428 protein-coding genes, 4 tRNA genes, 4 pseudogenes and 1 riboswitch (1 of these 437 cut by a window edge) are annotated in these 447,292 nt (G+C 68.1%); of the genes and pseudogenes, 226 read left to right on the forward strand and 210 right to left on the reverse strand.

The window, feature by feature from the left end; genetic code table 11:
• The 16 genes from ACYQ5L_RS32740 to ACYQ5L_RS32815 all read left to right on the forward strand — a co-directional run.
• On the forward strand, positions 1 to 258 hold the 3' portion of the coding sequence (locus tag ACYQ5L_RS32740; RefSeq protein WP_459963619.1) for a Gp19/Gp15/Gp42 family protein. 144 nt of this gene lie to the left of the window's left edge; 258 of the gene's 402 nt are visible here — the last part of the coding sequence; its start codon lies beyond the left edge, outside the window; the stop codon is at positions 256 to 258.
• Positions 255 to 617, forward strand: a complete 363-nt coding sequence (locus ACYQ5L_RS32745; protein WP_459962052.1) for a hypothetical protein — start codon at positions 255 to 257, stop codon at positions 615 to 617. Before ACYQ5L_RS32740 ends, ACYQ5L_RS32745 begins: the two co-directional genes overlap by 4 nt.
• 1 nt (position 618) lies before the next feature.
• A complete protein-coding gene (locus ACYQ5L_RS32750; protein ID WP_459962053.1) occupies positions 619 to 948 on the forward strand; it encodes a DUF5403 family protein in 330 nt (109 codons plus the stop codon).
• 29 nt (positions 949 to 977) lie between these two features.
• The gene (locus ACYQ5L_RS32755; protein ID WP_459962054.1) at positions 978 to 1,364 is read left to right on the forward strand and encodes a hypothetical protein; all 387 of its coding nucleotides are present in this window, start codon (positions 978 to 980) and stop codon (positions 1,362 to 1,364) included.
• A gap of 12 nt (positions 1,365 to 1,376) precedes the next feature.
• Positions 1,377 to 2,261 (forward strand): phage tail tube protein, encoded by an 885-nt coding sequence (locus ACYQ5L_RS32760; protein WP_459962055.1) that lies wholly within the window; start codon positions 1,377 to 1,379, stop codon positions 2,259 to 2,261.
• A gap of 93 nt (positions 2,262 to 2,354) precedes the next feature.
• A complete protein-coding gene (locus ACYQ5L_RS32765) occupies positions 2,355 to 2,714 on the forward strand; it encodes a phage tail assembly protein (protein ID WP_459962056.1) in 360 nt (119 codons plus the stop codon).
• Positions 2,666 to 3,103, forward strand: a complete 438-nt coding sequence (locus tag ACYQ5L_RS32770) for a hypothetical protein (protein WP_459962058.1) — start codon at positions 2,666 to 2,668, stop codon at positions 3,101 to 3,103. Before ACYQ5L_RS32765 ends, ACYQ5L_RS32770 begins: the two co-directional genes overlap by 49 nt.
• Positions 3,104 to 6,214, forward strand: coding sequence for a phage tail protein (locus tag ACYQ5L_RS32775; RefSeq protein ID WP_459962059.1), 3,111 nt, complete (start codon positions 3,104 to 3,106; stop codon positions 6,212 to 6,214).
• Between the two features lie 84 nt (positions 6,215 to 6,298).
• Positions 6,299 to 7,129 carry a phage tail protein gene (locus ACYQ5L_RS32780; RefSeq protein WP_459962060.1) on the forward strand — a complete coding sequence of 277 codons (831 nt, stop codon included), beginning with the start codon at positions 6,299 to 6,301 and terminating at the stop codon, positions 7,127 to 7,129.
• The gene (locus tag ACYQ5L_RS32785) at positions 7,102 to 8,766 is read left to right on the forward strand and encodes a Gp37-like protein (RefSeq protein WP_459962062.1); all 1,665 of its coding nucleotides are present in this window, start codon (positions 7,102 to 7,104) and stop codon (positions 8,764 to 8,766) included. The genes ACYQ5L_RS32780 and ACYQ5L_RS32785 overlap by 28 nt, the downstream gene beginning before the upstream one ends.
• Positions 8,763 to 9,155 carry a phage gene 29 protein family protein gene (locus ACYQ5L_RS32790; RefSeq protein WP_459962063.1) on the forward strand — a complete coding sequence of 131 codons (393 nt, stop codon included), beginning with the start codon at positions 8,763 to 8,765 and terminating at the stop codon, positions 9,153 to 9,155. The genes ACYQ5L_RS32785 and ACYQ5L_RS32790 overlap by 4 nt, the downstream gene beginning before the upstream one ends.
• 11 nt (positions 9,156 to 9,166) lie before the next feature.
• Complete coding sequence (locus tag ACYQ5L_RS32795; protein WP_459962064.1) at positions 9,167 to 9,382, forward strand: hypothetical protein; 216 nt, start codon at positions 9,167 to 9,169, stop codon at positions 9,380 to 9,382.
• A 23-nt stretch (positions 9,383 to 9,405) separates the two neighbouring features.
• Positions 9,406 to 9,747: a hypothetical protein gene (locus ACYQ5L_RS32800; protein WP_459962065.1), complete on the forward strand. Its 342-nt coding sequence runs from the start codon at positions 9,406 to 9,408 to the stop codon at positions 9,745 to 9,747.
• A gap of 11 nt (positions 9,748 to 9,758) precedes the next feature.
• Positions 9,759 to 10,499: a hypothetical protein gene (locus ACYQ5L_RS32805; RefSeq protein ID WP_459962066.1), complete on the forward strand. Its 741-nt coding sequence runs from the start codon at positions 9,759 to 9,761 to the stop codon at positions 10,497 to 10,499.
• The gene (locus ACYQ5L_RS32810; protein ID WP_459962067.1) at positions 10,496 to 11,356 is read left to right on the forward strand and encodes a hypothetical protein; all 861 of its coding nucleotides are present in this window, start codon (positions 10,496 to 10,498) and stop codon (positions 11,354 to 11,356) included. Before ACYQ5L_RS32805 ends, ACYQ5L_RS32810 begins: the two co-directional genes overlap by 4 nt.
• Before the next feature lie 60 nt (positions 11,357 to 11,416).
• Entirely contained in the window at positions 11,417 to 11,725 is a 309-nt protein-coding gene (locus ACYQ5L_RS32815; protein ID WP_459962068.1) for a DUF6907 domain-containing protein, read from the forward strand.
• Between the two features lie 11 nt (positions 11,726 to 11,736).
• Here ACYQ5L_RS32815 and ACYQ5L_RS32820 read toward each other — a convergent pair whose 3' ends face one another.
• The 4 genes from ACYQ5L_RS32820 to ACYQ5L_RS32835 form a co-directional block, all read right to left on the reverse strand.
• Entirely contained in the window at positions 11,737 to 11,994 is a 258-nt protein-coding gene (locus tag ACYQ5L_RS32820; protein WP_459962070.1) for a hypothetical protein, read from the reverse strand.
• 919 nt (positions 11,995 to 12,913) lie between these two features.
• Positions 12,914 to 13,312, reverse strand: coding sequence for a hypothetical protein (locus ACYQ5L_RS32825; RefSeq protein ID WP_459962071.1), 399 nt, complete (start codon positions 13,310 to 13,312; stop codon positions 12,914 to 12,916).
• 9 nt (positions 13,313 to 13,321) lie between these two features.
• Positions 13,322 to 13,603, reverse strand: coding sequence for a hypothetical protein (locus ACYQ5L_RS32830; protein WP_459962072.1), 282 nt, complete (start codon positions 13,601 to 13,603; stop codon positions 13,322 to 13,324).
• Positions 13,604 to 13,633: 30 nt separating this feature from the next.
• On the reverse strand, positions 13,634 to 13,888 hold the full coding sequence (locus tag ACYQ5L_RS32835; protein ID WP_459962074.1) for a hypothetical protein: 255 nt from the start codon (positions 13,886 to 13,888) through the stop codon (positions 13,634 to 13,636).
• A gap of 208 nt (positions 13,889 to 14,096) precedes the next feature.
• Here ACYQ5L_RS32835 and ACYQ5L_RS32840 point away from each other — a divergent pair, with 208 nt between their 5' ends.
• The gene (locus ACYQ5L_RS32840) at positions 14,097 to 15,449 is read left to right on the forward strand and encodes an NsdA family TPR-like regulatory protein (RefSeq protein ID WP_459962075.1); all 1,353 of its coding nucleotides are present in this window, start codon (positions 14,097 to 14,099) and stop codon (positions 15,447 to 15,449) included.
• A gap of 55 nt (positions 15,450 to 15,504) precedes the next feature.
• Here the strand turns inward: ACYQ5L_RS32840 and ACYQ5L_RS32845 are convergent, their stop codons facing one another.
• The 8 genes from ACYQ5L_RS32845 to ACYQ5L_RS32880 form a co-directional block, all read right to left on the reverse strand.
• A complete protein-coding gene (locus ACYQ5L_RS32845; RefSeq protein ID WP_459962077.1) occupies positions 15,505 to 15,753 on the reverse strand; it encodes a DUF8108 domain-containing protein in 249 nt (82 codons plus the stop codon).
• A gap of 370 nt (positions 15,754 to 16,123) precedes the next feature.
• The gene (ychF, locus tag ACYQ5L_RS32850) at positions 16,124 to 17,203 is read right to left on the reverse strand and encodes a redox-regulated ATPase YchF (protein WP_459962078.1); all 1,080 of its coding nucleotides are present in this window, start codon (positions 17,201 to 17,203) and stop codon (positions 16,124 to 16,126) included.
• Between the two features lie 87 nt (positions 17,204 to 17,290).
• Positions 17,291 to 18,829, reverse strand: coding sequence for a serine/threonine-protein kinase (locus tag ACYQ5L_RS32855; protein ID WP_459962079.1), 1,539 nt, complete (start codon positions 18,827 to 18,829; stop codon positions 17,291 to 17,293).
• 111 nt (positions 18,830 to 18,940) lie between these two features.
• Positions 18,941 to 20,179, reverse strand: coding sequence for an SGNH/GDSL hydrolase family protein (locus ACYQ5L_RS32860; RefSeq protein ID WP_459962080.1), 1,239 nt, complete (start codon positions 20,177 to 20,179; stop codon positions 18,941 to 18,943).
• Positions 20,180 to 20,263: 84 nt separating this feature from the next.
• Positions 20,264 to 20,836, reverse strand: a complete 573-nt coding sequence (locus tag ACYQ5L_RS32865; protein WP_459962081.1) for an HAD domain-containing protein — start codon at positions 20,834 to 20,836, stop codon at positions 20,264 to 20,266.
• 7 nt (positions 20,837 to 20,843) lie between these two features.
• Complete coding sequence (locus tag ACYQ5L_RS32870; RefSeq protein ID WP_459962082.1) at positions 20,844 to 21,668, reverse strand: carbohydrate ABC transporter permease; 825 nt, start codon at positions 21,666 to 21,668, stop codon at positions 20,844 to 20,846.
• Entirely contained in the window at positions 21,665 to 22,516 is an 852-nt protein-coding gene (locus ACYQ5L_RS32875) for a carbohydrate ABC transporter permease (protein ID WP_459962083.1), read from the reverse strand. Before ACYQ5L_RS32875 ends, ACYQ5L_RS32870 begins: the two co-directional genes overlap by 4 nt.
• 206 nt (positions 22,517 to 22,722) lie before the next feature.
• Positions 22,723 to 24,039, reverse strand: coding sequence for an ABC transporter substrate-binding protein (locus ACYQ5L_RS32880; RefSeq protein WP_459962084.1), 1,317 nt, complete (start codon positions 24,037 to 24,039; stop codon positions 22,723 to 22,725).
• Between the two features lie 320 nt (positions 24,040 to 24,359).
• On the opposite strand from ACYQ5L_RS32880, the gene ACYQ5L_RS32885 reads away from it, so the two are divergent.
• The 4 genes from ACYQ5L_RS32885 (at position 24,360) to ACYQ5L_RS32900 (ending at position 29,222) form a co-directional block, all read left to right on the forward strand.
• On the forward strand, positions 24,360 to 26,744 hold the full coding sequence (locus ACYQ5L_RS32885) for a carbon starvation CstA family protein (protein ID WP_459962085.1): 2,385 nt from the start codon (positions 24,360 to 24,362) through the stop codon (positions 26,742 to 26,744).
• Between the two features lie 14 nt (positions 26,745 to 26,758).
• Positions 26,759 to 26,998 (forward strand): YbdD/YjiX family protein, encoded by a 240-nt coding sequence (locus tag ACYQ5L_RS32890; protein WP_459962086.1) that lies wholly within the window; start codon positions 26,759 to 26,761, stop codon positions 26,996 to 26,998.
• 80 nt (positions 26,999 to 27,078) lie between these two features.
• On the forward strand, positions 27,079 to 28,641 hold the full coding sequence (locus ACYQ5L_RS32895; RefSeq protein WP_459962087.1) for a DNA-3-methyladenine glycosylase 2 family protein: 1,563 nt from the start codon (positions 27,079 to 27,081) through the stop codon (positions 28,639 to 28,641).
• Between the two features lie 74 nt (positions 28,642 to 28,715).
• A complete protein-coding gene (locus tag ACYQ5L_RS32900) occupies positions 28,716 to 29,222 on the forward strand; it encodes a methylated-DNA--[protein]-cysteine S-methyltransferase (protein WP_459963620.1) in 507 nt (168 codons plus the stop codon).
• Positions 29,223 to 29,226: 4 nt separating this feature from the next.
• On the opposite strand, the gene ACYQ5L_RS32905 is transcribed toward ACYQ5L_RS32900, so the two are convergent.
• The 3 genes from ACYQ5L_RS32905 to ACYQ5L_RS32915 all read right to left on the reverse strand — a co-directional run bounded on the left by ACYQ5L_RS32905 (position 29,227) and on the right by ACYQ5L_RS32915 (position 32,068).
• Positions 29,227 to 29,709 (reverse strand): ArsR/SmtB family transcription factor, encoded by a 483-nt coding sequence (locus tag ACYQ5L_RS32905; protein ID WP_459962088.1) that lies wholly within the window; start codon positions 29,707 to 29,709, stop codon positions 29,227 to 29,229.
• On the reverse strand, positions 29,709 to 30,368 hold the full coding sequence (locus ACYQ5L_RS32910) for an SRPBCC family protein (RefSeq protein WP_459962089.1): 660 nt from the start codon (positions 30,366 to 30,368) through the stop codon (positions 29,709 to 29,711). The genes ACYQ5L_RS32905 and ACYQ5L_RS32910 overlap by 1 nt, the downstream gene beginning before the upstream one ends.
• 86 nt (positions 30,369 to 30,454) lie before the next feature.
• Complete coding sequence (locus ACYQ5L_RS32915; RefSeq protein WP_459962090.1) at positions 30,455 to 32,068, reverse strand: hypothetical protein; 1,614 nt, start codon at positions 32,066 to 32,068, stop codon at positions 30,455 to 30,457.
• Positions 32,069 to 32,333: 265 nt separating this feature from the next.
• Between ACYQ5L_RS32915 and ACYQ5L_RS32920 the strand changes: the two genes are divergently transcribed.
• The 3 genes from ACYQ5L_RS32920 to ACYQ5L_RS32930 all read left to right on the forward strand — a co-directional run bounded on the left by ACYQ5L_RS32920 (position 32,334) and on the right by ACYQ5L_RS32930 (position 34,877).
• Entirely contained in the window at positions 32,334 to 33,260 is a 927-nt protein-coding gene (locus ACYQ5L_RS32920) for a hypothetical protein (protein ID WP_459962091.1), read from the forward strand.
• A 72-nt stretch (positions 33,261 to 33,332) separates the two neighbouring features.
• Positions 33,333 to 33,857: a DinB family protein gene (locus tag ACYQ5L_RS32925; protein WP_459962092.1), complete on the forward strand. Its 525-nt coding sequence runs from the start codon at positions 33,333 to 33,335 to the stop codon at positions 33,855 to 33,857.
• 273 nt (positions 33,858 to 34,130) lie between these two features.
• Entirely contained in the window at positions 34,131 to 34,877 is a 747-nt protein-coding gene (locus ACYQ5L_RS32930; protein WP_459962093.1) for a helix-turn-helix domain-containing protein, read from the forward strand.
• Here ACYQ5L_RS32930 and ACYQ5L_RS32935 read toward each other — a convergent pair.
• The 3 genes from ACYQ5L_RS32935 to ACYQ5L_RS32945 form a co-directional block, all read right to left on the reverse strand.
• Complete coding sequence (locus ACYQ5L_RS32935) at positions 34,874 to 35,677, reverse strand: alpha/beta fold hydrolase (protein WP_379197621.1); 804 nt, start codon at positions 35,675 to 35,677, stop codon at positions 34,874 to 34,876. The two genes, ACYQ5L_RS32930 and ACYQ5L_RS32935, sit on opposite strands and share 4 nt — an antisense overlap.
• Positions 35,678 to 35,781: 104 nt before the next feature.
• A complete protein-coding gene (locus ACYQ5L_RS32940; protein ID WP_459962094.1) occupies positions 35,782 to 39,252 on the reverse strand; it encodes an AAA family ATPase in 3,471 nt (1,156 codons plus the stop codon).
• Positions 39,253 to 39,340: 88 nt separating this feature from the next.
• Positions 39,341 to 40,543 carry an exonuclease SbcCD subunit D gene (locus ACYQ5L_RS32945; RefSeq protein WP_459962095.1) on the reverse strand — a complete coding sequence of 401 codons (1,203 nt, stop codon included), beginning with the start codon at positions 40,541 to 40,543 and terminating at the stop codon, positions 39,341 to 39,343.
• Positions 40,544 to 40,765: 222 nt separating this feature from the next.
• Here ACYQ5L_RS32945 and ACYQ5L_RS32950 point away from each other — a divergent pair, with 222 nt between their 5' ends.
• Together ACYQ5L_RS32950 and ACYQ5L_RS32955 are read left to right on the forward strand one after the other, a co-directional pair.
• The gene (locus tag ACYQ5L_RS32950) at positions 40,766 to 41,920 is read left to right on the forward strand and encodes a DNA recombination protein RmuC (RefSeq protein WP_459962097.1); all 1,155 of its coding nucleotides are present in this window, start codon (positions 40,766 to 40,768) and stop codon (positions 41,918 to 41,920) included.
• A 71-nt stretch (positions 41,921 to 41,991) separates the two neighbouring features.
• On the forward strand, positions 41,992 to 42,948 hold the full coding sequence (locus ACYQ5L_RS32955) for a DUF6542 domain-containing protein (RefSeq protein ID WP_459962098.1): 957 nt from the start codon (positions 41,992 to 41,994) through the stop codon (positions 42,946 to 42,948).
• A gap of 115 nt (positions 42,949 to 43,063) precedes the next feature.
• Here the strand turns inward: ACYQ5L_RS32955 and ACYQ5L_RS32960 are convergent, their stop codons facing one another.
• Positions 43,064 to 44,065, reverse strand: a complete 1,002-nt coding sequence (locus ACYQ5L_RS32960) for a 4-hydroxy-3-methylbut-2-enyl diphosphate reductase (RefSeq protein ID WP_459962100.1) — start codon at positions 44,063 to 44,065, stop codon at positions 43,064 to 43,066.
• A 114-nt stretch (positions 44,066 to 44,179) separates the two neighbouring features.
• Here ACYQ5L_RS32960 and ACYQ5L_RS32965 point away from each other — a divergent pair, with 114 nt between their 5' ends.
• The 3 genes from ACYQ5L_RS32965 (at position 44,180) to ACYQ5L_RS32975 (ending at position 46,615) form a co-directional block, all read left to right on the forward strand.
• Positions 44,180 to 44,863, forward strand: a complete 684-nt coding sequence (locus tag ACYQ5L_RS32965; RefSeq protein ID WP_459962101.1) for a lipid droplet-associated protein — start codon at positions 44,180 to 44,182, stop codon at positions 44,861 to 44,863.
• Between the two features lie 305 nt (positions 44,864 to 45,168).
• Positions 45,169 to 46,404 carry an exodeoxyribonuclease VII large subunit gene (gene xseA, locus ACYQ5L_RS32970; protein WP_459963621.1) on the forward strand — a complete coding sequence of 412 codons (1,236 nt, stop codon included), beginning with the start codon at positions 45,169 to 45,171 and terminating at the stop codon, positions 46,402 to 46,404.
• Complete coding sequence (locus tag ACYQ5L_RS32975; RefSeq protein WP_379197607.1) at positions 46,391 to 46,615, forward strand: exodeoxyribonuclease VII small subunit; 225 nt, start codon at positions 46,391 to 46,393, stop codon at positions 46,613 to 46,615. The genes xseA and ACYQ5L_RS32975 overlap by 14 nt, the downstream gene beginning before the upstream one ends.
• 171 nt (positions 46,616 to 46,786) lie before the next feature.
• Here ACYQ5L_RS32975 and ACYQ5L_RS32980 read toward each other — a convergent pair whose 3' ends face one another.
• On the reverse strand, positions 46,787 to 47,353 hold the full coding sequence (locus ACYQ5L_RS32980) for a DUF4245 domain-containing protein (RefSeq protein ID WP_459962102.1): 567 nt from the start codon (positions 47,351 to 47,353) through the stop codon (positions 46,787 to 46,789).
• Between the two features lie 112 nt (positions 47,354 to 47,465).
• On the opposite strand from ACYQ5L_RS32980, the gene glpX reads away from it, so the two are divergent.
• The 5 genes from glpX (at position 47,466) to ACYQ5L_RS33005 (ending at position 52,311) form a co-directional block, all read left to right on the forward strand.
• Complete coding sequence (gene glpX, locus ACYQ5L_RS32985; protein WP_379197603.1) at positions 47,466 to 48,506, forward strand: class II fructose-bisphosphatase; 1,041 nt, start codon at positions 47,466 to 47,468, stop codon at positions 48,504 to 48,506.
• An 11-nt stretch (positions 48,507 to 48,517) separates the two neighbouring features.
• Positions 48,518 to 49,729: a phosphotransferase gene (locus ACYQ5L_RS32990; protein WP_459962103.1), complete on the forward strand. Its 1,212-nt coding sequence runs from the start codon at positions 48,518 to 48,520 to the stop codon at positions 49,727 to 49,729.
• Between the two features lie 39 nt (positions 49,730 to 49,768).
• Entirely contained in the window at positions 49,769 to 50,044 is a 276-nt protein-coding gene (locus ACYQ5L_RS32995) for a TFIIB-type zinc ribbon-containing protein (RefSeq protein WP_459962104.1), read from the forward strand.
• A gap of 114 nt (positions 50,045 to 50,158) precedes the next feature.
• Complete coding sequence (locus tag ACYQ5L_RS33000; protein WP_459962105.1) at positions 50,159 to 51,568, forward strand: class II fumarate hydratase; 1,410 nt, start codon at positions 50,159 to 50,161, stop codon at positions 51,566 to 51,568.
• Positions 51,569 to 51,651: 83 nt separating this feature from the next.
• Positions 51,652 to 52,311 (forward strand): hypothetical protein, encoded by a 660-nt coding sequence (locus ACYQ5L_RS33005; protein ID WP_459962106.1) that lies wholly within the window; start codon positions 51,652 to 51,654, stop codon positions 52,309 to 52,311.
• A gap of 261 nt (positions 52,312 to 52,572) precedes the next feature.
• Here the strand turns inward: ACYQ5L_RS33005 and ACYQ5L_RS33010 are convergent, their stop codons facing one another.
• Entirely contained in the window at positions 52,573 to 53,754 is a 1,182-nt protein-coding gene (locus ACYQ5L_RS33010; RefSeq protein WP_459962107.1) for an FAD-dependent monooxygenase, read from the reverse strand.
• A gap of 100 nt (positions 53,755 to 53,854) precedes the next feature.
• Here ACYQ5L_RS33010 and ACYQ5L_RS33015 point away from each other — a divergent pair, with 100 nt between their 5' ends.
• Positions 53,855 to 54,586: a TetR/AcrR family transcriptional regulator gene (locus tag ACYQ5L_RS33015; protein WP_459962108.1), complete on the forward strand. Its 732-nt coding sequence runs from the start codon at positions 53,855 to 53,857 to the stop codon at positions 54,584 to 54,586.
• 29 nt (positions 54,587 to 54,615) lie between these two features.
• On the forward strand, positions 54,616 to 55,038 hold the full coding sequence (locus ACYQ5L_RS33020; RefSeq protein ID WP_459962110.1) for a limonene-1,2-epoxide hydrolase family protein: 423 nt from the start codon (positions 54,616 to 54,618) through the stop codon (positions 55,036 to 55,038).
• Between the two features lie 78 nt (positions 55,039 to 55,116).
• On the opposite strand, the gene ACYQ5L_RS33025 is transcribed toward ACYQ5L_RS33020, so the two are convergent.
• The 4 genes from ACYQ5L_RS33025 to ACYQ5L_RS33040 all read right to left on the reverse strand — a co-directional run bounded on the left by ACYQ5L_RS33025 (position 55,117) and on the right by ACYQ5L_RS33040 (position 58,999).
• Complete coding sequence (locus ACYQ5L_RS33025; RefSeq protein WP_459963622.1) at positions 55,117 to 55,962, reverse strand: acyl-ACP desaturase; 846 nt, start codon at positions 55,960 to 55,962, stop codon at positions 55,117 to 55,119.
• 145 nt (positions 55,963 to 56,107) lie between these two features.
• Positions 56,108 to 56,647 carry an LGFP repeat-containing protein gene (locus ACYQ5L_RS33030; RefSeq protein ID WP_459962111.1) on the reverse strand — a complete coding sequence of 180 codons (540 nt, stop codon included), beginning with the start codon at positions 56,645 to 56,647 and terminating at the stop codon, positions 56,108 to 56,110.
• 312 nt (positions 56,648 to 56,959) lie between these two features.
• Positions 56,960 to 58,384, reverse strand: coding sequence for a PhoH family protein (locus ACYQ5L_RS33035; protein ID WP_459962113.1), 1,425 nt, complete (start codon positions 58,382 to 58,384; stop codon positions 56,960 to 56,962).
• 228 nt (positions 58,385 to 58,612) lie between these two features.
• Entirely contained in the window at positions 58,613 to 58,999 is a 387-nt protein-coding gene (locus ACYQ5L_RS33040) for a DUF488 domain-containing protein (RefSeq protein ID WP_459962114.1), read from the reverse strand.
• Positions 59,000 to 59,020: 21 nt separating this feature from the next.
• On the opposite strand from ACYQ5L_RS33040, the gene ACYQ5L_RS33045 reads away from it, so the two are divergent.
• On the forward strand, positions 59,021 to 59,293 hold the full coding sequence (locus ACYQ5L_RS33045) for a hypothetical protein (protein ID WP_459962115.1): 273 nt from the start codon (positions 59,021 to 59,023) through the stop codon (positions 59,291 to 59,293).
• Positions 59,294 to 59,315: 22 nt separating this feature from the next.
• On the opposite strand, the gene ACYQ5L_RS33050 is transcribed toward ACYQ5L_RS33045, so the two are convergent.
• A complete protein-coding gene (locus ACYQ5L_RS33050; protein WP_459962117.1) occupies positions 59,316 to 59,627 on the reverse strand; it encodes a hypothetical protein in 312 nt (103 codons plus the stop codon).
• A 171-nt stretch (positions 59,628 to 59,798) separates the two neighbouring features.
• Here ACYQ5L_RS33050 and ACYQ5L_RS33055 point away from each other — a divergent pair, with 171 nt between their 5' ends.
• Together ACYQ5L_RS33055 and ACYQ5L_RS33060 are read left to right on the forward strand one after the other, a co-directional pair.
• Positions 59,799 to 59,951 carry an alpha/beta fold hydrolase gene (locus ACYQ5L_RS33055; protein ID WP_459962118.1) on the forward strand — a complete coding sequence of 51 codons (153 nt, stop codon included), beginning with the start codon at positions 59,799 to 59,801 and terminating at the stop codon, positions 59,949 to 59,951.
• 9 nt (positions 59,952 to 59,960) lie between these two features.
• Positions 59,961 to 60,269 (forward strand): glutaredoxin family protein, encoded by a 309-nt coding sequence (locus ACYQ5L_RS33060; protein ID WP_459962119.1) that lies wholly within the window; start codon positions 59,961 to 59,963, stop codon positions 60,267 to 60,269.
• Between the two features lie 108 nt (positions 60,270 to 60,377).
• Here ACYQ5L_RS33060 and glyA read toward each other — a convergent pair whose 3' ends face one another.
• Both glyA and ACYQ5L_RS33070 read right to left on the reverse strand, forming a co-directional pair.
• Positions 60,378 to 61,673 (reverse strand): serine hydroxymethyltransferase, encoded by a 1,296-nt coding sequence (gene glyA / locus ACYQ5L_RS33065; RefSeq protein ID WP_379197567.1) that lies wholly within the window; start codon positions 61,671 to 61,673, stop codon positions 60,378 to 60,380.
• A 150-nt stretch (positions 61,674 to 61,823) separates the two neighbouring features.
• A riboswitch (ZMP/ZTP riboswitch) is annotated at positions 61,824 to 61,908 on the reverse strand.
• A gap of 343 nt (positions 61,909 to 62,251) precedes the next feature.
• Positions 62,252 to 63,448, reverse strand: a complete 1,197-nt coding sequence (locus ACYQ5L_RS33070; RefSeq protein WP_459962120.1) for a DUF885 domain-containing protein — start codon at positions 63,446 to 63,448, stop codon at positions 62,252 to 62,254.
• 202 nt (positions 63,449 to 63,650) lie between these two features.
• On the opposite strand from ACYQ5L_RS33070, the gene coaA reads away from it, so the two are divergent.
• On the forward strand, positions 63,651 to 64,583 hold the full coding sequence (coaA, locus tag ACYQ5L_RS33075) for a type I pantothenate kinase (RefSeq protein WP_379197571.1): 933 nt from the start codon (positions 63,651 to 63,653) through the stop codon (positions 64,581 to 64,583).
• Here the strand turns inward: coaA and ACYQ5L_RS33080 are convergent, their stop codons facing one another.
• Together ACYQ5L_RS33080 and ACYQ5L_RS33085 are read right to left on the reverse strand one after the other, a co-directional pair.
• Positions 64,584 to 65,174: a hypothetical protein gene (locus tag ACYQ5L_RS33080; RefSeq protein ID WP_459962121.1), complete on the reverse strand. Its 591-nt coding sequence runs from the start codon at positions 65,172 to 65,174 to the stop codon at positions 64,584 to 64,586.
• Between the two features lie 87 nt (positions 65,175 to 65,261).
• On the reverse strand, positions 65,262 to 66,047 hold the full coding sequence (locus ACYQ5L_RS33085; RefSeq protein ID WP_379197575.1) for an isoprenyl transferase: 786 nt from the start codon (positions 66,045 to 66,047) through the stop codon (positions 65,262 to 65,264).
• Between the two features lie 175 nt (positions 66,048 to 66,222).
• Here ACYQ5L_RS33085 and trhA point away from each other — a divergent pair, with 175 nt between their 5' ends.
• From trhA to ACYQ5L_RS33100, 3 genes are all read left to right on the forward strand, one after another.
• Positions 66,223 to 66,900, forward strand: coding sequence for a PAQR family membrane homeostasis protein TrhA (gene trhA, locus ACYQ5L_RS33090; RefSeq protein ID WP_459963623.1), 678 nt, complete (start codon positions 66,223 to 66,225; stop codon positions 66,898 to 66,900).
• Positions 66,901 to 67,090: 190 nt separating this feature from the next.
• Positions 67,091 to 68,656 carry an adenylate/guanylate cyclase domain-containing protein gene (locus ACYQ5L_RS33095; protein ID WP_459962122.1) on the forward strand — a complete coding sequence of 522 codons (1,566 nt, stop codon included), beginning with the start codon at positions 67,091 to 67,093 and terminating at the stop codon, positions 68,654 to 68,656.
• Positions 68,657 to 68,903: 247 nt separating this feature from the next.
• On the forward strand, positions 68,904 to 69,374 hold the full coding sequence (locus ACYQ5L_RS33100; protein ID WP_459962123.1) for a hypothetical protein: 471 nt from the start codon (positions 68,904 to 68,906) through the stop codon (positions 69,372 to 69,374).
• A 244-nt stretch (positions 69,375 to 69,618) separates the two neighbouring features.
• Here the strand turns inward: ACYQ5L_RS33100 and ACYQ5L_RS33105 are convergent, their stop codons facing one another.
• The gene (locus tag ACYQ5L_RS33105) at positions 69,619 to 71,784 is read right to left on the reverse strand and encodes a thioredoxin domain-containing protein (protein ID WP_459962124.1); all 2,166 of its coding nucleotides are present in this window, start codon (positions 71,782 to 71,784) and stop codon (positions 69,619 to 69,621) included.
• 196 nt (positions 71,785 to 71,980) lie between these two features.
• Between ACYQ5L_RS33105 and ACYQ5L_RS33110 the strand changes: the two genes are divergently transcribed.
• The gene (locus ACYQ5L_RS33110) at positions 71,981 to 73,228 is read left to right on the forward strand and encodes an ATP-binding protein (RefSeq protein ID WP_459962125.1); all 1,248 of its coding nucleotides are present in this window, start codon (positions 71,981 to 71,983) and stop codon (positions 73,226 to 73,228) included.
• A 127-nt stretch (positions 73,229 to 73,355) separates the two neighbouring features.
• Here ACYQ5L_RS33110 and ACYQ5L_RS33115 read toward each other — a convergent pair whose 3' ends face one another.
• From ACYQ5L_RS33115 to ACYQ5L_RS33125, 3 genes are all read right to left on the reverse strand, one after another.
• Positions 73,356 to 74,036, reverse strand: a complete 681-nt coding sequence (locus ACYQ5L_RS33115; RefSeq protein ID WP_459962126.1) for a DUF3558 family protein — start codon at positions 74,034 to 74,036, stop codon at positions 73,356 to 73,358.
• A 224-nt stretch (positions 74,037 to 74,260) separates the two neighbouring features.
• A complete protein-coding gene (locus tag ACYQ5L_RS33120) occupies positions 74,261 to 74,962 on the reverse strand; it encodes a DUF8020 domain-containing protein (RefSeq protein WP_459962127.1) in 702 nt (233 codons plus the stop codon).
• 374 nt (positions 74,963 to 75,336) lie between these two features.
• Positions 75,337 to 75,759, reverse strand: a complete 423-nt coding sequence (locus tag ACYQ5L_RS33125) for an Hsp20/alpha crystallin family protein (protein ID WP_459962128.1) — start codon at positions 75,757 to 75,759, stop codon at positions 75,337 to 75,339.
• Positions 75,760 to 75,948: 189 nt separating this feature from the next.
• On the opposite strand from ACYQ5L_RS33125, the gene ACYQ5L_RS33130 reads away from it, so the two are divergent.
• The 4 genes from ACYQ5L_RS33130 to ACYQ5L_RS33145 are packed head-to-tail and all read left to right on the forward strand — an operon-like array spanning position 75,949 to position 81,118.
• On the forward strand, positions 75,949 to 77,049 hold the full coding sequence (locus tag ACYQ5L_RS33130; RefSeq protein ID WP_459962130.1) for a BMP family lipoprotein: 1,101 nt from the start codon (positions 75,949 to 75,951) through the stop codon (positions 77,047 to 77,049).
• 3 nt (positions 77,050 to 77,052) lie between these two features.
• On the forward strand, positions 77,053 to 78,570 hold the full coding sequence (locus ACYQ5L_RS33135; RefSeq protein ID WP_459962131.1) for an ABC transporter ATP-binding protein: 1,518 nt from the start codon (positions 77,053 to 77,055) through the stop codon (positions 78,568 to 78,570).
• Positions 78,567 to 79,832, forward strand: a complete 1,266-nt coding sequence (locus ACYQ5L_RS33140) for an ABC transporter permease (protein ID WP_459962132.1) — start codon at positions 78,567 to 78,569, stop codon at positions 79,830 to 79,832. The genes ACYQ5L_RS33135 and ACYQ5L_RS33140 overlap by 4 nt, the downstream gene beginning before the upstream one ends.
• A complete protein-coding gene (locus ACYQ5L_RS33145) occupies positions 79,829 to 81,118 on the forward strand; it encodes an ABC transporter permease (RefSeq protein ID WP_459962133.1) in 1,290 nt (429 codons plus the stop codon). Before ACYQ5L_RS33140 ends, ACYQ5L_RS33145 begins: the two co-directional genes overlap by 4 nt.
• A 19-nt stretch (positions 81,119 to 81,137) precedes the next feature.
• On the opposite strand, the gene ACYQ5L_RS33150 is transcribed toward ACYQ5L_RS33145, so the two are convergent.
• The gene (locus ACYQ5L_RS33150; RefSeq protein WP_459963624.1) at positions 81,138 to 81,578 is read right to left on the reverse strand and encodes a MerR family transcriptional regulator; all 441 of its coding nucleotides are present in this window, start codon (positions 81,576 to 81,578) and stop codon (positions 81,138 to 81,140) included.
• Here ACYQ5L_RS33150 and ACYQ5L_RS33155 point away from each other — a divergent pair.
• From ACYQ5L_RS33155 to ACYQ5L_RS33165, 3 genes and pseudogenes are all read left to right on the forward strand, one after another.
• On the forward strand, positions 81,489 to 81,854 hold the full coding sequence (locus ACYQ5L_RS33155) for a hypothetical protein (protein WP_459962134.1): 366 nt from the start codon (positions 81,489 to 81,491) through the stop codon (positions 81,852 to 81,854). The genes ACYQ5L_RS33150 and ACYQ5L_RS33155 overlap by 90 nt on opposite strands.
• Positions 81,851 to 82,276, forward strand: coding sequence for a MerR family transcriptional regulator (locus ACYQ5L_RS33160; protein WP_459962135.1), 426 nt, complete (start codon positions 81,851 to 81,853; stop codon positions 82,274 to 82,276). The genes ACYQ5L_RS33155 and ACYQ5L_RS33160 overlap by 4 nt, the downstream gene beginning before the upstream one ends.
• Positions 82,277 to 82,291: 15 nt before the next feature.
• Positions 82,292 to 82,795, forward strand: a pseudogene (locus ACYQ5L_RS33165) (TetR/AcrR family transcriptional regulator); the annotation flags it as partial.
• Positions 82,796 to 82,837: 42 nt separating this feature from the next.
• Here ACYQ5L_RS33165 and ACYQ5L_RS33170 read toward each other — a convergent pair.
• From ACYQ5L_RS33170 to ACYQ5L_RS33180, 3 genes are read right to left on the reverse strand one after another with little or no spacing between them, the layout of a single operon-like run.
• A complete protein-coding gene (locus ACYQ5L_RS33170) occupies positions 82,838 to 83,818 on the reverse strand; it encodes an alpha/beta hydrolase (RefSeq protein WP_459962136.1) in 981 nt (326 codons plus the stop codon).
• Between the two features lie 52 nt (positions 83,819 to 83,870).
• A complete protein-coding gene (locus ACYQ5L_RS33175; protein WP_459962137.1) occupies positions 83,871 to 84,716 on the reverse strand; it encodes a helix-turn-helix domain-containing protein in 846 nt (281 codons plus the stop codon).
• A gap of 9 nt (positions 84,717 to 84,725) precedes the next feature.
• A complete protein-coding gene (locus ACYQ5L_RS33180; protein ID WP_459962138.1) occupies positions 84,726 to 85,610 on the reverse strand; it encodes a LysR family transcriptional regulator in 885 nt (294 codons plus the stop codon).
• A 143-nt stretch (positions 85,611 to 85,753) separates the two neighbouring features.
• On the opposite strand from ACYQ5L_RS33180, the gene ACYQ5L_RS33185 reads away from it, so the two are divergent.
• The 3 genes from ACYQ5L_RS33185 (at position 85,754) to ACYQ5L_RS33195 (ending at position 88,359) form a co-directional block, all read left to right on the forward strand.
• Complete coding sequence (locus tag ACYQ5L_RS33185; RefSeq protein WP_459962139.1) at positions 85,754 to 86,980, forward strand: MFS transporter; 1,227 nt, start codon at positions 85,754 to 85,756, stop codon at positions 86,978 to 86,980.
• Positions 86,977 to 87,849, forward strand: coding sequence for a LysR family transcriptional regulator (locus ACYQ5L_RS33190; protein ID WP_459962140.1), 873 nt, complete (start codon positions 86,977 to 86,979; stop codon positions 87,847 to 87,849). Before ACYQ5L_RS33185 ends, ACYQ5L_RS33190 begins: the two co-directional genes overlap by 4 nt.
• Positions 87,850 to 87,960: 111 nt before the next feature.
• Entirely contained in the window at positions 87,961 to 88,359 is a 399-nt protein-coding gene (locus ACYQ5L_RS33195) for a nuclear transport factor 2 family protein (protein WP_459962141.1), read from the forward strand.
• A gap of 48 nt (positions 88,360 to 88,407) precedes the next feature.
• Here the strand turns inward: ACYQ5L_RS33195 and ACYQ5L_RS33200 are convergent, their stop codons facing one another.
• Both ACYQ5L_RS33200 and ACYQ5L_RS33205 read right to left on the reverse strand, forming a co-directional pair.
• Positions 88,408 to 88,869, reverse strand: a complete 462-nt coding sequence (locus ACYQ5L_RS33200) for an iron chaperone (RefSeq protein WP_459962142.1) — start codon at positions 88,867 to 88,869, stop codon at positions 88,408 to 88,410.
• A gap of 35 nt (positions 88,870 to 88,904) precedes the next feature.
• Positions 88,905 to 89,279 carry a VOC family protein gene (locus ACYQ5L_RS33205; RefSeq protein ID WP_459962143.1) on the reverse strand — a complete coding sequence of 125 codons (375 nt, stop codon included), beginning with the start codon at positions 89,277 to 89,279 and terminating at the stop codon, positions 88,905 to 88,907.
• 121 nt (positions 89,280 to 89,400) lie between these two features.
• On the opposite strand from ACYQ5L_RS33205, the gene ACYQ5L_RS33210 reads away from it, so the two are divergent.
• A complete protein-coding gene (locus tag ACYQ5L_RS33210; RefSeq protein WP_459962144.1) occupies positions 89,401 to 92,130 on the forward strand; it encodes an ATP-binding protein in 2,730 nt (909 codons plus the stop codon).
• A gap of 31 nt (positions 92,131 to 92,161) precedes the next feature.
• Here ACYQ5L_RS33210 and ACYQ5L_RS33215 read toward each other — a convergent pair whose 3' ends face one another.
• Positions 92,162 to 93,487: an amidase family protein gene (locus ACYQ5L_RS33215; RefSeq protein ID WP_459962145.1), complete on the reverse strand. Its 1,326-nt coding sequence runs from the start codon at positions 93,485 to 93,487 to the stop codon at positions 92,162 to 92,164.
• Positions 93,488 to 93,605: 118 nt separating this feature from the next.
• Between ACYQ5L_RS33215 and ACYQ5L_RS33220 the strand changes: the two genes are divergently transcribed.
• The 3 genes from ACYQ5L_RS33220 to ACYQ5L_RS33230 are packed head-to-tail and all read left to right on the forward strand — an operon-like array spanning position 93,606 to position 96,233.
• The gene (locus ACYQ5L_RS33220) at positions 93,606 to 94,250 is read left to right on the forward strand and encodes a DUF1989 domain-containing protein (RefSeq protein ID WP_459962146.1); all 645 of its coding nucleotides are present in this window, start codon (positions 93,606 to 93,608) and stop codon (positions 94,248 to 94,250) included.
• Complete coding sequence (locus ACYQ5L_RS33225) at positions 94,237 to 95,367, forward strand: oxidoreductase (RefSeq protein ID WP_459962147.1); 1,131 nt, start codon at positions 94,237 to 94,239, stop codon at positions 95,365 to 95,367. The genes ACYQ5L_RS33220 and ACYQ5L_RS33225 overlap by 14 nt, the downstream gene beginning before the upstream one ends.
• A complete protein-coding gene (locus tag ACYQ5L_RS33230) occupies positions 95,364 to 96,233 on the forward strand; it encodes a polysaccharide deacetylase family protein (protein WP_459962148.1) in 870 nt (289 codons plus the stop codon). The genes ACYQ5L_RS33225 and ACYQ5L_RS33230 overlap by 4 nt, the downstream gene beginning before the upstream one ends.
• 18 nt (positions 96,234 to 96,251) lie before the next feature.
• Here ACYQ5L_RS33230 and ACYQ5L_RS33235 read toward each other — a convergent pair whose 3' ends face one another.
• Complete coding sequence (locus ACYQ5L_RS33235) at positions 96,252 to 97,829, reverse strand: helix-turn-helix domain-containing protein (protein WP_459962149.1); 1,578 nt, start codon at positions 97,827 to 97,829, stop codon at positions 96,252 to 96,254.
• A gap of 184 nt (positions 97,830 to 98,013) precedes the next feature.
• Here ACYQ5L_RS33235 and ACYQ5L_RS33240 point away from each other — a divergent pair, with 184 nt between their 5' ends.
• Together ACYQ5L_RS33240 and ACYQ5L_RS33245 are read left to right on the forward strand one after the other, a co-directional pair.
• Positions 98,014 to 98,484, forward strand: coding sequence for a VOC family protein (locus ACYQ5L_RS33240; RefSeq protein WP_459962150.1), 471 nt, complete (start codon positions 98,014 to 98,016; stop codon positions 98,482 to 98,484).
• A gap of 362 nt (positions 98,485 to 98,846) precedes the next feature.
• A complete protein-coding gene (locus ACYQ5L_RS33245; RefSeq protein WP_459962151.1) occupies positions 98,847 to 100,469 on the forward strand; it encodes a TROVE domain-containing protein in 1,623 nt (540 codons plus the stop codon).
• A gap of 63 nt (positions 100,470 to 100,532) precedes the next feature.
• Here ACYQ5L_RS33245 and ACYQ5L_RS33250 read toward each other — a convergent pair whose 3' ends face one another.
• On the reverse strand, positions 100,533 to 101,231 hold the full coding sequence (locus tag ACYQ5L_RS33250) for a methyltransferase domain-containing protein (RefSeq protein WP_459962152.1): 699 nt from the start codon (positions 101,229 to 101,231) through the stop codon (positions 100,533 to 100,535).
• A gap of 90 nt (positions 101,232 to 101,321) precedes the next feature.
• On the opposite strand from ACYQ5L_RS33250, the gene ACYQ5L_RS33255 reads away from it, so the two are divergent.
• Positions 101,322 to 101,390, forward strand: a tRNA-OTHER gene (locus ACYQ5L_RS33255).
• A gap of 149 nt (positions 101,391 to 101,539) precedes the next feature.
• Here ACYQ5L_RS33255 and ACYQ5L_RS33260 read toward each other — a convergent pair.
• Entirely contained in the window at positions 101,540 to 101,818 is a 279-nt protein-coding gene (locus ACYQ5L_RS33260; protein ID WP_379197464.1) for a hypothetical protein, read from the reverse strand.
• Positions 101,815 to 102,696 (reverse strand): mycothiol conjugate amidase Mca, encoded by an 882-nt coding sequence (gene mca / locus ACYQ5L_RS33265; RefSeq protein WP_459963625.1) that lies wholly within the window; start codon positions 102,694 to 102,696, stop codon positions 101,815 to 101,817. Before mca ends, ACYQ5L_RS33260 begins: the two co-directional genes overlap by 4 nt.
• 178 nt (positions 102,697 to 102,874) lie before the next feature.
• Between mca and ACYQ5L_RS33270 the strand changes: the two genes are divergently transcribed.
• Both ACYQ5L_RS33270 and greA read left to right on the forward strand, forming a co-directional pair.
• Positions 102,875 to 103,291 (forward strand): DUF4307 domain-containing protein, encoded by a 417-nt coding sequence (locus tag ACYQ5L_RS33270; RefSeq protein ID WP_379197462.1) that lies wholly within the window; start codon positions 102,875 to 102,877, stop codon positions 103,289 to 103,291.
• Between the two features lie 247 nt (positions 103,292 to 103,538).
• A complete protein-coding gene (greA, locus tag ACYQ5L_RS33275; protein ID WP_067534175.1) occupies positions 103,539 to 104,033 on the forward strand; it encodes a transcription elongation factor GreA in 495 nt (164 codons plus the stop codon).
• A gap of 448 nt (positions 104,034 to 104,481) precedes the next feature.
• On the opposite strand, the gene ACYQ5L_RS33280 is transcribed toward greA, so the two are convergent.
• On the reverse strand, positions 104,482 to 105,627 hold the full coding sequence (locus ACYQ5L_RS33280; protein ID WP_459962153.1) for a cystathionine gamma-synthase: 1,146 nt from the start codon (positions 105,625 to 105,627) through the stop codon (positions 104,482 to 104,484).
• Positions 105,628 to 105,753: 126 nt separating this feature from the next.
• Here ACYQ5L_RS33280 and ACYQ5L_RS33285 point away from each other — a divergent pair, with 126 nt between their 5' ends.
• Positions 105,754 to 106,929, forward strand: coding sequence for an acyl-CoA dehydrogenase family protein (locus ACYQ5L_RS33285; protein WP_459962154.1), 1,176 nt, complete (start codon positions 105,754 to 105,756; stop codon positions 106,927 to 106,929).
• 82 nt (positions 106,930 to 107,011) lie between these two features.
• A complete protein-coding gene (locus ACYQ5L_RS33290) occupies positions 107,012 to 107,356 on the forward strand; it encodes a DUF6401 family natural product biosynthesis protein (protein ID WP_459962155.1) in 345 nt (114 codons plus the stop codon).
• A gap of 127 nt (positions 107,357 to 107,483) precedes the next feature.
• Here the strand turns inward: ACYQ5L_RS33290 and ACYQ5L_RS33295 are convergent, their stop codons facing one another.
• Positions 107,484 to 108,479 (reverse strand): mechanosensitive ion channel family protein, encoded by a 996-nt coding sequence (locus ACYQ5L_RS33295; RefSeq protein ID WP_459962156.1) that lies wholly within the window; start codon positions 108,477 to 108,479, stop codon positions 107,484 to 107,486.
• A gap of 158 nt (positions 108,480 to 108,637) precedes the next feature.
• Positions 108,638 to 109,231, reverse strand: a complete 594-nt coding sequence (locus tag ACYQ5L_RS33300; protein WP_459962157.1) for a transglycosylase SLT domain-containing protein — start codon at positions 109,229 to 109,231, stop codon at positions 108,638 to 108,640.
• A gap of 574 nt (positions 109,232 to 109,805) precedes the next feature.
• On the opposite strand from ACYQ5L_RS33300, the gene ACYQ5L_RS33305 reads away from it, so the two are divergent.
• The gene (locus ACYQ5L_RS33305) at positions 109,806 to 111,338 is read left to right on the forward strand and encodes an HD domain-containing phosphohydrolase (RefSeq protein ID WP_459962158.1); all 1,533 of its coding nucleotides are present in this window, start codon (positions 109,806 to 109,808) and stop codon (positions 111,336 to 111,338) included.
• Positions 111,339 to 111,490: 152 nt separating this feature from the next.
• Positions 111,491 to 111,919: a nuclear transport factor 2 family protein gene (locus tag ACYQ5L_RS33310; protein ID WP_459962159.1), complete on the forward strand. Its 429-nt coding sequence runs from the start codon at positions 111,491 to 111,493 to the stop codon at positions 111,917 to 111,919.
• A gap of 84 nt (positions 111,920 to 112,003) precedes the next feature.
• Here ACYQ5L_RS33310 and ACYQ5L_RS33315 read toward each other — a convergent pair whose 3' ends face one another.
• Both ACYQ5L_RS33315 and ACYQ5L_RS33320 read right to left on the reverse strand, forming a co-directional pair.
• The gene (locus ACYQ5L_RS33315; RefSeq protein WP_459962160.1) at positions 112,004 to 113,137 is read right to left on the reverse strand and encodes an AbrB family transcriptional regulator; all 1,134 of its coding nucleotides are present in this window, start codon (positions 113,135 to 113,137) and stop codon (positions 112,004 to 112,006) included.
• A 186-nt stretch (positions 113,138 to 113,323) separates the two neighbouring features.
• Positions 113,324 to 114,715, reverse strand: a complete 1,392-nt coding sequence (locus ACYQ5L_RS33320; protein ID WP_379201574.1) for a cystathionine beta-synthase — start codon at positions 114,713 to 114,715, stop codon at positions 113,324 to 113,326.
• A gap of 82 nt (positions 114,716 to 114,797) precedes the next feature.
• Here ACYQ5L_RS33320 and ACYQ5L_RS33325 point away from each other — a divergent pair, with 82 nt between their 5' ends.
• From ACYQ5L_RS33325 to ACYQ5L_RS33365, 9 genes and pseudogenes are all read left to right on the forward strand, one after another.
• Entirely contained in the window at positions 114,798 to 115,292 is a 495-nt protein-coding gene (locus tag ACYQ5L_RS33325) for a hypothetical protein (RefSeq protein ID WP_459962161.1), read from the forward strand.
• Between the two features lie 109 nt (positions 115,293 to 115,401).
• Entirely contained in the window at positions 115,402 to 116,619 is a 1,218-nt protein-coding gene (locus ACYQ5L_RS33330) for an acetyl-CoA C-acetyltransferase (protein WP_459962163.1), read from the forward strand.
• 379 nt (positions 116,620 to 116,998) lie between these two features.
• The gene (locus ACYQ5L_RS33335; protein ID WP_459962164.1) at positions 116,999 to 117,412 is read left to right on the forward strand and encodes a hypothetical protein; all 414 of its coding nucleotides are present in this window, start codon (positions 116,999 to 117,001) and stop codon (positions 117,410 to 117,412) included.
• Complete coding sequence (locus ACYQ5L_RS33340; protein ID WP_459962166.1) at positions 117,402 to 118,235, forward strand: hypothetical protein; 834 nt, start codon at positions 117,402 to 117,404, stop codon at positions 118,233 to 118,235. The genes ACYQ5L_RS33335 and ACYQ5L_RS33340 overlap by 11 nt, the downstream gene beginning before the upstream one ends.
• Entirely contained in the window at positions 118,232 to 118,669 is a 438-nt protein-coding gene (locus tag ACYQ5L_RS33345) for a roadblock/LC7 domain-containing protein (RefSeq protein ID WP_459962167.1), read from the forward strand. Before ACYQ5L_RS33340 ends, ACYQ5L_RS33345 begins: the two co-directional genes overlap by 4 nt.
• Positions 118,670 to 118,682: 13 nt before the next feature.
• Positions 118,683 to 119,054 (forward strand): hypothetical protein, encoded by a 372-nt coding sequence (locus tag ACYQ5L_RS33350; RefSeq protein WP_459962168.1) that lies wholly within the window; start codon positions 118,683 to 118,685, stop codon positions 119,052 to 119,054.
• Between the two features lie 233 nt (positions 119,055 to 119,287).
• Positions 119,288 to 119,623, forward strand: a pseudogene (locus ACYQ5L_RS33355) (acetyl-CoA C-acyltransferase); the annotation flags it as partial.
• 569 nt (positions 119,624 to 120,192) lie between these two features.
• A complete protein-coding gene (locus ACYQ5L_RS33360; protein WP_459962169.1) occupies positions 120,193 to 122,379 on the forward strand; it encodes a hypothetical protein in 2,187 nt (728 codons plus the stop codon).
• 84 nt (positions 122,380 to 122,463) lie between these two features.
• Positions 122,464 to 122,967, forward strand: a complete 504-nt coding sequence (locus ACYQ5L_RS33365; protein WP_459962170.1) for a DUF6301 family protein — start codon at positions 122,464 to 122,466, stop codon at positions 122,965 to 122,967.
• 173 nt (positions 122,968 to 123,140) lie between these two features.
• Here the strand turns inward: ACYQ5L_RS33365 and ACYQ5L_RS33370 are convergent, their stop codons facing one another.
• The 4 genes from ACYQ5L_RS33370 to ACYQ5L_RS33385 form a co-directional block, all read right to left on the reverse strand.
• Complete coding sequence (locus ACYQ5L_RS33370; protein WP_379201586.1) at positions 123,141 to 124,007, reverse strand: Bax inhibitor-1/YccA family protein; 867 nt, start codon at positions 124,005 to 124,007, stop codon at positions 123,141 to 123,143.
• Positions 124,008 to 124,254: 247 nt separating this feature from the next.
• Positions 124,255 to 125,181, reverse strand: a complete 927-nt coding sequence (locus ACYQ5L_RS33375) for an LLM class F420-dependent oxidoreductase (RefSeq protein ID WP_459963626.1) — start codon at positions 125,179 to 125,181, stop codon at positions 124,255 to 124,257.
• A gap of 73 nt (positions 125,182 to 125,254) precedes the next feature.
• Positions 125,255 to 126,400 (reverse strand): class I SAM-dependent methyltransferase, encoded by a 1,146-nt coding sequence (locus ACYQ5L_RS33380; RefSeq protein WP_459962171.1) that lies wholly within the window; start codon positions 126,398 to 126,400, stop codon positions 125,255 to 125,257.
• 54 nt (positions 126,401 to 126,454) lie between these two features.
• Positions 126,455 to 127,858 carry an MDR family MFS transporter gene (locus tag ACYQ5L_RS33385; protein ID WP_459962172.1) on the reverse strand — a complete coding sequence of 468 codons (1,404 nt, stop codon included), beginning with the start codon at positions 127,856 to 127,858 and terminating at the stop codon, positions 126,455 to 126,457.
• A gap of 116 nt (positions 127,859 to 127,974) precedes the next feature.
• On the opposite strand from ACYQ5L_RS33385, the gene ACYQ5L_RS33390 reads away from it, so the two are divergent.
• Positions 127,975 to 128,367, forward strand: a complete 393-nt coding sequence (locus ACYQ5L_RS33390) for a hypothetical protein (protein ID WP_459962173.1) — start codon at positions 127,975 to 127,977, stop codon at positions 128,365 to 128,367.
• Here ACYQ5L_RS33390 and ACYQ5L_RS33395 read toward each other — a convergent pair whose 3' ends face one another.
• Positions 128,368 to 130,044, reverse strand: a complete 1,677-nt coding sequence (locus tag ACYQ5L_RS33395; RefSeq protein WP_459962174.1) for a DUF885 domain-containing protein — start codon at positions 130,042 to 130,044, stop codon at positions 128,368 to 128,370. It abuts the gene before it with no gap.
• A gap of 53 nt (positions 130,045 to 130,097) precedes the next feature.
• Positions 130,098 to 131,015, reverse strand: coding sequence for a ribonuclease Z (locus ACYQ5L_RS33400; protein WP_459962176.1), 918 nt, complete (start codon positions 131,013 to 131,015; stop codon positions 130,098 to 130,100).
• A 93-nt stretch (positions 131,016 to 131,108) separates the two neighbouring features.
• Here ACYQ5L_RS33400 and ACYQ5L_RS33405 point away from each other — a divergent pair, with 93 nt between their 5' ends.
• Complete coding sequence (locus ACYQ5L_RS33405; RefSeq protein WP_459962177.1) at positions 131,109 to 131,612, forward strand: hypothetical protein; 504 nt, start codon at positions 131,109 to 131,111, stop codon at positions 131,610 to 131,612.
• A gap of 89 nt (positions 131,613 to 131,701) precedes the next feature.
• Positions 131,702 to 132,337 carry a DUF305 domain-containing protein gene (locus ACYQ5L_RS33410; RefSeq protein ID WP_459962178.1) on the forward strand — a complete coding sequence of 212 codons (636 nt, stop codon included), beginning with the start codon at positions 131,702 to 131,704 and terminating at the stop codon, positions 132,335 to 132,337.
• A 66-nt stretch (positions 132,338 to 132,403) separates the two neighbouring features.
• On the opposite strand, the gene ACYQ5L_RS33415 is transcribed toward ACYQ5L_RS33410, so the two are convergent.
• Both ACYQ5L_RS33415 and ACYQ5L_RS33420 read right to left on the reverse strand, forming a co-directional pair.
• Positions 132,404 to 132,688, reverse strand: coding sequence for a hypothetical protein (locus tag ACYQ5L_RS33415; protein WP_379201783.1), 285 nt, complete (start codon positions 132,686 to 132,688; stop codon positions 132,404 to 132,406).
• A gap of 146 nt (positions 132,689 to 132,834) precedes the next feature.
• Complete coding sequence (locus ACYQ5L_RS33420) at positions 132,835 to 134,358, reverse strand: amino acid permease (protein WP_459962179.1); 1,524 nt, start codon at positions 134,356 to 134,358, stop codon at positions 132,835 to 132,837.
• Between the two features lie 304 nt (positions 134,359 to 134,662).
• On the opposite strand from ACYQ5L_RS33420, the gene ACYQ5L_RS33425 reads away from it, so the two are divergent.
• Positions 134,663 to 135,535, forward strand: coding sequence for a hypothetical protein (locus ACYQ5L_RS33425; RefSeq protein ID WP_459962180.1), 873 nt, complete (start codon positions 134,663 to 134,665; stop codon positions 135,533 to 135,535).
• A 20-nt stretch (positions 135,536 to 135,555) separates the two neighbouring features.
• Positions 135,556 to 136,482: an alpha/beta fold hydrolase gene (locus ACYQ5L_RS33430; RefSeq protein ID WP_459962181.1), complete on the forward strand. Its 927-nt coding sequence runs from the start codon at positions 135,556 to 135,558 to the stop codon at positions 136,480 to 136,482.
• On the opposite strand, the gene ACYQ5L_RS33435 is transcribed toward ACYQ5L_RS33430, so the two are convergent.
• Complete coding sequence (locus tag ACYQ5L_RS33435; RefSeq protein ID WP_459962182.1) at positions 136,483 to 137,523, reverse strand: NAD(P)-dependent alcohol dehydrogenase; 1,041 nt, start codon at positions 137,521 to 137,523, stop codon at positions 136,483 to 136,485.
• A 140-nt stretch (positions 137,524 to 137,663) separates the two neighbouring features.
• Here ACYQ5L_RS33435 and ACYQ5L_RS33440 point away from each other — a divergent pair, with 140 nt between their 5' ends.
• Positions 137,664 to 139,148 (forward strand): flavin-containing monooxygenase, encoded by a 1,485-nt coding sequence (locus ACYQ5L_RS33440; RefSeq protein ID WP_459962183.1) that lies wholly within the window; start codon positions 137,664 to 137,666, stop codon positions 139,146 to 139,148.
• A 104-nt stretch (positions 139,149 to 139,252) separates the two neighbouring features.
• Positions 139,253 to 140,080: an alpha/beta hydrolase gene (locus tag ACYQ5L_RS33445; protein WP_459962184.1), complete on the forward strand. Its 828-nt coding sequence runs from the start codon at positions 139,253 to 139,255 to the stop codon at positions 140,078 to 140,080.
• Here ACYQ5L_RS33445 and ACYQ5L_RS33450 read toward each other — a convergent pair.
• Positions 140,069 to 140,674: a TetR/AcrR family transcriptional regulator gene (locus tag ACYQ5L_RS33450; protein ID WP_459962186.1), complete on the reverse strand. Its 606-nt coding sequence runs from the start codon at positions 140,672 to 140,674 to the stop codon at positions 140,069 to 140,071. The genes ACYQ5L_RS33445 and ACYQ5L_RS33450 overlap by 12 nt on opposite strands.
• Positions 140,675 to 140,843: 169 nt before the next feature.
• On the opposite strand from ACYQ5L_RS33450, the gene ACYQ5L_RS33455 reads away from it, so the two are divergent.
• Positions 140,844 to 141,614: an SDR family NAD(P)-dependent oxidoreductase gene (locus ACYQ5L_RS33455; RefSeq protein WP_459962187.1), complete on the forward strand. Its 771-nt coding sequence runs from the start codon at positions 140,844 to 140,846 to the stop codon at positions 141,612 to 141,614.
• A gap of 4 nt (positions 141,615 to 141,618) precedes the next feature.
• On the opposite strand, the gene ACYQ5L_RS33460 is transcribed toward ACYQ5L_RS33455, so the two are convergent.
• From ACYQ5L_RS33460 to ACYQ5L_RS33475, 4 genes are all read right to left on the reverse strand, one after another.
• Entirely contained in the window at positions 141,619 to 141,930 is a 312-nt protein-coding gene (locus ACYQ5L_RS33460; RefSeq protein WP_459962188.1) for a chorismate mutase, read from the reverse strand.
• Positions 141,931 to 141,956: 26 nt separating this feature from the next.
• Positions 141,957 to 142,526 carry a TetR/AcrR family transcriptional regulator gene (locus ACYQ5L_RS33465; protein WP_459962189.1) on the reverse strand — a complete coding sequence of 190 codons (570 nt, stop codon included), beginning with the start codon at positions 142,524 to 142,526 and terminating at the stop codon, positions 141,957 to 141,959.
• Positions 142,527 to 142,889: 363 nt separating this feature from the next.
• The gene (locus ACYQ5L_RS33470) at positions 142,890 to 144,125 is read right to left on the reverse strand and encodes a cytochrome P450 (protein WP_459962191.1); all 1,236 of its coding nucleotides are present in this window, start codon (positions 144,123 to 144,125) and stop codon (positions 142,890 to 142,892) included.
• A gap of 79 nt (positions 144,126 to 144,204) precedes the next feature.
• Positions 144,205 to 145,347 carry a BTAD domain-containing putative transcriptional regulator gene (locus tag ACYQ5L_RS33475; RefSeq protein WP_459962192.1) on the reverse strand — a complete coding sequence of 381 codons (1,143 nt, stop codon included), beginning with the start codon at positions 145,345 to 145,347 and terminating at the stop codon, positions 144,205 to 144,207.
• 170 nt (positions 145,348 to 145,517) lie between these two features.
• On the opposite strand from ACYQ5L_RS33475, the gene ACYQ5L_RS33480 reads away from it, so the two are divergent.
• Positions 145,518 to 146,540 (forward strand): multicopper oxidase domain-containing protein, encoded by a 1,023-nt coding sequence (locus ACYQ5L_RS33480; protein WP_459962193.1) that lies wholly within the window; start codon positions 145,518 to 145,520, stop codon positions 146,538 to 146,540.
• Positions 146,540 to 147,742 (forward strand): ZIP family metal transporter, encoded by a 1,203-nt coding sequence (locus ACYQ5L_RS33485; RefSeq protein ID WP_459962194.1) that lies wholly within the window; start codon positions 146,540 to 146,542, stop codon positions 147,740 to 147,742. The genes ACYQ5L_RS33480 and ACYQ5L_RS33485 overlap by 1 nt, the downstream gene beginning before the upstream one ends.
• Here the strand turns inward: ACYQ5L_RS33485 and ACYQ5L_RS33490 are convergent.
• Positions 147,732 to 148,598, reverse strand: coding sequence for a hypothetical protein (locus ACYQ5L_RS33490; RefSeq protein WP_459962195.1), 867 nt, complete (start codon positions 148,596 to 148,598; stop codon positions 147,732 to 147,734). The two genes, ACYQ5L_RS33485 and ACYQ5L_RS33490, sit on opposite strands and share 11 nt — an antisense overlap.
• Positions 148,599 to 148,693: 95 nt before the next feature.
• Complete coding sequence (locus tag ACYQ5L_RS33495; protein WP_459962196.1) at positions 148,694 to 149,005, reverse strand: hypothetical protein; 312 nt, start codon at positions 149,003 to 149,005, stop codon at positions 148,694 to 148,696.
• 251 nt (positions 149,006 to 149,256) lie between these two features.
• On the opposite strand from ACYQ5L_RS33495, the gene ACYQ5L_RS33500 reads away from it, so the two are divergent.
• The 3 genes from ACYQ5L_RS33500 to ACYQ5L_RS33510 all read left to right on the forward strand — a co-directional run bounded on the left by ACYQ5L_RS33500 (position 149,257) and on the right by ACYQ5L_RS33510 (position 151,214).
• Positions 149,257 to 150,429, forward strand: coding sequence for an NsdA family TPR-like regulatory protein (locus ACYQ5L_RS33500; RefSeq protein WP_459962197.1), 1,173 nt, complete (start codon positions 149,257 to 149,259; stop codon positions 150,427 to 150,429).
• On the forward strand, positions 150,426 to 150,905 hold the full coding sequence (locus tag ACYQ5L_RS33505; protein WP_459962198.1) for a hypothetical protein: 480 nt from the start codon (positions 150,426 to 150,428) through the stop codon (positions 150,903 to 150,905). Before ACYQ5L_RS33500 ends, ACYQ5L_RS33505 begins: the two co-directional genes overlap by 4 nt.
• 144 nt (positions 150,906 to 151,049) lie before the next feature.
• Positions 151,050 to 151,214 (forward strand): hypothetical protein, encoded by a 165-nt coding sequence (locus ACYQ5L_RS33510; RefSeq protein ID WP_459963691.1) that lies wholly within the window; start codon positions 151,050 to 151,052, stop codon positions 151,212 to 151,214.
• Here ACYQ5L_RS33510 and ACYQ5L_RS33515 read toward each other — a convergent pair.
• Together ACYQ5L_RS33515 and ACYQ5L_RS33520 are read right to left on the reverse strand one after the other, a co-directional pair.
• Positions 151,211 to 152,239 (reverse strand): DUF6745 domain-containing protein, encoded by a 1,029-nt coding sequence (locus ACYQ5L_RS33515; protein ID WP_459962200.1) that lies wholly within the window; start codon positions 152,237 to 152,239, stop codon positions 151,211 to 151,213. The two genes, ACYQ5L_RS33510 and ACYQ5L_RS33515, sit on opposite strands and share 4 nt — an antisense overlap.
• A 40-nt stretch (positions 152,240 to 152,279) precedes the next feature.
• The gene (locus ACYQ5L_RS33520; protein ID WP_459962201.1) at positions 152,280 to 152,606 is read right to left on the reverse strand and encodes a hypothetical protein; all 327 of its coding nucleotides are present in this window, start codon (positions 152,604 to 152,606) and stop codon (positions 152,280 to 152,282) included.
• Between the two features lie 152 nt (positions 152,607 to 152,758).
• On the opposite strand from ACYQ5L_RS33520, the gene ACYQ5L_RS33525 reads away from it, so the two are divergent.
• Genes ACYQ5L_RS33525 through ACYQ5L_RS33550 form a run of 6 tightly spaced genes read left to right on the forward strand, consistent with a single transcriptional unit; the run spans position 152,759 to position 158,874 of the window.
• On the forward strand, positions 152,759 to 153,724 hold the full coding sequence (locus tag ACYQ5L_RS33525) for an STM4015 family protein (protein ID WP_459962203.1): 966 nt from the start codon (positions 152,759 to 152,761) through the stop codon (positions 153,722 to 153,724).
• Positions 153,725 to 153,727: 3 nt separating this feature from the next.
• Positions 153,728 to 154,858, forward strand: a complete 1,131-nt coding sequence (locus tag ACYQ5L_RS33530) for an STM4014 family protein (RefSeq protein ID WP_459962204.1) — start codon at positions 153,728 to 153,730, stop codon at positions 154,856 to 154,858.
• Positions 154,845 to 155,675: an STM4013/SEN3800 family hydrolase gene (locus ACYQ5L_RS33535; protein WP_459962205.1), complete on the forward strand. Its 831-nt coding sequence runs from the start codon at positions 154,845 to 154,847 to the stop codon at positions 155,673 to 155,675. Before ACYQ5L_RS33530 ends, ACYQ5L_RS33535 begins: the two co-directional genes overlap by 14 nt.
• Positions 155,672 to 157,012 carry an STM4012 family radical SAM protein gene (locus tag ACYQ5L_RS33540; RefSeq protein ID WP_459962206.1) on the forward strand — a complete coding sequence of 447 codons (1,341 nt, stop codon included), beginning with the start codon at positions 155,672 to 155,674 and terminating at the stop codon, positions 157,010 to 157,012. Before ACYQ5L_RS33535 ends, ACYQ5L_RS33540 begins: the two co-directional genes overlap by 4 nt.
• Before the next feature lie 5 nt (positions 157,013 to 157,017).
• Positions 157,018 to 157,923: an STM4011 family radical SAM protein gene (locus ACYQ5L_RS33545; protein ID WP_459962207.1), complete on the forward strand. Its 906-nt coding sequence runs from the start codon at positions 157,018 to 157,020 to the stop codon at positions 157,921 to 157,923.
• On the forward strand, positions 157,924 to 158,874 hold the full coding sequence (locus tag ACYQ5L_RS33550; protein ID WP_459962208.1) for a hypothetical protein: 951 nt from the start codon (positions 157,924 to 157,926) through the stop codon (positions 158,872 to 158,874).
• Here ACYQ5L_RS33550 and ACYQ5L_RS33555 read toward each other — a convergent pair.
• Positions 158,817 to 159,599 (reverse strand): SDR family NAD(P)-dependent oxidoreductase, encoded by a 783-nt coding sequence (locus ACYQ5L_RS33555; protein WP_459962209.1) that lies wholly within the window; start codon positions 159,597 to 159,599, stop codon positions 158,817 to 158,819. The two genes, ACYQ5L_RS33550 and ACYQ5L_RS33555, sit on opposite strands and share 58 nt — an antisense overlap.
• A gap of 28 nt (positions 159,600 to 159,627) precedes the next feature.
• Entirely contained in the window at positions 159,628 to 160,239 is a 612-nt protein-coding gene (locus ACYQ5L_RS33560; RefSeq protein WP_459962210.1) for a TetR/AcrR family transcriptional regulator, read from the reverse strand.
• 275 nt (positions 160,240 to 160,514) lie between these two features.
• On the opposite strand from ACYQ5L_RS33560, the gene ACYQ5L_RS33565 reads away from it, so the two are divergent.
• Positions 160,515 to 161,033 (forward strand): TrmH family RNA methyltransferase, encoded by a 519-nt coding sequence (locus tag ACYQ5L_RS33565; protein ID WP_459962211.1) that lies wholly within the window; start codon positions 160,515 to 160,517, stop codon positions 161,031 to 161,033.
• Here ACYQ5L_RS33565 and ACYQ5L_RS33570 read toward each other — a convergent pair whose 3' ends face one another.
• Both ACYQ5L_RS33570 and ACYQ5L_RS33575 read right to left on the reverse strand, forming a co-directional pair.
• Positions 161,034 to 161,675 carry a response regulator gene (locus ACYQ5L_RS33570; protein WP_459962212.1) on the reverse strand — a complete coding sequence of 214 codons (642 nt, stop codon included), beginning with the start codon at positions 161,673 to 161,675 and terminating at the stop codon, positions 161,034 to 161,036.
• Positions 161,675 to 162,832 (reverse strand): sensor histidine kinase, encoded by a 1,158-nt coding sequence (locus ACYQ5L_RS33575; RefSeq protein WP_459962213.1) that lies wholly within the window; start codon positions 162,830 to 162,832, stop codon positions 161,675 to 161,677. Before ACYQ5L_RS33575 ends, ACYQ5L_RS33570 begins: the two co-directional genes overlap by 1 nt.
• A gap of 167 nt (positions 162,833 to 162,999) precedes the next feature.
• On the opposite strand from ACYQ5L_RS33575, the gene ACYQ5L_RS33580 reads away from it, so the two are divergent.
• Positions 163,000 to 163,569 (forward strand): GlcG/HbpS family heme-binding protein, encoded by a 570-nt coding sequence (locus tag ACYQ5L_RS33580; protein WP_459962214.1) that lies wholly within the window; start codon positions 163,000 to 163,002, stop codon positions 163,567 to 163,569.
• 30 nt (positions 163,570 to 163,599) lie between these two features.
• On the opposite strand, the gene ACYQ5L_RS33585 is transcribed toward ACYQ5L_RS33580, so the two are convergent.
• The 6 genes from ACYQ5L_RS33585 to ACYQ5L_RS33610 are packed head-to-tail and all read right to left on the reverse strand — an operon-like array spanning position 163,600 to position 170,683.
• Positions 163,600 to 165,375, reverse strand: coding sequence for a fatty acyl-AMP ligase (locus ACYQ5L_RS33585; RefSeq protein WP_459962215.1), 1,776 nt, complete (start codon positions 165,373 to 165,375; stop codon positions 163,600 to 163,602).
• The gene (locus tag ACYQ5L_RS33590) at positions 165,372 to 166,601 is read right to left on the reverse strand and encodes a cytochrome P450 (RefSeq protein WP_459962216.1); all 1,230 of its coding nucleotides are present in this window, start codon (positions 166,599 to 166,601) and stop codon (positions 165,372 to 165,374) included. The genes ACYQ5L_RS33585 and ACYQ5L_RS33590 overlap by 4 nt, the downstream gene beginning before the upstream one ends.
• Before the next feature lie 2 nt (positions 166,602 to 166,603).
• Positions 166,604 to 167,491 (reverse strand): class I SAM-dependent methyltransferase, encoded by an 888-nt coding sequence (locus ACYQ5L_RS33595; protein ID WP_459962217.1) that lies wholly within the window; start codon positions 167,489 to 167,491, stop codon positions 166,604 to 166,606.
• The gene (locus ACYQ5L_RS33600) at positions 167,488 to 167,748 is read right to left on the reverse strand and encodes an acyl carrier protein (protein WP_459962218.1); all 261 of its coding nucleotides are present in this window, start codon (positions 167,746 to 167,748) and stop codon (positions 167,488 to 167,490) included. The genes ACYQ5L_RS33595 and ACYQ5L_RS33600 overlap by 4 nt, the downstream gene beginning before the upstream one ends.
• Before the next feature lie 8 nt (positions 167,749 to 167,756).
• Positions 167,757 to 168,692 carry an acyl-CoA desaturase gene (locus ACYQ5L_RS33605; protein ID WP_459962219.1) on the reverse strand — a complete coding sequence of 312 codons (936 nt, stop codon included), beginning with the start codon at positions 168,690 to 168,692 and terminating at the stop codon, positions 167,757 to 167,759.
• A 53-nt stretch (positions 168,693 to 168,745) separates the two neighbouring features.
• A complete protein-coding gene (locus ACYQ5L_RS33610) occupies positions 168,746 to 170,683 on the reverse strand; it encodes a helix-turn-helix domain-containing protein (RefSeq protein WP_459962220.1) in 1,938 nt (645 codons plus the stop codon).
• 257 nt (positions 170,684 to 170,940) lie between these two features.
• Here ACYQ5L_RS33610 and ACYQ5L_RS33615 point away from each other — a divergent pair, with 257 nt between their 5' ends.
• The 3 genes from ACYQ5L_RS33615 to ACYQ5L_RS33625 all read left to right on the forward strand — a co-directional run bounded on the left by ACYQ5L_RS33615 (position 170,941) and on the right by ACYQ5L_RS33625 (position 173,942).
• The gene (locus ACYQ5L_RS33615) at positions 170,941 to 172,266 is read left to right on the forward strand and encodes an alpha/beta hydrolase family protein (protein ID WP_459962221.1); all 1,326 of its coding nucleotides are present in this window, start codon (positions 170,941 to 170,943) and stop codon (positions 172,264 to 172,266) included.
• Between the two features lie 33 nt (positions 172,267 to 172,299).
• On the forward strand, positions 172,300 to 173,592 hold the full coding sequence (locus ACYQ5L_RS33620; protein ID WP_459962223.1) for an extracellular catalytic domain type 2 short-chain-length polyhydroxyalkanoate depolymerase: 1,293 nt from the start codon (positions 172,300 to 172,302) through the stop codon (positions 173,590 to 173,592).
• A 113-nt stretch (positions 173,593 to 173,705) separates the two neighbouring features.
• Entirely contained in the window at positions 173,706 to 173,942 is a 237-nt protein-coding gene (locus tag ACYQ5L_RS33625; RefSeq protein ID WP_459962224.1) for a hypothetical protein, read from the forward strand.
• 6 nt (positions 173,943 to 173,948) lie between these two features.
• Here the strand turns inward: ACYQ5L_RS33625 and ACYQ5L_RS33630 are convergent, their stop codons facing one another.
• From ACYQ5L_RS33630 to ACYQ5L_RS33660, 7 genes are all read right to left on the reverse strand, one after another.
• A complete protein-coding gene (locus ACYQ5L_RS33630; protein WP_459962225.1) occupies positions 173,949 to 175,319 on the reverse strand; it encodes an amino acid permease in 1,371 nt (456 codons plus the stop codon).
• A gap of 92 nt (positions 175,320 to 175,411) precedes the next feature.
• The gene (locus ACYQ5L_RS33635; protein WP_459962226.1) at positions 175,412 to 176,413 is read right to left on the reverse strand and encodes a proline racemase family protein; all 1,002 of its coding nucleotides are present in this window, start codon (positions 176,411 to 176,413) and stop codon (positions 175,412 to 175,414) included.
• Positions 176,413 to 177,990, reverse strand: coding sequence for an FAD-dependent oxidoreductase (locus ACYQ5L_RS33640; protein WP_459962227.1), 1,578 nt, complete (start codon positions 177,988 to 177,990; stop codon positions 176,413 to 176,415). Before ACYQ5L_RS33640 ends, ACYQ5L_RS33635 begins: the two co-directional genes overlap by 1 nt.
• A gap of 181 nt (positions 177,991 to 178,171) precedes the next feature.
• Positions 178,172 to 178,606, reverse strand: coding sequence for a (2Fe-2S)-binding protein (locus ACYQ5L_RS33645; RefSeq protein ID WP_459962228.1), 435 nt, complete (start codon positions 178,604 to 178,606; stop codon positions 178,172 to 178,174).
• An 8-nt stretch (positions 178,607 to 178,614) separates the two neighbouring features.
• A complete protein-coding gene (locus ACYQ5L_RS33650) occupies positions 178,615 to 180,195 on the reverse strand; it encodes an NAD(P)/FAD-dependent oxidoreductase (protein ID WP_459962229.1) in 1,581 nt (526 codons plus the stop codon).
• Positions 180,192 to 181,664, reverse strand: coding sequence for an aldehyde dehydrogenase (NADP(+)) (locus tag ACYQ5L_RS33655; protein WP_459962230.1), 1,473 nt, complete (start codon positions 181,662 to 181,664; stop codon positions 180,192 to 180,194). The genes ACYQ5L_RS33650 and ACYQ5L_RS33655 overlap by 4 nt, the downstream gene beginning before the upstream one ends.
• A 59-nt stretch (positions 181,665 to 181,723) precedes the next feature.
• Complete coding sequence (locus ACYQ5L_RS33660; RefSeq protein ID WP_459962231.1) at positions 181,724 to 182,635, reverse strand: dihydrodipicolinate synthase family protein; 912 nt, start codon at positions 182,633 to 182,635, stop codon at positions 181,724 to 181,726.
• A 180-nt stretch (positions 182,636 to 182,815) separates the two neighbouring features.
• Here ACYQ5L_RS33660 and abaF point away from each other — a divergent pair, with 180 nt between their 5' ends.
• The 4 genes from abaF (at position 182,816) to ACYQ5L_RS33680 (ending at position 186,192) form a co-directional block, all read left to right on the forward strand.
• On the forward strand, positions 182,816 to 184,189 hold the full coding sequence (gene abaF, locus ACYQ5L_RS33665; protein ID WP_459962232.1) for a fosfomycin efflux MFS transporter AbaF: 1,374 nt from the start codon (positions 182,816 to 182,818) through the stop codon (positions 184,187 to 184,189).
• Positions 184,190 to 184,269: 80 nt separating this feature from the next.
• A complete protein-coding gene (locus ACYQ5L_RS33670) occupies positions 184,270 to 184,932 on the forward strand; it encodes a GntR family transcriptional regulator (RefSeq protein ID WP_459962233.1) in 663 nt (220 codons plus the stop codon).
• Positions 184,933 to 185,023: 91 nt separating this feature from the next.
• Positions 185,024 to 185,725: a helix-turn-helix transcriptional regulator gene (locus tag ACYQ5L_RS33675; protein WP_459962234.1), complete on the forward strand. Its 702-nt coding sequence runs from the start codon at positions 185,024 to 185,026 to the stop codon at positions 185,723 to 185,725.
• A gap of 89 nt (positions 185,726 to 185,814) precedes the next feature.
• Positions 185,815 to 186,192, forward strand: coding sequence for a VOC family protein (locus ACYQ5L_RS33680; RefSeq protein WP_459962235.1), 378 nt, complete (start codon positions 185,815 to 185,817; stop codon positions 186,190 to 186,192).
• Positions 186,193 to 186,253: 61 nt separating this feature from the next.
• Here ACYQ5L_RS33680 and ACYQ5L_RS33685 read toward each other — a convergent pair whose 3' ends face one another.
• Positions 186,254 to 187,276, reverse strand: coding sequence for an alpha/beta hydrolase (locus ACYQ5L_RS33685; RefSeq protein WP_459962236.1), 1,023 nt, complete (start codon positions 187,274 to 187,276; stop codon positions 186,254 to 186,256).
• A gap of 72 nt (positions 187,277 to 187,348) precedes the next feature.
• Here ACYQ5L_RS33685 and ACYQ5L_RS33690 point away from each other — a divergent pair, with 72 nt between their 5' ends.
• Genes ACYQ5L_RS33690 through ACYQ5L_RS33700 form a run of 3 tightly spaced genes read left to right on the forward strand, consistent with a single transcriptional unit; the run spans position 187,349 to position 190,140 of the window.
• A complete protein-coding gene (locus ACYQ5L_RS33690; RefSeq protein ID WP_459962237.1) occupies positions 187,349 to 187,687 on the forward strand; it encodes a hypothetical protein in 339 nt (112 codons plus the stop codon).
• Between the two features lie 36 nt (positions 187,688 to 187,723).
• Positions 187,724 to 189,304, forward strand: a complete 1,581-nt coding sequence (locus tag ACYQ5L_RS33695; RefSeq protein ID WP_459962238.1) for an AAA family ATPase — start codon at positions 187,724 to 187,726, stop codon at positions 189,302 to 189,304.
• Positions 189,304 to 190,140, forward strand: a complete 837-nt coding sequence (locus tag ACYQ5L_RS33700) for a hypothetical protein (RefSeq protein ID WP_459962239.1) — start codon at positions 189,304 to 189,306, stop codon at positions 190,138 to 190,140. Before ACYQ5L_RS33695 ends, ACYQ5L_RS33700 begins: the two co-directional genes overlap by 1 nt.
• 21 nt (positions 190,141 to 190,161) lie before the next feature.
• On the opposite strand, the gene ACYQ5L_RS33705 is transcribed toward ACYQ5L_RS33700, so the two are convergent.
• On the reverse strand, positions 190,162 to 192,255 hold the full coding sequence (locus ACYQ5L_RS33705; RefSeq protein ID WP_459962240.1) for a phosphocholine-specific phospholipase C: 2,094 nt from the start codon (positions 192,253 to 192,255) through the stop codon (positions 190,162 to 190,164).
• A 199-nt stretch (positions 192,256 to 192,454) separates the two neighbouring features.
• Between ACYQ5L_RS33705 and ACYQ5L_RS33710 the strand changes: the two genes are divergently transcribed.
• From ACYQ5L_RS33710 to ACYQ5L_RS33745, 8 genes are all read left to right on the forward strand, one after another.
• Positions 192,455 to 197,920, forward strand: coding sequence for an ATP-binding protein (locus tag ACYQ5L_RS33710; RefSeq protein WP_459962241.1), 5,466 nt, complete (start codon positions 192,455 to 192,457; stop codon positions 197,918 to 197,920).
• Positions 197,921 to 198,038: 118 nt separating this feature from the next.
• Positions 198,039 to 198,524: an FKBP-type peptidyl-prolyl cis-trans isomerase gene (locus tag ACYQ5L_RS33715; protein ID WP_459962242.1), complete on the forward strand. Its 486-nt coding sequence runs from the start codon at positions 198,039 to 198,041 to the stop codon at positions 198,522 to 198,524.
• 31 nt (positions 198,525 to 198,555) lie between these two features.
• Entirely contained in the window at positions 198,556 to 199,017 is a 462-nt protein-coding gene (locus ACYQ5L_RS33720) for an SRPBCC family protein (RefSeq protein WP_459962243.1), read from the forward strand.
• 42 nt (positions 199,018 to 199,059) lie between these two features.
• Positions 199,060 to 199,290 (forward strand): ribbon-helix-helix domain-containing protein, encoded by a 231-nt coding sequence (locus tag ACYQ5L_RS33725; protein ID WP_459962245.1) that lies wholly within the window; start codon positions 199,060 to 199,062, stop codon positions 199,288 to 199,290.
• Positions 199,278 to 199,703 carry a type II toxin-antitoxin system VapC family toxin gene (locus tag ACYQ5L_RS33730; RefSeq protein ID WP_459962246.1) on the forward strand — a complete coding sequence of 142 codons (426 nt, stop codon included), beginning with the start codon at positions 199,278 to 199,280 and terminating at the stop codon, positions 199,701 to 199,703. Before ACYQ5L_RS33725 ends, ACYQ5L_RS33730 begins: the two co-directional genes overlap by 13 nt.
• 152 nt (positions 199,704 to 199,855) lie before the next feature.
• Positions 199,856 to 200,728 (forward strand): cytochrome P450, encoded by an 873-nt coding sequence (locus ACYQ5L_RS33735; RefSeq protein ID WP_459962247.1) that lies wholly within the window; start codon positions 199,856 to 199,858, stop codon positions 200,726 to 200,728.
• Between the two features lie 289 nt (positions 200,729 to 201,017).
• Positions 201,018 to 201,653 (forward strand): hypothetical protein, encoded by a 636-nt coding sequence (locus ACYQ5L_RS33740; RefSeq protein WP_459962248.1) that lies wholly within the window; start codon positions 201,018 to 201,020, stop codon positions 201,651 to 201,653.
• 466 nt (positions 201,654 to 202,119) lie between these two features.
• The gene (locus ACYQ5L_RS33745) at positions 202,120 to 202,995 is read left to right on the forward strand and encodes an alpha/beta fold hydrolase (RefSeq protein WP_459962249.1); all 876 of its coding nucleotides are present in this window, start codon (positions 202,120 to 202,122) and stop codon (positions 202,993 to 202,995) included.
• A 99-nt stretch (positions 202,996 to 203,094) separates the two neighbouring features.
• On the opposite strand, the gene ACYQ5L_RS33750 is transcribed toward ACYQ5L_RS33745, so the two are convergent.
• The 4 genes from ACYQ5L_RS33750 to ACYQ5L_RS33765 all read right to left on the reverse strand — a co-directional run bounded on the left by ACYQ5L_RS33750 (position 203,095) and on the right by ACYQ5L_RS33765 (position 205,908).
• The gene (locus ACYQ5L_RS33750) at positions 203,095 to 204,597 is read right to left on the reverse strand and encodes a metallophosphoesterase family protein (RefSeq protein WP_459962250.1); all 1,503 of its coding nucleotides are present in this window, start codon (positions 204,595 to 204,597) and stop codon (positions 203,095 to 203,097) included.
• A 49-nt stretch (positions 204,598 to 204,646) separates the two neighbouring features.
• Complete coding sequence (locus ACYQ5L_RS33755) at positions 204,647 to 204,820, reverse strand: hypothetical protein (RefSeq protein ID WP_459962251.1); 174 nt, start codon at positions 204,818 to 204,820, stop codon at positions 204,647 to 204,649.
• 224 nt (positions 204,821 to 205,044) lie between these two features.
• Positions 205,045 to 205,521 carry a DUF2871 domain-containing protein gene (locus tag ACYQ5L_RS33760; protein ID WP_459962252.1) on the reverse strand — a complete coding sequence of 159 codons (477 nt, stop codon included), beginning with the start codon at positions 205,519 to 205,521 and terminating at the stop codon, positions 205,045 to 205,047.
• A 15-nt stretch (positions 205,522 to 205,536) separates the two neighbouring features.
• Complete coding sequence (locus ACYQ5L_RS33765; protein ID WP_459962254.1) at positions 205,537 to 205,908, reverse strand: DUF4267 domain-containing protein; 372 nt, start codon at positions 205,906 to 205,908, stop codon at positions 205,537 to 205,539.
• A 163-nt stretch (positions 205,909 to 206,071) separates the two neighbouring features.
• Between ACYQ5L_RS33765 and ACYQ5L_RS33770 the strand changes: the two genes are divergently transcribed.
• Positions 206,072 to 206,947 (forward strand): LysR family transcriptional regulator, encoded by an 876-nt coding sequence (locus ACYQ5L_RS33770; protein ID WP_459962255.1) that lies wholly within the window; start codon positions 206,072 to 206,074, stop codon positions 206,945 to 206,947.
• A gap of 77 nt (positions 206,948 to 207,024) precedes the next feature.
• On the opposite strand, the gene ACYQ5L_RS33775 is transcribed toward ACYQ5L_RS33770, so the two are convergent.
• Positions 207,025 to 207,384 (reverse strand): hypothetical protein, encoded by a 360-nt coding sequence (locus ACYQ5L_RS33775; protein WP_459962257.1) that lies wholly within the window; start codon positions 207,382 to 207,384, stop codon positions 207,025 to 207,027.
• Positions 207,385 to 207,992: 608 nt separating this feature from the next.
• Positions 207,993 to 208,550, reverse strand: a complete 558-nt coding sequence (locus ACYQ5L_RS33780) for a TetR/AcrR family transcriptional regulator (RefSeq protein WP_459962258.1) — start codon at positions 208,548 to 208,550, stop codon at positions 207,993 to 207,995.
• 217 nt (positions 208,551 to 208,767) lie between these two features.
• On the opposite strand from ACYQ5L_RS33780, the gene ACYQ5L_RS33785 reads away from it, so the two are divergent.
• The 3 genes from ACYQ5L_RS33785 to ACYQ5L_RS33795 all read left to right on the forward strand — a co-directional run bounded on the left by ACYQ5L_RS33785 (position 208,768) and on the right by ACYQ5L_RS33795 (position 211,465).
• Entirely contained in the window at positions 208,768 to 210,078 is a 1,311-nt protein-coding gene (locus tag ACYQ5L_RS33785) for an FAD-binding oxidoreductase (RefSeq protein WP_459962259.1), read from the forward strand.
• A gap of 81 nt (positions 210,079 to 210,159) precedes the next feature.
• Positions 210,160 to 210,429 (forward strand): putative antibiotic biosynthesis monooxygenase, encoded by a 270-nt coding sequence (locus tag ACYQ5L_RS33790; protein ID WP_459962260.1) that lies wholly within the window; start codon positions 210,160 to 210,162, stop codon positions 210,427 to 210,429.
• Positions 210,430 to 210,502: 73 nt separating this feature from the next.
• On the forward strand, positions 210,503 to 211,465 hold the full coding sequence (locus ACYQ5L_RS33795; RefSeq protein WP_459962261.1) for an NADP-dependent oxidoreductase: 963 nt from the start codon (positions 210,503 to 210,505) through the stop codon (positions 211,463 to 211,465).
• A gap of 289 nt (positions 211,466 to 211,754) precedes the next feature.
• On the opposite strand, the gene ACYQ5L_RS33800 is transcribed toward ACYQ5L_RS33795, so the two are convergent.
• Positions 211,755 to 212,552 carry a hypothetical protein gene (locus ACYQ5L_RS33800; RefSeq protein ID WP_459962262.1) on the reverse strand — a complete coding sequence of 266 codons (798 nt, stop codon included), beginning with the start codon at positions 212,550 to 212,552 and terminating at the stop codon, positions 211,755 to 211,757.
• Between the two features lie 120 nt (positions 212,553 to 212,672).
• The gene (locus ACYQ5L_RS33805; RefSeq protein ID WP_459962263.1) at positions 212,673 to 213,704 is read right to left on the reverse strand and encodes a hypothetical protein; all 1,032 of its coding nucleotides are present in this window, start codon (positions 213,702 to 213,704) and stop codon (positions 212,673 to 212,675) included.
• Between the two features lie 1,005 nt (positions 213,705 to 214,709).
• Here ACYQ5L_RS33805 and ACYQ5L_RS33810 point away from each other — a divergent pair.
• The 8 genes from ACYQ5L_RS33810 (at position 214,710) to ACYQ5L_RS33845 (ending at position 222,339) form a co-directional block, all read left to right on the forward strand.
• Complete coding sequence (locus tag ACYQ5L_RS33810) at positions 214,710 to 215,792, forward strand: hypothetical protein (RefSeq protein WP_459962264.1); 1,083 nt, start codon at positions 214,710 to 214,712, stop codon at positions 215,790 to 215,792.
• Complete coding sequence (locus ACYQ5L_RS33815) at positions 215,789 to 216,499, forward strand: DUF8176 domain-containing protein (protein ID WP_459962265.1); 711 nt, start codon at positions 215,789 to 215,791, stop codon at positions 216,497 to 216,499. Before ACYQ5L_RS33810 ends, ACYQ5L_RS33815 begins: the two co-directional genes overlap by 4 nt.
• A 76-nt stretch (positions 216,500 to 216,575) precedes the next feature.
• Entirely contained in the window at positions 216,576 to 218,360 is a 1,785-nt protein-coding gene (locus ACYQ5L_RS33820; protein ID WP_459962266.1) for an AfsR/SARP family transcriptional regulator, read from the forward strand.
• 941 nt (positions 218,361 to 219,301) lie between these two features.
• Complete coding sequence (locus tag ACYQ5L_RS33825) at positions 219,302 to 220,312, forward strand: hypothetical protein (protein ID WP_459962267.1); 1,011 nt, start codon at positions 219,302 to 219,304, stop codon at positions 220,310 to 220,312.
• Between the two features lie 84 nt (positions 220,313 to 220,396).
• Entirely contained in the window at positions 220,397 to 220,729 is a 333-nt protein-coding gene (locus tag ACYQ5L_RS33830) for a hypothetical protein (RefSeq protein WP_459962268.1), read from the forward strand.
• A gap of 110 nt (positions 220,730 to 220,839) precedes the next feature.
• Complete coding sequence (locus tag ACYQ5L_RS33835) at positions 220,840 to 221,370, forward strand: hypothetical protein (RefSeq protein ID WP_459962269.1); 531 nt, start codon at positions 220,840 to 220,842, stop codon at positions 221,368 to 221,370.
• A 49-nt stretch (positions 221,371 to 221,419) separates the two neighbouring features.
• A complete protein-coding gene (locus ACYQ5L_RS33840; RefSeq protein WP_459962270.1) occupies positions 221,420 to 221,959 on the forward strand; it encodes a hypothetical protein in 540 nt (179 codons plus the stop codon).
• A gap of 89 nt (positions 221,960 to 222,048) precedes the next feature.
• Positions 222,049 to 222,339, forward strand: coding sequence for a hypothetical protein (locus ACYQ5L_RS33845; RefSeq protein ID WP_459962271.1), 291 nt, complete (start codon positions 222,049 to 222,051; stop codon positions 222,337 to 222,339).
• Positions 222,340 to 222,641: 302 nt separating this feature from the next.
• Here the strand turns inward: ACYQ5L_RS33845 and ACYQ5L_RS33850 are convergent, their stop codons facing one another.
• From ACYQ5L_RS33850 to ACYQ5L_RS33915, 14 genes are all read right to left on the reverse strand, one after another.
• Positions 222,642 to 223,241, reverse strand: coding sequence for a hypothetical protein (locus tag ACYQ5L_RS33850; protein WP_459962272.1), 600 nt, complete (start codon positions 223,239 to 223,241; stop codon positions 222,642 to 222,644).
• A 96-nt stretch (positions 223,242 to 223,337) separates the two neighbouring features.
• Entirely contained in the window at positions 223,338 to 223,979 is a 642-nt protein-coding gene (locus ACYQ5L_RS33855) for a nucleotidyltransferase family protein (RefSeq protein WP_459962273.1), read from the reverse strand.
• 37 nt (positions 223,980 to 224,016) lie between these two features.
• The gene (locus ACYQ5L_RS33860) at positions 224,017 to 224,406 is read right to left on the reverse strand and encodes a hypothetical protein (RefSeq protein ID WP_459962274.1); all 390 of its coding nucleotides are present in this window, start codon (positions 224,404 to 224,406) and stop codon (positions 224,017 to 224,019) included.
• Positions 224,349 to 225,317 carry a hypothetical protein gene (locus tag ACYQ5L_RS33865; RefSeq protein ID WP_459962275.1) on the reverse strand — a complete coding sequence of 323 codons (969 nt, stop codon included), beginning with the start codon at positions 225,315 to 225,317 and terminating at the stop codon, positions 224,349 to 224,351. The genes ACYQ5L_RS33860 and ACYQ5L_RS33865 overlap by 58 nt, the downstream gene beginning before the upstream one ends.
• Before the next feature lie 980 nt (positions 225,318 to 226,297).
• Positions 226,298 to 227,725 carry a cutinase family protein gene (locus ACYQ5L_RS33870; protein WP_459962276.1) on the reverse strand — a complete coding sequence of 476 codons (1,428 nt, stop codon included), beginning with the start codon at positions 227,723 to 227,725 and terminating at the stop codon, positions 226,298 to 226,300.
• A 207-nt stretch (positions 227,726 to 227,932) separates the two neighbouring features.
• Positions 227,933 to 228,685, reverse strand: coding sequence for a MarR family transcriptional regulator (locus ACYQ5L_RS33875; protein ID WP_459962277.1), 753 nt, complete (start codon positions 228,683 to 228,685; stop codon positions 227,933 to 227,935).
• 331 nt (positions 228,686 to 229,016) lie between these two features.
• Positions 229,017 to 229,244 carry a hypothetical protein gene (locus tag ACYQ5L_RS33880; RefSeq protein WP_459962278.1) on the reverse strand — a complete coding sequence of 76 codons (228 nt, stop codon included), beginning with the start codon at positions 229,242 to 229,244 and terminating at the stop codon, positions 229,017 to 229,019.
• Between the two features lie 40 nt (positions 229,245 to 229,284).
• Positions 229,285 to 230,283 carry a C40 family peptidase gene (locus ACYQ5L_RS33885; RefSeq protein WP_459963627.1) on the reverse strand — a complete coding sequence of 333 codons (999 nt, stop codon included), beginning with the start codon at positions 230,281 to 230,283 and terminating at the stop codon, positions 229,285 to 229,287.
• Positions 230,283 to 231,260 carry a replication-relaxation family protein gene (locus tag ACYQ5L_RS33890; RefSeq protein ID WP_459962279.1) on the reverse strand — a complete coding sequence of 326 codons (978 nt, stop codon included), beginning with the start codon at positions 231,258 to 231,260 and terminating at the stop codon, positions 230,283 to 230,285. The genes ACYQ5L_RS33885 and ACYQ5L_RS33890 overlap by 1 nt, the downstream gene beginning before the upstream one ends.
• Before the next feature lie 73 nt (positions 231,261 to 231,333).
• Positions 231,334 to 233,850 carry a TraM recognition domain-containing protein gene (locus ACYQ5L_RS33895; protein WP_459962280.1) on the reverse strand — a complete coding sequence of 839 codons (2,517 nt, stop codon included), beginning with the start codon at positions 233,848 to 233,850 and terminating at the stop codon, positions 231,334 to 231,336.
• A complete protein-coding gene (locus ACYQ5L_RS33900; protein WP_459962281.1) occupies positions 233,850 to 236,882 on the reverse strand; it encodes a TraG/VirB4 family ATPase in 3,033 nt (1,010 codons plus the stop codon). The genes ACYQ5L_RS33895 and ACYQ5L_RS33900 overlap by 1 nt, the downstream gene beginning before the upstream one ends.
• Complete coding sequence (locus ACYQ5L_RS33905) at positions 236,879 to 238,699, reverse strand: TrbL/VirB6 family protein (RefSeq protein WP_459962282.1); 1,821 nt, start codon at positions 238,697 to 238,699, stop codon at positions 236,879 to 236,881. The genes ACYQ5L_RS33900 and ACYQ5L_RS33905 overlap by 4 nt, the downstream gene beginning before the upstream one ends.
• A gap of 1 nt (position 238,700) precedes the next feature.
• On the reverse strand, positions 238,701 to 238,988 hold the full coding sequence (locus ACYQ5L_RS33910) for a pilin (RefSeq protein WP_459962283.1): 288 nt from the start codon (positions 238,986 to 238,988) through the stop codon (positions 238,701 to 238,703).
• A gap of 107 nt (positions 238,989 to 239,095) precedes the next feature.
• Positions 239,096 to 240,019: a hypothetical protein gene (locus ACYQ5L_RS33915; RefSeq protein ID WP_459962285.1), complete on the reverse strand. Its 924-nt coding sequence runs from the start codon at positions 240,017 to 240,019 to the stop codon at positions 239,096 to 239,098.
• Between the two features lie 489 nt (positions 240,020 to 240,508).
• Between ACYQ5L_RS33915 and ACYQ5L_RS33920 the strand changes: the two genes are divergently transcribed.
• A complete protein-coding gene (locus tag ACYQ5L_RS33920; RefSeq protein ID WP_459962286.1) occupies positions 240,509 to 241,189 on the forward strand; it encodes a hypothetical protein in 681 nt (226 codons plus the stop codon).
• Between the two features lie 39 nt (positions 241,190 to 241,228).
• Entirely contained in the window at positions 241,229 to 242,146 is a 918-nt protein-coding gene (locus tag ACYQ5L_RS33925; protein WP_459962287.1) for a TRM11 family SAM-dependent methyltransferase, read from the forward strand.
• A 160-nt stretch (positions 242,147 to 242,306) separates the two neighbouring features.
• Here ACYQ5L_RS33925 and ACYQ5L_RS33930 read toward each other — a convergent pair whose 3' ends face one another.
• The 4 genes from ACYQ5L_RS33930 to ACYQ5L_RS33945 all read right to left on the reverse strand — a co-directional run bounded on the left by ACYQ5L_RS33930 (position 242,307) and on the right by ACYQ5L_RS33945 (position 244,126).
• Positions 242,307 to 242,534 (reverse strand): hypothetical protein, encoded by a 228-nt coding sequence (locus tag ACYQ5L_RS33930; protein ID WP_459962289.1) that lies wholly within the window; start codon positions 242,532 to 242,534, stop codon positions 242,307 to 242,309.
• A 356-nt stretch (positions 242,535 to 242,890) separates the two neighbouring features.
• Positions 242,891 to 243,184 carry a hypothetical protein gene (locus ACYQ5L_RS33935; protein ID WP_459962290.1) on the reverse strand — a complete coding sequence of 98 codons (294 nt, stop codon included), beginning with the start codon at positions 243,182 to 243,184 and terminating at the stop codon, positions 242,891 to 242,893.
• Positions 243,185 to 243,470: 286 nt separating this feature from the next.
• Positions 243,471 to 243,833 (reverse strand): hypothetical protein, encoded by a 363-nt coding sequence (locus ACYQ5L_RS33940; RefSeq protein WP_459962291.1) that lies wholly within the window; start codon positions 243,831 to 243,833, stop codon positions 243,471 to 243,473.
• A complete protein-coding gene (locus ACYQ5L_RS33945) occupies positions 243,830 to 244,126 on the reverse strand; it encodes a hypothetical protein (RefSeq protein ID WP_459962292.1) in 297 nt (98 codons plus the stop codon). The genes ACYQ5L_RS33940 and ACYQ5L_RS33945 overlap by 4 nt, the downstream gene beginning before the upstream one ends.
• A 164-nt stretch (positions 244,127 to 244,290) precedes the next feature.
• On the opposite strand from ACYQ5L_RS33945, the gene ACYQ5L_RS33950 reads away from it, so the two are divergent.
• The gene (locus ACYQ5L_RS33950) at positions 244,291 to 245,157 is read left to right on the forward strand and encodes a helix-turn-helix domain-containing protein (RefSeq protein ID WP_459962293.1); all 867 of its coding nucleotides are present in this window, start codon (positions 244,291 to 244,293) and stop codon (positions 245,155 to 245,157) included.
• A 22-nt stretch (positions 245,158 to 245,179) separates the two neighbouring features.
• Entirely contained in the window at positions 245,180 to 245,545 is a 366-nt protein-coding gene (locus tag ACYQ5L_RS33955; RefSeq protein WP_459962294.1) for a DUF397 domain-containing protein, read from the forward strand.
• A gap of 228 nt (positions 245,546 to 245,773) precedes the next feature.
• On the opposite strand, the gene ACYQ5L_RS33960 is transcribed toward ACYQ5L_RS33955, so the two are convergent.
• Both ACYQ5L_RS33960 and ACYQ5L_RS33965 read right to left on the reverse strand, forming a co-directional pair.
• Positions 245,774 to 246,679: a phosphotransferase gene (locus ACYQ5L_RS33960; protein WP_459962295.1), complete on the reverse strand. Its 906-nt coding sequence runs from the start codon at positions 246,677 to 246,679 to the stop codon at positions 245,774 to 245,776.
• Entirely contained in the window at positions 246,676 to 248,091 is a 1,416-nt protein-coding gene (locus ACYQ5L_RS33965; RefSeq protein ID WP_459962296.1) for an NsdA family TPR-like regulatory protein, read from the reverse strand. The genes ACYQ5L_RS33960 and ACYQ5L_RS33965 overlap by 4 nt, the downstream gene beginning before the upstream one ends.
• A 188-nt stretch (positions 248,092 to 248,279) precedes the next feature.
• Between ACYQ5L_RS33965 and ACYQ5L_RS33970 the strand changes: the two genes are divergently transcribed.
• Genes ACYQ5L_RS33970 through ACYQ5L_RS33980 form a run of 3 tightly spaced genes read left to right on the forward strand, consistent with a single transcriptional unit; the run spans position 248,280 to position 250,777 of the window.
• The gene (locus ACYQ5L_RS33970) at positions 248,280 to 248,963 is read left to right on the forward strand and encodes an AAA family ATPase (protein WP_459962297.1); all 684 of its coding nucleotides are present in this window, start codon (positions 248,280 to 248,282) and stop codon (positions 248,961 to 248,963) included.
• On the forward strand, positions 248,960 to 250,099 hold the full coding sequence (locus tag ACYQ5L_RS33975) for a radical SAM protein (protein WP_459962298.1): 1,140 nt from the start codon (positions 248,960 to 248,962) through the stop codon (positions 250,097 to 250,099). Before ACYQ5L_RS33970 ends, ACYQ5L_RS33975 begins: the two co-directional genes overlap by 4 nt.
• A gap of 6 nt (positions 250,100 to 250,105) precedes the next feature.
• Positions 250,106 to 250,777 (forward strand): hypothetical protein, encoded by a 672-nt coding sequence (locus tag ACYQ5L_RS33980; protein ID WP_459962299.1) that lies wholly within the window; start codon positions 250,106 to 250,108, stop codon positions 250,775 to 250,777.
• On the opposite strand, the gene ACYQ5L_RS33985 is transcribed toward ACYQ5L_RS33980, so the two are convergent.
• Together ACYQ5L_RS33985 and ACYQ5L_RS33990 are read right to left on the reverse strand one after the other, a co-directional pair.
• Entirely contained in the window at positions 250,774 to 251,700 is a 927-nt protein-coding gene (locus ACYQ5L_RS33985) for a carbohydrate kinase family protein (RefSeq protein WP_459962300.1), read from the reverse strand. The two genes, ACYQ5L_RS33980 and ACYQ5L_RS33985, sit on opposite strands and share 4 nt — an antisense overlap.
• 5 nt (positions 251,701 to 251,705) lie before the next feature.
• Positions 251,706 to 252,170 carry an NUDIX hydrolase gene (locus ACYQ5L_RS33990; protein ID WP_459962301.1) on the reverse strand — a complete coding sequence of 155 codons (465 nt, stop codon included), beginning with the start codon at positions 252,168 to 252,170 and terminating at the stop codon, positions 251,706 to 251,708.
• 372 nt (positions 252,171 to 252,542) lie between these two features.
• On the opposite strand from ACYQ5L_RS33990, the gene ACYQ5L_RS33995 reads away from it, so the two are divergent.
• Positions 252,543 to 252,890, forward strand: a complete 348-nt coding sequence (locus ACYQ5L_RS33995; protein WP_459962302.1) for a hypothetical protein — start codon at positions 252,543 to 252,545, stop codon at positions 252,888 to 252,890.
• 296 nt (positions 252,891 to 253,186) lie between these two features.
• Positions 253,187 to 253,975, forward strand: a pseudogene (locus ACYQ5L_RS34000) (recombinase family protein); the annotation flags it as partial.
• A gap of 108 nt (positions 253,976 to 254,083) precedes the next feature.
• Here the strand turns inward: ACYQ5L_RS34000 and ACYQ5L_RS34005 are convergent.
• Complete coding sequence (locus ACYQ5L_RS34005; protein ID WP_459962303.1) at positions 254,084 to 254,395, reverse strand: hypothetical protein; 312 nt, start codon at positions 254,393 to 254,395, stop codon at positions 254,084 to 254,086.
• Between the two features lie 410 nt (positions 254,396 to 254,805).
• Positions 254,806 to 254,879: transfer RNA gene (locus ACYQ5L_RS34010), tRNA-Leu, on the reverse strand.
• Between the two features lie 232 nt (positions 254,880 to 255,111).
• Here ACYQ5L_RS34010 and ACYQ5L_RS34015 point away from each other — a divergent pair.
• A complete protein-coding gene (locus tag ACYQ5L_RS34015; RefSeq protein WP_459962304.1) occupies positions 255,112 to 256,932 on the forward strand; it encodes a vWA domain-containing protein in 1,821 nt (606 codons plus the stop codon).
• On the opposite strand, the gene ACYQ5L_RS34020 is transcribed toward ACYQ5L_RS34015, so the two are convergent.
• The 6 genes from ACYQ5L_RS34020 to ACYQ5L_RS34045 form a co-directional block, all read right to left on the reverse strand.
• Positions 256,929 to 258,395, reverse strand: coding sequence for a peptide MFS transporter (locus ACYQ5L_RS34020; protein WP_459962305.1), 1,467 nt, complete (start codon positions 258,393 to 258,395; stop codon positions 256,929 to 256,931). The genes ACYQ5L_RS34015 and ACYQ5L_RS34020 overlap by 4 nt on opposite strands.
• Before the next feature lie 135 nt (positions 258,396 to 258,530).
• The gene (locus ACYQ5L_RS34025; protein ID WP_459962306.1) at positions 258,531 to 259,490 is read right to left on the reverse strand and encodes a Ppx/GppA phosphatase family protein; all 960 of its coding nucleotides are present in this window, start codon (positions 259,488 to 259,490) and stop codon (positions 258,531 to 258,533) included.
• A gap of 3 nt (positions 259,491 to 259,493) precedes the next feature.
• A complete protein-coding gene (locus tag ACYQ5L_RS34030; RefSeq protein ID WP_459962307.1) occupies positions 259,494 to 260,054 on the reverse strand; it encodes a DUF501 domain-containing protein in 561 nt (186 codons plus the stop codon).
• Positions 260,051 to 260,680 (reverse strand): FtsB family cell division protein, encoded by a 630-nt coding sequence (locus ACYQ5L_RS34035; protein ID WP_459962308.1) that lies wholly within the window; start codon positions 260,678 to 260,680, stop codon positions 260,051 to 260,053. Before ACYQ5L_RS34035 ends, ACYQ5L_RS34030 begins: the two co-directional genes overlap by 4 nt.
• Positions 260,681 to 260,710: 30 nt before the next feature.
• Positions 260,711 to 261,997 carry a phosphopyruvate hydratase gene (eno, locus tag ACYQ5L_RS34040; RefSeq protein WP_459962309.1) on the reverse strand — a complete coding sequence of 429 codons (1,287 nt, stop codon included), beginning with the start codon at positions 261,995 to 261,997 and terminating at the stop codon, positions 260,711 to 260,713.
• Positions 261,998 to 262,151: 154 nt separating this feature from the next.
• Complete coding sequence (locus tag ACYQ5L_RS34045) at positions 262,152 to 262,892, reverse strand: lytic transglycosylase domain-containing protein (RefSeq protein ID WP_459963628.1); 741 nt, start codon at positions 262,890 to 262,892, stop codon at positions 262,152 to 262,154.
• A 243-nt stretch (positions 262,893 to 263,135) separates the two neighbouring features.
• Here ACYQ5L_RS34045 and ACYQ5L_RS34050 point away from each other — a divergent pair, with 243 nt between their 5' ends.
• From ACYQ5L_RS34050 to ACYQ5L_RS34080, 7 genes are all read left to right on the forward strand, one after another.
• Positions 263,136 to 264,212 carry a TauD/TfdA family dioxygenase gene (locus ACYQ5L_RS34050; RefSeq protein WP_459963629.1) on the forward strand — a complete coding sequence of 359 codons (1,077 nt, stop codon included), beginning with the start codon at positions 263,136 to 263,138 and terminating at the stop codon, positions 264,210 to 264,212.
• A 23-nt stretch (positions 264,213 to 264,235) separates the two neighbouring features.
• Positions 264,236 to 265,198, forward strand: a complete 963-nt coding sequence (locus ACYQ5L_RS34055) for an ornithine cyclodeaminase family protein (RefSeq protein ID WP_459963630.1) — start codon at positions 264,236 to 264,238, stop codon at positions 265,196 to 265,198.
• A 46-nt stretch (positions 265,199 to 265,244) separates the two neighbouring features.
• Positions 265,245 to 266,597, forward strand: coding sequence for an alanine racemase (locus tag ACYQ5L_RS34060; protein ID WP_459962310.1), 1,353 nt, complete (start codon positions 265,245 to 265,247; stop codon positions 266,595 to 266,597).
• Between the two features lie 76 nt (positions 266,598 to 266,673).
• On the forward strand, positions 266,674 to 267,843 hold the full coding sequence (locus ACYQ5L_RS34065) for a PLP-dependent cysteine synthase family protein (RefSeq protein WP_459962311.1): 1,170 nt from the start codon (positions 266,674 to 266,676) through the stop codon (positions 267,841 to 267,843).
• Positions 267,840 to 269,252: an MATE family efflux transporter gene (locus tag ACYQ5L_RS34070; protein WP_459962312.1), complete on the forward strand. Its 1,413-nt coding sequence runs from the start codon at positions 267,840 to 267,842 to the stop codon at positions 269,250 to 269,252. Before ACYQ5L_RS34065 ends, ACYQ5L_RS34070 begins: the two co-directional genes overlap by 4 nt.
• A 143-nt stretch (positions 269,253 to 269,395) precedes the next feature.
• Positions 269,396 to 270,346 carry a phosphodiesterase gene (locus ACYQ5L_RS34075; protein WP_459962313.1) on the forward strand — a complete coding sequence of 317 codons (951 nt, stop codon included), beginning with the start codon at positions 269,396 to 269,398 and terminating at the stop codon, positions 270,344 to 270,346.
• A 204-nt stretch (positions 270,347 to 270,550) separates the two neighbouring features.
• Positions 270,551 to 271,000, forward strand: a complete 450-nt coding sequence (locus ACYQ5L_RS34080) for a flavodoxin domain-containing protein (RefSeq protein WP_459962314.1) — start codon at positions 270,551 to 270,553, stop codon at positions 270,998 to 271,000.
• Between the two features lie 19 nt (positions 271,001 to 271,019).
• On the opposite strand, the gene ACYQ5L_RS34085 is transcribed toward ACYQ5L_RS34080, so the two are convergent.
• A complete protein-coding gene (locus ACYQ5L_RS34085) occupies positions 271,020 to 272,477 on the reverse strand; it encodes a stealth family protein (RefSeq protein WP_459962315.1) in 1,458 nt (485 codons plus the stop codon).
• Between the two features lie 528 nt (positions 272,478 to 273,005).
• Between ACYQ5L_RS34085 and ACYQ5L_RS34090 the strand changes: the two genes are divergently transcribed.
• Both ACYQ5L_RS34090 and ACYQ5L_RS34095 read left to right on the forward strand, forming a co-directional pair.
• Entirely contained in the window at positions 273,006 to 273,386 is a 381-nt protein-coding gene (locus tag ACYQ5L_RS34090; protein WP_459962316.1) for a pyridoxamine 5'-phosphate oxidase family protein, read from the forward strand.
• 150 nt (positions 273,387 to 273,536) lie between these two features.
• On the forward strand, positions 273,537 to 274,112 hold the full coding sequence (locus ACYQ5L_RS34095) for a TerD family protein (protein WP_379201742.1): 576 nt from the start codon (positions 273,537 to 273,539) through the stop codon (positions 274,110 to 274,112).
• Positions 274,113 to 274,166: 54 nt separating this feature from the next.
• Here the strand turns inward: ACYQ5L_RS34095 and ACYQ5L_RS34100 are convergent, their stop codons facing one another.
• The 5 genes from ACYQ5L_RS34100 to ACYQ5L_RS34120 all read right to left on the reverse strand — a co-directional run bounded on the left by ACYQ5L_RS34100 (position 274,167) and on the right by ACYQ5L_RS34120 (position 281,112).
• Positions 274,167 to 274,868 carry a sensor domain-containing protein gene (locus ACYQ5L_RS34100; RefSeq protein ID WP_459962317.1) on the reverse strand — a complete coding sequence of 234 codons (702 nt, stop codon included), beginning with the start codon at positions 274,866 to 274,868 and terminating at the stop codon, positions 274,167 to 274,169.
• Between the two features lie 64 nt (positions 274,869 to 274,932).
• On the reverse strand, positions 274,933 to 275,631 hold the full coding sequence (locus tag ACYQ5L_RS34105) for a nucleoside triphosphate pyrophosphohydrolase (RefSeq protein WP_459962318.1): 699 nt from the start codon (positions 275,629 to 275,631) through the stop codon (positions 274,933 to 274,935).
• Positions 275,628 to 279,245, reverse strand: coding sequence for a transcription-repair coupling factor (gene mfd, locus ACYQ5L_RS34110; RefSeq protein ID WP_459962319.1), 3,618 nt, complete (start codon positions 279,243 to 279,245; stop codon positions 275,628 to 275,630). Before mfd ends, ACYQ5L_RS34105 begins: the two co-directional genes overlap by 4 nt.
• Before the next feature lie 387 nt (positions 279,246 to 279,632).
• Entirely contained in the window at positions 279,633 to 280,280 is a 648-nt protein-coding gene (locus ACYQ5L_RS34115; RefSeq protein WP_379201750.1) for a TetR family transcriptional regulator, read from the reverse strand.
• 217 nt (positions 280,281 to 280,497) lie between these two features.
• Positions 280,498 to 281,112, reverse strand: coding sequence for a TetR/AcrR family transcriptional regulator (locus ACYQ5L_RS34120; protein ID WP_379201789.1), 615 nt, complete (start codon positions 281,110 to 281,112; stop codon positions 280,498 to 280,500).
• Positions 281,113 to 281,419: 307 nt separating this feature from the next.
• Between ACYQ5L_RS34120 and ACYQ5L_RS34125 the strand changes: the two genes are divergently transcribed.
• The 6 genes from ACYQ5L_RS34125 (at position 281,420) to ACYQ5L_RS34150 (ending at position 286,144) form a co-directional block, all read left to right on the forward strand.
• A tRNA-Gln gene (locus ACYQ5L_RS34125) sits at positions 281,420 to 281,490 on the forward strand.
• 108 nt (positions 281,491 to 281,598) lie between these two features.
• Complete coding sequence (glmU, locus tag ACYQ5L_RS34130) at positions 281,599 to 283,080, forward strand: bifunctional UDP-N-acetylglucosamine diphosphorylase/glucosamine-1-phosphate N-acetyltransferase GlmU (RefSeq protein WP_459962320.1); 1,482 nt, start codon at positions 281,599 to 281,601, stop codon at positions 283,078 to 283,080.
• Positions 283,077 to 284,057 (forward strand): ribose-phosphate diphosphokinase, encoded by a 981-nt coding sequence (locus ACYQ5L_RS34135; RefSeq protein WP_379201754.1) that lies wholly within the window; start codon positions 283,077 to 283,079, stop codon positions 284,055 to 284,057. Before glmU ends, ACYQ5L_RS34135 begins: the two co-directional genes overlap by 4 nt.
• Positions 284,058 to 284,331: 274 nt before the next feature.
• Positions 284,332 to 284,652 carry a hypothetical protein gene (locus ACYQ5L_RS34140; RefSeq protein ID WP_459962321.1) on the forward strand — a complete coding sequence of 107 codons (321 nt, stop codon included), beginning with the start codon at positions 284,332 to 284,334 and terminating at the stop codon, positions 284,650 to 284,652.
• A 38-nt stretch (positions 284,653 to 284,690) separates the two neighbouring features.
• Positions 284,691 to 285,503: a hypothetical protein gene (locus ACYQ5L_RS34145; protein ID WP_459962322.1), complete on the forward strand. Its 813-nt coding sequence runs from the start codon at positions 284,691 to 284,693 to the stop codon at positions 285,501 to 285,503.
• 2 nt (positions 285,504 to 285,505) lie between these two features.
• The gene (locus ACYQ5L_RS34150) at positions 285,506 to 286,144 is read left to right on the forward strand and encodes a DUF2461 domain-containing protein (RefSeq protein WP_459962323.1); all 639 of its coding nucleotides are present in this window, start codon (positions 285,506 to 285,508) and stop codon (positions 286,142 to 286,144) included.
• Positions 286,145 to 286,161: 17 nt separating this feature from the next.
• On the opposite strand, the gene ACYQ5L_RS34155 is transcribed toward ACYQ5L_RS34150, so the two are convergent.
• The 5 genes and pseudogenes from ACYQ5L_RS34155 to egtA form a co-directional block, all read right to left on the reverse strand.
• Positions 286,162 to 286,539 (reverse strand): hypothetical protein, encoded by a 378-nt coding sequence (locus ACYQ5L_RS34155; RefSeq protein WP_459962324.1) that lies wholly within the window; start codon positions 286,537 to 286,539, stop codon positions 286,162 to 286,164.
• A 90-nt stretch (positions 286,540 to 286,629) separates the two neighbouring features.
• Complete coding sequence (gene egtD, locus ACYQ5L_RS34160; RefSeq protein ID WP_459962325.1) at positions 286,630 to 287,601, reverse strand: L-histidine N(alpha)-methyltransferase; 972 nt, start codon at positions 287,599 to 287,601, stop codon at positions 286,630 to 286,632.
• Between the two features lie 1,670 nt (positions 287,602 to 289,271).
• Positions 289,272 to 289,424, reverse strand: a pseudogene (locus tag ACYQ5L_RS34165) (ergothioneine biosynthesis protein EgtC); the annotation flags it as partial.
• Complete coding sequence (gene egtB / locus ACYQ5L_RS34170; protein ID WP_459962326.1) at positions 289,424 to 290,767, reverse strand: ergothioneine biosynthesis protein EgtB; 1,344 nt, start codon at positions 290,765 to 290,767, stop codon at positions 289,424 to 289,426. The gene egtB and the pseudogene ACYQ5L_RS34165, both read right to left, overlap by 1 nt.
• Positions 290,768 to 290,861: 94 nt before the next feature.
• Positions 290,862 to 292,190 carry an ergothioneine biosynthesis glutamate--cysteine ligase EgtA gene (gene egtA / locus ACYQ5L_RS34175; protein WP_459962327.1) on the reverse strand — a complete coding sequence of 443 codons (1,329 nt, stop codon included), beginning with the start codon at positions 292,188 to 292,190 and terminating at the stop codon, positions 290,862 to 290,864.
• 123 nt (positions 292,191 to 292,313) lie between these two features.
• Between egtA and ACYQ5L_RS34180 the strand changes: the two genes are divergently transcribed.
• Together ACYQ5L_RS34180 and ACYQ5L_RS34185 are read left to right on the forward strand one after the other, a co-directional pair.
• Positions 292,314 to 293,486: an aminotransferase class V-fold PLP-dependent enzyme gene (locus tag ACYQ5L_RS34180; protein WP_459962329.1), complete on the forward strand. Its 1,173-nt coding sequence runs from the start codon at positions 292,314 to 292,316 to the stop codon at positions 293,484 to 293,486.
• 105 nt (positions 293,487 to 293,591) lie between these two features.
• Positions 293,592 to 295,238, forward strand: a complete 1,647-nt coding sequence (locus tag ACYQ5L_RS34185; protein ID WP_459962331.1) for a fatty acyl-AMP ligase — start codon at positions 293,592 to 293,594, stop codon at positions 295,236 to 295,238.
• 50 nt (positions 295,239 to 295,288) lie between these two features.
• Here ACYQ5L_RS34185 and pth read toward each other — a convergent pair whose 3' ends face one another.
• The 3 genes from pth to ACYQ5L_RS34200 all read right to left on the reverse strand — a co-directional run bounded on the left by pth (position 295,289) and on the right by ACYQ5L_RS34200 (position 297,399).
• Positions 295,289 to 295,870: an aminoacyl-tRNA hydrolase gene (gene pth, locus ACYQ5L_RS34190; protein WP_459962332.1), complete on the reverse strand. Its 582-nt coding sequence runs from the start codon at positions 295,868 to 295,870 to the stop codon at positions 295,289 to 295,291.
• Between the two features lie 39 nt (positions 295,871 to 295,909).
• Positions 295,910 to 296,509: a 50S ribosomal protein L25/general stress protein Ctc gene (locus ACYQ5L_RS34195; protein ID WP_459962333.1), complete on the reverse strand. Its 600-nt coding sequence runs from the start codon at positions 296,507 to 296,509 to the stop codon at positions 295,910 to 295,912.
• 227 nt (positions 296,510 to 296,736) lie between these two features.
• Entirely contained in the window at positions 296,737 to 297,399 is a 663-nt protein-coding gene (locus ACYQ5L_RS34200; protein ID WP_459962334.1) for a lysophospholipid acyltransferase family protein, read from the reverse strand.
• Positions 297,400 to 297,558: 159 nt separating this feature from the next.
• On the opposite strand from ACYQ5L_RS34200, the gene ACYQ5L_RS34205 reads away from it, so the two are divergent.
• Together ACYQ5L_RS34205 and ACYQ5L_RS34210 are read left to right on the forward strand one after the other, a co-directional pair.
• A complete protein-coding gene (locus ACYQ5L_RS34205; RefSeq protein ID WP_459962335.1) occupies positions 297,559 to 298,131 on the forward strand; it encodes a Uma2 family endonuclease in 573 nt (190 codons plus the stop codon).
• 111 nt (positions 298,132 to 298,242) lie between these two features.
• Positions 298,243 to 299,862 (forward strand): peptide chain release factor 3, encoded by a 1,620-nt coding sequence (locus ACYQ5L_RS34210; protein ID WP_459962336.1) that lies wholly within the window; start codon positions 298,243 to 298,245, stop codon positions 299,860 to 299,862.
• A 428-nt stretch (positions 299,863 to 300,290) separates the two neighbouring features.
• On the opposite strand, the gene ACYQ5L_RS34215 is transcribed toward ACYQ5L_RS34210, so the two are convergent.
• A complete protein-coding gene (locus tag ACYQ5L_RS34215; protein ID WP_379196398.1) occupies positions 300,291 to 300,815 on the reverse strand; it encodes a nuclear transport factor 2 family protein in 525 nt (174 codons plus the stop codon).
• Between the two features lie 127 nt (positions 300,816 to 300,942).
• Positions 300,943 to 301,824 (reverse strand): Abi-alpha family protein, encoded by an 882-nt coding sequence (locus ACYQ5L_RS34220; protein WP_459962337.1) that lies wholly within the window; start codon positions 301,822 to 301,824, stop codon positions 300,943 to 300,945.
• 310 nt (positions 301,825 to 302,134) lie between these two features.
• On the opposite strand from ACYQ5L_RS34220, the gene ACYQ5L_RS34225 reads away from it, so the two are divergent.
• Together ACYQ5L_RS34225 and ACYQ5L_RS34230 are read left to right on the forward strand one after the other, a co-directional pair.
• The gene (locus tag ACYQ5L_RS34225) at positions 302,135 to 303,457 is read left to right on the forward strand and encodes a DUF445 domain-containing protein (protein WP_459962338.1); all 1,323 of its coding nucleotides are present in this window, start codon (positions 302,135 to 302,137) and stop codon (positions 303,455 to 303,457) included.
• On the forward strand, positions 303,454 to 304,326 hold the full coding sequence (locus tag ACYQ5L_RS34230; protein WP_459962339.1) for an Abi-alpha family protein: 873 nt from the start codon (positions 303,454 to 303,456) through the stop codon (positions 304,324 to 304,326). Before ACYQ5L_RS34225 ends, ACYQ5L_RS34230 begins: the two co-directional genes overlap by 4 nt.
• Positions 304,327 to 304,332: 6 nt before the next feature.
• On the opposite strand, the gene ACYQ5L_RS34235 is transcribed toward ACYQ5L_RS34230, so the two are convergent.
• The 3 genes from ACYQ5L_RS34235 to ACYQ5L_RS34245 all read right to left on the reverse strand — a co-directional run bounded on the left by ACYQ5L_RS34235 (position 304,333) and on the right by ACYQ5L_RS34245 (position 308,010).
• Positions 304,333 to 306,135, reverse strand: coding sequence for an ABC-F family ATP-binding cassette domain-containing protein (locus ACYQ5L_RS34235; protein ID WP_459962340.1), 1,803 nt, complete (start codon positions 306,133 to 306,135; stop codon positions 304,333 to 304,335).
• A gap of 119 nt (positions 306,136 to 306,254) precedes the next feature.
• Positions 306,255 to 307,193 (reverse strand): 4-(cytidine 5'-diphospho)-2-C-methyl-D-erythritol kinase, encoded by a 939-nt coding sequence (locus ACYQ5L_RS34240; RefSeq protein WP_459962341.1) that lies wholly within the window; start codon positions 307,191 to 307,193, stop codon positions 306,255 to 306,257.
• A 64-nt stretch (positions 307,194 to 307,257) separates the two neighbouring features.
• On the reverse strand, positions 307,258 to 308,010 hold the full coding sequence (locus ACYQ5L_RS34245) for an SDR family oxidoreductase (protein WP_459962342.1): 753 nt from the start codon (positions 308,008 to 308,010) through the stop codon (positions 307,258 to 307,260).
• 79 nt (positions 308,011 to 308,089) lie between these two features.
• Here ACYQ5L_RS34245 and ACYQ5L_RS34250 point away from each other — a divergent pair, with 79 nt between their 5' ends.
• The 5 genes from ACYQ5L_RS34250 to ACYQ5L_RS34270 all read left to right on the forward strand — a co-directional run bounded on the left by ACYQ5L_RS34250 (position 308,090) and on the right by ACYQ5L_RS34270 (position 312,897).
• Positions 308,090 to 308,701 (forward strand): TetR/AcrR family transcriptional regulator, encoded by a 612-nt coding sequence (locus ACYQ5L_RS34250; RefSeq protein ID WP_459962343.1) that lies wholly within the window; start codon positions 308,090 to 308,092, stop codon positions 308,699 to 308,701.
• Positions 308,702 to 308,824: 123 nt separating this feature from the next.
• Entirely contained in the window at positions 308,825 to 309,031 is a 207-nt protein-coding gene (locus ACYQ5L_RS34255) for a heavy-metal-associated domain-containing protein (protein ID WP_379196413.1), read from the forward strand.
• On the forward strand, positions 309,032 to 309,937 hold the full coding sequence (locus ACYQ5L_RS34260) for a hypothetical protein (protein ID WP_459962344.1): 906 nt from the start codon (positions 309,032 to 309,034) through the stop codon (positions 309,935 to 309,937).
• Position 309,938: 1 nt separating this feature from the next.
• Positions 309,939 to 312,176: a heavy metal translocating P-type ATPase gene (locus ACYQ5L_RS34265; protein WP_459962345.1), complete on the forward strand. Its 2,238-nt coding sequence runs from the start codon at positions 309,939 to 309,941 to the stop codon at positions 312,174 to 312,176.
• Between the two features lie 202 nt (positions 312,177 to 312,378).
• The gene (locus tag ACYQ5L_RS34270; RefSeq protein ID WP_459962346.1) at positions 312,379 to 312,897 is read left to right on the forward strand and encodes an LpqN/LpqT family lipoprotein; all 519 of its coding nucleotides are present in this window, start codon (positions 312,379 to 312,381) and stop codon (positions 312,895 to 312,897) included.
• Positions 312,898 to 312,963: 66 nt separating this feature from the next.
• Here ACYQ5L_RS34270 and rsmA read toward each other — a convergent pair whose 3' ends face one another.
• The 4 genes from rsmA to ACYQ5L_RS34290 are packed head-to-tail and all read right to left on the reverse strand — an operon-like array spanning position 312,964 to position 316,355.
• Positions 312,964 to 313,845 carry a 16S rRNA (adenine(1518)-N(6)/adenine(1519)-N(6))-dimethyltransferase RsmA gene (rsmA, locus tag ACYQ5L_RS34275; RefSeq protein WP_459962347.1) on the reverse strand — a complete coding sequence of 294 codons (882 nt, stop codon included), beginning with the start codon at positions 313,843 to 313,845 and terminating at the stop codon, positions 312,964 to 312,966.
• Between the two features lie 28 nt (positions 313,846 to 313,873).
• A complete protein-coding gene (locus ACYQ5L_RS34280) occupies positions 313,874 to 314,008 on the reverse strand; it encodes a hypothetical protein (protein ID WP_379196423.1) in 135 nt (44 codons plus the stop codon).
• Between the two features lie 13 nt (positions 314,009 to 314,021).
• Positions 314,022 to 315,182 carry a lipase family protein gene (locus ACYQ5L_RS34285; protein WP_459962348.1) on the reverse strand — a complete coding sequence of 387 codons (1,161 nt, stop codon included), beginning with the start codon at positions 315,180 to 315,182 and terminating at the stop codon, positions 314,022 to 314,024.
• A 9-nt stretch (positions 315,183 to 315,191) separates the two neighbouring features.
• Positions 315,192 to 316,355, reverse strand: a complete 1,164-nt coding sequence (locus ACYQ5L_RS34290) for a lipase family protein (RefSeq protein WP_459962349.1) — start codon at positions 316,353 to 316,355, stop codon at positions 315,192 to 315,194.
• Positions 316,356 to 316,566: 211 nt separating this feature from the next.
• Between ACYQ5L_RS34290 and ACYQ5L_RS34295 the strand changes: the two genes are divergently transcribed.
• Entirely contained in the window at positions 316,567 to 317,331 is a 765-nt protein-coding gene (locus tag ACYQ5L_RS34295) for an SDR family NAD(P)-dependent oxidoreductase (protein WP_459963631.1), read from the forward strand.
• Here the strand turns inward: ACYQ5L_RS34295 and ACYQ5L_RS34300 are convergent, their stop codons facing one another.
• Together ACYQ5L_RS34300 and ACYQ5L_RS34305 are read right to left on the reverse strand one after the other, a co-directional pair.
• Entirely contained in the window at positions 317,332 to 318,459 is a 1,128-nt protein-coding gene (locus tag ACYQ5L_RS34300; RefSeq protein ID WP_459962350.1) for a transglycosylase family protein, read from the reverse strand. It abuts the gene before it with no gap.
• A gap of 232 nt (positions 318,460 to 318,691) precedes the next feature.
• Positions 318,692 to 319,519, reverse strand: coding sequence for a TatD family hydrolase (locus ACYQ5L_RS34305; RefSeq protein WP_459962351.1), 828 nt, complete (start codon positions 319,517 to 319,519; stop codon positions 318,692 to 318,694).
• A 66-nt stretch (positions 319,520 to 319,585) separates the two neighbouring features.
• Between ACYQ5L_RS34305 and metG the strand changes: the two genes are divergently transcribed.
• Positions 319,586 to 321,157 (forward strand): methionine--tRNA ligase, encoded by a 1,572-nt coding sequence (gene metG / locus ACYQ5L_RS34310; RefSeq protein ID WP_459962352.1) that lies wholly within the window; start codon positions 319,586 to 319,588, stop codon positions 321,155 to 321,157.
• A gap of 238 nt (positions 321,158 to 321,395) precedes the next feature.
• Here the strand turns inward: metG and ACYQ5L_RS34315 are convergent, their stop codons facing one another.
• Positions 321,396 to 322,178, reverse strand: a complete 783-nt coding sequence (locus ACYQ5L_RS34315; RefSeq protein ID WP_459962353.1) for an MmyB family transcriptional regulator — start codon at positions 322,176 to 322,178, stop codon at positions 321,396 to 321,398.
• A 4-nt stretch (positions 322,179 to 322,182) separates the two neighbouring features.
• Entirely contained in the window at positions 322,183 to 323,112 is a 930-nt protein-coding gene (locus tag ACYQ5L_RS34320) for an SMP-30/gluconolactonase/LRE family protein (protein ID WP_459962354.1), read from the reverse strand.
• Between the two features lie 286 nt (positions 323,113 to 323,398).
• Between ACYQ5L_RS34320 and ACYQ5L_RS34325 the strand changes: the two genes are divergently transcribed.
• The 7 genes from ACYQ5L_RS34325 (at position 323,399) to ACYQ5L_RS34355 (ending at position 331,916) form a co-directional block, all read left to right on the forward strand.
• On the forward strand, positions 323,399 to 324,451 hold the full coding sequence (locus ACYQ5L_RS34325) for a 3-oxoacyl-ACP synthase III family protein (RefSeq protein ID WP_459962355.1): 1,053 nt from the start codon (positions 323,399 to 323,401) through the stop codon (positions 324,449 to 324,451).
• 8 nt (positions 324,452 to 324,459) lie between these two features.
• Positions 324,460 to 325,371, forward strand: a complete 912-nt coding sequence (locus ACYQ5L_RS34330) for a hypothetical protein (protein ID WP_459962356.1) — start codon at positions 324,460 to 324,462, stop codon at positions 325,369 to 325,371.
• On the forward strand, positions 325,368 to 327,191 hold the full coding sequence (locus ACYQ5L_RS34335) for a fatty acid CoA ligase family protein (protein WP_459962358.1): 1,824 nt from the start codon (positions 325,368 to 325,370) through the stop codon (positions 327,189 to 327,191). The genes ACYQ5L_RS34330 and ACYQ5L_RS34335 overlap by 4 nt, the downstream gene beginning before the upstream one ends.
• Positions 327,188 to 327,457, forward strand: a complete 270-nt coding sequence (locus ACYQ5L_RS34340; RefSeq protein WP_459962359.1) for a hypothetical protein — start codon at positions 327,188 to 327,190, stop codon at positions 327,455 to 327,457. Before ACYQ5L_RS34335 ends, ACYQ5L_RS34340 begins: the two co-directional genes overlap by 4 nt.
• On the forward strand, positions 327,454 to 328,497 hold the full coding sequence (locus ACYQ5L_RS34345; protein ID WP_459962360.1) for an NAD-dependent epimerase/dehydratase family protein: 1,044 nt from the start codon (positions 327,454 to 327,456) through the stop codon (positions 328,495 to 328,497). The genes ACYQ5L_RS34340 and ACYQ5L_RS34345 overlap by 4 nt, the downstream gene beginning before the upstream one ends.
• Positions 328,498 to 328,522: 25 nt before the next feature.
• Complete coding sequence (locus tag ACYQ5L_RS34350; RefSeq protein ID WP_459962361.1) at positions 328,523 to 329,710, forward strand: peptide synthetase; 1,188 nt, start codon at positions 328,523 to 328,525, stop codon at positions 329,708 to 329,710.
• A gap of 61 nt (positions 329,711 to 329,771) precedes the next feature.
• The gene (locus ACYQ5L_RS34355) at positions 329,772 to 331,916 is read left to right on the forward strand and encodes an MMPL family transporter (RefSeq protein WP_459962362.1); all 2,145 of its coding nucleotides are present in this window, start codon (positions 329,772 to 329,774) and stop codon (positions 331,914 to 331,916) included.
• A gap of 227 nt (positions 331,917 to 332,143) precedes the next feature.
• On the opposite strand, the gene rsmI is transcribed toward ACYQ5L_RS34355, so the two are convergent.
• The gene (gene rsmI, locus ACYQ5L_RS34360; RefSeq protein WP_459962364.1) at positions 332,144 to 332,998 is read right to left on the reverse strand and encodes a 16S rRNA (cytidine(1402)-2'-O)-methyltransferase; all 855 of its coding nucleotides are present in this window, start codon (positions 332,996 to 332,998) and stop codon (positions 332,144 to 332,146) included.
• Positions 332,999 to 333,326: 328 nt separating this feature from the next.
• Between rsmI and ACYQ5L_RS34365 the strand changes: the two genes are divergently transcribed.
• Entirely contained in the window at positions 333,327 to 334,931 is a 1,605-nt protein-coding gene (locus ACYQ5L_RS34365) for a dolichyl-phosphate-mannose--protein mannosyltransferase (RefSeq protein WP_459962365.1), read from the forward strand.
• A 10-nt stretch (positions 334,932 to 334,941) separates the two neighbouring features.
• Here ACYQ5L_RS34365 and ACYQ5L_RS34370 read toward each other — a convergent pair whose 3' ends face one another.
• The gene (locus tag ACYQ5L_RS34370; protein WP_379196456.1) at positions 334,942 to 335,316 is read right to left on the reverse strand and encodes a GntR family transcriptional regulator; all 375 of its coding nucleotides are present in this window, start codon (positions 335,314 to 335,316) and stop codon (positions 334,942 to 334,944) included.
• Between the two features lie 6 nt (positions 335,317 to 335,322).
• A complete protein-coding gene (arcA, locus tag ACYQ5L_RS34375) occupies positions 335,323 to 336,552 on the reverse strand; it encodes an arginine deiminase (RefSeq protein ID WP_459962366.1) in 1,230 nt (409 codons plus the stop codon).
• 75 nt (positions 336,553 to 336,627) lie between these two features.
• On the opposite strand from arcA, the gene soxR reads away from it, so the two are divergent.
• Positions 336,628 to 337,152: a redox-sensitive transcriptional activator SoxR gene (gene soxR / locus ACYQ5L_RS34380; protein ID WP_459962367.1), complete on the forward strand. Its 525-nt coding sequence runs from the start codon at positions 336,628 to 336,630 to the stop codon at positions 337,150 to 337,152.
• 92 nt (positions 337,153 to 337,244) lie between these two features.
• Here soxR and ACYQ5L_RS34385 read toward each other — a convergent pair whose 3' ends face one another.
• The 7 genes from ACYQ5L_RS34385 to ACYQ5L_RS34415 form a co-directional block, all read right to left on the reverse strand.
• A complete protein-coding gene (locus tag ACYQ5L_RS34385; RefSeq protein WP_459962368.1) occupies positions 337,245 to 338,099 on the reverse strand; it encodes an SDR family oxidoreductase in 855 nt (284 codons plus the stop codon).
• A 166-nt stretch (positions 338,100 to 338,265) separates the two neighbouring features.
• Positions 338,266 to 340,071 (reverse strand): putative bifunctional diguanylate cyclase/phosphodiesterase, encoded by a 1,806-nt coding sequence (locus ACYQ5L_RS34390; protein WP_459963632.1) that lies wholly within the window; start codon positions 340,069 to 340,071, stop codon positions 338,266 to 338,268.
• A 67-nt stretch (positions 340,072 to 340,138) separates the two neighbouring features.
• Positions 340,139 to 342,286, reverse strand: a complete 2,148-nt coding sequence (locus ACYQ5L_RS34395; protein WP_459962369.1) for an Rv1355c family protein — start codon at positions 342,284 to 342,286, stop codon at positions 340,139 to 340,141.
• Positions 342,287 to 342,288: 2 nt separating this feature from the next.
• The gene (locus ACYQ5L_RS34400) at positions 342,289 to 343,029 is read right to left on the reverse strand and encodes a hypothetical protein (RefSeq protein ID WP_459962370.1); all 741 of its coding nucleotides are present in this window, start codon (positions 343,027 to 343,029) and stop codon (positions 342,289 to 342,291) included.
• 255 nt (positions 343,030 to 343,284) lie between these two features.
• A complete protein-coding gene (locus ACYQ5L_RS34405) occupies positions 343,285 to 343,725 on the reverse strand; it encodes an effector binding domain-containing protein (RefSeq protein ID WP_379196468.1) in 441 nt (146 codons plus the stop codon).
• Positions 343,722 to 344,165, reverse strand: a complete 444-nt coding sequence (locus tag ACYQ5L_RS34410; protein ID WP_459962371.1) for a GyrI-like domain-containing protein — start codon at positions 344,163 to 344,165, stop codon at positions 343,722 to 343,724. Before ACYQ5L_RS34410 ends, ACYQ5L_RS34405 begins: the two co-directional genes overlap by 4 nt.
• 235 nt (positions 344,166 to 344,400) lie before the next feature.
• Positions 344,401 to 345,063: a trimeric intracellular cation channel family protein gene (locus ACYQ5L_RS34415; RefSeq protein ID WP_459962372.1), complete on the reverse strand. Its 663-nt coding sequence runs from the start codon at positions 345,061 to 345,063 to the stop codon at positions 344,401 to 344,403.
• Between the two features lie 114 nt (positions 345,064 to 345,177).
• On the opposite strand from ACYQ5L_RS34415, the gene ACYQ5L_RS34420 reads away from it, so the two are divergent.
• Both ACYQ5L_RS34420 and ACYQ5L_RS34425 read left to right on the forward strand, forming a co-directional pair.
• A complete protein-coding gene (locus tag ACYQ5L_RS34420) occupies positions 345,178 to 345,894 on the forward strand; it encodes a uracil-DNA glycosylase (RefSeq protein ID WP_459962373.1) in 717 nt (238 codons plus the stop codon).
• Positions 345,895 to 345,933: 39 nt separating this feature from the next.
• A complete protein-coding gene (locus ACYQ5L_RS34425; RefSeq protein ID WP_459962374.1) occupies positions 345,934 to 346,695 on the forward strand; it encodes a TetR/AcrR family transcriptional regulator in 762 nt (253 codons plus the stop codon).
• Here the strand turns inward: ACYQ5L_RS34425 and ACYQ5L_RS34430 are convergent.
• Positions 346,671 to 347,624, reverse strand: coding sequence for a phosphotransferase family protein (locus ACYQ5L_RS34430; protein WP_459962375.1), 954 nt, complete (start codon positions 347,622 to 347,624; stop codon positions 346,671 to 346,673). The two genes, ACYQ5L_RS34425 and ACYQ5L_RS34430, sit on opposite strands and share 25 nt — an antisense overlap.
• Positions 347,625 to 347,727: 103 nt before the next feature.
• Here ACYQ5L_RS34430 and ACYQ5L_RS34435 point away from each other — a divergent pair.
• The 3 genes from ACYQ5L_RS34435 (at position 347,728) to ACYQ5L_RS34445 (ending at position 349,653) form a co-directional block, all read left to right on the forward strand.
• A tRNA-Ala gene (locus ACYQ5L_RS34435) sits at positions 347,728 to 347,803 on the forward strand.
• Positions 347,804 to 348,036: 233 nt separating this feature from the next.
• On the forward strand, positions 348,037 to 348,573 hold the full coding sequence (locus ACYQ5L_RS34440) for an LOG family protein (RefSeq protein ID WP_459962376.1): 537 nt from the start codon (positions 348,037 to 348,039) through the stop codon (positions 348,571 to 348,573).
• A 90-nt stretch (positions 348,574 to 348,663) separates the two neighbouring features.
• Positions 348,664 to 349,653: an alpha/beta hydrolase gene (locus ACYQ5L_RS34445; RefSeq protein ID WP_459963633.1), complete on the forward strand. Its 990-nt coding sequence runs from the start codon at positions 348,664 to 348,666 to the stop codon at positions 349,651 to 349,653.
• Positions 349,654 to 349,753: 100 nt separating this feature from the next.
• Here the strand turns inward: ACYQ5L_RS34445 and ACYQ5L_RS34450 are convergent, their stop codons facing one another.
• Positions 349,754 to 350,188, reverse strand: a complete 435-nt coding sequence (locus tag ACYQ5L_RS34450; protein ID WP_459962377.1) for a DoxX family protein — start codon at positions 350,186 to 350,188, stop codon at positions 349,754 to 349,756.
• 100 nt (positions 350,189 to 350,288) lie between these two features.
• Between ACYQ5L_RS34450 and ACYQ5L_RS34455 the strand changes: the two genes are divergently transcribed.
• Both ACYQ5L_RS34455 and ACYQ5L_RS34460 read left to right on the forward strand, forming a co-directional pair.
• Positions 350,289 to 350,855: a TetR/AcrR family transcriptional regulator gene (locus tag ACYQ5L_RS34455; protein WP_459962378.1), complete on the forward strand. Its 567-nt coding sequence runs from the start codon at positions 350,289 to 350,291 to the stop codon at positions 350,853 to 350,855.
• Positions 350,852 to 351,841, forward strand: coding sequence for an endonuclease/exonuclease/phosphatase family protein (locus ACYQ5L_RS34460; RefSeq protein ID WP_459962379.1), 990 nt, complete (start codon positions 350,852 to 350,854; stop codon positions 351,839 to 351,841). The genes ACYQ5L_RS34455 and ACYQ5L_RS34460 overlap by 4 nt, the downstream gene beginning before the upstream one ends.
• 16 nt (positions 351,842 to 351,857) lie before the next feature.
• On the opposite strand, the gene ACYQ5L_RS34465 is transcribed toward ACYQ5L_RS34460, so the two are convergent.
• The gene (locus ACYQ5L_RS34465; protein ID WP_459962380.1) at positions 351,858 to 352,685 is read right to left on the reverse strand and encodes an SDR family NAD(P)-dependent oxidoreductase; all 828 of its coding nucleotides are present in this window, start codon (positions 352,683 to 352,685) and stop codon (positions 351,858 to 351,860) included.
• Between the two features lie 66 nt (positions 352,686 to 352,751).
• Here ACYQ5L_RS34465 and ACYQ5L_RS34470 point away from each other — a divergent pair, with 66 nt between their 5' ends.
• From ACYQ5L_RS34470 to ACYQ5L_RS34490, 5 genes are all read left to right on the forward strand, one after another.
• Positions 352,752 to 353,555 (forward strand): SDR family oxidoreductase, encoded by an 804-nt coding sequence (locus tag ACYQ5L_RS34470; protein ID WP_459963634.1) that lies wholly within the window; start codon positions 352,752 to 352,754, stop codon positions 353,553 to 353,555.
• 79 nt (positions 353,556 to 353,634) lie between these two features.
• The gene (locus ACYQ5L_RS34475) at positions 353,635 to 354,510 is read left to right on the forward strand and encodes an alpha/beta fold hydrolase (RefSeq protein ID WP_459963635.1); all 876 of its coding nucleotides are present in this window, start codon (positions 353,635 to 353,637) and stop codon (positions 354,508 to 354,510) included.
• 46 nt (positions 354,511 to 354,556) lie between these two features.
• Positions 354,557 to 354,778, forward strand: a complete 222-nt coding sequence (locus ACYQ5L_RS34480; RefSeq protein ID WP_459962381.1) for a hypothetical protein — start codon at positions 354,557 to 354,559, stop codon at positions 354,776 to 354,778.
• A 144-nt stretch (positions 354,779 to 354,922) separates the two neighbouring features.
• Complete coding sequence (locus ACYQ5L_RS34485; protein WP_459962382.1) at positions 354,923 to 356,548, forward strand: flavin monoamine oxidase family protein; 1,626 nt, start codon at positions 354,923 to 354,925, stop codon at positions 356,546 to 356,548.
• Between the two features lie 63 nt (positions 356,549 to 356,611).
• Positions 356,612 to 357,430: a hypothetical protein gene (locus ACYQ5L_RS34490; protein WP_459962384.1), complete on the forward strand. Its 819-nt coding sequence runs from the start codon at positions 356,612 to 356,614 to the stop codon at positions 357,428 to 357,430.
• Here ACYQ5L_RS34490 and ACYQ5L_RS34495 read toward each other — a convergent pair.
• From ACYQ5L_RS34495 to ACYQ5L_RS34505, 3 genes are all read right to left on the reverse strand, one after another.
• Positions 357,406 to 358,041 (reverse strand): TetR/AcrR family transcriptional regulator, encoded by a 636-nt coding sequence (locus ACYQ5L_RS34495; RefSeq protein WP_459962385.1) that lies wholly within the window; start codon positions 358,039 to 358,041, stop codon positions 357,406 to 357,408. The two genes, ACYQ5L_RS34490 and ACYQ5L_RS34495, sit on opposite strands and share 25 nt — an antisense overlap.
• On the reverse strand, positions 358,028 to 358,894 hold the full coding sequence (locus ACYQ5L_RS34500; protein WP_459962386.1) for an alpha/beta fold hydrolase: 867 nt from the start codon (positions 358,892 to 358,894) through the stop codon (positions 358,028 to 358,030). The genes ACYQ5L_RS34495 and ACYQ5L_RS34500 overlap by 14 nt, the downstream gene beginning before the upstream one ends.
• A gap of 115 nt (positions 358,895 to 359,009) precedes the next feature.
• A complete protein-coding gene (locus ACYQ5L_RS34505; protein ID WP_459962388.1) occupies positions 359,010 to 359,720 on the reverse strand; it encodes a helix-turn-helix domain-containing protein in 711 nt (236 codons plus the stop codon).
• A 249-nt stretch (positions 359,721 to 359,969) separates the two neighbouring features.
• Between ACYQ5L_RS34505 and ACYQ5L_RS34510 the strand changes: the two genes are divergently transcribed.
• Positions 359,970 to 360,605 (forward strand): TetR/AcrR family transcriptional regulator, encoded by a 636-nt coding sequence (locus ACYQ5L_RS34510; protein WP_459962390.1) that lies wholly within the window; start codon positions 359,970 to 359,972, stop codon positions 360,603 to 360,605.
• A gap of 13 nt (positions 360,606 to 360,618) precedes the next feature.
• Here ACYQ5L_RS34510 and ACYQ5L_RS34515 read toward each other — a convergent pair whose 3' ends face one another.
• The gene (locus ACYQ5L_RS34515; protein WP_459963636.1) at positions 360,619 to 361,143 is read right to left on the reverse strand and encodes a C40 family peptidase; all 525 of its coding nucleotides are present in this window, start codon (positions 361,141 to 361,143) and stop codon (positions 360,619 to 360,621) included.
• 684 nt (positions 361,144 to 361,827) lie between these two features.
• Here ACYQ5L_RS34515 and ACYQ5L_RS34520 point away from each other — a divergent pair.
• The 3 genes from ACYQ5L_RS34520 to ACYQ5L_RS34530 all read left to right on the forward strand — a co-directional run bounded on the left by ACYQ5L_RS34520 (position 361,828) and on the right by ACYQ5L_RS34530 (position 364,056).
• On the forward strand, positions 361,828 to 362,574 hold the full coding sequence (locus tag ACYQ5L_RS34520) for a ParA family protein (RefSeq protein ID WP_459962391.1): 747 nt from the start codon (positions 361,828 to 361,830) through the stop codon (positions 362,572 to 362,574).
• Entirely contained in the window at positions 362,574 to 363,461 is an 888-nt protein-coding gene (locus ACYQ5L_RS34525; RefSeq protein WP_459962392.1) for a hypothetical protein, read from the forward strand. The genes ACYQ5L_RS34520 and ACYQ5L_RS34525 overlap by 1 nt, the downstream gene beginning before the upstream one ends.
• Positions 363,462 to 363,672: 211 nt before the next feature.
• The gene (locus ACYQ5L_RS34530) at positions 363,673 to 364,056 is read left to right on the forward strand and encodes a hypothetical protein (RefSeq protein ID WP_459962393.1); all 384 of its coding nucleotides are present in this window, start codon (positions 363,673 to 363,675) and stop codon (positions 364,054 to 364,056) included.
• A 58-nt stretch (positions 364,057 to 364,114) separates the two neighbouring features.
• On the opposite strand, the gene sepX is transcribed toward ACYQ5L_RS34530, so the two are convergent.
• The 5 genes from sepX to ACYQ5L_RS34555 form a co-directional block, all read right to left on the reverse strand.
• A complete protein-coding gene (gene sepX, locus ACYQ5L_RS34535; RefSeq protein ID WP_459962394.1) occupies positions 364,115 to 365,278 on the reverse strand; it encodes a divisome protein SepX/GlpR in 1,164 nt (387 codons plus the stop codon).
• A 211-nt stretch (positions 365,279 to 365,489) separates the two neighbouring features.
• Entirely contained in the window at positions 365,490 to 366,140 is a 651-nt protein-coding gene (locus ACYQ5L_RS34540; RefSeq protein WP_459962395.1) for a GNAT family N-acetyltransferase, read from the reverse strand.
• Positions 366,141 to 366,148: 8 nt separating this feature from the next.
• Positions 366,149 to 367,408, reverse strand: a complete 1,260-nt coding sequence (gene glp / locus ACYQ5L_RS34545) for a molybdotransferase-like divisome protein Glp (protein ID WP_459962397.1) — start codon at positions 367,406 to 367,408, stop codon at positions 366,149 to 366,151.
• Between the two features lie 51 nt (positions 367,409 to 367,459).
• Complete coding sequence (locus ACYQ5L_RS34550) at positions 367,460 to 368,413, reverse strand: UTP--glucose-1-phosphate uridylyltransferase (RefSeq protein ID WP_459962398.1); 954 nt, start codon at positions 368,411 to 368,413, stop codon at positions 367,460 to 367,462.
• A gap of 241 nt (positions 368,414 to 368,654) precedes the next feature.
• Positions 368,655 to 369,473 (reverse strand): MFS transporter, encoded by an 819-nt coding sequence (locus ACYQ5L_RS34555; RefSeq protein WP_459962399.1) that lies wholly within the window; start codon positions 369,471 to 369,473, stop codon positions 368,655 to 368,657.
• 214 nt (positions 369,474 to 369,687) lie between these two features.
• Between ACYQ5L_RS34555 and ACYQ5L_RS34560 the strand changes: the two genes are divergently transcribed.
• The 4 genes from ACYQ5L_RS34560 to mscL all read left to right on the forward strand — a co-directional run bounded on the left by ACYQ5L_RS34560 (position 369,688) and on the right by mscL (position 372,265).
• A complete protein-coding gene (locus ACYQ5L_RS34560; protein ID WP_459962400.1) occupies positions 369,688 to 370,338 on the forward strand; it encodes a 5-formyltetrahydrofolate cyclo-ligase in 651 nt (216 codons plus the stop codon).
• A 70-nt stretch (positions 370,339 to 370,408) separates the two neighbouring features.
• Positions 370,409 to 370,702 (forward strand): FmdB family zinc ribbon protein, encoded by a 294-nt coding sequence (locus ACYQ5L_RS34565; RefSeq protein WP_459962401.1) that lies wholly within the window; start codon positions 370,409 to 370,411, stop codon positions 370,700 to 370,702.
• Positions 370,703 to 371,095: 393 nt separating this feature from the next.
• Positions 371,096 to 371,755 (forward strand): SAF domain-containing protein, encoded by a 660-nt coding sequence (locus ACYQ5L_RS34570; protein ID WP_459962402.1) that lies wholly within the window; start codon positions 371,096 to 371,098, stop codon positions 371,753 to 371,755.
• A gap of 102 nt (positions 371,756 to 371,857) precedes the next feature.
• The gene (mscL, locus tag ACYQ5L_RS34575; protein WP_459962403.1) at positions 371,858 to 372,265 is read left to right on the forward strand and encodes a large conductance mechanosensitive channel protein MscL; all 408 of its coding nucleotides are present in this window, start codon (positions 371,858 to 371,860) and stop codon (positions 372,263 to 372,265) included.
• 69 nt (positions 372,266 to 372,334) lie between these two features.
• Here the strand turns inward: mscL and ACYQ5L_RS34580 are convergent, their stop codons facing one another.
• From ACYQ5L_RS34580 to ACYQ5L_RS34620, 9 genes are all read right to left on the reverse strand, one after another.
• On the reverse strand, positions 372,335 to 373,006 hold the full coding sequence (locus ACYQ5L_RS34580; RefSeq protein WP_459962404.1) for an MspA family porin: 672 nt from the start codon (positions 373,004 to 373,006) through the stop codon (positions 372,335 to 372,337).
• Between the two features lie 61 nt (positions 373,007 to 373,067).
• Complete coding sequence (locus ACYQ5L_RS34585; RefSeq protein WP_459962405.1) at positions 373,068 to 373,748, reverse strand: MspA family porin; 681 nt, start codon at positions 373,746 to 373,748, stop codon at positions 373,068 to 373,070.
• Positions 373,749 to 374,086: 338 nt separating this feature from the next.
• Positions 374,087 to 374,761 (reverse strand): MspA family porin, encoded by a 675-nt coding sequence (locus ACYQ5L_RS34590; protein WP_459962406.1) that lies wholly within the window; start codon positions 374,759 to 374,761, stop codon positions 374,087 to 374,089.
• Positions 374,762 to 374,822: 61 nt separating this feature from the next.
• Entirely contained in the window at positions 374,823 to 375,500 is a 678-nt protein-coding gene (locus ACYQ5L_RS34595; RefSeq protein ID WP_459962407.1) for an MspA family porin, read from the reverse strand.
• A 339-nt stretch (positions 375,501 to 375,839) separates the two neighbouring features.
• Entirely contained in the window at positions 375,840 to 376,055 is a 216-nt protein-coding gene (locus tag ACYQ5L_RS34600; protein WP_459962408.1) for a hypothetical protein, read from the reverse strand.
• Positions 376,052 to 376,618: a MogA/MoaB family molybdenum cofactor biosynthesis protein gene (locus ACYQ5L_RS34605; protein ID WP_379196870.1), complete on the reverse strand. Its 567-nt coding sequence runs from the start codon at positions 376,616 to 376,618 to the stop codon at positions 376,052 to 376,054. Before ACYQ5L_RS34605 ends, ACYQ5L_RS34600 begins: the two co-directional genes overlap by 4 nt.
• Positions 376,619 to 376,644: 26 nt before the next feature.
• Positions 376,645 to 378,336, reverse strand: coding sequence for a S1C family serine protease (locus ACYQ5L_RS34610; protein ID WP_459962410.1), 1,692 nt, complete (start codon positions 378,334 to 378,336; stop codon positions 376,645 to 376,647).
• Between the two features lie 101 nt (positions 378,337 to 378,437).
• A complete protein-coding gene (locus ACYQ5L_RS34615; protein WP_379196874.1) occupies positions 378,438 to 379,829 on the reverse strand; it encodes a HAMP domain-containing sensor histidine kinase in 1,392 nt (463 codons plus the stop codon).
• Between the two features lie 74 nt (positions 379,830 to 379,903).
• Positions 379,904 to 380,590, reverse strand: coding sequence for a response regulator transcription factor (locus ACYQ5L_RS34620; RefSeq protein ID WP_379196541.1), 687 nt, complete (start codon positions 380,588 to 380,590; stop codon positions 379,904 to 379,906).
• Positions 380,591 to 380,919: 329 nt separating this feature from the next.
• On the opposite strand from ACYQ5L_RS34620, the gene ACYQ5L_RS34625 reads away from it, so the two are divergent.
• The 5 genes from ACYQ5L_RS34625 to ACYQ5L_RS34645 are packed head-to-tail and all read left to right on the forward strand — an operon-like array spanning position 380,920 to position 386,142.
• Positions 380,920 to 383,787 (forward strand): ATP-binding protein, encoded by a 2,868-nt coding sequence (locus ACYQ5L_RS34625; RefSeq protein WP_459962411.1) that lies wholly within the window; start codon positions 380,920 to 380,922, stop codon positions 383,785 to 383,787.
• Complete coding sequence (locus tag ACYQ5L_RS34630) at positions 383,784 to 384,191, forward strand: roadblock/LC7 domain-containing protein (protein ID WP_459962412.1); 408 nt, start codon at positions 383,784 to 383,786, stop codon at positions 384,189 to 384,191. The genes ACYQ5L_RS34625 and ACYQ5L_RS34630 overlap by 4 nt, the downstream gene beginning before the upstream one ends.
• A gap of 10 nt (positions 384,192 to 384,201) precedes the next feature.
• Positions 384,202 to 384,576, forward strand: a complete 375-nt coding sequence (locus tag ACYQ5L_RS34635) for a DUF742 domain-containing protein (RefSeq protein ID WP_379196547.1) — start codon at positions 384,202 to 384,204, stop codon at positions 384,574 to 384,576.
• Positions 384,557 to 385,264 (forward strand): GTP-binding protein, encoded by a 708-nt coding sequence (locus ACYQ5L_RS34640; protein ID WP_459962413.1) that lies wholly within the window; start codon positions 384,557 to 384,559, stop codon positions 385,262 to 385,264. Before ACYQ5L_RS34635 ends, ACYQ5L_RS34640 begins: the two co-directional genes overlap by 20 nt.
• A gap of 59 nt (positions 385,265 to 385,323) precedes the next feature.
• Positions 385,324 to 386,142, forward strand: a complete 819-nt coding sequence (locus ACYQ5L_RS34645; RefSeq protein ID WP_459962415.1) for an MHYT domain-containing protein — start codon at positions 385,324 to 385,326, stop codon at positions 386,140 to 386,142.
• Positions 386,143 to 386,223: 81 nt separating this feature from the next.
• On the opposite strand, the gene ACYQ5L_RS34650 is transcribed toward ACYQ5L_RS34645, so the two are convergent.
• A complete protein-coding gene (locus ACYQ5L_RS34650) occupies positions 386,224 to 387,024 on the reverse strand; it encodes a VOC family protein (protein WP_459962416.1) in 801 nt (266 codons plus the stop codon).
• Between the two features lie 217 nt (positions 387,025 to 387,241).
• Between ACYQ5L_RS34650 and ACYQ5L_RS34655 the strand changes: the two genes are divergently transcribed.
• Together ACYQ5L_RS34655 and ACYQ5L_RS34660 are read left to right on the forward strand one after the other, a co-directional pair.
• Positions 387,242 to 388,276: a DUF1906 domain-containing protein gene (locus ACYQ5L_RS34655; protein WP_459962417.1), complete on the forward strand. Its 1,035-nt coding sequence runs from the start codon at positions 387,242 to 387,244 to the stop codon at positions 388,274 to 388,276.
• A gap of 229 nt (positions 388,277 to 388,505) precedes the next feature.
• A complete protein-coding gene (locus tag ACYQ5L_RS34660) occupies positions 388,506 to 388,730 on the forward strand; it encodes a hypothetical protein (protein ID WP_459962418.1) in 225 nt (74 codons plus the stop codon).
• Between the two features lie 60 nt (positions 388,731 to 388,790).
• Here ACYQ5L_RS34660 and rpmF read toward each other — a convergent pair whose 3' ends face one another.
• The 3 genes from rpmF to mrf are packed head-to-tail and all read right to left on the reverse strand — an operon-like array spanning position 388,791 to position 390,553.
• Positions 388,791 to 388,964, reverse strand: coding sequence for a 50S ribosomal protein L32 (gene rpmF, locus ACYQ5L_RS34665; RefSeq protein ID WP_459962419.1), 174 nt, complete (start codon positions 388,962 to 388,964; stop codon positions 388,791 to 388,793).
• A 1-nt stretch (position 388,965) separates the two neighbouring features.
• Complete coding sequence (locus ACYQ5L_RS34670) at positions 388,966 to 389,244, reverse strand: type B 50S ribosomal protein L31 (RefSeq protein ID WP_459962420.1); 279 nt, start codon at positions 389,242 to 389,244, stop codon at positions 388,966 to 388,968.
• A gap of 4 nt (positions 389,245 to 389,248) precedes the next feature.
• Positions 389,249 to 390,553, reverse strand: a complete 1,305-nt coding sequence (gene mrf, locus ACYQ5L_RS34675; protein ID WP_459962421.1) for a ribosome hibernation factor-recruiting GTPase MRF — start codon at positions 390,551 to 390,553, stop codon at positions 389,249 to 389,251.
• A 112-nt stretch (positions 390,554 to 390,665) separates the two neighbouring features.
• Between mrf and rpmB the strand changes: the two genes are divergently transcribed.
• From rpmB to rpsR, 4 genes are read left to right on the forward strand one after another with little or no spacing between them, the layout of a single operon-like run.
• Positions 390,666 to 390,902, forward strand: a complete 237-nt coding sequence (rpmB, locus tag ACYQ5L_RS34680) for a 50S ribosomal protein L28 (protein WP_201947482.1) — start codon at positions 390,666 to 390,668, stop codon at positions 390,900 to 390,902.
• Between the two features lie 12 nt (positions 390,903 to 390,914).
• Positions 390,915 to 391,085 (forward strand): 50S ribosomal protein L33, encoded by a 171-nt coding sequence (rpmG, locus tag ACYQ5L_RS34685; protein ID WP_067533445.1) that lies wholly within the window; start codon positions 390,915 to 390,917, stop codon positions 391,083 to 391,085.
• Position 391,086: 1 nt separating this feature from the next.
• Positions 391,087 to 391,392 (forward strand): 30S ribosomal protein S14, encoded by a 306-nt coding sequence (gene rpsN, locus ACYQ5L_RS34690; protein WP_459962422.1) that lies wholly within the window; start codon positions 391,087 to 391,089, stop codon positions 391,390 to 391,392.
• A 35-nt stretch (positions 391,393 to 391,427) separates the two neighbouring features.
• On the forward strand, positions 391,428 to 391,682 hold the full coding sequence (gene rpsR, locus ACYQ5L_RS34695) for a 30S ribosomal protein S18 (protein ID WP_040695439.1): 255 nt from the start codon (positions 391,428 to 391,430) through the stop codon (positions 391,680 to 391,682).
• 335 nt (positions 391,683 to 392,017) lie between these two features.
• Here the strand turns inward: rpsR and ACYQ5L_RS34700 are convergent, their stop codons facing one another.
• Entirely contained in the window at positions 392,018 to 392,575 is a 558-nt protein-coding gene (locus ACYQ5L_RS34700) for a LysM peptidoglycan-binding domain-containing protein (protein WP_459962423.1), read from the reverse strand.
• A 218-nt stretch (positions 392,576 to 392,793) separates the two neighbouring features.
• Here ACYQ5L_RS34700 and ACYQ5L_RS34705 point away from each other — a divergent pair, with 218 nt between their 5' ends.
• Complete coding sequence (locus ACYQ5L_RS34705; protein ID WP_459962424.1) at positions 392,794 to 393,264, forward strand: hypothetical protein; 471 nt, start codon at positions 392,794 to 392,796, stop codon at positions 393,262 to 393,264.
• Positions 393,265 to 393,345: 81 nt separating this feature from the next.
• Here the strand turns inward: ACYQ5L_RS34705 and purH are convergent, their stop codons facing one another.
• The 6 genes from purH to sucC form a co-directional block, all read right to left on the reverse strand.
• Positions 393,346 to 394,929, reverse strand: a complete 1,584-nt coding sequence (gene purH / locus ACYQ5L_RS34710; protein WP_459962425.1) for a bifunctional phosphoribosylaminoimidazolecarboxamide formyltransferase/IMP cyclohydrolase — start codon at positions 394,927 to 394,929, stop codon at positions 393,346 to 393,348.
• Positions 394,926 to 395,630 carry a phosphoribosylglycinamide formyltransferase gene (gene purN / locus ACYQ5L_RS34715; RefSeq protein WP_459962426.1) on the reverse strand — a complete coding sequence of 235 codons (705 nt, stop codon included), beginning with the start codon at positions 395,628 to 395,630 and terminating at the stop codon, positions 394,926 to 394,928. Before purN ends, purH begins: the two co-directional genes overlap by 4 nt.
• A 141-nt stretch (positions 395,631 to 395,771) precedes the next feature.
• Entirely contained in the window at positions 395,772 to 397,301 is a 1,530-nt protein-coding gene (locus tag ACYQ5L_RS34720; protein ID WP_459962427.1) for a cell division protein PerM, read from the reverse strand.
• A gap of 163 nt (positions 397,302 to 397,464) precedes the next feature.
• Positions 397,465 to 398,445, reverse strand: coding sequence for a DUF5336 domain-containing protein (locus ACYQ5L_RS34725; RefSeq protein ID WP_459962428.1), 981 nt, complete (start codon positions 398,443 to 398,445; stop codon positions 397,465 to 397,467).
• A 652-nt stretch (positions 398,446 to 399,097) separates the two neighbouring features.
• The gene (sucD, locus tag ACYQ5L_RS34730) at positions 399,098 to 400,012 is read right to left on the reverse strand and encodes a succinate--CoA ligase subunit alpha (protein ID WP_459962429.1); all 915 of its coding nucleotides are present in this window, start codon (positions 400,010 to 400,012) and stop codon (positions 399,098 to 399,100) included.
• 15 nt (positions 400,013 to 400,027) lie between these two features.
• Complete coding sequence (sucC, locus tag ACYQ5L_RS34735; RefSeq protein WP_459962430.1) at positions 400,028 to 401,194, reverse strand: ADP-forming succinate--CoA ligase subunit beta; 1,167 nt, start codon at positions 401,192 to 401,194, stop codon at positions 400,028 to 400,030.
• A gap of 1,003 nt (positions 401,195 to 402,197) precedes the next feature.
• Here sucC and ACYQ5L_RS34740 point away from each other — a divergent pair.
• Positions 402,198 to 403,010 carry a M23 family metallopeptidase gene (locus tag ACYQ5L_RS34740; protein ID WP_459963637.1) on the forward strand — a complete coding sequence of 271 codons (813 nt, stop codon included), beginning with the start codon at positions 402,198 to 402,200 and terminating at the stop codon, positions 403,008 to 403,010.
• Positions 403,011 to 403,110: 100 nt separating this feature from the next.
• Here ACYQ5L_RS34740 and ACYQ5L_RS34745 read toward each other — a convergent pair whose 3' ends face one another.
• From ACYQ5L_RS34745 to pcrA, 3 genes are all read right to left on the reverse strand, one after another.
• Positions 403,111 to 403,827, reverse strand: coding sequence for an HAD family hydrolase (locus ACYQ5L_RS34745; protein ID WP_459962432.1), 717 nt, complete (start codon positions 403,825 to 403,827; stop codon positions 403,111 to 403,113).
• Positions 403,824 to 405,353, reverse strand: a complete 1,530-nt coding sequence (locus ACYQ5L_RS34750; RefSeq protein WP_459962433.1) for a mannitol dehydrogenase family protein — start codon at positions 405,351 to 405,353, stop codon at positions 403,824 to 403,826. Before ACYQ5L_RS34750 ends, ACYQ5L_RS34745 begins: the two co-directional genes overlap by 4 nt.
• A gap of 279 nt (positions 405,354 to 405,632) precedes the next feature.
• Positions 405,633 to 408,092, reverse strand: coding sequence for a DNA helicase PcrA (gene pcrA, locus ACYQ5L_RS34755; RefSeq protein WP_459962434.1), 2,460 nt, complete (start codon positions 408,090 to 408,092; stop codon positions 405,633 to 405,635).
• A gap of 319 nt (positions 408,093 to 408,411) precedes the next feature.
• On the opposite strand from pcrA, the gene ACYQ5L_RS34760 reads away from it, so the two are divergent.
• Positions 408,412 to 408,771: a chorismate mutase gene (locus ACYQ5L_RS34760; RefSeq protein WP_379196589.1), complete on the forward strand. Its 360-nt coding sequence runs from the start codon at positions 408,412 to 408,414 to the stop codon at positions 408,769 to 408,771.
• An 82-nt stretch (positions 408,772 to 408,853) separates the two neighbouring features.
• Here ACYQ5L_RS34760 and ACYQ5L_RS34765 read toward each other — a convergent pair whose 3' ends face one another.
• Positions 408,854 to 410,305 carry an NAD-dependent succinate-semialdehyde dehydrogenase gene (locus tag ACYQ5L_RS34765; RefSeq protein ID WP_459962435.1) on the reverse strand — a complete coding sequence of 484 codons (1,452 nt, stop codon included), beginning with the start codon at positions 410,303 to 410,305 and terminating at the stop codon, positions 408,854 to 408,856.
• A 130-nt stretch (positions 410,306 to 410,435) separates the two neighbouring features.
• Here ACYQ5L_RS34765 and pgi point away from each other — a divergent pair, with 130 nt between their 5' ends.
• Positions 410,436 to 412,073: a glucose-6-phosphate isomerase gene (gene pgi, locus ACYQ5L_RS34770; protein WP_459962436.1), complete on the forward strand. Its 1,638-nt coding sequence runs from the start codon at positions 410,436 to 410,438 to the stop codon at positions 412,071 to 412,073.
• A gap of 24 nt (positions 412,074 to 412,097) precedes the next feature.
• Here pgi and ACYQ5L_RS34775 read toward each other — a convergent pair whose 3' ends face one another.
• The 3 genes from ACYQ5L_RS34775 to qcrB form a co-directional block, all read right to left on the reverse strand.
• On the reverse strand, positions 412,098 to 414,794 hold the full coding sequence (locus tag ACYQ5L_RS34775) for a helix-turn-helix transcriptional regulator (protein ID WP_459962437.1): 2,697 nt from the start codon (positions 414,792 to 414,794) through the stop codon (positions 412,098 to 412,100).
• Positions 414,795 to 414,879: 85 nt separating this feature from the next.
• On the reverse strand, positions 414,880 to 415,125 hold the full coding sequence (locus ACYQ5L_RS34780; RefSeq protein ID WP_459962438.1) for a hypothetical protein: 246 nt from the start codon (positions 415,123 to 415,125) through the stop codon (positions 414,880 to 414,882).
• The gene (qcrB, locus tag ACYQ5L_RS34785; RefSeq protein ID WP_459962439.1) at positions 415,122 to 416,714 is read right to left on the reverse strand and encodes a cytochrome bc1 complex cytochrome b subunit; all 1,593 of its coding nucleotides are present in this window, start codon (positions 416,712 to 416,714) and stop codon (positions 415,122 to 415,124) included. The genes ACYQ5L_RS34780 and qcrB overlap by 4 nt, the downstream gene beginning before the upstream one ends.
• A gap of 162 nt (positions 416,715 to 416,876) precedes the next feature.
• On the opposite strand from qcrB, the gene ACYQ5L_RS34790 reads away from it, so the two are divergent.
• The gene (locus tag ACYQ5L_RS34790; RefSeq protein WP_459962440.1) at positions 416,877 to 419,633 is read left to right on the forward strand and encodes a helix-turn-helix transcriptional regulator; all 2,757 of its coding nucleotides are present in this window, start codon (positions 416,877 to 416,879) and stop codon (positions 419,631 to 419,633) included.
• 56 nt (positions 419,634 to 419,689) lie between these two features.
• Positions 419,690 to 422,398 carry a LuxR C-terminal-related transcriptional regulator gene (locus ACYQ5L_RS34795; protein ID WP_459962441.1) on the forward strand — a complete coding sequence of 903 codons (2,709 nt, stop codon included), beginning with the start codon at positions 419,690 to 419,692 and terminating at the stop codon, positions 422,396 to 422,398.
• Positions 422,399 to 422,420: 22 nt separating this feature from the next.
• Here the strand turns inward: ACYQ5L_RS34795 and ACYQ5L_RS34800 are convergent, their stop codons facing one another.
• The 3 genes from ACYQ5L_RS34800 to ACYQ5L_RS34810 all read right to left on the reverse strand — a co-directional run bounded on the left by ACYQ5L_RS34800 (position 422,421) and on the right by ACYQ5L_RS34810 (position 425,106).
• A complete protein-coding gene (locus ACYQ5L_RS34800; RefSeq protein ID WP_459962442.1) occupies positions 422,421 to 423,566 on the reverse strand; it encodes an NAD(P)/FAD-dependent oxidoreductase in 1,146 nt (381 codons plus the stop codon).
• Between the two features lie 110 nt (positions 423,567 to 423,676).
• Positions 423,677 to 424,027: a DoxX family protein gene (locus tag ACYQ5L_RS34805; protein WP_459962443.1), complete on the reverse strand. Its 351-nt coding sequence runs from the start codon at positions 424,025 to 424,027 to the stop codon at positions 423,677 to 423,679.
• Positions 424,028 to 424,125: 98 nt separating this feature from the next.
• Positions 424,126 to 425,106, reverse strand: a complete 981-nt coding sequence (locus tag ACYQ5L_RS34810) for an epimerase (protein ID WP_459962444.1) — start codon at positions 425,104 to 425,106, stop codon at positions 424,126 to 424,128.
• A gap of 207 nt (positions 425,107 to 425,313) precedes the next feature.
• Between ACYQ5L_RS34810 and ACYQ5L_RS34815 the strand changes: the two genes are divergently transcribed.
• The 5 genes from ACYQ5L_RS34815 (at position 425,314) to ACYQ5L_RS34835 (ending at position 431,299) form a co-directional block, all read left to right on the forward strand.
• Entirely contained in the window at positions 425,314 to 426,762 is a 1,449-nt protein-coding gene (locus tag ACYQ5L_RS34815; RefSeq protein WP_459962445.1) for an ABC transporter substrate-binding protein, read from the forward strand.
• Positions 426,759 to 427,820, forward strand: a complete 1,062-nt coding sequence (locus tag ACYQ5L_RS34820) for an ABC transporter permease (RefSeq protein WP_459962447.1) — start codon at positions 426,759 to 426,761, stop codon at positions 427,818 to 427,820. Before ACYQ5L_RS34815 ends, ACYQ5L_RS34820 begins: the two co-directional genes overlap by 4 nt.
• Positions 427,817 to 428,632 carry an ABC transporter permease gene (locus ACYQ5L_RS34825; RefSeq protein ID WP_459962448.1) on the forward strand — a complete coding sequence of 272 codons (816 nt, stop codon included), beginning with the start codon at positions 427,817 to 427,819 and terminating at the stop codon, positions 428,630 to 428,632. The genes ACYQ5L_RS34820 and ACYQ5L_RS34825 overlap by 4 nt, the downstream gene beginning before the upstream one ends.
• Positions 428,629 to 429,978: an ABC transporter ATP-binding protein gene (locus tag ACYQ5L_RS34830; protein WP_459962450.1), complete on the forward strand. Its 1,350-nt coding sequence runs from the start codon at positions 428,629 to 428,631 to the stop codon at positions 429,976 to 429,978. Before ACYQ5L_RS34825 ends, ACYQ5L_RS34830 begins: the two co-directional genes overlap by 4 nt.
• A gap of 61 nt (positions 429,979 to 430,039) precedes the next feature.
• Complete coding sequence (locus ACYQ5L_RS34835) at positions 430,040 to 431,299, forward strand: SGNH/GDSL hydrolase family protein (protein WP_459962451.1); 1,260 nt, start codon at positions 430,040 to 430,042, stop codon at positions 431,297 to 431,299.
• A gap of 63 nt (positions 431,300 to 431,362) precedes the next feature.
• On the opposite strand, the gene ACYQ5L_RS34840 is transcribed toward ACYQ5L_RS34835, so the two are convergent.
• The 3 genes from ACYQ5L_RS34840 to ACYQ5L_RS34850 form a co-directional block, all read right to left on the reverse strand.
• Positions 431,363 to 432,439 (reverse strand): CaiB/BaiF CoA transferase family protein, encoded by a 1,077-nt coding sequence (locus tag ACYQ5L_RS34840; RefSeq protein WP_459962452.1) that lies wholly within the window; start codon positions 432,437 to 432,439, stop codon positions 431,363 to 431,365.
• A gap of 77 nt (positions 432,440 to 432,516) precedes the next feature.
• A complete protein-coding gene (locus tag ACYQ5L_RS34845) occupies positions 432,517 to 434,139 on the reverse strand; it encodes an acyl-CoA dehydrogenase family protein (protein ID WP_459962453.1) in 1,623 nt (540 codons plus the stop codon).
• A gap of 8 nt (positions 434,140 to 434,147) precedes the next feature.
• Positions 434,148 to 434,771: a TetR/AcrR family transcriptional regulator gene (locus ACYQ5L_RS34850; protein WP_459962454.1), complete on the reverse strand. Its 624-nt coding sequence runs from the start codon at positions 434,769 to 434,771 to the stop codon at positions 434,148 to 434,150.
• A 108-nt stretch (positions 434,772 to 434,879) separates the two neighbouring features.
• Here ACYQ5L_RS34850 and ACYQ5L_RS34855 point away from each other — a divergent pair, with 108 nt between their 5' ends.
• Together ACYQ5L_RS34855 and ACYQ5L_RS34860 are read left to right on the forward strand one after the other, a co-directional pair.
• Positions 434,880 to 435,653, forward strand: a complete 774-nt coding sequence (locus ACYQ5L_RS34855) for a crotonase/enoyl-CoA hydratase family protein (RefSeq protein WP_459962455.1) — start codon at positions 434,880 to 434,882, stop codon at positions 435,651 to 435,653.
• 30 nt (positions 435,654 to 435,683) lie between these two features.
• Positions 435,684 to 436,934, forward strand: a complete 1,251-nt coding sequence (locus ACYQ5L_RS34860; RefSeq protein ID WP_459962456.1) for a hypothetical protein — start codon at positions 435,684 to 435,686, stop codon at positions 436,932 to 436,934.
• A gap of 22 nt (positions 436,935 to 436,956) precedes the next feature.
• On the opposite strand, the gene ACYQ5L_RS34865 is transcribed toward ACYQ5L_RS34860, so the two are convergent.
• Complete coding sequence (locus ACYQ5L_RS34865; protein ID WP_459962457.1) at positions 436,957 to 437,646, reverse strand: pyridoxamine 5'-phosphate oxidase family protein; 690 nt, start codon at positions 437,644 to 437,646, stop codon at positions 436,957 to 436,959.
• A gap of 101 nt (positions 437,647 to 437,747) precedes the next feature.
• Between ACYQ5L_RS34865 and pdxR the strand changes: the two genes are divergently transcribed.
• From pdxR to ACYQ5L_RS34880, 3 genes are read left to right on the forward strand one after another with little or no spacing between them, the layout of a single operon-like run.
• Positions 437,748 to 439,157, forward strand: a complete 1,410-nt coding sequence (pdxR, locus tag ACYQ5L_RS34870) for a MocR-like pyridoxine biosynthesis transcription factor PdxR (RefSeq protein WP_459962458.1) — start codon at positions 437,748 to 437,750, stop codon at positions 439,155 to 439,157.
• Complete coding sequence (locus tag ACYQ5L_RS34875; protein ID WP_459962459.1) at positions 439,154 to 439,399, forward strand: DUF2630 family protein; 246 nt, start codon at positions 439,154 to 439,156, stop codon at positions 439,397 to 439,399. The genes pdxR and ACYQ5L_RS34875 overlap by 4 nt, the downstream gene beginning before the upstream one ends.
• 46 nt (positions 439,400 to 439,445) lie before the next feature.
• Complete coding sequence (locus tag ACYQ5L_RS34880) at positions 439,446 to 440,957, forward strand: carboxylesterase/lipase family protein (protein ID WP_459962460.1); 1,512 nt, start codon at positions 439,446 to 439,448, stop codon at positions 440,955 to 440,957.
• A 215-nt stretch (positions 440,958 to 441,172) separates the two neighbouring features.
• On the opposite strand, the gene ACYQ5L_RS34885 is transcribed toward ACYQ5L_RS34880, so the two are convergent.
• Entirely contained in the window at positions 441,173 to 442,039 is an 867-nt protein-coding gene (locus ACYQ5L_RS34885; RefSeq protein ID WP_459962461.1) for an Fpg/Nei family DNA glycosylase, read from the reverse strand.
• A gap of 51 nt (positions 442,040 to 442,090) precedes the next feature.
• On the reverse strand, positions 442,091 to 442,864 hold the full coding sequence (gene cobF, locus ACYQ5L_RS34890; RefSeq protein ID WP_459962462.1) for a precorrin-6A synthase (deacetylating): 774 nt from the start codon (positions 442,862 to 442,864) through the stop codon (positions 442,091 to 442,093).
• 20 nt (positions 442,865 to 442,884) lie between these two features.
• Here cobF and ACYQ5L_RS34895 point away from each other — a divergent pair, with 20 nt between their 5' ends.
• The 5 genes from ACYQ5L_RS34895 (at position 442,885) to ACYQ5L_RS34915 (ending at position 446,478) form a co-directional block, all read left to right on the forward strand.
• Positions 442,885 to 443,715, forward strand: a complete 831-nt coding sequence (locus ACYQ5L_RS34895; RefSeq protein ID WP_459962463.1) for a thymidylate synthase — start codon at positions 442,885 to 442,887, stop codon at positions 443,713 to 443,715.
• The gene (locus tag ACYQ5L_RS34900; RefSeq protein ID WP_459962464.1) at positions 443,712 to 444,197 is read left to right on the forward strand and encodes a dihydrofolate reductase; all 486 of its coding nucleotides are present in this window, start codon (positions 443,712 to 443,714) and stop codon (positions 444,195 to 444,197) included. Before ACYQ5L_RS34895 ends, ACYQ5L_RS34900 begins: the two co-directional genes overlap by 4 nt.
• A gap of 82 nt (positions 444,198 to 444,279) precedes the next feature.
• Positions 444,280 to 444,606 carry a cupin domain-containing protein gene (locus tag ACYQ5L_RS34905; RefSeq protein ID WP_379196649.1) on the forward strand — a complete coding sequence of 109 codons (327 nt, stop codon included), beginning with the start codon at positions 444,280 to 444,282 and terminating at the stop codon, positions 444,604 to 444,606.
• A gap of 70 nt (positions 444,607 to 444,676) precedes the next feature.
• Positions 444,677 to 445,684 carry a Dyp-type peroxidase gene (locus ACYQ5L_RS34910; protein ID WP_459962465.1) on the forward strand — a complete coding sequence of 336 codons (1,008 nt, stop codon included), beginning with the start codon at positions 444,677 to 444,679 and terminating at the stop codon, positions 445,682 to 445,684.
• Positions 445,681 to 446,478 (forward strand): family 1 encapsulin nanocompartment shell protein, encoded by a 798-nt coding sequence (locus tag ACYQ5L_RS34915; RefSeq protein ID WP_459962466.1) that lies wholly within the window; start codon positions 445,681 to 445,683, stop codon positions 446,476 to 446,478. Before ACYQ5L_RS34910 ends, ACYQ5L_RS34915 begins: the two co-directional genes overlap by 4 nt.
• Positions 446,479 to 447,292: the final 814 nt, after the last annotated feature.

A 447,292-nucleotide genomic window follows, 5' to 3' on the forward strand; every position in this document is an offset into this window, starting at 1 on the left:
GCGGTCGACCGCGCCATCGTGGTCATGGTCGAAGCCAATGCCGTGATGCGGGTCATCCGCAATCCGGAGGGCTTCAAGTCCGAGGTGGACGGCAACTACAGCTATGAGTTCGCCGCGAGCGTGGCCTCTGGCCGCCTGGAGATCCTCGATTACGAGTGGAGTCTTCTCGGGGTCTCCGAGCGGATTTTCTTCATTCACCCGCGGCTGCCCCGGCGGCAGATGCAGGCCCCGCCGAACTTCTGGGTGGACCTGACGTGAGCCGGTTGGACAGGGGCAACGCCGATGTCGTGGTGTTCCTCGAGGAGGTCACCACCGACGCCGACGGCAACACGAAGACTCGGCCGGCAAAGACCGGTGTCCCCGCGCGGGCGCTGGTGCAGCCTGCGGCCCAGAGCGGCACTAGCTTCCGCCGCGCCGAGCAGGACAACGAGGGCTTCGAATCTGAGCGGCTTATGCGCTTGCGGTTCGTCCGAGGTTTCAACGGCGACAAGCCGATTGGCGCTCAATCTCAGATCGAGTGGGAGGGCCGCCGTTGGGCGGTGTTCGGCGACCCGCAGCCGTACCGCTCGGGGTCGCGCCGGACGCATCACCTCGAGTACGTGATCCGGAGGTTCTGACGTGGCTGGTATTTATCTCCAGTCCGACAAGTCGATGAACGGCCGCGTCTCGCGGATGGACCCGGTACAAGACGCGCTCGGCAAGGCCGCCGAGGACATGCTCATGAAAGCGGAGGCGGGGCTCGCCGCGCACCGCAAGTCCGGCAACACGAAGGTCGAAAAGACCCGCGTGAAGGGCAAGTACAAGACGATCGACTACGAGGTTGCCTTGGTCGGCAAGAACGCTGTCGCGATCGAGTACGGGCACCAGCCGTCAGGCTTGTTCGAGGGCACCGACACGAAACCCCCAGAGGGGCTTTACATCTTGCACAGGGCCGCTGGATTGGCCTAGGAGACAACATCTTTCCCCGCATTCAAGCGGTGGTGCTCCCGCTGTTGCGGGCTGGTTTGCCGGAATCGGTACACGTCGGTAGCTGGGTTGACGATATCGACTATCGCAAGTTCCCCCTGATCAACATCCGCCGCATCGGCGGTATCCGGAACCCGACCGAGCCGACGTTGCTCGGCCTCCCGGTCATCGAAATGACCGCGTACGGGATCGAAGGTCTGATCGAAACCGAGCAGCTGTACGAGGACGCGCTCAGCGTCCTTTACGACGCTGTTCGAACTCAGAAGCAGACGCCCAACGGATATTTGCATTCGATCTGGGAAACCATGGGCGCCACCCAATTTTCATCCAATTTGCAGGATTCCTGGCGGATTCAGGGGCTCATTCGGCTCGGCCTACGCCCCCCGCGTAAATCTTAGGAGCATTTCTCTATGGCGCTGAACAATCGCGCTGTCATTACCCCCGGCTCGGGTTTCGTGTGGGCTGCATCGGTCGGCGCCGCGCGGCCAACGCCTGCGGAGATCAAGGCCCTGAATCCGATCACCTTCGGCGCTCAGACCTACACCATTACCCAGACCGGCGCACCGACCGGCGGCACTTGGAAGCTCAAGAAGGGCACCGAGGAAGTCACCATTCCCGCTAACGCCAGCGCGGAGCAGATCCAGGCACAAGCGGAGAAGATCCCCAGCATCGGCGTCGGCAACGTCGCCGTGACCGGCGGCGCCCTGGGTGCCGGCCCCGTGACTCTGGCCCTGGTGGGTCTGCTCCACGGTGTGAGCCTGACTCTGACCACCGATGACACCGCCCTGACCGGCGGCACTTCCCCCAAGGTCGCTATCGCCCAGGCGTCGGCCCCGAACGGCTGGTCCAACGTGGGTCACACCTCGAGGGACGAAATGCCGGAGTTCGGTTTCGAGGGTGGCGAGAAGGAACTTCGGGGTACCTGGCAGAACCAGGCGCTCCGCGAGGTCGCTTCCGGTGACGCTGCCGCGGACTACGTGACGATGCAGCTGCACCAGTTCGATTCGACTGGCCTCGGCCTGTACTACGGCCCGAACAAGTCGACCACTCCAGGCGTGTTCGAGGTGCAATCGTCGGTCGTGCCGGCCAATGAAAAGGCACTGCTGATCGTCATCGTGGACGGCGATCTGAACCTTGGTTTCCACGCGCACAAGACGTCTGTCCGACGGGACGACGCGGTGAGCCTGCCGAGCGATGAGTTCGCGGCTCTGCCGGTGCGATGGACGTTCCTGAAGCACGGGAACAACCCGTTGTTCTCGTGGATCAACGAGGACTTTTTCCCTCTGCCTGCCTAAAGGCTCCGGGGGGTGTGGTTTTCTTGGCGGGCTCCGCACCTCCCGGCTATTTCTCTGCCCGCCCATTTCTGACTTTCGAAAGGTCCGCCAAAAATGGGTAACATCTTCACTCTTGATTCGCTGCGCGAGGAACTGGAAAACGAGTACGCGCCGATCAAGATTCCGCTGTCGAACGGTGTCGAGGCTGTTCTTCCGTCGATTCTGCGCCTGGACAAGGCCACCCGCAAGAACGTCACGAAGGCGCTCAAGGAGATCGACAAGTTCCAGGACTCCAAGCCCGATGATCTCGACGGCATGGAAGACCTCGTTCGCAAGGTGCTGAATCTCGTTGCAGGCGAGCAGGGTTCGCAGCTTCTGACTGATCTCGGTGATGATCTGGCGCTGACGATGCGGGTGTTCAGCCGGTGGATGGAAGGTTCGCAGCCGGGGGAAGCTCCGGGCTCGCCGAGCTGATCGACAAGCACGGCGCAGCCCTTCTAGCCGATTTCCGGCGGTATTACGGGCTCGATCTGACTGACGTCATCGACGGTCGAAACGGGATCTCTCCGCGCAAGGCGTGGGCGCTGATCGTGCATCTCCCCGCGGACAGTGCGTTCGCCGCCGAGTCTCGCGGCGGGCCGAAGTTCCGAGGCTGGGACGAGGACCGCTACCTACGCGCGGCCACGGTCAACGCGATTCGCCAACTGGCGTGGATCACTGTCGCCGCTCATTCGAAACGGCCTCCGCAGAAACCGGAGCCGATCCCAACCCCGGACGGGGACAAGCGCAAGAAGACCAAGCCGGGTGGGTTTGAGGCGATGCTCGAACGTGCCCGCGCTGCACAACAGCAGAGGGGCAAGTAGATGGCGGGACCAGGCGGGACCGAAGTCAATCGGATCAGTATCCGCGTGGTCCCGGACACGACCGGGTTCCGGAAGAAGCTCAAGAAGGATCTTGAGAAGGCGACCGAGGGGCTTCAGCAAAAGGTCAAGATCGGTGTCGACACCAAGGGCCTGCGAACCAAGGTCCAGACCGCGATTCGTCAAGCGGTGCAAGGCGTTCACAAGGTCGAGCTGGACGTAGCGGTGAAGCGCGGCGAGGCCGCGAAGGTCGGCAAGGAAGTGGAGAAGGCGGCCGACGCCGCCAACCCACAAGTCGACGTGGGCGTCAACTCCGCGCGGTTCTGGCGCGAGTTCGAAGCGATGCTCGCGAAGGCGCGCGGTCGGTCGGTCGACGTGGACGTGACGATCAACCGGCGGGTGTTCACCACCCGCTACACCCAGGAGTTCCGGCGCATCGAACGAGAGATGTACTCGTTCGAGCGACGGTACCGCGAGACGTTCGACCGGATGGGCCGAGACTCGGACGGTTGGGCGGGCCGGTTCCAGGACAACTCGACGCGGATCTCTGACTCGTTCAACAACTCGGTCACCAACATTCGCCGGGGCTGGCTGACCCTGAAGCGCCTGATCTTTCTCGTTGCGGCTCTTGCGGGTCCGGCGATTGGTCTTGTTGCCGGCCTGCTGGCGTCGCTGCCGTCGCTGGGCGCGGCGGCCGGTCTGGCTATCGGCGCGGTCGCGCTGGGCATGGACGGAATCAAGGGCGCCGCACAGGAACTCAAGCCCGAGCTTGATGCCCTGAAGGCGGCCGTGTCCAACGTCTTTAAAGAGCGCCTGGACTCGCAGTTCCAGCAGCTCAAGGACTCCGGTCTCATCACGCAGCTGACGGACGGGTTCCGGTATGTCGCCAACGGCCTGATGGACATGTCTCAGGGGTTCTTCGACGTGATCACGTCGGCCAAGGGCATGGAGCAGATCAACACCATCATGGGCCGCACGGCCCTGCTGTTCTCGGATCTCAAGCCGTTCATCGCGGATATGACCAGCGGCTTCCTGACGCTAGCCGAGTCGGGCGCGAACAACTTCGGGAAACTCTCTGCCTCGCTGAACAAGTGGGCGGCTGACTTCAAGTCGACCGTCGCACGCATGGCTGAGTCCGGCCAGCTGGATCAGATGTTCACCGGCCTGTCGGCCACGTTCGACGGCTTGGCGAGCGGTTTCAATCGCCTGTTCGAGGCTGGCGTCAACGCCATGGGCAAGCTCGGCCAACCGATCGGTCGGTTTCTAGAGCAGATCGGATCGTTCTTCCTCAAGGTCGAGCCGATCCTTTCGGCTTTCGCGGGCAATATCCTGAATGTCGGCTCGCAAATCCTCGAATCGCTGGGCACGGTCTTCGAAAAACTGAGCCCCTCCATTGTCGCCTTTATGGATCTGCTCGGCAGCGGCCTGACCACCGGAATTCGAATTCTCGGCGAGGCCCTGACGCCTATTGCCGAGATGCTGAATACGGTCTTTCTCGCTGGACTGAATGCGATCCGCCCGATTCTGCCGGAACTTCAGGCAGCGTTTCAACAGCTCGCGATGGCGATTTCGCAGGCGCTCGCGAATCCGGAAATGCAAGCGGCGCTGACGGAATTGGTAACCACCGTCTTCCCGCAACTGCTGTCGGTTTTGCCGCCACTGATTACCATGCTGGCGGATATCGTGACCAAGATCGCGCCGATTCTGCCGTATCTGATTCAGTTGCAAACGCTGATCCTTCAAACCGTGATTCCCGCGCTGAAATTGCTGCTCGCTGTCGGCGTCTCCGTCTGGGAGGGCATAAAAGCTGCTTTCAGCATTGGTCTCGACGCGATCAAAACCACGGTCAAAATGATCGGCGCCATTCTTAATGGCGACTGGGAGCAGGTCTGGGAACTTTTTGTTGCGTTCGTGAAGCGCGCCATTCTTCGAGCGCTCCAGGCTTTCGCAAATGCACTGCCGAGTTGGACCGACGTCCTGACGAGCCTGATCAATTTGGCGAAGTCCTGGGGTGAAAAGATCGTAGCACTCCTGAAGAAAATTGGCCTGAATATGATGGCGAATTTGATTCAGGGCATCCTCGATAAGCTCGGCCCGCTGGGCGACGTGCTGAAAAAGGTTTCGGGCATGATCGCGTCCGCTTTCGGTACGAACGATGAGGGCGGCGGTGGAGGCCCCGACATCGGCCTGGATATCCCGATTGCCCCAGCTATCGAGGATCTCACTACCGAGCTGACCGATGGGTTGGCCGGCAAAGAGGAATGGGTTTACGACGGCGGGTACTCGCTCGGCGGTGCCGCAGGTCAAGGCGTTGCCGATGGCCTGAAGGACAAGCAACAAGACGTCGAGAAGATGCGCCAGCAGATCGAGCAGGCGGCCGGAATCTTCGATTCCACCTACGCCAGCATGATGGGCTCGGGCAAGAAGGACCAAGACCCGCTCAAGCGGTTCGCGGACCGCGCGGACGAGCTTCAAGAGACGCTCCAAGATCTCGCTATCGACCGTCAGATTCTTCTTGCGATGGGCGACCGGGGCGACCCGGAAGGATTCCAAGAGGAACTCGCGAGCCTTTCCGAACAGGCGATTGCGGCGCAAGCCGAGCTTGACGCACTGAACGGAATGATGGATGAGATCTACAACCAGCGTAAGGCGAACGATCCATTCCGCGATGTGACGAACCTGCTGGATATCGGCAAGACCGACTGGAATCAGCTGTTGCAGCAACTCGGGCTCGCGCCCGCGGCTGTTAAGGACGTCGCTCAGACCGCTGGCGAAACCTATGCCGACGGATTCACTTCCGGTTTCGGAACCATCGAGGACAAATTCAAGGCGATGATCAATCGCTTCGGCGAGTCCCAGGGTATCGAAGACATTGTAGGCAAGTGGGAAACCGCTCTTGAGGAATCCGGCCTCGATACCTGGGGTGAGGACTTCGTAAAGGAACAGTCGAACGAATTCTTCGGCGATCTCGGGTTCGGAAGCGGAAACGGGTTCATCGGTAAGGCGATCGACAACGTTCCGAACATCATTTACAACGTCTCTTCTGTCGATGAAGTGAACACCAACGAGCGTAATCGCCAGAATCGACAGAAGTATCAGTACACGGGAGCTTAACCCCAATTGCAAACGGTTGTTGAACTCGAGGGTGTCAACGGAGAATTCTTCACCCTCGCTGGACCCAACGCCGGGGATAAAGGTGTGTTCCTAGCCTCCGGGCTGGACGGCATATTCGATCCGCCAGTAAAGACCGTGTGGGAGGAGCCCGCGTCGCTGCCCGGCGCGCGGTTCCTCGCTCACCGGATTCTGCGGCGTGACATCACCCTCGGCGTTCATATCTTGAACGATCCGGGCGCGGGCTCGTGGAAGCGCCGCGACTCGGAGTGGCGGAAGGCGTGGAGCTATGAAGACGACTGCCGCCTCTGGGTGACCACCGAGGACGGCCGCCGCTACCTGTCGCTGCGGATGGGCGAACAGCCCCGGATCTCGATGGACATCGACCCGAACGAGCGCGAACTCACCACGGCGGTAATGCAACTCATCGCCGGTGACCCGTTCTGGTACGGCGACGAAGAGGTTCACGAGTTCGTGCTCGACACGGACCTATCGGCCGTGCCGCTGATCAAGGACGGCGCTCTCAATCCTGCGGCCCGAACCCATGTGTTCGACGTCAAGGAACTCAATCCCACCGATCAACCGGTGTGGCCGGTTTGGACGGTCTCCGCTCCGGGCCGGGTGGCTCTGCCCGACTTCTCTTGGCAGGACGACGATTTGGCGGCCCGACGGGTCGTCATGCCGACGCTCCGTGAGGGTGAGTCGATCGTGGTCGACGTCGATCCTCGGCACCCGCAGATAACGAGTGAGAACAACGCTCAGGTCTGGGCGCGGATGAACGGCGTCCGATTCCGCCACTACATCCCGGCGTACACCTACGGCGCCAAGCTGCCCGTGACGATCGCCCAGGCGCCCGCTGGGGCGGCTGTACAGCTGCGTCTGCTGCGTCCTTGGTCTCGGCCTTGGGGGATGTGGTGATTCGCTCCACGGTGGACCTGAACGCGGTGTACGCGCGCGTTCGGGCTCGACACCGGAAGTGGGAGCGCGAACGGATCAAGCGACCCCTGATCCGCATCTTCGACGGCGATATGCGCCTGTTCGGCGAAGTCGTCGGCGAGCTGAGCCACGGGTTCGAGTTCATCGAGAACGAATCCGGCACCGGACACATAAAGCTGCCTCTGGATCACTACGTCGCAAAGTGGATCGCGGACCACCGAGGCCGCGAGAAACGCAATGTGATAATCGCCTTCGATAAGCAGGGCGCCCGCTGGACGGGCACCATGAAGAAATTCAACGTCCGGAAGCAACGCGACGGATCGCGATATCTCGAAGCGGTGTTCATTCACGACCTGGAGCACCTCCGCCACATTCGCGTATTCCCAAATCCGTGGCTTCCGCCCGAGGTGCAATTTCCAAAAACTTGGCTTCTCGCGGGTCCGTCGAAATGGGTAGTTTCCATGACCCTGCTAGCCCAGCTCATGAGAAAAGAAATGAGCTGGTGGCAGCTACCCGACGACCCTATGGACTTCGGTCAGTGGGTGCGGTTCGACATTGCCCAATGGAGCATGGTCGTAGCCCCCTCTCCATTTCTCGGGGATACCTCGGTGTGGACGGTCGTGTATTCGCGGTTCAAGTCGTTCTACGACACCGTGAAAAAGACGCTGGACGACGGTCAGATCTCTATCGACGCCCGGCGTTGGTTCCCTGAAGACGGGCCTCCGTGGCCCGGTCAGAACAGCCTGAAGCCGGGCGCCCTGGTGTTCCGGGTACTGGACAAGTCGGCGTGGAACACGGGCACGTCCTTCGAGGGCAACCTCCTGTCCGGCTTCCAGCACATGTTCACGCACTTCGATGAAACGGGCCTGGTAGAAGGCCGTGACGTCATCCCGAACCCGAACGTTCCGGAGTACTCCGATCCGAACTTCAAGGGCACGGTGCCGGCCGCCCCGTGGGTGATCTTCGAGGAGTCCAAGTACACCGGTATCGAGACCTCGGACTGGGAGTACATCGAGGCAACGGATGTCCAGGCAATTACCGGTGGACATTCCGCCCCGTATGTGAATGAAACCATTGGCGCGGCGGTCATTGGTATTGCTGGATTTATCGGCAGTTTGGTGGGTCAAAGCCAGGTTGGTCCAGCCGTTAACGAAATGCTGAAGCCCCTCTATACTGATGTTTTCGCCGCATTTATGGCCCACCGAGATCGAAAGCGACTAGACGACCTCGGCTGGACGGCGTTCTACGAGGGATTCGCGCAGGGAAGCGACAAAGCGTACACCCTAGCAGCGATTATTAGCCTACGTAAATTTTTCTGGGATACGCGCCGAAAAGTGTCGATGACGGTAAAGATCGCGGACGCAATGCCGTACCGGATTGGCGCCCCTGGATTCGGTGATTTCTGGCTCGGAGACAGGGTTGGCATTTCCGCTCTGGGAATGCCTAAGCACCTCGTCTACGTGGAGCAGGTCAAAAAAATCAGCTACACCTACGACACCAACGGCCCTTCCGGCTGGCAACTCGAAATCGGCAGTCCCGAACCAGCCGATCCGCTTCTTTCCCTCTACGGCCTCGTACGCGAACTCGGCGCAGGCTTGCAAGAAATGGGCGTTGTGTGAACATCCCTACTCAAGAGACGTGCGACCCGGACAACCCCGAGGAGCACGCGCTATGGGCGCTGGTGCACCTTCCACAGGTCGGTGTACCGCTGCTCATGCATCCATCGGTCCTGCGGGACTGGTCAAAACACCTGTACGAGCTGGGGTTTCGTCACGACCCCGAGCTACAGGCCAAGAAGCTGCAACGGCCCTTCGCGGGCCGTCAGTCCCCGTACAACGGCGCTACCGCGTGGGTCGACAAAGATGCCCCCGATCCGCCGATGCGGACCCTCCCAGATATCCGGAGCCTCACGGCCGAGGAGAACGCCGCCATGCTCGCGCAGTACCAGGCGGCGGGAATGGTGCCGGCCGCACCTGAGCAGCCGGATACCGCTTTCGAATTGAGATAGGAGTAATACGAGTGGCTGATCTTTCCACCCGTGTACCTGAGCCCGCGCTCGTGCGTGGTCTCCTCGTGGCCCTGGTCGGCGTCCTCGCCGTGGTCCTGGGCAGGGAGATCGACGTCGCATGGGTCGATCTGGTGGTTCAGGCGTACACGCTGGCTTCGCCGCTGCTGGCTGGTCTGTTGATCCGGCGAGCCGTGAAGCCGGTTGAGTCTAACCTTCCGAGGCTGTGACTCTGGCTCAGATCCTCCCTGTGATGGGTACGGTTCTCGGCTCCGGTGTCGCAGGGGCCGTGGTGCAAGGCTGGTTCGGTCGTCGCCAATCGAAGGCGGCGGCCGAGAAGGCCGAATCTGAGTCGACGCAGATCGACGCCGAGGCGGCCCGGATCATCGCTGACACAGCGGTGGTTCTGGTGGCCCCTCTGCGATCTCAGGTGGAATCGCTCACCGCTCGCGTGAATGTTCTCGAGTCCGAGAACCGAAACACCAAGAACCTCTTGCGAATCGCGCTCGATCACATCGAGGAACTCCACGAATGGATAAAGACCCACATGCCGGGTGCTACTCCCCCGAGTAGGCCCACTTCTCTACCTAGCTAGGAAACGTCACAGTGACAGCACCCAATGGCGTTGTGCCTGATGGCGCATACGTCATCACGTCCAAGTACGGCTCGGACATCCAAAAGGACGACGTGATGGGCATCATCACGGGCGACAAGCGCACCAAGTACAACGCCACTGGCGGCGAGTGGGGCGGCAAGTGGGATGAACTCGCCAGCCTCGCGGGCAAAGTCCGCGATGGGCAGCTCGACATGAACAACCGGCTCGATCTGCTCGAGTCGATCTCTGGATACCAATCGCTGTTCATGGGGAAGAACTGGGAGATCCGAGGCGGGCACAGCCGCTGGGTACAGCTCCCGTTCGACACCCAGCTTGGCCCGAACAAGAATGCCGAGAAGTTCCAAGACGGAATCAAGTTCGTCACCCGCGGCTTGTGGCGCGCGGATTGTCACGTCACCTTTGCCGCCGCCCCTTCGGGGTGGGGCAGTACGGCGGTGCCGGCCACGGTCGCCGTGACCGTCAACCGCATCTCGGACGGGTCCGTGTTCACCGAGCACGACTACGACATCGTGATTACCCAGCTAGGCGCCGAAACCGCCGCATTCTCACACACGTTCGTCATCCCCGAAGATGACAAGTTCTTCGTCAAGGTGTCGGTGTACCACCCGAAAGAATGGGCCTGGGTCATCGGCGGAACCCTGCGTTCCGCGCTCAGCGTGAACCGCTGGGACGTCGGCACGACGAATGCGATTGTGGCCCCGGACGTTCCGAACGGGGGGCGTCTCGAGTGACTGCCCCCAACGGCGCAACCCCGGACGGCGCCTACGTCATCGGCTCCGACTTCGGATCGAAGACGAACAAAGATCAGGTCAAGCCGATGATCGAGGGAAGCGCGCGGAAGAACCTGACCGACGCGTTCAGCCTGGTCGGCGGCCTCTTTCAGAAGATCGGCGCCACCCGCGCCGATCACTTCGACGGCCAGAACCAATTGAAGGACCGCACGGACCTGATTCGCGACGCAAGCGGGTACGGCTCGGCGTTCATGGGTTACAACTGGGACGTCCCTCCCTCGAAATGGGTTGTCGTCCCTTTCGATACGCAGCTCGGCCCGGTCAAGGGCCTAACCGTCGGCAATCATGGTCTGGTGCTCAAAAAGGGCGGCCTCTGGCGAGTTGACGCTCACGCAACCGTCTCGGGTTACACGCTGAACCAGACGATCATGCCACTGTCGTTCCCGCCGTACTTCACGGTGATCACGACGTACAACCCGATCTTGCCCAACTACCTGATCGAGGTAATCAACGCGGACGGGACGTTGTACACATCGAGGATGTTCCACGCGGTAGCGAACATGTCGTTCGAATCTCAGGGCTTGTTTGGCGTGAACTTCCCCCAGTCTTCTGCGTTCTCACACACGTTCGTGTTGGACCACATGCCGCCCGAGTCGTCGCCCGGCGCCGACACCCATTGGAAGACGGTCCGCCTGTCCATGGGATACAACCCAGTGAACGCGGGAACGTTCAACACCGCGTACTGCACCATCAAGGGCGGCACCAAGAAGTCGGCCCTCATCGCGTCCCGCTGGAGCCGGGACGTCTCAAACATCAACTATCAGCATGAGGTGCCCAACGGCGGCAGGCGCGAATAACGGCACCCTCGGTAACCGACAGGTTGCCGGGGGTGATTTTCGTATCTATACACTCTCGGCGTGGTTGATCTGATTTCCTGTCCTACCTGGTGTACCGAGCACTTTCCCGCTGACCCGACCGAGGGCGACACCGGCGGTAGCCACTACTCCGCGCCGGAGTCGATGACCCTGAGCCGCTCGCCTGCGGCCCCGCCGGTCCATGTGCGGAACTACGCGAGCGACCGCGACGGCGGTCGGTACTTCACTATCGACGTGGATTCGGGCGACTCGGCTTGGCTGGAGCTGACGCCCGCTGAGGCGCGGCAACTGTCGGTACTCCTCGCGACGGCGGCCGATCGAGTTGAGGCGGCCGACCTGAGCGCCCAGTAGACGTGTGTCCGTCAGAACAGGCGGCCCGGCATATCCGGGTCCGTGCGCCGTGAGCGCTTCCTCGCCTCGATAGTGTGCAGGCCGACCCGTTCGGCCTGCTCGGCTATGGCCTTGTCGATCCCTTCGAGCTGTTGCTCCGCGAAGGCCCGATCTTCTGGGGTCTCGGCGTTGTCCATGTCTTCGAGGATGTCTTTCCGGTCGGCCCGGAGTTCGGCGAGCTTCTCCTCCGCGATCTGGATGCGGAGGCGTTCAACCTCTTCATCGGCCATGGGGTGAATCTATCCCCTAGGCGCTGGCCTTCGTTGCCCACAGGCTTGCCCAGGGGGTTGTTTTTGGCATACTGCGGGTGGTGGGTGCAGGTGGTGAAGCGCGTCCCCCTGCCGATCAAGACGTGAAAAGTGTTGATCGACAAGGGGAAACGGAGCGTTCTGCGGTATGGAGCCGACAGTATGGAGCCTGCTACGTCCGCGCTCGGGGATTACTCAAGCGCCAGGACCGGGATGTTTACACGGCTCGGGGGCACGCTGACCACCCGCGTACCCCGATCGCTCTGCACGTCTCTCAGTCCGGGTCTGCCTTCACCTGACGGCCGTGTAATCGGTAAGCCCTGCTGCTCTCGCTCTCACTACACCCAGGGGCTAGCTGGTGGAGGACATGCGGAATCACGACCGCAGCGCCATCCGAGCTGCGGCCTAGCAACGGGCATGGGTATGCCTATGCCGTCGCGTTGTCTGGCCGCGACGCCGCCCACAAGTTGTAGGTGTTGGGAGAGGGTGCGGAGAAGTGCCCGCGGCACGGCTCGGAGACCGTTCGCCCGTGCCGAATCGGCGGGTCGCAACGGTTTTCGTGAGGTGCGCGGGGTTCCGCGAGAAGAGGCGCGAGCAGAGGCTCTAGCGCCGGGTGAAGGGGTTAGCCGGTGGTCCGGCCTGGGGGTGCCGCCAAGCGGCTAGGCGAGTGTGAGCAGCGTCGAATAGACTGAGCCACGGTCTCAGTTTTCCTTTCACTTTCCCTGGAGCTGAGACTTTGCCCCGGAGCGTTGCCGCGCTACCGGGGCGTCTCTTTTGTACTGCTGACCGTACTTGAGTCGGCCTGACTCTGCAACCTCGTTGCAGTGTCAACCCTGCCCCGGATACAGCGAACCCCCGGTGAGGGGACCGGGGGTTCGTGCGGCGGGCGTGCCCGCCTTGTTCAGGATTTCTCGATCATCGCCGTGAGTTCAGCGGCGTCGGGGCCGCTGAGTTCATACGAGACCGACGCTGGTTTTGTCAGCTCCGCGACATCTGGGGCGTGAGATGTCCACGCAGTGACCAGCGCGCGGAATCCGCTGTAGGACAGCGGAAGTGTGTCCGCTTCGAGATCGGCCTGCATGACCACGTTAGGCGCATCCGGCGTGAGCGGCGGCATGCCCGCACGGGGCCACCACAGCGGCGCCCGCTCGTCGGCAACCAGCGCCGCGTGAATGTCCTGCGGGGTCATGAACGGCCGCCCATGCTCAGCGGCGATCCGAGCAGCCCGCCGAAGCAACATCACCGTGGCGGGTGCCGCTCCATCGACGGTCACCCGGCATTCGTGCTGTTCGCTCGTCATGTCGAAAGCCTAGGCGACTTCCAGACCGACACAAGTGACGACCATCGGGGCGTTGTTCAGCGTGAACATGTGCGGACCCCAGACTTGAAGACCGTCATAGATGCCGGTTCGACCGCCCCGGCAGGTGCAGATTGCTTTCGAGCTGTCGGTGGGGTCGAGTCGGACATCCACGAAGGCCCCGTCTTCCTCGCACTGGGCGGGCGAGACGGCAGACGCCGGGCCTGCGCTCATCACCAGCCCCGCGAACACAGCGGCGACGAACACGAGGACGCGAATCATCTTGTGTAGCATTGTGTTTCCTTGTATCGAGTTGTGATTCATTTATTCCGGCTCGCCTGTCTCGTCCCACGCGAAGAGGCGCCACGTGGGCAGTTCGGGCGGCAGGTTCTCGGCGTCGGGGTCGACGTCTTCGATTTCGATTCGGTAGGCCGGGTTCCACTGCCGCAGCGCGACGGCGAAACGCGCTATCACCTCCGCGTCTGCGGTGTAGGTGACGGCGGGATGCTTTGGGCCGCTTCCGAAATCGACGTGTGCGACGACCCGTTGCGGCAAGGTCGGTAACTCGTCAGCGCTCACTGCGCCCCCTCGGTATGTGCCCTTGGTGTGCACCCGCCGCCGGGGATCTCTATTGGCGCGGTGGTCACCCGGCGGCGCGTGCAAGACCGAGCCTGGTCGGCGAAAGATCGTCTCGGAACCGCAACTTCACCCCGCAAGTTCCGACGAACGAAGTCGCGGGGTGGCGATTCGCGATACCTTTCTGAGTAGATGTGGGGAAGGGCATCCGATGAGCGAACCGGTAAGAGAGAACCCGCGTTTCGACCGATTGATGGATGAACGGGGGTGGAAACGCCCCCAGGTGGCAGCGCGGGTGAACGCTGCCTATGAAGAGATCACGGGCAAAGAAGGCTGTTACGACGCGGAGACGATTCGGCAAATCGCCCGCGGCATCCGCCGGTGGCCGACCAAGGGCTACCGGCTGGCGCTAGAGCAAACGTTCGGTGTCACCTCGGCCGAGCTGGGTTTGTACAACCCCCGCGCTGCGACCGCGAAACCGTCGCAAACTGGTACAGGTGTTCATGCTGACCTACCCTTGGGTTGGGGAGGCGAGGAGGTTGACGACGTGCAGCGCCGAGAGCTTTTCAGGGCCATAGCCGTCCTAACGGCGGCATCGCCGACGATCGTTGCTGCGTTGAACTCCGATGAGCTGGAGAGAACCATTCGCGCGGCGGCATCGCCGAGTCGGGTGGATGAGGCGGTCTTGTCCAACGTTCAGGCGATCCTGAACGCAGCCCGATTGCAGGATGACTTGCTCGGCCCGCAGGCCGCAATCCGCACGACCCTGACTCAGGTGGACATCGCCGAGGCGTTGCTCCAGGGCTACGACGGGCCGCTCTCCACGCGGCTGATGTCGCTGCGGAGCACAGTCAGCACTAGTGCGGGCTGGCAGCTGTTCGACCTGGGCCGCAAGGACTCAGCTATGGAGCACTTCGAGAAGGCCCGTGATGTTGCGGACGAGGCCCGCGATTACGCGGCCGGAGCTATGGCTTTGGCTGAGTGGTCTGGGATGACCGAGGAAGTTGGAAAGCCGATCGTCGCGGCGGACCAAGCCGCCGGGGCCGAGTCTCGGGCCGCCCGGTCGGGAGATCCGCTGTTGCGTGCCCACTCTGCCGGGATTGCGGCCCTCGCCCTGGCGAAGTCGGGACCGGACTACCACGCCGATGCACGGGCCGCGCTCGGACGAGCAGACAGCTTCGACGTGACAGCACCCCGAACCCCGGATGAGTCCCTCGCGTACTTCTGCACTCCGGGCCATATCGCCCGGATGCGAGCAAAGGCGCTTCGCCACATCGGAGACTTGCCGGCCGCGATCGACGCGGCCAAGGAGTCGTTGAGGCTCCAAGCGGTTCGAGATCGGGCAGCCTCGCACATCTTGCTTGGCACGATCTACGTCGACGCCGGGGTACTGGATGCCGGTGTCGAGTCGATCCTCAAGGGCGCCGCCGCAGACGCGGACAACGGGTCCGCGCGTCTGACCGGTCAGCTTGCCGATGCCCGGAACCTGGTTCATATCCGCGCTCCCGGTTCCTCTTTCGCCCAACGGCTCGATGCCCGCCTAGCGGAACTTCAGAGCGTCTGAGGGCCACTCAGGCCCCAAAACGATGACCCCGGAGCGGTTGCTCCGGGGTCGCCTTCTATCTACGGTTCTCGGATTCGATGTACAGCGCGTAGGCAATGTTCCCGATGCCCATCGTGAACACGAATAGCAACAGGTGTACCCACCCTGATTGCTTGCGGTGACGGCGGTTTCGGTAGCCATAGAATGCCGCGGGCTGGTGCACAACGTTGTTGATGACGATCGGCTGTTGATACATCGGCGGCGCCCATTGCGGAGGCGCCGGATAAACAGCCTGGGGCGGTGGCGCAGGCTGCTGAATTTCCATTCGTCCGGGCCGGGTCTGCTGCGGCCCGAGTCCTCCGCGCAGAGTGGTCCGATTGGGATACCCAGGCTTACTGAGATCTGGTGCCACGGAACTGCGCCCCCTGTTGTTCGAAATGCTAATGACACGTACACATTAGCCGTGTCATCGGACAATCTCGAGAAACGAAAAAGACCCCTGGAACGCATCCAGGGGTCTCGATCTCGGAAGTCAGCACCGATCCAGTACAGGGCCGCCTACGAGGTGGGATGAGACCGGTCTATAACCCAGCACCGATCCAGCACGGGGGGCTGAAGTTACCTATCAGCCCACCCTTCGAACCTCGCTGACCAGCATGTTTGTGTTTCATGCGACTGTCTGTTATGAGAGCTAACTAGACGTTGAAGCGGAATTCCACTACGTCGCCGTCGGTCATGACGTAGTCCTTGCCCTCCATGCGGACCTTGCCGGCGGATTTGGCGGCGGCCATGGAGCCGGCTTCTACCAGGTCGTTGAAGGCTACGATTTCGGCCTTGATGAAGCCGCGTTCGAAGTCGGTGTGGATGACGCCGGCGGCCTTGGGGGCGGTGTCGCCCTGGTGGATGGTCCAGGCTCGGGCTTCCTTCGGGCCTGCGGTGAGGTAGGTCTGCAGGCCGAGGGTGTGGAAGCCGGCGCGGGCGAGGGCGTGCAGGCCGGGTTCGGTTTGGCCGATGGATTCGAGGAGTTCCAGGGCGGATTCGGCGTCCAGTTCGAGGAGTTCGGCTTCGACCTTGGCGTCGAGGAAGACCGCGTCGGCGGGGGCCACGGCGGCCTTCAGTTCGGCCTTCTTGGCCTCGTCGGTGAGGACGGATTCGTCGGCGTTGAAGACGTAGAGGAAGGGCTTGATGGTGAGAAGGGAGAGTTCCTTCAGCAGGTCGGTGTCGATCTTGTCGCGGGCGGCGAACAGGGTCTTGCCGGAGTTGAGGATCTCCTGGGCCTGCTTGGCGGCATCGGCGACGGGCTTGCGGTCCTTCTTGACCTTGGCTTCCTTCTCCAGCCGCACGACCGCCTTCTCCAGGGTCTGCAGGTCGGCGAGGATGAGCTCGGTCTCGATGACCTCGATATCGGAGGCCGGATCCACCTTGCCGTCGACGTGGACCACGTCATCGTCGGCGAAGACGCGCACGACCTGGCAGATGGCGTCGGCCTCACGGATATTGGCGAGGAACTTGTTGCCCAGGCCCGCGCCCTCGGAGGCGCCCTTCACGATGCCGGCGATATCCACGAAGGAGACGACGGCGGGCACGGTGCGCTCGGAGCCGAAGATCTCGGCGAGCTTGTCCAGCCTCGGATCGGGCAGCGGCACCACGCCGACATTCGGCTCGATGGTGGCGAACGGGTAATTCGCCGCCAGCACGTCGTTGCGGGTCAGCGCATTGAACAGCGTGGACTTTCCGACGTTGGGCAGGCCGACGATTCCGAGGGTGAGACTCACGAAGAGGAGATTCTACGCGGACCGCGGCGCCGCCCGCCCCGCGGCTCGGTCAATGCCGCCCGGCGCACTCGCTCCGGCCCGGCGCGGTCACTCCAGCCTGGTGTTGCGCCACCACTCCATGATGTCCTGCGGCGTGCTCGAGGACTTGGGACGCGAATACATGAGGTAGGGCGCGCGATCGTCGGTGTCCAGGAAGACCGTCACGATCGCCTCGCCCCAGTAGGACTTGACCCGGTAGTTGGTGTAGGTCCGGCCATTGTTGCTCGCCTCGAACCTCTTGCTCGAATCCAGCAGCGCCACAACGGCCGCCACGTCGGCGGCGGATTTGTACGCGTAGAAGCGGAAGGTCGGGTCCTTGTAGTCGCCGCCGCTCTCGCATTCCCACTGCGCGGTCCAGCGACCGAAATCCAGGCCGTCGTCGGCGGTATCGGAGGGCCGGTCGGCCGGGTCGTAGCTCTTGCAGGACGCCGCCCGGAAGCCTTCCTTGCGATCGGTGTCGACCGGCACCATGCGCGGGAACGCCTCCCAGATCGATTCATGGGTGCCCGCCGACGTCTGTGTGGGTTCGGGGCGGTTCAGGTACAGCGCCGCGCCGACGGCCACCACCACGACCAGCGCGGCGGCGCCGAGACCGGCGAACAGCTTGGTCCTGGACCGCTTCGGCGTCGCCGCGACGACGGTCGGCGCCGCCGCCCCCGCCGGGTGCGCGGCGGCGGTCCTCTGCCTGGTCGGCGCGACCAGCGGTGTGCCGGCCCCGTTCAGCGGCACCGTGGCCGCGGTCTCCGGGCGGCCCGGATCGGTCAGCGCCCGCCGCGCCGCGGCCGCGAATTCCGCACAGGTGCCGAACCGGTCCTGCGGCCGCTTGGCCATGGCCCGCGCCAGCACCCGGTCCAGGGCGGGCGGCAGATCCGGGCGCACCGCGCTCAGCGAGGGCGGGCTGTCGTACAGATGCCGCTGCATGACCACGCCCGGATGCTCGGCTTCGAACGGTCCGGCGCCGGTGAACAGCCGGAACAGCGAGCACGCCAGCGAATACTGATCGGCGCGCGGATCGAGCCGCTCACCGGAGAGCTGTTCGGGCGAGGCGTATGCCAGTGTGGCGGTGAAGGTTCCGGTGCGCGTCAGGTGCCCGGCGTCATCGCGCAGCCGGGCAATGCCGAAGTCGGTGAGCAGCACCCGTTCCGGCCGCCCATTGGCCGATTCCTCCAGCATGATGTTGGCCGGTTTGATATCGCGATGCATGACGCCCTTGGCGTGCGCGTAATCGAGCGCCTCGGCCACCTCGCCGATGATCCGGACCGCCCGCTCGGCCGACATCTCGGCACTCGGCACGGCGGCGGCATCGCGGCCTTCCACGTACTGCATGGAGATCCACAGCTGCTCCCCCACCGCGCCGCGATCGTAGATCGACACGATATTCGAATGGTCCAGCCGCGCAATGAGTTCGGCTTCCCGATCGAATCGGGCGCGGCTCTCGTGATCGGAGAACAGCTCCCGGTTCAGCACCTTGAGCGCCGTCAGCCGCGGCAGCCGCGGATGGCGTGCGAGGAAGACCGACCCCATCCCGCCGCGACCCAACTCTCGTTCGATCACATAGTCGGCAAAGGTCTCCCCGCTACGCAGCACTGTCCTACTCCCGCATCAACACCGATTGCTTCCCGGGCCGGGACGGATACATCGCGACCCGCCCCGGACAACATAACCGGTTCGGGCGGGTCGCGATCGGCCGTGCGGCGGCTAGCGGGTGACGCCGGCGGCGAGGGCGGCGGCCATGGCGGCATAGCCCGCGTCGTTGGGATGCAGGTGATCGCCCACGTCGTAGCGGGGATTCAGCCGATCGGCATCGGCGGGATCGGTCAGCGCGGCATCGAGATCCACGACGGCGTCGTATTCACCGGAAGTCCGGATCCAGTCGTTGACGGCTTCCCGGACCGCTTCATTGGCAGCGCTGTAATAGGGCGATCCGCCCATGGGCAGCAGCGTGGTCCCGATGACGCGCAGTCCGGCGCTCCGGGCCTCGGCAATGAGCTGCCGGTGACCGGCGATGAGGTCGTCGGCCGTCACCACGGTGAAGGGTGCGGCGACCGGGATGTCGGCCCCGCTGAGACCGATGTCGTTGATCCCCTCCAGGATCACCACGGTCCCCACACCCGGCTGATCGATGACATCGCGGCGGAAACGGGACACGGCGCTGTCGCCGAAATACGCCGAGTCGACGGTCACCCGATTGCCACTGATGCCGAGGTTCAGCACCGGACGCGACTGCCGCTGGCTCGCAAGGATTTCGGAGAATTCATCGGGATAGGTATTGCGCGCGTCCGCGGTGGAGCCGTAGCCGTCGGTAATGGAATCACCGAAGAGCGCCACCCCGGCCCGAGGCGCCAGGTCGGCGGTTTCCACCGCCGCCAGGTAATACCAGGACGTCGAGGTCTCGGTGAACACACCACCGGTGACAGCCGCACGGTGATCACCGACGGCGCGATAGGTGGTCCCCTGCGCCTGCGCGTGAAAGGTCGCGGGCCCCGTGGGCTGCGCGAAATAGAGGGTGACGGTCAACTCTTCCAGCGGCGCGACCGACAGCACGACAGGATCGGTGGCCACCTCCGCCCCGGGCGCGAGCCGGAACGATCGATTCAACCCGACGGTCAAGTGCTGCAAGGACTCCGGCCGGATCGCCGCACCGCCCGCGGACCGCGCGACGGTCGCTCCGGTGACCTCCACCGCCTGTGCCCCGTACCCGTTGGACAACCGCAGCCGCAGCACCGGCCCGCCGTCACTCACCCGGATCGTCTGCCGCACCGTGTGATTCGAGAACCCCTCCTCGGACCAGTTCGGCGCGAAACTCTCACTCGGCCGTTGAATCGCCGTGGCCCACACGGCCTCCCATCCCGGTCCGGACGGCGGTACGGCGCCGGCTCCCCAGGCGGCGAACAGCAATGCCGCGACGAGCGCGGTGAGCGCGGTGACGATGCGCATGAACAGTTCCCTTCATCACTCGGGCCGCCCGCTGCCGGGCGACCCGAACTTCAGTAACTCTATGCATGCGCAATCAATTCCCGGTCAGTTCCGAGGTTCCTGTGGCCGGGTTCGAACCAGATGGACGCGCTGGAGGAAATCGCGGGCCAGGTCGAGGTGTTCGGGCTGGATGCCGGTGGCGGGGTCGACGGGGATGATCCGGGTGGGGGCGCCGGCGGCGGTGCGGTCGCGGGCCCAGTCCTCGTCGCCGGGCTGGAATTCGTCGTCGAACCAGCAGAGGGGGCGGCGGCCCGCCCATTCGACGATGGCGGGGAGCTTGCCGTGGTGGCCGTCCTGGTGGCGGAATACGGTGTCGCCGAAGGTGATCACTTCCAGTGCGGGCCAGTCGTAGATGGGGCAGAGCAGGCGGTTGGCCTCGTGTTCCCAGAGGGTCGCCCACACCAGGTCGGCGTCACCCGCTGCGGCGAGGTCGCGGAGCCAGCGGCCGTGCTCGGGGTGCAGCCAGACGGTCACGGCTCTGCTTTCGACGCCCGCGACGACCTTGGCGCGCAAGCGATGCCGCCGGTATTCCGGCGGCCGCGGCCGCTCGCCTTCTCGATACGGATTCAGCGGTCCGTCCACATCCAGCAGGATCGCCGCCCGCCCTGCGGTTTCCATGCCTCCACTATCGGCCGCCGAGGCCGGACATGGCGATACCGCGGACGAATGCGCGCTGGGCGATGGCGTAGATGAGCAGCAGGGGCAGCAGGATGAGGGTGGCCGCCGCCATGAGAATGGGCCAGTTGGTGGTGTATTGGCCTTGCAGCCGGACCAATCCGAGGGTGACGGTGGCGTATTCGTTGCGCTGGATCATGATCAGCGGCCAGAGGAAGTCGTTCCAGACGGTGATCCAGGTGAGAACCGCCAGCACCATGACGGCGGGGCGGGTGTGCGGGAGCAGGACGCGCCAATAGATCTGCCACGGGGTGCAGCCGTCGAGGGTGGCGGCCTCCTCCAGTTCGACCGGGAGGGTGCGGAAGAACTGGCGCATGAGGTAGGTGCCGAAGGCGCTGCCGAACAGGCCGGGCACGATCATGGCCCAGGGGGTGTCCATCCAGCCGAGCGCGCGCATGAGCAGGAATTGCGGGATGACGGTGACGGTGAGCGGGACCATGAGGGTGGCCAGGTAGCCGAGGAAGAGGGCGTCGCGGCCGGGAAAACGCAGGCGGGCGAAGGCGTATCCGGCCAGCGAGCAGAAGAAGACCTGGCCGGCGGTGACGCAGGCGGCGTAGACGGTGGTGTTGAGCAGCATGCGGCCGATGGGCATGAGCTCGAAGACCTCGCCGTAGTTCGACCACCGCGGCGGGATCGGAATGGGCGCGGGATCGGTCAGGGCGCCTGCGGATTTCAGTGAACCCGACAGCGACCACAGCAGCGGCGCGAGCGCGCACCAGGCGACGACCGTCAGCGCGGCGTATATCAGCAGGCCCCGCAGCAGACGGCGATTCACAGTTCCGCCTCCGCACGGCGCGAAACCCGCAGCTGAATCAGCGTGAGAAGCAGCAGGATCGCGAAGATCACCCACGCCAGCGCCGAGGCGTACCCGACCTCGTAGAAGCGGAAGGCGTTCTGGAACAGCATGATCCCCAGCACATAGGTCCCCGTCTCCGGCCCGCCATTGGCGCCGGTCAGCGCGAACGCCTGATCGAAGGCCTGCACCGTGTTGATGATCGTGATGACGAAGACGAACGACAGCGCACCCCGGATCATCGGCACGGTGATCGACCAGAACCGCCGCACCGCCCCCGCCCCGTCGATCTCGGCCGCCTCGTACAGGTTCTCCGGCACCCCCTGCATGGCCGCCAGCAGAATCACGGTGGCGAAAGGCACGCTCTTCCACACCGTCACCATGCTCAGCGACACCAGCGCCCAATCCGGATCGGTCAACCACGGCACCGGCCCGATCCCCACCCAGCCGAGCACCAGATTCGCCGGCCCGTCGTCACTGGCGAGAATGAACCGGAACACCACCGCCATCGCCACCGTCGAGGCCACCAACGGCAGGAACACGATCGTGCGAAACACCCCGATCCCGGCCAGCTTCCGATTCAACAGCCCCGCCACCGCCAGACTGATCACCACCGTCGGCACCAGCGTGAGCACGGTGAACACCGCCGTATTCCGCAACGCGATATAGAACAACGGATCATCGGCCACCAACCGCCGATAGTTCTCGATGCCGATGAACCGCGGTGGGCTGAACAGATCCCACGTGTGGAAGCTGAGATACAGCGAAAACCCCAGCGGGAAAAGCAGGAACACCACCACGGCGAGCAGATTCGGGGCTACGAACCCCATCCCGGCCCGCGCCCTGCGGCGCCGCAGCGTAGATCCCTTCGCAGCACCCCCGCCCGTCGCCCCCTCCGCGGCAGCCCCGCCCGTCATCCCGGCATGCTCTTGGCCGGGATCCACACCGGCTTGCTGGATTCCGGCCAAAAGCACGCCGGAATGACGAGGGGTGCTCGTTTCGCCCCCGGCGGTCCCCAGCCCGCAGGAATCTCCTGTCATACAGCGGACCGCAGGAGTTCGTCGATATCCGACGCTGTCCGGCCCGCCAGCGAATCGGCCGTCGCCGCACCGCGCAGTACACGATTGCAGCCGCGCTCCAGCAGCGATTCGACCTTGCCCCACAGCGGGGTGACGGCCATCCGGCGCGAGTGCGCGGGACCTTCGGTGAACACGTCGAGGTTGCGGATGCCCCGGTGCGCCTTCGCGAATCCCGGTGAGTGCATGGCGGATTTCAGGACCGGCACGAACAGCCCCGATTCGGCGATGATCGCCTGCCCCTCCGGTCCGGTCGCGAATTTCACGAATTCCCACGCTTGTTCGCGGCGCGGGCTGGCGGCGGCGATGGCCAGGCCGGTGCTGCCCACGTCGGTGATGGCGCCGGGTCCGCCGTGCGGCCCGACCGGGAGGACGGTGACGTCGAAGTCCAGGTCGTCGTGGCCGGTGAATTCCGAGTACAGCCAATGCCCGCCCATGAGCATGGCCGCACGCCCGCTGCGGAACAGGTCCTGCGCCGAAACCGATTGCCGGTCACCGACGCTGGGCGCGACGCGGTGGCGGACGGCGAGGTCGGCGTAGAACTGGAGACCGGCGGCGAAGCGCGGGTCGCCGATATTGGTGCGGTCCGGCCGCACCGGCGGACTGAACCATTCCGCGCCATTGTTCATGCCGAAGCAGGCGGCCGAGAAGTACGGCACCCAGGCGTCCACGAAACCGTATCGCCGGATCCGCCCGTCGGAGTCGCGGCGGGTGAGCGCCTGTGCGGCGGTGAGGAATTCGGCGAAGGTCCAGGCTTCCGACCAGCGGGCGGGCGGGCGGATCCCGGCTTCCTCGAACAGCGCCCGGTTGTAGTAGAGGAACACCCCGGACCACTGCTCCGGGAGCACGTACTGCCCACCTCTCCAGACAAAGGTGTCCCGCAGCGTCGCGTACCCGTCGGCGCGCAGCCCGGCCGCGTACCCGGGATCCCGATCGAGGAATTCGTTCAGGTCGGCGTACACCCCGCGCTCGGCGAGCCCGGCGTACAGCAATTCCCACGCCATCAGCACGTCCGGGCATTTCCCGCCCGCGCAGTAGGTGAGCATCTGCTGCAGGGGATCCGGCCCGGAGAGGATCGTGCGAATCCTGATATCCGGTCGCCGCCGGTGGAATTCGTCGATGATCAGCTGCCGCGCCTTGGCCTCCTCCGGCCGCGCCTGGAAGAAGAAGGTGACCGCATCGTCATCGGCTCCGGTGCAGCCCGCGGCGGCGGCGAGCGGCAGTACCGCGGCCGCGCGCAGCGCCGTGCGCCGGTCGAAGCGCGCCCTAGCGGCCACGCGGCGGGCGGTTCATAGCGGTCTCCTCTGAGTTTCAGCATGTGGACTGCATGACTCGATATGCGGGACCCCTGTGACGCAGGTCTCGAACCAGCATGGCAGCATACGCATGGCTACCAGCGACAAGCGGAAAACACGCGGACTCGCCAGCACATGGCCGGACCGCACCACCCTCGCCGCCCGGTCGTGAGAACGCCGGGTCACCCATACCCAGCGGTACGGAACCTTGGATACGACTGGGCCAAAGCCGGCTCGAGCCCGTTTCGGTTCCGCTACGTTCAATCCAGTCAGAACCGCTGTACCGCAGGGAGAGTTGTCGCATGGCGACCATCGAGTATCTCCGGACGGACCCGAACCTACCTCCGGTGGGCGTCGTGGACCGGACGCCCATGACGCCCGCCAAGAAGGGCATCTTCCTCGTCATCGCCATTGTCGGCGCGATCGCGTGGTCCATCCTCGCGTTCGTCCGCGGCGAGGAAGTGAACGCGGTGTGGATCGTGGTCGCGGCCGTCGCCACCTACGTGCTGGCGTATCAGTTCTACGCCCGGCTCATCCAATGGAAGATCACCAAGCCGCGCGACGACGTCGCCACTCCGGCCGAGGCCATGGAGAACGGCAAGGACTACATGCCGATGGACCGGCGAGTCCTGTTCGGCCACCACTTCGCCGCCATTGCCGGCGCGGGCCCGCTGGTCGGCCCCGTGCTCGCCGCGCAGATGGGCTATCTGCCCGGCACCATCTGGATCATCCTCGGCGTGGTATTCGCCGGCGCGGTGCAGGACTACCTGGTGCTGTGGGCCTCGTCCAAGCGCCGCGGCCGCTCGCTCGGCCAGATGGCGCGGGACGAACTGGGCGTGGTCGGCGGTATCGCCGCCATCGTCGCGGTCCTGGTCATCATGATGATCCTGCTGGCGGTGCTCGGCATCGTCGTCGTGAACGCGCTGGCGGCCACCAAGAACCCCGCCACCGGCCTGCTCGAGGGCGGCAGCCCGTGGGGCGTGTTCTCCATTGCCATGACCATTCCGATCGCCCTGTTCATGGGCGTCTACCTGCGCTTCATCCGACCGGGCAAGGTCGGCGAGGTGTCGATCATCGGTTTCGCGCTGCTGCTGCTGGCCATTGTCTCCGGCAACTGGGTGGCCGAATCCGGTTGGGGCCAGGACTGGTTCACGCTGTCGGGCACCACCATCGCGTGGCTGCTCATCGCCTACGGCTTCATCGCCTCGGTGCTGCCGGTGTGGCTGCTGCTCGCCCCGCGCGACTACCTGTCGACCTTCATGAAGATCGGCACCATCGTGCTGCTGGCGGTGGGCATTCTCATCACCATGCCGGTGCTGCAGGCCCCCGCGGTATCGCAGTTCGCGTCCAACAGCAGCGGCCCGGCGTTCGCGGGCAGCCTGTTCCCGTTCCTGTTCATCACCATCGCGTGTGGCGCGCTGTCGGGCTTCCACTCGCTGGTGTCCTCGGGCACCACCCCGAAGCTGCTGGAGAAGCAGTCGCAGGCCCGCATGATCGGCTACGGCGGCATGCTCATGGAGTCGTTCGTGGCGGTCATGGCCATGGTCACCGCGAGCATCATCGACCAGCACCTGTACTTCTCCATGAACGCCAGCGGCGCGCTCACCGGCAATACCGTGGACGGCGCGGTCACCTATGTGAACAGCCTGGGCCTCAAAGGTGAGCCGATCACCGCCGACCAGCTGAATCAGGCCGCGGCCGAGATCGGCGAGAAGAAGATCGTCTCCCTCACCGGCGGCGCGCCCACGCTCGCGGTCGGCATGTCGCAGGTGCTGAGCGAGTTCCTCGGCGGCGCAAGCATGAAGGCGTTCTGGTATCACTTCGCGATCATGTTCGAGGCGCTGTTCATCCTCACCACCATCGACGCCGGCACCCGTGTCGCGCGCTTCATGGTGTCGGATTCGCTGGGCAATCTGGGCGGCCCGTTCGCCAAGTTCAAGGACGCCTCGTGGCGACCCGGCGCCTGGCTGTGCTCGGGCATCGTGGTGGCGGCCTGGGGTTCGGTGCTGCTGATGGGCGTCACCGATCCGCTGGGCGGCATCTACACGCTGTATCCGCTGTTCGGCATCTCCAACCAGCTGCTGGCCGCGGTCGCGCTGACCGTGGTGCTGGTGATCGTGGTGAAGAAGGGCCTGTACAAGTGGGCCTGGATTCCGGCGCTGCCGCTGTTCTGGGATCTCACGGTGACCATGACGGCGTCCTGGCAGAAGATCTTCTCCGGTGACGTGAAGATCGGCTACTGGACCTCGCACTTCAAGAACAAGGACAAGCTGGCCGCCTATGAGGCCGCCCGCGACGCCGGGCAGCTGCCCACCGGTGTGAAGGATCCGGCCGCACTGGACAAGGCCATCGGCGACCTGGAGAAGATCGTCCGCAACACCTTCATCCAGGGCACGCTGTCGATCATCTTCGCGGTGCTGGTGCTGGTGGTGGCCATCGTCGGCGTGGTGGTGTGCGTGAACGCCTTCCGCCGGGGCGGCAGTGAGACCACCGAATCGCCGGAGGAGCCGTCGAAGATCTTCGGCCCGAGCTCCTTCCTCGCCACCAAGGCGGAGAAGGACATCCAGAAGGAATGGGACGAGCTCATCGCCTCGGGCAAGGTGCGCGCGCCCGGCGCCGCCGGACACGGCGGCGGGCACGGCGGCGGCAATGAGCCGGATGCCGATGTCGTCCTGACGAAGAAGTAGTTCAATAGCCAGTGATGACCGAACAGACCGCCCCGCCGACCGCGACACCCCTGCGGTCGGCGGGGCGCGCCATCATCCGGGCCGTGCGCGCCCTCCTCTGGTGGTTCAACTCGATCCTGGGCGGCAACGACTACCGGCGCTACGTGCAGCATCAGCGGCTGCATCATCCGGAGCGGGAGCTGCCGAGCGAGGGCGAATACTGGCGGCAGCGGCACGATGCCGCCGACCGCAATCCGGCCAATCGCTGCTGTTGAGCGCGATTGTCTGTTTTCCGCTGGTTGTGATGGCGGATTTCCGCTAGCACGGAGGGCCGCCGACTGCGATGGTGGTCTATGTGAGTGCGAACGATCTGGATTTCGAGAGTTGCTACCGCGCCGTGGCAACCCGGGATGCCCGGTTCGACGGGCAATTCTTCACCGCGGTGCGCACAACCGGAATCTATTGCCGCCCTTCGTGTCCGGCGATCACGCCGAAACGCGTCAATGTCACCTTCCTACCTACCGCCGCGGCGGCCCAGCAATCGGGCTTCCGCGCCTGCCGCCGCTGCCTGCCCGATGCGGCTCCCGGCTCCCCTCTCTGGAACACCCGCGCCGACCTGGCCGCCCGGGCCATGCGCCTGATCGCCGACGGCGTCATCGAACGCGGCGGCGTGCCCGCCCTGGCCGATACCCTCGGCTACTCCCAACGACAACTGACCCGCGTGCTGACCAGCGAACTGGGCGCCGGGCCGCTGGCCCTGGCCCGCGCCCACCGCGCCCATACCGCGCGGCTGCTCATCCAGACCACCCGGCTGCCCATGTCGGATATCGCGTTCGCCGCCGGCTTCGCCAGCATCCGGCAGTTCAACGACACGGTGCGCGAGGTCTTCGCGGTCAGCCCGACGACGCTGCGCGAGGAATCGCGGCGCCGCAACGGCGATACCCTGCCTTCCACCAATGGTCTTCTGACACTGCGGCTTCCATACCGCGAGCCGATGGACAAGTCCTGGCTGGAATGGTTCCTCGCCTCGCACACGGCGCCCGGGCTGGAGCTGTGGGAGGACGGGGTGTTCACCCGGAGCCTGCGAACCCCGCACGGCCACACCACGATTCGACTATCGGTTCAGCCGGGCCATGTGCGCGCCACACTCTCGCTGCACGATATGCGGGATCTCGCACCGACTGTCGCGCGACTGCGGCATTTCCTCGACCTGGATGCCGATCCCGTCGGCATCGACGAGGCGCTGGCGGCCGGAATGGCCGGTGCGGCGCTGAACCCGTCCGGCAACGGCTCCGGCCCCGCCCGCGACGGCGCCGCGCTGGGACCGGCGGGTCCCGGCACCATCCTGCCGTCCGGCATCCGGGTGCCCGGCTGCCTGGACGGCCCGGAACTGTTGCTGCGCACCATGATCGGTCAGCAGATCTCGGTCGCGGCCGCCAATACGCACACCTCCCGGCTGGTGCAGGCGCTCGGCGAAGCCATCCCGGGCCCGGTCCCGCACCTGTTCCCCACCCCCGAAACCATTGCCGAACGCGGCGCCGAGGTGCTCAGCGGACCGATCCGCCGCACCGAGGCCATTGTCGCCGCGGCACGCGCCATCGCCACCGGCGATCTCGTCCTGCACGCCGGCCGCACCGCCGCCGACCTGCGCCGCGATCTGCTGGCGCTGGACGGCGTCGGCCCGTGGACCGCCGACTACGTGACCATGCGCCTGCTGGCCGATCCCGACACCCTGCTGCACACCGATCTGGTGGTTCGCCGCGGCGCGGCCCTGCTCGGCATCGACCTGACCGAGACCGCCCGCTTCGCCCCCTGGCGGTCCTATCTGACCATGCACCTGTGGAAGCACGCCCTGGCAAATCCGGGCCCGGCCGGCACTGGCGTCACCACCGGCCGCACAGCGAGGACCCCGCTGTGATCGCCACCGCGCCAACCGAACTCACCACCGCAGGCAGCGCCGCCTCCCGCATCGCGACAACCCGAAAGGCGACCATGACCGCCGATTACGCCACCCTGTCCACCCCCGCCGGCCCGTTCACCGCCCTGGTCGACCGCGACGGCGCGGTCCTGGCCTCCGGCTGGACCGCCGACGCCGAGAATCTGCGCGGCCTGATCCATCCCACCCTGCGTCCTGCCGAACTGCGCCAACGGGATTCGCTGGGCGTGGTGTCGAAGGCCATCGAGGACTACCACGCCGGTGACATCCTGGCCATTGATTCGATTGCGGTACGCCAGGTTTCCGGCCCCTTCCTGGTCCACGCCTGGGAGGTGCTGCGCAAGATCCCGGCCGGCGAGCCGGTCACCTACACCGATTTCGCCATCGTCTCGGGCCGCCCCGCCGCCACCCGCGCCGCGGCCAATGCCTGCGCCCGCAATGCGGCGGCCCTGTTCGTCCCCTGCCACCGCGTCATCCGCACCGACGGATCCCTCGGCGGCTTCCGCTGGGGCCTGCCGATCAAGCGCTGGCTGCTCGACCACGAGGACACCACCGGCGACTAGGCGTTCACGCGGGCCGGACATCCTTGCCCGGTTCGTCGGCCACCGGACCGGGCTCGGCTGTCCGCCGACCCGGTTCGGCCGCACGAGGATCGGGCTCGATCGCACGCCGGTCCGCCTCGGCCGCATCCGATTCGGCCGCACGCCGTGCGCGCTTGCCGCGGGCGACCTCGGTGGCGAGCGCGTCCAGCGGCTGTGCGAACCGGTGCAGCGGGTCGGTCAGGTGCGCCAGCCACGCCTGCGCCGCCGCCAGGCTCGCGGCGTCGAGCGCATAGAACCGGCGCGTCCCCTCCGCGCGCACGCTCACCAGCCCGGCGTCCCGCAGCACCTTCAAATGCTGGGAAACGCCGGGCTGGGAAATCCGCGTATGCCCCTGCACCGCAGCGACAATCGCACTGGCCGGCTGTTCCTCGCCGACCAGCAGTTCGAGCACGTACCGGCGAACGGGATCGCCCAACGCCTCGAAGATCTTCTCCGGACCGGACCCCATCAGCAGGCCGAACCGTCCTCGGGCTCCACGGTGTAGAACCGCACCGTCCGCTCCGCGGCCGCCCGCGCCGCCTCCGGCTCGTCCCCATCCCGAATGGCCGCCTCCGCCCACCCCAGCGCGGCCAGCCGCACGAACTCCTTCCCCGCCGGCGTCAGCGGAAACGCCATCCCCTCCGCCGGATCCACCGCCGCCCCGGTCTCGATATGCACGCCGAGCCCCACCGCCAGCGCCAGATCCCACCCCACCCCGACCGCCCCCGGCCCGAACTGCTCCGCGAACGCCGGATCCACATGCGCCTCGTGCACCAACTCCAGCTGCGTCCCCTCCCCTTCCGCCCTGAGTGTCACCGACACCCACGAAATCTGTTCCCCCATCTCCCATGTGAGCGCGAACCGCTCCGGCGCCTCACACTCCTCCACCACCCCACCCGCGTTCCCCTCCAACTGATACCGCCCACCCACCTTCAACTCCCCACTCACCGGCAGAAACCACCGCGGAATCCGCTCCGCATCGGTCAGCGCATCCCACAGATCCGCCCGATCCGTCGCATAACTCCGCCGAGCCACCGCAATCCGCGTAGCCACCCCATCCCGAACCCCGGTCCGCACCTCCCGAACCACCAGCCCGGCAGCCTCAGCAGGCTCGATAACGACCGCCATCTCATCCTCCTTAAATAAGTTTTTACTTATATTGAAGCACGCCTGCACCGCACCGGCAACGACCGGCGGCAAATGGCCAGGTCGGATCAGGGTTGGCGGCGGAGAGCGAGGGGGCCGGTGGGGAGGTGGATGGTGAGGTCACCCAGAGAGGCGGTGGCGGTGATTTCGCGGAGCGGGGTGGTGTCGGTGAGCAGCTGGATCGCTCGGACGAGAGGGGCGGGAGCGGTCGCCAGGCTGTCCAGGGTTTCTTGGGGGATGGTGATCGCGCCGGTGTAGGTGCGCGGGGCTGTGAGGCCGTCGGGGGTGCGGAAGGAGCGTAGGCCGTCGACCAGCTCCAGATTCAGGTCCAGGCAGGCGTTTTCGGCGCAGAGGCGGAGAGGGGCGGGGGAGGCGGCGTAGTCGAAGTCGCGGGTTTCGAGGGTCCAGCCGGAGGGGTCTGTGTATGCATAGTTGAGTCCTGTTGGGGCGGCCAGGGTTTCGGCGGTGTGGTCGCCGGGGCGGTTGTCGAGGGCGGGGGCCGAGAGGGGGTGGTCGGTGGGGGTGAACCGCCAGGCGGCGGTGGGGTCGATCGGTTTGTGCCAGTAGCCGGTTCGGGCGGCATTGCGGCCTTCGACGCGGAGTTCGCGGTCGGTGGAGTCGCCACCGGTTTGGTGGATGCTGATGGCGGAGGTTATTTCGCCGGGGATTTTGGGCTGGCGCAGCCAATTCGGGGCGGGGAGTTGGTAGGCGGCGTAGTTCTGGTTGGTGAAATTGTCGACGACGGCCAGATTTACGTTGGGGGCGGCGGGCTTTCCGGATTGGTCGCGGTAGCTGTAGCGGAAGAAGACCGAGTCGGCGCCGGAGATGTCGAAATCCCAGAGGCGGGTGTACATGTCGCCGTATTTGTTGATGAGGAAGGTGGTGGAGCCGGCGGCGCTGAGGTTGACGGCTTCGAAGCGGCCGTGTTCGGGAGTGGCGAGTTCGTAGGAGTAGTCGTCGGGGGCGGCGAGGTCGCCGCCGGGGAGCCACGGGTCCAGGATGGTGATCCGATTGCCTTGCGGGCTCAGCACATAGGCGGTGGTGACGCCCGCGCCGCCGACGGGCTGGCGGTTGCCGGCCGAATCGAACCAGAAGCCGTTCTGGTCCCAGAAACCCGGGCTGTTGGCGGGGATCAGGGACGGAATCCGGTTGTCCAGCCAGGACAGGCTCCAGGCGGGGGAGCTGGCGCGGATCCGCTGGCCGAACGGGCTGAACCAGAGCGGTGCGCCGAAGCGGGAGGTCCACGCCCAGGTGTCGGGGCCGTGGGCGGCATTGGCCATGGTGTACAGGCGGCCGGTGCGGTCGGTCGCCATGAGCATATTGCCGTCGACGGAGATGGTGTCGACGACGCCGCGCAGGCAGGTGGGCAGCCACGCGCGATGCCAGGTCGAATCACCGTCGGGTGCGGCGACATACAACTGCCCACCGTCCGCGGCGAAGGACCACTGGTCATTGAAACCGGTGCGCTCGGACCGCAGATCGACCTGTTTCGGCAACCGCTGCTGCACTTCCGGCTCCGCCACAGCGAGCGACATCAGCCCCGCACCCGGATTCGGCGCCGAGTACGTCGACAAAGGCGGCCCGACCGGTCCGGGCAGCGCCAACTGCTCACAACTGCCGAGCGGACCGTCGACATGCGCTTCATCGGCCCGGGCGGGACCCGCCCCGACACCGAGCACCATCGCTCCGACAGCAACCGTCACCACAGCCCGCCCAGCACCCACCGCAACCAACCTTCACCTAGGGATCACGCGCAACGGATTCGACGCTATCGCCCCCGCGCCCGTGCTCGAGCCATTGCGAGGGCGCTCACATCGGTCGTGTCGAACACAGCGAACACGCGCCCGTGATCCTCCGCACGCTGCGGCAATGCGATTTCAGGAATTCAAAATTCCTGTCGCCCAATTGATTTGTGCGTTTTCCCGGGAAAAATGCCAGGCTGGTGGGGTGAGAGACATTTCCTACCGCGGTTCCGGGCCGTACTGCTATGCCAATTGCCTGGCGATGATGTTCGGCGCGGACGCGCCCGATGTGGCGGTTATCGAGACGGTGACCGGCAGTCCGTTCGGCATGCAATTGCCAAATGGCGAGCTGCCGTTCTTTGATGCGTTCGGGTGGAATCCGGATATCGGGATCGGCGAGGCGCTGGAGTTGCTCGGGTGGACCGCGACGACCAGTAGTGATGAGGATGCCCGCGGTGCGCTCGAGCGGCTCCGATCGGCGGTGGCCGAGGGGCCGGTCATGGTCGGGCCTCTCGAGATGGGACAGCTGCGGTATCAGCCGGGGATGACGGGGCCGATCGGCGCCGATCACTTTCTCATCGTGCTCGCGCTGGACGCCGAATGGGTGACAGTCCACGATCCGCAGGGGTATCCGTATGCGCGTATTCCGGTGAGCGAGTTCACCGCCGCGTGGCAGGCCGACACGCTCGACTACGGCCGGCCGTTCACCCTGCGCACCAACTTCGTTCGCCACACCCCGGTGGACCCGAAAGCAGCCGTCGTCGGCGCGCTCCCCCGCGCGATCGACCGGCTCAGCGGCAAGGACGTCACCGATCTGCTGCCGGGCAGCCTCGGCAACGGAGACGCCGCGCGGGCGCTCGCGGCGCGGGTGGGATCCGGTTGCGATCAGCAGTTGCGCGAGCATCTCGTTCACTTCGCCGTCCGAGTCGGCACCCGGCGGCTCGCCGACGCGGCCACCTGCCTGCACTCGGTGGGCCACACCGCCGCGGCAACCATCGCCACCGAACAGGCCCGCCTCGTCGGCTCCCTCCAGTACGCCCTGGTCGTCGGCGACGATGCCGGCGCGGCCGACACACTGCACACGCTGGCATCAACCTACGACGAGCTGCGGACCGCACTCGAGGGCCGCTAGCCGTCGCCGATTCGAACGTGTCGGACGGTAAATCGTTTGTCCCACTCAGGCGCGCACACCAGGATGCGACCCATGGTTGCCTCACGAAGCGCACTGCTGCGCTGGCAGTTCGATCTGGTCTGGTCGCTGTTCGAGTACCACCTGGAGCGCCTGCACCTCGACGACTTCCTCTGGGAGCCTTCGGCTTTGCACTGGACAATGCACCGGAACCCGGCCGGCGACTGGGCTCCGGACTGGGCCGACACCGAGCCGGACCCGATCCCGGTACCCACCATCGGCTGGATCAGCTGGCATATCGGATGGTGGTGGAGCGTCACCCTCGACCACTTGCACGGCCGCACCCCACGCGACCGCACCGAAACCACCTGGCCGGGTCCCGATTCCGCTATCGATTGGCTGCACGGCCTGCACAAGGACTGGACACAACTGCTGGACCAGCTCGACGACACCACCCTCGACGCCCCCGCCCCTTTCCCCTGGCCGGACGACCCCGAGATGACCGTCGCCCACACCCTCGCCTGGGTGAACGCCGAACTGATGAAGAACGCCAGCGAAATCGGCCAGCTGCGACTCTTGCGCGCGGCCGGGAAACCATGACGCCCGGCGGTGGATCCAGTCACCGTTGACTGGGTCCACCCCCGAAGGTTCCCCTCCTCACACCACCGCCACCGGCGCACGGAAAGGGTTGCGCCGATGCCGAAATGATGTGTTCTCACATACAAGCAACGTGGCCCGAACCGCCGCAAGATCATCCGCTACCCCGGGTGAGATGGGGCGGCGCCGGGCACTACTTCCAGTCAGGTGCGGTCGCCACGCGATCGGTCGCTCCGAGTTGAAACAGACTGTGCACGAGGCTGATACGGTGCGCAGATGCGTGGGCTTCAGGTGATGGGCGCGGACGAGGTCTCGATTCCGACGCTGGGCGATTTCGTGCGGACACGACGGCCGCGCGCCGGCTGGCGCACCCAGCAGGAGCTGGCCGAACGCATCCCGTGCGCACCCGGCTATCTGGCCGCGATCGAGCAGAACAGCAAGGTGCCTTCGGAGAAGATCCTGGCGAAGCTGGCAGAGTTGCTGCGGTTGACCGAAAGTGAACGGCGGCACCTGTATCTGCTGGCGGAGAGCACGCTGCCGATGGCGGGCGAGGACCTGTCCGATGCGCACCTGACGGCGGTGTTGTCGGCCATCGAGCATCCGGCGGCATTCTGGAAGCATTGGCGCGTCGTCGCGTCCAATGACGCGTTCCGGCGGACCTGGCCCGGTCTGAGTACCGCCCCGAGCCTGCTGATGTGGTTGTTCGCCGATCCGGTAGCCAAGCGGGTCACGCCCAATTGGGAGTGGGAGGCGGAAATGGCGGTGGGACGATTCCGGCACTACGCCGCCGTCCCCAGGCATCACCGCGTGGCGGAGGAGATCCTCGCAACCCTGCGGCCGTACGCGACATTCCGGCACTGGTGGAGTTCAAATGTGGTGTACGAGCGCCGTCCCGATCCCCACCGGCGGGTGTGGGACCCATACGGTGGGGACGACGGTGCTGGCGCGGAAACGCTACTGCGCCTGGTGGATATGCGGGTGGAGGACAGCGAATTGGTGCTGAACCTCGCAATCCCCGGCTAGAGAGTGTCGAGGAATTCCCGGATCAGGGGGTCGGTGATCTCCGGGTGGGTCCAGGTGACGGCGTGGGTGGCGCTGTCGGCGTCGATGGATTCGACGCGGGTCGGTCCGCCCAATTGCCCGGCCAGCGCCCGCATGCGGTAGCCGGTGTAGACCACATCGCCCGCGCCGTGCAGAAGCAGTGCGGGAGCGGTGATTTCGTGGATCTTGTCCTCGATGCCCTCGCGTTCGAGCAGGGCGATGATGGCCTGCTCGAGGCGCAGGCGATCCGAAGCGGCCCACTTTTCCAGCCAGTAGTGGCGATGGCGCTCGTTGTCACCGCCGATCATCTGCGCCGCGATCATGCGGGTTATCTCGTCGAGCGGCTGAGAGCCGAGGACCCACTGCTTCAGCAGGATCGACTTGTATCCGGCGTATTCCTCGGGACCGTAGGCGTCGGCGCGAGTGCCGATGAGAACGAGGCCGCGAACCCGAGCGGGGGCGAGCCAGGCCGCCCAGAGGGCGACGATACCGCCGTGGAACAGTCCGCCCAGAACGATCTTCTCGAGCCCGAGCTCGTCGGCCACGGCCCAGCAGTCGCGGGCCAGGCGAGAATAGTCGAATGGTGTACCGGGATCGGAGGTTTCGCCATGGCCGCGGGTGTCGACGGCGATGACCCGATAGTCGGGAGCCAGTGATTCCAGCTGTGGCCGCCACTGGGTGGCGTCGAGGAGAATGTCGTGGACCAGCAGGACGGCGGGTCCGTCGCCGCCGGTGTCCAGATAGTGGATCTCGGCTCCGTCACTGGTGGTCACGAACGGCATGGAGGTTCCCTCCCTAGGGTTTCCGGGCGCGCCGAACACGCGCGTGCAACACTGGCCCGACCATAACAGGAACGCGTTCTAGTCAGGGTGTCGGCGGACGACGCTCAGGCGACCGTGGTCTCGAGGTGGGAGCCGGTGCGGGTGCGGATTACGTGGAGACGGCTGGGGATGCGCTGGCGCATTTCGTCGACGTGGCTGACTACGCCTACTACGCGGCCGCCGGAGCGGAGTTCGTCCAGGACGCCCATGACGGCGTCGAGGGTGTCGGCGTCGAGGGAGCCGAAGCCCTCGTCGATGAAGAGGGTGTCGAGGACGAGGCCGCCGGATTCGGCGGCGACCACGTCGGCCAGGCCGAGCGCCAAAGCCAGTGAGGCCATGAAGGTTTCGCCGCCGGAGAGGGTTTTGGCGGGGCGGATCGCGCCGGTGTAGTCGTCGCGGATGTCGAGGCCGAGGCCGCCGCGACGGCCGTAGCGGCCCGCCGCGTCGGAGTGGACGAGTTCGTAGCGGCCGCCGGACATGCGGCGCAGGCGCACGGAGCCCGCCAGGGCCACCTCTTCCAGGCGGGCGGCCAGCACGTAGGAGCGCAGGGACATTTTGCGGTTGTTCTCACCGCGACCCGCCACGACATCGGCGAGTCGGGCCAGTTCGTCATGGGCGCGCAGCAGGGGGGCGATGCGGTCGACCGCGGCCCAGAGCTGGCCGCACAGGTTCTCCAGTTGCTCCACGCGACGGGTTGCCCCGGCGTGGGCGGCTACGGCCGCGTTGAGGAGCGATTGTGCCTGTGCCACAGCTGATTCCAGCTGGCCGAGATCGCCGGGTGCGCGTGCTGCCGCGGCCCGGACGTCGGGTTCGGCCAGCACTGCTTCGGCGTGCGCGCGGGTGCGGTCGGCCGTGACCAGTTCGTCTTCCAGGTCCGCCTGCTGCTGCGGCGTGCGGGAGGCGGCATCGACGATGCGGGCATAGTCGGCGAGCACGGCGTAGTCGGGGCCGGTGCCGTCGGCGCGCAGGACCGGCAGCGCGGAGTCGACCAAACCGGCTTCGCGAGAGAGGGTTTCGACCCGAAGGGCGGCGGTGGCCACGTGGTCGCGAGCGGTCGCGGCATCGGTGCGGGCGGTGCGCAGCTCGGTGGCGTCCGCGATCAGCGAGCGCAGCCGGGCGTGGCGGCGCTCGACGGTGCCGTCGGTCCCCGCCGCGGTCTGCAACCGCTCGGTGAGCTCGGCCAGCCGGCGGTCGGCGGCGATGATCCGTTCCGTCGTCGCGCTGCTGCGGCTTTCACAGTCGCGAAGCTCATTGTGCAGGCGTGTCTCGTCGGCACGCAGGCGGGCGAGTTCGGCGGTCAGCGCGTCCACGGCGGTGGCGGATCGGCGGGACTGCTCATGGCGTTCGGTCGCGGCCTGCAGATCGGCGGCCAGCTGTGCACGGTCGGCGTCGCCGCCGCGTTCGACGAGCAGTTCGATGGCACGTTCCAGGTCGGTGACCCGCGTTCCGGCCTTCTCCCTAGCGGTCTCGGCCGCACGCTCGGCGGCGGCCGCCTTCTCCTCGGCGGCTGTGGACACCGCCGCGCCGGAAGCCTTCGCCGGTGCCGGATGCTCCGGAGAACCGCACACCGTGCAGGGCACACCCGCCACCAGTGCCCCCGCGAGCTCGGCGGCCATGCCCGCCAGCCGCCGCTCCCGCAGTTCGAGCGTGTGCTCCCGGGCATCCAGGTGCGTCATCCGCGCCGCCTCGAAGGCTGCCCGCGCCTGCTCCAATTCCGTTCGCCGCGTATCCAGTTCGAGCGCAGACCGCGCAGCGGTCCGCAAGCGCTCGCACTCCGCCGCGAGCACCGGCAACCCGGCCGCCGCATCGGTGGCTTCCCGCAGCCGCGCCTCCACCCCGGCAATCGATTCGGGCAATTCGTCCCGCTGCCGCGCCAATTTCTCGGCGCGCCCTGACAATTCGGCCTGTTCCTGCCGCAACCTGCGCAGCTCCGCCGACAGCACCGTGGCCGACTCCGCGTCCGCGCGTACCTCATCCAGCGCACCCAGCTGCACAGTCCACCGCTCGATGGCCGCATGCAGCCCAGCGGACGGCTCCGCATCCCGCGTATGTTCCGAGGCGCCGAGCCGATCCGAGGCGGCCGGCGCACTGCCGCGCGCATCCGCGGCACGCAACGATCCCGGTGCGCCGCTCACGTTCGGGCCGGACAACACCCCCCGCGCGGGACCTTCGGCCCCGCCGATATCGAACAGCGCATCCGCAGCCGGCGCGCCATGGTCGCCGGTGGCACTGATCAGCCCATCGTCGGCGGATCCACCGTGGCCGCCGACCGCGCCGATCGGCAGTTCTCCATCGTGTGCGGCCTCGTCGCCGAAGAGGGACGCCCCTCCGGCTCCGGGCGGAGTCGCGCGAGCCTCCCTCGCCGGCGACGGCTCGGCCGGCGGGGGCTCGAGCGCCTCCAGCTCGTCTCCGAGGTCGGTGCCCGCGAGTTCGCCGGAGGCCAGGTCGCTTGCGGCCCAGAATGTTCCGGGCAATTCGGCGCTGGCGGGCTCGAGCAGGCGGGTGGCCAGCTGTTCGGCGGTACGGGAGGCGGCCTCGTCGCGGCGGCGGAGGGCTACCGCGGCGGCGCGGGCCTCTTTCAGGGCGGCGGCGACCGGTTCGGCGCGGCGGGCGCGGTCGAGTTCGGTCTGCACCGCAGCGCGGCGGTCCGCGGTGGCGGCGTGGTCGGCCAATTGGTCGCGCGCCGCCGCGAGGCGGCGGTGCAGGTCGTGCAGGCGGCGCTGGTCCTCGGCGGCGGCGAGGGCCGTGGCGGCCTCGGCCTGGCGGGATTCGAGTGCGGTTGTGGCGGTGGCGAGCTCGGTGCGGGCGGTGGCGAGCAGGGTTTGCGACCAGTCGACCGCTTCGGCAATGCCGACGGTCTCGGTGACGGCGAGGCCGGCTTCCTGGGCCACACCGGCGATGAGGCGGTCGATGCTGTCCTTGCGGGACTCCAGGTCGGCGTGGGAGGCACGGCGTTTGTCGAGCAGCCACTGTTCAGCGGTGCCGAAACGTTCGGTGTCGAAGAGCTTTTCGAGGAGTTTCTCGCGGTCCTCGTTGTCGGCGCGCAGGAAGCGGGCGAAATCGCCCTGGGGCAGGAGAACGACCTGGAAGAACTGGTCGGCGCTCATGCCGAGCAGGCGGATGACCTCGTCACCGATATCGGGGATGCGGGACAGGTGCTGCCCGCGGCCGTCGAGCCATTCCAGGGTGGCGGACGCGTTCTCTTTGACCCAGCCGGATTTGGCGCGCTTGCTCGGGCGCTGGAATTCCGGGGTGCGGATCAGGCGCAGGCGGCGGCCGCCGATGGTGGCCTCCAGCGACACGCGCGGCGGGGTCTGCTCATCGGCGTGATCGGAGTGCAGGCGCTTGCTCTCCCCGCGCGCCCCGGGCACGCTGCCGTAGAGCGCGAAGGCGATGGCGTCGAGGATGGTGGTCTTGCCCGCCCCGGTCTGCCCGTGCAGCAGGAACAGGCCGTCGGCCCCGAGCTCGTCGAAATCCACCACCGTGGTCTCGGCGAACGGGCCGAAGGCGGTCAGTTCCAGTCGATGCAGCCGCACGCCGCGCCCCCTTCCGCCGAACACCATCCAACAACTCTTGCCGCGCGCACGCCCCCAGGACACGCCGAGGCGTCGCGGTGAACACCGCTCATGCGGATAGCTCGGTGGCGGATTCGCCCGATTCCACTGCGGCGCCGGCGGAAACCCGCGCCGGCCCGTCCTGCTCCCGGACGGCCGCGGCCAGCGCGCGCTCGAGCCAGGTCATCTCCCCGGCCGTCGGCGCGCCCCGCACATCGGTGAGAAAGCTCTGCGCGATCTCGGTATCGCGCCGCCCGTGCACCCGCTCCCGGTACCGCAGTTCCGGATTGCCCTCGGGCCGAACCCATTCCACGTGCACGGCATGCGGGAAGCGCTGGCGCAGCCGGCGCAGCGCATCGACCGGCCGCGCTCCGTCGGTGAGCGTCGCCGACACGTAATGATCCTCGGCCGCGGCGAACTCGGGCGCCTCGAGCAGCTCGTCGAGGGTCCCGTCGAGCTGGCTGAGCCCGCGCACCACCGGCAGCTCGCGCCGCTCCACCGACGACAGTCCGCTCCCGTCCAGCTCCACGATCCACACCGCCTTGCGATGCGACCGCTCCCCGAACGAGTACGGCAGCGGCGATCCGGAGTACCGCACCGACTCCGACAGCGTCTGCGGCGAATGCAGATGCCCGAGCGCCACATAGTCCATGCCGTCGAAGGCGGCCAGCGGCACGGTCTCGACCCCGCCCACCGAGATCGACCGCTCCGACCCGGTGGCCTCCCCGCCCACCACGAAGGCGTGCGCCAGCACCACCGATCGCGTGCCCGGCCGCCGGGCGAGATCGGCGCGAATCAACCCCATGGCCGCGTCCAGGATCTCGGCATGCGAACGCGCCTGCGGCACGCCCAGTTCCGCGCGCGTGATATCCGGCTCCAGATACGGAATGCCGTAGCAGGCCACCTCGCCGTGCCCGTCCGAGAGCAGCACCGGCTTGGCCACATCCGCGATGGCGCAGCGCAGATGCAGTCCGCCCGCCGCCGCGAAACTCGCCAGCGCCCCCAGCCGCGTCGGCGAATCATGGTTGCCGGAGGTTGCGACGATGGTTGCCCCCGCCGCGCGAATCGCCTCGAAACCCCGATTGCAGACCGCGATCGCATCCGCGCTCGGAATGGACCGGTCGTACACGTCCCCGGGCAGCACCACCGCATCCACCTTCTCCGCGGTCACCAACTCGGCGATGGCCCGCAGCGAACACTCCTGGTCGGCCAGCAGATCGACGCCATGGAAGGTGCGCCCGATATGCCAGTCGGAGGTGTGCAGGATGCGCATGTCCCGAGACCGTAGGCGATCCGTCCGACAAATTCACACTGCCCTGGGCGGTTCGTCGGAAATGCGCCGATGCCTTGCTGGCGTGTCGCTGTCGGCGGCGATGCGAATCACGGGAAGCCGCAGCGTGAATCGCTGCGGGCAAGCACACATTCCGGACCGAAGATGCCGAGCGGTTGCCCGATTGACACAACTTGTCGGTGTGATGGGGCACTATCTGCACCCATGACCGCACCGATGCTGTTTGCGCTGCTGTTGGTGTTCATCTCGGGGCTGGCCCTCGGCTGGCTGGGTCATGCCGCGCGGGCGGGTCAGCGCGCGGCCGTGGCCGAGGCGCGGCTGGCCGCCATGCGCGATAACGAGCGGTTACTGCGGCAGTCGCTGGGCGCGGCGAGCGAGGATGCGGCGCGGCGGCAATCGCACGCCCTCGGCGCGATGATGGAACCGCTGCGCGAAGCGGTCGGCACCCTCAACCGGCACATCCAGGAGGTCGAGCACAACCGCATCAACGCGTATTCCGGCCTGCGCGAACAGGTTGCGGGCATGCAGCGCATGTCGCACCAGCTGTCCACGCAGACCGGGCAATTGGTGGCCGCGCTGCGCGCCCCGCAGGTGCGCGGCCGCTGGGGGGAGATCCAATTGGAGCGGGTCGTCGAACTGGCGGGCATGACCCGGCACTGCGATTTCGACACCCAGGTCACCCGGCGCGGCGCGGCGCCCGGCGCACCCGACGGCGTGGTCCGCCCGGATCTCGTGGTGCGGCTGGCGGGCGGGCGGCAGATCGTCGTCGACGCCAAGGTCCCGTGCACCGCCTACCTGGACGCCGCCGCCACCGAGGAACCCCGCGAACGCGACGGCCACCTGGCCCGGCACGCCAAACACCTCCGCAATCACGTGGATCAACTGGCCGCCAAGGAGTATTGGGCCGCCTTCGACCCCTCCCCCGAATTCGTGGTGCTGTTCGTCCCCGGCGACCCCTTCCTGGACGCCGCCCTCGGCACCGACTCCGGGCTGCTCGAATACGCCTTTGCCAAGAATGTGGTGCTGGCGACCCCCACCACCCTCATGGCGCTGCTGCGCACCGTCGCCCTGGGCTGGCGGCAGGAGGCCCTCACCGCCGATATGGCCGTCATCCAGCAGCTGGGCCGCGAGCTCTACACCCGCCTCGGCACCACCGGCCGCCATCTCGACCGGCTCGGCGCTCAGCTCGGCAAGGCCGTGGACGCCTTCAACCACACCGTGTCCTCGGTGGAGTCCCGCGTCATGGTGACCGCCCGCAAACTCCACGACCTGGAGATAGCGGACGCCCCGGTGCCCGAGATCCACCGGGTGGATTCCTGGCCGCGAGCCGTCGGTTTCGCCGAGTCCGATCCGCGCTGAGGAGGCGGCCCGGGATACCCGCGTGATGTCGCCTCCCTCGCGAAATACCTTCATGCCTTAGTGTGCTTGACGTGGCAGTAACCCAAAGCGAGCGAGCCGAGGTGCCCCCGTCGCACCGTTCGATCGTGCCGTCCATCCCCGGCGTGCCCGCCGGTGCGGCGGTGCTGATTGCGGTGACCTGCACTTTCATCGGATTCTTCATTGACGCTCGCGGCGGAAGCGAGCTGACCGGTACGTTCGCGGCGCTGTATGTGCTCGGTTGCGTCCTGGCCGTACTGGCCGTCCGGTACAGGGGCCTTTTCACCACCATGGTGCTGCCCCCGCTGCTGCTGTTCGTCTCGGTGCCGCTGGCCTATCAGCAAATGCTCGGCAGCTCCGGCGGCCTCGAGCTGAAGAACATCCTGCTGAATCTGGCCATCCCGCTGGTGAACCGCTTCCCCACCATGGCCCTGGCCACCGTCCTGGTGCTCATTATCGGCGCGGTCCGGATCTATCTGCATCGCCGCGAACAGGACGGCTCATCCGGAGAGCTACGCAAGCCCCGCACCCGCACCGCCCGTCCCGCCCGCGCCGCGCGCGCCCAGCGCACCCGTCCGGCCGACTCCAAGGACCCCGCCAGACGACGCTTCCGTTCGGACCCGGAGCACGACGACAGCATTGCCGCCGAACCGGCCGCGGCCCCTTCCCGCCGCCCCGCCGGTCGCACCGCCGACCGTCCGCCCCGCGTGGGCAAGCCCGCCGACCGCCAGGGCCGCAAGCCCGCCGGAGCCAACCCGGCCGCCGCGCGCCAAGCCGGTGAGCGCAAGCGCAACCCCGCCGATCGGCGCGCCACCCCCGATCGCAAAGCCGCGGCCCGCCAGCCCGCCACCGACCGCAAGCCCCCGGCCGATCGCCGCGCCGCCGGGGCCAACCCGGCCGCGCAGGCCCCCGAGGCCCGCCGCCGCCGCAACCCCAATAACGACGTACCGCCGCACCCGCGTCCGAATGTTCGCTACCGCGAACGCGATTCCGGCCGCATCGAGCGCTGAGGGTTTCCCCACCTCTCGGGGGCTCTCGGGGGCTTCGCCCCCGAACCCATCGAAAACGCAGACGCCCGGTGTGGAATCCACACCGGGCGTCTGTGTCAGCGTTCGACGCTGTGAATCAGCTTCGGGCGGCGCGCAGTTCGCGGGGCAGGGCGAATACCAGGGTCTCGTTGGCGGTGGTCACGGGCTGCACCTCACCGAAGCCGTGCTCGGCCAGCAGTTCGAGTACGCCCTCGACCAGGATCTCCGGCACCGACGCACCGGAGGTGACGCCGATGGTGCGCACGCCCTCCAGCCAGGCCAGGTCCAATTCGCGGGCGTAATCGACCAGGTGGGCCGCACCCGCGCCGGCGCTCAGGGCGACCTCGACCAGCCGCACCGAGTTGGAGGAGTTGCGCGAGCCGACCACGATCACCAGATCGCATTCGGGCGCCATGGCCTTGACCGCGGTCTGGCGGTTGGAGGTGGCGTAGCAGATGTCGTCGCTCGGCGGATCCTGCAGCTTGGGGAACTTCTGCCGCAGCCGCTGCACGGTCTCCATGGTCTCGTCGACCGACAGCGTGGTCTGGGAGAGCCAGATCACCTTGTTCTCGTCGCGCACGGTGACGTTGTCCACGGCGTCGGGCCCGTCGACCAGCTGCACGTGGTCGGGGGCCTCACCGGCGGTGCCCTCCACCTCCTCGTGGCCCTCATGGCCGATGAGCAGGATGTCGAAATCGTCGCGGGCGAAGCGCTTGGCCTCCTGGTGCACCTTGGTCACCAGCGGGCAGGTGGCGTCGATGGTGTGCAGTTCCCGCTCGGCGGCGCTCTGGTGCACCATCGGCGAGACGCCGTGCGCGGAGAACACCACGACCGCGCCGTGCGGCACCTCGTCGGTTTCGTCCACGAAGATCACGCCGCGCTCCCGCAGCGTTTCCACCACGTGCCGGTTGTGCACGATTTCCTTGCGCACGTAGAGCGGAGCGCCGTGCTTTTCGAGCGCCTTCTCCACCGTTTCCACCGCCCGGTCCACACCGGCGCAGTAGCCGCGCGGTTCGGCGAGCAGCACTCGTTTCGGCGCGTCGGCATTATCCGACGTGGACCGGACGATTCCGACGTTCAAAGGGATAGCCGAGGACATAGCCCACAGAATACGTGTGCCGGGTGACGCGCATTCGCCCGGAGGTTGGCGTCGAAATCACATTCGGTGAGTTCTCACCTTTGCATCACACGGCGTTTCGGGCAGGCTAGGACCATGTTCCGACCTCCGTTCCTGGCCCGGGTCGCCGCCGGGGCTGCTGTCTATGCCCTCGAGGAAACTCGCCGGCTACCGACCACCGCAATCAATTTCCCGATCACCGCGATCAGCCAGATGTTGCAGACCACCATGCACTTCCAGCAGTTCGTGACCAGCCTCGCACTCAAGGGCGATGCCGTTTTCGACCGTTTACTCAATCAGCCGGAAGAACAGCCGGCCTGGGCGACCTTCGATGAGGACGAGGACGAGCAAACTCCGAGCGCCGGCTTCGAATCGGTACGCAAGAGCAGTTTCGATCTCTACACCCCGGCCGAATCGCCCGCCGAAACCCCGGCCCCGGCCGTGACCGAACCGGTCGCCGCCGCACCCGAGCCGGTTGCCGACATCACTCCCGAAGCACCCGCCGCCGAGCCCGAGCCCGCCGAAACCCCGGCGCCGGCAACGGCTTCCATTGCCGCCACCAATGGCCACAATGGCAGCGCCCCGGCCGAACCGGCCGCGCCCGAGGTAGCCACCCGCTACGACTACACCAATATGACCCTGGCCCAGCTGCGCGCCCGCCTGCGCCAGCTCACCGTCGACGACCTGGCCGCCCTGCTCGAATACGAGCTGAACACCCGCGACCGCGCCCCCTTCGTCACCATGCTCACCAACCGCATCGCCACCGTGCAGTCCAAGTGACTGGAGCGCGAACCGCGCCGACCGCCCAGGCCACAGTGCTCGGACGGTCGGCGCCTATTGTTTTCGGGGATGTCTCCAACGACCCCGCTCATTGCCGACCCCACCATCGGTGGGTTCCGAAGGCGACAACTGGTTTCGTACGGGCCGGGTAACTCGTCGGGTACGTCCACAATCGGTTCGGCACCCGACCGCCGGCACGCGTGCCCGACCGTCTACGGCACCCGAGCCGTGCGCCAAAGTCGCGGAGAGGCGGGACAGTGAGCACCGAGAAGACCGAGAGGCAGCCGAGCACCGCCGAGAACCCGATGCCGGTGCGCACCATCGCGGTGAAGGTGGCGCAGTGGATCGACCGGCTGGGCGCGGTGTGGGTGGAAGGGCAGATCACGCAGATCAATCTGCGGCCCGGGACCCGCACGGCTTTCCTGGTGTTGCGCGATACCGCCGCGGACATGTCGCTGTCGGTCACCTGCGATCCCGATCTGCTGCGCAGTTCGGCGGTGCCGCTGCAGGAGGGCAGCCGGGTCGTGGTCTACGGCAAGCTTCAGTTCTTCACCGGGCGCGGCACGGTGTCCTTGCGGATCACCGAGATTCGCCCGGTCGGCATCGGTGAACTCCTCGCCCGCATCGAGCGGTTGAAGGCGCTGCTGGCCGCCGAAGGACTCTTCGATCCGCGCCTCAAGCGGCCGATCCCCTTCCTGCCCAACAAGATCGGCCTGATTACCGGTCGCGCCAGCGCCGCCGAACACGATGTGGTGACGGTGGCGACCCAGCGCTGGCCCGCCGTGCGCTTCGAGATCCGCAATACCGCCGTGCAGGGCCCGACCGCGGTGCCGCAGATCCTGGAGGCCATCGCCGCGCTCGACGCCGACCCGGACGTGGATGTGATCGTGCTGGCCCGCGGCGGCGGCAGCGTCGAGGACCTGCTGCCGTTCTCGGATGAAACCCTGTGCCGGGCAATCGTTTCCGCCAAGACCCCGATTGTCAGCGCCATCGGCCACGAACCGGACAATCCGCTGTCGGACTATGTGGCCGACCTGCGCGCCGCCACCCCCACCGATGCCGCCAAGCGCGTCGTCCCCGATGCCGCCGCCGAGGCCGCACTGCTGCAGGAGCTACGCGCGCGGGCCGCCGCGGCTCTGCGCGGCTGGGTCGATCGCGAGGCCAACGCCCTGCGGCAACTGCGTTCCCGCCCGGTGCTGGCCGATCCGCTGCGCCTGCTGGAGCAGCGCCACGACGAGGCCGAACGCCTGCGCACCGCCGCCCGCCGCGCCATCGACCACGAGCTCACCCGCGAGTCCACCGCCACCCGGCACCTGCGCGAAAAGCTCTCCGCCCTCGGCCCCGCCGCCACGCTCTCGCGCGGTTATGCCGTCGTGCAACGGGTCACCGGCGCCGAACGCGAAGTGGTCCGCTCCATCGAGGACTCCCCGCCCGGCACCCAACTCCGCATTCGCGTAGCCGACGGCGCGGTCACCGCCGCCGCCCTCGGCGCCCAATCCCTCGGCCCCCGGAAGGAGCCCGCATCCGATGAACAACGGTGACCTCGCCGAAATCGCCGCCTTCGGCTACGAACGTGCCCGCGACGAACTCGTCAATGTGGTCAAGATGCTCGAACAGGGCGGCCTCGACCTCGATGATTCGCTCGCCCTGTGGGAGCGCGGCGAGGCCCTCGCCAATCGCTGCGAGGAGCACCTCGCGGGGGCGCGCAAGCGCGTGGAGGACGCCCTCGCCCATCGCCCGCACGAGGATTGAGCTACCGGCTCACGACAGATTGGTGCACTTCGGCCCGCCGGAGCTGTCGACGTAGCCGGCCTTCGGCATGTAGAGCAGGGCGCAGAACGAGTTGATGATCTGATCCATGGTCCGGGGAGCCTGGTCGCCGCGCGCGACCGGTGCAATCCCCGGGCTTTCCTCGGCTCGACGTCAGCGGGGCAGCGGTTGCGCGCTGCCCACCGCCGTGGCCAGCGTCTTGAAGGCGTTCGGATTGCCCGCGCCCTTGATCAGCACGCGCACGTCGCCGAAGTCGGTGATCCAGGCCGGTTCGGTGCCGGGTTCGGCGTAGACCACCCATTTCCGATCGCCGACCTGCTCGGCCCCGGTGGCGTAGCGCGTGCCCGTAATCTGCTTGGCCAGCGCCTCTTCGGTGGCATTGGTCTGGGTGAGCTGCATATAGCTGCCCTGCGGTGTGATGTAGCCGACGGTGCTCACCTCACCGCCGCCCGCGCCGGTAATGGTGTCGCGCTTGCCGGAGTTGGGCTTCCAGTCCGCCGCCAGCGCCGGTTTGCGAATCGGGAACGGCATGAGCCTGGCGTCGTCGGCCAGCGCCTTGTCCACATCGAGATGCGGAATCTGGCCCTGCGTCGGACCATTCGCGGTGAACGTGCACTGACTCGCCACGCCGGCGATGACCAGGCAGATCAGCACCAGGGGCAGAAGAGACCAGAGCAGGTCCTTCCAGTCGTTCAGGATCCGCGGCTTTTGGTACGACACGCACCCAGTATCCACGGGGGGCCTACGTGACCGGGCACTCAGGGCTCCGCAGACGTAAAGAAGTCCTAATGCGACAATTTACGCAGCAGTAGACAACCAAGGAGGCACCGTAATGACCCCCACGCCCGCATCCAGCCGCCGCGAGGCTCCGGACCGCAACCTCGCGCTGGAATTGGTCCGGGTCACCGAGGCAGGTGCCATGGCCGCGGGCCGCTGGGTCGGCCGCGGTGACAAGGAGGGCGGCGACGGTGCGGCCGTGGACGCCATGCGGCAGCTGGTGGCGACGGTCTCCATGCGCGGCATCGTGGTGATCGGCGAGGGCGAGAAGGACGAGGCGCCCATGCTCTACAACGGTGAGCTGGTCGGCGACGGCACCGGCGCGGAACTCGACTTCGCGGTCGACCCGATCGACGGCACCACCCTGATGTCGAAGGGCTCGCCGGGGGCCATCTCCGTGCTGGCGGTCGCCGAACGCGGCGCCATGTTCGATCCGTCGGCCGTGTTCTACATGGAGAAGATCGCGGTGGGCCCGGACGCCGCCGATGTCATCGATCTCGGCGCTCCGATCGCGGAGAACCTACGCCGGGTCGCCAAGGCCAAGAACTCCGCGATCTCCGACCTCACGGTCTGCATCCTGGATCGCCCCCGCCACGCCCAGCACATGCAGGAGGTCCGCGATGCGGGCGCCCGCATCCGCCTCATCTCCGACGGTGACGTGGCCGGCGCCATCGCCTGTGCCCGCCCGGAGTCCGGCGTGGACATGCTGATCGGCATCGGCGGCACCCCCGAGGGCATTATCGCCGCGGCCGCCATGCGCTGCCTCGGCGGCGCGCTGCAGGGCAAGCTGGCCCCGAAGGACGATGCCGAGCGCCAGAAGGCCATCGACGCCGGCCACGATCTGGACCGCATCCTGTCCACCGAGGACCTGGTCTCCGGTGAGGACGTGTTCTTCTCGGCCACCGGCGTCACCGACGGCGATCTGCTGCGCGGCGTGCGCTACTACGGCGGCGGCGCCTACACCCAGTCCATCGTCATGCGCGCCAAGTCCGGCACCGTCCGCATGATCGACGCCTACCACCGCCTCACCAAGCTGCGCGAGTACTCCTCGGTCGACTTCATCGGCGACGAGGACGCGACGCCGCCGCTGCCCTGAGCGACCACCCCGTGCCCGGGCAGCCGCCCGATGAGTCGATAGCCCTGCTGGCCGAATTGGCCCGGCAGGCAGGCGCGGCCGGAGACCCCGAAGTGCTCTCCGGCCGCCCCGACGGCCTCGTGGTCCGCGTCGGCCACCTGGTGGTCAAATCCCACCCCGCCGACACCGACCCGGCCGCCCTCACCACCCGCCTGCACCTCGCGAGCCACCCCCTCCTGCACGAAATTCTCGTGCCCCCAATCCCTTTCGACGGCGATCTGCTGGTTCCCCGCGCCGGTCGGCTGCTGTCGCTCTGGCCGTACGGCGCGTCCATCGATCCGGCCGACCCCGAAGCCGTCCCCTGGCAGCTCGCCGCCTCCCTGCTCGCCCGGCTTCATCAGATATCCCTAGCCGACCTGCGTGGCGACCTTCGAGCTCCCACCGAGGCGGGCGACGTGGTCACAGCGGCAGACCACTCCGTCCCGGCGACCGGCGGCCCGCTCGCGAAAGCAGCGGATCGCCCCGGCCCCGCCTCGCAGGGCGGCGGCCGGTCGATAGCCAATCGCCCCGATTCGCCCGCAGCAGTTTCGGATTCGACGGCTCGCGCGCCTGACCTGCCGTGCAGTCGACCTCCTGGCGATCAGGCGCTCAGCGCGGGATACGGAGCGAACAGCCGGAGCAGCCAGGGCGGCGGTAGGAGCCCCGATATCCCGGCGGCGGGCGGGCCGGCGCGAGTGCGGCGGGCGCTGGAGCGGTTGCGGGCGGCCGGGGAGGCTGCTGATTCGGCTGCTGCCGAGGTTGTGTGGCAGGCGTATGCCACTGTGCCGGAACTCGGTTCCTATGCGGGAGAGGGCGGGAAGGCAACTCTGGTGCACGGGGATTTTCATCTCGGGCAGCTGGTTCGGCTGTCAGGTGCGGGTGAAAATCCTTGGCGTCTCATCGATGTCGATGATCTTGGGGTTGGCGATCCGGTGTGGGATCTGGCGCGGTTCGCCGGCTATTTCGCGGCGGCGATCTTGGATCCCGTTGCGTGGGAGCGGTTTCTGACTGCGTATCGGCAGGCGGGCGGACCTGCCGTACCGGAGGGCGATCCATGGCCGGTGCTGGATGTGCCCGCGCGGGCACTAGTCATCCAAGCCACTGCGTCAGCGGTCGCAAAGGCGGGCTTGGAAAGCCGTGAACTGGACGAATGGGATGTGGCACTGCTGGATTCGTGTCGCCGGATGCGCTCTGCCGTATCGTGAATTGCGCATACATTCCTTACAGCGGGGAGATGAATTTCAATGCAGTGCCCGAAATGTCATGCGCCTATGCATACGTACAACCGCGCGGGGGTGCACATCGAGCAGTGCAGCGGTTGCCGGGGGATTTTCCTGGATTACGGTGAGCTCGAGGCGATCAATCGGCTCGAGGCCGGATACCAGCAGGCTCCCCCGCCACCGCCCGGCGCACCGGCCTGGGGCGCGCCGCACCAGGCTCCGCACCACCAGCCGCAGTACGGGTACGGGCACGGACGCCACAAGCAGCACGGCGTCGGCCGCCTGTTCTTCTCGTCCTAGCGCGAGCGCTCGGGAGTACCGCACTGCCGCCGCCGGTATTCCCGGCGCGGCATGTGCGGATTCCCTCAGGGGGTGCGAGCCCATTCACCCCGGTGCGGGCATATGGTCGATTCCATGACCGAGGAGACGCAGCAGTTTCGCATCGAGCACGACACGATGGGCGAAGTCCGCGTACCCGCGCAGGCGTTGTGGCGGGCGCAGACCCAGCGAGCGGTGGAGAACTTCCCGATCAGCGGCCGCGGCCTGGAACGCGCGCAGATCCGGGCGCTGGGCCTGCTGAAGGCCGCGTGCGCGAGCGTGAACCGGGACCTGGGCCTGCTGGAGGAGACCAAGGCCGACGCCATTATCGCCGCGGCCACCGAGATCGCCGACGGTGCGCACGACGACCAGTTCCCGATCGACGTCTTCCAGACCGGCTCGGGCACCAGTTCCAATATGAACGCCAATGAGGTGATCGCGAGCATCGCCGCCCGCAATGGCGTGACCGTGCATCCCAACGACGACGTGAACATGTCGCAGTCGTCCAATGACACCTTCCCCACCGCAACCCATCTCGCCGCCACCGAGGCCGTGGTCAAGGACCTGGTCCCCGCCCTCGAGCACCTGCGGCTGGCGCTGCTGGACAAGTCCGAGCAGTGGCGCGATGTGGTCAAGTCCGGCCGCACCCATCTGATGGACGCCGTCCCGGTCACCCTGGGCCAGGAGTTCGGCGGCTACACCCGCCAGGTGAGCGCCGGCATCGAACGCCTGCTGGCCACCCTGCCGCGGCTGGGCGAGCTGGCCATCGGCGGCACCGCGGTCGGCACCGGCCTCAACGCCCCCGACGGATTCGGCACCAAAGTCGTTGCGGCACTGGTGAAGTCGACCGGCATCGACGCCCTGTCCGAGGCCCGCGATCACTTCGAGGCGCAGGCCGCCCGCGACGGCCTGGTGGAGGTCTCCGGCGCGCTGCGCACGGTCGCCATCAGCCTCACCAAGATCGCCAACGATATTCGCTGGATGGGCTCGGGCCCGCTCACCGGCCTGGGCGAACTCCAGCTGCCGGACCTGCAGCCGGGCTCCTCGATCATGCCCGGCAAGGTGAATCCCGTTCTGCCCGAGGCGGTTACCCAGGTCGCCGCGCAGATCATCGGCAATGACGCGGCCATCGCCTGGGGCGGCGGCAACGGCCACTTCGAGCTGAACGTCTACATCCCGATGATGGCCCGCAATGTGCTGGAATCGATCCGCCTGCTGGCCAACGTCTCTCGCCTGTTCGCCGACAAGTGCGTCGTGGGCCTGGTCGCGAACGAGGAGCGCCTGCGCCGCCTCGCCGAGTCCAGCCCGTCCATCGTGACCCCGCTGAACTCCGCCATCGGCTACGAGGAGGCCGCCGCGGTCGCCAAGGAAGCCCTCAAGGAGCACAAGACCATCCGGCAGACGGTCATCGACCGCGGCCTGATCGGCGACAAACTCTCCGAGGCCGAACTCGATCGCCGGCTGGACGTGCTGTCCATGGCGAACGTGGACGCCAAGAAGGCGTGACGCGGCGCGGCGGCAGTCCGTCGGCTAACGTCCTCCCCGACAACGGTTCGACGCCGGAATTACCGGTCTCCGAAGGGGATTACGTGAACGCACGGGTTGCCGCCGCAGCGGTGACGACTCTGATGGCGCTACTCGCCGGCTGCTCCTCGGGCAGTGACCACGGCGACCATGCGGAAACCACCTCGGCCACCGCCGCGCCCGCCGCCACCGCCACGACCACCACCGCACCGCCGACGAGCACCACCGTCGCACTGGACGGCGGCGAAGCGGCCGATCCGACGGAGTACCGGCAGAGCGAGAGCATCGCCGGGCAGCAGGGGTACTTCTTCCAGACGCCGAGCGGCAATATCCACTGCGCGATCTTCGACAAGCCGGTCTCCAATGGCGACAGCGCCATCGATATCGGCTGCCAGGGCAAGCTCGCGGCGATTCCGGCCGGCGAGCAGGCGTGCGCGAAGCCGGAGCATTCGCAGCCGCCGATGCCCGCCTTCAGCATCGGGCAGAGCGGAGCCGAGTTCGGCTGCACCGCCGATCCGCTGTTCTACGGTCGCGCCGAAGCGCCCGCCCTGCCCTACGGTTCCTCGCTGCAGATCGGCGGCTACAAGTGCGTCTCGCGCGAGGTCGGCATCAGCTGCGGACATGTGGAGTCCGGTGATTCGTTCTTCGTTTCGAAGGAGAGCAGCCGGTTGGTGAATTCCGCGGGCGTGGCTCCGCGCGGGATTCCACCGACCACGACTCGATAGGTTCGCGGTCAGCGGCCGATTTTTCGAATTCTCCCAACGGTGTGAAACGCGTCACGCATTGCTTCCGATTAGCTGGGTGTCCGCATCCGCGGATGAACACGAAAGGACAAGAACAATGGTGACTGCAATCGTCAACGGCCTGGTGGACCTCTTCGGAGTAGGTGCGAAAGCCTTCCTGAAGGCCCTGGGAATCATCCTTTGAAATCCGCGGTCGGCGCGGGTATGGCGACACAGCGCGCCATACCCGCACACGCGTGCATTTCATAGCGCGGCAACGATTTCGGGGTAATTCTTCAGATCGATGTCATTCTTGGCGCTATCGGTGTACTTCAGCATCAGCTTCCACAGCCGCGACCCGAGGAACCAATTGCGCGCCCGGATACCGAGTTTCGTCTTCGGAGCCAGGAACGGTCCGGCATTGGCGCCGTCGGCCATCCGCAGGTACCGCTTCATGATCTCCTCGTAGCGGGCGAAGGCTGCCCGGTAGTCGCCATCGGCCGCCGCCAGCTCCCCCGCCAGCACGTATGCGCCGACGACCGCCAGCCCGGTCCCGAACCCGGCCAGCGTATTGCCGTATCCCGCATCGCCCAGCAGCGCGATGCGCCCCTTGACGAAGCTCTTCATGGTCACTTTGCTGATCGAGTCCAGATAGAACCCGTCCAGGGTCGGCAGTTCCGCCAGCATCTCCGGCACACGCCAGCCCATTCCGGCCAGCTTCTCGGCGACGATCCGCTGTTGCTCGGCCACATCGTCACGCGAGTATTCGATTTCGGGTGAGGCGAACAGATACATCTGCCCCGCCTTGGAACCGCCCGAAACCGCCAGCCGCCCCGGCTCGTTGTAGCCGAAGGAATGTGCGCGCTCACGCGAAGCGTCCTGCGCCTCCCAGTGCGAGGCGCCCGCGATGCAGTAGTAGTAACCCCGGTGCCGCACGAAATCCCGCTCGGGCCCGAAAACCAGTTTGCGCACCCGGGAATGGATTCCGTCGCACCCGAAGACGAGATCGAATGTCCGCGCCCGGGTGTTCTCGAATTCGACGTGCACACCGTCCGCGGTTTCGGTGAGCGCGGAAATGCTGTCGCCGAAGATGTACTCGCACTTGTCCGCGGTGTGCTTGTACATGACGTCGGCCAGGTCGCCACGCAGGATCTCGATGTCCCCGCCGGTGAAATCACCCGATATGAGCGCCAATTCGCGCTCGTTCGCATCGATGAGGCTCATATCGGTCTTGCCAGTCTGCCGCGCCTCGATGTCCGCGAGCATTCCCATGCGCTCGAGCACGGTCATGTGCGTGGCCCCGGTGAAGTCGATGGCCTGCCCGCCGGCCCGCAGCATGGCCGCCTTCTCCACGACGGTGACCTCGAACCCGTAGCGCTGCAGCCAGTAGGCCAGCGCCGGTCCGGCGACGCCGGCGCCGGAGATGAGAACGGTGGTGTTGCGCATAGCTGATTACTCCTCCATTAACTGCGTCCAGTGGACGCTTATCAATAGCGTATGCTGGACGCAGTTCCACCGCAAGTGTTTTTCCGGAAGGATGACGCCCATGCCGGCACCGACCACGCTCGAACTGCTGTGGGGCGCCCCGACGCGACCCAAGCGCGGACCCAAACCCTCCCTCACCCTGGACCGCATCGTCACCGAGGCCGTGGCCCTGGCCGATGCCGAAGGCCTGGCCAATCTGTCCATGCAACGCCTGGCCGAACGCCTGGGCTGCGCCAAAATGGCCCTCTACCGGTACGTTCCCGGCAAATCCGAACTCAATGCCCTCATGCTCGAGGCCGCTCTGGGCGCCGCCCCCGACCCCGCGGCCACCCCCGCCGAAACCGGTGAGGAACCCTGGCGCGCCTACCTACGCTCCTGGACGCAGACCTTCTTCGACCGCGCCTGGGCACACCCGTGGACCTTGGAACTCTCCACCGGCGCGCGACCCATGGGTCCCAATGAAATGAGCTGGCTGGAATCCGCCTTGGCCGCCCTGGACGGCTGCGGCCTGACCGCCGCCGAACGCCTCGACACCGTGGTCCTGCTCATCGGCCACGGCCGCGGGCTGGTCCAGCAGGTCGGGGCCACGCCGGGCGAGGATGCCGAAGACCGCCTCATCAAGGAGGTCGGCGCCATCCTGGCCACGCACGCCGACCGCTACCCCCACATCCTGTCCGTGTTCGCCGAACAAGCGACCGCCCCCCAGAACGGCCGCAACAATGCCCTCCACTACGGCATAGATCGCATCCTCGACGGCGTCGGCGCCCTCATCGAGACCCGAAAATCGCCGTAGTCAGCCTGTTTTCGGCCTACAGTCGGAACATGTCCGACTTACCGGAGTTGCAGCAGGACGCGATCACCACGGTCCGGGAATTCTTCGCCGCCCTGGAAATGAAGATCATCGACGAAGCCCTCGAACTCGCGGATCCGAGCATCGTCTGGAAGAACACCTCGCTGCCCGACGTGCGCGGCCTGGACCGCGTCCGCTGGGTCCTGAAGCAGTTCAACAACCCCCGCTTCGGCTTCCGCGCCGATATGCACCACATCGCCGCCACCGCCGACAATATCGTGCTCACCGAGCGGACCGACTATCTGCGCGTCGGCCCGATCGAGATCGCCTTCTGGGTCTGCGGCACCTTCGAACTCCGCGGCGGCCGCATCGTGCTCTGGCACGATCATTTCAGCTGGGAGAACTTCTTGCGCGGCACCGCCGTCGGCGTCTTCCGCGCCCTGCTACCGGGCTGACCACGCCGGGGTCCTCCGAAATCGAACAGGTGCCGGTGCGGACCGTCGCCCACACCGGCACCTGCGTCATGCCGCGGATCAGGACCGAAGATGGGCGAGCTCGGCCCGCGCCTTCTCGCCTTCCTCGCCGAAGTCGGTGCGGCTGAAGATCTTCCACTCTTCGAGGAGTGGCTTGAAGACCAGCTCGGGTTCCCGGGCCTTGTCGTAGATGCCCGCTTCGGCGAGCACCTCGTCGCTGCTGCGGCCGTCGGCCAGCCGCACCACCGGGACGTGGAAGTCGGCGACGCGGTCCGCGATGGCCCGGACGGCCTGATCCGGCGCCAGCTCGAGCGCGGCGGAGACCAGGTTCGCGAAGAACACGGCCTGCAACTCGTCGTCGGCGGCGAGACGGCCGGCGATGAGCGCGACGATCGGATCGTCGGCCTTGGTCTCGGTATTGCGGTGCCGGACCGCCGCGGCGGCCTCCTCGAAGGCGCAGGTGGCGAGGACGTCGAGCAGGTGCATGGCCGGACGGCGGAAGCCGGCGGTCATGTGCGCCATGCGCATGCGCTCGAGTTCGATGGGGTCGACCGCGCGGGTGACCATGAGGTAGTTGCGGATGAGGATTTCGTGGCGGTTCTCCTCGGCGGTCCAGCGGCCGACCCAGCGCCACCACGGGCCGATGCGCAGGTACTTGCCGACCTCGCGGTGGTAGGAGGGCAGATTGTCGGCAATCAGGACGCTCACGGTGAGAGCGGTCTTCGAGACCTCGCTCATCACGGATTGCCCGGGCTCCCAATCGGTTCCGCCGAGGAACGCGAAATTGCGGCCGTCATCCCACGGCACATAGTCGTGCGGCTGCCACTCCGCCGCCGCGGCGGTGTGACGTACCAGGTTCGATTCCACCTCCGCCGCCAGCGACTCCAGCAGTTCGCGGTCGGCCATCACATTCTGCACCTGCACAAGGTAGCGGCTCGAGAGCAACCCCGGGGACTTCGCCTCGATATTCACAGCCGCCGTTGAGATAGCGCGGGGGTATCGCACAACGATCCGGCTTCCGGGACGCGCGCGGCGCGTCCCGGAACTCCCGCTACTTCTCGGTGACGGTGATCTTCTCGTCCACCCAGGTGATGGTGCCGCCGGTGAATTCGCTCTGCTTGCCGCCGGGGATGTCGGTCTCGTCGGTGGTCGGGTAGCCGAGCTTGCCGCCCGGGCCGCCGTTTTCGTCCCAGGCCTTGCGGATCTCGCCCCAGACGACGTGGGTGCCGGTGGCGGAGCTGGCGTAGACGGCGCCGCCGGTGAACTCCTGCACCTTGCCGCCGCCGGGCGCGTCCCGCTCCGGGCCGGTGGGCGCGCCCAGCGGGCCGGACTCGCCGCCGAGTTCGTCGTACTTGGCGAGAAAGTCTCCGGTGACCGCGATTTCGCTGCCGTCGCGGGTGGCGATCTTGGTTTCGCTCGCGCCGCCGGTCTCGCCCATCGGCTCGGAGGCCGGGGCCATGTCGGTCGTGGTGGTCATGCTCGCATCGGACTTGGAGTCCTTGTCGCTGTCCTTGTCGCAACCCGCGGCGAACGTGGTCGCGACCGCGACCGCCGCGATGATGCCAGCCGTGCGTCGAGCGAAGTGGTGCATTTCCATCCTCTCGGGTACTCAGGCCGACACTCGGCAACAATTCGGCGAAATGCGTAGAGATCGCCGAATTGTCGGCCGAGCAGGAATTTGCCTGGAATATACCCCGCACATTGTGAGATGAAACACATGCCACAGATTTGCCCGATCGCGCCGCGTGGATAAGCCCGACTCTCGGGGGCTCTCAGGGGCTTCGTCCCCGAACCCCCGAACGAGGAGCGGGCCGGGGCAGGCTCGCCCCGGCACCCTCGAACAAAGAAACGGGCCGGGTGCCCCCGACCCGTTCCTGGCCCTATGCGTTCTGCGGATACTCCTTTACGCGTTCGGCCCGTACTCCTCGAGCATCTCGGTGACCAACGCCGCGATCGGGGAGCGCTCGCTGCGGGTCAGGGTGACGTGGGCGAAGAGCGGGTGGCCCTTGAGTTTCTCGATCACGGCGGCGACGCCGTCGTGCCGGCCGACCCGCAGGTTGTCGCGCTGGGCGACGTCGTGGGTGAGGACCACCCGCGACCCGCTGCCCAGGCGGCTGAGGACCGTGAGCAGCACATTGCGTTCCAGGGACTGCGCCTCGTCCACGATCACGAAGGAGTCGTGCAGCGAGCGGCCGCGAATGTGGGTGAGCGGCAGGACTTCCAGCATGCCGCGCGCCTGCACCTCCTCCATCACCTCCGGGCTGGCCAGCCCCTCGAGGGTGTCGAAGACGGCCTGCGCCCAGGGCCCCATCTTCTCGCTCTCGCTGCCGGGCAGATAGCCGAGCTCCTGCCCGCCCACCGCGTACAGCGGCCGGAACACCACCACCTTGCGATGGCTGCGCCGTTCCAGCACGGCTTCGAGTCCGGCGGTCAGCGCGAGCGCCGACTTGCCGGTGCCGGCCCGCCCGCCCAGCGAGACGATGCCGACGCTCTCGTCCAGCAGCAGATCCAGGGCGATGCGCTGTTCGGCGGAGCGCCCGTGCAGCCCGAAGGCCTCCCGGTCCCCGCGCACCAGCTGCACCCGCTTGTCCGGGGTGACCCGGCCGAGTGCGCTGCCGCGCGCGCTGAGAATGCGAATTCCGGTGTGACAGGGCATATCCCGGGCTTCGTCGAGATCGATCACGGTCTCCGCGTAGAGCTTGTCCACGGTCTCGGCGCTCACATCGAGCTCCACCATGCCCGTCCAGCCGGAGGTGACGACGTCCTGGGCGTGGTACTCGTCGGCCTGCAGGCCGACCGCGCTCGCCTTGACGCGCAGCGGAATGTCCTTGGACACCAGCACGACCCGGCGACCCTCGGCCGCCATGTTCAGCGCGCAGGCCAGGATCCTGGAATCGTTGCTGTCCGTGCGGAATCCGACGGGCAGGACATTCGGATCGGTGTGGTTGAGTTCCACCTGGAGCGTGCCGCCCTGGGCGCCGACCGGCACCTCCTGATCGAGCCGACCGTGTGCCAGACGCATATCGTCCAGCATGCGCAGGGCCTCGCGAGCGAACCAGCCGAGTTCGTGATGGTGGCGTTTGGCCTCGAGTTCGCTGATCACCACCAGCGGCAGCACCACGTGGTGCTCACCGAAGCGGGTCAGTGCCCAAGGATCCGACAGCAGCACCGACGTATCCACCACGAAGGTCTTCGGTCCGGAATCGGTGTCTTTCGGGCGACGAGTCGCCGACGACTGCGAGGCGCGAACTCCCTTGGCCGTGGTCCGCGGGCTCCGGGTGGAGCTGGCGTCCCCGCTGGGAGCGGTAACGGAGCGTGCATCAGTCACGGTGGGCTCCTTTGCCACTCGCGCGACACCGCGCGAGCGTTCTCGCTGGGCCGGTCGGCCGTAGGGTCAAGCGACCCGAGGGCCAGGTGCCGGCCCCCTCGCACTGAGTTGCTCAGCCACGATCAGGACCTCCCGTACGGACCACACCTACGCGGCCCGCACCCCCGACGCTACCGCCGAATTGGATTTCCGGCTCCCCGACTGACAGGCGTGTTGGTGAAGATCCCGTTAACGCCTGTCCGCCTTGGGTGTTTCGCCCAATTCACCCACCAGCACCGGCACATGACTGTGCGCGGGGTCCTTTACCGCTGTCACCAGCGTCAACGGCCCGTTCGCGGCGTCCTGGCGCAACTGCGCCAGCCCCTGCCGCGCGGCGTCCGATTCCAGCTCGGCGCGGTAGCGTCGCTCGAACTCGGCGCGGCGGGCGTCCGGGTCGGCGTGATACCACTTCCGCAGCTCTGTGGACGGGGTCACATCCTTGGCCCACTCGTCAATGGCTGCTTGCTGTTTGCTGATGCCGCGCGGCCAGAGCCGATCCACCAGCACCCGCCGGCCGTCGGCGGCCTCCGGCTCGTCGTAGACCCGCTTCACCCGGTAGCCCGGTCGCTGTGCCATGAGTCCATTACAGTCGAAGCCATGGCCGAAACTCAGGATCTCGAGACGCTGTCCACCAAGGAGTTGCACGACCGGGCCGTGAAGCTGGCCGTTCGCCGCGGCGATGTGAAATTCCTGTGGGAGCTGCTGAAGTCCATTCCGGCCGCCGAGGCCGCCGCCGGTGATCTGGGCGAGAGCGAGGCCGACATCAAGTACGTGCTGCCCATGCTCGACGACTACTTCCACGCCGGCGAGGGCGAGATCGGCGAGGTGCTGCGGCCGATGTACGTGGATTACCTCGCCAAGCACTCCTGAGCCCTGTGCCGGGCGGTGCGCTTCAGGCGGGATGCAGCCCGCGGATCACCGCCCGGGCGAACGGCAGGAAACCCTCCGGGCCGGACGCCCGATCCTTGAGATGCACGGTGGTGCGGTCGCTGGATTCGAAGATCTCGCGCACGATGCCGAGACGTTGCTCGAGTTCCAGTCCGGCGCCCATCACCACGTGATCGAGACCGGTGCGCGCGAGGACCCCGCGCAGATCCTCGACGCTCGATCCGGTGAACAGCTCGACCTCGGGAAGCGCCAGCTGATCGCGCACTTCCTCGACCACGGCCATCTTCAAACCGAGCAGCATTACCCTGATCGCCATGACGCCTCCGATCTGCTTGCAGCATAGGCGAATCGCCCTCCCCTGGTCGGAGATCGGAATCCGCCCGCACCGGGATGTCCGCGGCAACGCACCGTCGATCCGGCCGCGCACGACTACGGCGGCCATCCCGCACTGGGTTTCGCGGTCCGATGCCCGGATCGGTTGCGGCGCTTGGCGATTCTCAATTCCCGCGCGCACCGCACCTTCCCGCCCGCGTACCCCGACGCCACCCTCACCCGCATCGCCGGAACCGATCACTACGCCATGGAGGAGCGTCCCGCCGAGGTCATCGAGGCCCTCCTCACCCGGCTGCGCCGACCGTAGACTCCGGACATGACCGCCGATGCCACCCCGCAGCTCATCGTCTACCGGCGCCCGGGCTGCCCGTACTGCTCCCGCATGCGGCGAGTGCTCAACCGCCACGGGATCATTCACACCGAAGTCGATATCTGGGAGAACCCGGACGCTGCCACCGTGGTGCGCACGCTCGCCGACGGCAACGAGACCGTGCCCACGGTCGTACTGCGCGACGGCTCGTCGGAACGCAGCTGGGTCAACCCGCATCCGAAGAAGCTCATCGCCACCGTGCGGGCCGACGCGCCCGCTCTCACCGGGGGCCCGCGGCGCTTCTTCGCATTCTGATCCGGCCGCTCGCCCGCGGCGCGACTCCGAGCACGGCCGTGACCCCGAAAACGGCCGAGCCCGCCGCGATCTCGTGATCGCGGCGGGCTCCTTGCCCACGGTTCGGCGTCAGCCGAGCAGGCGCCAGTCCTCCAGGCCCTCGTAGAGCGGGAAGTCCTGGGCCAGCTTGGAAACCCGCTGGCGCAGCGAGTCCAGATCGGCGGATCCGGTCAGCGCGGCGGCGATGATGTCGGCGACCTCGGTCCACTCGGCATCGCCGAAGCCCCGGGTGGCCAGGGCGGCGGTGCCGATGCGCAGGCCGGAGGTGACCATCGGCGGGCGCGGGTCGAACGGAACGGCATTGCGGTTCACGGTGATTCCGACCTCGTGCAGGAGATCCTCGCCCTGCTGACCGTCCAGTGCGGAGTTGCGCAGGTCGACCAGGACCAGGTGCACATCGGTGCCACCGGTGAGCACGGAGATGCCCTTGGCCTGGACGTCGGCGCCCATCAGGCGCTCGGCCAGGATCTTGGCGCCGGCGATGGTGCGCTCCTGGCGATCCTTGAACTCGGCGCCCGCGGCGATCTTGAACGCCACGGCCTTGGCGGCGATGGCGTGCATGAGCGGACCGCCCTGCTGGCCCGGGAACACCGCACTGTTGAGCTTCTTGGCGAAGTCCTGCTTGGCCAGGATCAGGCCGGAGCGCGGACCGCCGAGGGTCTTGTGCACGGTGGAGGACACCACATCGGCGTGCGGCACCGGGGACGGGTGCAGCCCGGCGGCGACCAGACCGGCGAAGTGCGCCATATCGACCCAGAGGTAGGCGCCCACCTCGTCGGCGATCTCGCGGAAGGCCGCGAAGTCCAGGTGGCGCGGGTAGGCCGACCAGCCGGCGACGATCACCTTCGGGCGGGTCTCGCGGGCGATCTTGCGGACCTCGTCCATATCGACGCGGTGGTCTTCCTTGGACACGCCGTAGGCGTGCACCTCGTACAGCTTGCCCGAGAAGTTCAGGCGCATGCCGTGGGTGAGGTGACCGCCGTGCGCGAGATCCAGGCCGAGCAGCTTGTCGCCCGGGTTCATCAGCGCCATGAGGACGGCGGCATTGGCCTGCGCACCCGAATGCGGCTGCACATTGGCGAACTCCGCGCCGAAGAGTTCCTTCACGCGGGCGCGGGCGAGATCCTCGACGACGTCGACGTTCTCGCAGCCGCCGTAGTAGCGGCGGCCCGGGTAGCCCTCGGCGTACTTGTTGGTGAGCACGCTGCCCTGCGCCTGGAGCACCGCGCGGGGAACGAAGTTCTCCGAGGCGATCATCTCGAGGGTGTCGCGCTGGCGAGCGAGCTCTCCGCCCATCGCTTCCGCGACCTCGGGATCGAGTTCGGCGAGGGACTGGCTGTTGACAGAAGTGCTCGTCTGGGTCACGCCGCCGAGTGTATTGGCCGTGGCGGCCGTACCGCTCGGAGGGCTCTGTGTGTCGGCATCGTTCTGCTGTGCCATCGCAGCTTCCAACTGGGTCATCGCAACCTCCGTACTCCGGTGCCACCCTCGGGTACCGGGGTACCCCAAGGGCTCACCCTGCACCCAGGCGCGCGGTGCAGGACGTCGGTGCTTCCCGGTGGTTGCTTCCACCTCGAGTGCGCCAGTCGCGGTCCCGCCATCCTATCGGCGTGAATCACGCCACGCTCGCGTGCCCCGAGAACTCGGGGCACGGCGCACGTCGGCACTGCGCCGGCCTACCGCTCCGAGCCGTTCCGGTGGACAGTGGCCCGGATACGGGCTATGAGAGGGCAACAAATCTCGGTATGGTGGCGGCGCACTGGCATTGTGACCCGCCAGTGACTTTGGCCCACCAGAACTTTCGAGGTTGAGAATGCATTTCATCGCCGGCGGCATCGAGGACCTGATCAAGACGCTGCTCAAGACCCTGTGCACCATGTCCAGCGGCGGCGCGAGCTGCGCCAACTGGTAGTCCTCCGCACCAACCGCTGAACGCGGCCCCCTCACATCCGGCGAATGGCGCCCGGGGTGAGGGGTTCGTCCAGCAGTCGACGGAATCGATCGGACCGCTGCTCGGCGTCGGGGGATGCATCCAACCATCCGCCGAGCAGCCGGTATCCCTCCACATAGGTGCTGATGTAGGCCCGCCACAGCGGCGAGGACAGGAAGCGCAGCGACTGCCGCGCCCGCTCCGGCGTGACCAGGCTCCAGCGCTGCAGGAAGGCCGCCACCTCATCGGCGTCGCGCCGCCGGTCGTGCAGCAGTAGCGCCGCATCCTGGCGCACGCTCAGCAGGTTCGCGGAAGCGGCCGAAATACGCTCGGCGCGTTCACCGTCGAAACGCAATCCCAGATCGGCGTAGATCTCCTGTGCCCAGCTCCCCCAGCCCGGTCCCACGATGGACTTCAGGGCCAGATCCGCCAGCCCCTCCGCCATCAGGCACTGCGGGGTGTTCACCACGAACAAGGTCTGCTCGTCCTGGCCGGCCGCGACCAGTCCGGCTTCCTTCCGGCAATGTTCGGTGTGGTGCCCCGGATACGACTCGTGCGCGATGAGCGCGGGCAGATGCGCCATGTGCTGCTTCAGATCCGAATTGATGGCCACCCTGGACTGGAAATTGCCCAGGTAGTAGTTGAAGCCCGACCACGGCTTGTCGCCCACCACTTCGTATTCCACGCGTTCGTGATCGGGCAGCGGATAGCGCTGCCGCACCAGTTCGCGCAGCGCCCCGGAGAAGGCGTCCACGCATTCGCGCAGCCGTTCCGGCGGAATCTCGTCCGCGCGCCGGTGCGCGGTGATGCGGTCGGCCAGCGCGCCCTCGCCGGGCAGCACCTCGTCGAGCAGTCGGTGCGCCTCGCGGTAGTCCTCCTCGTCGCCGGGCGCGATATCGACGTCGAAGTAGGCGCGCACCTCGTCCACGAAACCGATGTCGTCGCCCGCGAATTTCCGTCCGGAACATTCCAGGGCGCGCAGGTGCACATCCAGGAATTCGGTGCGCTCGGCCGACAGCCCCGCCTCCGGCAGTTCCTTGCGCAGGGCGGCAGCGGTGTTCGCGAGCTCGCGCGGCTCCGGCGCGGGCGCGTTCTCGACCTCCCGGCGCAGGGCCGGATCGCCGGTGAACGCGTCGACGAAACCTTCTTCCAGACGGTCGAAGGCCAGCCCCAGCCGCAGATATTCGGTCACGAGAGGATGCGCTGCCATGCCGGTGACTGTATGTGATCGGCTGCCGCCGCGCCCCGCGGTTCCCGTCCGCGCTCGGGCCCAAACCTCGGTCGGGTGTAGTCCATCTCACGTGGGTTACTGGCGAGTAGCGATACCTGGTGTTCACCGACATGTTGGACCCGAGCACAATTCGGCTATGCGTGGAGTGTCGTGTTGTCCGCCTATACGGGGATGTGGGTAAGTGGCACGAATGAGCGAGCCGAGTCCCTATGTGGAGTTCGACCGGAAGCAGTGGCGCACCCTGCGCAAGTCGACTCCCCTGGTGCTCACCGAGGAAGAGCTGATCGGCCTGCGCGGCCTCGGTGAGCAGATCGACCTCGAGGAAGTGGCCGAGGTCTACCTGCCGCTCGCCCGTCTGATCCACCTGCAGGTGGCCGCCAAGCAGCGGCTCTTCGCCGCCACCGCGACCTTTCTCGGCGAGACCCATCCGGACCGCCAGGTGCCGTATGTGATCGGCGTGGCCGGCTCGGTGGCCGTCGGCAAGTCCACCACCGCCCGCGTGCTGCAGGCGCTGCTGGCCCGATGGGACCACCATCCGCGAGTGGATCTGGTGACCACCGACGGATTCCTCTACCCCACAGCCGAACTCACCCGGCGCGGCATCATGCATCGCAAGGGCTTCCCGGAGTCCTACGACCGGCGCAAACTGCTGCGCTTCGTCACCGAGGTGAAATCCGGGGCGCCGGAGGTCTGCGCGCCGGTGTACTCGCATATCGCCTACGACATCGTGCCCGGGCAATTCCACTGCGTGCGCCAGCCCGACATTCTCATTGTCGAGGGCCTGAACGTGCTGCAGACCGGGCCGCGGCTGATGGTCTCGGACCTGTTCGACTTCTCCATCTATGTCGACGCCCGCATCGAGGACATCGAGAACTGGTACGTGCAGCGCTTCCTGGCATTGCGCAAGACCGCCTTCGCGGACCCCAATTCGCACTTCCACCACTACGCGCGATTCAACGATCAAGAGGCCACCAGCGCGGCCAAGGAGATCTGGCACAACACCAACCGGCCGAATCTGGTGGACAACATCCTGCCCACTCGCCCCCGCGCCACTCTGGTATTGCGCAAGGACGCCGACCACAGCATCAATCGGCTGCGGCTGCGCAAACTCTGACTACAGCTTCCAGGCCGCATCCAGGCGCGCGGCCACATCGATATCGGTCGCTGCCTTGATATTCGGTTTGCGGATCTCCTCCGCGATGTAGCGCGCGACGAAACGGCGGATCTCGTGATCCACGCTGGCCAGAATGCGCAATAGTTCACCGCGCCGCGAGGCGCTCGCGACATTGATGCGCACATTGCTCGGCTGCGGTTCGTCGATATCGATGAGCACGCGCAGCGGTTCGGCGGTGCGCACGGTCAGGCGCAGATGGATGGTGCCGTCCACGTGGAAGGGATAGCGGTCCACCGAGAGGTCGATGAGCAGGTCCACGTCCAGCGGGATGACCAGGTCGAAGGAAATGATCTCCAGCACTTCCCGGTTCACCCGGGGCTGTCCCAGCCGCACACCGGCGGAGAGTTTCGCGATGCGGCCCGGCCCCAGGCCGATCGGGCCGAATTGGAATGCCTCCCCGGTGAGTTTCTCGAAGGCCCCGGCTATCCGCTCCGGCGAGGCCGCGTATTCCAGGAATCGGCGGCCGAACTCCTCATAGCTGATGGACCCGGAATCCACCGGGCCGCCCAGCCCTTCGCGCAGCTCACTCATGCATTCCGACGCTACGGCAGCGAAGGCCCCGCGAACTACGGAAGCCATTGCACTGCAATGCGATTGTTCACACCCCGTGTTCGACCGTTACGTCCCGAAACGACGGTGCCGGGCGGCGTAATCACGCAGTGCCCGCAGGAAATCTACGCGCCGGAACTCCGGCCAATAGGCCTCGGTGAACCAGATCTCCGAATACGCGCTCTGCCACAACAGGAATCCCGACAGCCGCTGTTCACCCGAGGTGCGGATGACCAGGTCCGGATCCGGCTGGCCGGAGGTGTAGAGGTGCTGGCCGATGGCGTCCACGGTGATCGACTGCACCAGATCCTCGCCGGTCTCCCCGGCGTCGATCTCCTGGCGCACCAGCGAGCGCACCGCATCGGTGATCTCCTGCCGGCCGCCGTAGCCGATGGCCACGTTCACGTGCACACCGTCGCGGCCCTCGGTGCTCTTGGCCGCCTCGCTGAGCCGGCGGGCCATGCTCTCGGGCAGTTGATCGAGCGCGCCGACAATGCGGACGCTCCAATTCTGTTCGGGGGCGGACAGTTCGTCGACGACGTCCGTGATCACCTCGAACAGGGTGTCCAGCTCTTCGGGATCGCGGCGCAGGTTCTCGGTGCTCAGCAGGTAGACGGTCACCATCTCGATGCCCGCCTCGCCGCACCAGCCGACCAGCTCGGCGATCTTCAGCGCGCCCACCCGATGTCCATGGCTGACATCGGTGAACCCGTTCTCCCGCGCCCATCGGCGATTGCCGTCGCACATGACGGCCACATGCCGCGGATGCTGCTTCCCGGCGAGCTGCTTCGCCAGCCGGGCCTCGTAGATGCGATAGGGGAATCCACGCACCTGCTTCGCAAGCTCAACGACCACGACCGCCAACAGTACGCCCTCACAAGGAATGCCGGACCTACCGGGACAGTCGAGTGAAACAGTGGCGGTATGGGTTTGCGACGGGCCACCTGAGAGGCGCGACCGCAACAACCTACGGTACCGTAGGTTACTCAGGAGGTAACCCGTGTCCGACACTGTGCAGCCCCCCGCCCCGGTGGCGGACGCCCTCGAAGCGGCTCGCGAAGAATTCACGATCATCAGGCCGCGTCTGCGCGGCTGGATCCACACCTGGGCCGTGGGCATCGCCGCCGTCGCGGTCATCGCCCTGGTGAGCGTCGCGAGCACGGTCTCGGCCACCGCCGCCTGGTCCACGCTGGTCTACGGACTCACGGTCTGCGGGGTCTTCGGCGTGAGCGCCACCTATCACCGGGTGAATTGGCGCACCGAGCGCGCCTACACCTGGATGAAGCGCGCCGATCACAGCATGATCTTCCTGTTCATCGCCGGCAGCTACACGCCGTTCGCCCTGCTCGGGGTGCGCGGGCGCGCCGGGACCATCCTGCTGGCCGTGGTCTGGGCGGGCGCACTGGCGGGGGTCGCGCTGAAGATGCTGTGGCCCACCGCGCCTCGCTGGGTCGGCACGCCGCTGTACCTGGTGCTGGGCTGGGCCATCGTGCCGGTCGCGGGCACGCTCATCGGCCATGTCGGCTGGACCCCGGTGCTGCTGTTGCTCGCCGGCGGCATCGCCTACAGCGTCGGCGGCATTCTCTACGCCTCGCGCTGGCCGGACCCGTGGCCGGAGGTGTTCGGCCACCACGAGTTCTTCCACGCCGCAACGGTGCTGGCCGCCCTCTGCCACTACGCGGCGGTCTGGCTCGTCCTGCTGAACTGAGCTCCCCCGCCTCCCCGGACCTTCAGCGCCCGGCCGAGAGCCGTGGACCGTCACGCACGCGTAGCGGCGGTCGGGTGCCGGCCCGATTCTGGACGTACCCCACGAGTTACCCGGCCCGCACGAGATCAGTCGTAACGTCCGATAACTCACAAACGTGCACACACGGGCCAAAGGCTTCTAAAGTCCAGTCGTGATTACCCGGCTGATCCTGTGGGCGCTGCGCGCCAAATGGGGGCTGTCGGCCGTCGTCATGGCGTGCAATCTGGGCGGCCTCGCGGTGATCACGACCGAGCTCTTCCTGAGTGGATTCTTCTCCCGGTTGGGCCCGGACTGGGTGATGACCTTCGCCTGGGTGGCGATCTATCCGGCCATCGGCGCGCTGATCGGCATCGTGCTGGCGGTGCGCGATCGCGGACGGTATTTCGGCTGGCTGGACGAGCGGCGCGCGCCCGCGGCGGCCGAGGCGCGGCGGCTGCTGACGTTGCCGCTGGGCATTGCCGTGCGGGCGCTGGCCATCTGGCTGCCGGGCGTGGTCATCGCGGCGGCGATCTTCGCGCATGCCACGCCGCAGAACGACTTCGCGGTGGTGGCGGCCATGTTCACCCTCGGCGGGCTGGAGTCGGCGGCGCTCACCTATCTGATCGTGGACCGGCTGATCCGGCCCACCATTCCGGTGGTGGCGGAGGTGCTCGACGGCACCGGGCACTGGAGTTCCACGGTGCTGGTGCGGGTGCTGGTCACCTTCGCGGTGACCGGCGCGGTGCCGTTCTTCATGGTGATCACCGTGCTGGCCGATCCGTCCTCCGACTACGCCGACCGGATCTGGACCGGCATCTATCTGGCCCTGGTCGGGCTGTCCGCGGGCGCGGTCGCCACGGCCACGCTGGCCCGCGCGGTCGCCACGCCCATGCATTCACTGCGTGATGCGCTGGACCGCATCGCCAAAGGCGATCTGGATGTGCGCGTGCCCATCGGGTCCACCAGCGAGATCGGACGGCTGGAGCATTCGGTCAACGAGCTGGCCACGAATCTGCGTGAGCGCGAACGCATGCGGACGGTTTTCGGCCGCCATGTGGGCGCGGAGGTGGCCGAGCGGGCCCTGTCCGGCAATGCCCACCTCACCGGCGATATGCGGGTGGTGACAGCGCTTTTCGTGGATGTCACCGGCTCCGTCGCCATGGCCACTGAACTCGCGCCGCGCGATTTCGTGGTCAAGCTCAATCGACTGCTGTCCACGGTGGTCGCCGCCACCGAGGACAATCACGGCCTGGTCAACAAGTTCGAAGGCGATGCGGCGCTGTGCATCTTCGGCGCGCCGATCGCCTTGGACGACAACGCGACTCCCGCCCTGCGCGCCGCCCGCCGCATCCGCGACGAGGTCAAGGCCGCCGGTGAGCTCGATATCGGCATCGGCCTGGCGCGCGGCCTGGTCTTCGCCGGTGATGTCGGCTCCGACACCCGGCTGGAGTTCACCGTCATCGGCGACGCCGTGAACGAGGCCGCCCGGCTCACCGCCGAGGCCAAACAGGTCCCGCGCCGCATTCTGGCCAGTCAGGCCGTCATCGACGCGGCCTCCGATTCCGAACGCAGCAAGTGGACGCTGCACGACACCATCCATCTGCGGGGACGGAAGGAACCCACGCCAGGCTGGACCGACATTCCCGCTCCGGCGCCAGCCCACCGCAACGGCAGCGCCCCGCAGGCCGCGCCCCACCCGGCCGCAGTCCCGGACCCCGGCCCCGGCGGGGAGAACTAGGACGCTTGTCGCTGGTCATCGAGGAGCACGAATTCCATCGAGTTCCCGATGCAATGCCGCGACAAGAATGAAGGTAACCACAACTCCGGGACTGTAGGACCGCGCCATACCCTGCGGCAACGGAATATGCCCCCGCCTCTCGGCGTCTCGCCGCTCCGCGCGGCCGCGGATATCACTCCGTGGGATGGGATGCATCCGATACCCGGGGGTGATCCGCACTGCGGCGCCGCAACGGCAGATTCGGTTCATGACCGAGATCGGAACCGGCCGCACCGTGACCGCCGGGACGCGGCCCACGCGGGACAGTCTGCTGCTACTGGCGCACCGCGCCGTCGTCGTGGCCCTGGTGGCCGGGCTGTGCGAGGGCGTGATGCGGGCCGCCGTGGCGCTGGAGCGATCCGAGGCCGATATCGGCGCTCTGACGTCCGACATGCTGATGCGCGGGGCGATCTACCTCGCGGTGTACGCCGTCTCGCGCCGTATGCTGGACGGAACCGCATGGGCCCGTTGGGTACTCGTCGTCGGACTGGGCGTCTTCGGGCTGGCGTCCCTGCTGATCGAACCGGTGTCCGACCTGTTCGCGGCCGCGGAACCGATCGAGCTGCTGACCGGCGTGACGTGGGAGTCGTTGATACTGGGGCTGTTCCGCACCGTGCACGTCATCGCCGTACTGGTCGCGGCGCCCGCCATGCTGCGAGCGGGCACTCGGCGCGACTGAACAGCCAACCGCCGCAGAGCATTACGCCGCGCGCCCGTACCGTCCGTGCGGACCTCCGCACGCAGCACCCGTCCCGTGACCGCGTAGTGCGCGCCATCCTCCGCACACAGCACCTGGCCCGCTGCCGCGTAATGTGCGCAATCCTCCACACACAGCACCTGGCCCGCAGCCGCGTAATGTGCGCAATCCTCCACACACAGCACCTGGCCCGCAGCCGCGAGATGCGCGCCGACCTCCGCAGGCATCACGTGGACTGCGGCCGCAGGAGCGCGGCGCGGATTTCCTCGGTTGTCGTGACCGGCAGGTCGCAGACCGCGCCCCGGCAGACATAGGCTGCGGATCGGCCGCCGACGGCGTGCCGGCCGGCCAGCAATGGCTGCGTATCCGGTTCGCCCGCAACGATGACCGAGCCGCCGGGGGCAGTCATCCGGGCGGCGCGGACCAGCTCGGCGGCCAGCTCCCCCGCGTCCGTGGTGGCGGCCTCTGCGCCCTCGTCAGCGGCAGGCCCCGCGTCCCCGACAACACGCGGCTTGGTGTCTCCTACTGCGACCGCAACCTGGATCGGCCCGCGCAAGGCGGCTTCGGCCACTGACAGCCACTGGCCTCCGGAGCGCGGGGCACGCGCCAGGACGACCGCGCCGCGTTCCAGGGTCTGATCCGCCAACTCGCGGTAGCGCAGCGCGCGTTCCGGATCGCTGAGAGCGGAAGCGGTGAGCAAGGCTTCGGCCAGCACGGAGGCGCCCGCCGGAGTAGCGCCGTCCAGCGGATCGCGCGGCCGGGCGACCAATGTCTCGGCATCGTCGGCGGTGTCGAACCAGCTGCCCGGATTCTCCGGGTCGGCGAAGTGGGTGACGGCGGCGTCGAGAATGCGCTGGGCGGTGGGGAGCCACTCGCCCTCGGAGGTTTGGTGCAGGGCGAGCAAAGCCATTGCGAGCCAGGCGTAGTCCTCCAGGACACCGGTCGCGGACCCGGCCACGCCACCAAGAGAAGCACGGCAGACGCGGCCGCCGGTCACATGCGTGTCGAGCAGGAAGCGGGCGCAGCGTTCGGCCGCGGCCACCCAGGCGGACCGCTGATGGGCGGCGCCCGCCTCGGCGAGGGCCGCGATGGCCATGCCGTTCCAGGCGGTCACGACCTTGTCGTCCCGCTCGGGCTGGGGGCGGCGATCGCGGGCCGTGCGCAGGGCGGCGCGAATGCGCTCGAACCGTTCGGCATCGGCGGCCGCGGGGTCGGCGTAGCGGGTGAGCACCGACGTGCCGTGCTCGAAGGTTCCGGCCGTGGTGACTCCGAAAAGTTCCGCGGCCCAGGCGCCGTCGAGTGCACCGAGGACACCGTTGAGTTCGGCCGGAGTCCAGACGTAGGTCGCGCCCTCCACGCCGGGGCCGCCCGGCTCGAGATGCGTATCGGCATCCAGTGCGGAGGCGAACCCGCCCTGCGCGGCGCCCAGGTCGTCGATCAGGAACTGCGCGGTCTCGCGAGTTATCCGCAGCGCCAACGGTTCCGAGGCGTCGGGCGCCCCCGCCGAGGCGTGCCGCGCCCCCTGCGCGCCGTCCTGCTCCCGCCGCGCGAGATGCCCGTACACCCGCAGCAACTGCGCATTGTCATAGAGCATCTTCTCGAAATGCGGCACCACCCAAGCGGCATCCACCGAATACCGCGCGAACCCACCCCGCAACTGGTCGTAGATCCCACCCCGCGCCATCGCCTCGGCGGTGAACGAAACCGCTTGCAGCACATCCTTGTCGCCGGTGCGCTCATACCCCCGCAACAGTCCTTCCAGCAATGCCGAAGGCGGAAACTTGGGCGCACCCCCGAACCCCCCGTGCTGTGGATCGATATCCCGCAACACGGTCGCCACCGCATGATCCAGCAGCTCCGCACTCACCCCCACGGTACTGTCCGGCAGCCCGCCCGCCTGCTGCCGCAACGCCTCCCCCACCTGCCCCGCCGCCTGATCCACCTCATCCCGCCGGTGCTGCCAGGTGTCGTTCACCGCCGCGAGCAACTGCGTGAACGACGGCATCCCATGCCGAGGCGTCTTCGGGTAATACGTCCCGCAATAGAACGGATCCCCCGCCGGCGTCAGGAAGCAGGTCATCGGCCACCCACCCTGCCCCGTCATGGCCACGGTCGCATTCATGTACACCGCATCCAGATCGGGCCGCTCCTCCCGATCCACCTTGATGCACACGAAATGCTCGTTCATCACCGCCGCCGTAGCCTCGTCCTCGAACGACTCGTGCGCCATCACATGACACCAGTGGCAGGACGCGTACCCGATAGACAGCAGGATCGGCACATCCCGCTCCGCCGCCTCCGCCAGCGCCGCAGCATCCCACTCCCGCCAGTCCACCGGATTGTCGGCATGCTGACGCAGGTACGGCGACGTGGCGGTGGCCAATCGGTTCATATCCCCAGCCTTCCACATCTGGCGAGCACACAGCACGCACCGCACGCACCCATCCGATCAGCGGCCGTGGACGAATCAGAACTGGAAGCGGTCCGGCAGACCAGCGATCCAGCAATCGGCAGATCAGCGGAGACTGTATCGGCAGATCAGCGGTAACGTTATCGGCAGATCAGCGAAATGAAGCTACCATAGCGGAATGCGCGAAGGCATCGGCTATCTACCCCGACGAGCCGCTGAACAGGTAGAAGAGGCCTTGTCGGATACCCGCGTCGTCATCCTGAACGGTGCCCGGCAGACCGGGAAGAGCACTCTCGCTGAATGCTGCCTCCGCAGTCATCGAGACACCGTGAAGCGGTATCTCGATGACCCGCGGACACGTGCCTCAGCGGTCGCCGATCCGGTCGCGTTTCTCGACGCTCCGAGCATCATGTTGATCGATGAGGTGCAACGGGTCCCCGAGCTGTGGCTGGCGATCAAGAACGCCGTCGATCGCGACCCCCGCCCGGGCCGCTTCCTGCTGACCGGATCGGCCCGGCTGCTCGGCCTCAGCAGTCTGCCCGACGCGCTTCCGGGACGCGCGGAAACCATCGAGCTGTTTCCGCTGTCCCAAGGTGAAATCTCGGGTACACCAGATGGATTCATCGACGCCGTCTTCGCGCCCGACCACCGCATCCGTAGCGAACCGAGCGAGCTGCGGCGTCGCGACTACCTCGCTCTGGCCTCTCGTGGCGGCTATCCCGAAGCGGTGCGGCGCACGACCCCGCGCCGGCGCGCACAATTCTTCAAGTCTTACCTCGACGACATCATGAGCCGAGACGTGCACCAAGTCGCCGATATCCAGCGCAGTTCGGATATGCGCCGACTCATTGCCGCCCTGGCCGCGCAGAGCGGCGGATTGCTCAACTACAGCCGACTCTCCTCGGACCTGGGCATACCCGCCAGCACAGTCCGCGACTACATCGGCCTCCTCGAGGTGATCTACCTCATCCGCCTCATTCCGGCATGGTCCGCGAATGCCACCGCACGCGCCATCGCAACCCCCAAACTGGTGTTCACCGATGCCGGCCTCGCCGCACACCTGCTCACCGGCATGAGCGTAGATGCCATCATCGGCGGCATCATCGAAACCTTCGTCCTCGGTGAACTCACCCGCCAACTCACCTGGAGCCGAACGATGGCCCAGATTCACCACTATCGCGACCGTGACGGCTACGAGGTCGACGCCATACTCGAGGACAATGCCGGCCGCATCATCGGCATCGAAGTCAAAGCCGCCGAAACTGTTCGGACAGATGACTTTCGAGCTCTGCGCCTGCTCCAGCGCCGCCTCGGTGACCGCTTCCATGCGGGCTTCGTTCTCTACTGCGGCGACCAGCAACTCCCCTTCGGCGACCGGCTGGCCTGCCTTCCCATCAGCACGCTGTGGAGAACGCCCGCACCATAACGACCAATCGCCGACAGGGAAATACTCGGCCGATTCGGCTCACGCCAGGATCACGGCGTACTGGCCCCGCACCCAACGGGCGTGGTAACCAATTGGCCGACAAAGGGTTTCCGACAGTAGGGGTGAGTCAGGGCAGGGAGTTGAACAGGGCGGCGCCGACTCGCTGGACGTCGTGGCAGGCGTTGGCGGTGCCGGGCTTCGCGCGGCGGACGGTGAAGACGATGCTGCCGGATTCGGCCGGGGTGGCGATGTGGCAGCCGAGCTGGTTGGAGTCGGCTACCGAACGGAATACGACCATCTGGCGGCCGTAGTACTCGGTGCGCCTGAGGTCGTGGTAGGTGCCGGGTTCGAGGACCGCGTCCATTGAATCGCCGGAGGCCACGATGGTCGTTTCGAAGGTTCCATCGGTGGATTGCCAGGTGCAGGCCGGGTACTTCGAACCGGATACTCGCGTTTCGGTGGTGGAGTCCAATCCCGCTGCGGCGAGGTCGGATTCGGGGAGCGAGCACGGATCCCAGGAGGCGCCGGCCGGGGAATCCACGGCGGATGTGGCGGGGCCGCCGGGGTCGGCTTCGGTGGGATCCGGTGCGGCCGTGCCGCTGTCGTCCTGGGCGGTCGTGGGCGCGCCCGCGGTGGCCCGCACCGAGGTGGTCCCACCCGGAGCCGGTGAACCGCCCGTCGAGTCGGTGGCACAGCCGGTGAGCGCGATGGCCGCGGCACCCAGCACCGCCGCAATACGGGGCGCGGTGGTCCTCGCCTGGATTCCCCGGCGATGCGGAGTGACGCAGGATTCGAGTGTGCGTGTCATGATCGGCGGATACCTCCAGCTCAGCGGCCGAAAAGCACTGTTCCGGAAATGGATTCGACTATCCCGCGCTGCGCGTTCAACGTATGGCGCGGGCCGGGTGCCGCACTATCCGATGAATGCCCTATTCGATGGCCCGCCCGGCGCTGCCGCTCGCCGAATCGGAGAAGCCCTCCGTGTGCCGGAGGGCTTCTCGGACGGCCTTCGCCGTTCGGGGCGAAGTGAGGTCAGTTCTGCGGGGCGGGCTGGGGCTGGGGGTCGGCCCACTTGGAGGTGCCCGGTGCGGCCTGCCAGGTGTTCAGCAGGTCGATGCCTGCGGCGACCAGGGTTGGGCCGCCCGCGACCAGGCCGCCGATGATCCCGCCCGCTGGGGCGCCGGCGATTCCGCCCGGGATGCAGCCGACCATGATGGTGGCGACGCAGCCGACGATGAATCCGATGATGCCGCCGACCAGGGCGCCGACTTGACCGGCGACCGAGAGTTTGCCGCTGAATTCGTTGAGCGCCTTCTGGTCCTCCGCCGGCGAGGCGATCGGCTCGACCGCGAGCGGCTGCGTGGGGATCTGCACGCCTTCCGGCTTCGCCGGGGTGATCTCGAGAACCGTGTCATCGTGCTTCGTGACCGCGGTGATCGGGACCCGGACATCCCCGATCCGGTAGTCCAGCGGCATCGACACCACCGTCGCGCCGCTGGCGTCCATGATGTTGGCCACCTGGGTCTTCGGGGCGTCGGGGGTCGCGCCCTCCTGCTCGCTCAGCGTGAACCTCGCGCCCCGCAGCGCGGCGACAACCGTCTTGTCGACCACCTTGAGGGAGTACTTGATCCCCGGATCGGCGGGGGCGGCGGGCTCGGCGTGCGCGGTCCCCAGGCCGGCGATCAGTGCGCCGGCAACCAGTACGGCCGCCGCGGTGGTGCTGCGGAATCTCATTCGATGTCCCAATCCGTTCGTCCATTGGGCCACACCGCCGCTGCCTGGCGAGACTTACTGTCCCCCAACACAATTCCACACGAGCAAAGGCAATGACGGTGCGGCCGAAGCCAATCGCGATCAGCCTAGAACGGGTTGCATCCACAAGGGGCCGTCGATGATTCCCGCTAGAGCGCCCGATGATCGATTAGTGATGCGGCGGCGAATCACCGTCGCCCGGAATCATGTTCGGCAAAGGGCAGGGTGAGCCCGGAAGCAGGTCGCTGACCGGGCCCACCCTTCGAAGGATATCGATCTGTCGACAGGCATCACCTCGCTTCCACTGCACGCTTACCGGCACAGCGCAGGCGACGACCGGTCCGGCGGGGCGCGGGTCAGGCGGTGATCGCCTGGCGGTGGCCGTCGTGGCGGGAGATCTCGATCTTGCGGGGCTTGGCCTGCTCGGCGACCGGGATGGTCAACCGCAGCACGCCGTCGCGATAGTCGGCCCGGATAGCGTCGACGTCGAGGTTCTCACCCAGGAACAGCTGACGGCTGAACACACCGCGGGTGCGTTCCGCGGCGATCATCGACCGTCCGTCCTCGAGCTCCGGGCGGGACGCACGCACGGTGACCACATTGCGTTCGACATCCAGGTCGAGCGAGTCCGGGTCGATGCCGGGCAGGTCGAATTCCACGAAGAACTCGTCTCCGTCGCGCCAGGCGTCCATCGGCATGACAGCCGGGCGGGCCGGTGTACCGAACACCTGCTGCGTCAATCGATCCAGGTCACGGAAGGGATCGGTACGCATCAGCATGGTCGCCACCTCCAACTCACTCCATTCTCGATCGAAGGGAAACCAGATAACCTCTGTCATCTGACATAGATATTATTTAGCACTCTAGGCAGGAGAGTGCAAGCAGTCGGCGGAGCGAAGGCCGATGTCTCTGTAAATCAATGTTTCAAAATCAATCCAGCAAACCGGAGATCGGGTAAATGTGAGCAGATGAGATCTGCCACTGCCTCGAGAACCTTCATCGCCGGCGGTGTCGCCGTCGCGCTAGCGCTGCTGTCCGCCTGCGGTTCGCCGCCCGCGGACCAGGACGCGAAGGGATCCGGCAATGTGTACGGCGCCTCCGATACGCGGTTCCGGGCCTGCATGGTGACCGACGCGGGCGGTGTGGACGACAAGTCGTTCAACGAATCCGGGTGGAACGGCGTGAAGGCGGCCGTCGACGCCAACAAGGAGATCTCCGGCAGCTACCGGCAGTCCAACAGCACCGCGGACTACGAGCCCAACCTGCGGGCCTCGGCCGATGACGCGGATTGCGGTCTGGTGATCGGCGTCGGCGGCCTGATGGCGGATGCGGTCGAGACGGTGGCCAAGGAGAATCCCGACAAGCGCTTCGCCATCGTGGACTCCCACGTCGACCTGCCCAATGTGTACTCGATGGAGTTCAACGCGGCCCAGTCCTCGTACCTGGCCGGCTACCTCGCGGCCGGCACCACCAAGAGCGGGAAGGTCGCCACCTGGGGCGGCATGCAGATTCCGGCGGTCACCATCTTCATGGACGGCTTCGCCGCCGGTGTCGCCAAGTACAACCAGGTGCACAACACCGCGACCACCGTCCTCGGCTGGGACACCCAGGCCCAGAAGGGCTCGTTCACCGGCAATTTCGACGACACCAGCGCCGGCCGGTCGCTGACCGAGAACTTCCTCGCCCAGGGCGCCGATGTGATCCACCCGGTCGCCGGCCCGGTCGGGCTCGGCGGCGCCTCGGCCATCAAGGACGCCGGCAATGCCAGCATGATCTGGGTGGATTCCGATGGCTACCAGGCGGTTCCGGAGTACAAGCAGATCATGCTGTCCTCGTCGATGAAGGACATCTCCTCGGCGATCCGGGTGGCGATCGACAATGCCTTCACCGGCGGCGCCAAGGACGGCCGCTACGTGGGCACGCTGAACAATCAGGGTGTCGCGCTGGCGCCGTTCCACGACTACGACGGCAAGGTCCCCGACGCGTTGAAGCAGGAACTGAAGCAATTGCAGGCCGATATCGTGGCGGGCACGGTGACGGTCTCCTCGCCGGCAGCCCCGAAGCCATAGCGTATGCGCCTCGAACTACGCGGCCTGACCAAGAAGTTCGGCGATTTCGTCGCCGATGACGCGATCGACCTGGTGGTGCCGCCGGGTCAGATCCACGCCATCCTCGGCGAGAACGGCGCGGGCAAATCCACGCTGATGAACATGCTGTACGGGATTCTGGAACCCGACGACGGACAGATCCTGATCGATGGCGCGCCGGTGCGGTTCCGATCGCCCGGCGACGCCATCGCGGCGGGAATCGGCATGGTGCATCAGCATTTCAAGCTGGTCGGCCCGTTCAGCGTCGCTGACAATGTCCAGCTCGGGCGGGAGCACGCCCGAGCCGGGATTCTCGATCGCGCCGCGGCCCGCCGGGCCGTGCGGGAGGTGTCCGAGCGCTACGGCCTGGCGCTCGATCCGGATTCGATCTGCGAGAACCTGCCGGTCGGTGTGCAACAGCGGGTGGAAATCGTCAAGGCGCTCTCGGGGCACACCGAACTGCTGATCCTCGACGAACCCACCGCGGTGCTCACGCCCACCGAGGTCGCCGAACTGCTGGCGATCATGCGGAACCTGGCGCAGTCGGGCATGTCGATCATCTTCATCAGCCACAAGCTGAAGGAGGTGAAGGCGGTCGCCGACACCATTACGGTCATCCGGCGCGGGAAAGTGGTCGCCGAAGCCTCGCCCGAGGACGGTGAGGCCGAACTGGCCGCCGCCATGGTCGGGCGCGAGGTATCGCTCACCGTCGACAAGACTCCGGCGCAGCCGGCCGGGAACGCCTTGGAGATCAAGGATCTCACCGTGCTCGACGATCGCGGCGTCGCGGTGCTGGACGGTCTGAACCTGACCCTGCGCGCCGGTGAGATCGTGGGCCTGGCCGGTGTGGAGGGCAATGGCCAGACCGAACTGGCCCGCGCCATCCTCGGCACCATCACACCGGCGGGCGGGTCCATCGAGATGATCGGCGCCGATGTCACCCGCTGGCACCCGTACCGGCGCATTGCGGCCGGACTGGGGTACATCCCGGAGGACCGGGCCCGCGACGGTCTGGTCGCCGAGTTCACCGTGGCCGAGAACATCGTGCTCAACCAGTACCGGGAGGCGCCGCTGTCCCGGCGCGGGGTGGTCGACGACAAGGCGGTGCGGGCCCTCGCCGCCAAGTCCATCGCGGAGTTCGACGTGCGCACCCAGGGACCCGAGGAGCGGGCGTCGGCGCTGTCCGGCGGCAATCAGCAGAAGGTCATTATCGCGCGCGAATTCTCCCGTCCGCGAAAGGTTCTGGTGGCCGCGCAGCCGACTCGCGGCGTGGATATCGGCGCCATCGAGTTCATTCACGCCCGGCTGGTGGCCGAACGCGACACCGGCACCGCGGTGCTGCTCATCTCCGCGGAGCTGGACGAGATTCTCGCCCTGTCCGATCGTGTGGCCGTCATCTACAACGGCCGGATCGCAGGCGAAGTGGCACCCGACACACCGAGATCGGAGATCGGACAGCTCATGATCGGCCACCGGCCCGAGACCTCCCCGGGCGACGCGTGAACACGACAACCCAGAAATCCCAGGCGGATACCGAGCCGAGCCGGAAAGGCTTCGGCCCCACCTTCGTTCGCTATCTGACCGAAGCCAACAACGTCATGGTGACGATCTACTCGCTGCTGCTGGCCTTCGCCATCGGCGCGGTGCTCATCATCGTCTCCGATCCGAACGTGCGCGGCACCTGGAGCTATCTGTTCGCCCGGCCCGCCGATGCGCTCAATTCCTCCTGGTATGCCGTCAGTACGGCCTATCAGGATCTGTTCGAGGGCTCGATTCTGGATTTCCATCGCCTGCAGCAGTTTTTCGCGGGCGATGCCACCCTGGCCCAGGTTCTGCGACCGCTCTCGGAGACCCTGACCTACGCGACCCCGCTCATGTTCACCGGTCTGGCGGTCGGGCTCGCCTTCCGGGCGGGGCTGTTCAATATCGGCGCGCAGGGGCAGTTCGTATTCGGCATGCTCGGTGCGCTGATCGTCGGCTTCGCGGTGGAACTCCCGGCGCTGCTGCATCTTCCGCTGGCGCTGCTGGCGGGCGGGCTCGCGGGCGGGCTGCTCGGCGCGGTACCCGGCTATCTCAAGGCGAGAACCGGTGCGCACGAGGTCATCTCGTCGATCATGCTGAACAATATCGCCGCTTACTTCCTGATCTGGGCGCTGGGCACCACATTCATCCACTCGGTCACCTCCCAGGAACTGGTGTCCAAGCCGGTCGAGACCTCGGCGCGGCTGCCGCAGCTGCTCGGCTGGGCCGGGTCGGGTCTGCGGGTGAGCACCGGACTGCTGCTCGGACTCGCCCTGGCCGCCGGAATCTGGTGGCTGCTGAGCAAATCCACCTTCGGCTTCCGCATCCGCGCGGTCGGCGCCAATGCCCACGCGTCCGAGACCGCGGGCATGGATATCGGGCGCACCTTCACCACCACCATGGGCGTGGCCGGTGCGCTGGCCGGGCTCGGGGGCGCGGCCCTGGTGCTCGGGTTGAACCCGTATACGGTGAATCCCACCACCGCGGTCGAATACGGCTTCGACGGCATTACGGTGGCGCTGCTCGGGCGCGCGCATCCGGGCGGGATCGTCGCCGCCGCACTGCTTTTCGGCGCCCTGAAATCCGGCACGCTGCACATGCAGCCGGCCATCCCGGTGGAGATGTCCACGCTGCTGCAGGCGGTCATCGTGCTGTTCATCGCCGCGCCCGCCCTGGTCAAAACCCTGCTGCGGCTGCGAACCCCGCGCGGTGGGCTCAATACTCTGGAAGCGAGGGGCTGGTGAACGCGACGACCGGCAGCGAACCGCGGATCGCGGTGTCGGACAAGGCCCTCCGGCGGCATACCGCGGCGGCGTACGGCTTGATCAGCCTCGGCGTCGTCCTGGGCGGGCTGGGGCTCGCGCTGATCGATACCGGGCGGACCACCACCTATCGGCTGGACCAGACCGTCGACGCCAGCTGGACCGTCGGCACGCTCCTGGTCGTCGTGACGCTGAGTGTCCTCGCGGCACTCGCCGGCGCCGCCCTGCTGCTGGTGCCGAAGGAAATCCTGCGGCGATTCGACGACTTCCTGATCGGCGGCGGGGTCGCCGCCCTCGTCATCGCCGCACTGTCGTGGACGGTCACCCCGGGCGTCGGCTTCCCCGTCGAATTCGTCCTGGCGACAACACTTTTCCTGGCCCTGCCGTTCATCTTCGGCGCGCTCTCCGGTGTCGTCGCCGAACGCTCCGGCGTCATCAATCTCGGTATCGAAGGCCAGTTCCTCACCGGCGCGTTCACCGCGGCGCTGCTGGCCTCCATCACCGGCAATGCCTACGTCGGAATGCTGGCCGCCACCCTCAGCGGCGTCTGCTCGACCCTGCTGCTGGCCTGGCTCGCCACCCGTTTCGAGGTCAACCAGGTGGTCACCGGCATTATTCTCAATCTGCTCGCGCTCGGCCTGACCGGCTTCCTCTACGAGCGGCTGATGCGCGCCGACGGCTCCCTCAACCAGCCCGCCACCGTCCAGAAGGTCGGCGACTCACTGGGTTTCCTGGCTGACATCCCGATCCTCGGACCGGTCCTGTTCGACCAGAACATCTTCGTCTACGTCGCCCTGGCCTGCGTCTTCGCCGTCTCCTTCCTGCTGTTCCGGACCCGCTGGGGCCTGCGCACCCGCGCCGTCGGCGAACACCCCGCCGCCGCCGACGCCGCCGGCATCAATGTCAACCGCCTCCGCTTCTGGAACGTCACCGCCGCCGGCGCCCTCTCCGGCTTCGGCGGCGCCTTCTTCACCATCGCCAACAATGTCTCGTTCTCCAAGAACATGACCGCGGGCCTGGGCTTCGTAGCCCTGGCCGTCATGATCGTCGGCCGCTGGCACCCCTTCGGCGTCCTCACCGCCGCCCTCCTCTTCGGCTTCTCCAGCGCCCTCCAACGCTTCCTCAACACCATGCCCGGCAACCCCATCCCGACCGAATTCCTCGGCATGCTCCCCTACGCCGTCACTCTCGTCGTAGTCGCCGGCTTCATCGGCCGCGCCGTGGCCCCAGCCGCCGACGGCATCCCGTACACGCCCGGGAGCAAATAGGCCGACGGCGCGAGGCCCTTCAATTCGAGTCCTCGAGGATTCGCTCGATGTGCGCGAAATAGTCGAGTAGGTCCGCGATTTCGGACAGGGGTACCCCCGCCCCGGACAGGGCCCGGATCTGTACCAGCCGCAGCAGTTCCGGGGATCGGTATCGGCGGCAGCCGGAGCTGTCGGACTCGGGTTCGTCGACCAGGCCGTGCTGGTGGTAGTGCTGCACCGTCGCCACCGTGATGCCGGCGAATGCCGCCGCCCGGTCGATCGCGAACCCCTCCCGGGCGTCATGGGGGTTGCATCCGGTACCCGGGTACAGGCTTAGCCTCGAATGATGGCGAGCCCGTCTCGGGCTCCCACGAGGCAGGAGGTGCCGGTCATGGCCGAGGAACCCCGAGTTCCGGACACCGGCGATGCGGACGGCGCGTGGGTGGCCGTCGACGCGTGCGCATTGCCGACCACCGAGCAGCCACTGCGGATAGCCGAGTTCGACGCGCTGTTCCGCGACGCGCTGCGGGGTATCGACCGGGTATCTCCCACGCGGCTGCGGCTGGACCTCGACGCCGCGGCCGAGACCCGGGCCCGGGAGCTGGCGGCGCGGGAATCGAGCTGCTGCTCGTTCTTCGCCTTCGGGTTCGCCCAGGCGGGAAAACAGTTGGTGCGCATGGACATCGACGTGCCGCCCGCCCGGTCCGAGGTGCTCGACGGTTTGGCCGCGAGGGCGGCGGCGAGCAGGTCGGCATGAGCGGGCTGCGCACCGGGCAGGTGGCCGAGGCCGCCGGGGTGAACATCCAGACATTGCGCTACTACGAGCGCCGGGGTCTGCTGGCCGCGCCGGATCGCTCCCTCGGCGGGCACCGCGTCTACCCGGAGCACACCGTGACCGTGCTGCGAATGATCAAGACCGCCCAGCGCCTCGGCTTCACCCTCGACGAGATCGCCGCCCTGCTGGAGGCCACCCGGCTCGGCGCCGGGCGACGCGCCGGGGCCGGTTTGCGCGCGCGAACCGAGGCCAAGCTGGCCGAGATCGACGCCGAGATCGCCGAACTCACCGCCGTGCGGGACACCCTGCGCGCCGCCGTCGAAGCCGGGTGCGACGACCTGCTCGCGTGTAGCGAATCCCCCACCTGCCCTTTGCCTTTCACCGCGCCGAACCCCGCCCCGTAACAGCGCACCCCTACGGCCGCGGCGCTGTTCGTCACCTCCGGCGTGGAGGTTCCGGTCCGCGATATCGCGGCCGCGGCCGGAGTCGGCACCGGCACCATCTACCGCCACTTCCCCACCCGGGCGGACCTGATCATCGCCGTCTACCGCCACCAGGTCGACGCCTGCGCCGCGGCCGGCCCGAACCTGCTGGCGACCTGCCAGACACCCCGCGCGGCCCTCGAACAATGGGTCGATATGTTCGTCGACTTCCTGGTCACCAAACACGGTCTCGCGGCAGCGCTCCGCAACGACAGCACCGGCTTCGAGACCCTGCACGCCTACTTCCTCGACCGCCTGCTGCCGGTCTGCACCCAACTCCTCGACGCTGCCGCCGCCTCCGGCGAAATCCGCCCGAACCTCGACGCCTACCACGTCATGCGCGGCATCGGAAACCTCTGCGTCGGCACCGAGCACGACCCCCGCTACGACGCGCGATCACTGGTGCAACTGCTCGTCTCGGGATTGCGCCCTCCACAATGATCGCCGCGGCTGTCTCAGGTAAGGCCGACGGCGGCCCGCCATTCATCGATGCACGAGGCCCTCGCCGAGGAATTCGGTGATCCGGGCCCGCGCGGCCTTCGCCTGGGGCACGACGCCGGGTGTGGCGAGGAAGGCGTGCGGCGCGCCGGGATACTCGGAAAGTTCCGCGGGCGTGCCGAACTCGCGTAGCCGTTCGGCATAGCGGCGGCCGTGGTCGGCCACCGGGTCCAGGGTCGGCACCACGACGAGGGCCGGGGCGAGATCGCTCAGATCGTCCGCGTGCACCGGGGACACCGCGCGCGCATCGGCCCCCTGGGGCACCGCCAGTTGCTGGAAGACCCGCAATCGGGTGACGGACAAGGTCGGGCTGTCCGCGTGCTGGACCATCGAGGGGTAGTCGTACATCGTGCCGGTCAGGTCGGTGACGGGGTTGGTCAGAATCTGCGCCCGCAGGCGCAGGCCGGATTCCCGGGCGCGCAGGGCGGCGAGCGCCGAGATCAATGCGCCGGTGCTCTCACCGGCCACGGCGGTGCGGTCCGGGTCGATGCCCCAGTCCGGGGCGTGCCGCACGATATGCCGCAGCACATCCCAGCCGTCGTCGGCGGCGGCGGTCAGCGGCGTCCCCGGGGCGAGCAGGCGGTGCTCGACCGAGACCACGACCGCGGGCAGGCGTGCGGCGAAATGGCTGTTGGCCCAATCGGATTGCGGCGCGGTGCCGACGAATCCGCCGCCGTGCACGTGCAGCACGAGCGGCAGGGCGGCGGCGCCCGCACGCCGGGGCCGATAGACCCGGACCGGGATCACGCGATCGGGCAGCGTCACCTCCTGCCAGCCGATGGTCACACCGCGATCCGGGAACCCGGTGATCACCCGGGCCAGGCGGGAACTCGCCTTGCGGTTCGCCGCATCGCGGTAGGCGAGCAGTTTCTCCGGCGTCAGCGTCGGCCAGTCCGGCTCCTTCTGCAGAGGGCTCAGCAGGCGGATACCGAGCGGCGGCCGGTCGATTGCGGTTGCGTTGTTCACTGCGCCAGCATCTCCGGTCGACCGCGGGATGTATTGGAAAAATATTCCGCTGTCACATCCGGGGCGCGTACGCCGGATCGGCCCAGGCGACGGGGTCGACCGCGAGCCAGGGCGCGGCCGCGAGGCCCGCGGGCGTCAGCCCCGCGAAGGCCATGGCGTCCCGGCACAGGTGGGACTGGTCGACGAAGCCGCACTCCGCCGAGACCAGGGCGGCGCTGTGGCCCGCGGCGAGACGGTGTGCGGCGCAATCGAATCGGACCAGTTGCGCGGCGCGTTTGGGCGTCAGGCCGATCTGCGACCGGAACCGGGACCACAGCCGTTTGCGGCTCCAGCCGGTCTCGGCCGCCAGTCGCTCGACCCGAATCCGCCCCCGGCTCATCACGATTCGCCGCCAGGCGAAGTCGACCTCCGGATCGGCCCGCCGGCCCGCCGCGTATCGCCGGATGAGCGCGTCCGCCGCGATCGCGAACCGCTCGTCCCACGACCCGCGCGCGTGCAACTCCGCCATGATCCGCCCGGCGTCGCTCCCCCACAGCTCCTCGAGAGCGACCACCGTCCCGCCCAACCCCGGCGCACCACCCAGCACCCCGTACGCGACCACCGGCGACAACCGCACCTGGAGCAGATCCACCTCGCGCCCGCGCCCGTGCACGCTGCCGGCTCCGAGACCGACGACGGCGCTGCCACGGTGCCGCGCACCATCATTCGCATCGACCAGCAGCACATCACCGAAATCGAGGAATACCGTCAACGCCGGATACGGCACCATCCGGAGATCGACGGCAGCATCGGTCCGGCCGGTGAATCCGGCCATATCGACCCCCGCCATGCGGCCCGATCGCGGCGGGACCGCGATATCCACTGCGGCGCCGGCGATGTGAACCTGTTCGACGGGCATACCGCCATGCTAGGCGCCCGCGCGCATCTCCCGGATGACGGCGGCCAGTTGCCGGATCGACTCGGTCTCGGACGCGGTCTTCCACACCAGGGCGTAGTCCAGTGGCTGTAGGTCGGGCACGGGCATCCAGCGGATATGCGCCATCGCCCAGTAGCGGGTGACATGTGCGGGGAAGACGTGCACGTATTCGCCGGTGGCGATCATCTCGATCAGCTCGTCGCTATTGGTCGCCACTTGCTCGCGCAGGATCGGGCGACCGGTGGGAGTGTGGAACGGCAGGTACGCGTCCTCCCAGTAGTCCGGCATGCGGGGCGCCGTGACGTGCTGGAAGTCGGCGAGGGTTTCGATCGGGACCGAGTCCAGGCCGGCCAGTTCATGATCCTCGCTGACGGCCAGAATCCGGTTGTCGGTGAACAGCACCGGACCGACGGTGAGGTCGGGTTCGTGGACCGGCAACCAGATGACCAGCGCGTCGAACTCGCCGCTGCGGAGCATCTCGAAGGGATCGGCGTAGGGGCAACGGCGGATTCGCAATTCGCATTCCGGGTGCCGCACGCGGAACTCGTCCCAGTAGCGCCGCTGCTCGGTGGTGTTGAAGGGCATCAGACCCAGGCGCAGCAGGGCCGTCTTGCCGCGGGCGGCCCGCTTGGCCCGCTCCACGCTGTCCGCGAGCTCCGCGTAGACCGGTCGCAGATCGCGCCGCAATTGCTCCCCGACCGGGGTGAGCCGCACGCTGCGATTGGTCCGCTCGAACAGCAACGCGCCGATCTGCCGCTCCTGCTTCTTGATCGCCTGCGTGATGCGCGCGGGGGTGACGTTCAGCCGCTCGGCGGTCCGCCCGAAGTGCAGTTCCTCCGCGAGCGTCAGGAAGATCTCGATATCGCGTAACTCCACGAAGTCCCTGTCTCGTTAACTCCGCGGTTAATGCGGCATTGCCCATTTCATCGTTGTTCGGCTGACGCCGGCCGCCCATTGTAGATCCCGGACCGCGTCGGCCACGGTGGCCCGCGGGTTCCATCGCAGTGAGGAGTTCTCGAATGGTGTCCGATGTCGGCGATCCGGCACTCGAATCCACATCCGACCGGGTGCCGTTGCGCCGCTGGTTCGGTGTGGCGGCCGTGGCCCTGGGGACGTTCTCGGTCGTGACGTCCGAGCAGTTGCCGGTCGGCCTGCTCACCTCGGTCAGCGGTGCGCTCGGCGTCTCCGAGGGCACGGCGGGCCTGATGGTGACCGTGCCCGGATTGGTCGCCTCGGCCACCGCGCCGCTGCTGCCGGTGGCGATCGGCCGCCTGGATCGCCGCATCGTGCTGCTGGGCCTCATCGCATTGATGGTCGGCGCGAATCTGCTCTCGGCGTTCGCGCCGAATTTCGCGCTGCTGCTCGCCTCCCGCTTCCTCGTCGGCATTGCCATCGGCGGATTCTGGGCGCTGGCGGCCGGTATCGCGGTCCGCATGGTGCCCGAGCGGTTCGTGCCGCGCGCCACCGCCATCGCCTTCGGCGGCGCCACCGCCGCCAATGTGCTCGGCATTCCGGCGGGCACGCTGATCGGCGAATTGACCGACTGGCGAATCGCTTTCGGCGTCCTGGGCGGACTGGGACTGGTGGTGGTCACGGCCCTGCTCCTGCTGTTGCCGCAGTTGCCCGCCACCGAGCCGGTGCACCTGCGCACCCTCGCCGCGCAGTTCCGCAATCCGGTGGTGCGGGCCGGGGTGCTGGTGACATTCCTCCTGGTGAGCGGACATTTCGCGGCCTTCACCTTCATCAGCCCGCTGCTGCAGAACGTCGCCGGGGTCGACGCCGCCATGATCGGCCCCGCGCTGCTGGGTTTCGGTGTCGCGGGCATAGCCGGCAACTTCCTCACCGGCGCGGCGGCCGGGCGCGATGTTCGTATCGCGCTCATGGTTCTCAGCGCGGCACTCACCGCCGTGCTGGTGCTCGTCGCCCTCGTCGGCAGCACGCCGGCCACCGCCCTGACGCTGCTGATCCTGTGGGGCCTGACCTTCGGCGGTATTCCGGTCGGCGTGCAGACCTGGATCCTGCGCGCCGCACCGGAATCCACGGAGGCCGCGACCGCCCTGAATGCCGCCATGTTCAATCTGGCCATTGCCCTGGGCGCGCTGTTCGGCGGGCTCATCACCGACAATCTCGCCCTCGCGGCGGTGCTGTGGTTCGGCGCGGCGCTGAGCCTGCTGGCCGGCGTGGTCATGTGGCGCACCCCGAACCGCGATGCCCGACAGCACTCGTGCGGACCGGGGTGCTGGTGAACACCCGCCTGTTCGAGTCCTTCCTGGCGGTCGCCGCGGAGCGGAACATCACCCGCGCCGCCGCGCGGCTGCACATCACCCAGCAGACCCTGTCGGCGCAGATCCGGCATCTGGAGCGGACCTTGGGCGTGGTCCTGCTGCTGCGGGACTCACGCGGCGTCGAACTCACGCCCGCCGGAAAGGTTTTCGCCGAGGGCGCCGCACGGGCGGTGACCGATCTGCGGATCCTGATCGAACGGGTGCGCGCCGCCGACGCCGCCTCGGCCGACACCCTGCGCATCGTGTGCTGCCGCGCGACCGTACCGCTCATGATCCAGGTCGCCGAGGCGGTGGAAGCGGCGGCACCGGCCGCGCAGGTGGAGTTGATCAGCGTGCGCGCGGTGCGGGACGAGGTGCGCATCCTGGAATCGGGGCGCGCGGATGCCGCGCTGCTGTGGGCGCCGGTCTCCGATACCGGCCTGCGGCACCGCATTATCGGTTCGGAACCCTGGGTGGCGGCGGTGGCGACGGGGCACCGGCTCGCCGCCCGCGCCACCGTGACGCTGGCGGATCTGGCCGCCGACCCCGTCATCCTCCCCGCGATCTTCGTTTCCGAAGCGGCCCAACGCGACTGGGTCACCGACCTGCGGCCCGACGGCGCCGCCGAACCGATCGTGCGGGACAGCGAGGACGGCTCGATTCTGGCGGCCCGCCGCCAGGGGATCTGGCTCGCGCCCCGGTCTCTGAGCCGCCGCTACCCGAACGACGGCATCCGGCTCATTCCGGTGTCGGATGCGACGCCCATCGATTCGGCCGTCGTCTGGACCGCCGAGGCGCCGCACCGTCCGATGGACACGCTGATCGACGCCGTGCGGGCCGCCGTGTACTGACCGCCCGCCACAAATTCCGCTTGTGGCCGCTACCGGAAATGATTGTTTCCCTTGGCTTTCCAGCCATCGGAGAATCACTGGGCACCTTGTCAGCTACCCCGAGGATGTCTCGTGTCGTTCCGCAGCACCGCCGAGGTCATGGACCTGTTCAATCGCGCCTTCGTGGACCGCGCCCCCGCTCTTCTCGACGACCTCGTCGACGAGGACTGCGTCATGGAGTCGGTCCAGCCCGCGCCCAGGGGTGAGCGCGTGGTCGGACGCGCCGCCTGCCTGGCCTTCTGGCAGACGCTGGTCGATGACCTCACCACCCAGTTCCTGCCGCAGGAGATGATCGTCGCGGGCGACCGCGCGACGATCCGCTGGTACTACCGATTCGGCGCGGGCCCGGACGAGTGGGTGGAGGGTGTGAACCTCATGCGCGTGCGGGAGGGCCGGATCGTCGAGGCGCTCGGCTTCAGCAAGACGGCGGGCGAGGTGCCCCTGGCCACCGACACCCTTTCCCGCACATGAACATCCGGCCCGCCTCCAAGGGGTGGCGGGCCGGATGTCCGGGGGTGGTCAGGCGGCGGCGCGCTGGACGAGTTCGCCGATGAACGCCTCGTCGGCGGCGCTCAGGGTGGTCAGGGCGAAGGCGGTGGGCCAGAGCGCGCCGTCGTCGAGGCGGGCGGAGTCATTGAAGCCGAGGGTGGCGTAGCGGGCCTTGAACTTCTCCGCGGACTGGAAGAAGACCACGACCTTGCCGTCGCGGGCGTAGGAGGGCATGCCGTACCAGAGCTTCGGGGACAGTGCGGGGGCGTGCGCCTTGACGATGGCGTGAATGCGTTCGGCCAGGGCGCGATCGGCATCCTGCATCTCGGCGATCTTGGCGAGCACATCGGCCTCGAGATCGGCCTTGGCGCCGCGGCGGGCGGCCGTCTTCAGCTCCTTGGCGTGCTCTTTCATGGCGGCGCGTTCCTCGGCCGAGAAACCGACGGTGGTCGTGGGCTTGCCATTGGCGCGGGTGGCGGTCTGGGTGGTCATGTCGGATTCCTTCGGTTATCGGTGTTATCGGGTGATCAGTGCGAGCGGTCTTGCAGCAGACCGAGGACGTTGCCGTCCGGATCGATGACGGTGGCGACGCGGCGGCCCTCGCCGACAGGGCGCACGGGCTCGCGGACGGTGGCGCCGGCGGCGGTGACCTCGGCGAGCTTCGCCTCGATATCGGGCACGTGCCAGTAGGCGACCGGGGCGGTCATGCCCTGCGGCCCGCCGCCGGGCACCAGCCCGATGTGCTGGCCGTGGACCTCGAAGCCGACATAGAAGGTGCCGTCGATCTGCGGCGGCACGCCCAGCAGCGCGGTGTACACCTGCTTGGCTTTCGCCAGGTCGGAGACGGGATGGAGAACGGTTTTGATAGCCGTTCCGCCTTCGGTCCGTTCGTCGTTCGTCATGTGAACAACGGTAGGGACGGGCGGACGGCGCAACATCCGTGCTGACCACGGATCCCACCACTGAACGAGTACGTAATCCGACTCCCGCGCCGGCGTCTCGCCGATACGTGAGAATGGGACGGTGTCGAAGCAGAAGGTCTCCGCCGGGATCTCGGACCGGGAGGCCGAGGTCCTGACTCTCGTCGGGCAGCATCGCAGCAATGCCGAAATCGCCGCCCAGCTCTATATCTCGGTGCGCACCGTGGAAACGCATGTGTCCTCGCTGCTGCGCAAGGTCGGCGTCCCCGACCGCCGGGCCCTCGCCGGGCGCGCGGCCGAACTCATCGGGGACGAACCGGCGGGCGAGGCGGTCGCCGTACTGCCCTCGCCGCTGACCTCGTTCATCGGCCGGGCCGCCGAGCGCGCCGCGCTGCGGGCGGCCGTCGCGGCGCAGCGGCATGTGACCGCGCTGGGCCCCGGCGGTGTCGGCAAGACCAGGCTCGCCCTGGCCGTCGCCGCGGACCTGGCGGGTGAATTCGCCGATGGCGCATGGTTCGTCGACCTCGTGCCCGTGACCGATCCGGCCATGGCTGGCGCCGCGGTGGCCCGGGCGCTCGGCGTCGGCGAGCAACCGGGGCGCGGCATCGACGATTCGGTGCTGACCGTGCTCGCCGGCCGCCACACCCTGCTGGTCCTCGACAATTGCGAGCATCTGCGCGAGGGCCTCGCGCCGTTCATCGAACGCCTGCTCGCCGGCTGCCCGCGCGTGACCGTCCTCGCCACCAGCCGGGCCCGGCTCATGGTGCCCTTCGAGCAGGTCTACAACGTGCCCCCGCTCTCGCTCGACGACGCGGCCGCCGATGCCGTCGCGCTGTTCCTGGACCGGGCGGCCGCGCTGGGCTGGCCGGTGCATCCGGAGCAGTACGACCAGGTTTCCGAGATCTGCCAGCGTCTCGACGGGCTGGCGCTGCCGATCGAGCTCGCGGCCGCGCGGCTGCCCACCCTCGGCCTGGACGGTCTGGCAGCGAGCCTGGCCGATCCGCTGCGGCTGCTGGTCGGCGGCCGCCGCGCCGATGACCGGCACCGGTCCGTGCGGGCCATGCTGGACTGGAGCCAGGACCTGCTGACCGCGTGGGACCGCTGCCTGCTGCGCCGCATCGCGGTCTTCGTCGCGCCGTTCACCGCCGCCGACGCCACCGCGGTGGCCGGCTTCGCGCCGCTGAAACCGAATACGGTGACCGAGGGCCTGGCGCGGCTGACCGAGCAGAGCCTGCTCACCGCCGTGCCGTCCCCGAGCGGCACGCGATATCGGGCGCTGGAGACCATCCGGCAGTACGAGTCGGAGCAGCTCGTAGAGACCGGGGAGCTCCCGGGAACCCTTGCGCGCCACCTGCGTTGGTGCGTGGCCACCGCCGCCGAACTGGCCGCATCGGCACCGCGCACCAGCGGCGACGGCGGCTGGCGCACTCGGTTCGACGCGGTGGCCGATGACATTCGGGCGGCCTTGGCCTGGGCGGCGGAACAGAACGCCCATCGCGCCGACGCGCACAGCCTGGCGGCGACCCTGGCCCGACTGGCCTTCGACCGGAATCTGCTCGGGGAGTCCCAGATTCGCTACGAACAGGCAGCGGCGCTGGCCACCGACCCGGCCGCGGTCGCGGCGGACCTGCGCCACGCGGCCGAGGTGGCGGGGTGTCGCATGCGCGGCGAGGACATGTACCGCCTGTACCGCGCCGCAGCGGAAATCGCACTGACAGCGATGGATTCGGCTGCGGCAGCGGATAATTCAGCGGCGACAGCGGGTGATTCGAAGGCTGCAGCCGGTAATTCGGCGGCAGCGGCGCGCGATCTGGCAACGGCCGCGATTACCGTCTTCCGGTGGTCCGGCACATTCTCCGAGCCGCTGCCGCCGAGCGAGGCCGCGGCCCTGCTCGAGCGGGCCCGTGCACTGGCCGGCGATGATCCCGCCGCCGCGGCTGCGGTGGCACTGGCCGAATGCGGTGTACTCGGCACCGCGGATTCGACGCCGGACGATCCAGAATCGTCCGCGCACAAGGGGATCTCACTGGCCGAGCGGGCCGTCGAGCTGGCACGGGCGACCGGCGACCCCCTGGCGCTCAGCGCGGCTCTCGACGCGCTCGCCGCCGCCCAGTGCTGGGCCGGGGACATCTTCGCCACCGCGGAGACGACCCGCCGGCGGGTGGAACTTCTCGCCGCCGTCCCGATGACGCCCGCCAGCGCGCTCGAACGCGTCAACGCGCTCGCCGAGGCCGCCGACATCTGTATCGGCGTAGGCGATTTGGAACGCGCCCGCCAATGGGGTGAACACCTGCGCGACCTGCCACTGCTGGCCGAACAGGGCGACTTCGCCACCTCCCGGCTGCTGGTGGCGGACGCTCTGGCGGGCAATACCGATGAAGTACTCGCCGGCAGCAGGCGTTTCCTCGACGCCTGGGAACTCTCCGGCCGCCCGCACGCACCCAACCTCGCCACCGCCGCGGCCGCCGTGGCGCTGGTCCACGGCCTGCACGGTGACGATCCGGCCCGGTTCACCTGGCTGTCCATCATCGGCGAACTCGGCGCGACCGCCGACCAGAAGGCCGCCTACACAGCCGTTTTCGACGCCATCCTGCACCTCCACCACAATCGGCCCGACCAGGCCATGGCGGCGCTCGCCGCCGACCCGGACGAGCTCGACCAGCAGGTCATCTGGATCTGGCGGCACTGGTACGTCGCCCTGCGAGCGGAGGCCGCGGCCCGCACCGGCCATCCGGACGCCCGCGACTACCTCGCCAGAGCCCGAACCGAAGTCGTGGGCAACCCCATCGCGAACGCGATCGCCGACCGCGCCGCCACCGTGCTCGACACCTGAACGGCCCAATACAGCTCGCCGAGGGCCAGGGCTACAAAAGCTGAAGCGCCGTGACACGCTGGACCCATGCCGCGGAGTCCAACAAGGCAGCGTCGTCGCCGGATGGGCGGGACAGCAGGATTCCGGCGCGGGGCCCGGGCCGCAGGACCGCGGCCGGCACGCTGATACCGCAGGCGCCCAGATAGCTGAGAGTCATGGTGGTACGCAGGATTTCGATATTGGCGCTGTCGTAGCGATCCGGATCGGATTGCAGGTCCGCGATGGGCGGCGGGAAGCGGCGCACGGTCGGGCACAACAGCGTGGCCGCACCGAGATCGGCGGCGAACTCGGCACGCAGGGCAGCCATTCGGTGGTACACGGGCCCGATGGAATCGGCTGTGTGCCTGTTGCTTTCGAGCCTTCGGCGAGTGGCTGGTTCGATCGGCATGGTCGAGTCGAGGCGGTGGCCGTGCAGCCGGTACGCCTCGGCGCCGACGATCGTGCCGTTGTCGTCCATGAGTGTCGCGGCTTCGGAGAGCGCGGGCAGGTGGCGGAATCGGATGTCGGCGCCCGCGGCTCGGAGTCCGGCCACGGTGGCGGCGAAGTCGGCGGCGATCTGCGGTTCGACGTCTTCCGACCATTCACCCACGGGCACAACGAATTGCGGCGCCGCCGGGCGCGACCGCGACGCCGTGGGGAGCAGCACCCGATCCAGCGCCACGAGATCCTCGACGGTCGTCGCGAAAAGGCCGACGCTGTCGAGTGTCGACGACAGCGGCGCGAAGTCGTGCACACCGTATCTGCCCGGGCTGGCGCGATATCCGATGATTCCGCACAGGGCGGCGGGCACCCGCACCGATCCCGAGGTGTCGGTGCCGATCGCCAGCGGAACGATGCCGCGGGCGACCGCTACGGCGGAACCCGAAGAGGACCCGCCCGGGACGAGTTCCGGATCGAGCGGGTTGACGGGCGTGCCGAAATAGCGGTTGATGCCGAGGCCCGAGAAGGCGAACTCGCTGAGATTGGTCTTGCCAATGGTCACCAACCCGCCATTGTGCGCCCGCCGCACCAGACGGCTGTCCACGGCGGCGGGTTCATCGTGCAGGTGACCGGCCGAACCACAGGTGGTGACCGCGCCCTGGACGTCGAACACGTCCTTCCAGGCGATGGGCACTCCGTCGAGCGGGCCGCGGCGGGCGCCGCGCGAGATTCGCGAATCGCTCGCCGCGGCTTGATAACCGGCGCGCGCACCGGTCACGGTGATCAGCACCGCGGCCGAATCGGGTTGCCGGGCACGGTCGATGGCGGCGGCGACCAGCTGTGCCGAGGTGGTCTCGCCGGCGGCGAGGGCCCGCGCCAATGCGGTTGCGGTGGTCATACGACGCACGCTATCGCGCCCGGAACGGCGCGTGCATGTGCAAACATCCATCGAATATGGTCAATGCTGTGGATATCTCCATAGCCGCCGACCGCTTCGGCTCTGTTGACTGATCGGCATGACAGCGTTGAGCTACGCCGAGCCGGTGACCATCCCGGCCAGACAGGCCAGATCGGTGGTGTTGCGCACCGGCGAGCGCCTGCGCATTACCGATATCGACGGCGGCCAGGTCGGAGACGTCTTCGCCTACAACCTCGAGGACATCACCGAGCACCACAGCGCCGCGCACACCCGCACCCACATCAGCCGCCTGTTCCCGGCGCTCGGCGAATCCTTCCTGACCAATCGCCGCCGCCCGATCCTCACCTATCTGGCCGACACCTCGCCGGGCGCACACGACATGCTGATCGCCGCCTGCGATCCGGAACGCTATGCGGCCTACGGGGATCCGGACCACGCGAGCTGCGCGGACAATCTGCGCCGGGCCATGGCCGCGCACGGCCATCGCGCGCTCACCCACATTCCGCAGCCCATCAATGTCTTCATGCGCATCCCCGTCGCCGCTGACGGCGAGCTGTCCTGGCTCGAAGCCGCCACCGCCCCGGGCGATTCCATCACCCTGCGCGCGGAAATGGACTGCCTCGTCGTCGTCTCGTCCTGCCCGCAGGACCACAACGTCATCAATGGCGCCGGCCCCACCCCGCTGGCCCTGACCGTCCTTGCCCCCATCACCGAGGAGAACAACAGCCATGACCAGCACTGACACCGCTCTGGCCCACCCCGCGCTGGCGCCCTACGACCTCGGCCCGCTGGCGCTGCGCAACCGGTACGCCGTCGCGCCCATGACCCGCATCTCCGCCACGCCGGACGGCACGCCGACCGCGCAGATGGCCGACTACTACCGCGAATACGCGGCGGGCGGCTTCGGCCTGATCATCACCGAGGGCATCTATCCCGACGCCGCCCACAGCCAGGGCTATTTCAATCAGCCCGGCCTGGTCACCGCGGAGCACACCGCCGGATGGCGGGCGGTGGTGGAGGCGGTGCACGAGGCCGGCGCGCCGATCATCGCGCAGCTCATGCACGCCGGGGCGATCTCACAGGGCAATGCCTACGGCTTCGAGACCATCGGCCCCTCGCCGGTGCCGCCGCGCGGCCGGATGATGGAGGACTACGGCGGCGTCGGCGGACCGTGGAAGGCGCCGCGGGAGATGACCGCCGCCGATATCGAGGAGGTCATCGCCGGCTATGTCGCCGCCGCCGGGAATGCCCGCGCGGCCGGTTTCGACGGCATCGAGATCCACGCGGCCAACGGCTATCTGCTCGATCAGTTCCTCACCGACTACACCAATCAGCGCACCGACGAATACGGCGGCCCGGTGCAGAATCGGATCCGCCTGACCGCGCGGGTGCTGCGCGCCCTGCGGGAGGAGCTGGGCGACTTCCCCATCGGCGTGCGGCTGTCGCAGACCAAGGTCAACGACTTCACCTACCGCTGGCCCGGCGGCGCCGCCGATGCGCGGATCGTGTTCTCGGCGCTGGCCGCCGACGCCACCTACCTGCACATTGCCAGCGAGGGCCGCAATTTCCTGGAGACCGCCCGCTTCCCGGATGGCACCACCATCACCGCCCTGGCCCGCGAGGTGTCCGGGCGGCCGGTCATCGCCAATGGCGGTATGCACGCCCTGCCCCAGGCCGCCGATGTGCTGACCGGCGGGCACGCCGACGTGCTGTCCCTCGGCACGGGCGCGCTGGCGAATCCGGACCTGCCGCGCAAGGTGGCGACCGGGACGGAACTCGCGCCCTTCGACCGTGAGATGCTCCATCCCATGGCCAACCTGGACACCACCGCGGCGTGGCGCGCGCGAAACCACGCATGACCGAGCAGTCCTGGACCCGCGGCGCGGCCGCCGTGGCGACCCTCACCTTCGACGTCGACGCCGAGACGCCCATCCTCGCGGAGGGCCGGCACTTCGCCGATCACCCCATGGTGATGTCGCACCAGTCCTACGGACCGGATGTCGGCGTGCCGCGGATCCTCGACCTGCTCGATGACATGGCCGTGCCCGCAACGTTCTTCGTGCCCGGCTGGGTGGCCGAACAGCGTCCCGGCCTGGCCCGTTCCATTGTGGACCGCGGGCACGAGGTGGCGCACCACTCCTACAGCCACCGTGCGCCCATCTCGCTGCCGCCCGGCGCCGAACGCGTGGATTTCGAACGGGCACTGGATGTTTTCGCCGCGCAGGGCATCGAGATCGCCGGGCATCGGGCGGCCATGTGGAGCGCCAGCCGCGAAACCCTGGGCCTGGTCGCCGAATACGGTTTGGCCTACGACTCCTCCCTGATGGGCGACGACCGGCCCTATCTCGTCGACGGCCCGTCCGCGCCGGTGGTGGAGCTGCCCGTGCACTGGTCGCTGGACGACTGGGAGCAGTACGCCTACCTGCCCGAACCGCGAATCGGCGCGGTCATCGAATCACCGCTCAAGGTCGAGGAGATGTGGCGCGCCGAACTCGACGGAATGCGGCACTACGGCTGCCTTTTCAACGTGTGCATGCACCCGTTCCTCACCGGGCGGCCGGGTCGCATGCTGGCGCTGCGCCGCCTCATCGGCTACGCGCAGGAATGCGGGGATGTGACCTTCGCGCGCTGCCAGGAGGTGGCCGCCTGGGCGCGCGCGGATGCCGCGACACCGCATCACGCGGTACCTGCCTACGAGGTGGACCCGCAGGTGTACCCGCACTGACGGCGCGGAGTCACCCCGCTAGACGCCGCCCGCGCCGCGGGTCTCGGCGGACAGGGCCAGGAACAGATCCACCGTGTCCGCGAGCCGGTTGACATTGCGCCCGGTCAGCTCGGTAATGCGGGCCATGCGGTTGCGCAGGGTGTTGACGTGCACGTGCAGGGCCGCAGCCGTCACTCCCCACTGGCCGTCGTTGGCGAGGAAGGTCCGCAGCGTGTGCTCCAGCTCGGTGTGCGCGCGGGCGTCGTGCTCGCGGATGATTCCGAGCACTTGCTCGGAAAACCGATGCAGCACTTGATCATCGAGCAATCCGAGCAACATCCGGAAGGTCGCGACATCGGCGAAGGTGGCGGTATCGCGGCCTTCTTGCCCGCGCAGCACCTGACAGACTTCCCGCGCCCGCACCAGCGGCTCCCGCAGGGCGCCCGTCCCGGCGGCGATCTCGCCGAGCCCGATGACGACCCGCGCGGCGCCCACCCGCCGGCCGACTTCCCTGGACAGCTCACCGGCCAACCGCGCCAGCTCCTCCGCCGTGCGCTCCCACGGGCAGACCGCCACCACATCACTGCTGCCGGCCGCGGTGAACACCGGAACGCCGCGTGCGGCGAAGAAGGCTCCCGCGGCATCGGCGATCTCGTCCGCCGGAATGCCGGGGCCGCCCGGAGCGGCCACCGGGGCCAGTGCGAGGACGCCGAGCGGCCGGTCCGCGGGCACGCCGTACGCGCGCAACCGCTGACCCACCTCACCGCCGCGCCGCGGCCCCGACAGGATCATCTCCAGCAACTCGGAGGCGAAGCGCGCCTCGATGGCGTGCACCGCTTGCTGTTTGGTCACCTCCAGGCTCAGGAATCGCGCCGCCTGGGCGAGCGCCTCCCGATCCGCCGGAGCCAGCCGCGCGGCCGGTTCCAGGCAGTAGAGCCCGGCGTCGATCTCCCCCATCACGCCCTCGATCAGGTAGAGCGCCGACGGCCCGGCGCCCAGATCCACCTCGAGCGGCGGGGGCGTGCGATTGAGCGCCGCCGCGGCCAGGCGGATCTGCTCATCGGTGGGCTCGCAGCCGATACCGGCCAGGCACCGCCCCTTGCGATCGATCACCAGCAGCGGCAATTCCGTTTCACCACGCAGGATTTCGAGCACGCTCGCGGCGCCGCCACCGCGCGACAAGGCCGTCGCGAGGGCGTCGCCACGGTGCACGGTCGCGGTGAGCTCGGCTTGCAGCACCTCGTTCTGGATCCGCGCGGCCGCCCGGGTGAGCGCCGCGAACGGCACCCCGATACACAGCTCCACCAATGGCAGTCCGCGCGAGACACACAGCGCGGCAAGACCTTCCGGCAACTCCGGAGTCTGCGCGGTGAGCCCGAACACCAGCCCCGCCGCGCCCGCCCCGGCAATGGCGTCCACGAACCGCTCCGCCGGAACGTGCGGCAGCCACAGGCCATTGGTCATCACCAGTTCGCCCGGCCGGACATACGGCGACGGGTCCGGCAACTCGGTGGTGTGCAGCCAGCCGATCTCGGCGTCCAGGCGATCGGCGAGCTCCGGGGTCAGCACGCGCAGGCCCAGCGCGGGATCGGCGACTAGCCGGCTGATGGTCAACACCTAGTGAAATCTACACAGCAGGCCGTAATCGGTGGAGAAATGCACATCACCCGCCCACGTCGGCACCACCAACTTCCCGGCCTGCCGGGCGTACTTCTCGCAGTATCGAGCCCTGCCCCGCAGCGCGGTGGCATCCTGCAGGAGATCCGCCCCGCCGCCACACCCCGTGAATCAGGAGCCGCTCATGGCCGCGCTCGCCCGCATCCGCCACGTCAAACTCCCCGTGACCGATCTCGCCCGCAGCGTCGCCTGGTACCGCGATCTGCTCGAGCTCGAGCTCGTCGCCGAATTCCGCGAACAAGGCGAGCTGCGTGGCGCACAGCTCATGCATCCCACATCCGGTTTCGGCATCGCGTTGCGCGAGCGCGAATTCTGTGCCGGGAAACCGGATCTCGCCGGATTCGACGTCTTCGCCATCGAGGTGGAGTCGGTGGACGATCTGCGGCAGCTGGCCGCGCGGGCGGCCGAACGCGAGTTTCCCCACCACGAGGTGATCGACCGCGGCGAATACGGGGCGTTCCTCAACATCATCGACCCGGACGGCTTGTGCGTGCGCTTCCTCGCCAACAATCCCCTCAATCCCGGTCGCTTCGCCGGAATCGACTCCGACGACCAGGGCGGTTTCACCCTCTACGACACCCCCACCCTCGGCTGAACGCCTGCCGGAAAATGGGATGCGGCGCCAAGATCGGTTCCGTAGTGTCGGTCTCGCGCCCGGTGCGCAGGCAACGGTTACTTCCTTCAGATGGAGCATGTCGCGGGTTCGAATCCCGCCCGGATCTTCGGACCCGGTAGCTCAGCCTGGTAGAGCGGCTTGTACCGTCGCCGATTTCGATCTCGGGGGCACACGTGCACCGGCCCGGTGCGCAGACATACGGATACTTCCTGGCACGCGCCCCACGTTGCTGGTTCGAGTCCAGCCCATCGTGGTCTCCCACGGTGGCGGGTGCAGTTCCGTCGTCGCCTCGAACTCGGGCCGTTTCACGCGCGCTCCCTCAGCACTATGGGGGAATTCCTATGGCCAAGTTCAATATTGCCCGGCTGCGCGGTGCGCCCGCGGCCACCGCCGCTACCTCGCCAGTCACCGGTGAGCGACGGCCGTCCGGCCGCACCCACGAGGGAGCACCCGGCTACGCGCGCACGGTGCACGGTGAGCTGTTCCTGCTGGCGGTGTCGAACATGGTCGGCGAGAACACCTTCTACGAGTCGGCCGATCAGCGCGACAATCGCTTCGCGATGCTGGTGCGGGAGGCCACCCTCGCCGATCCGGAGTGGACCGCGCGCTTCCTCGGCTGGCTGCGCACGAGCGCCGCTATGCGCTCGGCTTCGCTCGTCGGCGCGGCCGAGTTCGCCAAGGCCCGGCTGGACGCGGGCGAGGCCGGAATGTCGCGTCAGGTCATCGATTCCGTCTTGCAGCGCGCCGACGAGCCGGGTGAGCTCATCGCCTACTGGCACGCCACCTACGGCCGCAATCTGCCCAAGCCCGTCAAGCGCGGCATCGGCGATGCCGTTCGCCGCCTGTACGACGAGCGGGCGCTGGCCAAGTGGGACAGCACCGGTCGTGCCTTCCGCTTCGGCGATGTGCTCGATCTGACGCACCCGACGCCCGCATCCGAGAAGACTTGGCAGGGTGCGCTTTTCGCGCACGCGCTGGACCGCCGCCACAATCGCGAGAACCCGATTCCGGACGCGCTGCCGACGCTGCGCGCCCGCGAGGCGCTGCTCGCGACGCCCGTGGCGGACCGCCATGCGCTGTTCGAGGACGCCGAGCGTGCCCGCACCACCCTGCGGGACGCCGGGATGACCTGGGAGTCCGTCGCGGGCTGGCTGCAGGGTCCGCTCGACGCGAAGGTGTGGGAGGCTCTCCTTCCGTCCATGGGTTACATGGCAACGCTCCGCAACCTTCGAAACCTGGACGAAGCAGGCGTATCCGATGCGGTGGCGGCGGAAGTCGCCGCGCGGCTGGCGGATCCGGAGCAGGTGGCGCGCTCGCGGCAGCTGCCCATGCGATTCCTGTCCGCGTACCGGGCCGCGCCCTCGCTGCGGTGGGGGCACGCCCTGGAGCAGGCGCTGACCCATTCGCTGGCCAATGTCCCGGTGCTGCCGGGGCGCACGCTGGTGCTGGTGGACACCTCCGGTTCCATGGACACCACCTTCTCCCGGGACGGCGCCCTGCGCCGGTGGGATGCCGCGGTGGTCTTCGGCATCGCGCTGGCGAGCCGCTGCGAGCGGGCGGACATCGTGTCGTACTCGCAGGCCGGCCGCTGGGGTAACCAGAACTATCCGGACAGCCTGGTCTTCCCGCTGCGGCGGGCCGAGCCGGTGCTGCGGGCGGTCGAGCGGTGGAAGTCCGACGGGTACTTCATCGGCGCGGGCACCGATACCGCGCTCGCGGTGCGCACCCACTTCTCCGGTCACGACCGGGTGGTGATCCTCACCGACGAGCAGGCCACCGGCGGCGATGTCGGTGCGGCCCTGCCGAAGACGGTTCCGCTCTACACCTGGAACCTGGCGGGCTACCAGTACGGCCACGCGCCGAGCGGGTCGGGCAACCGGCACGCCTTCGGCGGGCTGACCGATCATGCCTTCTCTATGATTCCGCTCATCGAGGCGGGCGAGAACGCCGATTGGCCGTTCTGAGAAGCCAATGGATCGCGCCCGCTCCGCAATCGCGGAGCGGGCGCGGTCGCATCGCACGCCGATTCAGCCGAGTACCAGCATGTCCCGTGCGCCCCGCTGGAACTCGTAGGCGGCAGTCTGCCGCAGCTCACTGCGAATTCCCTTGCCGTCCAGCTCCCCTCGCAGCCAGGCCACCAGATCGGTCAGCTCCGCACCGGAATGCTCCACCAGCGGATACACCCGCACCTCCCCCGCGCTCACCCGCGCCAGCTCGAGCAGGGCGGCGAGGTGGAAATCCGGTTTCAGCCGATCGGCGTAGGTGAACAGCAGATGTGAGCTGAGCACGAGATCGAATTCCTTGTCCGCGAACGGAAGTGACGGCAGTCCCGCTTCGACGTAACGCTGCGGGCAGGCCACCAGATCCGCCACGAACCGGCGCACCGCCCGATGCCGCATCCGGCGGTGCACCGCCGGATCGCCTCCATAGAAGTCCCATAGATAGTCCCCGGCATGCGCCGCCGACCAGGCGTTACCGCGATCGGTGTCGGCCAGCGCGGTCTCCCGCAGCTCCCCCGCGGGCTGCGCGTACACCGGGTCCACGGCCACCGCGCGCGCTCCGAATTCCACTGCCTCGCAGGTGAAGCTCGCCGCCCCGCCCGGGCAGTCGAGAATGTGCCCGCGCAGTTCGGCATCCGTGAGCGCGAACATGGCCCGATACTCGGCCAGCGACCGCGCGGTGAGCAGATACTCCCCGACGATCTCGTTCTCCAGTCGATCCGTCACCATCCCACCCTCACACGCGAGAGGGCTTCGCCACCACGGAAATTCGAATGCGGCGACCGCCCACCGGCGGCTACAGTCGCAACCGCGTCCGGTGCGCAGGCAACGGGTACTTCCGACTCTTAATCGGCTGGTTGCGGGTTCGAGTCCCGCTCGGGTCCAATCCATGGGCCCGGTAGCTCAACTGGCAGAGCAGCACGTACCGTCGCCGACTCGATCTCGGACGCCCGAACCTCTCGCGCGGGGCCGTGCACACCCCGAACGCACCGCACCCCCGGTCCGTCTGGACCGGGGGTGCGTCACAACTGCTGTCAAGCCCCGTTGGCGGACTCCGGCTTCGGAGTCTTCGGCTCCTCGGCCTCGCGCTTGGTGATGCCGTGCTCGGTGCCCTCGTCGGCTTCCTGATCCGGTTCCGGGTGCTCCGGGGAGAATGTCGCCGGCAGGTTCTTGATGTGCTTGTTCATGCTGCGCACGAGCAGCACGGTGCCGGCCAGCAGGACCAGGACGATGACGAGGCCCAGCGGTGACGCCTTGCCGAACTCCGGTCCGGTGGGCTGGGTCGGGGACTGGGCGAGCAGGGTCAGGATCATCGGTCGGGGTCCTCGGTGTCGGCGTCGTCGATGCCGGCGAACAGGTCGGTTTCCGGAATGGCCGTGCGCACCCGGGTCTTGGCCAGCTCGAATTCCTCCGTGGGCCACAGCCGCTGCTGCAGCTCGGTCGGAATGGCGAAGAAAGCGCCGTTCGGATCGATCTGGGTGGCGTGCGCGCGCAGGGCGTCGTCGCGCTGCGGGAAGTACTTGGCGCATTCCACCTGGGTGGTGACCCGGGCCATGATGTCGCCGCGCTCGGCGGCGAACTTGCGCATGCGATCCATCCAGTCCTGCATGGGGAACGGCTCGCCGATGCGCTGGTACTCGTCGGCGAAGACCTCGAGACGCGTCAGGCTGAACCCGTGGTTGTAGTACAGCTTCAACGGCGTCCAGGGCTCACCGGCATCGGGGAACTTCTCCGGATCGCCCGCCGCCTCGAAGGCCGCCATCGAAACCTTGTGGCACATGATGTGATCCGGGTGCGGGTACCCGCCCATCTCGTCATAGGTGGTCATGACGTGCGGCTTGAATTCGCGCACCACGCGCACCAGCGCCTCGGTGGCCTCCTCCAGGGGCACCAGCGCGAAGCAGCCCTCGGGCAGCGGCGGCAGCGGATCGCCTTCCGGCAGGCCGGAATCCACGAAGCCCAGCCAGGTCTGGCGCACGCCCAGCGCTTCGGCGGCCGCCGCCATCTCCTCGCGGCGCACCTCGGTAATGCGCTCCAGCACGCCGGGGGTGTCCATGGCGGGGTTCAGGATGTCGCCGCGCTCCCCGCCGGTCAGGGTGACGACCAGGACGTCATTGCCCTCCGCGGCATAGCGCGCGGTCGTTGCCGCGCCCTTGCTGGATTCGTCGTCGGGATGGGCGTGTACCGCCATGAGGCGAAGACCACTCACTTCTCGTTCACCTCACCGATCACAGTGTTCACCTCAATGCTCTCCGCCGAGTCCAGGCCGTATCGAAATCGCGGCACGCCGCGGTGGTGTCCGATCTCCGTTCCCTATAGTTCCATCCGACGATGATTTGTTCCGACCTACCCCCCGGGAGCGTCCAGCCATGAGCGAAAGACCGGCCGACCGGTACGGAACTGCGCCCCGGCCGGCGCGTCGCTGGGTCATGATCCTGCTGGGCGCGGGCGTGCTGATCGCCGGAGTAATCGTCGCCTACCTGGGCTATCAGCAATACGGGCCGAAGGATATCGAGCCGGAGCGCATCGGGTACACGGTGGTGGACGACTCCACGGTCGAGGTCGACTTCAAACTGACCCGCAAGAATCCTGAGACGCCCGTGGTCTGCTACGTTCGGGCCCTGGACGCCGACGGCGTGGAAGTCGGCCGCCGCGAGGTTCTCGTCCCGGCGTCCACGGACGGCACGGTTCGCCTCACCACGGTCGTCAAGACCATCGAACGAGCCGGAGCGGGCAATATCTACGGATGTAGCGAGAAGGTGCCCGCCTATCTGCGCGCTGGGTGAAAAGTCCGGTACGCAACCCGCTTTGATGCTTCTACCTGCATCTTTGCGAATCGTGCTAAAATGACGCGATACACGGTTCCGGGGTTCGGAGCCGTGTTTGCTTGCATTGGCGGCCGGCGCTGTCGGGAATCTCCCCCAGGGATCGCTCTAGCCGTCCACTGTCGTTGTGCCCGTTTTCGGATGGTTACGACGGCGGAAATCAGGGAATCCCGGCCCCGCCGGGGACAACTACTAGGGAGTGATCGAGATGACTGAGACGAACGTGACCTGGCTGACACCGGAGTCGCACGAGAGGCTCAAGGGCGAACTCGACGCGCTCATTGCCAACCGTCCGGTCATCGCGGCCGAAATCAACGAGCGTCGCGAAGAAGGCGACCTCAAGGAGAACGGCGGCTACCACGCGGCGCGTGAGGAGCAGGGCCAGCAGGAGGCGCGCATTCGCCAGCTGCAGGAACTACTCAACAACGCCAAGGTGGGTGTGGCGCCGACCAAGTCGGGCGTCGCGCTGCCGGGTTCCGTCGTCAAGGTCTACTACGACGGCGATGAGAGCGACACCGAGACCTTCCTCATCGCCACCCGCGAAGAGGGCCTGGGCGACGCCAACTTGGAGACCTACTCCCCCAACTCCCCGTTGGGTGGCGCGCTCATCAACGCCAAGGTCGGCGAAACCCGCGAGTACACCCTGCCGAACGGCAACACCATGAAGGTGACGCTGGTTTCCGCGGAGCCGTACCACAGCTAGTCCGAGAACCCCGGATTTCGCGGCCCCGGTTCCCAAGGACCAGGGGCCGCAGTTGTTTTCGCTGCATTCGGCCGCGATAACCATCAACGGCGAAGCGCCGCACCTGATCCCGGTGCGGCGCTTCGCTGTACCTGGGGGGCTTCGCCCCCAGACCCCCGGGAAGAGGGGAGATGGGGGCGAAGCCCCCAAACCCCCACTCGGTGGGGCGGAGCCCCACGCCCCCCGCCATCGGCACAGGCCCCCAGCCCTCGCCAGCGGCACAGGCCCCCAGCCCTCGCCAGCGGCACAGGCCCCCGGCCTTCGTCAGCGGTGCAGCCCGCGGACAGCTGTCTGTGGGGGTGTGGGGCGTCAGCCCCCACAATCCCCCTTTTCTCGGGGGTGTGGGGGCTTGCCCCCACAATTTCTCTTACCGGGGGTTGGGGGCCCGCCCCCAACCTTCCTTCTTCCCTCAGCTGAGGGCTTGCTCGATGTCGGCGAGGAGGTCGCTGATGTCCTCGATGCCGACCGAGAGGCGAACCAGGTCGGCGGGAACCTCGAGGGCCGAACCCGCCGTGGAGGCGTGGGTCATGGCGCCGGGGTGCTCGATGAGGGACTCCACGCCGCCGAGGGATTCGGCGAGGGTGAAGAGTTTGGTGCGGGCGCAGAAGTCGAGGGCTGCCTCTTTGCCGCCGTGGACGCGGACGGAGATCATGCCGCCGAAGCGGCGCATCTGCTTCTGGGCCACGGTGTGGCCGGGGTGCTCCGGGAGGCCGGGGTAGATGACCTGGGCGATCTTCGGGTGGTTGGACAGGTATTCGGCGATGGTCTCGGCATTGTCGCAGTGCTTGTCCATGCGCAGGGCGAGGGTTTTGATGCCGCGCATGGTGAGGAAGGCGTCCATGGGACCGGGGACGGCGCCGGCGCCGTTCTGCAGGAAGGCGAACTTGGCGTCCATCTCCTGATCGTTGGTGATCAGGGCGCCGCCGACGACGTCGGAGTGGCCGCCGAGGTACTTGGTGGTGGAGTGGATGACGATGTCCGCGCCGAGCAGCAGGGGCTGCTGCAGGTAGGGCGAGGCGAAGGTGTTGTCCACGACCAGCTTCGCGCCGCCATTGTGGGCGACCGCGGCGAGGGCGGAGATGTCGCCGATATTGAGCAGCGGGTTGGTGGGGGTCTCGATCCAGATCAGCTTGGTATTGGGGCGCATGGCCGCCGCGACGGCCTCGGGATCGGAGACGGGGGCGACCGAGTATTCGATGCCCCACTGGGTGAAGACCTTGTCGATGAGCCGGAAGGTGCCGCCGTAGGCGTCATTGGGGATCACCATGTGATCGCCGGGGCGCAGGTTGGCGCGAATGGCGCAGTCGGTGGCCGCCATACCGGAGGCGAAGGCGCGGCCGTAGGTCCCTGATTCGAGCGCCGCGAGATTGGCTTCCAGCGCGGTGCGGGTCGGGTTGCCGGTGCGGGCGTACTCGTAGCCGCCGCGCATACCGCCCACACCGTCCTGGGCGAAGGTGGAGCTCGCGTAGATCGGCACGTTCACCGCGCCGGTCTGCGGATCGGGATCGAACCCGGCGTGCACTGCCCGTGTGGAGAAACCAAGCTGATCACTCATGGGAACAGCCTAGGTCGGCGGAATTCGCCGCGATATCCAGCCCTGGGCCAGGCGGCGCAACGATCGGGCCAGTGCGCCCGGCGCGGCCGTTGTGGGCGGGCCGGGCGCGGACCTAGGGTGGGCGGCATGGTCACCGTAGACGAGCTGTTCGCCATCGATTCCCTGCTCTCCGGCGAGGAGCGCGAGATTCGCGACACCGTGCGCGCTTTCGCGGCGGAGCGGCTGCGGCCCCATATCGCGGACTGGTTCGAGGCGGGCACCTTCCCGGCCCGCGAGATCGCGCCGGAGCTGGGCAAGCTGGGGCTGCTCGGCATGCATCTGGAGGGCTACGGGTGCGCGGGCACCTCGGCCACCGCGTACGGGCTGGCCTGCCTGGAGCTGGAAGCGGTGGATTCCGGTGTGCGCAGCATGGTTTCGGTGCAGGGCTCACTGGCCATGACCGCCATCCACAAGTACGGCTCGGAGGAGCAGAAGCAGCGGTGGCTGCCGGGCATGGCGGCCGGGCAGCTGCTCGGCTGCTTCGGGCTGACCGAACCGGATTTCGGGTCGAATCCGGGCGGTATGCGCACGCGCGCGCGGCGCGACGGCGACGACTGGATCCTCGACGGGTCCAAGATGTGGATCACCAATGGCTCCGTCGCCGATGTGGCGATCATCTGGGCGCAGTCGCGCGAGGGTGAGCGCGACACCATTCGTGGTTTCGTGGTCCCCACGGACACACCGGGATTCAGCGCGCGCGAGATGCACAAGAAGCTGTCGCTGCGCGCCTCCGTCACCGCCGAGCTGTCCCTGGACGGCGTCCGCCTGCCCGCCGACGCCCTGCTGCCGGAGGCGCGCGGTCTGGCCGCCCCGCTGGGCTGCCTGTCCGAGGCGCGCTTCGGCATTGTTTTCGGGGCGCTCGGCGCGGCCCGCGACTGCCTTTCCGCCGCCATCGATTACGCCCGCACCCGCGAGGTCTTCGACAAGCCCCTCGCCGCCTACCAGCTGACCCAGGCCAAGCTGGCCGATATGGCGGTGGAGCTGGGCAAGGGCCAGCTGCTGGCCCTGCACCTGGGCCGGCTCAAGGATCGCGGCGAGATCCGGCCGGAGCAGATCAGCGCGGGCAAGCTCAACTCCACCCGCGAGGCCATCGCCATCGCCCGGGAATGCCGCACCATTCTCGGCGCGAACGGCATCACCCTCGAGTACCCGGTGCTGCGGCACGCCAACAACCTGGAGTCGGTGCTCACCTATGAGGGCACGGCCGAGGTGCATCAGCTGGTGCTGGGCGAGGCGCTGACCGGTTCCAAAGCCTTCCGCTGAGCGGCATTCCAGCGATTTCGGGAAACTGGGCGATATCTCACAGCGCTCCTCGCGGATGCCGGTCGATTGCTAGCATGACCGGGTGTTTTCGTCCGGCTCCGCATTGCTCATCGTCTCGGCGCGCAAGACCCTGAACCGTCTGCAGCAGACGCACGGAGTTCCGGCGCAAGCAGCGGCGCGTGCGTTCCCGGCGGTGTCCGCTGAGCTCGACCAGCACGCCGCCGCCGTCCGCGACATCCTCGATATGGGCGTGGAGAACTCCGCCACCCTGCCCCCGAGCGTGCTGCTGGCCGGCTACGCCCGCGGCCTGCTCGAGGACGCCGACGAGACCGAGACGCCCGCCCCGGAATCGCTTCCGGACTGGCAGGACGCCGACTGGGTGCACCTGCGCCTGGCGTCGCTGTGCCTGCTCGCCCGCGAGGGATAACCGACTCCCGGAATAACCAACTCTCGAAACTCTCAGGGGCAAGCCCCTGAAACCCCGGGAAGGGTAATGGGGCACAAACGCCGAGCCCGCCGCCTCGAACGCGCGACGGGCTCGATCGTTCAGATGATTACCGCGGGGGTTCGCCGTAACCACCCTGATGGCCGTAACCGCCCTGATCGCCGTAACCACCCTGATCGCCGTGGCCGCCCTGATCGCCGTAGCCGCGCTGCCGGCCGTACTCGGGGCGGCCGTAGTTCATCTGGGAGCCGCCGGCTTGTTCGCCCCATTTGCCCGGGGGCATCTGGCTTCCCAAGGGGCGCTGGGGCATTCCCTGCTGGGCCAGCATGGCTTGCCGCTGGGCCATCATCGCCTGGTGCTGGGCGGCTTCGCGCTGGCGGGCGGCGTCTTCGCGGCCGCGCTGGTAGGCCTCGGCGTGGCCCTTCACCTCGGGCATCTCGCTCTCGATGGTGTCCAGCCAGCCTTCCCACCGCTGCTGCATGGGCCGAATGAGGCCGCCGCCGACGCCGACGATGAGGACGCCGGCGATGGTGGCGAGCACGGTGATCAGGATGGGCATGGTGACCGAGGTGCCGACGCCGATCTGGTTGAGGGCGGCGATAATGCCCACGCCCCAGATGAATACGGCGGCGATGCGGCCCATCATGCGGCCGTAGGACAGGCCGCTGAGCATATTCGAGATCATGTCCATCACCACGCGCGCGATGGCGCCGGCAATGCAGACGATGACGATGGCGACCGCCAGCCGCGGCAGCCAGGCCACGATGCCGTTGAGCATGGTGCTGATCGGATTGGGGCCGAAAACACCGAAGCCGAGCTGCAGGGTGAGCAGCAGGACCGCGTAGTAGGCCAGCTTGGCGATGATGCCGGTGGCGTCGTAGCGGCTGCGGGCCAGCATGTCCTTGATCCCGCCGCGCTCGACCAGCCGATCGAAGCCGACCTGGTGCAGGATGCGGGTCACCAGCTTGGCCACGAGCTTGGCCACGAACCAGCCGATGAGCAGGATCGCCAGGAAACCGGCGAACTTCGGGACGAACGTGGCGATGGAGGACCACGCGGCCGACAGGCCCTGCTGGATATCGATAGCCAAACTCGAGGTGTGCATGAAACCCCGTCCCTTTCGCTATCGCTCCGGCTATTTGCCGGAACTGCTCCAAGGGGGAGTTATACCCCTATACGAACACCCGATCCGGCGGTTTGCGGAATCGTTGCCGAATCGGGTGCCTGCGATTTGCTCGCAGTTCGTCGCAGGGGCTGGACGGCTCAGTACGCGCCGAAGACGTTGTCCATGGAGCCGTAGCGGTGGGCCGCGTAGTTGCAGGCGGCGACAATGTTCGCGACCGGATCCCACACGTCGAACGGGGTGCCCTCGACGTGGTAGGCGGCGAAGGTCGGGTCGATGACCTGGAGCAGGCCCTTGGACGGGATGCCCATGGCGGCATTGGAGTCGTACAGGTTGATCGCCTGCGGGTTGCCGCTGGATTCGCGGATGATGTTGCGGTAGATGCCGTCGTAGCTACCCGGGATGCCCTTCGCGTGCATGATGTCGAGGGCCTGGCGGATCCAGCCGTCCAGGTTGTTGGGGTAGACCGGGGGCGCCGGGGCCGGGATGGGCTCGGGCTGCGGCATGGGAGCGGGCGCGGGGGCCGGGACCACGGCGGGCCGCGCATCGGCCGAAGCGGCGGGGGCGGCCGCTGCCAGGGTCTCCTTCAGCGCGGCGGGCTGCACATCGTCGGCAGCATTGCCGGCGGCGGTGATGATGGAGCCGAAGACGCCCAGGGCGAGGGCGGCGGTGCCGGCCGTGCGAGCGGCGGCAACCACCTTGCTACGTCTAGCGGGATCACGCAGTGCAGTCATGGTTTTCGTGGGCATGGCGAATTGGATTCCTGTTCGGTTTCGGGCTCGCGGGCCTGAAAAAGGCAGCGCTGAAGACGCGGCGCCGTAACGGCGCTCACCTGCGCGCTGGGGGCTGTTGTGCGTTGCTGTTGTGAGACCCGTTGTGGGCCAGGGAATTAGACGCTCGAGGAGGTCCCGGGTGACAGTGCCGGCCGCAACGGGCCGTGGCGCCTCATCTCACCGCTGTCGTGATCACGTTCCACATGTGAGTCGACATCTCCTTGCATCAACCAGACTTGGGGTCTGTTTCCGACAAGGTCACAGCTTGATTGCGCTTAGTTAACACAGCCTGAACCAAAAGTGAACAGAAAGTGAACCGGCACTCCAAGCAACGCGAATACCTGCATTAATACAAGTGCTGACCTGGCAATTCAATTCAAAACACAAAGTGTTTCAGATCACAGAACAATTTATGTGACCTGGAGCGATATAGCAGGATTGACTGATTTGTCGGCGTGTCGCTGCGTTGGAGCGATCGTTCAGCAACAGCGCCGATCGCACTGCGCCCCCGGTCCGCGCCCATTACTGTCGACATATGGCATCGATTCGGGTCACCGAGGTGCTCGCAGCGCTCTCACTCACCACCGACCTCGCCACCGGGATGCCGTTCGAAAAAGGCCTGGCGGTCTGCCTCGTCGCCAATGCGGTCGCCGAACAGCTCGGCCTGGACGAATCCGATCGGCGCATCGTCTTCCACGCCGCCCTGCTGGGCGCGGTCGGCTGCACCAGCCGGGCGTCGGAGAACGCCGAGGCCTACGCCGACGACATCGCCTTCCAGCAGGCCTATCACACCCTGGATCCGGGCGATCCGGAAGTCTTCCGCGATCAGATGAGCCACTTCGGGCAGTGGGCGCCCGCGGCACAGGCCGCCATGCGCGACCGCTTCATCACCCAGGCGCCCCGGGGCGCGCCCATCGCGGTCCGCTCGGTCTGCGAGGTGAGCCGGGCGCTGGGACCGCGCCTCGGGCTGCCCGAGGCCGCCGTGCTCGCGCTCACCGAGGTCAAGGAGCGCTGGGACGGGCTCGGCGCACCGGATCGCCTGCGCGGCGACGACGTCTCCCTCCCCGGCCGCATCCTGCACCTGGCCGAGCAGGCCGTGCTCGCATTCCGCACCCGCGACCGCGCCGCCGCCCTCGGGGAACTGCGCCGCCGCGCGGGCGGGCACCTGGACCCGGAGCTGGTGGGCGTCTTCGCCACCGATCCGGAAGTGGTGTGGGACGTGCTCGACCGCCCGGATCTGCTGACCGCGGTGGTGGACGCCGAGCCGGGGCTGCCGACGATCATCCGGCCGGAGGATCGCGACCATCTGTGCACGGCCATGGCGGTCGTGGTCGATCTGAAAGGCCGCTATCTGCTCGGGCATTCGGGCCACGTGGCCCAACTCGCGGATGCGGCGGCCGAACTGTCCGGTATGAACCGCACCGATCGCGCCGCCCTGCGCGCCGCCGCCCTGCTGCACGATATCGGCCGCGCCGCGGTCTCCAGCTCGGTCTGGGACCGGCCCGGGCCGCTCGGCCCCGGCGACTGGGAGCGCGTCCGGCTGCACTCCTACTGGACCGACCGGGTGCTGCGCCGCTGCCCCAGCCTGGCCGATCTGGCCGAGGTGGCCTCGGGCCATCACGAACGGCTCGACGGCTCCGGCTATCACCGCGGCGTCCGCGTGCACGACCTGTCCCCCGGCGCCCGGCTGCTCGCCGCCGCCGACGTCTTCGCGGCCATGACCGAGCCCCGCCCGCACCGGCCCGCGCACAAGCCCAGCGAGGCCGCCGCCCACCTCTCCGCCGAGGCCGCCGCCGGCCGCCTCGACCGGGATGCCTGCGCGGCCGTGGTGGAAGCCGCCGGGCTGCGCCCGGCTCGCGCCGAATACCCCTGCGGTCTCACCGAGCGCGAGGTGGATGTGCTCCGGCTGGCGGCCCGCGGCCTCTCCAACCGCCAGATCGCCGCGGAATTGGTTCTTTCCGAACGCACCGTCGGCCACCACCTCGCCCACATCTACGACAAGACCGGCCGCCGCACCCGCGCGGGCGCCGCGGTCTTCGCCATGGAGCACGGATTGCTGCCCGGCTGAACGGATCCGGATAGGTCGATCGACCGATGCGGGCGGCCGGGCGCCGGGCAGACGATGGACGCATCCGCCGGAGAACGTCGTGGTTCTCGTTCGGGGACCGAAGGCCGTTCTCCGCCAGGTGGTTTCGGATACCGCTCGTCGAAGGACTCATCATGCCCGCCGCGCCCAAGCCGTCCCACGCCGACCTGGTCGGCTCCCTCTACACCGCGTTCGGAGGCGGGGACATCGCCTTCATACTCGATCAGCTCGCCGATGACGTGTCCTGGGACGCGGATTGGGCCGCCAACTCCGCCCAGCTCGCGGGGGTGGCGCACATGCGGGCCCGGCGCGGACCGGCCGAGGTCGCCGAATTCTTTGCGCTGCTGGCCGATTGGAAGTTCCAGGACTTCACCGTCGTGGATATCGTCGGCTCCGGCGGGCAGGTGGTGGCCGAGGTGCGGGTCGACGCAGAGCTGCCCAATGGCGGCCGCATCGTCGACCAGGAACTGCACCTGTGGGGCTTCGACGCCGACGGCAAGGTGAACCGATTCCGCCATTACGGCGATACCGCCAAACATATCGCCGCGTACGGCGGGAGGTGATGCCATTCGATTGAACGCTCTCGACTCGAGCCTCGAATGGCGGCCCGGCCGCGGTCCCGGCCGGGCCGTTCGGCGCGCGGCGATTCAGCCGGTCGCAGGTTGTACGATGGCCGGAATCGGCTGCGGCGCTTCGAATCTGCGCAGCGCCCGCATGAGCAGCGGCAGCAGCAGCATCATGAGCAGCAGCCGGATGGTCTGCACGCTGGTGATGAGCGGCAGATTGGCGCTCATCTTGTCCGCGGTCGCGAGCACGGCATTGATACCGCCCGGCGTGGTCGCCAGATACAGATCCGACAGGTGCAGCTCGGTGACGGCGGCCAGCCCGTACGCCAGCGCGGCCACCGTGCCCGCCAGCACCAGCACCGCCGCCGTCATGCCCGGAATCATGCGGGCCATCTCCCGCACCACCGCCCGGGTGAACCGGGTGCCAACCTCGAAGCCGATGAGCACGAACAGCAGATCCTTGAACAGATGCGTGGGCGCGTACCCGTGGCTGATCCCGGCCGCGGTCAGCGCGCCGGTGATGAGCATGGGTCCCAGCAAGGCCGGATTCGGCAGGCCGATGCGCCGCCCGGCCCAGATCCCTATGACGCACAACATGATCGCGGTGGAGAGCCCGGCGACCTGATCGCCGCGGCCGACGATCATCCAGTACGGCAGATCCGGATCGGTGACCGCGCCGCCGAGCGTGGCGGTGCCGTAATCGAGCCCCTGCTCCTCGTCGAGGAAGGCCGCCACCGCGGGCGCGCTCAGGGCGACCACCGCCACCCGCAGATACTGCATGAACGCCACCCGCCGCGGATCCGCGTCGAGTTCATCGGCGGCAGACACCACCGCGGCCGAACCGCCGGCCAGCATGCCGAGCGTCGCGGTCGGCACATCCACCTTGGCGGTGCGCGCGAACACCAGCGCCACCGCCACGCTCACCACGACCGTGGCCGCGGTGACCGCCAGCACCGGCAGCAGATCCATGCCGATCGAGGTCAGCAGCGACACCTGCAGATAGCTGCCCATCAGCACGCCCAGCATGGCCTGCACACCGGTATTGACTTGGCGCGGCAGCGGATTCGGCAATCGTCCGGCCATGGCGAGCGCCGCGCCGACCAGAATGGCCAGGATCATCTGCGGCGCCGGGAATCCGACGCGGTCGAGCAGGGCCGCACAGGCCAGCACGCCTGCCGACAGCGCCGCCCAGGTCACCACGTCTCTCCGGTTCATGCACGACGATACTGCTCGCCGAGCATGAACAGATAGTAACGCCGTAGTTATCCCCGGTTTCCAGCCTTTGTGATCTGCGATGCAGAACCGTATTGCATTGTCACGGGCCATAAATCACACAGGTGAAACATAACCGCCCGCCGAAACCGGATACGGCTTCGGCGGGCGGCAAATGTGCGGCCGGAGCTAGACGAGCGCCCCGGTGCTCAGGAAGCCCAGCAGATCGTGGCGGGTGATGACGCCGACCGGCTTGCCGTCCTCGACCACCATGAGGGCGTCGGTGGACTCCAGCAGCTTGGTCGCCGCCGACACCGGCTCACCGGAGCCGATGAGCGGGAAGGCCGGGCTCATATGCTGTTTCACCGAATCGGTGAGCTTGGCGCGGCCCTCGAACACCGCCGAGAGCAGATCGCGCTCGGTCACGCTGCCCGCGACCTCACCGGCCATGACCGGCGGTTCCGCCCCGACGACCGGCATCTGCGAGACGCCGTACTCGCGCAGGATCTCGATGGCGTCGCGCAGCGTCTCCTGCGGGTGGGTGTGCACCAGATCCGGCAGCTCGCCGGACTTGCCGCGCAGCACCTCGCCGACGTGCGGTTCGGCCTGGGTCTTGCCGTCCAGCCGGGAGCGCAGGAAGCCGTAGGAGCTCATCCACTGGTCGTTGAAGATCTTGGACAGGTAGCCGCGGCCGCCGTCCGGGAGCAGTACCACCACCACGGCGTCGGGATCGCGCTCGGCGACCTTGAGCGCCGCCACCGCGGCCATACCGCAGGAGCCGCCGACCAGCAGGCCCTCCTCGCGGGCCAGGCGGCGGGTCATCTCGAAGGAGTCGGCGTCGGAGACGGCGATGATCTCGTCCGGGATGGCCGGGTCGTAGGCGGAGGGCCAGAAGTCCTCGCCGACACCCTCCACCAGGTAGGGGCGGCCGGTGCCGCCGGAGTACACCGAGCCTTCCGGATCCGCGCCGATGATCTTCACCTTGCCGCCGGAGACCTCCTTGAGGTAGCGGCCGGTGCCGGAGATGGTGCCGCCGGTGCCGACGCCCGCGACGAAATGCGTGATCTTGCCGTCGGTATCGCGCCAGATCTCGGGACCGGTGGTCTCGTAGTGCGATTCCGGGCCGCCCGGGTTGGAGTACTGGTCCGGCTTCCAGGCGCCCGGGATCTCGCGCACCAGCCGGTCGGAGACGTTGTAGTAGCTCTGCGGATCCTCCGGCGCGACCGCGGTCGGGCACACCACGACCTCGGCGCCGTAGGCGCGCAGCACGTTTCGCTTGTCCTCGCTGACCTTGTCCGGGCAGACGAAGACGCATTTGTAGCCACGCTGCTGGGCGACCAGCGCGAGGCCGACACCGGTATTACCGGAGGTCGGTTCGACAATCGTGCCGCCGGGCTTCAACAGCCCGGCTTCTTCGGCGGCGTCGATCATCTTGACGGCGATGCGGTCCTTCGAGCTGCCGCCCGGATTCAGGTACTCGACCTTCGCCGCCACCAGTCCCGAGTTCGGGCCCACCACGGAGTTCAACCGAACGAGCGGGGTGTTTCCGATCAGATCGACGACATGGTTAGCGATGCGCATACCCCTCATCGTTGCAGAAAGGTGATCGGGGCCTTCGCGCACGTCGGAGATATCGCCGTCGCGGATTACTAGCATCGCCCGCATGAGGACGCCGACCCGTGTGCGCGCCGCCCTGTTGTTCGGATCCCTCACGGCCGCGACCATGATCGTCCCGGACGCCTCGGCCGCGGCGCAGACCGTTGAATTTCCCCAGGTCCCCACCTTTTTCCGGCCCGGACTGTGCGGCAGCGCCATCCGCAGCTGGGCCGACACCAGCGCGCAATGGCCGGGCCGGGCGATCATCAGCGTGCAGGCCCTGCCGGTCACCGGCTACGGCCCGGAACCACACAGCTTCGCGCCGGTGTGCGACTCGGTGGTCACGGTCGCCTGGCGGAACATGAACACCGGACGGGCGGGCGACTACCGGGTGTACGTGGAGGCCGGGATCTACGGCAGCATGCAGTACGCCGAATTCCAGGACACCGGACCGGGACACGTCGTGGTCACCATCTATACGGACATGGCCAATGTGACACAGCGGGGTTGGTTCGATGTGCCCGCGGCACCGCCGGATCCGAATCCGCAACCCGGCGAGTGAGGGATATTCCACAGTTCAGTCATTGAGATACCGACCTACCGGATGTTTGGTGCGCACCACAGCCGTCGTACATTCGAAGCTGGTTCACCCCTGCAAGTAAGGAGTCCTCATGGCTGAGGCCGTCATCGTTTCGTACGCCCGCTCGCCGATCGGCCGCGCCGGCAAGGGATCTCTGGTGAGCATGCGACCGGACGATCTGACCGCCCAGATGGTCCGCGCCGCCCTGGACAAGGTGCCGGCCCTCGACCCGGCCCAGATCGACGACCTGCTCCTGGGCTGCGGCCAGCCCGCCGGTGAGGGCGGCTTCAATATGGCCCGCTCGGTGGCCGTGCAGCTCGGCTACGACACCCTGCCGGGCGTCACCCTCAACCGCTACTGCTCCTCCTCGCTGCAGACCACCCGGATGGCCTTCCACGCCATCAAGGCCGGCGAGGGCGACGTGTTCATCTCCGCCGGCGTGGAGACCGTGTCCCGCTTCCCGAAGGGCACCGCCGACGGCTGGCCCGACACCCACAACGAGCTGTTCGCCGAGGCCGAGGCCCGCACCAAGCAGACCGCGGAAACCAATGCCACCTGGACCGATCCGCGCGAGGCGGGCATCCTGCCGGACGTCTACATCGCCATGGGCCAGACCGCCGAGAATGTCGCCACCTACACCGGCATCTCGCGCGAGGACCAGGACCACTGGGGCGTGCGCTCGCAGAACCGCGCCGAGGAGGCCATCAAGGCCGGCTTCTTCGAGCGGGAGATCACCCCGGTGACCCTGCCCGACGGCACCGTCGTCTCCACCGACGACGGCCCGCGCGCGGGCACCACCTACGAGAAGGTGTCGCAGCTCAAGCCGGTCTTCCGCCCGGACGGTGTGATCACCGCCGGTAACGCCTGTCCGCTCAACGACGGCGCGGCCGCCCTGGTCGTCATGAGCGACACCAAGGCCAAGGAGCTGGGCCTGACCCCGCTGGCGCGCATCGTGTCCACCGGCGTCTCCGGCCTGTCGCCGGAGATCATGGGCCTGGGCCCGATCGAGGCGGTCAAGAAGGCGCTCGGCAACGCGAATATGGGCATCGGCGATCTCGACCTCTACGAGATCAACGAGGCCTTCGCCGTGCAGGTGCTGGGCTCGGCCCGCGCGCTGAACATGGACATGGACAAGCTGAACGTCTCCGGCGGCGCCATCGCCCTGGGCCACCCGTTCGGCATGACCGGCGCCCGCATCACCGCCACCCTCATCAACAACCTGCAGACCCACGACAAGCAGTTCGGTCTGGAGACCATGTGCGTGGGCGGCGGCCAGGGCATGGCGATGATCATCGAGCGGCTGAGCTGACGCTCGGTCCCCCATAGGCTCGAGCCGCCCGACCTTCCGGTCGGGCGGCTCTTGCTTTTCGGGGGGTTAAGGGCCTTCGGCCCCTACCAGTCATTAGACAGCGGCCGGGGTGCCACGGCTATCGGGCATCTGCCCTATATTCGCGGCCGGTGACCACGTTGCCCTGGACCGCTGCTCGATGGTTGCGCCGAAAAGTGCAGCGGCGCAAGGATGAACAAGGGTATAAAGTCACTTTCTACGGGAAACCGAAAGGTGTTTTTGTTTTCATTCCACCGTAAATGCTTTTACCGGAATGATTCTCGGCATTCTCCGCACATCATCGGCTATCCGTGTGTAGCGTCGGGTTCATCGAAATCCATTGCTATACAGACGGTGTGGCGTGATCGGAATAGACGGCTGCTTACAGCGCATCATGAGCATTCCCGGTGCGCGGTGCGTGACACTGGTGGACAGCGCGAGCGGGCTGGCCATCGCCGCGGCCGGGCAGCACGACCTCGCCGACCAGCACGAAGACGCGGCGGCCAGCACCGAGGCGGTTCGCGCCATAATCGGTTGCCCGGCACTGACATCCGGCGGCGGGGACGACATCACCGAGATCATTGTCGGCGGCACGCACGGATATCACCTGCTGAATCTGGTGAACGGCGATTTCGACGGACGGTTGTTCGTTCATGTCCGATTCGATGACGACTCCGGCAATCTCGGCTTGGCGCGATTCCGGCTGCGTTCGGTTTTGTCCGAATTCGTGGGAGGCGAATACGGACATGGGACCGAGGACGGCTATGCGCAGTGAACTGGCTTCGGAATTGCGGCGATTGCAGGACGAGCGGCGCACCGGCGTCCTGCGCGCGGGCGACGGCGCCTTCCATCTCGCCCACGGCGCCATTGCCGCCGCCGACTGCCGCCGCACCACCGGCCTCGACCGGCTGGTGGTGGAGGCGGGCGTGGCGAGCGCCGCCGATTGGGAGCGCGCCGAATCCGGCGAGCCCGCCCGCGTCCTGGAGCGGCCCCGGCTGGAAACCCTCGCCCTGCTCGCCGTTTTCGATGCCGCCTACTTCCTGCTGGCCACCCCGGCCGCCGCGGAACCGGTCACCGGGCCCGAATTCGAGCCCGCGCCACCGCATTGGCTCGCCGCGGCCTGCCATGTCACGCCGCGCGCGCTGGTGCACGAATGCGGCCGCCGCGGCGACCAGGAGACCGGGCCCTGGCCGGCGGAACTGGTCGACCGCGCGCCGGTGGTCCCGGTGCGCCGCGCCCGGCGCCGCCGCGTGCTGCTCACCGGCGGCCAGGCCGAGGTGCTGGCCGCCGCCGATGCCCGGCGCAGCGTCGCCGCCATCGCCCACGATCTCGGCCGCACCGCCTACGGCTGCCTGGTGGCGGTGCGCGACCTGACCGCGGCCGGATTGATCGAACCGCCCGGCGCGGTGCGCATTCCGATGGTGATGGCCGAATCCATGGTGACCGAGCCGGTTTCGGCGGGCACCGCGGTCACCGGACCCCGGCCGCTGGCGCGCCGCACGCGCCGGGCCGCACCGGAGCCCACCCCCGAGCCCTGGGAGCCGGTCGATCGGGATGTCCTCCTCCGCTTGCGGGCAGCGCTGGAGGAACTCGCGTGACCGCGCGCAGAACAAGGCTCGGCGAACTGATGGGAAGGTTGACCAAGGTGGGGATGTCCGGACCCGAACCGAATGCGACGGTCATGGCGCAGCTGCACGCGCTGCGCGCCCGGGTGCCGCAGCTGACCGGCACGCTGGTGGCCTCCAATGACGGTCTGCTGGTGGCGCACGATCTGCCGCCGGGCGTCGAGCCCAGCACCATGGCCGCCATGGCCGCCGCCCATCTGGCGCTGTCGCACCGGCTGGCCGCCGCCGCCTTCGACGGCGGATTCCACGAGGTCGTCGTGCGCGGGGCCGGCGGGCACGTGGTGATCTACGCCGCCGGCTGGACCTCCCTGACCGTTCTGGCCGACGCGGAGGCGAATGTCGGCCGCCTGCACCTCGAGTCGCGACCGGTGGCTCGGGCGATCGCCGACCATTTGGCGGCCGATTAGTGAAAGGAATGACATGTCCAATATGGACATAGCCCTGAAGGACATGATGGTGATCGACGGCGCGATCGGCGCCGCCGTCGTGGATTACAGCAGCGGTATGGCCCTAGGCATGCTCGGCAGCTCCAAGGCTCTCGATCTACAAGTCGCGGCCGCGGGCAATACCGAAGTGGTGCGCGCCAAGATGCGCACCATCGAGCAGCTCGCGATCAAGGAGGAGATCGAGGACATCCTCATCACCCTCTCCGGCCAATACCACGTCATCCGCCCCATGACCGGGCGCAAAGCCAAGGGCCTGTTCCTCTACCTGGCCCTCGACCGCAACCGGGCCAACCTCGCCCTGGCTCGCCACCGGCTCAAGGGAATCGAGGAAGACCTCGAGGTATGAGTGGTCCAACTCTGCGGGTTCTCAGGGGCAAGCCCCTGAAACCCCACTGGTGAAAGTCAATGGGCGGGCACCGGATACCCGATGCCCGCCCATTCACACGGTCAAAGCCCAACCCCCACTCGGGATTCAGCGGCTTGCCCTGAGCCACCCCAACCCATCCGAGGGTTCAAGGGCTTGCCCCGAGACACCCCACCCATCAGGGGTTTCAGGGGCTTGCCCCTGAGAGTCCCGACCTGTCGCCAGAGATCATGGGCCTGGGCCCGATCGAGGCGGTCAAGAAGGCGCTCGGCAACGCGAATATGGGCATCGGCGATCTCGACCTCTACGAGATCAACGAGGCCTTCGCCGTGCAGGTGCTGGGCTCGGCCCGCGCGCTGAACATGGACATGGACAAGCTGAACGTCTCCGGCGGCGCCATCGCCCTGGGCCACCCGTTCGGCATGACCGGCGCCCGCATCACCGCCACCCTCATCAACAACCTGCAGACCCACGACAAGCAGTTCGGTCTGGAGACCATGTGCGTGGGCGGCGGCCAGGGCATGGCCATGATCATCGAGCGCCTCAGCTGAGTCGCTGAATAGGCTTGGGCCGCCCGACCTTACGGTCTGGCGGCCCTTGCTTTTCGGAGGGTTAAGGGCCTTCGGCCCCTACCAGCCATCACAGCGCGGCCGCGCCGGCTGGCCTGTGGTTTACCCGAACTTCGGGCTGAGGGTTGACACAATCCAGAGGCTTGCGTGATGATCTTGCAGGCGGCAAAATTCTGCAGCCGACCACATGAGGGGAATTCGATTGCTCCCCAGACTGTTTCGCACGCACCCCTGAACCAGCTCAGCACAAGGCAGGGCGTCGCTCGTGTTCAGTGAATCCTTTCCTGGTTGATAAAGATGAGAAATCGCACCTAACCAGCACAGCTGGATGGTTTCAGCTAGCGCACGGGATTTCGGTGCGTCCAGATCGCTTGCACGGGCATCTAACCCGGCGACCTGGCCGCCAGTACCGGGGCTATCGCGATCGCATGATCCCTCATGACCGACCGGCTCAACCTGCGCGGCAAGCGCGCTGATTCAGCACGAACTTCCAGCGCCCCAACCTCATTCGAGGTTGGGGCGTTTTTCGTCAACTGAAAAGGAGTGGCTCCATGCCCCCACCGAGTAATCGGCCCGAAGCGTCCTCCAACAACGGCTACGGCGGACACCGAGAGCAGCAGAACCCGCCAGCCGCTCAGCCACAGACCCCACCGGCAGCCCAGCAACCGCCACCGACCGAAAACGAACGAAACCGCCCGGACGCCAGCTCCAACAACGGCGTCGGCGGCCACAATCAACAACAACAGCCAACTCCGGCCGAGAGCCCGAACCCACTCGGCGCCGACGTCCCCACCTACAATCCGACCGCACCCGGCCTCGTTCCGGCCGCACCCGCACCCGAACGCACGCTCACCGGAATCGATCCCAGCGACAACTCACGCGTACAAATCACCATCCCGCAACAGCAGCAAACTCTCGGCAGCGACCCCTACCCCGCATCGAAAACCCGCCTCCCAGACGGCCCGAACGGCGAGCCCCGCTACGCCATATTGAACGGCGCCCGCGAATACCTCTACACCGTCGACGGCAACGGCGACAAGATCGGTTCCCCTGACCAGGAACTGCTCACAGCCGACCTGGCCGGCGACCTCGCCACCCAAGCCGAAGTCGGGCTGGCCGCACTGGCGCTGACCGCGCTGACCAGAGGCGCACTGGTCGGCGGAGCGACAGGCGCAGCGGGCGGCGGCGTCGGCGCGGCACCGGGCGCAGCGATCGGCGCAGCCGTCAATCTCGCTGCCGTTCTCGCCACAGTCGCCCTCTACGAACAATCCCAGAAGGACAGGGACGAGGACGAATCGCCTCCCGATCGAGACGAGCGCATCGACCCGAACTCGCTACCCGACACCGGCGACCCCAACGCGATCGTCATCCCGCCAAGTGGCGTAGCGACTCAGCGGACGCCGCCCGCAACGACGCAGAACCCAAGCAGCGATCCGAACTCCACCACACTGCCGGGCACCTCGAACCCTGCCAACGATCCCAACACCGTCCATCAGCGGATTCTGTTCCCCAGTGCGAAGCCAGGACAGCCCGGGGTTCCGGTCGAAGGAACATACTGGGTCGGCAATTCACTGGTGTGGGCTCCAGGGAACCCAGCGGGTAAGAAACCGGGTACCTACGCCAAAAACCCGAGCACCAAAACCGACCTGAACCTCGAGGCCGTTCTCTACAAGCTCTTGGAATCGGGTCTTGACGACATCGACGAAGAAGAGCACCGACCACCCATCATGGCAGCTCTGGCCGTACTCCAAGGGACACTGCTATACCGGCAGATCTATCACAGCGCGATCGTGGCCCTCGGATCATCTTACGGTGCCGACATCACGAAGCTCACCAGCTCAAACCCGGCGATAAAGAGGACGGAGTTGGAAAGACTCGCGGACCTCGGTGCTCCGGAGGTCTTGCTGAATGATGCAATCAAGGCGTGGTGGGGTGCCAAGGCACCGGTTGATCGGGCCAAGGAACTGCTCGGTGAGGCTGGGGCGATCGCGATGCTCCGAACCGACGGGTGGACAGTGAATCCTCGCCCCAAGGGCAATTACACCCATGACATCGTCGCTGTGAAGAATGGTGAAGTCATGGTGATTGAAGCCAAAGGCGGCGACCCGGGTCCACCGCGTCCAGGCCAGGCGACTGTTTCTGCCGGACCCGGCAGCGATACCGACATCCTTGCCCAGCAGATGACCGACCCGTATCTATGGCACAAGCTCAAGGAGGACGCCGAAAACGATCCCGCTTTCAAGCAGTGGCTCGTTGACCAGGGGGTGTGGACAGCCATCGAGAACGAAGACCCGTCCACGGTTGGTTATCGGCTGATCAAGGTCGACACCAACGGAAACATCATCGTCTACGGCTCCCAACAGAACCCGGTTGGTGAGGGCATCCCCGCCGAGACCGTTATCGGTCAAACCACAGGCAACGGATCAGGCCCTACCTTGCGCGGAATCGCACAACCAATACCGCAAACCGACCCCATCGCGCTGATGGTGAACTCCCCGGACGGATTGCTCGGCCAGGGCGGCAGCTGGCTCGGCGACCTGATACAGACAGGGTTGCACGACATCACCGCGATCGCGCAACTCGCCGTACCGATTCCCACGGTGCCTGCCCTGCAACCCGGACTCTGGCCTGTTCTCAAACCGGCCAACGAATCTCTGACAGTCAACGTCATGCAACAAACACCGCCCGCGCAACCCATCTCGGACGCGGAGCGACTCAACTACATGACCTACATGTGAGCACTTGCCTTCTGCGACATGTGGGAGGCTACGACCGTCCTGAGGGCCACCGCCACGGCCACCTACTAGAAAGAGCTGTTATACATGCAAGCAGATATCGAACGCGCTGCCCAGGCGGTGCGCGTGGCAGCCGATTTCGACTGGACGTGGACCGTCAACGACCTGCAGCCATTCTGTGACCAGGTCGGTTGGCAGCTCAGCGGCCTCGGTGGACAGTTCCCTGCAGCGACGACCAACCTTGAGGTCAATCGCCCCGGCGCATCGCTGTACATCGCGGATACGTCGACAACTGACCTGTCGCGGCCCATCGATCAAATCTCGTTTCGTGCTAGCGATGTGGTTCTCGATCGAACCGACTTGGGTCCTGAACTGGACGAGGTTTTCGATGCGCTCGTGCAGCGAATGTTCGAACTACTCGGGCAACGGCCAACGGGTTGGTGGATCGAACCAACCCGCGGCCTGCGCTGGAACCTTCCCGCTCTGGTGATTACAGCCCAGATCAGCGTCACGTCGGTCTATGTGTATCTGGTCAATCCTGCATACCAGCAATGGGAAGAAGAAATTGAGCACAGCGCCGATGATGAATAGGCGTGAGTTCGTTTGATTCTTCGGACGGGGCCGTCCAGCTGAAGTGACATCCGGTCGTGAGCCGGAAAAGGAATAGGCGGGCATCGGATTCCCGATGCCCGCCCGTTCACGGATTCAGTCCCGCACGCTCACTGGGGTTTCAGGGGCTTGCCCCTGAGGGTCCCGGGAGTGGGTTAGTCGTTGTTGAAGTACGACAGCAGGCGCAGGATCTCGACGTACAGCCAGACCAGGGTGACGGTCAGGCCCAGCGCCACGCCCCAGGCGGCCTTCTCCGGGGCCTGGGCGCGGATGAGCTGGTCGGCGGCGTCGAAGTCCATCAGGAAGCTGAAGGCGGCGATGGCGATGCAGACCAGGCTGAAGACGATGGCGATGGGGCCGCCGTCGCGCAGGCCGAAACCGCCGTCCATGAAGAAGGAGGCGATCAGGTTGCCCAGCATGAGCACCAGGATGCCGATCATGGCGCCCACCAGCATGCGGGTGAACCGCGGCGTGACGCGGATGGCGCCGGTCTTGTAGACGACCAGCATGCCGAAGAACACGCCGAAGGTGCCCAGCACCGCCTGTGCGATCAGCCCGGAACCGCCCGCGCCGCCGAAGGAGATATTGGTGAACATGAACGACAGCGCGCCGAGGAACAGGCCCTCGAAGGCCGCATAGCTCAGCACGATGGCCGGGTTGTCCTGCTTGCGGCCGAAGGTCGCGATCATGACGAGCACGAAACCGACCAGACCGCCGACGATCACGAACAGCGGGGCCAGCGAGTTGTTGGCCGCGGTGAGCGCGTAGGAGATGATCGCGGTCAGGGTCACCACGCCGAGCGTGATGCCGGTCTTGGTGACCACGTCGTCGATGGTGATGGGCCGGGTGGTCGGCACCGCCGGCTGATAGCCCTGCTGGTATCCGTACGGGCCCTGCGGGGGCTGCTGGCCGTACTGGTTCGTGAACTGTCCGGCTCCAGCGGCCGCCGAGCCGAACCCCGCGTAGCCGCCGCCCTGCTGGGGCGTCAGGTTCTTGAAGACCGGGTTGCTTGTGGTGCGCAAGGCGCGTCCCTTTCTGGAGTCGTGGCGCACGGCGATCGTGGCCTCGTTACTACCGTGCCAACGATCCGTGCCCTGGGGAAGTTCCCAGATGGGCACGGATCAGACCTGTCGGACTTTACCCGACCTTTACCGGGATCGCGCCCTGCACGACGCGCCTTCGGCGCGAAGAGAAGGAGGGGTGGGGGCAAAGCCCCCACACCCCCTTAACAGCGCTCAGCGCGGTGAGGCAAAGCCCCACGCCCTCTTATCAGCGCAGCTGGCTCATGACCTTGTCGGCGATGAGTTCGAGGTGGTCGAGATCTCCGAGGTCCAGGATTTGCAGGTAGATGCGGCTGGTTCCGGCGATTTCGGCGTAGCGGCCGATCTTCTCGACGACCTCGTCGGGGCTGCCCGCCAGGCCGTTGGCCTTGAGCTCGTCGACCTCGCGGCCGATGGCGGCGGCGCGGCGGGCGACCTCCGCCTCGGAGGCGCCGACGCAGGCGACCAGGGCATTGGAGTAGGTGAGCTCATGCGGGTCGCGACCGGCTTCCTTGGCGGCCTTGCGGACTTGGTCGAACAGGTCGGCGCTGGCCTCGGGCGACTGGAAGGGGGCGTTGAACTCGTCGGCGTAGCGGGCGGCCAGGCGCGGGGTGCGCTTGGCGCCGGTGCCGCCGATGAGGACGGGGATCCTGGGCTGGGCGGGCTTGGGCAGCGCCGGGGAGTCGGTGAGGGTGTAGTGCTCGCCGGCGTAGGAGAATTTCTCGCCCAGCGGGGTTGACCACAGGCCGGTGATGACGGCCAGCTGCTCCTCGTAGCGGGGGAACTTGTCGGCCGGGAAGGGAATGCCGTACGCCGCGTGCTCGGCCTCGAACCAGCCTGCGCCGAAGCCGAATTCGACGCGGCCGCCGGACATGGCGTCGACCTGGGCGACCTGGATGGCGGTGACGCCGGGATGGCGGAAGGTGGCGGCGGTGACCAGGGTGCCCAGCCGGATGCGGCTGGTCTCGCGGGCCAGGCCGGCCAGGGTGATCCAGGCGTCGGTGGGGCCGGGCAGTCCGTCGGCGTCACCCATGGCCAGGTAGTGGTCGGAGCGGAAGAAGGCGTCGTAGCCGAGGTCCTCGGTGGCCTTCGCGACGGTTAGGAGGGTGTCGTAGCCGGCGCCCTGCTGGGGCTCGGTGAAGATACGAAGATCGATTCGGGCCATGGGTCCATTGTGTTCCGGTCGTTCGCCCGGCTCACGATCGGTCCCCTGGAGTGGCCCGAATCTCTCAGCGCGCGGCGTGCAGGCCGCGCACCGAGCGGGTGACGGTGAACTTGCGATTGCGGCCCATTACCTCGGTCCTGCCGACCAGCCGCTCCATGACGCCGCGGTAGTTGAGGTGGGTGTTGTAGACGGTCCAGAGCTCGCCGCCGGGCCGCAGCACCCGCCCGGCCTGCTGGAACATCTTGATGGCCGACCCGGTGTGCACGGCCGCGCCGACGTGGAAGGGCGGATTGCACAGCACCAGATCGGCGCTGTTGTCCGGCGCGGTGGACATGGCGTCGTCGCGCAGCACCTGAATGCGATCGGCGACCTCGTTGAGTTCGGCGGTGGCGCGGGCGGAGGCGATGGCCGCCGCCGACTGGTCGGTCGCGGTGACCACGATGCCGGGCCGGGCCTTGGCCAGCGCGACCGCGAGAATGCCGGTGCCGCAACCCAGATCGATGGCATCGCGGGCATCGGGCTTCATGCGTTTGAGATGGTCCAGCAGGAAGCGGGTGCCGATATCCAACTTCGAACCGGAGAAGGCGGCGCCGTGCGCGACCACCTCGAGGTCGCGATCGTCGAGCCGGTTGCGCACCGGGAAGACCGGTTCGCCAACGACTTTCGGTCCGGCGGCGAGCAGCAGCCGCGATTTCTGCCGGCCGCGGCTGGCGCGCACCTCGGCGAAGGATTCGGCCAGCACCTCGTTCATGGCCGGGGTCAGGTACTTGTCGCGGCCGCCCGCGAAGACCTGCACCCCCGGCGCGGCGAATCGAGCGATGGCGTCGGCGGTTTCGGCCAGCCCGGACAACGCGCGGGGCAGCCGCCACAGCACCACGGTCGCCTCGCTGAGCAGCGCCCGCCCGAGTTCGTGTGCGGTGTACCGGTCCGCGAGCCCGACCGCGCGCGCATTGTTGGCCAGCGCCAGTTCTCCGGTGAGCAGGTCCTGGTGCACCCGCACCCCGTGCAGGTCGTGCGCGGCGATGGCGCCCAGGGTGAGGGCGCCGTATCCGTCGTCGATGACCGTGACCCGCCCGTCCCCCGCCGCGGCCAGCGCGGCGGCCGCCTCATCGAGCAGCAAACGATCGGCAGCGTCCACCGCGTAGAGGTTCACCGCCTCCACATCCGGATACCGCCGCAACCGGCTCAGCACGTCTTCGACCTCGACCACGCCCCCTAGTGTGCTAGATCGTTGCCGAAGACTCCCAGTCGGGGAAGCCGCTGGTCAGGATTTCGCGCGCGGCATCATGGCCGCGGCCACCACCATGACCACCGCGGCCGCGGCCACGCCGAGGAAGACCAGGTGCACGGCGGGCACGAGATCCTCCGGCGCGGGATGGTCCACGCCGCCCACCCGGGAATTCACCAGCGCGCCGAAGATCGCGACGCCGACCGCGCTGCCGATGGAGCGGGCGAACATATTGGTGGAGGTGACCACCCCGCGTTCGGACCAGTCGACGCTGGACTGAGCGGCGATCAGCGTGGGGCTGGCGACCATGCCCATGCCCGCGCCGACGATGAAACATCCGATCGCGACCTGCAACAGCGTGGAGTCCTCGTCCACCAGCAGCAAGGAGAGCGCCCCGATGGCGCCGAGCGCGCTGCCGATGAGCGAGGTGGCCCGGAAACCGATGCGCAGGTACACCTTTCCGGCCTGGGAGGCGGCCAGCGGCCAGCCGAGGGTGAGCGCGCCGACGGTGAGTCCGGCGACGAGCGCGCTGGTCCCGAGCACACCCTGCGCGAAGGTCGGCACATATGAGGTCAACCCGAGCAGGATCGCGCCCACCAGCAGCGACACCAGGCTGCTGGCCACCAGCACCCGCTGGGTCAGCACCCACAGCGGCAGAATGGGATTCGCCGCGCGCCGCTCGACGACGCCGAACACCACCAGCATGAGCGCGCCGCCGCCGAAGAGGGCGAGGCTGGCCGGGGAGGTCCACGCCCAGGCGTGCCCGCCTTCGAGCAGGGCCAGGATGAGCGCCCCCGCGCCGGCGGTGAGCAGCCCCGCGCCGAGGTAGTCGATCCGATGCCGTTGGCGCGGTGTGTTTTCGGTGAACTGCCGGAAGATCATCCAGGCAGCCACGGCCGACAGCGGCAGGTTGATCAGGAAGATCCACCGCCAGCTGACGTACTCGGAGAACACTCCGCCCAGCAGCGGCCCCAGCACCGAGGAGGCCGCCCACACACCCGCCAGGTACGCCTGCACCTTGGCCCGCTCCTCCAGGGTGTAGATATCGCCCGCGATGGTGATGGACATGGGCCCCACCGCACCGGCCCCGATGCCCTGGATCGCGCGGAACACGATGAGCGCCACCATGCTCGTGGCGAGCCCGCACAGCAGCGACCCCAGCGCGAACACCGCGATGCCGAACAGCATGATCGGCTTGCGGCCGACGGTGTCGGCGAGCTTGCCGTAGATGGGCACGGACACCGCCTGTGCCAGCAGGTAGATCGAGAACAGCCAAGGGAATTGGGCGAACCCGCCGAGCTGATCGGTGATGCTGAGAACCGCCGTCGCGATAATGGTCGAGTCCAGCGCCACCAGGCTGGTGGCCAGCATGATCGCGGCCAGTACCGGACCGCGCTCGGAGCGCAGGCCGACGGACGTTCTCGCATCGGTGGCCGTCACCGGCAACCCCTTCCTTTAGCAATCCTCATCAACAAGAGCGAACACCGGTCCGGTCCCGGTATTCCTGCACACGAGATTCCGCACCGCGACGCGGCCATCCGATGCAGGCTTTTCACATGCTCAAACCACTTCTCGTCACCGCAGCGCTCTACCTCGCGGCCATCGGCCTCGCACTGCTGGTGGTGCCCGCACGATTCGGGGTGGGCGCCGTACCCGAGGACGCCGAACCCGAACTGCTCGCACTGCTCCGGCTGCTCGGCGGGCCGTTCCTCGGTATCGCGGTGCTGAACTGGATGTCCCGCAACAGCTCACCGGCGAGCATCCGCAATACCGTCGTCCTGGCCAATTTCGTCGGCTTCGCCGTCGTCGCCGGAAACGACGTGTGGGGCGTCCTCAGCGGCGAGGCGCGCGACCTCGCCCGGGTGTTCCTCCTCGTCCACCTGGCCTTCGCGCTCGCATTCGGTATCGCCTGGGCGCGGGCCGGGCGAGAGCCGGACCGGACCGGGTAGTCACAGCTCGGCGGCGAGCTCCCGCAGCACGGGCAGGCTGACCGAACCGGAGCCGAGCACCTTGTCGTGGAAGGCCTTGATGTCGAAGGCGGTTCCGAGGCGCTGTTCGACCGCGGCGCGCTGGCGGCGGATCTCGAGCTGGCCGACCTTGTAGGCGACGGCCTGACCGGGCATGGCGATATAGCGGTCCACCTCGATGCGGATCTCCTCCAGGCCGACGGGGGCATTGGCGACCATGAAGTCGACGGCCTGTTGTCGGGTCCAGCCCTTGGCGTGCAGGCCGGTGTCCACCACCAGGCGGCAGGAGCGCCAGGAGTCGGCGGCCAGCATGCCGAGGCGGTTGAGATCGTCGGGGTACAGGCCCATCTCGTCGGCGAGGCGTTCGGTGTAGAGGGCCCAGCCTTCGACGAAGGCGGTGTTGGAGAACGACATTCGCTGGAACCGCGGCAGGTGGTCGAGCTCGTTGGCGATGGTCAGCTGCAGGTGGTGACCGGGAATGGCCTCGTGATAGGCCACGGACGCGGTCTCGAAGCGATTGCGGCCCTTGGCATCGTGCAGGTTCACGTAGTACGCGCCGGGGCGGGAGCCGTCGGCGGCGGGCGGGAAGTAGTAGGCGGCGGGCGCGTCGGCGGCCAGGAAGTCCGGGACGGGGAGGATGTCGCAGGACTGCCGGGGCAAGCGGCCGAACCAGTCGCCCATCTCGGCATTGGCCGCGGCCAGGCAGCGGCGGGCGTCGGCCATGATCTCCTCGCCCTCGGTGTAGCGCAGCGACGGATCCTCGCGCAGGCGGGCGAAGATCTCGGCCTGATCGGTCAGGCCGAACAGGCGCGCGCCGATCTCGGCGTATTCACCGCGCAGCTTCTCCAATTCGTCCAGGCCGAGCTGGTGGATCTCCTCGGCCCCCAGATCGGGCAGGGTGGTGTGCTGGCGCAGCAGCCGAGTGTAGATATTCGCGCCGTCCTCGCCGAGCCAGCTCAGCCCGGGCTGTTCATCGGAACGGGCTTGCGGCAGCAGCTCATTGGCCAGCACCTCGCGGTAGGCGCGGAAGGCGGGGCGGATGACATTGCGCGCCACGTCGGCAAGTTCTGCGCGCCAAGCCTTTTCGCCGTCCCAGTCCGCCGGGCCGGGGAAGGTGGTGAACGGATCGGCGGCGATGTCGGAGGCCAGATAGCCGTCGAGCTGGTTGATCGAGCGCTCGATGGCAATGCGCGCGGGCCGGCGCCCGGCCGCCAGCCCGGCGCGGAAACGGTCCGTGGCCTGCGACATCAGTGTGCCGAATTGACGGAAGCGCACCACCAATTTCTCGGCGTTCTCCGGTTCCGGCGCATTGAGCTGCGGCGCCAGGGTGAGCATGGCCGCGTGCACGCCCGTCATCTGATCGGAGGCCAATTCCGCGGGCCGCCACTCCAGATTCGAGACGGCCGAAGCCAATTCGGCCCGCAGCAGGCTGCGGGTGGTGCGGTCCTCGGCATTCAGACGTTCGGGATCGAGGGCGTCGACCTCGGTCAGCAATCCCCGCCAGGTCTCCAGCAGCCGCTGCTCGGCGGCCTCCGAGAGATCTTCGATCCGATCATCGAATCGCCTGTCCCCCAACAGGGTTGCCTCGCTGGGCGCGGATTCCAGCACGGCGTCCCAGTAGCGGTCGGCAAGAGCGATCAGTTCCTCGTGGGCATCCATAACATCCCATCATGCTCTGTTTGCTCCGGCCCCGCCGCGCATTTCCGCGGCGGTCAGCGGCGCGGTGGCAGCGGAATGCGCATCAGGTCCTCCGCCACCACGATGGTGCCCGGGAAGCGGGAACGCGCCTCGGCGAGATGCTGATCGAGGGTGCGGTAGCGCTGGGAGAAGTGGGTGAGGACCAGGGTGCGGACACCGGCGCGGGCGGCGACGGCGGCGGCCTCGCCCGCGGTGAGATGGCCGAATTCGGCGGCCAGGTGGGCGTCGCCGTCGATGAAGGTGGCCTCGATGACCAGCATGTCCACGCCCGCGGCGAGTTCGTACACGCCATTGCACAGGCGGGTGTCCATGACGAAGGCGAAGCTCTGGCCGGGCCGGGGTTCGCTCACCTCGTCGAGGGTGACGGTGCGGCCGCCGATTCGGACCTCGCCGTCCCGCTGCAAGCGGCCGACCAGGGGGCCGGAGAGCCCGAGCTCGGCCAGCCGTTCGGGCAGGATGCGGCGGCCGTCGGGTTCGTCGATCCGGTAGCCGAAGGTCTCCACCGGATGCGACAGCCGCACGGCGCGCAGGGCGAAAGGCGCTGCGGGCACGGGCAGTTCACCCGCCTCGGCGATGGGGTGCGCTCGGAGTTCGGCGTTCTGATAGTAGGAAGTCGAGTAGCACAGCCGCTCGTAGTACTGCTGCCCCGAGGCCGGGTAGTACACGTCGACCGGCTGCGGCACCTTGTCGAGGCTGATGCGCTGCACGACCCCGGCCAGCCCGAGGCTGTGGTCGCCGTGGAAGTGGGTGATGCCGATGCGGGTGAGGTCGGTGGCCGACACTCCGGCGTGGATCATCTGCCGCTGCGTGCCCTCCCCCGGGTCGAAAAGCACCCCTTCGCCATCCCAGCGCAGCAGGTAGCCATTGTGATTGCGCTGCTTGGTCGGTACTTGGCTGGCCGTTCCGAGGATGACCAGTTCGCGCTGTGACACGGCGCTCAGGGTACCGCCCGGTCTGCTGCGGGCCCTGCCGCCGAGCCGGGCGCGCCCCGGAGCAATACCAGGCAGGGGTATAAAATAGCCCCCGTGGTCGAACAGCCTGCGCCTCTCACCCGGTACATCCGGGCGTTCGCGCTGTTCGTTCTGCTCGCCGGAATCGTCGCCATGCACATTGCCGTCTTCGGCATGAGCCATGGCTCACACGAGGCAATGAGCGACCACCCGATGCCGGTGGCGGTCGCCGCCGGCCAGCACGCGCACGACACGGCCGCGCACGACACGGCCGCGCACGATACGGCCGCGCACGTCGCTCCGCCCGCCACGGCCCCCGTGCAGACCGCCATGATGGGCGAACTCCGCGCCGTGGTCACACCGGACTGCGATTGCGGTGACGGGCACGCCGGCACGCACGGCTGCGTCTTCGTCCTGGCCGCCCTCCTGCTCGCGCTGGGCCTGGCCCTGCTGGGCTGGGTCGGTCTGCGGGACCGCGAGACCGCCGCGACGACAGTGCGACACCTGCGCGCGCACCGGGCCCGGCCGCCGCCGTGGACGGTGCTCACCTTGGCCGAATTGGCGATTCTGCGGATCTGATGGGCCGCCGCTGCCGCGTATCACGCACGCGGACGCGGGTTTTCGCATGCCCTTTTCAGGTTCATCAGCAATTGCCAAGGAGTACAACCATGTTCACCCCCACCCGGATCAAGCTCGCCGTCGTCACCGGCACCGCCGCCGTCGCCCTGATCGCCGCGGGCTGTAGCAATAATGACGATTCGTCCACGTCCGGCATGGATCACAGCAGCACGTCCGCCACCGCGACCACCTCGGCGCAGGCCGCCACCCGCACCGATTTCGACGAGGACGACGTCATGTTCCTGCAGATGATGTACCCGCATCACGCGCAGGCGATCGAGATGGCCAAGATGGTGCCGAGCCGCTCGCAGAATCCGGAGCTGCTCACCCTCGCGCAGAATATCGAACAGGCCCAGGGCCCGGAGATGCAGCAGATCACCACGCTGCTCACGGCTTTCGGCAAGGGCGCGCCCAGCCCGACCACCACCGGGCACGAGGGCGGTCACGGCGGTATGACCGGCATGATGACCGACGATCAGATGAAGACGCTGGCGACGCTGTCGGGCGCCGAATTCGACAAGCAGTGGCTGCAGATGATGATCGACCACCACACCGGCGCGGTCGATATGGCCAATGCCGAGCTCACCGACGGCGTCAATCCGGATGCGAAGGCCATGGCCAAGGCGATCATCACCGGGCAGCAGGGCGAGATCGATCAGATGAAGACCATGCTGCGCCAGAGCTAACCGCCCGCATCGGTGAAATGACAACGGGTACGCCGTTCCGGCGTACCCGTTGCCCGGCTGTCACCGTCAGCCGATGACCGTATTCATAATGGTGCCGGCACTGGTGGCGGTGGCGCCGCCGATCATGGCCCCCGCCACCATCTTCGGCGAATCCAGCGCGCCGCCGCTCCACTTCTCCCAGGCGAACTTGCCGCCGCCGTAGGTAATGGCGGTCACCCCCGACAACATGACGAACCAGGTGAAATACCGGACCAGTTTCATCAGCTTGTCCGCGACCGGAGGCGTCTCCGGTGTCGGATTGCCGATCTGCGCGACGACGTGGGTGTACGTCTCGTGCACGGCGAGAAGCATGCTCACGATCGGTTCCTCTCGGCTGCTGAGATGGTGCTGACGTGGCGGGACTCTGTTCACAACTCTTACTAGTAAGAGCAATTACACATCATCCCGCCAGGTCGGTACGCGACGACACACCAACCGCGGCCAACAAGAGCAGCCGATCAGCTACCGGATTTCCCCAGCGCCGCGCCGGCCTTGCCCAGCAGCGAATGCCGCCGGCCGTAGGCGAAGTACACGGCCATGCCGAGCACCATCCAGACGATGAACCGCAGCCAGGTCTCCACCGACAGGTTGAACATGAGCCACAGGCAGGCCAGCACCGACAGGATCGGAATGAGCGGCACCAGCGGAACCCGGAAGCCGCGCTGCAGATCCGGACGGGTCCGGCGCAGCACGATCACGCCGACCGACACCATGACGAAGGCGAACAGCGTGCCGATATTGACCATCTCTTCGAGGGTGCCGAAGTCCACGAATCCGGCCAGCAGCGCGCAGACCACGCCGACGATGACGGTGAGCCGCACCGGCGTCCCGTTGTGGCCGGTGTGCGCGAGCTTGCGCGGCAGCAGGCCGTCGCGGGACATGGCGAACAGCACACGGGTCTGGCCCAGGTACATGACCATGACGACGGTGGTCAGACCGGCCAGGGCGCCGATGGAGATGAGGTTCTTGGCCCAGGTGACGCCGTGCGCCGCGAAGGCGGTGGCCAGCGTCGAGTTACCTTCCAGCTCGGTGTAGGGCACCATGCCGGTCAGCACCAGCGACACCGCCACGTACAGCACGGTCACGATGGCCAGCGAGCCCAGGATGCCGCGCGGCACATTGCGCTGCGGGTTCTTGGTCTCCTCGGCCGCGGTGGCGACGACGTCGAAGCCGATGAAGGCGAAGAACACGATGGAGGCCGCGGCCAGCAGGCCGTACCAGCCGAAGGTGCTGTGGCCGCCGCCGGTGACCGCGGAGAACAGGGTCTGGTGCAGACCGCTCGCGCCGGTCTCGGACGGCTTGGACTCCGGCACGTACGGCGACAGGTTGTCGACCTTGAAGTACTTCAGGCCCACCACGATCACCAGCGCGATGACCGCCAGCTTGATGGCGACCGCGACCGCCGACACCCGCGAGGACAGCTTGGTGCCGCGCGCCAGCAGCACGCCGAGCACCGCGATGATGAGCACCGCGCCCCAGTCGAAGGTGACCGATCCGATCTCGATGGTGGTGGCGCGACCGCCGAGCACCACGCCCAGGTACTGCGACCAGCCCTTGGCGACCACGGAGACGGCGAGGGCGAACTCCAGGAAGAGGTCCCAGCCGATGATCCACGCCGCGAGCTCACCGAAGGTGGCGTAGGAGAAGGTGTAGGCGCTGCCCGCGACCGGCACGGTGGAGGCGAACTCGGCGTAGCAGAGCGCGGCCAGGCCACAGGCGACGGCGGCGAAGACGAAGGCCAGCGAGACCGAGGGCCCGGCGAGGTTGCCGGCGGTGCGCGCGGTGAGGGTGAAGATGCCCGCGCCGACCACGACCGCGACACCGAAGACGGTGAGGTCCCAGGAGGTCAGGTCCTTGCGGAGTTTGGCATCGGGTTCGTCGGTATCGCGAATGGACTGCTCGACGGATTTGGTGCGGAACAGTCCGCTGCTGCGGCCCGGCTTCGGTCCGGCCGCATTCGGCGTGGGGTCCGAAATCGCCACTGTCTCTCCTATGTCTGGCTTATCGGCAACAATGCAGTTCAGCACCGGTTGGTCGCTATGTCTTGTGGACGGGCGACAGACCGGTGTCAGATTTTTCGCCTTCGCATGCGGCCGGCAGACAGATCAGCTGGTCCTGCCCCGTTTCAAGCTCTCGGCCCGGGGTGGGACCTGAGTTGTCGGCGTCACACCGAACGTTATCACCCACTGGTACGAACCAGTTCAGCAACCTGTCGGACAACATTCACCCTATTGCACCCGGTCAGAGGCCCGGCGCACGACCGGCCGGTCCCGATACTGTTTGGGTATGCCGTTCGGGGGTGAGTCCGCCAGCGGGGATCTCGACGCCCTGGACCGGGTGCTGGCGAGCGCCCATGCGGTCGGCGTGCGGGAACTGGGCGGTGATTCCACACCCCTGCTCGAGGAACGCGACCCGGTTGCCGTGCGAGCGCTGCGCGAGGCGCTGCGCATTGCCGATCTCCCCGGATTCATCTGCCTGTGCTGGGGCGACGTGGCCCTGGACTTCTACGATGCCGCGGGCACGCGGCTGGCCACCGTGACCCTGCACCACGGGTATTCGCTGCGCTGGAACGGCTGGGCCCAGGACGCCGTCCTCGCCGACGGGGTGCGCTCCCTGGAATGGCTGGCCGTGCGCGGGGTGACCGGGCCGCTGGCCGAATACCGGGCGGCCGAGCGCCGCCGGGAGCAGTCCGAACAGCAGGCGCGCCTGTGGGCGGCGCAGATCCCGCCGGTGCTGATCGATTTCCGGCACGATTTCCTGACCATCTCGGCCAGCGGCCGGCTGCCCGACGAGGCCACCATGACCGCGGTGCGCCGCCGGCTGCTGGCCGCGTATCCGGATCCGGTGGACCGTCTCACCGTCCTGCTGGCCTGGTTCGCCAGCGGTTCCGGAAAATACTCGGGTTACCCTGCGCACGAGGATGTTCCGGCCGTGCTGGCGGACGGGGAGGACGAGGCGGACTTCGTGCGCGCCGCCGAGCAGGCGCACGGGCGGGCGGCCGCCGGCGCCGCCCGCTATCTGCGGCGCTGGGACACCCGCAATCGCGTCGACCGGCTGCTGTCGGCGCTCTCGCCCGCCACCCGCCGCAAGATCGTCGAGCACGCCCACGACGACGAGGACCGCCGCTGGCTGGCGCACCGCATCGCACGGTTGAAATGAACACGGAGGATGCTGGTCCCATGACGACGGTCGACTTCCCCGAACACAATGTGGGGTCCTCGTTCAAGGGCAAGCGGATCGGATACTTCCGCGAGGCCGCCGGATACGCCCGCTATCGGAGCGCCTACCAGGCCGGATTCGACAAGCTCCCGGCCCCGCGGGAGTCGGTGGACGTGCCCACCCGGTTCGGCACGGTGCGGGCCTTCCGATTCGGCGACGGTGACGGCACACCGCTGGTGCTGCTGCCGGGGCGGCAGGCCGCGACGCCCCTGTGGGCGGCCAACCTGGCGAGCCTGCTCGAGGTGCGGCCGGTCGTCACCCTGGACCTGCTGGGCGAGCCGGGATTGAGCGTGCAATCCGAACCGTTCACCGACGGTCTGGATCAGGCCGCGTGGCTGGCCGAGGCGCTGCGGGGTCTGCGACCGGATCCGGTGCACCTGCTGGGGGTGTCCATCGGCGGCTGGTCGGCCGTGAATCTGGCTGTGCACCATCCTGATCGGGTCGCGTCACTGGCAATCCTGGACGCCCCGTCGGTCTTCGGCGGCTTCAGCTGGAAGATGATCGCCGTCTCACTGGGCTCGGTGCTGCCGGGCATGCCGGAGCGCTGGCGCAACAAGCTGCTGTCCTGGATCTCCGGCGGTGCGGCGGCCCCCGAGGACACGCCGGAGGGCAAGCTCATCGCCTCCGGCATGCGTGACTTCGCCGCCTTTCTGCCCATGACGAAACAGCCTACGAAGCAACAGCTTTCCGCTATCACCGCGCCGGTGCTCGGCATCTACGCCGGGCGCAGCATCGTGCACGATTCGCGCCGGATCGTCGCCAAGGCGCGCAAGGCGCTGCCGAACGCACAGCTCGAGGTGTGGCCGGAGGCCTCGCACGCCATCAATGGCGAGTTCCCGCAGGAGATCGCGGACCGGATGCGGAAGTTCCTGGCGGACGCGAGCTGATCAGGGCACCAGCACGGCGCGGCCCCGGATCAGGCCCTTGTCCAAGCGCCGCAAGGCTTCCGGGCCGTCGGCGAGATCGAAGCGCTCGACCTCCATGTGCAGCTTGCCCGCCTGCGCGAGGGCCACGCAGTCGTGCAGATCGCTTCTGGTGCCGCCCAGTGATTTCCGCACGGTCGCGCCCCACGGCCAGCCCGGCCCGCCCGCGGGCCCGGCGGTGATCTCCGGTGCGCCGCCGCCGATTCCGACCATGCGATAGGCGCCATTGGGGGCGACGGTCTCCACGGCCAGCTTGGCGGTGGCGTCCACGCCGACGAAGTCGAATACGGCTTCCGCGCCGCGGCCGCCGGTCAATTCGAGGATCTGCCGCGCGGTGCTGTCATCGGACAGGATGCCCAGGTCCGCACCGCAATCGGCGGCCAGTTCCAGTTTCTCCTGCGCCACGTCCACCGCGATCACCCGCACTCCGGTGATGGCCCGCAAGATCTGCACCGCCACATGGCCGAGACCGCCGATGCCGATGGCGACCGCGGTGCCGCCGGGCCGCAGCACATCCCGCGCGCCGCGTATGGCGTGGTAGGCGGTGAGCGCCGCATCGGCCACCGGCGCGGCCTGCAGGAAGTCCAGGTCGCCGATGGGCACGAACGAACTCGCCGGAATCCGCACGTATTCCGCCATCCCGCCCTCGATGGTGAGCCCCGGGCAGGGCGGCATGGCCACGCGACCGGCCGCGAGACAGACATTCTCATTGCCGCTCACGCATTCGCGGCATACGCCGCAGGTCCAGAACAGGTACACCAGCCCGCGCTCGCCGATCTCGCGCCCGTGCACGTCGGAGCCGATGGCCTCGATGGTCCCGGCGATCTCGTGCCCGAGGGTCAGCGGATCCTCGCGCAGCCGGACCGGGAAGTTGACCAGGGTCAGGTCCGAATGGCAGACGCCCGCCGCGCCGACGCGCAGCAGCAGGTCATTGGGTCCTATCTCGGGGACCGGGATGTCGTTGACCGCCACGGTTTCCGGGCCTGTCCACTGGAGTGCGCGCATGGTGCTTCCTCGGCTGAGAGCTTGTGATCTGGCGCACAACGTAACACTCGCTATACACTGCGTCTATCGAATGACGGAATGTCTAACGATGTTCCCGGAAACGCTCCCGAAAATGAGACTCGAGTCTAGGCTGCCGTCCCATGAATGCCGCAGGATCGGGCCGCCGGCCCAGTGGACAACCGCGGATCGCCATTGCCGGGGCCGGGATTTCCGGTATCGCCATGGCCGTCGCCTTGCAGCGGGCCGGATTCACCGACTTCACGATCTACGAGAAGGCGGCCGATTACGGCGGCACCTGGCGGGACAACACCTATCCCGGGCTGGTCTGCGATGTGCCGTCGCGCTACTACCAGTTCCGGTTCGCCATGAATGCCGAATGGTCGCAGCTGTATTCGACCGGACCGGAGATCAAGGACTACCTGGTCGGGGTGGCACGCGGGCACGGGCTGCCCGAGCGCACGCGCTTCGGCACGGAGGTGGCCGGAGCCGAATTCGAGGGCGACGCCTGGCGGGTCACGCTGTCCACCGGGGAGGTGCAGCGCTTCGACTTCCTCCTGTGCGCAACGGGATTCCTGCATCACCCGAATACGCCCGACATTCCCGGGCTGGCGGATTTCGCGGGTCCGGTCATGCATTCGGCGCGCTGGGATCACACACTGGAGCTGACCGGGAAGCGCGTGGGTGTGATCGGGACCGGATCGACCGGCACCCAGCTGGTGAGCGCGCTGGCCGGGCAGGTGCCGCGGGTGGTGCTGTTCCAGCGCACCGCGCAGTGGATTCTGCCGACGGTCAATCGGCCGTACTCACCGATGACCAAGGCCGTGTACCGGCGGCTGCCGGTGCTGAGCTCGCTCGTCTACCGGGTGCATCAGGCGATCTTCGCGGCGTTCTCGCAGGGTCTGGTGCATCCGGGGCGGACCCGCTCGTTCATCCAGTGGGTGGTGGCGCGGAATCTGCGCTCGGTCCGGGATCCGGAATTGCGGCGCAAGCTCACGCCGGACTATCAGGCCATGTGCAAGCGGCTGGTGGTGTCGGACCGCTTCTACAAGGCCGTGCAGCGGCCGGATGTCGACCTGGTCACCAGCGCCATCGACCAGGTGAAGCCGGGTGGCGTGGTCACCGTGGACGGGGAGCTGCACGAGCTCGACATCCTGGTGCTGGCAACGGGATTCGATTCGCATGCGTTCATGCGGCCGATGGCGATCACCGGCGCCGGCGGGCGCACCCTCGAGCAGGCGTGGGCGCAGGGGCCGCGCGCCTTCGAGGGCGTCATGATGCCGGACTTCCCGAATCTGTTCATGCTCGTCGGGCCGCACAGCCCTTTCGCCAATCATCCGCTGACGGCGGTGGCTGAGGCGCAGTCGGCACGGATCGTCGGCTGGTTGCGGCGCTGGCGGGCAGGGGAATTCGCGACCGTCGCGCCGACCGCGGCGGCCACCGACCGCTACAACGCCCGGCTGCGCGCCGCCGCGCCGAGCACGGTGTGGACCACCGGTTGCCGCAGTTGGTATCTGGGCAAGGACGGGCTTCCGGAATTGTGGCCGTGGAGTCCGGGCCGGTACGAGAAACTCATTCGCAGCGAACCGGATCCGGCGGATTACCGCCTGGAACCGGCCGGGAAGTGAGGGCTGCCGTGCTGTTTCCGATTCCCTTGATGCGCTCGGCGACCCGTGTGGTCGGCTGGTGGAATTTCGGTCCGATCCCCGACTGGCAGCGAGCGCGGAAGCGAATGAACGCCGGGACCCGCTACGCTCGCCCGCCGCGCGGGGTGCGCGTCGAGCCGGGTTCGCTCGGCGGGGTGCCCGCCGAGATACTCACTCCGCCAGGGGCTGCCGCCGATGCTGCGGTGCTGTACCTGCACGGCGGCGGGTTCGCCGTCGGCTCGCCGCCGATGGAGCGACCGACCGCGGGCGCCATCGCCGCCGCCATGTGGACGACGGTGTACACGCTGGATTACCGGCTGGCGCCCGAGTTTCCGTATCCGGCCGCCATCGACGATGCCGTGGCCGCCTACCGCGCGCTGCTCGATCGCGGGATTCCAGCGGGACGCATTGCGGTTGCGGGTGATTCGGCAGGAGGTACGCTCACCCTGGATCTGGCGTTGCGGGCACGCGATGAGGGCCTGCCCGCTCCGGCAGTGCTGGGCCTGATCTGCCCGGCCCTGGATCTGTCGGCGGATTCGCTTGCCTTCCGGTGTGATTCGAGCCGCGAGCCGCTGCTCTCCCCTGCGCTCATTCGCGAATTCACCGACGCGTATCTGCCGGGCATGCCGCAGGACCGGCGCCGGGCCGTGTCACCGCTGTACCGCGACATCACCGGCCTGCCGCCCATCGTGCTGCAATCCGCCGGGGACGATCCGCTGGCCGGGGATGCCAGGCGTTTCGCCGAGCTGGCCGCGAAAACCGGTGCGCCGCTGCGGCATCATGAGTATCGCGGGCTGTGGCACGTGTTCCACGCCTGGCCGATCGCGCCCGCCCGCGCGGCCATCCGGGAGATGTCCGCCGCCCTGGCCGAGGGCATCTACGGCCATCACACCGGCAAGCGCTCAGGGCAGTAGCCGGTGCGCGGCGCCGGTGAGCATGTCCCGGACCCGGTCGAGGGGCTGCGCGAGCATGCACATGCTGGTGAAGGCCGCCAGCAGCAGCTCACCCAGCAGATAGATCAGCTCGCCGCGCTCGGGCACCGGCAAGGTGTCGCCGAGAACGGCGTCGAACCGCTCCATCCAGAGCCGGTAGAGCGCTTGCCGTTCCAATTCCGCCGTGCGATCGCCGGAGATGACCGCCGACACCACCGCCGTGCACAGCGGCAGTTCCGCCGCGGTGTGCTCCATGATCGCGGCCAGCATTCCGGCCACCCGGTCGGCCGGTGCGGTGTCCGCGCCGCTGCCATCGGCCATGAACTCGCCGGTGACCTCCCGCGCCCATTCCGCGCCGACGGCGGTGAGCAATTGGTCCTTGCTGCCGAAATACCGGTACACGGTGGCCCGCGCCAGCTGGGCGCGGTCGGCCACGGCATGCATGGTCACCGCCGCGTACCCGCCCGCCGCAGCAAGCTCCCGGGCCGCGTCGAGCAGCCGCTGCCGCCGCTCCCGCTGGCTGTCCGACAGCGGGTGCACGGTGGTGAACGTGGCCGACGGGAGACGCGATGACATGCGCACATTCTGGCTCCTCCGCCTCCCCGAGACTTCAGCGCCCGGCCGAGAGCCGTTCACCGTCGCGCACGCGTGGCGGCGGCTGGGAGCCGAACCGACTCCGGACGTCCCCGGCGAGTTGCCCGGACCTTGCGAAATCAGTTGTCACCCTTCAAGCCTCGGAGGACCCATGCCCGCACCCGAACACTCCCCCGCCACCGGGGTCATAGTCACCGGCGGCGCGTCCGGTATCGGCCTGGCCTGTGCGGCGGCGCTGGCCGAGGTGGGCCGGCCGGTCGCGCTGTGGGATCTGCAGGGCGAGTCCGCGCGCGCCGCGGCGGCGACAATTTCCGACATGTACGGGGTGGCGGCGCTCGGTGTCGGCATCGATGTCACCGATACCGACCAGGTCGAGGCCGCGGTCGGACCGGCTCGCGAGGTGTTGGGCGGTATCGGCGGGCTGGTGCACGCGGCGGGCGTGGTGCGCGCGGAGCCGGTCGGCTATCTCGATGCCGGCAAGTGGGATGCGGTGCTCGATGTGAACCTGCGGGCCGAGGCCCTGATCGTGCAGGCCATTCTCAGTGATCTGCAAAGCAATCCGGGGTCGGCGATCGTGGGGATCTCCTCCATCGAGGCCTTCATCGGCCAGGCCTTCATTCCCGCCTACTGCTCTTCCAAGGCGGGCCTGCTCGGCCTGACCCGGGCCCTCGCACATCAGTTGGGCAGCAGCGATGTTCGTGTGAACGCCGTGTGCCCGGGCTATATCGACACTCCGATGATGAGAAACAATGTGCCGCAGGAGGTCATCGATCAGGAGGCCACGCGCTCGATCTTCCGCAGGCTCGGCGCGCCCGAGGAAGTGGCGCGCGCGGTGCGCTTCCTGCTCAGCGACGAGGCCTCGTTCATCACCGGCACCCATCTCACCGTGGACGGGGGCGTGACCGCCATCGGCGGCCAGTGACGGATCAGCGCCGGGCCGCGTGCTCGCCGAGTTCGAGGTCGATGAAGGCGCCGATCATGGCGCGCCAGACCGCCTCCGCGACAGCGGGTTCCAGCTCGGCGGCGGCAGCGCGCTCCTTGGCGAGCGTCACCACCCGCTCCACGCGGTCCGGGGCGCGCACGGCCTGCTCGTCGGTCTTGAATCCGGCTGCGGCGCGGACCAGTTCCTGACGTTGCGCGAGCAGGCGGATCAGCTCGCCGTCGAGAGCATCGATGCGGGTGCGGACCTCATCGAGGGATTGCGGAGCGGGCGCGGCGGGCGACTGTGGAGCAGGCACGAGAGCAGACCCTATCGGCTGCCCGCTCACGCGAACACGCGGGTGATCACCGGTGCGACGAACTCCACGAGCATGGCGCGCTCATCCTCGTCGCCACGGCCGGGCGCGGCCAGCAGCGACACAATGATGCGGGTGAGCCAGCGCGCCAGCCGACTGCGCTCCGGATCGGTGAGCCCGGCGGAGGTGAACAGCCCGCCCGCAATGGATTCGATGATCTCGGAGTTCTGGCTGATGCGCCCGGCGGGCCCGGCCTCCCCCGGCCGGAACCACGCGATGAGCATGGGTTCGGAGCGCACTTCCCGCACCGCGGCCAGCATGGCGCTGACGATCCGCTCCCCCGGATCCGCGATATCGCGGACCTCCCGCGCGACCCGCGCGGCAATGCGGCGAGTCTCCCGGTGCACGAAGGCCAAACGCACCGCCTGCCGATTCTCGAAGTACCGGTAGAGCGTGGCCCGCGAACAGCCCGCCGCCTTGGCGATATCGGCCATGCCCACAGCCGTGACGCCGTGCGCGGCGAACAAAGCAGCGGCCGCGTCAAGGATGCGCTCGGCCGCCAAGTCAGCGCGATCATCGGACAACCAGTCGCGACTCATACCTGCCTCCTCGACTCCGGCCACCGATCATGCCCTGGCCACCCGGCCGGATCCGCGACCGCCTGACATAACGCGCACAACCTGCCCGCGATGGTCCGCCTCGCTGGTCCGGCACATTGCCGACAGGAATTCACCGCGGCGTCCGAGATCCGGACCGAAAGCACGTCGGGTCGACGGGCGGCACGCATGCCGAGCCGGCAGACGAGACCCACGCCAAGCCGACAAGCACGACTCACGCCGGGATGACAGGTGGCCGTTGCGCCGGGCATCGGACAGCCGCTCTTGCATCGATACGCCCGCGCCTTCGGACCAGCCCACACCCTCGGCGGCATCGGCGGGACTTCTGGCGTGGCGGCGTGGCGCTCATATCGTGGCGCGGAACGGGACCGCGACCGGCCAGCGGACGTAGTTGCCCTGGGACCAGCGGACGTTGTCGAGGTCGACGGTGAAATCCGGGCAGCGGGCCAGGAGTTCCTCGAGGGCTACACGGGCCTGCATGCGGGCGGCGGCCGCGCCGAGGCAGTGGTGGTGGCCGTGGCTGAAGGTGAGAATGCGTTTGGGGTTGCGGCGGACGTCGAGTTCGGCGGCGGTGGGGCCGAACTCGCGTTCGTCGCGGTTGGCGGAGGCGTAGAGGAGCAGGACGCGGCGGCCGGCGGGGATGGTGGTGTCGTGCAGAGTGACCTCGCGGGTCGTGGTGCGGGCCAGGCCTTGGACCGGGGAGGTCATGCGGAGGAATTCCTCGACGGCGTCGGGGATGAGCGCTGGATTCTCGGCCAGGAGGCGGCGCTGGCCGGGGTGGGTGGTGAGAAGCTGGACCGCACCGCCGAGATTGCCCGTGGTGGTGTCGTTTCCGCCGGTGATCATGGTGAAGGCGAAGCCGAGCATGGCGACCAGGCCGTCATTGTCGCCGTCGGCGCCCAGGCCGGAGGCGAGCAGGTGGGAGATGGTGTCGTCGCCGGGTTCGGCGCGGCGGCGGGCGATCAATTCCGTGAAGTAGCCGACCAATTCGCCGACGGCGGTGAGCGCGTCCTGACCGCCGGCCGCTATGCCCGCGCCGGCGACCGCACCGCCGACAATGGCTTCGGTCCAATGGTCGAACTTGCCGTGATCCTGTTGCGGCACACCGAGATAGTGCGCGACGACCATGGTCGGCAGCGGCTTGAACAGTTCGGCGACGATATCGCCCTCCCCTGCCGCCCGCAGCCGCTCGATGCGCTCGACGACGAACTCCCGCACCGCGGGTTCGACCGAATTCACCTGCCGGGGCGTGAATCCCGGTGATACCCGGCGCCGGAAGTCGGTGTGCTCGGGCGGATCCATGAAGACGAACGGCCGATGCGTGCCCACGCCCGCCCGTTCGAGCCCGACATAGTCGACGGTGAGCCCCGCGGCCGAGGAGAAGGTTTCCGGATCCCTGGCCGCCGCGTACACGTCCGCGTGCCGGGACAGGACGTAGAAATCGTGCTCCGGATGCGCCTCCGGAATCACGCGGTGCACCGGATCCTGTTCGCGCAGTGCGGAATACATGGGCCAGGGATCGCGCCAGGTCTCCCCCGATCGCAACTGGAACCGGACCGGACGAGACGCCATTGTGCTCATGAATCGACGGTAAGACAAATACTCGAGTATGTCTAGAACACGTTTCAGAATGCTCCCGCTGCATCACGCCGCTGCGGCGCTAGCTCTGGGTTTCGCCGGTGTTCGAACGGATCAGCACGAAGACGAGCGAGGTATCGCCGATGCGGATGGTGGAGCCATCGGAGAGCACCGCGCTGTCCACCACCCGCGCGCCATTGACGTACACGCCGTTGGAGGAGTGCAGATCCTTGAGCACGTAGGTCATCCCGTTGTCCACGATGAGCGCGTGATGGCGGCTGACCCGCCCGTCGTGCAGCGGAATGTCATTGTCGGACAGGCGGCCGATGCGGGTCACGGTGCCGACGATGGGATACACATTGCCCTCGCGGTCGCGCAGCACCGCCTCGGGTTCGTGCCAGCTGCGATCGATAATGGTGGTGGCCCGGGTGGCCGAGGCATTGCCCACCGTGCGCACGCTGAGCGGATCCTGGCGCAGGATGCGCTGTTCCAGTTCGCGGATCCGGTGGCCCGGATCGATGCCGAGTTCCTCGGCGAGGGTGACCCGCAATCGCCGCGCCGCCTCCAGCGCGTCGGATTGCCGCCCGGCCAGGTACAGCGCGGTGATCAACTGCTCCCACAGCGATTCCCGCAGCGGATGCTCGCGCACCAGCAGGGTCAGTTCGGCGATCACGCTGTCGCCGCGACCCTGGGCGATCTCCGCCTCGGCCCGCGACTCGATCACGCCGAGCCGTTCGTCGTCGAGGGCCACCGCGTAGGCGTCGGCGAATCCGAGCCCGCGCAGATCCGACAGCACCGGCCCGCGCCATTGCGCGAGCGCCTCCGACAGCGAGACCGCGGCCGCTCCGAATCGCCCGGCCGCCAGGGCCCGCAGCCCGTTCTCGCGGCGCGCCCGGAACCGGAATACATCGCAGGCGGCGTCGTCGACCACGAGCCGGTAGCCGGTCCCCATGTGCTGGAGTACGGTGCGCGCGTCGATTCCACCGTCGCGCAAGGGTTTCCGCAGGTTGGACACGATGGCGTGCAGGCTCACCCGCACATCCGGCGGCGGATTGTCCCCCCAGACGGCGGCCGCCAGCACATCCACCGATACCGGCCGGTTGTTATTGATCGCCAGATAGGCCAGCACCGCCCGCTGCTTGGGCCCGCCCAGCTGCTGGGCGACCCCGTCGATGGTGAGCTGGACCGGTCCCAGCACCCCCACCTGCGCCCGCACCTCGGCCATGGCCGACTCCTCACGACCGCCCGCGATTATCGAGGGCCACTGTAACTATTCTTCGCCTGCCCCGCCGCCGGGATTGGTTATCGGGACGCCTCGTTCTTTATTTCGGCCTATTGAATCCAATATTCAGGGCTGCCAAACTTGATAGTCCGAGCGGTACGACGGAGATGCCGATGAAGCAATCACGGCGGGGGTTCCTGATCGGTGGCGCGATGGCCGGGTCGGCCGGCCTGGCCCTGGGGTCCACCCGATTGTTCGACGCGCCGGCCGCGGCCTCGTCGGGGCATTCCGGCCACGGCGGTGGGGTGGAGGGGCCCACCTTCCGGCTGGGGGAAGAGGTCGATCACGCCGCCAACGGGTTCAATCCGACCCGGATTCTGCGGGACTTCGACGGCGGCACGGTCTCCACCCTGCCCGGCGGCCGCACGCTGCGGGAGTGGCACATCGTGGCGCGCGACCAGGACCTGGAAGTGGCTCCGGGAGTGACCTTTCCGGCGTGGACGTTCAACTCCCGCCTGCCGGGCCCGACCCTGCGCTGCACCGAGGGCGATCTGCTGCGGGTCACCTTCACCAATGGCTCGGAGCATCCGCACACCATGCATTTCCACGGCATCCACCCCGCGGAGATGGACGGCATTCCCGGCATCGGCCGCGGCGTCATCCGGCCCAGTGAATCGTTCACCTACGAATTCGACGCCACGCCTTTCGGTTTGCACCTCTACCACTGTCACGTCAGCCCGCTGTCCGAGCACATCGCGCGCGGCATGTACGGCACCTTCATCGTGGATCCGCCGCAGCCGCGTCCGGCGGCCGACGAACTGGTGATGGTGATGCACGGCTTCAACACCACCTTCGACGGCGAGGGCAATCAGCTGTACGCGGTCAATGGCATTCCGTTCCACTACATGCACGAGCCGGTGCGGGTGAAACGCAATGAGCTGGTGCGGATCTACCTGGTCAATGTGCTGGAGTACGACCCCATCAACAGCTTCCACATCCACGGCAACTTCTTCGAGTACTACCCGACCGGAACCCGGCTCACCCCCGCCGAATTCACCGACACCATCGTGCAGGCGCAGGGGCAGCGCGGCATCTGCGAGCTACGGTTCCCGCATGCCGGGAAGTTCATGTTCCACGCCCACAAGACCGAATTCGCGGAATTGGGCTGGATGGGATTCTTCGAGGTGAGCGAGTGATGAGCGAACCCGCGGCGAGCGCACCGGCGACGGAGTCCCGATTACCGGTCTGGGTGGGCTGGGCCGGACTGGTGCTGCTGATCGCGGCGGTGCTGGCCGGGCTGGGGCTGATCGGCGGGCGTGCGCTGCCCGACCGGCTCGGGCCGCCGGTGGAGGAGATCGCGGTGGAGCGCACCGTGTTTCGCGAGGACGTCATCGAGTTGCGGGTGCGCAATACCGGGCCGGATCCGGTGACCATCGCGCAGGTGTTCGTCAATGACGCGTTCGTCGACGTCACCGGGGGCGAGGACGAGATCGGCCGGATGGGCGCGGCCACACTGGAATTGAACTATCCATGGCGGGAGGGACAGCCGTACCTGGTGTCCATGCTCACCTCCAGCGGGCTGGTGATCGAGCACGAGATCCCGCTCGCGGTCCCCACACCGGAGCCCGATGGACCGTTCTTCGGATTGATGGCGCTGCTCGGCCTCTATGTCGGCGTGATTCCGGTGCTGCTGGGCATGCTGTTCCTGCCGCTGGCGCGCCGGGCCGGGCCGAATGCGCTGCGGGTGCTGCTGGCCGTCACCGTCGGCCTGCTGGTATTCCTGGCCGTCGACGGCACGAACGAGGGCCTCGAACTGGGCGCGGAATCCGGTGGCGCGTTCGGCGGCGGGGAACTGGTCCTGCTCGGCGCGGGCCTGGCCTTCCTCGCCCTGACCGCGCTCGATCGCTGGCTGCGCGCCCGGCGCGCCCGGGCCGCGGACACCGGGGCCTCCGGCGTGCGCCTGGCGGCCATGATCGCCTTCGGTATCGGCCTGCACAATCTCGGCGAGGGCCTGGCCATCGGATCCGCTTATGCGGTGGGCGAATTGGCGCTGGGCGCGTTCCTGATTCTCGGATTCGCCATTCACAACACCACCGAGGGCGTGGCCATCGTGGCGCCGCTGGTGCGCGAACGCACCAGGCTCCCACTGCTGCTCGCCCTCGGCCTGCTCGCCGGAGCGCCCGCGATCGTGGGTGCGGTCGTGGGCGCGTCGGTCAACAATGCCGAAGTGTCGGCGCTGCTGCTGGGCATCGGCGTAGGGGCCATCGCCCAGGTGATCGTGCAGATCCTGCCCGCCCTGCGGGCCGAGGGTCACGAGCGCGCCGATGCCACCGCCATCGCGGGGGTCATCGGCGGCATCCTGGTCATGTACCTGACCGGATTGCTCGTTACCGCGTGAGGGCGGTGGGCAGGGTGAAGGCGGCGGTGCGGACGACGTCGCCGTGCTTGAAGTCCAGGAACAGGCGGTAGGTTCCGGGACCCGGGACGACGGTGTGGAAGGTGATGTCCGGGCCCGGGGCGGTGACGCCGTCGCCCGGTTCGCCGTTCGGGTGCACGTGGACGTAGGCGAGATCGCCGGCGCGCAGGACGACCAGGTGACCGAAGGCGGCCAGGTAGGGCTGCAGGTCGGTGACCGGTGCGCCGTCCTTGGTGACCGCGAGGGTGAGCAGACGGCCTTCGCCGGGCACGAGATCGCCGTCCAGGGTCACCTCGTAGCCGTCGACCGTGACGGTCCGAGTCGGCTCGGGCGCGGGCTGCGGGGCGTAGTCGCCCGGGATGGCGAAATCCGCTCCGAGCGTGATGGTCCGGCCGAGGGCCTGCGGAGCGATATCGGTGAAGGCGCGGTAGGCGCCCGCGGCGGGCAGGTTCAGCTTGACCGCCCAGGTGCCGTCGGCGGCGAGTTCGGGGTGTACGTGCCAGAAGCCGGTCAGCTCGCGCTGCACGATGATGAGGTGCAACTCGCGGTCGTGGATGGGGGTGTAGTCGGCGACCGGGCGGCCGTCGGGGCCCAGGATGCGGAAGCGGAAGTCGACTTCGCCTGCGCCGACGATGGTTTCGGCGAGGTCGAGGGTGTAGCCGTCCTGGGTGATCCGCAGGCCGCCGGGGAGCCCGGCGTCGTGGCCGGCGTGGGCACCGTGCGCTCCGTTCCCGGCATGAATTTCGTGTCCGGCGTGTTCACCATGGGCGGCGTGATCGGTGTGCGCGGCGTGAGCAGCGTGGTCGGCATGGTTGGCAGCGTGCGCGTGAGTGGTCATTTCCGCGTCTCCCTCGATCGTTTCGGTGTTCCGATAGGGAGAAATCTAATACCCCCAGGGGGTATCTGCAAGATCAAGTGGAGTGATCCGGCTCACTACGAGGAACGCACATAGGTCATCTCCGGCGACACCGTGATGATGTCCGCGACCGCCACCAGTTCCGGAGGCACCGCGCCCCCGTCGAAGTGGCGCGCGCTCGGGACGATGACGGCATCGAGGTCGAGCCGCGAGATCAGTACGCGCAAGCGGCGCAGCGGCTGATCGGTGAGCGGGCCGAAGACCACCGTTTTGCGGAGGTCGTAGCCGAGTCGATAAGCCAGGCCGCGAATAGCGGCCTCGTCCGATTCCTGCTGAATGCCGGAAACGTCACTCCGCAACCATCCGATCGCGCTGGGTTCGGTTGTCATGGCTAACCTTTGAGGTGTCCGCAGCCTGTGTCTAGTGCCGACTTCAACGTTCGTACGTCGAACGAGATTGATCGATGGCTTCCGGCGGGGAAAGTACTGGGCAAACCTGGGTCATGACGGCACGGCAAATCCGTGGAAGACCTATTCTCGGGATAGGTCCAGCAGAGAGGCCGCATGCCGTGACCGGACGGAACGAGCTGCTCATCGCCGCTCGCTCGCGTATGGAATCACCCGGTGCGCCAGGTCAATCCATGACTCGCCGGGAGTTGGCGGATGCCGTCAACGATCACGTCTTCCGGATCACGAGCAAGCGGGGCGCCGTCGACGAGCGGCACGTCGGCAAGTGGGAGCGAGGCGAAACGACGTGGCCGAGAAAGCATTACCGCGCCGCCCTGCGGGCGGTGCTGAACGTGGCGACCGATGCCGAGCTCGGCTTCGCCGCGCCGGCGCGGGCAGCGGATGACGAGAGCGTGAACCGCAAGCAGTTCCTGTCGAGCGCGCTCGTGGTGACCACGGGGGCGGTGCTGTCCAATGCCGCGCCCACCGAGAGCGAGCTCATCGACACCATGGCGGGACCGACCGGCAATTACCGGCGGATGGAATCCTCGGTGCCGTCGGACCGGCTGGCGCCGGTGGTGGACGCGCATCTGAACCTGGTCGCCGGAGTAGTCCGGGATCGGCTGCGCACCTCCAGCGGCTTCCGCGCCCTGTCCGAAATCGCCGGTCTGGCAGCGTGGCTGGCCGCCGACCGCGGTGACGACGCGGCGGCCCGGCGGCGCTATGTGGAGGCCATCCGGCATGCCGAGCGCACGCATCATCCGCTGCTCGTGTCCTATATGACGGCCAGCCTCGGGCACTACGCCGTGGAGATGGGCGACGCCCGCGCCGGGTTGACCCTGTTGCGCACCGCCGCCAATCAGCTCGGGCCCGACGCCCCCGACAGCGCCACCGCCTGGCTCACCTCGCTGCTGGCCGTCGCCTATGCCGCCACCGGGGACCGCGCCAATGCGCACGCCGCCATGCGGCGAGCGGACAAGCTGGTGGATCGGCAACGCGGCGAACCGCAGTGGCCGTGGGTGTTCGTCTTCGACGCGCCCAAGGCCGCCCGGTATCAGGCCGCGGCGCTGGCCCGGCTGGGCGATCACCGCGCCGCCCATCTCGCCTTCGTCCATGCCGGCTCCGCCCTGACCGCGGCCAAACCGCGGGCGCTGGTGCAGGTCGAGCACGCGCAGGTGCTCGCCCGCAGCGGCGATATCGAGGCCGGGTGCGCGCTGGCCGCCGCGGCGCTGACAGTCGGCCTCAGCTATCACAGTGAGCGAATCACGCGGACCGCCCGGACATTCCGTGCGGGGCTGCCGGCCCGTACCGTGGAGGCGAGGGCACTCGACGAGGCCCTGGCAACCCTCTACGGACGAGACCAATGACCCGCGTCGCCATTACCGGGCATCGTGGGCTGCCACCCGTCACCCTCGAGCTGGTCGCGGCGGCGCTGCACACCGCGGTGGGCAAGCGCGCCGAACCTCCCCTGTACGGCGTGAGTTGCCTTGCCGACGGCCCGGATTCGCTCTTCGCCCAGGCCGTTCTCGAACACGGCGGGCAGCTCATCGCCGTCGTCCCCGCCCGCAGGTACCGCGAAAGCCTGCCCGTCGAGCACCATCCGATCTATGACCGGCTGCTCGCCGCCGCCGCGGAGGTGGTCGAACTCGACCGCGAGGAATCCGATTCCGAGGCCCATCAGGCCGGCAATCTGCGCATGCTGGACGGCTCCGACGAGCTGCTCGCGGTCTGGGACGGCAAGCCCGCCCGCGGCTACGGGGGCACCGCCGATGTGGTCGCGGCAGCGCGCCGCCGCGGCATCCCGGTCACCATTCTCTGGCCCCCGGACGCCGAACGCCCGTGACCCGGCCGGCTTGACCTAAACAAAGGTTGATGTACCAGGCTGGGGTCCATCGGTCCGATCGACGGTCCGACCCGCGTCCCGCCGAGTCCGTACGCCCCTCGGCGGGGCGCGAAACACTCTCCCGCGCGAGCTACCGTGGAAGCCGTGGGCATCATGGGCGAACTGTTCCCGGGCAAGAAGCTGACCGATGAGGGCAGCGAGGATTCCAGCGGTCAGCCGCACCGTCCGCGCCTGGAAGTGAACCTCGACGACGGCGTGATCCGCATTGCCCCGACCAACCCGCCGACCACCGAGGATGCGGCGAACTAGGTTTGCCGCAGCGGCTCGTAGACCTCGGCGCTGAGGCCGAAGGTCCAGGCGACGCCCTCGCGCGCGGTCTGCGTCGTGGGCGGGACGCGCAGCCAGTAGGTACGGCTGGTGCCGTCCGGTTCGGGGGTCGAGTTGACCACCTCGACCATCACCACGTCCTCGTCGTCGGGTAGCTCGATGCGCCACAGCACGCCGGTTTCGTCGCGGTGCAGCGGGCGGGCGCCGGATTCGGACAGGTAGCGGTCGTAGCCGTAGTACTCGAGCATGATGCGGCGCAGTTCGGCGTTCTCCTCGCGCCGGATGCGCTCGGGGGTCAGCGTGCGCAGTCCGGCGAGGAACTCCCCCGCCACCGCCATACCGCGCCAGGAGTGCAGGGCGAAGCCGTCGGCGTAGGCCAGGGCGGGGCCGTCCGCGCGGTCCAGGCGACCGGCCTCGTCACGGTGGAGTTCGGTGGGGCGATCGGTGAGGATTGCGACCTTTTCGTAGGGCCACCACCAACCGGCCTCCCGCGCCACCGCGGCCAGTCCGTCGAGAGGGTTGCCGGGCGCGGTATCGAAGGCGGAGAGCCAGGCGGCGTCGTGCTGGCCGAGTACGGCGTCCAGCAGCAATAGGCGAACCCTGGTCTCCTGCTTGCGATCCCGGGCCACCGCGGCGACGACGCCCGCGCTGATGCGGTCGACGATGGTGCGGGTGAGCTCCCACAGGTCGGCGCCGGTGGCCTGCCAATGATCGCTGAAACCCTTGGCGCCGAGGGCGGCGTGCAGGCGTTCGCGTTCGGCCGCCCACGGACGGCTGCGCAGCGCCTCGCGCACGCTCGCCCCGGTATTGCGCAGAATCGGCCGGCCCTCCGGCTCGACCGCCCAGAGCTTGCGCACGGCCTCCAAGGGCGATGCGGCCCAGACGATCCGCTCGGGTTCGGCCAGTCCGGCCCGCCGATAGGCCAGGCGCACCCCGGCCTCGGCCGCCGCCCGGTCGCCGCGGCCGGTCACCGCCGAGATCGCGCGCCACTGCGCCTGCGTTGTCACTTGCTCGCTCGATTCTCTTGTCGCTGTGTGTGTTCCGGGCTCAGTCGGCGACGATGCGCACCGAACCGGGCACGTACTCGCGCTGCCGGATCACCCGGTACCAGCCCTTGGGCAGCGGGATGGCCGCGTGCTCCTCGTGCACGACGCGCCCGCCCTCGGGCAGATGGAGCAGGAAGGGCCCGAAGGCCCCGGTCTCGCGAACCAGCCGCCCGGGGCCTTGGACGGCGTGGGCGTGGCCGGTGACCTCGCCGAGCGCGAGCACCAGCCGGCCGCGGGCATCGCGCGGTTCGGACGGCGCTTTCGCGGCCCGCTCGGGTACGGCGGCCGCCGCCAGCGGAACGATCAGGACATCGCCTTGCCGGTACATGATTCTGCTCCCCTCATGGCACGAGATCGGTGCCGTGCCAAGGACGGTAGCGCCGCGCACCGACAAGTCCCGGCCGCCCGCGCGATTGTCCGCCGGGCTTGGTAGAAAGCACCCATCGATCACCGGCACTGGCCAGAAGGGGCGGGGCGCACATGACCATCGGGAACCACCTGGAGGAGTTCTACGGGTTGCCCGTATTCGACTTCCCGGACGCGGCGGACTTGCGCAAACGCAAGACCGCCTTGCCCGCGCCGGACTCGGTGGCGTGGCGGATCAGCCTGTCGGACTGGGACTCCGAGGACCCGTGGTCGGAGGACTTCGCCCGGTTCCTGGTGGCGGTCGATTCGACGCGGGTGCGGGCGATCATCGTGGGAATGTGGAACGAGGTGCACGACAACGGCCCGGAGGAAGTCATCGAGGCGATCACCGCGGCCCCGGACCGCTTCCCCGCGCTGCGCGCGCTGTTCCTCGGCGACATCACCTTCGACGAGTGTGAGATCTCCTGGATCAACCAGGGCTCGGTGACGCCGCTGTTGGAAGCCTTCCCCGCGCTGGAGGAGTTCGGCGTGCGCGGCGGGCAGAATCTGGAGTTCGACGCCATCGAGCACGCGCGGCTGCGCAAGCTGACCGTGCAGACCGGTGGCCTGCCCGGCGAGGTGGCGCGTGACATCGCGGACAGCGACCTGCCCGCGCTCACCCATCTCGACTTGTGGCTGGGCACCTCCGAGTACGGCGGGGACACCGAAATCGCCGATTTGGCGCAGATTTTCGCCGGCGCTCGGCTGCCGAAACTGCGGTATCTGGGCTTGCGCAACAGTGAGATCCAGGACGAGATCTGCGCCGAGCTGGCCGCCGCGCCGGTGGTGGCGCGGCTCGAGGCGCTCGATGTGTCGATGGGCGTGCTGACCGATGACGGGGCGGCCGCGCTGCTCGCCGGGCAGCCGCTCTGGCATTTGAAAACCCTTGATATGCACCACAACTACCTCAGCGAGGCGATGCGCGCCCGGCTGCGGGAAACCCTCGAGCCCGCGGGCGTGGAACTGAACCTGGACACCGGTGACGCGGAGGAGGACGAAGACGAGGACCAGGTGTGGCGCTTCGTCGCGGTCGGTGAGTGAGCATTGGCGGAGGGGTTTCCGTATCGGTGGGTCGTCGTCGGCAATGGCGAGAACCGGCGGGTGCGGATGTTTCTCGCGGCGGCGGAGGCGGCCGGGCTGGTGACGCCGCGCGTGGTGCGGTGGCGGGACGTCCTGCGTGCGGGCGGGCACGAGTTCGCGGCCGACGAGCTCGTGCGCTTGGACTCACCAGGGGAGGATCCGGAAATGGACGAACTGCTGCGCGGGGTGAAAGAGCCGACGCGCGTGGAGGGTTCGGCGCGCTGGTACGCGCGATTCCTGGACGCGGTGCGGTCACTGCGGGGCGGGATCCGGCTCGACGATCCCGCCGAGGTGGGCATCCTTTTCGACAAGCGGTTGTGCCATGCGCGGCTGGCGGACGCCGGCGTGCCGGTACCGCCCTCCCCCACCTCGGGTGCGCGGGAACCGGTGCACGACTGGGCCGATGTGCGTGCACTGATGCGGACGGGCGGTATGCCCCGCGCCTTCGTCAAGATCGCGCACGGCTCCTCGGCGTCGGGGGTGCTCGCAATCGAGACGACCCGCACCGGACGGGTGCAGGCCACCACCTCCGTCGAAGTGGATTCGGCTGGGGGCCTGCACAATTCGCTGAAGATCCGCCGGTACACCGAGGAGCGGCAGGTCGCCGCGATCGTCGATCGTCTCGCACCCGACGGGCTGCACATCGAACGATGGCTGCCCAAGGCGTCTCTCGGCGGCGGGGCGGCCGATCTGCGGGTGCTCGTCGTGGCGGGGCGGGCCACCCACGCGGTCGTGCGGACCAGCCGGGCGCCGCTGACCAATCTGCATCTGGGCGGGCGGCGGGGCGATCTCGCGATGGTGCGCGCCGCAGCGGGTGAGCGCTGGGCGGAGGCGCTGGCCATCTGTGAACAGGCCGCCGCGTGTTTTCCCGGAACACTGTGCGTGGGAGTGGATCTGCTGCCCGCGACCGGCTGGCGGCGATTCGCCGTCGGCGAGGTCAACGCCTTCGGCGATCTGCTGCCGCGGCTCACGGGGCTGCCGGAGGGACCGGCGGCCGGGCTGGATACCTACACGGCACAGATACGGGCCGCACAGCGCCTGTACAGCGCTGCACCACAACGACTTTCACAGGAGCACCCGCATGTACCGGCCTGATATGAACGAGGTGGTCGGCCGCGACGACCTGCTGCTGCTCACCCTGGACACCTTGCGCTACGACGTCGCGGTCGAGCTGGCGGAGGCGGGCCGGCTGCCCAATCTGATGGCACACCTGCCGCCCTCCGGATGGGAGAAGCGCCATGCGCCGGGCAATTTCACCTATGCCTCGCATCAGGCCATCTTCGCCGGATTCCTGCCGACGCCGGCCACGCCCGGTCCGCATCCCCGGCTGTTCGCCGCACGTTTCGCGGGCAGTGAGACGACCGCGGACGGCACCTTCGTTTTCGACGAACCGGATCTGGTGACCGCGCTGGCGGCGCGGGGCTATCACACGGTGTGCATCGGAGGCGTCGGATTCTTCAACAAGCAGGGCGCATTGGGGAATGTGCTGCCCGGGCTGTTCGCGGAGAGTCATTGGGAATCGGGATTCTCGGTGGCCTCCCCGACCTCCTTCGAGGAGCAGGTGACGCGGGCGGAGAAGGTGGTGGCCGAACTGCCCGCACGGCAGCGGGTCTTCTTGTTCCTCAATGCTTCCGCGCTGCATCAGCCCAATTGGTTCTACCTGCCGGGCGCGACCCGCGCGGCCGGGGACAGCCGGGCCACGCATGCCGCCGCCCTGGAGTACATCGACCGTCACGTGGCCCGGCTGTTCGATGCGATGCGTTCGCGCCGCCGGTGTTTCGCCATCGTGTGCTCCGATCACGGCACCGCCTACGGGGACGACGGTTTCACCGGGCACCGCCTAGGCCACGAGTCCGTATGGACCGTTCCGTACGGTCACTTCTCCCTGGATCCTCTGGAGTCTTCCGCATGACCGCGACACTCGTTTCGCCCAGGCCCTATCAGAGTTATGTCTATGCCTACCCGCACAAGACGGCGTATCGGCCGTTGCGGCCGCGGCCGGCGCTGGCGGATCTCTGGAAAGGTGAACCGCGCCGGGCGCTCTCGCTGTATCTGCACATTCCGTTCTGCGAGGTGCGGTGCGGATTCTGCAACCTCTTCACCCGAGTGGGCGCGCCCGGCGGTTTGACCGGACGGTATCTCGACGCGCTCACCCGCCAGGCGGTCGCCGTGCGGGAGGCGCTCGGCGACGACGAGCCGGTGCGCTTCGCGAACGCGGCCTTCGGCGGCGGCACCCCGACCTTTCTCGATGCCGGTGAGCTGGAAAGGCTCTGTGACATAGCCGAACTGGTGATGGGCGCGGATCTGCGCGCGATTCTGCTGTCGGTCGAGGCCTCGCCCGCGACGGCGACCGCGGACCGGCTGGCCGTGCTCTCCGAGCGCGGGGCCACGCGGGTGAGCCTGGGAGTGCAGAGCTTCGTCGACGAGGAGGCGCGCGCGGCCGTGCGGCCGCAGCGCCGCGCCGAGGTCGAGGCCGCCCTCGGCCGGATCCGCGCGGCCGGGATCCCGATTCTCAATATCGATCTCATCTACGGCATCGACGGCCAGAGCTCGTCGAGCTGGCGGCAGTCCCTGGATGCGGCGCTGGCCTGGCGGCCGGAGGAGATCTACCTCTATCCGCTGTATGTGCGCCCGCTGACCGGATTGGATCGCCATGCCGATCCCGCGGTGTCCGAACGGGATTGGGACGCTCAGCGACTGCGGCTGTACTGCGAGGGGCGCGATCATCTGCTCGCCCAGGGGTACGAGCAGGTCTCCATGCGCATGTTCCGCCGCCGCGACGCCCCGCCGCAGGGGCCCGACGATTACGCCTGCCAGACCGACGGCATGATCGGCCTCGGCTGTGGCGCCCGCTCCTACACGTCGGGTCTGCACTACTCGTTCGACTACGCGGTTTCCATGCGCGAGGTCCGGGCGATCATCGATGAGTACACCACCACAACGGATTTCAGCCGCGCCATGGTGGGCCGTGCCATCGACGAGGACGAGGCGCGCCGCAGGTTCCTGCTGCAATCCCTGTTGCAGGCCGCAGGTTTCGCGGCCGCCGACTACCGGGAACGCTTCGGCACCGCGCCCTATCAGGACTTCCCCATCGAACTGCGGACGCTGGCCGAGCGTGGCTGGCTGGCCGATCCGGTGGCCGCACACCTGCGGCTGACGCCGGCGGGCCTGTCCTACTCCGATGCGATCGGCCCCGAATTCTTCTCTCCCGCAGTAAGATCGGCCATGTCGGCCTACGAACTCCGGTAGCGCCCGTGGATCTGACCCTGCTGTATCGCGGCCCGCTGTCCTCCTGCGACTATGACTGCGCGTATTGCCCGTTCGCCAAGCGCCGGGACTCGACCGCTCAGCTGCGCGCCGACCGCGACGCCCTCGACCGCTTCACCGCCTGGGCCCGGCGGCAGACCGGCGACCGGCTGTCGATCCTCTTCACCCCGTGGGGTGAGGGCCTCGTCCGCTCCTGGTATCGGCGCGCCCTGATCGACCTGTCCCACGAGCCGCATATCGAACGCGTGGCCATCCAGACCAACCTCAGCTGCCGCACCAACTGGCTCGCCGAAGCCGATCCGGAAACCGTCGCGCTCTGGTGCACCTACCACCCGGGGCAGACGCCTTACGACCGCTTCCTCGCGAAAACGCGAGAACTCGCGGCCGCGGGCATCCGTTTCAGCGTCGGCATAGTCGGCCTCCCCGAGCATCTGTCGCATGCCCGCAGGCTCCGCGCCGACCTCCCCGAACACGTCTATCTATGGGTGAACGCCGCCGAAGGTCACGCCTACACCGATCCCGAGGCCGCCGTCTGGGCTGCTCTCGATCCGCTCTTCCCCTTCAGCCGTCACGCCCACGCCTCCGCCGGCCGGGCTTGCCGCACCGGCTCCACGGTCGTCTCCGTCGACGGCGACGGCGTCGTCCGCCGCTGCCATTTCGTCCGCGACATCCTGGGCAACCTCTACGACGGCTCCTACCGCAACGCCCTCGCCCCGCGCCCCTGCCCCCTCGCCGTGTGCGACTGCCACATCGGCTACGTCCACCTCGAAACCCTCCCCCTCTACGACGTTTTCGCGGGCGGAGTCCTGGAACGCATCCCGGCCGCTCCCGGCCTCGTCGACCTCGAACTCAGCGTCCACGGCGGTGGTGACGACAGGCATCGCATCGGCTGAATGAGCGACCGCCGGCATCGCGTCCACGAGGGCGGGCACGTCGGACATCGTGTCGGCGGCGTCGGCCAAGCCGGGCATCGCATCCGGGGCGCAAGCCGTGTCGGGCATCGCATCCGCGGTACCGGCCGTGCCGGACATCGCATCCGCGGCATCGGCGGCGAAGGGCGGCGCGCCCGCGGCGTCGACGATGGCCGGTGGCACGTCCCCCATGCCGGTCGGTTCGAGTTCGGCTCGCAGATCGGCGATTTCGGCGGCCAGTTGGTCGCGCAGGTGGATGCGTTCGTCGAGGCTGGCGCGCATGCCGGCAATGGTGTCGTCCATGGCGGCCAGGCGGCGGTCGGCGCCCCGCAGGTGGTATTCGATGACCGCGCGGCGGTCGACCACGGCGCTGGCATTGCGGATCCACTCCTGGATGTAGGCCAGCCAGGCGGGGGGCTTGGGCATCTTCTCGTCGTCGAAGCCCTGCCGGAGGGCGGTCTTGGTGGAGAGGACCTTGTCCTTGGGCCTGCCGGAGGTGAGGTCGGTCAGCTGGGCGAGGGACAGCTTGCCGGCGCTGGTCACCGCGGCCGTGAGCCGGTAGCGGCCCACCAGGTGCAGTTTCAGTTCGGCGGTGTAGCGCGCGTCCGCGTCGAGCATGCCCACCCAGGGCCCGTCGGTGGCGGCCAGCAGCGCCTCGAGAATGTCCTGCTGCATGGCGCCGCCGCGCAGCCGGGCGATGCTGACGCGCAGGTGGTCGGGGGTGGCGGTCATCTGGTCCCAGTGCATTTGACCCCGCTTTCTGACCGGCTCGTGGAACGACAACGGGTACGACGATATCCGGGCTCGGCCCGCTGCCCGTGGCAGACGTGCGCGCGGTGCGGCGCGCGGCCGCGTGCTAAGAGCCGGGCCGCCGGTTACGGCCGGTGCGGGCTGGCGCCCCCGTCCACGACAATGCGCTGGCCGGTGAGGTAACCGGCGGCCGGGGAGACCAGGAAGGCGATGACATCGGCGACCTCGGCCGGTCGGCAGACATGACCGAAGGCGGAGGCGGCGTCGAGGTCCGCGGCGTGGCGGGCGGCGCCGCCGGTGACCGCCGCGGTGAGCCGGTCGCCCATATCGGTGGCCACCAGGCCCGGGGCGACGATATTGACGTGGATGCCATTGGCCGCCTCCTCTTTGGCGAGGGTGTGGGCCAGCGCTTCCAGCGCGGCCTTGGCCATGTTGTAGGGCGCGCCATTGGCGCCCAGCGTGTGCGCGGCCACGCTGCTGATCATGATGATGTCGCCGCGCTCGCAGTGCCGCATGGACGGCAGCACGAGGCGGGTGAGATTGTGCGGGCCGAAGGCATGGACCTGGAGCAATTTCTCCACTTCGGCAATGGGAGTGTCGGCCACGGTATTGCCGCGGCTGGCGATGCCCGCATTGTGCACGAGGATGCCGATCGGCCCCAGCTCGGAAACCACCTGCCCGACCATGGCTTCGACCGCCTCGTAATCCTGGACCGGGGCGTGCACAGCGAGCGCACTGCCGCCGGTGGATTCGATCCGTGCGACAGTGTCTTTCGCGGACTGCTCGTCCCGCGCCCAGGTGATCGCGACCGCCGCCCCGCGCTCGGCCAGGGCGAGTGCGGTGGCGCGCCCGATGCCGCGGCCGCCGCCGGTAATGAGCGCTACCCGGCCCGTGAGTGAGTTGTTCATCTGCGCCCTTCGGTTTCCATGGGCAATCCTAGGACGCGGCGTACGCCTCCAGGTAGCGAGTCATGGCCAGGCGCGCCTCGGCGAGAATGGCCGGATCACCCGCTCGGTCACGGTGATACGCCAGTTCGAGAAGGCGATCCCCCAGCTCCACCGCGACCTCGGTGACCAGGCGATCGGTATCCGGGCGGAGCAACCCGCGGTCGAGCAGCAAGTTGTGCACCATGGCCGCCAACCGGCGGCGGTGCTCGCGCGGATCCGGGAACAACCCGGATTCCCGGCGCACGTAGTACATCGCGACGACCTCGGGATGCGAGCGATAGAGCGCGTGGTGCAGCGCCACGATCTGGTCCACGGCATCAGCGATGGAGCCGACCCGCAGATCGGCCATGCGGGCCGACATGTCGGCGTCGATGCCGCCGACGCTGCGCAGCGTCAATTCCTGCAGCACCGCTTCACGATTGGCGAAGTACTGGTAGATCGAGGCGACCGGCACGCCGGCGCGCTCGGCGACGGCCCGCGTGGTCACGGCCGCCGGGCCGCTCTCCTCCAGCAGTTCCCGGGCCGCCCGCAGGATCCGATCGACCCGCGCGCGGCTGCGTTGCTGACTGGGCGCGCGCCGGCGAAGTCCTTCGGTGGGCACGGCTGGTCATCCTTTCACGGCACATTCCTACGCAAAGAATATGAACATGATTCACGTTCATGTTAACGTTCCAGTGCTCACCGGCTCGTTGTTCATCTGGTTCGGCGGCACCACCGTGGGTACGGAGTCGCCGGAGGGGACGACTTCGTACCCATGACCGGTGACCTATCATGAGGTGGCACAGATCGTTTTCCCGACGATGGCCCCGATGCGCCGCGAAGCATCGCTCTCATGAATTTCGTTCTCCCCCAAGGGAAGGGTCTTCCCGCTCACCCGTGACCGCCGCGCGGCTGCGCACGCGCGCGGAACTCCGCCGCGATCGCCGGCCCCGCGCCCACGGCTGCTGGAATCACCTCATCGCCGCACCCCTGTGGCCCAAACACGGTGTCAACCTGGGCACGCTGCTCCGCACCTGCGATGCGACCGGCGCGTGCTTGGCCGTGCCTCGATTGCCGTGGGTCCCAGAGGCTTTGGACAGAGGCAATACGCTGCGACAGCGGTCCTGCGTGCATTGGATCCAAGGCCGCGCCGACCGCTGGCTGGAACGCCAGCGGCAGGGCGGTTCCGCGCTCATCGGCGTGGAGCTCACCGACGAATCCATCCGTCTCACAGACCTTCCCACCGCGCGTCGCCGCACCGTGATGGTGCTCGGCAACGAGGGCAGTGGAATTCCGCCCGAGGGGCTCGAGCAGCTCGATCTGACGGTCGAGATACCGATGGTCGGCACCGGGAACAGTCTCAATGTGGCGGTGGCGGGATCGCTGGTGCTGTACAAGCTCGCCGGGCTGTGCTGATCAGGTCAGCAGCCGCTGTTCCTTGGCGACGGCGACGGCGGCCGCGCGGGTGTCGACGCCGAGTTTGTCGTAGATGCGGCCCAGATGGGTCTTCACGGTCGCCTCGCTGACGTGCAGGGCGCGCGCGATCTCCCGGTTACCCAGGCCGTGCGCCAGTTGCTCGAGAATGTCGAGTTCGCGCGGGGTGAGACCCGGTTGCGGATTGCGCATGCGCGTCATCATGCGGTCGGCGACGGGCGCGGAAAGGGCGGTGCGGCCCTGGGCGGCGGCGTGTACGGCGGTGAAAAGCTCCTCTGGCCGTTCGGCTTTGAGGAGATAACCGGTGGCTCCGGCGGCAATGGCGCGGGTGATGTCGGCATCGGTGTCGTAGGTGGTGAGGACCAGCACGCGCGGCGCACCGGCGCCGAGGGCGGTAATGCGGCGGGTGGCCTCGATGCCGTCCATCTCGCCGCCGAGTTGCAGATCCATGAGGATGACATCGGGCCGCAGCCGCTCCGCGAGGGCGACCGCTTCCGGGCCGCTCCCGGCCTCGCCCGCGACCTCGATGCCGGGCGCGCTGGCCAGCAGCGCCCGCAGCCCGGCGCGCACCACTGCGTGATCGTCGCAGATCACCAGGCGGACAGGGGTTTTCACGTCTGTCATCACACCTCCAGCGGAATCGCGGCGGACACCACGGCACCGTCGCCCGGTGCCGATTCAATGGTGAGACCGCCGCCGAGCTGACTCAGTCGCGCCCGCATGGCGGGCAACCCGTGCCCGCGATACGGGGTGCCGTCACCGGGCTCTGCCGGGTCGAAACCCCTTCCGTCGTCAGAGATGTCGAGCACGACCTGATCACCCAGATAGCTGAGGGTCAGGACGGCGGCGCTCGCGTTCGCGTGCTCGCGCGTATTCGCCAACGCGCCCTGCGCGATTCGCAGCAGCGTCGCCTCCACCCGCCCGGGCAGCGCCACCGGATCGCCTTCGACGTGCACGCGCACCTCGAATCCGTTCTCCCGCTGAGCCAGTGCCCGCAGGGCCGCCACCAGCGACCCGCCGGCGGCCAGCTCGGCGGGGGCCAGGTCGTGGACGAAACGCCGTGCCTCCGCGAGGTTCTGCTCCGCCACGCCCGCCGCGCTGCGGACATGGTCGCGCGCCTGCTCCGGATCCGTCTCCCAGATCCGGTCCGCCGCCTGCAGCAGCATGCGCTGGCTGGACAGCCCCTGCGCCAGGGTGTCGTGGATTTCCATGGCCAGCCGTTCGCGTTCGGCGAGCGTGCCCTCCCGGCGTTCGGTCGCGGCCAGCTCGCGGCGGGTCGCCCGCAGATCGTCGATCAGCGCCGCCTGCCGTCGCGTCTGGCGGTGCATGCCGACGAACAGCGCGGTGCTGATGGCGGCCACGGCGGGCGGCGCGAGCAGCAGATTCGGATCGGCCCAGCCCGCCAGCCGGAGCTGGGTCGCCACCACCAGCGCGGTCAGCACGACCACCAGCGCCAGAGCGATGCGCAGCGGCAGGATGCGCAAGCCCGTGTACAGCAGCGGCACCGCGCACCAGGCGAAGCTGGGCGCGGACAGCACCAGCACCACCCAGGCGAGCACCAGCAGTGCGAACCACAGCACGCGGCGGGATTCGCGCAGCTCGCTGATGACATACAGTCCGGCGAGCAGCGCCGACAGCGCGATCACCCATGGTGCGCGCGGACTCTCGTGATGCGCGATGAGGAAGCGCAGCGCCGAGGCGGCCAGCAACACATAGAACGCGCAGTGCACGATGGTGCCGAGCAGCCGCGAATCGTCGCGCCAGGATGTGGGCATCGACATTCGCTCACCTCCTCGGCCCGTACTGAACTGGTCAAACATCACCATTCTGCCGTGCCGGAGGGGGACCGGGATCAGCCGATCGGATGACACGGCCGTCGGCCGGATCGCCTCGGATCGCTATCCGGTACACCGATGGCAACTCCGGTTTCCGGCGTGAGGCTGGAAGCATGAACAGCACAGCGCAGCAGATGCCCACCCGCACCAAGGCCATCATCGGCGGCGCGGTGGCGGCCGTCCTCGCCGCCGGAACGATCGGCGTCGTCACCGTGAACGCCGAGAATCCGGACCCGGCCGCCCAGGCCCCCGTGGTGGTCGACGCCGCCGACGCCAACCTCCTCCAGTCCACCCACCTCACCGTCGCGGCCGCCGCCAAGGCCGCCCAGGCCGCCCTCGACGCCGCCGCCAAGGAGAATCAGCGCGTCACCGTGGCCGTGGTCGACCGCAATGGCAACACCATCGTGCTGCTGCGCGGCGACGGCGCGGGCCCGCAGTCCCCCGACTCGGCCGAGCGCAAGGCTTTCACCGCCGTCTCCTGGAACGCGCCCACTTCCGAGCTGGCGCAGCGCCTGAACTCCGCACCGCATCTCGCCGACATTCCGGGCACCCTCTTCCTGGCCGGCGGCGCTCCCGTCGACGCCAAGGGCGGCGCACCCATCGCGGGCATCGGCGTGGCGGGCGCGCCCAGCGGCGACCTGGACGAGAAGTTCGCCCGAGCCGGTGTGGCGGTCCTGCAGTAGTCCGCGGAGAGGATCAGTGCCACGCCGCGCTCACCAGGGGTCGAAGGAAACGGCGTGATAGCGGGTGCGGGCGGCGGCGCGCATGAGCTTGCCGCTGCTGGTCTTCGGCAATTGGTTCGGCCGGATGAGGAGCAGGTCGCCGATGGCGAGGTCGTGTTCGCGCAGGACGGCCGATTTGATGGCGGCGCGGATGTCGGCGGGGTCGGCCGAGTCGAGGTGGTCGCGGTGGATTTCCTGGATCACGACCAGCTTTTCGGTCTCCGCGATCGGTACGGCGGGATCGGCGCTCGCCACGGTGAAGGCGGTGCAGCCGCCTGTGCGCAGGGCGGGGTGAGCCGTTTGCACGGTGTGCTCGATGTCGTGGGGGTAGTGGTTGCGGCCGCGGATGATGATCAGGTCCTTGCGGCGGCCGACCACATAGAGCTCGCCGTCGATGCTGACGCCGAGATCGCCGGTGCGGAGGTAGCGGTAACCGGGGCGGTCGGGGCAACGAGCCTGGAAGGTCTCCGCCGTGGCTTCGGGGTTCTCCCAATAGCCCTGGGCGACTTGATCTCCCGCGACCCACACTTCACCGACCCGGCCGGGGGCGCAGAGGAGGCCGGTGCCGGGGTCCACGATGCGCACGTCCTCGTTCGGCAGGATGCGGCCGGAGCTGACGAGGATCCGGCTGGGGAGGTTTTCCGAGCGCGGGTCCGAGGCGGGGATGACGCGGCCGTCGCGGAGTGCTTCGGTATCGGCCTCGAAGGTGCGGGGTCCCTGGCCGGGCCGGCTGCCGGTGACGAGCAGCGTCGCCTCGGCCAGGCCGTAGCAGGGGTACAGCGAGGTCGCGCGGAAGCCGTGCGGTGCGAAGGCTTCCGCGAATCTGCCGAGGGTGTCGGCGCGCAGCGGTTCGGCGCCGTTGTAGGCGACTCGCCAGCTGCTCAGGTCCAGGTCCGGCACACCGGCCAGGGCGGCGTGGGTGACGCAGGCGTCGAAGGCGAAATTGGGGCCGCCGCTGGTGTGAGCGCGATAGCGGGAGATGGCCGTCGGCCACAGCAGGGGCCTGCGAATGAAGGACCCGGGCGACATCAGGACACAGGTCGATCCGATGTACAAGGGCTGCAATACGTTTCCGATCAGGCCCTGATCGTGGAAGAGCGGGGTCCAGCCGACGAAGGTGGAATTCTCGTCGTGGCCGAAAGCCTCGCGGATCATCTGCTGATTGGCGGCCAGGTTCCCGTGCGAGACCATGACGCCCTTGGGATTCGCGGTGGAACCGGACGTGTATTGCAGGAAGGCAATCGAATCCGCGTCGATCGGCGCGGGGTCGAAACCGCTGTCCCCGGCCGGCAGCTGATCGACAGCGAGCCACTGCGGCGACCCACCGATCGGATCTATTGCGGGTCGGAGGGTTTCGATCATCGCCTCCAGCGTCAGCACGGCGCCGGGCCGGCAGTCGCGCACAATGGATCGCGTCGCCTCCTGGATCCGGTCGCGCCGCGGCGGTTGCACCGGCACCGCGAGCACCCGCGCGTAGAGGCAGCCGAAGTAGGCGACGATGAAGTCCAGGCTCTGCGGAAAGACCAGCAGCGCACGATCACCGGGCGCGCACATCGACCGCAGCAGTCCCGCCACGATCCGGGCCCGGCGGTACAGCTCACGATAGGTCAGGACATCGGTCTCCGCGCCGGTCTCGTCGAGGAAGATGTACGCGGTCCGATCCGGTTCCTCGGCCGCCCGCTGCCGTAGCACATCCGGCAGCAGGGCGGGCCGCAGCAGCGCCTCCCAGCCGGGTGCGACCGTCCGGGTCATCGGCGTGCTCGTCATGGGAACCTCCGGAGGGCGATCGGCAGGCGGCTCGGGCCGCGCAGGATGAAACTGTGGTCCTGCCAGTCGATATCGGTGGACGGCAGTTCCAGGTCCGCGGAGAACAGGAGTCGAAGGGCGATCTCGGCCTGCAGTCCGGCGAGCGCACCGCCGAGGCAGCCGTGCATGCCGTGACCGAAGGCGAGGTGGGCGCCGCCGGGGCGGGTGACATCGAAAACGTCGGGGCGGTCGAAGACTTCCGGATCGCGATTGGCCGCGCCCAGGCACAGCAGCACCTGATCGCCCGCGCGGATCCGCTCGCCGCCGATGTCGAGGTCGCGGGTGGCGAGGCGTTTGGTGAGCTGGAGCGGGCAGTCGTAGCGCAGCGCTTCGGTGACCGCGGCGGGTACGAGGTCCGGGCTCGCGCGCAGCCGGGCCGCTTGGGCGGGATAGCGGAGCAGGGCCAGGACGGCATTGCCGATCAGGGATTTCGTGGTTTCGGTGCCGGCGACGAAGCACATGATGCACAGGGCCGTCACCTCGTCGTCGGTCAGCGTATCGCCGCCCTGGGTGCGGGCGGTGACCAAACGGCTGATCAGATCCTCGCCCGGGGCGGCTCGGCGCTCGGCGATGACCGGGCGCAAGGTCTCGGTGAACCCGTCGATGGCGGCATTGACGTGGGTCAGATCGGTGATCTTCAGCAGGCCGGGTTCGAGCAGGAAGCGAATATCGTGCGTCCAGGGACCGGTCGCGGTGCGGGCCGCGGGCGGCAGGGCCATCCATTCGCAGAGGACCGCGATGGGCAGCGGCGCGGCGAAATCCGCGATGAGGTCCAGGAAGTCGCCGGTCCGGTCCAGTAGTTCCGTCGCGATGCGGGCGACGGCGGGGCGCAGGGCGGTGATGGCGCGGGTGGTGAAGGCGCCGTTCACCAGGGCGCGCAGGCGGGCGTGCTCGGGATTGTCGGTGAAGACCAGCGAGGTGCGGCCGAGCCGCTCGATCCGGCCGGCCTCGCGCCGGCCGAATCGTTCGGTCCGGGCGCTGATCTGCTGTGGAATGAGGGCCGCGCTGAAGGAGCGATCGTGCAGCACCGCACGCACATCGGCATGCCGGGTGAGCACCCACATGCCCAGCGTCTTGTGCACCGGCCGGGCCTCGCGCAGTTGCCGGTAGTGCGGATAGGGATCCTGGCGGAACCCGGAACTGAAGGGGTTGAACGTGATTCGCCGCGAACCCGTCGTCGCCCGCATGGTCATCCCGCCTGCCCGAAATGCCCACGCCCATAGGGCTGGAACACGATCCGCACCAGCCCGATCTTGCCCATCCGGAAACCGAGCGCCGACATGGTGAGATAGCGCAGATACCGCCGCACGATCTCGTCACCCACGAGTTCGGTGGCCGCCGCCCGCTGTTCCCGCAGCCGCCGGGCCCATTGCTCGCAGGTCCAGGCGTAGTCGTCGCGCCCGTTGACCAGCGTGCGCACCTCGAAGATCCCCTCGGCCGCCGTCATGATCTCCGCGAGGGTGGGCAGCTCGGCCTCGGGGAAGATCTCCCGCTGGATGAACGCATTCGCGTGCCCGCTGTCCATATTCGCGTAGACGATGGTCTGCAGCGACAGTGCCCCGTCGGCCGTCGACCAGCCGCGGCAGCGTTCGAAGAAATCCGAGTACACGCGGATCTTCTCGGCGGTGGTATCGGCGGGCCGGGCGAAGTGCTCGAACGCACCGATGGAGATGATGCCGTCGAACCGTGTATCCGGCTCGTAGTGCATCCAGTTCTCGGTCCGCACCTCGACACCGGGATACGCACGGCCGGTGATGTATTCGGCCTGCGAGGGGCTGAGGGTCAGCCCGACCGAGCGCGCGACGCCGTGCTCCAGCGCCAGCCGGCGCAGCGTGGAGCCCCACCCGCAGCCGATATCCAGCACCGCCCGCGCCCGCCCGGCCCGCACCGCGGCGCAGTGGAAGTCCAGCTTGTTCCGCTGCGCGACTTCGAGTGTGTCGCCGGGGTTCTCGCGCAGCGCGCAGGAGTAGGTGACCGTGGGGTCCAGCCACAACCGGTAGAACTCGGCGTCGACGTCGTAGTGATGCCGGATGGCGGCCGCCGCCGCGACCGCCCGGTCCTCGGCCGGCGCGGTCATGGCCGTGCCACGGTCCCCGCGGTGGCTCGCACGTAGTCGGCGACGGCGGCCAGCGTCGGATGCTTGTACAGCTCCTCCGGCGACAGGTCGACCCCGTAGCGCTCCTCGACCTCCATCAGCAGCGCGACGGCCACCGCCGAATCGATGCCGAGCCGATCGAAATCCGCGGTGGGGTCGATATCGGTCGCCGGCACCTCCAGCAGTCCGGCCAGATATTCCTGGCACCACACGACAATGGCTTCTTTACTGGTGTCCACGGTGTTCCTCACTGGATTCGAATTCGTTTGGCTTCGATACGGGCATCGGAGGGAATCTTCAGATCCCGGGCCAGTCCGAGGAAGGCGAGCGCCTTGATCAGCCAGTAGCCGGGATCGAGCCGGTACCACTGCAATCCGAAGGACGGCGATTCCGGGAAGGCATGGTGATTGTTGTGCCAGGCCTCCCCGAAGGTCAGCAGGGCGAAGACGCCGCCATTGTGGCTGTTCTCCCGGGATTCGTAGGGGCGGGTGCCGAACATGTGCAGGAACGAATTGATCGCCCAGACAATGTGTTCGAGCACGAATATGCGCACCAGGCCGCCCCACAGCAGGCCGCTCACCGCGCCGGTCCAGCTCAGTGTCACCAGGCCGCCGACGGCCGCGGGAATGAGCAGGCCCAGGCCGACCCACCAGTGGTACAGTCGCGAAATCCGCACCAGGTTGCGGTCTTTCAGCAGGTCGGGCGCGTAATGCACGACATTCGGGTATTCGTGCCGGCGCATCCACAGGAAATGCGAGTGCGCGAGTCCGCGCAGTATCCCGCGCCATCCGGACCCGGAGAGGTTGGGCGAATGCGGATCGCCCTCCCGGTCGCTGAATTCGTGATGCCGCCGGTGCAGCGCCACCCACGAGATGGCCGGTCCCTGACAGGCCATGGATCCCCAGACGGCCAGCATCCCGGTGACCCAGGGCACCGTCTTGAACGTCCGATGGGTGAGCAGCCGGTGATATCCCACCGTCACTCCCAGCCCGGTGATCACCCACATGGCGAACAGCAGCCAGAATTCGAGCCACCCGAACGGCCGCACCAGAAGAAACGCGAATGCGACGGCGGTGCCGATAATCGGCAGCACATCGAACAACAGGAAATGCCGCTGCTGCAATCGATGGATATAGGGATTGCTGATGGTCTTCGCGGTCATCTCACCCTCACGATTCGACATCGAGTGCACCGCAAGGCTATCCACGGCGCCTCGGTCCCGGACCGGGCGATTGCCTATTGCAATGGTTCGATTCGGTCGGTGAGGACGGCGGATTCGCGCAGGCGATGCAGGCGCAGCGAGAGCTGGATCTCCAGGGCGCGATCGGGATGCTGCCAGTCCGCGCCGAGCAGCGCGGTAATGCGTTCCAGGCGCTGGGTGACGGTATTGACGTGGATGTGCAGGCGTTTGGCGCTGGCGGTCAGGTTGCAACCGCTGGCGAAATAGGTCTCCAGGGTCTGGATCAAGGGTGTGCCGCGGCGGTCCTCGTAGTCGAGGACCGGGCCGAGGGTGCTGTCGAGGAAGGCGCCGACGTCGGCGCCCCGGCTCAGCAGCAGCCCGACGAACCCCAGGCTGTCGGCGCTGGCGGTGGTGCCCTCCTTGCCGAGGGCGATGAGGGCCTGAATGCAGCGGCGGGCCTCCTGGTAGGCGGAGGCGGCGGCGGTGGGCAGATCCACCGGACCGGAGCCCGCGATGGTGGCGGAAACACCCAGCGCGCCGGTCAATTCGCGGGAGAGCTGGCGGGCGGCGGCGGTCGGGTCGGAGCCGGGTAGCAGGACGATGGTGTGCTCGCCGCGCGTGGCGGCCAGCCCGTGGCGGGACAGAGCGTGGTCGGTGGTCCAGGCGGCGGGGCGGCGCTGCGGGCCGTGGTCCACGACCACCAGCACGTGCGGCTGGGTGAGGTCGATGCCCAGCAGGGTGGCGCGGCTGTGCAGGGCTTCGCGATCGGGGACGCGGCCATTGAGGAGATCGTCGAGCAGTTCGCCGCGCACCCGGCCCTCGGCCTCGGCAATGCTGCGGCGGAACAGCAGCAGCAGCGCGGTGACCAGCGTGGCGCGCTCCAGAATGCGCTGATCGGAGCCGGAGAGCTCCTCGCTGTGCTGCAGCACCATGGTGCACAGCGGTTCGCTGCCGGCCCCGGCCGGTGCGGCCCAGAGATCGCGCAGCCGGGCGGTGCGGCCGAGTTTGCCCGCCTTGGCCATGATCTCGCCGAGCAGATGGTCGTCGTCGAGCTGGTCGCGGGCGCTCGCGCCCGGCGGGTCGATGGCGGCCAGGCGGCGGCCCTCGGCATCGAGGACCACCAGCGGGCCGCCGAGAATGTCCGCGGCCACGGCCGCGACCTCGTTCACCCCGCCGCCGCGCACCACCAGATTGGTCATGCGATCGTGCGCCTGGGCAGCGCGTTCCACGGTGATGTAGTGGGCGCGCATGGCGGCATTGGCGGCGCTGAGTTCCGCCAGGGCGGAACGGGTTTCGGTGAGCAGGCGGGCGGAGTCCAGTGCGATGGTGGCGTGCGCGGCCAGACTGCCGAGCAGCGCGATCTCCTCCGGCCCGTACGGCCGCACGCTGCGATGGGAGGCGAAGAGCACGCCGATCACCTGATCGCCCAGCCGCATGGGCACGCCCAGAATGGCCACGAGCCCTTCGTCTTTCACCGCGGCGTCGATCTCCGGGGTGTGCTGGAAGCGGTCGTCGGCGAAATAGTCCGCGCTGCAATAGGGCATACCGGTCTGGGCGACCAGACCGCCCAGGCCCGCGCCCAATTGCAGCCGGGTCATGCGGAATTGCTGTGAGGCGGAGCCGTCGGTGACGCGCATATAGGTGTCGCCGCGGTCGCGATCGGGCAGGGTCATATAGGCGACGTCGGCGTGCAGCAGCCGCCGAGCGCGATGCACGATGGCCTGCAGGACGGCATCGACGTCCCGCAGGCCGGCGAGATCGCTGGCGGTGTCGAACAGCGCCGCCAGCTCGGCCTCCCGGCGGGCGCGGCGTTCCAGCAGCGCCCGCACCCGCAGCGCGGCGAGTTTGGCGGACTCCAATTCGGCCAGGTGCGCGGGCGCCACACCGGCGGCGCGGGCTTCCAACACCGGCGCCTCGAATTCCACGGCCGATGCCTCGCGTTCGAGCAGCCCGAAGAAGATCTCCCAGCTCGCCGCCGTTCCCGGACGCGCCACACTGCCTCCCGCAATCACCCGATACTGCGGAACCCTAGGCCGCTCACCGTCATACGGCGATGTGGTCACCCCATATATCCAAGGCCCCGAATATCCACCAGAACCACATACTCCGCGATCGCTTCCTGCCGTAAGAGCCGATCCGGCCAATGGTGACCCCCACCACATCGCCCGCGCCCAATATGGCTCGCCGCCACCTGGCTCCGGATCCGCACGGTGAACAGAATTTCCGGCATTTCCGCTCGAGGAGGAGTTCGATGCCGTCGCTTCGCCGCCTGACCGCCCTGATCGCCGCGCTCGCGGGAACGGCGGTGATCGCCGGATACGCCACGCTGCCCGCGCCCCCGGATGTGCGTCTCGCACAATGCCCCGCGCCGCTGGTGGTGGGTGCGCAGACGCAGATCGCCGCCTGTCTCGCCGATCTGACCACCGCCGGGACCATCGCGTCCGGGCATACCGTGCCCGCCGACTGGGCGGGGCTGCATCCGAGTGGAGCGCGGAATCCGTCCGGGATTCCCGGTATGCAGATCGACGGCTACTTCCCCGACGGCTCCGCCGCCAACACCCATCACGGCTGGAATCACGACAGCCAGTTCGTGATTCGCCTGCCCGACAACTGGAACGGCGGGCTGGTGGTGGCGGGCACGCCCGGGAACCGGCGGCAGTACGCCAATGACTTCATCATCTCCGACTGGGTGCTGGCCCGCGGTTATGCGTATGCCGCCACCGACAAGGGCAATACCGGCGCCGAGTTCCATCGCGACGGCGTCGCGCCCGGAGATGCGGTGGCGGAATGGCATACCCGCGTCACCCAGCTGACCATTGCCGCCCAGACCGCCGTGGCGCAGCGCTACGGGCGGCCCGCCGGGAACACCCTGATGGCCGGGATCTCCAATGCGGGCTACCTGGTCCGCTGGCAGCTGGAGAACGCGCCGTGGCTCTACGACGGCGGCGTCGACTGGGAGGGCAGTCTCTGGCAGGCCGATGGGGCCAACCTGCTGAGCTTCCTGCCGCCGGCGCTGCGCGGCTACGCCGACCTCGCGCAGGATCCCGGCGCGCGCAATACCGTGCTGGACGCCGGTTTCGATGCCGCGTCGGAACCGCTGTGGGAGTACCACGACACCGCCTATTGGGAACTCACGCAACGGATGTACCGGCAGGAATTCGATCCCGCCTACACCGGCTCCGACGCCGACTACGACTACGCCACCCGCCCGGCCGCCGTCCACAACGCCATGCGGCGGGTATCGCTCACCGGCCGGATCGAGCGGCCGCTCATCACCCTGCACGGCACCCTCGACGCCCTGCTGCCCATCGGCCGCGACTCCGATGTGTACGCCGCGCTCATCCGGGATCAGGGCCGCGAATCCGTGCACCGCTACTACCGCATCGACGGCGGCAATCACGTCGACGGCCTCTACGACCAGCATTCGAACCTGTTGCGCCCCATGCTGCCGTGCTTCCGCAGCGCCTTCGAAGCGCTCGAATCTTGGACCGCGACCGGTCAATTGCCCCCGCCGACCGCGACGCTGCCGCGTCCCACCGGCGGTGATCTCGCCAATACCTGTGCGTTACAGGGCTGAGCGAGGCTCTATCCCCAATGATGAGGAACCCCTATGAGATTCAAAGAATTACTGGCCGCGGTGGCGGTCGCCGCCGGGTTATCGGCGACGGCCCTGCCCGGCGCGTTCGCCGCGGTCCCCGCTCCCACCCCGGAGGATCTGCACGGTTACGATATCGATTCCATCTACGTCTCGGGCATATCGTCCGGCGGCTACATGGCCAACCAGCTGCACATCGCCTATTCCGGAACCTTCTCCGGCGCGGGTATTTTCAGTGCCGGGCCGTACCGCTGCGCCGGTGACTTCGACTACGCCGTGCGCGCTCAGACGGGCTGTATGCAGAACGGCGCCCGCAAGTCCCCCGCCGAACTGGCCGCCGAAACCCGCACCCTGGCAGGCTCCGGCAAGGTCGACGCCCTTGCGAACCTGTCCGGCGATCCGGTCTACCTGTACCACGGCACCAGCGACCAGACCGTGCTCGAACCGGTGAACAATGATCTCGCGACGTACTATTCGGAATTCGGCGCGAATGTCACCTACGACAAGAGCGGTCCCGCCGGGCACGCCTGGGTCAGCCCCATCGGACCGGTCGCCTGCACCGGCACCGCCAGCCCCTTCGTCAACGACTGCGACACCGACCCGGTCGGCGCCATGCTGTCGAAACTCACCGGCGGCGTCAACGCCCCCGCCACCGCCCTGAACGGCAAACTCGTCCAGTTCGATCAGAACTCCTACGTTCCCGGCGGCAATGCGAATGCGATCAGCATGGACGCCAAGGGATTCGCCTACGTCCCGCGATCCTGCGCCGACGGCGCCACCTGCACCCTCATGGTCGCCCTGCACGGCTGCAAACAGGGCTTCAGCTACCAGGGCTTCGGCGACGCCTTCATGAAGTACGCCTACCTCAACGAATACGCCGACACCAACAACATGATCGTCCTGTACCCGCAGGCCATCCCGCTCAGCACCGCGAGCACCACCAACCCCAACGGCTGCTGGAACTGGTGGGGCTACGGCGGCGACGCTTCCTACGCCTGGCATGGCGGCAAACAGATGGAATCGATCATGTCCATGATCGCCGAACTCACCAGTGACACAACCCCGCCGACCACCACCACGCCGCCCACCACAACCACCCCGCCCACGACGACCACTCCCCCGACCACGACCGACCCGGCCCCCGCCTGCATCACCGACAACAACTACGCCCACACCACCGCGGGCCGCGCCTACGCCGCCGGCGGCTACACCTACGCCAACGGCTCCAAACAGAACCTCGGCCTCTGGAACACCTTCACCCGGAGCACGATCAAGGAAACCTCCCCCGGCCACTGGGAGAAGTGCTGAGGATCGGCGCACCGCCGGGGGTTTCCCCCGAGTCCCCTAGCTCCCGGGTATCAGGGCCGAATCGTGCTTCAGCGGGAGGTGGCGCTGTGCTCGCGGTTCATAGCGTCACAGCCATGACGATGATCGAATCCACCCGCCGCCTCACCCTCGCGCTCACCGCGGCCGTAACGGCCGTCGCCGCCACCGTACTGGTGGCGGCTTCGGCCCAGGCGGCTCCCGCTGTCGAGCACCGGCCCGACGCCGAATCGGCCGACTACTGCGTGGGTGCACAACTCATCGAGGGCAGCGAGCAATCGACCCGTACCTCGGGCTGGTGCCTGCCGGATTCGGTGATCTGGCAGGCACCGTGAGGCGAGTCAGTTCTCCGCGGTGTTCAGCTTCGAATTGCGGTAGCCGAAGCCCAGATACAGGGCCAGGCCCAGGAGCAGCCAGGCGATGAAGCGGACCCAGGTGATCACGTCCAGGTGGCTGATCAGCCAGAGGGAGAAGGCGATGCCGATGAGCGGGACCAGCGGGACCCAGGGGGTGCGGAAGGCGCGGTCGGCGTCCGGGCGGGTCTTGCGGAGGCGGATGACGCCGATCGCTACGACGATGAAGGCCATGAGGATGCCGACGTTGGTGAGTTCGGCGGCTTCGCGGATGGGGAGGAAGCCGGCGATGAGGGCGGAGACGATGCCGACCGGCCAGATGACGCGGGTGGGGACCTTGCGGCGTTCGCTGCTCTTGCCGAAATAGGAGGGGAGCAGGCCGTCGCGGCTCATGGCGAAGCCGACGCGAGTGACGGCGAGCATATTGGCGAAGGCGGAGGTGGTGACGCCGACGACCGCGCCGACGGCGATGACCAGGCCGAGGATGCCCATGCCGACGGTGTCGAAGGCGCTGGAGAAGGGGGCGGAGACGTCGATGTCGGTGTAGTTGACCATGCCGACGATGACCAGGCAGACCAGCAGGTAGACGATCGAGGCGATGCCGAGGCTGATGAGGATGGCCTTCGGCATGAGCTTCTTGCCGTCCTTGGATTCCTCGGCGGCGGCGCTCATGGCGTCGTAGCCGTAGACGGCGAAGAAGGCCAGGGCCGCACCGGAGACCGCGCTGCCGACGCCGAACGGGAAGAACGGGGTGTAGTTGCCGGCCTTGATGTGGAAGGCGCCCGCGATGACCACCACGGCGACGATCAGCATCTTCAGGGCGACGAGTCCGGTTTGCACGCGGGCGGATTCGCGGGTGCCGCGCGAGAGCAGGTAGGCCAGCAGCAGGCAGAGCAGCAGAGCGAACAGGTCCACCTTGCGGCCCTCACCCGTGCCCGGCGCGCCGAGCGCCCAGGTAGGCAGATCGAATCCGATGTAGTGGGTGATGTAGTTCAGGTATCCGGATACCGCGATCGCGACCACCGAGACGATGGCGGTGTACTCCAGCAGCAGATCCCACCCGATCATGAAGCCGATGATCTCGCCCAGGGCCACATAGGAATACGTGTACGCGGACCCGGCCTTGGGGACCATGCCCGCGAATTCGGCGTAGCACAGGCCCGCCGCGCCGGAGGCGATAATGGCGATGGCGAACGACACCAGCACGGCCGGGCCGGAGACCTCATTGGCCACCACACCCGCCAGCGAGAACACGCCCGCGCCGACCAGGCCGCCCAGGCTCAGCGCCACCAGCTGCCATAGACCCATACTCTTCTTGAAATCGCCGGTGTCGGCGGTGCTGACCGGCATTCGCCGCATCACCCCGCTCCTGGTCACGGGCGTGCGGGGGCGGCGGGTTACGACAGACATTGTCGTGGCCTTTCAGGTGGTGATCAGTGAAACAGTTGCGGTCAGAACACGAAGCCCTCGGGGAACGGGTCCGACGGGTCCAGCAGGTAGGTGGCCGTGGCGGTCAGCCAGGCGCGGCCGGTGATCTCCGGAACGATCGCGGGATGCCCGCCGACCGTGGTGGTTTCGACCGCCTTCGCGTAGAAGGTGGTGTCGATGAACGAGTCGTTGCGCAGCACCTGATCACCGGAAATCAAGCCGCGTGCATGCTGGCGGGCCAGTAGCGCGGAAGTGCCGGTGCCACAGGGCGACCGATCGAACCAGCCCGGATGGATGGCCATGGCATTGCGGGTGTGCGCGGGCTCGGACGCCGGGTCGAGGAACAACACGTGCTTGCACCCGGAGATCCGCTCGTCCTCCAGATGCACCGGCCGCCGGAATTCATTGACGGCCCGCATGATTCGCAGTCCCGCGTCCGCGATCCGATCCTTCTCGGCGCGATCGAACGGCAGCCCGAGCTTGGCGGGATCGACGATGGCGTAGAAGTTTCCGCCGTAGGCCATGTCGTAGCGCACCGTGCCCAGCCCAGGCACTTCGACGTCATTGTCGAGGCTGTCGCAGTAGGCGGGCACATTGCGAAGACTCACCGAATCCGCGTGCCCAGCACTGATATTCACCGAGGCCACCACGCGGCCGGCCGGAGTATCCAGGCGGATCTCGGTCACCGGCTCGGTCACCGGAACCATCCCCGCCTCCACGAGCGCGGTCGCCACCCCGATGGTCCCGTGCCCGCACATCGGCAACAGCCCACTGACCTCGATGAACAGCACACCGTAGTGCCCGTCCGGCGTGGTGGCCGGTTGCAGAATCGCCCCACTCATGGAGGCGTGCCCGCGCGGCTCGTTGACCAGCAGCCTGCGCAGTCCGTCCAGATGCTCGATGAAGTGAATTCGCCGCTGCGCCATGGTGTCGCCGGGGATCGCGCCGACCCCGCCCGTCACCACCCGCGTGGGCATCCCCTCGGTGTGCGTGTCGATCGCGGAGATGATCATGCTGCTACGCATCAGTGCTGTCCTTCGGTGTCGAGATCGGCGAGTTCACGAAGACGGATGGGTGCGGCCAGCGGACGCCAGGCGGGAGTGGCCGCGGCAAGGCCTGGCAGCGGACGCGTCCCGGCACTGTCCGGGCACACCACATCACGCGAGACCACCTCGACCCGCAGCGCTGCCGGATTGCACGCAAGCGCCCCAGCATCCGAGTCAGCGGTATGACCCGTTGTCACCGAATGGCATTCGCGAGCGCCGGGCGCCGCTGACGGATCGGCTGCGCACTCCCGGCTCCGCAGGGCGTCGATGTTCGCGGCGCAGATCCGCCCCTGGCAGGGACCCAGCCCGGCGCGGGTGGCGAGCTTGGCGGGGCGGTAGCCGTCGCCCGCCGTGCGGTTCCAAGCAGCGATCAGCGCCTCCCGAGTGGTGCCCTCGCATCGGCAGATAACGGTGTCCGGTCGCGACCAAGCGAGTACGCCGGGGCGGATCGGGTGGGCGGCCACGAGCCGCGCCACGAATTGCTGCGCCGTGTGGTGCCGGGCGCGCAGCGCACGATCGGAGGCCGGATCGGTTCCGGCCGCGCTCATTCCAGCGACCCGGCCTTCGACGGCAGCCACCTGAGATCCGCCGATGCCGGTGATTTCCCCTGCCGCCCAGACCGCTTCGGCGGTGGTTCGCTGTGAGCGGTCGGTCCGCACGAATCCGCCCGGCGTCAGCTGTGCACCGGCGGCCACCGCGAGTTCGTGCTGCGGGGTGAAGCCGTGCGATACCGCGACCGCGTCCACCGGCACCGTCGTGTGGCTGCCGGGAATGGGCGTCCAGTCCGCGTCGAGGCGGGCCACCGTGGCCTCTTCCACGCGACCGTCGCCCGCCACCGCGATGACAGCGCTCGATGTACGCAATGGAATGCGGTGCCGCACACCGGAAGCGATGTACTCGACGAGCTCACCGGCCTTGCTCGCGCTGTGCCGCAATTCCCACGGCCGCGCGGCCCACTGCCGGGCGATCCAGCGGCCTGGGTTCGCCTCCAGCACGGCGCGCACATTCGCCCCGCCGCCAGCCAGCGACTGGGCTACGGGAAGCAGGAACGGTCCGGTCCCGGATACCAGCACCGACTGCCCGACCAGCACCCGTTGCGTCTTCGCGAGAGTCTGTGCGGCGCCGGCTGTATAGACGCCGGGCAGATCCCAGCCGGGAAAAGGGCACACCCGGTCGTAGGCTCCGGCGGCAATGACCAGCGCATCACCCTGAATCACCCGATGCGTCCGCTGGTCGCCTTCGACCCCTTGCAGCAATCGCACTGCGGGACAGCCACCCTCGGCATGCCGCTCGATCTGATAGACCGCCGCGTACGCCAGGTACTCGCAACGCGGATGCTTCATGAGCCACCGCGCGCGCTGCTCGGCTGCGTGATAACCATGGCCGATCGAGAATGGGCGGCGCACCCCGAAGGCAGCCGGAATCCGCCGGTTGTACTGCCCGCCGAGCGCCTCGTTCGAATCGATGAGGGTCACCGTCGCTCCGTGCCGCAGCGCGGCTTCCGCCGCCGCCATTCCGGCCGGACCACCCCCGATCACCACTACATGTCTGGTCATCGTTCTCCTCCTTCATGCCGCTCGGCCCGGTAGATCGCCGCCCGGAGCAGGAACGCGCAGCGCGGGTGGGCCGCCTTGCACCGCACGCACTTCTCGGACACGCGGAGGCCGTGCCCGACAGCGCCGGGGAAGCGCGCTCCGGAGGCCGCCGGACCGCCGCCGATCATCACCGCATGCCTGCTCATCGCTCCCCTTCGGCTGAACCGAGCTGCGTGATCACCGAATTCGGCTGTGTGGCAACCACGTATGCTGTGGCCGCTCTGGTGCTCATGTCCGGGGGCCTGGTGGCCGTGCCTGCTCGAGGCTCGGCCGCTCCGGATTCAGCGGCGATCTCGCGGGTCTGGGTGGCGATCACATCGCCGTCGCGGGCCGGGCGACGGCACAGGCGGATATCGGGGACTCCGTTGACAGTGGCGGCGCAGTCGAAGCAGATGCCGATGCCGCAGAAGACGCCGCGGCGGCCGCCGTTCGGGCCGGTGCGCCAGTGCGAGCGGTCGGCGGCGAGCAGCACCGAGGCGAGGGTCTGACCGTGCACGCCGTTCACAGCGACACCGTCGATGGTGATGGTCAACGGGCGGTCCGACCGGCCGACCGGATCGCGCTCTGCCGGAATCATTCTGGGACTCATAGCGATACGTACTTCTTCGTCGATTCGAGCGGGGCGAGGACGGCGGGTCGGTCCACGGCGAAAGCCGTGATGTCGACCTCGGTGGGCAGGTTCGCGAGGGCGGCGGTCAGGAGGTGGGCGGTGCCGACCGAGAGGCCGATGCCCGCACCCTCGTGGCCGGTTGCGTGCCAAAGGCCGGGCAGCCGGGGATCCGGGCCGATCACCGGGAGGTGGTCGTCGACATAGGGGCGGAAGCCGCCGTAGGCGCGCATGACCGCCACGTCGGCGAGGACCGGGTAAAGGCGCAGGGCCTTGCGGGCGATGGCGGCCAGGCTGTCGGGGCGCAGCCGGTCGTCGAAGCCGCATTGGCGGCGCGAGGAGCCGATCAGCAACGGGCCGCCCCGGGTGGACTCGACCACGGCCGAGGACTGTAGGGCCGCGTCCGAACTGCTGACCGCGCCTACGTAATCCGCGTCGTAGACCTTGTGGAACACGGTGGGCGGCATGGGCGCGGTGATCAGCACATCGCCCCGGCGGGGTTTGACCGCGATCGGCGCACCCAATAGTTCGGACACCCGGCCCGACCACGGCCCGGCGGCATTGATCACCACATCGGCGTAGCGGATTCCTCGCGTGGTCCGCACACCCGTGAGACGGCCGCCTTGTACGACGGGTCCGGTTACGGCGCACCGTGTTTCGACGATCGCCCCGGCCGCGACGGCGGACCCGATCAGGGCCGCCGCCGCGCCGACGGGCTGCACCTGAGCGTCATCGGGGTAGTAGACGCTCGCGGTCACATCCCGGGTCAACGCGGGTTCGGCCGTAGCGAGCCGATCCGCGTCGAGATCCTCACACCGCACTCCGGCCGCGCGCTGGCCACGGGCGAACTCGTCCAGTGCGGTGGCCCCGGCCTCGGTGGTGGCGACGACAATGCCGCCCTTGGGCTCCCATTCGGCGGCGGCGACCTCATCGGGCAGGCGCTCGCCGATGCGCACCAAGGTTTCCGGCCACAATCCGCGCGACAGCCGCGCGAGCTCCAGCTCCGGCCCCGGCCCCTTGTCCGATACGAGCACATTGCCCTCGCCGTGCGCGGTGGTCGCCGAGGCGAGCCCACCGGCCTCACAGACCCGCACAGACGCACCCGCGAGGCCGAGCCGGTGCGCAAGCGCGCAGCCGATCATGCCGCCACCAATGATCAGCACCGCAAGCCCGTCGAGGATCACCGTGTCGGCCGCGCCGCCCGTCGTCCGTCGCGCCGGATCGCCGTTCGAACTTCCGGCCCGGCCCTGCACGCGCCCATCGGCGGCAGTCCCGTCCAGCACACGCCCATCGGCGGCAGTCCCGTCCAGCACGCGCCCATCGGCGGCAGCCTGGTCCGGCACGCGGCCATCGGTGGCAGCCTGATCCAGCACGCGCCCATCGGCGGCAGTCCCGTCCAGCACGCGCCCATCGGCGGCAGCCTGGTCCGGCACGCGGCCATCGGTGGCAGCCTGGTCCGGCACGCGGCCATCGGCGGCAGCCGGGCCGCCACCACCGGGTGCGGGGTCACGCCGGTACGGGCCGGGCCGGGCCTCCCCCGTGCTGTCGCCGAGAGTCATTGCGCGGGTGCCCCGTTCACCGAACGCGGAACCGTCAGCGGATTCGCCTCGCGCAACGCCGGCGGCAGCAGGTCGTCGGGTACCGATTGGAAGACGACCGGGCGCAGGAAGCGGGTGACGGCCGCGGTGCCCACCGAGGTCGTCGACGGTGCGGTGGTGGCCGGGTAGGGGCCGCCGTGCTGCTGGGCGTAGGTCACCGACAGGCCGGTGGGCCAGGAGTTCCACAGGACGCGCCCGGCCACGGTCGCGGCGGCGGTGAGGAGGGCGCGGGTGGTGTCGTCGGCCTGGTCGCCGAAGACCGAGACGGTCAACTCGCCGTGCAACGACCGGGCCAGCTCGAGCAGTTCGGCGGTGTCCCGGTAGGTCACCACCAGCGTTGCCGGGCCGAACATCTCGCGCATCAGGCCCTTCCGATCGGCCAGTACGGCGCGAGCGGTCGTGGTCAGCAACAACGCCGCGCCGGGTCCGCCACCGGCCAGCACGCCGACCGCGGAATGCGCACGCACCTGCTCGACAGCCTTCTCGAACCCGGCCGCAATCTGGTCGTTGAGCATCTCGCCGGTGGGTGCCGGGGTAGCGCCGATCAGCTCGGCCAGCACCGGGGCCCCCTCAGGCACCGCTACCAGGCCGGGCTTCGTACACAGTTGTCCCGCACTGGAACTCACCGCCGTCAGCAGTCCCGCTGCGATGTCGGCGGCCTGCGACCGCGACGCCTCGGGCGTCACGAAGACCGGATTGATCGAGCCCAGTTCACCGTAGAACGGGATCGGTGTCGGCCGGCCGCAGGCCAGGTCGTACAACGCACGGCCGCCCGCGGTGGAACCGGTGAAGGCGACGGCGGCGGTGCGCGGATGGAGCAGTGCCCGCACACCGGCGTCGCGGCCGAAGATCAGGCCGAATGTGCCGCTGGGAGCGCCGCATTCGCTGATCGCCTCGGCCACGAGAGCGCCGACCGCGCTGGACAGTTCCGGGTGACCCGGACTGGCCTTGACGACGACCGGGCAGCCCGCGGCCAGCGCTGAGGCGGTGTCACCGCCCGCGACGGAGAAGGCGAACGGGAAGTTGCCGGCCGCGAAGTTGAGGACCGGGCCGAGCGGAATGTTCATGCGGCGCAGGTCCGGTCGTGGCACGCCCATGGGCCACTGCGCATCCGCGGTGTCGATGCGCACATCGAGGAATCCACCGTCGCGCACCAGCTGCGCGAAGAGCCTCAGCTGGAAGGTGGTTCGCTTCAGCTCGCCCGCCAGGCGTGGTTCCGGCAGCCGGGTCTCCCGTATCGCCGGTGGGATCAGCTCTGCGGCATGGGCGTCGAGCCGGTCCGCGATGGTGTCGAGCACCCGGGCTCGCTCGGCCAATTCCATGGCGGCCCAGGGCGCGGCGGCCGAGGCGGCCGCGTCGACAGCGCTGTCGACCCCCGCGGGCGTCGTATCGGCAACGAATTCGACCGTGGTCGTCTCGTCGATGGTCATCGCATTCTCGCTTCCCGTATTCACCAGTGCGCGTGCGGTTTCGGTTGCGGGATCACCGATTACCGGTAGCCCTTGGCCAGCACCTCGCGGGTATCGGCGGCGATCTTCGCGGCCAATTCCGGCGCCAGCGGCACGCGCGGGGGACGGCAGGGACCGCCGGGCCGCCCGGCCAGATCCATGGACAGCTTGATGGCGTGCACGAATTCGGTCTTGGAATCCCAGCGCAGCAGCTTGTGCAGGTCGCGGTAGAGCGGCAGCGCCTTGTCCAGATCGCGATTCACCGCCGCGTTGTAGAGCTCGACCGTCGACTGCGGAATCGCGTTCGGGTAACCGGCCACCCAGCCGACCGCACCGGCGATGCCGAGTTCGAGTACCACATCGTCGGAGCCGACGAGCACATCGAGATCCGGTGCCAGCTCCTTGATCTCGTAGCAGCGGCGCACATCGCCGGTGAACTCCTTGACGCCCACGATCAGGCCCTCGGCGTGCAATTCGGCCAGAATGTCGGGAGTCAGATCGATATGGGTGTCGATCGGGTTGTTGTAGGCCACGATCGGCAGACCGACCCGCGCCACCGTGCGGTAGTGATCGAGGATCGAATCCCGGCCGCCGCGATAGGTGTTGGGCGGCAACAGCATGACCGCCTGCGCCCCGGCCTCGGCGGCCTGTTCGGCCCACCGGCGCGCCTGCAACGCACCGTATGCGGCAATGCCGGGCATGACCGTGAATCCGGCCGGCGCCGCGGCAATGGCGGTGGTCACCACCTTGGCCCGCTCCGCGTCGGAGAGCGTCTGATATTCGCCGAGCGAGCCGTTCGGGCTCACCCCGTGGCAGCCGTTGGCCGCCAGCCACGCCACGTGTTCGGCGTAGGCGTCGTAGTCGACCGCCAGGTCCGCGGTGAACGGCAGGGTCGTCGCGACCAGTACCCCGTGCCACGGCTTGTACGCCGGTGACGTGGTCGTTTCGGTCATGAGGGCCTCCATCGGGTCGAGAGTCCGGGAAGAGCGCCCGGCCGCCGCTGCCACCTCAGTGCCGTGTGACATTGCACTGAAGCTAGCGGGTGTGGCCCGCCTCACGCAACCACTTGCGTGAGCGCGGTCACTTCTCTACGGTGCAATGTCACACTTCACTGAGCGATGAGGGCGCCCACCATGACCGCTGTCGACGACACCGCCGCAACCACACCGCAATCCGGCGATACCGCACCGAAAACCCAGGCACCCACCGGATTACGCCGCATCGTGGCCGCGGCCATGGCCGGCGCGGTGGCCGAGTGGTACGAGTTCTTCCTGTACGGCACCGCCTCGGCACTGGTCTTCGGCGAGGTGTTCTTCCGGTCCAGCGGCAATGCGGTCGACGGCATCATCGCCGCCTTCGCGCTCTACGCGGTCGGCTTTCTGGCGCGACCATTCGGCGGGCTACTGTTCGGCCACTTCGGCGATCGGGTCGGCCGCAAGGCCCTGCTCCAGCTCAGCCTGGTGGTCGTCGGCATCACGACCTTCCTCATGGGCTGCCTGCCGGGCTTCGACGCCATCGGCTACTGGGCGCCGATCCTGCTGGTGACGCTGCGCCTGATCCAGGGCTTCGCCTTCGGCGGCGAATGGGGCGGGGCGGTACTGCTGGTCAGCGAGCACAGCCCCGATGACCGCCGCGGCTTCTGGGCCAGCTGGCCGCAGGCGGGCGTGCCGCTGGGCAATGTGCTGGCGACGGTCGTGATGCTGGTGCTGTCCGCGAACCTGTCCGACGAGCAGTTCCTGTCCTGGGGCTGGCGGATCGGCTTCTGGCTGTCGGCCGTCGTCGTGATCATCGGCTACTGGGTGCGCTCCAGCGTCGACGACGCCCCGATCTTCGTCGAGGCGCAGGCGAAATTCGAAGCGGATCAACAGCGTTCGCTCGGCATCGTGGAGGTGCTGCGGTATCACCGGCGCGCGGTGCTGATCGGCATCGGCGCGCGCTTCGCGGAGAACATCCTCTACTACCTCGTGGTGACCTTCTCGATCACCTATCTCAAGCTGGTGGTCGAGGTGGACACCGCGCCGATTCTCGGCCTGATGCTGGTCGCGCACCTGCTGCACTTCTTCATGATCCCGGCCGCCGGGCTGCTCTCGGATCTGATCGGCCGCCGGCCGGTCTACCTCACCGGCGCGGTGCTGACCGCCGGCTGGGGATTCGCCGCCTTCCCGATGATGGACACCGGCAACTACGCCATCATCATCGTGGCGATCACCCTCGGCCTGGCGATCGAATCACTCACCTACGCACCGTATTCCGCCCTCATGACCGAGATGTTCCCGACACGCGTCCGGTACACGGCGCTCTCGTTCTGCTATCAGGTCGCGCCCATTATGGCGGGCTCGCTCGCGCCGCTGATCGCCGTCAGCCTGCTGAACGGCTTCCACAGTTCGGTGCCGATCTCGCTGTATCTGGTTGCGGCGGCGGCCCTCTCGGTTCTCGCGGTGGGCCTGGCCAAGGAGACCTCGGGCGCCTCGCTGCGGGCCGTCGACGCGGAGGCGGCCGCACGATGAATCCGTGGGATGCCACGTGACATGGCATAGAATGCGGGCGACCGATCGAATCAGCCGATCATGAGCAGGGGTACGGGCACGTGAGCATCGACCACTTCACCCAGATGGAGAAGGTCAGTCTCCGCGACAAGGTTTCGCGGGCGCTGCGCGCGGCCATTATCGCCGGGGAGATGGAACCGGGCGTCGTCTACTCCGCCCCCACCCTCGGCGCCCGCTTCGGCGTCTCCGCCACGCCCGTGCGGGAGGCCATGCAGGATCTGGCCCGCGAGAATCTCATTTCCATCGTGCCCAACAAGGGTTTTCGCGTCACCGAGGTCGCCGAGAAGGACCTCGACGACATCACCGAGATCCGGCTGCTGCTGGAACCGCCCACCGTCCGCGCGGTCACACCGCTGATTCCGGCCGCGGATCTCCCCCGGCTGCGCGAACTCGCCGCCGCGATCGTCGACGGCGCCGAGCGCGGTGACCTGGTCGAGTACACCGCCGCCGACCAGGTCTTCCACCTGACCCTGCTCGGCTATGCCGACAACCCCCGCCTCAATGCCCTCGTCTCCGACCTGCGCGACCACACCCGCCTGTTCGGCCTCGCCGCCCTGGCGCAGAAGGGCGAGCTCGTCGATGTCGCCCGCGAGCACTTCACCATCGTCGACCTCATCGAATCCCGCGATCAGGACGCCGTCGAGAGCTTCCTGTGCGAGCACATCAAGCAGGCCCGCGGCCGCTGGGCCAAACCCGAGGCCTGAGCCCGGACCGATCCGGCCGTCCCCCGCCGCGGGTGAGAACCCTTGGGCGCCAGGCGCGGAACATGTCGGTGGTGATCGCTACGGTCGAGGCGTGAACCGCACGGATCGGCTCTACGCGATCGTGGAACAGTTGCGGGCCGTCGCGCCGCGCATGCGCACCGCCCGGGAGCTGGCCGCCCGGTACGGGGTCAGCATCCGGACCATCGAGCGCGATATCAGCGCGCTGCAGCAGTCCGGGGTGCCCATCTACGCCGATGTCGGGCGGCGGGGCGGCTATGCCCTGGAGAAGACCATGTCGCTGCCGCCGCTGAATTTCACCGCGGCCGAGGCGGTGGCGCTGGCCGTGGCGGTGGCGCGCGGTCACGACGGCCCGTTCGCCCGGGCCGGGCACAGTGCGCTGCACAAGATCCTGGCGGCCATGTCGCAGCAGAGCACCGCGGCCGCGCGCGAGCTGGCCGCCCGGGTGCGACTGCTGGACGGTCCGGACGCGCCCGCGCCCGCACCGATACCGCCGGTCGTCGAACAGGCCATCCTCGCGCGCCGGGCGCTGCGCATCGGCTACCTCGACCGCGTCGGCGCGCACAGCGAGCGCGAAGTGGAGCCCATCGCCCTGCTGCTCGGCACGCCCGGCTGGTATCTGATCGCCTGGTGCCGGCTGCGCGACGAGGCCCGCTGCTTCCGGCTGGATCGGATGACCGGGGTGACCCTGACCGATTCGGCGGCCCCGGAGCGCACGCTCGAATCCTGCGATCTGGACGCGCCGCTGCATCGTGTGCGAGCGATCACGCTCTGACGGACGGAAACACCGACAGCGGGTTGTCGCCGAACGGGGAGATCGTTGTGGCGCAAGCACAACCACCACGACTCTTCGGGAGACGAACAATGACCGCACCCGCCTTCAACACGGTCGCCTGGTTCCAGGTCGGCAGCAATGAACCCGACCGCGTCAAGGACTTCTACGGCGCGCTGTTCGGCTGGAACTTCGCCGCGGATCCGAATGGCGGCGGCAGCTACGACCTGGTCAGCTATCCCGGCAGCGAGATTCCCTACGGCGGCATCGCGCACACCCCGGACCCCGCCGGAAATCACGCGATCTTCTTCGTCCTGGTCCAGGATGTCGCGGCCACGGTGGCCGCGGCGGAACAGCACGGCGGCAAGATCTCCACACCGCCGTTCACCTCCCCGGACGGCCTGGTGTTCGCCAAGATCCTGGACACCTCCGGCAACTGCTTCGGCGTCTTCACCCCCGCGCCGAAGTAGCCCCCGAAAAGCGTTCGGTCCGGGGCCCACAGGGCTCCCGGACCGAACCAGAGGTAATTGATCAGGCCTGGATCTGCATGCTCGTGGCCAGCATCGGCCACGACTTGTGCAGGGCCTCTTCCCAGTACGGCCAGTAGTGCGTGCCGACCGGGTTGAACTGGTAGGTCGCCGGGATCCCCAGCGAGTCCAGCTTGTTCTTGAGGTTGGCGGTGCAGCCGTTGACGGCGGCCTCGATCACCACGCCGAGGGTGAGGTTGATCGCGCCGGTGACGCCGGGGGCGTTGCTCAGGTAGTACTGCACGTCCTCCATGACCGGGATGCCGCTGCCGCTGGAGATGTAGAGCTGGGTGCCGCGCAGCTTCTCGGCATTGATGACCGGATCGTTCTCCACCCACAGCGGGCTGTCGTCCGGCCCGTACATGTTCTTGGTGTCACCACCGGCCCAGGTCTCGGTGGAGAACTTGACGAACTGCTTGCCCGCCGGATCGGCGATCTGCGCGCAGCCGCTGTAAGCCGCGACGCCCTTCCACAGGCCCGGCTTGGCCTCGGCCAACTGCAGCACCGAGGTGCCGGAGGTGGACAGGCCGGCCAGGGCGTTGAGGCCGGTGGAGTTCAGCGTGCTGTCCAGCAGCGGCGGCAGTTCCTCGGTGAAGAACGTCTTCCACATGTTCACGCCGAGCTTGGGGTCCGGCTTCAGCCAGTCGGTGTAGTAGGTGCCGCGCCCGCCGATCGGCTGGATGACATTGACCTGCTTGTCGGCGAGGAACTGCAGCGCATCGGTCTGCGCCTTCCAGCTCGCGGTGCCCTCACCGCCGTCCAGGCCATTGAGCATCCACAGATTGGGCGCGGGCGTGGACTCGTCGACGGGACGCTGCACGTCGACGGTGATCTCCTGATCCATTGCCGCCGAGTACACCTTCAGGTGCCAGGTCCGCCCGTCCTTCTGGACGGAGGTGACCGAGGACGCCTTGGCGGGCGCCGCTGAAGTGGTACCTCCGACCACCGCCACGGACATCGCAACGGTGAGCGCCACAGCGCCTGCCCGCAGCGCGGCGAGCGATCGTCTCGGTAGTCGACAACGCATCAATCAAATCCCTTACTCACTGTGCTTCGAACGGCTCGCGGGAAACCTCCCCGACACGGTTGATCTTCCGGCGTGGCGAAACCGTTACTGGACAGCGTCGTGCATCGGCGGCTATTGCGCCAATTCGGGCGTGAGGTGCGCCACTGCCGGATCCATGCGCTGACCGATGGCGGCGGGCTCGAGCAGGCCGCGCTGGAGCCGCTGGTGGGCGCCGGGCCGGTGGCCCAGGTGCTGGCCAGGATCGCCGCGGCGTCGCTGCGCATCGATGACGGCCGCATCACCGGCCTGTATGCCGTGCGCAATCCGGAGAAGCTGTTACAGCTCGGGCACGAGATCGCACTGCGCCGGTGGATGCCGCCCGTGCATCCGGCCTGGGCTCGGTACGATTTCAGCGGTGGAACGCACGGCTGAACGGGGGCGTGCGCGGCGGCTGAGCGGGTGGACGACATGGAATTCGTCGTTGTCGGAGCGGACGATCCGGGAGATCGGCGGCCACGAACCGGCTATCTGCATCCGAACGACTGGGACGACTGGTTCCGGTTCGAGACCACCTTCTCACTGGTGTACGTCGACGACGGGCTGCTGGAGCATCCGATCGGCTCGGTCAAGATCGGCCGGTTCGGCATGGGCAAGGGGGCCGGGCGCAATGCCGCACGCGATGACGGTTCGGGCTTCCGGAATCCGGAGTTGCCCAATCGATTTCACTCGCTCGCGCGGGACCGGTTCTTCTCCCTCGGTCAGGACGCGGATTACTACGACGCCCTGAACCGGCTGGGAGCCGACGTGCGCGAGACCATCCTGGGCGCTCTGAACGATCTCGCCTACGACGACGCATTGCTCGCACCGGCCCTCGGCGAGCGCGTGACGGAGAAATCGCTGCTGCGGTTCATCAGCCGCGCGACCGTCGAAGGGCAGTTCCGGCGGATGGCGCACGGCGGCGCACGCCTGACCCGCTACCGGTTCACCTTCTTCCCCGGGGCCCCGGATGCCCGGGAGGACGGCATCGGCTTCCTGGTGGTGCCGGATTCCAAGCCGCCCACCAATATTCAAGTACTCATCGGCCGCAATGGGGTCGGCAAGACGAGACTGCTCGACAGGATGACCCGCGCCCTGGTCGGGCAGCGGTCGCACGGGGACGGTCTGGGTGAATTCGAGTTCGTGAGCGCGGACGCCGGCGATACGACCGGATTCTCGAAGGTGGTGTCGGTATCGTTCAGCGCCTTCGACTCGGTGGATCCGGTGACGCCGCGGCGCGGCGAGAACTACGTCTACATCGGGTTGAAGGCCTCGCCGGAGCGGGCCGAGCCCACCGGGCCGACATCGCGGGTGTCCACCAAGTCCCCGCTCATGCTGAGCCGCGAGTTCAGCTCCAGCGTGCTCAATTGCCTACGGGGCGAACGGCTGCCGCGATGGCGGCGGGCGCTGAGCCATCTGCAGGCCGATCCGGTGTTCGCCGATTACGAGGTGGCGAGCCTGGCCGACGACGAGGACAGCGAGGACGAGGACAAGCAGCGGGCCCGCGCCCGGGACATGTTCCGCTCGCTCAGTTCCGGCCACAAGATCGTGCTGCTGATCATGACGCGGCTGGTGGAGCAGGTCGACGAACGCTCCCTGGTGCTGATCGACGAGCCCGAGGCGCATCTGCATCCGCCGCTGCTGAGCGCCTTCGTCCGCGCCCTGTCGGATCTGCTCGTGGACCGCAATGGCGTAGCGCTGGTGGCCACGCACTCCCCCGTTGTGCTGCAGGAGGTTCCGCACGAGTGCGCGTGGATCCTGCACAAGTCCGGCGGCGCCACCTCCTTCGTCCGGCCCCGCGTCGAGACCTTCGGCGAGAATGTCAGCGTCCTCACCCAGGACGTCTTCGGCCTCGAAGTGACCAAGTCCGGATTTCACCAGCTGCTGCTGGACGCCGTGGCCGAGGGCGGCAGCTACGACGACATTCTGGCGAACTTCCGAGGGCATCTCGGCGGCGAGGCCCGCAGCATCCTGCGCGGCCTGGTGGCGACGAGAGATCGCGATCTCGCCTGATGTGGAGCGTCACCCCGCCGCAGCACGATGCCGAGGCCGTCTTCCGCCGCTGCATCGGCCGCGGCAGAGACCACGTGCGCCTCTTGCGCGCGGCCCCGGAGGTGGCCGCGGCCGCACAACGCTACGAATCCGCCGCCACCGCGGGGCAATTGCACACCCTGCGGCCCGCGGAGTTCACCTCCGCCCACGTGACCGACAAGGAACTGCAGAACACCTACAACAACCGCATGGTCCGCCGCAGCTCTCCCGGACGGCCCGTGTACACCCAGATCCGGCAATCGGCGCCCGATCAGATCTGCCCGCTCTGCGGTCACCGCCCGGTGGCCAGCCTCGATCACGCCCTGCCCAAGAAGCACTTCCCGCTGCTCGCGGTCGCACCCGCCAATCTGGTCCCCTGCTGCGCGGACTGCAATCACACGAAAAGCGAAGCCATTCCCGCGAATCCGGGCGAGGTCTACCTGCACCCCTACTTCGACGATGTGGACGACGACATCTGGCTTGTCGCGGAAATCATCGAATCCGCCCCCACCGCGGCCATATTCGGCGTCTCCGCCCCCTCACACTGGAGCCCGGACCTGGCCGCCCGCGTGCAGTTCCACTTCGGATCCCTCGGCCTGGCGAACCTCTACACCGCCCAGGCGGGCTCCGAGATCCGCGCCCTCGCCTACGTCAGCGCCGGCGCCCACCACCGCGACGGCCCCGACGGCGTCCGTGAAGTCCTCGCCGACTACCGCGACGGCCGCCGACGACTGCATCGGAACACCTGGCAGGCAGCCCTGTTCCAAGCCCTGCTGTCCTCCGACTGGTACTGCGACGGCGGATTCCGCAGCACGTGACCGGACGACGCATACGGATGACTACTCCCGCTGGCTCCGCCTCTCGATCCGACCGGTGATGCGCCGGTAGAAATGCGGGTCATCGGGCGCGGTGATCTCGACGTCGTACCACCCGCGCTCCGTGGGCCATTGGATACGGTGCGACCCGCCGGACGCGATTTCGACGGCGCGCCGGGTGCCGAAATAGCGCCGCGAGGTGAGGATCGAAGTCACCGCGCGGGCGCCGCGATTGGTCAGCGAAATTGTCAGGTGGTCGCGCGAATCCCCTACCTCGGAACCGATTACGACGCCGGCTGCGGCGCCGTCGGTGTTCCCGCGCAGTTCGCACCAGAATCGGTTCGGCCCCTGGACCACGAGATCGTAGTCGCCATTGACGGTGAACCGCTCATCCACGAAACCCAGGACATCGCGGTGCTCCGGATATTCCGCCTCTCCGGCGAACGGGTAGATCGCGAAATGCGCCGATGATTTCCCGGTATTGGACAACCGGATGGTGAGGGTAGAACCGGATAGCGCGCTGCTGACCGCGGGTTGGTACGGCAGCGGGCGGGCGGGGCGGTGGCCCGGCTCCTGTGCCGCGGGTGCGGGGGCGGGCGGCGGGGCCGGGCGCCAGCGCCGGACGCGTGGCGGAACCGGTTCGGGCGGCGCCAGTTTCGGCGGATCGGCGGCGGTGGCGAAGTCGAAGGCGGAGGTCAGATCGCCGCAGACGGTGCGACGCCAGGCGCTGATATTCGGTTCGCGGACTCCGGTCCAGCGTTCCAGGAAGCGCAGGACCGAGGTGTGGTCGAAGACCTCGGAGTCGACGTATCCGCCTATGGTCCACGGTGATACGACGATCATGGGCACCCGGGGGCCCAGGCCGATCGCCGTGCCGTCGAACCAGTCGTCGCCGGAACCGCTCGCGGGCCGGGGCGGCGCCGGGGACGGGACGTGGTCGAAGTAGCCGTCGTGCTCGTCGAAATTGATGAATATCGCCGTCTTCGACCAGAGTTCGAGATCGGAGGCGACGAGGTCGAGCAGCCGGTAGATGAAGTCCGCGCTGCCGGAGGGCGTCGATTCGGAGGGGTGCTCGCTGTATTTCGCGGGCGGCACCAGCCAGCTGACCTTCGGCAGCGTGCCGGCCTCGATATCGGCGGCGACGCGGCGCAGCAGGGTGTCCGGCTCGCTGCGATACATGCCCCGGTCGAACAGGCTGCGCTCCTGCGGGGTCAGCCGCTGCCTGGCCGCCTCCAGCTGCGCGAGCAGCCGGCGCTGCTTCCACGCCCACTTCCCCGGCAGCGCTTCGTAGAGCTTCTCGGTCGTGCGGTATCTGCCGTCGACCTCGGCCAGCAGCTTCTCGCCGATCCGCTTGAACGGTGCGAAATATTCGATCGGATTGTCGGTGAAGTTGTCCCACTCCTGATAGATCTGCCACGACACGCCCGCGGCCTCCAGCCGTTCCGGATACGTCGTCCAGTCGTATCCGGGGTGATCGCGATCGTAGGCGGCGTTGTCGATCGCCCGCGTGATCCCGCCCGGCTCGAATCCGGTTGTGCCGGTGAAGAAGTAGTTCCGGTTCGGATTGGTGCCGCCGTGCATCGAGCAGTGGTAGGCATCGCAGACGGTGAAGGTGTCGGCCAGCTCGTACTGCAGCGGCAGATCACCGCGCTCGTAGTAGGCCATGGTCGCCGCCGTCTTGGCCGGGATCCAGCCGTCCCACCAGCCCTGCGCCCACGCCGCCGTGCTGCCGCGCCACTCGTGGTCGAGGCTGTCCAGATACTGGATATCGCCGTCCGGCCGCCCCGCCCGCCGCGCCGCCTCCCGCGCCGAGAACGGCGCCACGGTGTCGCCGCCCGGTCCGGACACCGGCTGCCGGAGGACCGAGCCGCCGCCGCGCAGCCGCAGCGGCGATTCGTCGCCGAATCCGCGCACGCCGCGCAGCGTTCCGAAATAGTGGTCGAAGGACCGGTTCTCCTGCATGAGCAGGATGACGTGTTCGATCGCGTCCAGCCCCCCGGACCGCATCGGTTCCCGCATGGCGCGGTGCAGTGCGAGCGGCAGAACAGTGACCGCGGCCACCCCGGCGGAAACCGCGGCGGCGGTCCCGAGTACTTTCCGACGCGAGAATCCGGCCATGCCCTCAGTAGATCAAGACCATCGCGCCGAGCGGATAACACCCGCCGCCCCGGCGTCAATCAATAAATTGCCCGGAATACGTGCGAGTAACCTCCGCACGCTGTGTACCTGCGGGCAATAGCAAGGCACACTACGCGAGACCGGTAGTCGCAACCATCGCCCGACCGGGCCATTGCCGCGGAATGGAAGGAGCCGGCGAGTGTTCAGCCGCATCGCCATCGTGAACCGAGGAGAGGCCGCCATGCGGCTCATCCATGCCGTCCGAGATCTGGCCGCGGAGACCGGGCAACCGATCGAAACCGTCGCGCTGCACACCGATGTCGACCGCAACGCGACCTTCGTGCGCGAGGCCGATATCGCGTACGACCTCGGTCCCGCCTCCGCCCGCCCGTATCTGGATCTCAAGGTGCTCGAGCGCGCCCTGCGCAAGACCAAGGCCGATGCCGCCTGGGTCGGCTGGGGCTTCGTCGCCGAGGACCCGGCCTTCGCCGAGCTGTGCGAGCAGATCGGCGTCACCTTCATCGGGCCCAGCCCGGAAGCCATGCGCAAGCTCGGCGACAAGATCGGCGCCAAGCTGATCGCCGAGGAAGTCGGCGTGCCCGTCGCGCCGTGGAGCCGCGGCGGGGTCGAGACCGTGGAGGACGCGGTCGCGGCCGCCGCCGAGATCGGCTACCCGCTCATGCTCAAGGCCACCGCCGGCGGCGGCGGGCGCGGCATCCGCATGATCACCAATGAGGCCGAGCTGGTCGACGCCTACGAGCGCACCCGCCAGGAGGCCGCGCGCGCCTTCGGCAGCGGCGTGGTGTTCCTGGAACGGCTCGTCACCGGCGCCCGGCACGTCGAGGTGCAGGTGATCGCGGACGGTCAGGGCACCGCGTGGGCGCTGGGCGTGCGCGACTGCTCGGTGCAGCGGCGCAATCAGAAGGTCATCGAGGAGTCGGCCTCGCCGGTGCTGCGGCCCGAGCAGGCCGCCGAGCTGAAGGCCTCGGCCGAGCGGCTGGCCATCGCGGTCGGCTACTGCGGAGCGGCGACCGTGGAGTTCCTGTACCACCCGGGTGACGAGCTGTTCGCCTTCCTCGAGGTGAATACCCGCCTGCAGGTGGAACATCCGATCACCGAGATCACCACCGGTTTCGATCTGGTCCGGGCGCAGCTGCAGGTGGCTTCCGGCCAGAAGCTGGAAGGCGAACCGCCCGCCGAGCGCGGCCATGCCATCGAGGCGCGGCTCAATGCCGAGGATCCCGATCGCGATTTCGCGCCCGCGCCGGGCCGCATCGCGCGGCTGAGCCTGCCCGCCGGTCCCGGCATTCGCGTGGACACCGGTGTCAGCGAGGGCGACACCATTCCCGCCGACTTCGACTCCATGATCGCCAAGATCATCGCCTACGGCCGCGACCGCGATCAGGCGCTGGGCCGGCTGCGCCGGGCCATGGCGCAGACCAGGGTCGTCATCGAGGGCGGCGCCACCAACAAGAGCTTCGTGCTCGACCTGCTCAACCAGCCCGAGGTCATCGACGCCAGCGCCGACACCGGCTGGATCGACCGGGTGCGCGCCCAGGGCCGCCTGGTCTCCGACCGCCACTCCGCCATCGCGCTGGCCGCCGCGGCCATCGACGCCTACGAGGAGGACGAGCGGGTGGAGCGGCACCGGCTGCTGTCCACCGCCTCCGGCGGACGGCCGCAGGTGCAGCACGAGAGCGGGCGGCCGCGCGATCTCAAACTGCGCGGCGTGAGCTACCGGGTGCGGGTGGCCCGCATCGGCGCGCACCGGTTCCGCATCGGCATCGAGGCGGGCGGCGAAACCCGCACCGCCGACGTCGATCTGGAGCGTTTCGACCAGCACACCGGGCAGATCATCGTCAATGGCTCCCGGCATCGCCTGATCACCGGCACGCACGGGCCGATCCACCTGGTCGAGCTCGACGGCGTCACGCACCGCATCAGCCGCGACGAGGGCGGCGTGGTGCGCTCGCCCGCGCCCGCGCTGGTCGTGGCCACCCCGCTGGAGGTCGGCGCCGAGGTCGAGGCGGGCGCGCCGGTGCTGGTGCTGGAGTCCATGAAGATGGAAACCGTGCTGCGCGCGCCGTTCCGGGCCCGGCTCAAGGAATGCGCCGTCTCGGTCGGCACCCAGGTGGAGACCGGCGCGCCGCTGCTGCGGCTGGAGCCGCTGGCCGAGGACGGCGACGAGGCCGACACCGCCGCAACCGAATCCGCCGATCTGGATCTGCCCGGCCGGACCACGGAGGAGCGGCCCGAGGAGCGCATTACCCGCGGCCTCGAGGATCTGCGCAGCCTGCTGCTCGGCTTCGACGTCGACCCGCACGACGAGGGCCGGGTGGTCGACGACTATCTCGCCGCCCGCCGCGAGGCCGTGGCCGATAATCGCCGGCCGCTCGCCGAGGAACTCGAACTCGTGCAGGTGTTCGCCGATCTCGCCGAGCTCAGCCACAATCGGTCGTGGGACGACGACAGCGCGCCCGGCCATGTGCACAGCGCGCGCGAGTACTTCCACACCTACTTGCAGAGCCTCGATGTCGAGCGCGCCGGGCTGCCGGAGTCCTACCAGGCCAAGCTGGCCAAGGCGCTCGGTCACTACGGCGTCACCGAACTGGATCGCACGCCCGATCTGGAAGCCGCCGTGTTCCGGATCTTCCTGGCCCAGCAGCGGCCGTCCGACACGGTCGCGGTCATCACCGCGCTGCTGCGCGAATGGCTGCAGGAGCCGGTGCCGGACCGCGCGCTGCGCGAACCCGTCGGGCTGGCGCTGGAGCGGCTGGTGGCGGCGACCCAGGTGCGCTTCCCCGTGGTCGCCGACCTCACCCGCGGCGTGGTCTACGCCTGGTTCGGTTACCCACTGCTGCAACGCAATCGCGCCCGCGTGTACACCAATGTGCGCAAGCACCTGAGCCATCTGGACGCGAATCCGGGCACGCCCGATCGCGCCGAGCGGATCGCCGATATGGTGCGCAGTACCGAACCGCTGGTGCGGTTGCTCGGGCAGCGGCTGGTGCGCGGCAGCGAGGACAACACCGTCATGCTCGAGGTGCTGACCCGCCGCTACTACGGCAACAAGGGCCTCACCAGCGTGCGCACCCAGGAGGCCGGCGGCTGCACCTTCGTCATCGCCGAGCGCCGGGGCCTGAGCCTGGTCTCGGCCGCGGTGAGCTTCGACGCGCTCGGCACCGCGCTGCGCGGGCTGGGCGAGCTGGCGGGCGGTGGCGCGTCCATCGAGGCCGATATCTACCTCGCCTGGGAGAAGCAGCCCGAGGACTTCGAGGCCATGGCGGCGGCGCTGCAGGAGGTGCTCAACGCGCATCCGCTGCCGCACCAGGTGCATCGCATCACCGCGACCGTCGCGGGCAGCGGCGGCGCGGTCATGCACCACCACTTCACCTTCCGCCCCTCCGCCACCGGGATGACCGAGGAGCGGCTGATCCGCGGTCTGCACCCGTACATCGCGCAGCGGATGCAGATGAAGTCGCTGCACAAGTTCGACCTCACCCGCCTGCCGTCCTCGGACGACGAAGAGGTGTACCTGTTCCGGGCCATTGCCAAGGAGAACCCGGCCGACGAGCGGCTCATCGCCTTCGCGCAGGTGCGCGACCTGGCCGCGCTGCGCGAGCACGACGGGCGGCTGCTCGCCCTGCCGACGGCGGAGAGCACCATCGCCACCTGCCTGGACTCCATCCGCCGGGCGCAGTCGCAGCGGCCGTCGAACAAGCGGTTCAATACCAACCGCATCGTCATGTACATCTGGCCGCCGGTCGACGTCACCCGCGCCGAACTGGAGACGGTGCTCGGCGGGCACGTGCTGCCCATGACCACCGGCGCCGGGCTGGAGGAGATCCTGCTCATCGCGCGCCAGCGGGATCCGGAGACCGGTGAGCTGACCAAGGTCGCCGTGCGCATCTCCTTCGATGCCACCGGCGGCGCCGACGTGACCATCAGCGAGCGGACCGACGAACCGGTCGAGCCGATCGACGCGTACCGGCAGAAGGTGCTGCGGGCCAGCAGCCGAAACACCGTGTACCCGTACGAATTGACCTCGATGCTGGGTGAATTCGCCGAGTACGACCTCGATTCCGAGCACGCGCTGGTTCCGGTCGACCGGCCCAAGGGCCGCAATACCGCGGCGCTGGTCGCGGGCGTGGTCAGCACACCGACCGAACTGCATCCCGAGGGCGTCACCCGCGTGGTGCTGCTCGGCGATCCGACCAAATCCCTTGGCGCGCTGTCGGAACCGGAATGCCGCCGGGTGATCGCGGCCCTGGATCTGGCCGAGCGGATGCAGGTGCCGCTGGAGTGGTACGCGCTGTCCTCCGGCGCCCGCATCTCCATGGAGTCCGGCACCGAGAACATGGACTGGGTGGCGGCCGCGCTCAAGCGGATCGTCGAATTCACCCAGGACGGCGGCGAGATCAATATCGTCGTGGCGGGTATCAATGTCGGCGCACAGCCGTACTGGAATGCCGAGGCCACCATGCTCATGCACACCAAGGGCATTCTGGTCATGACCCCGGATTCGGCCATGGTGCTCACCGGCAAGCAGTCCCTGGACTTCTCCGGTGGCGTGTCGGCCGAGGACAACTTCGGCATCGGCGGCTACGACCGCGTCATGGGTCCCAACGGCCAGGCGCAGTACTGGGCGCCGAACCTGCACGCCGCCCGCGACGTGCTCATGTCGCACTACGACCACACCTATGTGGCGCCCGGCGAGCAGTCGCCGCGGCGGTCGCCGACCAGCGATCCCATCGATCGCGACGTCTCCGACTTCCCGCATGTGGTGGCGGGCAGCGATTTCACCACCGTCGGCGAGATCTTCTCCGCGACCGCCAACCCGGATCGCAAGAAGCCCTTCGACATTCGCACCGTCATGCGGGCGCTGGCCGATCAGGACCACCCGGTGCTGGAACGCTGGGCGGGCATGGCCGACGCCGAGACCGCGGTGGTGCAGGACGCCCGCCTCGGCGGCATCCCGGTGTGCCTGCTCGGTATCGAGTCGCTGAGCGTGCCGCGCCGCGGCCTGCCGCCCACCGACGGTCCCGACACCTACACCGCGGGCACCCTGTTCCCGCGCTCGTCGAAGAAGGCGGCCCGCGCCATCAATGCGGCCAGCGGCAATCGCCCGCTCGTCGTGCTGGCCAACCTGTCCGGCTTCGACGGTTCACCCGAGTCGATGCGCAAGCTGCAGCTCGAGTACGGCGCCGAGATCGGCCGTGCCATCGTGAATTTCCAGGGCCCCATCGTGTTCTGCGTGATCTCGCGCTATCACGGCGGCGCGTTCGTGGTCTTCTCGAAGGCGCTCAACCCGAATATGACCGTCCTCGCCCTGGAGGGCTCCTTCGCCTCCGTCCTCGGCGGCGCGCCCGCCGCCGCGGTGGTCTTCTCCAATGAGGTGAACGCCCGCACCGCCGCCGACCAGCGAGTCCGCGACCATCAGGCCAGCGCGGCCAATGCCACCGGCACCGACCGCGCCACCCTGGCCGCCGAACTCGACGACCTGCGCTCCGCGGTCCGAGCCGAGAAGCTCGGCGAGGTCGCCGCGGAATTCGACGGCGTGCACAATATCCAGCGCGCGGTCCAGGTCGGTTCGGTCGACGCCATCATCCGCGCCGCCGAACTGCGTCCGCGGATCATCGAGGCCATCGAAGCCCGCCTGGGCTGACGGCCCGCGAACAACCGAAGCCCCACCCGGCTCATTGCCGGGTGGGGCTTCGGCTTTGCCCGGGGCGGGCGTCGGATACATTTGCTCGTCCGCAATTTCCGGCGAAAGGCCGCGCGCCATGCTGATCGGTACCGACAAGGTCGTTTCCATCGACTACACCCTGACCGACGATGCCGGCGAGGTGCTGGACACTTCGGCGGGCGAAGCGCCGCTGCTGTACCTGCACGGCGCGGACAATATCGTCCCCGGGCTGGAGCGGGCGCTCGACGGCAAGACCACCGGTGACGAGGTCAGCGTCGTGGTCGAACCGGAGGACGGATACGGCGACTACGTGGCCGAGCTGGTCAGCGTGGTGAACCGGGACATGTTCGAGGCCATCGACGAGCTCGAGGTGGGCATGGAGTTCGAGGCCGAGACCCCGGACGGCGAAGGCCAGATCGTCACCGTCGTCGAGGTGGACGGCGACGACGTCACCATCGACGGCAACCACCCGCTGGCCGGTGAACGCCTGCACTTCCGGGTCACCGTCGTCGACGTCCGCGACGCCACCTCCGACGAGCTCGCCCACGGCCACCCGCACGGCGACGACGATCACGAGCACTGACCCGCGCCCGGCCGCGAGTTAGGCTCGCACCGTGCAAGATTCAGTCACCGTCCAGATGGCCGCGCCCGCCGCGCCCATCTGGGATCTGATCAGCGATGTCACCGATGTGGGCCGCTTCAGCCCGGAAACCTACGGCGCCGAATGGCTGGGCGGCGCCACCGCCCCGGCCGTCGGCGTCAAATTCCGCGGCCGCGTGAACCGCAACGGCTGGGGTCTCAAGTACTCCACCGTCTGCAAAATCATCGCCTGCGATCCGGAACGCGAATTCGCCTTCACCGTCATCGGCCCCGGCGACATGCCCATCAACACCTGGCGCTACCAACTCACCCCCACCGAAGCCGGCACCGCCGTCACCGAATCCTTCGAACTCGCCCGCACCCTGCCCCTGCGCGTCTACTGGTTCCTGGCGGGCTGGACCCGAGGCAAGACCAACCGCGAGAACATGCTCGAAACCCTGCACCGCATCAAGAAAGTCGTCGAAGAACAGCACTAATGCCGATGTCGCTACCCGATCCTCCGGGTATGCTGGCATACCATGAAGCGGACGACAGTAAAGCTACCCGACGAGCTCGACGAGCGTCTGCGCCACGAGGCAGCACGGCGAGGCATCACTGTCGCTGAGCTGACCCGTGAGGCGATCGCGCAGTACTTGTGCGCGCCGACCGGTGCGCGGCGGCGGTTCGGCGCCGCAGCTGCGGGAAGGAGCGGCCGTTCGGATGTATCGAGCCGGATCGACGAGATCCTGAGCAAGGAGTGGGACCGATAACCGCCTTGGTCGTCGACGCCGGACCCCTGTACGCCTACGTCGACGCGGACGACGCCCACCACGAAGCCTGCCTGGAACTGCTCCAGACCCACCGCGGACCTCTTGTCGTACCGACCCTGGTCATCACCGAGGCCGCCTACCTCATCAGCACCCGACTCGGCACCGATGCCGAAGTCCGATTCCTCGGCGACTTGGCCGAAGGCCTGTTCACCATCGAGCCCGTACACGCCGCCGACTGGCTTCGCATCGCCGAGCTCGTCGCGAAGTATCGCAACCTCCCGCTGGGAACAGCCGACGCCTCGGTCATCGCGGCAGCCGAACGCCGGAACCTTACCCACATCGCCACCACAGACCGGCGCCACTTCTCCGCGGCCCGGCCCCGGCACATCGACACCTTCACGCTGCTTCCTTGACGAGTAGAACCTCAACGCCCCGGACCGACTGCACCGCCACCCCGATAACGTCGTGAGTGCTGTCGGTATCGTTGAAAGTTCCGGTCCTTCAACGCATTCGGAGTAACACAGTGCCGGCACGGCCGCAGGAGGCGAAGCTCGCCATTACTCGAATGGAGGAGTTCCTGCTGGAGTTGATCGAGCGCAAGCGCGCCACGCCGTCCGACGATTTCCTCTCCGACCTGGTCGCGGCCCGCGATGCGGACAATGACAGGCTCACCGAGGATGAGCTTGTGTCCCTTGCCTTCCTGATCTTCTGGGCCGGCTACCAGAACTCGGTGGACCTGATCGGCAACAGCATTCTGGCGTTGCTGGACAATCCCGATCAGCTTGCGACACTTCAGGCTTCGCCTGAAATCAGTGATGAGGCGATCGAGGAGCTGCTGCGGTACACGCATCCCAGCCAGTTCGGGATTCGCCGCTTCCCGACCGAGAACCCCCATCTCGCCTTCGGCCACGGCATCCACTACTGCCTGGGCGCCCCCTTGGCGAGACTGGAAGCCCGCATCGCCCTCCGAAGCATCCTGCAGCGCTTCCCCGCCCTCACGCTCGCGGTCCCCCGCACCGAGCTCCCTTGGCGGCCATCATTCCGCGAGCACGGCCTGCGAGCCCTGCCCGCGAACACTGGCTCAGGACAGCGTGGACACGACGGCGCGCGCGACCGCGACCTGACTCCCGGCATCCGCAACCCGCTTCCCGGTGACGGCCCGCGGTTTCAGAAGGTCCGACGACAAAGCCAGGCCGAATGTGAGGCGGCACGGCGAAGAACAACAAGATCACGAACCCGCCGGAGGACACGGAAAATAGCAATCTATCTGCGGTTTTATAGTGCCCCCGGTGGGGCACGTACAGCATCTACAACAAATCGCTCCCGGGGTGAGCTGCGGATTTCTGCCGATGTGACAGTGGCTCGGCGCATCCACCGCAGGTCTCGCGAGGCCGCCACAGGCGGACATCCTGATGCAATCAACATCCCTTCGCCGTGATGAACCTCGATCACCATCCTGCGTCAGAGGAGGACGGGCAGCCACAGAGGATCCTGCAACCTGTACTGCACCCCGGCCCCTGTATTGCGACATCCTTCACGAACGCCAAGTTCGAGGAATCTTGACAACGATCGCGGGCGTGGCCGTCAATGATGTGTGCGACGGTCGGCCCGGTGCACCTCTCCGCGCAGGCCAGATTCTATGAGCTTCACCAACTTGTCCAGCGACCCAGCTGGACAGATATCGGTCCAGTGCCAGGGGAATACAGCCGAAGCAGTGGGGAACGCACATGGCGAACGAAGACTGTTGCCCGAATTGCGGGCGAATCGACGCGGTGCAGAGCATGCACGCGATCGCGGCAACCGGAGTGTCTACCGTGCAGGGTTCGAGTACTTACCTGGGTGTGGGGATCGGCCCTTCGGGCAGTGTGGTCCCGGTTCTCGGCTCGGCGAGTTCCTCCAGTTCCCAAACCACTGCGCTGGCAGCAGCAACCAGACCGGCGCCACCCGCCAGCTCCGTGACCGGCCCGGCAGCCTGCGGGATATTGCTGCTGATTGCCGCGCTGATCATGTTCGCCATTACCAGAGCCGCCGCCTCCTTGAACACATCCTCCGAGCAGTCCGCGCCACCGATTGGCTTTTGGCTCGTGCTCACGCTCCCGTTCGCGCTCCCGTCGCTGATGGCCTTTCTGTTGCTGGCTCGTCGATCCCGTGACAACGCTCGCATCGCCCGAGGACTTCCCACCGCGTCCGCGTTGTGGGCGGCGGCGCTCTATTGCCACCGTTGCGGACTGTGCTACTGGCCATTTCCCATGGACGGCGGTGTTGCGGCCCGTCAACCGATCTCGCCGTATGAGTTCCAGCAGATCGTGTGGAATGCCGGAGGGTATGGCTTCGGCCAACCTCGGACGAAGAGGCTGACCTGATTACTGTGGTGAAACCCGCACCTGTAAGCGCCGTGTCGAACATGCTGGGTAGGGTTTGGGGGCGGTTGTGCTGTGCGATGCCTACCGTGCCCAGTCGAGCTGTCCGTCGGGAATGCCGACGCTGCGCCCGTGGGCAGCAGCTGCACCGTGACTATCTTCGTCGCTTCAGGGGAACCAGAAGATCCTGCGAAGCACCACGAATGTCTGTGTGTGAGAGCGGAAGCCGACATGCCATGGGCCGCCTATCGGCTTCGTGATTGATTGCTGATGAGTGTCCAACGACTGGAACACTCGAACTAGATCGCACGCCGGTCGCGAATTAGCCTGGTCACCAAGTGGTCATCCAGACCTCTTCTTGCACGTCAACGCAAATCCTTCGGCAAACCGGACATCATCTTCGATTTCAATGTGCTGTCAATTCGCTGATCCCTATTCTGCTGGGGTGATGTCTCCTACGCGATGGACCATGACGTGGCAGGGCGCGACGGTCGGCGGGATGGAGTGCGGCGACCGGGACGGCTATCCGGTGCTGGCCTTTCATGGCGCGCCCGGCTCTCATGTCGAGGGGGTCGCCTTCGCCGACGCCCCCGCTGCCGAGGTCGGGATACGCCTGATCGCGATCGACCGGCCCGGAATGGGCATGTCGGAGTTGACCTCGCGTGCGCAGGTAGTTGACTTCGCGGACACAGTGGCGGCGATCGCCGACTGGTTCGGGATCGATCGGTTCGGCGTTCTGGGAGCCTCCGCTGGTGGCCCGTACGCGCTGGCGAGTGCGTGCCAGCTGCCTGACCGGGTCAGCAAAGCGATCGCGGTCAGTTCAGTGGCCCCTTTCGACGACCGGTCGGCGACCAAGGGCTCCGGCGGGGTGAAACCCGCTGCCGGACTTCTGATCTTGCGGCGGTTTCCGTGGCTCGCGCGTCCAGTGTCGGCGCGGCTGGCGAAGGTGGTGCGTACGCAGCGCGGATTAGATGCGTTGATCAAGAAGATGTCGCCGGCCGATCGTGCTCGGATCGCGGAAGATGGCCGACTGCGAGATCAGCTCGGGGAGAACATCAATACCGCCTTCGCCACGGGCAGTCGGGGTGTGGCGCTCGATTTCCAGCTGCTGTTCGCGCGACCGTGGGGGTTTGATCCTGCCGATATCGCTGTGCCAGTGGATATTTGGCACGGCGATGCGGACGGCAACGTGCCGGTGCAGGACGGTCGCCGATTGGCCGACACGATCCCCGACAGCAAGTACCAGGAAGTGCCGGGCGCAGGGCATCTGCTGTTCGTCGATCACGCGCACGCGATTCTGCGCTCGTTCTGTGATGAGACCCGTACTCCTGGGCAAAGCGCATAGCGCCTCACGCGACCGTGTTCAACAGGGCGTGAACTGTTCGGAGCCGTTCATCTGTGGGCCGACAGCGATCTTGGCCGGATAGTGGTTGAACTTCTTGAGCTAGCTCTGTTTGCGCTCGCGGTGCGCGGCGAGCCGACACGCGGCCGTGTGGTATTCGGCGGGGCGGCCAATAGGATGCGGCAGGAAGATCTTCCCGCATTTCGCATAGGCGCAGGGACGGGGTTCACGCCTGCTCGTCAGCCGTGCCGATGCCGGTTCGTCTCGTTGTCCGGGCAGTACTGCCTTGCAACCCGCCCGATTCACGTAGGTCTGCCGATCACGGGGGTCGTGCCACAACCGACGACGCCGTCCGTTGTCGTCGGCGACTTCGTATGCGACATAACCGATTTCGGACAGTTCTGCTTCGGTCGACCCACGCTCCGCGTGGTAGGTACGATTCGTGGATGCTCCACCGTTGCAACGGATCCTGAAACACGGGTGCTCAGCTGGTGCGCCGCATAGCAGACACTCGTCTCCGAGCTGGCTATAGAAGCCGCGCCACGGCTCATCAACTGCCGGAGAGTCATCGACCACGACCTCGGGTTCAAGCTCGTCCCACGAAATAGGCGTAATCGAGCCGGTTTCCGGGTCCGCCCACTCAACCTGTATGAGGTAGGGAAATCGCGGGCGCAGCTGGTGCCACGCATCGAGTGGTCGATCCGCATCAGTGAGGATCGCGCGGACGTAGTCCCCTGAGTCTTCGTGTCCAACGATCTCGGCCAGAGAACCGACGACTCGCTTGGTGCCCGATGGCACCGCGAGCGGGATCAGCTCAACGTTCGATAGCCCGCCAGGCCCGAGATCTACGATGTACACCGACTTCGGCGGGTCGAAATCGATTCTCTTGGAACGGTTGTTGTAGACGTACGGCAACGGCGAGCCCGAATACCAGACAGACGGTGACACTGCGTGTGGCCAATGCAGATCACCGAGCGCGACGTAGTCGATGCCGTCAAAGACATCCACTGGCACGGTTGATGGGCTCTGGCCGGACCGCAGTCGGGCGAGTCCGCGGGCTGCCGGATCTGCGACCGGCGCGTGCGCGACAACGACCGACCGGGTACCAGGCCGAGTCGCCAAGTCAGCGCGAACCCGCGCCATAGCCGCCCGCCACCAGTCAGAGTATGGACGTCCTGGCGGCAAACCGAGCTCCCGGCGGGCGTGGTCCAGACACGGAATTCCGTAGACTGCGACCGGCCCGTCCCGATCGGTGATCAGCACGGGGTTGCCGATTTCGGAGACCGTCGTCAGAGCGTAGAGCCCAGCTTCGCTGGCAAACATCATGCTCGCGCGAAGTCGGATCGCCGAGTCGTGGTTGCCGGCGGTGACTACCACGCGTACACCGAGATTCACCATGTGAGTGAGCCACGCTTGGACTACTTCGATCTCTGCCTCGGATGGAATCTGCTTGTCGTATACATCGCCGCTGACGACAACGATGTGCACGCCTTGATCGATCGCGATCTCCGCGATCTTGCCGAGGACGTTCTCCTGCGCCGGGAGCAGGGAGACTCCATCTGCGACGAATCCGATATGCCAGTCCGAAGTATGCAGGATGCGCATGACGGGCACGATAGGCCCCGGCACCGACAGGAACCGTTGCCCACCTCGATCATTCGCCGGGATACGCAAATCGGCGCGCTGTGGCGACACCCTTCTCGACGTTGGCCGGGTTCGGGCCGAACGCCGCCGCCAGCCGTTCAGGTGGGATCAGCGGCGCGGAGCTGAGGAGATCGATCACAACGTCGCTCGTCGGCACGCGCGACGCCTCGCGCGCCACGCGCATAAGTGATCCGGTCCACGTAGATATGCAGGTCAGGCCCGGCGAACCGCCGGGCCTGACCTAGTTTGATTTGACCTAACCCCACAGTTACCCCTCGCTTTCGTCGAAACGGCCTGTACGGCTGTCCCTTCCGGTCGGGGAGCGGGTGGGGCGTCGCACGTCCGATTCACGCCTGGTACTTGACCTGGGTGACAGCCAGCGGTAGACGCTGCGTGCGATGGCGCGGGCTAGGTTGTCACACTTCGATCGGTCGCTTCGTCGTACTGCCGTGTATGGGCTGCGATCGAGGAAGGACGGCCGCTGTGTTCGGTGATTCGCTTGCCGAGGTTGATGAAGAACAGGATGAGGCCGACGGTGAGAACTATGTGGCCGAGACCGGCGAGACCGGCTGTGGCAGCGCCTGTTTCGTGGCCGAGGACGGTTCGGCAGCCGTGGACGGTCATGATGGCGACGGTGAGGGTCAGACCGGCGTTGTATGTCCAGTAGGACCAGGTGAAGAGGGGGCTCGCCGAGAGGGTGAACTGCTTTTCCAGGATGAGCAGGATGAGGTGGAAGAGCATGCCGAGGGCGAGCAGGTGGGTGTGGACGACGGAGAGTTGGGTGTCGCCGGTGAAGTCCTCGAGTTTGGTGAATTCGCGGTAGAACAGGCCGCTGATGAGGCCGACGATCATGTAAGTGTGTGCGGCGTAATAGATCTTCTGCATCGCAGGCTCCGGGGATCAGGCTGCGAAGAGCAGGACGGCGCTGAGTACGACGATGACGGCTGTCGCGAAGTGGATGCCGAAGGCCGCGGCTTTGGTGCCGCCGTTGCGGAGCACGATGACGGTGTCACCGAATGGGGTGAGGGCTACGGCGAGCATGTACCAGGCCGCGGCGTCCGCGTCGGCGAAAAGCAGCAGGGCTGCGCCGATTACGCCGGAGGTGATGTCGCGCAGGCCCTTGATCGTCAGGTAGGCGGTGTCGCCGTCGGGCTTGGCGGGGACGCCGTATCCGGTGGCTGCGGCCTGGGGCTGAAGGAGGAATCGGAGGCCGACCAGCTGGATGAAGACGACCAGGACGATTGCCAGGCCGTAGGCGATGAGGGTGAGCATGGGTGGGGGAAGTCCTCCGGGGGATGGGATCGGTATCGAGGTCAAGAAGTAACAACGGCGTTGGCGGGGAACAACGACGGAATCGGCAACGCCCGTTTCCGCTGGTGCAACGATTCCGTGCGCGTGGATTCGGAGCGGTGTTGTGGAGCGGCATGAGGTCGAAGTGCTGCTGGTGCTGGGTGAGGAACTGCATTTCGGGCGGGCGGCGGATCGGTTGCGGGTCTCGCCGAGCCGGGTGAGCCGCACCTTGCAGGCGGTCGAGCGCAGGATCGGTGCGGCGCTGTTCGAGCGCAGCAGCCGGCAGGTGGCGCTCACGCCGATCGGGCAGCGGCTGCTGGAGGAGCTGCGGCCGGGATGCGATCAGATTCAGCGGGCCGTGAAAACGGCTGTGCGGGCCGGGCGCGGGATCGAGGGGGTGCTCAGCATCGGATTCGGAAGCCCGGGTGCGGGACGGTTGATTCTTGCTGTGGCCGAGCGGTTCCGGATGGATCACCCCGGCGTGCAGGTGCGGATCCGTGAACTGCACATGAGTGACGGTGTCACCGGGTGGCGCAGCGACCGGTACGACATGGTCCTGATCGGGAGGCCGGTAGGTGAGCCCGATTTCGTCACCGGACCGGTGCTTATCAGGGAGAAGCGGATGCTGGCGGTGTCGGCGCGGCATCCGCTCGCCGCACGAGAGTCGATTTCGGCCGAGGATCTGGCCGAGGTCGGCCTGTTTCGTATGCCCGGGTCGCTACCGGCGGCGATGGTCGAAGATCGTGCGCCGCGACAGACGCCGAGCGGGCGGCCGATCGCGCACTGTGGGGTGGCGTTCAGCGGTGAGGAGATCCTGACCCGGGTCGGGGCAGGCGAAGGCGCGTTCATCGTCGGCGCGCAAGCGATCCGATACCACCCCCGCCCGGATGTCGTTTACCTGTCGATCGAGGACGCCCCACCCATCGAACGCGGATTCGCCTGGCGCGCATGCAGGGAAACCGCGTGCGTTCGGGCGTTCAACGCTGCGGCGGTGGGAGTTGTTGTGTCTCAACCGATGTGATGCACAACAACTCCCCGAAATTGCCTTGATGGCGGGCCCGCCCGCCATGTGAGCAACTATGGTGTGCGCGGACTTCTCTACTGCACGAGGCAGATTGATCCGAGGTTGGTGCCGGTGCCGACGGTCACGCTCGTCTGGGCACGGTCCTCCTGTGCGTCCTGGTTGTACGCGACAAGCGTGTGTTCGCCCGGCCCGCTGGGCTTCCAGATGACCGACGCCTTACCGTCCGCGCCCGCGGTGGCATAGTCCGGACTCGTGTTCCGCGAGGATTCGTGGTTCGACCAGATGTCGTGGAAGCGCAGCCGAGTGCCCGGCTCCGCGTTCACCGTGAGGGTGTACGAGCAGCCGGTGCCGTAGGAGGTCGATGACCCGAAACCGAGCCCCGGCTCCACGCTGACCCCGGAGACGGTGGCGGCGCTCGCCTGCGGCGCCGCCACCCCAACCACAGTGGTCAGTGCACCCAACGCGAACAATACGGCGGCGCTTCTATTGACAGAAGTCAAGACGAATAGTCCCTTCGCACAATGGATTCCCCGAACGGGAACCCGACCGCCCCAGTAGTACATCGAATCTGCCCGGCACTCTTGCCACCGAAAACGGGGGCCGCCTCTCGTTGAGCCGACAACCTGTCCGTTGCATCTGATCGGAATTTCGGGACGAGCGGGGCCGGTCACCTGCCTTTCTGCTGCCGATGTGGCCGTGTCCGGCCGAGGTGCGGTTTTCGGCGACGGTCGAAAACATATGCAGATCATCACATTCCGGGAGGTACCGGCTTCCGATCATTGCGCTGTACGGAACGAACCTTGCCGATCGAGGCATTGTTCGCCGCTCGCTGAGGCACTAAATCTGGTTCAGGTGGTCTGCTCGACAACGCTGCGAAGGGATTTCCCGGATCATGATTACCCGATCGCCTACAGGCTGTCCGTCGTACTCGCGTTGTTCATGGCGCTCATCGGTTTTCGCTTTCCGAGGCAGCCGCAAGCCGCCACGGAGTTCGGCTTCCTGCGCAACTCGGTTGCGCGAGATCCGGATAGCGCGGGTTCGGCTAGGTATGTGAGGGGCCGAGAACCTTGTCGAGCACCGCATCGGCGAAGGCGAGATCGATCGGGCCACCGGTGATCAGCGTGCGGTACCACATGGCCCCGACCAGCATGTCCTCCAGCAGTTCGGGGTCGCCTTGGGGAAGATCGCCCGCGCGCTGCGCGGCGACGATGCGTTCCTGGTTCGGGCCGCGCAGGGCGTGATGAGCCTCCTTGACCGCGGTGTTCGTCGTTGGGTCGCTCTGTGCCGCGCCGACGACTCCGGCGAAGAGCGGCCGCAACTTGTCATCGCCGAGCACCTCACAGGCCCGGACCACGAGCGTGCGCAGATCGGCGCGGATATCGCCGGTGTCGGGCACCACGAAAACCTCACCCGCCTCTTCCAGCGCTGCGGCCAGGATCAGTGCCGCCTTCGATGGCCACCATCGGTACAGCGTCGGCTTGCCGACACGAGCGCGGGCAGCGATCCCTTCCATGGTCACCGCCCCGTAGCCACGTTCCTGACACAGTTCGCGCGCCGCCTTCAGGATGGTCGCCCTGGACCGGGCACTGCGTTCGGCCATGAGGGCCAGCCTAACTCAGAAACGTAACGTTACGTTCTTGACAAGGATGCTCGCGGTACTCAATACTCCCACCTCAGAACGTTACGTTACGTTACGTTCTAGGTGGGCGGCGCGGCCGTTCACGCATATACCTCGATTCACCCAACGCCGCTCAGCAGGCGTAATTCGTCATGCTCGCACTCAGTTTCGAGCGTCCTCCGAACAAGGAAACACCACCATGGGACAACTGACCGACCTGCGCGCCGCCGTGCGCGGCAGCGTGCTGCTCGCCGAGGACGCGGGCTTCGAGCAGGCACGGCTGCCCTGGAACCGCGCTGTCGAGCAGCCGGTGCTCGCGGTGGTCGAGGCCGCCGACGCCGACGATGTATCCGCGCTGATCCGCTACGCCGCTGTGCGCGGCCTGACCGTCACCGCACAGCCGAGCGGGCACGGCGCGAGCGGCGATACCGACGGTGTCATCCTGCTGCGCACCAACCAGCTCACCGAACTACACGTCGATGCCCTCGCCCGCACGGCACGCGTCGGGGCCGGCGTCACCTGGGGCACGGTGCTCGCCGAGACCGGACCGTACGGCCTGACCGGACTCGCTGGCAGCTCGCCCGGAGTAAGCGTCACCGGATACACCCTCGGCGGCGGGCTCAGCTGGTTCTCCCGCCGCTACGGCTGGGCGGCCGACAGCGTGACCGCGTTCGACGTGGTCACCGCCGACGGCACCCGGGCACGCGCAACGGCCGAGACCAACCCCGACCTGTTCTGGGCATTGCGCGGCGGCGGCGGCGACTTCGCCATCGTCACCGCCATCGAATTCGATCTGCACCCCGCACCCGATCTGTTCGGCGGCCACATGCTGTGGCCCGCCGAGCACACCGCCGCGGCCGTGCACGCCTTCCGGGAAGTCACCGCAACCGCACCGGACGAACTCAGTGTGTGGCTGGATCTGGTGCATTTCCCCGGCTCGACACCGATGGTCTCGGTCGAGGCCACCTACCTGGGCCGGGCTGAGGAAGCACGAGAGCTGTTGCGCCCCTTCACCACCGTCGGTGCACCGCTGGCGGAAAACCTGCGCACGCTGCCGGTCGCCGAACTCGGCGCGGTCTCCAACGATCCGATCGATCCCGGACCGGGCAGCTCGCGCGCCGAACTGCTCACCGACCTGGATGACATCGCCGTCAAAGCGCTACTGGCGGAACCGATCTCACCGCTGCTCCTGGTGCAGCTGCGGCACTTGGGTGGTGCGCTCGCCCGGCCGTCGGCCACTCCGCAGGGGCCGATCGCCGAACCGTATCTGCTCTACCTGTTCGGGCTGCCGCTCACCGCCGAGATCACCAGCGACATCGCCGACAAACAGCGGCGACTGGTCGACGCCCTCGGCGACCGCGTGTCGGGCCGCAAGCCGTTCGGCTTCCTGAACCCCAGCGAACGTGCGGCGGCCGCATACCCCGACTCGGCGCTCGTCAGGCTGCGCGAGATCAAGCAGCACAACGATCCCAAGGGTGTGCTGCGCAGCAATTTCCCGGTCCTCGTCTGAGGCCGGTCAGTCGGTCTGTCACATCTTCGCGGACTGCTTCGTCTACGTCATGAAAGCGAAAGCAGAGGAAAGGAATAGGCCATGCCGGAGATCGGAGAGGACGCGGTGGCGCAGGATGGCACGACAGCTGGTGGGGCTGCCGCGCATCCGCCGAAGTGGAAGTTCTGGCTGCTGACGCTGCTCGGCCTCTACCCGATGCTGACGGTGCTGATCACCGTGACCGCCCCGCTATTGGAGGATCTCCCGACCCCGCTGCGGTTGGCCTGCATCCTGCCGGTCGCGGTCGGTGCCATGGTGTGGTTCATCATGCCCTTCCTGACGAACCGCTTCGCCGGATGGCTGTCCCGCTGAGACACGTGCCCGGATCGGTTGCCACCCATCCTGGACCTAAACAGCCACCCCCACAAACGATCTGGAGAGAACTATGTCGCGTACAACCATGACCGCCGCCCGCATGCCCCACCCCGGCCGCGCCTCCGACCTGACGATCGAGACCGCGCCCTACCCCCGCGCCTCGGTCGGTGACGTCATCGTCAAGGTTCATGCCGCAGCATTCACCCCCGGCGAATTGGATTGGGAGCCAACATATGTGGACCGCGTCGGCCGGGACCGCACGCCCGCCGTCCCCGCACGCGACGTCTCCGGCGTGGTAGTCGAACTCGGATTCGGCACCAACCCCAGCGATCTGCGCGTCGGCGACCGCGTCTTCGGCATGATCGATCGCTACCGCGACGGCGCCGCCGCCGAGTACGTCGCCGTCGAAGCCCGCGACCTCGCCCTGGTGCCGGACGGTGTCGAGCACACTCAGGCGGTCACCCTGCCGATGTCCGGCCTGACCGCCTGGCAGGCATTGATGGTCCACGGCGGCCTCACCGCAGGGCAGCGCGTCGTGATCCACGGTGCGGGCGGCGCGGTCGGCCAACTGGCAGTGCAACTCGCCCGCAATGCGGGCGCCGAGGTGATCGGCACCGGCCGCTCTCACGACCGCCAACTCGTCCTGGATTGCGGCGCAACAACGTTCCTCGACCTGGCCGATCAGCCCTTGGCCGCTCTCGACGGAACCGCCGATCTGGTCTTCGACATGATCGGCGGCGAAATCCTGGCCCAATCCACCGCCCTCGTCGCACCGGGCGGCACCCTGGTCTCCATCGCGGCCCCGCCCGCAACCCAGCCGCCCGCCGGTCGCGCGGTCTACTTCATCGTGGAGCCGAACCGTACCCAGCTCACCGAACTGGCCCGCAGCCTCGCCGCCGGTGAAATCACCATCCCCGACCCCGTCCTCTACCCGCTCACCGATGCGCCGCAAGCCTTCAAGGACAAAGAAAACGGCGTCCCTGGCAAGTTCGTGCTGTGCAACGAGAACGCCCAATCAGACGAATCACACTGACCAACAGCCTTCCCGCAGGGCTGCGGCCTCGTCGGCGGACAAACACGACCAGGTCGCCGGTGAGTAGCCGCAATTCAAGCCAGCTGCCGCCCCCGTCGTCGTAGCTCCATCGCGGCCCCCGCGCCGCGTCGGAGTGCAGAGCGGAACCGCTGGCCTCCGCCACAGCGGCACACGTCGACCACATCCTCCTGATCGCATCGAGTGGGGCAGGTCGACCCGGACCGGCACCTCACAATCGTAGCGGGCGGCTGTTCACACCGGATCTACTCCAGTGGTCGGCCGGTGCCCTCTAATCTGAAGCCTCGCCTGCCTTTTGGTCGAGAATGCGGAAGGTCTCCGAGGCCAGACAGAGCGACGTAAGTGTCACAAACACAATGGCGGTGTCGTTGGGCGACAGCTGAATAACCGGTTCATCTTGATCGGCGACGCGGATACTCTCGGCGCTGGACATACCGTGGATCGCCCACCCTCGACCGTGTGCGAACCCCGAGCAGAGTTGCCACGCGAAGAGGACCTGCCGCGCCTCGACCGCGTGCTGGTCGGCGTACTTCACTGCCTCTGTGCTGGTGTGCCCCTTGCGGATTGGGACGGGGATGACGTTAGCGGACCGCCGGGCCACTTCCTCCAATTCAAGCAAAGCGGATTCGGTCGCGCCGTCTTCGATTCCTCCCGCCGGCCGCAGAGCCCGCTCGGCATCCTTGAAGTTCTGTGCCCACCACCGAAGGGCGCGCTGTACTCGATCAGCCCGCTCAGCTGGATGCAGGATCCAGTACGCGATCGACAGATTCTCCAGCGCACCCCGAGCGAGGCTGAATGGCGACGAAATATGCAGCATCGGCCCGTCTACGACGTGTGACTTCAGAGCATGCAGGTGATCCATGCCCGAGGACAGGCACGATCCGACAGCCGTATGAACTGAGAAGGTTGAAGGGCTGCACGCCGCGTCGTCACCCGCCAGCACAGATCCCGGAGCGTTCCGATACGCACGAATTGAACGAACACGCTCCAGCGCACGGTCAATGTCGGGACCGACATTGCCCCACATGGCGGCGATCACCTCATCGGGCAGATCCTGTGGTTCGCGCACTGTCCTAGTGAATCACCGCGTTTCCCGGATGACTATGGGATTTCACCGGATGAGGTTGGGCCTGCACGGTTTTGCGCGATCAGTCGCGAGTGTTTCTGCCTAGTCGTGTGCTGCTGCGGTTCAGGGGTGGGTGATGTCATAGCAGAGGCCACAGCCCCTGATCGGTGGGGGCGGGCTCGGGTTGGTGGTGATGTCGAGGATGGCTTGGGGGCGGCCGTCGGAGGGGATACGTGTCCAGGTTCCGGACACCTCGATCCAGTCGTCGGTCGGGGTGAAGCGGACCCGCACGGTGACGAGGGCACGGTCGGTGATGCCGAGGGCAAGATCGCGGCAGGTGAGCGCGACCTGGGTGCGGCCGTCGCTGTCGTAGAGGGGGTGGTGGTGCCGCCATCCGGCCAGCGGGCTGTGTTCCTCGGCGGGGAGCCATTCGTGCACGAATGCGGATTTCAAGTCGACCAGGGCCAAGGCGTGTCCGGGTTGAATCGGGACTGCGCGCAGGGCGGCGACGGTCATGTCGGTGTCGCGGCTGGTGCTGGTAGCGCTGACGTCGCAGACGACCGCGCGGACCCGCCGCTGGTCCCCGGTGCCGACGGCGCGGGCGGTGATGTGGAATTGGTGGGGCGTGCCGTCCTCGTAGCGTTTGGTGGCGGTGCCCACCCAGCGGTCGGCCGGAGTCTCGTCGATGTTGAACATGTCGAGAAACTCCGCGCGCGGCTCCCACCGGTCGAAGCTGGCCAGCAGCTCCGGGATGGTGCGTCCATCGGGCAGCTCGTTGGGAGGCCGCAGCAGATACTCGGCGGCGGGATTGGTGGACAACAGCCCGGACGGAGTCCACTCGACGGTCCCGACCACCGGGGTCTTGGGTATCGGTTCGAGCGCGCCCGCCGACCAGAACGCGATGGCGAAGATTTCATCGGATGAAGGTCCGCGGACCGGGATGGCGGCCACCTTGTACACACGGTCCTGCTCATCCGCACCGGCCTTGTCACGGTTGCCGCCGCTGTCGAGGCATTCGCCCACCAGTTTTTCGAACACGTTCTCGAGGAAGTTCTTGGGCAGGCTGGCGCGTGCCAGCTTCGAGAACGACCGGGGCTCTTCGTGATTGAGAATCAGTGACGCCTGCTCAGCCGTACCGTTGAGCGTTTCGATCACGACCCAGCCCCGGGGAGTGGGATTCTGCTTCGGCGATCTGGCCACCCCGGACCGGGGCGACTCGGCGCGGCGAGGCTTCTGCCCCGATTGCGTGGGCGGTTTCGCCGCGGAAAGGTGGCGCTTCTTGCCGGGAGTGGGCTTGTTGTCGCCGGAATCGCCAGGGGAACGTTGCGGACTGGCCATGGCTTCTCGACCCCTTCTCCGCACCGAAATACCCTGCCACCGGAGGAAACCGAGACTTCCGGTGTTCGGTACTGCGGCGCGGTTCGCGTCGAACCGTTATGAGCCCCATGGCCATCGGACTGCAATTCCAGAGTCTAGTCCGCAAATCTTCAGCACCGGGCAAATCCGGCGCAGCGAAAACTGGTAGCTGAGAAACCGGCATCCGACCGGCCCGATACTTCGACGCTCATTAGCACTCGACACCCTCAATTCCTCATGACTCCCCTGGATGAAACTCCATGAAGGGGTCGCGAGGACTCCGTACATCGGAGCCCCGCCCCTCTTTGTCCTGGTCAGCGACCGATATCCTGCGTGATTGTTGCGCAGGTCACAGTCTGGGGATATCGTGAGGAGACTTCGAGCAACGAGCAACTTTCGAGTTACATCCTTGGGGGTGGATTCGGAACTCGGCGGTCGAAGGAAACAACCAGATCGTCTTTTCCTGAACGTTTTTCGTCGGGCGGAGGCGACGTTTCCCACAGTCTGCGGTGGCAGCTGCTGGATGAGCGCATCGGTCATGCGCCCCGTTCTCTACGGGCGGGGGTGTCACCGGGCGCGATTCGTTCCATTCATGAATTCCCCTGTTCCCGTGCTGTGCGCTGGACGAGGCTCACCGCGCGCCGATGATGCGTGCCCTGCGATCCGAACCCCGCGCCGCTGATTTCGCGCGGGCCGAATCCGGAGGTATGTGCGATGAGCTGGTCGATGCGGAAACATTCGATGTCGGTACAGGCGCAAGCATTGGTAGCCGCGACCCGAGAAGCCGCTGATTCCGTTGCGGCGGTGGGTGTTTGGGTCGTATGGCTCCATCAAGACCGAGTACTCGGGTGCGAGTGGGCCACCCGGCAGGACGCCGAGCTCGCCGGGGGCGTGCCCTTGGGCGCGGACACGGCCGTGGTGATCGCGGTCGCTCCGTCGCGGATGGAGCAACCGGTGGTCGGACGAGTCGAGGTGATGTGTGAATACCTGACCGGCAAGGGAATTCGCGCACACGCGGTCCACGTGCGGGCACTGCGGGAAGGCGCACTGTGGACCACGCTGCGCGGACGGGCGCTGGCCGGTGTCGTGCCCGCCGTCGCACGGCCCGCGCCGACCCGGCCCCATCGGGTGCGCGTGCCGCACCGCCGCGCGGGCACGATCGGTGCCCGCCCGCGCATGCTGCTCGCGGCGTGCACGGTGGCGGCCACACTGATGTGCGGCTCGCACGCGGCAGGAGCGCCCCCGGTCGGGCAGCCCGGACTGATCAGCGAGCCGCCCTCGACGGGGCAAGCCGGACTGATCGCGGCTCCGAGCCCAGCCGCGCCGGCCATCTCGCCGGGCGAAGCACTCACCCCGGGCGCCACGACGTCCGGGAATGTCGAGATCCTCGCCGAGTCGTCGGGCCCGAACCCCGGTACGCGAGAGCAGCTCTCGGCTTCGCCGTCGCGCCCGATCGCCGGGCCTAGGGCGCCTGTGCAGACTGTGCAAGCGGCAGAAGAGGAGTACGGCATCGATGCGCCTTCGACCGACGTGGTGCGGGTCGGTGCGGTGAGTGTGCCGCGCCCGGAGTGGATGCCCGCGCCGCTCGCGGTCCGCGAACAACAGTGGAACGACTATCTCGCCAACCAGGCCGCCGCCGCACACGATCAGAGCGGCCTGCCGATTCCGGCCGCGGAAGAACTGCTGGGCACCGACGCTGACCAGGCGGTACCGGAGCCGATCGAACTGGCCTGGGTCCAGGAAGTCGCGATCGAACCGCAGGCGTGGGTTCCGGTGGCCGCCGAGGCAGTCGACACCGTGGTCAGTGTCGTGGCCGGGCCGCCCCCGTCCGATCCGTGGCAGGTGCTGGCGCAGTTGCCGGTATGGGGTCAGGACGGACTGTCATGAGTATCGACATCGACGATCTCGAGGTGCCGGAAATCGTGCTCGACACCGAACCCGCCCTGCCCGCAACAGGATTGGCCCTTTGCTTCGCCTCCCGCAGCGACAGTCGTAGCCAGTCGCACGGGCAAGTACCGGATCGGCGAGTCGGTGTCGGCGGTCCTCGCCGCGCCCGCATCGTGGCCGGGGCGGCCGTGGTAGCCATCTCGGTCGTGGCAGTCGCCGCGCTACCGGACCGCACCGGACGCCAGCCCGCCTCCGGCGAGCAGGCTCCGGCGGCGGTGGCGGTGTGGCGGTCACCGACACTGTCCGGGCCGGTGAGCAGTGGCAACGCTCCCGGGTGCGCGCAGGCATCGCGCGAGCGCGACCTCGCGGCGATGGTGGCCGGGGCGGGGGTGATGCGCGCCGAGGGTGGGGTCGCGGCGATCGAGGTGTTCGAGGCCGCCTACTACCGCGTTCGCGATGCTCGCCGTGCACGGCAGATGGTCGCTGCCGCAGCGGCCATCCCGCCGGTCGCGCAAATCCAAGCCGGGATCGACTCGATCCCGGCCGCGACGACCTACTGCGCCCATATCACGGCACTCGACCATGGCCTGTACGCGGTCGAGGTCGCCGAGTCCCGGGCCGATGGGACCGGAAACCTGTGGCGGCAACGGATCTCGACCAGCGAGGTCGGCGACGGCACGCTGATCACCGCCATCACGCACCTGTGAGGGCGGCAACCGGTCGGACATGGTGTCCGGCAAAGCATTTCGGCACAACGGTGTGAACACGAAGGTGGTGGTGAGGATGTTGATCGCAGTCGCAGGACTCGCACCGGGCTCAGGGGTGAGCACGACCGCGCTGGCAGTCGCCGCGCTGTGGCCCGGCTCCGAGCGGGTGATCGTGCTGGAAGCCGATCCGCGTGGCGGCAGCCTCGCGCACCGCTGCGGTGGTGACCCCGAGCGAGGATTGGCCAGCCTCACCGCGGCGGCCGGCGAGACCGGTGTCCTAACCGCCACCGACCTCGAGCCGCACCTGCAACACCATCCCAGCGGTATCGCCTACCTGGCCGCCCCCACCGAGCCCGAGCGTGTCCTCGAAGCGCTGGCCAGGCCGATCTCCTGTGATCCCACACTCGCACAGGAGCTGGTCGTGATCGCCGACTGCGGTCTCGCTGACGCCGCAGCGGCAACGGCTCCGCTGCTCGCGCACGCGAACCTGCTTCTGTTGGTGGCACGCGCCGGCGAGCTCGTTCCGAGCACCATCGATGCGCTGACGAATCGGTATCCTCGCTCGGCGGTCGTGTTGCTGGGCGACACCAGCATCACACCTCGCGTGGACCTCGACGCCGCGATATTGGGATGGCTGCCATACGACGAGTCGGTCGCAGATACGTTGCTCGACGGTCGAATTCCGCTGCGGCGCAATAGCGTCGTCGCCGCCGCGCAGACGCTCGCCGCCGCTGTCCACGTCCGGGTCGGCGCTGTCCTCGCACCACCGGTCGCTCGCGGGTGGACTCCGTGGCGGCGCGGTGTGCGCACGCGCCGCCACCGCGCCCCTCGGGTTTATGCGATCAACCATGCATCCCTCGGCCAGACCAGTGCTCGACTAGCCGTCCACCGGCCGCACCCTTCAGTGGCTGCATCGATACCCGTGCCGCAACCATCAGAGCCCCCGGTTGCCGAGCCCGTCGTTCGTTCTGAACCTCTTGTGCCGCAAGCGGACACCGTTCTCGCGCCGTACGCGCCGCTGGCGGCCGAGCCCGCCGACCCGGCCCCGATGGTCACCGTCGAGCTTTTCGGGCCGCTGCGGGTGACGTGGCGGGCATCTCGGGCGGCTGTGGAGCAGTCCGCACCCGGAGCGGAGATCACTGTGCCGTTGCAGCGGCGCAGTCGTGAACTGCTGGCACTGCTGGCCCTGCACCCGGAAGGGCTGACCCGCGCACAACTGATCGACACCATGTGGCGTCAGCGGTGCCCGAACCGGCCGACCAACGCCCTGCACACCGCGCTCGGCCGCCTCCGCACCGCCTTCGCCGACGCCAGCGGCGGTACCGCCGTCGAGATCGTGCTCAGCGACTCAGGCCGCTACCGCCTCGACTCGACACGAGTGGCGGTGGACTACACCGCGTTCACCGACGCCCTCGCCAGCCTTCAGCGAGCCGCCACCGACACCGAGCGCCGCGACGCCTGCGAGCGCACTATCGGTCTCGCCGCGGCCGGGACACTGGCCTGCGACCTCGAGGCCGACTGGCTCGAACCGATCCGTCAGCATGCTCGCCAGGAAGCCCTTGCCGCGGTCGGCGCGCTCGCGCAGATCCTCGTCATCGACGATCCCCGCGCCACCTTGCGCCTGCTCCGCATCGCCGTGGGCATTGCCCCACACAACGAGTACCTCTACCACGACATGATGCGCCTGCACGCCCGCCTCGGCGAACACCACGCCATCGCCGACACCCTCGCCCTGCTCACCCACCGCCTGGCCGACATCGGCGAAAAACCCAGCCGAGAAACCCGCGACATCGCACTACAACTCCACCCGAAACGCACACGCATACGCAACATCGAAAAGAAACAAAGAAGCCGACAATAGGAACCGAAACAAGCGGGCGTGCATATTTCAGACGCGGACCGCGCACCGGAAGCGCAGGCGCGGTAACCGACAATCGAATCAGCTTTCCGAGCACAAGGAAAGATGGGGAGTATGGGCGGCAGTGAATCATGCCGCATCAATGAGTTCGTGTTAGTAGTCGGATACTGATATTGGCCGCCCCGAATCCGATCATCCGACGGTATGATGTAGTGCAGAATTTATTGGCGATCACGGTTTAACGGATACCGATCGATTGTGCACCTTCCGTATATAGCTCGGATTTTCCGGAATTTGATCGTCTCTCCATTCGAGGGTTGCCGGATCTCGGTGGAGTACCTGCTCCTCGTCGGATCGACCGGCGGCGCGGCGAAGCGGTGGTCTGCGAGACCAAGCACGTTCTTTTCCGGGTGTTTTTCGGGGTGGCGTTCGGGGTGTTTTTCGGGGTGTTCATCAAGGCAACACCCCCACGCCAGGGCATACCGCCAGGTGGCGGGCCTGTTTCCTGCCGCCGAGCCGCCCAGGGTCCCTACCCCCGGTAGGAGAAGGATGACATCGGGCGGGGCGGCCGGGGCGCGGTCGCCGCTCTTCCTCGCGTGTCCGCGCCGTGTGTGATAGGTCTGTCGAATTCTTCCGAATTCTCCCCGGCCTCTTCTTTTCATTTTTCGGCTCATGCCTCGTCGGTCGGTCGCTGCTCATGCCGGCCGAGGGTTGCATTTCATTCCTTGCTTGCCCGGTTCAAGGTCCTGACCTGCGGAGATTGGTCGAAAAAAGTTGTCGCGATCGGTTGAATTTCGCGGTCGAGTCGAGCTAGCTTCGAATGGCACCCCGGGGAAATCGTCACCCCGATCCAATTCGAATCACGGCCCCGCCCGCACTATGCGACGATCCGAATGTGTAGCGGACGCGAACGGAATTCGATCATTCCGAAAAGGAGTCCCGAAATGACCACGAACACCACCCCGCGATTGGGCAACGGCGAGCTGCGGCGCATGGTCGCGCAAGTATTGGCCACTAATCCCGACACCGAATACGGCCCCCGCGATATCGCGAAAATCACCGGCCGTTCATCGGGCGCGATCGGCAACGCCCTCGAGGTGTTGGTACGCGACGGCAACGCCGTACAGACCCAAGCCGCGCCCCGCCGCTACCGCGCCACCGCCGACACTGCGCACGCCGCCACGGCCACCACCCCGGCCCCGGCCACCGCGCCCCGCCGCCGCCCGACGCCCGCACGGGCCGCCGCCGTCGCGGTGCCCCGCCCGGCCACCACGGCCGGGGCCACACGCCGCCGGTTCGGCGCACCCGCCCGCCGCGCCGTGGCCGCCATGCGGCGCGCCCCCGCCCTGGCCGCCGCGAAAGCCACCATGACGCACACCGTCTTCGCGTTGGTGATCACCGCCGCCGCCCTGGTGTTCATCACCGCCGCCGCCGTGCGCGCCGCCGCCCGTGTCTTCGCCGCCGCGAAGGCCGCCGCGTCGCAAACCACGGCCCCGGCCGTGCCTGTCAGCCCGGCCCTGCCCGCGCCGACCGCCGAGCCCGCCGCGATCGAACCCGCGCCCCGTGTGATCACACCCGCCTCCGCCGACATCCCCGCCCCGGCCCCCATCCGGGCACAGGACGCGGCCCCCATCGACACCCCCACGCCCGTCGCCGAACCCACCACCGGCAAGCCCAAGGCCGCCGCCACCCGCAAGAAGGCGGCCCCGGCCGACGCACCCACGACGGCGCGACCGCCCGCCAAGCGTGCCGCCGCCAAGACCGCCACCGACAAGGCCAACGGCACGGGTAAGGCCCCCACCCCCACCAAGACCACAGGTGCGGGCAAGACCAAGGCTCCGGCAACCGACAAGGCCAAGCCCGCCGCCAAGAAGGCGAAGGCGACGGACACCCCCGCCTCCGCCGCCCCCGCACGGGCGCGCCGCACCCGCACCCCGAACACCGCCGCCGCCTGACCCTTCCCCCGGTGGGCGCGCCACCGCGCGCCCACCGGAGACACCCGAAATATCTACCGGCACAACCGAACCGAGGAGATCGCCATGACCGACCGAACTCCCGCTCCCGGACACCCCGCCTCGTCCACGCATCCCGCGCGCGGTGTCGTGATGAAGGACAACGCGACCCATGACGCCGAGGGCGCGATCAAACCCGACGCGATCTTGTCGGGGAACGCCTACGTGCTGGTACGGCTGCGCGATGCCCCGGACGCACCGAGCCGGGTATTGGCGAAGAACCCCGTCACCTGTAACCACGGCGTCACCATGTGCGCCTCGTGCGCCGCGCAATGGGAATGGGATCACCTCGTGTTCTACGACCGGACCGGCGGCGGCCGTCGATTGGCCGCAGCGATGGCCAACGCCGCGCACCCGTGAGCACCGGCGGGCGGCGGGTACCCGCGCACGGGCACCCGCCATCCCGACCCCGCCCGCCCCATTCCCGGCGGGCGTCCCGACCACCGCAAAACCCTTGGGAGGTAACCGAAATGACCGACATCGAGACATCCGCCACCGCCGCGACCGGACACCCCGAACCCGCCGATCCCGTGTTCGGTGTCGCGTGCCCGATCCGCGCCGGGGACCCGGTGACCTGGAGCACGAACCCGGCCCTACACGGGCGGGTGGTGTGTGTGGACAGCGAAGACGGGATCGCGGCGTGCGTCGTGGAATGGGCCGGGCGGCACACCCGCTGGGTGGTCTCGCCGTGGCGTCTCACACCCGCCGCTCCCGGTGGCGACTACGACGCGCGCATGGCGGCCTTCGTTGCCGCGCAACGCGATACGGCGACCCGCACCCTGTCCGAGCGCCGCCGCGTCACCCGCGACCACGCGCTCGCGTTGGCCGCGCGGTTGCAGGAGATCGCCACCGAGATCGGGTTCGGGCGCGTCCCGACCGACGTGCCGCACCCCGACGAATTGCACGAACTCGACACCGCGCGACGCGCACTGGCCGACTTCGGCGAGTTGGTCGTCACGGTCGGCTTACTGCCCGACACCGCCACCACCCCCACCGAATAGCCCCGACCTTTTCGATCACACCCATTGGAATAAGTAGGAGGTTCGTGTCATGGCTCGATACGAGATCGGCACCCCGGTGCCCGCCGACGCGCTGCGGATCGGTGACCGGTTCGGCGACGAGTACATCACCAACATTCGCCCGCAGTACGACCCCGACAACGCCGACCACCTCGAGGGCTACATCGTCACCTTCACCGACGACACCCGCCTCTATGCCGACACCGGCGAAGTCGTGGTCGCGCCGCACCATCACGCGATCGAGGTCACCGTCGGGGAGGGCGGGCTGGCGGTGGTGTTCACCTGCCTGGCTCACGGTGTCAGCGACTGCCGCCGCGTGTGCGGCCTGTGCGGCAGCGCCCGCGCCTGCTATTGCCCCGCCACCCCCACCGATGGCGGGTGCTGCCGCGCCGCCGAACGGTTCGACGCCATGCCCGCCGACACGGTCCTGCGCGCCTACGACGGCCCCACCGTGCCATTGCGCAGCGGCCCGGTCACGGTGATCGATACCCGGTGCGGCTACCGCTGGCGATACCCCGCCGAATCATCCGACGCCCCAGCCGCCGAAAACCCTGCCGCACCAACGCAATAGCACTACCTGCCCACCGATCCAGCCGAGGCGCAGGCGGAGTTGCACCCGCGCCCCGGCCCCCCGGACCACCCCCAATTGAGGAGCCCCCCATGATGAAGCCACCCGCGATCTACGAGGCCCGCAACCTCACGACCCGCGACCACTACGCGGTCTTTCAGCGCAACGCCGACGGCCTCTATCCCGTGGTGCACGTCTCCGGCACGATGCAGACCCCGAGGCTGGCGCTGCTGACCGAGGACGAGTTGCCTGCCTACAGTTTCGGCGCGGTCCGCGTCGTGGTCGGCACCGCGCCCGGCAGCCTGGAAATCCTGAACGGCGGCGTGACGGGCGCACTGCGCGACGCCATGCCCTGCGGTCACGAACCCGAGATCGGCATGTAGGCACCGGTACAGGTCACCCGCCCCGGCGGGTGACCTGGGCCGAACCCGAATCGAAACGGTGCGGCGGGCGTGACAGCGAATATCACACCCGCCGCACCGTTTTCGTGTCTGTAGGGCCATTCCCGGTGGTCCGGGCGTCGGGGGCACCCCGGCCCGGTTCGACGGCCCGGCGGGCCGCCGATCGCGCGTACGGTCCGCGCCCCCGGGCGCGTCCGCCGCACATTCCGACCGATGCCGTTCCCGCGAACTACGACCTTCCCCGACCGTATTCGGGGTGTTTCGCACGGCGACCGTTGCCGGAATCAGCTTGCGTCTATGACCTCGTCCAATGCCGCGCGTGCCGCGTCGATGAACTCGCGGTGCGCGACCAAGTAGGTGAGTCCGGTCGCTTCGGCTGTGCCGGCCCGCTGATGAGCATCGTCGGACGAGGCTGCTTGTGCTTGCCCGAAGGCTTGTACTTCCCGGATCAGAACGCCTTGGACCTCAATCAGTTTGGAGGCGGCCTCGGCCACCGCGGTCGGCCCTTCGAGTAAGACTCTGTTGCCGCGTTGTTCGGCATCCTTGAACAGCTGCCGGATTTCGGCGACTCGGACCTCCTGGGCGGGTATCGGATCGGCGGCGGCGCGACGATCGCGAAAGTATTGCTGATTGGCCCGGTCGGCGGCGGCGAGGGCCTCGAGGAAGTCAAGGTAGGCAGACTGGCGGCGCTCGCGGCGCCACCGCAGATGTTCAACTCGCACTTCGAGAATCTGATTGCCGCGGTGAGTCAACTCTTGCCGCGCCTGCTGCCGTTCCAACGCGGCCTGTCGACGGTTCTCGGTATGGGCTGAGATGATGGCCGTGAGCGAGGCTCCGAGCGCGGTACCCACTACGCCGACGACTGCAACGAGGACGCTGATCATGACCCCTAAGCATGCCAAACTCCCTTGCGGCGCAGGGGAAATCGCCGACATGGTTCGAGTCTGCCGAACCTCAGTAATGTACTGACGCTTCCTGCATCATGCTCGCCGCCGAGGCGGCCGGTCGGCGGTCTGCGGTGTTGTTGTCGGCCACGGCAGGACGGTCAATTCGGGCCAATGAGCAAGCCAGCGGCTCGCCTTGGCTTCATACACAGCCTGCGGTGCGAGGACCGGGTTCGGGCGGACGACGAGGTTGAAGACATCCGAAAACCCGTGCGGGGCGTACACGCGCCACCGCCCACCCGGTTCGACACGAACGCCCAGGCTGCAGGTGGTGGCAGCGAAAGAGTCGATCGCATCCTCGGTACAGGTGTAGGCAGGGCAGGGTAAGCCGAACTTGCTCTCGTACCAGAGATGCACGCGCGCCTCATTGCGGACTTCTACCTCGGCCGGCAGGTCGGCGAAGACGGACCTCGCCGACCGGATTACCGCGTCCTCGGCTTCCCACGACAGGTCGGTGCCGTCGAAGTAGAACAGGTCATAGTCCTTGATACCGCTGCCGGGAGCCCGGCGGGTAACGGTGTTCCAGATCGTCTGGACTACGCAACCTGCTGTCAGGTACCAACCGGGCAGCGCCAGCGCCGCCGACCGCGCCAGGACCTCCATCAGAACCTCGGTGCGCGCGAGCGCCTCTCGAAAGACGCCCAGCTGTTCTTCGACGGGCAGTTGACCGACCACCACCCAGATCTACCACCACCGTGTGACACATCCGACGACTTCAACCACCACGCCGATCCCGATCGGCTAGTGCATGTTCAAGGGTCAGCGATCCGGCGGGATCAGGGACGACGAATGAGGTGTCGGCGCGGACGGCCAACGCCGCAAGGGTATCGGGCACCCTGCCGATCGGTTGCTCCCATTGGGAGGATCGGACGAAGCGGGTCAGGTCCTGCTCTCCCTCAACGATTTCCGCCGCTCCAACGACACGGATATTGCCGTCCACATGGGCCAGGCCAGCCAGCGCAGTGGCTTCGGCTTCCGATGCTTTCGGGTCCAACCGACAGCGATCCACACCACCAGAACCGGTGCGATCAGCAGGATGCCGAACATTCACCGAACGGCGGCGGAAACAGAGGTTGTTAGCGGCAATGAGCTGGCTGTCTGCCAAGCCGCGAAAACGTAGGCTAGCCGAAGAACCCAACTCAGAACGTATACGCGAAGTATCGGGTGGTTGGTTCGAAACGAAGTCCACCGATTGAATGAGCAGAACCCAGCCACGCTCGTGGCCACCGCGCTCAACGCCGTGTTGACCCCAAATATCCACAACGGGTTGGAGGTCAGCACTTTCCCGTGATGGAAGTAGGCCACGCCGAAGACCACGGTAGTTGCGACGGCGGCGGTGAATGCGACCACCAACAGGAAGCGGCCGACCATGCCGCCGAGCCTTGCTGGGCCAGACGGCGCTGGAGGGTGCGCTACGCGGAACTCCACCGGCAGGAGGTGTCGCCGGGCCGCCAGCTTCGCCAGTTCGTTGCGGGCCTGGCCACGATCCATCTCCCGTTCGGCCGCGTTGCTCGCAGCTTGAACGATGCTGATCATCAGCCCAACGCACAGCAACGCGCCGCCATCGGCGAAAGCCGAAATGAGCGAGGTGCTCTTGACGGTAGGGCCGAGCCACGCTGCGATTCCTGCGAGGACTGCGATCGCAGCGGCGAGCATCGCCACGTTCGAAAGCCAGTTCCGCCACTCGCTGACCGCGACTTGATCGCGCACGTCCGCGACGGACTGGGGGATGGCCAGCGCCACATTGATTGTCGCGTTCAACCCGAGCATCGCCAACACGACGGCCAGCGCCTGCTCTGCGGTAATCCGCCCAACGAGGACGTCGCGCAGCTGCGGCATCCATGTTCCGAAATCGAGAGGCTCGACACCCTGGCGTCGAGCATCGGGCAGTGAAAGCCAAGCCATGTACGCGAAGTAGCCGATGAGGACCACGACGACAATCACCAGGGAGGCGAGTCGCCGACGCACATCCTTCCGAACCTGACGCCTGATCTCAAACAACTGCTCGACATTCATCGGCTGCCCGGCGTGCCCATTCGTTGGTTGCGTGTGCTGTGACGTGCTGGTGCTCGACAACGGCGTTCCCCCTGGCTCCCGCATCCAGCTGGCTATCGGCTGCGCTACAGCTGGCTTCAGACATGCTAGTGCCTCGTCCGAATAGGTTGTTGCGGTAACCGGGTGTCGGCTTGCTCGCGGGGGGCACTGCTGTTGATGCTGCCCCCTGATGCTGCGCGTGTTACACGCCTCGCAGCCCCGTAGTTGGGAATTCAGTTGCGCCGCAACAATATCCCGTACCAGCCGCATGATGCGCGGTTCGGACTACCGATGCTCAGGTAGTCCGAACCGCATCGGTTTCAGTTGCTTCTACATTACTGGCGCACTGCCCTTATTCTCGTCGTGCGCTATTCGGCTCGGCGTAGCTGCGAGCGTGGTCCGAACCTGGCCGGTGAATCTGCCCTCTCGGCACAGCGTCCGTCCGGGATCGCGCGCTAGCTTCAGTCGACTAGAGTGCTCTAAGAAGCCGAATTCCGTGCAGTCCAAAGGTCCGATCGCGCAGTGCTGGCTGGCACTACGGAAACGAAGTGTGTGAGAAGGCTGCGGCCGGTTGATGTACCGGGGCGATCATCGAGCGGTGTGCTCCGGCCCCTTGTAGCCGATACAGACACAGTACGGTGACGGTTGCAAGGAACAGCAGAAGGAGCCGATGGCGAGTGAATGCCCAGCCGAGCGAGCAGGCCGACCGATCACCCGCGGACAGCTTCACGATGAATCCCCAAGGCGCCCCCGGGCGGGGGTGGCAGTGGTTCCAGAAAATCCTGCGGGTGCTGCATGTCTTGGCGCCGTCTGCCTGGTAGTTGGCGCAGGAGTGTGCTCAGCGTAGCTGGGACGGCGAGAACGGCTGCGGCGCAAACGTACGCCACTGCCGCATAGTGCGCGGCTTCGGACCAACCAAATGACAGTCGGTCCGAAGCCGCGTCTCCGGTGTTCCGCCTATTTCACTCGGTGCGGTCGATCTGGATGGTGATCCAGTCGAGAACGGTGGGCAGGAAGGTGGTGTAGCCGGTCTGGTGGATTCCGGAGGTGTAGAACTGTGCTGCGTCAGCGCCCTGGCGTGCCAGATCCGAGAGCATGTTGCTGGTGTCGGGGTTGTTGGTCAGTGACGAGGCCAGGGACGAGCCCGAGCTGCTGGTGCCGGTGAGTGCGGCGGCGGCGGTGGCGGCGAGGTCGGCGGCTACGGGCACCATGCCGACGAGTTCGATTCCCGCGCCGAGGATGTCACCGGTGGCGAGTTTCTCGGTGGCTCGCCAGGCGATTTCTTGCGCGGTGCCGATGTCGGTGGCGACGCGGGCCAGGTCGGTGCGTGCCAGGATGGCGACGATTTGTGCCGCGATGGCGGTGGTGCCGGAGGTGTCCATCGGGGCGGCCAGCTCCAGGGCGTGGGCGACCAGTGCGAGGTCGGCCTTGTCGGCGAGTTGTACGAGAGGGCTGAAAGCCTGGTTGATCGCGCCGGAGAGTCGGTGTGCCTCGGGGATATTGCCGGCCAGGACCGCTCCGGGCAGTGCCGCGAGGTCATTCAGCAGAGTCGGGACGCCAGAGGCGAACGAGGCCAGCCCGCTGGCCACGAGGACGACCTGCTGGGCGACACTGCCGGCATCGATCTCGCCGCCGGACGAGGTGGTGCTCACCGCGGCCGAGGTGTCGCTGCCTTCGCCGGTGAAGGCCCGTCCGAGCGCGGTCCATGCCGGCGAGGACTCTTGCGAGGTCGCGCAGTACAGATCCCCGGAAGCGCAGACGGTGCGGACTCGATTGGTGAGCGCGCCGAACCCCGCAGCGCGGGGTCCGGACACGCCCTGCCCGGCGGTGGTGGTGCCCAGTTGCGGGGTAGCGGCGTCGCGGCGTGGGTCGGCGAGCAACGCAACCGCTGCCACCCGGGAGGCCGCGATCGTGCCGGACCCGGTGCCGATGGCGGAGGCGACATCGCCTGCGACGTCGGCGCCCTGGGAGTAGCCGGTCAACACAACCCTTGTCTGGGAACATAGTCCGCCGACCAGATCCGAGAGCGCGTGCACGCCTGCGGTTTCCGAGCTCGCGTAGGGGGCTGCGGCGGCGGGGTAGGGCAGATAGCGGATGTCGATGTCGCCGCCGTAGCGGGCGGCCAGGCCGTTGCCGAGGGGGGCCAGTAGGCCGACCGGTTGGGCGGGGTTGGCGGTGGCGTTGGTTTCGCCGGTGCCGGGGACCAGGATCGCGGTGACTGGTGCGCATGCCGGGGCGGCGGTGGCGGTGCCGGTCGCGATCGCGGCGGCGGTCACGGTGGCCGCTAGCAGGGCCGTGACGGTGGTGGCGGCGGTGATTCGGGCCGGTGCCCGCCCGCGACGGCGGGGTGGTGTGGCGGGGCGGTAGGAGCGGGTGCGGTGGGTACGCATGGGGTTTGCCTCCGGAGAAGTCGAACCGTGCGCGGGGCCGGATGGCCCTCGCGCACGGAAGTGGCTTCTGCGGGGGTGTTTTTCGACATCGGAAAGCAAAGTATTTTCGCGGCACCGACGCGCGTGTGCCGGGGGGTGGACGAGCGGGTGCCCGGTGGCTCGGAACGCGGGGTCCGGGACACCGGGCACCAGGAGGGTGCGGCGCGGCTAGTTCTCCTGGTCGGCCGTCTGCTCGGCTTCCTGTTCGGCCTTCTTGTCGGGGTGGAGCTTGAACTTGTGGGGGCGTTCGCAGGTCTCGACCGCGACGCCCTTGCCGACCAGGGCGAACAGGGCGTTGACGATCGCGCCGGAGGAGCGGTTGAGCTCCTTGGAGATTTGCCCGGGGGTGGCTTCCTGGTCGGGGTGCTCGCGCAGCCAGTCCTCGACCAATCCACGCAGCGCGCCGGGCTGAGAGCCTTGGGGTTTGGGCATTTTTCGCCCGCAGGTCGGGCACAACCCGGGCGTGGGCGCGGCGGCGTCACCGGCCTGGGCTGCCTCGTCGACCGGTTGCTCGTCGGTCTGCTCGGGCGCGGCGTCCGCCGAGACGGCGTCGGGTTCGAGATCCGCGGCCGGGTCGGCCTCGGGGTCGGCTGTGGTCTCGGTGTCGGCGGCGGCCGGTGCGGCTTCCTCCACAGCTGCGGACTCCGCTGCGACAGAGTCGGTTTCGACCGTCGATTCGGCCGCTTCGGTGTCGGCGATCTTCCACCGGAATGTGGAATCGGTGCCGGTGTTGTCGCGGGTGACGAGTCCGTCGGCAGCCCATCCGGCGAGGATCTTGCGGGCGCTGGACTTGGCGACCGCGCTGGCCTGGGCGAGCTCGTTGGTGGTGGAGTTCGGGTTCGCTTCCAGCGCGGACCACAGCGCGTCTTCGGACGTGGTGCGGGCGGTGGTCGCGGGCGTTGCGGTGGTGTCGGTGGGCATGACGCTCCCTTTCGAAATTGGTTTCGCAATCGGAAAATCGGGTGTCATGTCCCGGCCGGGACGTATCACTCCGCCCGGTGCGCTGCCGGGGTGCGCGGGTGACACGACCATGGACGCTCCGTACATGCGGTGATGTCAAGCGGAATTGGAAACAAGACGGTTGTACGGGATTGCAGCGCAGCGTATTCGGGGTATTTCGGTCCGGTGGCCACCGGACCGGAGCGGGTGAATTGATCGCCGAATGGGTTTCGGTGGTGATTGCGCGCCGGAATCGAATTGCGAGCGGGTGCGGTGTCGCCGAATCGGTGTGGTGTATTGCGTCGGGGCACGCTCACTCGGGGCGCTGGCGGCGTTCCCAGGGAAGTCGTTCGCAGAACAGGTGATCGGCTCGCCATTGCTCGGCGCATTCGGGGCAGAGGGTGTCCTCGTGGGTGCAGGTTCTGGGGGTGGCGAGGGGTATCTCGACTTGTTCGAGGCAGGGGGTGAACATTCGGCTGCCTGGTGTGAGGTAGCTGAAGTCCGCGAGTGCGCTGAGGGTCTTGCGTATGCGTTTCGCCATCGGTCGAGACCTTTCGAAGAAGATTGGTCGCGTAGGGAATTCACGGGGTGGTATCGGCAGGGGTCGCGCTGGTTACCGACAGCGGCGAGGTCGCGCCGAAGTAGTCGTCACCCTCGTAATGCAGGTCTTGGATCCGCACGGGGACACCGAAGGTCGGGGCGTTGACGATCTTCCCGCCTCCCAGGTACAGCCCGACGTGGTGAATATTGCTTTCGGTGCCGTAGTAGACGAGATCGCCTGGACGTAAGGCACTTTCGGATATCACCGGTCCGGCGTGGTATTGCTCGGCAGCGGTGCGGGGCAGGGTGATTCCGGTGGCGGCGTAGGCGGCTTTGGTCAAGCCTGAGCAGTCCCAGCCGCCGTTGACCTGCGGGCCGTCGCCACCCCAGACGTAGGGCTGGCCGAGTTGGGCGCACGCGAACGCGAGGACGACCGAGGCGCGGTCGTTGCCTTGTACAGTGGCGCAATCGCCTGTGCCGGTAGGGGTTTGGGTGCGGTACGCGGCGGCTTGGTCGAGGACCTGGGCGACGTACCAGTCGGCGTGGTTGTAGGCGAAGATCGCCGAGTACAGGTCTTCGGGTGCGCCGGAGTCGCACAGGTAGTAAGCGGCGGCATACACCGCGTCGACGGGGTTGTAGCGCGAGGGCGGACTCGCCCCGTCGGCCGGCATCGGGTGGCGCGAGACCACGGAATCGAAAGTGGGAGCCAGGAATTGCATCGGACCGCCAGCTCCGGCGAAGTTCTCCCCGGAACTGACACCGGGCAGGGTGGAGCGGCCGTGGTCGGTCTCGATCTTGCCGATTCCGGCGAGCACACTCCAGTCCAAACCGGGACACGCGGTGGCTCCGCGCTGGTAGAGCACCAGCATGCTGGCGGGGATGTCGGAGACAGCCTCGGGGCTCGGTGCGCTCCCGGTACCCGAACGCGGGGCGGTGACGGTGGCGTGGTCGGCCACCACGACGGTCGTGACCACCGCCGCGATTACGACCGAAGCGAACACCATGCTCACCCCGCCCGCGGCGAGCACCTTGGTCCACATCACCGATCACCCGCCTGTGCTGGTGGCAGCGGTGGCGGCGGGGACAGCACCGCGTGACGGCTCGCCGGTGGGGTCGGCACGGTCGCGGGGGCGGGGGTGACACGCGGCCAGCTCGCGGTGAGCCGATCCAAACTCACACGCTCACCTCCCGTGGCATTCAGCGGCAGCCAGACCCTCTGTGCAGGGTTCGAACGGGCGGGGTCGAGAAGATCGGCAGCGGCGGTGGCGACCGGTACCGCATCGGGGTCGGCCAGCCCGGCCCAGGTGTCGTGCAACGCTTTTCGCGCACCAACCTCCCGGGCAGTGGTGGGCAGCCACAGCAGAACGGGGGTGACGACCGCGCTGGTGCGGGCGAGTTCGGCGTAGCCGTGCAGTTTCGCCGCGACCGTGGACAGTGCCATGGTGCCGAGGTCGTATTCGAGGAAGAAGTCGAGAGCGGTCCCGCCGCGGGCGTAGCGGCCGTACCCGTCGGGGCGGGCCAGATCACCCCAGAGGGCGCGGCAGCGGTGCTCGGACCACCATGCCAGCAGGGCCGCGCCGTTGGTGCCGGAGGTGGTGGCGAGGGTGGTGAACCATTCGACGACGCCGAGGGTGTGGGCCAGGTGCAGGCTGTGGGCGATCGCGAGCGCCCGATAGGGCCGGTATCCGATGTCGTGGACCTCCACCCCGGCCTCGGCCGCCAGGACGGCGGCACCGGCGGGGCCGAGGACCCAGTGGGCGGGGGCGCTGCCGCTTGTGCGCAGGGGCCGGAACTTCTCGAGCGCGCCGTAGCGGTGCAGTTGGGCCAGGCGGCGGCGCGCGAAGCCGATCGAGGAGAACGCCAGCGCGGTGAACTGGCCGGTGGTCAGCACACGATGTTCGTGGCACATGCGCAGCATCCAGCGGTCACGTTCGGTCAACCGCTCGGCGAGCTGAGCATGCGCCAGTGCCCGCGACGGGTTGCGTAGTGATGGCTGGTAAGTCGGGTCGGGAATCATCACGGAGCTCCTGGAGAGTCGGCGAAAGAGGTTGTGGCGCAGTCGGTTCGAGAGCATGTGCGCAGTAGCGTGGTTACGACAGACGCGGATCGCATTCCGGTGGTGAGGAATCGGTCGGCTTGGTAACCGGACCTGCAGGCGGGGTGGACTTCTCGAGGACCGTATGGGTGGCGGTGCGGATCTCGCGGGCGCGCCCGGGAACGGGGTCGGGCAAGGCGCGGGTGGTGAAGGTGAACGGTGGGCTCTGTTGCCCACGCACGAGCAGCCGAGCGGCGGCATGGTGGGCGTCGAGGTGGGTCAGGTCGTGTTCACCGAGCACGGGACTGGTGTGCCGCGCCAGGTCACGGGCATCTTCGGGGGAGGCGGAGAAGATAATTTTGTTTCTCGCGTTGGCGGAGATGCCTTCGCGCAGCTCGCGCGGGAGCTGGCCGAGGTTCTGATGCGCCAGCACGAGGGACAGGTGCAGGCCGCGGGCTTCGGCGAGCATGTCCTCGATCGAGGTCGCCATGTGCAGGAAGTTCTGTGCCTCATCCAAGACCAGCGACGCGTCGGGGCGAGCCGACGGGGTGAGGCTGGCGCGGGCGGTGGTGGCCTGCCAGGTGCGGGCCACCAGCAGCGACCCGACCAGGCGCGTAGTTTCCTCGCCTAGGACGCCCTTGGGTAGACGGGCTAGGCAGATGGCGCCGTGGTCGAGCACGTCGGCGAGGTCGAGGGTGGATTGGCCGGCCGCGATCGCCTCACGCACAAAAGGTCTCAGGAGGAAGGCGCGGAGCTTGTTGAGCAGAGGCGCGACGATCTGTGCACGCCCGGCTTCCGATAGTCCGGCATAGGAAGCCCAGAATCCGCGCAATACCGGATCGGTGACCTCGCGGGCGATCCGCTCGAGGTTGGCTTCCCCGGTCAGCAGCTTCACCAGGTCCACCAAGGTGGGGGTGCCGGGCCGCACGCACAGAGTCCGCAAGGACGCGCGCAGGACGTCGTCCGTTCTCGGCCCCCACCAGCGGGCGTAGATGCGGGAGAAGATCGCCACCAGGTTCTCCACCGCCAAATCCAAGCCCTCGGCGGTGGCGTCGAGCGGATTGATGCACGGCGGACGACGTTTCGAGTCGGCGTCGAAGAGCACCACTTTGTCCGCAAGGCGGCGCGGCAGCCGGATCAGAACGTCAGTGATGAGGTCGCCTTTGGGATCGATCACCACCTGCCCGCGTCCGGCCTCGGCGTCATCGAGGATCAGATGCGCGAGCAGGGTGGATTTGCCGACACCGGTCGCGCCGATGACCTGCAGGTGATGGCGGGCGTCGGCCACCGGCAGCGCCACTGGGCGGCCGGTGCCGGTATCGGCGACACCGAGCAGCTTGGTGTGCGCGCCACCAGCCGGGATCGCGACCGACGGGGCCACGGCGGCAGCACCCGCGCGCTCCAGGCCCGGCACCGACGCATCGAAGGGAAGATGCGCGATCCCCGCCAATTCCGGCACCGACAACAGGTCTCCGCGCCCGAGCCACCGCCCGAACAACGCGGGAGCCAGGCGCAGGTGATAGCGGCGGCGGTAATAGTTGTGATCGGCACACGCCCCGAACACCGCCGCCATCGCGTGTGCACGGCCTCGTGCGACCACCGTTGCCGCCGAGAATGATTCGCGGTTGGCGTGCGCGGGCACGGTGACGGCGGCGGCGTAGCGGATGAGCGTTTCGTAGTGTCCGCCACGGACTTTGGTGATCGTCGCTCGTGCGTGCGCGGTGTCCTCCATACGCGCATGGCGATCGTCAGACGCCTCGCCCGGGTATCGGGATCGGCGCGTGCCCACACCAGGGGTGAGGAAATCGAGCGCCTCGCGCAACACACCTCGCACCACCCGCGCCGCGAAGGCGGCGACTCCGGTCCGGCCACCGGTCAGCGCGCGCCGCACTCGCCCGCCGGTGACGGGCCGCGCCAGGATCTGCACGCAGACCGATTGGCCGGGATCGAGATCGGCGGCGGCGGTGAGCAATTCGCGTGCGATGTCCCCGCCGTCGTAGTCGCTGCGGATGGGCAACCCCTCGGGGCGCCCCAGCCGGAGTTTGCCCCCGACAAGGACCCACACGAACCCGGCGGCCGGAATGGACAACGGCAGGTCGGCGACCTCGCGAGTGTCGGTGCGAGCGCCCGGCCACGCCGAGGCGACGGCGCGCTCGATCAGGCCCGGCGGGATCGCGGCGGGCACCCACAGGCTGAGCGTGACTCCCTCGCCGCCGGTGATCTGGTATTCGAAGCTCAGATGCGGTTGCCCGCACAGCAGCCGCTTCCAGCGTGGGCGCAACAGGCCGACCAGATGCGCCCACAACACTCCGGCCGCCTCCGGGGACACCAACGGCGGGCACAGGATCCGCACCTGCCGCGCACCGGTTGCAAGGCGTGCCCGTCGAATCCGTCGCACGCCCACGTCCGCGGCGAGAACACCGGTGACGAGCAGGCCCGCCATGATCGGGCGAGCACCCGCGAGCGGCCACTGCGCCAGCTCGCTCACCCATGCCCCTACTCGGCTCGGATCGGTGAGTATCCGCCCGAGCCAGCCGAAGTCGGGGATCGACGGATTCGACGGCGCGGACATCAGGCAGCGGCTTCCGGTTCATCGAGAACGATCACGGCGTCCTCGTCGGCATCCGCATCGGCCGGGTCGGCGTCGGGCACCGGGACCTCGGGGTCGTCACCGCCTGCGAGCACGACGCCCGTATCGCAGTCTTCGCCCAGGGCGGTCAGCTGCGGCGACGTCGTGATCAGCGAATCCTCGAGATCGGAAGCCAGCGAGGCGAATACGGTGCGGTCGATGCCCACCGCCAACAGACCGTGGCCCCGATCGGCCGAGAGCAGGAACTGCTTCTCACCGTCGGAGAGCGCGAACGCACCGGCAACCTCATCGATGGCTTGCGGGGCCTGGCGCAGCAGGATCTGAGTTGCGGCGTTGGCGACGATCGCGCGCCCCAACTCGGTGGCCAGCACGTCCGCGCAGTCCTGGGTCGCCACGGTCAAACCCGCCCAGTACTTGCGGAACGCCTTCGCCGCACGGAAGAGGAACTCCCCGCCCGCGTCCTGCTGGATCATCCACCACGCTTCGTCCACCACGACCAGGCGCGGAGCCCGAGTCGCCGGGTTCGACACCCGCCGCCACGTCACGTCCAAAGCCAGCAGTGTGCCAAGGGTTTTCAGCTCATCAGGCAACTCCCGCAGCGAGAACACCACGAGGCCGCCCTCGGGTGCGGTGGTGGTGTCGCCGTCGATCAATCCGGCGAAGGCGCCTCCGGCCACGAACGGCGAGAGTGCTTGCGCCAGTTCGATACCGATGCTGCTGCCACAGGCGCGCAGCTGCTCGGCCAGCACACTCAACGTCGGCGCCGGACGAGTCCAGGTGGTGGGGTCCTCGGTGATCCCGACAGCGGCATAGGTCGCCGTGAGCGCGGTGTCGAGCACCGCGCGCTGCGCGGGCGTCTGCTCCCCGAGAATGATCCGGATCACGGTGTGCAGGAACAGCTTCCGGCGCGTCAACGCGTCGGCGGGGGCGCTGCGGCGGCCATCGGCACGCAGGTGCAGGCCCAGGTCGAACGGGTTTAGCCGCACACCGGGCGCACCCAGAGCCAGGACGGTGCCCGAGACCGCTTCGGCCAGGCGCCGGTATTCGTCCTCGGGGTCGATGACGATGACCTCGATGCCGCGTTGCAGCGAGCGCAGCAGCTCCGATTTCACCAGGTAGCTCTTGCCCGCGCCGGAGCGGCCGAGGATCACCGCATTGTGGTTGTGGATGTTCTCCGCGAACCGATCCCAGAACACCAGCCCGGAGGCGGCGTCGCGACCGTAGAGGACGCCCTCGGGCCGATGCTCCGAGACAGGGTCGGCGACCGGCAGCTGCGGGGAGGTGAACGGGAACGCCGCCGCGAGCGCATCGGTGTCGAAGGTGCGGCCCACCTTCACCGGATCCACGCCGATCGGCAGGGTCGCCGTCCAGGCGGGCACCGCTCGATAGGTGAGGTGGCTGGTGTCGATGAGCAGGCTCGCCGCCATCGCCCGCACCGCGGCGACCTCTTCAGCCAGTTCGGTTTCGGAGTTCGCGTGCACGCTCAGATACAGGCTGACCCGAAACAAGCGGCCCTCTCCGCGGGCCACGCGCGCCGACAGATCGGCGGCGTCCTCGGCCGCGACGTCGAGCACATCATCAGCGAGCAGCCCATAGGTGGCGTTGTGACGGCGCGAGGATTCCAAGCGAGCCTGCTGGCGGCGCAACCTGTTCGCGGCGGTGGTCGGGTCGATCGGATCGATGTGCAAGGCGAGATCGACGCGGCCGGGGTGGGCCAGCAGCGGAGCGAGCCACCCGCCGGCCACCTCGCGCGGATAACCGGTGACCGCGAGCGTGCTCACCCAATCCGAGCCGACCTCGATATGACGAGCACCCACCGTCAGCGACTGCGGCGCGAACGCCGACTGCGTACCGAAGCGGATGCGACGCACCAACTTCCGGCGTGCAGGCCGCTCTTTCTCGTAGCCATGATGTGCGGCCTCGTCTCCGAGGGCTTCGACACCGTTCTCGCCGATCGGGCTGGTGTCGCTGGTGATGACGGCGTCGGGGGCGGCGATGTCGGCCGAATGCGGGACCAGGCTGCCTGGGTTGGTGGCTGAGGCCAGGATCGCGGTGGCCTGGGCGTCATCGAGGGCGGTGACGCTGATGCCGAGCGGAGCCAGCATGTCGGCGGCCTCACCGAGGCGGCGCAGCAGCCGGGTCTCGGCGGCACGGCGCGCGGCGGCCGAGACTTCCCGCGCCGCGCAGCGACGGCCCGGCAGCAGCGAACCCGCCAGCGTGCGTGCCGAGGGTCCGGCCAAACCCGGCGCGGCGGCACCGGCTCTGGACAGCGGTTCGCGCCAGACCAGCAGCACCTGCCGGTGCAGCAGATCCTCGCCGGTCGCCAGCGCGTTCAAGAACGCCGCGTGATCTCCGGTGATCTCGGCCAGCTCCGGCGACATCTCCCGAGCGGAGTCGCGCAGCGCAGTGATGCGGCCGGTCAGATCCAGGCGAGTGGCGCGGATGAGGATCTGCACCGGCTGCCGCAAGGTGTGCAGCCAGCCGCCGAGTTGAGCTACCAAGGCGGCTTGCTCGGCTGGGGTCCGCAGCGCCAGGTTCACGGTTCCGGCGAGCGCGACCGCCGCCACCCCGTCCTTGCCGAGATCGACGATCCCGACCTCGCCACTGGCGCTCATCGCTTGCGGAAGCTGCGCCGTCTGCGGTGTGATCGGTTGCTGTGCAGTGGATTTCGGCTTGTGGGTGGCGCGGGCAGTGAGCCAGCGTGGGGCCGCCGACAGCCCGTGTGGGGCGGCGACGAGGCGGTGCGGGCGCAGCCGGTGACGAATCGCGGCGACCAGCAACTGGTCACCGGACAGGCCGTCCCGGGTGGTGAGCACCAGACCGGTGACCAGCGCACCGACCGGGACGGCCCCGGCGACGAAGACCGGCGGTGCGATGACGGTGCGGGTGAGCAGCCAGGCCGCGTACAGCCCGAGGCCGGTGGCGGCGACGATAGCGAGCTGGCGGGCGGTGAACGGGCCGATCAGCTTGTCGCGGCGATCGACATCGGCGGGAATGCGTGCGGTGACAGTCATTTCGAACTCCTGGGAGTGCGGCGATTACGGCGACGGACAGGCAGATCAGGAAGAGGCAGATGCAACTGCCGCCCCGCCGAACGCGAAACCGGGGACGTCGGCGGCGGGGTCGTTCGGGCGGGCGGTGACGCCGCGGTGGTGCGGGGTGCCGGGACGCGGCGCACCTCGATCGGCAGCGGGTACTGGCCGCTGCGGGTGGGACGGTTCCCGGCGTACGGATCCGGTGCGGCAGGCATGGTGTAGTCGAAGGCCAGCTGTTTGGGCTGCGGGCCTCGCGTGCCGGGCAGCGGCCTCGGGACCGGTGGAGTCGACTGCGGCGGAGTCGGTTTCGAGACGCGCTGCACCGGAATCGGCAGCCGGTATTGGCCGTTTCTGCCCAGCTGCGGGGTGGGGCCGAGGTTGACTCCGCCGTGGAATTGCGGCAGCGGCAGCATCAGCTGCGAGCCCTGGGACGCAGCGACCGGGCCAGGCCACATGCTCGGTATCGGGGGCGGCGGTGCCGACGCGGGTGGCACACGATGCACACCCGACAGCGGGAGCATCAACTGTCCGCTACGAGTGGAACGCACATTCGCGTACGGATTTGCGGGCGGTGGGACCGGGCGAGTGGGCGGCTGAGGCTTGGCCTTGCGAGGCGACGCAGCTGCGGTCTTACCAGCGCCTTTGATCAGGCCCAACGTCTTGTACATGACGAACGCCCGCACTACCGACGACACCATGCCGTGACCGGGGCTGATCTTCAGCGCCGACATCAACCAGAACGGGGTCTTCACCAGGATCAGGCCCATAGCCAGGGCGACGATCACGTTGGTGAAACCGGTCTTGGTGGGACCGAAGAACCACCAACCATCTGGGGAGAGAAAGACTTTCAGCCCGATGATCAAGACCATCGATTGCACAACCTGGATGGCCAGGCACGCGGAGAACGCACGCCACCACCAACGCGCGATCGGCTCGGTCGCGGGCAGGGCGTAGCACATCATCGCCAAGGGCGCGGTCACGACGAGCACGACGGTGACCGCGACACGGATGACATAGGTGATCAGCAAGATCACCAGCACGATGACCAGTGCGGTGAGCAGCAAGGGGACGAACAGACTCGCCGCGGTGACGGGTCCGCCGACCTGCAGCATCGATTTGAATGCTGCGGTGGCGGTCGTGGGGTTCACGTCGTCTCCGGCGACGGCGGCGGCGAGGCTGTTGGCGAAGCGGATCGCTTGGGTGGCGATCACCATGCTCATCGCGCCTGCGAGGAACCCGGCCACCAGGCGCGGCAGGATCTCGCGCCAGCCCCATCGGGTTTGCAGAGTCTCGTGGGTCATGAGCAGGATGCCGGCGGCGATGACTACGAGCCCGTACATGGCGAGCATCAGCTGCCACGACGAGAACCACAGCACCTTGATCTGGGGCAAGGTGTCCGGCTCCGGGGTGGACAGCAGAGTTCCCGACAACCCTTCCATCAACGGGTTGAGCGCCGAATCAACCAAAGCTCGGAAGAACCCGTCGATGGCGTTGATGACGCACGCGTCGAGCTCGGTGATTCCGCACTCACTGCTCGAAGCACCGGAGCCTGTTGATCCCCCGGGAATGCCGGGCGGGCGTGTGGGCGCGGGCACCCCGGATGTCGTCGGGGTGGTCGGTACCGGTACCGGGGACGATGTTGTCGGGGTAGTGGGCGCGGGTACGGTCGGCGCGGGAGGGGTGGTGGGTTGGGCCGCGCCGATTCCGCTGCCCCACACCGTGATTGCCGCCAGAACGGCCATCACGAGCAGCGCACGCCGGGCGAGCGACGGGCCGGAGCGGTTCGCGGGGGCCATCTCAGCCGCCCACGATCTGCTTGAGCACCGCGACGACCAGAGGAGCCAGCATCGCCAGCGCATACCCGATGCAGGCGGCCTTGAGCGCGACCTTGGCGCGCTCGACCTCGCCGGGGTCACCGGAACAGATCAGGTAGCGGGTGCCGCCGATGGTCAGACAGACCGTGGCGATCGTTGCGAGGATCCCGATCAGCCAGTTCCGCAGATTGTCGAGGACCTCTTGGAACGTCTGGGCAACCGCGAGTACCGAGACCGGCTGCGCGGCAGCCGATCCGGATGCGTATGCCATCGCGCATCCGAACGCGAGAGCACACACCACAATGCGGGCAAGGCGCGTGCGAGACCGGACGGAACGAGCCCTGCCGTCCAGCAGCACGAAGCGGGAAGAAGATCGGGTTACGCGCATCGGCGGTTCACCTCCACAGGAGCCGGGCGTGCGGGGAGCCTCGTGGTCCTCGCGTTCCGGGTAGTTGCATCGACCACGCCCGTTTGCGACACCGACCCGAGATCGGTCTGCGCTCCACCGCCCGTACGAGCGCGCGACATCGTGTCCACCACGTGCCGCTCGACCACGCTCAACGAATCGTCGTGCTGGTCGGCCAGCCGCTGGCGCAGCCAGGTCGCCAGGTGCGCTTCGGCGCGGGAACGGCGCTTCTCGAGCCGCTTGTAGGGGATGTCGTACTCGGCGGCCACCGCGGTCAGCGACCGTGCCCCGAGCCGAGTTGCCGCGATCAACCCCGCGGCGTCTTCGGTGAGCACACCCTCGGCCACCGCCTGAGCCAGCAACAGCTCGGGATGACCTCGCTGCGCCGAGCCCACCAACTCCGCGCGGCGACGGAGCGGTCCCTCGTCGGCGGCGACGCCCATCGTCGGTGCCGCCGCCTTGGCTTCGCGTGTCACCCATGCACGGGCACCGACCCATGCCGCCCACCGCAGCCGGGGCCACACCCCGCGCCGGTCCAGATCCACCCGGCCCAGCGCGGCCAGGAACGCGACGAGCACCTGCGCGTCGGCATCGTGGCTGGGGCGTGGCCCGCTGACCCGCCTCGCCATGCGCGTCAGCATCGGCACCGCGAGTCCCGCGCATACCAGCGCGGCTTGGCCGCCGGAGTCCTGTCGGGCTCGGCGCACCAGCCACACCCAGACCGTGTCCACCGACTTCAACGACAAGCCGGGCTCACACAACGCCTCCCGCAACCGCCCCCAACTCGCCACCGGACCGCCCAACGCGATCACACACTCCGGCGGCAACCCAACCGGATCGGCGGAAATCGCTTCGAAAGCCGATCGCACCACCATCAGCGACGAAACAACCTTCACGCACTTGCGTGATTCAGGTATTCCATTTCGTGGTTCCATCGCCACTCATCTCCTCGTTGAGAACGAAATAAATCGACTCAGCGATGACACACGATGACCACCACCAAAAATCCACCAAAAGTACACGAGAAATCCACCAAACAACCTCCACTAAGCGCGCATAGCGCACGTGGGACGGGGCCATTCCAGCATGGAACTCAGCCCGAGAACCAGCTTCTACCAGGTGTTGTGTGTGAGCGGTAACACTAACCGGGCACTAACCACCTCAAGAGAATCCCTCGCAAATTGACGCCTGAAAAACTCGCAGAAAAAACTTTCTGAGCCCGCTTGCAATTGACTCCCAAAGGCGTGATAGGTCGCGCAAATTGCGAGAATCACGCACTCCGAGAGTCGGTATTTCGCGGGATATGGGTTGTCGCAAAACGGGGGTTTGCAAGCAACTGCGGTCACGAAAGCGCAATTCCTGTACGCCTCGAAGGAGCGTCTCTCATGACCGAAACCCAGCCCCGTCGCCGCCGCCCCGCCGCACCCTCGGCCCCGATTCCCACCAGCATCTGGAACGCCGGACCCGCGCCCTTGGCCACCACCGGTTACGGACCGTTGCCGGTGCTCGCACGCGCCATCTGCGAATTCATGGACCCGAAAGGCTTCTTCCTGCTCGCCGCGCTGACTCCACACCAGGAATCCCTCGCACCGCATGTGTTCGGACCGCTGTCAGCCGAACTGCGCCGATGCCTTCCCCGGCGCAGCCGTAAAACCGCGGCGAGCCCGCTCGTGACTCCCCGCGCCGAGGATCCCGCTGATCTGATCGTGGCCAGCCTGCTGCCCCCGATGCCCACCCCCGCCGACACCGACACACTCGCACGATTGACCTTCGGAGCAGCCGAGAAGCTTCGCGCAGGCGGAATCCTCGCGGTGATTTCCCGCCACAGCCACGACCCCCACGGCCGCCTCATCGATCCCACCGGCCCGATCGTCGCCGCAGCCCAAGCCGCCGACCTGCTCTACCTCTCCCATATCGTCGCCGTTCCACTCGACGGCGACACCATCGCCGCCCCCGAGGAATCCACCGAGTCCGCCGGCCGCCACCTCACCGCGCATCTCGACATCTCGGTGTTCCTCAACCCCGAGCTCCGCCACCCCACCGCCGCGCTTAATCAGGCCGCCTGACCATCCACCCGAGCCCCACCGACACCAGCGAGGTATCCCATGACCAATAACTCCACCACCCCCGCACCGCAGTCCACGCCCGCACCGCTATCGGTGTGGACCACCGCCCAAAAAGCCCCCGCCGCCCAACGCAAAGGCCGCTACCATCCCGACTGCACCGCCCACCCGGCGAAAATGCTGCCCGCCATCGCCGCCCACGCCATCAGCCACTACACCCAACCCGGCGACCTCGTCTTTGACCCCATGTGCGGTATCGGCACCACCCTCGTCGAAGCCCTCCACCTCGGCCGCCGCGCACTCGGCAACGAATACGAACCCCGATGGGCCGACATCGCCCGCACCAACATCGAGCTCGCCCGCACCGCAGGATTCGACCAGGACGCCACCGTCTACACCGGCGACGCCCGCAAACTCCCCTCGGTGCTCCCCGCCGAGTTCCTTGGCACCGTCGACCTGATCATCACCTCACCGCCCTACGGCGCCGCCACTCACGGCCAGGTAAAAGTCGTCCCTGGCCAAGGCGTCACCAAGACCGACTACCGGTACGGCTCCACTCTCGACCGCGGCAACCTCGCCAACGTCGGAATCGGCCGATTACTGTCCGGGTTCACCCGCATCCTCACCGCCTGCGCGACCTACCTCCGGCCCGGAGGACACATTGTCATCACCGCACGCCCCTGGCGCGAACACACCGAACTGGTCGACCTGCCCTCACACCTGCTCACCTGCGCGGCGCTGGCCGGACTCGAACCCGTCGAACGCTGCGTCGCCCTGCTCGGGCGCGTGAGCGAAAGCGACCTCATCGCCCACAGCAGCTTCTTCCAACGCGACCTGATCACCAAGAAACGCGCCGCCGACCTTCCAGTTCAGTTGATCGCCCACGAAGACGTACTCGTTCTGGAAAAGGTCGCCGGACACCGCAATACAGGGCCAATCCCATACAACTGGGCCGCCTAAGCACTACCGCGCTCCCTTCGCGGGTCGTGGCCCGGCGCGTATGCCATCGCGTCGGGCCACTGCCGTTCGCCTTGTCAGCCGTTCGGACCGGCGGGCCGCATGCGAGCACTACCGGCTGGCTGTGAATTCGCGGATTGCTTGACCGGCGGCCTGCTGCGGATCAACGACGAACAGCGACTACCTGAATGCAACGCTCCCCTGCGAGTATCACGCACTGATCAGCTGGGAAATGATGCTCGTCGGGCACCACCACGATCGCGACCCCGGCGTCGGCACCGGCGCGACGGGTCAACGCGGCGACGGTCTCATGATCGGCGGATTGCGCGAGATACGTTCCGCCCCAGGAATATCCGTACTCGGAGGCCCATGCGCGCAGCGGCCAGCCCATCTCCGCGATCGTCGCGTCCTCCGGGATTCGATGGCGATTGATATAGCCGACCGCGATCGGCGGCTTACGTTGAGGCAACATGCTATGACCGATCTATCGAATGGGGTCTTCGTCGGTTGAGCGAATTGACTTGGCAGTTAGGGCAAGTAGAGCTGAACCGCAGTCACTACCGAGCAATTCTTGCGGGGATGGTCGTCGTGGAGGGCGTACAAGATCTGCGCACGTCGGGGCGTCAAACCCAATAGCTCTACATCACAGAGGAACTCGGCCAGCGGACCGTCAGCGTGGACAAACATGTGAGAGAACGCGAGCATGGGAGCAGACATCGCAGGCTCCGTCTTTCGGTACGGGAGAAACTAGAAGTCGGTCGCACGCACAGCGGCGACCTCATGGATCGATGGCCGGGCCGCACTATTCAGCACCGACATCGGCCTCGGCCCAGCTCCACTCCGCCGTCCAGCGGCCCCTGCTACCGACGAGCGGGCGGTCTTGAGACCTTCACGTTCGAGCCGAGCGAAGATGCGCTGAACCGGCACCGCATTCTCCGGAAGCGCCGACGAGACGGGACTCAGCGGCGTATAGGACACCAGCGCCCACACCAGAGCCCCGCCCAACCCCACCCCGGACAGGAACATCACGAGCGTAATCATCACAACTCTCCTATTCGTGGAGCTACCTCTGAAAACAGAACGGACCGGCCCTGATCAGGGCCGGTCCTCACGGTGTGCGAAATCGACGTGCGGTCGGGTTCATCCCAGAGCCAGGAACAGGGGAGTTTCGGCATCTCTGGCGCAACCCGGGTGTCAACGGTCACCGTGACCGCCAAGCCGGTGGCGGACAGTTCAGCGGCAACCTCAGAGACTTGTTCCTGACCGCCCTGGAAATCCAGAATCAGCGGACCGAACTCCAGGTGTAGATGCAGGTTTACGTGGGTTGTCATCGGTTGCCGCCCAGGCCGGGGAGAAACGCGGTCGTGATTCCGGGCGTGGAGTGACGTGGCCATCTCCCCTCGGGGTCGAGCGTCCATACATCGACGTAGTCGAGAACAACGTTCATCCATCCCGTGATGTGCAGCACCGAAGGAACCAGCAGCGCCGTTATCCCCGACAGTTCGAAGGTGGCGAACAGAGCGGCGAATTCGGCATCGGAGTCGGTGGCCAGCCGCCCGCGCAACTCGAATCCGAGGCGCTCAGCCAGGCCGCCGATGCGATTGGTTTCGTCGGACTCAAGTCGTTCGGACTTGTCTGTGCGAAGCAGCGCGTACGCCCAAGGTCGCCGCCCACAGGTAGCGCCGGTCATCGCGTCGCCTCGACCTGAGCATGGGGTTCAAGTGCCGACACCGTCTGGACGTCGACCGCACGGAAGTCGAGAATCGCTTTGCCGACGGCTTCGCACGGGGGGAGTCCCAGGATGCTGGCCAGGACCGCCAGCACACTGACCGCTTCGGCCAGCTGAATCGCTGCCACCGCCTGTTCCGTGGTGATGGTGCGGCCGGGTAGCCATGAAACCACCCATCCGCCCTGTCCAACCGAGCGGGCGCGATGCTCGGTCTGATCGCTTGTAATCAGTGACTCGATCACCTGAATGGTCATTGCTCGCCGCTCCCTCCAGAAGCCTGACAGGCACGTTTTCCGTGATGGTTGTCACGCCGTGAACCCATGGTGCCCCGCAAACCTATAAAACGCAATGTATGCATTTTCCTAATTGGCGCACGCGTAGCTTGTTTTTACTGCACCGATCGAAGACACTGTGCCCTGTGAGCCAATCGCCGCCTCAGCGCATCGCTGGCATCCATCTCCGTCGGCTGGCAACCGAGCTGCTCGAGTTGAGGGAAGCCGCAGGACTTACCCGTCAGCAGGTCCAGGCGGCTACCAAGATCAACGAAGCCACCCTGTTCCGGATCGAGGAGGCACAGACCCGACCTCAGCAACGGACCCTGCTGGCGCTGATGGATCTGTATCAAGCCGATGAAGGTAAACGGGGCCTGCTGAATCGCCTGTTCAAGGACTCAGCTAAACGCGGCCTGTTGCTGCCGTATCACGCGGATCTGCCTGAGCCCTACAACATCTACATCAGCCTCGAAGACGAAGCCGAGCAGCTTCGGGCATTCGAACCACTGGTCATCCCTGGCCTGCTGCAGACCGAGGACTATGCGCGGGCACTGATCGCCGAAATCTCCCCCGATCTCAGTGCCGACACCATCGAGAGCCAGGTCCGCTCCCGACTCGACAGGCAGCAGCGCCTCAACGGTGCGCGAGCGCTGAAGTCGTGGGTCATCATCGATGAACCTGCGCTACACCGCATCGTGGGCTCTCCAGAGATCACCCGCGCACAGCAGCGGCGACTGATCGAGATCGCGGCGCTTCCGCATGTGACGCTGCAGGTGATCCCGTACGACTCGGGCGGGCATCCCGGCCTTCGGGGCTCGTTCGCACTACTGGAATTCGCTGGCGCCGATGGGCCTGAGGTCGTCTACCTCGACACCATGGCCGGCCAGATCTTCGTCGAGGACCGCCGTCAGATCCGCAGCTACATGGATCAGTTCTCCAGACTGGCCGCGGTAGCCCTCAGTCCAACGAAGTCGGCGAAGCTGGTCACCCGTCTGATAGAGCCGCAGCCCTGATGTGAAAGGTAACCTGTCCTGTATGAGCACCAACCCGGACTTCGGCACCGCGCAGTGGCGAAAAAGCGCACTCAGCCAGGATGGAAGCGCCTGCGTTGAGGTCGCCTTCGTTGGTGCCGTAGTCGCCTTGCGGGACAGCAAGTACCGCCGCGACCCGCAAAATCGAATCGACGAACAGCCGGTGATCTGCCTCCCGGCAGACCAGTGGCAGACCTTCCTTGCCGCGGTTACAGAAGGAAGTTTTTCTCCGGCAGAAGTTCGTATCCAGCTCCATGACGACGGCAGCGCAACCGTTTCGGACCAGTTCGGCGTTCAGCTCAGCTACACGGTCGAGGAATGGAACGCATTCATCGCGGCGATCAAGTCGAACGGCTTCGTCGCGGTCTGAGAACGAGATCCGCTGCTGGGTAACCCCGGGGTAGGTGAGCCCTGAGCCGCCCGACGATGGCAACGGCGGCACTGGTTAGCAATAGGGAATACTCGTGAAATCGGCTGCAGTCGAGGTGAATTGGTTCCCAGTCTGCTGCATCAAGGGGTGCGGAGTCCCGCGCGGTGTCCGTTCGGCTCCAGGTACGAGGGGTTGAACCACACTCGTTCGGTTTGGCCTATCACGATCTCACTGTGATGGCACGGCCCGCCACCCGGACCACGGCCTCGGTCCGAGTTTCCCTCGGAGGCAGGCGATTCGATGATTGGCCTGTTCTCTGTCAGCAGGGATGGTGACGGCGGTTTGCGCTGCCATGGTGGTCATCCGGAATTCGCGGAGGTCGCGCAGGAGTTCGTATCCCGTCCAGGTGGTGACGTCGTGTCCGTAGACGTCGCAGAAGGATTGGTACTCGTCCGCGCTGATCTGGCTAAGCGTCTTGAATTTGATCGCAGTGTGGACGGTGTCCCACTCCGGCGGTCCGATGGACGTACGCTCCAAATCAAGCAGGACGATGTCACCAGCATCGGTGGCGACAACGTTCCCGACCCACGCGTCGCCGTGCACCACGCACCAAGGCAGCCCAGGCGGTAGCTGTGTCCACCGTTCTCTCAGCTGGGCCAGGTGTTCACGCATCCAAGCCCGGTCGTCCGCAGAGATGGTGGTCGCGCCGTCGATTCGCTTGTCGAGACGGACGAATGGGTCCAGGGTGCCAAGGTCGAGGTCCACCGGCGGAGGCAAAGAGTGCAGCTTCCGCAGCGCCACAGCCACCTCAGTGGGGGTGCCATGCCTGTGTGGGGGGAGCTCGGTCCAGAACGTCACCGCCTGCTCTTCGACGACGACCGGCTGCTCGATATCCGGAACGGCGCACACCGCTGGCATCCCCACGGACTCGAGCCAGCGAGCGACTTCCACCTCTCGCAGCGCCGCAGCCTGCTGGCCCGGACGAGCCACCCGGGCCACGATCCCGCCGGGAAGCCTATAGATGACGTTCTCACTGCGATGAAGGATGACTGCACCATCGGAGTCGACGCCTGCGCGGGCGCACGCAGTACGCAGGATTGCCTCGGGCGAATCGGTAAAGGTCTCGGGCGTCATACGGTGACGAGTCCTTCGATGCGGTCGGTCAGATCGGCCACTGCGGGCTGGTGCGTGTGGAATTTCGCGAGCCGGTGAAGATCCCTCAGATCGTCTTCGGCGCGACGACTGCTCAAGTGTTTGGCGTCCTTGAGCGCATGATCCGCGACGGCCGCTGCTTCCTGGGGGTCACCGACAGCCATGACCAGCGAGGACAGTTTGATTCCCGAAATGGCTCGCGACCGCCGGAATGCGTCGGTGTGGCCGTTGACTGCAGCGGAAAGGCGGTTCCGTGCTTCGCTGGCGAACTGGCCGGCGATGGCGAGGTCATAGAGAGCGTGGCCGGTGTCGCCGGAGTGCTGGGCCAGGTCGTAGTACTTCATCCATGCGGGGTCGTTGGCCGGGTTCGTGTGGGCAAATTCTTCATCGGCTCGGCCGATTTCGGTGAGGGTGTCCTGCACGCGGCCGAGCTTTGCCAACGCACGTGCTTTGGTCGTGTGCAGCATCGCTCGTTCGGTGGCGGTCAGCCGGTCGGACCTGACGAATGCCTTCTCAACCGATATCAGTCCCTCGTCCGCATCGCCGCACCAGATCGATTGCCGCGCCATCGACGAGAGCACTTTCGCGCGGAGGTTCCAGTCTCCGCACTTCTCCGCACAGCCCAGAGCCAGCGCGAACCATGTGTTCGCGTCGTTGTGCTCATACCGGTCAAAGGCCATGAATCCGGCTGTGTGGCTGAGAAATCCGACCGCCGACTGAAGTTCTGCCTTATCGCTGGGCGTGGCGTTGGCGTCGAGGAGTCGCACCGCGTACCGCAGCTGCGCGAGTACCGCCTCCCTGACGAGCCCGCGGCCTTCAGCGGCATCCCATGAACTGATCTGTTTGGCGGCTGCCCGAAGATCTTCGATCTCCTCTTGCCCGACGGTGGTCGGGATGGGTGTCGATCCGAGGGTGCCGATCAGGTCCAGCAGCGCTCGTGGGGCGAGGGTGACCACTGCCGCGGTTCGAAGAAATGCCTGGCGGTCCACGTCGTCGAGAGTATCGGCGTTTCGCTTCGGCAGCTTGAACCACAGAAGATCGCCGGGGATCTTGAGGGTCTCGGCCCAGTGCCGGAGCTTGCTCAGCTGTTCCGGCGCGGTCCCGCTCTCGAGCCTGCTGAGCTGCCCCTGGGTGAGCGACAGCCATCCGGCGACCATCTCCTGTGCGAGCGGACGGCCGTGGAATGGGTGCGTGCGGTAGGCATAGAGGACACGGCCCATGTGCCAGGTGGACAGCGCGTCGTGCATCTGGTCACTCAGCCAGAAGTCCATGGGTAGATCCGGCGGCTCCAGCATGCGATACGCGCAAGCGCCGCACAGCGTTTCGTCGTTGTACTGGTTGAGCCCGGCACCGCATCGCGCGCAATAGCGCCGGGGCTGCGGCGTTCGCTTCATGCGACTACTCCGGCTTGATTTTGGGGCGTCGACCCCCTCGATCTCCCTGATCTGCGGAAGCTACCACGCTCCGGGCCGGGCGGGTATGCGTTCGATGCATATCGCCACCTCGGCTTCCGCCATGGTTTGACCTCCACATTCGCCGGACGCTTGGACGGTCCGAAATCGCGTAGAGGAAGGAGCAGGCCGTGGCACTTTTACTGGTAGTTCCGCTGTTCGGACCGCCGGCCGCAGGCAAGACCACGCTCACCATGGTGCTCGGCGGAGAGGATGGGAGGCGGGTCTTCCGTCTCCGAGAGCACGTACCGCACACCGTCCTGTCGGCAACCGCTGGCAGCAGTGAGCGATTGGGGTGGATCGACGACCCCACAGTTGAAGCGGCGCTCCGAGACTACTTCCAGGGCGTGTTCGGCGACCCCGAAGCGCACACCGTGCTGATGGACAACTTTCCCGGCTCGGCTGACCAAGTGGGCCAATTGCTCTCTGTGCTGGAGGAATTCGATCCGCCCTGCCGCGTCGAAGCTGTCGAGGTTCATACCGATGCACGCACGCTGAAGCAGCGGGCACAGAACCGGAAGGTCTGCCACCGCTGCGAGCGGGACCCCATCTCGGATCCAAGGCTGCCCGCAATCCCGAAGGCCGACGACATCTGGTCGTGCTCGCGATGCGATGGCGTGCTCCACCCGCGCCGAGGGGATTCGCCACGGCTGTCGCGGGCACGGCACCAGCGCTACCAGAACGCCGCCGTCGGCATCCGCACCGCCTTCGTCGAACGCGGTGTCGAGGTCACCAACCTGGACACCACCACGACGATCGAGGGTGCGGCGAATCTTCTTGCTCCCCTGCTCATTTCACGGAGTGCAGTTCAATGACATTCGTTTCACTTCCCACGCCCTCGGTCCGCGCCGACAGCTATGGCCACGCCCGGATGCCAAGGCGCATCAGCATGCCCGAACCAGAGCGCATTGACCCCATCAAGTACGGCCGGTTCCGCAACGTCTACCTCTACATCACCGAAGCCTGCCAATTGCGTTGCGAGCACTGCTACATGGGCGAACGCCTCGAACGGGCGATGAAGCTCGATCTGCCGCAAATCGTCGACTGGCTCCGGACGTGGCGGAAGCTGGGCGGAAGCAAGGTGACGATCCTTGGCGGCGAGCCCACCTTGCACCCGTACTTCGTCGACGCAATCCGTGCGGCGGGCAAGCTCGGCTACGAGGACGTCATCACCACGACGAATGCTCAGCTGCCGGCGGCCAAGAAGTTCCGGCAGATGGAGGCGGCGGACTTCGCATACGTCCAGGTGAGCCTCGATGGCGGCAGCAAGACCACCCACGATGCCGTGCGCGGACCCAATACCTTCGACACCGCGATGGCCACGACGACCGAGCTAACCGAGCGCGGGTTCGACACACGGATCATCTGCACGGTCAACAAGGCCAACGAGTCCGACGTGCTCCAGCTGCTCGACCTCGCCGACGACCTGAACGTCAGCCTGGTGAAATTCCACGTGTTCAGCACCATCGGTACCGGTCACGGAAATCCCGAGATGGCCATGACTCCGCCGGAGTGGGTTGCGTTCTGCGACAAGCTCAATCAGGTCGCGCCCGACTACAGGACTCGCGTCTGGTACCAACCCACCTACGTTCGCCGCGACCAGATTGAACGGCACGCGCGCGAGGGCTATGCAGGCTGCATCGGCCGGACACTGGACCGGATCTCGATCTTCCCCGATGGCCGTGCATATGTGTGCAGCTACCTGTTCGACACGAAGATGAACTACGCCCAGATGACCGACGGTCAGGTCCAGCTCAACCACGGCCCCAACGAATTCGAACTGTTCACAAGTGTGCTCACCGAGTCCAGCTGTGGTGGCTGCAAGGCCAGCGCCTGCATGGGCGGCTGCCCGGCCGAGGAACTCGTGATGGGCGCGTCATCATGCAGCGCTTACCCCGGCATCGTCCCGGTGTGCCGCCTGTGGAAATCCAGCGCCAAGCCAGAGGAGTGAAAACCCATGTACGACACGAACATCGCCGAAGGTCTGGATCTCGCCGCGACAGCCCTCTGCGGCATCGACTGGAACGACATCGACGAAGTAGAAAGGGCCGCATTCGAGTTCTTCGAAGTCATCGCCGCCGAGCGCGGAATCATTCGCGCCCGCCTCAACGACCTGCCCAACCGCCCCGACTTACTGGAGCTGTGCGAGCACTACGACATCCTCGACAAGCTCGTGCTGTTCAGCGACGACGCGTCCGGCGTCCGCATCCGCCTGCACCTGTTCTTGCCCGGGTACTACGACCGCCCGCACAACCACCGCTGGTCCTACGCCAGCCGCATCCTGCGCGGGCAATACCGGCATTACCTGTTCGGCAATGCCGAGATCGACGACCAACTCGACCCCACGAAACTGCCTGTGCTGCAAGCACGAGAAGAACCAGTCGGCGGCACCTATGCCCTGCACCACACGATGGTGCACGCTGTCGTCGCGCAGCCCGACACCGTGAGCCTGGTCGTCCGCGGGCCCGCAGTGAAAGATCGTTTCGTGGTCAGCGACCGCGACACCGGCGAAGCATGGTGGCAATACGGGGCTGGCACAGAATCCCCAACGGAGGCAGCGCAAAAGCGAATGACCCCGCCGAGGCTTCAGGAAGTTATCGCTCAGCTGAAAAGCTGGGAGCTCTTCTAGTTCGAGGAGGTTCGCGCCAGCGACGCGATCACCGACTCCAGCTCCAGCAGTGTTGGAAGCGGGGCGTTCTGGTGCCGAGTGCACCGGAGCGCCCCACTCGCTGCCCCGAGCCGCAGAGACTGCTCGATCGATACGCCCATTCGCTGCCCATAAATCAGGCCACCGGAGAAAGCCGCGCCAGCGCAGTGCGTATGGCGAACATTCACTCGAAAGGCTGGTGTCGTGACGACGCGCTCCCTGCTCGCGGCGCTGGCACCGAAAGCGCCGGCCGTCACGACCACCCACTTCGCACATGTCTCCGTCAGCAGTCGCCTGGTCACAGTCGGCACGCTGCTGCGAGATTCGTCGTCGACGTTGGTTTGGATGATCAGATTCCGGTATCCGATCAATTCGGTGCGCAATGCGTTCGACAGCGGCGAGCCGCCGAGATTGACCAGCAGCTCGGTGCCGCAGTCCCGCGCAGCTCTGACCACGCGGATCGCTCCGGCTTCGATGAGCTCATACGCATCGAGGTAGATCATCGACGCTGTGCTGATCGAGGAAAGGTCGCAATCGCGCAACTCGTCGGTGACGCCGGGTAGGTGCGCGAACCAGGTTCGCGTGTCGTTTCCGTCGGCGACCACGACGACCCTCGGGGTAGTGACATCGGTGCTGACTACAGCAGTTGTGGGCACGTCGTGCTGCTGTAGCCAGCGACCGACTCGCCCGCCCATGTCATCGTCGCCAATCCTGTTGGCTACCAGGAGAGTGGACACGCCCAACGCCGCTAGAACTGCAGCCGTCATAGGGCCGTCCGCAGCGATGGACTCCTCGGTGGTCAGGATTTCGGCTCCGTGGTTCCGAACGGGGAACTTCGGCACGCTCCACAGTTCGGCCGCCGCCAGGTAACTGACGCAAACCACCGGCCTGTCTTGCGTGGTCATGCGAGCTACCAGCCGAATACCGAGAACGGCTCGTCCGCAGCGATGTGACCCAGCGCGGTCCGGCAGTATCCGATCAGGTGTTCAGGCAGCGCATCGAGCGAAAACCACTCCAGCCCACTGCATTTGTCCGGCTCTCTGTTGACCGGTTCCTCGTCCCAATTATCGACGAGGAAGAAGAAGGCCATCCGCCCACCCGAAGAGGAGTTGTGCATGATGTGGGCGAAACGCACTTCCTCGGCCATGATACGGACACCAACTTCCTCGTCGGCTTCCCGGATTAGAGCCTCGACGACCGATTCGTTTGCCTCAAGGTGCCCGGACGGGAGATGCCACGCTCCGTCCTCGTACCCCGTGTTCTGGCGCTGCCCGAACAGCACCTGGTCATTGCGACGCAACAGTAGGTGCACATCGCCAGTCACCTTGTGACGCGGCGGCCTTGCGACCTGGCTCGGCTCGATTGCCGTGTCCACAACCACTCCCCTTTCGAAGGCTTCTCGTGCGCGTTGAGCTGGACTATCCGGAGGAACTGTGTCGAGCGCACCGAGCGTAGTGCCCTTTCGAGCGGCTGATTATGCGTCGGATACATACCCGGCGACGACGCCCCGGCATAGCTATCGGCATGGCACTTCACCGAGCAGACCGCGACTCGGGTCCGGAGCTGCGGGGATGATGGCGCGCACCGAATGTCCACATCTGGGCTGAACTCCCACCTCTGACCGAAGCTGTGTGGCGTTTCGGCTGCGTATGGCGTCACCGGGCACAGAAAATGCGGATGTCGCATTAGGGGGGTCAATTGGCAGCTAAAGCTGCGTCCGGATCCTCTGACGCCCCGGGAGCGCCCCATGAACGCAGACGAAGCGCCGACTCCTCGCCACACCCATCTCCACGGCACCAACCACGGTGAGGAGATGGCAAACGACAACTATTCACGTTGCTCGTATGACGCTTCCAATAACGACCGTGGCCACGTTGCGCGAATATCGAATTCTGGTACGCCATGGATATACGATCAGAAATTGAAAAATCATAGGCAGAACTGCCGGTTTTCCGGTCGCATCGTCAATATTCATGGACCTGAAGCAGATCGTTTGCGCGATGAACTTGCCGACATTATCCGTGAATTACTCGAATGGGCCGCCGGAGAGCGAGACGGTGGAGAATTCGTGGAGAATGGGGAGGCGGCAGCATGAACGAGGACGACATCACGGTCAATCCACCCCAGCCAGCCTTAATGCGTCGAACGCTGCCACCTGGTGCAGCACCGGCGTCGGGGCCTTCGGGGCTGTCGGACTACGCCGTTTCTCCGCTCGGTATGCCAGTCGCGCTGCTGCGGGACGAGGTCCGGGTAGCCTTCCTCGGCCGCACCTCCACCGAGGATCAGCAGGACCCGCGCCAATCGATACTTCGCCAGCTCGGCAACTCCAAGACCGCGATCCCCGAACCTTGGGTGATCGTCGCGCATTACTACGATGTCGAGTCCGGCCGGATGGAGTTGGAGGAACGCGGACACGGAACCAACTACGAGCGGTTCGACATCCCGATCGCCCGCGACGGTGGTATCGCCGATCTGCTCGAGGAATCCAAGCATCCCAATCGCAGGTTCGATGTCGTCATCTGCGAGTCCGTGTCCCGTGTCGCACGTCGCACGTATGAAGGTCTGTCGATCGAGCGGGAGCTGGAGAGGGTCGAGGTGCCGCTGTTCGCGGCCAACGAGCCGATCACGATCAGCGGAAGTCGCGCGCAACGGATCCTTCAGCGCCGCATCAACCAGTCGGTGGCCGAGTACGAAGTCCTCAACACCCTCGAGCAATCCTGGGGTGGGCTGTGCACCCATGTGCGCGAAGGCTGGAACATCGGCAAACCACCGTACGGGTACAAGGCAAAGTCATTCCGCCATCCCAATCCGACGAAAGCCGCTCGCGCACAAACTAAGTCGCGACTCGAACCCGATGGAGTCCGCGGTGAGACCGTGACCCAGATCGCGATGTGGCGCTACTACGAGGGCTTGGGCTACGACACCATCGCCGAACGACTCAACGCGGACCCGGCCAAATACCCACCCCCAGAACCGTGCATCCCAAGTCGGGCACGCCGCGCGTGGGGCAAGACCAGCGTGTACGAGATCTTGTCGAATCCGAAGTACACCGGATATCAGGTATTCAACCGCCGTGCGTCCCGCTCACGGCACGGCAAGGTGAACGATCCGATGAAGTGGGTATGGTCCACTGAACCCGCACATGAACCGCTGATCCCCAAGTGGATGTACGACGAACTGCTCGGCCGCCGCCAGGCCCGACGCGGATCCCGAGACGGTAGCGACAAGAACTCGCACCCGTTGACCATCCATAACTACGCCTTCCGAGGCCGACTTCATTGCGAATGCTCAAGGCGCATGAACGGAACCGAGCGCCGTGGGCATCTCTACTACCAATGCTGGCCGCGCGGGAACAACCGTGGCCGCCCCGACAAGTACGCCGGTCACCCCAAGACGATCTACATCCGTGAAGACGCCGTACTCGACGCAGTCTCGCAGTTCTACGCCGACCGCGTCTTCGGCCCGCTCCGCCACGAGCTGCTCACTGCGGATATCGAGGGGATCGACGACCGAGCCGCCAGACAACGACAAGCCGACCGCGAACGGCTCCAACGAACTGTGAACGACCTGGCCCGCCGCCAGAGCGCCGTTCTGCGCCAAGCACAAGACGGCGAACCCGACGACCCATTCACCAGGGCACTGCGCAACACCTACAACGAGCTTGAGACCGAGAAATCGGCAGCAGCCAGCGAGATTGCTCAACTTGAGGCGGCCGATCAAGCTGAGCCCGGCCGCCCCGCCGACACGGACGTCGCACTGCTGGATGCCCTGCCCTATCTCCGGCTCAACCTCAATAACGCGCCCGAGAGGTTGCTTCAGCGCCTGTTCGAGACCACCCAGCTCTCAATCCATCTACACGACAACGCCACCCGCGCCACCATCACCATCACCCTGCCCGCCGACCGTGTCCCCGCCATCGCCCACGCGGCCACGATTGTCGGGGACACCAACGCCACGACAACGGAAACGCCCGGTCAACGACCGGGCGCAACTGTTGTAGATGCTGTACGTGCCCCCGGTCGGGATCGAACCGACACTGTGCGGATTTTAAGTCCGCTGCCTCTGCCAATTGGGCTACGGGGGCGCCTCGGTCAGAGTACCGAGCCGTACGGTCGTGCTGGAATCACCTCGGGGGTGAATTCTGTAGGGGGTGGGCGGGGTGGGGGTGATGCGCAGAAAAATGGCGGGTTTGTTTTAAGGGGGTGTGATCTGCGTCTCTTTGATATCGGGGGGCTCTGGGCGTGGCGGTACGTTCGCGGGTGATGAAGGATTGCGTTCGGAAAAGCTTGGCAGGGTTGGTTATTGGTGGCGCAATTGTGTCATTGACCATTGGCGTGGCGGGAGCGGCGGTGGGGGATCGGTACGCGCCGACAATGGTGGTGCTGGATGCTTCCGGGTCGATGCTGGCGGAGGACCCGGCGGGCGGGACCAAGATGGATGCGGCCAAGAGCGCGGTGCGGGGGTTCGTGGCGACGGCGCCCGCGGAATCGAAGGTGGGGCTGGCCGTGTACGGGACCGGGACCGGGTCCTCGGCGGCGGAGCAGGCAGCGGGGTGCCGGGATGTCAGCGTGTTGCACGAGGCGGGGACATTGGATCGGGGGGCGCTGACGGCGGCGGTGGATGGGGTGACGCCGCAGGGGTTTACGCCCATCGGGGCCGCGTTGCGGAAGGCGGCGGAGGCGCTGCCGCAGGAGGGACCGCGGTCGATCGTGCTGGTGTCGGATGGGGAGGACACCTGTGCGCCGCCGGACCCGTGCGAGGTGGCGCGGCAGTTGAAGGAGGAGGGGACGGATCTGGTGGTGCACGCCATCGGGTTCGGGGTGGATGAGAAGTCGCGGGTGCAGTTGACGTGTCTGGCGCAGGCCACCGGGGGGACTTATAGCGATGCGGCGGACGGGAAGACGCTCGAGCAGGTGCTGCCGCGGATCAGTGCGGCGGCGCTGCGGAATTACGAGGCGGCGGGGACGCCTATAGCCGGCGCCGCGAATTATGGTGACGCGCCGGTGGTGACACAGCCGGGACAGTATCTGGACACCATTGGGCGCGGCGAGAAGCGGTTCTACGGTGTAGACGCGCCGGCGGGGGCCACCGTGTATTTCACGGCGGCGCTGTCGTTTCCGCGGCGCAATGATGTCGGGATTCTGGAGGATCTGAATCGGCTGGAATTGCGGGCATACGGGGCGAACGGGGAGGACTGCAATAAGTACGAATCGGAATTCGTCACCAGGTCCAGTGATGGGGAGGCGCTGACCGCGACGCTCACATTCGCGGGCGCCGGTGAAAATTCCGGGCCGCCGGGATGTTTCGGGGCGGGGCGGTACTACTTCACCGCGCAGTGGGCGCAGGCGTCGGAAGGAGCGCTGGAGCGGATGCCGATGGAGCTGCTGGTGGGAATCGAACCCGCACTCGCCGGAAGCGGCGGGCCGGAGGAGGTGGGCGCCGTGCCGGAGTACACCACCCCCACCGGCGCCGCCGTGCCGGTCGTCGGCGGCGGGTCGTTCACCGTGGCCGCCACGCTCGACGGTTCCGGTGTCTACACCGATGCCCTGCGATACGGCGAGCTGGTGTTCTACAAGGTGAAGCTGGACTGGGGTCAGGCGCTGGCCTATCGCGTGCACTACGACTCGATCGGGCGGTCCGGGCTCGAGACCATCGCCAATGTCCACACCGCGATCTACTCACCGCTGCTGGAAGAAGTGGCGAGCGATACCCACGCCTACACCGGCAGCGAACTGGATCTACCGGCGAACAAGGCGCTGTCCACCTACCCCATCCGGTATCACAACCGCGACGGCAAGGTGTTCGACGCCCGCGACCAGGCCATGGCGGGCTGGTATTACATCGCGGTGAAACTCGGCCTGCCGCGCGAGGATTCGGATACCCCGCCGGTGCCGATCCGCCTCGATGTGCAGGTGGTGGGCCAGGCCGAACCCGGCCCGGTCTATGCGCAGAACGCGGCGAAGAGCAATACGCTCAGCGGCGACGACTCCACCGGCCCCCGGACGGAGAACACCGCCGCCGAGCACCGGGACGGCAGCTCGGCGGCGGTGTGGACACTGCTCGGCGGCGCGGCGGTATTCGTGATCGCCCTCGGCGTGCTCGGCAATCTCGTCGTCCGCACCCGCGGAAAGGGTTAGTGCACGCCCTCCATGTGGCGGGTCACCCAGGGCGCGATACCGAGCACGATCGCGCCCACCGCGATGGTCACCAGACCGGTGATGCCGAAGTACGCGAGCTCGTGCTCCTCGGAGTAGAACTTCGACAGCACACCCGACATCGAGGTGCCGATGCCGACGGAGAAGAAGTACAGCGCCATCATCTGCGCGCGGAAGGCATTGGGCGCCAGCTTGGTCGTGACCGCCAGGCCGATGGGCGAGAGCAGCAGCTCGGAGATCGCGAAGCCGCCGAGTACCACGAAGACGAACAGGATCGGCACCGTCTTGCCCTCGGTCCCGGAGAACAGCGCGAAGAGCATGAACGCGATGCCCATGCCGATCACGCCGAGCGCGAACTTGCGCGGCGTGCTGGGCGCGCGATTGCCCAGGCGCGTCCACATGATGGCGAACAGCGGCGACAGCGCGATGATCCAGACCGGCTCCATGGACCCGATCCAGTTCGACGGCGCGGTCCAGCCGAAGACATTCCAGTCGACCCGCTCGTCGGAGTACACCGCCAGCACCGTGAACATCTGCTGGAACAGCGACCAGAACACGGCGTTCGCGATGAACAGCGGAATGAAGGCGCGGACCCGGCTGCGCTCGGTGGTGTCCACCAGGGGGCTGGTCAGCATGACCGCGAAGTACGCGATGGAGGCCACCACGATGACGCCGGTGGTGACATCGGGCAGATTGGCCAGCGTCAGCAGCTTGGTCGCCCAGGCGATGGCGACCACCACGATCACCGCGCCGAGCGCGGCCAGCACCCGGGGGATCATGGTGCGCGGCAGCGGATTCGGCACCTCGCGGCCGTGATCGCCGAGGTTCTTGCGGAACACCACGTACTGGGTCAGGCCCAGCGCCATGCCGATGGCGGCCGCCCCGAAGCCGTAGTGGAAGCCGACCTTGTCCTGCAGCAGACCGGTGATCAGCGGGCCGGCGAACGCGCCGAGGTTGATGCCCAGATAGAACAGCGTGAAGCCGCCGTCGGCGCGCGCGTCGCCCTTGGCGTAGAGCGTGCCCAGCAACGAGGAGGCATTGGCCTTCAACGCACCCGAGCCCAGCGCGACCAGCACCAGGCCCACGGCCACACCGGCCAGACCTGGAATGACCGCGAGGGCGATATGGCCCGCCATGACGATCACGCCGCCGTAGAAGACCGTGCGCTCCATGCCCAGCACCCGGTCGGCAATCCAGCCGCCGAGCACGGTGGACAGGTAGACCAGGCCGCCGTAGGCGCCGACGATGCCGGTGGCGGTGGCCTTCGGCAACTCCAGCCCGCCCTCGGTGGCCGAGTAGTACAGGTAGTAGCCGAGGATCGTGAGCATGCCGTAGAACGAGAATCGTTCCCACAGCTCGACACCGAACAGATTCGCGAGGCCGATGGGGTGTCCGAACAGGGTTCGTTCGTCGACCGGTTTCGCGTTTTGCGCTACTCCTGACATAACTCCAGACCCTCCCATATGGGGCAATCTGACAGCAACCTCAGCCGTTAACCTATGTCACAGTTGCCCAGCACAGGCATAAGTTGTGAGGTTGATTCCTATTCGAGTTGCCAGGTTTTTCGCAGCGCTGCCCGATCACGCGATCGACAGCGCGATCCCGTCCAGGATGTCGTGCTCGCTCACGATCAGCTCGCTGATCCCCGCGCGCCGCGCCAGCTCATCGGCCAGCACCTCGGTGATCACCGCACCGCCACCGATCACATCCACCCGCCCGGGATGCATGGGCCCGAGCGCGGCCCGCTCATCGTGATCCATCCCGATCAGCCGATCGCACACCGCGCGCACCTCGGCCAGCGACAGACGCGTGAGATGCACCTTCTCCGAATCGTATTCGGGCAGATCCAGCGCGACCGCCGCCAGCGTGGTCATGGTCCCGGCCACGCCCACCCAGGTGTGCGCGCGCTCCACCGGCACCACGCCGAAGGCCTGCGCGAGTCGCTCGGAGGCGAAGAACCGCGCCGAGGCGACCTCCTCGCGGGTGGGCGGATTGCCGCGCAGGCAGCGCTCGGTGATCCGTACGCAGCCGATATCGGCCGAGTACGCCGACTGCACGCCGTTGCCGTCGCCCAGCACGACCTCGGTGGACCCGCCACCGAGATCGACCACCACGAAAGGCCCTTCCGCAGCGGACAATTCGCCGACCGCCCCGGCGAACGACAGCCGCGCCTCCTCATCGCCGGTAATGACCTCGGCCTGCGCACCGGGCACCACCCGCTCGAGTTCGGCGCTGGTCATCGAGAAGAAGTCGTCGCGATTGCTCGCATCACGGGTGGCGGAGGTGGCGACCATGCGCACCTTGATCACCCCGGCCTCGATCATCTGATCGACGTAGTCGTGCAGTGCGGCGCGAGTGCGCTCGATGGCTTCCGGGTGGAGTGAGCCGTTCGCGTCCACACCCTGTCCGAGCCGGACGATCCGCATCTCGCGATGCACATCGGTCAGATGCACCGTTCCGGCCTCGTCCCGGACGGCATCGGCGATCAGGAGCCGGATGGAGTTGGTGCCGCAATCGACGGCCGCGATCCGCTCACTCATTGACTAATCCTCCGACTTCGCCTGGTACTGCTCGTAGTTCGGCCAGTCTGCCGGAATCGCGGTGCCGCGCAACCCGTGCTCGGCCGCCAGCGCCACCGCCTCGTCGCCGAGCAGGTTCAGCCCCGGCCCCTTGGCCAGCGAGTGCGCGATGAGCACGTGCAGACACTTGACCCGATCCGGCATGCCGCCACCGGCGAAATCGGTGCCGAGATCCTCGATGGCATTGCGCTCGGCAAGGTAGCTCTCGTACGCCGCGCGGTAGGAGGCCGCCAATTCGGTGTCGTGCGCGAGCCGTTCGGTCATCTCGCGCATCAGCCCGGTGGTCTCCAACCGGCTGGCCTCGGCGGTGAGCCGCGGATCGGTCAGGTAGTACAGCGTCGGGAACGGCGTCCCGTCGGGCAGTTTGGGCGCGGTCTTCACCACCGCGGGCAGGCCGTCGGGCGTGCGATACGCGATGGCGAGCACGCCGCGGGGCTCCCGGCCGAGTTGCTGGGCGACTATCTCGAGATCCCGCTCGCTGGGCGGGTCCCCAGGCAGGTGGCGGGCGTTCTCGGATTCGGTCACCGTGGTGGTCCTTCCTCGGTCGGGGCGGGCGGCGCCGGGGCCGCCGGGTTCTCGGGTTCGGTGGTCGCCGGCTGCGGCGAGGCGATGCTCTGCCACAGCTCGGTGTACCAGGGATCGGGCGCCTTGGCGTGGGTGGTCATGGCGGGTACGGCCGGTTGCTCGATACCGGGCACCTGCACGATGTAGGGGGTCTCCCCCGGCATCACCAGCCGCAGGCGGTCCCGCGCCTCGGCCTTGATGTAGGCCGGATCCTGTTGCTGCGCACGGCGATCGCGCAGCCGGTTCACATCGGCCTCCAGCTGCGCTCGCTGGGCGGCCAGTTCGGCGGCCTCGGCGCGCTGGGAGAAGTAGGTGCGCAGCGGCACCGCGAGGGTGAGCGCGAGCCCGCACAGCACCGCCGCGAGCAGTACGGCCCGTCCGGTGGACATGCCGAGGATCTTGCGTTCGTGCCGTGTGGATTTGCCCGTCGCTTTGGCGGCCCGGCGCTTGACCGCCTTGGCGCCGGCGGCGGTGCGGGCGGTGTCGGACGCCGCCCGCTTCGCGCCGCCGCGCGGCTTGGCGGTCCGCGACGGGCGGCGGTCACCGCGTCCGGCCGGACTGGTGCCGCGTGCCCGTCGCTCCGTCATCTCGACTCCTTGGGTTCAGCCTTCGAAGTGTCAGCCTTCGAACGCGAAGCGCGGGAAGGCCACATCTCCCGCGTAGCGTGCCGAGTCACCGAGGGCGTCCTCGATGCGCAGCAGCTGGTTGTACTTGGCCACGCGCTCCGAGCGAGCCGGGGCGCCGGTCTTGATCTGACCGGAGCCGACGGCCACGGCCAGATCGGCGATGGTGGTGTCCTCGGTCTCGCCGGACCGGTGGCTCATCATCGTCTTGTAGCCGTTGCGGTGGGCCAGGTCCACGGCGTCCAGGGTCTCGGTCAGGGTGCCGATCTGGTTGACCTTCACCAGCAGCGCGTTGGCCGCGCCCTTGGCGATGCCCTCCTCCAGGCGCTCCGGGTTGGTGACGAACAGGTCGTCGCCGACCAGCTGCACCTTGTCGCCGATCTCGTCGGTCAGCGCGACCCAGCCGTCCCAGTCGTCCTCGGACAGCGGATCCTCGATGGACACGATCGGGTACGAGGTGAGCAGTTCGGCGTAGAAGGCGTTCATCTCGGCGGCGCTGCGCACCACGCCCTCGAACTTGTAACCCGAACCGGCGGTGTAGAACTCGGTGGCGGCCACGTCCAGGGCCAGGGCCACGTCGGTGCCCAGCTTGTAGCCGGCCTTGTCGATGGCGGTGGCGATCAGGTCCAGCGCGGCGCGGGTGCCCGCGACGTCCGGCGCGAAACCGCCCTCATCGCCGAGACCGGTGGACAGGCCCTGGGCCTTGAGCACGGACTTGAGCGTGTGGTAGATCTCCGCACCCCAGCGCAGCGACTCCTTGAAGGTCGGCGCGCCGATCGGGGCGATCATGAATTCCTGCACGTCCACACCGGTGTCGGCGTGCGCGCCACCATTGAGGATGTTCATCATGGGGACCGGCAGGACGTGGGCGTTGGGGCCGCCGACGTAGCGGAACAGCTCCAGGCCCGAGGATTCGGCGGCGGCGCGGGCCACGGCCAGCGAGACGCCCAGCAGGGCATTGGCGCCCAGGCGGGACTTGTCCGGGGTGCCGTCCAGATCCAGCAGGGTCTGGTCCACGGTGCGCTGCTCGACCGCGTCGAGGCCGATCACGGCCGGCGCGATCTCGTCGAGGACGCCCTCGACGGCCTTGCGCACGCCCTTGCCCTGGTAGCGATCGCCACCGTCACGCAGCTCGACGGCCTCGTGCTCACCGGTGGACGCGCCGGAGGGCACGGCCGCGCGGGTGAGGGTGCCGTCGTCGAGAGCGATCTCGACCTCGACGGTGGGGTTGCCACGCGAATCCAGAATCTCGCGAGCTCCGACCTGTTCGATGATGGCCACGAAACGACACTCCTTCGGCTGCTGACTCGGCAGGTCGCACGGTGTAGTCCGTGCGCGTCCGAGCCTAACGTGCTGGCGCAGGTTGGTGGCAACGCCCCTGCGGCGCGCCCGTGGTCGGCCGGAAGATATATCTTCGGGCTCCGCCCGCGGCGCTTCAGGCTTTCCGGCCCACGCTGTACGCGGCGGCGCGGTCGCGAACCTTGTTCATGTAGGCATTGGACTGGTTGTAGGTGAGCAGCGCCTTCTGCCAGCCGGGAGCCTCGGCCAGATTGCCGCCCATGGCGCAGAGGTAGCGCGCCGCGGTCAATGCCGCATCGTCGATATTGTCCGGATCGGCAATGCCGTCGCCATTGGCGTCGACGCCCCAGCGTTGCCAGGTCTCCGGAATGAATTGCAGTGGGCCCACGGCCCGGTCGTAGATGTCGTCGCCGTCGAGCCTGCCGCCGTCGGAGTCGCGGATGGTGGCCACGCCCGGCGAACCGTCGAGCGCGATACCGCGAATCGGGGGCGACACCTTGCCGTCGTCGCCGACATCCGCGCCGCGATGGGTGCCGTGCTTGCTCTCCACGCTCGCGATGGCGGCGATGGTGGTCCAGCCGATGCCGCACTCCGGACGCGATTGCGCCATGACCGCTGCGGCATAGGCGTACGCCTCGAAGGACACCACCGGAATGCCCAGCGGGTCGGCCTGCTCCTCGGCCCAGGCGCGCAACTGCAGGGCGGTGCGGCCCGGCGCGTTCAGATCGATGGCCGGGATCGGCGCGCCCGGGCCGGGCGGAATCCCCTCCGGAATGGGTGTGAGATTCGCTGCACCGCAACCGGTTAGCAGCACGACAGCAGCCGCCGTGCCCAACAGGCCGGCGCGGGTGAGAGCGGCGCCGACGCCGGCCTTCATGGAACGCACCCTTCTCATCATCCAGATGGATCGGCCCTCCTACCAGGAATGTGAACGCCGCTGCGCGCGAGTCGCGCGGGGGGTCCGGGGTCGGATACCCTCCCCGCTGATCTTTCATGTGCAATAGCTATTTTCGAGACACGCCCTTAGGTAAGCCTTGCCAAATCAGTTTGTGGCGGATAGCTTCCTTGACCGAACGAGAAAACCCATGCCACCTCCCAGGCCAGGAAGGCAATCCCCTTGGTGAAAAGCGTTCTCTCCGAACGTAAGACGCTTCACCCCTCGGAACCCGAACGACGCGAACTCTCGGCAAACTCCGGACGGGCGATCCGCGCCCTCGCCGCTGAGATCGCCGTCACAGTAGAAACCACTACGGCGACCACCGCCACCCTCACCGATTCGGTCCTGCTGCACCACATCGACGCCCGTTATCGCGAATTGCCCGAGGACGTGCACCACGCCATGCGCGCACCGGCCACCGACGCCGGCGTCGCGGTCATCTCCCGGTTACCGATCAGCGACGCCGAACTCGGTCATACGCCACTGGATTGGCGACAGGCCGCCGCCTGGGCCGGGGAACCGGAGCGCGGCTCGGCCTCCTTCGAACTCGACATCACCATGTTGCTGCTGGCGCGCTGTGCCGGCGAACCCTTCGGCTGGCAGGGCCAGCAGGCGGGCCGGCTGGTGAACAACATCCTGCCCACGCCCGGACACGAGCACGAGCAGTCCGGCGCGAGCAGCACCACCCTGCTCAGCCCGCACACCGAGGATGCCTTCCACCCGCGGCGGGCCAACCTGCTCATGCTGGGCTGCCTACGCAATCCCGATGGCGTCGGCACCACCGTCTCCTCGGTGCGCAATGTGGAACTGGATGCGGCGCAACGGGATCGGCTCTCCAGACGGGAGCTGCCCATCCTGCCGGACGTCTCCTACGGCAGCGACTTCCCCGACGCGGTCGCGCCCGCCGTCGCCACCCTCGGCAGCGACGCGAACCGGCTCACCCTCCGCTACGACCCGGCGTACACCCCGCTCGCCGGGGCCGACCCCGAATTCCGGGCCGCCTACAAGCATTTGGGCGCCGAACTCGAAAGGGTATGCATCACCGCCGCTTTGACCCCCGGGGAGTTGCTGCTGGTGGACAATGACGTTGTGGTGCACGGACGGGTACCGTTCACCCCCCGTTACGACGGCACCGACAGGTGGCTCAAACGGGTGAACATCCGTCTGCCCCAGCGCCGCCGCGACCCATCCGAGGCCGCCGAGAACGGATACGGCCAATCGGTGGTGGCGCCGTTCCGACTGCTAGGAAACCGTAAGTGAATACCCGACCCACCCCGCTGCGCGTGCTCAGCCGCAGCGATCTCGCGGATGTGCCGATCAGTCCCGCGGAGGTGGTGCGCGCCGTCGAGGACGCGTATCTCGCCTTCGCGGGCGGGGATTCGGACAATCCGCGCAAACTCAGCGTCGCCCATCCGGATGGCTGGTCGGTGGCCTACGCCATGCTCGGCCGCGACGGCCGCCGCCGGGTGGTGGCCATGAAGACCAGCTACAAGTTCGATCCGCAGCACGATCGCAGCACCAAGAAGTACTACACCACCATCACGCTCTACGACGATGCCACCGGCGTGCCGATCGCCATGATGGACTGCGCCCGCGTGGGAGCCCTGCGCACCCCCGCGGTCTCGGCCCTGCTGGTGCGCGAGACCGCGCGCCCGGGCGCGCGCAGCGTGCTGCTGATCGGCACCGGCGAACAGGGCCGCAATGCCCTGCCGCACCTGCTGGCCGCGAACCCGCAATTGAACAAGCTCATGCTCTACGGCACCCATCCCGAGGGCCTGGAGGCCGTGTACCGGCAACTGCTGCACCACGATCCGCGGGCCGAACTGGAGATCGTGAGCGATCCGATCACCGCCGCGCGCACCGCCGACGTCATCCTGGCCACCGCCGGACCCGGCACCCGGGTCGCCCTCGAGGCCAAGGACCTGGCCCCCGGCGCGACGGTGGTGCTGGTCGGCTACGGCCTGGCGCCCTCCACCCTGATCGAGGCCGATCGGGTGATCGCCACCAGCGCCGAGCAGATGGCGCTCACCGGCACCGATATGGCGGGCCCGGACGGCCGACTACGCCCGGTGGACGCCGAGCTACCCCAGATCCTGAGCCGCCGCGCGGTCGGCCGGACCTCCGATGACGAACGCATCTTCGTCTACAACTCGGGCTTGGTGCTCACCGATATCGCCGTCGCACACGCACTCGCGGGCCGCGCCATCGAACAAGGCCGTGGAACCGAGGTCCCCCTGTGGGACTGAAGGGATCCCGGCCGCAGAATGAAGGGGGACAGCTCTGACGGACTTCATGAAGACCCTGACGGTGCCGCCCGGCGGCCTCTCCGAGATCACCGCCGCGCCGATGCCCGCGTACCGGGACGACTGGGAAGAGCGCCTGCTGACGGATCCGAATCTGTTGCGCGAGATGGCCGATGGCATCGGCGGCCCGTTCCACCTGCTGTATCCCGCACGGGTCGTCCACAATATCCGGGCCTTTCAACGGGTATTCGCCCGCAAGGGCGTGGTGGGGACCGTCTACTACGGCAAGAAGGCCAACAAATCCCCCGCCGTCGTCCGCGCCTGCGCGGAAACCGGTGCGGGCGTGGATGTTTCCAGTGTCGGCGAATTCACCGCGGCGCTGGCCGGCGGCGTGCGCGGCGAGGACCTCATGGTGACCGGGCCGGCCAAATCCGATGAGCTGCTGCGCCTGGCCGCCCAGCAGCGCGCCCTCATCGCCATCGACGATCTCGACGAGCTCGCGCGCCTGACCGCGACCGCCATTCCGACGCGGGCGGTGCTGCGCGTGCTGCCGCGCGGCTCGGCCAGCCGGTTCGGCATGACCGGCGATGAACTCGATCTGGCGCTCACCCTCGTCGACGCGGAGGCGATCCGCCTGGAGGGCTTCAGTTTTCACCTGACCGGCTACGAGATCGCCGACCGCGCCGAACTGGCCCTGGAGCTGATCGCCCGCTGCCGGGAGGCGCGCGGGCTGGGGCATCCGGTGTCGACCATCTCCATCGGCGGCGGCTTCGGCGTGGACTATGTGCCCGCCGAGGCGTGGCACACCTTTCTCGACGGGGTGAACGAGCGCTGGTTCCACGGCGACCGCGCCCCCGCACTCGATTCCTATTACCCCTATCATTGCCCGGTGCCCGGACCGGCCATGCTGGAAGCCATTCTCGACCACGGCGAGCTCGGAAATCAGCTGCGTGCGACAGGAATCCGAATGGCCATCGAACCCGGCCGCGCCCTGCTGGATCGCGCCGGATGCAGTGTTTTCCGCGTACAGGGCGTGAAAGTGCGTTCCGCGCACGGTTATCCGTATGTGATCCTGACCGCGGACGGCACCAGCTTCAGCCTGTCCGAACAATGGTTCGACAGCGAATACCTGCCCGATCCGGTGCTCTGGCCGGAGTATCCCGGCGCCGTCACCCCCACCTGTGTGGGCGGCTCCTCCTGCATGGAAACCGACATGTTGAGCCGGCGGCGCATTCCGCTCCCCCGTCTCGCCGCCACCGGCGATTTGCTCATCTACCCCAATACCGCGGGCTATCAGCAGGACAGCAACGAATCGTCCTTTCATGAACTCCCGATTCCCCCCAAGGTCGTGTTACGGGACGGACCGGACGCTCGACTATTCGAATGGAAGCTTGTCGACTAAGGTTGCCCTCAGCTCCCTTCCAGGTCGTTGAACTGCCTGTTTACGCACAACACCTACGTCACGAGGAGATACGTTCATGCCGGTTGTCACCACGCGCGTGACAGACCTGATCGGCCGGACCCCGCTGTTCGAGCTGGCTGCCACCGCCACCGGCACCCGGCTGTTTCTCAAGCTCGAGAACATGAATCCGACCGGGGCCGCGAAAATCCGAATGGCTCGCGCCATGGTCGACGATGCGGAAGAACGCGGGCTGCTGACACCCGGCGGGCACATCATCGAATCGACCTCCGGAAATACCGGGCAGGGCCTGGCGGTTATCGCGGCCGAACGCGGGTATCGCTTCACCGCGGTAGTCGACAACCACGCCTGCAAGGACAAACTCCGTTCGATGAAAGCCATGGGCGCGAAACTGGTGTTCGTCGCCGACGACGGTGACGACAGCCTTTCCACCTCGGCGCGCGAGGACCTCGCCGAGGAATTGGCGCGGCGGGAAAACGAGGCCGCGATCCAGGAGGGCCGCACGCCCAACACCTACTTCACCGAACAGCACAACAACCTCGCCAACGCGCTCGGTTACTACGCTCTCGCCGATGAATTGCTGGCCGATCTGGACGGGCGGGTGGACGTGCTGATTTCCGCCGTCGGCACCGGCGGCTCGCTGTTCGGCACCGCGCGCCGGCTGCGCGACCTCGGCCACGAACCGCTGCTCTACGGCGTGGAACCGGTGGGCTCCATCGCCTTCGGCGGTCCGGCCGGGCCGTACTGGCAGTCCGGCACCGGCACCCCCGAGGGCGCGGATCCGGGCAAGATCGTCGAGGAGGATCTGGGCCTGCTCAAGGAGGGCCTGAAGGTCTCCGATGTGGAGGCGTTCGCCACGGCCCGGGTGATCGCCGCCAAGCTCGGGCTCATGATCGGCGGTTCCGCGGGCGGATCGGTCTACGCCGCGCTGGAGCGCATGCACGAATTCCCGGCGGGCTCCCATGTCGTCAGCATCGTGTGCGACGGCGGCGAGAAGTATCTCGACACCGTCTTCGACGACGACTGGATGAGCGACCGGGATCTGCTCGACGCGGAGACCGAGCAGCGCGTTGCCGACTTGCTCGACCGCTACAGTCCCGCGCACCGCGGCGCCGCCACCGGTGTGCCCGCGACCGCCCACGCACCCGCGACCACCCATGCGATCCTGGTGCCGCCCACCGCTGCCGCGACCGCCGGCGCGCAGCGCAGCGAGGCCGCGGCCCGATGATCACCAGTCTGCGGCAGACCGATGGGCGTCAGCTCACCGCGCTGGCGACGCCCATCGCCCTGACCCAGCTCGCCCAGGTGGCGGTGTCCACCACGAATATCGCGCTCATGGGCACGCTCGGCGTGCAGCAGGTGGCGGCGGGCGGGCTGGCGCTGGTGCTGTTCAACCAGATTCGCACCATGTGCGTCGGATTGATCACGGGCACCGGCAATCAGGTGGCGACGGTGGTGAGCCGCGGCGAGAAGCGCGGCCGCCCGACCACCGGCCGCACCGTCAATGCCGAAGTGCGCGAGGTGGTGCGCTCCAGCTTCCTGATCGCGACCCTGGCCGGAATCCTCGGCGGCGCACTGCTGATCGCGCTCGGCTGGTCGCTGCAGTGGCTCGGGCAGGACGCCGCGGTGCTGTCCGAGGCGCGGCCCATGATGGTGGCGCTCGCGCCGGGCCTGTTGCCCTGCTTGTGGTTCCAGGTGCTGCGGCAGTACACCGTCGGCATGCAGCGGCCGCAGGCGCTGCTCATGGTGACGCTCGGCTCGGTCGCGCTGAATCTCGTACTGGCGCTGGCCTTCATGCACGGCCGGCTGGGGCTGCCCCGGCTCGGCCTGACCGGTATCGGCGTCGCCACCTCGCTGGTCTTCCTGATCACCTTCGGGGTGTTCTGGGCCATGGTGCGCCGCGATGCCGAACTCGGTGCGACACTGCCGATTCGCATGTGGCCGGTGCATGCCCGCACGGTGCGCGAGGAACTGAGGCTGGGCACGCCGATCGCGCTCACCTATGGCTCCGAGGCCGGCATGTTCTCGGTGCTGGCCCTGGTCATGGGCAGTCTCGGGGCCGCCGCGCTGGCCGCGCACAATGTCGTCTACCAGATCGTCTACATCGTGTTCCAGGTCGCCATCGGCCTCTCGCACGGCGCGTCCATCCTGGTCAGCCGGGATGTGGCCCGCGACGAATTCGGGCATGCGCGGTCGATGGCCTGGCTGGCGCTGCGCTACGCCCTGGTGGTCACCGTCGTCACCGGCGCCGCGTACGCCATCGCCCCGAACTGGGTGCTGCGCCCCTTCATGGACGTCACCGACGCCGAGACCCTGGCGCTCGCGCACACCCTGCTGCTGATCGCCATCGTGCTGCAATTCTTCGACGCGGCTCAGAACATTGGCGTCGGTCTGCTGCGCGGCCTGAAGGACACCAAGGCCGGTTTCCGGCTGTCCCTGGTCGGCTACTGGGGTGTGGGATTGCCCACTGCCCTGCTGCTCGCCCTCCCCCTCGGACTGGGCGCGGCGGGGGTCTGGTGGGGTCTCACGGCGGGTCTGGCCACCACCGCTGCCCTGATGCTGCGCCGGTATTTCACCCTGCTCCATGAGCGTGAGCAGGCACATCCCCGACTGCTGGCCGATAGCCTCCAGCACTAGGCCGACACGCAATACTCACCTTCCCGCAAGCATGCCGTCACTGGACGCGGGCAGGCTGGAGTTAACAGGCTTGACTATTCTTGCGACGGAATCGGCAAGCAGGCAGTCCAAGGGCGAACCACCACTGGCCGGGGAGGATGTCCGTGTACATCACGAGAGTCGCCGAATATCCGAGGGCAGATCATGTCCTGTTCCACTTCAGCGATACGCATCTGATCGATGGCGGGGACCTGTACGGCGATGTGGACGCCGAGGCCCGCCTACGCGAGCTACTCGGGCAGGCCGAGGCCAGCCGCATCACCCCGACCGCCATCGTCTTCACCGGCGATCTCACCGATAAGGGTGAACCGGGCGCGTACCGCAGGCTGCGCGATCTGGTGGAGCCGTTCGCGCAGCGCGTCGGCGCACCCCTGGTGTGGGTGGCCGGCAATCACGACGATCGCGCCGCGCTACGCGAAAACCTGCTAGACGAAACGGGTTCCGCGAAACCCTTCGACCGCGTGCACATGTTCGACGGGCTGCGGATCATCGCCCTCGACACCACCGTGCCGGGCCACCACTACGGCGAGATCAGCCCCGCCCAGCTGGCATGGCTGCGCAAGGTGCTCGCCGAGCCCGCGCCCTTCGGCACCATTCTGGCCATGCACCACCCGCCCATACCCTGCGTCCTCGACCTGGCGGTGACGGTGGAGCTGCGCGATCAGCGGCCCCTCGCCGATGTCCTGGACGGCACCGATGTGCGCGCCATTCTGGCCGGGCACCTGCACTTCTCGACCAGCGCCACCTTCGCCGGGATTCCGGTGTCGGTCGCCTCGGCCACCTGCTACAGCCAGGACCTGGCCGTCGAGACCGGCGGCCTGCGCGGCCGGGACGGGTCGCAGGCGTTCAACTACGTGCACGTCTACCCGGACACCGTGGTGCACTCGGTGGTGCCGATCGGCGCCGGGCCCACGGTCGGCGAACCCGCCGATCCGCGGCAGGCGGCCAAGCGGCTGGCCGATGCCGGCATCGTCATCCCACCCGCGGCGGGCATCCCTCATGTCCTACGCCGCCGCGCCGCCACCCCCGAGTCCGACGGGGAAACGGTTAGCTGAGGTCATCCTGCACCGGCTCGGAATTCGATTCGGGTCGCGCGGGATACGCAGGCCGGGCGCGGCGCGGCGGCTACCCCGAGATCACGAGCCTCCGACGGGGCTTGCCGCGTGACACTGAAAGTTAGGATAGGCTAACCGTCAAAGGCAAGGCTCCCATTTCACCACGGGGAGCCCGAGACCAATACGGTTGGAGGTCGATCCGGCATGCGGGTCACGGTGTTGTTCGGTACCGAAATGGGCACCGCGGAACTGGCGGCGGACGCCATAGCCGATGTGCTGATGCGGTCCCACGATGTCTCGGTCTACGACATGTCCGACTATGACGTGGACGATCTCGATATTCGCGACTTCCACGTACTCGTCTGCTCCACCTACGGTTCCGGCGATCTGCCCACGGGGGCGGAGCCGTTCTTCGAACAGCTCGACGACCGCCTGCCCGATCTCACCGGGCTGCACTTCGCGGTCTACGGACTCGGCGACTCCGTCTACGACGACACCTTCAACCGCGGCGGCGAGATCTGCGCGGAGAAGTTCAGTGCGCTGGGCGCGGTCCAGGTCGGCGAGCACGGCCGGCACGACGCCTCGGCCTCGTTCCGGCCGCAGCAGGACGCCCGGGAGTGGGCCGAGCGACTGCCCGTGCCCACCCCGGCCTGAGCCGTTCCACGAATTCGGTTCAGGCAGCGCCCGATTCGAAGGCCGCCATCGTCCCCGCGATGGCGTCCGGCTTCTCCCAGGGCGCGGGCTCCGGGAAGTACGTCTCCAGGAACTCCGACACCGCCCGCACCCGCTCCGCCTCCGGCACCTCCGGGAAGCTGCCGTCATTGAGGCAGAAGAAATCCACATTGCGCCGCTTCGCCAGCCCGTCGAGCAGGGCGAGGCCGGTGTACATGGTGGTGTCCACATAGCGCATCTTGGCCGCCTCCTGCGGGACGGCCCGGCCGGTGAGCAGCGCGTAGTAGTGATAGAGCGAATTGGTCACCGAGATATCGGTGGCTGCCCGGAACCGGCTGGCGCGGGTGCGCGCGAAATCCTCCGCGAAGACCTGCTCCATCTCGTGCAAGACGCTGCGACGCAAGGGCACCGGCGTGTGCTCGAGATGCCGGGTGATGACGTGGCCGAAGCGCCGCTGCAGCAGCGCGCGGTTCACCCGGGCCGCGTTCTCGAAACCGCTGCGGCGCTCATTGTTGCGCCCCGGGCCGATGCGCGTGCCCGCCTCGATGAAGCGGCTGATGCCGGCCGGCGTGAAGAACATGGACGGTCGCACCGGGCGCGCGAAGAACATGTCGTCATTGGAGTACAGGAAGTGCTCCGAGAGCCCGTCGATGTGCTGCAACTGGCATTCCACCGCATGGGAATTGAAGATCGGCAGCCCGCTCACGTCAGGGAAGTGGTCGATGGCGCGCACGATCGTCACCTTGGGGTCGGCGGCGAGCCAATCGGGCACCCGCGAATCGGTGGCGATGAAGATGCGGCGGATCCACGGCGCGTTCTTGTGCACCGAGCGCAGCGCATAGCGCAGCTCGTCGATCTGGCGGATGCGGGCGTCGGCGTCGTCACCCTCGCCGACCACCACCTGCGCCAGCATTCCCGCACGGCGAGCGCGGAATTCGGGATCGCTGCCGTCCACCCAGGAGAACACGATGTCGATATCGAAGCCGACATCGGTGGGATGCGGCGCGAACATACCGTCCAGCGTGGGCCAGCTCGCGTCGTAGAGCAGCACCGTCGCCGGCTCGACGTCGGCGAGGTCGAAGACATTGCGGGTCAGCGCATTGGGCCGCGGGCACTCCACGGTGTCGCCGTGGTAGTCCCACAACTCGATATCGACATGATGCGCCGGATCCAGATCCCGGCCGATCCGGAACACATTGCGCTGCTTCTCATTGCACGAGAAGCCCGCCACCACGGCCGCACCGAGCACCCGCCGCAGGGCCGCCCGGTGCAGGCTGTCCACCGCCAGCACCAGCCGGTGATCGGCATCGCGCACCAGCAGGTACGGCACCTCCGCCTCCGCCAACTCACCGCGCAGATAGCGCAGATCCTCCAGCACCGCCGCCGACACCACCAGATTCGCCGCCGTCGAGCGCCCCACCATCTCCACCGGCGGCTGCCCCGAACCCATATCCACCATTACCGATCTCCGCTCTGTCGCGCTCTACACCTCACGTTTGCCCCCAGCGGTCGGCCCGGCCCCGCGAAACCCGTTGAGTCACCTCACTCGTTCACCGGGCGCGTAACCGCGCCGTGTTCTGATGCTGTTGCGTTCGTCGACGCCGCGATGGGCGGACGAGCTTCACCGGGCGGTCATCGGCCGGTTACTCGCACGACCCCGTTCAGACAGGGGACTGTAACGAATGATGAGGCCGTTATCGCTTCTCGTCAATCCATTACCCCGCAGGTCTACCGGTGTTTTCACATCTGTAACCAAGGAAACGAGTGAGCCTCGCGAATCGGATGATCAACTTGGACGCCAGCGCACCACGGCGGCAACGGCATACACTTCATGGCAACACAGTCCAGCCCGCTGTGTGAACCCGATCGTGAGGTGACGCGGATGGTAGCCGAAGCGCGGGAGCGTCAGGAGCCCTCGACAGCTCAGAATGACCACCCCGAACTGGACACCCTGCCCGAATGGCCACTGGATACCATCGCTGTTCTGGTGACCACCGACCCAGCGCCCCATGCCATTCCGGTCTCCTGGCCGGTGCGCGCCGGAGACAGGAGGATTCTGCTCAGCCTGAAATCCGATCGCGGCTCACTGGCCCGGCTCCGGGCACGACCCGAGGTGGCGCTGCTGATCCTCGGCGGCGGCAATGTGGCGCTGTGCGCGCGCGGTACCGCCCATGTGATCGCCGACCCCATGCCGGGGGCCGCGGACTACACCGCGGTCGCCATCGAGGTCGAGGCCATCGACGATCACCGGCAGTCGGCGTTCGCGGTGGCCGGCGGCATCCGGCGCACGGTGCTCGACCCGAGTGAGCTGCGTTACCTGGAGGAACGGGTCGCGACGCTCAAAGCCATGGCGGCAGGCCGTAATTGAACGAGAAGCCGGGCCAGGACTGAGGTGTAAGACCCCGGTTTCCAAGGGAACTCCTACCCGCGGTACGGAATTGAACGCGCACAATGCGCCTCCGTATCGACCATAATCGTGAAGGGATGCGGTGTGCTTGCGCCGCGGGGAAGGAGAATTGTGAGCGTCAGCTTGGCCAAGGGCGGAAATGTTTCGCTGTCCAAACAGGCCCCGAACTTGACCAAGGTCGCGGTCGGCCTGGGGTGGGACGTACGCACGACCACGGGCGCGGACTACGACCTGGATGCCAGCGCGCTGGCCTGCGGGTCGAATCAGCGGGTGTTGTCGGATGCGCATTTCATCTTCTACAACAACCTGCGCTCGCCGGAGGGGACGATCGAGCACACCGGTGACAATCTCACCGGTGCGGGCGAGGGCGACGACGAGGTGATCAATGTCGATCTGGCGGGCATGCCGCCGACGATCACCAATATCTTCTTCCCGGTCTCCATCCACGACGCCGATATGCGCCGGCAGTCCTTCGGGCAGATCCGCAATGCCTACATTCGCGTGGTGGACGCGGTCACCGGCGCCGAGCTGGCCCGGTTCGACCTGACCGAGGACGCCTCCACCGAGACCGCCATGGTCTTCGGTGAGCTGTACCGGCACGGGGCGGAATGGAAGTTCCGGGCCATCGGGCAGGGCTACGCGTCCGGATTGGCGGGCATTGCCCGCGATTACGGGGTCAACGTCTAGAGAGGGAGAATCGCGGGCTCTGCGCCGCCGCGCCTGTGCAGCGGTAGCGGCGGATCAGAGTCCGCGGATTTTCGTGGCGATGCGGTCGGCGATGACGGCCGAGGTGCGGGCGTCGGCGTAGGAGCAGCTGGAGACCTCGATGACGGCATTGCCCTGGGTGCGGATGGTGTCCGAGCAGACCCAGGTGGTGCCGTCGGAGGAGACGGTCCAGTCCACCGAGATGGCGGACGGATCGGAGTTGTGCGGGACCGCGGTCACCCGCAGGGTGCTGGGCTGTTCCTTGGCGTCCTTGGGGGTGGTCTTGACGTCGGTGTCCTTGCACTTCGACAGGACCTCGCGGTATTCGGCCACCAGGTCCTCGGCGATCACGAAGTTCTTGAAGGTCGTGACGGTCTGGTAGATGGCGTGGTCGTACTCCTCGGGACCCTCCTGCAGCGAGCGCAGCCGGTAGCCGGTCCATTTGTCGCCATAGGTGTCGGAGTTGCCGGTGTAGAGCATGGGGCCGCAGTGCGACGGCTGATAGGTGAAGTTCGGGGCGGTCGGCACGGTGTTCTCGAACTGGAGTTTCAGGCCGGTCGCGGCCACCACCTTGCCGAGCTCGTCCGGGGTGAGCATGACATCGGCGATCTTGTCGGGGGTCAGCCGCGGCATCTTGGCCACGATCGGATCCGGTGTGGCCGAACCGCTCACGACCTTTCCGCAGCCGGTAACCAAGAACAGCAGCGCCACAACCCCGGCGATCCCACGCCCCCGCATTGGTCCTCCTCTGAACCCGAAAACAGCTGAAGCATAGCGGGCCGCGGCGGAGGCTCGCCCGGCGTTAATCCAGTGGCCAATACCGCCGCCACTCCGCTGCCGAGAGCGCGCGGCGCTCCCCGCGAGCGGCCTCGGCGGCATCCTCGGCGGCGCGAATGGCGGCGGCGAAATCCAGGGTCGCCTTGCGCAGGCGCTCCTCCGCGCTGTCCGGACCGCCCAGTTCGACGATGCGGAGCCGCGGCGGAATCAGGTCGTCGGGCAGGCCGGCCCTGGTGCTGCGCGAGCGGATCTTCTCGGCCAGCGCCAGCGCGGGCTGGGCCATGGCAATGCCGTCCAGACAGGAGCGGCGGGACTTCTCGCTGGTCTTGCGCTCCTCCCAGGCGCGCTCCTGGGCGGCGATCTTGGCCTCGATATCGGCCTCCGCGCCGAACGCGTCGTCCAGCAGGTGCGGACTGCGGTGGGTCAGCTTGGCGACCAGCGCGGCGGCCACCTCGGCGACGGTGAATTCGCCTGCGGCCTCGGCGATCCGGGAGTGGAACAGCACCTGCAGCAGCAGATCGCCGAGCTCCTCCTTGATGGTCTCGGCATCCCCGGCCTGGATGGCGTCGAGGAGTTCATAGGTCTCCTCGAGCAGGTACGGGCGCAGCGAGTCGTGCGTCTGGGTGACCTCCCAGCCGCCGAAATTCCACAGCCGGTCCATGACGTCGACGGCTTCGGCCAGGGCCTGCGCCATCAGCGCGGTGTCCGCATCGGGCGTGCTCATCGAGCGGCCGAGACCTCGGTCGCGAGGCGGACATCCACCGCGCCCGGGGCCTTCCCGTCCAGGGCGAGCAGCAGATCGGCGACGAATTGCAGCACCTGCACATCGCGCACGCGGGCCGCGCCGACGCTGTCCTCCACCCGCGGCAGCGGCAGCTGCACGATGCCGGTGGCGGCGCGGTAGGTGGCATTCGGGTAGAGCCGCTTGAGCCGCAACTGTTTCGAATCCGGCAGCTGCAGCGGCGACACCTTGAGCGTGGTGCCGGTGACGCCGATCTCGACAATGCCGTACTCGCGCGCCAGCAGGCGCAGCTTGGCGACCGAGACCAGCCGGCCGACCTCGACCGGAAGCGGGCCGTAGCGGTCCACCAGCTCCTCGACCACGGCGGCCAGGGCCGAATCGTCCTGGGCGGCGGCGAGTTTGCGATAGGCCTCCAGGCGCAGCCGGTCGGAGGCGATGTAATCGGGCGGGATGTGCGCGTCCACGGGCAGGTCGATGCGCACCTCCTTGACCTCTTCGTCGACGGTGATGGGGCGGCCGTCGGCGGCGGCGCGATAGGCCTCCACGGCCTCGCCGACCAGGCGCACGTACAGGTCGAAGCCGACGCCCGCGACGTGACCGGACTGTTCGGCGCCGAGCACATTGCCCGCGCCGCGAATCTCGAGGTCCTTCATGGCGACCGCCATGCCCGCGCCCAGGTCCGAATTCTGCGAGATGGTGGCGAGCCGGTCGTAGGCGGTCTCGGTGAGCGGCTTCTCCGGCGGGTACAGGAAGTAGGCGTACCCGCGCTCGCGGCTGCGGCCGACGCGGCCACGCAGCTGGTGCAGCTGCGAAAGACCAAGGGCGTCGGCGCGTTCCACGATCAAGGTGTTGGCATTGGAGATGTCCAGGCCGGTTTCGATAATGGTGGTGCAGACCAGCACGTCGAATTCCCGCTCCCAGAAGCCCTGCACGGTCTTCTCCAGGGTGTCCTCGTTCATCTGCCCGTGCGCGATGGCGACCCGCGCCTCCGGCACCAGATCGCGAATCCGCTTGGCGGCCTTGTCGATCGAGGACACCCGATTGTGCACGTAGAACACCTGGCCGTCGCGCAGCAGCTCGCGGCGGATGGCGGCGGCCACCTGCTTGTCGTTGTACGCGCCGACATAGGTGAGGACGGGATGGCGTTCCTCGGGCGGGGTCAGGATGGTCGACATCTCGCGAATGCCGGCCAGGCTCATCTCCAGGGTGCGCGGAATCGGGGTGGCGGACATGGTGAGCACGTCCACGTGGGTGCGCAGCGCCTTGATGTGCTCCTTGTGCTCGACGCCGAAGCGCTGCTCCTCGTCGATGATGACCAGGCCCAGATCCTTCCAGCGCACACCGGTCTGGATGAGCCGGTGGGTGCCGACCACGATGTCCACCTCGCCGGCGGCCATGCCGTCGATGATCTCGCGGGATTCGGCGGGATCGGTGAAGCGGGACAGGCCCTTCACGGTGACCGGGAAGCCGGCCATGCGCTCGGTGAACGTCTGCAGATGCTGTTGCGCCAGCAGCGTTGTCGGCACCAGCACGGCGACCTGCTTGCCGTCCTGCACCGCCTTGAAGGCCGCGCGCACCGCGATCTCGGTCTTGCCGTAGCCCACATCGCCGCAGACCACGCGGTCCATCGGGACCGCCTTCTCCATATCCGATTTCACCTCGGCAATGGCGGTGAGCTGGTCGATGGTCTCGGTGAACGCGAAGGCGTCCTCCATCTCCTGCTGCCACGGGGTGTCCGGGCCGAAGGCGTGCCCGGGCGCGGCCTGGCGGGCGGCGTAGAGCTGCACGAGCTCGGTGGCGATCTCGCGAACCGCCTTGCGGGCCTTGCGTTTCGTGTTCTGCCAGTCGGAGCCGCCGAGTTTGGACAGGCTCGGCATCTCGCCGCCGACGTAGCGGGAAAGCTGATCGAGGGAGTCCATCGGGACGAAGAGCCGGTCGCCCGGCTGGCCGCGCTTGCTGGGCGCGTATTCGATGACCAGGTATTCGCGCCGCGCCCCGCCCACGGTGCGCTCGATCATCTCCACGAACCGCCCGATGCCGTGCTGATCGTGCACGACCATATCGCCGGCGCTCAAGGCGAGGGGATCGACCTGATTGCGCCGCCGCGCGGCCAGCTTCTTGCCTTCGGCGGGCGCGGTGACGCGATTGCCGGTGAGATCGGATTCGGCGATGACGACGAGCTTGGCGTCGTCGAAGACCACGCCGTCGTGCAGTGAACCGCACAGCACGCCGACCAGTCCGCGCACCGGCTCCGCACCCGGTTCCAGCGTCGCCGCGGGCACCTCGGCATCGGCGAGGCGTTCCAGAATACGTTGCGCCGTACCGTGTCCCGCGACCACGATGACCGCGCGCCCGCCCGTCGAGACATGCGCGCGCAGGGAAGCGAAGATGGTCGCGACCAATTCCTCGGACCCGCGCGCGGACGGCGCGGATTGCACCGGCAGCGCGATCTCGTTCGGATCGTCGGCCGCGAGCGGGCTCAGCGTCCACCAGGGCAGGCCGCGCCGTTCGGCATCGGCGTGCACCACATCCAGCCCCCGATAGGACGAGGCGGCCAGATCGAGTCCGTGCGCCCCCAGCGGCGCGGCCCCGCCGAAGGAGGCCGCCGTCCACGACGCCTCCAGGAACTCCTGCCCCGTGCGCACCAGATCGGCGGCGCGCGTCCGGATCTTCTCCGGATCACACAGCAGCACATGCGTTTCCGCGGGCAGCGCATCGATGAGCAGATGTAGCTCGCCCGGTTGCAGCACCGGTAGCAGCGCCTCCATGCCCTCCACGGGCACACCCTGGGAGATCTTCTCCAGCATCTCGACCAGGGCCGCGTCCGCCGGATTCTCGGCCGCCACCCGCGCGGCCCGCTCCCGCAACTCGGCGGTCAGCAACAACTCCCGGCACGGCTGGGCGACCGCCACCTCGATCGGCACATCGTGGATGGACCGCTGATCGGCGATCGAGAACGCCCGCAGCTCACTGATCTCATCGCCCCAGAACTCCACGCGCACCGGATGATCCGCCGTGGACGGGAACAGATCCAGAATCCCGCCCCGCACCGCGAACTCGCCGCGCTTGCCGACCATGTCGACGCGTTCGTAGGCGAATTCCACCAGCCGCGTGAGCAATTCGTCGAAGTCGAAGCTCGCGCCGGGGCGCAGGACGATGGGTTCGATATCACCGAGGCCGTGCGCCATCGGCTGCATGAGTGAGCGCACCGTGGTGACGACCACGCGCAGCGGCTCCGGGTACACCGGATCCTCCGGATGCGCGAGCCGCCGCATGACCTGCAACCGCTTGCCGACCGTGTCGGCGCCAGGCGACAGGCGCTCGTGCGGCAGCGTCTCCCACGACGGGAACAGCGCGACGGTGTCGCCGAGAATCTCGGACAGTTCGACGGTCAGGTCGTCGGCCTCGCGGCCGGTGGCCGTGACGACGACCAGCGGGCGCTGCTCGGCGATGGTCGCGGCCACGAACGGGCGCACCGCCGACGGTGCTACCAGCATTGCCGAATTGCGGCCGGTCAGGTCTTTGACCTGCTGCAACGCGGTGTCGGACCCAGCCACCGCGGCAAGCCCGGCCAGAGGTGGACGATGGGTCGACATGGGGCAGACTCCTCGGCGCAGATCAGCGGTTCACGACGGCCAAACGAGTCTATAAGTTGGGGCGGACAGTGGCTGACACGCACTCGGCTTGTGGCTGGAGGGGGGAGGGTTGGTCTGATCAGGGACGCTCGTGGCTGTGTTTAATTTGCCTCCGCTTCGCTCCGGCGGGGTTCGGGGCCTGACAGTCTCGATTTTTCCCTCCCTCCGCGCACGCCGGAGCTCCTCCGCTTCGCTCCCCCGCTCCGACGCACGCTCCACTCAGTCCAAAATCGAGACGGCCCCGAACCCACACAGTCGATGCACCAACTGTCATCCCTACAGTTCATTGACAGTTCGCCTGCGGCGGACTGCTGATGGAGGGTGGGAGGGGGGGTTGTTTCTCGGGGGTTACTGCACGTACCGCCGCAGCCGGCGGGCTGCGAATTCCCTGAAGTACGCGACCTTCTCATCCGGCACGATCGACGGCAGCAGGAAGTACCAGGCGCGTTCCATGCGGGTCGCCATCTGGTCGATCGACTCCGTGCTGACCGCGACGATGTGCACGCCGGTGGTCATCTCCTGGAGTAATAGGCCGATCGTCTCCGGGTCCAGGTCGGCCTTCAGGTCGCCCTGGGCTATGGCGCGCTCGGCGAGCAAACGATGCGTCTCGCCCCAGGTCTTGGCGATATTGTCGCCCTGGGCGCCGCGGTAGTCGCCGATCTGGTGGGTCAGCTTGAGCATCGCCCCGACCATCGGATCGTTCATGGTCAGATCGGCCACCACGTAGGTGATCCCGATGCACGCCTCCAGGGCGGGCACGCGCGGATCGAAGAAGCCCTGGCAGGCGCCGACCAGCCGCTCGTTGCCCTGATCGACAACGGCCCTGGCGAGCTCTTCCTTGGACCCGAAATGAAAGTACAAGGCGCCCTTGGTCACATTCGATTGTGCGATGATCTCGGACAGGCTCGCATTCGCATAGCCCAGTCGCAGAAAGACATCGGCCGCGCCCGCGAGCACGGAATCGCGAGTGATCTCCGCACGCGCTTGCCTAGCCATCAGATCCGCCTGTCATCAAACCAGCCATCCTGAAGTAGACCGACATCCCGAAGTTGACCGACATCACAGTTCGAACAGCACTCGAAGGATGGGTGAACCGTACCACCCGGCTGCGCGATGCCAGCCGATTCGAGCATTCGACCCGTCCTCCTTCGCAATTCGCTGGTTAACTGTCCAGTTCCGCCGCGGCGCGACGAAAGTTTCAGACCGATAGGTTTCATACCCCTTTGCCGCTGGGCCATTCCGAGGCCAGCTTGGGGTCCGCCTCCAAATGCGTGAGCCCGTTCCAGCACAAATTCACCAGGTGCGCGGCCACCACTTCCTTGGACGGGGACCGCTCGTCCAGCCACCAGGTGGCGGCCGTGGCGACCATGCCCACCAGCGCTTGTGCGTACAAGACCGCAAGACTCGTATCGAAACCACGCCGTTCGAAATCCCCGGCGAGGATGTGCGCCACCTGATTCACGGCCTCGTTGAGCAGAGACGAGTAGGTGCCCTCCGCCGCCGACACGGGCTGATCGCGCATGAGGATGCGGAAGCCGTCGGTGCGCTCCTCCATATAGGTGAGCAACGCCAGCGCCACCTGTTCCAGGCGCACCCGCGAACGGTTCTGGGTGAGCGAGGCGCTGATCATCTCGAGCAACGTGGACATCTCCCGATCCACGACGACGGCGTACAGCCCCTCTTTGCCCCCGAAGTGTTCGTACACTACGGGTTTGGAGACCTGGGCCCGCTGCGCGATCTCCTCGATCGAGGTCGCGTCGTAGCCGCGCTCCGCGAACAGCGCCCGGCCGATCTCGATCAGCTGCTGTCTGCGCTGCGTCCCGGTCATGCGCGGGCGCGACACCCGGTTCGCTTCACCCGAAGCCATCGCTCCCGCCTCCCACTAGGTCTCTGCCGATTCCGTACGCCCAAATCCCGTACGCCCGTCCTACAACTCTTCCAGACTCCCCCGCCTTCACGCGATTTTTGCCGCCGCGTCGGGCGCGCCAGGGCGTTCGTCGCGTTGCGGAGCTGCCGGCTACTGCCTCGGGACGCCGGGGGCCATCAAAAATCGCGAAATCATGGTCCCGTGTGCGAGTATCTAGGGCGCATGCCGTTGATAGAGAGCGGCGAACCGTACGGTCCGCCGGTGTCAATCCGCCGTAGTGTAATGGCAGCACCACTGATTTTGGTTCAGTTAGTCCAGGTTCGAGTCCTGGCGGCGGAGCTCGCGAGCAGGGTCACTATCGTTGGCCCCGCACATCGCTGACGCAGCACAACTGTGGCCCAGCACAATGAAGAACTCAGCACGATGACGCGCAGCCGAGGGAGATCCATGCCACAGCAGACCGCCGTCGTCGTTCTCGCCGCCGGAGCCGGAACTCGAATGCGGTCCAAGACCCCCAAGGTGTTGCACCCGCTGGCCGGCCGCAGCATGCTCGCGCACGCGCTGCATGCGGCGAACGAGATCGACCCGACGCACCTCATCACCGTCGTCGGACACGACCGCGAACAAGTAGGGGCCTCCGTGGGGGCGGTGGCCAAGGAGCTCGATCGCGAGATCGTGCTCGCGGTACAGGAGGAACAGCGCGGCACCGGCCACGCCGTCCAGTGCGCGCTCACCGCGGTGCCCGCCGATTTCAGCGGGAACCTGCTCGTCACCTACGCGGACGTGCCGCTGCTGGACGGGCACACCCTCAACGCGCTGCTCGACGAGCACCGCAGCTACTCCGAGGGCTCCGCCGTCACGGTGCTGACCTTCGAACCCGAGGACCCCAACGGCTACGGCCGCATCGTCCGCGACGACAACGGGCGGGTGCTGGAAATCGTCGAGCACGCCGACGCCACTCCGGAACAGGCCGCCATTACCGAGGTGAACTCCGGCGTCTACGTCTTCGACGCCGCCGTGCTGCGGGTCATGATCTCCCGCATCGACACCGCCAATGCCCGCCACGAGCTGTACCTCACCGATGTGCTGAAGCTGGCCCGCGAGGCCGGGCATCCGGTGCACGGCGCGCGCCTGCTGGACGCGGCCAAGGTCACCGGCGTCAACGACCGGGTGCAGCTGGCCGACGCCGGGCGCACCCTCAATCGCTACATCGTCGAACGGCACATGCGCGCCGGCGTCACCATTGTCGATCCGGCCAGCACCTGGATCGACGGCAGCGTGGTGATCGGGCGCGACGCCATCATCCGCCCGGGCGTACAGCTGTTGGGCGACACCGTGATCGGCGAGGACGCCGAGATCGGCCCCGACTCCACGCTCACCGATATGATGGTCGGTGCGGGGGCCAAGGTGATCCGCACCCACGGCGAGAAATCCAGCATCGGCCCCGGCGCCACCGTCGGCCCGTTCACCTATCTGCGGCCCGGCACCTCGGTCGGCGATTCCGGCAAGCTCGGCGCCTTCGTCGAGACCAAGAACGCCGCCATCGGCGCGCACTCCAAGGTCCCGCACCTCACCTATGTGGGTGATGCCACCATCGGCGAGCACAGCAACATCGGCGCGTCCAGCGTCTTCGTCAACTACGACGGGGTGAAGAAACACCACACCGTCGTCGGCTCGCACGTGCGCACGGGCAGCGACACCATGTTCGTCGCACCTGTCACGGTGGGTGACGGCGCGTATACGGCGGCAGGTACTGTACTGCGCAGAAACGTTCCCCCGGGTGCTCTTGCGGTGTCGGGTGGGGCACAGCGCAATATTGAAGGCTGGGTGCAGCGCAATCGCCCCGGCACCGATGCCGCAAAGGCTGCCGATATGGCCATCGCGGCCAATGAGATTACCGACGAGCAAAAGGATGGCGAACGTCAGTGACCGCGTTCTCTACCGAAAACCACAAGAACCTGATGCTGTTCTCGGGACGCGCTCATCCTGAGCTCGCCGAGGCGGTGGCCAAGGAACTCAACGTCCACGTCACCCCCCAGACCGCGCGCGATTTCGCGAACGGCGAGACCTTCGTCCGGTTCGAGGAATCGGTTCGCGGCTCCGACGCCTTCGTGCTGCAGAGCTTTCCGGCCCCGCTGAATCAGTGGGTCATGGAGCACCTGATCATGATCGACGCGCTCAAGCGCGGTTCGGCCAAGCGCATCACCTCGGTGCTGCCGTTCTACCCCTACGCCCGCCAGGACAAGAAGCACCGCGGCCGCGAGCCCATCTCCGCTCGCCTCATCGCCGATCTGCTCAAGACCGCCGGCGTGGACCGCATCATCACCGTCGACCTGCACACCGATCAGATCCAGGGCTTCTTCGACGGCCCGGTCGATCACATGCACGCCCAGGTGCAGCTGGCCGAGCACATTCGCACCAACTACACCCTGGAGAACATCACCGTCGTCTCCCCGGACGCCGGTCGTGTGAAGGTGGCCGAGAAGTGGGCCAACAACCTCGGTGACGCGCCGCTGGCATTCATCCACAAGACCCGTGATCCGCTGGTGCCCAACCAGGTTGTGGCCAACCGCGTGGTCGGCGAGGTCGAGGGCCGCACCTGCATCCTGATCGACGACATGATCGACACCGGCGGCACCATCGCCGGCGCGGTCAAGGTGCTCAAGGAGGCCGGCGCGGGCGATGTGGTCATCGCCGCCACCCACGGCATCCTCAGCGCCCCGGCCTCCGAGCGGCTGGCCGCCTGCGGCGCCAAGGAGGTCGTGGTCACCGATACGCTGCCCATCGACGAGGCCAAGAAGTTCCCGACGCTGACCGTGCTGTCGATCGCCCCGCTGTTGGCGCAGACCATCCGCGAGGTCTTCGAAAACGGTTCCGTGACCGGGCTTTTCAACGGATCGGCGTAGCCGACTCTCGGGACTCTCAGGGGCTTCGCCCCCGAACCCCCAGGAACATCGGGGCTTCGCCCCGGACAGCGGAGTTCTCCCCGCCCCGGGAACAGCCCCACCCCTGAACGTAGGCCCCCTTCGCTACTGCGAAGGGGGCCTTTCGCGTGAGGTGCGTCCGGTTTGCGGAAAATCGAGCGGCAATGGGTGAACCTTCCGGATGGCAGCGGTAGCGTTGAATCCTGTAAACGGTGGTTTGCTCGAGGTGCGCTGACGCGCGGAGAGGCAGTGCCGTATGGATGACCGGCCCGGTGAGGACGAGGACCAGCTGATGGACGCGGTCTTCGACACCGACGACGACGTCGAGGATCTCGACTACGACCTCGGCGATGACGACCAAGCCGATGAGATCCGCGAATACGAGCGCTATATCGCCGATCCGCCCGAGGACCTGGTCATCCGGAATCGGGAGAACGACGACACCGGGCGCCTGGGCATCGAGGCCGAGCTCGACCAGGAGTGGACCCGCCGCCGCCGGCGTGACGAGTACAAGTCCGAGGACGATCGGCCCGCCGAGGTCGCGGCCATGGAAATCGTGGACGAGCCCGGCGACTGACACCGGAAAATCCGGTGACCGATATTGAGGAGGGCGTCATGAGCACCCCGCCGAACGAACCGCAATCCGGGTCGGACGATCCGCTGAAGAAGAAGGCCGATACGCCCGCGACCGGGGAACCCGGAGTCGCGCACGATCCGGTCGAGACCGGTGCGTCCGGCAGCGAGGCGAGCGCGCCCGCACCCGACGAGGCCGTGCCGCCGCCGGGCAAGCCGTGGGATCCGAACGCTCATCACGCACCAGGGGACTATCCGCCACCGGAGCACTACCAACCGCGGGGGCAGGAATCACAGGCCGGCTATCCGCCGCCCACGCCGCCGCCCGCCTCGTACTGGGACCCGAACGCCCAGCAGGCATCCGGCGGGCAGGAACAGACCGGATATCCGCCGTACCCGCCGCCGGGGCAACAGCCCTACGGGCAGCAGCCGTACGGACAGCAGCCGTATGGGCAGCAGCAACCCTATGGCCAGCAGCCTTACGGTCAGCAACCGTATGAGCCGCAGCCCTACGATCAGCAGCCCTACGGTCAACAGCCCTATGGTCAACAGCAGTACGGTCAGCAGCCGTACGGCCAGCAGTACCAGGCGTATCCGGCGCAGCCCTACGGCGCTCCGCCGCGGACCGGACCGCAGATCTTCTCCATCATCGGATTCGTGTGTGCGGGAATCGCGCTCATCTTCTGCCCGCCCGGCTTCGGCATCGCCGCCATCGTGCTGGGCCTGGTCGGCAACAGCAAGGGCGAACCGCTCGGGAAATGGGCCGCCATCGCCGGCGGCGTCTGCCTGGTGCTGGGTCTGATCTTCGCCTTCGTGCTCCTGGGTACCAACGGCTTCACGCCGGGTGATTATTAGCTATGCCCCGTTTCACCGGATTCCCGCTCGCGGGACTCGATTTCTACGAAGATCTCGAAGCCGACAACTCCAAGGCCTTCTGGTCCGCCAACAAGAAGGTCTGGGAGGAGTCGGTGCGCGACCCCATACAGGCGCTGGTCGCGGACCTGGAAGCCGATTTCGGCGCCGCCAAGATCTTCCGGCCCTACCGGGACGTGCGGTTCTCGAAGGACAAGTCGCCGTACAAGACTCATCAGGGCGCGGTCGTGCACACCGCCCAGTACACCGGCTGGTATGTGCAGATCGCCGCCGCCGGGCTGTTCGTGGGCGGCGGCATGTACACCGCCTCGCCCGCACAGCTCGCGGCGCTGCGCACGGCCATCGACGACGAGGTGCGCGGGGCGGAGCTGGAAGCGATACTGGCGCAACTGGTCTCGGCCGGATTCACGATCGGCGGCGACAAGCTCAAGACCAAACCCAAGGGGTACACCGTCGATCATCCGCGCATCGAGCTGCTGCGGCACCAATCCCTCACCGCCGGATACGAATTCGGCGCTCCCGCCTGGTTGACCAAGCCCAAGGCGGCCGCGGAGATCCGCAATTCCTGGGAGGAGCTGCGGCCGCTGGTGGAATGGCTGGGCGCGGTCACGGCGCAGAAATAGCCTGAGCGGGACGGGATTCAGTCGTCCGCGCCGGTGCGCTCCTCGCGGCGGCCGGTGGCGTCCTCGCGGCGAATGGCGAGGACGCTGAGCGCGATGATGCCGGTCGCGGCGAGGGTGATCAGCGCGATGATCCGCAGGCGGTCGGCGCGGTTGCGCTCGCACTGCTTGCGGAAATCGGGATCGCTACAGCTGAACGGATCGAAACAGATTGGCGGACCCGTCCATTCGTGGCGCGGGTGCAGCACCGTGCCGCAGTCCACATCGCCGACGGGGTGCGGGAGCGGCAGGAACAGCAGGGCGACCGCGCCCACGAGCAGGAGCAGGCCGCCCGCCGCCCACAGGCGGGCGCGGCGCCAGCCGAGCAACGGCGGCAGGGCGATACAGAATGCGGCCACTCCGAGGCAGAGGCCTAAAATCTCCCACGGCTTCACTGCCCTCGATCGTAGACGCGGGCCCCGCCGCCATTGCCGGATTCGAGCGTTACGCTATCGGCGTTCGGCCAGGAACAGGGCGAACCGCTCGTCCGGATCGGCCCACACCCGCTCGGTCGCGAAACCCGCTGCGGCCAGCTCCTTCTCGAAGCCCTCGCGCCGGAACTTCGCCGAGATCTCGGTGCGCAGTTGCTCACCCGCGGCGAAGTCGACCGTCAGATCCAGTTCCGCGATGGCGACCCGCATGGATTCGGTTGCCCGCAACCGCATTTCGATCCACTCCTGCTCGGCGTCCCAGATCGCGACGTGCTCGAACTTCTCCGGTTCGAAGTCCGCGGCCAGGCGCTTGTTGAGCACGTGCAGCACATTGCGGTTGAATTCCGCGGTCACGCCGGCCGCGTCGTCGTAGGCGGGCACCAGGACCGCCGGGTCGATGACCAGGCCCGCGCCGAGCAGCAGCTGCTCGCCCGGTTCCAGCACCTCGTGGATCCCGGCCAGGAAGGCGGCCCGTTCCGCCGGAACGAGATTGCCGATGGTGCCGCCCAGGAAGGCGATCATCCGCCGCCCGCCCCGGGGCAGATTGTCGAGGGTGGCGGTGAAGTCGCTGACCACGCCGTGCACGCCCAGCCGCGGAAACTCCGCCGCCACCTGATCGGCCGCCGCGCTCAGGGCCGCCACCGACACATCCTGCGGCACATAGGTTTTCAATGGCCCGCCGGAGGTCAGCGCTTCCAGCAGCAGCCGGGTCTTGGCGGCGGATCCGGCGCCCAGCTCCACCAGCACCTCGGCCTGCGCCACCTGTGCGATCTCCCCCGCCACCCGCTCCAGCAGGGCCCGCTCGGTCCGCGTCGGGTAGTACTCCGGCAGTTCGGTGATCGCCTCGAACAGCTCGCTCCCCCGCGCATCGTAGAACCACTTCGGCGGCAGCCACTTGGGCGCGGCGGTCAACCCGGTCCGCACATCCTCCCGTAGCGCCGCCGTCAAATCCTCGTCGGTCAAATGAACTTCCAGCTCAGCCGAATTCATGAAGAAGCCTTCCCAGTCTCGATATCCAGCGGTTCCACCGACACCCACCCCGGCCGCACCCCCACCAGCTGCCGGTCCCCAATAGCCCGCCACCGCGGATCCCCGTCATACGGTTCCGAGGCCACCACCGCGAACTCCTCGGTCACCAACACCGACAACGAGTGATGCACGGTCGTAGCCCACAACGTCTCCCCGTCCCCCAGCAACAAATTCAGCCGAGCCCGCGGCGACTGCTCCAACACCGCCCGGACCACGGCCCGCAGCGCGGCATCCGGCGCCATCCCCGGCACCCCGCCCTCCCGCTCACCTGCAGCCTCGCGACCGGTGTAACCGGGCGCGAATCCCGAGGCGGCGGCTGCGCTGGGCCGAACCGGACCGCCCTGCCGCCGTGAAGGATCCGCGCCGCGCACATTGGTCGATCCCGCCCCGGTGTCACGTCCGGCGGTCTCCGCACGCGTCGACGCGCCTGTCCCACTGCCGGATTCGGTTGCGCCGGTCGCCCGAGCACCGGCATCAGCGTCCCCAGCCGCCGATGTGAATGCCTGTCCGGCACCAGCACCGACCGGCCTCTCCTGTTGCTGTGGGTCATTCGCATCGCCGAACCCGGCCGAGCCGGATGCCGCACCACTTGCCTGCCCAGGCGCGCGCGACCGCCGGTCCCGCTCCGGCGCACCGCTCGCTCCCGGCCCGCGCGGTGCGCCCGCACCGCTGCCGGCCGAGCCGGCGGCGCCCGGGGCGGCTCCCCAGCCCGTGGCGCCCTTCTCCGGATCGCCCACCGTCCAACTCCACGCCGTGGCGCCGCCCGGCCCGAAAACCAAGGACTGGCCGTGGATTCGCGCCTCGCCGGCGGCGCGTCCGGTGCGGGTCGTGTCCTCCTCGCCGGTGGCGCCGACTTCCTCGCCGGTGGTCCAGCTCCACGAGGTGACCTGGGGTTGCGCGCCCGAGGTGGTGCTGACGCTCACGGCGGAGCCGAACGAGACCGTCGCGCTGAATCCGGAGGCACCCGGCGGAGCATCGCCCTCGCCGGTGGACTGCGCGCCCTCCCGCCCGGGCTCGGATGTGCCCGGCGCAGAGTGCTTTCCATGCGGGGGCGGCTCGTCACCGACGCCGGTCTCGGTGCGACCGACACCGGCGTCGTCCGAGCCTTCGAGCAGGCCGCGCAGGATCACCCAGAGTGCCGCCGAATCGGTCAGCGACTCCGCCTCGAGCAGCGACGGCGAATCGAACTGCACGGCAACGGCGGTGAGAGCATGCCGCCAATCCGGAATCGCACCGTTGTGGCTGAAGGCCCAGCGGCCGTGGGTGAACGGTGCGCACGCGGCGCGCTCCACCGGCATGCCGACCGTCGCGGATCGGATAGCGGCCAGCACCGCCGTCGAACGCAGTTGCGGCAACACCTCATCCACCGCCGGGTCGGTCCAGATCGGCTCGGCATTGCGGTAGCGGCTGGCCGACATCGGGGCGAGCGGGGGCGCGCCCGCAGCGCTGTCCGGCTGCGCCCCGGCGACAGTCGCGGCTTCCTCGCGACCGGCGGCGCCGGTCGGGTCCCGCCACCGGCCGCCACTCGTCCCGGCCGGTTCCTCGCCGGGTGGCTGGGCGTCGGCCGGGGCGGGGCGCATGCCGCCGTGCCAGGTGACGCCGGGGCCGTGGTCCGGCGGGGCGGCCGGGGTCCACCAGGCGACGCCGAAGCCGTCGGCGTTGATGGTGCCGCCGCCGCGCATGTCCTCGGGGGCCCAGGATTGGGTGCGCAGGGAGTGCGGGCCGCGGGTGAGGAGTTCGCCGACGGAGGCGGGTGGGCCCAGGTAGCCGAGGTGGCGGCACATCAGAGTTCGTCCGATCGCAGGTCGCGGGCCAGGCGGAAGCCGGAGAAGATCTGGCGGCGGATGGGGTGGTCCCAGTTGCGGAAGGTGCCGCGGGCGGCGACCTGGTCGGCGCCGAAGGAGCCGCCGCGCAGGACGCGGTAGTCGCCGCCGAAGAAGACTTCCGAGTACTCCCGGTAGGGGAAGGCGCGGAAGCCCGGGTAGGGCTCGAATCCGGAGGCGGTCCATTCCCAGACGTCGCCGATCAGCTGGTGGACGCCGTGCGGGGAGGCGCCCGCCGGGTAGGCGCCCGCGTCGGCCGGTTCCAGGTGGCGCTGGCCGAGATTCGCGGTGTGGGCGTCGGGGTCGGCGTCGCCCCAGGGATAGCGGCGGGAGCGGCCGGTGGCGGGGTCGAAGCGGGCCGCCTTCTCCCATTCGGCCTCGGTGGGCAGGCGTTTACCCGCCCAGGCGGCGTACGCCTCGGCCTCGAACCAGCAGACGTGCACCACCGGCTGCCGCGGGCGCAGCGGCTGCATGGTGCCGAAAACCCGCCGCCACCAACGACCGCCGCCGTCCTGCTCCCAGAATTGCGGCGACACCAGCCCGGCTTCGACGCGGTGCGCCCAGCCCCGGTCCGACCACAGCTCCGGGCGGTCGTAGCCGCCGTCGGCCATGAAGGCCAGGTACTGCTCGTTGGTGATGGGCGCGGCGTCGATGGCGAAGCCGGGCACGTGCACCGGATGCGCGGGCCGCTCATTGTCGAGGGCCCACGGATCGGTATCGGTGCCCATGACGAATTCGCCCGCGGGAATGACGACTTCACCGTGCACGGGCGCGGCCGGAGCGGGCGGGGGCGGCGCGGCCAGCACCGCCTCCCCCGTGCGCAGCTGGTGCGTGGCCAGCATGGTCTCGTCGTGCTGCTGTTCGTGCTGGGCGATCATGCCGAAGGCGAAGCCGCCCGACACCAGCTCGTCACCGCGAAGCGGGCTGCGCTCCAGCACATCCCACACCTTCTCCCGCACCGTGCCCACATACTCGCGGGCCTGCACCGGATTCAGCAGCGGCAGCGCGGGCCGATCCGCCCGCGCGTGCTTGAACGCGTCGTAGAGGTGGTCGATGTCCTCCCGCACCGGTTCCCGCCCGCCCACATCGCGAACCAGCCACAGCTCCTCCTGGTTCCCGATATGCGCCAGATCCCACACCAGCGGGCTCATGATGCGCGAATGCTGCGCCACCAGCTCGGCCTCGTCGAGGCATTCGGTGAGCCCGGCGGTGCGCCGCCGCGCCCGCTCGAGCGTCTCCCCGATCCGCGCCCGCAGCCGCTCCGTCTCGGCGCGATCGACCCCCTGTAAATGCTGAACAGTCATGACAGAACTCCGAATTCGAGAAAGTGAACGGGCAGCGCGGCACGCCCGAGGGCACCCGTCCCGCGACGGGAGGTGCCCAGCGGGCGCCGGGAGCTCATCCCAGACCCCCGGGCTCACCGTCGTCCGGTGGCGCGCTGCCGCGGCGACATCGCTCCGCGGCGGCCGCCAATTCCGCTGCGGCGCCGGGTGTTCCGGCATGCGCGGCGGCCAGTTCGAGCAGCTCGACCGCGGCCGCGCGGATCTCCGGATCGGCCAGCCCGCGACAGGCGGCCTCCGACCAGCGCCCGGAGGTCTCCGCCGCCAGCGCAGTGGCCTCGGCGACCACGGCGGGCGTGGACATGAGAGCGGACACGGCGTGCACCGGAACGGTCCACGCCTCACCCGGCTGGGCGTCGAGATAGCGGACTTCCAGGTGCCCGGCGGCGCGCACCGGCGGGAAGACCGTGGTCAGGTGATAGTCGAGATCGGTGTGATCGGGTCGGCGGGGAATCTCGTCGTCGAGCGCACCGCACAGCCAATCGGCGAAGGTCGCGCCGGGCGGAGCCGTCCAATCCGCACCGTCGCCGCGCACGCACAGCAGCGGTACCTCCAGCGCCCACCGGGCGTACCCGGTAATGGGATCGGACCAGTCGTGCACGGGCGGCCGGGTCCGCAGGTGATCGAGCCGCAGCCAGGTGCGCATGCGCTGGGAGGCCCACGCGCCGGGCGGGGCGCCGTGCAGCCCCGGGGAACAGGCGAAGGCCGCCAGCAGCGCGGGACCGATGGCGTACAGGGCGGTCCAGCGGGCCGTGATCTCCGCGGCGTCTGCGCCGGCATCCACGCTCACCTGGGTGGCGGCGGTATTGCACATCATGAGCGTGCCGAACGGGCCGATCCCGGCGAAGGATCGTTCCATGGCGGAGTAGCGCGGTAGCTGGAGCAGGCGCTGGGCCGGCCGCGAATCATCAGCGGCGGCGGAAAAGGTTCGGATGGCGCGGGATTCGAGGAGTTCCCGCAGGCGAATCGCGTCGGTGCGCAGATTCTCGCAGAGTTCGGCGGCCGCGCCGAACGGGGCAGAGGACAATTCGATCTGCCCGCCGGGTTCGATGGTGACCCGGCTGCCTCCCGGCAGGGCGACCGCCGGGGAATCGGGGGATATCGACCGTGGTGCGTGGGGCCCCAGTGCGCTCGCCAACTCGGTCAGGTCGGGGCGCGGGGCGGACACCGAACGCTCTCCTTGCGCGGTGAGCCACTCGAGTTCGGCGCCGATCAGTTGCGGTGGGCCCTGCTTGAAACAGACTTTTCCGACATAAGCCTCGGCCGCGGCGCGGGACGAGAACTCACCGGTCGGGGCCTTCGCGACGTGGCCATTGCGCTCACCGGCGCGATGCGCATCGGGTGCGGCAACTCGCGGCAACTCGGTGGGGGACGCCGTGACAGCCATGCCAACCTCCCTCTCCTGGAAATCGGCGGCCGCTGGCACGACGCCGACCAAACCAGCGTAGCCATACCCACCGACACGAAATCTGACGAAATGAAGAACACACCAACACGTATGGTCGATTCCATGCTGAACATCGCAGGTCTGCGCGCCGATACCCCCGGCTGCGCGAACCAGGTATTTCTCGACAGCGCGGGCTCGTCGCTGCCGCCGCGGATCGTGGTCGACACCGCCGTCGCGCATCTGCGCCGGGAGGCGGAGATCGGCGGCTACCGCGCGGCGAACGAGCGGCTCGACGATCTGGACGCGGTCAAGACCGCCATCGGCGAACTCATCAATGCCGATGCCGCGGGCATCGCGCTCAGCGACAGCGCCAGCCGCTCGTGGTCCGATTTCTTCTATTCGGTGCCATTGGGCCCCGGCGACCGCATTCTCATCTCCGGCGCGGACTACGCCAGCAATGCCATCGCCGCCCTGCAGCGCGCCCGCCGGACCGGCGCGACCGTCGAGGCCATTCCCAGCGACGGCAGCGGCCAGCTCGATCTGGACGCGCTCGAAGCCATGCTCGACGACCGCGTGAAGATCGTGTCGCTACTGCATGTTCCGACCAATGGCGGCCTGGTCAACCCGGTCGCCGAGGCGGCCCGCATCGCCCGCCGCGCGGGTGCGCTGACCCTGCTCGACGCCTGCCAGTCCACCGGACAACTGCCCCTGGACGTCGCCGAACTCGGGGTGGACGCGCTGTCGGCCACCGGCCGCAAGTGGCTACGCGGCCCGCGCGGCACCGGTTTCCTTTACGTCCGACCCGAACTCGCCGTCACCCTCGAACCCGGCCGTCTCGACCTGCACAGCGCGCAGTGGACCGGTCCGCAGGACTACGCCCTCGCCCCCGACGCCTCCCGCTTCGAATTCTGGGAATGCGATGTCGCCGGCCGCCTCGGCCTCGGCGCGGCCGTGCGCTACCTGCTCGACCTCGGCCCGGCGCAGGTCTACGCGGCCATTGCCGAGCGCGCCGAATACCTGCGCAAGGCCCTGCCGGAGATCCCCGGCGTGACCGTGCGCGATCGCGGCACCCAGCACGCGGGCATCGTCTCCTTCACCGTGGACGGCGTGTCCGGCATCGAGGTGCGCGACCGCCTGGCCGCCCAGGCCATCACCGTGACGGTCAGCCACCGCTCCTCCACCCTGCTGGATATGACGGCCCGCGAGCTGGACTCGGTCGTGCGCGCCTCCCCGCACTGCTTCGTGGACTTCGACGATCTGGACCGCTTCATCACCGCCGTCGCCGGACTCCGCTGACGCCGGCACGCGCGGATACGGGGCGGCCGGTCCGCCGGAAAGGGCTACCGGACACGCGCGGTGGCGGGATAGTTGAGGTGCAGGGCAGCGTGTGAGGAGTCGACCGTGAGCCGCTTCACCGACGAAATGTATGCGACCGCGCGCACATCCGTGCGCGGGCTGGTGACCGGCGAACCGGACGCGCCGAAACGGCAGACCTGGGGCGAGATTCACCGGATCGCGCGCCGCATGGCGGGCGGGCTGGCGGCGGCCGGCATCGGGCACGGGGACGCGGTGGGCGTACTGGCCGGAATGCCGGTCGACATCGCCCCGGCCTGCCAGGCCGTGTGGATGCGCGGGGCCTCCATCACCATGCTGCATCAGCCCACACCGCGCACGGACCTGATGATGTGGGCGCGCGACACCGAGACCGTGCTGCACATGATCGAGGCGCGAGCCGTGATCCTGGGCGCACCGTTCGAGGCGGCCGAGCCCTTGCTGATCGAGCGCGGCATCACGGTCATCACCATCGATTCCATGCGCGCGGGCGCGGACACCGATCCGCTGGAGACCGGCGAGGACGATATCGCCCTGCTGCAGTTGACATCCGGCTCGACCGGGTCGCCCAAGGCGGTGCGGATCACGCACGGGAATTTCTACGTCAATGCCTACGCCATGTTCGATCGGGTGAAATATCAGCTCGACGACGATGTGATGATCAGCTGGCTGCCGCTGTTCCACGATATGGGGATGGTCGGATTCCTCACCGTGCCCATGCAATTCGGCGCGGAGGTGGTGTGCGTGACGCCGCTGGACTTCCTCATGCGGCCGATACTGTGGGCCGAGCTCATCTCGAAATATCGCGGCACCGTCACGGCCGCACCGAATTTCGCGTATTCGCTACTGGCGCGCAAACTGCGCAATGCCGATGACGGCGCCGTCGATCTGAGCAGCGTGCGCTACATGTGGAACGGCGCGGAACCGGTGGACGCCGACACCATGGAGGCCATGGCCGCCGCCGGACAGCGCTTCGGGCTGAACCCGATGGCCCTGACGCCGGTCTACGGCATGGCCGAAACCACCTTGGCCGTCTCGGTTCCCGATCCCGGACTCGGGCAGGTGCTGGATTACGTCGACGCGGACCTGCTCGAAGCCATCGGCAAGGCGGTGCGGGTGCGCGATCCCGCACACCACCACGGCACGGTGCGGCGGCTGCCGACGCTCGGCTATCTGGTCGACAATCTGGAGGGCCGCATTGTCGACGCCGACCGCAATCCGCTGCCGGTGCGCTCGGTCGGCGTGATCGAATTACGCGGCCCGGCGGTCACTTCCGGCTATGTGACGGTGGACGGCTTCCGCAGCGCGGTGGATTCCGAGGGCTGGCTGGACACCGGTGATATCGGCTATTTCACCGAGGACGGCTTGGTGGTGGTGTGCGGCCGCATCAAGGACGTCATCATCATGGGCGGACGCAATATCTTCCCCACCGATATCGAACGAGCGGCCTTGCGCGTCAAGGGAGTCCGGCCCGGAAACGCGGTCGCCGTCCGCCTGGACGCCGGGCAGAAACGCGAGAGTTTCGCGGTGGTCGTGGAAAGCAACGACCACCAGAATCTCGACGAGGTGAAACGCATCGAGCACGATGTCGTGCACGCGGTCTTCTCGGAAGTCGGCGTGCGCCCGCGCAGCGTGACCGTGCTCGGCCCGGGCGCGCTCCCGAAGACCTCCTCCGGCAAGCTGCGGCGATCCGCGACCGCCGCGCACCTGTCCTGAATACGACTTCGCCCCCGCCGCGAATGCGGCGGGGGCGAAGTCGGAACAGCTCAGTGCAGTTGATTCTGCGCGGGTTCCAAGCCCACGCGCAGCAACAACTCGACCGCGTCCGCGGCCTGCTCGACGATGACCGGCAGTTCCTTGCGCTCCGGCGCGGCGAACGGCTTCAGCACATAGTCGGCGGGATCCTGCCGGCCCGGCGGACGCCCGATGCCGAACCGGACCCGCAGGTAGTCCTTGGTGGTCAGCGCCTGCGACATGGAGCGCAGGCCATTGTGCCCACCCTCGCCGCCGCCCTGCTTGAGCCGGATGGTGCCGAAGGGCAGATCCAATTCGTCGTGCACGGCGATGATGTCGCTCGCGGGCACGGAGAAGAACTTCGCCAGCGCGGCAACCGGTCGCCCGGACAGGTTCATATAGCTGCGCGGCTTGGCGATGAGCACCTTGCGCCCGTCCAGGCGCGCCTCCAGGAGATCGGCGCCCGACTTCTTGTGCACGGTGAAGCGGCCGCCGACGCGCTCCGCGAGCACATCGGCGACCATGAACCCGACATTGTGCCGGGTGCGCTCGTATTCGGTTCCGGGATTCCCCAGTCCGACCACCAGCGCGGGCCCGGCATCGGTCCCGGTCATCGCGGTGACTTCTGCTGAAAGTCGTTGCGGGAGGCCGAATTACTCGGCGGCTTCCGCGGCGGCCTCGCCCTCGGCCTCTTCCTCGGCGGCGGCGGCCGGGGCGGCGATGATGTTGACGATCAGCGCCTCCGCGTCACCGGCCAGGGTGACGCCCTTCGGCAGCTCGATGGCGCCGGCGGTGATCTGGGTGCCCGGCTCGGCGCCCTCGATGGAGACCTCGATGGCCTCGGGCAGCTTCAGCGCGTCGGCCTCGACGGACAGGGTGGTGGCCTCCTGGGTGACCAGGGTGCCGGAGCCGGCCTCGCCGACCAGGGTGATGTGCACATCGGCGGTGACGCGCTCGCCGCGGCGGATGATCAGCAGGTCGGCGTGCTCGATGTAGCGGCGCAGCGGGTGGACGACGACCGACTTGGTCATGGCCAGCTGCTTCTTGCCGTTGATGTCCAGGTTCAGGATGGCGTTGGTGCCGTGCGCGCGCAGGATGGCGGCGAAGGCCTTGGCGTCGACGGCCAGGTGCTGCGGCTCTTCGTTGTGGCCGTAGAGCACGGCGGGCACGTTGCCGTCGCGGCGGGTCCGACGCGCGGCACCCTTACCGAACTCGGTGCGTACGGTGGCGTCGAGAAGGTTGGCGTCGGACATGACTGTCTACTCCTGGGGCTCGTCCGGGCTGTATCAGCGGGTGTGCCAGGGGTACTGGTGCCGCCCTGGCTGTGTTGGTCTTCTCGTCAGGCGAGAACCGAACATGGGACGGCCCGAAGCCGAGCCGCGTCGATCACGGTGGACAACTGGGTGTCGCACCCTCGCCGAGACAACCCGAGAACCTTAACACGCACCCGATTCCCCCTTGAAATCGGACCCCCCGTGCACTAATGCGCGCCGGTCTTGAAGGTGGCCGCGTAGCAGTCCACGTACGGGCGGCCGGAACGGCGCACGATATCGGCCATCAGGTCATCGGTGGCGCGGCGGACGGCCTGCTGATCGGCGGGCCGGAAGTAGCGGGGGCGGCCGAAGGAGATCCGCACCTTGGCCGGGCGCAGAAAGCGGCGGTTACGGGGATTGACGCGATCGGTGCCGGACAGCACCACCGGGACCACCGGCGCGCCGGTGTGCATGGCGACCCGGATGACGCCGGTGCGGCCGCGATAGATCCGGCCGTCCGGGGAGCGGGTGCCCTCGGGGTGGATGCCCCACATGCCGCCGTTCTCCAGGATTCGGATCGCCGCCGCCAGTGAATCGGATCCGGCGCTGCCGCCGGAGCGGTCGACCGGGACCTGCCCGGTGGCGTTCATGACCCAGCGATTGATGCGGCCGCGCACGCCGCCCTCGGTGAAGTACTCCTGCTTGGCGATGAAGGTGAGGCGGCGCGGCAGCACCAGGCACAGGTAGAGGGAGTCGACCACGGCCAGGTGATTGGCCGCGATGATCACCGGGCCGTCCTTGGGAACATGCTGGAGTCCTTCGATTCTCGGCCGCCCGAGCAGCCGCAATATCGGACCGACCAGCACGTACTTCAAGAACCAGTACGACACGAAAACCCTCCCCGGAGAAGAACGTACGGACATTGCTACCCGAGCCCGGCACTGCCGTCGACCCACGCTGCAGCAGCACACAGCACCGTGCCGGGTGCCGTTCGCCTCGTTTAGGCTGGTAGCCGGGACGATCACCGCAGCAAGCGAGGACGGAAATCGATGACCGCGACACTACCGGCGTGGATGTATCCGCCGAGGCCGACCGGATGGGAAGCGGACGACCTCGACCGGATCCCCGACCTGCCCCGCCACACCGAGTTGATCGACGGAGCGCTGATCTTCATGATGTCTCCCCAGCGGTCGTGGCACGACCGCGTGGTCCGACGGCTGGCCGCGGCTGTGGAGGACCAGGCGCCGGACGGTCACACCGTGGAGGCGCAGATGACGGTGAAGCTCAGCAAAAGCAGCCGGCCGGAACCCGACGTGGTCGCCGCGGTGGTTCCGTACGACCCGAATCGGACCTGCTTCCTTCCGGAGCAAGTCGCTCTGGTGGTCGAGGTCGTCTCGGATGAGTCGCAGGAGCGCGATCGCGAAACCAAGCCGTTCAAGTACGCACGCGCGGGCATTCGGCATTACTGGCGCATCGAGGATGAAGGCGGCATTCCGGCCGTTCACTCCTACGAACTCGATGACACGACTCGTTCCTATGTCCCCACCGGAATCCATCGCGGCCGACTCGTGCTGACCGTGCCATTCTCGATCGAGATCGACCTGAGCGCGCTCGCGCGCTGAACCTGCGCGAAGCCTGGCCGATCACGCTCGGGGCCAGCGGACCGGCTGGTTGGGCGATGCCGCGTGTCGCGTAGCCTGGACCGGTTGCCTCGTCTGCAAAAGGAGTCCCCCGTGAGTTCCCCGACCACCAACGCGACCACCGCATCCGGGCTGGCCGACGAGGTGGCGCGGCGGCGCACCTTCGCGGTGATCTCGCATCCGGACGCCGGTAAGTCGACGCTCACCGAGGCCCTGGCGCTGCACGCCAAGGTCATCTCCGAGGCCGGCGCGGTGCACGGCAAGGGCGGCCGCAAGGCCACCGTCTCCGACTGGATGGAGATGGAGAAGGCCCGCGGCATCTCGGTCAGCTCGACGGCGCTGCAGTTCGAATACGGGGACTGCGTGATCAATCTGGTCGACACCCCCGGACACTCCGACTTCTCCGAGGACACCTACCGGGTGCTCACCGCCGTCGACGCGGCGGTCATGCTCATCGACGCCGCCAAGGGCCTGGAACCGCAGACGCTCAAGCTCTTTCAGGTGGCGCGCGACCGCGGCATCCCGGTGATCACCGTCATCAACAAATGGGACCGACCCGGTCAGGCGCCGCTGGAACTGCTCGACGAGATCGTCGAGCGCATCGGCCTCACCCCGACCCCGCTGTTCCTGCCGGTCGGCATCGCCGGTGACTTCCGCGGCCTGCTGCGCCGCGGCGAGGAGGGCGCGCCCACCGAATACATCCATTTCACCCGCACCGCGGGCGGCGCGACCATCGCGCCCGAGGAGCACTACACCCCCGAGCAGGCCGCAGAACGCGAAGGCGACGCCTGGACCACCGCCGCCGAGGAGAGCGAATTGCTCTCCGCCGCAGGCCAGGACCACGACCAGGAACTCTTCCTGGCCGGCCACACCTCCCCGGTCATCTACGCCTCCGCCATGCTGAACTTCGGCGTCCGGCAGATCCTAGACACCCTCGTCGAACTCGCCCCCGCGCCGCGGCCCCGCAAAGACATCAACGGCACCCCCCGCGAGACCACCGACCCCTTCAGCGCGGTCATCTTCAAGGTGCAGGCCGGCATGGACTCCGCCCACCGCGACCGCCTCGCCTTCATGCGCATCGTCTCCGGCGAATTCGAGCGCGGCATGGTCGTCACCCACGCCCAGACCGGCCGCCCCTTCGCCACCAAATACGCGCTGACCGTCTTCGGCCGTGAACGCTCCACCGTCGACACGGCCTACCCGGGCGATGTCGTCGGCCTGGTCAACGCCACCGCGCTAGCCCCCGGCCACACCCTGTTCGTGGACAAGAAGGTGCAGTTCCCGCCCATCCCGTCCTTCGCCCCCGAGCACTTCGCCACCCTGCGCGCCCAGAGCCAGGGCAAATACAAGCAGTTCCGTAAGGCCATCGAACAGCTGGATTCCGAAGGGGTCGTGCAGATCCTGCGGAATGACACCCGCGGCGACGCCACCCCCGTCCTGGCCGCGGTCGGGCCCATGCAGTTCGAAGTCATGACCGCCCGCATGCTCGGCGAGTACAACGTCGAAACCCAGCTGGATCACCTTCCGTACCAGCTGGCCCGCCGCACCGACGCCGCCTCGGCCGCCGAACTCAACCGGCAGCGTGGGGTTGAGGTCTTCACTCGTACGGATGGGGCGCTCTTGGCGCTTTTCAGCGACAAGTGGCGGTTGCAATACATCCAGAAGGAAATGCCTGAGCTGACGCTCGAGCTGCTGGTGGCGGGTACGGAGTAGGTGGGGAGCGGTTTCCTACCAGGGACGCTCGTGGCTGTGTTTAATTTGCCTCCGCTTCGCTCCGGCGGGGTTCGGGGCCTGGAGGTCTCGATTTTTCCCTCCCTCCGCGCACGCCGGAGCTCCTCCGCTTCGCTCCCCCGCTCCGACGCACGCTCCACTCAGTCCAAAATCGAGACGGCCCCGAACCCACACAGTTGATGCACCAGCTGTCGTCCCTGCCGTTTATTGACAGTTCGCCTGCGGCGGACATCTGGGATGAGGACACGCTGGGAACCGGACGGGCTGGGGACCCGGACCGGCGCTCGGCTTCACCGGGCGGCCCGCTCGCGGCTATCCGGGTCGCGGGCCCGGCCCTCCACTTGGGGGTTTGGGGGCTTGCCCCCAAATTTCTCCTTCTTTTAGGGGGTGTGGGGGCGAAGCCCCCGCGATCAACCCATCGTCCCCGTGGCATCGGGAGGCAGGGGCTCGGTGCGTGGCGTGTCTGCGGGGTCGCGGGCTATCAGCCCCCAGCGGCTGCTGGTCAAACGCAGGCTCGGTAAGTCCGAGAGGGATAGCACCACTTCGTAGGTGCGCTCGTAGCCGGTGTGGGCGATTCGCCATTGGCCGTCGGAGCACTTCACGTACTGGTCGGAGTAGAAGGCTGCGCCGCGCAGGAGCATGTTGTGGCCGGGGATGAGCACGGTATCGGCCAGGTACCAGGTTCCGGTGGCATTGTCGCCGTCGACGTCGATTTCCGGGTGGTCGCAGCGGTGTTCGGTGATGACGTGCGGACCGAGGGTGTTGCGCATGAAGGCGAGGAAGGCGTCGCGCGATTCGAATTGGAGGTACTCGCTGTAGGTGGCGGTCGCCTCCGGAATCATGGTGTCGGCGAACTCCTCCCACGACTTGGTGTCGAGGGCACGCAGATACCGGAACTTCAGCCGGCTGATCGCGGCGACCGCATCGGAATCCATACCATCCACAATCCCATCAGGTATGCGGAATCCTTTGCCGATTGAGGCAGATTTGTACCGTATCGCTATCAGCCAGGTACGCCCGCGCCCCGATTCGGGCGGGGGTGCGGGGCGCCGGGCCGGTCGGTCAGCCGTTGATGCTGAAGCAGGTCTTGCAGAAGTCCTCGCCGAACTCGGTCAGCCGCAAGCTCTTTCGCACGATCTTGGGCACCCGCCCGGCCTTCTTCAGGGCCTGCTCCACCACCGGCTGCACCTCCAGCACCATGTACCGCGACAGCACCACCGGATCATCGGAGGTCATGGTGAGCCCGAGCCGGCTGAGGTTGATCAGGTAGTGCCGCGACCGGTCCGGGTAGCGCACGCCCGCCTGCTCCGGCACCGAGGTCAGATCGCCCTGCACCAGCTCGGAGCCGATGCCCAGGGGGCGATTGGTGCGCACGTCGACCGACGGCTGCGGGCCGTTCAGGGCCATGAACCGCAGGATGCGCGCCTCATCGGGCGCGAGCTGATCGAGGATGCGGTCGTAGGCGGGATGCACATCCTCGGTGAAGTACACATCGGCCGAGCGCGCGAGCAGCGCGTCGCCGCGGCGGCGCAGTTCATCGCTGGTGGCCGAGCGCACCAGGCTCGCCGACGCGATGGCCTGCTGCCCGGACGTGCCGTTCATCGGAGTCGGCACATAGCTGACGATCTCGCGCACCGACCCCTCGGTGACGCCGAGTGCACTGCGCGCGATGGACCGCAGCGCCGCCCCCGTGCGCTCCGCGATATCGGCCGACGATTCCCCGTCCAACGCCGCCTGAGTCAGCTGTTTGGTGATCTCGAAACTGGTGCCGACCGCCCACTCGGTACCGCGGACAGCGGTACCGACGGCCAGCCCGGCGGCCCGGAAGGCGCCGCGGATCAGCCGAGCCTCATTGCTGATCTGCCGCTTCTCCACATCCGAGCTGCGTTCCACGGCACGGGAACCCGGACGCACAACTTCCTGTCCGGTCCTGTCGTCTGCCACGTCGTCTCCGAATATCGCCAGGTGAACTAACCGTCCACAGATTATGCCGCCGACAGATCCGAGGCACGCCGAACCCGGCAAGACCCGCCCGCATGACCCCCCACCCCCCGTATCGCCGCCGATATGGATGTGGTCCCCGCCATTCTCGTGGTCCCATCGTGGGATCGGAACATCAGGATGAAGCAGTGTGACCGAGATCTCCGACCCAGACACCACTGGACTCGATTCCTGAACTCACAGTAAGGTCCGGGATGCCGATGGGGTGTGTACGCCGGCGGCAGTACCGGTGCAGGGTCGGCAGGAGGGTGTCGTGCTAGAGAGCGTCTTCGGAGTTCACCCGACAATTGTGCTGGAATTGATCACAATTCCCTTGTTCACCGGCGTGATCGGCTACATCACCAACTGGACCGGCGTGCTGATGCTGTTCAAACCGATCGGTTTCCACGGCATCCGGGTTCCGGGACTCGCGGCCCTGTTTCCGTACTTGCCCAAACGAATTCAAGTGCTACCGCTGCTCCAGTACGACGGGCGCATGGGCTGGCAGGGGATCGTGCCCTCACGTGCGGACAAGATGGCGTCCATCGCGGTGGACAAAGGACTCGCGAAACTCGGCAACGTCGGGGACTTCTTTCGCGAACTCGGGCCGGACAAGCTCGCCGAGCATTTCACCGAAACCGCGGAACTACAGATTCGCGACATCGTCGAAGACATCCTGAAGCGCGAGCATCCGCAGCTCTGGTACAACCTGCCCAGCGGGGTCCGCGAGATGGTGCATCAGCGAGTCAAGGAGCAACTCCCCGATATTCTCCGGGAACTCACCGAGGAAATCGGCAACAACATCGATCAACTGGTCGACGTGAAGCAGATGGTCATTCGCTACTTCCAGGCGCGGCCGCAGTTGCTGAACAGCCTGTTCCAGGTGCTGGGACAGAAGGAACTGCGGTTCATGCAGAATTTCGGCTTCTACTTCGGCGCGCCCATGGGCCTGGTGCTGGTCGGCATCCTGCACTGGACCGGATGGTCGGCGCTGCTGGTGCTGCCGCTGGGCGGGGTGATCATCGGCTGGGTGGTGAACTGGGTCGGCATCAACCTGATCTTCGTGCCCGCCTATCCCAAGTGGTGGTGCCCGTGGCGGCAGGGGCTGCTGGTGAAGCGGCAGTCGGAGATCACCGAGGGGTACGCGGACATGGTCTCCACCCAGGTCATGACCATCGCCAATATCGGCGACGAGATGCTCAACGGCCCGCGCTCGGACCGCACCATCCAGATGCTGGAGGACACCCTGCGGCCCGCCGCTGACCGGGCGCTGGGACCGGCCCGCGGCGCGGTCAAATTCATGCTGGGCGGGCGCGAATACGACTCGCTGCAGGCGTCTTTCACCGCCGAGGCCAAGAACATCGCGCCCATCGCCTTCGCCGACCCGGCCTTCAACGCCCAGCAGGGCAAGCAGGTCTCGGAGTTCATCGCCAAACAAATGTCGGCGCTGGAGCCGCCGGACTTCGTGGACATGCTGCGATCGGCCATCAAACAAGACGAATGGCTTTTGTTCGTCCATGGCGGCGTGCTGGGGCTCTTCGCCGGTTACGCTCACATCCTGATCTTCGGCACAGGAGTGGCAACGACATGGATATGACCGAAACCGACTCGGGCGACGACGATCCCGTCGATACCTCGACCGAGCTGGCGCTGCGCGAGCCCGCACCGCTGCCGGTGCCGGTCTCGGAGCGGACGCCCGGTCGGTCTTCGGCAGCCCTGACCGGAACCGTGCGCACCGCGACCGGCGTTGCGCGCGTGGCCGTATCGGCCGCGGTGGAGGCCGGCTTCTGGAGCCTGCGCACCACCCTCGGCGTCACCTCGGTGGTCCTGCGCGGCAGTATGACCGGCCAGGCCCCGCGCGACATCCTCTCCGAAGCCGGTGCGCAGGTGCGGCATTCGGTCCGCGAGGCGCTCGGCGTCACCGCCCCGGTCAGTACGGCCGCCGCCGCGCCGGAACCCTGCTCCCCCACCGATCTCCGTGCCCGCGGCGCCGAATTGCTGCGCCGCTCCGCCGATTTCCAGTCCGAGGACGACACTCACCTGCATCCCGCCTACGCCCGCATCCTGGGCGAGCTGGCGCCGGACGAGGCCCGCATCATCCGCTTCCTCTATCTGGACGGTCCGCAGCCGCTGCTGGCCGTCCGCACCGGCCGCACCAGCAGCCGGGGCGAATTCACGCTGCTGGGCGAGGACGCGGGGCTGCGCTATCCCAATCGCGTCGAGGAGTACCTCACCAATCTCGACCGCCTCGGCCTCACCGATATCGCCCGCGAACCGCTCGGCAATCCGAACCGGTACCAGCTGCTGGAGGCGCTGCCCGAGGTGCGCCGATTACTCAAGCGCACCTCGTTCGGCACGAAAGTGCTCTACCGCACCATCGAATTGACCTCGTTCGGCGCGGGATTCGTGCGGACCTGCCTGCCGGTGCCGGTGCTGGATCAAGGGACGCTCGAACAGCACGGCTGATCCGGATCAGGCGTTGTCGGCCAGTTCCAGCCAGCGCTCCTCGGCGGCTTCCTTCTCGGCCTGCACCTGCTTGAGCTCCGCGCCCAGGGTGATGAGCTTGTCCGGGTCGGTGGCGGCCTCGGCGAGCTTGGCGTGCAGCTTCTCCTCGCGCTCGGTGAGCTTCTCGATGGCGCGCTCCAGCTTGGCCAGCTCCTTGCGCGCCGCCCGGTAGGCGGCCGAATCCGTGGCGGGGGCGGCGGTGTTCGCGGCCGGGGCGGCCTTGGCGGCGGCGCCGGACTTCGCCGCGATGAGCGCGGTGCGCTTCTTCAGGTACTCCTCGATGCCGCCGGGCAGGTTGGTGAGCTTGCCGTCGCCGAACAGCGCCCAGGTGGAGTCGCAGATGCGCTCGATGAGGTAGCGGTCGTGGGAGATGACCACGAGGGTGCCCGCCCAGTTGTCGAGCAGGTCCTCCAGCTGCTGCAGCGTGTCGATGTCCAGGTCGTTGGTGGGCTCGTCGAGGAGCAGGACATTGGGCTCGCTCATGAGGATCCGGGTCAGCTGCAGGCGGCGGCGTTCGCCACCGGAGAGATCGCCGACCGGGGTGCGCTGCTTGGCGGGGGTGAAGCCCAAGCGCTCGGCCAGCTGGCTGGCGGTGATCTCCTTGTCGCCGAGCATGGTTCGCTGGGCCACGTCCTGAACGGCTTCCAGCACACGCATATCCAGGGGCAGATCGTCGAGTTCCTGCCGGAGCCAGCCGATCTTGACGGTCTGTCCCTGAATGCGCTTGCCGGACTTCAGCTCCGCGTCACCGGCCAGGGCGCGCAGCAGCGTGGTCTTGCCGGAGCCGTTCACGCCGACCAGGCCGACCCGTTCGCCGGGGGCGAGCCGCCAGGTCAGGTCCTTCACCAGCTCGCGGCCGTCCGGCGTGGCGAGGGTGGTGTCCTCGAGCTCGATCACCACGCGGCCCAGGCGTTTCCGGGCGAAGGAGGCCAGCGAGACCGAGTCGCGCGGCTCGGGGACATTGGCGATGAGCGCCTCGGCGGCCTCGATGCGGTAGCGCGGCTTGGAGGTGCGGGCGGGCGCGCCGCGGCGCAGCCAGGCCAGCTCCTTGCGGGCCAGGTTCTGGCGGCGGGCCTCGCTGGCATCGGCCTGGCGGGCGCGTTCGGCGCGCGCGAAGATCCAGTCGTTGTAGCCGCCCTCGTAGGTCTCCACCTTGCCGCCCTGGACCTCCCAGGTGCGGGTGGCGACGGTATCGAGGAACCAGCGGTCGTGGGTGACGACCACCAGGGCGCTGCGGCGGGAGAGCAGGTGCTCGGCCAGCCACTGCACGCCCTCGACATCGAGGTGGTTGGTGGGCTCGTCGAGCACGAGCAGATCGAGCTCGCGCACCAGGGCGGCGGCCAGTGCGGTGCGGCGGCGTTCACCGCCGGAGAGGTTGGCGACGGGGGTGTCCATGCCGAGGTCGGCGATGCCGATGCCCTCGACGATCGAGCGGATGCGCTGGTTCGAGGCCCACTCGTGCTCGGCCACGCCATCGGTCATGGCGTCGGCGGCCAGACCGGCCAGCACCACCTCGCCGACGGTCGCGCCGTCCGGCAGCACGCCGCGCTGGGTGACCACGGCCATCCGGAGTCCGCCGACCCGGCTGACCCGGCCGCTGTCCGGCTGTTCGAGTCCGGTCAGCACCTCCAGCAGCGTGGTCTTGCCGCCGCCGTTCAGACCCACGACCCCGATCCGCTCACCCTCCTGCACGCCGAGGGAGACGTTGTCCAGCAGCGGTTTGATGCCGAAGCTCTTATTGACCGCTTCAAGGTTGATCAGGTTGGCCATGGGTCCTCTGTAGTCGATGCTTTCCCAGGCAAAACGAAGATGCTTGCCCTGAGCAAGCGTACCGATCGCCGAGGATCACCCCCGATCCGCTCGGCCGGGAGCAGCCGCGGGCGCGCGGCTCAGCGCTTCGGGGTATCGGGCGTATCGCTGATCACCCGCGCGCCGGGGACCGGGCCGTGGGCGGTACGGACGCTGCGGCACACGCCCGCGCCGGAGAGCTCGGCGGCGACGGCCACCGCGGATTCCGCACTGTCGCAGAGGAAGGCGCAGGTGGGTCCGGAGCCGGAGACGATGCCGGCCAGCGCTCCGGCCGAGACGCCCGCGCGCAGGGTGCGCCGCAGTTCCGGCTTCAGCGACAGCGCGGCGGCTTGCAGATCATTGCCGAGCAAGGGCGCCAGCTGTTTCGCGTCACCGGAGGCCAGGGCCTGCATGAGGTCCTCGGGGCTGCCCAGGCGCGGCGGGTCGCCGGCTGCGCGCAGGCGATCGAGTTCGCGGAAGACGGCGGGGGTGGACAGACCGCCCTTGGCTAGGGCGAGCACCCAGTGGAAGGTGTTGCGGGACAACACCGGCAGCAGCTTCTCGCCGCGACCGCGGCCCAGTGCGGTGCCGCCGTGCAGGGCGAAGGGGACGTCGCTGCCGAGTTCGGCTGCGATATCGGACAATTCAGTGCGGCCCAGGCCCAGTTCCCACAGATCGTTGAGGCCCACCAGCGCCGCCGCGGCATCGGCGCTGCCGCCCGCCATGCCGCCCGCCACCGGAATGCCTTTGGCAATGGCGATTTCCACCAGCGGCGCCCGCCCGCCGAGCGGCGCCAACCGCACGGCGGCCTGCCACACCAGGTTGCCGCGATCGGTCGGCACCTGATCGGCGCTCTCGCCGGACACCTTCACCGTGAGGGAGGCGGCCGGCGAGATCCGCAGATCGTCACTGAGCGAGAGCGCTTGGAAAACCGTGGTGAGGTCGTGGTATCCGTCGTCGCGGAGATCGCCCACCCCGAGGTGCAGGTTCACCTTGGAGGGCGCGCGCACGACGACGGGACTGGGCACAACTGACAGCACGGCCCAAGCCTAATCGGGGAAGCCCGCTCCCGGGGTGCTCGGGGGCCGCGCCCCCGAACGCCTTTCAGAGCAGCGCGCCGCCGGTGGCGTCGATCCACTGACCGGTGACCCAGCGCGAATCCTCGGAGGCCAGGAAGGCGACGATGTCGGCGACATCGGCGGGGCCGGCGACGCGGCGCAGCGGGGAGTACTCGGTGACCGCGGCCCAGGTCGCGTCATTGCGCAGCCAGCCGGCGTTCATATCGGTGTCGATGACTCCGGGGGCGACGGCATTGACGGTGATGCCGCGGGCGCCGACCTCCTTGGCGAGGGTCGCGGTGAAGACGTCGATCGCGCCCTTGGTCATGGAGTAGGCGATCAGTTCCGGCATGTGCGAGCCCCGGGTGAGGCCGGTGGAGACGTTCACGATGCGGCCGTTGTCGCGAATCCGGTCCAGGCCCAGCTTGGTGACGAAGAACGGGGCCTTGGTGTTGACGGCGAAGACGCGGTCGAATTCGGCCTCCTCGGTACCCCCGATGGGTTCCCGGACACCGTCGATGCCGGCGTTGTTGACCAGGATGTCGAGCCCGTCGGCGTGGGCGTCGAAGGCGGCCCACAGCGCCTCGGCGTCACCGGGCACGCCCAGCGGGGCCTGAATGGCGAAGGCCGAGCCGCCCGCGGCCTCGATCGCGGTGACCGTCTCCTTCGCGGCGGCGGTATTGCCGTTGTAGTGCACGCCGACGCGCGCGCCGTCGCGGCCGAGTCGTTCCGCGATGGCCCGGCCGATGCCGCGTCCGCTGCCCGTGACCAGTGCCGTCTTGCCGGTGAGTGCGCCCATGAGCCCGCTCCATTTCTCTAGTGATCGTTACAGAAGGGACCGTAGCACATTATTTAGCGAGCGCTATAAAATTGCAGGTATGGCCACTCCCACCCGGGGCCGTCCCCGGTCCTTCGATCGAGATACCGCGCTGGACAAGGCATTACGGCTGTTCTGGCGCAAGGGGTACGAGGCGACCTCGATTGCCGACCTCACCGCCGAGCTCGGTATCGGGGCGCCGAGCCTGTACGCGGCCTTCGGGGACAAGAAGACGCTGTTCGACGAGATCATCGATCTCTACGGCGGGCGCTACGGCGGTTTCGCCGGGCGCGCGCTCGCCGAGGAGCCGACCGGTATCGCGGCCATCCGGCGCACCCTGCGCGAGGCGGCCGTGGAGTACACCCAGCCCGGTCAGCCCAATGGCTGCATGATCATCAGCGCCGGGCTGAACACCACCAATGCCGAGGTGGCGGCCCGGCTCGAGGAGATGCGCAACAACAATGTGGCCGCCTTCGAGCAGGCGCTGCGGGCCGACGTCGCCGCCGGGGCACTGCCCGCCGACACCGATGCGCGGGCGCTGGCGCGCTTCACCGCCTCGATGATGCAGGGCATGTCACAGTCCGCCCGTGACGGGGCGAGCCGCGAGGATCTGGAAAGGGTCGCCGAACTGGCACTTCGGGCCCTGCCGCGGCCCACGGCCCCCCGCGACTGAGTTCGACGGGGTCGCGACGGGGGAATTCCTCCGGCGAACCACTTGCGCCAGGTACCCATGGGGGGTATGTTTCTCGGTGTCGGGGATACCCCCGCACCGTATCAACCGCGAGAAGGAGTCGACATGGCCACCAGCACCTACACCGTCACCGGAATGACCTGCGGCCACTGCGTCGGGTCGGTCAAGAAGGAGATCGGCAAGATCGATGGCGTCACCAGTGTCGACGTGGACCTCGCCAGCGGGCTGGTCAAGGTCGAGTCCAGCGCCCCGATCGCCGATGCCGATGTGACCGCCGCCGTGGACGAAGCGGGATACCAGGTGGTGGGCTGAATGAACGATCGACTGAAGTTCGCCGCGTTCGGCGGCGGACTGGTCGTATTGTTCGGGGCCGCGCTCGGCATCGGCGCCCTGGTGGGCGACCCGACCGAGCCGGCTCCGGCCACGACCACCGCGCATGGCGAACCCGCCGCCACCGAGGCGGCGCCCGGACTGCTCGACAGCGAGTCCGGCTACCGCCTCGGCGAGATCACCGCCCCGGCGGCCCCGAATCAGCAAGGCGCGCTCCGGTTCCAGATCCAGGGACCGCAGGGCGCGGTCACGAAGTACAACACCCTGCACGACAAGAACCTGCACCTGATCGTGGTGCGTTCGGATGCGAGCCAGTTCCGGCACGTGCATCCCGAACTCGCCGCGGACGGCACCTGGTCCATCGACTGGAAGTGGGCCGAGCCCGGCGATTACCGGGTCTTCGCCGACTTCTCCCCCGCCGGCGGTCCGGGTGAACTCACCCTGAGCCGGATCGTCACCGTGGCGGGAAGCGTTGCGGCCAAGCCGCTTCCGGTTCCGTCGAAGACCGCCGAGGTGGACGGCTACCAGGTCACCCTCACCGGCGATCTGACCACCGCGGGCAGCGAGCTGAAGTTCACCGTCACCCGCGACGGCAAGCCGGTCACCGATCTCCAGCCCTACCTGGGCGCGTACGCGCACCTGGTGGCGCTGCGGGCGAGCGATCTCGCCTACCTGCACGTGCACCCCGAAGGCGCGGTCGGCAAGACCCCGCCCGGGCCGGACGTCGCCTTCCACGCGCAGGCGCCGAGCGACGGCCGGTACCGCCTGTACCTGGACTTCCAGCACGGCGGCAAGGTGCACACCGCGGAATTCACCAATGAGACGACCACTGCCGCACCGGTATCCAGTGAGCCGGGCGGGCACGGAGAGCACGGAGGAGGTCACTGACATGAGCGCGCCGGCCCCGGAGCGGTCGATCGAGTTGGAAATCGGTGGCATGACCTGCGCCTCCTGCGCCTCTCGAATCGAGAAGAAGCTCAACAAGATCGACGGTGTGACCGCCACCGTCAACTACGCCACCGAGAAGGCGAAGGTCAGCTTCCCGGACTCGGTGACGCCCGACGATCTGATCGCCAAGGTCGTCGACACCGGCTACACCGCCAGCGTGCACCACACCGAGCCGGTGAAGACGGCCGAGCCCGAAGGCGATCCGGCGCCGACGGCCACCCGGCAGCTGCGGCACCGCCTGCTGGTGAGCCTGGCGCTGGCCATCCCCGTGGTGGCCATGGCCATGATTCCGGCCCTGCAGTTCACCAACTGGCAGTGGCTGTCGCTGACCCTCACCGCGCCCATCGTGGTGTGGGGCGGCGCGCAGTTCCATCGCGCGGCCTGGGTCAATGCCAAGCACGGCGCGGCCACCATGGACACCCTCATCTCCCTGGGCACCGTGGCCGCCTTCGGTTGGTCGGTCTACGCGCTGTTCTTCGGCGACGCCGGTCACCCCGGCATGAAACACCCCTTCAGCCTTGCCATTACCCGCGGCGACTCCTCCTCCGCCCTGTACTTCGAGGTGGCGGCGGTCCTGATCACGGCGATTCTGGCCGGGCGCTACTTCGAGACGCGCTCCAAGGAGAAGGCCGGATCCGCCCTGCGGGCCCTGCTGGAAATGGGCGCCAAGGACGTGTCGGTGCTGCGTGGCGGCGCCGAAACCCGGATCCCCGTGAGCGATCTCCGGGTGGACGAGGAATTCCTGGTCCGCCCCGGCGAGAAGGTCGCCACCGACGGTGTTGTGGTGCACGGTAATTCGGCCGTCGACATGAGTATGCTCACCGGCGAGTCCGTACCGGTCGAGGTGGGTCCCGGCGATCAGGTGGTCGGCGCGACCGTCAATGCCGGCGGCCTGCTGACCGTCCGCGCCACCCGCGTCGGCGCGGATACCCAGCTGGCCCAAATGGCCTCGCTCGTCGAGGAAGCCCAGAACGGCAAGGCGCCCGTGCAGCGCCTGGCCGATCAGGTCGCCGGGATCTTCGTCCCGATCGTCATCGCCATCGCCGTTGCCGCCCTTGGCTTCTGGCTCGGCACCGGTGCGGCCGTCGCCACCGCCTTCGGCGCGGCGGTAGCGGTGCTCATCATCGCCTGCCCGTGCGCCCTGGGCCTGGCCACCCCGACCGCGCTCCTGGTCGGCACGGGTCGCGGCGCCCAGCTCGGCATCCTGATCAAGGGCCCGCAGGTCCTGGAGTCCACCCGCCGCATCGACACCGTCGTCCTGGACAAGACCGGCACCGTCACCACCGGCAAAATGACTCTCGCCGAGGTGATCCCGGCCGCAGGCGTGGACCCCGACGAGCTGCTCAGCGTGGCCGCCGCCGTCGAGCACGGCTCCGAGCACCCGGTCGCCAGGGCCGTCGTGAACGGCGCCGAGGACCGCGGCCTCGACACCGAACAGGTCGACCAGTTCGTCAGCCACGGCGGCAAGGGCGTCCAGGGCCTGGTCGGCGAGCGCGCGGTCGTCATCGGCCGCACCGAACTCCTCGACGACTGGTCCATCCAGCTGCCCGAGGCGCTGGCCGAGGCCAAGATCGCAGCCGAGCAAGCGGGCCAGACCGCCATCGTGGTCGCCTGGGACGGGGAGGCCCGCGGCATCCTCGTGATCGCCGATGCCATCAAACCGACCAGCGCCCAGGCGATCTCGGAAATGCGCGCGCTGGGCCTGACCCCCGTCCTCCTGACCGGTGACAACGCCGCCACCGCCCGCACCGTCGCGGACCAGGTGGGCATCGACGAGGTCATCGCCGAGGTCCTCCCCAGCGACAAGCTCGACGTGGTCAAGAAGCTCCAGGACCAGGGCAAGGTGGTCGCCATGGTCGGCGACGGAGTCAACGACGCCGCCGCCCTCGCCCAAGCCGACCTCGGCCTGGCCATGGGCACCGGCACCGACGTGGCCATCCAGGCGGCGGACCTCACCCTGGTGCGCGACGACCTCCGGGCCGTCCCCACCTCGATCCGCCTGTCCCGAGCCACCCTGCGCACCATCAAGGGCAATCTGTTCTGGGCCTTCGGCTACAACGTGGCAGCCATCCCCCTGGCCGCCGCCGGCCTGCTGAACCCCATGCTCGCCGGCGCCGCCATGGCCCTGTCCAGCGTTTTCGTGGTCAGCAACAGCCTCAGACTGCGCCGCTTCAACTGAGTGACCACAATTTGCTGATCCGTGGGGCGGGTCGATAGCGTCGGTTCGCCCGGCGGCTTCCGATCCGCCCCACCTTCATGTTTTCAGCAAGGGGGCCGAGATGGCGGGGGTTGGTGGCCCGCCCGGATGCGGCGGTCTGGTTCACGCCGCCTACGCTGCGTGAGCGCGACCGTCTGTCCCGTGAAGCCGAGAAGGAGATCCCATGACGTCGACCGGTTCGCTGCCGAGTCTTGCCGAGTATCTGGCTGCCGCGGGGGTGCAGGTTGCCGCTGTGGAGGCGGGTACGCCGGGGGCGCCGGTGATTTCGATGCCGGTGCCGGAGGGGTGGCAGGAGGTGCCGGCGGCGGCTTTTCCCGGGGCGTACGGGGTGTGGGCTACGGCGCCCGAGGGCGGCTGGGCCGATAATGCGGTGCTGCTGCTGGGGAAGTTGTCGGAGACGGTGAATGCGGTCGAGCTGCTGGAGTGCGGGTTCACCGATGCGCGCCGGCTGCCGGAGTGGCGGGATATCGATACCGACAGTGGGGAGTTCGCGGGGTATCCGTCGAGTGCGATCACCGGGACCTATGTGGTGGAGCCGCTGACGTTGTGGGCCTACAACCGGTACATCGTGGTGGGGGTCGGGGCGGAGCAGTATTTGGTGCAGTTGACCGTGACCACCAAGCAAGAGCACGACGGTGGGGATGCGGCCGCCATTGTGAACGGGCTGACGATCTCGGCCTAGCAACCCTGGTTCGGGGAATCCCGGTTGGGCCGCTCGGATTTCGGTTCGGGCGGCCCTGTTCGTGCGCTAGGACTGTTGGGCGAGGCGGACGAAGGCGGCGGTGTCCAGGGTTTCACCGCGCGCGGTGGGGGCGATTCCGGCTGCCACGAGGCGCTTTTCGGCATCGGCGGGGGAACCGGCCCAGGAGGCCAGGGCGGCGCGCAAGGTTTTGCGGCGCTGGGCGAATGCGGCGTCGATGACCGCGAAGACCGTGCGCCGGAACTCGATGTCCTGCGGCCAGGGCGATTCGGCGAAGCGGTCGATGCGGACCAGGCCGGATTCGACTTGCGGTACGGGCCAGAAGATTTGGCGGCCGACCGTGCCGGCGCGGCGGACGGTGCCGAAGAAGCCCGCCTTCACGCTGGGGACGCCGTAGATGCGGCCGCCGGGTTCGGCGGCCAGGCGGTCGGCGACCTCGAGCTGCACCATGACCAGAGCCGTTCGGATGCTCGGCAATTCGGCCATGAGGTGCAGCAGGACGGGGACGGCCACGTTGTAGGGCAGGTTGGCGACCAGGGCGGTGGGCTCGGCGGGAAGGTCGGCGCGGGTCACCTTCATGGCATCCATGCCGACCACGTGCAGGCGGTCGGCGAGTTCGGGGGCGCGGTCGCGCACCGTCTGCGGCAGATGCCCGGCCAGGGTGGGGTCGATCTCCACGGCGACCACGCGGTCGACCACATCCAGCAGCGCGAGGGTCAGCGATCCCAGGCCGGGCCCGACCTCGAGGACCACGTCGTCGCGGCCGACGCCGGCGGTGGCGACGATCCGCCGCATGGTGTTGGCGTCATGGACGAAGTTCTGCCCGAGTTGCTTGGTCGGGCGTACGCCGAATCGCTCCGCCAGCTCCCGCACTTCGGCGGGACCCAGCAGGGCGGCTTTACCTCGACCAGCGATTTCGGTGTCGGACATTCTCCGAAACCTATCAAGCACCGCCCGGTCAGTTGTCTTCGGTGGCGTCCTGATGGCCCGCGCACCACTGCTCGGCGGGCACGATCGCCTGGACTTCGGCAATGTGCTCGCCGCAACCGGACCAGGTGGTCTTACCGCAGGAGCAGCGGACAGGCTGACACATGAATGGATTCCTTTCAGGACACGGTGGGGCTTGCCAGCATACGGGTGGTGAACTCGTCCATTGCCGCATACATCTGCGGGGAGAGCTGCACGTGCGAGCCCGTGCCGACGACCGACTCGTACTGCACGCCGGCGGCGCTGAACTGCGCGGCGAGGGCGGCGTGCAGCGGGGAGGGCACCACATAGTCGGCGGCATTGAGCAGCAACAGGATCGGCGCGGTGTAGCCGGTGGTCGGTATCCGCATGTAGGCGTCGACGGCGGCCCGGAAGCCGGGATCGTCGAGCGGCCGGGCGAGGAGTTCGCCGATGGCGGAACCGCCGACGGTGCGGGCGATGTCGTAGTAGCACTGGCTCGCGGCCGCATCCAGCACCTCGCGGCCGCGCGGGGTCAGATAGCCGTCGACATCGAGTTCCGGATGCACCTCCCGCAGTCCGGCCAGAATGCTGACGATCAGGCCGACGGCCTCATTGCTCTGCGCCACCGGCAGCGCCGGCACGCCGGGCCCGAGCAGCGGCACGAACTTCTCGATATCCGAGGCCGGATCGACCGCGATGACCCCGCGGAAGTCGAGTTCGGGCGCCAGGCTCGCCGCCAGGTTCGCCGCGCCCAGTGCCGCGTGCCCGCCCTGCGAGAACCCGGTGACCGCCCAGGTCCGCGCGAGGTCCGGCCGCGCCGCCCGCGCGGCCTTGACCATATCGATGGTGGCGGTCGCCTCGGTGCGTAGCTCGAGATACGGATGCGGCCCGGTGTCGAACAGCCCCAGCCCGAGGTAATCCGGTGCGGCGACGGCGAATCCGCGCGAGAGCAGATACCGGATCCGATTGTCGGTGTTCTGGCTGCTCACCGGATCCGGTCCGCTCATGCCGCCGCAGCCCGCGCCGAGCCCGGAGGTGCCGTGGTCGTAGGCCATGATCGGCCAGCCGCCCGCCGGCGCGGGGCCCTCGGGAATCAGCAGCGCGCCGCTGGCCCGCACCGGTTCGCCAGTGGAGCGGGTGGTCCAGTAGGTCAGCACCGAGCCATTGGGCTGATCGTGAAATCCGGCCGGCTGCGCGGTCGCCGCGATCAGCGTGCCCGGCGCGTCCGCCCGCGCCGGAGCGCCCGGGAGCGCGAACAGCGTGCTCGCCGCCAGCGCGGCAATGGTCAGGTACCGCGCGAGCGCGCCGGTCGATCGCATGAATCCCTCTCAGGGTCGCGGGGGCGTGGCGAGAATCCGATCGGTGAAGGCGTCGATGGCCGCCCACATCTGCGGATTCAGCTCCGTGTGCTGTCCCGTGCCCACGACGGTCTCGTACCGCACCCCGTTCGCGGCGAGCTGCGCGGCCAGGGCGGCGTGCAGCGGGGACGGCACGACGATATCGGTGGCATTGAGCAGCAACAATATCGGCGCGTCGTAGCCGGCGGTCGGCAGCATCATGTACTCGTCGACGGCGGCGCGGAAGCGCGGATCGTCGAGCGGCCGGCTCAGCATCTCCCCGATGGACACCCCTTCGACCGACTTCATGATGTCGAGGAAGCACAGGGCCGCGGAGTCGTCGAGCACCTGCCGTCCGCGCGGGGTCAGGTAGCTGTCCACATCGAGTTCCGGATGCGTCTCGCGCAGGCCCACCAGCATGCTGACCACGAATCCATTGACGGCGGCGCCGTTCTCGCCCGGCACCGCGGGCACGCCCGGGCCGAGGTACGGCAGCACCTTCTCCACATCGGAGGCCGGATCGGAGGCGATGACGCCGCGGAAATCCAGGTCGGGCGCGGTGAACTGCTGCAGATGCGCCGCGCTCAGCGCCGCATGCCCGCCCTGCGAGAAGCCGATCACCGACCAGGTGCGCGAGAGGTCGGACCGGGCCGCGCGGGCGGCCTTGACGAGATCGATGGTGGCGCTCGCCTCGGAGCGGGTTTCGAGATACGGATGCGGGCCGGTGTCGAAGCGGCCCAGCCCGAGATAGTCGGGCGCCACGACCGCGAATCCCTTGCCGACCAGTTTCCGCAGCATGGCGCTCTCGCGGTCACGGCCGCCATTGGCGGCGGTGAGGTCGGTCTGCCCGCCGCAGCCCGGGCCGAGACCGGAGGTGCCGTGGTCGTAGGCGAGGATCGGCCAGCCGCCCGCGGGCGCCGGGCCGTCCGGCAGGTACAGCGCACCGCTGGCTTGCACCGGTTCACCGTTCGAGCGGGTGGTCCAGTAGTCGACGATGTAGGCATTGGATATTCCGCGGAAGCCGCTCTGTGCGCTCGCCTCGATCACCGCGCCCGCCGACGCCGCCTGCGCCGGGGCTCCGGGGGCGATCAATACGACCCCTGTCGCCGCTACGGCCGCGGTGAAAATCCGCGTGCGCCCATCGAACAACCGCATGAATCCTCCATCAGGCCCGACCCTCAGACAATGTGCGTGCCGGGCCGAGTTTATAGATCTGATCACTTGCCCAGTTTGAGAAATCTCTGGCAAAGCGATCTGCCATAATCCGCGACGCTTCCGGGGGTTCGGGGGCGAAGCCGCTGAGAGTCCCCGAGAGATGGGCGATACCATTGACGATCGTTGTAACTTGTTCTAATTTCTCGCCATGTTGCGCAGATACGATGGCCGTCGAGTACTAGTCACGGGTGCCGGTTCCGGCATCGGGCAGGGGGTCGCCCTGCGGCTCCTCGAGGAGGGGGCGCAACTGGTCGCCGCCGATATCAACGAACCGGGCCTGGCCGCCACCGTGGAGGCCGTTCCCGCCGATCAACGCGATCGGCTGCACACCGTCCCCTTGGATGTCGCCGACCCCGAATCGGTGCGCACCGCCACCGCCGCGGCCCTCGAATTCCTCGGCGGCCTGGACGTTCTCGTCAATGCCGCGGGCATCATGCGTGCCGCCCACACCCATGAGATGCCGCTGGAGACCTGGAATCAGGTGATCACGGTCAACCTCACCGGCACCTTCCTCATGTGCCAGGCCGCGCTGCCCGCCCTGGTGGACTCCGGTCACGGCGTGATCGTGAACTTCTCCTCCACCTCGGCCTTCGGCTCGGTGCCGTATATGGCCGCGTACGCCGCGTCGAAGGCGGGCGTCAACGCGCTCACCCACGCGCTCGCGCTGGAATACGTGAAAAAGGGTGTGCGCGCGGTGAATATCGTCCCCGGCGGCATCAGCACCGGCATCACCTCGGGCCTGAACCTCCCGGCCGACGCCGACTGGACCCTGCTGGCCCGCCTGCCCGGCTGGCTGGAGGGCGGCATGCTGGGCAAGCCCGAGGACATCGCCGGCGTGGTGGCCATGGCGGCTTCCGACGACGGCCGCTATATGACCGGCACCGAACTCCGGGTGGACGGCGGGGCGCTGATGTAGCTAGCTCAACCCCATGCGGGAGGTGCAGGCGGGCCAGGCGCCCCAGCCCTGACGGGCGCGCGTCACCTCGGCGATGGCGATCTGCTCCTCGCGGGTCGCCAGATCCGCCCGCGGCGCGTAGCGCAAACCGCCCTGGCGTTCCCAGGTGCTCTGGTCGAACTGGATGCCGCCGTAGTAGCCGTTGCCGGTATTGATGGCCCAGTTGCCGCCGGATTCGCACTTGGCCAGCGCATCCCAGGTGGCGCCGTCCCTGACCTCGGGCACCTCGGTGCCGGGCTTGGCGCCCTTGCGGACGGTCTTCGGCGCGGCCGGCGTGATCACCGTGGAGCTGATCGGATCCTTGCCCGCCTCATGCCCGTTCACGATCGACACGGCGAAGGTGACGTCGTGGACGCCGGGCACGCCCGGGTTCTCCACGATGGTGCGGCTCATATTGAGCGTCGGGTCCTCGATGACGTTCTCCGGCGGGTCGAGCGGAAGGCGCTCGACGCGGTTCTCGACGACCTTGCGGGTGACGGTGATCTTCATGCCGTCGGTGAGCGGGGTGTCGGCGGCCGGAACCACGGAGTCCTGATTGGCCAGCGGGACGCCCTGCACCTCGAGCAGCTGGCCGACGGTGGGCGCGGCCAGGCGCACCAGGCCGAGCGGTCCGCCCATATCGGAGAGCTCCACGGTGCGCGGGTTGGTGATGAGCATGGCCGCGCCCTCGAGGGGCAGCGGGCTCGGCCGCGACGGCGAGGTCCACACATCGTGCGGCAGACCCAGTTTGACGACGGCCTCGGCGACGGTGAGCGCGGTGGTCCACGCCTTGGACGGTTTGCCGTCCACCACGAGCGAGACCTCACGGGCCCGGTTCAGCGTGATGGTGGCGCCGTCGGCGACCCGCTCACCCGCGGACGGGGAGACGTCGTCGCGGTCGGACAGCGTGTAGCCGGCGTCCTTGAGCACGCCGCGCACATCGCCGAACATCGTGTTCTGCGTGAGCTTCTGGCCGTCGACGACCACCGTGACGCTTTTCTTGTTCACGATGGCCAGGCCCGCGCCGACGATCAGCGTGACCAGCATCGCCGCGATGGCGCCGTACAGCAGCGGCGAGCGCGACGAGTTGATCTTCGCAAGAGCGTTCATCGGAAATCCCGGCATGGTCACAGTACGATAACGAGGGGGTCATGAATTGACAACCGATACGCGCCGAACTGCGGCAACGAAAATCACGGGGCGATATCGAACCGCAGGTTAATCACGATCGCACTGGATCATAGTGAGGTAGCGCACAACCGCCAACCCGGGGGGTTGGTTCGAAATGTGAACAATGGCGCGATGGTTGGCGCGTCACGCAATGGGAGGCAATGCGTGGCAATCAGATTCCGTAGACCCGTCGCGCATTCGCGGTAGTGATCTTGGCCAGCGCCGCCGGTTCCTGCTCCCGCAGTTCTGCCAGCGCACGCAGGGTGTACGGCAGCATGTACGACTCGTTGGGCGCGCCCCGGAACGGATGCGGGGTCAAAAACGGCGCGTCCGTTTCGACCAGAATCTGCTCATCCGGTACGAGTTTCGCGGCTTCCCGCAATTCGTGAGCATTCTTGAAACTCACGGTCCCGGAGAAACTCAGCACATAGCCCCGGTCCACGCAGGCCATGGCCATGGCGGTGTCGGAGGAGAAGCAGTGGAAGATCACCGCTTCCGGCGCGCCCTCGTCCAGCAGCACGGTGAGCAGGTCGTGATCGGCCTCACGATTGTGGATCATGAGCGGTTTGCCGAGCCGTTTGGCCAGGTCGATATGCCAGCGGAAACCCTCGATCTGGGTCTCGATATCGGCGCATCCGTCGAGCTTCCCGGGCCAGTAGTAATCGAGGCCGGTCTCCCCCACCGCGACCACGCGCGGGTCCGCGGCCAGCCGCTCCAGCTCCGCCTTGGCGGCCTCGTCGAGCGCATTGGCGCGGGTCGGGTGCAGCGCCACCGCCGCGTACACCCGGAAGTCCCAGTTGGCGGCCCGCACCGCGAAGCGGGCGGCGGCCAGATCGTCGGCCACGGTCACCACCTCGCGCACGCCCACGCGCGCGGCCCGGTCCACAATGGCCGCAACCGATTCCGCGTCGGTGGCCCCGCAGGCGTCCAGATGGGTGTGCGCGTCCACCAGCGGCGCCAGCGGCTCCGGCGGTTCGGGCGCAGGTCGGCGGCTACTCATGGGCGACACCGGCCACGGGGATATTCACGCGAGCGTGTAGAGGCACGCAGATAGAGTAGACACACCATGAGCGCATCCGACCGCCCCGCCTTTTACATCACCACGGCCATCGCGTACCCGAACGGTGCGCCGCACATCGGACATGCCTACGAGTACATCTCGTCCGATGCCCTGGCCCGCTTCAAGCGGCTCGACGGGTTCGACGTGTTCTACATGACGGGCACCGATGAGCACGGCCAGAAGGTGCAGCAGGCCGCCAAGGCCGCGGGCGTGCCCGAGCAGGAGTACGCCGCCCGCAACTCGGACGTGTTCGAGCGCATGGACAAGGCCCTCGACATCTCCTTCGACCGGTTCATCCGGACCACCGACGAGGATCACCGGGCGGCGTCGGTCGCCATCTGGGAGAAGATGGCCGCCAATGGCGACATCTACCTCGACACCTACGCCGGCTGGTACTCGGTGCGCGACGAGGCCTTCTACACCGAGGAGGAGACCACCCTCACCGAGGACGGCGCCCGCATCTCCACCGACACCAAGACCCCGGTGGAGTGGACCGAGGAGTCGAACTACTTCTTCCGGCTGTCGAAGTACCAGGACAAGCTGCTCGAGCTGTACGAGACGCATCCGGAATTCATCGCGCCCGCCACGCGGCGCAATGAGATCGTCTCGTATGTGAAGGCCGGGCTGAAGGATCTGTCCATCTCCCGCACCACCTTCGACTGGGGCGTTCCGGTGCCGGGCGATCCGGCGCACGTCATGTACGTGTGGGTGGACGCGCTCACCAACTATCTGACCGGCGCCGGCTTCCCGAATACGGATTCGCCCGCCTTCCAGAAGTATTGGCCGGCCGATCTGCACATTATCGGCAAGGACATCACCCGCTTCCACACCGTGTACTGGCCGGCGTTCCTCATGAGCGCGGGCATCGAACTGCCCAAGCGCGTCTTCGTGCACGGCTTCCTGTACAACAAAGGCGAGAAGATGTCGAAGTCCGTCGGCAATGTCGTCGACCCCATGGACCTCGTCGAAACCTACGGCCTCGACGCCGTGCGCTTCTTCCTGCTCCGCGAGATCTCCTACGGCCAGGACGGCTCCTACAGCCACGAGGGCATCGTCGGCCGCATCAACACCGACCTCGCCAACGAATACGGCAACCTGGCCCAGCGCTGCCTGAAAATGGTCGCCCGCGACTTCGGCAGCGTCGCCCCCACCCCCGGCGAGTTCACCCCCGAGGACCGCGAACTCCTCGACCGCGCCAACGGCCTGCTGGAAAAGGTCCGCGCCGAATTCGACCAGCAGCAACTCCATCTCGGCCTGGAACAGCTGTGGCTCACCCTCGGCGAGACCAACCGCTACTTCTCCGCCCAGGCCCCGTGGACGCTGGCCAAGTCCGGCACCCCGGAAGACATCGCGCGTGAGGCCACCGTCCTCTACGTGACCATGGAAGTCCTGCGCATCGTGACCCTCCTGGTCCAGCCGGTGATTCCGGGCTCCGCAGGCAAGATCCTGGACCTCCTCGGCCAAACCGGCCGCACCTTCGCCGACATCGCCACCCCGCTCCAGCCGGGCACCGCCCTGCCGGAGCCGGAGGTCGTCTTCCCGAAGTACGTGGAACCCAAGGCAACCGCCGCCAAGTGACCCCAGCGGGTGCTGCACGGCCGAACAGGGCCGTGCAGCACCGCAAACCACACGCGACGGTGAGTGTGGGCGCGGGGACGAGGGGCTACATCGCTTCCCGGAAGGGGCAGCACCTTCGCGCTGGAGATTCCCCTCCAAAATCCACCGCATCCTCGCTGGAGCAGCATCCATTTCCGGAGCGGGGACGGTCAACCTGCGGGGGTCACACTATTTGTGGCACTCGGGGCGCCACCGGGCGTCATTCGGGGCGCGGTGTCAGCGTGAACAACTGGTAGTTGCAGTTGTCCGGGTGGAACGAGTTGTACGACCGCATGGTGAAGCGGTGCAGCTCGCCAGTCTCCGGATTCCGCACCGTCGCGAGCGAGTTGTTGTACACGGCCTCGTCCATATCGGTACGCCACAGCCGCTCGAAATCCGGATTGGTCCGGCAGGTTTCAATGATCTGGGCAAGCCGCTCGGGCGCCACCACGCCCGGGGAGTTCACCCGCAGGATGAACAGCAGCCGATGCACGATCTCCTCCCAATTGCCCAGCACCTCGCGGGCGAGCGGCTCGGTCATCATGCGCTCGATGACATTCGCCGGGCGGTCGGCATCCGGCTCGGTCGGCTGTAGCCACGGAATCATCTCCCGTGCAACGCTGTTGGCAGCCAGGATCTCGTACTCCGGGAAACGGTGGAAGTAGGCCGGAAACGGAAAGCTCTCGATATGGTCCAGGTCCTCCTGACGCAACTGCGGCGGCCAGGCCCCGACCGCCCGCGGGAACATCTTCGGCACCGCCAGCGACACCATCTTCTGCAGCATCCACACCGGTGCGCTCACCACCGCACACCAGTCCTCCAGCCGATCCACCGAGATCGGCCGCTCCCCGCTCTCCAGCTTCCGATACAGCGACACACTCACGAACATCCCGCGCGCCACTTCCTCCTGCGTCATCCCCAGGCTCTCCCGCCGGTGCCGCATGTACATCCCGAGCATCGGCTGCTCGGGCAGAAACTCCGCAAGATCGAATGAACCGGTCACGTATCTACGGTGTCAGACGGGTGACGGTGCCCAGGAAGCTGGTCACGTAGGCGAAGTTCGGGTCCCAGCCGGGGCCCTGGCCGAAGCGGACCGAGGTGGCGAAGGGGAGGTTGTCGGCGATGGTGCAATGGTGGCCGGTGTCGGGGTCTACCCTCACGACTTGGCCGGCGACGTTGAGGGCTACGTAGACGGCGCCGTCGGGGCCGAGGGTGAGGTCGTCGGCGGAGTTGAGGGGGCCGAAGCCGGGGAGGGTGATGCGGGTGGGGGCGGCCGAAGGGTTGTCGATGGCTATGGCGGCGATAGTGGTGGTTGTGTCGAAAGTGGTGGAGACGAAGAGCTTTCGGCGGGAAGGGTCGTAGGCCAGGCCGTTGGTGAAGGTGAGGTCGGGGGCCAGGGGGTGGGCTCCGGTGCCGTCGGCGGCGATGCGGGTCAGGGCGGTGGAGGAGCCCAGGTCACGGCTGACGACGAAGCTGCCGTCCGGGAGTTGGGCGAGGCCGTTGGGCATGCGGAGGCCGGTGGCTGCCGTGGTGACCGTGCCGGTGGGGAGGTCTACGGACAGGATGGAGCCGTCGGGGGTGTCGGCGAGACCGCTGCGCAGGGTGTTGCCGGAGTTGACGTAGGCGGTGGCGCCGGAAACCACTATGCCGCCGGGGGATTCGATGGGGGCGACGGTGGTGAGGGCGCCGTCGGGAGTGAGGCGTCGCAGGGCGCCGCCGCTGCCGGTGAGCGACAGTTCGGAGAGCAGCAGGCCGCCGCGGCCGTCGAAGGCCAGGTTCTCGAGGGTGCCGTGGCCGGAGGCGATGGTGGATTTGGCCCAGACGCCGCACTCGGCGATTCCGGGTGTAGCACCGGCGGTTCCCGGGGCGATGAGGGTGAGCAGGACGCCGAGCTGAGTGGCGGCGAGGCCGCCGGTGAGTGCCTTCCGAATGCGCATCGATTCAACCTAACCGCTGGTGGCGAGCGAAATCTACTGTCGCTCAGACAGTTTCAAATGAAAGTATCAGTGCACATGGCGTAACAGCATTACCGGCCAGCTCAGCAGGTGAAGTCCCTCACAGTGATCCTTCACAAACCGGGGCCCTCACCGGCCGAAACCCGCGTCGGCGCGGATGTCTCAGACGATTCGCCGCCATCGGCCCGGTCGCATGCGTAGTTACCGTCGGGTAGCCTCAGTTCATCACCGTTTCGGATTGCATTTCTTCGCCCTTTCAGGAGTCCCTGTGCTGCATTCTCGATTCGAGGCGATCGGCGCCTATCTACCGTCGAAACGCGTCACCACCGAAGAGCTCGTCTCGCAATTGAAGGAGGCGCCGGGCTTCGATCTCGAACGAATCACGGGCGTCAAGGAACGTCGCTTCCGCGATACCTCCCCGGAGAACACCGAAGACTCGTTCACCCTGGCCATCAATGCCGTCGAAGACTGTCTGTCCAGGTCACAGTACTCGGCCGCTGATCTGGACGTGATCATCTCCACCTCGATCACGCGCAGCAAGGAGGGCACCAAGATGTATATGGAGCCCTCGTTCGCGGGCTCCATCGCAAAGGCCATCGGCGCTCGCGCGGATGTCATTCATTTCGACCTGTCGAATGCGTGCGCCGGAATGCTCACCGGCACCTACATTCTCGATCGAATGATTCGCTCCGGTGCGGTTCGCCGCGGAATTGTCGTCTCCGGCGAGGCGATCACTCCCATTGCGGAAACCGCTGTCGCGGAAATCTCGGAAAAGTACGATCTGCAATTCGCCTCGCTCACCGTCGGCGACTCCGGCGCGGCCGTGGTGCTGGATCAGGCCGTCGACGACAACGACAAGATCCACTACATCGAGCTGACCACCGCCTCGGAGTACTCGCACCTGTGCCTCGGCATGCCGAGCGACAAATCGCAGGGCGTGGCGCTGTACACCGATAACCGCAAGATGCACAACGAGTCCCGCTTCCTGCTGTGGACCGATACGCAGGGCGGCTATCTCGACAAGCAGGGCAAGACCTTCAGCGACGAGCAGTTCGATTACATGATCCACCACCAGTTCGGCGCCGGGGCGATCCCGTTCATCAACGCCATTGCCGAGCGCGAGTTCGGCGTGCCCATGCCGCCCGACCTGAATGTCATCGAGAAGTACGGAAACACCTCCACCACTTCGCATTTCATTGTTCTGCACGATCAGCTGAGCCAGCAGGCCATTCCGTCCGGATCCAAGGTCCTGATGGTCCCGGCCGCCTCCGGCGTCGTCGCGGGATTCCTGTCCACCACGATTTCGTCTCTGAAGGTCTGAGGTCTGACATGGGCGTGCGCATCAAATCCACCGGAACCAGCCGGGCCGGTGACACTTTCAGCATTGTCGAGCACAGCGCGGCGGCGGCGCGGCAGGCCATGGAGCGGGCCGGGGTGCGGCCCGATCAGATCGGCGTGCTGATCAATGCGGGCATCTTCCGCGATTCCAACACCGTGGAACCCGCTGTCTCGGCGCTGATTCAGAAGGCCGCCGGCATCGGTCTCGACTACGAGAAGAACGATCCGCGGTCGTTCTCCTTCGATCTCATGAACGCCGGTGTCGGCGTGCTCAATGCGGTACAGGTGGCACAGTCCATCCTGGCGACCGGGAGCGCGGAACACGTGCTGGTCGTCTCCGGCGACACTCATCCGTCGCTGCAGCGGGCCGCCGCCGATGACGAATTCCCCTATGCCACTTCGGGCGCCGCGCTCCTGCTGGAGCGTACCGAGGATGCCGAGGGCTTCGGACGGGTGCACACCGCGACCGAATCCGGTTCGCCCGCCATCGAGTCCTATGTCGACGTCGCCACCATGGGCGCGCGGGGCCGCGAGCTCATGACCGTGGTGCGCGAACCCGGGGCCGAGGACCGCCTGGTCGCCCTCGCCGCCGATGTGGCGCGGCAGGCGCTGGCCGAGGCCGAGATCGACTTGGTGAACACCGCGCTCATCGCCTCCACCGTGTCGCCCGGCTTCCCGGAGCGGCTGGCCGCCGAACTCGGCATTGCGGCGAGCTCGGTGCGCACTCCCGATCTGTCGCAGGGCGATCCGCACACCGCCGCCCTGCCGCTCGCGTACGACCGTGCGGCGGCCGATGATTCGCTGCGCGAGTTCACCCGGGTGCTGTTCGTGGCGGCCGGCGCGGGCCCGTCGGCGGCCGCCGTGCTCTACCAGCTGCCCGCCGCGGTGGGAGCCGCGGCGTGACGACCGCGACCTATTGGCAGGCCATCGACCGCTTCCGCGCGGTCGTGGCCGCCGATCCGGACCGCGAGGCGGTGATCTTCCCCGCCGGAATCGCCGCCTCCGGTCTGCCGGAGTACCGGCATCTCACCTACCGGGAACTCGACGACTGGTCCGACACCATCGCCCTGCGGCTCACCGCGGCCGGCGTCGGGCGCGGCACCCGCACCATCGTGCTGGTGCTGCCGAGCCCGGAGCTGTACGCGATCATGCTGGGGCTGTTGAAGATCGGCGCGGTCCCGGTGGTCATCGATCCGGGCATGGGCCTGCGCAAGATGCTCAATTGCCTGCGCGCCGCGAATGCCGAAGCCTTCATCGGCATTCCGCAGGCGCATGCGGCACGGGTGTTGTTCCGCAACTACTTCCGCCGGGTGCGGGTGGCCATCACGGTCGGCCCGCGCTGGTTCTGGGGCGGGCCGACCCTGCAGAGCTGGGGAACGCCCGCGGCCGCGCGCCCGGGCACCGCGGCCGATCGCGTTCGCGAGCATGTGAGCCCGAAAGTCGCTGCGCGACTGGATGAACTGCTCACCACCTTGGAAGGCGCGCGGTCCGGCAGTTCCGCCACGGCGGTCATCGATCCCCGGTTCGACGCCGCAACGCTCGCCGAACGCGTGCCCGCTCCCGCCGACGAAGTGCTGCTCATCGCCTTCACCACGGGCAGCACCGGCCCGGCCAAAGCCGTGGAGATGACCCACGGAAACCTCTCGGCCATGGTCGATCAGGTGCATGCCGCCCGCAATCGGGTCGAGCCCGGCACCTCGCTGATCACCCTGCCGCTGGTCGGCATTCTCGACATGCTGCTCGGCTCGCGCTGCGTGCTGCCGCCGCTGATTCCGAGCCAGGTGGGCTCCACCGAACCGGCGCATGTGGTCGATGCCGTCAACCGATTCGGCGTGCGCACCATGTTCGCCTCCCCGGCCGTGCTCATCCCGCTGCTGCGGCACCTGGAGAAGCACAAGACGACGGTGCCGACACTGCACAGCATCTACTCCGGCGGCGCGCCCGTGCCCGACTGGTGCATTGCCGGCCTGCGCGAGGTCCTGGCCGAGGACGCCGAGGTGCACGCCGGCTACGGCTCCACCGAGGCGCTGCCCATGTCGACCATCGAATCGCGGGAGCTGCTGGACGGACTGGTCGAGCGCGCACACAACGGCGAGGGCACCTGCATCGGCCGCCCGGCCGAGGGCGTGCGGGCCCGGCTGGTCGCCATTACCGACGATCCCATCCCGACCTGGGCGGACGCGCAGGCTCGCGCAGGCGAGCTGGACGCCACCCGCGGCATCGGCGAACTGGTGGTCGCCGGGCCGAATGTGAGCACCCGCTACTACTGGCCCGAGCAGGCCAATGCCGCGGGCAAGATCGCCGACGGCGACGTCATCTGGCACCGCACCGGCGATCTGGCCTGGATCGACGATCAGGGCCGGATCTGGTTCTGCGGCCGCAAGAGCCAGCGCGTGCAGACCGCGGACGGTCCCATGTTCAGTGTGCAGGTCGAGCAGGTCTTCAACACCCTTCCCGGTGTGGCGCGCACGGCGCTGGTCGGGGTCGGCCCGCGCGGCGCGCAGCGGCCGGTGCTGTGCGTCGAGGCCGAGCCGGGCGCGGACCAGGTCGGCATCGCGCTGCGATTGCGCACGCGGGCAGCCGAATTCGAGATCACCGCGAAGATCTCGGAGTTCCTGTTCCACCCGAGGTTCCCGGTCGACATCCGACACAATGCCAAGATCGGCCGCGAACAGCTCGCGGTCTGGTCGGCACAGCAGCTCGGAGAGGACACACCACAATGAAAACCACTGCACTGCGGGCAGTTCCGGTACTCGGCTGGCTCTACCTGGCCGTCGGGCTGCTCCTGGCCCTGGCCGGGAACGCGCCCGCCAACCGGTTCCTGCGCACCGTCTTCTGGATCGATGCCTTCCTGAGCATCATCGTGCACGCGGCGCAGATCCCGGCCGCCCTGCGCGCCGCACGGGGCAGTGACCGGTCCCCGCTGGAGACCGCGGTCATGACCCAGATCTTCGGGCTCACCTGGTGGAAGACCCAGGAGGCGGCGTGAAGGCCCTTGTCACAGGCGCGTCGGGCTTCCTGGGCGGCGCCATCGTGCGCCGGCTGGTCCGCGACGGCGACTACGAGGTGGCGATTCTGGTGCGGCCCACCAGCAATCTGCGCGATATCGCCGATGTGCTCGACCGGGTGGAGGTGCGCCACGGCGACCTCACCGATCTCGCCTCGCTGGTGCACGCCACCAAGGGCGTGGATGTGGTGTTCCACAGCGCCGCCCGGGTGGACGATCGCGGCACCCGCGCGCAGTTCGTGGCCGAGAACCTCACGGCCACCCAGCGTTTGCTGCGGGCGGCGCGCAACAATGGCGCCTCGCGCTTCGTGTTCATCTCCAGCCCCAGCGCCATGATGGACCGCGACGGCGGCGATCAGATCGATATCGACGAATCGGTGCCGTATCCGCACCGCTATCTCAACTACTACTCGGAGACCAAGGCGGCCGCAGAACGCTTCGTCCTGGATTCCGACACAAAGGATTTCACCACCTGCGCGCTGCGGCCGCGCGCGATCTGGGGCGCGGGCGACCGGTCCGGGCCGATCGTGCGACTGCTCAGCCGCGCCGCGGCCGGATCGCTGCCGGACGTGTCGTTCGGCAAGGACGTGTACGCCTCGCTGTGCCATGTCGAGAATATCGCCGAGGCGTGCGTGCAGGCGGCGGCCTCCGAGAAGGTCGGCGGCAAGGCGTATTTCGTCGCCGATGCCGAGAGGACCAATGTGTGGGGCTTTCTCGGCGAGGTGGCGACCGGGCTCGGGTACGAGAAGCCGTCCCGGCAGCCGAATCCACGCGTCCTGAACGCGGTGGTGGAGATCATCGAAACCATCTGGCGCATACCGTTCATCGCCACGCGGTTCTCGCCGCCGCTGTCGCGCTATGTGGTGGCGCTCATGACCCGCACCGCCACCTACGACACCGGCGCGGCCACACGGGATTTCGGCTACCAGCCGATCGTGGACCGCGATCGCGGGCTGGCCGAGTTCCTGGCCTGGCTCGAAACCCAGGGCGGTGTCGTCGAATTGACCAAGAACCTGCGGTGACCGCAGCAGAGCAGTAGAGGCACGCATGAACACCTTCCGGCGACCTATTTCGCCCACCGAACTCATCTACTTCCCGATGCGGGAACTGGCGCCGCCGTTCCTCATGCAGCTGGTGGTCGAGGGCACGGGCGATTTGACGCCGGACGAGCTGCGGCACGCGGTAGCCGTCGCGTCCGAGGCCAATCCGGGCGCGCGGCTGCGGCGTGACGGCGGGTACTGGGTGGACAGCGGCGTCGCGCCGGCGGTCCGCGTGGTCGCGCACACGCTGAACGATCCGGAGCTGGAAGCCGATCCGGTGCTGACCACGCCCATCGGCCCGACTCCGGAATCGACCGTCGAGGTGCTGCTGCTCACGGGCGCGCCGACCACCCTCGTGTTCCGCGTCTTCCACGGCGTCATGGACGGCATGGGCATGATCATGTGGGTGACCGATGTGTTCCGGGCCCTGCGCGGCCTGGAACCGATCGGCGCGGCCGATCCCATCGCCGATGCCGAGCTGGTCGCCAAGGTCGGCGCACCCGGCCGCCCCACCCTCATGCAGCCGCGTTTCCGCTCTGCCGTCGGCCACGGCCGGCAGGATCCGGGCGAGCACCGGCATCTGCTGCGCCACCGCACCATTCATGCCACCGGGCCGGGAGCCATGGTCCGGGTCGCGGCCATGCTGGCCGATGAAGGCGGGCCGGTCTCGCGCATCATGATCCCGGTCGACCTGCGCCGCCACGATCCGGACCTGCGCTCCACCGGAAACCTGGCGCTGCCGCTGTTCCTCGATGCCCGTCCGGGGGTGACCTGGCAGCAGCTCAATGCCGACAAGAAGATCGGGCTGCAGGAACGCCGCGAGCTCAATCAGATGGACAACAGCGGTCTCACCAAGCTCCCGCCCGCCGTCGGCCGCACGCTGCTGCGCGGGCTGAACTGGATGGGATCGCGCCTGGGCCGGAACCTGGCCTCCGCCACCGTTTCCCATATGGGCCGCTACGACCTGAACGAGCTCGCGAGCCCGCACTTCGCACCCACCTCGATCTACATCCTGCCCCAGCACAGCGTGGCCATGCCGCTGCTGTTCGGCCTGACCGAATGCGGGGGGCGCACCGAGCTCACGGTGTCGGCCCGCAGCGGGCGCGGTATTCCGGCGCGGCTGGACGCACTGCTCGATCGCATTGTGAAGACGCTCGAAAACGAACTACCCCAAACGGATTCGGTCGCGAAGTGAGACCGGTGGGCCGACGGCGGCCCACCCGCGCGGCGGCTGATGCGGGGCGATAGGAATCCTCATGACGTACTGGGCACGGGTCATTGTCGCGCGGCCGAAGACGGTCGTCATGGCGGCCGTCTTGTTCGCCCTGGCCTGCGGGTTGTTCGCGACCGGCCTCGCGGAGCGGGTGAGCGCGGCCGGATTCACCGATCCGGGCGCCGAATCCAGCCGGGTCGACGCCTGGGTCACCGACCGGCTCGGCCCGCAGAACCCCGACGTCATCGCCATCTACACCGCGCCGGATGGTCGATCGCTCGCCGATATCGGGCCGCGCGTGCAGCAGGCCGTCGAGCGCATCGACCCGGCACTGCTGAGCCGGCCCGTCGAAACCTATTGGAACAGTGCGCGACAGCAACTGCTGCGGTCCGCCGACGGCAGGCAGGCGGTCGCGGTGGTGTTCGCGGCCGGTGACGACAACCACCGCATCGCCGTCTATCCCGAGATCGCCGCCGCCCTGCGCGTCGAGGGCATCGACACCCGGCTCACCGGCTACAGCGCTCTCGCCGACGCCATTGCCGCACAGTCGCGCGAGGATCTGATCGTGGCCGAAGCCATTTCGATCCCGCTCACCGCAATCGTGCTGGTCCTGGTCTTCGGCGGGATCGTGGCGGCCTCGCTGCCCGTGGTGGTGGGCAGCCTGGCGGTGGTCGGCGCCATGGGCGCGGTCGGGCTCATCGCGCGCTTCACCGAAGTCAGCATCTTCGCCGTCAATGTGGTCTCGCTGCTGGGCCTCGGATTGGCCATCGACTACGGCCTTTTCATCGTCGGCCGCTTCCGGGAGGAACTGGCCCAGGGCCGACAGGTGCCGGAGGCCATTGCCCGCACACTGAATACCGCCGGACGCACCGTCCTGTTCTCCGCGCTCCTGCTCATGTGCGCGTTCGCGGGCACTTTCGTTTTCCCCCAGGCGGTCCTGCGCTCCCTGGGCTTCGGCGCGATCGCGGCCGTCGGCCTGGCCGCCGCATTGTCGATCACGGCCCTGCCCGCCATCCTGACGATCCTCGGCCCGCGCATCGCCGCATGGAGCTGGCGCGCCGACGCTTTCGAGCGTTCCGAACAGCGCGCCCAGCGCTTCTGGGGTCGCGTGGTCACCGCCGTCATGCGCCGCCCGGGTGTGGTGGCGATCGCCGTCGGCGCGATCCTGCTGGTTCTGGCCGCGCCGCTGGCGAGTGTCCGCCTCGGCGATATCGACCACACCGCCCTGCCCGCGGGCAGCGAAACCCGCGCGGCCGTCGAGGAATTGGCCGCGAAGTTCCCCGCCGCCAACAGCGGCGCGACCGTGCTGGTGCGAACGAGTTCCGGCGAGCCGCCGCAGTCCTCGGCGATCAGCACCGCGCTGCGCGAACTCGGTGCGGTCCCGGGCGTCCGCCAGGCCATGCACATCGGCACCCGAGACGACGCCGCCGTCATCCACCTCGCTCTGGCCGCCCCCGACCGCTCCCCCGCCGCCCAGGACATCGTCCGCGACGTCCGCGATCTCGAATTCGACGATATCGAGCTCCGCGTCGGCGGCGAAAGCGCGGCCACGGTCGACAGCGTCACCGCCGTCCTCGCGAAACTCCCCCTCATGCTCGTGGTCATGGTCGCCGTCACCCTGCTGATGCTGACCCTGGCCTTCCGCTCCCTGGTTCTGCCCCTCAAGGCCGTCCTCATGGCCTTCCTCAGCCTCGCAGCGACTTTCGGCATCCTCACCTGGATCTTCGACCAGGGTCACCTGGCCGATCTCCTCGGCGTGAGCGTGGGCCCCCTCTCCGGCGGCATGATGGTCCTCATCATCGCCGTGGTCTTCGGCCTCTCCACCGACTACGAGGTCTTCCTGCTCTCCCGCATGGTCGAAGCCCACGAATCCGGCGCCGGCACCGAGGAATCCGTCCATACCGGAACCATCCAGACCGCCCGCGTGATCACCGCCGCCGCAACCCTTCTCGTCCTCATCACCGGCGCCTTCACCATCTCCCCCCTGACCCCCATGCGCTTCCTCGGCCTCGGCATGGTCATCGCCCTCATCATCGACGCCACCCTGGTCCGCATGCTCCTGGTCCCCGCCCTCGTCAAACTCATGGGCCCGGCCAACTGGTGGACCCCCACCCGCCGCCGCGGCGCTCGACCCGAGAAAACCGCTACCCCCACCGCCGAGACCGCCGATACGGTCTCGACAACCTGACCACCCGCCGCGAGGAGTATCCGATAGCCCGTCGACGCTACGTCGCCCGCGGTGTCCCCGGCGGATACCGCGTCTGGGACAACAAGGTTCGCCGTTGGTGGGGCGACCTGTACGAGCTGTGCCCCGACGACCTGGTCGCCGAACTCAATGGCGCGCATCGCCCGGATCGAATCACCGAGCTGACAAAACGGGCGCGCGCCCGCAAACGCTGAGGGCTGGACGGCGCGTCAGTCGGAGGAGCGGGCGGCGAGGACGGCGTCGTACAGCTCTTTTCGGGATGCTCCGGTGGAGGTGGCGACTTCCGCGCAGGCGTCTTTGAGGCGCAGGCCCGCTGCTGCCAGGGCTTCCACCCGGTCGACGAGCGAGGCCGGATCGGCGGAAACTCGTTGCGCGCCTTCGAGGACGACGGTGATTTCGCCGCGGGCGCCCTCGACGGCCCAGGCGGCCAGTTCGGCGAGGGTGCCGCGGACCACTTCCTCGTAGGTCTTGGTGAGTTCGCGGCAGACGGCGGCGCGGCGGTCGGGGCCGAGGATTTCCACGGCGTCGGCCAGGCAGTCGGCCAGGCGGTGCGGGGCCTCGAAGAAGGCGCAGGCGCGGGGTTCGGTGACGAGGGTGCGCAGCCATTCCTTGCGCTGTCCGGACTTGCGGGGCGCGAAGCCGTCGAAGCAGAAGCGTTCGACCGGGAGGCCCGACAGGGCGAGGGCGGTGGTCACCGCGGACGGGCCGGGCAGGCAGGTGATGGGGAGGTCGCGTTCCACGCAGGCCGCCACCATGCGGTAGCCCGGATCGCTGACCGAGGGCATGCCGGCGTCGGTGACCAGCAGGACGGTGCGGCCGGATTCGATCTCCTCCAGCAGCATGGGGATGCGGGCGGTCTCGACATGGTCGTAGAAGCTGACCACGCGGCCGGTGATCTCGACGTCGAGCGCCTTCGCGAGCGAGCGGGTGCGGCGGGTGTCCTCGGCGGCGACCACATCGGCCGAGGCCAGGGCGTCGCGCAGGCGCTGCGAGGCGTCGCCGATATCCCCCATCGGGGTCGCCGCCAGCACCAGTCGTCCGGCCGCCCTCGGCTCGCCGCTCATCGCACTCCTATCCGCTCTGCCCCGCCGTCCGCCCAGCATACGGCCGCCGCACAGCGCACCCGCGCCGCCGTCGGCTGCCCCGCGGCCTCGGGCGAACAACCGAAATCTGTCAGTGCTCAGCGGTATCGTGCAGCCGCACCCGACAAGGGCGCCCCCGGACCTTCAAGCGGGGGCCGGGTCACCAATGCCTCTCGGGAGAACGGCTCTGGCCGACCCTATCGGTCGGTGAAACCGTCTCGGTGAAGGAGGAACCGTCGCAGGACGGACACCCGAGAAGGGTGGTGCCGGACATCCGAAGGATTGTTCGACACGCTTTAGGATCGGTTGCGTGACCCAGGTGAGCGACGTGCGACCGGCAGTTCCGGAAGACAGACCGGTACTGTCCGGTCCCGCGCCGCTGCGGCCCTCGCCCGACTTCGGGCCCACGGACTGGGCGCGCGGGTGGGTGGCCACGCTGTTCCTGACGGCGGTGGCGGGGCTCACGCGATTCCTCATGCTCGGGTATCCGACCGATGCCAAGACGCCGGTGTTCGACGAGAAGCATTACGCGCCGCAGGGCTGGCAGGTGCTCACCAATGGCGGGGTGGAGGACAATCCCGGGTACGGGCTGGTGGTGCATCCGCCGGTCGGCAAGCAGATGATCGCGCTGAGCGAGGCCATCTTCGGGTACACGCCATGGGGGTGGCGGTTCGCCTCGGCCGTGTGCGGAACGCTCATGGTGCTGTTGGTGATTCGCATTGTCCGGCGGATGTCGCGGTCCACGCTGATCGGCGCGTTCGCGGGCATTCTGCTGATCTGCGACGGGCTCACCTTCGTCTCGTCGCGGCTCGGGATGCTCGATATCTTCCAGGCCTTCTTCGTGGTCGCGGCCTTCGGCTGCCTCATTGTGGATCGCGACGATATGCGCATGCGCATGGCTCAGGTCGATGCCGAAGGACGGTTGGACGACAGCGAATTCGGGCCGCGCTTCGGGGTGCGCTGGTGGCGGTTCGGCGCGGGCGTCATGCTCGGACTGGCTTGCGGGACCAAATGGTCCGGAATCTATTGGGTGGTGGCGTTCGCGGCCTTGAGCCTGGCCTTCGACCTGGCGGCGCGGCGCGGATACCGGATCCGGCGGCCCTGGGCGGGCACCGCCGTCCGGGATCTCGGGCCGACCGCGTACGCGCTGGTCGCGGTTCCGCTGCTGGTGTACCTGGGCTCCTGGTGGGCCTGGTTCGCCTCCGAGACCGGGTACGACCGGTACGCGGTCGGCGTGCGGGTGGGGCGGGACGGCATGTTCTCCTGGGTGCCGGATGCCTTCCGCTCGCTGTGGTTCTACGGGGGTGAGGTGCTCACCTTCCATGAGGGGCTCACGAATTCGGCGGGCAACCACCATCCGTGGGAGTCGAAACCGTGGACGTGGCCGATGGGTTTGCGGCCGATGCTCTACTACTATGCCGACACCAATGTGACCGGGTGCGGGCAGTCGCAGTGTGTGAAGGCCGTGATGGCGATCGGCACTCCGGCCATCTGGTGGCTGGCGTTCCCGGTGCTCGGCTGGGCCATCTGGCGGAGCTTCGTGCGCCGGGACTGGCGGTACGCGGCGGTCCTGGTCGGGTACGCGGCCGGACTGCTGCCGTGGTTCCTGTCCCTGGATCGGCAGATGTACTTCTTCTACGCCGTGCCGCTCGCCCCCTTCCTCGTAATGGCCATCGCCCTGGTGCTCGGCGATGTGCTCGGCCACGCGCCGCCGAGCGGGCGGCGGCTATCGGGTATGCCCGACTGGCAACACCTTTCACCGCCGAGCGAACGACAAGGCTTGGGGCTCTTGCTCGTCTGCCTCTACCTCGCCCTGGTGATCGCCAACTACATCTGGCTGTGGCCGATCCTGACGGCGATGCCGATCACCCCCGGAAGCTGGCACGAACACCTCTGGCTCCCGAGCTGGAGGTAGTCCTCGACGATCAGGGGGCGGTGCGAGTCTCGCCCAGGGCTGCGCGTAGATAGCGGAGGGCGGCGTCGTCGTCCAGGCCGAGGCGGCGGATGACGGCGACGTATTCGGTGGCGGCGCGGCCGGCTACGTCGCGGGTGGGGTCGCCGGAGGAGGCGATGAAAGAGCCGAGGCGGCCTCGGGTTTCGAGGACGCCGTCCTGTTCGAGTTCGCGGTAGGCGCGGGCCACCGTGTTGGGGGCGAGTTTGAGTTGGGCGGCGAGGGCGCGGACGGTGGGGATCTTGGTGCCCGCGGCCAGTTCGCCGGAGCGGACGCGGGCGACTATGCCCTGGCGCAGCTGCTCGTACGGGGGGACCGTCGAGTGGTGGTCAACCGGGATGTCCAGCATGGCTTCTCACACCTCGTCACGCGACAGCGGGCAGGACATGCAGCGCGGGCCGCCCCGGCCGGAACCCAATTCGGAGCCGGGGATGGGCAGGACTTCGATTCCGGCGTCGGCGAGCCGCGCATTGGTCATTTCATTGCGTTCGTAGGCGACGACCACGCCGGGCGCGACCGCGAGGGTGTTGTTGCCGTCATCCCATTGCTCGCGTTCGGCGGTGACGCCGTCGAGCCCGGTGTCGATGACCCGCAGCTTGCCGATGCCCATGGCCTTGGCGGCGGCGGGCAGGAACGGGTCGGGGCCCTGCATGCTCACCGTGCCGTCGCCCTCCTTGCGAATGGTGAACGCGCACAGCGAATCCTGAATCGCCGGGTACATCACCACCGCATCGGTGTCGACCATGGTGCACACGGTGTCCAGGTGCATGGTGGCGCGGTTCTGCGCGATCGGCACCGCCAGCACGGTATGCGCCAGATCGTCCTCGAACAGGCTGCGCGCCAGGGCTTCCGCACCCGCCGGCGTGGTGCGCTCGCCCACGCCGACCGCCACCACGCCCTTGGCCAGCAGCAGCACGTCACCGCCCTCGATGGGCGCGGTATGCGATTCGTAGGCGCGGCGCACGTTCAGGAACCGCGGATGGAAGGCGTAGATGAGATCGGTGAGCGAGGTCTCGCGCATGCGGGCGCGCAGCGCCAGCGAGGTGATGGCCACCCGCGGGCCCACCCAGAACGAGGAATCCCGGGTGAACAGCAGGTTCGGCAGCGGGTCGATGACGAAATCGTGCCCGTGATGCATCCGCACGACCAGCGAGTGATGATCCGGTCCGAACGGCAGCTCGTCGAAGGTCATGCCGGACATGAGGATCTGCGCCAGCTCCGGTGCGGGCACCGTGCGCAGATGCGCGGCCAGTTCGTCGGCGAGCGCGTGCCCGAGCCGCCGCGCGTCCACCGCGCCGGAGATGCCCTGTATGCGGGCGGCGCCGCTGACCTTGATGGTCTCGGTGAGCAGATCCGCCAGCAGCAACACCTCCACGCCCCGCTCCCGCAACACACCGGCGAAAATGTCGTGCTCCTGCTGTGCCCGCTCCACCCAGGGAATGCCGTCGAACAGCAACTGGTCATTGTTGCGCGGGGTGAGCCGGCGCAGTTCGTCACCCGGCCGGTGCAGCAGCACCGTGCGCAATGTACCGACCTCCGAGGTCACGGAAAACGGTCGCGCCGGTGGCGCAGCCTTGGTTCCCATATCCTGACGGTAGTTCGTAGCGGCAAAGATGGCATGCAATTCGCGGCGGCGAAAAACCTCGACTAGTGTTGAGGTATGCAGACCGCGTCCTGGCAAGCGAAGGAGCTGACACCGGGCCAGCTGGCACAACGTGCGGGAGTTTCGGTGTCCGCCTTGCATTTCTACGAACGTGAGGGGTTGATCACAGCCCGCCGAACCAGCGGCAACCAGCGCCGCTACCCCCGGGAAACCCTGCGCCGGGTGGCCTTCATCCGCATCTCACAGCGTGTCGGAATCCCGCTGAGCGATATCCGCGAGGCCCTGGACAACCTCCCCGACGGCCGCACCCCCACCCGCCGCGACTGGGAGACCCTCTCCACCGCCTGGCGCACCGAACTCGACGACCGCATCGAGCAACTGATCCGCCTGCGCGACAACCTCACCGGTTGCATCGGCTGCGGCTGCCTCTCCCTGGGCACCTGCAAGATCGTCAACGCCCACGACCACCTCGGCGACGAAGGCCCCGGCGCCCGCGTCCTGGACACGCACGCGCTGGAAACCTGCACCAAACCGCAAGCGGACGCCTGCTACCCGACCACGTCCAAGGCCACTCCGGCCTGACACCGCTGACCCGGGTTTCACGGTCGAGCTGGAGCCCCGCTCATCCCCAACCTCGGGGTTTCAGGGGCTTGCCCCTGAGAGTCCGAGAGTTGTCATCTCTGGTCTTTGGGCAGGAACGTCGTGAACAGGTCGTTGGCGCGGGCCATGGCGAACTCGTAGGGCCAGGCGAATTTGCGGGCCCACCAGTAGCCGAAGCGGATGTCGAATTGGGTGTGGATGAGGTAGGTGCCCTTCTCGACGCCGCGGAGGATTGCGTCGGCCACCTCCTCCGGCTTCTTGGCGTGGCGGCGGAATCGCTTGATCCAGGCCTGGATTCGCGGGTCGTCGCGGTCGGCGCCGATGATGTCGACGGTGTGCACGAGGGGGGTGTCGACCGCACCGGGGACCACGAGGTGGACCTTGATGTCGTGACGGGCGAGGTCGAAGCGGAGGACTTCGGAGACGCCGCGCAGGCCGAACTTGCTGGCGCTGTAGGCCGCATGCCAGGGGAAGGCCAGCAGACCGGCGGCCGAGGAGACGTTCACCAGCGCGCCACCGCGCTTGGCCTCGACCATGGGCGGCACGAAGTTCTCGATGATGTGGATGGGGCCCATGAGGTTCACATCGATCATGCGCTTCCAGTGGCGGTGCTCGAGGTTCTCCACCGTGCCCCAGGTGGAGATGCCGGCGATATTCATGACGACGTCGAGCGAGCCGAGCTGCTCGTGCACCTGCTTGGCGAAGGCGGTGACGGCGTCGTAGTCGCTGACATCGAGCGCCTGCGAGAAGTCCACGACTCCGCCTGCGGCGCGGACGGATTCGACGGTCTCGGCGAGCCCGTCGGCATTCACGTCGGTGAGCACCAGCCGCGCGCCCTTGCGCGCCGCCGCCAGGGCGGTCGCTCGGCCGATACCGCTGGCCGCGCCGGTGATCAGGGTCTTCTTGCCGCTCAGGCTTCGTTTGGCCACGCGCATCCATCCTCAAATTGACAGCTTTGTCAGTCGGCACGCTACTACGCGAACACTCTTGTTCGCGAGTCGGCGGACGCTCCGGCGCGCCCCTATTTACCGGGGCGTCGATCGACTTCTCCGCAGGTCGTATTGCCCGGCCCCGCCGGACCGAAACCCCGCGCGATCAGGGCCGGCCCGAACCGGGTAGGTCCAGGTCCAGGGCGATCCGCCCGGCCGCCAGATGCGCCTCCACCTCCTCGGCGGGCATGGGCCGCGCGATCAGGAACCCCTGCGCGCGATAACAGCCCAGCGCCACCAGCGTGCGCGCCGCCACGGTCGTCTCCACGCCTTCCCCCACCACGCCCAGCCCGAACGAACCCGCCAGCCCCACAATGGATTTCACAATCGCGAGATCATCCGCACTGGCGCCCAGCCGCTGCACGAACCCACGGTCGATCTTCACCGCGTCCACCGGCAGCGCCTTCAGATGCGACAGCGACGAATACCCGGTTCCGAAGTCGTCGATGGCGATCTGCACCCCCATCCGCTTGAGCCCCCGCAAGGTCACCTGCGTACGCGCCAGATCCTGCACCACCACATGCTCGGTGATCTCCAGGCACACCGACGACCCGTCGATCCCGAACCGCCGCAGCACCCCCTCCATGGTCTCCACGAAGTCCAGGCTCACCAACTGCACCGGCGACACATTGATCCGGATGACCACATTCGACGCCAGCCCCCGCCGCCGCCACTGCGCGAACTGCTCACACGCCGACCGAATCACCCACCGCCCCAACTCCCCCGCCAAATTGGTAGCCTCGGCGACCCCCACGAACGCCCCGGGCGGCAACAGCCCGCGCGTCGGATGCTGCCACCGCACCAGCGCCTCGAGCGCGACCACCCGCCCGGTCCGCAAATCCACTTCCGGCTGGTAATGCAGCAACAACGACCCGTCCGAAACCGCCCCCCGCAGGTTCAACTCCACATCGTCCTGCAGTTCGAACTGCGCCCGCATGGCATCGGTGAACACCGCCACCCCATTGCCGCCACTGGACTTCGCCGACAACAGCGCATGATCGGCCCGCCGCAGCACCTCCGCCACCGTGGTCTCCCCCGGAATCCCCAGCGCCACGCCGACACTCGCCCCACGACTCACCGTCTCCCCGCCCACGGTGACCCGCCGGGCGACGAGCGCCTGAATCCGGTTGGCCTCCGCATCGGCGGCAGCGGAATCCATCGGCTTCGCCGGGACAATGACGAATTCGTCCCCACCCAACCGGGCGATCATGTCTCCGGGCTCCAAGTGCTCACGCAGTCGCGCGGCCAGCTTACGAATGAAGTTGTCCCCGGCCGTGTGACCGAGGAAGTCGTTGAGCGCCTTGAGCCGGTCCAAATCCAGGAAGAAGGCCGCTACCGGTCCCGGATTGCCCGGTCTGAGTCGTTCTTCCATGTGCTCGAGCAACGCTCGGCGGTTGGATAGCCCGGTCAAATCGTCATGCATGGCGATGTAGCGCAGCCGCTCCTCGGCCTCCACGCGCGCCTGCAGCTGGGCGAACAGCGCCGCGATAGCTTTGAGCACGTTGATTTCCCGAGTGCTCCACTCGCGGTCACCGACCTTGATGAAGCCCAGCACACCGGTCGACACGTCGCGCGAGACCAAGGGAACGCATGCCGCAGAGACTTCGGAGAACCCAGTAGCGTCCTGAATGTACTGCTGATAGTCGGGGTAATCGGGGCTACGCGGAACGATCATCGGCTCGGTGACGTGCTCCAGTCGCGCGAATACCGAGTTGGTCTTGTCGAAATACGCCACTCGCAACGGGTCCGGATCGACGGCTACCGGCCGCGGCGGCCACTCCGCGATCAGTATCGAAGCGCGTTCTTCCCGATCGGTGTAGCGCAGGAAGCTGAAATCGACGTCGAAATGCTCGACCAGCCAGGACAGCACCCGTTCACTCGTCGACGCCATAGTTGTGGCGTCGACCGCCATCAACTCCGAGGCGACCTGGGTCACCAGTGAGTCGAGCGTTCGCCGAGGCACCTTATCTCCGATCGCACTAGCCGCGGGTGTTCGCGTCCGGTATCGGAAGTCGCCTGCTCCGAACCGTGACCTCCGCTGCATAACTGAAGCGGAGCACCACTGCCACTGTCTCGTGCCCAGGCACTCCCAACAGGTCCAGGAAGCGTCCCTGAAGTGACGTTAGTGTATCGGCGAACTCCGGGGAAACAGTATGTAGTTCATCGGGGCGTCGAGCGTACAGAAACAACGGTGAAACGGGCTGCACCGCAAGCCCCTGCCGCTCGGCCTCGATCCATACGCGCTGCATTGCCTCGCCGGCCCGCGCGTAAGCAACCAACTCGGTGGAACCGTCCAGCGCCGGCGCTGGAAAAGTCACCACCGCTACCGCCGAGCTGGTTCGCACCCGATCACGGATCGAGTCGCCCAGCGCGATTCCACCCGACCAATCGCGTACCAGATCCATGACGTCGGCGCGGCGGCCGATCTCGAGTTTGGCCATTTCATCGGCAGCCAAGTCCAACGTGCGTAGATCCAAGCCGGTCCGCAGATCGTCACCTGGCCATCGAAGTTCGGCGAACATCTCCTCGTGTAGACGCGGCGTCAGATATCGCGCCTGGTCGGACTCCGCGAGCAGCAGTGCCAGACTGTCGATTTCGCCGCGGCTCGTCAGGCACCGCAGCCCTGCACCCGCAGCCGCGGCAACACCGCCAAGGGACTCCAGGACGGCTTCGGGCACCGGCGCTCCGGTCCCGGGACGCCGGTTGGTGTGTCTGGTGAGCAACGCTGGATAGTCGCGGGCCAATTCCGGATCGGAGTCGGAACCGATCCGCAGCGTGGCTGTGAGCCCGCCAGGGCCATCCGAGTACACGCTACTGTCGCCCAGCATGTCCATGGCGGCAGCTGCGGCACGCGCGTTGTACAGTGCGGCCCCCACAGCCAGCGCGCTCCCGCGATAGCCGATATCCACGATCGAAGAGCGCTCGGGCGCAATAGAAATCGTGACAACGTCGGTGCCTGCGGTCAGCATCCACGGCTGGGTATTACCCCCGGAGGGCGCGCGCTGAGCGCATTCGAGTAGAGCCTCCATCGGAGTGGCCGGCTCGGATTCGTCGACCGCTTCTTCCAGCCATACCATCTCGCTGCCGAGAGGCGGCTCGGCGATATCGTCGAGACAACGGTCCACGTCCACCCGGGTACGCCCGGACGGCAATTTCTCACACAACCCGATGCGGCGAACGGCCGTTGCGATGATGGCGCCACCGAGCTGAACGTCTCCGCCGAGCTGTGGCCAGCTGTTCAAGGTCTCGCCGATTTCCACCATGCTGGCCGCCAATTTGCCGGACAAGTTCCGGCCGTCCAGGATCCGAATGACAAAAGGCGCCTTGTCGCGGGTTGACAGCCCGCGCAGGTCGGCCGCGCGGGTGTCGCCGAGCAATCCGTGGAATGGCAGGCGGTCAGGTTCCTGATCGAATCGCTCCACATCCAGCAATCCGCGATCATTGGACTGCATCAGGACCGGAAGCCGGTGGCGGCGAGCGCCCTCGCGAACCGCGAGCTTGATATCGAGCGAGTCGCATTCCTCCACGACGATCGAAAGCCCAGCAAGGAACTCATCGATATTCGAGTCATTGATGCCGTCGCCGAAAACCTCCACCGGAAGATACGGATCGAGCTCGGCAATCCGGCGGGCGGCAACGACGGCCTTGTTGACGCCGAGGTCGAACAGCGTGCCCGAGACTCGATTCAGATTCGTCAGCTCGATGGTATCGAAATCCGCGAGTCGCAGACCGCCGCAAATCCCCTCCAGCGCAAGGGTGTACGCCGCAGCGTGCCCTACACTCTGTCCGACGATTCCGATAGTCTGCTTCGCAAGGGTTTCCTGCTCGTCGCGGGTGAGATTGTTACGATTGCGGTCGAGCCGGACGGCACGCAGCAGCTGCGGCCCAGGTAGGGCCACAACAGCACGTCGCCACGGGTAGTACACCCAACGGTCGGATTCGTGTCCCTCGGATAATTCCGGCGCTGATACGAGACCCGCGAATTCAGCACGCAGCGAATCGCGCAAATCGGAAAATTCGATCGATGGATCGGACCACAATTCCGCCAGCCGCTCGACATCATCGGGATGGCGCTCATCGAGCAGCAGTGGTTGGTACTCGCCGACCGGAACATTGCCGTGACCCATAACTACGCCAGTCCCTCACTCCGAGACCAGTCGAGAGTGCCACTGGCTGTAAGCTCGGACAATTCGGCCTCTATCAGGCGCACTTGCAAATCCGTGGCGACAGACTTATAGGTCTGCATGTCCCACCACACCGGAACCGTGCGGTAACGATCATCCGGATACGACGACGCCGGTATCCACCAAGCGACATTCGCACCACTACTGCGGTAGCACTTGAGTGCGTGCTGAGGCGCAACGCCGACCGCGTACCGCACGCCGAGCAACGCCATACTGTGGACAATGCAGCGCGCGACCCAATCCGCCAAGGCGCCACGATGTTCCGCATCCCTGGCCGTCCAGCCTGCCTTGCACTCGATCACACCATCTGGAATCTGGTCGGCGACCATGCGCCGGAATGCCGCATCACCGGGCAACCCGGCCCAGCTCATAACCGCGTGCACTTGTTCGACGTGCTTGTGCGGACCCTCCGCCCGCACACCTGCGACAACCCTTCCGCTCGAATCCATCGCCACGCCGAAGAGGGTGGTCGAGCGGCCGTCGATCACCGCGTCGTATTCGAGGGCGTCCTCGGATCCGTAGCGACGGTAAACCTCCAGCGCACCATCCATGCACTGCCGCCACAGGCGCGGATCAGCCTCCGGTGATCCCACCAGGAACGTGCATCCGGTTCGCGGATCCTGAAATCGGAGCATGCCGTCACCAGGGCCTTCCGCCGGGACGAGCGCTATCGGTTCGATTGCCATAAGGTTTCCCACTTCACTACCGCGCTGACTTCACGCCGCTAACGCCGTTCCCAACTCGATACGGCCATGTATCGACCGTGCCTGGCATGGGCACCTAGGGGAGTATCCGTCAGGCGACGGAAATTGTCTAGGCATCTGGCAAATGTCCCGAAACCCGTATGCCCGTCCGGAAACTGCCCCAGGTCAAACCATTGCTATCAGTCATGAATTGCAACCACAAGACTGGTTGGTTTTCGATTAGCTAACTGTCAGCTATCACACCAGGATGGAGATGAAGAGTTCCAGATCGGCCGGTCCGGACCAGATCTCGATCTCCTCGCGATAGGCCCGCGTGATCTCCGCGGAGGCCGTCGCGTCGTCGACCTGCGCCCACACGTCCTCGGCCGGGTCGTGGTAGTCGCCGTTGGGACGGAAGCGGGCGTATACGCCCTTGGGTACCCGGATCAGGACGTCTCCAACGGGTGCGTCCTCGGGCTCGCGGTATTCGTAGGAGACGAGCACGTTGTAGTTGCCGGCCGGGTCGGGGACGTACACGGTGGCCAGTGGGCGGTCGGCTGCGCTGCTGTTGCGGTCGCGCAGGCGGTCGCGCAGGAACTCGATGAGCTCGCTGTTGCTCACCTTGAAGGACGGGCGGACGCGGGGGACGACGAGGCCGCCGTACACGCCGCCGGGGCGCACCACTATCGAGTAGGTCATGGGGCCTCTACAGCCAGGTACAGGTCGATCTTGTAGGCGTGCGGGTAGGTCTCGAAATCGCCGGTGTAGGTGCGCTTGATCTGCTTGTGCTCCTCCGCGAAGGCGATCTGGGTCCACAGATCGGTCATGACCTGGGGGAAGTTGCCGACCGAGGAGAATCGGGCGTAGGTGCCGCGCGGCAGGCGGGCCACCACGTGGCCGCGGGTGACCGCGTCGAAGGAGGCGCACTGGTAGCCGACGATCTGGGTGTTGTAGGTGCCCAGTTCGGCCGCATAGTCGGTGTAGGCGGAGGCCAGCGGCCCACCCAGCTCCTGATGCAGCACGGCGGCCCAGGCCACTTCCAGATCGTGGTCGCGCAGTTCCCCGAGGGCTCGTTTCGGGCTGCGTACCGGCAGCCCGGCAACCCACGTCTCGTCTCGCTCGACGATCTCAAACTGCATGGGTAGGAACTCTCTCGGAGGTTGTGGAACGCACAGCCCGTCGGCCAACCTTCGCCATGCTATCAACCGCACTTCGCGACACCCCGCGACACGACTCAGGTCGTTCCGCTCGGCGCTGCACACGCGCTGCGGGGAGTCTGCGCGCCGGCTGCCGGCGAGCTGACGCGTCGCAGTGGAGGCACTGGGAGCCGGGTGGCTGGGCGCTGCGAACGACATGGCCGCTCGCGTGGAGCCGCTACACCGAATCGCGGCGGCGGTGCGGCCGGGCCAGCGGGGCGCGCCAGTGCCGCCACAGCGCCAGCAGGCGCAGCCCCACCGCACCCGCGCCCGCCAGACCTCCTGTCCAGAACGTGTACTGGCCGTAGTGCAGCAGCAGCGCGGTGACCACCGAGCCCAGCAGGGCCGGTACCGCGTACAGCTCGCCATCGCTGAGCACGCTGGGCGTCACGCCCGCGAGCACATCGCGCACCACGCCGCCGCCGACCGCCGTGACCACGCCCAGGGCCGCGGCGGAGGTGGCGGAGAGCCCGTGCTGGAAGGCGGTGACGGTACCGGTCACGCAGAAGATGCCGAGACCGATGGCATCGGCCACCAGCAGCGGCGTGCGCACCAGCCGTCGTGGCGGATGCCAGAAGAAGATGAGCGCCCCGGCCAGCAGCGCGGTGATCGCGTAGCTCAGCTGCACGAACGCCGCCGGCGGGATGCGCCCGATGACGAGGTCGCGCATGATGCCGCCGCCGGTGGCGGTGCAGATCGACAGCACGGCAATGCCCACCACGTCGAATCCGCGCCGCACCGCGAGCAGCGCGCCGGACGCGCCGAATGCGAACACGCCCACCATATTTCCGACTTGCTGGGCGGCGTCGACGGCGGTGCCGAGCTCGACGAGGTTACTCATGGGGGCCGCTTCCCTTCGCAGTCGCAAACACTCAGCTACCGGCGCTCAGTATGCCCGGTCGCCACGCCGGGCAATCGGAGGCCGGTCGGGGCGCCGATATGGTTGAGTCACTTCGTGTGCCGCACAATTGCCCAGCTGGACGGGGATATTGCCGCCTGCCGCGCCTGCCCGCGACTGGTCGCCTGGCGGGAACAGGTAGCGCGCGAGAAGCGGGCGGCGTTTCGTGATGAAAATTACTGGGGCAAACCGGTTCCCGGATTCGGTCCCGAGGATGCCCGATTGCTGGTGGTGGGGCTCGCCCCGGCGGCGCACGGCGGCAATCGCACCGGGCGGATGTTCACCGGCGACCGCGCCGCCGATGTGCTGATCGCGGCCATGCACGCGGTGGGCCTCGCCAATCAGCCCACCAGCCGGCACCGCGACGACGGCCTGCGCTTCCTCGGCGCCCGCGTCACCGCGCCCGTGCACTGCGCCCCGCCGGACAACAAACCCACTCCCCTCGAACGCGATACCTGCCGCCGCTGGCTCGATATCGAGCTCGCCCTGCTGGCGCCCACCCTCCGGTCGATCGTCGTGCTGGGTGCGTGGGGCTGGCAGGCGCTCATGCCGGCACTGACCGAATCCGGTTGGCGGGTACCGAAACCGCGGCCCAAGTTCGGGCACGGGGTGCGGTACCCGCTGGATCCGGTCGCGCCCGGGCGCGGCGAACTGCACCTTTTCGGCTCGTATCACCCCAGTCAGCAGAACACTTTCACCGGCCGCCTCACCCCCGCCATGCTCGAGGCGGTCCTGGGCGATGCGGCCCGGGCCGCGGGTCTGCCCCCGCGATGAGCCGGACGCCCGCCGCGCGCCACCCGCTACGATGCGGTCGTGAGCAGGGCCGATAACACCACACACGGCAGCGTCGGCTCCCGGAGCGCGGCTGCCGCTGCACGAACCGATCAGCCGGAATCCGGCGCGGCCGGTACCGAACCCGCGACCGGCGCCGCCGCGGGGCCGGAAGCGGGCGCGAACGAACCGGGCGCGCCCGCCCGCGCCAAGCGCCGCCGCGCCGACACCCGTCAGCGCCTGCTGGACGCCGCCTTCGACGCCTTCGCCGAGGACGGGCTGGGCCGCACCACTGTCGAGCAGATCTGCGATCGCGCCGGATTCACGCGCGGGGCGTTCTATTCGAACTTCAGCTCCCTGGAGGAGTTGTTCCTCGCCATGTGGGAGCAGCGCTCGGCGCAACTGCTGGAGGGGGTGACCGCCTTCCTCGACGCCGATATCGATATCGGCGATCCGCGGCAGGCGGTGGAATACCTGCTCAGCGCGGTCCCGGTGGACGACAAGTGGTTTCGCATCACCTACGAGTTCACCGCGCACGCCTTACGCAATCCGGACCTACGCCGGATGATGGTGGCCCGTGAGGACGCCATCCGCAATGCCCTCATGCCGGTCGCGGTGACCCTGCTGGAACGCACCGGCCGCCGCGTCCCCGATCCCGGCGCCATGGGCCGCGCCCTGATCGCCGTCCACGACGGCACCGCGACCCAATGCCTGCTGGAACCCGACGACCCCGCCGTCAGCGCCCATCGCACCGACCTGTTCCTGCACGTCGTCGAGGCCTACAGCGAGCCCATCGCACCCTGACCGCCGAACCGCGCCAGCGCCTCGCACACCCGCCGCACGCTGACATCCCGGAATTCCGGCATATCGTGGTCGATCGCGTGCAGCACATCGACGGCCGAATCCGTTGCCGCCCAGAAACTCAGCTTCGCCGCCAGCCGGTCGTCCAGCTCCCGTCCCCGGTACTCCTGTACGCGCCGGACGAATTCCGCTCCCGCCGCGGGCCACAGATAGCACAGGTCGTAGTCCGGATCCCCGATCTGCGCATCCCCGAAGTCGATCACCCCGCTGATCCGATCCCCGGTCAGCAGCAGATGATCCAGGCTGATATCCGCGTGGATGAGCGTCGGCGCGTACTCGAAGTTGGCGTCCTCCCCCAGATATCCCTCCCACCGCGCCAGCAGCTCCCGTGCCTCCGTCGTGGGCAGCAGCGGAACCACCTGCGCCCGAATCAGCTCCAGATCCTCCGCGTACTCCTCCCGCATATCGCGCTCCGCCACCCCCAGCTCCCGCGCCCGCTCCACCGGAAACGCGTGCACCTCCCCCATGAACCCGGCAATGGCCCGCGCCGTCTCCTCCTGCTCGAGCAGCCCCCGATCCCGCCACTCCGCCTCCCCCACCGACTCCCCCGGCACCGCCGGATAAACACAGCACTCCCCCGGCCCGATCGGGTTCTCCGCCAGGAAGGCGAACCGCGGAATCTCCAGCGACACCCGCCCCGCCAGCTCCGGCAGCAACCGCGCCTCCCGCGCGATCCCCTCCGCCCCGTCCGCCCCCTTCGGCATCCGCACCACGAACTCCTCCACCCCCACCGTGACCAGCACCGCCACACTGTCCATCCCCTCCCCCAGCACCCGCACCCGCCCCGATGCCAACTCCGGCCGCGGCGACCCGGCCAGCATCCCCGCCACCCGCTCCGCCCAATCCCCGACGATCTCCGAATGCGCAGTCATATCCACCCGATCATCCTAGAAAAACCCCCGTCGACCAGCCGATTCGGTCTCCCGCCCAGCCACCTGCTAGAGTCTTCCAACGCAGGCCGGAAACGACCAGCACGGGGCTATAGCGCAGTTGGTAGCGCGCTTCGTTCGCATCGAAGAGGTCAGGGGTTCGATTCCCCTTAGCTCCACCACCAAAGATCCCCAGGCCGACGGCCTGGGGATCTTTGTTTAGCCCGACCAGCAGGAGAGCGCGTCGCGGGGACCTCGCGGCGCGGCTGCCCGCCAGCCGACCGGCTTCGGTGCGCTGTGCCCGCCCTCGATCACGACCACTGAATCTGCGGAACATGTTGTCGCACTGCTGCTCCGCGGTCGCGGATCCGCGCATCGAGGTCTGGGCGGGACGGTGGATGGCTACAGTTGCCGGGTGAATATCTGCGTCTTCTTGTCCGCTGCGGAACTCGATGAGCGATACACCGCTCCCGCACGGGAATTCGCCGAGTTGATCGGCAAGGGCGGGCACACGCTGGTGTGGGGCGGGTCGGATGTCGGGCTGATGAAGCTGGTGGCCGATGGGGTGCAGGAGGCCGGCGGCCGGCTGGTGGGGGTGTCGGTGGAGTTCTTGCGGCACAAGGCGCGGGCGCGGGCCGATGAGATGGTCATCGCCGGTGATCTGGCCGAGCGGAAGGCGCTGCTGCTCGCGCACGCCGATGCGGTGGTGATCATGGTGGGCGGGACCGGGACGCTGGACGAGGCCACCGAGATTCTGGAATTGAAGAAGCATGGGCTGCATGACAAACCGGTCGTATTGCTGAATACCGCGGGGTTCTACGACGGGCTGCGCGAGCAACTCGAGCGAATGGAGGCGGAGGGATTCCTGCCGCGGCCGCTCGCCGAGTTGGTGCGGTTCGCCGATGACGGGGCCGAGGCGATCGCCTACCTGGAGCGCGCAACCGCACAATAGCGCGCAAATGCGCCAACTTGGCATGAGCCACAGCGGAATTGGAACGGCTTCGGTAACTTACTCGGGTACGGAGGAGGTATTCGGGTGGAAATCGGTGCGCGGTTCGGAAACCGGCGGGTCATCGGTCGGTGGTTGCGTAAGGGCGTTGCCGTCGTCGCGGCGGCGGCGCTGGTGTCCGGAATCGGGGCGGCGGTGGCGACCGCGGCGCCGGTTCACGGCCCCGTGAAGCAGGCGCCGGCGGGCGGATTCGAGGAACTCTGGGTGCCGTCCAGCATGGGGCCGATCAAGGTCCAGGTGCAGTGGGCGTCCCGGGGCGGGAGCGCGGCGCTGTACGTGCTCGACGGGCTGCGGGCGCCGAACGATCACAGTCAATGGGTTTCCGATACCGATGCGCTGCGCCAGTTCGCGGGCGACAATGTGACCTTGGTGTTCCCGGTCGGCGGGCGCTCCAGCTTCTACAGCGACTGGTACCGGCCCAGCAGCACCAATGGCCAGACCACGAAGTACATGTGGGAGACCTTCCTCACCCGGGAATTGCCGGACTTCCTGGCCGGATACGGTGTTTCGCGCACCAACAACGGCATTGTCGGGGCGTCCATGGGCGGCAATGCCGCGCTCATCCTGGCGGGCCACCATCGCGATCAGTTCCGTTTCGCCGGATCCTTCTCGGGTTATGTGAACCCGACCTTCCCGGCCTGGAACGAGGGCATGCGCGCCGCCATGCGGGACGAGGGCAATTTCAATGTGGACGATATGTGGGGCCCGGTCGGCGACCCCGCCTGGACGCGCAATGACGCCACCCTGCAAGCCGAATTGCTGCGCGGGCTGCCGATCTACCTCTGGTCCGGCAACGGCGTGCCGGGCATGCCCGATCTGACCAATGGGCTCGGCAATACCCTCAACGCCATGGCCCTGGAGGCCATGACGCAGACCGCCGCCCAGATCTTCGCCAATCGCGTAGCGGCACTGGGAATTCCCGCCCGCATCGAGATCGGCAACGGCACGCACACCTGGCCGTACTGGGGACAGGCGCTCGCGAAGTCGCGCCCGATGATCCTCGACGCGCTCGGCGCGCACTGAGACCGAACAACGCGAAGCGGCTCCCGGCCAGCACATCTGGCCGGGAGCCGCTTCTTTCATGACCATGTGCGTTCTTCCAAGACGATGCGCGCCAACGCTTTCAGCCCGCGATGACGAGCACGCAGGCGCCGATGAAGACCACCTGCACCACCGCCCGCAAAGGCAGCGGCATGGTCTTGATGCCACCCACCCGGTAGGCGCGGACATTGGCCGGGAACATGATCACCAGCAGCGCCAGCAAGCAGGCCGCGGCCAGCTTGGGCGCCAGCGGCACCAGCAGCCCGATCGCGCCCGCCACCTCCAGCACCCCGGTCAGCGTGACCCATGCGCCCGGATTGGGGAACCGCGGCGGAACCATGGCGATCAGCCCGCTGCGGCGCGGCTGCTGAAAGTGCGCCGTGGCGGTGAGCAGGAACATGGCCGCCAGCCCGAGCTGCGCGGCATGCGCCCAGGAATCCAGCCACGCGATATCGGCCAGCAGACCGATCAGCCTGGTGACTCCGGTGACGACGACGAGTACGACCAGCGGTTGCATCGGAAACTCCCTGCGGTGAAACGCTCTATCTTGACAGTGGCTAGATTAGGCCCGTGGTACGGAACTTGTCAATGACAAGATTTTCAATCAGTATCGACCCATGGCGAAAACCGGCTACCACCACGGAGATCTACGGGCGACCATCCTCGCGGCCGCCGCCGACCAGATAGCCACCGAAGGCGTGGACACCCTCTCGCTGCGCGGCCTGGCGCGGCGCGCCGGCGTCTCGCACGCCGCCCCCGCCCACCACTTCGGCGACCGCGCCGGACTGCTGACCGCCCTGGCCGTCGACGGATTCGGCCTGCTGGCAACGCGATTGGAGGCCGCCGCCGGCGACTTCCGCGAGGTGGCCGTCGCCTATATCTCCTTCGCCCTGCACTATCCGGGCCATTTCGAGGTGATGTTCCGCCGCGAGCTCCTGCACGCCGACAATCCGGAGCTGACGGCCGCGCGCGAGCGCTCCGGCGCCGCCCTGCGCGACGGCATCACCACCCTGCGCCCCGATGACACGCCCCGGCGCCACCGCGACGCCCAGCTCGCGGCGTGGTCGCTGGTGCACGGCTTCGCCTCGCTCTGGCACGAGGGCGCGCTCGTCGGCTCCAGCCTGGCCGACGACACCCCGGAAGCCCTGGCCCGCCGCATGGTCGCCACCATCGATTTCCAGTGACGGCGGCTGCTGACAAGCTGGTGATCATGAAGTCGAAGGTGGTTCGGGCCGGAGCCGGCGTGCTCGCGGGAACGGCGACGGCGGCCGGGCTCATCGGGGTCGCACTGCATTTCAGCCGGTCGTCGGCCGAACCGCTGGTGCTGGCGGCCTCGATGACGCCCTATCTGCTGATCGGCGCGCTGGTCGGCGCGGTCGCGTTCGCGGGACTGCGGCAGTGGCTCGGCGCGGGCGTCGCGGTGCTGGCGCTCGGCCTCGGCGTATGGACCCAGGCGCCGCTCTACGTCGATCGCGGGAGCGCGGACGGCGTCGCGGTGACGGTGATGCAGGCCAATCTGCTGTTCGACGGGGCGGATCCGCGGGTCCTGGTCGACGAGGTGCGCGAGCGGAAGGTCACCCTGCTCACCGTCAACGAACTCACTCCGGCCGCGATCGAGGACCTCGGGCGGGCGGGGCTCGATCAGCTGCTGCCCCACCGGTATCTCGCACCGGGCCGCACCGCGACGGGCACCGGCATCTGGAGCAGCTATCCGCTGTCCGACACCGTCGAATACGACGGATATGTGCTGAACCAGCTTTCGGCGACCGCCACCGTTCCGGGCGCGGGCCCGGTCACGGTGTACGCCTTCCACCCGGTGCCGCCGGTCTACGGCACCGAGGTCTGGAACGACGAATTGTCCCGCCTGCACCGGATTCTCGAACAGGCCCCCGCGGATCGGCCCGCCATCGCCGGCGGCGATTTCAATGCCACCTACGACCATGCCCAGTTCCGCCGGATGCTGTCCGGGCGGTTCGGCGATGCCGCCGAGCAGGCGGGAGCCGGGCATCTGGTGACCTATCCGACGGACAAGCGGTTCCCGCCGCTGGTCGGCATCGACCACATCCTCGTCGCCCAGGGGCGTGCGACCGCCGTCGAAACGGTGCCCATGCCCGGCGCCGACCACCGCGCCCTGGTGGCCGAGGTGCGGCTGCACGACGCGCGGCAGTGAGCCGGCCGGGTCCGGATCAGAGGTTGAAGCCGCCGCCGCAGATCAGCGTCTGCCCGCTGATGTAGTCGGATTCCGGGATGCAGAACAGGTAGACGGCCCCGGCTGCGTCCGCGGGCGTGCCTGCGCGGCCGAGCGGGATCATCTGCTCCATGGCGGCGAGCAGGTTCGGATTGACGCCGACCTTGATCTCCTTGCCCTGCACGTCGATGGTGCTGCCACCGGCGGGCGCCTCGGTCAACCGGGTCCGGATCATGCCGTAGGCCACCGCGTTCACCGTCACGTTGTAGCGGCCCCACTCCTTGGTCAGGGCCCTGGTGAGCCCGAGGACGCCCGCCTTCGCCGCGGAGTAGTTCGCCTGTCCCGCATTGCCTCCCGTGCCGGCCAGCGAGGAGATGTTGACGACCTTGCGGCACGGCACCGGCTCCCCCGCCTCCCGGGCCCGCTTCACCGCCGCGGAGATGACCGGCTGGGCGGCGCGCAGAATCCGGAACGGCGCCTTGAGATGCACGTCGAGAATGGCGTCCCACTGCTCGTCGGTCATCTTCTGAATGACCGAATCCCAGGTGTAGCCGGCATTGTTCACAATGATGTCGAGCCCGCCGAACTCATCGACGGCCGTCTGCACGAAGCGCTCGGCGAAGCCCTCCTCGGTGACGCTGCCGATGCACGAAACCGCCCGCCCGCCCGCGGTTTCGATGGCGGCGAGGGTGTCCTTGGCCGGATCGGCGTCCATATCGTTGACCACCACCGACGCGCCTTCGGAGGCCAGTTTCAGCGCGATCTCCCGGCCGATGCCGCGACCGGACCCGGAGACAATGGCGACCTTGCCATCGAGAGTTCCCATGGGAGAGTTCCTTTCAGAGGAAGTACCCATCCAGTGAACTACACCGACCACGAGGAGAGAGCTCTCATGGCCCGTATCGCCGTCGTCACCGGCGCATCATCCGGAATCGGCAAGGCCACCGCCGCGGAGCTGGCGAGCCACGGCTACCGGGTGATCGGCACCAGCCGGAAACCGGAAGCCATCGCCGAGTCCGATCGCATCCCGGGCGTCGACTACCGCGCACTCGATCTGACCGACGCCGCCTCGATCGACGCGTTCGCCGCCGGGCTCGGACCGGTCGACGTCCTGGTCAACAATGCCGGTGAGAGCCAGGCGGGTCCGCTGGCGGAATTGCCCGCCGAGGCCGTCGAGCGGCTGTTCCGGCTCAATGTCCTCGGCCCGGTCGCGCTCACCGGCGCGGTGCTGCCGGGGATGCGCGAACGCGGCTACGGGCGGGTCGTCATGGTCGGCTCCATGCTGGGCAGCTTCCCCATGCCCTACCGCTCGTCCTATGTCGCCACCAAGGCCGCACTGCGCGCCTTCGCCACCTCGGCGCGTTTCGAGGAGTCCCCGTTCGGCGTCTGGATCACCACCGTCGAACCCGGCCAGGTCGATTCCGGCCTGCGCGAGCGCCGCACCAAATACGTGGGCGAGGACTCCCCGCACCTGGGCGAATTCACCCGCTTCATGGCCAAACTCGATGAGCAGCAGGCCAAGGGCATCACCCCGGCGAAGGTCGGGGCGACCATCCGCAAGGCGATCGAGGCCGAGCGCCCGCAACCGCTATACGCGGTCGGCAGCAATGCCCCGGTGCTGTTCGCGGTGCGCCGCCTGCTGCCGCGTTCGGTCATGGAACGCATCATTGCCGCGTCGATGGGCTTGAAGCGCTGAACGACGGCACGATTGTCGTCGCACAGGCACCGCGGATGAGGCAGGATCGAGACAGCGGCACGGCGTTGGGAGATCGATGATGAGACCCGAACTCGCCCAGTGGCGGGCGCGCGGCAGCTGCTTCGACCACGGCGGCCATCGCATCTTCTACCGCCGCGAAGGCAGCGGCCCGGCCTTGCTGCTGGTGCACGGCTATCCGTTCAACTCCTATGATTGGCACCGCATCTGGGGTGATCTGACCGCGCATTACGAAGTGATCGCCCCGGACATGCTCGGAATGGGCTTCTCCGACAAACCCATCCGGCATCGCTACAGCGTGTTCGAGCACGCCGATATGCACGAGGCGCTGCTGCGGCACCTGGGCGTCGAGCACACGCTGCTGCTCGCCCACGATCTCGGGGTGAGCGTCACGCAGGAAATGCTGGCCCGCCGCCTGGCCGATCCGGCGCGATCCCCGGGCATCGATGCGGTGGTATTCCTCAATGGCGGCCTGTTCATCGAGGTCTACCGGCCCCGGCCGGCGCAGCGCATTCTCGAGTCTCCCCTCGGCGATGTCCTCGGCCCGCTCACCCCGCGTCCCGTCGCGGCCGCCGCGGTCCGGGAGATGTTCGGCCCGGACACCAAACCCACCGGCGAGGAGATGCGACCCCTGCTCGACGTCCTGTTCTCCGGCAACGGCCGATTCGTCAATCACCGGGTCGGCCGCTTCAATGCCGAACGCAAGACCTATCGCGAACGCTGGGGAGAACCATTGGTGCGCAATACCGTTCCCATGCGCCTGATCAACGGCCCGATGGACCCCAATTCGGGGGCGCATATGGCGGCGCGTTACCGCGAACTCGTGCCCGGCCCGGACATCGTGAGCCTGGACAATATCGGCCACTGGCCGCAGCTCGAAGCGCCGCAGGCGGTATTCGCGGCGGCGCACGCGTTCCTGCGCCGGCACGCCCCGTGAATTCCGTATGGCGGTAAACCATTCGGACAGCAGGAGAGGCGGGCGCGTGGAATACTTCGGCGATATGCACGACAACCCGGAGGATCCGGAGTTAGCGCAGGCCCGGATCTTTCTGGGGGAACTGGAAAGACACATTGCCGCGCTCACGCGGAGAATTCAGACGGCGCCCACCGCCGATGCGCGCCGTGCCCTCACTGCCGAACTCTCCGCGGTGCGCCGCTATGTCGAGCGCCTGCACCGTCGATTTCCCGGAATCACGCCGGCCTGACGACGCCTCCGGATCCGCATTGCCGGGCGCGGTCCCGTTCGCACCCGCCGCGGAAGACTCCCCGGTGCGCAATGAACCCATCCGCCCCCGATTTGCTGCAAACTAACAGCAAATTCGTGTTCCTCCGTCCGAGGAGTTGCATTCGTGGGCGACGACACCCGCACCAGGCGGGACGTATTGCGCATGGCCGCCATCGGCACGATGGGCGTGGCACTGGGCGCGGCAGGCGGCGCGTTCGTCACCGATCGGCAGCACGAGGTACCGACCACAGCGACCGAGGCGCCCGCCTACAAGCGGGACCGCGCCCGGCTGGTCGCCCAGGACATCGTCGGCGTGGACGACGACGGCCGCAATCTGCGGGCGCGGTACCAGAAACTGCTGACCGGAGCCGGACCGCGGCATCAGCCCAACGCCGGCGAGGTCGTCATCGTGGGCGCGGGGGTGGCCGGATTGGCCGCGGCCTGGGTCATGGCGCGCGCCGGCCATCGGGTGCGGGTGCTGGAAGGCTCGGACCGGGTGGGCGGCCGCATCCGCACCCTGCGCGAGCCCTTCGCCCGCACCGGCGGGCACGGCGAGGCCGGGGCCATGCGCATACCCTCCTCGCACACCCTGGTGACCGGCGTGCTGGACAAGCTCGGCGTCGCCACCCGCCCGTTCCTCATGCACAATGCGGAGCGGCGGGTCACCGTCGGCCACGTATCGGTGACCAGAACCGAATACGACAAGGATCCCCAGCCCATTACCGACCTGTTCGGCATCGAGCCGCAGCGCGGCCGGGTCATCCTGGACGACGCACTCACCGGGACGGGTGTGGGCCCCGGGGCCGGGGTGGACGAATGGGCGGACTACCTGGCCCGCTACGACGAGATGTCGCTGCGGGAATGGCTGCTCGGACAAGGGCATTCGGAGGCGCACCTGGACTATGTGGGCTCCACCGAGGGGCTCACCGCCCGCATGGGGCTGAGCATGACGCACAACCTGATGACCGCGTACAACCTCGCGCCGAATACCGAACTCGTCGAAATCGTCGGCGGCACAGAGGTTTTGACCAATGCCCTGGCCGACGCCGCGCGCGCCGCGGGCGCGGAGATCCTGACCGGCGCGGAGGTGACCACCATCGACGGCCGCGGCCACCGCATGCGCGTCACCTACGGTCCCGACGATGTGACCGTCGACGCCGATCGGGTGCTGGTGACCGCGCCGTTCACGCTGCTGCGGCACATGTCGTTCGAACCCGCGCTCTCCTACGGCAAGCGGCGCGCCATCGCCGAACTGCACTACGACGCCGCGACCAAGACCTTCCTCGAGTTCTCCGAACGCTGGTGGCCCGGCCACGGCGGCACCGATGTCACCGACGCGCCGACCCGGCTGACCGTGTACCCCTCCCATCCCGAGGGCGCGGGCGGTGTGGTCATCGCCTCCTACACCTGGTCCGACGACGCCCGCGCCTGGGATGCGCTGCAACCCGCCGAACGCGCCGCCGAATGCCTCGACCATCTCGCCGACGTGCACGGCCCGCGCGTGCGCGAGACCTGGACCGGTGGATTCGCCTCGCACTCCTGGGCTTCCGACCGCTGGGCCGACGGCGAGGCCGCGGTCTATCTGCCCGGCCAGGCCGTCGAGATCGGACCCGACACCCGCACCACGGAAATGGACGGCCGCCTCGCCTTCGCCGGCGACGGCACCTCCACCCGCGGCCGCGCCTGGATCGAGGGAGCGCTGGAGAGCGCCGCCCGCGCCTGCCGCGATCTGGGCGTGCGCGCGATCTGAAACACGGCGCGCCGGGCCGCCGGAACCGCTACCGCGAGGCAATCACCTGTCTAGAGTCCAGGGGTGGCCATCGAATTCCAGTGGACCTACGGCTCCGAGGCGGGCAACTGCTATGCCGAGGAACTCATGCCCGGCTATGCGACGGCCGACGGCATCGACGATCCGGACCCGGACATGCTGGGCGCCGTCTGCGCCCGGCGCGACGGGGAACTGCTCGGCTTCGCCGAAGTGCACGCCACCTCGCCCACGGCCGCCTGGGTGCAGGCCGCGTACGCGCCGCGGATCATCCGGGCCATGGTGGCGGGCTACTACGATATGGCCCCCGCCACCGCCGAGGAGACGGCCGTCATCGGCAAGCTCATCGAGCAGTGCGCCGATTACGCCCGCACCGAGGGCTATACGGTGCTGCGCTGGGAGGGCCAGAACACCGGCCCCGAAGGCCAGGCCGCCGTCGCACTCGGCGCGCGGACCGCCGCCGAATACGCCCGCACCTGGACCGCCGCCCCCGCCGATTGGCAAGCGCCGCACAATCTTCCGCCCCTCGAACCGGTCAGCACCCTGGCCGACACCGGCGACGGGCCGGAGACCGCGCCCATCGAGCTGACCGTCGACACCCACAGCGCCGGCATCAGCGCCGCCATCATGGACAGCGACGCCTACGTCAATATCGGCGAAGCCCTCTCCCACCCGGCCGATATCGACCCGGCCGTGCTCGCGGCCCTGTTCGGCGCCCTCGTCACCGAGCTGCGCCGCCAGGCTCCCGGCGTCCGGTTGCTGACCGTCATCGAATTCGACGACGAAACCGCCCGCACCGCTCTGGAACTCAGCGGCCTCACCCTCGCCGGGCGATTCGAGAACTACGAACTGCCGCTGACCTCCTGATCCGTCTCGGGCCGGGTACGCACGATGCCCGCGAGCAGCAGCAGGAGCGATTGCAGCGCTTGCTGTTTCGCGGCCTCGGGGTCCTCGGCGTGGGCGACGATCAGGGCGGCTTCGCTGACCGCGCTGAGCAGCAGTTGCGCGAGCATGGCGATGGGGGCGTCATTGATCAGGCCGGCGTCGCGGGCGCGCTCGAGTTGGGCGGTGATGAGGCCCAGGCCGTGGCGGAGTTCGAATTCGCGCCAGGCTTCCCAGCCCAGCACCGAGACGGCGTCGGCCAGAACGATGCGCAGCATGTCGGGGCGGGTGCAGATCTCCATGAACAGCGCGATGCCCGCGGCCATGCCGCCGAGGACGTCCTCGGAATCGACCGCGGTGATGGCCTTCTCGATCTCGGCGGTGGATTCGAGTTCGATCTCCTCCAGTACCGCCAGGAACAGGCCGCGCTTATCGCCGTAGTGATGGTGCAGCGCGCCGCGGGTCACCCCGGCCGCCGCCACCAGGTCCTGCGCCGAAGTGCTCGCGAAGCCGCGCTCGGTGAACAGCCGGCGACCGGCTGCCTCGAGCGCGGCACGGGTGGCGCGCGAGCGATCCTCTTGGCTACGACGTGGCATGCAGCCGAGTGAACTCCAGGATCGCGCTGGTGAGCAACTCGGGCTGGTCTTCCGGGAGGAAGGTGTAGGAATCGTCGATGAGGGTCAGGGTGGCGTTGGGCAGATCCTCGGCCAAGCGCTCGGCGAAGGACACCGGGAAGACCTTGTCCTCACGCGCCCAGGCCAGCAGCACCGGGATGTCCACCTCGCCGAAATGCCGTGCGGCCTCCAGGGTGTAGCGGCGGTGCAGGGTCTTCAGCCCCCGGCGCAGGTCCTTGCGGATGGCGCCGGACCTGCGGCTGGGCAGCAGGTAGGAGTCGACGATCTCCGGCGGCGGAGTGCGCTTGACGATCCAGCCGAAGGCCAGGGGCAGCCGGTGCAGGGCGCGGAGGCGCAGCGCCTCGGTCAGCGGGCGAATGGATCCCGGAATGCGGGCCAGCAGCGGCAGCGCCGTGAAGGGCTGTGGCAGGAAGCCCTCGTAGCTGTCCACCGAGGCCAGCACGACCCGGCCGATGCGGGATCGGTCGCGGGTCAGCAATACCTGGGTGATCGCGCCGCCGGTGTCGTTGGCGATGAGCGTGACATCGCGCAGATCCAGTCGCTCCAGGAAGGCGGCGATCAGGTCGGCGAGGCCGGTCGGCGTGAGATCGGCGGTGGGGACGGGGATTTCGTGCGATCCGAGCGGCCAGTCCGGAGCGATGCAGCGGTGGCCCGCCGCGGCGATGCCCGGAACGACCTTGCGCCACAGATCGGCGTTGACGAGGAGGCCGTGCACGAAGACGACGGGCGGGCCCTCCCCGGTGTCGTGGTACCTGATGCGGCCGCCCGGAAGATCGACTTCGTGGACGCGGCCGAGTGCGGTGCTTGTTGCCATTAGTTGCTCCAATGCCGGAGGTACCCGACCACCTTTACATACATACCGTATGTATGTAAATAACCGTTCGCCGCAAGACAAGCGGAGCGGAGAAGCAAGCCCGCGAGCGGGCGGGTCATCCACCGAGTTGCGGCCGCCAGCGTTCCGCGGACCGGATCATGTCGAGGCCGACCTTCTCCAGGTACTCCCCCATGCCGAGCAGCCTGGTACCGGCCGGCGTATCGGCGCCCAGCGAAGCCGCGCCCTCCCGCGCCTTCGCCGCCAGCAGTTCATTCGCCTTTGCGACAGCGAGAGTTGTTCTGTACCAAGCGAATTCGTCGATGAAGTAGCGGTCTCGGCGGGTGCCGGCGTCTCGTTCACGATGAATCAGCTCCCGGCCCTCCAGATAGCCGACGGCCGCGGAAACGGTCGCGGGACTGACCCGCAAGTGCCGCACCAGATCCGCGGCGGTGACGCTGCCGGAATCGGCGGCGTAGATGCGCGCCAGCACCATGGCCGCCATCTTGGGCATGCCCGTCTGGGTGAACAATTCCCCGAGCTGCGCGCTGAATTCGGCGACGACTTCCGGGCTGCGGCCGAATTTATCTGCGTCGGCGGGCTTTTCGATACGCTTGACCCGGGGCGCCCGCCGCCGCGAGCGCACCACGGTGGCGGCGTGCGCGAGGTCCGCGCGATAGCGGCCGGGGCCGCCGTTGCGGCTCACCTCGCGGCTGATGGTGGAGGTGGGACGGCCCAGCTGACGGGCGATCTCCGCGTATCCGAGCCCCTGCGACAAACCCGTGGCGATCAGCCGGCGATCATCGGGCGTGAGTCTTCCACCCGGCATGCGGCACCCCTCCTCCGTCTCGGCACCCGCGTGCGGCCCGAATCGACGCAACCGCTTCGTTTATTGCAACACAGCATCAACCCGCCTGTACTAGGCTGCGCGATAATCGCCCCGGCAGTGTTACGAATCCTGTTGCTAGTCAACGGATTTTAAACGCAATGCGGCTTCTTCGAGCTTGCGAACGCAACGTAGCGTTCGCCGCACCTCGAACAATGGGGCCGCTCCGCCGGGCAGCGCTATAGTTCCCGGGTGACCAGCCCTGACGCCCGGGAACTCCTGCTGCTGGCCGGTGAACGGGCCATCGCCGAACACGGACCCGATGTCGCCCTGCGCGATATCGCCGTCGCCGCCGGACAACGCAACAACTCCGCGGTGCACTACCACTTCGGCAATCGGGACGGGCTCATCGCCGCCATCATCGAACGCCATCAACCGGCGCTGGAGAACCGCCGCACCGCCCTGCTCGCCGCCCACGAGGGTTCCGGCGCACCGGATTCCGTCGACGTCCTCGTCGGCATGCTCATCGGCCCGCTGTTCGATATCCCGTACGCCGCGGGTTCCACGCACTACGCGCGCTTCCTGGAGCAGGCCCGCACCCATCCGGCAGTCGGCATCCGCAACCTGCACGACAAGACGGTCTGGCCGGCCACGCTGACCCTCATAGACCGCATCTACCGGAGCATGCCGCCCCTGCCGCCCGCACTGCGCCGCTACCGTCTCACCGCCATGAGCACCGCCATGTTCGCCCTGCTCGCCGACTACGAGCGCCAGCGCTTCGACTCCGCGGCCGAGCGAATCGAGGTGCAGGACAACATCATCGCCATGCTCGTCGGAATGCTCACCCAGGATGTCGCGGTCCGCGCGTCCGGCTCGAACCCGCGGTGACCACCGCTCGTCCTCAGAACCTGCGGGCTCCGGTCACCGGCATGTTCTCGATCGGCGAGACCTTCACACCCGAGCCATAGGTGGTGGCGTGAATGACCTGGCCGTCGCCGACATAGAGCGCCGAGTGGCCGCCGCCGTAGAAGGAGACCAGATCGCCCGGCTGCAGTTCGTCCATCGAGACCGGGGTTCCGGCATCCAGCTGCGAGTAGCTGGTGCGCGGCAGGTTCACACCGGCCTGTGCGTAGGACCACTGCACGAAGCCGGAGCAGTCGAAGGAATCGGGGCCGACCGCGCCGGAGCTGTAACCGGCGCCGAGTTTGGAGTAGGCCGCCTCGACCGCGCGCTCGCCGGTCGTCTTCGGCGCGACCGGAGCCGGCGCGATGGTGGCGGCATCGGTGACGCCCGGAATTCCGGTCAGCGGGGGCAGGCTGTTCGGCACCGCGAAAACACCGAGGCCCTCGATGGTCACCGAGCGGAATTCCGGAGCCGCGGGAGCGGGGACGGAAGTCGGAGCCGAATCCGTGCGGGGAGCGGGCATCGATTCGGGCATGGCCGCGACGGGAATCGTTCCGGGCGCGGTCTCGAAATCCGCTGTCGCGCTCGGCATGATTTCCGGGGCGCCGGCGGGAATCGATTCTCCGGGGGTGACGGAAAGGGTTTCGGGCGCGGGCGCGGCCGGTTCCGTGATCGAAACCAGCTGCGGCAACTCGAAATTACCGACGCCCGGAATCGTCACGGGACGGAATTCGATTCCCTCGGGAATGTCGAATTGACCGATACCCGGAACGGTCACCGGCTCGGCCTCGGCTTCACCTGCGGTGAACACCAGCGCCGCACCGACGGCCGCTGTGCCGAGCAAGCCTGTCACCAGGCTCTTCCAGCTCAGTCGCGGAAGAAGACGAACCGACTGTCTGTCACCGATGCTTTCCATGATGCGGTCCTCCGATTCAGCGTGAAGCTCTTCGGTTTCCGTTCATCAATCACGAACATCTCGGTACTCCCAGCAGATCCACGTTGCATGGAACGCCCGTTTTGCATGGCCTGCAACGAATGACACACATGTTATTCATAACGGAATCGTAAACATTTACGGATGTGTCCAATTGGACACAGGCCGATTTCGGAGAAATGCGCGCGAAACAGCGGAGCAATCCGGGCCCCGCGGACGCCCCCGTGTGAGACTGATCGCGTTCACGTGCCCTCCTCATCACCCGGAGGATCAATGACGAATTCCGTTGCACTGCCCGAACTCCCCACACCCCTCGTGGTCACTCTCGGAAATCTCAAGGGCGGCGTCGGCAAGACGACTTCGGCCTTCTTCCTGGCCTCGTATTTCGCCACCGTCCACCAGCAGCGCGTGCTGGTCGTCGACGCCGACCCGCTCAGCCAGACCGGCTACTCCTGGTACCGGCGACTGCAGAAGGCGGATATCGCGGTCCCCTTCGAGCTCATCGCCTTTCCCTCCCGGCACGTCAACGACTGCATCACCGACAATGCCGGGAAATACGACGTCATCATCGTCGACGCCGGCGGTGAATCCGCCGACATCTTCAAAGCCGCCGTCCCGCAGAGCGATGAGCTCGTCCTGGTGACCAGCGTGAGCCCGTCCGAGGTGAAACGCGTGCCCAGTACCTACCGGGCCGCCGAGGAGGCCGCCGCGGCGAGCGACCGGGCCATTCGGGTGCGCGTGCTCATGACCAAGGTGCCGGTCACCATGAAGAACGGCGTCAATGTCTCCACCGAATACCGTTCCCAGCGCGGCAATCTCGAAGACGCCGGCTATGACGTCTTCGAGTCCTACGTCAGCGCCTGGAAGTGGTACCGGGAGGCCGCCGACGGCGAGGTCGGCGACGGGGCCGAGAATCCCCTGGAGGATCTCGGCGAATACCGCCAGGTCGGCGATGAACTCATCCAGCCGTATCTGGATGCCGCACTGGCCGAGCGGGTTCCGGTGGAGGTGTCCGCCTGATGCCGCCGCAGCGACGCAAGAGTTCCATCGGCGGCGGCACCGCCGCGGCCGCGCGCAATCCGCTGGCCGACGAGGCCGAGCACACTCCCCCGGTCTCCCCGCTGCGGGACGCCGAATGGCGGCCGGGCGCAACGCGAATGGACGAGCCCGAGAACACCGCACCGGCGGCGGCATCCGCACCGGCGCTCACGGTCGTCGAGCCCGCGCCCGCCGATCCGCCGCCCAGCGTGCTGACCATGCCGCTGCCCGCACCCGGCGACGGACCGCTCAGCACCGGGGAACTCGAACAGCTCCAGGTCTGCGAATCCTCCATCGACGCCCTGCGGGTCGCCTTCTGGACCGCGGGGCGCGCCCTGCAGATCGTGCGCGACGGCCGGCTCTACCGGGCCGACCACGCCAGCTTCGACGACTATGTGGAGAAGCGCTGGGATATGCAGCGCTCCTACGCGCACAAGCTGATCCGGGCCTGGCCGCTGGCGGCCCGGCTGCATCCGATCGCGCCGTCCATCAACGAGGGACAGATCCGGGAACTGCTCCCGGTCGCCGCCGCCTACGGTGAGGACGCCGCGGTCACCGTCTACACCACCCTCGCCGCCGATGTGAAGGTGACCGCGGGCAAGCTGCGGGAGGCCGTGGCCCTGCTCCCGGACGACTACGACGAGGGCGATGTGGTGGACCGGCTGCGGTCCTGGATGCGCGGCGACCTGCCCGAGGAGAATTCGCGCACGCCCGATCTGTTCAGCACCGCCGAATCGCGCCTGACCGCCCTCACCCAGAAGGTCGTCAAGGGTTCGACCGACGATCCGGCGGCCGCCCGCGAATTCGCGGCCAAACTCCGGACCATGGCAGAACTCATCGAGAAGCAAATTCCCGTAGCCACGCGGTAGCCCAGAGGTTGCCAGAAGGGCCCGGCCACGGCCGGGCCCTTCCGCTGTTTACGCACCGTTCAGCCGCCGTTTCGGCCGCTGCGATTGCGATCCGCCTCACTTGTTCCGCAATTCGTGATTGCGGATACAAGCCCTTCCTTCAATAGCAATTAGCTATGCAAACTGATGCACAGCCGGCTCGTTCCATCCCCTCCGAGAAAGCGAGCACCTCATGCGCATCCATCCCCTCGCAGTCGCCGCCACCGGAGCTCTCGGCCTGGTCGCCGCCCTCACCCTCGGTGCGGGCGCCGCGGCCGCCGTCGCGCCCGTCAGCACCGACAATGGCATCGGCCTCATCCTGAATCCGGCCGAGACCGCCGCCCTCGCCAACAGCCCCGTCCCCGGGGCCATCGACGCCCTGGTCCCGCCGACCGGGCATCGCGTGGAAATGGATCCGGAATCACAGCTCGCGCTGCCCGACGGCAGCACCTACGCCAGCGATCAGCAGATCATCGCGGAGGCCGCGGCGCACGGCGGGCAATCCGCCATCGTCGTCCTCAATCCCGCCAGCCCCGTCGATCCGGGGGCACAGGTGCTGATCGCCCAGCACTGGTAGGTCGCCGCAAACGAAACGGGCGCCCGATTCGATCGGGCGCCCGTGCTCGTGTCGGCGGTTATTCACCCACCGCGCGGCGTTCCCGGCCACCCGAGGCCCGGGTCCGGGCCGCGCGCGCGGTCGCGGCGTCGAACAGTTCCAGATGCTCGAAGGAGGGATCCTCGTCATCGGGTTCGACCAGGACGGCCCGGCGCAGCTGGGTGCGCGCGGTCTCCCGGTCGAAGGTCGGGCGCTCCGGAGCCCGGCGCGCCTGCTCCTCGTCCTCGGCCTGCCGCTTGCGGCGGCGGGACAGGCGCTCGGCGCGACGGCGGCGGATGTCCTCCTCCAGCTGCACCTGGCGGCGCAGATAGGCCAGATAGGCGACCAGTACGACGCCGGAAAGCGCGCACAGCCACCATAATCCGGCCGAGAGCAGGAACCCGCCCGCGCCGAAGGCCACGGTGCTCAGCACCAGGCCCAGGACGGCACGCTGGCGGAAGGTGTAGCGGGCCGCGCGGGCAATGGCATCGGCCTCCGGGTCGTAGCCGCCGCGGCCGCGCCGGGTCGGCACGAAATCCTCGTCGTCCTCCTCGGATTCGTCGAGGTCGTCCCGGGCCGCGCGCTCGTCGCGCTCGTCCGCGTCGGAGTCCCGGTCGCGCACAGCGGGAATGCGGGCCCGCAGCGGCGCTTCGGACCTGCGGGGTTCCTCCGGCTCCTCGAGTTCGTCGGCGAACTCCGGCTCCTCGGCGAGATCGTCCGCCCGCTGCTGCGCCTCCCGGTCGGATTCGGCTGTCTCGGACTCGGATTCGCTGTCGTCCGCATCATCGTCGAGTTCGGCGGTCTCCGGCTCGGTCTCCACCGCGGCTTCCGGCTCCCCGGCGGCCGCGGCGCTCACCTCGGCGTCCGCGGTCGCGGAAGCGCTGCTCTCCGTATCACGTTCGCGGGCGGTGTCGAAATCCTCGTCGTCCGATTCAGCTGTGCGGCTGTCGTCCGATCTGGTCATCCGATCCTCCGGATCATCGTGGTGATGCTTCCTGCGAACCGGCACGTAGTCCGGGTCGGTGTCGTGTCCGGTGGCCGGACCTTTTCTGGTGCGTCGCTTGGCATCCCCGCGGTGCAACACCCTGGTGCTCAGCGCGGCCTCGGTGTGCTGACGAATACGAGGATGCCGGTCGGCCAGCATCGGGAACAAGACGAACACCCAGAGCACGACCAACCCGATCCACAAGATCGAATTCGGCATCGTGCTCACACCTCCGTCCCCGCCAGCATGCCGGCTCGTCGACCACGCATCTTGTTCGCGGGCTTCCAACTGCAAACTTCACGTGTTGTAGGCACACCACGGACGTGCGTAGGTTAATTCGATGCCTCAGGAATAACCCGCAGGCGCGCCGTCAACACCTGCCACAGTAGTCACACGATTTACATACCGGGCGGATTGTTATTGGGGTGTGTCAAGCCTTGGCGGCACGGCCGGAGCGAATCAACCTGTCCACCACAGTGCCCGAGACTTCCTCCACCGTCATGGCCACCAGCAGATGATCCCGCCAGGCGTTGTCCACATCCAGGTAGCGGCGCAGCAGCCCTTCCTCACGGAAACCGACATTGCGCAGGACCGCCTGGCTGGCAAGGTTTTCCGGGCGCACCGTGGCCTCCACCCGATGCAGGCCCACCTCGCCGAAACAATGGTCCAGCCCCAGCGCCAGCGCCGCCGTCGCCACACCCTGACCGCTCAGATCCCGGGCCACCCAGTAACCGATCCACGCCGACCGCAGCGCGCCGCGCACGATATTGCCCACCGTGAGCTGCCCGCCGAAATTACCGTCGACCTCGATCACCAGCGGAATCATCGCGCCCCGGCGGGCCTCCGCCTTCAGGCTCGACCACAGCGACGGCCAGTTCCCGGCATGATTGCGCGCCTCCCAGGCCCCGCGGCCGGTCGGCTCCCACTGCTCGAGGTAGTCCCGATCCCGGGTGCGGATCCGGCTCCACGCCGCCGCGTCCCGCAATCTGATGGGGCGCAAGGTTACCTGGCCCGCGCCCACCCGCACCGGGCCCAGATGCGCGGGCCACCCCGGATGCTGGCCGGCCCGGAAGACGTTCATGTCCATGCCTACCCGCGCTGCGCGAGGAAGGCGACCCGCACCTCGTCACCGGTGCGCACCTCGGTGACATCCGGATCGATCACGATGAGGCTGTTGGCCTCGGCCATGGTGGCCAGCAGATGCGAGGACGCGCCGTTCGGCCCGCCCAGCGGCTGCACCAGATAGTCGCCGGTCTGCTCGTCCCGCATGAGCTGGGCGCGCAAATAGCCGCGGCGGCCCGGAATCGAGGCGATGGGCAGAATCGTGCGCGCCCGCACCACCCTCCGCATGGGATGGCGGCGGCCCAGCGCGATGCGAATGAGCGGCCGCACCATCACCTCGAAGACCACCAGCGCGCCAACCGGATTCGACGGCAGCAGGAAGGTCGGCACCTCATCGCGGCCGAGCAGGCCGAAACCCTGCACCGAACCCGGATGCATGGCCACCCGGGTGATCTCCAGCTCGCCCAGGCCCTCCAGGGCCTCCCGGATCTGCTCCGACGCCCAGCCGCCGACCGCGCCCGCGATCACCACGACCTCGGAGCGAACCAGCTGGCCCTCCACCACATCTCGCAGCCGCTTGGGATCGCCGCTGACAATGCCGACGCGATTCACGTCGGCGCCCGCGTCGCGCGCGGCGGCGGCCAGCGCGTAGGAGTTCACGTCGTAGACCTGGCCCGGACCGGGCGTGCGGTCGATATCGACCAGTTCGCCGCCCACCGACAGCACCGACAGCCGCGGCCGCGGATGCACCAGCACCTTGTCCCGGCCCACCGCGGCCAGCAGGCCCACCTGCGCCGGGCCGATAATGGTGCCCGCGCGCACCGCCAGATCACCCGGCTGCACGTCATCGCCGATGCGGCGCACGTAATCGCCGGAGCGCACCGGCTCGTAGACCTTGACCCGGGCCCGGCCGCCATCGGTGAAGTCCAGCGGCAGCACGGCATCCGCGAGCGTGGGCAGCGGCGCGCCGGTGTCCACCCGGACCGTCTGACGCGGCTGCAGGCGGATCGGCTGCCGGGAACCGGCCGCCACCTCGCCCACCACCGGCAGCGACAGATCGACCGCATTGCCGTCCTCGTCGCGGATGTCCGCGCCCGCGCCGGCCACGTCCACACTGCGCACCGCATAGCCGTCGATGGCCGCCTGATCGAAACCGGGCAGCGGCTGCTCGGTCACCACATCCTCGGCACACAGCAGTCCCTGGGCCTCCGAAATGGCCACCCGCACCGGCCGCGGCGCGACGGCCGCCGCGGTCACCTTGATCTGCTGATCCTCAACCGAGCGCATGCCGCCCTTCCCTGATCTCGCACACTGCACACCTCGACACGGCGCACTTCGTTATTCGCAAGAGGGCAGCTGCGGATCGGTCCAGTGACTCTGCCAGCCCGGACTCAGCCGCTGCTCGAGCCACTCGCGCAGGGCCGGACCGTATTCCTCTCGTTCCAAAGCGAAATCGACCGCAGCACGAAGATAACCGCCCGGATTGCCCAGATCGTGTCGCGACCCACGATGCACCACCACGTGCACCGGATGGCCCTCCGCGATCAGCAGGGCAATGGCGTCGGTCAACTGCAGTTCCCCGCCCGCGCCCGGGGTGATCCGGCGCAGCGCGTCGAAGATGGCGCGATCGAGCAGGTAGCGGCCGGCCGCGGCATAGGTGGACGGCGCATCGGCCAGGGCCGGCTTCTCCACCATCCCATTGACCTTCAGCACGTCCGCGGGCGCGCCCTCGGGCACCTCCACATCGAAGACGCCGTACGCGCTGACCTGCTCCTTCGGCACGTCGATGGCGCACAGCACGGAACCGCCGTAATTGGCGCGCACCTTGGCCATGACGCCGAGCACGCCGCTGGGCAGCACCAGATCGTCGGGCAGCAGCACCGCGATGGCGTCCTCGTCGGGATCCAGCGCCGACTCCGCCTGTGCCACCGCATGACCCAGCCCGAGCGGTTCCTCCTGCACCACCGAGGTCACGTCCAGCAGGGCCGGGGCCTTGCGCACCTTCTCCAGCAGATGGAACTTGCCGCGCTCGGCCAGAGTGCTCTCCAGCACCAGGTCCTCGACGAAATGCGCGACCACGCCGTCTTTTCCGGGCGAGGTCACGATCACCAGCCGATTGGCGCCGGACTCCGCGGCCTCGGCGGCGACCAATTCGATGCCCGGGGTGTCGACCACCGGTAGCAGCTCCTTGGGCACCGTCTTGGTCGCGGGCAGGAACCTCGTGCCGAGCCCCGCCGCGGGCACCACCGCGGTGCGGAAGCACGACTCGGCTCCGCCGCCGTTAGCTGTCATGAACTCACCCTATCCATCCGTTTACGCACCGGAGCGTCCGTCAGCGCCGCTCCGAGTTCCCAGGAAGCCTAAGCGGCGCGCCCGTTGTGAGCGCATCGAACGGCACGGTAGCGGGCAACTTCGCACCCCTGAAGCGGGTGCGCACCCGCGGCAACCGCATCAATAGTGCAAAGCGCCACACTCTGGTTGTTATCCCCTTTGTGCCGCCCGCAAACCGTGCAAAACCCCACAACCTGCGCAATCAGCCGGAACGCCGCAACGCCAGCGCCGTCGCCGCGGTCGCGATCAACCCGCCCGCGCCGGCCGCCACCAGCGCCGTGCGCGGATCGGTGAGATCCAGCAGCAGACCGCCGCCCAGATACGACAGCGCCGCCGCGACACCGATAGCGCCGTACAGACTTCCGAAGACCCGGCCGAGCAGCCGCGCCGGAACCGAGCGCTGAATCAGCGTATTGGCGGCCACGTCCATGGCGGCGATCCCCCGCCCGCGCGTGGCCTGCACCGCGAATGCCGCCGCCACCGCCCACGCCAGCCCGGTGAGCAGGTTGCCAGCGCTGCTGACGGCGAAACCCGCGAGGAGCAGCACCGGCATGGACCACAGCCGCGCGGCCCGCCCCAGCAGCGCACAGCCGATCAGCAGCCCGATCCCCACCGCCGAAAGCAGCAGGCCGACCGCCGAGTCCCCGCCGTGCAAGGTGTCCTTCGCCAGGAACACCAGCGCCACATCGCCGATCCCGTTGCACGCCACGATGGCGAAGTAGCCGAGCCCGACGGCGCGCAACACCGGAGCCGCCATGATGTAGCGCAACCCGGCCCGGGTTTCGGCCCACAGCGACGACTTCCGCCCGGCCGCCGACGCAACGGCCTCGTCCCCGGCGGCCTCGGGCTCCGCCCCGGCCGGAACGGAATCGGCGCCACGAGGCTGAGCGAATCCCCCAGAAACGACACCGTCCGAGCGGTCCACAACAGCCGGAATCCACGATTCGCGCCCAGCAGCCGGACCGGCCCGCCAGCCGAGGTCATCACCGCACGAATCCTCCCACAGCCCACCGCGATTCACCGCTGTGATGCGGGTCCGCCTCGACCCCCGAGCACACCCTGGCACCCCGGCCGGGGGCACTCCGGCAGCCCGGCGCGGGTCCAGCCGTCAGCGGAACGAGTCGCCCCGTGATCCCGGCGGGCTTGTGGCGGGGATCTCCGGGCAATGTGGTGGATTCCGGCCACGGGCACGACGGAATGACCGGGTGCGCACGCCGGAATGGCGAGGTACGCGAATGGCGAGGCGCACATTCGACACGCTGTTCGGCGGGCGCGGTCGGACGGGCGCTTATCGTTGGGGCGTGGTCGGTGGCGGCAAGGACAAGAAGGCGTGGCGGGAGGAGATCCTGGCGCGGCGGCGGGCTGTGCCCGCAGCGGTGCGCGCGCGGGAGGCCACCGCGCTGGCGGCGGTCGCCGGGGAGATCGGCGCCGCCTGGGTGTGCGCGTATGTGCCGGTGGGGAGTGAGCCCGGGTCGGTGGCCATGCTGGACGCGCTGCGCTCCGGCGGGGCGCGGGTGCTGCTGCCGGTGACCGGGGAGCCGGGGCCGCTCGACTGGGCGGAGTATCTGGGGCCGGAGCGGTTGCGGCGGGGGCGGTTCGGATTGTCGGAGCCCGATGGGGAGGCGGTGCCGGATGCCATGGCGAAGGCCGAGGCGATTCTGGTTCCGGCGCTGGCGGTCGATCGGCGCGGGGTGCGTTTGGGGCGCGGGGCGGGCTATTACGACCGCAGTCTGGCGGCCTGCCGGGCCGATGCGCGATTGATCGCCGTGGTGCGCGACGATGAACTGGTCGACCATTTGCCGGAAGAGGCGCACGACCATCGCATGGGGTGGGCGCTGACACCCGGTGGCGGGTTGCTCGAGCTCGGCGAACGCGCCGGGAATTGACACCCGATTGGCAGTGTTGGCACTGTCAGCTGTAGAGTGCTAAATCGACGAAGACTGTGGAGGTTAACCGATGCCTACTTACTCGTATGCGTGCACCGAGTGCGACAACAAGTTCGACATCGTGCAGTCCTTCTCCGATGACGCGCTGACCACGTGCCCGCAGTGCAGCGGCAAGCTGCGCAAGCTCTTCAACTCGGTCGGCATCGTCTTCAAGGGCAGCGGGTTCTACCGCACCGACAGCCGCAACGGGTCCACCTCCGCCGAGCCGGCCAAGCCGTCCACCTCGGATGGCGCGAACTCCGCGTCGAGCGCCTCGACCCCCGCCGCCGCCACGGCGAGCACCTCCAGCACCTCCGCAGCCTGAGCACCCGCGCCTTCGGCGCGAAAAGAAGAGGGGGCGGGGGCCAAGCCCCCGGAACCCCCTTGGTTCGAAGAGCTGAGCGCGGCCGGGCCCCCGAACTTCCTAAGTTCGAAGAGCTGAGCGCGGCCGGGCCCCCGGAACCTCCTTGGTTCGAAGAGCTGAGCGCGGCCGGGCCCCCGAACCTCCTAAGTTCGAGGAGATGGGCGGGGCCGAGCTCCCGAACCTCCTTAACTCATAGCCACCCCAGGCCGGGAACGGCGCGTCCTGCGACCTACGTGCTGGCGTAATGACTCTGGTTGCCAGCGTGGCGGGGAGGATTTTCACATCTGTTCGGTTGTCCACAGCTGCGTGAATTGCGGCGGCTGAGGGCATTGGCGTGGTCGTAGGGTGCGTGGCATGGAACGACTTCGTCGGTTGGAATTCGGGGGTGCGGGGTTCTTCGAGCGGGTGGATAGTGTGCTGGCGCGGCGGGTTTCGGCGGTGGGGTTATTGATGGTCGCGGCCGTTATCGCGGTGCGGGGGGATCCCGGGGAGCAGCGGAGCGAGGTGTTGGTGGCGGCGCGGGAGTTGCCGCCGGGGCATGTGATCGGGGAGGAGGATTTGCGGCGGGCGCTGCGGGAGACGGATGCGCTGCCCGCCGGGGCCGTTCGGGAGCCGGATCGGCTGCGGGGTGCGACATTGAGCGGGGCGGTGGCCGAAGGGGAGATCGTTACCGAGTTGCGGGTGGTGGGGCCGCGGTTGGCGGCGGTGGCCGCGGGGGCGGCGGATGGGCGGATTGTTCCGATTCGGTTGGCCGACAATGCTGTTGCGGATGTGCTGCGGGCCGGGGATCGGGTGGATGTGGTGGCGTCCGACGAGAGCGGGAATGGCGGCCGCGCGGCGCGATTGCTGGTTTCGGATGCCGCCGTCGTGCTGGCGCCCGGGGATGGCGCGGCGCGGGGACGGGAGAGTGCGGGGCGGGGTGAGCGGGTGGTGCTGGTGGCCATGGATGCACGGCATGCGACCGTGGTGGCGGCGGCATCGCTGCGCAGCGCGCTGACCGTCGTGTTCCATTGACGCGGGGGCGGGGTGAACTAGCATCGCCGATATTCGCAGTTACCCGAGTTCTATCGCAGCACCCCAGGCTCCACCGGCTATCACGCAGAGGAGTTTCCGGCAATGCTCAAGGGTTTCAAGGATTTTCTACTCCGCGGTAATGTCGTCGATCTAGCGGTGGCCGTGGTCATCGGTACCGCGTTCGTCGCCATCGTCACCGCTTTCAGCGAGGGCGTGATCAATCCGCTGCTCGCGGTATTCGGCGGATCCGACGAACTCGGTCTGGGTTTCCAGTTGGTGGCCGACAAACCGGCGACCTTCATCGCCATCGGGCCCATCATCACCGCGGCGCTCAACTTCGTCATCATCGCGGCGCTGCTGTACTTCATCCTGGTGGCTCCGGCCAACCGCGCCAGGCAGCGCTGGGGCAAGTCCGATACCGCCCTCACCGATAACGAACTGCTGCACCAGATTCGAGATCTTCTCGCCGAGGGCGGCAATGTCAGCGGCGGCGGAAAGCACGAAAGCTGAAGCGCCACAGAAAAAGCGAATGGGCCCGGCGCGAAAAGCGCCGGGCCCATTCGTCTTACGCCGTGACTATCAGCCGAGGCTGAACGGGGCGCCCCACAGGGTCACCCAGCTCATGATGTTGTCGGTCTCGACCTGCACCTGGACGAAGGCGCGCGCCTGCGCGTACCCGCCGCAGCCGCTCAGGCCGATGGTGGAGTCGGCCCAGGTCACCGAGCCGTGGGTGCCCTTGAAGGTGTTCTTACCGGAGTGGTCCTCGTTGCCGTAGTCATCGGCAACCTCGCGGTCGAGCAGGTAGAACTTGGCAGCCTGGCCGGGGCCGAGGCTCAGCGCGCCGCCGGTGGAGGCGCCCAGGCTACCGCCATCGCCTTCCCACTTGCCGCTGGCGGAGACGCCGCCGTCCACGCCGCCGCCGTCGATGTTGACCTGGCAGCCCACGACGTAACCCGGGCGGATCTTGCCGCCCACCTCGCCATTGGTGCCGGACAGCTCGACCTGCGCGGAGCCGGAGACCCAGGCGTTGCGATGGACCGGGGTGGAACCCATGGACGGGCTGATGAGGGCCGATTCGCCGACCAGCTTGACCGTCACCACGGTGCCGTCGGACAGGGTCTTGGTGATCTCGCCGCCCGGCAGCGGCACGAAGGTGTCGGCGTTGGCGGCGCCGGCGGAAAACAGGCCGAGAGCGGCGGTAGCGACGGCACCGACACCGGCCACCCGCGCCATGGTCTTACGGATGTTCATTCTTGTTCCCTCAGGGGTTGAATTCGCTTGCGCGAGAAGAGTTTTTGCGGGTATGACCACGTCAGCCAATGCTGAACGGCATGCCGTAGAGAGTGGTCTTGGAGTAGTTGTCGCCGATGATCTCGACGACGGTGTACGACCGTGCCTGGGCGTACCCCGCGCAACCCTGGATTTCCATTTCGGCGTCCATGTACTCGACCGAGTAGACGCCCGCCTTCGGAATGTCCTTGCCCTGGACCTCAACCCACTTCACGTCGCCGGGGCCGAGGTTCAGGCTCAGGCCACCGCTGAGGCCGAAGCCCTCCGTGTCGATGCTCGCACCGACCTTGGCGCCGATGGCGTCGTCGGCGATGGACACCTGGCAGCCGACGATGTAACCGGTGCTCAGGCGCGAAACGCCGTGCGTGGAGGAGTTATTGGTGCCCGGAGCATTGCTCGGGCCGTTCCAGGGACCGGCTTCACCCTCGGGGGTTTCGGCGACGTCGGCAACGGCATTGCCGCTGACCCAGACGGTACGGCCGGCGCCATTGGCAGCCAGCGACGGCGACACGATGGCGTGCTCACCGGTACGGGTGATGGTCACGGTCCCACTGGGAGCCACCTTCTGGCCGTCCGGCAACGGCACGAAGGTGTCGGCACTTGCAGCACCAGTCGAAAACAGGCCGATGGCCACGGCAGCGGCCGCGCCGACACCCGCAAAACGGGCTCCGGAACGCAGACCGTTGGTGCGGTTCTCGCTCATACTTCCCCTCATCAGGTTTCTTGCGGTCAGCCCCGACCACCGGAGCTGAAATGGGTTCTCGAGGAACCCGGGTAAGTTTGTCGCCACATTGTTGCCGCTGTGTTACTGCTAACGAATTCTTTTCACGTAGCGACGGTGGGCACTTTACATCACAAGTGTGACGTTTGACTCGTGAGAGAGAAGAGAAGTTGGACGGATCTACAACTACCCGCGGCTATGCCGAGAAGGCTATGAATAGCAAAAGGGGCCCGGTGCTAAAGCACCGGACCCCTTGAAGATCCGCTGAGCTGGAACGAATCCGCCGAAGCGGTTCTCGAATCAGCCGGGAGGCAGTCGAATCAGCCGAGGCTGAAGGGCTGACCCCAGAGCGTGACCGTGCCGACGACATTGTCGGTCTCGACCTTCACGGACACGAACGCACGCGCCTGGGCGTATCCGCCGCAACCGTTCAGGCCGATGGTCTCGTCGGCCCAGGTGACCGAACCGTTCGAACCCTTGAACTTGTTGTTGGCCGAGTGGTCCTCGCTGCCGTAGTCGTCCGCGGCCTCCAGGTCCAGGACGTAGAACGCCTTGGACTGGCCCGGGCCGAGGGTCAGAGCGCCGCCGGTGCTGGCTCCGACGGACGGCGCGCTGTTGCCTTCCCAGGCGCCGCCGCCCTCGACGCCGCCCTCGGCGCCGCCGCCGGCAATATTGACCTGGCAGCCCACCACATAGCCGGGCAGGATCTTGCCGCCGACGCTGCTGTTGTTGCCGGAGATCTGCACCTGCGCGGAGCCGGAAACCCAGGCGTTGCGGTGCAGCGGGGTGGAGCCCATCGACGGGTTGATGTTGGCGGACTCGCCGACCAGGCGAACCGTCACCACGGTGCCGTCGGAGAGCGTCTGGGTGATCGCGCCGCCGGGCAGGGCGACGAAGGTGTCGGCATTGGCCGCGCCGGTGGAGAACAGGCCCAGCGCGGCGGTGGCCGCGAAGCCGGCGCCGGCGACCCGGGCCGCAGTCTTGCGAATGTTCATGAGCATTTCCCTCTAGGGTCGAATTCGCTTACGCGAGAGTTGAATTGGTCGCGACCAAACGTCAGCCGATGCTGAACGGCTGCCCGTAGAGGGTGGTCTTGGAGTAGTGGTCGCCGATGATCTCGACGACGGTGTACGCACGCGCCTGCGCGTAGCCCGCGCAGCCGTTGACCTCGATCGGCGTGTCCTGGTATTCGACCGCGTAGGTGCCGTTCTTCAGGATGTCCTTGCCCTGGATGGCGACGAACTTGACCTGGCCGGGGCCAAGGTTCAGGCTCAGGCCGCCGCTGAGGCCGAAGCCGCTCGTATCGACGCTGGCGCCGACCTTGGCGCCGATGGCGTCGTCGGCGATGGACACCTGGCAGCCGACGATGTAGCCGGTGGTCAGGCGGGACGCGCCGTGGGTGGAGGAGTTGTTGGTGCCCGGGGCGTTGGTGGCGCCGTTCCAGGGGCCGACCTCACCCTCGGGGGTGTTGGTGACGTCGGCGAAGACCTTGCCCGACACCCACGCGGTACGACCGGCGCCATTGGCGGCCAGCGACGGCGAGATGACGGCGTGCTCGCCGACGCGGCTGATGGTGACGCCCGCCGGGCTCGTCTTCTGGCCGTCCGGCAACGGCACGAAGGCGTCGGCGTTCGCGGCGCCGGTCGACAGCAGACCCACGGCCACGGAAGCGGCTGCGCCGAAGACCGCGACGCGGCCGGCGCGACGGATACCGCTGGTGCGGTTCTCGCTCATTCTTTCCCTCATCAGGTTGTCTACCGACCAGCTCCGACCACCGAAGCTGGATGGGTCACCTACAAGGCCAATCCCCAATGAGCAACGCTCGAGTTGCCTGCACGCAATACCCGAGCAGCCGTCTCAAACCCTTTGGACTAGTAGGTTTGTTGACCCGATCGAGACCTTAGCCACATCAGCAATTGCTTGGCAACAGCAGGGCGCACATGCGGAAATCACCATGTTTTACGGGGAAACGGTTTAACGCCCACGACCGGGGAAAGTGATAACGAAATGGCTTCGGTCGTGAGCGGACTCGAAAATGAGCGTGCTCAGAAAGGCACGGGAAAAGGGAACGGCTCAGCCGTGATGCGGAGGCACCTGGGAACGCAGCCAGTCGTCGGAGGACTGTCCCGAATCCGGTTCGGGGGTGCGTTCGTCGGAGGTGGTGGCAGGCAGCGCATCACCGAAGATGCGCGCGAGTTTCGCCGCCTCGGCGGCGGAGAGACGACGAGACCCCGCCCGGCGCGCGGCCGGACGGGGCTGATCGGGATGCTGCTCGGATTCGGCGGTCATTCCGCCAGGCCGGAGAGCTCATCGATGACCCGGCTCGCGAGCGGGCCGAGGGTGGCCATGCCGTCGCGGATGGCGGCGCGCGAACCCGGCAGGTTCACCACCAGCGTGCTGCCGGAGACACCGGCCAGCCCGCGCGACAGGCCCGCGTCCAGCGAACCGGACGCCAGACCCGACGAGCGCAGCGCCTCGCTGATGCCCGGCAGCACCCGGTCCAGGACCTCCTCGGTGGCCTCGGGCGTCACATCGCGCGGCGACATGCCGGTGCCGCCGACCGAGATGACCAGGTCCACGCCGCCGATGACGGCGGTATTGAGGGCATTGCGGATCTCGACCTCATCGGCCGACACCGACACCGAGGCGTCCACCAGGAACCCGGCCTCGGTCAGTAGTTCGGTCACCAGCGGGCCCAGCGAGTCCACCCCGCCATGGGCGGTTCGGTCGTCGACCACAACGACAAGAGCACGGCCCGCCACAGCGGCATCGATTTCCATGGTGCTCACCGTAGCGCCCTTGCCCGACAACAGCTCCCACTCCCCGTCCGGACGAACCCGGATCGCGGGCATCGGGACCCGCCCGCTCTCGTGCATCATCATCGTCCGCCCTCCACTGCGGCCTCGCCGAGGGTCACCTCGACGGTCTTCTGGTTCTGGCCCTGCTCGTCGGTGTAGGTCACCTTGACCTTGTCGCCGGGCTTGTGCGACCGCACCGCGGCGATCAGCGCATTGCCCGAATCGATCGGCTGGTCATCGAGTTTGGTGATGATCGCGCCGCCGGGGATGCCCGCCTTGGCGGCCGGGCCGTCCGGGGTGGCCTCCAGCACGCGGGCGCCGTTGACATCGTCCTCGCCGCGCACCTTGATGCCGATCTGCGCGTAGGTCGCCTTGCCGGTCTTGATCAGCTCATCGGCCACGCGGCGGGCGGTGTCGACCGGAATGGCGAAGCCGAGACCGATGGAGCCGCTCTGCGCGCCCGCGGCCTCCGCGCTGCCGAGAGTGGCGATGGCGGTGTTGATGCCGATCAGCTTGCCGCTCATATCGACCAGCGCACCACCGGAATTGCCCGGGTTGATGGCGGCGTCGGTCTGCACGGCATCGATGACGGTGCCGGTCGAACCCGCCTCACCGCTGGTGGACACCGGGCGGTTGAGCGCGGAGACGATGCCGGTGGTGACCGTCCCGGCCAGGCCCAGCGGCGAGCCGACCGCCACCACGGCCTGGCCGACCTGCAGATTCTCCGAGGAGCCGAGCTCGATCGGGGTCAGGTCCTTCTTGTCGGTGACCTTGATGACCGCCAGATCGGAGATCGGATCCGCGCCGACCAGGGTGGCCGAGGCGGTGGAGCCGTCGCTGAAGGAGACCTCCATCTTGGCGTTGGGTCCCGCACCGTTGGCCACGTGATTGTTGGTGAGGATCAGGCCGTCGGAGGACAGCACCACGCCCGAGCCCTCGCCCGCGGCCCGGTTGCCCGCCACCTGGATCATGACCACGCTCGGCAGCACCTTCTGGGCCACCGCCTGCACCGAACCCTCAGGGGCATTGGCGACCTCGTTCACCTTGCGCGGCGCGTCCAGGGCATTGGTGACGGTCGAATGGCCGTCGCCGTCGCGCGTGGCGAGCGCGCCGACGGCCCCGCCGACGCCGCCGCTGAGCAGGGCCAGCGCCAGCGCTCCGGCGACCAGCGCCGTCCGGGCATTGCGCTTGGGGGCCGGTGCGCCGGGCGCCGGGTAGCCGGGACCGCCCGGCTGGCCCGGGCCGCCCGCGCCGAAGATCGGCTCGGTGGCGTGCTGCCCGGTCTGGTGCGGACCGGTCTGATGCTGTCCGGTGGCGTATCCGGCCCCCGACGCCGCATACGCCGGTCCGTACGGACCGGCCGGAAGTTGCTGGGTCGCATGCGCACCCGAGGTCTCGGGCGATCCGTACCCGGCCGGGGCGCCGCCGTAGGGCTGCGCGCCGTAGGGGTGACCGGCGGCCGGTCCGGGGCCGTAGCCCTGCCCGGCCGGTCCGTACCCGTGGCCGCCGTACGGCGACGGGGCCGCGGCGCCGGAGGCCGGATCGGCGGAACCGCCGGGAGCCGAGTTCGCCGGGCCGTGGGCCGCAGCGGCGTCCGGACCCGCGGTAACCGGAGTGGACTGCGCGGCCGGATCGGCCGGATTGCCCTGAGCGGCGTTGTTGTCCTGCGAACCGGCCGGGTTGCCCTGGGCGCCCACCGCATTGTCCCGGAAGCCTGCCGCACTGTCCTGGGAGCCTGCTGCGTCCCGCGTGTCCTTCGAATCCTCGGTCATTTTCTCGTTTCTCCTCGAGTCTCCTGGCCAAGACTGGCGGTGACGACTGAGAGCGGACTGAGACCGTGCTTGCTTTTTCCGGAGGGTTCCGGTTTCGGGTTCTAACTTTCCTCCGCGACCGCGGGCGGCGCACCCTCTCCGGGCAGAACGATACGGATCAGCGCACCCCCGCGTTCGGAGGTGTCGATGGTGATGGTGCCGCCGTGTTTGGTCACCACCTGCTTGACGATGGCCAGGCCCAGGCCGGAGCCGGGCATGGAGCGCGAGGCGGTGGTCCGGTAGAAGCGTTCGAAGACCAGCTCGCGTTCGGCGGGCGGGATTCCGGGTCCGGCGTCGTCGACCGACAGCTCCAGCAGGCCGCGGTTCTCGGTCATGGTGACCAGCACCTTGGCCCCGGCCGGGCTCCATTTGGCCGCATTGTCGAGCACATTGAGAATGGCGCGTTCCAGCCCGGCCTCGTGGCCGTAGACGAACCACGGGCGCAGCCGCGCCTCGAATTCGATGCCGGTGCGCCGCCGCCGCGCGCGTTCCAGGGCGCGCTCGGTGACATCACCGATATCGACCACCTCGTACACGGTGTCCGGGGCGTCCTCGCGGGCCAGGTCCACCAGATCGCCCACCAGCGTGGACAATTCCTCGATCTGCGCCATGACATCGGAGCGCAGTTCGGCCATGTCCTCGTCCGGGATGCGTGGTGCGCCCGGGCGTGAGGAGGCGATGAGCAATTCCATATTGGTGCGCAACGAGGTCAGCGGCGTTTTCAGCTCGTGGCCCGCGTCGGCCACCAATCGCCGTTGCCTTTCCCGGGATTCGGCCAGGGCGCGCAGCATGGTGTTGAAACTGTCGGTGAGCCGGGCGAGTTCGTCATCGCCGGTCACCGGTATGGGGGTCAGATCGTCGGTGCGGGCCACCCGCTCGGTGGCGGCGGTGAGCCGGGCGATGGGCCGCAAACCGGTGCGGCCCACGGCCGTTCCGGCGGCGGCCGCCAGCATGACGCCGCAGCCGCCGACCACGAACAGCAGCCAGGCGAGCCGGTCGAGGACCTCGCGGGTGGGTTGCAGGCGCTGCGAGACCACCAGGGTGGACCCGGAATGGGTGCGCCGGGCCAGCACGCGCTGATTGTCGACGGTGCGCAGCGAGAAGCCGATCTCCCCGCGCGCCACCGCCAGTTCCTGGCTGCCGATGGGCGGATTCGTGCTCTGCGGCGGCACATACGGCGACAGGTCCGGGAAGATCAGCGCCACGCCGACGTCGCTGGAGTACAGGCCGGCCAGCACGATCGACTGGAAGCCGAGCGAGTCGAAGTTGTTGTCGATCATCAGCGAGGCGCGGGCGCGCAGCTGGGTGTCCACATCGGCGTACAGCGAGCGCGCCACCATGGCGTAGGCGGCGATGGAGGTGAAGGCGACGGCCACGGCCACCACCGAGGCGGCCAGCAGCGTGACCCGCCAGCGCAGCGAGACCGACCGGGTGAGCGGCATCGGCGGGCGCATGTCTGGTTCCGACCGCTGCGCCAGTCCGGCGACCACGGTGCGCCGGGGAACGGTTCTACCCACGAGCCCGGCTCCTACGGCGGTGTTTCGCGCAGCACGTAGCCGACGCCGCGCACGGTATGGATGAGCCGCGGTTCACCGTCGGCCTCGGTTTTGCGGCGCAGGTAGCCGATGTACACCTCGAGAGCATTGCCGGAGGTGGGAAAGTCGTAGCCCCACACCTCTTCCAGGATGCGGCTGCGGGTGAGCACGCGGCGCGGATTGGCCATGAGCATTTCCAGCAGCGAGAATTCGGTGCGGGTGAGGCTGATCTGACGTTCGCCGCGCCACACTTCGCGGGTGACCGGGTCCAGGGACAGGTCGGCGAATTTCATGGTCTCCGAGGAGTCGGCGACATCGGCGGTGGTGCGCCGCAGCAGGGCGCGTAACCGGGCCAGCAATTCCTCGAGCGCGAACGGCTTGGGTAGGTAGTCATCGGCGCCGGCGTCCAGGCCGGCGACGCGCTCGGACACCGAATCCCGTGCGGTGAGTACCAGAATGGGCAGATCGTCGCCGGTGCTGCGCAGCCGGCGGCACACCTCCAGGCCGTCCAGGCGGGGCATCATCACATCGAGAACGAGGGCGTCGGGACGCTGGCTGGCGGTCTTCTCCAGGGCGTCCACACCGTCGACGGCGAGGTCGACGGTGTACCCGTTGAAGGTGAGCGAGCGACGCAACGATTCCCGGACCGCGCGGTCGTCGTCGACTACCAGAATGCGCATGGGCTCCAGTCTGCCCACAGCGACTGAGAGGTGACTGAGAAGGTTGCCTTCGACACGCCGAGAGACATGTGGGGGTGACCTGGGGCTTTTGCGGAAGCCTTACCAACGGTTGTCATGGAAACACTTATGCCTATTCGAAAGACGTTGCGCGCGGCTGCATTCGGAGTCCCGTACAACGAGTTGTCCGAATTGCCGTTACTCACCCCACGCGGTATGTTGCAGGCCGTACAAAAAGACCTCTAGTTGGTTCCGCGCGGGTTCGATCCCCGAACCGTACAACCGCATACGACCCGGGGGTCTCTTCTGAAAGCGGAGGCGACGGAAGCGGGATGGAAGCAACGCCCCGGTCCTGGCAATTCAGCCTGTCCAACTGGCCCGTCACGCGCAAGGTCGGCATCGTACTGGTGCTGCCGGTGTTGCTCGCCTCGACCTTCGCGGTCCTGCGCATCAACAGCGAGCTGCAGACGATCAATCAGTTGAGCGCGGGTACCGAACAGGCCGCAATCATGCGCAGCACCACCAAGTTCGAAACCGCGACGCAGAATCTCGCGATCGCCGCCATCACCGGCTGGGGCAATACCGAGGCCGATCCGGTGCTCGACGCCGCCACCGGGAAGTTCGATCAGACCGTGGCGGATCTGGAGACCCGGCTGCGCTCCTCCAAGGCCGATCCCAAGATCACCCAGGAGATGACGCAGGCCATCGGGATCGCCCGCACCATGCGCAACAGCCTGCGCAGCGGCTCCCCCGCCACCCTGGCCGAGCAGGCCGAGACGGTGTCCACCCGAATCCAGGCCGCGCTGTCGACCTCGCAGTCGGTCAGTGAGCTGCAGACCCAGCAGCTGTTCCTGCAGCTGGGCACGATCATGACCGGCGGGCGCCTGCTCACCCAGGAACGCGTCATGCTGGCCTCGCCGGATCTGGCCAAGAATCCCGCGCTGCGGGCGCGGCTGCTGACCTCCATCGGCGCCGAGATCACCATGCTCGAGGTCTACGCCGGGCTCAATGCCGCCCAGGCGCAGAACTTCACCCAGCTCAAGGATGCCGCCGGCATCCGCATCGGCGTGCTGTCGCAGAATGTCCCGGATCCCGCCGCGGTGCCGGCCATGACCGATGCGGTCAATGCCAGCCTCGACGCCTATGCCAAGGAATCCGATCACCTCGCCGCCGCGCTGGACGACCGGCTGTCGCAGCTGACCACCGAGGCCCGCAATACGGTGCTCCGCGATACCTCCGTCGTCATCGGCATGCTGCTGGCGGGCCTGGCCCTCGCCCTGGTGGTGGCGCGCTCGCTGGTGGTGCCGGTCCGCCGCCTGCGGCGAGATGCCTTGCAGGTGGCCCATATCGACCTGCCGCGGGAACTCGAGGTGGTGCGCTCCGGCGGCACCGCCCCCGAGATCACCCCGGTCGACGTGCACACCACCGAGGAGATCGGCCAGCTGGCCCGCGCCGTCGACGATATCCACGCCCAGGCGCTGCACCTCGCCGGTGAACAGGCGCGGTTGCGCCTGCAGATCGGCAATATGTTCGAGACCCTCTCGCGCCGTAGCCAATCCCTGGTGGAGCAGCAGCTCAACCTGATCGAGGAGCTGGAACGCGACGAGGACGACTCCGAGCGGCTGCAGTCGCTGTTCCGCCTCGACCACCTCGCCACCCGCATGCGCCGCAATGGCGACAACCTGCTGGTGCTGGCCGGAACCGCGCTGCGCCGCGGCCATCTCGCGCCGGTGCCGCTGTCGGACATGCTGTGGTCCTCGGTCTCCCAGGTGGAGGACTACCAGCGCGTCGAGATCGGCACCGTGCCCGACGGCATCGTGGCCGGTGAGCCCGCCGTCGATATCGAGCACCTGCTCGCCGAGCTCATCGACAACGCGCTGCGCTACTCGCCGCCCACCACCCCGGTGGCGGTGTCGGTGGCGCGCGCCGTGGACGGCGGCTACCTCATCGAGATCACCGACCGCGGCCTCGGCATGAACGCCGAGGACCTGCAGTCCATCAACGACCGGCTCGCCTCCGGTGGCGAGGTCAATGTCGAAACCGCCCGCCGCATGGGCCTGTTCGTCGTCGGCCGCCTCGCCAAACGGCACAACATCACCGTCAGCCTGCGCCGCACCTCCGCCATGGTGCAGCAGCCCGGTATCACCGCGAGCGTGCACCTGCCGGGCTCGCTGGTCTCGCCCGCGCCGGAACGCACCGGCGACAGCACCGGCCAGTACCCGATCACCGGCACCGCGCTGCCGGTCGCCCCGCCGGCCGGCACGCCCGCGCCGATCTCCGCGCCGCAGCCGGCCGTCGCGCCGCCGCGGCTCATGCCGGTGCCGAATCCGCCGGAAATCGCGCGGTTCCCGGAATCCACCACGCGATTCGGGGTCACCAGTTCCGGACTGCCGCAGCGCAAGACGCCGGGCGCGGATACCGGCGAGCTGCCCGCGCTCCCGGGATTCGGTGGCGAGCAGCAGAAATCGGATATGTTCAGCGATGCGTTCGCCGAACAGGAGACCAGCGTCTACCCCGCGCAGGTCGACTTCTGGGGTGAATCCGGACGGCAGGACGAACCGCCGTTCACCCGGCCGGAGGAGCCGCGGTACCCGGAGCCCGCATCCCAGCGGCCCGAGACCCCATCCCAGCGGCCCGAGCCCGCGACCCAGCGGTTCGAGCCCCTGTCGCCGGTCACCAACGGCGGTAACGCCGTTGGGTACGGCTACGACGACAGCGGCAGTGACAGTGGCTCCTTCGACACCGGCTTCAATGCCTTCGGCGGCGGCGCGAACGACAACAGCTCGAACGGCAACGGCGCGAACGACAATGGTGCCAACGGCAATGGCGCCGACAGCACTCCCGAACCGGCCGGGCAGCGCCCGGGCGGTGACGACCACAGCCCCATCTACCAGCGCATGGTTTCGGAATGGCTGGTGGAACCGGCCTCCGGTGGCTCGTCCACCGAGGTGTGGTCCTCGGCCTCCGATGCCGGCTGGGCGGCCGCGGAGGAGGCCGCCAATCCGACCACCAGCGATCGCACCCAGGGCGGGCTGCCGATTCGCCGGCCCGGCGCCCAGCTGGTCCCCGGCGCGGTCACTCAGGAGGACGAGGGCGGCGCCCGCAATCCCGAGGAGATCCGCAGCAGCCTGACCAGGCACTTGAGCGGCGTCCGCTCCGGACGGGCCGACTCGCAGTACAACGACGGAGGGCATGCATGACCGACACTCAGCGCACCAAGACCGACGAGAACCTGAACTGGCTGGTCACCCGATTCACCCGGGAGGTGCCGGGCGTCTCGCACGCCGTCCTGGTCTCCGCCGACGGTCTGCTGCAGGCGACCAGCCCGCACCTGCCGGCGGACCGGGGCGAGCAGCTGGCCGCGGTGACCGCCGGTCTGGCCAGCCTGTCGACCGGCGCCGCGCAGCTGTTCGACGGCGGCAAGGTGATGCAGTCCATCGTCGAGATGCAGCGCGGCTATCTGCTGGTCATGAGCGTCGGCAATGGCTCGCACCTGGCGGTGCTGGCCAATAAGCAGCACGATATCGGCCGCATCGGCTACGAGATGGCGCTGCTGGTCGACCGGGTCGGGTCGGTGGTGCAGGCCACCGCCCGCACAGCCTGATGAGCCGCCGATGACCAATCCCAACGGCGTCGGCTCGAACCGGTCGACGAGCCGGGTACGCCCCTATGCGCTGACCTCCGGCCGCACCGAACCGGCAGTGGATCTGCCGCTCGAGGCGGTCGTCGAAACCCTGTCCTACACCGCCCATTTCGACTGGCCCGCCGGTGACATCCGCACCGAGATCCTGCGGCTGGGCACCGCCCGGCTGTCGGTCGCGGAGATCGCGGCGCATCTACAGCGGCCACTGGGCATGATCCGGGTCGTGATCGGCGATCTCGTCGTCGCCGGGACCCTTCGCGTGCATTCGACCCTGAGCGACCAGGCGACTTTCGACGAGCGCCGCTCTCTGATGGAGAGGACCCTGCATGGACTCCGCGCCCTTTGACGGCGGGGCCTACAACGGCGGTCCGCCGTACCCGAACGGCGGACCGCACATCCCGGGCGCGGGCCTGCCCCAGCCGAATCTGGGGCAGCAGTTTCCGCCGCGCCCCGGCGACGAGTCCCGCACCGCCTCCACCAAGATCGTGGTCGCGGGCGGCTTCGGCGCCGGCAAGACCACCTTCGTGGGCGCGGTCTCGGAGATCGTGCCGCTGCGCACCGAGGCCATGGTGACCGGCGCCTCCGAGGGCGTGGACGACCTCGCCGCCACCCCTGGCAAGGAAACCACCACGGTGGCCATGGATTTCGGGCGCATCATCCTGCCGGGCAATCTGGTGCTCTATTTGTTCGGCACGCCCGGGCAGCGCCGGTTCTGGTTCATGTGGGACGACCTCATCAAGGGCGCCATCGGCGCGGTGGTGCTGGTCGACACCCGGCGCATCGAGGACAGTTTCGCCGCCGTCGATTTCTTCGAGGCCAAATCGCTGCCGTTCCTCATTGCGGTGAACCGTTTTCCGGACGCGCCGCGCTTCCCGGTCGCCGAATTGCGCGAGGCGCTCAGCGTCCGCGAGGGCGTGCCCATCGTGGATATCGACGCCCGCGATGCGGGGGAAGTCCGGCGGTCATTGGCGGCGGTCACCGAATACGCCATCGAACGTCTCATGAAGTCACAGCGCGAAACGGCCCGCGGCTAAAAGATTTCGGGTCGAGCAGGGATAACGCACCGAGCAGGATTACGAAGGCAGGGGTACTGGTGATCTACTTCTCGATGGGCTACTGGGTCATCGGGCTGGCTCTGATCGTTTCGGCGCTCGGCGCGGCGTGCGGGCTGGCGTGCATCCGTCAGTCCACCAAATCGGTGACCGCCCGGTTCCGGGTGGTGTGGCTGTTCGTGGCGTCCGGATCCATCGGCGGCGTCGGCACCGGCCTGGCCACCTTCGTCTCCCTGCTCGGTTTCGAGGTCAAGGGCAGCCAGCTGCGCTACGACCCGGCCAGTATCAGCGTGGCGGCGGGGCTGGCCGCGCTCACCACGTTCATCGCGCTGCTCATGGTCGGCAAGAGGCTGCACTGGGCGCGGCTGGTCGCGGGTTCGGTGATCATGGCGGCCGGGCTCGGCATCGTGCAACTCATGGTGCTGTCGGCGGTGCGGGTGCAGGGGACGACCGAGCACAACAGCGTGTCGATGATCGCGGTCTTCGTGCTCGCCCTGGTGATCTCGGCGCTGACGCTGTGGTTCAGCCTGACCGTGACCTCGGTGCCGGTGCTGCTCACCGGGTCGCTCATCTACGGAATCCTGGTGACCGGCATGCATTACGCCGGGCTGACGGGGCTGGACGCGCATATCGACCAGTCCGCGCCCCTGCCCAAGGGCGCGGATCTGTTCGACTTCTTCGTGCCGTTCTTCGTCATCGGCTCACTGTCGCTGGCGATTCCGATTACGGCCATCCTGGTGGCGCCGGATCGCCGCGAGGCGCGGCAGACCACGACCGCGCCGGATTTCGATATGGCGCACAGTCCTTCGCTGGCGGTGGCATCGCAGCAAGCGCCGCGGAATACCGCCGCGCTGCGCTGATCACACAAGCGGGTGAGGGGGTCCGGGGGGTAAACCCCCCCCCCCCCATAAGGCGGAACGGGGGTTATCCCTCCGGACCCCTTAGGCGCGGGGGTGAATCCCCGAATCCTTCTTAGGGTCGAGCAGTGCGAACAGTTCGCCCTGGGGCGCTGCCAGTATTGCCATTCGGCCGAAGGGGCCGTCCTGGGCGGGGAGCAGGATGCTGGCGCCGAGTTCGGCGGCGCGGGTGAGGCCGTCGTCGAGGCCGTCGAATTGGAACCAGGTGAGCCAGTAGGGGTGGTCGGGGGCGGTGCCGTTGCGGGTGTCGTCATTGATGCCGGCGACGGCCTCGGCGCGATCGGGCGGGGTGAGGGTCGCGTATCGCATGGCGTCGTCGTCGAATTCGGTGAGGGCGAAGCCGAATACCCGCGCGTAGAAGGTTTTCGCGGCCTCGTAGTCGCCGGTCTGCAGGTCGTTCCAGACGTAGGCGCCGTGCTCGTTGTGGACGGCGGCGCCATTGTGCGCCCGCGCCTCCCACACCGCGAAGGGCGCGCCGGCCGGATCGGCGGCGACGAACATGCGGCCGAATTCCATCACGTCGAAGGGCGGCACCAGCATGCTGCCGCCGGCGGCGTGCACCTGCGCGGCGGCGGCGTCGGCATCGGCGACCGCGAAGTAGGTGGTCCACACCGAGGGCACGCCCGCTTCGGGTTTCGGCCCCACGCCCGCCACGGGCTGCCCGGCCTTGAAGGCCATCAGATATCCCCCGGATTCCTCCCCACCGCCCACAACGTCCCAGCCGAACAGCTCCGCGTAGAACTCACCGGCTTTGGCCGGGTCGTCGACCTGACAGTCGACCCAGCACGGTGTGCCCGCGGGCCAGGCCTCGTCGCGTACAGGCATCGGTCATCTCCGTTTCTGAAGTACTGCACAAGCAAATCGGGTTAAGGCGAAGTGACGCCGATCACACGGCAGTCCCCAGTCAACCACCGCGTCTGTCAACCTGGAACACCATGACCGAAATGCCCGATGTTTGCGGGACTTCGGGGGCCGAGAACCGTCCGGAGCTATGCGGAGGGAAAGTCGGACACAGCGAGTTGTGCGAATTACAGTGAGTGTCATGCGTTTCGGGCTGGATTACGCCGGAGGTCGTCCCGCCGCGAGTGCCATCCGGGCTGCCGGTTTCGATTTCGTGGTCCGCTACCTCTCCCCCGGCGGTCCCAGTCTGCCCGGCAAGTTGCTCACCCCCGCCGAGGCCGACGACCTGCGCGCGCACGATGTTTCGATCGTCTCCAACTGGGAGACCACCGCGGCCCGCATGCTCGACGGCTACGGCGCCGGGGTCACCGACGCCCGCGCCGCGCTGGCGCAGGTGCTGCGCTGCGGCGGCCGCGAGGACCGGCCCATCTACTTCTCCGCCGACTTCGACGCCACCCCCGCGCAGCAGGAGCCCATCAACGCCTATCTGGATGGCGCGGCCACGGTCATCGGGCGCGCGAATGTGGGCATCTACGGCGGATATTGGCCGCTCAGCCGGGCCCTGGACGCCGGGACCGCGGTCTGGGGCTGGCAGACGGTGGCCTGGTCCGGGACCAATCGCGATCCTCGTATGCACATCCTGCAGACCGCGCGCCAGGTGATGGTCGACGGCGTGGTGTGCGATGTCAACGAAACCGACCGCCTCGATTTCGGCCAATGGGACTTCCAACCAGAGGAACAGGACATGACGCCCGAACAGGAAGAGATACTGCGCGACGTCCAGATCCAGCTGCGCGGTCCGGGGCTGTCGGGCTGGCCGCAGCTCGGCCAGGATCCCGACGGACGCAATCGGACCGTGGTGGACGGGCTGGCCGCCGCGCTGACCAAGATCGACGAACTACGCACCGAGATCAGCGAACTGGAGGCGACCACCGCGGAGCTGAGCGACGAGGTGGCGCGGCTGAGCGGGCATCGCTGGCCGTGGCCGTTCTCGCTCATCGAGGGGCCCGCGACGCTGTTCGCCGAACAGCTGGCGCGGCTCGAGCAGATGCTGCCGGATCTACCCCTGCCCGGCTGGGGCGAGGGTCCGGATGGACGCGCGCGGGAAGCCACTGAAATCGGACAAATCCCGGGATCGAATGGGCGTAATGCCGCATCGGACAGTCGAATTGGCTGATTTGTCGGAATTTATCCGAATCCGGCAACGGTGCCCGAAACGGCCGGTAAACCGCCCCTGAACTGGCGATGAGCGGGTTCTCCTGTGATCAGGAGAACCCGCCCTCGGCCACGAGAATACCGGCGCAAGAGCACGAATTCACAACTTTGAGAAGACTTTTTGAAGCGCGCGGTACAAACCGGACCTACGGTCGAAAGCGTCCGATCATGCTCAATCGAAGGAGGCTCCCGTGGCCGTCAGCGTTGTGCTCGACAAAGCTCTCGACAAAGCATACGAAGACAAATCCCTCTCCGAGATCCTCTCCGCTCCGCCGTCCGCGCTGGCCGGACTCACGGAGAAGGCCGATGCCCAGCTGCTCGAAGCCCTCGGCGTGAAGACCATTGCCGATCTGGGCAAGAACAAGTACTTCAAGCTCGCCGCCACATTGGTCGAGCTGCAGGCCACAGAGGGCTGAGCGAGAACGGGAGCGCCGGGTGTCCGATCGACGCCCGGCGCTCCCTGTCCCTCGACTCCGTCAGAGTTTGTCGAGGTCGATCAGTCCGGCCTGCACGGCCCGGACCAGCCGACGCGGCACGTTGTACACCACGCCGCCGACCTTGACCGGCACCAGATCCGGCACGGTCGCCTTCCACTGCGAGCGCCGGGCGTGAGTATTGGCCCGCGACATCCTCCGCTTCGGAACCGCCATCTCAGTTCTCCTTCCGCTCGGTCGTGCCGCCGCGCACGCGCTTGCCGTAGCGGCGTTCGAACTTCTCCACCCGGCCCGCGGTGTCCAGCACCCGCTGATTGCCCGTCCAGAACGGATGGGAGTCGGCGGTCACGTCCACCACGAGCAGCGGATAGGTATTGCCGTCCTCCCATTCCACGGTGCGCTCGGACACCGCGGTGGAGCGGGTGAGGAAGCGTTTGCCGGTACTCACGTCCTCGAAGACCACCGGGTGGTAATCGGGGTGGATTCCCTTTTTCATGGCGTCACCTTTCGTTCTGGCGGGAACCGCCGTCGCCGCTCACCGGCGTGGATCGGGTTGTGTCGCACGGCTCCTCGTGCTGATCGCCGAACGGGTCCGCCCACTGGGCCACCCGCTCCGGCGCGAATCGGACCTGCCGGAATTCGTCCTCGTCGACCAGCGCCCAGTGCAGGGCGTGCCGGATCTCCTCGGCGTCGGCGTCGTGCACCAGGATGACCAGCGAGTTGTGGCGATCGCCGAACTGCTCGTGCCAGTGCAGCGCGGCCATGGTGCGGCGCTCCGGATCGGTCCGCTCCAGCTCCTCGGGCGTCATGGCGGCCAGCCACTTCCCGGCGCCGCCGACGCGCAGCCCGCCGCCGGCGGACTCCAGCCACACCACGTCCTCGGGCTGGGTGGCCAGCCAGATCCGGCCGCGGGCGCTCACGACGCCCTCCAGCAGGACGTCGATGGCCGAATGCAGCCGGTCCGGATGGAACGGGCGATCGGTGGCGAATTCCACCAGCGTCACACCGCAATCCGAGCTCAGCGGCGGCTGACCCCGCAGCAGTGAGGCGTGCGGGTCGAACGACGCGCCGCGGCGCGCGTTCTCCGGAATGCGGCGCAGCAGCCAGGTGAGGTCGCCGGTATCGAGGGCGGCGGGTTCGGACACCCACGCCACCGGCGCGGCGGGGGCGAGCCGGGCCAGCACCGCGGCGGTGCGCTCGCGCTCGAACAGCTCGGCGCCGGCGTCGAAAGCGATGAGGGCGTCCGCGAATTCGGTCTGGCCCACCGCCAGCTGGGCGATGGTGCGGTCGTCCTCGGCGGTGGCGTGGCCGCGCTCGGCGAGGGTCTCGTCACCGGTGGCGTCGGCCAGCCAGTCGCGGGCGTCCAGGCAGGTGAGCACGTTCTCGATGCGCACGCTGCGGCCGGCCGGGCCGTCCACGCGGCCGTGCACACCGGTCACCACGACATTCTCGATGGCCTGGCACACCGCCTCGGCCTCGAAGGCCGGGTCCAGCGCGAGCACGATGCGCCGCACCGAATCCCGTTGCGCCAGCACGCACAGGTACGGGAGCAGATCCGCGCGCAGGGTGCAGGACACGCAGCCGTGGGCGAGTTCCAGGACGGCGCCGGTCACCTTGCCGTCCGCGATCACGGTCCGGCGGACCACGCCTTCGTTCAATTCCTTCAGGTCGTGGCGGACGACGACGGTGCCCGGCTCCGCGCCGAGCAGGCGCGCCACCTGGTCCACGCCATCGGCGGCGCGTCCCGGGAGTCCGGCGACGATGAGCACCGGGGTGCGCTCGGGCGAGGTGGATTCGGACACCACCGGTACCCCTTTCGACAACGATTTTCATTTACCGGAAGGTAACGGTACATTGTTCCGAGGCCGTTGTCGAAAACGATTGTCATCTACATCTACGGCCGGGAAGGAGTGCATCATGTCGGCCATCTGCCAAGTCACAGGGCGCAAGCCGGGTTTCGGAAAGTCGGTCTCGCACTCGCACAAGCGGACCAACCGCCGCTGGGACCCCAATATCCAGCGCAAGACCTACTACCTGCCCAGCGAAGGCCGGCGGATCACCCTGACCGTCTCCGCCAAGGGCATCAAGACCATCGACCGCGACGGCATCGAGGCGGTCGTCGCCCGGCTGCGCGCCCGCGGCGAGAAGATCTGAGGAGGCTGACCGATGGCATCCAAGTCGACCGATATCCGGCCGATCATCAAGCTCAAGTCCACCGCCGGGACCGGGTACACCTATGTGACCCGCAAGAACCGGCGCAATGATCCCGACCGCATGGTGCTGCGCAAATACGACCCGGTCGTGCGCAAGCACGTCGACTTCCGCGAGGACCGCTGACATGGCCAAGAAGTCGAAGATCGAGAAGAACGAGGCCCGCAAACTCGTCGTCGCCCGGTACGCCGAGCGCCGCGCGGAACTCAAGGAGATCATCCGCAAGCCGTCCAGCACCGAGGAGCAGCGGGCCGCCGCGCAGAGCGCCCTGCAGAAGATGCCGCGCGATGCCAGTCCGGTACGCTTGCGCAATCGGGACGCCGCGGACGGACGCCCGCGCGGACATCTCCGGAAGTTCGGTCTCTCGCGAGTTCGCGTGCGCGAGATGGCTCACCGGGGAGAACTGCCCGGTGTACACAAATCGAGCTGGTAAGCACCCACAGATCTCGTGAGTAAGGAACCGCTGACATGGCAGTGAAGCGAGCACCGTCGAAGAAGGTCCGCGCCGAGCAGGCCCGCCGGCCCAAGAAGAACCCCCTCATCGCCGCCGGCGTGGAAACCGTCGACTACAAGGACGTGAACCTGCTCCGCACGTTCATCTCCGACCGCGGCAAGATCCGCAGCCGCCGCGTGACGGGCCTGACCCCGCAGCAGCAGCGCCAGGTCGCCGTCGCCGTGAAGAACGCCCGCGAAATGGCGTTGCTCCCCTTCACCAGCCGGTAGCTGCTATCCCTTCGAGGGACGAAAAGCCAAGCGCCCCCGATGCTTACGCATCGGGGGCGCAGTGCATAAGTGGAGAAGGCAGGCCCGGACGCAACGAGGAGGAGAGCGTCCGGACGCACCGGGCGAAGCGTGCTCCGGACGCGCCGGGGAGGAGAGCCTCCGGACGCACCGGGCGAAGCGTGCTCCGGACGCGCCGGGCGAAGCGTGCTGCGGACGCGCCGGGGAGGGGCGACCCTGGAATTCCCGGTGCGGGTGCCGCTCTTCTCCCCTCTCAACGCAACGCCCCCGAGTGCGTCAGCACTCGGGGGCGTTCAGTTCTTCGCCGGTAGGCGGGATTACGGGATGGTGAGGACCTGGCCGGCGTTGATGGCGTCCGGGTTGGGGATGCCGTTGGCGTTGGCGATGTCCTGGTAGCGGTTGCCGTCGCCGTAGAAGCGCTCGGCGATGGCCCAGAGGGTGTCGCCCGGTTCGACCGTGTAGGTCTGGGCGGCCGGGGGCGGCGGGGGCGCGTCCTCGACCGCGGCGGCCTGGGTCACCGGCTCGGGGGCCGGGAGGGGGTTGTCGGTATTGGTGCCGCTGGACCACAGGGCGCTGCCGTCGGTGCCGTAGAGCACGACATTGGCATCGGACTGCACGACCAGGCGATCGGCGCTCTTGCCATTGGTCTCGGTGGACCAGGCCGCGCCGTCGGCCTTGTAGACGACGAAGTTGCCGTCGTCCTGCAGCACGGCGCGCTGCACACCCTGTCCATGGGTGAGGGTGCTCCACAGCACCTTGCCATCGGGCTGGGACAGCACCAGGTTGCCGTCATCTTGCAGAGTCAGTGTGTAGGCGCCGCCTTGCAGCGACTGGCCCAGACCGAGTTCTTCGCCGACTTTCAACGAATCGCCCACGGTGGTGTCCTTTCGGAGGGGGGATCTTCGGTAAATCGATGGCACGAGAACCGCATTCGCACATCTACCTTCGAGACTACCGACGATGGCGCGACACTCGGGGGGATACGCGCCGGACGACTCAGACATTTCGGCGTGTCTTCGCCAGAAATTCGCTAGATCAACACATCGGCCGCTTCGAACCGGCCGTACGGTCCTCTGACACTAGGGTTGAGACCATGTACGGGATTTGGCGACGCCGCCTGATTGCCACCGCCGGAGCCGCGGTGCTGAGCCTGGCCGTCACGGCATGTGGAAACAACGAAGACCACAGTGGTCACTCGACCATCACCACCACCGCCGCCACCACGACTTCGGCGGCCCCCGACCCGACCGAAGCCCCCGCCGATCAGCTCGGCCGCCCCTTCACCGCCGACCCGAACCTGGTGAACCCGCGCCCGATCCGGTTCGACAGCTGGACCCGCGTGGCGCCGGACAAGATCGCCGTCAACTTCCAGACCGGCGTCCCGGAGTGCTACGGCGTGGACGCCACCACCACCGAGACCGACACCACCGTCACCGTCGCCCTGCGCGCGGGCACCCGCGCCGACGCGGTGGGCCGGATGTGCGTCCAGAGCCTCGTCTTCGGCAGCCTCGAAATCCAGCTGCAGGCCCCGCTGGGCGATCGGAAAGTCGTGAACGCCGAGTAGTTCCGCTCGCGGACAAGCCGAGGGCCGGTGCGCGATTGCGCACCGGCCCTCGAAAGTCCTTGCCCCACTTACCTCCTCACCTCAGTGGGCGAAGTGGCGCGAACCTGTCAGGTAGAGGGTCACTCCGGCCTCGCGGCACAGCTCGATGGTGTCCTTGTCGCGAATCGACCCGCCCGGCTGCACGATGGCGCGCACGCCCGCGGCCACCAGGATCTGCGGACCGTCGGAGAACGGGAAGAACGCATCGGAGGCGGCGACCGAACCCTTGGCGCGGTCACCGGCGCGCTCCACCGCCAGCTTGCAGGAGTCCACCCGGTTGACCTGGCCCATGCCGACGCCGACGGCGGCGCCCTCATCGGCCAGCAGAATGGCATTCGACTTCACGGCACGGCATGCGCGCCAAGCGAATTCGAGATCGGCCAGGGTCTTCGCATCGGCGGCCTCGCCGGCGGCCAGCGTCCAGTTGGCCGGATCGTCGCCCGCGGCGTCGAGAATGTCGCGCTCCTGCAGCAGCACGCCGCCGCTGACCGGACGCAGCTCCGGGCCCTTGCGCTGGGCCGGCTCGGCCACGAGCACGCGCACATTCTTCTTGCGCTGCAACACTTCCACCGCCCCGTTGGCGTACCCGGGCGCCACGATGACCTCGGTGAAGATCTCGGCGACCTGCTCGGCCATCTCCACCGAGACCTCGCGGTTGGCCGCGATCACGCCGCCGTACGCGCTGACCGGATCGGTGGCGTGCGCCTTGCGGTGCGCCTCGGCGATATCCGCGCCGACCGCGATGCCACAGGGGTTGGCGTGCTTGATGACCGCCACGGCCGGCTCGTCGAAGTCGTAGGCGGCGCGCCAGGCGGCATCGGCGTCGGTGTAGTTGTTGAACGACATTTCCTTGCCGTGCAACTGCTTCGCCTGCGCCAGCCCGGCCGGACCGGCCTCATTGCTGTACACGGCGGCGTTCTGGTGCGGGTTCTCGCCGTAGCGCAGCACCGCGTCGCGGGTCCAGGTGGCGCCGATCCAGGCCGGGAACTGCTGCGGCGCTTCGGCTTCGGAGTCCGCCGCCGCGGCGGCAGGGGCGGCCACGCTGGTCATCCAGCTGGCGACGGCCACATCGTAGGAGGCGGTGTGCTGGAAGGCCTTGGCGGCCAGAGCGGTCCGCTCGGCGAAGGTGAAGCCGCCGCGCTGCACGGCCGCGAGCACCTTGTCGTATTCACCGCTGTCCACCACGACCGCCACCGACGGGTGGTTCTTGGCGGCGGCGCGCACCATGGACGGCCCGCCGATATCGATCTGCTCGACCGATTCGTCGATGCTCGCGCCGGAGGCCACGGTCCGGGTGAACGGGTAGAGGTTCACCACCACCAGCTGGAAGGCCTCGACGCCCAGCTCGACCAGCTGGTCGAGGTGCTCGTCCTTGCGGGTGTCGGCGAGGATACCGGCGTGCACGCGCGGGTGCAGGGTCTTGACCCGGCCGTCCAGGGTCTCCGGAAAACCGGTCAGGTCTTCCACTTTGGTGACCGGGATGCCGGCGTCGGCGATCTTGCCGGCGGTGGAACCGGTCGACACCAACTCGACGCCCGCTTGGTGCAGGCCGGTCGCCAGTTCGATCAGACCGGTCTTGTCGTAGACGCTTACCAGGGCCCGCTTGATCGGCTTGCGTTCACTCACCGGAGAACCTGCTCATCTGGAATTACTGCCTTTCGTCCATCGGAGACAATGCCTCGTTCAGCGACGGCCGCGACGACTTCCGCCAGCAGCCGGCGCTCCACGACCTTGATGCGCTCGTGCAGGGTGGCCTCGTCGTCGCCGGGCAGCACGGTGACCGCCTCCTGGGCGAGGATGGGCCCGGTGTCGACGCCCGCGTCGACCAGGTGCACGGTGGAGCCGGTGACCCGCACCCCGTAGGCGAGCGCGTCACGCACCCCGTGCGCGCCCGGGAAGGCGGGCAGCAGCGCGGGATGGGTATTGATGATGCGGCCGCCGAAGCGGTCCAGGAAGGCCGGGCCCAGAATCTTCATGAAGCCGGCGGAGACCACCAGATCGGGCGCGAAGGCGTCGACGATCTCGGTGAGCGCCTTGTCCCATTCCGCGCGATTCGCGAACTCGCTCAGCTCCAGCTTGAACGAGGAGATGTCGAATTCCTCGGCATGGTCGGCGGCGGCGCAGTCGCGGTCCACGCCGACGGCCACGACCTGGGCCGGATATCCCGGCTGCCGGGTCGCTTCCAGCAGGGATCGCAGGAGGGAGCCGGTGCCGGAGGCCAGCACGACAATGGTCGCGGGCGCGGTCGGCGGCAACAACTGGGCTGGCGTGGTCAGCGCACTACTCCCTGTGTGTCGGAGCGGGAAGGAACGGCGAGGGATCACCATCGCCGCCTAAAGACTAGCTGTGCCGCCTCTCCGGGCCTTCAGCGCCCGGCAGAGTGCCGTTGACCGTTGGCAACGCGCGCCGCCGGTTGAGAGCCGGGCCGATTTCGGACGTACCCGACAAGTTATCCGGCCCGTACGAGATCAGTCGTCACCTTGGGTGGTCGAGCGCGGCCCCTCCACCACCTCGGCGTCGACGATGTCTGGGTCTGCGGCGGAGTCGTCATGCGGTTCCGCGGCGAGGGCGGGCTGCTCGTCGACGAGTTCGCCGTCGAGGGCGTCCTCGCGATCCGGGTCGCCGTCCGGGTCGATGTAGTACTCGTTGTCGTAGTCCGGTTCGTACTCGTCGTCTTCGTACTCGCCGTTTTCGTACTCGTCGTAGTCGTCGTCCGCGTAATCGTCGTCGTAGTCGTCGTATTCGTAGTCCTCGTCGGCGGCTGCCGTCCCCGCCACGGTGGGCGCGAAGAAGCGCGCGGCCAGCACGCCGACATACCCGGGTAGCGCCAGCCAGACGAAGGCCAGTGCCAGGGCGAGCGGGACATTCGGACCGATCCAGCCGAAGCTGCCCAGTTCGCCGCCCGCGAGCAGGCCGAGTGCGGCGAGCAGGACGGTCGCCACCCCGGCGGCGGTCAGCATGGCCCACGGCGCCCGGGCGTGGTCACCGGCATTGCTGCCGCAGTCCAGACCGCTCAGCACGCCCACCGCCGCGGGCACGATGAGCAGCGCCGCCCACCAGGCCGCCGCGGGACCGGACGGTACGGCCGCCATGATCGGCACCGCGGGCACCGGCGCGCCCTCGATTCCGAACAGGCCCAGCGAGCCCGGACCGATGTGCACCTGTCCGCCGAGCAGCACGCTCGCCGCGTCGACGGTCACATTCGGCAGGAACGCCAGCGAGAGCAGCGTCAAACCCAGGACGCCCACGAAGTTTCCGGCCGTGGCATAGGTGTCGCCGATGCGCGACCAATGCGCCAGGAAGGAGACGACGGTCAGCGCCGCGGCCACGGCCAGCAGTCGCGCCAGGGCCAGCGCGCCCGCGCGGACGCCCGGAATCACCCAGTCCGGCAGGGGAATCGGCAGCAGGTCGAGCAGGTCCCGCCAGCGCCGCGAGCCCACGCCCGCGGCGGCGGCCAGCAGGTGCAGCCCGATCACCCAGGCGAAGGCGAGGGAGGTGTTGGGCGCGCGCAGCGCCACCACCGCCGAGGCGTCGTCGGCCACGGCCAGGCAGACCGCGGTGACCAGCAGCGGCCCGCCCACCGCCGCGCCCGCGATCCAGCCGAGATCGGCGGGGGTGCTGTCGGGTTCGGTGGCGCGGGCGCAGTCCTTGGCGACCAGCCACAGCAGGAACGCGGTCGGCAGCAGCGGCCACAGGCCGATATCGGCCTTACCGATGGTGAGCGGAACCTGGTGCACCGCAAGCCAGCTCGCGGCGACGCCGCCGGGGGCGCCGGTCATCCCGCTGCCCGCGGCGAACAGGGTCGTGAAGACCAGCGCCAGGATGAGCAGCAGCGTGACGCTCGACGCCCGCGCGGCGACGATGAGCAGTATTCGCGCGCGTTCGGGCGTCAGCGATCCGAATCCGCCCCCGCCGCCGGGACGCCGGACGCGGGCGCGCGGGGCGGCCCGCACATCCTCGTCGTCCAGGCGAGCCAGGGCAGTTCTCGGGGCGTTCATGGCATTCCAGCGTGGCATCTTCACCGAAACCAGAGGGTCAGGCGCGCCGGGCCGGGCCGTACATCGACAGACGGCGCGCGACCGGAGCGGCGCGGCAATGGGAACGGCCCCCGGGTGCGAAACCCGGGGGCCGTTGGCGATTCGATCGGTAATCCCGCGCGGACTACTTGCCGGCGTCGTCCTGGCCCGGACGGAACGCGCGGGTGGCGTCCGCGGACGGGTCGGCGTTCTGCTCGCCGCCGAAGGGCTGCGACTGGCGCGGGGCCGCGCCGAAGTGCTGGGTGGCGGCGTCATTGCCGGCCGGCTGCTGCTGACCGTAGGTCGGCTGCGAACCGCTCTGCTGGCCGAAGCCGCCCGGCTGCTGACCGTAGGACGACTGGCCGCCCTGCTGGCCGTAGGTCGGCTGGGAGCCGCTGCTGTATCCGGCCGGCGGCTGCTGACCGTAGGACGGCGGCTGCTGGCCGAAACCGCCCTGCTGACCGTAGGACGGCTGCCCGCCCTGCTGGCCCGGCTGGCCGAAGGACTGCTGGCCGTAACCGCCCTGCTGGCCGTAACCCGGCTGCTGGTAGCCCTGCGGGCCGGTCGAGCTGAACGGCTGCGGCTGGCCGAAACCGCCTTGCGGCGCAGCGGGCTTCGGGGCCGGCGGCTTGATGATGCCGGTCTCGAACAGCACCGCCAGCACGGCGAGCACGGCCTGCACGAACGACAGGAACAGGATGACCCAGGCGCCCCACTCGTTGTTCAGCTCACCGGCGAACGAGTGGAACAGCACCGCGAGGAACGCAGCCGCCGAGGCGGCGGCCGAAGCGCCGACCCAGTCCTGCTTCGGCAGCAGCGACAGGCCCGCGAGCAGGCCCGCGAACAGCAGGAACGCCGGCAGCGCCGGCGCGGACTCGAACAGGTTGAAGCTCAGCTCGATATCCGAGCTGCCCTTGGCCGGCGCGAACCCCAGCAGGAAGTTGAGGACGCCGAGGGCGGCCACGCCCACGGTGAGGAAGAAGGGCAGGCCCTTGCCCGCGGCAGGCGTCGTGCTCGACCCGGCGGCCGGGCCGCCCACGGGCTGAGCGCCGTAGCCGGGTGCGGAGGAGGGCTGCGGCGCGGGCGAGTTGTATCCCGAGCCCGAGCCCCCGGTCGGGTATGACATGTCGTCGTCTCCTATCGAGTCGTTCACGAACTCCCACGACGCTACTGCACTCGACGGCCGGGGTCACGACGTACCACCGACCGACGCCGGAACGCAATACCCGGGATTCTGCCGAGCGATACGCCCAGCAGCGCAAACGTCAAGGGGCGTGTACCCAACGGGCCGGGCCCCGAACCCTCATCTCCTGTGCGACTCGACACATTCGCCGCGAAATACGAAGACCGCCTACCCAATTCGGGAGGCGGTCTTCATTCGACCAGGTGAGGAAGGCGGGGGCTAAGCCCCCGAACCCCCTTAGGGCTGCGCCCGGCACCCTTCCGGGCCTGCCCCGTGCCCTATGGGTGCGGAGCACCCGAACCCTCGGGGCGGAGCACCCGAACCCTCGGGGCGGACCACCCGAACCCTCGGGGCGGACCACCCGAACCCTCGGGGCGGACCACCCGAACCCTCGGGGCGGACCACCCGAACCCTCGGGGCGGAGCACCCGAACCCTCGGGGCGGAGCACCTGAACCCTTGGGGCGGAGCACCTGAACCCTTGGGGTGCCGAGCATCGAACCCTTGGCCTGAGCAGCGAACCTTTGGGGCCGAGCCCCCGATTCCCGCTCTTGGGGGTTCGGGGGCGAAGCCCCTGAGAGTTCCGGAGAGTTCGGATCAGGCCGAGATGCTGGCCTTCTCGAGGATTTCGCGCGCGAGGGCGGCGGTCTCGGACGGGGTCTTGCCGACCTTCACGCCCGCGGCCTCGAGGGCGTCCTTCTTGGCCTGGGCGGTGCCGGCGGAGCCGGAGACGATGGCGCCGGCGTGGCCCATGGTCTTGCCCTCGGGGGCGGTGAAGCCCGCGACGTAGCCGACGACCGGCTTGGTGACATTGGCCTGGATGTAGGCCGCGGCCCGCTCCTCGGCGTCGCCGCCGATCTCGCCGATCATGACGATGAGCTTGGTCTCGGGATCCTTCTCGAACGCCTCGATGGCGTCGATGTGAGTGGTGCCGATGACCGGGTCGCCGCCGATGCCGATGGCGGTGGAGAAACCGAAGTCCCGCAGCTCGTACATCATCTGGTAGGTCAGGGTGCCGGACTTGGAGACCAGGCCGATCGGGCCCTTGCCGGTGATGTTGGCCGGGGTGATGCCGACCAGCGACTCACCCGGGGTGATGATGCCGGGGCAGTTCGGGCCGATGATGCGGGTCTTGTTGCCCTTGTCCACGTTGTAGGCCCACGCGTAGGCGGTGTCCTGCACCGGGATGCCCTCGGTGATGACCACCAGCAGCGGGATCTCCGCGTCGATGGCCTCGATGATGGCGTCCTTGGCGAACTTCGGCGGCACGAAGGCGATCGACACGTCGGCGCCGGTCTCCTTCATGGCCTCGGCGACGGTGCCGAACACCGGCAGCTCGACCGCGTTGCCGTCCTTGTCGGTGTGCGCCACGGTGGTGCCGGCCTTGCGGGCGTTGACGCCGCCGACGACCTGGGTGCCGGCCTTGAGCATCAGCGCGGTGTGCTTGGTGCCCTCGCCGCCGGTGATGCCCTGGACGATGACCTTGGAGTCCTTGTTCAGGAAGATAGACATGTTGGTTCGTGTCCTTTACTTGGCCGCAGCCAGCTCAGCGGCCTTGTCGGCGCCTTCGTCCATGGTCTGAGCGAGAGTCACCAGCGGGTGGTTGGCGTCGACGAGGATCTTGCGGCCCTCTTCGACCTTGTTGCCGTCGAGACGGACGACCAGCGGCTTGTTGGCCTCGTCGCCCAGCATTTCCAGGGCCTTCACAATGCCGTTCGCGACCGCGTCACAGGCGGTGATGCCGCCGAAGACGTTCACGAACACGCTCTTGACCTGGGCGTCGCCGAGGATGACATCCAGGCCCGCGGCCATCACCTCGGCGGACGCGCCGCCGCCGATGTCGAGGAAGTTGGCGGGCTTGACGCCGTTGTGGTTCTCACCGGCGTAGGCGACCACGTCCAGGGTCGACATGACCAGGCCGGCGCCATTGCCGATGATGCCGACCTCGCCGTCGAGCTTCACGTAGTTGAGGTCGTTCTGCTTGGCCTTGAGCTCCAGCGGATCGGTCGCGTCGATATCGGCGAACGCGGCGTGGTCCGGGTGGCGGAACTCGGCGTTCTCGTCGAGGGTGACCTTGCCGTCGAGGGCCAGGATCTCGTTGTCGGGGGTGCGGACCAGCGGGTTGACCTCGACCAGGGTGGCGTCTTCCTTGATGAAGACCTCCCACAGCTTCTGGATGGTCACGGCCGCGGCGTCCAGGATGTCGGCGGGCAGGTGGCCCTGCTCGGCGATGGAGCGGGCGAAGGCGAGGTCCACGCCCTTGACGGCGTCGACCGGAACCTTGGCCAGCCGGTCCGGCTTGGTGGCGGCCACTTCCTCGATCTCCATGCCGCCCTCGACCGAGCACATGGCCAGGTAGGTGCGGTTGGAGCGATCGAGCAGGAAGGAGATGTAGTACTCCGAGGCGATGTCCTTGGCCTCGGCCACCAGGATCTTCTTGGTGATGTGGCCCTTGATGTCCAGGCCCAGGATGTTCTGGGCGTGGGTGAGGGCGTCGTCCGGGGTGGCGGCGTACTTCACGCCACCGGCCTTGCCGCGGCCACCGACCTTGACCTGCGACTTGATCATCACCGGCTTGCCGATTTCCACCGCGATCGCACGGGCGTCCTCGGCCGAGTCCGTGACGCGGCCCTCCGACGAAGGCACTCCGTGCTTCACGAAGAGTTCCTTCGCCTGATATTCGAAGAGATCCATGTACTCACCGTCTCGTCTGCGTTGTTGTGACAACGTCTGTGTTGGCGGCCCGTCGTCGGAGGCGGGTCGATCGGACTCTAATCAGTCACATGGAGCCGAAATCAGCCGCATACAGCCTAAGTGGCGCAGGTCACGGTATTGTCTCTGCGGCCCCAAAACCGCTGGAAAACCCTACTGGCCGGTAGCTTGTTGACCGCACGCCAGGTGGGACCCGCGAACCCCGGATGGCAGTGCGAACTACTACATATTGTCGTTGGAAAGTCTCACTTGGTTACCCGAAGCACAGTGAGGCAATCCAGGGGTGCAACGTGATGAATGTCACACGTTTGTGCCGAACCATGTCCATCGCTTGCTGACCCGCAATCGTTTCGTTACCGTCGATGCGGTCGATGTCACAACCCGGTCACGACAGGAGGACGGCAGGCTTGACGCAGCACAGCGCTCCGCAGGTGAAGAGCCGCTCCGTAGAGGATGCGTCGGCCCAGCTCCACCTCCCGGACCAGCTCCGATGAGCGAAGGTCCGTTCCCCTCCCGCCATCGCGCCAAACACGGCCACCGATACCGCGAGGAATCCGAGAACTACGGCGGCGCCACCTATTACGACGCCCCTCAGTCCGCCCGCGCCCAGGTCGCGCACGGCGATTGGGGTGCGGCGCGTTCCTGGGACGCCGGCGACGACTGGAACCACAGCGCGGGCGATTGGAACGCCCAGCAGTGGGACGCCCAGCAGTGGGACGCCCCGCCCGCGACCGCGGCCGAATGGGAAGCCGCCCACGGAGACGAGCGCTGGGACACCGCGTCCGCGTGGGATGGCCAATCGGATTTCGAGCCCACCCCCACCACCAATGGCTGGGCCCGCCCCAACCCCGACCACTGGGCCGGTCAGTCCCGCACCAATTGGGATCCGACCGCCGACCCGACCCCGTCGGATCAGTACCGCCCGGCCTACAGCTTCCGCACCGCCTCGGGCGAGCGCCTCGACTTCGCCGGTGACGGCGCCCGCATCGATCGCAAGGAACCGGAAGCGGATTCGGCCGACGAGTCGCGTCCGTCCCGTTCCGGCGGCAAGCGCCGCGCCGGTGGCGCGCACCGCCTGCCCGCTCCCCCGACCGCCCTCAAGGGCCGCGCCGCCGTGGTGGCCGTGGCCGCCGGCGCCGTGGTGGCCGCGGGGCAGACGGGCATGGAGACCACCGCCACGCCGCACACCGACAATGTCGACTTCCAGGCCGCCGCCCAGGTGCGCGATATCGCGGCCGGCGCCGAGACCGTCGGCCTCGCCGAGACGGCCCCGGAGGGCTCGCCGCAGGTGCTGAACGTGTCCGCCCCCGTGGACATCAATCAGTTCAACGACATTCTGCGCAAGGGCCAGCAGTACGCCGCGGATCTCGCCGCCCAGGAGGCCGCCAAGCTCCGCCCGCTGTTCGCCAAGTTCGCCGCCGGAAACTTCACCTCCGGCTACGGCATTCGCTGGGGCGTGCAGCACACCGGCATCGATGTGGCCGCGCCGATCGGCACGCCCATCTACGCGGTCGCGGACGGCACCGTGCTCGAGGCCGGTCCCGCTTCCGGTTTCGGCATGTGGGTGCGCCTGCTGCACGACGACGGCACGGTCACCATCTACGGCCATATCGACACCGCCACGGTCTCGCAGGGCCAGCGGGTCATGGCCGGTGACCAGATCGCCACGGTCGGCAACCGCGGTTTCTCCACGGGCCCGCACTGCCATTTCGAGGTCTGGCTGAACGGCGTCGACAAGATCGACCCGGTGCCGTGGCTGGCCTCCCGCGGTATCGCCCTGGGCCCGCAGCGCGACTGAGAAGTCCCCGCCCGTCATCCCGGCATGCTCTGGCCGGGATCGCCGAGAACGTGGTGGATTCCGGCCGAAAGCGCGCCGGAACGACGAGGCGAGCTTCCGATCAGGTCCCGGTGCGTCCGGCCCGCGGCGGCAGGGCGGAGTTGCCGACCGTAGTCAGATAGTCGATGACGTGCAGCAGATCCGGATAGACGCGGTGCGCGAGCTCCCGGGTCTCGGCGGTGGCCGGCACCAGGTCCGGGATCAGCACACAGCGCAGTCCGGCGGCATGCGCGGCGCGCAGGCCATTGGGCGAATCCTCGCAGGCCAGTGTGTATTCCGGTACCGCGCCGAGCGCCGCGGTCGCGGTCAGATACGGCTCCGGGTGCGGTTTTCCGCGTTGGACGTCGTGGCGGGTCACCACGGCGTCGAAGCGGTGGTCGATACCGGCGGCGCGCAGATGATGGCGGGTGCGGTCGCGGCCGGAGGAGGTGGCGATGGCGCGCGGGATGGCGCGGCGATCGAGTTCGTCCAGGAGTTCGGTGACACCGGGCTTGACGGTGAGCCGCCCGGCGTCGACCAGCTCGGCGATGGTGGCCTCGTGCCGCTGGAAGAAGGCGTCGAGCGGAAAGTCCGGACCGTAGGCGGCGACGGCGAGTTCCCGGCAGCGATCGGCGGGCATGCCGATCAGGCTGTGACAGAACTCGTTCGAGAGCCGGTAGCCGATCCGGTCGCCGGAGACGAGCAGCGATTCCACGGCCAGGCGCTCGGAATCCAGCAGCAGGCCGTCCATATCGAAGACGACCGCGTGCACCGGCCGCTCGTTCCACTCGTTGCTCATGCCGCCCTTCCGTTCCCGTTCGGCGACAGTCGCCGCCGCACCACATCGATGACATGATCCCGGTCGAGCTCGGCCAGGGCCGCACCCACCTCACGCCGGATCCGGTCCAGCTGCGGCAGCTCGCCGAAGATGTCGGTGCGCGCGAGGAAGGCGCGCGCCCGCAGCTGCGGGTGCGCGATCGCGGCCAGCCCGGCGAGTTCCTCGGCATGCGGATCGATCACCTCGGTGACCGCATGGCCGGTGCCGCACAGGTCGAACCAGCGGATCCAGGCGGCGATGAGCAGCACCGCGGCCGGTGTGGGCCGCCCGGCCGCGAGGTTCTCGCGCATGGCGGCGGTGACGCGGGACATCATCTTCTCCGAGCCATTGCGGCCGACCCGGCGCATATCGTGGCGGATGGCGGGATTGCGGAAGCGGCGCAGCAGTTCGTCGACGGTGCGGTGCAGATCTTCCGGCGGCAGGTTCAGGGTGGGGCCCTGTTCCTCGAGCATGAACTGCCGGGCCAGGGCGGCCAGGACCGGATCCGCGCTGGCCTCGGCGACCGTGGCGTGCCCGGCGAGCGCGCCGAGGTAGGCGAGCAGCATATGGGTTCCATTGAGCAGCCGCAGCTTCGCCAGTTCGTGGTCGGTGACATCGCCGACGAACCGCGCACCGGCCAGCTCCCAGTGCGGGCGTTCCCCGGTGAAGTCCTCGATGGTCCAGGTCAGGAAGGGTTCGGCCGATACCGGGGCGCGATCGTCCACGCCGCCGAGCCGGCTGCGGGCCGCCGCCTCGTCGGCCGGACCGGCCGGGGCCACGATGCGATCCACCACGCTGCACGGGAACTGCACATTGCGCGCGATCCAGTCGGCCAGCCGATCGTCCCGCATGGCTGCGAAACCCACGACGGCACTGCGTAATTGGCGACCATTGGCGGACAGGTTGTCGCAGCTGATGACCACGGGCGGCACCCCGCCGCGCCGCCGCACCGCCTGCAGCCCGCCCACCAGCATGCCGATGGCCGTGCACGGATTGCTGGCGCAGCGCAGATCGTGCCGCACCGGATCGCTGCTCACATCGAGCTGCCCGGTGACCGGTGAGACGCAGTAGCCGCCCGCGGTGACGGTCAGCGTGACTATGCGCACGCGCGGATCGGCAATGCGCCGCGCGACGCCGATCCGGTCCGAGGGCGCGTGCACGGCGGCGGTGATGGCGCCGACCACCTCGGCGCGATCACCGGTGCTGTCCCGCAGCAGGGTGGTGTACAGGTTGTCCTGGGCCCGCAGCGCGGTGACGACGTCCGGGCGGGACATGGCCACGGCGGCGATCCCCCACCGCTGGTCGCCGGTGGCGGCCATGGCGTGCTGGGTGATCAGCGCCTGGTGCGCCCGGTGGAAGGCCCCGCAGCCCAGATGCACGATGCCGGTGCCGAGTTGGCGCGGGATGTAGTCGGGCCGGGTGACGTTCCGCGGCAGTCTCGGCAGCGTTCCCACGCCGAGCCGAGGCGATATCGCGGTGGTGGAACCGGTGACGGTGAAAGTGCCCATGGCAGCCGCTCCGCGTATTCGGAAGGAAATTCGAATGCACCGAATCGACGTTGAGCTCGGCACTGCCCAGAATCTAGAACAAGATCGGGGAATTTTCGACGTGCCGCGGAGTACAAGGCTTTCGGGAAGGGGGCGTAGATAATTCGTAAAGGCGCACTTCCGCTGGCTTGAAAATAGAAACAGAAAAGCTCCACACCACCGGAAAGTGAAATCCCTCACCGTGGCGTGGAGCTCATCGAACCAGCTCAGCGCCGTTCATCGCGCGTTAACCGCGAATTGTCAAAGCTTGACCAGGGTGCGACTGTATTGCGGAATGAGCCGAATCTTGCCCGCCGTGCCGAAATCGATTGTCACCGTTGCCAGTGCGCCGAAACCCTCCGCCGCGACGACGCGTCCCAGACCGTATTTGTCATCGCTGACACGGTCGCCCACCGCCAGCACCAAACCGGTGTTGTTGCGTTTACCCGTGCCACTGGCGGACGGCGCCGGGCGGCGGTCGCCGCGGACGCCGGGACGGGGTTCGGAATTCCAGCCGTCACCGCGGGTCCAATCCCGTTCGAAGCCTTCGTCATCGCCCCGGCGACGCAGGCCGCGCCCGGTCTGCGACGGGGCCGGCTCCAGGCGGCGCCAATCCATGAGGTGGGCCGGGATCTCCTGCAGGAAGCGGGATTCCGGATTGGAGACCGGCTGACCCCAGCCCGAGCGCACCACCGCGCGGGTGAGGTAGAGCCGCTTGCGGGCCCGGGTGATGCCCACGTAGGCGAGGCGGCGTTCCTCGGCGAGTTCGGTGGGATCGCCGAGGGCGCGCATGTGCGGGAACTGGCCGTCCTCCCAGCCGGTGACGAAGACGACCGGGAATTCCAGGCCCTTGGCGGTGTGCAGGGTCATCATGGTGACCACGCCGGAGCCCTCGTCCGGGATCTGGTCGGTATCGGCGACCAGGGACACCCGCTCCAGGAAGGCTGCCAGCGAGCCGGGATCCGGTTCGCCCTCGGCGGGTTCGGGCAGGATGCCCTCGGCGCGGGCGGCCTCCACATTGTTGCGCGCCTCGGAACTGAATTCCCGTGCGACGCTGACCAATTCATTGAGGTTGTCGAGGCGCGCGCCATCCTGCGGGTCGTCGGAGGCCTCGAGTTCGGCGCGGTAGCCGGTGCGGTCGAGGACGGCCTCCACCACATTGCCGACATCCGGGAAGTCGACATCGTCCTGCGCGCCCGCGGCCCGGATCTCGTCGAGCAGATCGAGGAAGCCGGCGATGGCGCGCTGGGCGCGGGTATTGAGCAGGGCGACCTTGCCGTCGGCGGCATCGCGCAGCGCCTGGGCGAAACCGATGCCGCGCTGTTCGGCGTGGACGGCGACACAGGCTTCGGCGCGGTCGCCGATGCCGCGGCGGGGGGTGTTGAGCACCCGGCGCAGGCTCACCGCATCGTCCGGGTTCTCCAGCACGCGCAGGTAGGCCACGATGTCGCGGACCTCCTTGCGCTCGTAGAAGCGGACGCCGCCGACCACCTTGTAGGGCAGGCCCATGCGGATGAAGATCTCTTCCAGGGCCCGGGAGTTGTTATTGGTGCGGTAGAAGACGGCGACGTCGTTGTAGTTGGCCTCGCCCTGGTCGACCAGCCTGTCGATCTCCCGGGCGACGAAGGAGGCCTCGTCGTGCTCATTGTCGGCGACGTAGCCGACGATCAGGTCGCCGTCGCCGGAGTCGGTCCACAGCTTCTTCTCGCGGCGGCCCTCATTGCGCGAGATGACCGCGTTGGCGGCGGTCAGGATGTGCTGGGTGGAGCGGTAGTTCTGTTCCAGCAGAATGGTTTCCGCATCCGGGAAGTCGCGCTCGAACTCCTCGATATTGCGGATGGTGGCGCCGCGGAAGGCGTAGATGGACTGATCGGCGTCGCCCACCACGCACAATTCGCTGGGCGGCACCCGGTCGTCGGCGGCGACCGGGATGTCGTCCTCGCCCCAGGTGCTGCCGCGGTGATGCCCGACCAGTTCGCGCACCAGGATGTACTGGGCGTGGTTGGTGTCCTGGTACTCGTCGACCAGCACGTGCCGGAAGCGCCGCCGGTAGTACTCGGCGACCTGCGGATGCCGCTGCAGCAGCGATACCGTCTCGCCGATGAGGTCGTCGAAGTCGAGGGCATTGGCCGCGCGCAGCCGCCGCTGGTACTCGTCGTAGACCTTGGCCACCAGCCGCGGCAGCTCGGTGTCCTCGGTCTCGGCGTCGGCGGCGGCCTGCTCCGGATCGATGAGCTCGTTCTTGAGGTTCGAGATGGCGGTGGCCAGCAGGCGGGGGGTGTACTTCTTGGCGTCGATGTCGAAATCGCGGCTGATCATGGCCAGCAGCCGCCGCGAGTCGTCGGCGTCGTAGATGGAGAAGTTGGAGTTGAGCCCGGCGACCAGCCCGGCCTGGGTTCGCAGGATTCGCACGCAGCTGGAGTGGAAGGTGGACACCCACATGCCGGCCGCGCGCGGGCCCACCAGACCGGCGACGCGCTCGCGCATCTCGGCGGCGGCCTTGTTGGTGAAGGTGATGGCCAGGATTTCACCGGGCCGCACGCCGCGGGCGGCGAGCAGATAGGCGATACGGCGGGTCAGCACGGCTGTTTTTCCTGATCCGGCGCCCGCCACAATGAGTAGCGGAGACCCGGTGTGCACCACCGCGGCACGCTGTTGCGGGTTCAACCCCTCGAGCAATTGCTCGGTCTTCTGCTCCACCTGCTCCACCGTCGTGTTCATCGCCCATCCACGCTACCGGCGCGCACCGACAGGCATGTACCCCGGCGGCTCAGGTGTCCGATTAGTGCCGGTGGAGCGAACGCCCGGTGAACCCGGTGGGCCGGAAACTCAGGAGATTCACAAACGAAGTCGTTTTGCTTGGCTCATCACTCGTGGCACACTGGCCACATGACCGGCGCTGTTGCTAAACGATTCACGAGCAGCGCGCACTTGGGGAGACAATGAAGGCCCAACGGGTCAGATTCTTGGTGAAGAACCGATCGGTAACGGGTCGGGACCGCCGGCCGATCCACGTTCTGGACCACGAGGAGTTGAAAGTATGAGCATCTCTGCGACGGGACAATCCGAGCCTGCCACCGGCTCGGACACCGCCTTGGAATCGGACGCTGCAGTGCCTGCGGAGACGGCCCTGCCCGAGGAGACCGCGCTGCCCTCCGAGGTCGAAATCGACAAGCTGCGCAAGGAAATCGACAAGCTCGACGCCGAGATCCTCGCCGCCATCAAGCGCCGCACCGAGGTGTCGCGCATCATCGGCCGCACGCGCATGGCCAATGGCGGCCCCAAGCTGGTGCACTCTCGGGAGATGAAGGTGCTGGAGCGCTTCAGCGAGCTGGGACAGGAGGGTCACACCCTCGCCATGCTGCTGCTCCGCCTCGGCCGCGGGCGCCTCGGCCACTAGCCGCATTCGGCTCGGCCACCCACTGCGTTTCGGAGACCGCCCCGGGTGTATCCACCCCCGGGGCGGTTCTTCGCATCTGCGCTCAGGGCAGCGCGATGTACTTGGTGTTCAGGTACTCCTCGATGCCCTCGAAGCCGCCTTCGCGGCCGAATCCGGATTGCTTCACGCCGCCGAAGGGCGCGGCCGGATCGGAGATGACGCCGCGATTGACGCCGACCATGCCGGTCTCCAGGCCCTCGGCAATGCGCAGGGCGCGATCCAGGCTCTTGGTGAAGAGATATGCGACCAGGCCGAATTCGGTGTCGTTGGCGGCGGCGAGGCCCTCTTCCTCGGTATCGAAGCCGACAATGGGGGCGACCGGGCCGAAGACCTCCTCGCGCAGGATACGGGCCTGTGGCGGGATATCGGTGAGCACGGTGGCCGGGTAGTACCAGCCGGGACCGCCGGGCGCCTTGCCGCCCAGCTTCACCTGCGCCCCGGCGGCGACGGCGTCGTCCACGAGTTCGCTGACGGTGTCGAGCTGGTTCTCGTTGATGAGCGGGCCGAGGGTGGTTGCCGGATCGGTGCCCGCGCCGAGCTTGTACTCGGCCATGGCGGCAACCAGCTTTTCGGTGAATTCCTCGCGAACCGAGTTCTGCACGTGGAAGCGGTTGGCGGCGGTGCAGGCCTCGCCGCCATTGCGCAGTTTGGCCAGCACGGCGCCCTGCACGGCGGCGTCGATATCGGCGTCGTCGAAAACCACGAAGGGTGCGTTGCCGCCCAATTCCATGGAGGTGCGCAGCAATCCGTGCGCGGAGCTCTCCACCAGCTTCTTGCCGACGGGGGTGGAGCCGGTGAAGGTGAGCTTGCGCAGCCGCGGATCGGTGAGCAGCGGTGCGGTGGCGGCGCCGGAGCGGCTGGTGGTGATGACCGACAGCACGCCGTCGGGCAGCCCGGCCTCGCTGCACAGCTTGGCCAGCAGCAGCATGGTCAGCGGGGTCTCGCCCGCGGGCTTCACGATCATGGTGCAGCCCGCCGCCAGCGCGGGCCCGATCTTGCGGGTGCCCATGGCCAGCGGGAAGTTCCACGGGGTGATGGCCAGGCAGGGGCCGACGGGCTGCTTGTGCACCAGGATGCGGCCGGTGCCCGCGGGCGCGGGCTGGTAGCGGCCGTGGATGCGGGCGGCCTCCTCGCTGAACCAGCGGAAGAACTCCGCGCCGTATTTCACCTCGTTGCGACTCTCGGGCAGGGCCTTGCCCATTTCGAGGGTCATGAGGAGCGCGAACTCCTCGGCGCGGGCGGTAATGGCTTCGAAGACGGCGCGCAGGATCTCGCCGCGCTGCCGGGCCGGGGTGGCCGCCCAGTCGGCTTGGGCCGCGACGGCCGCGTCGAGGGCGCGCACGGCGTCGGCGGGGGTGGCATCGGCGACATTCGCGATCACCGCGCCGGTGGCCGGATTGTGCACCGGGAAGGTGGCGCCGCCCGCGGCGTCCACCGGTCCGCCGATCCAGAGTTGTGTGGGAATGGACTCGAGTAGTTCGGTTTCGGACACCATGCGATCCAGCCTAGGCCGCTGGTCCGGGGCTTTCGGCGGTCCGGGCGAATCCGGCAGGGGGCTGTGGGCTTGCCGGGAAGTACCGGCTGTTACCTGCGCGTCGGATCCGGGGGTTGTAACCTCGGCGGACGTGAGCAGCGACATCACCGCATCGGCGGCCTGGCGGAAACTGCACGACCATCATGCGTCCATCGCCGGACGCCATCTGCGGGAATTCTTCGCCGAGGACCCGGAGCGCGGGCGCGAACTGACCGTCCGGGTGGCGGATCTGCACATCGACTACTCCAAGCACCGGGTCACCCGCGAGACCTTGGATCTGCTGGTGGAATTGGCGGAGACCGCGGGTGTGGCGCGGCAGCGCGACGCCATGTTCGCGGGCGCGCACATCAATACCTCCGAGGACCGCGCGGTCGAGCATGTGGCGCTGCGCGCGCCCGCCGGCCGGACCGTCATGGTCGACGGTGTGGACGCGGGCGCGCAGGTGCACGAGGTGCTCGATCGCATGGGCGAGTTCACCGATGCGCTGCGGTCCGGGCAGTGGCGCGGCGCGACCGGCGAGCGCATCAGCACGGTGGTGAACATCGGCATCGGCGGCTCGGATCTGGGTCCGGCCATGGTGTATCTGGCCCTGCGGCACTACGCCGATGCCGGCATCTCGGCGCGGTTCGTCTCGAATGTCGATCCGGCGGACCTGGTTTCGAAGCTCGATGGCCTGGATCCGGCGACCACGCTGTTCATCGTCGCCTCCAAGACCTTCTCCACGCTGGAGACGCTCACCAATGCGACGGCAGCCCGCCGCTGGCTGGTGGCGGCGCTCGGTGAGGACGCGGTCGCCAAGCATTTCGTGGCGGTCTCCACCCATGAGCAGCGCGTCGCGGCCTTCGGTATCGACACCGCCAATATGTTCGGCTTCTGGGATTGGGTCGGCGGCCGCTATTCGGTGGATTCCGCCATCGGCCTGTCGGTCATGGCGGTCGTCGGCAAGCGGCGTTTCGCCGAGTTCCTCGACGGAATGCACCGGGTGGACGAACATTTCAGGTCCGCGCCGCTGGCGGAGAACGGCCCGGCCCTGCTCGGCCTGCTCGGCGTCTGGTATTCGAACTTCTTCGGCGCCCAGTCCCGCGCCGTGCTCCCGTATTCCAATGACCTGGCCCGCTTCCCGGCCTATCTGCAGCAGCTGACCATGGAGTCGAACGGCAAATCCGTTCGCGCGGACGGCACTCCGGTGACCGCCACCACCGGCGAGATATTCTGGGGCGAGCCCGGCACCAATGGCCAGCACGCCTTCTACCAGCTGCTGCACCAGGGCACCGTGCTGGTCCCCGCCGATTTCATCGGCTTCGCCCGCCCCACCGATGATCTCCCCACCATCGACGGCACCGGCAGCATGCACGACATCCTCATGAGCAACCTGTTCGCCCAGACCAAGGTGCTCGCCTTCGGCAAGACGGCCGAGGAGATCGCCGCGGAGGGTACGGCCCCGAATCTGGTGCCGCACAAGGTGATGCCCGGAAATCGCCCCTCCACCACCATCCTCGCCCCCCAGCTCACCCCCTCGGTGCTGGGCCAGCTCATCGCCCTCTACGAGCACATCGTCTTCACCGAAGGCGCCATCTGGGGCATCGACAGCTTCGACCAGTGGGGCGTCGAACTCGGCAAACAACAGGCCCTCGCCCTGGAGCCCCTGCTCACCGCGGCGGAAGACCCTGCCCCCCAGGCGGATTCGTCCACCGACGCCCTCATCCGCTGGTACCGCGCCAACCGCTGAATTCCGGCGCGGCGCCGGCCCGGCTCAGGCGAGGCTGAGCCGGGCCAGTTCGATGCGGTTGCTGACCCCCAGTTTGGGGAAGGCCCGGTAGAGGTGGTGGCCAACGGTTTTGGGGCTGAGGAACAGCTGGGCGGCGATCTCCTTGTTGGTGGCGCCGGCGGCGGCCAGGCGGACCACCTGGAGTTCCTGGGGCGTCAGGCGGGCGGCGATATCGGTTTCGGGTTCGGGTACGGCGCCTTCGCCCGCGGCGCGGAGTTCGACGCGGGCGTGGTCGGCCCAGGGTTGGGCGCCGAGGCGGTCGAAGGTCTCGAGGGCTCGGCGCAGATGGACGCGGGATTCGGTGGTCCGGCGTTCGCGGCGCAGCCATTCGCCGTAGCTGAGGGCGGTGCGGGCGTGGTCGTACCAGCGATCGGCGGCGGCGTGTGCGGTCAGGGCGCGGGCCAGCAGGTCGCCGTCGGCGCGCAGCAGGCCCTGGCAACGCAGCATGAGCCCGTCGGCCCAGGGGGTGTCCAGAGCCGTTGCCCACTCCTGGATTTCGGCCATGGCGGCGGCGGCCCGATCGGGGCGGCGCGCCCGCACCGCGGCTTCGACCAGATCCGAGAGCAGGTCGGTCCAGTGGCCGCGGGCCTGGGCGGGACGCTGGTACAGGCTCTCGAGGCGGGCGAGGGCCTGCTCGTAGCGCCCCAGACCCAGATCGCAAAGGCCCAGCGCCCATTCGGAATTGCCGACGTCGATGGCATTGTGGTCACCGTGCGTGCGGCCGGGCGCGAAGTGCAGCGTACGTTCGGCCAGGGCGCGGCATTCGGCTTCGTCGCCCTGTACGGCGGCGACCAGCGCCAGGATCGATTCCGCGCCGGCAACCCGGTTGGGCTGTCCGATATCGGTGGCGATGCGGACCGTCTGGGTCGCGATCACCTTGGCTTCGCGCATATTGCCGAGGACGAATTGCACATTGGCCAGGGTGGCGTCGACGGCCGGGAGCCAGCCGATCATGCCGCGTTCGCGGACCAGATCGGAGAGCTCGGTGAGCCGTTCCCGGGCTATCGGCATATCGCCGATGAGGGCCGAGTGCAGTGCGAAACCCAGTCGCAGCGAGATCATTTCGAGTGGGACATGGCGGCTGAACTCGACGGTGCCGCGAATGGTGGCGATGCCCGCGGCGAGCTTGCCGTCGCACAGGTCCAGCGGCCCGCGCAGCGCGGACAGCAGCGGGCGGGTGGCGTCGTCCAGCGGCAGCGCCTCCAGGCGGGCGAAGGTCGAGCGCACGCTGCCGAGGTCGCCGCTGGTCCAGGCGATGCGCCCGGCTTCGATCAAAAGCTGTGCGGCCCGAGTGGTTTCGATATCGGTGACGGGCACGGCCGCCTCCAGCATGAGCTGGTGCGCCCGGCGCAGCGAGCCGTGCTCGAATTCGATCAGCGCCCGGGTGCCGGTGACGCGGGCGCGTTCGACCGGTCCGAGGGCGAATTGCTCGGCCGCTTCGGCCAGGCGCAGCGCCCGCTCGGTGTGACCCGCCTCGGTCGCGGTTTCCACCGCCAGCACCAGCCGGCGGGCGCGCAGGTCCGGATCGGGGGTGAGCCGGGCGGCGCGTTCCAGGGCGGCGGCGGCCGAGGCGTGCCCGGTGCGTTCGCGGGCCTGCTGGGCTGCGGCCTCCAGGGCGGCGGCGACGGTTTCGTCGGGTTCGGTGCTGGCGGCGGCGAGATGCCAGGCGCTGCGGGCCGGATCGCCGGCGAGCACCGCGGCCAGCTCCGCGTGCACCGCGAGCCGCTGGGTGAAGGTGGCGCCGTGATAGGCGGCCGAGCGCTGCAGCGGATGCCGGAAGGTCACCGTCTGGCCGGCGATCACCACCATGCCCGATTGCTCGGCCGCGGCGAGCGCCTCGGCGGTGTGGCCGAGCCGTTGCAGGACCAGCAGCGCGATGCCGAGGTCGCCGGTCTCCTCCGCGGCCACCACGAGCATGGCCATCCGCGCGGATTCGGACTGCTCGGCGATCTGCCGTTCGTAGCCGCTGCGTAGCCGCAGGGGCAGCGGCAGCGGTTCGGCCGGTGAGGATTCCTGGCCCATGCACGGGAACTCCAGCAGCGCCAAGGGGTTTCCGGCGGCCTCGGCGAGCACCCGTTCACGCTGGTCCGGACTGAGACCGGGCCAGCGTTCGGCGAGCAGCGCGGTGGCGGCGGCGCAGTCCAGCGGCGCCAGCCGCATCCCGGGCAGCCCGCTGTGCTCGAAGCCCTTGCGCCCGGCGAAGAGCATGACGATGCCTTCGGCCCCGAGCCGGCGCGCGGCGAAGCGCAGCGCATCGGCGGAGGGCCGGTCCAGCCACTGGGCATCGTCGATGAGACAGAGCACGGGCCCGTCCGCGGAGAGTTCGGCGAGCAGGTTGAGCGTGGCGACGCCGATGAGGAAGCGGTCGGCGCCATCGCTGGCGCACAGGCCCAGCGCACCGCCGAGCGCACCGTATTGCGGTGCGGGCAGCGCGTCGAGCCGGTCCAGCGCCGAGCTCAGCAGCTGATGCAGACCCGCGAAGGGTAGCTCGGATTCACTCTCGACCCCGGAACAACGCAGCACCCGCCAGCCGTTTCCGGCCTGTTCCTCGGCGGAAAGCAGCAGGGCGGATTTGCCTTCGCCCGCCTCGGCGGTAATCGCCAAGGCGCCGCTGCGTCCCCGTTGCGCGGCCCGGAGCAGGGTTCCGATCTGCTGCACTTCGTTCGCACGACCGTACAGCACACGCGTTAACTTATGCGCCGGGCAGCGCATCGGCAAAACGGGTTCGATAGCCGCACCGGGTCAGCGTGTGCGACGACACAGCACGTCAGCGTGTATGACGGCACAACACGTCATAGGCCCGCACCGCGTCCTCGGGAAAGACCAGGATCCGGAACCGCTCCCGGCTCCGCCGCCGGCGCCGGGCACGATCGCGTCCGGTGGTGGCCCTGACGCCGTAAGCGTGCAGCAGCTGCCGTACCGTGTGCGCGGCCGGTTCGTCGAACACGGTGGCCGCCGGAACCAGCAGACCGTATTCGCCCGCCCCCGGCTCCCGCCGCAACCAGCCCCTCATGCCTGTCTCCCCGTGCCCTGCTTGGTCTTCAGCATGTCGAGCTGGGCCCGCTCCTCGGCATGGTGCTGCGCTGCCAGCGCCGCCTGTTCGGCGGCCGGGTCGGCGCGCAGGAAGCTGCCCGTTCCGGGTTTGCCCGCGGAGCCGAGGCGGTTCATTTTCTTCGGGACCGCGGCGCCTTGGTATTCCAGGGGGATCGGGTGGCCGTGCTCGTCCACCGGTCCCAGTGACTGGTGCACCTCGATGTACTCGCCGTGCGGGAGGCGCTTGATGATGCCGGTTTCGATGCCGTGCTCGAGCACCGCGCGATCGCTGCGCTGCAGGCCGAGGCAGAAGCGGTAGGCGAGGAAGTAGGCCACCGGCGGCAGTACCAGCGCCCCGATGCGGAAGCCCCAGGTGGTGGCGTTGAGGGAGATATTGAATTGCAGGGAGATGATGTCGTTGACGCAGGCCAGGGTGAGTACCAGGTACAGGGTGAGGGCCATGGCGCCGAGGGCGGTGCGCACCGGCACGTCGCGCGGCCGCTGCAGCAGGTTGTGGTGGGCGGTGTCCTTGGTCAGCCGCTTCTCGATCCACGGGTAGACCACGATGACCGCCAGGAACAGGCCCATGAGCAGGGCCACCCAGGTCGATGCGGGCACGGTGTAGTTGCCGATGTAGATCTCCCACGGCGGCATGAGCCGCGCCAGGCCGTCGGTCCACATCATGTAGAAGTCGGGCTGGGAGCCGGCCGAGACCTGGGACGGGTTGTAGGGACCCAGATTCCAGATGGGATTGATCTGGAACAGCCCGCCCAGGAGCGCGATGGTGCCCAGCGTGAACGCGAAGAAGGCGCCCTGGTCGAGAGAGAACACCGGAACGATGCGCGCCCCCACCACATTCCGCTCGGTGCGCGCCGGTCCGGGGAACTGGGTGTGCTTCTGATACCAGACCAGCCCGATGTGCGCCGCGATCAAGGCCAGCATGATCCCGGGGAACAGCAGCACATGGGTGATGTAGAGCCGCGGCAGGATGATGGTGCCGGGGAAGTCGCCGCCGAACATGAGCCAGTGCAGCCAGGTGCCGATCACCGGGATTCCCATGGTGATTCCGGAGAAGGCCGCCCGCAGTCCGGTGCCGGAGAGCAGGTCGTCGGGCAGCGAGTAGCCGAAGAACCCCTCGAACATGGCCAGGATGAGCAGCAGCGCGCCGAGCACCCAGGTGCCCTCGCGGGGTTTGCGGAACGCGCCGGTGAAGAAGATCCGCAGCATGTGCGCGATGATCGAGGCCGCGAACATGAGCGCGGCCCAGTGGTGCACCTGCCGCACGAACAGGCCGCCGCGCACTTCGAAGGAGATGTTCAGCGCCGTCTCGTAGGCGCGGGACATGGTCACCCCGCGCAGTGGCTGATACGCGCCCTGATAGACGACCTCGCTCATGGACGGGTCGAAATACAGCGTCAGGTACACCCCGGACAGCAGCAGGATGATGAAGCTGTAGAGCGCGATCTCCCCGAGCAGGAACGACCAGTGCGTCGGAAAGACCTTGTTGATGGATCGTTTGACACCGGCAGCCAGGTGATACCTCTGGTCGGTGGCGTCGGCCAGGGCCATCGTCATCCTCCTTGCGGATCGAGCGCAGGCGAAGACCTGCTGACCCCTAGACAATTCGGACCGATGAAACGTGACACCCGGTCCCGAACGATCGCCCTGATGTGAGAAACGGAACAGACGCGCGACCCATGTCCAGGATCGGTCTGAATCACGTTGGCGCTCATGTTGTACGGCCGAGCTGAGGAGCTGCGCCGCATCGGCGCGCTGTTCGAGGCCGCCGCGTCCGGGCGCAGCGCGGCCATGGTGATCGTCGGCGATGCCGGTGAGGGCAAGACGGCGCTGCTGGACGCCGCCGCCGCGCTGCCGTCCGCGCCCGGGCAGATCCTGCGCTGCGCCGGGGTGGAATCGGAATCGGAACTGCCCTTCGCCGGGCTGCAATCGCTGCTGCGCCCGGTACTGGATCGGATGGACGCGCTGCCCGACGCGCACCGGCAGGCGCTGCGCGCCGCGTTCGGCCTGTCCGCCGAGGCCGCGGCCGACCGTTTCACGGTGGGGCTGGCGACAATCTCGCTGCTGGCCGAGCTCGCCGCGACCGGGACGACGCTGTGCCTGATCGATGACGCGCAATGGCTGGACCGCTCCTCCGCCGATGCCCTGCGCTTCGCCGCGCACCGCCTCGGGGAGGAGTCGGCGGTGCTGCTGTTCGGCACGCGCCCGGAGATGACCGGCCCGGACCCGCGCCGGGTCGGTCCGGTGGCGCCGCAGCTGCGGCTGACGCCGCTGAGCGCCGACGATTCCCGGGCGCTGCTGTGCGACCGGTTCCCGGAACTGCCCCAGGAAATGCGGGACCGGGTGCTGGCCGCGGCGGCCGGAAATCCGCTGGCCGTCGTGGAATTGCCGCGCATGGACCTGCAGTGCGCGGTCGGCCCCCTTCCGATTCCGGAGCGGCTGCGCTCGGGCTATGCGGAGCATATTGCCGCACAGCCGGATTCGGCGCGCTGGGCGCTGCTGGTCACGGCCGCGGAGGAGACCGGGAATGTGGCGGTGGTGCGCGCGGCGCTGGCCCGCCTGGATCAGGGCGAGGAGGCGCTGACCGCGGCCGTGGACTCGTGCATGATCACGATTTCCGGGTCGACGGTGGCCTTCCGGCATCCGCTCAAACGCGCCGCCGCCTATCAGCTCGCCCCGTTCACCCAGCGTCTCGCGGCGCACGCGGCCATTGCCGAGGCGCTCGGCGAGGACGATCCGGACCGCCGCGCCTGGCATCTGGCCTTCGCGACCCCGGTGCCGGAGGAAAGGGTCGCCGCCGCACTGGAGGCCGCGGCCGAGCGCGCCTATCACCGGGCCGCGTACGGCGCGGCCGCCTCCGCCCTCGAGCGCGCCGCCCGGCTCACCCCGGACCGGTTCCGCCAGGCCCGCCGCCTGACCCGCGCCGCGGCGTCGCTGTTCGTGGCCGGGCGGCCGGAGCAGGCCATTGCCGTGGCCGATCGCATCGACACCACCGCCCTCGATACCGCCGATCGGGCGCGCCTGCGAAATCTGCGCGCCCACATCGCCTTCGAGAACGGCGCTCTCGCCACCGCCTACGAATCGTGGCTGGCCACCGCGGCGGAACTCGCCGAGGCGGATCCCGAGCGCGCCGCCCTGGCGCTCATGGACGCCGCCCGCGCGGCGTGGACGGTGGGCGATCTGGCGGGCGCGCAGCTGGCGCACGAACGCCTTTCCGCACTGGCCCTGGATGATTCGTGGGCGCCGCTGCTGGCGGCGGTGGAGGGCCCGAACCGGCTCTACGCCATGGAGCTGGACGCCGGGGTGCGGTTGATTCGCGGTGGCGTCGCCGCCGCGCGCGGCACCTCCGATCCCGCGGCCCGGTTCCTGCTGGCGCTGCTGTGCGCGCTGGCCGGCGATACCGAGGACGCCAACGACCTGCTGACCGACGTGGCCGCCGAATACGGGCGGCTCGGCATGGTGGGCCGGCTGCCCGCCGTGCACGCCTCCCGCGCCACCATGCAGCTGCTGCTCGGTCATTTCCGGGAGGCGCGGGCCACCGGCTTGGAGGCGCTGCGGATCGCCGAGAGCACCGCGCAGCCGAATCGGGTGCGGCAGGCCGAATCCGTGCTCGCGGTGCTGGCCGCCCTGCGCGGTGACGAGGAGTGCTGCCGGGCCCTGTCCGACCGGTTGCTGCGACGGGCCCGCCCGGATGTGAACACCGTCGACGCCGCGCACGGCGAATGGGCGCTGCTGCTGCTGGATCTCGCGCAGGGCCGTTACGAGGCCGCGGTGCATCGCGGTGAGGCGCTCGGCTACAGCCCGCACCGGCCGCTGGGCCAGTGGCCGCACCTGCTGGCGGATCGGGTGGAGGCCGCGCTGCGGCTGCGGGAACCCGAGCGCGCGGCCGAACCGCTCGATATCCTGCGCCGCTACACCGAGGCCGCCGGAAATCCATGGATGCGCGGGCTGCTGCTGCGCTGCGAGGCCCAGCTCGCCGGTGACGCCGAACTCTTCGAGCAGGCGCTGAAGGTGCACGCCGCCGCGCACCGCCGCTTCGATCACGCCAGAACCGAACTGCTGTACGGCGAATGGCTGCGCCGCGAGCGCCGGCAGCTGGATGCCCGCACCCGGCTCGAATCGGCGGCGGCCACCTTCGAATGCCTGGGCGCGCAACCCTGGTCGGAACGCGCACGAGCCGAATTGCGTGCGGCGGGCGGTGATCAGCGCCGCCCCGCCGAGACACCGCCGGGCCCGGAGGGTGCCGCGGGCCACTCGCCTACCGGATCCGTCGACCCGATGAACCTGCTCACACCGCAGGAACTCCAGGTGGTCCGCCTGGCCGCCGGGGGCGCGACCAATAACGAGATCGGCGCGCAGCTGTGCCTGAGCCCGAAAACCGTGGGCCACCACCTATATCGGGCTTTTCCCAAACTGGGCGTCAAGAGCCGAGTCGAACTGGCTCGGCTCGCGATCGGCGATGTGGCCTGATGACCCAGGTCACAAGGGATTTCCGCGCCGCCGATCCGGGCCGCTAAGTTCGAACGATGCTGTACGGCCGGTTGGAGGAAGAGCGGCGGATCAGCAGTCTGATGTCCGGCGCCGCCGCGGGACACAGTGGTGCGCTGGCGATCATCGCGGGTGCGGGCGAAGGGAAGTCCGCGTTGCTGGAGCGCGCGGCGGAGCTGGCGGACCCGGCGTGGCGGGTGCTGCGCTGCACGGGTGTGGAGTGCCCGACCGAGCTGCCCTTCTCGGGGCTGCGGGAGTTGCTGGCCCCGGTCCTGCAGCACAAGGACGTGCTGCCGGATCCGCAGCGCCGGGCGCTGTGCGTCGCGCTCGGCATGGAGGAGACCGCCGAGCACGCCGAGCGCTTCCTGATCGGCCTGGCGACGCTGACGCTGTTGTCGGAGTTCTCGGCCGAGGGCCCGGTGGTGTGCCTCGTCGATGACGCGCAGTGGCTGGATCAGCCCTCCGCCGACGCCCTGCTCTTCGCCGCCCGCCGCCTCGGCGACGAGGGTCTCGTCATGCTGTTCGCGGGCCGCCCGGATTTCGAGGCGCCCGGGGTGCCGCGGCTGCAGCCCGCCCCGCTCGCGCCCAACGAGGCGAGAGCCCTGCTGGCGGAGCGGATTCCGGAGCTGCCCCTGGAGCTCCGGGATCGGGTGGTGGCCGAATCCGCGGGCAATCCGCTGGCCCTGCTGGAACTGCCGGGCATGAATCTGGAGGCCCCACCGGTGGGCCCGCTCGATCTGCCGGATCGGCTGCGGTCGGGGTATCAGGGCCATATCGCCGACCTGCCGGAGCCGGCCCGGCTGGCGCTGCTGGTGGCCGCGGCCGACGAAACCGGCGATCTGGGACTGGTGCTGCGGGTGCTGGCCGCGCTCGGCCACGACGCGCGCGCCCTGGCGGAGGCCGAACGCGCCGCCATGCTGAGCGTTTCGGGGCAGAACGTGTGGTTCCGGCATCCGCTCATGCGCGCGGCCGCCTATCGCAGCGCCACCGACGCCCAGCGCCGCGCCGTGCACGCCGCCATTGCCGACACCCTGCTCTTCGATCCGGACCGCCGCGCCTGGCATCGCGCCGCCGCGGCCACCGAACCGGATGAAACCGTCGCGGCCGCACTGGAATCCGCCGCCGAACGGGCGGGCGAGCGCACCGGCCACGGCGCCGCCGCCAGCGCCTGGGAACGCGCCGCGCAGCTCACCCCGGACCGGTCCGAGCGGGCGCGGCGGCTGGTGCACGCCCTCGAGAACGCCGCGGCCGCCGGGCAGTACGCGCGCGCCCGGCGCCTGGCCGCCGAGGGCAGGCGGCTCGGTGAGCGCCTGGCCGCCGAGGACGGGCAGCACAGCACCGAACGGCTGTACTGCGCCCGCACCTGCGCGGTGCTGGCGACGATCGAATTGGAGAACGGCGCACCGGAGGCGGCGCACCGGCTGCTGCTCGACGCGGCGGCGCTCGCGGCGCCGAAGGAACCCGACCGGGCCGCCGTCCTGTTGCTGGACGCGGGCCGGATCGCCTGGGCCATCGGCGATGTGGACACGTTCCGGACCGCGCTCACCGCGCTCGCGGAGCTGCCGCCCAGCACCGACCGCGATATCTATCTGCGGATCTTCGCGGCCACCATGGCCCTGTTCGCCGACGATCCGACCGCGGGCATCGCGCTGCTGCGGCGGAATGTGGCCCTGCCGGAGTACATCCGGCATCGCGAACCCGCGGTCCGGTTCGTCCTGGCCACCCAGTCCCTCGTGCTGGGCGATATGGATATCAGCCGGGAGATCCTCACCGAGCTCGAGGAGTACTGCCGGACCCGGGGGCGGCCGGGGTTCCTGGCTGCAGTCGAATTGTGGCTGGGCACGGTGGAATTCATCAGCGGCCGGTTCCGGGAGGCGGAGATCCTCTCCACCGAGGGCCGCCGCCTCGCCGAGCATATCGATCAGCCGGTGCGCATCATGCACGCCGACGCCAATCTCGCCATGCTGGCCGCTGTCGCCGGTGACGACGAGCGGTGCCTGCGGCTGGTCCGCGACGGACTCTCGCGACCGGGGCACACCCTGGTCCATCGGCGCTACTTCGACTGGGCGCTCGGCATGCTGGATCTGGGCCGCAGGCGCTATGGCGCGGCGCTGGAGCATCTGGAGGCGCTGGAGCATTCGCCCGCCAACCGGCACGCGCAATGGCTGGCGGCCTATGCGGATTGGGTGGAGGCCGCCGTCCGCAACAATGAACCCGGCCGCGCCGAGCCGGCGCTGGCGGAGTTGCGACTGTGGTCGGACGCGCTGGGCGAGCCGTGGGCCGAAGCGCTGCTGCTGCGGGCCACGGCCCTGCTCGGCAACGATCCCGGATCCTACGCGCGGGCCATGGAATTGCATGCCCGCCAAGGTCGTTGGTTCGACCGGGCGCGCACCGGCCTGCTCTACGGCGAGCAGCTGCGCCGGGAGCGGCGCACCGCCGACGCCCGCGCCGAACTGCGCGACGCCCTGATCACCTTCGAGCGGCTGGGCGCGCACCTGTGGGCGGGCCGGGCGCGGGAGGAATTGCGGGCCGCGGGCGCGGTCCCGGAGAGCCGGCCCGAACCGGCGGCGGCGCTCAGCCCGCAGGAGCTGCAGGTGGTGCGGCTGGCGGCGACCGGCGCGACCAACAAGGAGATCGCGGCCCGGCTGTTCCTCAGCCCGAAGACGGTGGGCCACCATCTGTCCCGGGCCTTCCGCAAGCTGGGCGTGTCGAGCCGGGTGGAGCTGCCCCGCCTCGAACTCGACTGAGCCGGGCCGTATTCGGTGCGGTCTAGGAGGTCAGCAGGCCGAGCAGCCCCGGCACCTTCCGATAGGTCCGCACCGGCCGCCCGCTGACGTACTCCTTGTAGCGCACGGCCCGCGAGCCGGTCAGCACGAACCGGCGGGGCCGGGCGTCCTGGTGCACGTATTGGATCACCGCATCCCGGCGGCCGAGGCTGACCGGCTGGTGAAAGTACCCGAACCGGAACGGTTTCGGCTCCAGCCCGCGCAGTTCCCGCGCGATCTGGTCGGCGGCGTGCGCGCCCGCCGGGAGCGCGCTCTGGCAGGTGCCGTGCAACTGGCCCCAGCGCTGCCGGATGGCGGCGGCGTCGCCGATCGCGTAGATGTCCGGATGGGTGCGGGCCCGCAGCGTGGGATCGACGGTGACCAGACCCCGCTCGTCCGTGCCGATTCCGGAGTCGGCCGCCAGCTCCGGCACCCGCACCCCGCCGGTCCACACCGTGACATCGGAGCCCAGCGGTTCGCCCCCGTCCAGTTCCACCGCGACCGGTGAGACCTTGGTGACGGAGCCGTCGTGCACCGTGATCCCCAGCCGGTCGAAGGCGGCCCGCACGTGCCCGCGCGCCCGCGGCCCGAGCATCGCCGCCGGCTCGCCCCGGCTCACCAGCGAAACCCGCAGGTGCGGGTAGGCTTCCGCGATCTCGGTGGCCCCTTCCACCCCGGTCAGCCCGCCGCCGCAGACCGTCACGGTCGCGCCCGCCCCGAGTTCGCCGAGCCGGTGCGCCAGCCGTTCGGCGCGCTGCGGCGAGTCCAGCGTGTGCGCGTACCGTTCGGCGCCCGGCACCGCGCGGGTGTCGGCCATGCTGCCCAGTGCGTACACCAGCACGTCGTAATCGAGATGCCGTTTCTGGCCCAGGGTCTCCACGGCGATCATCCGCGTCTCGGTGTCGATGACGGTGGCCGTACCGCAGATGAATTCGATCGCCGTGGGTTCGAGCAGGTCCTCGATCCGGTGCTCCGCCGGCCGCCGCCCCGCCGCCAGTTGATGGGTCCGCAGCCGCTCGGTGAATCTCGGCGACGGGTTCACCAGCGTGATGTGCACATCGTCGCGATGGCGCAGCCGCCGGTCCAGTCGCAGCGCACACATCATGCCCGCGTAGCCGCCGCCGAGTACGACGATGTGGTGCTGAATCATGCGAAGAACGCTATGGACCCGGGCCCGGCCGGGGTATCGGGCATATGCCCCCATTTCTGGTGCCGGTAGTTCCCGGGTCCGTGACCCGGCTCACGGGGAGCCGCAGTGGCTCAGTGCGCGAGGCCGAGCGCGACGGTGCCCGCGGCGGTGGCGAGGAAGAAGATCGGGAAGGCGATATTGTGCAGCACCCCGGTCTGGATGTGCCGCGCCACGGCGAGCACGTAGAACAGCGTGAATCCGGCCGCGGCCGCGATCCCCAGCGCCGGCCACCACAGCAGCCCGGCAATGATTCCGATCGATCCGGCGGCCTTGATGGTGGCCAGCAGCGGCAGCAGCGGCCGCGGCACCCGCACCTCGTCCATATTCCGCAGCACGACCGGATGCTCGGCGTAGTTGGCCACGGCCTCGGCGGTATTGATCAGGACGGTGATCGCGGCAACGACGACATAGGCGACGAACATGACAATCTCTCGGTTGGCTTCCGGCGGTGGTCCCGCCCTCGATTCCAGCCTTGCCGACGCCGCCGACCGCCACCAATACCTGCTTGCATAACCAGCGGTTATGAATCCGGCAGCAGATCCGCGAGCGCCTCGTCGAGGGTCGGATAACGGAACCGGAATCCGGCCGGGCCCAATACCTCCGAGGTGGCGTGGCGGCCGGTCAGCCCGAGCGCCGGATCGGTACGCAGGACTATCGCGCCGAGCGCCAGCACGGGCGCGGGGGTGGGCGGCGACCACGGCCGGTGCAAGCGGCGGCGCAACGCGGTCATGAGCTCGGCATTGCGGACCGGGAAATCGGTGGCGGCCACCACGATTCCGTTCGGCAGCGTGACCCGCGGATCCAGCCCCAGGGCGGCGCGCACAATGGCCAGCCAGTCTTCGAGGTGAATCCAGCTGACCCACTGACGGCCATTGCCCACACTGCCGCCCAGGCCCGCTTTGGTGAGGGCGACCAGCCGCTTCAGGGCGGGAGCATCGGGGTCCAGCACGATCGAGGTGCGCAGGATGGTGCGATGCGTGGCATTCGCGCCCTCGAAGGCCTCTTCCCAGGGCCGCGCGACCCCGGTCATCTGCGGCAGCCCCGGCCGGGGCAGCGGAGTGCTCTCGGTGCAGCGGGTTTCACCGGCATCGCCCCAGATGGCGGTGGTACTGGCCTGCACCCAGTAGTCCAGCGGCCGGTCCAGCGTCTTGGCCGCGGCCACCAGGGCAGCGGTCGAATCGACCCGGCTGCTGCGCAGTTCGGCGATATTGCGCTCGGTGGGCCGGCAGTCGACCAGCTTGCCCGCCAGGTTGATCAGCGCGGTGCGACCGGGATTGCGCAGAGCGGCAACCCAGTCACCAACCGATTTGCCATCCCATTCGTACTGCTCGTAGGGCAGGGCGGGATCGATGCGACGGGTGAGAATGCCGACCCGATGCCCACGGCGGGCCAGATCGGCGGCGAGAATCCGGCCCAGCGCGCCGGTGCCGCCCGCGATGACCACCGTGAGCCCGTCCTCGCTCGGCTGCGGCCACTGGCCGGACGTCGTTGCACGAGACATACGACCACGCTATTACCGCCGGACACGCGGGCAAAGGGCGGGCTCGATCGCAATGGTTCTTGTCGCTGGCAACCACGGGACTTCATAGTTAGGGTAGCCTCCGCTCACGCACAGCGGTGCGGTGCGAGCTATCCGAATTGTCGAGAGGGTCCGATTGTGACGGCGACCAGACGTCAAATACTGCGAGCCGGTGCGGGATTGGGTGCCATGCTGTTGCTCGCCGCCTGCGCCAAGGATTCCTCCGGCGGCGGCACGCTGCGGGTCGGGGCGCTGGGGCGGGTGTCCAAGCTCGAGCAGGATCCGCACGCCAATATCCCCAACGACAGCGACTTCCTGATCATCTCGCTGGTCTACGACGCGCTGACGGTGCCGGGCGCCGATCCGAATGTGGCTGCGCGCCTGGCCTCTTCGTGGGAGTCCAATCCGGAGCAGACGCGCTGGACCTTCACTCTCGCCGACGGGGCCCGCTTCCACGACGGGTCCCCGGTGACCGCAGACGATGTGGTGTGGTCGCTGCGGCGGCTGCGCGAGATCGGCGGCGAATCCAAGATGCCGGTGGCCGAGCCGGAGGACATCGCCGCCGACGGCGCGAACAAGGTCGTGCTGAGCCTGGCCGCGCCCAACACCCAGATTCCGCTGCTCACCCGGTTGATGACCTTCACCGTCAAACAGGGCACCACGGACTTCACCCAGGCGATCGGCACCGGGCCGTTCAAGCTCGAGTCCTACCGGCAGGGCAATGCCCGCCTGGTGCGCAATGACGACTGGCACGGGCCCAAGGCCAAGCTGGACGCCATCGAGGTGACGCTGTTCGAAAGCGTCGACGCGCTCTCCAACGCGGTCATCGGCGGGCAGATCGATCTGGCCTCCAATGTGGGCGCGATCGCGGGCCGCACCGCCGAGGGCCGCGGCGGCCTGCAGGTGGTCCGCCGCCCCAACGACACCGCGCTGTCGCTGGCCATGCGCACCGCCGACGGCCCGTTCGCCGACGCCCGGGTGCGCGAGGCGCTGCGGCTGGCGGTGGACCGCGACGCCCTGGTCACGCAGGTCTATTCCGGTTACGGCGAAGTCTCCAATGACATCATGGGCACCGGAGATCCCCGCTACGACAAGACGATTCCGCAGCGCAAGCGCGATCTGGATCGCGCCCGCGCCCTGCTGGCGCAGGCCGGCTTCGACACCGGCCGCACCTACGAGCTGATCACCAAGGCCGAGGCGCCCGGCGAGGTGGAGTCGGCCAAGCTCATTGCCGCACAGGCTCGCGAAGCCGGAATGCAACTGGAAGTGGTTGTCCAGGAATCGAATACGTTCTACGACCGCACCTGGCTGAACGCCCCGCTCTACACGGTGTCCTGGGGCACCAATGATTCCACGCTGTTCTACGCGTCCAAGCTCATGGTGTCCTCCAGCGGCCGCAATGAAACCGCCTTCCGCGACCCGGAATTCGACGCCAAGACCGCCGCCGCCCTGGCCGCGGGCAATGACGCGGACCTCACCGCCGCCTGCAAGGCCCTGCAGCGCATCCAGTACGACCGCGGCGGGTACCTGGTGTGGGGCATGGGCGACGGTATCGACGTGGCCTCCTCCCGTGTCCGCGATCTGCCCACGCTGGGCGGATTCGGCCGCATGCAGCTGGAACGGACCTGGTTGGCGTGATCGGGTTCGCGGGACTGGTGGCGCGGCGGCTGGCCTTGCTGGTCACGCTGCTGGCCCTGGTGTTCGCCGCGGTCGCCCTGCTCCCGGGCGACGCGGCGCGCGCCGCCCTCGGCCGCAATGCCGATCCGGAACTGCTCGCCGCCAAACGCCGTGAGCTCGGCCTGGATCGGCCGCTGCCGGTGCGCTTCTGGGACTGGATCTCCGGCGTGGCGACCGGCGACTTCGGCGTCACCGCCACCGGGCGCTCGGTCAACGATCTGCTGACGGCCGCCGCCCCCGCGACGCTGCTGCTCGGCGGCATCGCCTTCACGCTCACCGTCATCGCGTCGCTCGCGGCCGGAATGGTCTGGGCGGCACGGCCTTCCGGCATCGCGGCGCGCCTCCTGCAGCCCGTCACCACCACGGTGGTGGCACTCCCCGAATTCGTGGTCGCCGCCCTGCTGATCGCGGTGTTCGCGGTGGCCACCGGCTGGCTGCCGGCGGTGACCGTGGTGGACTCATCCGGCTATCCGGCCAGTGCCGACATGCTGGTCCTTCCCGTGCTCGCCCTGGCGCTGCCCCAGATCGGCTGGAATACCCGGGTGATTCGCAGCGCACTGGCCGATGCAGCCCGCACGCCGCATGTCGAGCACGCGCAACTGGCCGGGCTGTCCCCGGTCCGGATCATGCTGCGCCACATCACGCCCGTTGCCCTGCCGACCATCGCGGCCTCCTTCGCGACAACCATCGGCATGATCCTGGGCGGCGCGCTGGTGGTCGAAACCCTCTTCAACTACCCGGGGCTCGGGGCGCTGCTGGCGGGTTCGGTGTCCGAGCGCGATACCGCCGTCGCTGCCGCCGTCACCGCGGTCACCGGCGCCGTCATCATGGCCGTGCTGCTCGTCGCCGACGCGATCCGCAATTGGTCGGTGCGCGGCATCCGGAACCGGGAGCCGGGATGGCGAGGACCAGTCCGGTCCACGCCGCCGATGGTGCGCGGCGATCTGAACGGAGCACCGGCCGGCGTGGGCGCGACGGCCGATTCCACCGCGCCACCCGGCGATCGGACCCGCCGATGACTCGACTGTGGTGGCGGGCCCTGCCCGCGGTGGCAGTGATCCTGCCGGCATTGGCCGGCCCCTGGCTGGCCGGGCGCGATCCCGGGGCCGGGGTGGGCCTGCCGTTCGCGCAGCCGAGCGCCGCCGCCTGGCTGGGAACCGACCGGCTGGGGCGCGATGTGTTCACGCAATTGCTGCACGGCGGGTGGGGATTGATCGTGCTGGCAGCGGTCATCGCACTCGTGGTCACGGTGCCGTCGAGCGTGCTCGGCGCGGTGTCGGCCCTGCGGCCGAGGGCCGGGATCGTGGTCGAGCGCTGCGCCGATCTGGCGGTGCTGCTGCCGCCGGTACTGGGCGTGCTGCTGGTCATGCTCTCCTGGCCGGAGTCGGGTGTGCTCGGCGTGATCGCGGTCGCGGTGCTGTTCGGGATTCCTTACTGCACCAGGGTTTTCACCGCGGCCGCTGCGGGCGTGGCGGCCACCGGCTATGTCGAGGCGGCACGGGTGAGCGGAGAATCCACCACGCACATCGTGTTCCGCGAAATGTTGCCCAATATGCGGGAATTGTGTTTCGCCCAGCTGGGGTTGCGATTCGTGGTGGGCATCTATGTGGTCTCCGCCGCCGCCTTCCTACAATTGCCCGGCAGCCTGGGCGCGGCCAATTGGGCGATCATGGTGCGCGAGAACGCCTCCGGCATGCTGCTCAACCCGTGGGCGGTGCTGGCTCCGAGCCTGGCCATCGCCGTTGTCGCGGTCGGCGTGAACGTCACCGCATCCGCCGTGGGCCGCCTCGGCGCCCCGGCCGCCCGCCGGACGCAGGAGCCTCGTCCATGATCGAGATCACCGACCTCGCCGTCACCGCGCCGGGCGGAGCCGCGCTCTTGCAACCGATCTCGCTGCGCGCCCGTCCCGGCACGCTGACCGCACTCACCGGCCCCTCCGGGTGCGGCAAGTCCACCTTGCTGCGCGCGCTGCTGGGCCACGTGCCCGCGGCGGCGGTCGTCTCGGGCTCGGTGCGGGTGGGAGACCACAGTCCCTTGACCCTGAATCCCCAGGCGCTGCGCGCCTTCCGGCGGCACCACATCACCTACACCGGCCAGGACCCCGCCGCCGCGCTCAACCCCACCATGCGGGTCCGCGCCCTGCTCACCGAATGCGCCGAACCGGCGCACGCCGAACAGGCCCTGGCCGCCGTCGAGCTCCCCGATTCCTACCTGCGCCGCCGCCCCGCCGAACTCTCCGGCGGCGAACAGCGCCGGGTCGCCCTGGCGCGCGCCCTGGCCCGCCGCACCCCCGTGCTCATCCTCGACGAGCCCTTCGCGGGCCTGCACGGCCGCCTGCAACGCTCGATCGCGCGGCTGCTGCGCACCATGGTCACCGAGGACGGAACGACTCTCATCGTCTCGGGCCACCATCACGACATACTCCACGAAATCGCCGACGAGGTCCGCGCACTCGGCTCGTCGACAACGCCCTCGCCTTCACCCTCGCCCTCGCCTTCGTCATCACCCTCGTCATTCCGGGAGTCGCCGGAAGCAGTGCTGACCGTGGCCGATCTACGGGTCATCCGGGACCGCCGGGCAGTGCTCGAAGGCATCGATCTGGCCGTCGACGCCGGGGAAGCGATTGCCGTCGTCGGCCCGTCCGGTGCGGGCAAATCGACCTTGGCGCGCGCCATTGTCGGATTGCAGCGCACCGCGGGCGGATCCGTCGAGATCGCCGGGCGTGCGGGCTTCGTACCGCAGGACAGCACGGGTTCGCTGAATCCCCGTCGCACGGTCGCCCAGACGCTGCGCAAGGCCCCGGATGTGGCCGCGGCGCTGCGGACCGTCGAGCTGGATCCCGAACTCGCCCAGCGGTATCCGCACGAGCTCTCCGGCGGGCAGCGGCAGCGCGTGGCCCTCGCGCGCGCCCTCACCACGAATCCGGCGCTGCTGGTCTGCGACGAGATCACCTCGGCGCTGGACCCCGCCACGGCCGAGGCCATCATGGCCCTGCTCGACCGCCTCCGCCGCGAGCACGGTCTCGCCCTCCTGGTGATCAGCCACGACATGGGCCTGGTCGCGCGCTACTGCACCGGCATGTCGGTGCTGGAATCCGGCCGGATCGTCGAATCCGGCTCCGTCACCGACCTTCTGGACGCCCCGCAGCACGACGCGACCCTGGCGCTGATCGGCTAGCGATCTACTTCACATTCAATCCGGCGGGAATTAACGGAACTATAGTTCCGTTAATGGAGTCATGAAGATTTCGAAGCACGCCGTCGCCGCCGCTGCCGTGGCAGCGTTCACCCTCGTCGCCGGGGCGGCGTACGCCATCGACGCCGAACAACCCGCCACCGGTCCCGCGTGGTCGGCCGCCTGGTCCGCGGCGGCACAGCGCCCGAGCACCGGATTCGGGCCGAACTGGTCCGAAGCGGGTTTCTCCGATCAGACGCTGCGCCAGGTCGTCCGGGTCACCAATGGCGGCGACAGCGTGCGCATCAAGCTGTCCAACCGGTTCGGCGCCGGCCCGCTGGAGATCACCGGCGCGACCATCGCGGAGGCGAAGCAAGGCGCCGAAGTGCATCCGGAATCGGTGCGGGCGTTGACCTTCGATGACGATGCCGCCGCGGTCATCCCCGCCGGCGAGGAGATCGCCAGCGACGCGGTGCGATTGCCGGTGGACGCGCTGGATTCGGTGGCGGTGACCGTGTATCTGAAGGGCACCACCGGACCGGCCACCTTCCACTCCCAGGCCTGGACCGACAGCTACCGGGCTATCGGTGATCATCTCTCCGACCCGGCGGCAACGGCTTTCACCGAACGCACCAATTCCTGGTACTACCTCACCGATGTCGAGGTCGCGGGTGCTGCCCCGCGCGACGACACCGTGGTCGCCTTCGGCGATTCCATTACCGATGGATTCGGTGCCACCCCGGGCGCGAACCGGCGCTGGCCCGATGCGCTGGCCGATCGGCTGGCGGCCGCGAACCGGCAGCGCGCGGTGCTGAACCTCGGAATCGGCGGCAATCTGGTGCTCAATGATTCCGCTTGGTACGGCGAACGTTCCACGGTCCGCTTCCAGCGCGATGTGCTCGACAAGCCCGGCGTGCGCACCGTGATCCTGCTCCAGGGAGTCAATGACATCGGATTCAGCGAGGCGCCGGAGCAGCCCACCTACCAGCCCGGCCCGGATGTCTCCGCCGAGCAGATCATCGCGGGCTACCGCACCCTGATCGCCCAGGCGCGGGCCGTGGGCGTGCGGGTCGTGGGGGCGACCCTGCTGCCGCTGGGCGGTTCGGATCACTACAGCGCCCGCGCGGCCGCCAAGTGGCATGCCGTGAACGACTGGATCCGCACCTCCGGCGAGTACGACGCGGTGGTGGATTGGGCTGCGGCACTGGCGGATCCGAGCAATCCGGAGATCCTCGCGCCCGTATATGACAGTGGAGATCACTTGCACCCCAATGACGCCGGATACCGGCTCATGGCCGAGACCATCGATCTGGATGCGCTGTAGCCCCGCCGAGAGACCACGCCCACGGCCGCCGGTACGAATCCGTTCGTACCGGCGGCCTTTCGCTTATGCCCAGACGTCCCCGATGGGAATGGCCGCGGCAGGTGCGGGTGCGGGGACCGGCGGCGGGGTGCGCGAAAACCGCGGCGCGGGAGCGGGTTGCCGGATGCCGCCGACGTCGACCAGGGCGGCGCGCGCGGTCAGATGCTCATCGGTGAGCGCTTCGCTGAAGGTGCGCACCGGTGTGACGCAGGCGTCCACGCCGTCGAAGAGTTCGGACCATTCCGCCTGGGTCTTGGCGGCGAAGCGCTCGGCGAAGACCTTGCGCAGCACTTCCTGTCCGGCCCGATCATTCTGCTGGGGCAGGGTTTCCGGGTCCAGCTCGAGCACTCGCAGCAGTTCGGCGTAGAACTGCGGCTCGAAGGCTCCGACGGCCATGTGCTTGCCGTCCGCGGTCGCATAGGTGTCGTACCAGGCCATTCCGGTATCGAGCACATTGGTGCCGCGCTCATCGGACCACAGGCCGAGCTGGTTGAGCGACACCATGGTGTGCGCCAGCGTGAGCACGCCGTCGACCATGGCGGCGTCCACCACCTGGCCCCGTCCGGAGCGCTGCCGCTCCAGCAGCGCGGCCATGATGCCGAGCACCAGGAAGACCGATCCGCCGCCGTAGTCGCCGAGCAGGTTGATGGGCGGCACCGGCCGTTCGCCCTTGCGGCCGATGCCGTTCAGCGCCCCGGTGAGGCCGATGTAGTTGATGTCGTGCCCGGCCCGCTGCGCCCGCGGGCCCTCCTGACCCCAGCCGGTCATGCGGCCGTAGACCAGCCGCGGATTGCGCTCCAGCGCGATAGCGGGGCCGAGGCCGAGGCGTTCGGCCACGCCCGGCCGATAGCCTTCGATCAGCACATCGGCCTTCTCGATCAGCGCCAGCACGGCCGTCACATCCGCGGGATTCTTCAGATCGGCCGTGGTGAGCGTGCGCCCGCGCAATTGCGCCTGGAAGGCCGTCGCATCCTGGGGCCGCTGCACCCGCACCACATCGGCGCCCAGGTCCGCCAGCATCATCGCGGCATGCGGACCGGGTCCGATGCTCGCCAGCTCGACGACCCGAATGCCTTCCAGCGGACCCCTGCTCGCGTTCACCCTGCAAACCCCCTGTCGGTTCGGTCGAATACCAGGAGTAGAACACGTTCCAGAATGTCGTGCCAGTCCGAAGGCCGTCAGGCGACGTAGCCGCGCTCCAGGATGGCCGCGGTGTCGACGCCGGTGGGCAGGGTACCGAAGGCGATGCCCCAGTCGCCGCCGAACCGGGTGGCGCAGAAGGCGTCCGCCACCGCCGGGTGACCGTGGCGGACCAGCTGCGAACCCTGCAGCACCAGCGCCATCAGCTCGACCACGCGCCGGGCGCGGTATTCGATCTCGCCGAGATCGGTGAGCTCCTTGCCGATCCGATCGATGGCGGCGTCCAGGCGGCTGTTCGCGCCGCGGGCCAGGGACACCTCGGCGAAGAAGGCCTCGACGGTTTCGGGCTGACGGCCCATGGCGCGCAAGGCATCCAGCGCCGCCACATTGCCCGAGCCCTCCCAGATGGACATGAGCGGAGCCTCCCGGTACAGCCGCGGCATCCCGGATTCCTCCACATATCCATTGCCGCCCAGGCATTCCAGGGCCTCGGCGGCGTGCGCGGGGGCGCGCTTGCAGACCCAGTACTTGGTGACCGCCAGCGCGATGCGGCGGAAGTCCGCCTCGGCCGCATCAGTGGCGGCGCGATCGGTGGCGCCGGCCAGCCGCATCATGACCGTGGTGGCGGCATCGGATTCGATCACCAGATCGGCCAGCACATTGCGCATGGCCGGCTGATCGATGAGGTTGGCGCCGAAGGCCTTCCGGTGCCGGGCGTGATGCACCGCGTGCACCACGCCGGCGCGCATACCGGTGGCCGAGCCGATCACGCAGTCCAGGCGGGTCATATTGACCATCTCGATAATGGTCTTCACGCCCGCGCCCTCCGCGCCGACCAGCCAGCCGATCGCGTTCTCGTACTCGATCTCCGAGGAGGCATTGGACTTGTTGCCCAGCTTGTCCTTGAGCCGTTGCAGGCGCAGGGGATTGCGGCTGCCGTCGGGCAGCACCCGCGGCAGCAGGAAGCAGGACAGGCCGCCCGGGGCCTGCGCCAGGGTCAGGAACATGTCCGACATGGGCGCGGAGGTGAACCACTTGTGGCCCACGATCCGGTATGTGCCATCGGATTGCGGTGTGGCCGTGGTGGTATTGGCGCGGACGTCGGAGCCGCCCTGCTTCTCGGTCATGGACATGCCGGCGATGAGACCGGCCTTGCCGGACGGTTCCCGCAGTCCGTAGTCGTAGACGCGGGAGGCCAGCAGCGGCTCGTATTTCGCGGCCAGCTCCGGATTGTGGCGCAGGGCGGGCACCACGGCGTAGGTCATGGAGATCGGGCACATGTGGCCGGCATCGGCCAGGCCCCAGGTGTAGAACTTGGCGGCGCGGGCGACATGCGCACCGGGGCGGTCGTCCTGCCACGGCGCACCGTGCAGGCCGTGTCGCACAGCCACTTCCATCAGATCGTGCCAGTGCGGGTGGAACTCCACCTCGTCGACGCGATGGCCGTAGCGGTCGTGGGTGACGAGCTTCGGCGGGTGGTCATTGGCCAGCCGTCCCCATTCCTGCGCCCGCGCGCCGCCGGCGAGGGCGCCGAGTTCGCGCAGCTCGGCCTCGGCCCAGCCCGCGCCCTCCCGGCGCAGGCCCTCCAGGAGCGCGGGATTGCGGGAATTGTCGAAGGGGACGATGTCCGGCACCTGATTGAACACGTCGTGGGTGTGCATGGGGACTCCTATTTCTGAGGTACGCCGAGTGCGCGCAGGGCGAAGGCGACGAGTTCGGGCACCACCGATTCGCTGTCCACCTGTTCGGCGAGCGGGCCGACCAGCACCTCGCCGATGGCGCCGACCAGGGCGGCGGCGCTGGTGCGCGGATCCTGCGGCGGCAGTTGGCCATTGGCGACGCCGTCGGCGATGGCGGATTCGAAGGTCTCGGCGAAGGCCCGGCGGAAGCGCAGGCGTTCGGTGTCGACCGCGGTGTCCACGGGTTCGGCCAGCAGCACGTAGGCGAGCTTGGGGTTCTTGAGCGCGCGGCCGGCGAAGGTCTCCACGGCGGCCGTGACCCGTTCCACCACACCGCGTTCGGCGGCGGACGCATCGGCGGCGACGCCGCCCGCCACGGCCACCGCGGCCACTTCGCGGGTGACGACCTCGCGGAACACGGCGGTCACCAGCTCGGACTTGCCGCTGAAGTTCTTGTAGACGGTGCCGGTGGCCACGCCCGCCTCGGCGGCGACGGCGGCCATGGACAGTCCGGCGAACCCGTCCCGGGAGAGCACGGTCATCGCCGCCCGCACGATCGACCCGGCCTGGGCGTCGAGGCGGGCCTGGACAGCAGGGGTTCTGCGGTAGGCCACGCAAGAAGTGAATCACGAATTCATTTCTTGACGCAACGCCCACCCGTCGCCTACCGCCACCCTCAACCGAGACGCTCCGCGCCGCTCCGCTTATTCGATTTACGGCGTATGGTCGGGGTCGTGAGCGTACGAGTCGAACGCAACGGCCCCGTGACCACCGTGATCCTGCACCGCCCGGAGGCCCGCAATGCGGTCGACGGACCCACCGCCGCGGCGCTGGCCGAGGCCTTCCGCGAATTCGACGCCGACCCGACCGCCGCGGTCGCGGTGCTGTGGGGCGAGGGCGGCACCTTCTGCGCCGGCGCGGACCTGAAAGCGCTCGGCACCGAGCGCTCGAATCAGGTCACCGAGGACGGCGACGGGCCGATGGGCCCCACCCGCATGGTGCTGTCCAAACCCGTCATCGCCGCCGTCTCCGGTTACGCCGTGGCGGGCGGCCTGGAGCTGGCGCTGTGGTGCGATATGCGAATCGCCGAGCAGGACAGCACCTTCGGCGTCTTCTGCCGCCGCTGGGGCGTGCCGCTCATCGATGGCGGCACCGTGCGCCTGCCCCGCATCATCGGTACCGGCCGCGCCATGGATCTCATTCTCACCGGCCGCGCGGTGGGCGCCACCGAGGCGCTCCAGATCGGCCTCGTCAACCGTGTCGTCCCGGCCGGCGAATCCCGCCGCGCCGCCGAGGAACTCGCCGCCGAACTGTCCGCCCTCCCGCAGACCTGTCTGCGCTCCGACCGCATGTCGGTGCTGGAACAGGACGGCCTGGACGAACCCGCCGCCATCGCCAACGAACTGAAGCACGGCGTCAAGGCCCTCATGGACGGGGCCCTGGACGGCGCGCAACGCTTCGCTTCAGGCGCAGGCCGCCACGGCCGCCCGGCCTGACGACAGGCGGCGCAGTACGCTGCCCCTCTGATGAATCGGCTGAGCGTGGTGGACGAGATCTTCCTGCGGGCGCATCGGGGCATGGGCACCCCGATCGCCCTGCAGGGGCTGTGGCGTACCGCCGACCCGCTCGACGAGAAGCTGCTGCGGGGCATTCACAACCGGCTGCGCATCGGACCGCTGGGCCGCCGCGTCGTGCGCGCACGGGTGCCCGGCGCCCGCCCGCGCTGGCGGCCGAACACCCAGGCGCATCCGCTGCTGATCGCCGCACAGCCGATTGCCCCTGCCGCACTGCTGGATTGGGCCGACGGCCAGGCCGGGGATCTCGATCCGGAATTCGGTCCGGGCTGGCGGCTGTCCGCCGCCCCCCTCACCGACGGCGGCTGCCTGCTCTCACTGACCTGCTCGCACGCCCTGGCCGACGGCCGCGCCCTGGCGCTCGCCGTCGATCACGCCTTGGCCGGCACACCCCTCGCGGCGCCCGTTGCCGGACACTCGGATTGGGCCGACGCCCGCCGCCAGTGGGCCACCGTCCTGGGCGGCACCGCCCGCGCCCTGCGCAACGGCATCCCCTCCCGCCCAACCCCTCCCGCCCCGCGCGCGGTCGCACGCCCCGCCACCACCGATATCCCGCCGCCGGTCACCACCAGCGCCATCCTCCAGATCCCGGCCCGCTCCTGGACGCGGGTGGCGGTGGCCCACGGCGGCACCGCCAACAGCCTGTTCATCCACCTGGTGGCGAACATGCTGTGGGACAACGGCTTCCCCTCCCCCGCCATTGCCGCCAGCCTCCCCGTCGACACCCGTGACGAACCCCGCGTCGACAACGACATGTCCATGACCGAAATCGCCGTCACCCGCGACGACACCCCCGCCACCATCCGCCGGAAGGCGCGCGCGGCCTACGAACACCGCATGACCAGCCCCGGCGGCATCCCCGAAGAACTCCTCCAGGTCATCCCCGACCGCTGGGCGCACGCCCTGTCCAAGGGCGCCGGCGAACGAGACATCCTGTGCTCCAATATCGGAACCCTCCCCGACTCCCTGCTGTCCCTGGGCCCGCACCCCTGCACCGGCGTAGCGGCCCGCGCCCTGCACCCCGGCCTGCGCCCGGACAATCTGCCCCGAACTCGCCTGTCCGCCTACCTGACCCGCATCGCCGACGTCTACACCCTCTCCCTGGTCGGCCTCGATCCGGACGCCATCCCCACCCACACCGCACTGAACACCCTCGCCCGCAACGCCCTCAATACCTACGAACTCCCCGTCACCAGCTGGTGACGGGGAGTTCGCGGACAATCGGTCACCGCACGACCACAGGCTCGGCGTAACGGGCGCGGACATGCTCGGGGATTTCGATGCCGGGTTCCAGATCCGCGGACGAAATCGCCGGGTCGAAGACCTGACGAATGGGCAGCACCCCCGCCCACACCCCACCGGCCTCGATATCCGCGGCATCGTCGCGCGGACCGCCGGTGCGCATCTTCACCGAAGCCTCGCTCAAGTCGATGGCCAGCACCAGGGTGGCAGCCATCTCCTTCTTGTTCGGCGGCCGCACCACCCCCCAGGAGCCGGGCGCCACGTGCTCGACAATGACCCGCAGGGCGTGCATACGGGCCTCCGGATCCGTGACTTCCACTGGGCGGGCGTGGATTACGGCAGAACGGTAGTTCATGGAGAAATGCATGGCGGAGCGGGCGTAAACGAGGCCGTCGACATGGGTGACCGATACCGACACATCACCCCGCATAGCGGCGCGCAGGTTCCCGGCACCGGTCGAACCATGCAAATACAGGGTGTCGCCCTCACGGCCATAGGTGGTCGGAATGACAACCGGGCTCCCACCGAGAACCACGCCGAGATGGCAGAGCAGACCCGCGTCGAGAACCGCGTCGAGGGCGGCACGATCGGTCACGCCACGCTCCTTCGAGCGGGTCAGGGCACTGCGCGGCGTAGCGGACAAGGGGGTCCGGGTCGGTGTCGGCTCGGTCATGAGACCAGCATCGCCCGAGCAATGGTCTTTCCAAATAGCCAATTCCCGGTAAGAATGAAAGACCACTTTGCAAGGGGTTACGACGATCGGGAGGCCATTGCATGGGTGCGGCCGGTAGGCGGGCGGTGGCGGTCGAGGATCTGCCGTTGGCTGTGGACCGGGAGGCCGAGACGCCGCTGGCGGTGCAGGTGGCGGATGGGTTGCGCGGTGCGGCGGCCGCGGGGGCATTGCGGGCCGGGGATCGGCTGCCCTCGTCGCGCGAGTTGGCGGCCCGGCTGCGGGTGAGCCGGACGGTGGTGACCGCGGCTTATGAACAGTTGCATGCCGAGGGGTGGCTGAGCGGGCGGCACGGGTCGGGGACGTTCCTGACGGCCGCGCCGCAGCCGGTGGCGGCGCCCGCTGCCGCCGGGCTGCGGTCGAATCCGATGGCGGGGCTGCTCGATCTGGGGTCGGGGGCGCCGAATATCGAGACCCTGGATCGGGCCGCGTGGCGGCGGGCGTGGCGGGTCGCCTCCGATCGGACGCCCTTGATCCGGCGGGATCGGGCCGGGGAGCCCGAATTCCGGGAGGCCGTGGTGGAGCATCTGCTGCGGCATCGCGGGCTGGGGGCGGGGAGCGGGACGGCCGTGCTCGCCACCGCCGGAACCAGTTCCGCCGTAGCGGAACTCGCGGCCGCGCTGTGGCGGCCGGGTGATGTGGTCGCCATGGAGGATCCCGGATACCAGCGGGCCGCTGGAGCGTTCCGGGCGGCGGGCGTGCGGCTGGTTCCGGTGCCCTGCGATGCGGAGGGGCTGCGGGTCGACCTGCTGCCGCCGACGGCGAAGGCAGTGTATTGCACTCCCGCGCATCAGTTTCCGCTCGGTGCGCGCATGCCCGCGGCCCGGCGGGTCGAGCTGATCGAATTCGCGCGCCGCACCGGCGCGCTCGTCATCGAGGACGACTACGACGGCGAATTGCGGTACGACACCGCGCCTTTGCCGCTACTGGCCACCCTCGCACCGGATCTGGTGGTGCATCTGGGCACCACCAGCAAGATCCTGACCCCGACCCTCGGCGTCGGCTGGCTGGTCGCCGCGCCGGCGGTCACCGACGCGGTGCTCGACTATCGCGAATCGACCGGCACCAGCCCGGCGCCGGCGGGGCAGCAGGTGGTGGCCGAGCTGGCCCGGCACGGTGATCTGTCCCGGCATCTGCGCCGCCTGCGCCGGGAGATGCCGGCGCGGCGCGCGCTGGTCGTCGGCGAGCTGCGCGGCCGCGGGCTGGATGTGATCGGCGACGACGCCGGATCGCATATCGCCGTGCCGCTGCCCTCGCAGCGGCACGAGGACCGGGCCATTGCGCTGGCCCGCGAGTACGGCGTCTATCTGGACGGCCTGGGCCGCCATCACATCGGCCCGCGACACACCTTCGGCATCGCCCTGGGTTACGCCGCCCTGCCCGGGGCGGAGCTGCCGCGGGCCGTCCGGTTGGCCGGGGATGCGCTGAGCCGGGTCGTAGACTCGACCGCATGAGCGAACAGGACATTCTCGCGCGCATCAAGACCTTGGTCGATCAAGAGCACGAGCTGCGCGCCAAGACCATCCAGGGCAAGCTCGACCCGGAAACCGAACGCCGTCAGCTGGCCGAGCTCGAGGTCATGCTGGATCAGTGCTGGGATCTGCTGCGCCAGCGCCGCGCCCGCATGGATCAGGGCCGCAATCCGGACGAGGCCCAGCCGAATACCGCCCGCCAGGTCGAGGGCTACCTGCAGTAGTTCTGCGCCATCGACTGCTGGCAGCCGCCTGCACTACCCTTTGTGAATGGTGGCTACGGTAGATATCACTACCTCGGACGGCGTCGTCCGGGGTTCCCGGGGCCGCCGCGTTGCACGCTGGCGGTCCATTCCCTTCGCGGCTCCCCCGGTGGGGGAACTCAGATTCCGCGCCCCGCAACCCGTGCGGCCGTGGCACGGGGTGCGCGATGCCACCCGATTCGGATTCGCCGCCATGCAGCATCGCAGCGGCGCGCGCATCGGACCGCGGACCCAGCAGCCGACGGGCGAGGACTGCCTGACGCTCAATGTGACCGCGCCGAGCCGGGTTTCGGCCGAACCGCGACCGGTGATGGTGTTCATTCACGGCGGCGGCTACATCATCGGGACCTCCGCGCTGGGCCTGTATTCCGGCGCGCGGCTGGCGGCGCTCGGCGATGTGATCGTGGTGTCGATCAACTACCGGCTGGGCGCGTTCGGGTATGTCGATTTCGGGGAATTCTCCACGCCCGCACACCGATTCGACTCGAATCTGGGGTTGCGCGATCAGGTGGCGGCGCTGGAATGGGTGCGGCGCAATATCGCCGCGTTCGGCGGGGACCCGGACAATGTCACCGTCTTCGGTGAATCCGCGGGCGCGCACGCCGTGCTCGCCCTGTTCGCCGCACCGGCCGCGGCCGGACTCTTCCACCGGGGCATCGCACAGAGTCCGCCCGCCGATTGGGGCACCTCCCCCGCCGATGCCAAACTCTTCGCCCAGCGCTGTGTCGAGCGGCTCGGCGCCGCGCCCGACGAGGCCGCCGAGGCCCTGCTCACGGCCGCCCCGAACGATATTCGCCGCGCCGTGGACCGTGCGGTGCAGGAGGTGCTGCGGTATCAGCCGGGCCTGTTCCCGGTCGCGCCGCACATCGACGGGGATTTCCTGCCGAAGTCGCCGATCAACGCCTTCCTCGCCGGCACCGCGCACAAGGTGCCGCTCATCATCGGATCCAATCGCGACGAGGGCACCCTGTTCACCCGTTTCGACGATGTGCTGGCCACCACCCCCGCCCGCATTCGCCGCATCCTCCAGCAGGCGGGCGGCGACTTCGAATCCCGGGTGATCGCCGCCTATTCCGGATTTCCCGATCCGAAGGTGGCGGTGCGCATGGGCGGCGACTTCACCTTCTTCCGCCCGTGCACCACGGTCATGGCCGCGCACAGCCGCCATGCGCCCACCTATGCGTATCGCTTCGACTTCGCCCCGCGCGCAATACGACTCGCGGGTTTCGGCGCGACGCACGCCCTGGACCTGATTCCGGTCTTCGGCGCGGCCGACACCCCGATCGGCCGGGCGCTCACCGCCGCGGGCGGGCGGCGCGGTCTCCGCTCGGTGACGCGGCAGTTCCAGGACAATTGGCTGTCCTTCGCCCGCACCGGCGCACCGCTGCCGTCCTGGCCGGCCTACACCGAGGACAAGCGCGCCACGCTGATCATCGACTATCCGCCGCGCGTGGAGTACGACCCGGACAAGCAGAAGCGCTTGGCCTGGCAGGGAATTCAGCTGCCCGCACTGGTCTGAGGGGGGATACCGGGGGCACCGCCCCCGAACCCCAACTCCCCGCGCTGGTCCCAGGGGGATACCGGGGGCACCGCCCCCGAACCCCAACTCCCCGCGCTGGTCCCAGGGGGATACCGGGGGCTCCGCCCCCGAACCCCAACTCCCCGCGCTAGTCCCGGGAGGGACCGGGGGCACCGCCCCCGAACCCCAACTCACCTTCGGCGAAGGATTCCGCTCTACTTGAGCAGTCGCGACATGCGGCGGTCGGCGAGGATCTTGCCGCCGGTTTGGCAGGTGGGGCAGTACTGGAAGGACTTGTCGGCGTAGGCGACTTCGCGCACGGTGTCACCGCAGATCGGGCAGGTTTCGCCGGTGCGGCCGTGCACCCGCATACCGGAGCGCTTCTCGGCCTTGAGGCGCGCGGCGTCCTCGCCGACCGAGCGTTCGATGGCATCGGAGAGCGTGGCCCGCATGGCCGAGAACAACCGCGCCAATTGCTCCGCGTCCAGGCCCGACGCGGTGGCGAACGGCGAAAGCCTGGCCGTGTGCAGGATTTCATCGGAATACGCATTGCCGATGCCCGCCAGCACGGTCTGATCGGTCAGCGCGTTCTTCACCCGCTGCGAGGTCCCGTGCAGCAGTTCGGCGAATTCGGTCTCGCTCACGGCCATGGCGTCGGGTCCCAGGCGGGCAATGCTGGGCACGGACAGCGGATCCCGCACGATCCACACCGCCAGCCGCTTCTTGGTCCCCGCCTCGGTGAGATCGAACGCCGGCGTCGCGCCCTCGGGCGTGAACAGGTGCACCCGCAGGGCCAGCGGCCCCTTGCCCGGTTTGGGCGGCGCGGCGCCCGGTTCGTCGATCCAGCGCAACCATCCGGCGCGGGAGAGGTGGGTGATCAACCACAGCCCGCCGCAATCGACTCCGAGGTGTTTGCCCCAGTGCCCCACCCCGGTCACATCGCGCCCGGACAACGCGGTCACCGGCGGATCGAAGGTTTTCAGCACGCTCAGCGCCGCCACATCGATCCGCCCGACAACGGCACCCACCGCGTGCTCGGCGAGAAATTGCTCGAGCGCCACGATCTCCGGTAGCTCAGGCACAACCACCACCCTACCGACCACCTGTGACACCCGCTGGTCACCGAAACGCGCTCAACCTCGATCGGCGCCGCGCCGCAGCAGGTAGATGTCCATGATCCAGCCCTTGCGTTCGCGCAGGGCGGCACGCCGGCGCACGATGCGCTGTTCGACGATGCGCAGCGGGCCCTCCACGATCACCTCGTCGGGCATGCCGAGGTAGGCGCCCCACCAGATGTAGAGATCGTCCCCGGGCACCTGGGTGAACGAGCAGTCGCCGTCCAGCATGACCAGCGTGGACTGCCCGGCGGCCACGCCGTCCTCGCGAATCCGGCGCCCGGTGGTGATGTGCACCGGCTCGCCGATCTCGTGCAGCACCATGCGGTGCGCGGCGGCCAGCGACTGCACGCTGGTGATCCCCGGGACGACCTCGTAGTCGAAGGTCAGGCGGCCGCGGTCCAGCACCCGCTCCACCATCCGCAGCGTGCTGTCGTACAGCGACGGATCACCCCACACGAGAATGCCGCCCACGCCCTCGGTTCCGGCGAAGGCCCGCTCCAGGACTTCCGCCCGCCGCTCGTGCCAGTCGGCCACCACGCCCTGATAGGCGGCGTCCGCCCCGGTGCCCGGCACGCTGCGGTCGCGCGGCGGGTCGGCGATCTCCACCACCCGATGCGGCTGCTCGGCGTACTCGGCCAGGATGGCGGCGCGCACATCCACGAGCTCCTGTTTCTCGGCGCCCTTGCCGATGACGAAGAACACGTCGACTTGGCGCACGGCCTTGATGGCCTGCACCGTCACCTGGTCCGGATCACCGGCGCCGATTCCGATCACGAAGAGCTTCCGCACGGTGCGTAAGCTAACCAGGCGTGGACAGCGCCCCTCGCGATACCCAGAGCACGGCCCCCGACACCCAATACGAGGACCTGCTGCGGCTGGTACTGGATTCCGGCACCCCGAAAGCGGATCGGACGGGCACCGGCACCCGCAGCGTCTTCGGGCATCAGCTGCGCTACGACCTGTCCCAGGGCTTCCCGCTGATCACCACCAAGAAGGTGCATCTGAAGTCCATCGTCTACGAGCTGCTGTGGTTCCTGCGCGGCGATTCCAATGTGAAGTGGCTGCAGGAGCACGGCGTCACCATCTGGGACGAATGGGCCGACCGCAATGGCGATCTGGGCCCGGTCTACGGCGTGCAGTGGCGGTCCTGGCCGACGCCGGACGGCACCCACATCGATCAGATCTCGCAGGTGCTGCAGACGCTGCGCACCGATCCGGATTCGCGGCGCATCATCGTCTCGGCGTGGAATGTGGCCGAGCTGGATCGCATGGCGCTGGCGCCCTGCCACGCCTTCTTCCAGTTCTATGTGGCCGACGGCAGGCTGAGCTGCCAGCTGTATCAGCGCAGCGCCGACCTTTTCCTGGGCGTGCCGTTCAATATCGCCAGCTATGCGCTGCTGACGCACATGGTGGCGCAGCAGACCGAGCTGCTGCCCGGTGATTTCATCTGGACCGGCGGCGACTGCCATATCTACGACAATCACGTCGAGCAGGTGCGCGAGCAGCTGACCCGGCAGCCGTATCCGTTCCCGGAGCTGCGGCTGCGGCCCGCGCCCACGCTGTTCGATTACGCGTACGAGGATGTGGAAATCGTGGGCTACCAGCATCATCCGGCCATCAAGGCCGCGGTGGCGGTGTGAGCCGCACCATCGGGCTCGTGTGGGCCCAGACCACGGCGGGGGTCATCGGGCTCGACAATGCCATTCCCTGGCGGATTCCCGAGGACATGGCGCATTTCAAGAACATCACCATGGGGCATCCGGTGGTGATGGGGCGGCGGACCTGGGATTCGCTGCCCGCGCGTTTCCGGCCCCTGGAGGGCCGCCGCAATATCGTCGTGACCAGGCAAACGGACTGGTCCGCCGAGGGCGCCGAGCGCGCCGGATCCCTGGACGAGGCGCTGCAACTGGCCGGCGACGGTCCGGTGTGGATCATGGGCGGCGGGGAAATCTACCGGGCGGCAATGCCTTTGGCGACCGAACTACGAGTCACCGAAGTGGGCGCCGATATTGCGGGCGATTGTTACGCACCCGCCATCGGCCCGGAATGGACCGCGGACGACGCGCCGTGGCAGCAGTCCTCGTCCGGTCTGAAATATCGGTTCCTTCGTTATACGAGGTAAGCCCGATAACGAAGCGCTGAAACAGGCGATCGGCCCGGAGCCCGTCCGGCATACTCACGGATACTCCGGCGAAAGGCAGTCCATGGACAAGAAATCGCTGACCGCGGTCGCCCGCCAGCAGCTGAAGCTGGCCGCCACCGCCTCGAGCGGGCGCAGTTCGGTGACCATCTACGGAGGCCACGCGCACAGCCTGCGCCAGACGGTGATCGCTCTCACCGCCGGCCACACGCTGGCCGAGCACGAGAACCCGGGCGAGGCGACCATGATCGTGCTCAGCGGCGTGCTCACCCTGATCAGCGGCGCCAACGAATGGAAGGGATCGGCCGGTGACCTGCTGGTCATTCCGAACGCGCGGCACAGCGTGAAGGCCATCGACGATGTGGCGTTCCTGCTCACGGTCGCCAAGTAACCGGCCGCGCAGCAGACACAGGGTTACCTGATCGACCGATCGGTCTGCGGCGAGTTCTAGGCTGGAGTTCATGGGTGAGCCGCAGCCGTTTCTCGATCCGCTGACACCCGCCGCGATCTTCCTCGTCGTCACCATCGACGAGGGTGGCGAGGCGGTGGTGCGCGATCTGCTCGCAGACCTGCCGGGACTGCGCCGATCCGTGGGATTCCGGGTTCCCGGCGCCGGGCTGGCCTGCATCACGAGTATCGGCTCGCAGGCCTGGGACCGGCTTTTCACCGGACCGAAACCCGCAGAGCTGCACGAATTTCCGGGATACAAGGGCGAGGTGCACGAGGCGCCCGCCACGCCGGGCGATCTGCTCTTCCACATCAAGGCCGAGGCGCAGGACACCTGTTTCGAATTGGCCATGACCATCGGTGAAAGGCTCACCGGGGCCGCGACGATCGTCGACCAGACCGTGGGCTTCCGGTATTTCGAGCAGCGCGATCTGCTCGGATTCGTGGACGGCACCGAGAATCCCGAGGGAAAGCTGGCGGTGACCGCCGGAACCATCGGGGACGAGGACGCCGAATTCGCCGGTGGCAGTTATGTCATCGTGCAGAAGTACGTGCATCCGCTGGCCGATTGGAAGGCGCTGTCCACCGCCGAGCAGGAAAAGGTCATCGGGCGGACCAAACTCGATGATTTCGAGCTGCCCGAGGAGGACAAGCCGCTGAATTCGCATGTGGCGGTGAACGATCAGGACGAGCTCGGCCAGATCGTGCGCGCCAATATGCCCTTCGGCAGCGTCAAGGACGGCGAATTCGGTACGTATTACGTCGCTTACGCCGCCAGCCCGTCGGTGCCGGAGAAGATGCTGGAGCGCATGTTCCTCGGCAGCGACGAGGCGGCCTACGACCGCATCCTGGATTTCTCCACAGCCGTCACCGGCACCCTGTTCTTCACCCCGCCCGAGGGATTCTTCGACGCCCTGCCGGATGCTCCGGCGGCGGCGGAGGTCCGGGAATCTCCGGCCACGAATGGTGTTGTCACTAGCGGTTCTCTCGGAATCGGCACGTTGAAAAGGAGTCAAGAATGAACAACCTCCATCGCGAACTCGCGCCGATCACCTCCGAGGCCTGGGCGGCCATCGAGGAGGAGGCGACCCGAACCTTCAAGCGCCACATCGCCGGTCGCCGCGTGGTCGACGTCTCCGGCCCGCACGGCGCCGACTTCAATGCCGTCGGCCTGGGCCGCACCGAGATCATCGCCTCCCCCGGTGAGGGCGTGCAGGCCAGCCGGCGCGTCGTGGTCCCGCTGGTGGAACTGCGCGTCCCGTTCATCCTGTCCCGCCAGGAACTCGACAATGTCGAGCGCGGCGCCCGCGATACCGACCTGGACGCGGTCAAGGACGCCGCCAAGAAGATCGCCTTCGCCGAGGACCGCGCCATCTTCGAGGGCTACCCCGCAGCCGGCATCACCGGCATCCGCGCCGCCACCAATTGCGAACCGGTCAAACTCCCCGGCGACCCCCGCCTCACCCCCGAAGCCGTGGCCCAGGCCCTGTCCAAACTGCGCCTGGCCGGCGTGGACGGCCCCTACTCGGTCCTGCTCTCCGCCGACCTCTACACCGCCGTCAGCGAGACCTCCGACCACGGCCACCCCATCCGCACCCACATCGAACGCCTCATCGACGGCGACATCATCTGGGCCCCCGCCATCGACGGCGCCTTCGTCCTCTCCACCCGAGGCGGCGACTTCGACCTCCAGATCGGCCAGGACCTCTCCATCGGCTACCTCGCCCACGACGCCGAACAGGTCCAGCTCTACTTCCAGGAAAGCCTGACCTTCCTGGTCTACACGGCCGAAGCCGCAGTCCCGCTGGAGGCATAGGCCGCCTCTCGGAACTCTCGTGCCCCGCGCGCACCGACGTGCGCGGGGCACACCGATGAGTACGGCGCTCCAAACCAACCCCAGCCGGTGCAGTCGCCAGCCGGTGCAGTCGCCAGCGGATGCGATTGTCGGCCGGTCCGGGTCACCAGCCCGTCGGGTCCCCAGCCCGTGCGCCTGTGTGTTGGTCCGCCGCAGGCGAACCATCAATTACCGGCAGGGAACACAGTTGGTCCACCCGCGGTGTGGGTTTGTGGCCGTCTCGATACCCCCAGCCCGTCCGATCACGAGCTGGTGCGGTTGCCAGCCGGTCCGGTTGTCGGCCGGTCCGGGTCACCAGCCCGTCGGGTCCCCAGCTTGTGTGCTTGTGTGTTTGTCCGCCGCAGGCGAACTGTCAATGAACGGCAGGGAACACAGTTGGTCCACCCGCGGTGTGGGTTCGGGGCCGTCCCGATACCCCAGCCCGTCCGATCACGAGCTGGTGCGGTTGCCAGCCGGTCCGGTTGTCGGCCGGTCCGGTTGTCGGCCGGTCCGGTTGTCGGCCGGTCCGGTTGTCGGCCGGTCCGGGGCACCAGCCCGTCGGGTCCCCAGCCCGTGTGCTTGTGGGTTGGTCCGCCGCAGGCGAACTGTCAATAAACGGCAGGGATGACAGTTGGTGCATCAACTGTGTGGGTTCGGGGCCGTCTCGATTTTGGACTGAGTGGAGCGTGCGTCGGAGCGGGGGAGCGAAGCGGAGGAGCTCCGGCGTGCGCGGAGGGAGGGAAAAATCGAGACCTCCAGGCCCCGAACCCCGCCGGAGCGAAGCGGAGGCAAATTA

This window comes from Nocardia sp. IFM 10818 (assembly GCF_054655275.1).

What these genes read in the sequence shown, in the direction of transcription:
- ACYQ5L_RS34410 (WP_459962371.1), bottom strand. Translation starts at nt 344,165, where the DNA reads ATGCAGTTTGAGATCGTCGAGCGAGACGAGACGTGGGTTGCCGGGCTG.
- ACYQ5L_RS33965 (WP_459962296.1), bottom strand. Translation starts at nt 248,091, where the DNA reads ATGAAGCGAACGCCGCAGCCCCGGCGCTATTGCGCGCGATGCGGTGCC.
- ACYQ5L_RS32865 (WP_459962081.1), bottom strand. Translation starts at nt 20,836, where the DNA reads ATGGAAACCGCAGGGCGGGCGGCGATCCTGCTGGATGTGGACGGACCG.
- qcrB (WP_459962439.1), bottom strand. Translation starts at nt 416,714, where the DNA reads ATGGCCCTGGCCGACGCCACCGACCAGAGGTATCACCTGGCTGCCGGT.
- ACYQ5L_RS33045 (WP_459962115.1), top strand. Translation starts at nt 59,021, where the DNA reads ATGGCCGAAACTCAGGATCTCGAGACGCTGTCCACCAAGGAGTTGCAC.
- ACYQ5L_RS34045 (WP_459963628.1), bottom strand. Translation starts at nt 262,892, where the DNA reads ATGAAGGCCGGCGTCGGCGCCGCTCTCACCCGCGCCGGCCTGTTGGGC.
- ACYQ5L_RS34515 (WP_459963636.1), bottom strand. Translation starts at nt 361,143, where the DNA reads ATGCCCGCTCCCCGCACGGATTCGGCTCCGACTTCCGTCCCCGCTCCC.
- ACYQ5L_RS34470 (WP_459963634.1), top strand. Translation starts at nt 352,752, where the DNA reads ATGGCCCGTATCGCCGTCGTCACCGGCGCATCATCCGGAATCGGCAAG.
- ACYQ5L_RS34550 (WP_459962398.1), bottom strand. Translation starts at nt 368,413, where the DNA reads ATGACAGCTAACGGCGGCGGAGCCGAGTCGTGCTTCCGCACCGCGGTG.
- ACYQ5L_RS33060 (WP_459962119.1), top strand. Translation starts at nt 59,961, where the DNA reads ATGACCGCCGATGCCACCCCGCAGCTCATCGTCTACCGGCGCCCGGGC.
- ACYQ5L_RS33905 (WP_459962282.1), bottom strand. Translation starts at nt 238,699, where the DNA reads ATGGCCCCCGCGAACCGCTCCGGCCCGTCGCTCGCCCGGCGTGCGCTG.
- ACYQ5L_RS33025 (WP_459963622.1), bottom strand. Translation starts at nt 55,962, where the DNA reads ATGGCCGACCGCGAACTGCTGGAGTCGCTGGCGGCGGAGGTGGAATCG.
- ACYQ5L_RS34745 (WP_459962432.1), bottom strand. Translation starts at nt 403,827, where the DNA reads ATGAGCAACGAGTGGAACGAGCGGCCGGTGCACGCGGTCGTCTTCGAT.
- ACYQ5L_RS33635 (WP_459962226.1), bottom strand. Translation starts at nt 176,413, where the DNA reads ATGCGTAGCAGCATGATCATCTCCGCGATCGACACGCACACCGAGGGG.
- ACYQ5L_RS34585 (WP_459962405.1), bottom strand. Translation starts at nt 373,748, where the DNA reads ATGAGCGAGAACCGCACCAACGGTCTGCGTTCCGGAGCCCGTTTTGCG.
- ACYQ5L_RS33280 (WP_459962153.1), bottom strand. Translation starts at nt 105,627, where the DNA reads ATGAGTGATCAGCTTGGTTTCTCCACACGGGCAGTGCACGCCGGGTTC.
- ACYQ5L_RS32875 (WP_459962083.1), bottom strand. Translation starts at nt 22,516, where the DNA reads ATGGGGTTCGTAGCCCCGAATCTGCTCGCCGTGGTGGTGTTCCTGCTT.
- ACYQ5L_RS33365 (WP_459962170.1), top strand. Translation starts at nt 122,464, where the DNA reads ATGCAAGCAGATATCGAACGCGCTGCCCAGGCGGTGCGCGTGGCAGCC.
- ACYQ5L_RS33130 (WP_459962130.1), top strand. Translation starts at nt 75,949, where the DNA reads ATGAGATCTGCCACTGCCTCGAGAACCTTCATCGCCGGCGGTGTCGCC.
- ACYQ5L_RS33030 (WP_459962111.1), bottom strand. Translation starts at nt 56,647, where the DNA reads ATGCACCACTTCGCTCGACGCACGGCTGGCATCATCGCGGCGGTCGCG.
- ACYQ5L_RS33705 (WP_459962240.1), bottom strand. Translation starts at nt 192,255, where the DNA reads ATGGCCGGATTCTCGCGTCGGAAAGTACTCGGGACCGCCGCCGCGGTT.
- ACYQ5L_RS33740 (WP_459962248.1), top strand. Translation starts at nt 201,018, where the DNA reads ATGGCGAACGAAGACTGTTGCCCGAATTGCGGGCGAATCGACGCGGTG.
- metG (WP_459962352.1), top strand. Translation starts at nt 319,586, where the DNA reads ATGAGCGCATCCGACCGCCCCGCCTTTTACATCACCACGGCCATCGCG.
- ACYQ5L_RS34250 (WP_459962343.1), top strand. Translation starts at nt 308,090, where the DNA reads ATGGCCACTCCCACCCGGGGCCGTCCCCGGTCCTTCGATCGAGATACC.
- ACYQ5L_RS33350 (WP_459962168.1), top strand. Translation starts at nt 118,683, where the DNA reads ATGTCCAATATGGACATAGCCCTGAAGGACATGATGGTGATCGACGGC.
- ACYQ5L_RS32765 (WP_459962056.1), top strand. Translation starts at nt 2,355, where the DNA reads ATGGGTAACATCTTCACTCTTGATTCGCTGCGCGAGGAACTGGAAAAC.
- ACYQ5L_RS33050 (WP_459962117.1), bottom strand. Translation starts at nt 59,627, where the DNA reads ATGGCGATCAGGGTAATGCTGCTCGGTTTGAAGATGGCCGTGGTCGAG.
- ACYQ5L_RS33475 (WP_459962192.1), bottom strand. Translation starts at nt 145,347, where the DNA reads ATGGCCGAGGTGCGGGCGCAGGTGGGGGTGCTGGGACCGGTCCAGCTC.
- ACYQ5L_RS34650 (WP_459962416.1), bottom strand. Translation starts at nt 387,024, where the DNA reads ATGCCTGTACGCGACGAGGCCTGGCCCGCGGGCACACCGTGCTGGGTC.
- ACYQ5L_RS33310 (WP_459962159.1), top strand. Translation starts at nt 111,491, where the DNA reads ATGCCCGCCGCGCCCAAGCCGTCCCACGCCGACCTGGTCGGCTCCCTC.
- ACYQ5L_RS33925 (WP_459962287.1), top strand. Translation starts at nt 241,229, where the DNA reads ATGACCAATAACTCCACCACCCCCGCACCGCAGTCCACGCCCGCACCG.
- ACYQ5L_RS33330 (WP_459962163.1), top strand. Translation starts at nt 115,402, where the DNA reads ATGGCTGAGGCCGTCATCGTTTCGTACGCCCGCTCGCCGATCGGCCGC.
- soxR (WP_459962367.1), top strand. Translation starts at nt 336,628, where the DNA reads ATGCAGACCGCGTCCTGGCAAGCGAAGGAGCTGACACCGGGCCAGCTG.
- ACYQ5L_RS33245 (WP_459962151.1), top strand. Translation starts at nt 98,847, where the DNA reads ATGGCCAAGTTCAATATTGCCCGGCTGCGCGGTGCGCCCGCGGCCACC.
- ACYQ5L_RS34600 (WP_459962408.1), bottom strand. Translation starts at nt 376,055, where the DNA reads ATGACCGCCGAATCCGAGCAGCATCCCGATCAGCCCCGTCCGGCCGCG.
- ACYQ5L_RS34025 (WP_459962306.1), bottom strand. Translation starts at nt 259,490, where the DNA reads ATGAGTGAGCGGATCGCGGCCGTCGATTGCGGCACCAACTCCATCCGG.
- ACYQ5L_RS34790 (WP_459962440.1), top strand. Translation starts at nt 416,877, where the DNA reads ATGTTGTACGGCCGAGCTGAGGAGCTGCGCCGCATCGGCGCGCTGTTC.
- ACYQ5L_RS33295 (WP_459962156.1), bottom strand. Translation starts at nt 108,479, where the DNA reads ATGCACACCTCGAGTTTGGCTATCGATATCCAGCAGGGCCTGTCGGCC.
- ACYQ5L_RS33585 (WP_459962215.1), bottom strand. Translation starts at nt 165,375, where the DNA reads ATGACGAGCACGCCGATGACCCGGACGGTCGCACCCGGCTGGGAGGCG.
- ACYQ5L_RS34530 (WP_459962393.1), top strand. Translation starts at nt 363,673, where the DNA reads ATGCGCATCCATCCCCTCGCAGTCGCCGCCACCGGAGCTCTCGGCCTG.
- ACYQ5L_RS33630 (WP_459962225.1), bottom strand. Translation starts at nt 175,319, where the DNA reads ATGCGGCGAATGCCGGTCAGCACCGCCGACACCGGCGATTTCAAGAAG.
- ACYQ5L_RS33955 (WP_459962294.1), top strand. Translation starts at nt 245,180, where the DNA reads ATGAGCACCAACCCGGACTTCGGCACCGCGCAGTGGCGAAAAAGCGCA.
- ACYQ5L_RS34215 (WP_379196398.1), bottom strand. Translation starts at nt 300,815, where the DNA reads ATGGATTCCGATGCGGTCGCCGCGATCAGCCGGCTGAAGTTCCGGTAT.
- egtD (WP_459962325.1), bottom strand. Translation starts at nt 287,601, where the DNA reads ATGAATTCGGCTGAGCTGGAAGTTCATTTGACCGACGAGGATTTGACG.
- ACYQ5L_RS33480 (WP_459962193.1), top strand. Translation starts at nt 145,518, where the DNA reads ATGAAGCAATCACGGCGGGGGTTCCTGATCGGTGGCGCGATGGCCGGG.
- ACYQ5L_RS34590 (WP_459962406.1), bottom strand. Translation starts at nt 374,761, where the DNA reads ATGAACATTCGCAAGACTGCGGCCCGGGTCGCCGGCGCCGGCTTCGCG.
- rpmG (WP_067533445.1), top strand. Translation starts at nt 390,915, where the DNA reads ATGGCATCCAAGTCGACCGATATCCGGCCGATCATCAAGCTCAAGTCC.
- ACYQ5L_RS33820 (WP_459962266.1), top strand. Translation starts at nt 216,576, where the DNA reads ATGTTGATCGCAGTCGCAGGACTCGCACCGGGCTCAGGGGTGAGCACG.
- ACYQ5L_RS33650 (WP_459962229.1), bottom strand. Translation starts at nt 180,195, where the DNA reads ATGACTCTCGGCGACAGCACGGGGGAGGCCCGGCCCGGCCCGTACCGG.
- ACYQ5L_RS33225 (WP_459962147.1), top strand. Translation starts at nt 94,237, where the DNA reads ATGACCAGCACTGACACCGCTCTGGCCCACCCCGCGCTGGCGCCCTAC.
- ACYQ5L_RS33590 (WP_459962216.1), bottom strand. Translation starts at nt 166,601, where the DNA reads ATGCGGGCGACGACGGGTTCGCGGCGAATCACGTTCAACCCCTTCAGT.
- ACYQ5L_RS33500 (WP_459962197.1), top strand. Translation starts at nt 149,257, where the DNA reads ATGACTCGCCGGGAGTTGGCGGATGCCGTCAACGATCACGTCTTCCGG.
- ACYQ5L_RS34080 (WP_459962314.1), top strand. Translation starts at nt 270,551, where the DNA reads ATGCGGGTCACGGTGTTGTTCGGTACCGAAATGGGCACCGCGGAACTG.
- ACYQ5L_RS34140 (WP_459962321.1), top strand. Translation starts at nt 284,332, where the DNA reads ATGGATGACCGGCCCGGTGAGGACGAGGACCAGCTGATGGACGCGGTC.
- ACYQ5L_RS34020 (WP_459962305.1), bottom strand. Translation starts at nt 258,395, where the DNA reads ATGTCAGGAGTAGCGCAAAACGCGAAACCGGTCGACGAACGAACCCTG.
- ACYQ5L_RS34860 (WP_459962456.1), top strand. Translation starts at nt 435,684, where the DNA reads ATGAATCGGCTGAGCGTGGTGGACGAGATCTTCCTGCGGGCGCATCGG.
- ACYQ5L_RS34350 (WP_459962361.1), top strand. Translation starts at nt 328,523, where the DNA reads ATGAACACCTTCCGGCGACCTATTTCGCCCACCGAACTCATCTACTTC.
- ACYQ5L_RS33760 (WP_459962252.1), bottom strand. Translation starts at nt 205,521, where the DNA reads ATGCAGAAGATCTATTACGCCGCACACACTTACATGATCGTCGGCCTC.
- ACYQ5L_RS34105 (WP_459962318.1), bottom strand. Translation starts at nt 275,631, where the DNA reads ATGAGCACGCCCGATGCGGACACCGCGCTGATGGCGCAGGCCCTGGCC.
- ACYQ5L_RS34065 (WP_459962311.1), top strand. Translation starts at nt 266,674, where the DNA reads ATGCCGGTTGTCACCACGCGCGTGACAGACCTGATCGGCCGGACCCCG.
- ACYQ5L_RS34720 (WP_459962427.1), bottom strand. Translation starts at nt 397,301, where the DNA reads ATGAACGCCCCGAGAACTGCCCTGGCTCGCCTGGACGACGAGGATGTG.
- ACYQ5L_RS33930 (WP_459962289.1), bottom strand. Translation starts at nt 242,534, where the DNA reads ATGGGCTGGCCGCTGCGCGCATGGGCCTCCGAGTACGGATATTCCTGG.
- ACYQ5L_RS34835 (WP_459962451.1), top strand. Translation starts at nt 430,040, where the DNA reads ATGAAGATTTCGAAGCACGCCGTCGCCGCCGCTGCCGTGGCAGCGTTC.
- ACYQ5L_RS33580 (WP_459962214.1), top strand. Translation starts at nt 163,000, where the DNA reads ATGAACAGCACAGCGCAGCAGATGCCCACCCGCACCAAGGCCATCATC.
- sepX (WP_459962394.1), bottom strand. Translation starts at nt 365,278, where the DNA reads ATGCCGAATTCGATCTTGTGGATCGGGTTGGTCGTGCTCTGGGTGTTC.
- ACYQ5L_RS32965 (WP_459962101.1), top strand. Translation starts at nt 44,180, where the DNA reads ATGTTCCGACCTCCGTTCCTGGCCCGGGTCGCCGCCGGGGCTGCTGTC.
- ACYQ5L_RS34830 (WP_459962450.1), top strand. Translation starts at nt 428,629, where the DNA reads ATGATCGAGATCACCGACCTCGCCGTCACCGCGCCGGGCGGAGCCGCG.
- ACYQ5L_RS32845 (WP_459962077.1), bottom strand. Translation starts at nt 15,753, where the DNA reads ATGGAAATTCAGCAGCCTGCGCCACCGCCCCAGGCTGTTTATCCGGCG.
- ACYQ5L_RS33325 (WP_459962161.1), top strand. Translation starts at nt 114,798, where the DNA reads ATGAGGACGCCGACCCGTGTGCGCGCCGCCCTGTTGTTCGGATCCCTC.
- ACYQ5L_RS33980 (WP_459962299.1), top strand. Translation starts at nt 250,106, where the DNA reads ATGTACGACACGAACATCGCCGAAGGTCTGGATCTCGCCGCGACAGCC.
- glmU (WP_459962320.1), top strand. Translation starts at nt 281,599, where the DNA reads ATGCCACAGCAGACCGCCGTCGTCGTTCTCGCCGCCGGAGCCGGAACT.
- ACYQ5L_RS34520 (WP_459962391.1), top strand. Translation starts at nt 361,828, where the DNA reads ATGACGAATTCCGTTGCACTGCCCGAACTCCCCACACCCCTCGTGGTC.
- rpsN (WP_459962422.1), top strand. Translation starts at nt 391,087, where the DNA reads ATGGCCAAGAAGTCGAAGATCGAGAAGAACGAGGCCCGCAAACTCGTC.
- ACYQ5L_RS33070 (WP_459962120.1), bottom strand. Translation starts at nt 63,448, where the DNA reads ATGGCAGCGCATCCTCTCGTGACCGAATATCTGCGGCTGGGGCTGGCC.
- ACYQ5L_RS34765 (WP_459962435.1), bottom strand. Translation starts at nt 410,305, where the DNA reads ATGGTGTCCGAAACCGAACTACTCGAGTCCATTCCCACACAACTCTGG.
- ACYQ5L_RS33620 (WP_459962223.1), top strand. Translation starts at nt 172,300, where the DNA reads ATGAGATTCAAAGAATTACTGGCCGCGGTGGCGGTCGCCGCCGGGTTA.
- abaF (WP_459962232.1), top strand. Translation starts at nt 182,816, where the DNA reads ATGACCGCTGTCGACGACACCGCCGCAACCACACCGCAATCCGGCGAT.
- ACYQ5L_RS34405 (WP_379196468.1), bottom strand. Translation starts at nt 343,725, where the DNA reads ATGACCTACTCGATAGTGGTGCGCCCCGGCGGCGTGTACGGCGGCCTC.
- ACYQ5L_RS34300 (WP_459962350.1), bottom strand. Translation starts at nt 318,459, where the DNA reads ATGAACGCTCTTGCGAAGATCAACTCGTCGCGCTCGCCGCTGCTGTAC.
- ACYQ5L_RS34280 (WP_379196423.1), bottom strand. Translation starts at nt 314,008, where the DNA reads ATGTGTCAGCCTGTCCGCTGCTCCTGCGGTAAGACCACCTGGTCCGGT.
- ACYQ5L_RS34615 (WP_379196874.1), bottom strand. Translation starts at nt 379,829, where the DNA reads ATGCGCCCGCCGATGCCGCTCACCCGGTCGGTCTCGCTGCGCTGGCGG.
- ACYQ5L_RS33850 (WP_459962272.1), bottom strand. Translation starts at nt 223,241, where the DNA reads ATGATCAGCGTCCTCGTTGCAGTCGTCGGCGTAGTGGGTACCGCGCTC.
- ACYQ5L_RS34865 (WP_459962457.1), bottom strand. Translation starts at nt 437,646, where the DNA reads ATGACCGAGCCGACACCGACCCGGACCCCCTTGTCCGCTACGCCGCGC.
- ACYQ5L_RS34760 (WP_379196589.1), top strand. Translation starts at nt 408,412, where the DNA reads ATGAGCATCTCTGCGACGGGACAATCCGAGCCTGCCACCGGCTCGGAC.
- rpmB (WP_201947482.1), top strand. Translation starts at nt 390,666, where the DNA reads ATGTCGGCCATCTGCCAAGTCACAGGGCGCAAGCCGGGTTTCGGAAAG.
- xseA (WP_459963621.1), top strand. Translation starts at nt 45,169, where the DNA reads ATGCCGGTGCGCACCATCGCGGTGAAGGTGGCGCAGTGGATCGACCGG.
- ACYQ5L_RS33125 (WP_459962128.1), bottom strand. Translation starts at nt 75,759, where the DNA reads ATGCTGATGCGTACCGATCCCTTCCGTGACCTGGATCGATTGACGCAG.
- ACYQ5L_RS33230 (WP_459962148.1), top strand. Translation starts at nt 95,364, where the DNA reads ATGACCGAGCAGTCCTGGACCCGCGGCGCGGCCGCCGTGGCGACCCTC.
- pdxR (WP_459962458.1), top strand. Translation starts at nt 437,748, where the DNA reads ATGGGTGCGGCCGGTAGGCGGGCGGTGGCGGTCGAGGATCTGCCGTTG.
- ACYQ5L_RS34270 (WP_459962346.1), top strand. Translation starts at nt 312,379, where the DNA reads ATGACGTCGACCGGTTCGCTGCCGAGTCTTGCCGAGTATCTGGCTGCC.
- egtB (WP_459962326.1), bottom strand. Translation starts at nt 290,767, where the DNA reads ATGACTGTTCAGCATTTACAGGGGGTCGATCGCGCCGAGACGGAGCGG.
- ACYQ5L_RS33340 (WP_459962166.1), top strand. Translation starts at nt 117,402, where the DNA reads ATGCGCAGTGAACTGGCTTCGGAATTGCGGCGATTGCAGGACGAGCGG.
- ACYQ5L_RS33575 (WP_459962213.1), bottom strand. Translation starts at nt 162,832, where the DNA reads ATGTCGATGCCCACATCCTGGCGCGACGATTCGCGGCTGCTCGGCACC.
- ACYQ5L_RS33780 (WP_459962258.1), bottom strand. Translation starts at nt 208,550, where the DNA reads ATGGCCGAACGCAGTGCCCGGTCCAGGGCGACCATCCTGAAGGCGGCG.
- ACYQ5L_RS34395 (WP_459962369.1), bottom strand. Translation starts at nt 342,286, where the DNA reads ATGGGTCACGGCAATGTTCCGGTCGGCGAGTACCAACCACTGCTGCTC.
- ACYQ5L_RS33765 (WP_459962254.1), bottom strand. Translation starts at nt 205,908, where the DNA reads ATGCTCACCCTCATCGCCTACGGCCTGGCAATCGTCCTGGTCGTCTTC.
- ACYQ5L_RS33485 (WP_459962194.1), top strand. Translation starts at nt 146,540, where the DNA reads ATGAGCGAACCCGCGGCGAGCGCACCGGCGACGGAGTCCCGATTACCG.
- ACYQ5L_RS34640 (WP_459962413.1), top strand. Translation starts at nt 384,557, where the DNA reads ATGGACTCCGCGCCCTTTGACGGCGGGGCCTACAACGGCGGTCCGCCG.
- ACYQ5L_RS32830 (WP_459962072.1), bottom strand. Translation starts at nt 13,603, where the DNA reads ATGCTACACAAGATGATTCGCGTCCTCGTGTTCGTCGCCGCTGTGTTC.
- ACYQ5L_RS33795 (WP_459962261.1), top strand. Translation starts at nt 210,503, where the DNA reads ATGTCGCGTACAACCATGACCGCCGCCCGCATGCCCCACCCCGGCCGC.
- ACYQ5L_RS33175 (WP_459962137.1), bottom strand. Translation starts at nt 84,716, where the DNA reads ATGCCCGTCGAACAGGTTCACATCGCCGGCGCCGCAGTGGATATCGCG.
- ACYQ5L_RS32900 (WP_459963620.1), top strand. Translation starts at nt 28,716, where the DNA reads ATGACCGCCGATTACGCCACCCTGTCCACCCCCGCCGGCCCGTTCACC.
- ACYQ5L_RS33040 (WP_459962114.1), bottom strand. Translation starts at nt 58,999, where the DNA reads ATGGCACAGCGACCGGGCTACCGGGTGAAGCGGGTCTACGACGAGCCG.
- ACYQ5L_RS34795 (WP_459962441.1), top strand. Translation starts at nt 419,690, where the DNA reads ATGCTGTACGGCCGGTTGGAGGAAGAGCGGCGGATCAGCAGTCTGATG.
- ACYQ5L_RS32775 (WP_459962059.1), top strand. Translation starts at nt 3,104, where the DNA reads ATGGCGGGACCAGGCGGGACCGAAGTCAATCGGATCAGTATCCGCGTG.
- ACYQ5L_RS33215 (WP_459962145.1), bottom strand. Translation starts at nt 93,487, where the DNA reads ATGACCACCGCAACCGCATTGGCGCGGGCCCTCGCCGCCGGCGAGACC.
- ACYQ5L_RS33875 (WP_459962277.1), bottom strand. Translation starts at nt 228,685, where the DNA reads ATGCCCACCGACACCACCGCAACGCCCGCGACCACCGCCCGCACCACG.
- ACYQ5L_RS33645 (WP_459962228.1), bottom strand. Translation starts at nt 178,606, where the DNA reads ATGATTCCGGCAGAGCGCGATCCGGTCGGCCGGTCGGACCGCCCGTTG.
- ACYQ5L_RS33745 (WP_459962249.1), top strand. Translation starts at nt 202,120, where the DNA reads ATGACGTGGCAGGGCGCGACGGTCGGCGGGATGGAGTGCGGCGACCGG.
- ACYQ5L_RS34115 (WP_379201750.1), bottom strand. Translation starts at nt 280,280, where the DNA reads ATGGCTAGGCAAGCGCGTGCGGAGATCACTCGCGATTCCGTGCTCGCG.
- ACYQ5L_RS34580 (WP_459962404.1), bottom strand. Translation starts at nt 373,006, where the DNA reads ATGAACATCCGTAAGACCATGGCGCGGGTGGCCGGTGTCGGTGCCGTC.
- ACYQ5L_RS33685 (WP_459962236.1), bottom strand. Translation starts at nt 187,276, where the DNA reads ATGCGTTGTCGACTACCGAGACGATCGCTCGCCGCGCTGCGGGCAGGC.
- ACYQ5L_RS34875 (WP_459962459.1), top strand. Translation starts at nt 439,154, where the DNA reads ATGAGCGAACAGGACATTCTCGCGCGCATCAAGACCTTGGTCGATCAA.
- ACYQ5L_RS33020 (WP_459962110.1), top strand. Translation starts at nt 54,616, where the DNA reads ATGTCCGACTTACCGGAGTTGCAGCAGGACGCGATCACCACGGTCCGG.
- sucC (WP_459962430.1), bottom strand. Translation starts at nt 401,194, where the DNA reads ATGGATCTCTTCGAATATCAGGCGAAGGAACTCTTCGTGAAGCACGGA.
- ACYQ5L_RS33110 (WP_459962125.1), top strand. Translation starts at nt 71,981, where the DNA reads ATGCGCGAAGGCATCGGCTATCTACCCCGACGAGCCGCTGAACAGGTA.
- ACYQ5L_RS34780 (WP_459962438.1), bottom strand. Translation starts at nt 415,125, where the DNA reads ATGAGGGGCTGGTTGCGGCGGGAGCCGGGGGCGGGCGAATACGGTCTG.
- ACYQ5L_RS33535 (WP_459962205.1), top strand. Translation starts at nt 154,845, where the DNA reads ATGTACCGGCCTGATATGAACGAGGTGGTCGGCCGCGACGACCTGCTG.
- ACYQ5L_RS33660 (WP_459962231.1), bottom strand. Translation starts at nt 182,635, where the DNA reads ATGACCGAAACGACCACGTCACCGGCGTACAAGCCGTGGCACGGGGTA.
- ACYQ5L_RS33155 (WP_459962134.1), top strand. Translation starts at nt 81,489, where the DNA reads ATGGCCGAGGAACCCCGAGTTCCGGACACCGGCGATGCGGACGGCGCG.
- ACYQ5L_RS32960 (WP_459962100.1), bottom strand. Translation starts at nt 44,065, where the DNA reads ATGTCCTCGGCTATCCCTTTGAACGTCGGAATCGTCCGGTCCACGTCG.
- ACYQ5L_RS34605 (WP_379196870.1), bottom strand. Translation starts at nt 376,618, where the DNA reads ATGCCCGCGATCCGGGTTCGTCCGGACGGGGAGTGGGAGCTGTTGTCG.
- ACYQ5L_RS34500 (WP_459962386.1), bottom strand. Translation starts at nt 358,894, where the DNA reads ATGGCAACAAGCACCGCACTCGGCCGCGTCCACGAAGTCGATCTTCCG.
- rpsR (WP_040695439.1), top strand. Translation starts at nt 391,428, where the DNA reads ATGGCAGTGAAGCGAGCACCGTCGAAGAAGGTCCGCGCCGAGCAGGCC.
- purN (WP_459962426.1), bottom strand. Translation starts at nt 395,630, where the DNA reads ATGGTGATCCCTCGCCGTTCCTTCCCGCTCCGACACACAGGGAGTAGT.
- ACYQ5L_RS33870 (WP_459962276.1), bottom strand. Translation starts at nt 227,725, where the DNA reads ATGCGTACCCACCGCACCCGCTCCTACCGCCCCGCCACACCACCCCGC.
- ACYQ5L_RS34750 (WP_459962433.1), bottom strand. Translation starts at nt 405,353, where the DNA reads ATGGGCACTTTCACCGTCACCGGTTCCACCACCGCGATATCGCCTCGG.
- ACYQ5L_RS34635 (WP_379196547.1), top strand. Translation starts at nt 384,202, where the DNA reads ATGACCAATCCCAACGGCGTCGGCTCGAACCGGTCGACGAGCCGGGTA.
- ACYQ5L_RS34390 (WP_459963632.1), bottom strand. Translation starts at nt 340,071, where the DNA reads ATGGCGGTCGACGCCACAACTATGGCGTCGACGAGTGAACGGGTGCTG.
- ACYQ5L_RS33285 (WP_459962154.1), top strand. Translation starts at nt 105,754, where the DNA reads ATGGTCACCGTAGACGAGCTGTTCGCCATCGATTCCCTGCTCTCCGGC.
- ACYQ5L_RS34450 (WP_459962377.1), bottom strand. Translation starts at nt 350,188, where the DNA reads ATGCAACCGCTGGTCGTACTCGTCGTCGTCACCGGAGTCACCAGGCTG.
- mfd (WP_459962319.1), bottom strand. Translation starts at nt 279,245, where the DNA reads ATGTCGACCCATCGTCCACCTCTGGCCGGGCTTGCCGCGGTGGCTGGG.
- ACYQ5L_RS33455 (WP_459962187.1), top strand. Translation starts at nt 140,844, where the DNA reads ATGCCCGCACCCGAACACTCCCCCGCCACCGGGGTCATAGTCACCGGC.
- glpX (WP_379197603.1), top strand. Translation starts at nt 47,466, where the DNA reads ATGACCCCCACGCCCGCATCCAGCCGCCGCGAGGCTCCGGACCGCAAC.
- ACYQ5L_RS33360 (WP_459962169.1), top strand. Translation starts at nt 120,193, where the DNA reads ATGCCCCCACCGAGTAATCGGCCCGAAGCGTCCTCCAACAACGGCTAC.
- rsmA (WP_459962347.1), bottom strand. Translation starts at nt 313,845, where the DNA reads ATGTCCGACACCGAAATCGCTGGTCGAGGTAAAGCCGCCCTGCTGGGT.
- ACYQ5L_RS33220 (WP_459962146.1), top strand. Translation starts at nt 93,606, where the DNA reads ATGACAGCGTTGAGCTACGCCGAGCCGGTGACCATCCCGGCCAGACAG.
- ACYQ5L_RS34205 (WP_459962335.1), top strand. Translation starts at nt 297,559, where the DNA reads ATGACCGCGACACTACCGGCGTGGATGTATCCGCCGAGGCCGACCGGA.
- ACYQ5L_RS32975 (WP_379197607.1), top strand. Translation starts at nt 46,391, where the DNA reads ATGAACAACGGTGACCTCGCCGAAATCGCCGCCTTCGGCTACGAACGT.
- ACYQ5L_RS34320 (WP_459962354.1), bottom strand. Translation starts at nt 323,112, where the DNA reads ATGCGCATTCGGAAGGCACTCACCGGCGGCCTCGCCGCCACTCAGCTC.
- ACYQ5L_RS33750 (WP_459962250.1), bottom strand. Translation starts at nt 204,597, where the DNA reads ATGCGCATCCTGCATACTTCGGACTGGCATATCGGATTCGTCGCAGAT.
- ACYQ5L_RS32885 (WP_459962085.1), top strand. Translation starts at nt 24,360, where the DNA reads ATGGCGACCATCGAGTATCTCCGGACGGACCCGAACCTACCTCCGGTG.
- ACYQ5L_RS32890 (WP_459962086.1), top strand. Translation starts at nt 26,759, where the DNA reads ATGACCGAACAGACCGCCCCGCCGACCGCGACACCCCTGCGGTCGGCG.
- ACYQ5L_RS33185 (WP_459962139.1), top strand. Translation starts at nt 85,754, where the DNA reads ATGGTGTCCGATGTCGGCGATCCGGCACTCGAATCCACATCCGACCGG.
- ACYQ5L_RS34825 (WP_459962448.1), top strand. Translation starts at nt 427,817, where the DNA reads ATGACTCGACTGTGGTGGCGGGCCCTGCCCGCGGTGGCAGTGATCCTG.
- ACYQ5L_RS33495 (WP_459962196.1), bottom strand. Translation starts at nt 149,005, where the DNA reads ATGACAACCGAACCCAGCGCGATCGGATGGTTGCGGAGTGACGTTTCC.
- mca (WP_459963625.1), bottom strand. Translation starts at nt 102,696, where the DNA reads ATGGCGGTACACGCCCATCCCGACGACGAATCCAGCAAGGGCGCGGCA.
- ACYQ5L_RS34815 (WP_459962445.1), top strand. Translation starts at nt 425,314, where the DNA reads ATGCTGTTGCTCGCCGCCTGCGCCAAGGATTCCTCCGGCGGCGGCACG.
- ACYQ5L_RS33725 (WP_459962245.1), top strand. Translation starts at nt 199,060, where the DNA reads ATGAAGCGGACGACAGTAAAGCTACCCGACGAGCTCGACGAGCGTCTG.
- ACYQ5L_RS33995 (WP_459962302.1), top strand. Translation starts at nt 252,543, where the DNA reads ATGAACGCAGACGAAGCGCCGACTCCTCGCCACACCCATCTCCACGGC.
- ACYQ5L_RS34505 (WP_459962388.1), bottom strand. Translation starts at nt 359,720, where the DNA reads ATGCCGGGTGGAAGACTCACGCCCGATGATCGCCGGCTGATCGCCACG.
- ACYQ5L_RS33615 (WP_459962221.1), top strand. Translation starts at nt 170,941, where the DNA reads ATGCCGTCGCTTCGCCGCCTGACCGCCCTGATCGCCGCGCTCGCGGGA.
- ACYQ5L_RS34475 (WP_459963635.1), top strand. Translation starts at nt 353,635, where the DNA reads ATGAGACCCGAACTCGCCCAGTGGCGGGCGCGCGGCAGCTGCTTCGAC.
- ACYQ5L_RS33840 (WP_459962270.1), top strand. Translation starts at nt 221,420, where the DNA reads ATGGCTCGATACGAGATCGGCACCCCGGTGCCCGCCGACGCGCTGCGG.
- ACYQ5L_RS34355 (WP_459962362.1), top strand. Translation starts at nt 329,772, where the DNA reads ATGACGTACTGGGCACGGGTCATTGTCGCGCGGCCGAAGACGGTCGTC.
- ACYQ5L_RS34855 (WP_459962455.1), top strand. Translation starts at nt 434,880, where the DNA reads ATGGTCGGGGTCGTGAGCGTACGAGTCGAACGCAACGGCCCCGTGACC.
- ACYQ5L_RS32925 (WP_459962092.1), top strand. Translation starts at nt 33,333, where the DNA reads ATGGTTGCCTCACGAAGCGCACTGCTGCGCTGGCAGTTCGATCTGGTC.
- ACYQ5L_RS33505 (WP_459962198.1), top strand. Translation starts at nt 150,426, where the DNA reads ATGACCCGCGTCGCCATTACCGGGCATCGTGGGCTGCCACCCGTCACC.
- ACYQ5L_RS33865 (WP_459962275.1), bottom strand. Translation starts at nt 225,317, where the DNA reads ATGAATGTCGAGCAGTTGTTTGAGATCAGGCGTCAGGTTCGGAAGGAT.
- ACYQ5L_RS33300 (WP_459962157.1), bottom strand. Translation starts at nt 109,231, where the DNA reads ATGACTGCACTGCGTGATCCCGCTAGACGTAGCAAGGTGGTTGCCGCC.
- ACYQ5L_RS34705 (WP_459962424.1), top strand. Translation starts at nt 392,794, where the DNA reads ATGTACGGGATTTGGCGACGCCGCCTGATTGCCACCGCCGGAGCCGCG.
- ACYQ5L_RS34120 (WP_379201789.1), bottom strand. Translation starts at nt 281,112, where the DNA reads ATGACCGGGACGCAGCGCAGACAGCAGCTGATCGAGATCGGCCGGGCG.
- mscL (WP_459962403.1), top strand. Translation starts at nt 371,858, where the DNA reads ATGCTCAAGGGTTTCAAGGATTTTCTACTCCGCGGTAATGTCGTCGAT.
- ACYQ5L_RS33315 (WP_459962160.1), bottom strand. Translation starts at nt 113,137, where the DNA reads ATGAACCGGAGAGACGTGGTGACCTGGGCGGCGCTGTCGGCAGGCGTG.
- arcA (WP_459962366.1), bottom strand. Translation starts at nt 336,552, where the DNA reads ATGGGAACCAAGGCTGCGCCACCGGCGCGACCGTTTTCCGTGACCTCG.
- ACYQ5L_RS34905 (WP_379196649.1), top strand. Translation starts at nt 444,280, where the DNA reads ATGGACAAGAAATCGCTGACCGCGGTCGCCCGCCAGCAGCTGAAGCTG.
- ACYQ5L_RS33570 (WP_459962212.1), bottom strand. Translation starts at nt 161,675, where the DNA reads ATGACAGACGTGAAAACCCCTGTCCGCCTGGTGATCTGCGACGATCAC.
- ACYQ5L_RS33945 (WP_459962292.1), bottom strand. Translation starts at nt 244,126, where the DNA reads ATGACCATTCAGGTGATCGAGTCACTGATTACAAGCGATCAGACCGAG.
- pth (WP_459962332.1), bottom strand. Translation starts at nt 295,870, where the DNA reads ATGACCGGGACCGATGCCGGGCCCGCGCTGGTGGTCGGACTGGGGAAT.
- ACYQ5L_RS33105 (WP_459962124.1), bottom strand. Translation starts at nt 71,784, where the DNA reads ATGAACCGATTGGCCACCGCCACGTCGCCGTACCTGCGTCAGCATGCC.
- ACYQ5L_RS34180 (WP_459962329.1), top strand. Translation starts at nt 292,314, where the DNA reads ATGCTGAACATCGCAGGTCTGCGCGCCGATACCCCCGGCTGCGCGAAC.
- ACYQ5L_RS34235 (WP_459962340.1), bottom strand. Translation starts at nt 306,135, where the DNA reads ATGGCCAACCTGATCAACCTTGAAGCGGTCAATAAGAGCTTCGGCATC.
- ACYQ5L_RS34880 (WP_459962460.1), top strand. Translation starts at nt 439,446, where the DNA reads ATGGTGGCTACGGTAGATATCACTACCTCGGACGGCGTCGTCCGGGGT.
- ACYQ5L_RS33830 (WP_459962268.1), top strand. Translation starts at nt 220,397, where the DNA reads ATGACCGACCGAACTCCCGCTCCCGGACACCCCGCCTCGTCCACGCAT.
- ACYQ5L_RS34805 (WP_459962443.1), bottom strand. Translation starts at nt 424,027, where the DNA reads ATGTTCGTCGCCTATGTCGTCGTTGCCGCGATCACCGTCCTGATCAAT.
- ACYQ5L_RS34305 (WP_459962351.1), bottom strand. Translation starts at nt 319,519, where the DNA reads ATGAGTAGCCGCCGACCTGCGCCCGAACCGCCGGAGCCGCTGGCGCCG.
- ACYQ5L_RS34265 (WP_459962345.1), top strand. Translation starts at nt 309,939, where the DNA reads ATGAGCGCGCCGGCCCCGGAGCGGTCGATCGAGTTGGAAATCGGTGGC.
- ACYQ5L_RS33465 (WP_459962189.1), bottom strand. Translation starts at nt 142,526, where the DNA reads ATGAGTCGCGACTGGTTGTCCGATGATCGCGCTGACTTGGCGGCCGAG.
- ACYQ5L_RS33270 (WP_379197462.1), top strand. Translation starts at nt 102,875, where the DNA reads ATGAGCGAAAGACCGGCCGACCGGTACGGAACTGCGCCCCGGCCGGCG.
- ACYQ5L_RS33985 (WP_459962300.1), bottom strand. Translation starts at nt 251,700, where the DNA reads ATGACCACGCAAGACAGGCCGGTGGTTTGCGTCAGTTACCTGGCGGCG.
- ACYQ5L_RS34725 (WP_459962428.1), bottom strand. Translation starts at nt 398,445, where the DNA reads ATGTCATACCCGACCGGGGGCTCGGGCTCGGGATACAACTCGCCCGCG.
- sucD (WP_459962429.1), bottom strand. Translation starts at nt 400,012, where the DNA reads ATGTCTATCTTCCTGAACAAGGACTCCAAGGTCATCGTCCAGGGCATC.
- ACYQ5L_RS34565 (WP_459962401.1), top strand. Translation starts at nt 370,409, where the DNA reads ATGCCTACTTACTCGTATGCGTGCACCGAGTGCGACAACAAGTTCGAC.
- ACYQ5L_RS34060 (WP_459962310.1), top strand. Translation starts at nt 265,245, where the DNA reads ATGAAGACCCTGACGGTGCCGCCCGGCGGCCTCTCCGAGATCACCGCC.
- ACYQ5L_RS34070 (WP_459962312.1), top strand. Translation starts at nt 267,840, where the DNA reads ATGATCACCAGTCTGCGGCAGACCGATGGGCGTCAGCTCACCGCGCTG.
- ACYQ5L_RS34400 (WP_459962370.1), bottom strand. Translation starts at nt 343,029, where the DNA reads ATGGCAATCGAACCGATAGCGCTCGTCCCGGCGGAAGGCCCTGGTGAC.
- ACYQ5L_RS34260 (WP_459962344.1), top strand. Translation starts at nt 309,032, where the DNA reads ATGAACGATCGACTGAAGTTCGCCGCGTTCGGCGGCGGACTGGTCGTA.
- ACYQ5L_RS33120 (WP_459962127.1), bottom strand. Translation starts at nt 74,962, where the DNA reads ATGAGATTCCGCAGCACCACCGCGGCGGCCGTACTGGTTGCCGGCGCA.
- ACYQ5L_RS33890 (WP_459962279.1), bottom strand. Translation starts at nt 231,260, where the DNA reads ATGATTCCCGACCCGACTTACCAGCCATCACTACGCAACCCGTCGCGG.
- ACYQ5L_RS34230 (WP_459962339.1), top strand. Translation starts at nt 303,454, where the DNA reads ATGACCGAAACCGACTCGGGCGACGACGATCCCGTCGATACCTCGACC.
- ACYQ5L_RS34145 (WP_459962322.1), top strand. Translation starts at nt 284,691, where the DNA reads ATGAGCACCCCGCCGAACGAACCGCAATCCGGGTCGGACGATCCGCTG.
- ACYQ5L_RS33700 (WP_459962239.1), top strand. Translation starts at nt 189,304, where the DNA reads ATGTGGAGCGTCACCCCGCCGCAGCACGATGCCGAGGCCGTCTTCCGC.
- ACYQ5L_RS33605 (WP_459962219.1), bottom strand. Translation starts at nt 168,692, where the DNA reads ATGTCGAATCGTGAGGGTGAGATGACCGCGAAGACCATCAGCAATCCC.
- ACYQ5L_RS34340 (WP_459962359.1), top strand. Translation starts at nt 327,188, where the DNA reads ATGAAAACCACTGCACTGCGGGCAGTTCCGGTACTCGGCTGGCTCTAC.
- ACYQ5L_RS34415 (WP_459962372.1), bottom strand. Translation starts at nt 345,063, where the DNA reads ATGAGTAACCTCGTCGAGCTCGGCACCGCCGTCGACGCCGCCCAGCAA.
- ACYQ5L_RS33305 (WP_459962158.1), top strand. Translation starts at nt 109,806, where the DNA reads ATGGCATCGATTCGGGTCACCGAGGTGCTCGCAGCGCTCTCACTCACC.
- ACYQ5L_RS32950 (WP_459962097.1), top strand. Translation starts at nt 40,766, where the DNA reads ATGACCGCACCGATGCTGTTTGCGCTGCTGTTGGTGTTCATCTCGGGG.
- rpmF (WP_459962419.1), bottom strand. Translation starts at nt 388,964, where the DNA reads ATGGCGGTTCCGAAGCGGAGGATGTCGCGGGCCAATACTCACGCCCGG.
- ACYQ5L_RS34810 (WP_459962444.1), bottom strand. Translation starts at nt 425,106, where the DNA reads ATGTCTCGTGCAACGACGTCCGGCCAGTGGCCGCAGCCGAGCGAGGAC.
- ACYQ5L_RS32915 (WP_459962090.1), bottom strand. Translation starts at nt 32,068, where the DNA reads ATGGTGCTCGGTGTCGGGGCGGGTCCCGCCCGGGCCGATGAAGCGCAT.
- ACYQ5L_RS33555 (WP_459962209.1), bottom strand. Translation starts at nt 159,599, where the DNA reads ATGAACAACTCACTCACGGGCCGGGTAGCGCTCATTACCGGCGGCGGC.
- ACYQ5L_RS34800 (WP_459962442.1), bottom strand. Translation starts at nt 423,566, where the DNA reads ATGATTCAGCACCACATCGTCGTACTCGGCGGCGGCTACGCGGGCATG.
- ACYQ5L_RS33425 (WP_459962180.1), top strand. Translation starts at nt 134,663, where the DNA reads ATGCCGTTCGGGGGTGAGTCCGCCAGCGGGGATCTCGACGCCCTGGAC.
- ACYQ5L_RS33900 (WP_459962281.1), bottom strand. Translation starts at nt 236,882, where the DNA reads ATGACTGTCACCGCACGCATTCCCGCCGATGTCGATCGCCGCGACAAG.
- ACYQ5L_RS34610 (WP_459962410.1), bottom strand. Translation starts at nt 378,336, where the DNA reads ATGACCGAGGATTCGAAGGACACGCGGGACGCAGCAGGCTCCCAGGAC.
- ACYQ5L_RS33490 (WP_459962195.1), bottom strand. Translation starts at nt 148,598, where the DNA reads ATGACCACTCACGCGCACGCTGCCAACCATGCCGACCACGCTGCTCAC.
- ACYQ5L_RS33415 (WP_379201783.1), bottom strand. Translation starts at nt 132,688, where the DNA reads ATGCTTCTCGCCGTGCACGAGACGTACACCCACGTCGTCGCGCAGATC.
- ACYQ5L_RS33395 (WP_459962174.1), bottom strand. Translation starts at nt 130,044, where the DNA reads ATGGATGCCCACGAGGAACTGATCGCTCTTGCCGACCGCTACTGGGAC.
- ACYQ5L_RS33785 (WP_459962259.1), top strand. Translation starts at nt 208,768, where the DNA reads ATGGGACAACTGACCGACCTGCGCGCCGCCGTGCGCGGCAGCGTGCTG.
- ACYQ5L_RS34495 (WP_459962385.1), bottom strand. Translation starts at nt 358,041, where the DNA reads ATGCCACGTCGTAGCCAAGAGGATCGCTCGCGCGCCACCCGTGCCGCG.
- ACYQ5L_RS32860 (WP_459962080.1), bottom strand. Translation starts at nt 20,179, where the DNA reads ATGCGCATCGTCACCGCGCTCACCGCGCTCGTCGCGGCATTGCTGTTC.
- ACYQ5L_RS33885 (WP_459963627.1), bottom strand. Translation starts at nt 230,283, where the DNA reads ATGTGGACCAAGGTGCTCGCCGCGGGCGGGGTGAGCATGGTGTTCGCT.
- ACYQ5L_RS33910 (WP_459962283.1), bottom strand. Translation starts at nt 238,988, where the DNA reads ATGGCATACGCATCCGGATCGGCTGCCGCGCAGCCGGTCTCGGTACTC.
- ACYQ5L_RS32935 (WP_379197621.1), bottom strand. Translation starts at nt 35,677, where the DNA reads ATGCCGTTCGTGACCACCAGTGACGGAGCCGAGATCCACTATCTGGAC.
- ACYQ5L_RS33790 (WP_459962260.1), top strand. Translation starts at nt 210,160, where the DNA reads ATGCCGGAGATCGGAGAGGACGCGGTGGCGCAGGATGGCACGACAGCT.
- ACYQ5L_RS33260 (WP_379197464.1), bottom strand. Translation starts at nt 101,818, where the DNA reads ATGATCCTGACCCTGCTCGCCCAGTCCCCGACCCAGCCCACCGGACCG.
- ACYQ5L_RS33015 (WP_459962108.1), top strand. Translation starts at nt 53,855, where the DNA reads ATGCCGGCACCGACCACGCTCGAACTGCTGTGGGGCGCCCCGACGCGA.
- egtA (WP_459962327.1), bottom strand. Translation starts at nt 292,190, where the DNA reads ATGGCTGTCACGGCGTCCCCCACCGAGTTGCCGCGAGTTGCCGCACCC.
- ACYQ5L_RS34670 (WP_459962420.1), bottom strand. Translation starts at nt 389,244, where the DNA reads ATGAAAAAGGGAATCCACCCCGATTACCACCCGGTGGTCTTCGAGGAC.
- ACYQ5L_RS33845 (WP_459962271.1), top strand. Translation starts at nt 222,049, where the DNA reads ATGATGAAGCCACCCGCGATCTACGAGGCCCGCAACCTCACGACCCGC.
- ACYQ5L_RS34085 (WP_459962315.1), bottom strand. Translation starts at nt 272,477, where the DNA reads ATGGTGGATATGGGTTCGGGGCAGCCGCCGGTGGAGATGGTGGGGCGC.
- ACYQ5L_RS33940 (WP_459962291.1), bottom strand. Translation starts at nt 243,833, where the DNA reads ATGACCGGCGCTACCTGTGGGCGGCGACCTTGGGCGTACGCGCTGCTT.
- ACYQ5L_RS33410 (WP_459962178.1), top strand. Translation starts at nt 131,702, where the DNA reads ATGTTCACCCCCACCCGGATCAAGCTCGCCGTCGTCACCGGCACCGCC.
- ACYQ5L_RS33135 (WP_459962131.1), top strand. Translation starts at nt 77,053, where the DNA reads ATGCGCCTCGAACTACGCGGCCTGACCAAGAAGTTCGGCGATTTCGTC.
- ACYQ5L_RS33010 (WP_459962107.1), bottom strand. Translation starts at nt 53,754, where the DNA reads ATGCGCAACACCACCGTTCTCATCTCCGGCGCCGGCGTCGCCGGACCG.
- ACYQ5L_RS33815 (WP_459962265.1), top strand. Translation starts at nt 215,789, where the DNA reads ATGAGTATCGACATCGACGATCTCGAGGTGCCGGAAATCGTGCTCGAC.
- ACYQ5L_RS33835 (WP_459962269.1), top strand. Translation starts at nt 220,840, where the DNA reads ATGACCGACATCGAGACATCCGCCACCGCCGCGACCGGACACCCCGAA.
- ACYQ5L_RS34595 (WP_459962407.1), bottom strand. Translation starts at nt 375,500, where the DNA reads ATGAGCGAGAACCGCACCAGCGGTATCCGTCGCGCCGGCCGCGTCGCG.
- ACYQ5L_RS34430 (WP_459962375.1), bottom strand. Translation starts at nt 347,624, where the DNA reads ATGACTGCGCATTCGGAGATCGTCGGGGATTGGGCGGAGCGGGTGGCG.
- greA (WP_067534175.1), top strand. Translation starts at nt 103,539, where the DNA reads ATGACTGAGACGAACGTGACCTGGCTGACACCGGAGTCGCACGAGAGG.
- ACYQ5L_RS33920 (WP_459962286.1), top strand. Translation starts at nt 240,509, where the DNA reads ATGACCGAAACCCAGCCCCGTCGCCGCCGCCCCGCCGCACCCTCGGCC.
- ACYQ5L_RS33715 (WP_459962242.1), top strand. Translation starts at nt 198,039, where the DNA reads ATGCTGATCGGTACCGACAAGGTCGTTTCCATCGACTACACCCTGACC.
- ACYQ5L_RS34630 (WP_459962412.1), top strand. Translation starts at nt 383,784, where the DNA reads ATGACCGACACTCAGCGCACCAAGACCGACGAGAACCTGAACTGGCTG.
- ACYQ5L_RS33435 (WP_459962182.1), bottom strand. Translation starts at nt 137,523, where the DNA reads ATGCGCGCACTCCAGTGGACAGGCCCGGAAACCGTGGCGGTCAACGAC.
- ACYQ5L_RS34285 (WP_459962348.1), bottom strand. Translation starts at nt 315,182, where the DNA reads ATGCGATCGACCGGCGCGCTCGCGCGGTACCTGACCATTGCCGCGCTG.
- ACYQ5L_RS33450 (WP_459962186.1), bottom strand. Translation starts at nt 140,674, where the DNA reads ATGTCATCGCGTCTCCCGTCGGCCACGTTCACCACCGTGCACCCGCTG.
- ACYQ5L_RS33440 (WP_459962183.1), top strand. Translation starts at nt 137,664, where the DNA reads ATGAATGCCGCAGGATCGGGCCGCCGGCCCAGTGGACAACCGCGGATC.
- ACYQ5L_RS32800 (WP_459962065.1), top strand. Translation starts at nt 9,406, where the DNA reads ATGGGTACGGTTCTCGGCTCCGGTGTCGCAGGGGCCGTGGTGCAAGGC.
- ACYQ5L_RS33735 (WP_459962247.1), top strand. Translation starts at nt 199,856, where the DNA reads ATGGAGGAGTTCCTGCTGGAGTTGATCGAGCGCAAGCGCGCCACGCCG.
- ACYQ5L_RS33160 (WP_459962135.1), top strand. Translation starts at nt 81,851, where the DNA reads ATGAGCGGGCTGCGCACCGGGCAGGTGGCCGAGGCCGCCGGGGTGAAC.
- ACYQ5L_RS34245 (WP_459962342.1), bottom strand. Translation starts at nt 308,010, where the DNA reads ATGGGCGCACTCACCGGCAAGACGGCACTGGTCACGGGCAGCGGACGC.
- rsmI (WP_459962364.1), bottom strand. Translation starts at nt 332,998, where the DNA reads ATGAGCGGCGAGCCGAGGGCGGCCGGACGACTGGTGCTGGCGGCGACC.
- ACYQ5L_RS34150 (WP_459962323.1), top strand. Translation starts at nt 285,506, where the DNA reads ATGCCCCGTTTCACCGGATTCCCGCTCGCGGGACTCGATTTCTACGAA.
- ACYQ5L_RS33445 (WP_459962184.1), top strand. Translation starts at nt 139,253, where the DNA reads ATGAACGCCGGGACCCGCTACGCTCGCCCGCCGCGCGGGGTGCGCGTC.
- ACYQ5L_RS34625 (WP_459962411.1), top strand. Translation starts at nt 380,920, where the DNA reads ATGGAAGCAACGCCCCGGTCCTGGCAATTCAGCCTGTCCAACTGGCCC.
- ACYQ5L_RS32910 (WP_459962089.1), bottom strand. Translation starts at nt 30,368, where the DNA reads ATGGCGGTCGTTATCGAGCCTGCTGAGGCTGCCGGGCTGGTGGTTCGG.
- ACYQ5L_RS33000 (WP_459962105.1), top strand. Translation starts at nt 50,159, where the DNA reads ATGACCGAGGAGACGCAGCAGTTTCGCATCGAGCACGACACGATGGGC.
- ACYQ5L_RS34290 (WP_459962349.1), bottom strand. Translation starts at nt 316,355, where the DNA reads ATGCGGTTGTTCGATGGGCGCACGCGGATTTTCACCGCGGCCGTAGCG.
- ACYQ5L_RS34620 (WP_379196541.1), bottom strand. Translation starts at nt 380,590, where the DNA reads ATGCGCATTCTGGTAGTCGACGACGACCGCGCGGTCCGGGAATCGTTG.
- ACYQ5L_RS34255 (WP_379196413.1), top strand. Translation starts at nt 308,825, where the DNA reads ATGGCCACCAGCACCTACACCGTCACCGGAATGACCTGCGGCCACTGC.
- ACYQ5L_RS34195 (WP_459962333.1), bottom strand. Translation starts at nt 296,509, where the DNA reads ATGTCCGACGCCAACCTTCTCGACGCCACCGTACGCACCGAGTTCGGT.
- ACYQ5L_RS32825 (WP_459962071.1), bottom strand. Translation starts at nt 13,312, where the DNA reads ATGACGAGCGAACAGCACGAATGCCGGGTGACCGTCGATGGAGCGGCA.
- ACYQ5L_RS32945 (WP_459962095.1), bottom strand. Translation starts at nt 40,543, where the DNA reads ATGCGCATCCTGCACACCTCCGACTGGCATATCGGGCGCACCTTCCAT.
- ACYQ5L_RS33680 (WP_459962235.1), top strand. Translation starts at nt 185,815, where the DNA reads ATGACCGCACCCGCCTTCAACACGGTCGCCTGGTTCCAGGTCGGCAGC.
- ACYQ5L_RS33640 (WP_459962227.1), bottom strand. Translation starts at nt 177,990, where the DNA reads ATGACCAGACATGTAGTGGTGATCGGGGGTGGTCCGGCCGGAATGGCG.
- ACYQ5L_RS33655 (WP_459962230.1), bottom strand. Translation starts at nt 181,664, where the DNA reads ATGACCATCGACGAGACGACCACGGTCGAATTCGTTGCCGATACGACG.
- ACYQ5L_RS34560 (WP_459962400.1), top strand. Translation starts at nt 369,688, where the DNA reads ATGGCGAGGCGCACATTCGACACGCTGTTCGGCGGGCGCGGTCGGACG.
- ACYQ5L_RS34100 (WP_459962317.1), bottom strand. Translation starts at nt 274,868, where the DNA reads ATGCGGGGGCGTGGGATCGCCGGGGTTGTGGCGCTGCTGTTCTTGGTT.
- ACYQ5L_RS32820 (WP_459962070.1), bottom strand. Translation starts at nt 11,994, where the DNA reads ATGGCCGATGAAGAGGTTGAACGCCTCCGCATCCAGATCGCGGAGGAG.
- ACYQ5L_RS32905 (WP_459962088.1), bottom strand. Translation starts at nt 29,709, where the DNA reads ATGGGGTCCGGTCCGGAGAAGATCTTCGAGGCGTTGGGCGATCCCGTT.
- ACYQ5L_RS32840 (WP_459962075.1), top strand. Translation starts at nt 14,097, where the DNA reads ATGAGCGAACCGGTAAGAGAGAACCCGCGTTTCGACCGATTGATGGAT.
- ACYQ5L_RS33540 (WP_459962206.1), top strand. Translation starts at nt 155,672, where the DNA reads ATGACCGCGACACTCGTTTCGCCCAGGCCCTATCAGAGTTATGTCTAT.
- ACYQ5L_RS33695 (WP_459962238.1), top strand. Translation starts at nt 187,724, where the DNA reads ATGGAATTCGTCGTTGTCGGAGCGGACGATCCGGGAGATCGGCGGCCA.
- ACYQ5L_RS33470 (WP_459962191.1), bottom strand. Translation starts at nt 144,125, where the DNA reads ATGAGCACAATGGCGTCTCGTCCGGTCCGGTTCCAGTTGCGATCGGGG.
- ACYQ5L_RS34540 (WP_459962395.1), bottom strand. Translation starts at nt 366,140, where the DNA reads ATGAACGTCTTCCGGGCCGGCCAGCATCCGGGGTGGCCCGCGCATCTG.
- ACYQ5L_RS34455 (WP_459962378.1), top strand. Translation starts at nt 350,289, where the DNA reads ATGGCGAAAACCGGCTACCACCACGGAGATCTACGGGCGACCATCCTC.
- ACYQ5L_RS34915 (WP_459962466.1), top strand. Translation starts at nt 445,681, where the DNA reads ATGAACAACCTCCATCGCGAACTCGCGCCGATCACCTCCGAGGCCTGG.
- ACYQ5L_RS34570 (WP_459962402.1), top strand. Translation starts at nt 371,096, where the DNA reads ATGGAACGACTTCGTCGGTTGGAATTCGGGGGTGCGGGGTTCTTCGAG.
- ACYQ5L_RS34845 (WP_459962453.1), bottom strand. Translation starts at nt 434,139, where the DNA reads ATGCACACCCACGACGTGTTCAATCAGGTGCCGGACATCGTCCCCTTC.
- ACYQ5L_RS33200 (WP_459962142.1), bottom strand. Translation starts at nt 88,869, where the DNA reads ATGACCACCCAGACCGCCACCCGCGCCAATGGCAAGCCCACGACCACC.
- ACYQ5L_RS33205 (WP_459962143.1), bottom strand. Translation starts at nt 89,279, where the DNA reads ATGACGAACGACGAACGGACCGAAGGCGGAACGGCTATCAAAACCGTT.
- ACYQ5L_RS33100 (WP_459962123.1), top strand. Translation starts at nt 68,904, where the DNA reads ATGACCGAGATCGGAACCGGCCGCACCGTGACCGCCGGGACGCGGCCC.
- ACYQ5L_RS33935 (WP_459962290.1), bottom strand. Translation starts at nt 243,184, where the DNA reads ATGATTACGCTCGTGATGTTCCTGTCCGGGGTGGGGTTGGGCGGGGCT.
- ACYQ5L_RS34370 (WP_379196456.1), bottom strand. Translation starts at nt 335,316, where the DNA reads ATGCTGGACATCCCGGTTGACCACCACTCGACGGTCCCCCCGTACGAG.
- ACYQ5L_RS33550 (WP_459962208.1), top strand. Translation starts at nt 157,924, where the DNA reads ATGAGCGACCGCCGGCATCGCGTCCACGAGGGCGGGCACGTCGGACAT.
- glp (WP_459962397.1), bottom strand. Translation starts at nt 367,408, where the DNA reads ATGCGCTCGGTTGAGGATCAGCAGATCAAGGTGACCGCGGCGGCCGTC.
- ACYQ5L_RS33240 (WP_459962150.1), top strand. Translation starts at nt 98,014, where the DNA reads ATGGCCGCGCTCGCCCGCATCCGCCACGTCAAACTCCCCGTGACCGAT.
- ACYQ5L_RS32760 (WP_459962055.1), top strand. Translation starts at nt 1,377, where the DNA reads ATGGCGCTGAACAATCGCGCTGTCATTACCCCCGGCTCGGGTTTCGTG.
- ACYQ5L_RS32995 (WP_459962104.1), top strand. Translation starts at nt 49,769, where the DNA reads ATGCAGTGCCCGAAATGTCATGCGCCTATGCATACGTACAACCGCGCG.
- pcrA (WP_459962434.1), bottom strand. Translation starts at nt 408,092, where the DNA reads ATGAACACGACGGTGGAGCAGGTGGAGCAGAAGACCGAGCAATTGCTC.
- ACYQ5L_RS33595 (WP_459962217.1), bottom strand. Translation starts at nt 167,491, where the DNA reads ATGACCGCGCCGGCCGAGGACCGGGCGGTCGCGGCGGCGGCCGCCATC.
- ACYQ5L_RS34655 (WP_459962417.1), top strand. Translation starts at nt 387,242, where the DNA reads ATGCGTTTCGGGCTGGATTACGCCGGAGGTCGTCCCGCCGCGAGTGCC.
- ACYQ5L_RS33825 (WP_459962267.1), top strand. Translation starts at nt 219,302, where the DNA reads ATGACCACGAACACCACCCCGCGATTGGGCAACGGCGAGCTGCGGCGC.
- ACYQ5L_RS33880 (WP_459962278.1), bottom strand. Translation starts at nt 229,244, where the DNA reads ATGGCGAAACGCATACGCAAGACCCTCAGCGCACTCGCGGACTTCAGC.
- ACYQ5L_RS33525 (WP_459962203.1), top strand. Translation starts at nt 152,759, where the DNA reads ATGACCATCGGGAACCACCTGGAGGAGTTCTACGGGTTGCCCGTATTC.
- ACYQ5L_RS34035 (WP_459962308.1), bottom strand. Translation starts at nt 260,680, where the DNA reads ATGACGGAGCGACGGGCACGCGGCACCAGTCCGGCCGGACGCGGTGAC.
- ACYQ5L_RS32930 (WP_459962093.1), top strand. Translation starts at nt 34,131, where the DNA reads ATGCGTGGGCTTCAGGTGATGGGCGCGGACGAGGTCTCGATTCCGACG.
- ACYQ5L_RS33390 (WP_459962173.1), top strand. Translation starts at nt 127,975, where the DNA reads ATGCTCAAACCACTTCTCGTCACCGCAGCGCTCTACCTCGCGGCCATC.
- ACYQ5L_RS33895 (WP_459962280.1), bottom strand. Translation starts at nt 233,850, where the DNA reads ATGTCCGCGCCGTCGAATCCGTCGATCCCCGACTTCGGCTGGCTCGGG.
- ACYQ5L_RS34525 (WP_459962392.1), top strand. Translation starts at nt 362,574, where the DNA reads ATGCCGCCGCAGCGACGCAAGAGTTCCATCGGCGGCGGCACCGCCGCG.
- ACYQ5L_RS33320 (WP_379201574.1), bottom strand. Translation starts at nt 114,715, where the DNA reads ATGCGCATCGCTAACCATGTCGTCGATCTGATCGGAAACACCCCGCTC.
- ACYQ5L_RS33115 (WP_459962126.1), bottom strand. Translation starts at nt 74,036, where the DNA reads ATGACACGCACACTCGAATCCTGCGTCACTCCGCATCGCCGGGGAATC.
- ACYQ5L_RS33625 (WP_459962224.1), top strand. Translation starts at nt 173,706, where the DNA reads ATGACGATGATCGAATCCACCCGCCGCCTCACCCTCGCGCTCACCGCG.
- ACYQ5L_RS34910 (WP_459962465.1), top strand. Translation starts at nt 444,677, where the DNA reads ATGGGTGAGCCGCAGCCGTTTCTCGATCCGCTGACACCCGCCGCGATC.
- ACYQ5L_RS34330 (WP_459962356.1), top strand. Translation starts at nt 324,460, where the DNA reads ATGGGCGTGCGCATCAAATCCACCGGAACCAGCCGGGCCGGTGACACT.
- ACYQ5L_RS33755 (WP_459962251.1), bottom strand. Translation starts at nt 204,820, where the DNA reads ATGCGCGTGGCGCGCGAGGCGTCGCGCGTGCCGACGAGCGACGTTGTG.
- ACYQ5L_RS33080 (WP_459962121.1), bottom strand. Translation starts at nt 65,174, where the DNA reads ATGAGTGAGCTGCGCGAAGGGCTGGGCGGCCCGGTGGATTCCGGGTCC.
- ACYQ5L_RS33960 (WP_459962295.1), bottom strand. Translation starts at nt 246,679, where the DNA reads ATGACGCCCGAGACCTTTACCGATTCGCCCGAGGCAATCCTGCGTACT.
- ACYQ5L_RS34465 (WP_459962380.1), bottom strand. Translation starts at nt 352,685, where the DNA reads ATGGGAACTCTCGATGGCAAGGTCGCCATTGTCTCCGGGTCCGGTCGC.
- ACYQ5L_RS33520 (WP_459962201.1), bottom strand. Translation starts at nt 152,606, where the DNA reads ATGTACCGGCAAGGCGATGTCCTGATCGTTCCGCTGGCGGCGGCCGCC.
- ACYQ5L_RS33430 (WP_459962181.1), top strand. Translation starts at nt 135,556, where the DNA reads ATGACGACGGTCGACTTCCCCGAACACAATGTGGGGTCCTCGTTCAAG.
- ACYQ5L_RS33975 (WP_459962298.1), top strand. Translation starts at nt 248,960, where the DNA reads ATGACATTCGTTTCACTTCCCACGCCCTCGGTCCGCGCCGACAGCTAT.